The 446,227-nt window shown below is 70.4% G+C and carries 435 protein-coding genes, 7 tRNA genes and 1 pseudogene (2 of these 443 running past the window's edge); 194 read left to right on the top strand and 249 right to left on the bottom strand.

Annotation, left to right across the window (positions count from 1 at the left end; genetic code table 11):
- On the top strand, positions 1-165 hold the final stretch of the coding sequence (locus MKK53_RS24900) for an O-antigen ligase family protein (protein ID WP_243931677.1). The gene continues 1,152 nt to the left of window position 1, outside the view; only the last 165 of its 1,317 coding nucleotides appear in the window; its start codon lies off the left edge, out of view; the stop codon is at positions 163-165.
- 157 nt (positions 166-322) lie between these two features.
- Positions 323-1,504 (top strand): acyltransferase family protein, encoded by a 1,182-nt coding sequence (locus MKK53_RS24895; RefSeq protein ID WP_243931675.1) that lies wholly within the window; start codon positions 323-325, stop codon positions 1,502-1,504.
- 8 nt (positions 1,505-1,512) lie between these two features.
- Here the strand turns inward: MKK53_RS24895 and MKK53_RS24890 are convergent, their stop codons facing one another.
- The 3 genes from MKK53_RS24890 to uvrB form a co-directional block, all read right to left on the bottom strand.
- Entirely contained in the window at positions 1,513-3,258 is a 1,746-nt protein-coding gene (locus MKK53_RS24890) for a pyrroloquinoline quinone-dependent dehydrogenase (RefSeq protein ID WP_409564414.1), read from the bottom strand.
- Between the two features lie 114 nt (positions 3,259-3,372).
- Positions 3,373-3,897 carry an ankyrin repeat domain-containing protein gene (locus MKK53_RS24885; protein ID WP_243931672.1) on the bottom strand — a complete coding sequence of 175 codons (525 nt, stop codon included), beginning with the start codon at positions 3,895-3,897 and terminating at the stop codon, positions 3,373-3,375.
- Positions 3,898-3,977: 80 nt separating this feature from the next.
- Positions 3,978-6,650 (bottom strand): excinuclease ABC subunit UvrB, encoded by a 2,673-nt coding sequence (uvrB, locus tag MKK53_RS24880; RefSeq protein WP_243931670.1) that lies wholly within the window; start codon positions 6,648-6,650, stop codon positions 3,978-3,980.
- Between the two features lie 203 nt (positions 6,651-6,853).
- On the opposite strand from uvrB, the gene MKK53_RS24875 reads away from it, so the two are divergent.
- From MKK53_RS24875 to coaBC, 4 genes are all read left to right on the top strand, one after another.
- Positions 6,854-7,471: a hypothetical protein gene (locus MKK53_RS24875; RefSeq protein ID WP_243931881.1), complete on the top strand. Its 618-nt coding sequence runs from the start codon at positions 6,854-6,856 to the stop codon at positions 7,469-7,471.
- Entirely contained in the window at positions 7,458-7,847 is a 390-nt protein-coding gene (locus MKK53_RS24870) for a transcriptional regulator (RefSeq protein ID WP_243931668.1), read from the top strand. Before MKK53_RS24875 ends, MKK53_RS24870 begins: the two co-directional genes overlap by 14 nt.
- A 77-nt stretch (positions 7,848-7,924) precedes the next feature.
- Positions 7,925-8,647, top strand: coding sequence for a di-trans,poly-cis-decaprenylcistransferase (locus tag MKK53_RS24865; RefSeq protein ID WP_243931666.1), 723 nt, complete (start codon positions 7,925-7,927; stop codon positions 8,645-8,647).
- Between the two features lie 46 nt (positions 8,648-8,693).
- Positions 8,694-9,968 (top strand): bifunctional phosphopantothenoylcysteine decarboxylase/phosphopantothenate--cysteine ligase CoaBC, encoded by a 1,275-nt coding sequence (gene coaBC, locus MKK53_RS24860; protein ID WP_243931664.1) that lies wholly within the window; start codon positions 8,694-8,696, stop codon positions 9,966-9,968.
- A 163-nt stretch (positions 9,969-10,131) separates the two neighbouring features.
- Here the strand turns inward: coaBC and MKK53_RS24855 are convergent, their stop codons facing one another.
- Positions 10,132-10,368, bottom strand: coding sequence for a hypothetical protein (locus MKK53_RS24855; RefSeq protein WP_243931662.1), 237 nt, complete (start codon positions 10,366-10,368; stop codon positions 10,132-10,134).
- A 227-nt stretch (positions 10,369-10,595) separates the two neighbouring features.
- On the opposite strand from MKK53_RS24855, the gene MKK53_RS24850 reads away from it, so the two are divergent.
- The 3 genes from MKK53_RS24850 to MKK53_RS24840 are packed head-to-tail and all read left to right on the top strand — an operon-like array spanning position 10,596 to position 13,051.
- The gene (locus MKK53_RS24850; RefSeq protein ID WP_279599229.1) at positions 10,596-11,015 is read left to right on the top strand and encodes an FKBP-type peptidyl-prolyl cis-trans isomerase; all 420 of its coding nucleotides are present in this window, start codon (positions 10,596-10,598) and stop codon (positions 11,013-11,015) included.
- Between the two features lie 37 nt (positions 11,016-11,052).
- Positions 11,053-12,435, top strand: coding sequence for a Wadjet anti-phage system protein JetA family protein (locus MKK53_RS24845; protein ID WP_243931660.1), 1,383 nt, complete (start codon positions 11,053-11,055; stop codon positions 12,433-12,435).
- Complete coding sequence (locus tag MKK53_RS24840; protein WP_243931658.1) at positions 12,428-13,051, top strand: DUF4194 domain-containing protein; 624 nt, start codon at positions 12,428-12,430, stop codon at positions 13,049-13,051. Before MKK53_RS24845 ends, MKK53_RS24840 begins: the two co-directional genes overlap by 8 nt.
- 6 nt (positions 13,052-13,057) lie before the next feature.
- On the opposite strand, the gene MKK53_RS24835 is transcribed toward MKK53_RS24840, so the two are convergent.
- Together MKK53_RS24835 and MKK53_RS24830 are read right to left on the bottom strand one after the other, a co-directional pair.
- The gene (locus MKK53_RS24835; RefSeq protein WP_243931656.1) at positions 13,058-13,366 is read right to left on the bottom strand and encodes an addiction module antidote protein; all 309 of its coding nucleotides are present in this window, start codon (positions 13,364-13,366) and stop codon (positions 13,058-13,060) included.
- 2 nt (positions 13,367-13,368) lie between these two features.
- Entirely contained in the window at positions 13,369-13,659 is a 291-nt protein-coding gene (locus MKK53_RS24830) for a type II toxin-antitoxin system RelE/ParE family toxin (protein ID WP_243931654.1), read from the bottom strand.
- A 121-nt stretch (positions 13,660-13,780) separates the two neighbouring features.
- Between MKK53_RS24830 and MKK53_RS24825 the strand changes: the two genes are divergently transcribed.
- Positions 13,781-17,218 carry an SbcC/MukB-like Walker B domain-containing protein gene (locus tag MKK53_RS24825; RefSeq protein WP_243931652.1) on the top strand — a complete coding sequence of 1,146 codons (3,438 nt, stop codon included), beginning with the start codon at positions 13,781-13,783 and terminating at the stop codon, positions 17,216-17,218.
- 45 nt (positions 17,219-17,263) lie between these two features.
- On the opposite strand, the gene MKK53_RS24820 is transcribed toward MKK53_RS24825, so the two are convergent.
- A complete protein-coding gene (locus MKK53_RS24820) occupies positions 17,264-17,479 on the bottom strand; it encodes a hypothetical protein (protein ID WP_243931650.1) in 216 nt (71 codons plus the stop codon).
- Positions 17,480-17,881: 402 nt separating this feature from the next.
- On the opposite strand from MKK53_RS24820, the gene MKK53_RS24815 reads away from it, so the two are divergent.
- The 3 genes from MKK53_RS24815 to MKK53_RS24805 are packed head-to-tail and all read left to right on the top strand — an operon-like array spanning position 17,882 to position 19,961.
- Positions 17,882-19,009 carry a S1C family serine protease gene (locus tag MKK53_RS24815; RefSeq protein WP_243931648.1) on the top strand — a complete coding sequence of 376 codons (1,128 nt, stop codon included), beginning with the start codon at positions 17,882-17,884 and terminating at the stop codon, positions 19,007-19,009.
- Entirely contained in the window at positions 19,006-19,251 is a 246-nt protein-coding gene (locus tag MKK53_RS24810; protein WP_243931646.1) for a hypothetical protein, read from the top strand. The genes MKK53_RS24815 and MKK53_RS24810 overlap by 4 nt, the downstream gene beginning before the upstream one ends.
- Entirely contained in the window at positions 19,251-19,961 is a 711-nt protein-coding gene (locus tag MKK53_RS24805; protein WP_243931643.1) for a DnaJ domain-containing protein, read from the top strand. The genes MKK53_RS24810 and MKK53_RS24805 overlap by 1 nt, the downstream gene beginning before the upstream one ends.
- A gap of 143 nt (positions 19,962-20,104) precedes the next feature.
- On the opposite strand, the gene MKK53_RS24800 is transcribed toward MKK53_RS24805, so the two are convergent.
- The gene (locus MKK53_RS24800; protein ID WP_243931641.1) at positions 20,105-21,586 is read right to left on the bottom strand and encodes a D-alanyl-D-alanine carboxypeptidase; all 1,482 of its coding nucleotides are present in this window, start codon (positions 21,584-21,586) and stop codon (positions 20,105-20,107) included.
- Between the two features lie 573 nt (positions 21,587-22,159).
- On the opposite strand from MKK53_RS24800, the gene clpS reads away from it, so the two are divergent.
- The 4 genes from clpS (at position 22,160) to MKK53_RS24780 (ending at position 26,755) form a co-directional block, all read left to right on the top strand.
- On the top strand, positions 22,160-22,531 hold the full coding sequence (clpS, locus tag MKK53_RS24795) for an ATP-dependent Clp protease adapter ClpS (RefSeq protein ID WP_409564413.1): 372 nt from the start codon (positions 22,160-22,162) through the stop codon (positions 22,529-22,531).
- A gap of 37 nt (positions 22,532-22,568) precedes the next feature.
- Positions 22,569-25,049, top strand: coding sequence for an ATP-dependent Clp protease ATP-binding subunit ClpA (clpA, locus tag MKK53_RS24790; RefSeq protein ID WP_243931639.1), 2,481 nt, complete (start codon positions 22,569-22,571; stop codon positions 25,047-25,049).
- Between the two features lie 91 nt (positions 25,050-25,140).
- Positions 25,141-25,413 carry a hypothetical protein gene (locus tag MKK53_RS24785; RefSeq protein WP_243931637.1) on the top strand — a complete coding sequence of 91 codons (273 nt, stop codon included), beginning with the start codon at positions 25,141-25,143 and terminating at the stop codon, positions 25,411-25,413.
- Positions 25,414-25,459: 46 nt separating this feature from the next.
- Positions 25,460-26,755: a flavin monoamine oxidase family protein gene (locus MKK53_RS24780; RefSeq protein ID WP_243931635.1), complete on the top strand. Its 1,296-nt coding sequence runs from the start codon at positions 25,460-25,462 to the stop codon at positions 26,753-26,755.
- Between the two features lie 88 nt (positions 26,756-26,843).
- On the opposite strand, the gene egtD is transcribed toward MKK53_RS24780, so the two are convergent.
- A complete protein-coding gene (gene egtD / locus MKK53_RS24775; RefSeq protein ID WP_243931633.1) occupies positions 26,844-27,803 on the bottom strand; it encodes an L-histidine N(alpha)-methyltransferase in 960 nt (319 codons plus the stop codon).
- A gap of 58 nt (positions 27,804-27,861) precedes the next feature.
- The gene (gene egtB, locus MKK53_RS24770) at positions 27,862-29,133 is read right to left on the bottom strand and encodes an ergothioneine biosynthesis protein EgtB (protein ID WP_243931631.1); all 1,272 of its coding nucleotides are present in this window, start codon (positions 29,131-29,133) and stop codon (positions 27,862-27,864) included.
- A 260-nt stretch (positions 29,134-29,393) separates the two neighbouring features.
- On the opposite strand from egtB, the gene murI reads away from it, so the two are divergent.
- The 6 genes from murI (at position 29,394) to MKK53_RS24740 (ending at position 35,463) form a co-directional block, all read left to right on the top strand.
- A complete protein-coding gene (gene murI, locus MKK53_RS24765; protein ID WP_243931629.1) occupies positions 29,394-30,272 on the top strand; it encodes a glutamate racemase in 879 nt (292 codons plus the stop codon).
- A gap of 78 nt (positions 30,273-30,350) precedes the next feature.
- Positions 30,351-32,501: a tetratricopeptide repeat protein gene (locus tag MKK53_RS24760; RefSeq protein WP_243931627.1), complete on the top strand. Its 2,151-nt coding sequence runs from the start codon at positions 30,351-30,353 to the stop codon at positions 32,499-32,501.
- Positions 32,486-33,769, top strand: a complete 1,284-nt coding sequence (locus MKK53_RS24755; RefSeq protein ID WP_243931625.1) for a DegT/DnrJ/EryC1/StrS family aminotransferase — start codon at positions 32,486-32,488, stop codon at positions 33,767-33,769. Before MKK53_RS24760 ends, MKK53_RS24755 begins: the two co-directional genes overlap by 16 nt.
- 7 nt (positions 33,770-33,776) lie before the next feature.
- On the top strand, positions 33,777-34,526 hold the full coding sequence (locus MKK53_RS24750; RefSeq protein ID WP_243931623.1) for a WbqC family protein: 750 nt from the start codon (positions 33,777-33,779) through the stop codon (positions 34,524-34,526).
- Complete coding sequence (locus MKK53_RS24745) at positions 34,523-34,990, top strand: GNAT family N-acetyltransferase (RefSeq protein ID WP_243931621.1); 468 nt, start codon at positions 34,523-34,525, stop codon at positions 34,988-34,990. Before MKK53_RS24750 ends, MKK53_RS24745 begins: the two co-directional genes overlap by 4 nt.
- A gap of 206 nt (positions 34,991-35,196) precedes the next feature.
- Positions 35,197-35,463 carry a hypothetical protein gene (locus tag MKK53_RS24740; RefSeq protein ID WP_243931619.1) on the top strand — a complete coding sequence of 89 codons (267 nt, stop codon included), beginning with the start codon at positions 35,197-35,199 and terminating at the stop codon, positions 35,461-35,463.
- A 66-nt stretch (positions 35,464-35,529) separates the two neighbouring features.
- Here the strand turns inward: MKK53_RS24740 and MKK53_RS24735 are convergent.
- The 3 genes from MKK53_RS24735 to MKK53_RS24725 form a co-directional block, all read right to left on the bottom strand.
- A tRNA-Gly gene (locus tag MKK53_RS24735) sits at positions 35,530-35,604 on the bottom strand.
- 58 nt (positions 35,605-35,662) lie between these two features.
- A complete protein-coding gene (locus MKK53_RS24730) occupies positions 35,663-35,854 on the bottom strand; it encodes a hypothetical protein (protein ID WP_243931617.1) in 192 nt (63 codons plus the stop codon).
- Between the two features lie 202 nt (positions 35,855-36,056).
- A complete protein-coding gene (locus tag MKK53_RS24725; protein ID WP_243931615.1) occupies positions 36,057-36,923 on the bottom strand; it encodes a formyltransferase family protein in 867 nt (288 codons plus the stop codon).
- Between the two features lie 139 nt (positions 36,924-37,062).
- Here MKK53_RS24725 and MKK53_RS24720 point away from each other — a divergent pair, with 139 nt between their 5' ends.
- Complete coding sequence (locus MKK53_RS24720; protein ID WP_243931613.1) at positions 37,063-38,664, top strand: cryptochrome/photolyase family protein; 1,602 nt, start codon at positions 37,063-37,065, stop codon at positions 38,662-38,664.
- Here the strand turns inward: MKK53_RS24720 and bcsS are convergent.
- Positions 38,631-39,362 carry a cellulose biosynthesis protein BcsS gene (gene bcsS / locus MKK53_RS25620; protein WP_243931611.1) on the bottom strand — a complete coding sequence of 244 codons (732 nt, stop codon included), beginning with the start codon at positions 39,360-39,362 and terminating at the stop codon, positions 38,631-38,633. The genes MKK53_RS24720 and bcsS overlap by 34 nt on opposite strands.
- A gap of 288 nt (positions 39,363-39,650) precedes the next feature.
- Here bcsS and MKK53_RS24710 point away from each other — a divergent pair, with 288 nt between their 5' ends.
- Positions 39,651-40,253 carry an exopolysaccharide biosynthesis protein gene (locus tag MKK53_RS24710; protein ID WP_313901578.1) on the top strand — a complete coding sequence of 201 codons (603 nt, stop codon included), beginning with the start codon at positions 39,651-39,653 and terminating at the stop codon, positions 40,251-40,253.
- Positions 40,254-40,305: 52 nt separating this feature from the next.
- On the opposite strand, the gene ldtR is transcribed toward MKK53_RS24710, so the two are convergent.
- Together ldtR and MKK53_RS24700 are read right to left on the bottom strand one after the other, a co-directional pair.
- Positions 40,306-40,815, bottom strand: coding sequence for a transcriptional regulator LdtR (gene ldtR / locus MKK53_RS24705; protein WP_243931609.1), 510 nt, complete (start codon positions 40,813-40,815; stop codon positions 40,306-40,308).
- A 192-nt stretch (positions 40,816-41,007) separates the two neighbouring features.
- A complete protein-coding gene (locus MKK53_RS24700; RefSeq protein WP_243931607.1) occupies positions 41,008-41,466 on the bottom strand; it encodes a DUF6163 family protein in 459 nt (152 codons plus the stop codon).
- A 251-nt stretch (positions 41,467-41,717) separates the two neighbouring features.
- Here MKK53_RS24700 and hemB point away from each other — a divergent pair, with 251 nt between their 5' ends.
- The 9 genes from hemB to MKK53_RS24655 all read left to right on the top strand — a co-directional run bounded on the left by hemB (position 41,718) and on the right by MKK53_RS24655 (position 50,623).
- Positions 41,718-42,773 carry a porphobilinogen synthase gene (gene hemB / locus MKK53_RS24695; RefSeq protein ID WP_243931605.1) on the top strand — a complete coding sequence of 352 codons (1,056 nt, stop codon included), beginning with the start codon at positions 41,718-41,720 and terminating at the stop codon, positions 42,771-42,773.
- A 25-nt stretch (positions 42,774-42,798) separates the two neighbouring features.
- Positions 42,799-43,167, top strand: coding sequence for a hypothetical protein (locus MKK53_RS24690; protein WP_243931603.1), 369 nt, complete (start codon positions 42,799-42,801; stop codon positions 43,165-43,167).
- 68 nt (positions 43,168-43,235) lie between these two features.
- A complete protein-coding gene (locus tag MKK53_RS24685; protein WP_243931602.1) occupies positions 43,236-43,721 on the top strand; it encodes an RDD family protein in 486 nt (161 codons plus the stop codon).
- Positions 43,722-43,884: 163 nt separating this feature from the next.
- Complete coding sequence (locus tag MKK53_RS24680; RefSeq protein ID WP_243931601.1) at positions 43,885-44,631, top strand: arginyltransferase; 747 nt, start codon at positions 43,885-43,887, stop codon at positions 44,629-44,631.
- A 166-nt stretch (positions 44,632-44,797) separates the two neighbouring features.
- The gene (gene purB, locus MKK53_RS24675) at positions 44,798-46,105 is read left to right on the top strand and encodes an adenylosuccinate lyase (RefSeq protein WP_243931600.1); all 1,308 of its coding nucleotides are present in this window, start codon (positions 44,798-44,800) and stop codon (positions 46,103-46,105) included.
- A gap of 57 nt (positions 46,106-46,162) precedes the next feature.
- Complete coding sequence (locus MKK53_RS24670; RefSeq protein ID WP_243931599.1) at positions 46,163-47,017, top strand: D-amino-acid transaminase; 855 nt, start codon at positions 46,163-46,165, stop codon at positions 47,015-47,017.
- Between the two features lie 219 nt (positions 47,018-47,236).
- Positions 47,237-47,581, top strand: coding sequence for a hypothetical protein (locus tag MKK53_RS24665; RefSeq protein WP_243931598.1), 345 nt, complete (start codon positions 47,237-47,239; stop codon positions 47,579-47,581).
- A gap of 131 nt (positions 47,582-47,712) precedes the next feature.
- On the top strand, positions 47,713-49,005 hold the full coding sequence (locus tag MKK53_RS24660) for an adenylosuccinate synthase (protein WP_243931597.1): 1,293 nt from the start codon (positions 47,713-47,715) through the stop codon (positions 49,003-49,005).
- Between the two features lie 151 nt (positions 49,006-49,156).
- Positions 49,157-50,623 (top strand): histidine kinase, encoded by a 1,467-nt coding sequence (locus MKK53_RS24655; protein WP_243931596.1) that lies wholly within the window; start codon positions 49,157-49,159, stop codon positions 50,621-50,623.
- A gap of 87 nt (positions 50,624-50,710) precedes the next feature.
- Here the strand turns inward: MKK53_RS24655 and rpoH are convergent, their stop codons facing one another.
- Entirely contained in the window at positions 50,711-51,601 is an 891-nt protein-coding gene (gene rpoH, locus MKK53_RS24650; RefSeq protein WP_243931595.1) for an RNA polymerase sigma factor RpoH, read from the bottom strand.
- Between the two features lie 224 nt (positions 51,602-51,825).
- A complete protein-coding gene (locus MKK53_RS24645) occupies positions 51,826-52,821 on the bottom strand; it encodes an RluA family pseudouridine synthase (protein WP_243931594.1) in 996 nt (331 codons plus the stop codon).
- A gap of 71 nt (positions 52,822-52,892) precedes the next feature.
- Between MKK53_RS24645 and MKK53_RS24640 the strand changes: the two genes are divergently transcribed.
- Positions 52,893-52,968: transfer RNA gene (locus tag MKK53_RS24640), tRNA-Glu, on the top strand.
- A 166-nt stretch (positions 52,969-53,134) separates the two neighbouring features.
- Here MKK53_RS24640 and MKK53_RS24635 read toward each other — a convergent pair.
- The 4 genes from MKK53_RS24635 to MKK53_RS24620 all read right to left on the bottom strand — a co-directional run bounded on the left by MKK53_RS24635 (position 53,135) and on the right by MKK53_RS24620 (position 57,637).
- Positions 53,135-55,207, bottom strand: a complete 2,073-nt coding sequence (locus MKK53_RS24635) for a PAS domain S-box protein (RefSeq protein ID WP_279599227.1) — start codon at positions 55,205-55,207, stop codon at positions 53,135-53,137.
- Entirely contained in the window at positions 55,128-55,925 is a 798-nt protein-coding gene (locus MKK53_RS24630) for an alpha/beta fold hydrolase (protein WP_243931593.1), read from the bottom strand. Before MKK53_RS24630 ends, MKK53_RS24635 begins: the two co-directional genes overlap by 80 nt.
- 142 nt (positions 55,926-56,067) lie before the next feature.
- Positions 56,068-56,319, bottom strand: a complete 252-nt coding sequence (locus MKK53_RS24625; RefSeq protein ID WP_243931592.1) for a hypothetical protein — start codon at positions 56,317-56,319, stop codon at positions 56,068-56,070.
- A 16-nt stretch (positions 56,320-56,335) separates the two neighbouring features.
- Positions 56,336-57,637: an RsmB/NOP family class I SAM-dependent RNA methyltransferase gene (locus tag MKK53_RS24620; protein ID WP_243931874.1), complete on the bottom strand. Its 1,302-nt coding sequence runs from the start codon at positions 57,635-57,637 to the stop codon at positions 56,336-56,338.
- Between the two features lie 270 nt (positions 57,638-57,907).
- Between MKK53_RS24620 and MKK53_RS24615 the strand changes: the two genes are divergently transcribed.
- Positions 57,908-58,087, top strand: a complete 180-nt coding sequence (locus MKK53_RS24615; RefSeq protein ID WP_243931591.1) for a hypothetical protein — start codon at positions 57,908-57,910, stop codon at positions 58,085-58,087.
- Between the two features lie 253 nt (positions 58,088-58,340).
- Here the strand turns inward: MKK53_RS24615 and panE are convergent, their stop codons facing one another.
- From panE to MKK53_RS24600, 3 genes are all read right to left on the bottom strand, one after another.
- Positions 58,341-59,291, bottom strand: coding sequence for a 2-dehydropantoate 2-reductase (panE, locus tag MKK53_RS24610; RefSeq protein ID WP_243931590.1), 951 nt, complete (start codon positions 59,289-59,291; stop codon positions 58,341-58,343).
- A gap of 21 nt (positions 59,292-59,312) precedes the next feature.
- Positions 59,313-60,806 (bottom strand): IMP dehydrogenase, encoded by a 1,494-nt coding sequence (gene guaB / locus MKK53_RS24605; RefSeq protein WP_243931589.1) that lies wholly within the window; start codon positions 60,804-60,806, stop codon positions 59,313-59,315.
- A gap of 314 nt (positions 60,807-61,120) precedes the next feature.
- On the bottom strand, positions 61,121-61,948 hold the full coding sequence (locus tag MKK53_RS24600) for a DUF3313 domain-containing protein (RefSeq protein WP_409564412.1): 828 nt from the start codon (positions 61,946-61,948) through the stop codon (positions 61,121-61,123).
- A gap of 264 nt (positions 61,949-62,212) precedes the next feature.
- Here MKK53_RS24600 and MKK53_RS24595 point away from each other — a divergent pair, with 264 nt between their 5' ends.
- The gene (locus MKK53_RS24595; protein WP_409564411.1) at positions 62,213-63,673 is read left to right on the top strand and encodes an MDR family MFS transporter; all 1,461 of its coding nucleotides are present in this window, start codon (positions 62,213-62,215) and stop codon (positions 63,671-63,673) included.
- A 64-nt stretch (positions 63,674-63,737) separates the two neighbouring features.
- Here MKK53_RS24595 and MKK53_RS24590 read toward each other — a convergent pair whose 3' ends face one another.
- From MKK53_RS24590 to MKK53_RS24575, 4 genes are all read right to left on the bottom strand, one after another.
- Entirely contained in the window at positions 63,738-64,232 is a 495-nt protein-coding gene (locus tag MKK53_RS24590) for a DoxX family protein (protein WP_243931587.1), read from the bottom strand.
- A 77-nt stretch (positions 64,233-64,309) separates the two neighbouring features.
- A complete protein-coding gene (locus tag MKK53_RS24585; RefSeq protein ID WP_243931869.1) occupies positions 64,310-65,479 on the bottom strand; it encodes a multidrug effflux MFS transporter in 1,170 nt (389 codons plus the stop codon).
- A gap of 181 nt (positions 65,480-65,660) precedes the next feature.
- On the bottom strand, positions 65,661-66,950 hold the full coding sequence (locus tag MKK53_RS24580; RefSeq protein ID WP_243931586.1) for an MFS transporter: 1,290 nt from the start codon (positions 66,948-66,950) through the stop codon (positions 65,661-65,663).
- Between the two features lie 113 nt (positions 66,951-67,063).
- Complete coding sequence (locus tag MKK53_RS24575; RefSeq protein ID WP_243931585.1) at positions 67,064-67,486, bottom strand: MarR family winged helix-turn-helix transcriptional regulator; 423 nt, start codon at positions 67,484-67,486, stop codon at positions 67,064-67,066.
- Positions 67,487-67,633: 147 nt separating this feature from the next.
- Here MKK53_RS24575 and MKK53_RS24570 point away from each other — a divergent pair, with 147 nt between their 5' ends.
- Positions 67,634-72,478, top strand: a complete 4,845-nt coding sequence (locus MKK53_RS24570) for an NAD-glutamate dehydrogenase (RefSeq protein WP_243931584.1) — start codon at positions 67,634-67,636, stop codon at positions 72,476-72,478.
- 7 nt (positions 72,479-72,485) lie between these two features.
- On the opposite strand, the gene MKK53_RS24565 is transcribed toward MKK53_RS24570, so the two are convergent.
- Positions 72,486-73,655: an MFS transporter gene (locus MKK53_RS24565; RefSeq protein WP_243931583.1), complete on the bottom strand. Its 1,170-nt coding sequence runs from the start codon at positions 73,653-73,655 to the stop codon at positions 72,486-72,488.
- A gap of 336 nt (positions 73,656-73,991) precedes the next feature.
- Between MKK53_RS24565 and MKK53_RS24560 the strand changes: the two genes are divergently transcribed.
- The gene (locus MKK53_RS24560) at positions 73,992-75,812 is read left to right on the top strand and encodes an outer membrane beta-barrel protein (protein ID WP_243931582.1); all 1,821 of its coding nucleotides are present in this window, start codon (positions 73,992-73,994) and stop codon (positions 75,810-75,812) included.
- A 147-nt stretch (positions 75,813-75,959) separates the two neighbouring features.
- Here MKK53_RS24560 and MKK53_RS24555 read toward each other — a convergent pair whose 3' ends face one another.
- Positions 75,960-76,415 carry a nucleoside deaminase gene (locus MKK53_RS24555; protein WP_243931581.1) on the bottom strand — a complete coding sequence of 152 codons (456 nt, stop codon included), beginning with the start codon at positions 76,413-76,415 and terminating at the stop codon, positions 75,960-75,962.
- A 122-nt stretch (positions 76,416-76,537) separates the two neighbouring features.
- Here MKK53_RS24555 and MKK53_RS24550 point away from each other — a divergent pair, with 122 nt between their 5' ends.
- The 4 genes from MKK53_RS24550 (at position 76,538) to rsmD (ending at position 79,810) form a co-directional block, all read left to right on the top strand.
- Positions 76,538-76,729 carry a CsbD family protein gene (locus MKK53_RS24550; RefSeq protein ID WP_243931580.1) on the top strand — a complete coding sequence of 64 codons (192 nt, stop codon included), beginning with the start codon at positions 76,538-76,540 and terminating at the stop codon, positions 76,727-76,729.
- Between the two features lie 129 nt (positions 76,730-76,858).
- On the top strand, positions 76,859-77,035 hold the full coding sequence (locus MKK53_RS24545; RefSeq protein WP_243931579.1) for a DUF1328 domain-containing protein: 177 nt from the start codon (positions 76,859-76,861) through the stop codon (positions 77,033-77,035).
- A gap of 103 nt (positions 77,036-77,138) precedes the next feature.
- Complete coding sequence (locus MKK53_RS24540) at positions 77,139-79,190, top strand: pseudouridine synthase (RefSeq protein WP_243931578.1); 2,052 nt, start codon at positions 77,139-77,141, stop codon at positions 79,188-79,190.
- 11 nt (positions 79,191-79,201) lie between these two features.
- The gene (gene rsmD, locus MKK53_RS24535; RefSeq protein ID WP_243931577.1) at positions 79,202-79,810 is read left to right on the top strand and encodes a 16S rRNA (guanine(966)-N(2))-methyltransferase RsmD; all 609 of its coding nucleotides are present in this window, start codon (positions 79,202-79,204) and stop codon (positions 79,808-79,810) included.
- A 260-nt stretch (positions 79,811-80,070) separates the two neighbouring features.
- Here rsmD and MKK53_RS24530 read toward each other — a convergent pair whose 3' ends face one another.
- Positions 80,071-80,511, bottom strand: a complete 441-nt coding sequence (locus tag MKK53_RS24530) for a helix-turn-helix domain-containing protein (RefSeq protein ID WP_243931576.1) — start codon at positions 80,509-80,511, stop codon at positions 80,071-80,073.
- Positions 80,512-80,689: 178 nt separating this feature from the next.
- Positions 80,690-83,107: a 1-deoxy-D-xylulose-5-phosphate synthase N-terminal domain-containing protein gene (locus MKK53_RS24525; protein ID WP_243931575.1), complete on the bottom strand. Its 2,418-nt coding sequence runs from the start codon at positions 83,105-83,107 to the stop codon at positions 80,690-80,692.
- 123 nt (positions 83,108-83,230) lie between these two features.
- On the opposite strand from MKK53_RS24525, the gene MKK53_RS24520 reads away from it, so the two are divergent.
- Entirely contained in the window at positions 83,231-83,698 is a 468-nt protein-coding gene (locus MKK53_RS24520; protein ID WP_243931574.1) for an Lrp/AsnC family transcriptional regulator, read from the top strand.
- A gap of 251 nt (positions 83,699-83,949) precedes the next feature.
- On the opposite strand, the gene gatB is transcribed toward MKK53_RS24520, so the two are convergent.
- The 5 genes from gatB to MKK53_RS24495 form a co-directional block, all read right to left on the bottom strand.
- Entirely contained in the window at positions 83,950-85,422 is a 1,473-nt protein-coding gene (gene gatB, locus MKK53_RS24515; protein ID WP_243931573.1) for an Asp-tRNA(Asn)/Glu-tRNA(Gln) amidotransferase subunit GatB, read from the bottom strand.
- A gap of 216 nt (positions 85,423-85,638) precedes the next feature.
- Positions 85,639-85,938 carry a hypothetical protein gene (locus MKK53_RS24510; protein ID WP_243931572.1) on the bottom strand — a complete coding sequence of 100 codons (300 nt, stop codon included), beginning with the start codon at positions 85,936-85,938 and terminating at the stop codon, positions 85,639-85,641.
- Positions 85,935-87,416: an Asp-tRNA(Asn)/Glu-tRNA(Gln) amidotransferase subunit GatA gene (gene gatA, locus MKK53_RS24505; protein WP_243931571.1), complete on the bottom strand. Its 1,482-nt coding sequence runs from the start codon at positions 87,414-87,416 to the stop codon at positions 85,935-85,937. Before gatA ends, MKK53_RS24510 begins: the two co-directional genes overlap by 4 nt.
- Positions 87,417-87,477: 61 nt before the next feature.
- Positions 87,478-87,765, bottom strand: coding sequence for an Asp-tRNA(Asn)/Glu-tRNA(Gln) amidotransferase subunit GatC (gene gatC, locus MKK53_RS24500; protein WP_243931570.1), 288 nt, complete (start codon positions 87,763-87,765; stop codon positions 87,478-87,480).
- Between the two features lie 87 nt (positions 87,766-87,852).
- Positions 87,853-88,038, bottom strand: coding sequence for a hypothetical protein (locus MKK53_RS24495; RefSeq protein WP_243931569.1), 186 nt, complete (start codon positions 88,036-88,038; stop codon positions 87,853-87,855).
- A 135-nt stretch (positions 88,039-88,173) separates the two neighbouring features.
- Between MKK53_RS24495 and ruvX the strand changes: the two genes are divergently transcribed.
- The gene (ruvX, locus tag MKK53_RS24490) at positions 88,174-88,659 is read left to right on the top strand and encodes a Holliday junction resolvase RuvX (protein ID WP_243931568.1); all 486 of its coding nucleotides are present in this window, start codon (positions 88,174-88,176) and stop codon (positions 88,657-88,659) included.
- A gap of 161 nt (positions 88,660-88,820) precedes the next feature.
- Here ruvX and MKK53_RS24485 read toward each other — a convergent pair whose 3' ends face one another.
- The 7 genes from MKK53_RS24485 to MKK53_RS24455 form a co-directional block, all read right to left on the bottom strand.
- Positions 88,821-90,104 carry a TRAP transporter large permease gene (locus tag MKK53_RS24485; protein ID WP_243931567.1) on the bottom strand — a complete coding sequence of 428 codons (1,284 nt, stop codon included), beginning with the start codon at positions 90,102-90,104 and terminating at the stop codon, positions 88,821-88,823.
- On the bottom strand, positions 90,101-90,688 hold the full coding sequence (locus MKK53_RS24480) for a TRAP transporter small permease (protein ID WP_243931566.1): 588 nt from the start codon (positions 90,686-90,688) through the stop codon (positions 90,101-90,103). Before MKK53_RS24480 ends, MKK53_RS24485 begins: the two co-directional genes overlap by 4 nt.
- A 184-nt stretch (positions 90,689-90,872) precedes the next feature.
- Positions 90,873-91,877: a TRAP transporter substrate-binding protein gene (locus tag MKK53_RS24475; RefSeq protein ID WP_243931565.1), complete on the bottom strand. Its 1,005-nt coding sequence runs from the start codon at positions 91,875-91,877 to the stop codon at positions 90,873-90,875.
- Positions 91,878-91,992: 115 nt separating this feature from the next.
- A complete protein-coding gene (locus MKK53_RS24470; protein ID WP_243931564.1) occupies positions 91,993-93,495 on the bottom strand; it encodes a fumarate hydratase in 1,503 nt (500 codons plus the stop codon).
- Between the two features lie 14 nt (positions 93,496-93,509).
- Complete coding sequence (locus tag MKK53_RS24465; RefSeq protein ID WP_243931563.1) at positions 93,510-94,346, bottom strand: MaoC family dehydratase N-terminal domain-containing protein; 837 nt, start codon at positions 94,344-94,346, stop codon at positions 93,510-93,512.
- A gap of 11 nt (positions 94,347-94,357) precedes the next feature.
- Complete coding sequence (locus MKK53_RS24460; RefSeq protein WP_243931562.1) at positions 94,358-95,107, bottom strand: SDR family oxidoreductase; 750 nt, start codon at positions 95,105-95,107, stop codon at positions 94,358-94,360.
- Between the two features lie 23 nt (positions 95,108-95,130).
- Positions 95,131-96,288: a CaiB/BaiF CoA transferase family protein gene (locus MKK53_RS24455; RefSeq protein WP_243931561.1), complete on the bottom strand. Its 1,158-nt coding sequence runs from the start codon at positions 96,286-96,288 to the stop codon at positions 95,131-95,133.
- Positions 96,289-96,637: 349 nt separating this feature from the next.
- Between MKK53_RS24455 and MKK53_RS24450 the strand changes: the two genes are divergently transcribed.
- Positions 96,638-97,075, top strand: a complete 438-nt coding sequence (locus MKK53_RS24450; protein ID WP_243931560.1) for a MucR family transcriptional regulator — start codon at positions 96,638-96,640, stop codon at positions 97,073-97,075.
- 460 nt (positions 97,076-97,535) lie between these two features.
- Here the strand turns inward: MKK53_RS24450 and MKK53_RS24445 are convergent, their stop codons facing one another.
- Genes MKK53_RS24445 through MKK53_RS25520 form a run of 3 tightly spaced genes read right to left on the bottom strand, consistent with a single transcriptional unit; the run spans position 97,536 to position 99,567 of the window.
- Positions 97,536-97,727, bottom strand: coding sequence for a hypothetical protein (locus tag MKK53_RS24445; protein WP_243931559.1), 192 nt, complete (start codon positions 97,725-97,727; stop codon positions 97,536-97,538).
- Positions 97,724-98,308, bottom strand: coding sequence for a cysteine hydrolase (locus tag MKK53_RS24440; protein ID WP_243931558.1), 585 nt, complete (start codon positions 98,306-98,308; stop codon positions 97,724-97,726). The genes MKK53_RS24445 and MKK53_RS24440 overlap by 4 nt, the downstream gene beginning before the upstream one ends.
- Positions 98,305-99,567 (bottom strand): GNAT family N-acetyltransferase, encoded by a 1,263-nt coding sequence (locus MKK53_RS25520; protein ID WP_313901577.1) that lies wholly within the window; start codon positions 99,565-99,567, stop codon positions 98,305-98,307. Before MKK53_RS25520 ends, MKK53_RS24440 begins: the two co-directional genes overlap by 4 nt.
- Before the next feature lie 92 nt (positions 99,568-99,659).
- Between MKK53_RS25520 and MKK53_RS24430 the strand changes: the two genes are divergently transcribed.
- From MKK53_RS24430 to ureG, 6 genes are all read left to right on the top strand, one after another.
- Positions 99,660-100,673 carry a LysR family transcriptional regulator gene (locus tag MKK53_RS24430; protein ID WP_243931557.1) on the top strand — a complete coding sequence of 338 codons (1,014 nt, stop codon included), beginning with the start codon at positions 99,660-99,662 and terminating at the stop codon, positions 100,671-100,673.
- Between the two features lie 88 nt (positions 100,674-100,761).
- A complete protein-coding gene (locus MKK53_RS24425) occupies positions 100,762-101,382 on the top strand; it encodes an urease subunit gamma (RefSeq protein WP_243931556.1) in 621 nt (206 codons plus the stop codon).
- Positions 101,383-101,464: 82 nt separating this feature from the next.
- Complete coding sequence (gene ureC, locus MKK53_RS24420; RefSeq protein ID WP_243931865.1) at positions 101,465-103,141, top strand: urease subunit alpha; 1,677 nt, start codon at positions 101,465-101,467, stop codon at positions 103,139-103,141.
- 130 nt (positions 103,142-103,271) lie between these two features.
- Positions 103,272-103,763 (top strand): urease accessory protein UreE, encoded by a 492-nt coding sequence (locus MKK53_RS24415; protein WP_243931555.1) that lies wholly within the window; start codon positions 103,272-103,274, stop codon positions 103,761-103,763.
- Positions 103,750-104,442, top strand: a complete 693-nt coding sequence (locus MKK53_RS24410) for an urease accessory protein UreF (protein ID WP_243931554.1) — start codon at positions 103,750-103,752, stop codon at positions 104,440-104,442. The genes MKK53_RS24415 and MKK53_RS24410 overlap by 14 nt, the downstream gene beginning before the upstream one ends.
- 10 nt (positions 104,443-104,452) lie before the next feature.
- On the top strand, positions 104,453-105,073 hold the full coding sequence (ureG, locus tag MKK53_RS24405; RefSeq protein ID WP_243931553.1) for an urease accessory protein UreG: 621 nt from the start codon (positions 104,453-104,455) through the stop codon (positions 105,071-105,073).
- A 51-nt stretch (positions 105,074-105,124) separates the two neighbouring features.
- On the opposite strand, the gene MKK53_RS24400 is transcribed toward ureG, so the two are convergent.
- The 5 genes from MKK53_RS24400 to MKK53_RS24380 form a co-directional block, all read right to left on the bottom strand.
- On the bottom strand, positions 105,125-105,346 hold the full coding sequence (locus MKK53_RS24400) for a hypothetical protein (RefSeq protein ID WP_243931552.1): 222 nt from the start codon (positions 105,344-105,346) through the stop codon (positions 105,125-105,127).
- Between the two features lie 125 nt (positions 105,347-105,471).
- Positions 105,472-106,242 (bottom strand): ABC transporter permease, encoded by a 771-nt coding sequence (locus MKK53_RS24395; RefSeq protein ID WP_243931551.1) that lies wholly within the window; start codon positions 106,240-106,242, stop codon positions 105,472-105,474.
- Complete coding sequence (locus tag MKK53_RS24390) at positions 106,239-107,150, bottom strand: ABC transporter permease subunit (protein WP_243931550.1); 912 nt, start codon at positions 107,148-107,150, stop codon at positions 106,239-106,241. The genes MKK53_RS24395 and MKK53_RS24390 overlap by 4 nt, the downstream gene beginning before the upstream one ends.
- 9 nt (positions 107,151-107,159) lie before the next feature.
- Positions 107,160-108,209: an ABC transporter ATP-binding protein gene (locus MKK53_RS24385; protein ID WP_243931549.1), complete on the bottom strand. Its 1,050-nt coding sequence runs from the start codon at positions 108,207-108,209 to the stop codon at positions 107,160-107,162.
- 4 nt (positions 108,210-108,213) lie between these two features.
- Complete coding sequence (locus MKK53_RS24380; protein ID WP_243931548.1) at positions 108,214-108,900, bottom strand: Crp/Fnr family transcriptional regulator; 687 nt, start codon at positions 108,898-108,900, stop codon at positions 108,214-108,216.
- Positions 108,901-109,128: 228 nt separating this feature from the next.
- On the opposite strand from MKK53_RS24380, the gene MKK53_RS24375 reads away from it, so the two are divergent.
- A complete protein-coding gene (locus tag MKK53_RS24375; RefSeq protein ID WP_243931547.1) occupies positions 109,129-110,034 on the top strand; it encodes a UDP-3-O-acyl-N-acetylglucosamine deacetylase in 906 nt (301 codons plus the stop codon).
- A 13-nt stretch (positions 110,035-110,047) separates the two neighbouring features.
- Here the strand turns inward: MKK53_RS24375 and MKK53_RS24370 are convergent, their stop codons facing one another.
- Positions 110,048-111,103, bottom strand: coding sequence for an HD-GYP domain-containing protein (locus MKK53_RS24370; protein WP_243931546.1), 1,056 nt, complete (start codon positions 111,101-111,103; stop codon positions 110,048-110,050).
- Between the two features lie 169 nt (positions 111,104-111,272).
- Between MKK53_RS24370 and MKK53_RS24365 the strand changes: the two genes are divergently transcribed.
- A complete protein-coding gene (locus MKK53_RS24365) occupies positions 111,273-113,144 on the top strand; it encodes an ABC-F family ATP-binding cassette domain-containing protein (RefSeq protein ID WP_243931545.1) in 1,872 nt (623 codons plus the stop codon).
- 32 nt (positions 113,145-113,176) lie between these two features.
- Here MKK53_RS24365 and MKK53_RS24360 read toward each other — a convergent pair whose 3' ends face one another.
- The gene (locus MKK53_RS24360) at positions 113,177-114,874 is read right to left on the bottom strand and encodes a methyl-accepting chemotaxis protein (protein ID WP_243931544.1); all 1,698 of its coding nucleotides are present in this window, start codon (positions 114,872-114,874) and stop codon (positions 113,177-113,179) included.
- A 363-nt stretch (positions 114,875-115,237) separates the two neighbouring features.
- Between MKK53_RS24360 and MKK53_RS24355 the strand changes: the two genes are divergently transcribed.
- Together MKK53_RS24355 and MKK53_RS24350 are read left to right on the top strand one after the other, a co-directional pair.
- Entirely contained in the window at positions 115,238-116,362 is a 1,125-nt protein-coding gene (locus MKK53_RS24355) for a WcbI family polysaccharide biosynthesis putative acetyltransferase (RefSeq protein WP_243931543.1), read from the top strand.
- Between the two features lie 72 nt (positions 116,363-116,434).
- The gene (locus MKK53_RS24350; RefSeq protein WP_243931542.1) at positions 116,435-117,442 is read left to right on the top strand and encodes an alpha/beta fold hydrolase; all 1,008 of its coding nucleotides are present in this window, start codon (positions 116,435-116,437) and stop codon (positions 117,440-117,442) included.
- On the opposite strand, the gene MKK53_RS24345 is transcribed toward MKK53_RS24350, so the two are convergent.
- From MKK53_RS24345 to MKK53_RS24335, 3 genes are all read right to left on the bottom strand, one after another.
- Positions 117,417-118,157, bottom strand: a complete 741-nt coding sequence (locus MKK53_RS24345) for a RibD family protein (RefSeq protein ID WP_243931541.1) — start codon at positions 118,155-118,157, stop codon at positions 117,417-117,419. The two genes, MKK53_RS24350 and MKK53_RS24345, sit on opposite strands and share 26 nt — an antisense overlap.
- A gap of 68 nt (positions 118,158-118,225) precedes the next feature.
- Positions 118,226-118,993 carry an SDR family oxidoreductase gene (locus MKK53_RS24340; protein WP_243931540.1) on the bottom strand — a complete coding sequence of 256 codons (768 nt, stop codon included), beginning with the start codon at positions 118,991-118,993 and terminating at the stop codon, positions 118,226-118,228.
- A 45-nt stretch (positions 118,994-119,038) separates the two neighbouring features.
- Complete coding sequence (locus tag MKK53_RS24335; RefSeq protein ID WP_243931539.1) at positions 119,039-119,749, bottom strand: GntR family transcriptional regulator; 711 nt, start codon at positions 119,747-119,749, stop codon at positions 119,039-119,041.
- Positions 119,750-119,868: 119 nt separating this feature from the next.
- Here MKK53_RS24335 and MKK53_RS24330 point away from each other — a divergent pair, with 119 nt between their 5' ends.
- From MKK53_RS24330 to MKK53_RS24310, 5 genes are all read left to right on the top strand, one after another.
- Positions 119,869-121,125: an ABC transporter substrate-binding protein gene (locus MKK53_RS24330; protein ID WP_243931538.1), complete on the top strand. Its 1,257-nt coding sequence runs from the start codon at positions 119,869-119,871 to the stop codon at positions 121,123-121,125.
- A 9-nt stretch (positions 121,126-121,134) separates the two neighbouring features.
- On the top strand, positions 121,135-122,010 hold the full coding sequence (locus MKK53_RS24325) for a branched-chain amino acid ABC transporter permease (RefSeq protein WP_243931537.1): 876 nt from the start codon (positions 121,135-121,137) through the stop codon (positions 122,008-122,010).
- A gap of 8 nt (positions 122,011-122,018) precedes the next feature.
- Positions 122,019-124,577: a branched-chain amino acid ABC transporter ATP-binding protein/permease gene (locus MKK53_RS24320; RefSeq protein ID WP_243931536.1), complete on the top strand. Its 2,559-nt coding sequence runs from the start codon at positions 122,019-122,021 to the stop codon at positions 124,575-124,577.
- A 115-nt stretch (positions 124,578-124,692) separates the two neighbouring features.
- A complete protein-coding gene (locus MKK53_RS24315; protein WP_243931535.1) occupies positions 124,693-125,616 on the top strand; it encodes a 3-hydroxyacyl-CoA dehydrogenase in 924 nt (307 codons plus the stop codon).
- A gap of 2 nt (positions 125,617-125,618) precedes the next feature.
- The gene (locus MKK53_RS24310; RefSeq protein WP_243931534.1) at positions 125,619-126,548 is read left to right on the top strand and encodes a 3-keto-5-aminohexanoate cleavage protein; all 930 of its coding nucleotides are present in this window, start codon (positions 125,619-125,621) and stop codon (positions 126,546-126,548) included.
- A gap of 418 nt (positions 126,549-126,966) precedes the next feature.
- Here MKK53_RS24310 and MKK53_RS24305 read toward each other — a convergent pair whose 3' ends face one another.
- The 5 genes from MKK53_RS24305 to MKK53_RS24285 all read right to left on the bottom strand — a co-directional run bounded on the left by MKK53_RS24305 (position 126,967) and on the right by MKK53_RS24285 (position 132,614).
- Positions 126,967-127,272, bottom strand: coding sequence for a DUF167 domain-containing protein (locus MKK53_RS24305; protein ID WP_243931533.1), 306 nt, complete (start codon positions 127,270-127,272; stop codon positions 126,967-126,969).
- 12 nt (positions 127,273-127,284) lie between these two features.
- Entirely contained in the window at positions 127,285-128,655 is a 1,371-nt protein-coding gene (locus MKK53_RS24300) for an FAD-binding oxidoreductase (RefSeq protein ID WP_243931532.1), read from the bottom strand.
- Between the two features lie 34 nt (positions 128,656-128,689).
- Complete coding sequence (locus tag MKK53_RS24295) at positions 128,690-129,883, bottom strand: fumarylacetoacetate hydrolase family protein (protein WP_243931531.1); 1,194 nt, start codon at positions 129,881-129,883, stop codon at positions 128,690-128,692.
- Positions 129,884-129,978: 95 nt separating this feature from the next.
- Entirely contained in the window at positions 129,979-131,598 is a 1,620-nt protein-coding gene (locus MKK53_RS24290) for an acyl-CoA synthetase (protein ID WP_243931530.1), read from the bottom strand.
- Complete coding sequence (locus MKK53_RS24285; protein WP_243931529.1) at positions 131,598-132,614, bottom strand: TRAP transporter substrate-binding protein; 1,017 nt, start codon at positions 132,612-132,614, stop codon at positions 131,598-131,600. Before MKK53_RS24285 ends, MKK53_RS24290 begins: the two co-directional genes overlap by 1 nt.
- Positions 132,615-132,829: 215 nt before the next feature.
- On the opposite strand from MKK53_RS24285, the gene MKK53_RS24280 reads away from it, so the two are divergent.
- On the top strand, positions 132,830-133,786 hold the full coding sequence (locus MKK53_RS24280) for a D-2-hydroxyacid dehydrogenase family protein (protein ID WP_243931528.1): 957 nt from the start codon (positions 132,830-132,832) through the stop codon (positions 133,784-133,786).
- A 6-nt stretch (positions 133,787-133,792) separates the two neighbouring features.
- On the opposite strand, the gene MKK53_RS24275 is transcribed toward MKK53_RS24280, so the two are convergent.
- The 13 genes from MKK53_RS24275 to MKK53_RS24215 all read right to left on the bottom strand — a co-directional run bounded on the left by MKK53_RS24275 (position 133,793) and on the right by MKK53_RS24215 (position 146,938).
- On the bottom strand, positions 133,793-134,887 hold the full coding sequence (locus MKK53_RS24275; RefSeq protein WP_243931527.1) for an ABC transporter permease: 1,095 nt from the start codon (positions 134,885-134,887) through the stop codon (positions 133,793-133,795).
- Complete coding sequence (locus MKK53_RS24270) at positions 134,884-135,807, bottom strand: ABC transporter permease (RefSeq protein ID WP_243931526.1); 924 nt, start codon at positions 135,805-135,807, stop codon at positions 134,884-134,886. Before MKK53_RS24270 ends, MKK53_RS24275 begins: the two co-directional genes overlap by 4 nt.
- Entirely contained in the window at positions 135,804-137,393 is a 1,590-nt protein-coding gene (locus MKK53_RS24265) for a peptide ABC transporter substrate-binding protein (protein WP_243931525.1), read from the bottom strand. The genes MKK53_RS24270 and MKK53_RS24265 overlap by 4 nt, the downstream gene beginning before the upstream one ends.
- Positions 137,393-137,830, bottom strand: a complete 438-nt coding sequence (locus MKK53_RS24260) for a GlcG/HbpS family heme-binding protein (RefSeq protein ID WP_243931524.1) — start codon at positions 137,828-137,830, stop codon at positions 137,393-137,395. Before MKK53_RS24260 ends, MKK53_RS24265 begins: the two co-directional genes overlap by 1 nt.
- Positions 137,827-138,369, bottom strand: a complete 543-nt coding sequence (locus tag MKK53_RS24255; RefSeq protein ID WP_243931523.1) for a GAF domain-containing protein — start codon at positions 138,367-138,369, stop codon at positions 137,827-137,829. The genes MKK53_RS24260 and MKK53_RS24255 overlap by 4 nt, the downstream gene beginning before the upstream one ends.
- 361 nt (positions 138,370-138,730) lie before the next feature.
- Positions 138,731-140,710: a transketolase gene (gene tkt, locus MKK53_RS24250; protein WP_243931522.1), complete on the bottom strand. Its 1,980-nt coding sequence runs from the start codon at positions 140,708-140,710 to the stop codon at positions 138,731-138,733.
- A 147-nt stretch (positions 140,711-140,857) separates the two neighbouring features.
- Positions 140,858-141,007 (bottom strand): hypothetical protein, encoded by a 150-nt coding sequence (locus tag MKK53_RS24245; RefSeq protein WP_243931521.1) that lies wholly within the window; start codon positions 141,005-141,007, stop codon positions 140,858-140,860.
- A gap of 55 nt (positions 141,008-141,062) precedes the next feature.
- Entirely contained in the window at positions 141,063-142,079 is a 1,017-nt protein-coding gene (locus MKK53_RS24240; protein WP_243931520.1) for a TRAP transporter substrate-binding protein, read from the bottom strand.
- A 54-nt stretch (positions 142,080-142,133) separates the two neighbouring features.
- Positions 142,134-143,021, bottom strand: a complete 888-nt coding sequence (locus MKK53_RS24235; RefSeq protein WP_243931519.1) for an NAD(P)-dependent oxidoreductase — start codon at positions 143,019-143,021, stop codon at positions 142,134-142,136.
- Positions 143,012-144,034, bottom strand: a complete 1,023-nt coding sequence (locus MKK53_RS24230) for a transketolase family protein (RefSeq protein WP_243931518.1) — start codon at positions 144,032-144,034, stop codon at positions 143,012-143,014. Before MKK53_RS24230 ends, MKK53_RS24235 begins: the two co-directional genes overlap by 10 nt.
- Positions 144,031-144,882 (bottom strand): transketolase, encoded by an 852-nt coding sequence (locus MKK53_RS24225; protein ID WP_243931517.1) that lies wholly within the window; start codon positions 144,880-144,882, stop codon positions 144,031-144,033. Before MKK53_RS24225 ends, MKK53_RS24230 begins: the two co-directional genes overlap by 4 nt.
- A 13-nt stretch (positions 144,883-144,895) precedes the next feature.
- Positions 144,896-145,648 (bottom strand): SDR family NAD(P)-dependent oxidoreductase, encoded by a 753-nt coding sequence (locus MKK53_RS24220; protein ID WP_243931516.1) that lies wholly within the window; start codon positions 145,646-145,648, stop codon positions 144,896-144,898.
- Between the two features lie 393 nt (positions 145,649-146,041).
- A complete protein-coding gene (locus tag MKK53_RS24215) occupies positions 146,042-146,938 on the bottom strand; it encodes a LysR substrate-binding domain-containing protein (protein ID WP_243931515.1) in 897 nt (298 codons plus the stop codon).
- A gap of 578 nt (positions 146,939-147,516) precedes the next feature.
- Between MKK53_RS24215 and MKK53_RS24210 the strand changes: the two genes are divergently transcribed.
- Together MKK53_RS24210 and MKK53_RS24205 are read left to right on the top strand one after the other, a co-directional pair.
- Entirely contained in the window at positions 147,517-147,771 is a 255-nt protein-coding gene (locus MKK53_RS24210; RefSeq protein ID WP_243931514.1) for a hypothetical protein, read from the top strand.
- Between the two features lies 1 nt (position 147,772).
- Positions 147,773-147,952: a hypothetical protein gene (locus MKK53_RS24205; RefSeq protein ID WP_243931513.1), complete on the top strand. Its 180-nt coding sequence runs from the start codon at positions 147,773-147,775 to the stop codon at positions 147,950-147,952.
- A 194-nt stretch (positions 147,953-148,146) separates the two neighbouring features.
- Here the strand turns inward: MKK53_RS24205 and MKK53_RS24200 are convergent, their stop codons facing one another.
- Positions 148,147-148,707 carry an OsmC family protein gene (locus MKK53_RS24200; protein ID WP_243931512.1) on the bottom strand — a complete coding sequence of 187 codons (561 nt, stop codon included), beginning with the start codon at positions 148,705-148,707 and terminating at the stop codon, positions 148,147-148,149.
- Between the two features lie 157 nt (positions 148,708-148,864).
- Here MKK53_RS24200 and MKK53_RS24195 point away from each other — a divergent pair, with 157 nt between their 5' ends.
- Positions 148,865-149,800, top strand: coding sequence for a LysR family transcriptional regulator (locus MKK53_RS24195; RefSeq protein ID WP_243931511.1), 936 nt, complete (start codon positions 148,865-148,867; stop codon positions 149,798-149,800).
- Between the two features lie 369 nt (positions 149,801-150,169).
- Here the strand turns inward: MKK53_RS24195 and MKK53_RS25515 are convergent, their stop codons facing one another.
- From MKK53_RS25515 to MKK53_RS24185, 3 genes are all read right to left on the bottom strand, one after another.
- A complete protein-coding gene (locus MKK53_RS25515) occupies positions 150,170-150,301 on the bottom strand; it encodes a hypothetical protein (RefSeq protein ID WP_279599226.1) in 132 nt (43 codons plus the stop codon).
- 153 nt (positions 150,302-150,454) lie between these two features.
- Positions 150,455-150,631 carry a hypothetical protein gene (locus tag MKK53_RS24190; protein ID WP_243931510.1) on the bottom strand — a complete coding sequence of 59 codons (177 nt, stop codon included), beginning with the start codon at positions 150,629-150,631 and terminating at the stop codon, positions 150,455-150,457.
- An 8-nt stretch (positions 150,632-150,639) separates the two neighbouring features.
- Positions 150,640-150,873, bottom strand: coding sequence for a hypothetical protein (locus MKK53_RS24185; protein WP_243931509.1), 234 nt, complete (start codon positions 150,871-150,873; stop codon positions 150,640-150,642).
- 342 nt (positions 150,874-151,215) lie between these two features.
- On the opposite strand from MKK53_RS24185, the gene MKK53_RS24180 reads away from it, so the two are divergent.
- From MKK53_RS24180 to MKK53_RS24165, 4 genes are all read left to right on the top strand, one after another.
- On the top strand, positions 151,216-151,866 hold the full coding sequence (locus MKK53_RS24180; protein ID WP_243931508.1) for a BON domain-containing protein: 651 nt from the start codon (positions 151,216-151,218) through the stop codon (positions 151,864-151,866).
- 40 nt (positions 151,867-151,906) lie between these two features.
- The gene (locus MKK53_RS24175) at positions 151,907-152,788 is read left to right on the top strand and encodes a PRC-barrel domain-containing protein (protein WP_243931507.1); all 882 of its coding nucleotides are present in this window, start codon (positions 151,907-151,909) and stop codon (positions 152,786-152,788) included.
- An 81-nt stretch (positions 152,789-152,869) separates the two neighbouring features.
- Positions 152,870-153,421 carry a hypothetical protein gene (locus MKK53_RS24170; protein ID WP_243931506.1) on the top strand — a complete coding sequence of 184 codons (552 nt, stop codon included), beginning with the start codon at positions 152,870-152,872 and terminating at the stop codon, positions 153,419-153,421.
- Positions 153,422-153,474: 53 nt separating this feature from the next.
- Positions 153,475-153,720 (top strand): hypothetical protein, encoded by a 246-nt coding sequence (locus MKK53_RS24165; protein ID WP_243931505.1) that lies wholly within the window; start codon positions 153,475-153,477, stop codon positions 153,718-153,720.
- 193 nt (positions 153,721-153,913) lie between these two features.
- On the opposite strand, the gene MKK53_RS24160 is transcribed toward MKK53_RS24165, so the two are convergent.
- Together MKK53_RS24160 and MKK53_RS24155 are read right to left on the bottom strand one after the other, a co-directional pair.
- Positions 153,914-154,597: a hypothetical protein gene (locus tag MKK53_RS24160; RefSeq protein WP_243931504.1), complete on the bottom strand. Its 684-nt coding sequence runs from the start codon at positions 154,595-154,597 to the stop codon at positions 153,914-153,916.
- A gap of 129 nt (positions 154,598-154,726) precedes the next feature.
- Positions 154,727-155,230, bottom strand: coding sequence for a DUF427 domain-containing protein (locus MKK53_RS24155; protein ID WP_243931503.1), 504 nt, complete (start codon positions 155,228-155,230; stop codon positions 154,727-154,729).
- Positions 155,231-155,756: 526 nt separating this feature from the next.
- Here MKK53_RS24155 and MKK53_RS24150 point away from each other — a divergent pair.
- Both MKK53_RS24150 and MKK53_RS24145 read left to right on the top strand, forming a co-directional pair.
- Complete coding sequence (locus MKK53_RS24150; protein WP_243931502.1) at positions 155,757-157,328, top strand: tyrosine-type recombinase/integrase; 1,572 nt, start codon at positions 155,757-155,759, stop codon at positions 157,326-157,328.
- 216 nt (positions 157,329-157,544) lie between these two features.
- Entirely contained in the window at positions 157,545-158,108 is a 564-nt protein-coding gene (locus MKK53_RS24145) for a metallophosphoesterase (RefSeq protein ID WP_243931501.1), read from the top strand.
- A gap of 38 nt (positions 158,109-158,146) precedes the next feature.
- On the opposite strand, the gene MKK53_RS24140 is transcribed toward MKK53_RS24145, so the two are convergent.
- The 15 genes from MKK53_RS24140 to MKK53_RS24070 form a co-directional block, all read right to left on the bottom strand.
- Positions 158,147-158,416, bottom strand: coding sequence for a hypothetical protein (locus MKK53_RS24140; RefSeq protein ID WP_243931500.1), 270 nt, complete (start codon positions 158,414-158,416; stop codon positions 158,147-158,149).
- Positions 158,406-158,735 (bottom strand): hypothetical protein, encoded by a 330-nt coding sequence (locus MKK53_RS24135; RefSeq protein WP_243931499.1) that lies wholly within the window; start codon positions 158,733-158,735, stop codon positions 158,406-158,408. Before MKK53_RS24135 ends, MKK53_RS24140 begins: the two co-directional genes overlap by 11 nt.
- A gap of 11 nt (positions 158,736-158,746) precedes the next feature.
- Positions 158,747-159,154: a hypothetical protein gene (locus tag MKK53_RS24130; protein ID WP_243931498.1), complete on the bottom strand. Its 408-nt coding sequence runs from the start codon at positions 159,152-159,154 to the stop codon at positions 158,747-158,749.
- Positions 159,155-159,277: 123 nt separating this feature from the next.
- Positions 159,278-159,559 (bottom strand): hypothetical protein, encoded by a 282-nt coding sequence (locus tag MKK53_RS24125; protein ID WP_243931497.1) that lies wholly within the window; start codon positions 159,557-159,559, stop codon positions 159,278-159,280.
- Between the two features lie 91 nt (positions 159,560-159,650).
- Complete coding sequence (locus tag MKK53_RS24120; protein ID WP_243931496.1) at positions 159,651-160,421, bottom strand: hypothetical protein; 771 nt, start codon at positions 160,419-160,421, stop codon at positions 159,651-159,653.
- A 114-nt stretch (positions 160,422-160,535) separates the two neighbouring features.
- Entirely contained in the window at positions 160,536-160,967 is a 432-nt protein-coding gene (locus MKK53_RS24115; protein ID WP_243931495.1) for a hypothetical protein, read from the bottom strand.
- Positions 160,954-161,211: a hypothetical protein gene (locus MKK53_RS24110; protein WP_243931494.1), complete on the bottom strand. Its 258-nt coding sequence runs from the start codon at positions 161,209-161,211 to the stop codon at positions 160,954-160,956. The genes MKK53_RS24115 and MKK53_RS24110 overlap by 14 nt, the downstream gene beginning before the upstream one ends.
- Positions 161,208-161,930 (bottom strand): hypothetical protein, encoded by a 723-nt coding sequence (locus MKK53_RS24105; RefSeq protein ID WP_243931493.1) that lies wholly within the window; start codon positions 161,928-161,930, stop codon positions 161,208-161,210. The genes MKK53_RS24110 and MKK53_RS24105 overlap by 4 nt, the downstream gene beginning before the upstream one ends.
- Positions 161,930-162,307: a hypothetical protein gene (locus MKK53_RS24100; protein WP_243931492.1), complete on the bottom strand. Its 378-nt coding sequence runs from the start codon at positions 162,305-162,307 to the stop codon at positions 161,930-161,932. The genes MKK53_RS24105 and MKK53_RS24100 overlap by 1 nt, the downstream gene beginning before the upstream one ends.
- A 78-nt stretch (positions 162,308-162,385) precedes the next feature.
- Positions 162,386-163,285, bottom strand: a complete 900-nt coding sequence (locus MKK53_RS24095) for a hypothetical protein (protein WP_243931491.1) — start codon at positions 163,283-163,285, stop codon at positions 162,386-162,388.
- Positions 163,286-163,357: 72 nt separating this feature from the next.
- A complete protein-coding gene (locus MKK53_RS24090) occupies positions 163,358-164,128 on the bottom strand; it encodes a hypothetical protein (RefSeq protein ID WP_243931490.1) in 771 nt (256 codons plus the stop codon).
- Between the two features lie 73 nt (positions 164,129-164,201).
- Positions 164,202-164,480 (bottom strand): hypothetical protein, encoded by a 279-nt coding sequence (locus MKK53_RS24085; RefSeq protein ID WP_243931489.1) that lies wholly within the window; start codon positions 164,478-164,480, stop codon positions 164,202-164,204.
- The gene (locus tag MKK53_RS24080; RefSeq protein WP_243931488.1) at positions 164,477-164,875 is read right to left on the bottom strand and encodes a hypothetical protein; all 399 of its coding nucleotides are present in this window, start codon (positions 164,873-164,875) and stop codon (positions 164,477-164,479) included. Before MKK53_RS24080 ends, MKK53_RS24085 begins: the two co-directional genes overlap by 4 nt.
- On the bottom strand, positions 164,872-165,660 hold the full coding sequence (locus tag MKK53_RS24075; protein ID WP_243931487.1) for an exonuclease domain-containing protein: 789 nt from the start codon (positions 165,658-165,660) through the stop codon (positions 164,872-164,874). The genes MKK53_RS24080 and MKK53_RS24075 overlap by 4 nt, the downstream gene beginning before the upstream one ends.
- Entirely contained in the window at positions 165,653-165,868 is a 216-nt protein-coding gene (locus MKK53_RS24070; protein WP_243931486.1) for a hypothetical protein, read from the bottom strand. The genes MKK53_RS24075 and MKK53_RS24070 overlap by 8 nt, the downstream gene beginning before the upstream one ends.
- Before the next feature lie 256 nt (positions 165,869-166,124).
- Here MKK53_RS24070 and MKK53_RS24065 point away from each other — a divergent pair, with 256 nt between their 5' ends.
- Positions 166,125-166,661, top strand: a complete 537-nt coding sequence (locus MKK53_RS24065; RefSeq protein ID WP_243931485.1) for a hypothetical protein — start codon at positions 166,125-166,127, stop codon at positions 166,659-166,661.
- A 164-nt stretch (positions 166,662-166,825) separates the two neighbouring features.
- On the opposite strand, the gene MKK53_RS24060 is transcribed toward MKK53_RS24065, so the two are convergent.
- The 8 genes and pseudogenes from MKK53_RS24060 to MKK53_RS24025 all read right to left on the bottom strand — a co-directional run.
- Positions 166,826-167,053, bottom strand: a complete 228-nt coding sequence (locus tag MKK53_RS24060; protein WP_243931484.1) for a hypothetical protein — start codon at positions 167,051-167,053, stop codon at positions 166,826-166,828.
- A 236-nt stretch (positions 167,054-167,289) separates the two neighbouring features.
- Positions 167,290-168,273 carry a hypothetical protein gene (locus MKK53_RS24055; protein ID WP_243931483.1) on the bottom strand — a complete coding sequence of 328 codons (984 nt, stop codon included), beginning with the start codon at positions 168,271-168,273 and terminating at the stop codon, positions 167,290-167,292.
- Positions 168,274-168,282: 9 nt separating this feature from the next.
- A complete protein-coding gene (locus MKK53_RS24050; RefSeq protein WP_243931482.1) occupies positions 168,283-168,681 on the bottom strand; it encodes a hypothetical protein in 399 nt (132 codons plus the stop codon).
- Positions 168,678-171,152 (bottom strand): hypothetical protein, encoded by a 2,475-nt coding sequence (locus tag MKK53_RS24045; RefSeq protein WP_243931481.1) that lies wholly within the window; start codon positions 171,150-171,152, stop codon positions 168,678-168,680. Before MKK53_RS24045 ends, MKK53_RS24050 begins: the two co-directional genes overlap by 4 nt.
- 1 nt (position 171,153) lies before the next feature.
- The gene (locus tag MKK53_RS24040) at positions 171,154-171,375 is read right to left on the bottom strand and encodes a hypothetical protein (protein ID WP_243931480.1); all 222 of its coding nucleotides are present in this window, start codon (positions 171,373-171,375) and stop codon (positions 171,154-171,156) included.
- Between the two features lie 19 nt (positions 171,376-171,394).
- Entirely contained in the window at positions 171,395-171,700 is a 306-nt protein-coding gene (locus tag MKK53_RS24035; protein WP_243931479.1) for a hypothetical protein, read from the bottom strand.
- Positions 171,701-171,941: 241 nt separating this feature from the next.
- Positions 171,942-173,837 carry a hypothetical protein gene (locus MKK53_RS24030; RefSeq protein WP_243931478.1) on the bottom strand — a complete coding sequence of 632 codons (1,896 nt, stop codon included), beginning with the start codon at positions 173,835-173,837 and terminating at the stop codon, positions 171,942-171,944.
- A 415-nt stretch (positions 173,838-174,252) separates the two neighbouring features.
- A pseudogene (locus tag MKK53_RS24025) lies at positions 174,253-174,471 on the bottom strand (IS630 family transposase); the annotation flags it as partial.
- Positions 174,472-175,203: 732 nt separating this feature from the next.
- On the opposite strand from MKK53_RS24025, the gene MKK53_RS24020 reads away from it, so the two are divergent.
- From MKK53_RS24020 to MKK53_RS24010, 3 genes are all read left to right on the top strand, one after another.
- Positions 175,204-176,283 (top strand): molybdopterin-dependent oxidoreductase, encoded by a 1,080-nt coding sequence (locus tag MKK53_RS24020; protein ID WP_243931477.1) that lies wholly within the window; start codon positions 175,204-175,206, stop codon positions 176,281-176,283.
- 213 nt (positions 176,284-176,496) lie between these two features.
- Positions 176,497-176,910 carry an ester cyclase gene (locus tag MKK53_RS24015; RefSeq protein ID WP_243931476.1) on the top strand — a complete coding sequence of 138 codons (414 nt, stop codon included), beginning with the start codon at positions 176,497-176,499 and terminating at the stop codon, positions 176,908-176,910.
- A 269-nt stretch (positions 176,911-177,179) separates the two neighbouring features.
- On the top strand, positions 177,180-177,857 hold the full coding sequence (locus tag MKK53_RS24010; RefSeq protein WP_243931475.1) for a haloacid dehalogenase type II: 678 nt from the start codon (positions 177,180-177,182) through the stop codon (positions 177,855-177,857).
- 30 nt (positions 177,858-177,887) lie between these two features.
- Here the strand turns inward: MKK53_RS24010 and MKK53_RS24005 are convergent, their stop codons facing one another.
- The 3 genes from MKK53_RS24005 to MKK53_RS23995 all read right to left on the bottom strand — a co-directional run bounded on the left by MKK53_RS24005 (position 177,888) and on the right by MKK53_RS23995 (position 180,007).
- A complete protein-coding gene (locus tag MKK53_RS24005) occupies positions 177,888-178,811 on the bottom strand; it encodes a molybdopterin-binding protein (protein ID WP_243931474.1) in 924 nt (307 codons plus the stop codon).
- Positions 178,808-179,629 (bottom strand): cytochrome b/b6 domain-containing protein, encoded by an 822-nt coding sequence (locus MKK53_RS24000; protein ID WP_243931473.1) that lies wholly within the window; start codon positions 179,627-179,629, stop codon positions 178,808-178,810. The genes MKK53_RS24005 and MKK53_RS24000 overlap by 4 nt, the downstream gene beginning before the upstream one ends.
- Before the next feature lie 141 nt (positions 179,630-179,770).
- Positions 179,771-180,007: a hypothetical protein gene (locus MKK53_RS23995; RefSeq protein ID WP_243931472.1), complete on the bottom strand. Its 237-nt coding sequence runs from the start codon at positions 180,005-180,007 to the stop codon at positions 179,771-179,773.
- 456 nt (positions 180,008-180,463) lie between these two features.
- Between MKK53_RS23995 and MKK53_RS23990 the strand changes: the two genes are divergently transcribed.
- Together MKK53_RS23990 and MKK53_RS23985 are read left to right on the top strand one after the other, a co-directional pair.
- Positions 180,464-182,377, top strand: a complete 1,914-nt coding sequence (locus tag MKK53_RS23990) for a hybrid sensor histidine kinase/response regulator (RefSeq protein WP_243931471.1) — start codon at positions 180,464-180,466, stop codon at positions 182,375-182,377.
- 151 nt (positions 182,378-182,528) lie between these two features.
- Positions 182,529-184,319, top strand: a complete 1,791-nt coding sequence (locus MKK53_RS23985) for a cation:proton antiporter (RefSeq protein ID WP_243931470.1) — start codon at positions 182,529-182,531, stop codon at positions 184,317-184,319.
- An 87-nt stretch (positions 184,320-184,406) separates the two neighbouring features.
- Here the strand turns inward: MKK53_RS23985 and MKK53_RS23980 are convergent, their stop codons facing one another.
- Complete coding sequence (locus MKK53_RS23980; RefSeq protein ID WP_243931469.1) at positions 184,407-185,960, bottom strand: carbohydrate porin; 1,554 nt, start codon at positions 185,958-185,960, stop codon at positions 184,407-184,409.
- A 137-nt stretch (positions 185,961-186,097) separates the two neighbouring features.
- Between MKK53_RS23980 and MKK53_RS23975 the strand changes: the two genes are divergently transcribed.
- Positions 186,098-187,156: a CorA family divalent cation transporter gene (locus tag MKK53_RS23975; RefSeq protein ID WP_243931468.1), complete on the top strand. Its 1,059-nt coding sequence runs from the start codon at positions 186,098-186,100 to the stop codon at positions 187,154-187,156.
- A 33-nt stretch (positions 187,157-187,189) separates the two neighbouring features.
- Here MKK53_RS23975 and MKK53_RS23970 read toward each other — a convergent pair whose 3' ends face one another.
- On the bottom strand, positions 187,190-189,163 hold the full coding sequence (locus MKK53_RS23970; RefSeq protein WP_409564423.1) for an AI-2E family transporter: 1,974 nt from the start codon (positions 189,161-189,163) through the stop codon (positions 187,190-187,192).
- A 189-nt stretch (positions 189,164-189,352) separates the two neighbouring features.
- Between MKK53_RS23970 and MKK53_RS23965 the strand changes: the two genes are divergently transcribed.
- Together MKK53_RS23965 and MKK53_RS23960 are read left to right on the top strand one after the other, a co-directional pair.
- Positions 189,353-190,180 (top strand): transglutaminase-like domain-containing protein, encoded by an 828-nt coding sequence (locus MKK53_RS23965; RefSeq protein WP_243931467.1) that lies wholly within the window; start codon positions 189,353-189,355, stop codon positions 190,178-190,180.
- A 45-nt stretch (positions 190,181-190,225) separates the two neighbouring features.
- Positions 190,226-192,190 carry a hybrid sensor histidine kinase/response regulator gene (locus MKK53_RS23960; RefSeq protein ID WP_243931466.1) on the top strand — a complete coding sequence of 655 codons (1,965 nt, stop codon included), beginning with the start codon at positions 190,226-190,228 and terminating at the stop codon, positions 192,188-192,190.
- A 102-nt stretch (positions 192,191-192,292) separates the two neighbouring features.
- Here MKK53_RS23960 and MKK53_RS23955 read toward each other — a convergent pair whose 3' ends face one another.
- From MKK53_RS23955 to MKK53_RS23945, 3 genes are all read right to left on the bottom strand, one after another.
- Entirely contained in the window at positions 192,293-194,722 is a 2,430-nt protein-coding gene (locus MKK53_RS23955; protein WP_243931465.1) for a PAS domain S-box protein, read from the bottom strand.
- Positions 194,723-195,025: 303 nt separating this feature from the next.
- Positions 195,026-195,391: a response regulator gene (locus MKK53_RS23950; RefSeq protein WP_243931861.1), complete on the bottom strand. Its 366-nt coding sequence runs from the start codon at positions 195,389-195,391 to the stop codon at positions 195,026-195,028.
- 22 nt (positions 195,392-195,413) lie between these two features.
- Positions 195,414-199,631, bottom strand: coding sequence for a GAF domain-containing protein (locus MKK53_RS23945; RefSeq protein ID WP_409564409.1), 4,218 nt, complete (start codon positions 199,629-199,631; stop codon positions 195,414-195,416).
- A gap of 375 nt (positions 199,632-200,006) precedes the next feature.
- On the opposite strand from MKK53_RS23945, the gene MKK53_RS23940 reads away from it, so the two are divergent.
- Positions 200,007-200,276 carry a hypothetical protein gene (locus MKK53_RS23940; protein ID WP_243931464.1) on the top strand — a complete coding sequence of 90 codons (270 nt, stop codon included), beginning with the start codon at positions 200,007-200,009 and terminating at the stop codon, positions 200,274-200,276.
- A gap of 530 nt (positions 200,277-200,806) precedes the next feature.
- Here MKK53_RS23940 and MKK53_RS23935 read toward each other — a convergent pair.
- Positions 200,807-202,090: a cation:proton antiporter gene (locus MKK53_RS23935; RefSeq protein WP_243931463.1), complete on the bottom strand. Its 1,284-nt coding sequence runs from the start codon at positions 202,088-202,090 to the stop codon at positions 200,807-200,809.
- 280 nt (positions 202,091-202,370) lie between these two features.
- On the opposite strand from MKK53_RS23935, the gene MKK53_RS23930 reads away from it, so the two are divergent.
- From MKK53_RS23930 to MKK53_RS23905, 6 genes are all read left to right on the top strand, one after another.
- The gene (locus MKK53_RS23930) at positions 202,371-202,529 is read left to right on the top strand and encodes a DUF3606 domain-containing protein (RefSeq protein ID WP_243931462.1); all 159 of its coding nucleotides are present in this window, start codon (positions 202,371-202,373) and stop codon (positions 202,527-202,529) included.
- A 171-nt stretch (positions 202,530-202,700) separates the two neighbouring features.
- Positions 202,701-203,186, top strand: coding sequence for a hypothetical protein (locus MKK53_RS23925; RefSeq protein ID WP_243931461.1), 486 nt, complete (start codon positions 202,701-202,703; stop codon positions 203,184-203,186).
- Positions 203,187-203,225: 39 nt separating this feature from the next.
- Complete coding sequence (locus tag MKK53_RS23920) at positions 203,226-203,489, top strand: hypothetical protein (protein ID WP_243931460.1); 264 nt, start codon at positions 203,226-203,228, stop codon at positions 203,487-203,489.
- 72 nt (positions 203,490-203,561) lie between these two features.
- Positions 203,562-203,864 (top strand): hypothetical protein, encoded by a 303-nt coding sequence (locus MKK53_RS23915; protein ID WP_243931459.1) that lies wholly within the window; start codon positions 203,562-203,564, stop codon positions 203,862-203,864.
- Between the two features lie 45 nt (positions 203,865-203,909).
- Entirely contained in the window at positions 203,910-204,071 is a 162-nt protein-coding gene (locus tag MKK53_RS23910) for a hypothetical protein (RefSeq protein WP_243931458.1), read from the top strand.
- Between the two features lie 120 nt (positions 204,072-204,191).
- Entirely contained in the window at positions 204,192-204,512 is a 321-nt protein-coding gene (locus tag MKK53_RS23905; RefSeq protein ID WP_243931457.1) for a GCG_CRPN prefix-to-repeats domain-containing protein, read from the top strand.
- Positions 204,513-204,785: 273 nt separating this feature from the next.
- On the opposite strand, the gene MKK53_RS23900 is transcribed toward MKK53_RS23905, so the two are convergent.
- Complete coding sequence (locus tag MKK53_RS23900) at positions 204,786-205,298, bottom strand: hypothetical protein (protein ID WP_243931456.1); 513 nt, start codon at positions 205,296-205,298, stop codon at positions 204,786-204,788.
- A gap of 345 nt (positions 205,299-205,643) precedes the next feature.
- Here MKK53_RS23900 and MKK53_RS23895 point away from each other — a divergent pair, with 345 nt between their 5' ends.
- Positions 205,644-205,997, top strand: a complete 354-nt coding sequence (locus tag MKK53_RS23895; RefSeq protein WP_243931455.1) for a hypothetical protein — start codon at positions 205,644-205,646, stop codon at positions 205,995-205,997.
- Positions 205,998-206,184: 187 nt separating this feature from the next.
- Here the strand turns inward: MKK53_RS23895 and MKK53_RS23890 are convergent, their stop codons facing one another.
- From MKK53_RS23890 to MKK53_RS23855, 8 genes are all read right to left on the bottom strand, one after another.
- On the bottom strand, positions 206,185-206,487 hold the full coding sequence (locus MKK53_RS23890) for a hypothetical protein (RefSeq protein WP_243931454.1): 303 nt from the start codon (positions 206,485-206,487) through the stop codon (positions 206,185-206,187).
- Positions 206,488-206,808, bottom strand: a complete 321-nt coding sequence (locus MKK53_RS23885) for a hypothetical protein (RefSeq protein ID WP_243931453.1) — start codon at positions 206,806-206,808, stop codon at positions 206,488-206,490.
- Positions 206,809-206,948: 140 nt separating this feature from the next.
- On the bottom strand, positions 206,949-207,146 hold the full coding sequence (locus MKK53_RS23880) for a hypothetical protein (RefSeq protein ID WP_243931452.1): 198 nt from the start codon (positions 207,144-207,146) through the stop codon (positions 206,949-206,951).
- A gap of 64 nt (positions 207,147-207,210) precedes the next feature.
- Entirely contained in the window at positions 207,211-207,603 is a 393-nt protein-coding gene (locus tag MKK53_RS23875; protein ID WP_243931451.1) for a hypothetical protein, read from the bottom strand.
- Between the two features lie 17 nt (positions 207,604-207,620).
- Positions 207,621-207,947, bottom strand: coding sequence for a hypothetical protein (locus MKK53_RS23870; protein WP_243931450.1), 327 nt, complete (start codon positions 207,945-207,947; stop codon positions 207,621-207,623).
- Positions 207,948-208,092: 145 nt separating this feature from the next.
- Positions 208,093-208,335: a hypothetical protein gene (locus tag MKK53_RS23865; protein ID WP_243931449.1), complete on the bottom strand. Its 243-nt coding sequence runs from the start codon at positions 208,333-208,335 to the stop codon at positions 208,093-208,095.
- Positions 208,336-208,344: 9 nt separating this feature from the next.
- On the bottom strand, positions 208,345-210,021 hold the full coding sequence (locus tag MKK53_RS23860; protein WP_243931448.1) for an AAA family ATPase: 1,677 nt from the start codon (positions 210,019-210,021) through the stop codon (positions 208,345-208,347).
- Between the two features lie 83 nt (positions 210,022-210,104).
- A complete protein-coding gene (locus MKK53_RS23855) occupies positions 210,105-210,659 on the bottom strand; it encodes a hypothetical protein (protein WP_243931447.1) in 555 nt (184 codons plus the stop codon).
- A 231-nt stretch (positions 210,660-210,890) separates the two neighbouring features.
- Between MKK53_RS23855 and MKK53_RS23850 the strand changes: the two genes are divergently transcribed.
- The 7 genes from MKK53_RS23850 to MKK53_RS23820 all read left to right on the top strand — a co-directional run bounded on the left by MKK53_RS23850 (position 210,891) and on the right by MKK53_RS23820 (position 213,673).
- Complete coding sequence (locus MKK53_RS23850) at positions 210,891-211,373, top strand: hypothetical protein (RefSeq protein WP_243931446.1); 483 nt, start codon at positions 210,891-210,893, stop codon at positions 211,371-211,373.
- A 1-nt stretch (position 211,374) separates the two neighbouring features.
- The gene (locus tag MKK53_RS23845) at positions 211,375-211,755 is read left to right on the top strand and encodes a hypothetical protein (RefSeq protein WP_243931445.1); all 381 of its coding nucleotides are present in this window, start codon (positions 211,375-211,377) and stop codon (positions 211,753-211,755) included.
- A 1-nt stretch (position 211,756) separates the two neighbouring features.
- Complete coding sequence (locus MKK53_RS23840; protein ID WP_243931444.1) at positions 211,757-212,017, top strand: hypothetical protein; 261 nt, start codon at positions 211,757-211,759, stop codon at positions 212,015-212,017.
- The gene (locus MKK53_RS23835) at positions 212,017-212,301 is read left to right on the top strand and encodes a hypothetical protein (protein WP_243931443.1); all 285 of its coding nucleotides are present in this window, start codon (positions 212,017-212,019) and stop codon (positions 212,299-212,301) included. The genes MKK53_RS23840 and MKK53_RS23835 overlap by 1 nt, the downstream gene beginning before the upstream one ends.
- Positions 212,298-212,612 carry a hypothetical protein gene (locus tag MKK53_RS23830; RefSeq protein WP_243931442.1) on the top strand — a complete coding sequence of 105 codons (315 nt, stop codon included), beginning with the start codon at positions 212,298-212,300 and terminating at the stop codon, positions 212,610-212,612. The genes MKK53_RS23835 and MKK53_RS23830 overlap by 4 nt, the downstream gene beginning before the upstream one ends.
- Complete coding sequence (locus tag MKK53_RS23825; RefSeq protein ID WP_243931441.1) at positions 212,609-212,950, top strand: hypothetical protein; 342 nt, start codon at positions 212,609-212,611, stop codon at positions 212,948-212,950. Before MKK53_RS23830 ends, MKK53_RS23825 begins: the two co-directional genes overlap by 4 nt.
- 411 nt (positions 212,951-213,361) lie before the next feature.
- On the top strand, positions 213,362-213,673 hold the full coding sequence (locus tag MKK53_RS23820; protein ID WP_243931440.1) for a helix-turn-helix domain-containing protein: 312 nt from the start codon (positions 213,362-213,364) through the stop codon (positions 213,671-213,673).
- 63 nt (positions 213,674-213,736) lie between these two features.
- Here MKK53_RS23820 and MKK53_RS23815 read toward each other — a convergent pair whose 3' ends face one another.
- Positions 213,737-214,240 carry a hypothetical protein gene (locus tag MKK53_RS23815; protein WP_243931439.1) on the bottom strand — a complete coding sequence of 168 codons (504 nt, stop codon included), beginning with the start codon at positions 214,238-214,240 and terminating at the stop codon, positions 213,737-213,739.
- Between the two features lie 223 nt (positions 214,241-214,463).
- On the opposite strand from MKK53_RS23815, the gene MKK53_RS23810 reads away from it, so the two are divergent.
- Positions 214,464-215,612, top strand: a complete 1,149-nt coding sequence (locus MKK53_RS23810) for a hypothetical protein (protein ID WP_243931438.1) — start codon at positions 214,464-214,466, stop codon at positions 215,610-215,612.
- 226 nt (positions 215,613-215,838) lie between these two features.
- On the opposite strand, the gene MKK53_RS23805 is transcribed toward MKK53_RS23810, so the two are convergent.
- Both MKK53_RS23805 and MKK53_RS23800 read right to left on the bottom strand, forming a co-directional pair.
- A tRNA-Lys gene (locus tag MKK53_RS23805) sits at positions 215,839-215,914 on the bottom strand.
- Positions 215,915-216,015: 101 nt separating this feature from the next.
- The gene (locus tag MKK53_RS23800; protein ID WP_243931437.1) at positions 216,016-217,590 is read right to left on the bottom strand and encodes a 2-isopropylmalate synthase; all 1,575 of its coding nucleotides are present in this window, start codon (positions 217,588-217,590) and stop codon (positions 216,016-216,018) included.
- A gap of 556 nt (positions 217,591-218,146) precedes the next feature.
- Here MKK53_RS23800 and leuB point away from each other — a divergent pair.
- From leuB to ubiB, 3 genes are all read left to right on the top strand, one after another.
- On the top strand, positions 218,147-219,256 hold the full coding sequence (gene leuB / locus MKK53_RS23795) for a 3-isopropylmalate dehydrogenase (protein WP_243931436.1): 1,110 nt from the start codon (positions 218,147-218,149) through the stop codon (positions 219,254-219,256).
- A 90-nt stretch (positions 219,257-219,346) separates the two neighbouring features.
- Positions 219,347-220,120 (top strand): bifunctional demethylmenaquinone methyltransferase/2-methoxy-6-polyprenyl-1,4-benzoquinol methylase UbiE, encoded by a 774-nt coding sequence (gene ubiE, locus MKK53_RS23790; RefSeq protein WP_243931435.1) that lies wholly within the window; start codon positions 219,347-219,349, stop codon positions 220,118-220,120.
- A gap of 13 nt (positions 220,121-220,133) precedes the next feature.
- Complete coding sequence (ubiB, locus tag MKK53_RS23785; protein WP_243931434.1) at positions 220,134-221,696, top strand: 2-polyprenylphenol 6-hydroxylase; 1,563 nt, start codon at positions 220,134-220,136, stop codon at positions 221,694-221,696.
- A gap of 18 nt (positions 221,697-221,714) precedes the next feature.
- Here ubiB and zapE read toward each other — a convergent pair whose 3' ends face one another.
- Positions 221,715-222,929 (bottom strand): cell division protein ZapE, encoded by a 1,215-nt coding sequence (gene zapE / locus MKK53_RS23780; RefSeq protein ID WP_409564422.1) that lies wholly within the window; start codon positions 222,927-222,929, stop codon positions 221,715-221,717.
- Between the two features lie 281 nt (positions 222,930-223,210).
- On the opposite strand from zapE, the gene MKK53_RS23775 reads away from it, so the two are divergent.
- Positions 223,211-223,807 (top strand): GNAT family N-acetyltransferase, encoded by a 597-nt coding sequence (locus tag MKK53_RS23775; protein ID WP_243931432.1) that lies wholly within the window; start codon positions 223,211-223,213, stop codon positions 223,805-223,807.
- Positions 223,808-223,814: 7 nt separating this feature from the next.
- Here the strand turns inward: MKK53_RS23775 and MKK53_RS23770 are convergent, their stop codons facing one another.
- Positions 223,815-224,567, bottom strand: a complete 753-nt coding sequence (locus tag MKK53_RS23770) for a ComF family protein (protein ID WP_243931857.1) — start codon at positions 224,565-224,567, stop codon at positions 223,815-223,817.
- A gap of 29 nt (positions 224,568-224,596) precedes the next feature.
- A complete protein-coding gene (locus MKK53_RS23765) occupies positions 224,597-224,830 on the bottom strand; it encodes a hypothetical protein (RefSeq protein ID WP_243931431.1) in 234 nt (77 codons plus the stop codon).
- 147 nt (positions 224,831-224,977) lie between these two features.
- Here MKK53_RS23765 and MKK53_RS23760 point away from each other — a divergent pair, with 147 nt between their 5' ends.
- Complete coding sequence (locus tag MKK53_RS23760) at positions 224,978-225,859, top strand: methyltransferase domain-containing protein (RefSeq protein WP_243931430.1); 882 nt, start codon at positions 224,978-224,980, stop codon at positions 225,857-225,859.
- Between the two features lie 235 nt (positions 225,860-226,094).
- Here the strand turns inward: MKK53_RS23760 and MKK53_RS23755 are convergent, their stop codons facing one another.
- Positions 226,095-226,334: a DUF2188 domain-containing protein gene (locus tag MKK53_RS23755; protein WP_243931429.1), complete on the bottom strand. Its 240-nt coding sequence runs from the start codon at positions 226,332-226,334 to the stop codon at positions 226,095-226,097.
- A gap of 127 nt (positions 226,335-226,461) precedes the next feature.
- Here MKK53_RS23755 and MKK53_RS23750 point away from each other — a divergent pair, with 127 nt between their 5' ends.
- On the top strand, positions 226,462-226,728 hold the full coding sequence (locus MKK53_RS23750; protein ID WP_243931428.1) for a hypothetical protein: 267 nt from the start codon (positions 226,462-226,464) through the stop codon (positions 226,726-226,728).
- Between the two features lie 9 nt (positions 226,729-226,737).
- On the opposite strand, the gene fabI is transcribed toward MKK53_RS23750, so the two are convergent.
- The 3 genes from fabI to fabA all read right to left on the bottom strand — a co-directional run bounded on the left by fabI (position 226,738) and on the right by fabA (position 229,632).
- Positions 226,738-227,568 (bottom strand): enoyl-ACP reductase FabI, encoded by an 831-nt coding sequence (fabI, locus tag MKK53_RS23745; RefSeq protein ID WP_243931427.1) that lies wholly within the window; start codon positions 227,566-227,568, stop codon positions 226,738-226,740.
- 113 nt (positions 227,569-227,681) lie between these two features.
- Positions 227,682-228,908, bottom strand: a complete 1,227-nt coding sequence (gene fabB / locus MKK53_RS23740) for a beta-ketoacyl-ACP synthase I (protein ID WP_243931426.1) — start codon at positions 228,906-228,908, stop codon at positions 227,682-227,684.
- A gap of 184 nt (positions 228,909-229,092) precedes the next feature.
- Positions 229,093-229,632, bottom strand: coding sequence for a 3-hydroxyacyl-[acyl-carrier-protein] dehydratase FabA (fabA, locus tag MKK53_RS23735; protein ID WP_243931423.1), 540 nt, complete (start codon positions 229,630-229,632; stop codon positions 229,093-229,095).
- Between the two features lie 191 nt (positions 229,633-229,823).
- On the opposite strand from fabA, the gene irr reads away from it, so the two are divergent.
- Positions 229,824-230,342: a Fur family transcriptional regulator Irr gene (gene irr / locus MKK53_RS23730; protein WP_243931421.1), complete on the top strand. Its 519-nt coding sequence runs from the start codon at positions 229,824-229,826 to the stop codon at positions 230,340-230,342.
- A gap of 184 nt (positions 230,343-230,526) precedes the next feature.
- On the opposite strand, the gene MKK53_RS23725 is transcribed toward irr, so the two are convergent.
- A complete protein-coding gene (locus tag MKK53_RS23725) occupies positions 230,527-231,078 on the bottom strand; it encodes an SH3 domain-containing protein (RefSeq protein ID WP_243931412.1) in 552 nt (183 codons plus the stop codon).
- Positions 231,079-231,269: 191 nt separating this feature from the next.
- On the opposite strand from MKK53_RS23725, the gene MKK53_RS23720 reads away from it, so the two are divergent.
- Complete coding sequence (locus MKK53_RS23720; RefSeq protein WP_243931410.1) at positions 231,270-232,268, top strand: 2-hydroxyacid dehydrogenase; 999 nt, start codon at positions 231,270-231,272, stop codon at positions 232,266-232,268.
- A 104-nt stretch (positions 232,269-232,372) separates the two neighbouring features.
- Here MKK53_RS23720 and MKK53_RS23715 read toward each other — a convergent pair whose 3' ends face one another.
- Together MKK53_RS23715 and MKK53_RS23710 are read right to left on the bottom strand one after the other, a co-directional pair.
- On the bottom strand, positions 232,373-232,993 hold the full coding sequence (locus MKK53_RS23715) for a Crp/Fnr family transcriptional regulator (RefSeq protein ID WP_243931408.1): 621 nt from the start codon (positions 232,991-232,993) through the stop codon (positions 232,373-232,375).
- Between the two features lie 65 nt (positions 232,994-233,058).
- A complete protein-coding gene (locus MKK53_RS23710; RefSeq protein ID WP_243931406.1) occupies positions 233,059-234,375 on the bottom strand; it encodes a flavin monoamine oxidase family protein in 1,317 nt (438 codons plus the stop codon).
- A gap of 97 nt (positions 234,376-234,472) precedes the next feature.
- On the opposite strand from MKK53_RS23710, the gene MKK53_RS23705 reads away from it, so the two are divergent.
- Complete coding sequence (locus MKK53_RS23705) at positions 234,473-235,174, top strand: sulfate transporter family protein (RefSeq protein WP_243931405.1); 702 nt, start codon at positions 234,473-234,475, stop codon at positions 235,172-235,174.
- 92 nt (positions 235,175-235,266) lie between these two features.
- Positions 235,267-236,544, top strand: coding sequence for an efflux RND transporter periplasmic adaptor subunit (locus tag MKK53_RS23700; protein WP_243931403.1), 1,278 nt, complete (start codon positions 235,267-235,269; stop codon positions 236,542-236,544).
- A gap of 24 nt (positions 236,545-236,568) precedes the next feature.
- Here MKK53_RS23700 and MKK53_RS23695 read toward each other — a convergent pair whose 3' ends face one another.
- A complete protein-coding gene (locus MKK53_RS23695) occupies positions 236,569-236,946 on the bottom strand; it encodes a plastocyanin (RefSeq protein ID WP_243931401.1) in 378 nt (125 codons plus the stop codon).
- 205 nt (positions 236,947-237,151) lie between these two features.
- Between MKK53_RS23695 and MKK53_RS23690 the strand changes: the two genes are divergently transcribed.
- Positions 237,152-239,989, top strand: coding sequence for an EAL domain-containing protein (locus tag MKK53_RS23690; protein ID WP_279599222.1), 2,838 nt, complete (start codon positions 237,152-237,154; stop codon positions 239,987-239,989).
- Positions 239,990-240,038: 49 nt separating this feature from the next.
- Here the strand turns inward: MKK53_RS23690 and MKK53_RS23685 are convergent, their stop codons facing one another.
- From MKK53_RS23685 to MKK53_RS23655, 7 genes are all read right to left on the bottom strand, one after another.
- The gene (locus tag MKK53_RS23685; protein ID WP_243931399.1) at positions 240,039-241,421 is read right to left on the bottom strand and encodes a class II 3-deoxy-7-phosphoheptulonate synthase; all 1,383 of its coding nucleotides are present in this window, start codon (positions 241,419-241,421) and stop codon (positions 240,039-240,041) included.
- 136 nt (positions 241,422-241,557) lie between these two features.
- Positions 241,558-241,881, bottom strand: coding sequence for an RNA polymerase sigma factor region1.1 domain-containing protein (locus tag MKK53_RS23680; RefSeq protein ID WP_243931397.1), 324 nt, complete (start codon positions 241,879-241,881; stop codon positions 241,558-241,560).
- 76 nt (positions 241,882-241,957) lie between these two features.
- On the bottom strand, positions 241,958-243,337 hold the full coding sequence (gene gor, locus MKK53_RS23675) for a glutathione-disulfide reductase (protein ID WP_243931395.1): 1,380 nt from the start codon (positions 243,335-243,337) through the stop codon (positions 241,958-241,960).
- Entirely contained in the window at positions 243,334-244,479 is a 1,146-nt protein-coding gene (locus tag MKK53_RS23670) for an O-antigen ligase family protein (RefSeq protein WP_243931853.1), read from the bottom strand. Before MKK53_RS23670 ends, gor begins: the two co-directional genes overlap by 4 nt.
- A 70-nt stretch (positions 244,480-244,549) precedes the next feature.
- Complete coding sequence (locus MKK53_RS23665) at positions 244,550-245,092, bottom strand: DUF2059 domain-containing protein (RefSeq protein ID WP_243931393.1); 543 nt, start codon at positions 245,090-245,092, stop codon at positions 244,550-244,552.
- A gap of 29 nt (positions 245,093-245,121) precedes the next feature.
- A complete protein-coding gene (gene rpiA, locus MKK53_RS23660; RefSeq protein ID WP_243931391.1) occupies positions 245,122-245,835 on the bottom strand; it encodes a ribose-5-phosphate isomerase RpiA in 714 nt (237 codons plus the stop codon).
- Positions 245,836-245,962: 127 nt separating this feature from the next.
- On the bottom strand, positions 245,963-246,427 hold the full coding sequence (locus MKK53_RS23655; protein ID WP_243931389.1) for a hypothetical protein: 465 nt from the start codon (positions 246,425-246,427) through the stop codon (positions 245,963-245,965).
- A gap of 130 nt (positions 246,428-246,557) precedes the next feature.
- Here MKK53_RS23655 and MKK53_RS23650 point away from each other — a divergent pair, with 130 nt between their 5' ends.
- The gene (locus tag MKK53_RS23650; protein WP_243931387.1) at positions 246,558-247,235 is read left to right on the top strand and encodes a phosphoglycolate phosphatase; all 678 of its coding nucleotides are present in this window, start codon (positions 246,558-246,560) and stop codon (positions 247,233-247,235) included.
- A gap of 107 nt (positions 247,236-247,342) precedes the next feature.
- On the opposite strand, the gene MKK53_RS23645 is transcribed toward MKK53_RS23650, so the two are convergent.
- Positions 247,343-248,497, bottom strand: a complete 1,155-nt coding sequence (locus MKK53_RS23645; protein ID WP_243931385.1) for a pyridoxal phosphate-dependent aminotransferase — start codon at positions 248,495-248,497, stop codon at positions 247,343-247,345.
- Between the two features lie 134 nt (positions 248,498-248,631).
- Between MKK53_RS23645 and MKK53_RS23640 the strand changes: the two genes are divergently transcribed.
- The 4 genes from MKK53_RS23640 to aat all read left to right on the top strand — a co-directional run bounded on the left by MKK53_RS23640 (position 248,632) and on the right by aat (position 252,144).
- Positions 248,632-249,408 (top strand): DsbA family protein, encoded by a 777-nt coding sequence (locus tag MKK53_RS23640; protein ID WP_243931382.1) that lies wholly within the window; start codon positions 248,632-248,634, stop codon positions 249,406-249,408.
- Positions 249,409-249,570: 162 nt separating this feature from the next.
- Positions 249,571-250,038, top strand: coding sequence for an acetyl-CoA carboxylase biotin carboxyl carrier protein (gene accB / locus MKK53_RS23635; RefSeq protein WP_243931851.1), 468 nt, complete (start codon positions 249,571-249,573; stop codon positions 250,036-250,038).
- Positions 250,039-250,065: 27 nt separating this feature from the next.
- A complete protein-coding gene (accC, locus tag MKK53_RS23630; protein ID WP_243931380.1) occupies positions 250,066-251,418 on the top strand; it encodes an acetyl-CoA carboxylase biotin carboxylase subunit in 1,353 nt (450 codons plus the stop codon).
- Between the two features lie 57 nt (positions 251,419-251,475).
- Positions 251,476-252,144, top strand: a complete 669-nt coding sequence (gene aat / locus MKK53_RS23625; RefSeq protein ID WP_243931378.1) for a leucyl/phenylalanyl-tRNA--protein transferase — start codon at positions 251,476-251,478, stop codon at positions 252,142-252,144.
- Positions 252,145-252,448: 304 nt separating this feature from the next.
- Here aat and MKK53_RS23620 read toward each other — a convergent pair whose 3' ends face one another.
- Positions 252,449-253,096 (bottom strand): DUF2155 domain-containing protein, encoded by a 648-nt coding sequence (locus tag MKK53_RS23620; RefSeq protein ID WP_243931376.1) that lies wholly within the window; start codon positions 253,094-253,096, stop codon positions 252,449-252,451.
- A gap of 107 nt (positions 253,097-253,203) precedes the next feature.
- Positions 253,204-253,617 carry an NADH:ubiquinone oxidoreductase subunit NDUFA12 gene (locus MKK53_RS23615; protein ID WP_243931374.1) on the bottom strand — a complete coding sequence of 138 codons (414 nt, stop codon included), beginning with the start codon at positions 253,615-253,617 and terminating at the stop codon, positions 253,204-253,206.
- A 499-nt stretch (positions 253,618-254,116) separates the two neighbouring features.
- On the opposite strand from MKK53_RS23615, the gene MKK53_RS23610 reads away from it, so the two are divergent.
- Both MKK53_RS23610 and MKK53_RS23605 read left to right on the top strand, forming a co-directional pair.
- Entirely contained in the window at positions 254,117-257,839 is a 3,723-nt protein-coding gene (locus MKK53_RS23610) for a vitamin B12-dependent ribonucleotide reductase (RefSeq protein ID WP_243931372.1), read from the top strand.
- Between the two features lie 258 nt (positions 257,840-258,097).
- Positions 258,098-259,177, top strand: coding sequence for a glycosyltransferase family 2 protein (locus MKK53_RS23605; RefSeq protein ID WP_243931370.1), 1,080 nt, complete (start codon positions 258,098-258,100; stop codon positions 259,175-259,177).
- Between the two features lie 10 nt (positions 259,178-259,187).
- Here the strand turns inward: MKK53_RS23605 and MKK53_RS23600 are convergent, their stop codons facing one another.
- The 6 genes from MKK53_RS23600 to MKK53_RS23575 are packed head-to-tail and all read right to left on the bottom strand — an operon-like array spanning position 259,188 to position 266,760.
- The gene (locus MKK53_RS23600) at positions 259,188-260,939 is read right to left on the bottom strand and encodes an alpha/beta hydrolase (RefSeq protein WP_243931368.1); all 1,752 of its coding nucleotides are present in this window, start codon (positions 260,937-260,939) and stop codon (positions 259,188-259,190) included.
- A 4-nt stretch (positions 260,940-260,943) separates the two neighbouring features.
- A complete protein-coding gene (locus MKK53_RS23595) occupies positions 260,944-263,385 on the bottom strand; it encodes a glycosyl hydrolase 2 galactose-binding domain-containing protein (protein WP_243931366.1) in 2,442 nt (813 codons plus the stop codon).
- Positions 263,386-263,389: 4 nt separating this feature from the next.
- The gene (locus MKK53_RS23590) at positions 263,390-264,370 is read right to left on the bottom strand and encodes a DUF1839 family protein (RefSeq protein ID WP_243931364.1); all 981 of its coding nucleotides are present in this window, start codon (positions 264,368-264,370) and stop codon (positions 263,390-263,392) included.
- 4 nt (positions 264,371-264,374) lie between these two features.
- A complete protein-coding gene (locus tag MKK53_RS23585) occupies positions 264,375-265,343 on the bottom strand; it encodes an amino acid--[acyl-carrier-protein] ligase (protein ID WP_243931362.1) in 969 nt (322 codons plus the stop codon).
- The gene (locus tag MKK53_RS23580; protein ID WP_243931360.1) at positions 265,343-266,506 is read right to left on the bottom strand and encodes an acyl-CoA dehydrogenase family protein; all 1,164 of its coding nucleotides are present in this window, start codon (positions 266,504-266,506) and stop codon (positions 265,343-265,345) included. The genes MKK53_RS23585 and MKK53_RS23580 overlap by 1 nt, the downstream gene beginning before the upstream one ends.
- Positions 266,506-266,760 (bottom strand): acyl carrier protein, encoded by a 255-nt coding sequence (locus MKK53_RS23575; protein WP_243931358.1) that lies wholly within the window; start codon positions 266,758-266,760, stop codon positions 266,506-266,508. The genes MKK53_RS23580 and MKK53_RS23575 overlap by 1 nt, the downstream gene beginning before the upstream one ends.
- A gap of 382 nt (positions 266,761-267,142) precedes the next feature.
- Between MKK53_RS23575 and MKK53_RS23570 the strand changes: the two genes are divergently transcribed.
- The 4 genes from MKK53_RS23570 (at position 267,143) to MKK53_RS23555 (ending at position 273,625) form a co-directional block, all read left to right on the top strand.
- Positions 267,143-267,886, top strand: coding sequence for an ImuA family protein (locus tag MKK53_RS23570; protein ID WP_243931356.1), 744 nt, complete (start codon positions 267,143-267,145; stop codon positions 267,884-267,886).
- Positions 267,852-269,510, top strand: coding sequence for a DNA polymerase Y family protein (locus tag MKK53_RS23565; RefSeq protein WP_243931849.1), 1,659 nt, complete (start codon positions 267,852-267,854; stop codon positions 269,508-269,510). The genes MKK53_RS23570 and MKK53_RS23565 overlap by 35 nt, the downstream gene beginning before the upstream one ends.
- Positions 269,507-272,791, top strand: a complete 3,285-nt coding sequence (locus MKK53_RS23560) for an error-prone DNA polymerase (RefSeq protein ID WP_243931354.1) — start codon at positions 269,507-269,509, stop codon at positions 272,789-272,791. The genes MKK53_RS23565 and MKK53_RS23560 overlap by 4 nt, the downstream gene beginning before the upstream one ends.
- A gap of 384 nt (positions 272,792-273,175) precedes the next feature.
- Positions 273,176-273,625, top strand: a complete 450-nt coding sequence (locus MKK53_RS23555) for a hypothetical protein (RefSeq protein ID WP_243931352.1) — start codon at positions 273,176-273,178, stop codon at positions 273,623-273,625.
- Between the two features lie 13 nt (positions 273,626-273,638).
- Here the strand turns inward: MKK53_RS23555 and MKK53_RS23550 are convergent, their stop codons facing one another.
- Positions 273,639-273,806, bottom strand: coding sequence for a hypothetical protein (locus tag MKK53_RS23550; RefSeq protein ID WP_243931350.1), 168 nt, complete (start codon positions 273,804-273,806; stop codon positions 273,639-273,641).
- A 153-nt stretch (positions 273,807-273,959) separates the two neighbouring features.
- Positions 273,960-274,859 carry a histone deacetylase gene (locus MKK53_RS23545; protein ID WP_243931347.1) on the bottom strand — a complete coding sequence of 300 codons (900 nt, stop codon included), beginning with the start codon at positions 274,857-274,859 and terminating at the stop codon, positions 273,960-273,962.
- Positions 274,860-275,011: 152 nt separating this feature from the next.
- Between MKK53_RS23545 and MKK53_RS23540 the strand changes: the two genes are divergently transcribed.
- Positions 275,012-276,154 (top strand): ceramide glucosyltransferase, encoded by a 1,143-nt coding sequence (locus MKK53_RS23540; RefSeq protein WP_243931345.1) that lies wholly within the window; start codon positions 275,012-275,014, stop codon positions 276,152-276,154.
- A gap of 653 nt (positions 276,155-276,807) precedes the next feature.
- Here MKK53_RS23540 and MKK53_RS23535 read toward each other — a convergent pair.
- From MKK53_RS23535 to MKK53_RS23520, 4 genes are all read right to left on the bottom strand, one after another.
- On the bottom strand, positions 276,808-277,275 hold the full coding sequence (locus MKK53_RS23535; protein ID WP_243931343.1) for a hypothetical protein: 468 nt from the start codon (positions 277,273-277,275) through the stop codon (positions 276,808-276,810).
- A gap of 195 nt (positions 277,276-277,470) precedes the next feature.
- Positions 277,471-277,956: a hypothetical protein gene (locus MKK53_RS23530; protein WP_243931341.1), complete on the bottom strand. Its 486-nt coding sequence runs from the start codon at positions 277,954-277,956 to the stop codon at positions 277,471-277,473.
- Positions 277,957-277,969: 13 nt separating this feature from the next.
- Positions 277,970-279,658, bottom strand: a complete 1,689-nt coding sequence (locus MKK53_RS23525) for a chromosome partitioning protein ParA (RefSeq protein WP_243931339.1) — start codon at positions 279,656-279,658, stop codon at positions 277,970-277,972.
- Between the two features lie 340 nt (positions 279,659-279,998).
- Positions 279,999-280,649: a metallophosphoesterase gene (locus MKK53_RS23520; RefSeq protein WP_243931336.1), complete on the bottom strand. Its 651-nt coding sequence runs from the start codon at positions 280,647-280,649 to the stop codon at positions 279,999-280,001.
- 590 nt (positions 280,650-281,239) lie between these two features.
- On the opposite strand from MKK53_RS23520, the gene MKK53_RS23515 reads away from it, so the two are divergent.
- Complete coding sequence (locus MKK53_RS23515; protein WP_243931334.1) at positions 281,240-281,578, top strand: hypothetical protein; 339 nt, start codon at positions 281,240-281,242, stop codon at positions 281,576-281,578.
- Positions 281,578-282,123: a hypothetical protein gene (locus MKK53_RS23510; protein ID WP_243931332.1), complete on the top strand. Its 546-nt coding sequence runs from the start codon at positions 281,578-281,580 to the stop codon at positions 282,121-282,123. The genes MKK53_RS23515 and MKK53_RS23510 overlap by 1 nt, the downstream gene beginning before the upstream one ends.
- A gap of 31 nt (positions 282,124-282,154) precedes the next feature.
- On the opposite strand, the gene MKK53_RS23505 is transcribed toward MKK53_RS23510, so the two are convergent.
- Positions 282,155-282,239, bottom strand: a tRNA-Leu gene (locus MKK53_RS23505).
- Positions 282,240-282,368: 129 nt separating this feature from the next.
- Between MKK53_RS23505 and MKK53_RS23500 the strand changes: the two genes are divergently transcribed.
- Both MKK53_RS23500 and MKK53_RS23495 read left to right on the top strand, forming a co-directional pair.
- Positions 282,369-282,950, top strand: coding sequence for a YqaA family protein (locus MKK53_RS23500; RefSeq protein ID WP_243931330.1), 582 nt, complete (start codon positions 282,369-282,371; stop codon positions 282,948-282,950).
- Between the two features lie 2 nt (positions 282,951-282,952).
- Positions 282,953-283,441, top strand: a complete 489-nt coding sequence (locus MKK53_RS23495; RefSeq protein ID WP_243931328.1) for a disulfide bond formation protein B — start codon at positions 282,953-282,955, stop codon at positions 283,439-283,441.
- 300 nt (positions 283,442-283,741) lie between these two features.
- Here MKK53_RS23495 and MKK53_RS23490 read toward each other — a convergent pair whose 3' ends face one another.
- From MKK53_RS23490 to cpdR, 4 genes are all read right to left on the bottom strand, one after another.
- Positions 283,742-284,200, bottom strand: a complete 459-nt coding sequence (locus MKK53_RS23490; RefSeq protein WP_243931327.1) for a DUF1178 family protein — start codon at positions 284,198-284,200, stop codon at positions 283,742-283,744.
- A gap of 18 nt (positions 284,201-284,218) precedes the next feature.
- A complete protein-coding gene (locus MKK53_RS23485; RefSeq protein WP_243931325.1) occupies positions 284,219-285,058 on the bottom strand; it encodes a carbon-nitrogen hydrolase family protein in 840 nt (279 codons plus the stop codon).
- The gene (gene grxC / locus MKK53_RS23480; RefSeq protein WP_243931323.1) at positions 285,051-285,320 is read right to left on the bottom strand and encodes a glutaredoxin 3; all 270 of its coding nucleotides are present in this window, start codon (positions 285,318-285,320) and stop codon (positions 285,051-285,053) included. The genes MKK53_RS23485 and grxC overlap by 8 nt, the downstream gene beginning before the upstream one ends.
- A gap of 100 nt (positions 285,321-285,420) precedes the next feature.
- Positions 285,421-285,777, bottom strand: a complete 357-nt coding sequence (cpdR, locus tag MKK53_RS23475) for a cell cycle two-component system response regulator CpdR (RefSeq protein ID WP_003603128.1) — start codon at positions 285,775-285,777, stop codon at positions 285,421-285,423.
- 212 nt (positions 285,778-285,989) lie between these two features.
- On the opposite strand from cpdR, the gene MKK53_RS23470 reads away from it, so the two are divergent.
- Positions 285,990-286,892, top strand: coding sequence for an N-formylglutamate amidohydrolase (locus MKK53_RS23470; protein ID WP_243931321.1), 903 nt, complete (start codon positions 285,990-285,992; stop codon positions 286,890-286,892).
- 224 nt (positions 286,893-287,116) lie between these two features.
- Here MKK53_RS23470 and MKK53_RS23465 read toward each other — a convergent pair whose 3' ends face one another.
- Complete coding sequence (locus MKK53_RS23465; RefSeq protein WP_243931319.1) at positions 287,117-287,983, bottom strand: UTP--glucose-1-phosphate uridylyltransferase; 867 nt, start codon at positions 287,981-287,983, stop codon at positions 287,117-287,119.
- A 167-nt stretch (positions 287,984-288,150) separates the two neighbouring features.
- Between MKK53_RS23465 and galE the strand changes: the two genes are divergently transcribed.
- The 3 genes from galE (at position 288,151) to MKK53_RS23450 (ending at position 291,928) form a co-directional block, all read left to right on the top strand.
- Positions 288,151-289,143 (top strand): UDP-glucose 4-epimerase GalE, encoded by a 993-nt coding sequence (gene galE / locus MKK53_RS23460; RefSeq protein ID WP_243931317.1) that lies wholly within the window; start codon positions 288,151-288,153, stop codon positions 289,141-289,143.
- A complete protein-coding gene (locus MKK53_RS23455) occupies positions 289,140-290,336 on the top strand; it encodes a lytic murein transglycosylase (RefSeq protein WP_243931847.1) in 1,197 nt (398 codons plus the stop codon). Before galE ends, MKK53_RS23455 begins: the two co-directional genes overlap by 4 nt.
- Positions 290,337-290,479: 143 nt before the next feature.
- Positions 290,480-291,928, top strand: a complete 1,449-nt coding sequence (locus tag MKK53_RS23450) for a DUF459 domain-containing protein (RefSeq protein ID WP_243931315.1) — start codon at positions 290,480-290,482, stop codon at positions 291,926-291,928.
- 49 nt (positions 291,929-291,977) lie between these two features.
- Here MKK53_RS23450 and MKK53_RS23445 read toward each other — a convergent pair whose 3' ends face one another.
- From MKK53_RS23445 to gltB, 4 genes are all read right to left on the bottom strand, one after another.
- Entirely contained in the window at positions 291,978-293,411 is a 1,434-nt protein-coding gene (locus MKK53_RS23445; protein ID WP_243931313.1) for a glutamate synthase subunit beta, read from the bottom strand.
- A gap of 63 nt (positions 293,412-293,474) precedes the next feature.
- Positions 293,475-293,876 carry a type II toxin-antitoxin system VapC family toxin gene (locus MKK53_RS23440; RefSeq protein WP_243931312.1) on the bottom strand — a complete coding sequence of 134 codons (402 nt, stop codon included), beginning with the start codon at positions 293,874-293,876 and terminating at the stop codon, positions 293,475-293,477.
- Complete coding sequence (locus MKK53_RS23435) at positions 293,877-294,113, bottom strand: antitoxin (protein ID WP_243931310.1); 237 nt, start codon at positions 294,111-294,113, stop codon at positions 293,877-293,879. It abuts the gene before it with no gap.
- 13 nt (positions 294,114-294,126) lie between these two features.
- On the bottom strand, positions 294,127-298,821 hold the full coding sequence (gene gltB, locus MKK53_RS23430) for a glutamate synthase large subunit (RefSeq protein WP_243931308.1): 4,695 nt from the start codon (positions 298,819-298,821) through the stop codon (positions 294,127-294,129).
- Between the two features lie 500 nt (positions 298,822-299,321).
- Between gltB and MKK53_RS25510 the strand changes: the two genes are divergently transcribed.
- A complete protein-coding gene (locus MKK53_RS25510) occupies positions 299,322-300,239 on the top strand; it encodes a hypothetical protein (protein WP_279599221.1) in 918 nt (305 codons plus the stop codon).
- 6 nt (positions 300,240-300,245) lie between these two features.
- Here MKK53_RS25510 and fdhD read toward each other — a convergent pair whose 3' ends face one another.
- A complete protein-coding gene (fdhD, locus tag MKK53_RS23420; protein ID WP_243931306.1) occupies positions 300,246-301,097 on the bottom strand; it encodes a formate dehydrogenase accessory sulfurtransferase FdhD in 852 nt (283 codons plus the stop codon).
- Between the two features lie 225 nt (positions 301,098-301,322).
- Between fdhD and coxB the strand changes: the two genes are divergently transcribed.
- From coxB to MKK53_RS23380, 8 genes are all read left to right on the top strand, one after another.
- Positions 301,323-302,162 (top strand): cytochrome c oxidase subunit II, encoded by an 840-nt coding sequence (gene coxB, locus MKK53_RS23415; protein WP_243931845.1) that lies wholly within the window; start codon positions 301,323-301,325, stop codon positions 302,160-302,162.
- 51 nt (positions 302,163-302,213) lie between these two features.
- Complete coding sequence (gene ctaD / locus MKK53_RS23410; RefSeq protein WP_243931304.1) at positions 302,214-303,842, top strand: cytochrome c oxidase subunit I; 1,629 nt, start codon at positions 302,214-302,216, stop codon at positions 303,840-303,842.
- A 198-nt stretch (positions 303,843-304,040) separates the two neighbouring features.
- The gene (locus tag MKK53_RS23405) at positions 304,041-304,976 is read left to right on the top strand and encodes a heme o synthase (RefSeq protein ID WP_243931302.1); all 936 of its coding nucleotides are present in this window, start codon (positions 304,041-304,043) and stop codon (positions 304,974-304,976) included.
- Positions 304,977-304,980: 4 nt separating this feature from the next.
- Positions 304,981-305,148, top strand: coding sequence for a hypothetical protein (locus MKK53_RS23400; RefSeq protein WP_243931300.1), 168 nt, complete (start codon positions 304,981-304,983; stop codon positions 305,146-305,148).
- 11 nt (positions 305,149-305,159) lie between these two features.
- Positions 305,160-305,777, top strand: coding sequence for a cytochrome c oxidase assembly protein (locus MKK53_RS23395; protein WP_243931298.1), 618 nt, complete (start codon positions 305,160-305,162; stop codon positions 305,775-305,777).
- A gap of 108 nt (positions 305,778-305,885) precedes the next feature.
- Entirely contained in the window at positions 305,886-306,743 is an 858-nt protein-coding gene (locus tag MKK53_RS23390) for a cytochrome c oxidase subunit 3 (RefSeq protein WP_243931296.1), read from the top strand.
- A 119-nt stretch (positions 306,744-306,862) separates the two neighbouring features.
- Complete coding sequence (locus MKK53_RS23385; RefSeq protein ID WP_243931294.1) at positions 306,863-307,222, top strand: DUF983 domain-containing protein; 360 nt, start codon at positions 306,863-306,865, stop codon at positions 307,220-307,222.
- Positions 307,219-307,962 (top strand): SURF1 family protein, encoded by a 744-nt coding sequence (locus tag MKK53_RS23380; protein WP_279599220.1) that lies wholly within the window; start codon positions 307,219-307,221, stop codon positions 307,960-307,962. The genes MKK53_RS23385 and MKK53_RS23380 overlap by 4 nt, the downstream gene beginning before the upstream one ends.
- A 100-nt stretch (positions 307,963-308,062) precedes the next feature.
- Here MKK53_RS23380 and MKK53_RS23375 read toward each other — a convergent pair whose 3' ends face one another.
- From MKK53_RS23375 to MKK53_RS23365, 3 genes are all read right to left on the bottom strand, one after another.
- Complete coding sequence (locus MKK53_RS23375) at positions 308,063-308,950, bottom strand: cation diffusion facilitator family transporter (protein ID WP_243931290.1); 888 nt, start codon at positions 308,948-308,950, stop codon at positions 308,063-308,065.
- Positions 308,951-309,040: 90 nt separating this feature from the next.
- Positions 309,041-309,277 (bottom strand): hypothetical protein, encoded by a 237-nt coding sequence (locus MKK53_RS23370; protein WP_243931289.1) that lies wholly within the window; start codon positions 309,275-309,277, stop codon positions 309,041-309,043.
- A gap of 4 nt (positions 309,278-309,281) precedes the next feature.
- Positions 309,282-309,530, bottom strand: coding sequence for a hypothetical protein (locus MKK53_RS23365; RefSeq protein ID WP_243931288.1), 249 nt, complete (start codon positions 309,528-309,530; stop codon positions 309,282-309,284).
- Between the two features lie 169 nt (positions 309,531-309,699).
- On the opposite strand from MKK53_RS23365, the gene MKK53_RS23360 reads away from it, so the two are divergent.
- The 3 genes from MKK53_RS23360 to MKK53_RS23350 all read left to right on the top strand — a co-directional run bounded on the left by MKK53_RS23360 (position 309,700) and on the right by MKK53_RS23350 (position 311,150).
- Positions 309,700-310,398, top strand: a complete 699-nt coding sequence (locus MKK53_RS23360) for a glutathione binding-like protein (protein ID WP_243931286.1) — start codon at positions 309,700-309,702, stop codon at positions 310,396-310,398.
- A gap of 4 nt (positions 310,399-310,402) precedes the next feature.
- Positions 310,403-310,789: a hypothetical protein gene (locus MKK53_RS23355; protein WP_243931284.1), complete on the top strand. Its 387-nt coding sequence runs from the start codon at positions 310,403-310,405 to the stop codon at positions 310,787-310,789.
- A 127-nt stretch (positions 310,790-310,916) separates the two neighbouring features.
- Positions 310,917-311,150, top strand: coding sequence for a hypothetical protein (locus tag MKK53_RS23350; protein ID WP_243931282.1), 234 nt, complete (start codon positions 310,917-310,919; stop codon positions 311,148-311,150).
- A 7-nt stretch (positions 311,151-311,157) separates the two neighbouring features.
- On the opposite strand, the gene MKK53_RS23345 is transcribed toward MKK53_RS23350, so the two are convergent.
- The 6 genes from MKK53_RS23345 to MKK53_RS23320 all read right to left on the bottom strand — a co-directional run bounded on the left by MKK53_RS23345 (position 311,158) and on the right by MKK53_RS23320 (position 319,328).
- A complete protein-coding gene (locus MKK53_RS23345) occupies positions 311,158-311,844 on the bottom strand; it encodes a response regulator (RefSeq protein ID WP_243931280.1) in 687 nt (228 codons plus the stop codon).
- A complete protein-coding gene (locus MKK53_RS23340; RefSeq protein ID WP_243931278.1) occupies positions 311,841-314,558 on the bottom strand; it encodes a sensor histidine kinase in 2,718 nt (905 codons plus the stop codon). The genes MKK53_RS23345 and MKK53_RS23340 overlap by 4 nt, the downstream gene beginning before the upstream one ends.
- A 3-nt stretch (positions 314,559-314,561) precedes the next feature.
- On the bottom strand, positions 314,562-315,167 hold the full coding sequence (locus tag MKK53_RS23335) for a K(+)-transporting ATPase subunit C (RefSeq protein WP_243931276.1): 606 nt from the start codon (positions 315,165-315,167) through the stop codon (positions 314,562-314,564).
- A 200-nt stretch (positions 315,168-315,367) separates the two neighbouring features.
- Positions 315,368-317,449: a potassium-transporting ATPase subunit KdpB gene (gene kdpB / locus MKK53_RS23330; RefSeq protein ID WP_243931274.1), complete on the bottom strand. Its 2,082-nt coding sequence runs from the start codon at positions 317,447-317,449 to the stop codon at positions 315,368-315,370.
- Between the two features lie 51 nt (positions 317,450-317,500).
- On the bottom strand, positions 317,501-319,216 hold the full coding sequence (gene kdpA / locus MKK53_RS23325; protein WP_243931272.1) for a potassium-transporting ATPase subunit KdpA: 1,716 nt from the start codon (positions 319,214-319,216) through the stop codon (positions 317,501-317,503).
- Between the two features lie 22 nt (positions 319,217-319,238).
- Positions 319,239-319,328: a K(+)-transporting ATPase subunit F gene (locus MKK53_RS23320; protein ID WP_017484418.1), complete on the bottom strand. Its 90-nt coding sequence runs from the start codon at positions 319,326-319,328 to the stop codon at positions 319,239-319,241.
- 327 nt (positions 319,329-319,655) lie between these two features.
- Here MKK53_RS23320 and MKK53_RS23315 point away from each other — a divergent pair, with 327 nt between their 5' ends.
- Both MKK53_RS23315 and MKK53_RS23310 read left to right on the top strand, forming a co-directional pair.
- A complete protein-coding gene (locus MKK53_RS23315) occupies positions 319,656-320,234 on the top strand; it encodes a PepSY domain-containing protein (RefSeq protein ID WP_243931270.1) in 579 nt (192 codons plus the stop codon).
- A gap of 96 nt (positions 320,235-320,330) precedes the next feature.
- Positions 320,331-320,567, top strand: a complete 237-nt coding sequence (locus tag MKK53_RS23310) for a hypothetical protein (RefSeq protein ID WP_243931268.1) — start codon at positions 320,331-320,333, stop codon at positions 320,565-320,567.
- Positions 320,568-320,579: 12 nt separating this feature from the next.
- On the opposite strand, the gene MKK53_RS23305 is transcribed toward MKK53_RS23310, so the two are convergent.
- The 4 genes from MKK53_RS23305 to leuC all read right to left on the bottom strand — a co-directional run bounded on the left by MKK53_RS23305 (position 320,580) and on the right by leuC (position 323,920).
- Complete coding sequence (locus tag MKK53_RS23305) at positions 320,580-321,032, bottom strand: cupredoxin domain-containing protein (protein ID WP_243931266.1); 453 nt, start codon at positions 321,030-321,032, stop codon at positions 320,580-320,582.
- 98 nt (positions 321,033-321,130) lie between these two features.
- Positions 321,131-321,748 carry a hypothetical protein gene (locus MKK53_RS23300; RefSeq protein WP_243931264.1) on the bottom strand — a complete coding sequence of 206 codons (618 nt, stop codon included), beginning with the start codon at positions 321,746-321,748 and terminating at the stop codon, positions 321,131-321,133.
- A 582-nt stretch (positions 321,749-322,330) separates the two neighbouring features.
- Positions 322,331-322,415: transfer RNA gene (locus tag MKK53_RS23295), tRNA-Leu, on the bottom strand.
- 92 nt (positions 322,416-322,507) lie between these two features.
- Positions 322,508-323,920, bottom strand: coding sequence for a 3-isopropylmalate dehydratase large subunit (gene leuC, locus MKK53_RS23290; protein WP_243931262.1), 1,413 nt, complete (start codon positions 323,918-323,920; stop codon positions 322,508-322,510).
- 245 nt (positions 323,921-324,165) lie between these two features.
- Here leuC and MKK53_RS23285 point away from each other — a divergent pair, with 245 nt between their 5' ends.
- Positions 324,166-325,134: a 2-hydroxyacid dehydrogenase gene (locus MKK53_RS23285; protein ID WP_243931259.1), complete on the top strand. Its 969-nt coding sequence runs from the start codon at positions 324,166-324,168 to the stop codon at positions 325,132-325,134.
- Positions 325,131-326,030, top strand: coding sequence for an AprI/Inh family metalloprotease inhibitor (locus MKK53_RS25505; protein ID WP_313901575.1), 900 nt, complete (start codon positions 325,131-325,133; stop codon positions 326,028-326,030). The genes MKK53_RS23285 and MKK53_RS25505 overlap by 4 nt, the downstream gene beginning before the upstream one ends.
- A 30-nt stretch (positions 326,031-326,060) precedes the next feature.
- Here the strand turns inward: MKK53_RS25505 and MKK53_RS23275 are convergent, their stop codons facing one another.
- From MKK53_RS23275 to MKK53_RS23260, 4 genes are all read right to left on the bottom strand, one after another.
- The gene (locus tag MKK53_RS23275; RefSeq protein ID WP_243931257.1) at positions 326,061-326,675 is read right to left on the bottom strand and encodes a cytochrome b; all 615 of its coding nucleotides are present in this window, start codon (positions 326,673-326,675) and stop codon (positions 326,061-326,063) included.
- A gap of 158 nt (positions 326,676-326,833) precedes the next feature.
- Positions 326,834-327,406 carry an NAD(P)H-dependent oxidoreductase gene (locus MKK53_RS23270; RefSeq protein ID WP_243931255.1) on the bottom strand — a complete coding sequence of 191 codons (573 nt, stop codon included), beginning with the start codon at positions 327,404-327,406 and terminating at the stop codon, positions 326,834-326,836.
- A gap of 87 nt (positions 327,407-327,493) precedes the next feature.
- Positions 327,494-328,153 carry a class I SAM-dependent methyltransferase gene (locus MKK53_RS23265; protein ID WP_243931253.1) on the bottom strand — a complete coding sequence of 220 codons (660 nt, stop codon included), beginning with the start codon at positions 328,151-328,153 and terminating at the stop codon, positions 327,494-327,496.
- A gap of 2 nt (positions 328,154-328,155) precedes the next feature.
- The gene (locus MKK53_RS23260; protein WP_243931251.1) at positions 328,156-329,298 is read right to left on the bottom strand and encodes a glycosyltransferase; all 1,143 of its coding nucleotides are present in this window, start codon (positions 329,296-329,298) and stop codon (positions 328,156-328,158) included.
- A gap of 140 nt (positions 329,299-329,438) precedes the next feature.
- On the opposite strand from MKK53_RS23260, the gene MKK53_RS23255 reads away from it, so the two are divergent.
- Entirely contained in the window at positions 329,439-330,617 is a 1,179-nt protein-coding gene (locus tag MKK53_RS23255; protein WP_243931249.1) for a DNA topoisomerase IB, read from the top strand.
- Between the two features lie 7 nt (positions 330,618-330,624).
- Here MKK53_RS23255 and MKK53_RS23250 read toward each other — a convergent pair whose 3' ends face one another.
- Both MKK53_RS23250 and MKK53_RS23245 read right to left on the bottom strand, forming a co-directional pair.
- Positions 330,625-331,305 carry a LuxR C-terminal-related transcriptional regulator gene (locus MKK53_RS23250; protein WP_243931247.1) on the bottom strand — a complete coding sequence of 227 codons (681 nt, stop codon included), beginning with the start codon at positions 331,303-331,305 and terminating at the stop codon, positions 330,625-330,627.
- A gap of 194 nt (positions 331,306-331,499) precedes the next feature.
- A complete protein-coding gene (locus MKK53_RS23245) occupies positions 331,500-332,411 on the bottom strand; it encodes a GGDEF domain-containing protein (protein ID WP_243931245.1) in 912 nt (303 codons plus the stop codon).
- Between the two features lie 84 nt (positions 332,412-332,495).
- Here MKK53_RS23245 and MKK53_RS23240 point away from each other — a divergent pair, with 84 nt between their 5' ends.
- Positions 332,496-332,816: a hypothetical protein gene (locus tag MKK53_RS23240; RefSeq protein WP_243931843.1), complete on the top strand. Its 321-nt coding sequence runs from the start codon at positions 332,496-332,498 to the stop codon at positions 332,814-332,816.
- Here MKK53_RS23240 and MKK53_RS23235 read toward each other — a convergent pair.
- Together MKK53_RS23235 and MKK53_RS23230 are read right to left on the bottom strand one after the other, a co-directional pair.
- The gene (locus tag MKK53_RS23235) at positions 332,797-333,213 is read right to left on the bottom strand and encodes a hypothetical protein (RefSeq protein WP_243931243.1); all 417 of its coding nucleotides are present in this window, start codon (positions 333,211-333,213) and stop codon (positions 332,797-332,799) included. The genes MKK53_RS23240 and MKK53_RS23235 overlap by 20 nt on opposite strands.
- A 116-nt stretch (positions 333,214-333,329) precedes the next feature.
- Positions 333,330-333,563: a hypothetical protein gene (locus MKK53_RS23230; RefSeq protein WP_243931241.1), complete on the bottom strand. Its 234-nt coding sequence runs from the start codon at positions 333,561-333,563 to the stop codon at positions 333,330-333,332.
- A gap of 193 nt (positions 333,564-333,756) precedes the next feature.
- Here MKK53_RS23230 and ruvB point away from each other — a divergent pair, with 193 nt between their 5' ends.
- From ruvB to ybgC, 3 genes are all read left to right on the top strand, one after another.
- Entirely contained in the window at positions 333,757-334,815 is a 1,059-nt protein-coding gene (gene ruvB, locus MKK53_RS23225; RefSeq protein ID WP_243931239.1) for a Holliday junction branch migration DNA helicase RuvB, read from the top strand.
- Between the two features lie 336 nt (positions 334,816-335,151).
- Entirely contained in the window at positions 335,152-335,874 is a 723-nt protein-coding gene (locus tag MKK53_RS23220; RefSeq protein ID WP_243931237.1) for a DUF4142 domain-containing protein, read from the top strand.
- 136 nt (positions 335,875-336,010) lie between these two features.
- Complete coding sequence (gene ybgC, locus MKK53_RS23215) at positions 336,011-336,418, top strand: tol-pal system-associated acyl-CoA thioesterase (RefSeq protein WP_243931235.1); 408 nt, start codon at positions 336,011-336,013, stop codon at positions 336,416-336,418.
- A 37-nt stretch (positions 336,419-336,455) separates the two neighbouring features.
- Here ybgC and dnaA read toward each other — a convergent pair whose 3' ends face one another.
- From dnaA to ccmA, 4 genes are all read right to left on the bottom strand, one after another.
- On the bottom strand, positions 336,456-337,973 hold the full coding sequence (dnaA, locus tag MKK53_RS23210; protein WP_243931234.1) for a chromosomal replication initiator protein DnaA: 1,518 nt from the start codon (positions 337,971-337,973) through the stop codon (positions 336,456-336,458).
- A gap of 511 nt (positions 337,974-338,484) precedes the next feature.
- Positions 338,485-338,751, bottom strand: coding sequence for a 30S ribosomal protein S20 (gene rpsT / locus MKK53_RS23205; RefSeq protein WP_243931231.1), 267 nt, complete (start codon positions 338,749-338,751; stop codon positions 338,485-338,487).
- A gap of 1,198 nt (positions 338,752-339,949) precedes the next feature.
- The gene (ccmB, locus tag MKK53_RS23200) at positions 339,950-340,618 is read right to left on the bottom strand and encodes a heme exporter protein CcmB (protein ID WP_243931229.1); all 669 of its coding nucleotides are present in this window, start codon (positions 340,616-340,618) and stop codon (positions 339,950-339,952) included.
- A complete protein-coding gene (gene ccmA / locus MKK53_RS23195; RefSeq protein WP_243931227.1) occupies positions 340,615-341,265 on the bottom strand; it encodes a heme ABC exporter ATP-binding protein CcmA in 651 nt (216 codons plus the stop codon). Before ccmA ends, ccmB begins: the two co-directional genes overlap by 4 nt.
- A 121-nt stretch (positions 341,266-341,386) precedes the next feature.
- Here ccmA and MKK53_RS23190 point away from each other — a divergent pair, with 121 nt between their 5' ends.
- Positions 341,387-341,575 (top strand): hypothetical protein, encoded by a 189-nt coding sequence (locus MKK53_RS23190; RefSeq protein ID WP_243931225.1) that lies wholly within the window; start codon positions 341,387-341,389, stop codon positions 341,573-341,575.
- Between the two features lie 106 nt (positions 341,576-341,681).
- Here MKK53_RS23190 and MKK53_RS23185 read toward each other — a convergent pair whose 3' ends face one another.
- The gene (locus MKK53_RS23185) at positions 341,682-342,458 is read right to left on the bottom strand and encodes an RNA methyltransferase (protein ID WP_243931223.1); all 777 of its coding nucleotides are present in this window, start codon (positions 342,456-342,458) and stop codon (positions 341,682-341,684) included.
- Between the two features lie 171 nt (positions 342,459-342,629).
- Between MKK53_RS23185 and MKK53_RS23180 the strand changes: the two genes are divergently transcribed.
- Both MKK53_RS23180 and MKK53_RS23175 read left to right on the top strand, forming a co-directional pair.
- Positions 342,630-343,844, top strand: coding sequence for an NADP-dependent isocitrate dehydrogenase (locus tag MKK53_RS23180; RefSeq protein ID WP_243931222.1), 1,215 nt, complete (start codon positions 342,630-342,632; stop codon positions 343,842-343,844).
- 287 nt (positions 343,845-344,131) lie between these two features.
- Positions 344,132-344,353, top strand: coding sequence for a hypothetical protein (locus MKK53_RS23175; protein WP_243931220.1), 222 nt, complete (start codon positions 344,132-344,134; stop codon positions 344,351-344,353).
- Positions 344,354-344,375: 22 nt separating this feature from the next.
- Here the strand turns inward: MKK53_RS23175 and MKK53_RS23170 are convergent, their stop codons facing one another.
- On the bottom strand, positions 344,376-344,813 hold the full coding sequence (locus MKK53_RS23170) for a DUF3429 domain-containing protein (protein ID WP_243931219.1): 438 nt from the start codon (positions 344,811-344,813) through the stop codon (positions 344,376-344,378).
- Positions 344,814-344,993: 180 nt separating this feature from the next.
- The gene (locus tag MKK53_RS23165; protein ID WP_243931217.1) at positions 344,994-348,263 is read right to left on the bottom strand and encodes a hypothetical protein; all 3,270 of its coding nucleotides are present in this window, start codon (positions 348,261-348,263) and stop codon (positions 344,994-344,996) included.
- 391 nt (positions 348,264-348,654) lie between these two features.
- Here MKK53_RS23165 and MKK53_RS23160 point away from each other — a divergent pair, with 391 nt between their 5' ends.
- Positions 348,655-350,445: an acyl-CoA dehydrogenase C-terminal domain-containing protein gene (locus MKK53_RS23160; protein ID WP_243931215.1), complete on the top strand. Its 1,791-nt coding sequence runs from the start codon at positions 348,655-348,657 to the stop codon at positions 350,443-350,445.
- 184 nt (positions 350,446-350,629) lie between these two features.
- Here MKK53_RS23160 and MKK53_RS23155 read toward each other — a convergent pair whose 3' ends face one another.
- A complete protein-coding gene (locus MKK53_RS23155; RefSeq protein ID WP_243931213.1) occupies positions 350,630-351,910 on the bottom strand; it encodes an O-acetylhomoserine aminocarboxypropyltransferase in 1,281 nt (426 codons plus the stop codon).
- A gap of 73 nt (positions 351,911-351,983) precedes the next feature.
- Positions 351,984-352,607, bottom strand: coding sequence for a DUF938 domain-containing protein (locus MKK53_RS23150; RefSeq protein WP_243931211.1), 624 nt, complete (start codon positions 352,605-352,607; stop codon positions 351,984-351,986).
- Between the two features lie 214 nt (positions 352,608-352,821).
- Between MKK53_RS23150 and MKK53_RS23145 the strand changes: the two genes are divergently transcribed.
- Positions 352,822-353,532 (top strand): collagen-like protein, encoded by a 711-nt coding sequence (locus MKK53_RS23145; RefSeq protein WP_243931209.1) that lies wholly within the window; start codon positions 352,822-352,824, stop codon positions 353,530-353,532.
- Between the two features lie 73 nt (positions 353,533-353,605).
- On the opposite strand, the gene MKK53_RS23140 is transcribed toward MKK53_RS23145, so the two are convergent.
- The 3 genes from MKK53_RS23140 to aroA form a co-directional block, all read right to left on the bottom strand.
- Positions 353,606-353,681, bottom strand: a tRNA-Lys gene (locus tag MKK53_RS23140).
- 56 nt (positions 353,682-353,737) lie between these two features.
- Entirely contained in the window at positions 353,738-354,376 is a 639-nt protein-coding gene (cmk, locus tag MKK53_RS23135) for a (d)CMP kinase (RefSeq protein WP_243931207.1), read from the bottom strand.
- Position 354,377: 1 nt separating this feature from the next.
- Positions 354,378-355,727 (bottom strand): 3-phosphoshikimate 1-carboxyvinyltransferase, encoded by a 1,350-nt coding sequence (gene aroA, locus MKK53_RS23130; protein WP_243931206.1) that lies wholly within the window; start codon positions 355,725-355,727, stop codon positions 354,378-354,380.
- 268 nt (positions 355,728-355,995) lie between these two features.
- On the opposite strand from aroA, the gene MKK53_RS23125 reads away from it, so the two are divergent.
- From MKK53_RS23125 to MKK53_RS23105, 5 genes are all read left to right on the top strand, one after another.
- Positions 355,996-356,382 (top strand): TIGR02300 family protein, encoded by a 387-nt coding sequence (locus MKK53_RS23125; RefSeq protein WP_243931204.1) that lies wholly within the window; start codon positions 355,996-355,998, stop codon positions 356,380-356,382.
- A 126-nt stretch (positions 356,383-356,508) separates the two neighbouring features.
- Positions 356,509-356,584, top strand: a tRNA-Ala gene (locus MKK53_RS23120).
- Positions 356,585-356,658: 74 nt separating this feature from the next.
- Positions 356,659-357,258: a chorismate--pyruvate lyase family protein gene (locus MKK53_RS23115; protein WP_243931202.1), complete on the top strand. Its 600-nt coding sequence runs from the start codon at positions 356,659-356,661 to the stop codon at positions 357,256-357,258.
- A gap of 53 nt (positions 357,259-357,311) precedes the next feature.
- Positions 357,312-357,725, top strand: a complete 414-nt coding sequence (locus MKK53_RS23110) for a DUF2147 domain-containing protein (protein WP_409564403.1) — start codon at positions 357,312-357,314, stop codon at positions 357,723-357,725.
- Between the two features lie 110 nt (positions 357,726-357,835).
- Positions 357,836-358,117, top strand: a complete 282-nt coding sequence (locus MKK53_RS23105; RefSeq protein WP_243931200.1) for a hypothetical protein — start codon at positions 357,836-357,838, stop codon at positions 358,115-358,117.
- Between the two features lie 66 nt (positions 358,118-358,183).
- Here the strand turns inward: MKK53_RS23105 and alaS are convergent, their stop codons facing one another.
- The gene (alaS, locus tag MKK53_RS23100; protein WP_243931198.1) at positions 358,184-360,847 is read right to left on the bottom strand and encodes an alanine--tRNA ligase; all 2,664 of its coding nucleotides are present in this window, start codon (positions 360,845-360,847) and stop codon (positions 358,184-358,186) included.
- A gap of 289 nt (positions 360,848-361,136) precedes the next feature.
- Here alaS and MKK53_RS23095 point away from each other — a divergent pair, with 289 nt between their 5' ends.
- From MKK53_RS23095 to MKK53_RS23080, 4 genes are all read left to right on the top strand, one after another.
- Positions 361,137-362,318 (top strand): transglycosylase SLT domain-containing protein, encoded by a 1,182-nt coding sequence (locus MKK53_RS23095; RefSeq protein WP_243931196.1) that lies wholly within the window; start codon positions 361,137-361,139, stop codon positions 362,316-362,318.
- Between the two features lie 435 nt (positions 362,319-362,753).
- Positions 362,754-363,308: a response regulator gene (locus tag MKK53_RS23090; protein WP_409564421.1), complete on the top strand. Its 555-nt coding sequence runs from the start codon at positions 362,754-362,756 to the stop codon at positions 363,306-363,308.
- Positions 363,309-363,380: 72 nt separating this feature from the next.
- Complete coding sequence (locus MKK53_RS23085) at positions 363,381-364,304, top strand: transglutaminase family protein (RefSeq protein WP_243931193.1); 924 nt, start codon at positions 363,381-363,383, stop codon at positions 364,302-364,304.
- A gap of 85 nt (positions 364,305-364,389) precedes the next feature.
- Positions 364,390-365,208, top strand: a complete 819-nt coding sequence (locus tag MKK53_RS23080) for a transglutaminase-like domain-containing protein (protein WP_243931191.1) — start codon at positions 364,390-364,392, stop codon at positions 365,206-365,208.
- Between the two features lie 9 nt (positions 365,209-365,217).
- Here MKK53_RS23080 and MKK53_RS23075 read toward each other — a convergent pair whose 3' ends face one another.
- Positions 365,218-365,820, bottom strand: coding sequence for a DUF3578 domain-containing protein (locus MKK53_RS23075; RefSeq protein ID WP_243931190.1), 603 nt, complete (start codon positions 365,818-365,820; stop codon positions 365,218-365,220).
- A 6-nt stretch (positions 365,821-365,826) separates the two neighbouring features.
- Positions 365,827-366,966, bottom strand: a complete 1,140-nt coding sequence (locus tag MKK53_RS23070) for an anhydro-N-acetylmuramic acid kinase (protein WP_243931188.1) — start codon at positions 366,964-366,966, stop codon at positions 365,827-365,829.
- Positions 366,967-367,076: 110 nt separating this feature from the next.
- On the opposite strand from MKK53_RS23070, the gene tyrS reads away from it, so the two are divergent.
- Positions 367,077-368,348 carry a tyrosine--tRNA ligase gene (tyrS, locus tag MKK53_RS23065; RefSeq protein ID WP_243931186.1) on the top strand — a complete coding sequence of 424 codons (1,272 nt, stop codon included), beginning with the start codon at positions 367,077-367,079 and terminating at the stop codon, positions 368,346-368,348.
- Positions 368,349-368,471: 123 nt separating this feature from the next.
- Here the strand turns inward: tyrS and tatC are convergent, their stop codons facing one another.
- From tatC to argS, 6 genes are all read right to left on the bottom strand, one after another.
- Positions 368,472-369,272, bottom strand: coding sequence for a twin-arginine translocase subunit TatC (gene tatC / locus MKK53_RS23060; protein WP_243931184.1), 801 nt, complete (start codon positions 369,270-369,272; stop codon positions 368,472-368,474).
- Positions 369,269-369,835: a Sec-independent protein translocase protein TatB gene (tatB, locus tag MKK53_RS23055; RefSeq protein WP_243931182.1), complete on the bottom strand. Its 567-nt coding sequence runs from the start codon at positions 369,833-369,835 to the stop codon at positions 369,269-369,271. Before tatB ends, tatC begins: the two co-directional genes overlap by 4 nt.
- Before the next feature lie 82 nt (positions 369,836-369,917).
- Complete coding sequence (locus MKK53_RS23050; RefSeq protein WP_243931180.1) at positions 369,918-370,190, bottom strand: twin-arginine translocase TatA/TatE family subunit; 273 nt, start codon at positions 370,188-370,190, stop codon at positions 369,918-369,920.
- 154 nt (positions 370,191-370,344) lie between these two features.
- A complete protein-coding gene (gene nagZ, locus MKK53_RS23045) occupies positions 370,345-371,352 on the bottom strand; it encodes a beta-N-acetylhexosaminidase (protein ID WP_243931178.1) in 1,008 nt (335 codons plus the stop codon).
- A gap of 203 nt (positions 371,353-371,555) precedes the next feature.
- Complete coding sequence (locus MKK53_RS23040; protein WP_243931176.1) at positions 371,556-372,938, bottom strand: SPOR domain-containing protein; 1,383 nt, start codon at positions 372,936-372,938, stop codon at positions 371,556-371,558.
- A gap of 51 nt (positions 372,939-372,989) precedes the next feature.
- Positions 372,990-374,741, bottom strand: a complete 1,752-nt coding sequence (gene argS / locus MKK53_RS23035) for an arginine--tRNA ligase (protein WP_243931174.1) — start codon at positions 374,739-374,741, stop codon at positions 372,990-372,992.
- A gap of 263 nt (positions 374,742-375,004) precedes the next feature.
- Between argS and MKK53_RS23030 the strand changes: the two genes are divergently transcribed.
- Together MKK53_RS23030 and MKK53_RS23025 are read left to right on the top strand one after the other, a co-directional pair.
- Positions 375,005-375,457 carry a hypothetical protein gene (locus MKK53_RS23030; protein ID WP_243931172.1) on the top strand — a complete coding sequence of 151 codons (453 nt, stop codon included), beginning with the start codon at positions 375,005-375,007 and terminating at the stop codon, positions 375,455-375,457.
- Positions 375,458-375,621: 164 nt separating this feature from the next.
- Positions 375,622-376,914 (top strand): hemolysin family protein, encoded by a 1,293-nt coding sequence (locus tag MKK53_RS23025; RefSeq protein ID WP_243931170.1) that lies wholly within the window; start codon positions 375,622-375,624, stop codon positions 376,912-376,914.
- 133 nt (positions 376,915-377,047) lie between these two features.
- Here the strand turns inward: MKK53_RS23025 and MKK53_RS23020 are convergent, their stop codons facing one another.
- Positions 377,048-377,335 (bottom strand): hypothetical protein, encoded by a 288-nt coding sequence (locus MKK53_RS23020; protein WP_243931168.1) that lies wholly within the window; start codon positions 377,333-377,335, stop codon positions 377,048-377,050.
- A 77-nt stretch (positions 377,336-377,412) separates the two neighbouring features.
- Positions 377,413-378,753 (bottom strand): glutamate--tRNA ligase, encoded by a 1,341-nt coding sequence (gene gltX, locus MKK53_RS23015; protein WP_243931166.1) that lies wholly within the window; start codon positions 378,751-378,753, stop codon positions 377,413-377,415.
- A 237-nt stretch (positions 378,754-378,990) separates the two neighbouring features.
- Between gltX and MKK53_RS23010 the strand changes: the two genes are divergently transcribed.
- A complete protein-coding gene (locus tag MKK53_RS23010; protein WP_409564402.1) occupies positions 378,991-379,293 on the top strand; it encodes a hypothetical protein in 303 nt (100 codons plus the stop codon).
- A gap of 89 nt (positions 379,294-379,382) precedes the next feature.
- Positions 379,383-380,654: an NAD(P)/FAD-dependent oxidoreductase gene (locus tag MKK53_RS23005; protein ID WP_243931162.1), complete on the top strand. Its 1,272-nt coding sequence runs from the start codon at positions 379,383-379,385 to the stop codon at positions 380,652-380,654.
- Positions 380,655-380,821: 167 nt separating this feature from the next.
- Here the strand turns inward: MKK53_RS23005 and MKK53_RS23000 are convergent, their stop codons facing one another.
- The 6 genes from MKK53_RS23000 to MKK53_RS22975 form a co-directional block, all read right to left on the bottom strand.
- A complete protein-coding gene (locus MKK53_RS23000; RefSeq protein ID WP_243931160.1) occupies positions 380,822-381,295 on the bottom strand; it encodes a hypothetical protein in 474 nt (157 codons plus the stop codon).
- Complete coding sequence (locus MKK53_RS25500; protein WP_279599219.1) at positions 381,292-381,690, bottom strand: hypothetical protein; 399 nt, start codon at positions 381,688-381,690, stop codon at positions 381,292-381,294. The genes MKK53_RS23000 and MKK53_RS25500 overlap by 4 nt, the downstream gene beginning before the upstream one ends.
- Before the next feature lie 57 nt (positions 381,691-381,747).
- The gene (gene dksA / locus MKK53_RS22990; RefSeq protein ID WP_243931158.1) at positions 381,748-382,167 is read right to left on the bottom strand and encodes an RNA polymerase-binding protein DksA; all 420 of its coding nucleotides are present in this window, start codon (positions 382,165-382,167) and stop codon (positions 381,748-381,750) included.
- Positions 382,168-382,322: 155 nt separating this feature from the next.
- On the bottom strand, positions 382,323-383,339 hold the full coding sequence (locus MKK53_RS22985) for a hypothetical protein (protein WP_243931156.1): 1,017 nt from the start codon (positions 383,337-383,339) through the stop codon (positions 382,323-382,325).
- A gap of 2 nt (positions 383,340-383,341) precedes the next feature.
- A complete protein-coding gene (locus tag MKK53_RS22980; RefSeq protein ID WP_243931154.1) occupies positions 383,342-384,715 on the bottom strand; it encodes an MBOAT family O-acyltransferase in 1,374 nt (457 codons plus the stop codon).
- Positions 384,716-384,937: 222 nt separating this feature from the next.
- Positions 384,938-386,203, bottom strand: coding sequence for an Hsp70 family protein (locus tag MKK53_RS22975; RefSeq protein ID WP_243931152.1), 1,266 nt, complete (start codon positions 386,201-386,203; stop codon positions 384,938-384,940).
- 134 nt (positions 386,204-386,337) lie between these two features.
- Here MKK53_RS22975 and MKK53_RS22970 point away from each other — a divergent pair, with 134 nt between their 5' ends.
- Positions 386,338-387,831, top strand: a complete 1,494-nt coding sequence (locus MKK53_RS22970; RefSeq protein ID WP_243931150.1) for an ATP-binding protein — start codon at positions 386,338-386,340, stop codon at positions 387,829-387,831.
- 264 nt (positions 387,832-388,095) lie between these two features.
- Here the strand turns inward: MKK53_RS22970 and MKK53_RS22965 are convergent, their stop codons facing one another.
- Positions 388,096-388,521: a flagellar assembly protein FliX gene (locus tag MKK53_RS22965; RefSeq protein ID WP_243931839.1), complete on the bottom strand. Its 426-nt coding sequence runs from the start codon at positions 388,519-388,521 to the stop codon at positions 388,096-388,098.
- Positions 388,522-388,754: 233 nt separating this feature from the next.
- On the opposite strand from MKK53_RS22965, the gene MKK53_RS22960 reads away from it, so the two are divergent.
- Genes MKK53_RS22960 through MKK53_RS22950 form a run of 3 tightly spaced genes read left to right on the top strand, consistent with a single transcriptional unit; the run spans position 388,755 to position 390,710 of the window.
- Positions 388,755-389,885: a flagellar basal body P-ring protein FlgI gene (locus tag MKK53_RS22960; RefSeq protein ID WP_243931147.1), complete on the top strand. Its 1,131-nt coding sequence runs from the start codon at positions 388,755-388,757 to the stop codon at positions 389,883-389,885.
- A gap of 11 nt (positions 389,886-389,896) precedes the next feature.
- Positions 389,897-390,250 carry a rod-binding protein gene (locus tag MKK53_RS22955; RefSeq protein ID WP_243931837.1) on the top strand — a complete coding sequence of 118 codons (354 nt, stop codon included), beginning with the start codon at positions 389,897-389,899 and terminating at the stop codon, positions 390,248-390,250.
- Entirely contained in the window at positions 390,237-390,710 is a 474-nt protein-coding gene (locus tag MKK53_RS22950) for a hypothetical protein (RefSeq protein ID WP_243931145.1), read from the top strand. The genes MKK53_RS22955 and MKK53_RS22950 overlap by 14 nt, the downstream gene beginning before the upstream one ends.
- Before the next feature lie 16 nt (positions 390,711-390,726).
- Here MKK53_RS22950 and MKK53_RS22945 read toward each other — a convergent pair whose 3' ends face one another.
- The 5 genes from MKK53_RS22945 to MKK53_RS22925 all read right to left on the bottom strand — a co-directional run bounded on the left by MKK53_RS22945 (position 390,727) and on the right by MKK53_RS22925 (position 396,387).
- Positions 390,727-391,041, bottom strand: a complete 315-nt coding sequence (locus tag MKK53_RS22945; protein ID WP_243931143.1) for a porin — start codon at positions 391,039-391,041, stop codon at positions 390,727-390,729.
- Positions 391,041-391,301 carry a hypothetical protein gene (locus MKK53_RS22940; protein WP_243931141.1) on the bottom strand — a complete coding sequence of 87 codons (261 nt, stop codon included), beginning with the start codon at positions 391,299-391,301 and terminating at the stop codon, positions 391,041-391,043. The genes MKK53_RS22945 and MKK53_RS22940 overlap by 1 nt, the downstream gene beginning before the upstream one ends.
- Before the next feature lie 199 nt (positions 391,302-391,500).
- A complete protein-coding gene (locus tag MKK53_RS22935; protein ID WP_243931139.1) occupies positions 391,501-393,072 on the bottom strand; it encodes a flagellin in 1,572 nt (523 codons plus the stop codon).
- On the bottom strand, positions 393,072-394,949 hold the full coding sequence (gene flgK, locus MKK53_RS22930) for a flagellar hook-associated protein FlgK (RefSeq protein ID WP_243931137.1): 1,878 nt from the start codon (positions 394,947-394,949) through the stop codon (positions 393,072-393,074). The genes MKK53_RS22935 and flgK overlap by 1 nt, the downstream gene beginning before the upstream one ends.
- A gap of 46 nt (positions 394,950-394,995) precedes the next feature.
- Positions 394,996-396,387, bottom strand: coding sequence for a flagellar hook protein FlgE (locus MKK53_RS22925; protein WP_243931135.1), 1,392 nt, complete (start codon positions 396,385-396,387; stop codon positions 394,996-394,998).
- 299 nt (positions 396,388-396,686) lie between these two features.
- On the opposite strand from MKK53_RS22925, the gene MKK53_RS22920 reads away from it, so the two are divergent.
- Together MKK53_RS22920 and MKK53_RS22915 are read left to right on the top strand one after the other, a co-directional pair.
- Positions 396,687-397,154: a BLUF domain-containing protein gene (locus tag MKK53_RS22920; protein WP_243931133.1), complete on the top strand. Its 468-nt coding sequence runs from the start codon at positions 396,687-396,689 to the stop codon at positions 397,152-397,154.
- 6 nt (positions 397,155-397,160) lie between these two features.
- The gene (locus MKK53_RS22915; RefSeq protein WP_243931131.1) at positions 397,161-397,622 is read left to right on the top strand and encodes a response regulator; all 462 of its coding nucleotides are present in this window, start codon (positions 397,161-397,163) and stop codon (positions 397,620-397,622) included.
- Between the two features lie 168 nt (positions 397,623-397,790).
- Here the strand turns inward: MKK53_RS22915 and MKK53_RS22910 are convergent, their stop codons facing one another.
- Positions 397,791-399,404, bottom strand: a complete 1,614-nt coding sequence (locus MKK53_RS22910) for a peptide chain release factor 3 (RefSeq protein ID WP_243931129.1) — start codon at positions 399,402-399,404, stop codon at positions 397,791-397,793.
- 337 nt (positions 399,405-399,741) lie between these two features.
- On the opposite strand from MKK53_RS22910, the gene MKK53_RS22905 reads away from it, so the two are divergent.
- Both MKK53_RS22905 and MKK53_RS22900 read left to right on the top strand, forming a co-directional pair.
- Complete coding sequence (locus tag MKK53_RS22905) at positions 399,742-401,289, top strand: DUF1800 domain-containing protein (RefSeq protein WP_409564420.1); 1,548 nt, start codon at positions 399,742-399,744, stop codon at positions 401,287-401,289.
- Complete coding sequence (locus MKK53_RS22900) at positions 401,286-402,455, top strand: DUF1501 domain-containing protein (protein ID WP_243931125.1); 1,170 nt, start codon at positions 401,286-401,288, stop codon at positions 402,453-402,455. The genes MKK53_RS22905 and MKK53_RS22900 overlap by 4 nt, the downstream gene beginning before the upstream one ends.
- Positions 402,456-402,580: 125 nt before the next feature.
- Here the strand turns inward: MKK53_RS22900 and MKK53_RS22895 are convergent, their stop codons facing one another.
- Complete coding sequence (locus MKK53_RS22895) at positions 402,581-403,630, bottom strand: threonine aldolase family protein (protein WP_243931123.1); 1,050 nt, start codon at positions 403,628-403,630, stop codon at positions 402,581-402,583.
- Between the two features lie 278 nt (positions 403,631-403,908).
- Here MKK53_RS22895 and rpsU point away from each other — a divergent pair, with 278 nt between their 5' ends.
- Positions 403,909-404,241: a 30S ribosomal protein S21 gene (gene rpsU, locus MKK53_RS22890; protein WP_243931121.1), complete on the top strand. Its 333-nt coding sequence runs from the start codon at positions 403,909-403,911 to the stop codon at positions 404,239-404,241.
- Between the two features lie 109 nt (positions 404,242-404,350).
- Here the strand turns inward: rpsU and MKK53_RS22885 are convergent, their stop codons facing one another.
- Positions 404,351-404,746 carry a response regulator gene (locus tag MKK53_RS22885; RefSeq protein ID WP_243931119.1) on the bottom strand — a complete coding sequence of 132 codons (396 nt, stop codon included), beginning with the start codon at positions 404,744-404,746 and terminating at the stop codon, positions 404,351-404,353.
- A 317-nt stretch (positions 404,747-405,063) separates the two neighbouring features.
- Here MKK53_RS22885 and MKK53_RS22880 point away from each other — a divergent pair, with 317 nt between their 5' ends.
- Together MKK53_RS22880 and MKK53_RS22875 are read left to right on the top strand one after the other, a co-directional pair.
- Positions 405,064-405,852: a class II glutamine amidotransferase gene (locus MKK53_RS22880; protein WP_243931116.1), complete on the top strand. Its 789-nt coding sequence runs from the start codon at positions 405,064-405,066 to the stop codon at positions 405,850-405,852.
- Between the two features lie 211 nt (positions 405,853-406,063).
- Positions 406,064-407,497 carry an NAD-dependent succinate-semialdehyde dehydrogenase gene (locus tag MKK53_RS22875; protein ID WP_243931114.1) on the top strand — a complete coding sequence of 478 codons (1,434 nt, stop codon included), beginning with the start codon at positions 406,064-406,066 and terminating at the stop codon, positions 407,495-407,497.
- A 249-nt stretch (positions 407,498-407,746) separates the two neighbouring features.
- Here MKK53_RS22875 and MKK53_RS22870 read toward each other — a convergent pair whose 3' ends face one another.
- Together MKK53_RS22870 and MKK53_RS22865 are read right to left on the bottom strand one after the other, a co-directional pair.
- A complete protein-coding gene (locus MKK53_RS22870; RefSeq protein WP_243931112.1) occupies positions 407,747-407,953 on the bottom strand; it encodes a SlyX family protein in 207 nt (68 codons plus the stop codon).
- Between the two features lie 33 nt (positions 407,954-407,986).
- A complete protein-coding gene (locus tag MKK53_RS22865) occupies positions 407,987-409,141 on the bottom strand; it encodes a sensor domain-containing diguanylate cyclase (protein ID WP_243931110.1) in 1,155 nt (384 codons plus the stop codon).
- Positions 409,142-409,361: 220 nt separating this feature from the next.
- On the opposite strand from MKK53_RS22865, the gene MKK53_RS22860 reads away from it, so the two are divergent.
- Positions 409,362-412,010 carry an MGH1-like glycoside hydrolase domain-containing protein gene (locus MKK53_RS22860; RefSeq protein ID WP_243931108.1) on the top strand — a complete coding sequence of 883 codons (2,649 nt, stop codon included), beginning with the start codon at positions 409,362-409,364 and terminating at the stop codon, positions 412,008-412,010.
- On the opposite strand, the gene MKK53_RS22855 is transcribed toward MKK53_RS22860, so the two are convergent.
- The gene (locus MKK53_RS22855) at positions 411,988-412,434 is read right to left on the bottom strand and encodes a MucR family transcriptional regulator (RefSeq protein ID WP_243931106.1); all 447 of its coding nucleotides are present in this window, start codon (positions 412,432-412,434) and stop codon (positions 411,988-411,990) included. The two genes, MKK53_RS22860 and MKK53_RS22855, sit on opposite strands and share 23 nt — an antisense overlap.
- 351 nt (positions 412,435-412,785) lie before the next feature.
- Here MKK53_RS22855 and MKK53_RS22850 point away from each other — a divergent pair, with 351 nt between their 5' ends.
- Entirely contained in the window at positions 412,786-413,883 is a 1,098-nt protein-coding gene (locus tag MKK53_RS22850) for an NAD(P)/FAD-dependent oxidoreductase (protein ID WP_243931104.1), read from the top strand.
- 12 nt (positions 413,884-413,895) lie between these two features.
- Here the strand turns inward: MKK53_RS22850 and MKK53_RS22845 are convergent, their stop codons facing one another.
- From MKK53_RS22845 to MKK53_RS22825, 5 genes are all read right to left on the bottom strand, one after another.
- Positions 413,896-414,615, bottom strand: coding sequence for an LrgB family protein (locus tag MKK53_RS22845; protein ID WP_243931102.1), 720 nt, complete (start codon positions 414,613-414,615; stop codon positions 413,896-413,898).
- Positions 414,616-414,619: 4 nt separating this feature from the next.
- Positions 414,620-415,024: a CidA/LrgA family protein gene (locus MKK53_RS22840; protein ID WP_243931100.1), complete on the bottom strand. Its 405-nt coding sequence runs from the start codon at positions 415,022-415,024 to the stop codon at positions 414,620-414,622.
- Complete coding sequence (locus MKK53_RS22835) at positions 415,021-415,494, bottom strand: TerB family tellurite resistance protein (protein ID WP_243931098.1); 474 nt, start codon at positions 415,492-415,494, stop codon at positions 415,021-415,023. Before MKK53_RS22835 ends, MKK53_RS22840 begins: the two co-directional genes overlap by 4 nt.
- Before the next feature lie 122 nt (positions 415,495-415,616).
- Complete coding sequence (locus tag MKK53_RS22830) at positions 415,617-416,291, bottom strand: response regulator transcription factor (RefSeq protein WP_243931096.1); 675 nt, start codon at positions 416,289-416,291, stop codon at positions 415,617-415,619.
- On the bottom strand, positions 416,288-417,730 hold the full coding sequence (locus MKK53_RS22825; protein WP_409564400.1) for an ATP-binding protein: 1,443 nt from the start codon (positions 417,728-417,730) through the stop codon (positions 416,288-416,290). Before MKK53_RS22825 ends, MKK53_RS22830 begins: the two co-directional genes overlap by 4 nt.
- 311 nt (positions 417,731-418,041) lie before the next feature.
- On the opposite strand from MKK53_RS22825, the gene MKK53_RS22820 reads away from it, so the two are divergent.
- Positions 418,042-419,013: a hypothetical protein gene (locus tag MKK53_RS22820; protein WP_243931094.1), complete on the top strand. Its 972-nt coding sequence runs from the start codon at positions 418,042-418,044 to the stop codon at positions 419,011-419,013.
- A gap of 383 nt (positions 419,014-419,396) precedes the next feature.
- Here the strand turns inward: MKK53_RS22820 and MKK53_RS22815 are convergent, their stop codons facing one another.
- From MKK53_RS22815 to MKK53_RS22795, 5 genes are all read right to left on the bottom strand, one after another.
- A complete protein-coding gene (locus MKK53_RS22815; protein WP_243931092.1) occupies positions 419,397-421,112 on the bottom strand; it encodes a DEAD/DEAH box helicase in 1,716 nt (571 codons plus the stop codon).
- Between the two features lie 228 nt (positions 421,113-421,340).
- Entirely contained in the window at positions 421,341-421,577 is a 237-nt protein-coding gene (locus tag MKK53_RS22810) for a DUF6894 family protein (RefSeq protein ID WP_243931090.1), read from the bottom strand.
- Between the two features lie 131 nt (positions 421,578-421,708).
- The gene (locus MKK53_RS22805) at positions 421,709-421,948 is read right to left on the bottom strand and encodes a hypothetical protein (RefSeq protein ID WP_243931088.1); all 240 of its coding nucleotides are present in this window, start codon (positions 421,946-421,948) and stop codon (positions 421,709-421,711) included.
- Between the two features lie 71 nt (positions 421,949-422,019).
- Positions 422,020-422,727: an FAD-binding oxidoreductase gene (locus tag MKK53_RS22800; protein ID WP_243931832.1), complete on the bottom strand. Its 708-nt coding sequence runs from the start codon at positions 422,725-422,727 to the stop codon at positions 422,020-422,022.
- Between the two features lie 19 nt (positions 422,728-422,746).
- Positions 422,747-423,352, bottom strand: coding sequence for a sulfite oxidase-like oxidoreductase (locus tag MKK53_RS22795; protein ID WP_243931830.1), 606 nt, complete (start codon positions 423,350-423,352; stop codon positions 422,747-422,749).
- 213 nt (positions 423,353-423,565) lie between these two features.
- Here MKK53_RS22795 and MKK53_RS22790 point away from each other — a divergent pair, with 213 nt between their 5' ends.
- On the top strand, positions 423,566-423,871 hold the full coding sequence (locus tag MKK53_RS22790) for a hypothetical protein (protein ID WP_243931086.1): 306 nt from the start codon (positions 423,566-423,568) through the stop codon (positions 423,869-423,871).
- Here MKK53_RS22790 and MKK53_RS22785 read toward each other — a convergent pair.
- The 3 genes from MKK53_RS22785 to MKK53_RS22775 all read right to left on the bottom strand — a co-directional run bounded on the left by MKK53_RS22785 (position 423,829) and on the right by MKK53_RS22775 (position 426,430).
- Positions 423,829-424,791 carry a DMT family transporter gene (locus tag MKK53_RS22785; protein WP_243931084.1) on the bottom strand — a complete coding sequence of 321 codons (963 nt, stop codon included), beginning with the start codon at positions 424,789-424,791 and terminating at the stop codon, positions 423,829-423,831. The two genes, MKK53_RS22790 and MKK53_RS22785, sit on opposite strands and share 43 nt — an antisense overlap.
- 1 nt (position 424,792) lies before the next feature.
- Complete coding sequence (gene infA / locus MKK53_RS22780) at positions 424,793-425,068, bottom strand: translation initiation factor IF-1 (protein ID WP_238250273.1); 276 nt, start codon at positions 425,066-425,068, stop codon at positions 424,793-424,795.
- 222 nt (positions 425,069-425,290) lie between these two features.
- Positions 425,291-426,430 (bottom strand): branched-chain amino acid ABC transporter substrate-binding protein, encoded by a 1,140-nt coding sequence (locus MKK53_RS22775; RefSeq protein ID WP_243931083.1) that lies wholly within the window; start codon positions 426,428-426,430, stop codon positions 425,291-425,293.
- 237 nt (positions 426,431-426,667) lie between these two features.
- Between MKK53_RS22775 and MKK53_RS22770 the strand changes: the two genes are divergently transcribed.
- The 3 genes from MKK53_RS22770 to MKK53_RS22760 all read left to right on the top strand — a co-directional run bounded on the left by MKK53_RS22770 (position 426,668) and on the right by MKK53_RS22760 (position 431,157).
- Entirely contained in the window at positions 426,668-427,873 is a 1,206-nt protein-coding gene (locus MKK53_RS22770; RefSeq protein ID WP_243931081.1) for an amino acid aminotransferase, read from the top strand.
- Positions 427,874-427,992: 119 nt separating this feature from the next.
- Positions 427,993-429,624 carry an ABC1 kinase family protein gene (locus tag MKK53_RS22765; RefSeq protein ID WP_243931079.1) on the top strand — a complete coding sequence of 544 codons (1,632 nt, stop codon included), beginning with the start codon at positions 427,993-427,995 and terminating at the stop codon, positions 429,622-429,624.
- Between the two features lie 267 nt (positions 429,625-429,891).
- Positions 429,892-431,157 carry a sensor histidine kinase gene (locus MKK53_RS22760; protein ID WP_243931077.1) on the top strand — a complete coding sequence of 422 codons (1,266 nt, stop codon included), beginning with the start codon at positions 429,892-429,894 and terminating at the stop codon, positions 431,155-431,157.
- Positions 431,158-431,169: 12 nt separating this feature from the next.
- Here the strand turns inward: MKK53_RS22760 and MKK53_RS22755 are convergent, their stop codons facing one another.
- Positions 431,170-431,499, bottom strand: a complete 330-nt coding sequence (locus MKK53_RS22755) for an Hpt domain-containing protein (protein WP_243931075.1) — start codon at positions 431,497-431,499, stop codon at positions 431,170-431,172.
- A 173-nt stretch (positions 431,500-431,672) separates the two neighbouring features.
- Here MKK53_RS22755 and MKK53_RS22750 point away from each other — a divergent pair, with 173 nt between their 5' ends.
- The 6 genes from MKK53_RS22750 (at position 431,673) to MKK53_RS22725 (ending at position 439,492) form a co-directional block, all read left to right on the top strand.
- Complete coding sequence (locus MKK53_RS22750) at positions 431,673-433,133, top strand: sensor histidine kinase (protein WP_243931073.1); 1,461 nt, start codon at positions 431,673-431,675, stop codon at positions 433,131-433,133.
- Entirely contained in the window at positions 433,118-434,512 is a 1,395-nt protein-coding gene (locus MKK53_RS22745; protein ID WP_243931071.1) for a sigma-54-dependent transcriptional regulator, read from the top strand. The genes MKK53_RS22750 and MKK53_RS22745 overlap by 16 nt, the downstream gene beginning before the upstream one ends.
- A 122-nt stretch (positions 434,513-434,634) precedes the next feature.
- A complete protein-coding gene (locus MKK53_RS22740; RefSeq protein WP_243931069.1) occupies positions 434,635-435,954 on the top strand; it encodes an MFS transporter in 1,320 nt (439 codons plus the stop codon).
- A gap of 25 nt (positions 435,955-435,979) precedes the next feature.
- A complete protein-coding gene (locus tag MKK53_RS22735) occupies positions 435,980-437,236 on the top strand; it encodes a metallophosphoesterase family protein (RefSeq protein WP_243931067.1) in 1,257 nt (418 codons plus the stop codon).
- 39 nt (positions 437,237-437,275) lie between these two features.
- Positions 437,276-438,538 (top strand): arsenic transporter, encoded by a 1,263-nt coding sequence (locus MKK53_RS22730; protein WP_243931065.1) that lies wholly within the window; start codon positions 437,276-437,278, stop codon positions 438,536-438,538.
- A gap of 30 nt (positions 438,539-438,568) precedes the next feature.
- On the top strand, positions 438,569-439,492 hold the full coding sequence (locus MKK53_RS22725; protein ID WP_243931063.1) for a DMT family transporter: 924 nt from the start codon (positions 438,569-438,571) through the stop codon (positions 439,490-439,492).
- A gap of 32 nt (positions 439,493-439,524) precedes the next feature.
- Here the strand turns inward: MKK53_RS22725 and MKK53_RS22720 are convergent, their stop codons facing one another.
- Positions 439,525-439,731: a hypothetical protein gene (locus tag MKK53_RS22720; protein ID WP_243931061.1), complete on the bottom strand. Its 207-nt coding sequence runs from the start codon at positions 439,729-439,731 to the stop codon at positions 439,525-439,527.
- 138 nt (positions 439,732-439,869) lie between these two features.
- Here MKK53_RS22720 and MKK53_RS22715 point away from each other — a divergent pair, with 138 nt between their 5' ends.
- The 3 genes from MKK53_RS22715 (at position 439,870) to eda (ending at position 443,747) form a co-directional block, all read left to right on the top strand.
- On the top strand, positions 439,870-440,979 hold the full coding sequence (locus MKK53_RS22715) for a type II asparaginase (RefSeq protein WP_243931059.1): 1,110 nt from the start codon (positions 439,870-439,872) through the stop codon (positions 440,977-440,979).
- 235 nt (positions 440,980-441,214) lie between these two features.
- On the top strand, positions 441,215-443,038 hold the full coding sequence (gene edd, locus MKK53_RS22710) for a phosphogluconate dehydratase (protein WP_243931057.1): 1,824 nt from the start codon (positions 441,215-441,217) through the stop codon (positions 443,036-443,038).
- An 82-nt stretch (positions 443,039-443,120) separates the two neighbouring features.
- The gene (eda, locus tag MKK53_RS22705) at positions 443,121-443,747 is read left to right on the top strand and encodes a bifunctional 4-hydroxy-2-oxoglutarate aldolase/2-dehydro-3-deoxy-phosphogluconate aldolase (RefSeq protein WP_243931055.1); all 627 of its coding nucleotides are present in this window, start codon (positions 443,121-443,123) and stop codon (positions 443,745-443,747) included.
- A gap of 57 nt (positions 443,748-443,804) precedes the next feature.
- Here the strand turns inward: eda and MKK53_RS22700 are convergent, their stop codons facing one another.
- Together MKK53_RS22700 and MKK53_RS22695 are read right to left on the bottom strand one after the other, a co-directional pair.
- Entirely contained in the window at positions 443,805-445,916 is a 2,112-nt protein-coding gene (locus MKK53_RS22700; protein WP_243931053.1) for an ABC transporter ATP-binding protein/permease, read from the bottom strand.
- A 262-nt stretch (positions 445,917-446,178) separates the two neighbouring features.
- Positions 446,179-446,227 carry the final stretch of an NAD(P)/FAD-dependent oxidoreductase gene (locus tag MKK53_RS22695; protein ID WP_243931048.1) on the bottom strand. The gene runs 1,454 nt beyond the window's last position, so the window shows 49 of its 1,503 coding nt (coding positions 1,455-1,503); its start codon lies off the right edge, out of view — the gene reads right to left on this strand; its stop codon occupies positions 446,179-446,181.

Genomic DNA, 446,227 nt, shown 5'->3' with positions numbered 1-446,227 from the left:
GCGACCGATCCCTCGGCCGTGCTGTTCATGCGGCTGTGGCAGCTCGTGCTGCTCTCCGCCTCGTTCGAGACCATCCTGTTCAACCCGAACACGCCCGCCTTCGGCATGATCGTCATGGCGATCAGCGGGCTGCGCATGCTGACCGTCCGCCCGGTGATCGCCTGAGGCACCGGTTGGTAGGGCTAATTTTCGATAACTGTGGCCCGGCGAACTTTCCGAGTAATTTTCGCTAAAAACTGGCCAACGCTCCGTTAGGCTGTCGCCAACATCGGCACCACGGGCGGAATGGTCCGTTCTCCGGTGATTTCCGGACGACTCCGCCATGTATGATCCGCGCTCGACACCGGCCGTGAACGCCCATCCGAAGGTCGAGGCGCTGCCGGCGCTGACGGCCCTGCGCTTCGTCGCGGCGGCCTACGTGGTCGCGTTCCACTACACGCCGTATTATTTCCCCGATGCCGAGGTGCCGGCCTTCGTCGCCCTCGGCTATTCGGGCGTCACCTTCTTCTTCCTGCTGTCCGGCTTCATCCTCGCCTACAATTACCGCGATGCGGACCTCGCCTCGCCCGGGCCGCGGCGCCTGTTCTACCGGGCGCGCGTCGCGCGGGTGTATCCGGTCTACCTCCTGGCCCTCGCGGTCCACGTGCCGTGGTTCCTCGCCTGGGTGATGAAGCAGCCGATGCCCCTCAAGGCGCTCATGGCCTCCGGGGGCGTGCTGGCGCCCCTGGGCGTCCATGCCTGGGTGCCGGGGGCGGCCTGCTCCCTCGACTGTCCGAGCTGGTCCATCTCGGTGGAGCTGTTCTTCTACGCCCTGTTCCCGATCCTGCTGCCCCTCGTCCTGCGCAACCCGTCCCGGGTGGCGCTGGCCACCCTCGCCTTCTGGGTCGCGACCCTCGCCCTCGCCACGCTCCTGTGGCAGGCCTACGGCGGCGGCGCGTCGCTGATCTCGCCCGAGCCGGGCGGGATGCTGCCGGTGCTGCTGGCGGAGTTCGTGAAGTACTTCCCGGTCCTGCACCTGCCGGAGTTCATCGCCGGCCTGCTGCTCTACGTGGCGTGGCAGAACGCCCGCCTGCCCGGGCCGGCCCTGATCGCCCTCTCCGTCGGCTTCGGGGCGCTGATCGTCGCGGGGGCGCGCTACGTGCCGGAGCCGATCCTGCACAACGGCCTGACGATGCTGGCCTGGGCACCGCTGATCCTGGCCTGCGCCGCCATGCGCCGGGGCCTCCTCTGCGCCCGGCCCCTCGTGTTCCTGGGGAAGATCTCCTTCGCCCTCTACCTGCTGCACATCCCGGTCTTCGCCATGCTGAACACGGCGGACCGGGTCGTCCTGCACGGCTGGCTCGGCGCCCATCCCTGGACCGGGATCGGGGTGACCGGCTTCGCGAGCCTCGTGGCGGCGACCCTCGCGCACCTGCTGGTGGAGGAGCCGGCCCGGCAGCGCATCCTGCGGCGGCCCGACAGGCCGGCATCGCGTCCGGCTCCGGCGGCCCGCGCCGGAGCCTGAGTCCGGCGTCACTCCGGCAGGGCGAAGACCACCAGGGTATCGCCCGTGCCGAAGCCCGAGGATTGGGTGTACGAGGCGCCGCCGGCGGCCACCGCCACGTATTGACGTCCGTCGATGGCGTAGGTCATCGCCGGGCCGCTGATGCCGGCCCCGCACTGGAAGCGCCACAGGGTCTTGCCGGTGGCGGCGTCGTGGGCGTCGAGGTGCCCGTCCTCCTCGCCGGAGAAGACGAGGCCGCCCGCCGTGGCGAGCGTCCCGCCGGAGAGCCGGCTTTCGGACTTCACCGACCACGCGATCTTGCCGCCCCCGGTCAGGTCCACCGCCGTCAGGGTGCTGAACGAGGGCTCGCCCTTGGCCACGCCCGTTTCCGTGAAGCGGATCTCCGGGCGGCCCGGCCCGGCGGGCACGGCGTTCACGGTATAGCTCGTCGCCCCGTGCCGCACCTGCACGTAGGCCAGGGTGCCGTCATAGGCGGTGGGCGGCCAAGACACCGCCCCCAGCGGCCCCGGCGCCACGACGGTGCCTTCCGCGCTCGGCGGCACGAACAGGTTCTTCTGGGCCAGGAGCGGCTCCGACCGCTCGATCAACCGCCCGTCCGTCCGGTCGTGGACGTAGATCCAGCCGGTCTTGCTCGCCGAGGCGACGGCCTTGGTGCCGTTCGGCCCGTCGAGGAGGAAGGGCGGCGCGGCGACGTCGTAGCCCCATTCGTCGTGAGGGACCTGCTGGAAGTACCAGCGCAGCGTGCCCGTGTGGATGTCGAGGGCGACGAGGCACATCGTGTAGAGGTTGTCGCCCGGCCGGGTCAGGCCGAAATTCTGCGGCGCCGGGTTGCCGGTGCCGAGGAACAGCAGGCCGAGCGTCGGATCGTAGGCCGGCGTCATCCACAGGGAGCCGCCCCCCACCCGCCACGCGGCGCGGTTGGCCTCCGCGGCGGCCTTCTCGGCGGCGATGTCCCGGTGCAGCGGCACCCCGTCGGCGGTCTTCTCCACGAAGCCGCCCTCCCACCCCTCCGAGGGGGTGACGTACCAGCGCCAGCGCTCCTCCCCGGTCTTGGAATCGTAGGCGGCGAGCCAGCCCCGGCGACCGTAGCCCCCCTCGATGCCGACCACCGCGCCCCCGTCGAGCCCGCCCTTCGGGTCCTCGACATGCAGGCCGTAGCCCGCTCCCGTCACGCCGACGATCACGAGGCCCTCGGCCACCAGCGGCGGCATCTTGAAGCCCAGGCGGCTCGACCCCTGCACCGGCTTGCCCCCGAGCTTCTCGGTCAGGCCGGAGGCGGTCTCCGTCTCCCCCTCCTCCGGGCGCACCGCCTCCTTGTCGAAGGCGACCTTGCCGGTCTTGGCATCGAGGGCGATGAGCCGCCCGTCCATGGTCGCCTCGTAGACGAGGCCGCCCGCCACCGCGACGCCTCGGTTCGAGGGCGGCCCGAAGATCTTGTCGGTGCGCGGCTTGTGGACGTAGGTCCACACCACCTTGCCGCTCTTCGCATCGAGGGCGGCGACATTGTTCTGGGTCGTGGACAGGTACAGCATGCCATCGACCATCACCGGCTGCGCCTGGAAGTAGCCGGTCACCCCGGTCTGGAACATCCAGGCGGGCCGCAGGCCGGCGACGTTGCCCCGGTCGAGCTGCGTGAGTTCGGAGAAGTTGCGGTTGCTGTGGTCGTGGCCGAAGGCGGGCCAGTCCGTCTCCCCGGCGGTGGCGGGGCCGGCCAGGGTGAGCAGGGCTCCGGTCAGTCCAGTCAGCTTCGTCACGGCGCGTCCCCCATCGTTCTTGCATGCTCAACTCGGGCGCAAGGCGCGCGAGGGCAAGGGAACGGCACCACCGTCGCCGCAGGCGCGGCGACGGGTGAGATGGGGGTGCGGGCGTCAGGCTCCCCTGCGCGGGGCCTTGTCCAACTGGTCCGGCGTCGCCTGAGCGCCCATGGCCCGCGCCATGTCCGCCGCGCTCTTGCCCGCGGCATCGCGAAAATCCGGGTCGGCGCCGTGGGCGAGGAGGAGGTCGACCATCTCCATCCGGTCGAACATCGCCGCCGTCATCAGCGCCGTGCGGCTGCCGTCCCCGACTCCGTCGACCTGGGCGCCGTGGGCGAGGAGGAGCCGCGCGATCTCGATCGATCCCTTGAAGGCTGCACCGGCCAGGGGGGTCTGGCCGCGGTCGTTGGCGAGTTCGGGGTCTCCCCCGGCCTCGAGGATCGCCCGCGTCGCCTCCACCTGCCCGTTATAGGCGGCGAGCATCAGCAGGCTGTCGCCCTTGTCGTTGCGCAGGTTGGCGGGCAGCCCCTGGCCGAACAGGCCCGCCAGTTCCTCCGCATGCCCCATCCGCGCGTACTGGAAGACGCGGCCGGCGAAGGCCAGGGTGTCGGCATCGAGTTCGGGCTTAGGGTCGGTCATGCTGTCGGCGGATCGTCCACGGGGGGAATGCAGGCGACTAGATGGGGCGCTCCCCGCCGCCGGAAAGCGGTTTCGGGCGCTCAGCCGCGCTTGCGCCCGCCGCCGCCCTTGTACTTGGGCTTCTGGCCGCCGAGCCCTTGGGTCGAGCGCGGCTTCGGCCGCTCGGTCCAGCCCGCGCTCGCCGCCGGAAGCTCCCGGTCGGTGCCGGGGCCCATGTTGTCGAGGTCGGGTTTGCTGATCCGGCTGCCGCCCCGCGGCCCCTTCGCCCCGTAGCGGCCGGCTTCGCGCTCCACCTCGCCCTGGCGGGCCATCGGGTCGTCGGAGACGAACAGCTCCGTGGCCTGGAGCCGTTTCAGCTCGTCGCGCAGGCGGGCGGCCTCCTCGAAGTCGAGGTCGGCGGCGGCGGCCCGCATCCGCTTCTCGAGGTCGGCGAGCACCGCCTTGAGGTTGTGCCCGACGGTGATCGCATCCTTCGCGAGGCCGGTATCCACCTGCACGTGGTCGCGCTCGAACACGCTGCTGAGGATGTCCGAGATGCCGCGCTTCACGCTCTGGGGCGTGATCCCGTGCTCCACGTTGTAGGCGAGCTGCTTCGTCCGGCGCCGCTCGGTCTCGGCCATCGCCCGCTCCATCGAGCCGGTGATGCTGTCCCCGTAGAGGATGCAGCGGGCGTCGGCGTTGCGGGCGGCCCGGCCAATGGTCTGCACCAGGGAGGTCTCCGAGCGCAGGAAGCCCTCCTTGTCGGCGTCGAGGATCGCCACCAGGGCGCATTCGGGGATGTCGAGGCCCTCGCGCAGCAGGTTGATGCCGATCAGCACGTCGAAGGCGCCGAGCCGCAGGTCGCGGATGATCTCGATGCGCTCCAGGGTGTCGATGTCCGAGTGCATGTAGCGCACCCGCACGCCGTTCTCGTGCAGGTACTCGGTGAGGTCCTCGGCCATGCGCTTGGTGAGGGTCGTCACCAGGGTCCGGTAGCCGGCCTGGGAGACGGCCTTCACCTCGCCGAGCAGGTCATCGACCTGGCTGCGGGCGGGGCGCACCTCGATCACCGGGTCCACGAGGCCGGTGGGGCGGATCACCTGCTCGGCGAAGACGCCGCCGGTCTGCTCCATCTCCCACTTGCCCGGCGTCGCGGAGACGTGGACCGATTGCGGGCGCATCGCGTCCCATTCCTCGAAGCGCAGCGGGCGGTTGTCGAGGCAGGAGGGCAGGCGGAAGCCGTACTCCGCCAGCGTCGCCTTGCGCCGGAAGTCGCCCCGGTACATGCCGCCGATCTGCGGCACCGTGACGTGGCTCTCGTCGGTGAAGACGAGGGCGTTGTCGGGGAGGTACTCGAACAGGGTGGGCGGCGGCTCGCCCGGCCGGCGGCCGGTGAGGTAGCGGGAGTAGTTCTCGATGCCGTTGCAGGAGCCGGTGGCCTCGATCATCTCGATGTCGAAGGTGCAGCGCTGGTCGATGCGCTGGGCCTCGATCAGCCGGCCCATCTTGGTCAGCTCCTCGATCCGGCCGTTCAGCTCGTTCTTAATGCCCTTGATCGCCTGCTGCAGCGTCGGGCGCGGCGTGACGTAGTGCGAGTTCGCGTAGACCTTCACGAACTTCAGGTCGCTGATCTTCTTGCCCGTCAGGGGGTCGAACTCGACGATCGATTCGACCTCGTCCCCGAACAGGCCGATGCGCCAGCCGCGGTCCTCCAGGTGGGCGGGCCAGAGTTCGATCACGTCGCCCCGGACCCTGAACGTGCCGCGGGCGAAGTCCGACTGGATGCGCTTGTACTGGAGCGCCACGAGGTCGGCGACGAGCTGGCGCTGCTCGATCCGCTCGCTCAGGCTCACCGTGAACGACATGGCCGTGTAGGTCTCGACCGAGCCGATGCCGTAGATGCACGAGACCGAGGCGACGATGATCACGTCGTCCCGCTCCAGAAGGGCGCGGGTGGCGGAGTGGCGCATCCGGTCGATCTGCTCGTTGATCGAGGATTCCTTCTCGATAAACGTATCGGAGCGCGGCACGTAGGCCTCGGGCTGATAGTAATCGTAGTACGAGACGAAGTACTCGACCGCGTTCTCCGGGAAGAAAGCCTTGAACTCACCGTAGAGCTGCGCAGCCAGCGTCTTGTTCGGCGCGAGGATCAGCGCGGGGCGCTGGGTCTCCTCGATGATCTTCGCCATGGTGAAGGTCTTGCCGGAGCCGGTGACGCCGAGCAGCACCTGATCGCGCTCGTGCTGCTGCACGCCGCCGACGAGTTCGGCGATGGCGGTGGGCTGGTCGCCGGCGGGGGAGAATTCGGATTTCAGGACGAACTTGACGCCGCCCTCGGATTTCTGCGGCCGTTCCGGCCGGTGCGGCGTCCAGGTCTGGCCGTCCTTGAAGAGGGGGTTGCCCTCCGTGAGGAGGCGTTCCAGCGCCGTGATGGTGGCAGAGGCGCCGCCATCGGCGACGGGCGCCGCATCGGCGAAACCGGCCGGGACGGGGCCGTCCTCCGGCCCGGCGAGACCCAGCGCCTGCGCCAGCTTCGGGTCGACCGCCGCCGCGTCGCCCACCGTGTAGCCGGCCTGCGGCGCCTCGCCGAGGCCGGCGGCGGGCTTCTTGCGCCCGCCGGGCTTGCCCGGACGTTCCCCGCCGACATCCGGCGATTTCGGCCGGGTGCGGTTGAGGGCGGGGCTGAGGAGCGCGGCCAGATGGCTGTCGAGCGGCTGGAGCGCCGGCTTGTCGGCCTTCGGGGTGGCGGCGCGGGGCTTTCTCGGCGTCGGCATGGGATGAATATGGACCCGCGGCGCGGCGGGACAAAGGCCGCCTCCGTCAATCCTATGGATCGGTCGCGCGCCCCCGGGAAGTGGGGCGTGATGCGCGAAATCCGCGCCGAATTCTCGACTTCAGGTTTCGATGGCCGCTTGCGACCGGACTGGCCGCGCGATACTTCGTTTCGCAAGCTTTGGGATGCGCAGAGGTGAGGCAGGTGCACGACCTCGACAAGGCGCTGGCCGACATCGTGGCGATCCGCACGCAGATCGCCCGGGACACGGCATTCCGCGGCTTGGGTTCCGCGACGGTGACCGCGACGGGCGGCGTCGCGCTGGCGACGGCGGTCGGGCAGTCCTACTGGCTCGGGGATCCGAACCTGCGGCCGGGCCTTTTCTTCGGAACCTGGATCGCCGCGGCGCTGATCGCCTTCGCCCTGATCGGGGTCGAGGCCCTCCGCCGGACGCGCAAGCTCCATTCGGGCCTCGCCGACGCGATGGTCCTGAGCGCCATCGAGGTCTTCCTGCCGGCGGCGGGGGCCGGGGCCTGCCTCGGCCTCGTGATCGCCCGGTTCGCCCCGGACGAGGTGTGGATGCTGCCGGGCCTGTGGCAGCTCCTCGTGGGGCTCGGCCTGTTCGCCTCGGCGCGGATCCTGCCCCGGGCTGTGCAGGGCGTCGGCGCATGGTATCTCCTCGCCGGGCTCGCCGTCATCGCCGTCTCCGCCGGCACGCAATCCCTGTCGCCCTGGACGATGGGCGGGCCCTTCGTCGTCGGTCAGGCGGTCCTGGCCCTCATCGTTCAGCGCACGTCCGGAGGGTCCGATGCCGATTTCTGACCGGTCGGCCGGCCGGTTCTCCTACGACGGGCTGGACCGCATCATCCATGAGAAGGCCCGGCTCAGCGTGCTCACCTCGCTCGCGGCCCACCCCAAGGGCTTGGCCTTCCCCGACCTCCGGCGCCTGTGCGGCCTCACCGACGGCAACCTCAGCCGGCACCTCTCGGTGCTGAGCGAGGCCGAGCTGGTGAGCCTGGAGAAAGGCGTCTTCCAGAATCGACCGCAAACGATTTGCCGTCTCACCCACGGTGGACGCGAGCGCTTCCTGGGCTACCTCGCCGTGTTGGAGCAGGTGGTGCGGGACGCGGCCCGGGCCGCCGAACGTGCGTCGGAGCCGGGGCGTGCAACCCTCGGTCCGGTCACGAAGCCCGCCTGACACCGCAGGTTCATCAAGCCAGCCTTAAGCGCCATCTGATGCACTCGCCTTCCGCCGATTCGTCCGGAGACTTTACGATGCAAAGCGAAGCGGAGCCCCGCGCCCTGCACGCAGCCATCATCATGGACGGCAACGGCCGCTGGGCGACGGGCCGGAGCCTGCCGCGAATCGCCGGCCACCGCCGGGGTGTGGAGGCGATCCGCAAGACCGCGGAGGCGTGTGCCGACCTCGGCATCGGCACGCTCACGCTCTACGCCTTCTCGGCGGACAACTGGCAGCGGCCCGCCGACGAGGTGGGCGGGCTGATGCGCCTGCTGCGGAGCTACCTGCGCAACGAGACCCAGCGCCTCGCCCGGACCGGGACGCGCCTCAGCGTCGTCGGCCGGCGGGACCGCCTCCCCGCCGGCATCCCCGAGGCCATCGCCGCCGCCGAGGCCGCGACGGCGGAGGGGCGCCGCCTGCACCTGCGGATCTGCGTCGACTACTCGGCCCGGGATGCGATCATCGCGGCGGCGCGGCGTCTGGAAGGGGCGGACGCGACCCGCGAAAGCTTCGGCGCCATGGTCGCCGGGGAGATGCACGGATCGCCCGTGGAGGTGGATCTGCTGATCCGCACCGGGGGCGAGAAGCGCCTGTCGGACTTCCTCCTCTGGGAGGCGGCGTATGCGGAACTGCATTTCACCGACCGGATGTGGCCCGATTTCGGACCCGAGGACCTCGCCCTCGCGGTCGCCGACTTCGCCCAGCGCGACCGGCGGTTCGGCGGGCTGAAATCGCCCCGGGTCAGGGTCGCGGCGTGATGCGCCTCGCTTGACGCTGGCGCCGGGAGGCGCAGAGGCTAGCCGCATGAGCCCGCCCCTCGCCCGCCGCCGCATCCTCCTCGTGATCGGCGGGGGGATCGCCGCCTACAAGTCCCTCGACCTGATCCGCCGCCTGCGCGAGCGCGGGGCGAGCGTGTGCCCGGTGCTCACGGCCGGCGCCCAGGAATTCGTCACCCCCCTCGCGGCGGCGGCGCTGGCGGGGGAGCGGGCGCATACGGACCTGTTCGACAGGGCCAACGAGGCCGAGATCGGCCATATCAAGCTCGCCCGGCAGGCGGATGCGGTGGTGGTGGCCCCCGCCACGGCCGACCTGATGGCGCGGATGGCCGGGGGCCACGCACCGGACCTCGCCTGCACCATCCTCCTCGCCACCACCCTGCCGATCCTCATCGCCCCGGCGATGAACGTGAAGATGTGGGCCCATCCCGCCACGGCGCGGAACCTCGCGACCCTCCGGGGCGACGGCGTGCGGGTGGTCGGCCCGAATTCCGGTGCCATGGCCGAGCCGGAATCGGGACCCGGCCGAATGGCCGAGCCGAGCGAGATCGCCGACGCCGTCGTGGCGATGCTGGACGAGGCGGCGGGCGGGGCTCCGGGCCTCGGCTTCCTGTCGGGGCGGCCTCGCCCGCAGGAGGCCCGTCCCCTGGCGGGGCGGCGGGTGCTCGTCACCTCGGGGCCGACCCACGAGCCCATCGACCCGGTGCGCTACCTCGCCAACCGCTCCTCCGGCCGACAGGGCCACGCCATCGCGGCGGCGGCGGCCGAGGCCGGCGCGGCGGTGACGCTGGTGTCCGGCCCCGTCACCCTGCCCGATCCGGCGGGGGTGAGCGTGGTGCGGGTGGAGACCGCGCGGGAGATGCTGGCGGCGGTGGAGGCCGCCCTGCCCGCCGACATCGCGATCTTCGCCGCCGCCGTCGCCGACTGGCGCCCCGAAACGGAGGCGACGGCCAAGAAGATCAAGAAGGACGGCTCCGGCCCGGCTCCCCTGGCGCTGGCGGAAAACCCGGACATCCTCGCCACCATCGCCCACCGCACCGGGGGGCGGCCGCGCCTCGTGGTCGGCTTCGCCGCCGAGACCGATTCGGTGCTGGACCATGCCCGGGCGAAGATCGCGCGGAAAGGCTGCGACCTCATCGTCGCCAACGACGTGTCGGCGGAGGGCGGGGTGATGGGCGGGCCCGAGAACGCGGTCCACCTCATCGCCCGGGACGGCACGGTCGAATCCTGGCCCCGGGCGGCGAAGGAAGAGGTCGCCCGGCGGCTGGTGGCGCGGCTGGCGGAGACGCTCGCGGGGCGCTGAGCCCCGGGGAGTCACACAACCTCACGTGACTCTGTGGGGAGGGAGACGACCGGGGGATTCGCCCCGGTCGGACGCGCGCCGGCTGCCCTCGATGCCTTCACCGCACCCGCACGGATGGCCAGGGGCGGGGCTTCCCATCCATCGGGCGCGAGACGTGTACCCCTCAGGCGGCTTCCAGAAACACGACCGAGGCGAACTCCGTTTCGTCCGGGACGGTATTGAGCCGCTCGGTCAGCCGTTCGACCAGGGCGGCGATCGCCTCCGGGAACAGCGCGGGATGCTCGACGCCGAAGGCGGTTTCCAACGCGGGCAGGATGCTGGTGAGGATCGGGTGCCGCGGCGGCGGCTCCGGTTCGGGGCCGGCCTGGACGGTGGCGGAAAGTGCCCACGAGGCGAGCATGCGGCGGGTGATCCAAAGCGAACGTTCCTGGCGCGGAACGCACGGCCAAGCTGGCGCCCCGCGCTTGAACGGCGGCTGAAGGAAAACCTTAACGGGCAGTTATCCCCAGGCGGCGCCCGATGCCGCCGCGGGCGTGGGAATCGCCGCCCCGCATTGCCTCTTGCCCGTGCCGGGCACTAGAAGCCCCCGAAGGCCGGCGCCCCACGATGCCGGCTCAGGGAGATCCCATGCCCCGCCTGTCCCTTGCCGCCGGAGCCGTATTGATCGCCATGACCGCATCCGCCAACGCCGCCGAGACCGTCACCACCCCCACCGGGCTGAAGTACCACGACGAAGTCGTCGGCACCGGCCCCGAGCCGAAGGCCGGCCAGCAGGTCACCGTCCAGTACACGGGCTGGCTCGATGAGAACGGCAAGAAGGGCAAGAAATTCGACTCGTCCCGCGACCGCAACCAGCCCTTCTCCTTCACCATCGGCGCCGGCCAGGTGATCCAGGGTTGGGACCAGGGCGTGATGACGATGAAGCAGGGCGGCAAGCGCACCCTCATCATCCCGCCGGAGCTGGGCTACGGCGCCCGGGGTGCCGGCGGCGTGATCCCGCCGAACGCCACCCTGATCTTCGACGTCGAGCTCCTCGGCGCGAAGTAAGCCGAACGGCTGCGCGCGCGTACCGGTCCGCGGTCCGATGCTGTTCGCGCAGCTGTCCGACGACCTCTTCCGGCCTCTGGCTTCGCCGAGCCGGGCCTTCAACGCGGCCCTGCTGCTGCACCTGCACCGAAGGGTGCTGGGGGCCGAGCCCGTGCGCAAGGCCGAGCTCCTGGCCGAGATCGGCGATTTCGCCGCCGGCTGGGGTGATCCCGACGTCCACGGGGACGATCCGGTCCCGCCCGACCCAACCGAGCGGAGGGCCGTGCCCTACCGCCGGCTGCTCGATTCCGGCTGGCTGATCGAGCGCCGGGAACGCTACGTGCCCGTGGTCGAGTTCGACCCGGAGGCCCGCCTGCTTTTGGAGGAGCTGTCCCGCCTCGAACGCGGCGAGACGCGCTCCTACGGCGGCGCGGTGCTGGATGTGCTGGGCGGCCTCGAATCGGCCCTGGCCGATCCGGCCAACCGGTCCGAATCCCTCGCCAACGCGGCGCGGGCCGCCGACGGGTTCCTGGCCCATGTCCGCGGCCTCGCGGCCGGGATGCGCAAGGTCGAGGAGCGGATCCTGCGCGAGCCCGACCGGGCCGCCTCCTTCCGCCTGTTCTTCGAGGAGTTCGTGGAGCGGCACCTGATCCGCGATTACCGGACGCTGCACACGCGCTTCAACCCGTTCCGCTTCCGGGCGAGCGTCGTGCGCCTCGCTCACCGGGCGTTGGGCGACGCGCTCGGCGTGCGGGCCCTGGCCGAGGGGGCGGTGCGCGAGGGCCGGGCGGCGGACCTCCCCGCGGGCGAGCGGGCGGTGCGCGCCGACCTCACGCAGATCCTCGCGGTGTTCGAAGGCGTCGATGGCCATCTCGATGCCGTGGACGCGGTGGTCGTCCGGCTGGAGCGCCGCATCGGCGCGACCCTGCGCTACGCGGAGGCCCCCGACCCCGGTACGGTGGAGCGGATCGCCGGGCTGCTCCAGGCAGTGGGCGACGCGGACGAGGCCCCGGACGTGCCGGCGGACCTCTCGCTCCTGCGCCCGCCGCTGGGCGAGGCGCACCTGCAATCGCCCCGGGCGCGCCGGGCCGAGATCTTCATCGAGGCCCTGCCGGACCTCGACGTGGACCCCGCCGTGGATGCCTTCGCCGCGGCCAAGGCCGAGTTCCGCCGCCGGGTGACGGTGACGCCGGAGCGGATGCGCGACTTCGTGGAGGCGGAGCTCGCCCGCGGGAGGCCCCTGCGGGGCTCGGGCATCGCCATCGCCGACGTGGACGACTTCGTCGTGTTCCAACGCCTGCGGGAGATCGACCTGTTGTTCGACGGTCAGCTCGCGGGGGCCTACGCCGTCACCCACCTCACCGAGCGTCTGGCCAACGGCTGGCTCGACTGCCCGGATTTCGTCGTGGCGCGGCGGCCGGGGGAGGCGAGCCGTGCTTGAACCGTTCCGCGCCATCATCGACGGCGACGAGCCCCCTCCCCCCGGTGCCCGCGCCCCGGATGCGGAGGAGCTGATCCGCGCCCTTCAGGTGATGCTGAAGGCGCAGGTGGTCTATGCCGATACGCCGGGCATCGGCCGGGCCTACGAGCTGGCCCGGCACTATGCGCCCTTCTTCACCGACTACTTCGCCTGCCTCGGCTATGCCCTGACCGTCGCCCACCGGGACCAGATGGTGTCCCTGAGCCCGGCGGCGGACGCCCCCCGCTACGACATCGCCGGGGAGCGCCTGCGCAAGGACGAGACTCTGGTGCTCCTCGCCTTGCGGCTGCTCTACGAGGAGGGCCTGCGGGATGCCCGCGTCGGCACGGACGGCATCGTGGAATGCACCACGGACGAGATCGTGGAGAAGATCCGCACCGCCGCCCGCAACGACCCGCCCGACGAGGGGCGCCTGGGCGAGATCCTGCGCCTGTTCGCCCGGCGCGGCGGCCTCAAGCTCGGCGAGCGCGACCGGATCGAGCGCGTCACGCCGCTCGCCCTCCTGCCCGGCCTCACGGTCATCGCCTCCGACGCCTGGATGGAACGGCTGCGGGGCTGGGCCGATGCGCGGGGGTGAGTCGCCTCAGGCGGCCTCCGGCTCGTTTCGCTCGGCCGGCTGAACGCTCAACCGGAACCCCAATGCCTTCAGCACGCTCATCACCGTTGCGAGTTGCGGATTGCCGTCCTCCGACAGGGACCGGTACAGCTGCGCGCGGGACCGGCCGGCGGCTTCCGCCACCTCGGTCATGCCCTTCGCCCGCGCCACCACGCCGAGGGCATGGGCCAGCAGTGCGGGATCGTTCTCTTCGAGCACGGCATCGAGATAGGCCGCGATATGCTCCGGCGTGCGCAGGTGTTCGGCGCTGTCGTAGGGGGGCGTCTCAACCGGCATCGTCACACCTCCCTCGCAAGGTCTTTTGCCTGGGCGATGTCCCGCTCCCGACTGGACTTGTCCCCGCCGCACAGGAGCACGATCACCTCGCTTCCGCGCTGGACGAAATAGACGCGGTAGCCCGGCCCATCATCGATCCGCATCTCGCGCACGCCCTCGCCGACCGCCCTCACGTCGCCGGGATTGCCGAGGGCCAGTCGGTCGAGACGCATCGCGATTCGCGCGAGCGCCCGGACATCGCGAAGCCCGTCGAGCCAGCGTTGGAAGGCATCTGTCCGGCGGATCGTCAGCACACCCTCTGTCGTCCATAAACGACAAAATGTCGAGCGGTTCCCCCGAATGCTATCCCTTGCGTCGCGGCGCGACTCCGGCCAACTGGTCCGGCTCCCCAGGCCGGCGGGCGGATTGCACCCTTTGTACCTTCTGACCGACATCGCGATTTCCAACTGGTACCTGATCCGCCGGGAGCAGATCAGGATCAGGGGTGCCGCGGCCCTGGTGGGGCCCACCGGGGCGGGCAAGTCCACGATCTTCGACGCCGTGGGCACCGTGCTCGCCGGCAACAACGCCAGCCGACTCGCCCTGAACGCCTCGGCCTCGGGCCGCAGCGCGCGGACGGTGCGGGACTATTGCCTGGGCTGGATCAGCGACCCCGCCGAGGGCGGGCGGCCGACGCGGGAAGCCTGCGAGACGGTGCTGTCCCTGACCTTCGAGAACCCGTCCTCGGGCCGGGTCGTCACCGCCGGCCTCGCCCTGGCGGCGCGGGCGGACGAGGCGAAGGAGAGCGTCCTCTCGCGCTTCATCGCCATCGGCCACCGGTTCTCCATCGCCGACTATGCCCGCAGCAACGAGGCCGGCACCTACACCGCCCCCTGGTCCGAGATCGCCGCCGACCTGCGGGCGCGGGCGGAGAGCTTCACCGAATACCGCACCTCCGGCGAGCGCTTCACCGCCGACCTCCTGGGGGCGCTCCGGGAGGGCGCCCCCGCGCCGGAGCCGCGCCACTTCCTGCGCAGCTTCGCCAACGCCGTGGCGTTCAAGCCGATCTTCGACACCAGCGCCTTCGTGCGGGCCTTCGTCCTCGACCCGGAGCCCCTGAACGTCGACCGCGTCCGCCAGTCGATCGCCACCTGGAAGTCGCTCCTCGACACCCTCGGCGAGATGGAGGCCCGGCTCGTGCGCCTGCGCCGGCTGCGCGACCGCTACGAGGCGTGGGGCGAGGCCGTCGTCGCCTCGGCCGAGCACGAATTGCGGGCCGCGGTGGCTGAGCTGCGGCGGCGGACCCTCGACCTCACCACCGTCCGCCTCAAGCTGCGCGAGGGGGCCGACGCCCTCTGCCTCGCCCGGGAGCGCGTCACCGACAGCCGCGGCTTCGTGCGCGAGATCGACCGGGAGATCGCCGAGAAGAAGGCCCTCAAGGCCGGGCAGGCGACGGGCGACCGCCTCACCGCCGCCGACCTCGGCCTGTCCATGCTGGAGCGCGACCGCAAGGAGTTCGCCGGTCGGGTCGGCGACCTCGTCTCCCTTGTCGGCCAGATGGCCCGGCTGCAATCGGTGGCGCCGGCTCTCCGGCCCGTGGCCCCCCAGGCGGCCCGCCTCGCCGAGGCCTGCGCCCGGGCGAGCCTGCGCAAGGACACCCCGCCCGACGAGATCCTCCGCGCCGACGGGCCGCTGCCCGCCCTGATCGAGGGATTGTCCCGCCTGGCACCCTTCGATGAGGCCCTGGAACGGGCGGCCGAGGATGCCGCCCTCAAGGCCCGCAGCGCCGAGGCCGAGGCCGAGCGCACCGCCCCGCGACCGGGCGCGGGGACGGGGGCGCGACTGTCCTCGGACACGCTGGCCTTCCGCGCCGAACTGGAGCGGAAGGGCATCGAGGCCGTCGCCATCTGTGAGCGTGCCGAGATCACCGATCCCACCTGGGGCCCGGCCATCGAGGCCTTGCTCGGCCGCGCCCGCGAGGCGCTGATCGTCGAGCCCGACCGGCTGGAGGAGGCGTTCGGCGTGCTCCAGGCGGGCCGGGACCGGTTCCACCGCTGCATCCTCGTGAAGACCACCGACACCGCCCGGCAGCGGGCACGCCACGACGACGACGGCGCCATGTCGGTGATCGAGACGGGCGACCCCCATGCCCGCGCCTTCCTCGGCGTGCGGATCGGCGGCTACGACCTCGCCCGCAACGACGCGGAGCTCGCGCGCCTGTCCCGGGCCGTGGCGCCGAGCGGGCGCACCACGTCGGGCATGGCCTATTCCATCACCCGCGGGGTCGACCTGATGATGACCCGCGGCCATCGCGGGCCGACGCCGGAGAGCCGCCGTGTCCACGAGAACGCGGCGGCCGAGGCGCGGCGCCTGCGCGGCGGGGCGGCGGTGCTGCGGGAGGCGGCCCGTACGGCGGCGACGATCCGCGCGCGGATCGAGCGCGGCCTGGACGACGTGGATACCCTGCGCGGGGAACTGGACGGCCTCGAAGGCCGCCGCCGGACCCTCCGAACCGATCGCGCCGAGATCGAGAAGCGCGACACCGGCGGGCTCGACGCGGAGATCGCCGCGCTGAACGCGGAACGCGTCGCCTACCTGCGCGAGCTGTCGGAGGACCTCGAACCGAAGCTCGACCGGATGCTCGCCGACGAGGCCGCCCTCGGCGCCCGGGTCGGCACCATGCGCGAGGCGGCCCGGGCCGCCCTCGCCGCCCGGCGGGGGGCGCTGCGCCAGTGCGTCGGCGGGGACGCGGCCCGGGTCCGGGTGGCGCGGATGGAGGTGTTCGACCCAACCGTCGTCGTCGCCGCGCGCAAGGCGCTCGCGGGGCTCGATCCCAAGGGGGCCGGGGCGCTCGCGGCCCAGGAGCGCAGCCGTGCCCGGGAGGCGGCGGAGGCGGCCCGTTCCCACGGGCGCGTCGCCGAGCGCGAACTCGCCGAAGCCTGCGCCACGTGGCGGATCGAGAACCCCCTCCGGGCGGGCGATGTGGCGGCCATCGAAGGGTTCGCCTGGGTCCGTCGGGAATACGAGGCGGTGGAGGGCCACGAGCTGCGCCGCTACCGCGATCAGGCGGCCCGGGCCGAGGCCGAGATGCGGCGGCTGATGACCGAGGACCTGCTGGCCCGGCTCGCGGACCGGTTCGAGCGCGTCCACACCCGGCTGGCGGCCCTCAACGAGCGGCTGTCGGCCCGGTCCTTCACCGGCCAGACCTACGCCTTCGAGGCGGCGGTGGATCGGCGCTACGCCGCCGTCCACGCCCTGGCGGTGGAGGCGGCCCGCTCACCCGAGGCGGCGCAGGCGCTGCTGACCGGGGAGGTCGAGGGGCCGATGGCGGCGGCGCTGGCCGAGATCACCGCCCTGATCGCGGGGGAGGAGGATGCGAGCCGGCTCGCCGACTACCGCAATTATTTCGTCTACGAGATCGGCATGAAGGACAAGGCGGGCAACCGCACCACCATGTCGGCCCGGGCCCTGCGCGGTTCGGGCGGGGAGGCGCAGGCGCCGTTCTACGTCGCCATCGCGGCCTCGCTGGCCAGCGCCTACTATCCCGGCGACCGGCCGGGGGCGGAGCATCCGGGGCTCGGGCTGTGCCTGCTGGACGAGGCGTTCTCGAAGCTCGACGTGCGCAACAGCCAGGCGCTGGTCGATCTCTACCGGGCCTGGGGCCTGCAGTTGCTGATCGCGGCGCCGGAGGACAAGCGCACCACCCTGACCGAGGTGATGGACACCATCGTCACGGTCTACAAGAGCCCGGACCTCAGCGCCGTGCGCATCGAGTCCGAGCATCCGCTGGAAGCCGCCCGGCGGGCGCTGCAGGCCATCAACCCCGATCACCAGGGAATCGAGGGCTTCCGCCGGCAGGACGCGGCGGAGTAGGCGGAGGGCGCGGGGCGGGATCGCCGTCCCCGCAATCCCCGTCCGTCAGTTCAGGTACGTGCGGATCCAGTTCGGCGAGAGGATCTCGCCCTCTTCCGTGATGATCCAGGGCTGCTTGGCCGGGTCGGTGAGGGCGCCCGCGGCGGCGGCGATCGCCTCGCGCAGGGTGCCGTACCGCTCGGGCTGCGCCATCGGCGCGGTCGCCGGGATGGTGCGCCAGATCGTCAGGTCGGCGGGCCGTTCGAGGGCTTCGGTTTCCATGGTCCTTCAACTCTTCCTTTGGTGGTACGCTGACGTCACGTCGAACGCTGCCCCGCCGCGGTCCCGGCTGGGGCTGCGGCCGATCTTACGTTCGCAATACACGCTTCACTGCGGCGGCTTTGAGATCACATCGCGCCACATTTCCTGACATCGCCGCCTTCGCGGCGATGATGTGGCTGCTTTAGAAAGCCACCATTGGATTTGGGCGCTCGATCAGTCGACTGCACTTGCGAGGATTGTCACACCCGAAACATGACCATTCCGTTAGCTGTTCCGACACGCGCCCCTTCCTGTGGCAGGGCTCGCATCGGGGGACGGGGACTTGTTGACGCCTCGAAGCTGAACGCTCACTTAAGGCCGAGCCTGCCACCCGCCGCTTCGCCCGACGCCTCGGAGTTCCCTGTGCCGGACCGCACCCGACGCCTCGTGCTCGCGCTGGTCCTGCTGTGTCTCGGGCTCGCCGTGGTGCAGCCCTACGTCACACCCCTGCTGTACTCCGCCAGCACCCCGCGCACCGTCGCCGCCCGGGGCGACCTCGCGGAGTCGGAGAAGTCGACCATAGCCCTGTTCGAGCGGGCGAGCCCCTCCGTGGTCCACGTCTTCGCCCAGGCCGTCGCCCAGGACCGCGGGCTCCTCGACATCGAGAACGAGGGCGAGGAGGGCGGCACCCAGACCGGCACGGGCTTCGTCTGGGACGGCGCCGGCCACGTCGTCACGAACACCCATGTCGTGCAGGCCGCTGCGCAATCGGGCGGCTCCGTCTCGGTGCGGCTGAGTTCGGGGGAGGTGGTGGCCGCCACCCTGGTCGGCATGGCGCCGTCCTACGATCTGGCCGTGCTGCGCCTCGGCCGCATCCAACGCCCGCCGCCGCCCCTGGCCGTCGGCACCTCGGCGGATCTGAAGGTCGGCCAATCGGTCTTCGCCATCGGCAACCCGTTCGGCCTCGACCACACCCTCACCACCGGGGTCATCAGCGCCGTCCGGCGCCGGATGCCCACGAGCGAGGGCCGGGAGGTGTCGGGGGTGATCCAGACCGATGCGGCGATCAACCCCGGCAATTCCGGCGGGCCGTTGCTCGACTCCGCCGGGCGGCTGATCGGCGTGAACACCGCCATCGTCTCGCCCTCGGGGGCGAGCGCGGGCATCGGCTTCGCCATCCCCGTGGACGTGGTGAACCGGGTGGTCCCGGAGCTGATCCGGGCGGGGCGGGTGCGCAACCCCGGCATCGGCATCATCGCCGGGCAGGAGGCCACGGCCGCCCGGCTGGGAATCGACGGCGTCGTCGTCCTGCGGGTGCTGCGTGGCTCGCCCGCCGCGCAGGCCGGCTTGCGCGGCGTCGATCCGCAGACCGGCACCGTGGGCGACATCATCGTTTCGGCCGGCGGGAACGAGGTGCACCGCCTCGCCGACCTGACGGCCGCCATCGCCGAGGGTGGGATCGGCGCGACGGTGGAACTGGGTGTCCTGCGGGACGGCCGCCTGCGGAAGGTCCGCGTCGGCACCACGGATGTCGCGGAGAACCGGCTGTGACGCGCCTCGCCCTTCTCCTCGTCGCCGTGCTCGCGTCCGGCGGCGGCCTCGCGACGGAGCGCCCCACCCGAGCTCAGCTCTGTGCCGGCGACCTGCCGGAGGGGGCGCATCTCCCCGCCCTCCCCGCCTGCCGGGCCGCCTCCGCCCCCGCGCGGCGCGCGGATGGGTTCCGCGATTGGGGGAACGGCCTGTCGGTGCGGGTCGGCGGGCGGGTCGGCGCCGACTACGGCGTGACCCGCTGATGCTGCTCGCCCTGGGACTGATCGGCTGCGCCGCCGTGTGGTGGCTCACCAAGAAGCACGGCGGGCTCGGCGCGGCCGTCGCCGCCTTCCCGCGCCACCTCGTCGCCGGCTGGGCCGCGCTCGCCGGGGCGGGCATGCTTCTGCTGCACGGCAACCTGCTGCTGGCCGCCCTCCTCGGGATCGGCGGGATGTGGAGCCTCGAAGGGCCGCAGGGGCTGGGCCGTCGCCTGCGCGCGCTCGTGCCGTCCCGCGCGCCGCCGGAGCGGCGGCTCCGGACCCGGCTCATCGACATCGCGATCCGGCCGGACGGGAGCTTCGCGGACGGACGGGTCCGGTCAGGTCCGTTCGGCGGGGCGCGGATCGACCGGCTCGACCTGCCCGCCCTGATGGCCCTGCTTGAGGTGTGCCGCGCCGAGGACCCGGAGGGCGCGGCGATCCTAGAGGCTTATCTCGACCGCCGGGCGCCCGGATGGCGTGTAGACGCTGAGGGAGATCGCGACCCGCGGGCGGGCGGACCGGCGAAGCCAGGGGCGATGACGCAGGAGGAGGCGTACCAGATCCTGGGGCTTGAGCGCGGGGCGTCCACTCAGGAGATCCGGTCGGCCCACCGGACGCTCATGAAGCGCGCCCACCCCGACCAGGGGGGGAGCGTTGAGGGGGCGGCGCGGGTCAATGCGGCCCGGGACCGATTGCTGAACCGACATCGCTGAACTCCACGCGCGTTGCCAGGTTGCGTTCGACTCGTCGGCGCCGCCGAGCGGACGCCGGTTCCGTCATCGTCCGCAACCTCCGGGCTGCGGGCGACCTGATGATGCTAAACGAAATGTCTTGAGGGGCCGTTTCCGCCGCGGCGTCAGCTGCGGGTGGCGAAGCAGCTGAAGCCGCTGCGCTTGAGGGCGACGCAGGCATCCTGCGCCGTCTCCTGCTCGCCGAAGCCGGAGAAGCGCGCACGGTAGAGGGTCGCGCCGCCGTGCTCGACCTTCACCGTATAGGGGGCCGCCTTCGAGAGGGACCCGCCCACCTTGGCGCGGGCCTGGGCCAGCATGGAACGGGCCTTGTCCTCGTCGTCCATGGCGCCGAGCTGGATCACCCAGGCGGAGGGCGTCACCTTCTGGCCGGCCAGGGGCTTGGGCGGATCGTCGCGCTCGTTCGAGCCGACCCGGGCGGAGATCTTGCCGGTGCCGGGGAAGGCGGGCTGGACGGCCTGGGCGGCATAGGCCTGCGCGGCGCGCGGCAGGGCCTGCGGGCCCGACGCCCGGGCGGAGCCGGGGGTGGTCGTGCGGCCCGGCGAGATATCGAGGGGCTCGCCCGTCGAATTCGTGGTCTCGACGTCCTCGTCCTCCGCGGAGGCGACCTGGGTGCGGGTGCGGGAGACCGCGTCGGCCACCACGGCGGGGCGGGCGCGTTCGGCGACCTCGGTCACCGGGGGCGCGGTGCGGATGCCGGCATAGGCCTTGGGCAGGTTGCTGCGCACGAGGCCGGCCATGATCTGGTCGCGGCTGGCGCCCGAGCGGCCGCCGAGGACGATGGCGACGATCTGGTGCCCGTCGGACTTCGCCGCGGTCATCAGGTTGAAGCCGGAATCGCGGGTGTAGCCGGTCTTGATGCCGTCCACGCCCTCGACGTTGCCAAGCAGGTGGTTGTGGTTGCCGATCACCCGGCCGCGGAAGGCGAACGAGCGGGTCTGGAAATAGCGGTAGTAGCGCGGGAACCGGTCCTGGATGGCCCGGGCGAGGATCGTCAGGTCGTGGGCGGTGGTGAGCTGTTCCGGATCGGGCAGGCCGGAGGCGTTGGCGTAGTGGGTCCGGCTCATCCCGAGGGAGTGCGCCTTGGCCGTCATCATCTCGGCGAAGCGCTCCTCGGACCCGGCGATGTTCTCGCCGATGGCGCAGGCCACGTCGTTGGCCGACTTGGTGACGATCGCCTTGATCGCATCCTCGACGGTGATGGTCTGGCCGGGCCGGATGCCGAGCTTCGAGGGGGCCTGGGCGGCGGCGTGGGCGGAGATGGTCAGTTCCGAATCGAGGGCGAACTTGCCCCGCTCCATCTGCTCGAAGAGCATGTAGAGCGTCATCACCTTGGTGATCGAGGCCGGGTGGCGCAGGGCATCCTCGTTCACGGCGTGGAGGGTCTTGCCCGTCTTGGCATCGACGACCATCGCCGCGTAGGGCGGGTTGTAGCCGCCACCCGCCGCGTGCCGCGCATGGGCCGCATGCCGGTGGTGCCGCCCGCGCCGGGCATCGGCCGGGGTGGAGAGCGCCGTCAGAACCGCCACCGCGACGAGCGCAGCCGGGGCTGCGCGAGCCGTGAGGCTGGGAACCAGAACCATACGCATGCGCCCGAACGCCCTTGCCGTTGCCGGTTCCGCACCGGCCCCCGCCCCCTTGAGGACGCCCGTCGTCGTGGTGCGTCCGTATCCCCAGAACCATGCGGCTGAGCGGTTACGGGCGGGTTAATCGGATCGGCACTGAATGCTTTTCGTCCAACGGGCTTCGAGGCTTGACGCCGGGGGAATGGAGCTCACGAACTCGGCTCAGGCTCCCGGCGCGAAGGTATCCTCCTCGCGCGGGACGTCCGTGCCCGGGAGGCGCCCGATGACGCTGCCCTTCGTCCCAGCCCCGGCCCCACGCCGGGCCGCACGCCGTCCGGCCGGGTTCCGGCGTGATCCATGATGCGGCCCCCCGACGTGCTTTGCCGCACCGGACCGGTCCACGCAGGCGCGCGGGGGATCCTAAGTGCGGACACGAGCGCGCAGGCGTCTGGCGAAGTCGGCTCACGGTCTGTAGATTGCGGATTGAGCGACGAAGGTTCGGTCGGACATCGCCGATTCCACCGATCGCAGGCGCGCTTCGGGGGATGGTCTGCTGAGCCTCAAGGGATCGGTTCGACGGATATGAGACGCGTCCCCATGATGGGTACGGAGCACGCGCGGACGACGTTCGCGGCCGAGGCCACGGGTTCGAGGGAGCCCGGGGGCGACGACCGCTCCAATACCGCCATCATCACCCGCACCAAGCCGCGGACGAAGCGGCCCAGCCTCTACCGCGTCCTCCTCCTCAACGACGACTACACCCCGATGGAATTCGTGGTGCTCGTGGTGGAGCGGTTCTTCAACAAGAGCCATGAGGACGCCTACCGGATCATGATGCACGTGCATCAGAACGGCGTGGGCGAATGCGGGGTGTTCACCTACGAGGTCGCCGAGACCAAGGTGACGCAGGTCATGGACTTTGCCCGCAAGCACCAACATCCTCTCCAGTGCGTTATGGAAAAGAAATAGGCGCCGCTCGCGGTAGGCACCCACACAGAGGCCCGCTTTGCCAAGCTTCTCACGCAGCCTAGAACAAGCCCTCCACCGGGCACTCGCCCTGGCCGGCGAACGCCGCCACGAATATGCGACGCTGGAACATCTCCTGCTGGCCCTGGTCGACGACCAGGACGCCGCCGCGGTGATGCGGGCCTGCAACGTCGAGATCGACACCCTCCGGCGCAGCCTCGTCGAGTACGTCGACACCGAGCTGTCGAACCTGACGGGTGACGGACGCCAGGACGCCAAGCCGACGGCGGGGTTCCAGCGGGTGATCCAGCGGGCGGTGATCCATGTCCAGTCCTCCGGCCGCGAGGAGGTGACCGGCGCCAACGTGCTCGTGGCGATCTTCGCCGAGCGCGAGAGCCACGCCGCGTACTTCCTGCAGGAGCAGGACATGACCCGCTACGACGCGGTCAACTACATCAGCCACGGCATCGCCAAGCGCCCCGGCGCCAGCGACGCGAAGCCGGTCCGCGGTGCCGAGGACGAGGGCCCCGCCGAGCGGCCGAGCGAAGAGGGCGAGGCCCGCGGCACGAAGAAGAAGGGCGACGCCCTCGACGCCTACTGCGTCAACCTCAACAAGAAGGCCCGCGAGGGCAAGATCGACCCGCTGATCGGCCGTTCGGCCGAGGTCGAGCGGACGATCCAGGTGCTCTGCCGCCGCCAGAAGAACAACCCGCTGCTGGTGGGCGACCCCGGGGTCGGCAAGACCGCCATCGCCGAGGGCCTCGCCCGCAAGATCATCCAGCACGAGGTGCCGGAGGTTCTGGACGGGGCGACGGTGTTCTCCCTCGACATGGGCACGCTGCTCGCCGGCACCCGCTACCGGGGCGACTTCGAGGAGCGCCTCAAGCAGGTGATGAAGGAGATCGAGGCGCACCCGAACGCCATCATGTTCATCGACGAGATCCACACGGTGATCGGTGCCGGTGCGACCTCCGGTGGCGCGATGGACGCGTCGAACCTCCTGAAGCCCGCCCTCGCCTCGGGGACGCTGCGCTGCATCGGCTCGACCACCTACAAGGAGTACCGCCAGTACTTCGAGAAGGACCGCGCCTTGGTGCGCCGCTTCCAGAAGATCGACGTCAACGAGCCGTCGATCCCGGACGCGATCGAGATCGTGAAGGGGCTCCGGCCGTACTTCGAGGAGTTCCACAAGCTCAAGTACACGACCGAGGCTGTGAAGGCCGCGGTGGAGCTGTCCGCCCGCTACATCAACGACCGCAAGCTGCCGGACAAGGCGATCGACGTGATCGATGAGACCGGCGCCTCGCAGATGCTGGTGCCCGAGGCGCGCCGCAAGCGCACCATCGGCATCAAGGAGATCGAGGCGACCATCGCCACGATGGCCCGGATCCCGCCGAAGACCGTCTCGAAGGACGATGCGGTGGTGCTCCAGCATCTGACTGAGAACCTGAAGCGGGTGGTCTACGGCCAGCCGAACGCCATCGAGGCCCTGACCTCGGCGATCAAGCTCGCCCGGGCCGGCCTGCGCGACCCGGACAAGCCCATTGGCTCGTACCTGTTCGCGGGTCCGACCGGCGTCGGCAAGACCGAGGCGGCCAAGCAGTTGGCCGCATCTCTCGGGGTCGAGATGCTGCGGTTCGACATGTCGGAGTACATGGAGCGCCACACCGTTTCTCGGCTCATCGGCGCCCCGCCCGGTTATGTCGGCTTCGATCAGGGCGGCCTGCTCACCGACGGGATCGACCAGCACCCGCATTGCGTGCTGCTGCTGGACGAGATCGAGAAGGCCCACCCGGACCTGTTCAACATCCTGTTGCAGGTGATGGACCACGGCAAGCTCACCGACCACAACGGCAAGCAGGTCGATTTCCGCAACGTCATCATCATCATGACGTCGAATGCGGGCGCGTCGGACATGGCGAAGTCGGCCTACGGCTTCACGCAGACGAAGCGCACGGGCGACGACGTGGAGGCGATCAACCGGCTGTTCGCGCCGGAATTCCGCAACCGTCTCGATGCGATCATCTCGTTCGGCCACCTGCCGAAGGAGGTCGTGGCCAAGGTGGTGGACAAGTTCGTGCTTCAGCTCGAAGCGCAGCTGGCCGACCGCAACGTCACCATCGAGCTGTCGGACGAGGCTCGCGACTGGCTGGTGGAACATGGCTATGACGACGCGATGGGCGCCCGGCCCATGGCCCGTCTGATCCAGTCCACCATCAAGACGCCGTTGGCCGACGAGGTGCTGTTCGGGCGGCTGAAGGAGGGCGGTGCCGTGCGCGTCGTCGTCCGCAAGCCGGAGGATGCGGAGGCCAAGGACGGCGCGAAGGATGCGCTCGCCTTCGAGTTCCCGGCCGGCCCGGCGACTCCGAAGCCCGAAAAGGACGTGGCCAACGCGGCCAAGCGCAAGCGGGCCAAGCCCCGCTCCGTCGCCCGGAAGAAGTCGCCCAAGGACGACAAGGGCGGCGGCGGGTCGGGTGGCGGTGTGAAGACCGTGCCCAAAGTGCCTCTCGTCCGGGCCTGATGGTTCGCCGGCCGGGGCACGGGCTTCCGGTCGGCGCCCACGCAGTCTATGACCGCCGCGACGTGCATGCGCCGCGGCGAGGAGGCGCCCGATGACTGAAGACCTGCGGGAAGGCCCCCTCACTTCCATCACCCATGCCGGTCCTGCCCAGAAGCAGAAACCGTCGGGCCGGGAACTCCGCCGCCAGCGGAGGCGTCGCCGTCGCCGGGGCGAAGAGATGCTGGCTTGGGTGCTGGTGCCGCTGATCTGCTTCGGGATCTATTGGAGCATCACGGCCGGCTTCGAGGTCCTCGGGACGTCGCCCGGACAGGTCTGGGATCAGCTGATGCAGGTCAAGGCCATGATGGAGAAACGGCGCGCCTGACGCGGTTCGCCCGCGCCCGCGCCATCCGCAGCGGGAGCCGGCCGACATGATCACGCGCCGCAGCGCATTGGCCACCGGTCTGCTCGTCGCGATGCCCGCGGTGCTGCGGGCGCAATCGGGCCCCGTCGCCATCGTCGGCGCGGGCGCGGCGGGGCTGGCCGCCGCCGAGATCCTGCGCCAGGCAGGGCATCCCTTCACGATCCTCGAGGCGCGCGACCGGATCGGCGGACGCGCCCATACCGACCGCTCGCTCGGCGCGGACACCCCCTTCGATGCGGGCGCGCAGTACATCCACTGGGCCGAGCGGAACCCCTGGTCGGCCATCGCCCGGGAGGCCCAGGCGACCTCCACCGACCAGGATGGATGGGCGCGCACCCTGTTCATCGATGGCCGCCCGGCGACCGATGCCGAGCGTGCCCGGCGCCGCGCCGGTTTTGCCGGCCTCGATGCGGTGCTCGCGCCCAAGGGGGCTGACGCCTCGCTCGCGGCCGAGGCCCGGGCGGCGGGGGACGACGCCGTGGCGGCGACCTCCGGGCTCAGCCGCCTGTCCCTCGGCGAGGATCCCGACCGCGTCTCCGCCGCCGATTACGAACGCCTGTGGTCCGGCACCGACTTATGGGTCGATGGCTACGGCGATCTCGTCGCGAGGCGGTATGCCCACATGCCGGTGAGGCTCAGCTGCGCCGTCTCGGCCATCGACTGGTCGGGCAGAGGCGTCCGCCTCCATATGCCGGGCGGGACCCTGGAAGCGGTCGCGGCGATCGTGACCGTGCCGGTGGGCGTCCTGAAGGCGGGCGCGATCTCCTTCGCGCCCCGCCTGCCCGATGCGACCCTCTCGGCGCTCGATGGGCTCTCGATGGGGGCCTACACGAAGATCGCCCTGCGCCTCGATCCCCCGAAGGTCGATGCACGGGCGGTGGGCGATGCGGTCTCCGTCGCGCATGACGGCCCGACGATCTATTTCGAGATGGGGCCGTTCGGGCACCCGGTGGCGGTGGCCAACCTCGGCGGCGACCTCGCCCGGGACCTGTGCAATGCCGGCGACCGGGCCGCCATCGCCCTCGCCACGGAAAGGCTTTCGGCCATCCTCGGCGCGCAGGCCGGCGGTGCGGTCCGGGGTGGGCGCCTCGTGGGCTGGTGGACCGACCCCCATGCCCGCGGCTCCTACTCCATCGCCGCCCCAGGCCATGCCGGCGCCCGCGATGCCCTGCGTGCCCCCGTGGGCGAACGCATCGTCTTCGCGGGCGAAGCGCTGGCCGGGGGCGGTGCGATGACGGTCGGCGGCGCGACCCTCGACGGGGAGCGCGCCGCCCGGGAGGTGCTGAAGCGGCTCCCAGGCTGATGAAAAGCTCCGGAGCGACGCGAAGGCCCGCCGGACACTGGCCCAGGCGAGAAAGCGAGCCTTGCGGGACGGGAGACGCGAGGCTGCGTCAGTCCCGACGGAGCATGTGGACGCTGAACAATGCGTCCGGATCGGTCCAGGCGGTCACCGATTGCCAGCCCGCCGTCGCGGCCAGATTGCGGAAGCTCTCGAGCGTGTACTTGTAGCTGCTTTCGGTGTGGATCGTCTCGCCTTCGCGGAAGGTGAAGCTGTCCCCGCCGATCCGCACCGTCTGGTCCCTCTGCGAGACGAGATGCATCTCGATCCGCGAGGCTTCTGCGTTGAAGACCGCCCTGTGGCGGAAGGCATCGAGATCGAAATCGCCGCCGAGCTCGCGGTTGATCCGCTTCAGCAGGTTCATGTTGAACGCCGCCGTGACCCCGGCCGCATCGTCGTAGGCGGCCTCCAGGCGGGCCGTGTCCTTCACGAGGTCCACGCCGAGGATCAGGAGCGCCGCCGGCCCCAGGATCTCGCCGAACCGGTGCAGGAGCGTCCGCGCCTCGGCCGGTTCGAAGTTGCCTACGGTCGAGCCTGGGAAGAACCCGGCCCGGGACGCCATGCCGATGGCCTCCGGCAGGGCGAAGGGCCGGGTGAAGTCGGCGACGACGGGCTCCACCGGCAGGCCGGGGAAATCCTGCCGGAGCGTGGCCGCCTGCGCGGCCAGGAACTCGCCCGACACGTCCACGGGCACGTAGGCCGCGAGATCCGGCAGGTGCCGCAGCAGGCGGCGCAGCTTTGCCGTGGACCCGCTGCCGAACTCCACCAGGGCCGCCTCCTCGGGCAGCAGCGCCGCGATCTCCGGCCCCCGGCTGTCGAGGATGCCGACCTCCGTCCGCGTCGGGTAATATTCCGGCAGGGCGGTGATCGCCTCGAACAGCTCGGAGCCTGCGGCGTCGTAGAAGTACTTCGGCGACAGGGTCTTGACCGGCTTCGACAGCCCGGCGCGGACATCGGCCAGGAAGACCGGATCGGCGGCCACAGCTTCCGGAAAGGTCGGGGCGACGGTCACGGGCAACTCCGGGGTACGAACGACACGCGGGGGGCCGCCTCGGCGGGCGGCGGATCGGTCAGGACAGCGGCTCGGCCAAGCGCAGGCCGGTGAACTGCCAACGCTGATGGGGGTAGAAGAAGTTGCGATAGGTCGGCCGCGCATGACCGTCGGGCGTCGCCACCGACGAGCCGCGCAGGACGAACTGGTTCGACATGAACTTGCCGTTGTACTCGCCGAGGGCACCCGGCAGCGGCCGGTAGCCCGGGTAGGCGAGGTAGGCGCTGCGGGTCCATTGCCAGACGAGGCCGTAGGCGTCGGGCAGGTCGCCGTCGCGGGCCGCCGTCTCCCATTCGAACTCGGTGGGCAGGACGCGGCCGGCCCAGCGGGCATAGGCGTCCGCCTCGTAGTAGCTGATGTGGGTCACGGGGGCGTCGGGATCGACCGGGCGCGGGCCGGCGAGGCTCGCCTGCTGCCAGCCGCCATCCTGACGCCGCCAGTAGCCCGGCGCCTCCCAGCCATGGGCCTGGGCGGCGTACCACCCGTCGTTCAACCACAGGTCCTGCCGGGCGTAGCCCCCCTCCCCCATGAAGGCGAGCCAGTCCCGGTTGCGCACCAGCGAACGGTCGATGCGGACCGGGAGGATCAGGCTGTCGTGCCGGGGCGATTCGTTGTCGTAGGAGAAACCGTCGCCCCGGTGGCCGATTTTGGTGATGCCGTGGTCCAGGGTGACTGTGCCGGTCTCGGTCGATGCCGCGGGCATCTGCCATCCGGCGTCGTAGACGGGATCGAGCGGGTTCTGCGCGAAGGCGTGGAGGATGTCGGTCCAGAGCAGCTCCTGGTGCTGCTGCTCGTGATACAGCCCGATCTCCAGGATCGGCAGGATGTCCCCCAGCGCCTTCTCGGATGCCTGCCCGAGCAGGGCTTCCACCGCCCGATCCACGTGGGCCCGGTAGGCGGCGACCTCGTCGCAGGTCGGGCGGGTGATCAGGCCCCGCTGCGTCCGCGGCTGACGCGGGCCGGCGGCGACATAGTACGAGTTGAACAGGTAGTGCAGCCGGGGATCGTGGATCGCGTAGCCCGGCAGATGCTCCGCGAGGAGGAACTGCTCGAAGAACCACGTCACATGGGCGCGGTGCCACTTCGTGGGGCTCGCGTCCTCCATGGACTGGATCTGCTGGTCCTCCGGTGAGAGCGGGGCCGCACGACGCTCCGTCTCGGCGCGGACGGTGCGGTAGGCGCCGATCCAGGCCAGACGGTCGATCGGTCGTGCGCCGATCGGAGGTGGCGGGAAGCCTGCGCGCGGGGCGGCTGGCATCGTGTCCGAGCGGACGGCAGCTGTGGCAGCCATGGAGGATCCTTCCCTTCCGGCCGTATCCTGAAGGATTGTCGTCTCGCCAGGGGGCGCTGTGCGGCAGATAGGTCCTCGGCCAAGCACAGCAACCGGGACGCGGCGATTGTGTTCAGCACAACGAGGACGGGACCCCTCGACGGCCCCTCCGTGGCCGGTGGATTGACGGGATTCCGGGCCTTTCTCTCGCCGCAGTGAGGAGGCCTTAACCACCGGCCGGGATGCTCCCAGACGGTGTCAGAGGGGAAATGGGCGTTGCGATGCGGATCGACCTGATGGCGGGCGCCGGTCTTTCCCTCGCTCCGCTGCGTGCGGCGCCGGATCCGACGATCCTGCTGTTCGATTCCGGCCTCGGCGGTCTCACCGTCCTCGACGCCGTGCGCCGGGCCCGGCCCGACGCCCGCTACGTCTACGCCGCGGACGATGCCGCCTTCCCCTACGGCCGGCTGTCGGAGGCCGAGCTCGTGGCGCGGGTGCTCGCGGTGATGGAGCAGTTCATCGCCTCGCACCGCCCGGACCTGGTGGTGATCGCCTGCAACACGGCCTCGACCCTGGTTCTGCCCGCCCTGCGCCAGCGCTTCACGACGCCCTTCGTCGGCGTCGTCCCGCCGATCAAGCCGGCGGCGGCGACGACCCGGTCCGGCCTGATCACGCTGCTCGCCACGCCGGGCACGGTGGCCCGCTCCTACACCCGCGACCTGATCGCGACCTATGCCGCGTCCTGTGCCGTGACCCTGGTGGGCTCGCGCCACCTCGCCACCTATGCCGAGGCGGAGATGGCCGGCAGCCCGATCGATGACGCCACCCTGGCGGCGGAGATCGCCCCCTGCTTCGTGCGGGCGGAGGACGGACGGCTCACCGATGTCGTCTGCCTGTCCTGCACCCACTATCCGCTGCTGCTGCCGCGCCTGCGGGCACTCGCCCCCTGGCCTGTGAGCTGGATCGACCCCGCTCCGGCCATCGCCCGCCGGGTGCTGCAGCTCCTCGGCCCCGGCCAGCGGGGGGAGGCCGGCGACGGCAGCGGCGTGCTGGCCTCCTTCACCGCAGGCTCCTCCCTGACGGCACCCCTCCGCGACAGCCTCACGCTGCGCGGTGTCAATGAAGTCACCGTCGAGGCGATGCCGCTGCGTATGCAGTAGAGCCTGGCGACCTCTACAATGTTAACGGTGCATTAGGGATGGATGCGCCACCCTTCCGCTGAGCGGGAGGGGCGGGACATGCTCGAACATGGCGGCGGATCGGCCGGGCGGGGCCGGACACCCGGAGCCGCCGAACGTTTCCTGTCGAAGGCCGTCGCCCACCGCGAGGCCGGGCGCCTCGACAAGGCGCGGCGCAACATCGGCCGCGTCCTCGACATCGCCCCCGATCTGGCCGGTGCCCGCTACGAGATGGGCATGCTGGTGAGCCGCACGGAGGGTGCGGCGGCCGCCCTCCCCCACTTCGCCGTCGCCCTGAAAGGTGCGCAGACCAACACGGCCTATTGGCTGACGCTGATCGGCGCCCTCCTCGAAACGCAGCGCCTGGCCGAGGGTCGCACCCTCGCCGAGCGGTTCAAGGCCACCGGCCTCGCGCCGGCCGCCACCGCCGCGGTGGCCGTCCTCGCCGACCGCGCCGTGGCCCTCGGGCGCGACTGCTACGACGCCCGGGATTTCATCAAGGCCGAAGCCTACCTCGAACTCGCCATCGCCCTGGACGACACGCATCCGGACGCGACCTTCCTCGCCGGTGCGGTCGCGGCGCGGACGAACCGGCTGCAGCTCGCCTTCGACCTCATCAGCATCGCCATCTACCGGAAGCCCGACAGGGCCCTCTACTACGCCGGCCTCGGCGCCCTCCTGACCATGATGGAGGATGACGGGGGGACCCTCTCCGCCCTGGAGAAGGCCCTGGAGCTCGACCCCGACCTCGCCGTGGCCCATGCGAATCTCTCCGGGTTCCTGCACAAGCGCTCGCACTACGCCCGGGCGATGCACCATGCCGACCGGGCGGTGGCGATCGATCCGGCCTGCGCCGGGGCCCATGTCAACCGTGGGCAGATCCTGAAGAGTCTCGGCCAGCTCCACGAGGCCATCGCGGCCCTGGACCGGGCCATCGCCATCACGCCGCGGGACATCGACGCCTATTCGAACCGGCTGTTCGTGAAGCTCTACGCGGGCGACATCCCGGCCGAGGAATACGCGGCCGATGCCAGGGCCTTCGGCCTCCGCTTCGCCGACCCGCTGCTCCGCCGCCGCGCCTTCGCGAACGACCGGGCGCCGGACCGGCGACTGAAGATCGGCTTCGTGTCGGGGGACCTGTGCGCCCACGCGGTGGCCCGGTTCCTCGAACCCTTCCTCGAGGCGTTCGACCGCACGGCGTTCGAGACCCGGGCCTACATGACCCGCGTGGTCGAGGACGGGATGTCCGAGCGCCTGAGGCCCCTCTTCGACCACTGGCTCAACATCGCCGGGATCGACGACGACGCGGCGGCCGACCGGATCGAGGCCGACGGCATCGACATCCTCGTGGACCTCTCGGGCCACAGCGCGGGGCACCGGCTGCTCCTGTTCGCCCGCAAGCCGGCACCGGTCCAGGTGACGTGGATGGGGCACCCGGCCACGACCGGGCTCGGCGCGATGGACTACCGCCTGACCGACGACGTGCAGGACGGCGACGCCTCCGATGCCCTGCACACCGAGACGCTGTGGCGGCTGCCCGTGGTCTCCGCGAGCTATCGCTTCACCGACCAGTTGCCCCCCGTCCGGGTCCGGCCGCCCTCGGAGGATCAGGGCTACGTCACCTTCGGCGTGCTTAACCGATTCGAGAAGGTCAGCGACGCCGCCCTGCAGACATGGGCGCGGATCCTCGCCGCGGTGCCGGAGTCCCGGCTGTTCATGGTGGTGGGCGACGCGGACACCCCCGAGGTGCGCCAGCAGGTCGATGAGCGCCTGGGCCGCGCCGGGATCGACCTCGCGCGGCTGATCCTCCACCCCCGCGTGAACAGCGGCTACTTCGAACTCTACCACAAGGTCGACATCGCCCTCGATCCGTTTCCCTATAACGGCGGCACCACGAGCTGCGACACGCTTAGCATGGGCGTCCCCCTGGTGACCCTGTGCGGGACCACCGCCGCGGAGCGCGCCGGAGCGGTGGTGCTCGGCGCGGTTGGGCTCGGGGAGCTCGTCGCCCGCTCGCAGGACGCGTACGTCACCCTCGCCACCGCCCTCGCCACGGATCCGGAGCGCCTGCGGCGCACCCGCGACGGCCTGCGCGAACGGGTGCTGGCGAGCCCGCTGACCGACCATGCCCGCCTCGCCGGCGAAGTCGGCAAGGCGTTCCGCGCCATGTGGACCCGTTGGGCGACAGGTGAGCCATGCGCGCGCGGGTGAAGCAGCCGAAGGACCCGGCGGACAGCCGCCCCCGGCGGCGGCGCGGGCCGGACGGGGCCGGCCCCCCCTCCCCGCTCCTCGACGACGCCCTGGCCGAGCGGCTCGCCGCCGCCGCCCGCGACCCCGCGCTCCTGCGGACGGACCCGGCGCCGCGCACCGGCCCGGTCTACGTGACCCAACCCTTCCTCCCGCCCTTCGCCGAATTCGCGCCGATGCTGCGGGAGATCTGGGACCGGAAGGTGCTCACCAACGGGGGGCCCTGCCACGCAGAATTCGAGGAGCGTCTGGCCGCCTACCTCGGTGTGCCGCACGTGGCGCTGTTCAACAATGCGACCACCGCCCTGGTCGTCGCCCTGCGGGCCCTCGGCCTCACCGGCGAGGTCGTCACCACCCCCTATTCCTTCGTGGCCACCTCGCACGCCCTGACGTGGGGCGGGCTCACCCCGGTCTTCGCCGACATCGATCCCCGGACGCTCAACCTCGATCCGGCCGCGGTGGAGGCTGCGATCACGCCCCGGACACGGGCGATCATGCCGGTCCATTGCTACGGCCACCCCTGCGACGTGGAGGGCCTCGCCGCCGTCGCCCGGCGGCATGGCCTCAGGATCGTCTACGACGCCGCCCACGCCTTCGGCGTGCGGGATGCCGCCGGCTCCATCCTCCGGCACGGCGACCTGTCGGTGCTGAGCTTCCACGCCACGAAGGTGTTCAACACCTTCGAGGGCGGTGCCATCGTCTGCCCCGACGCCCGGCGCAAGGACCAGATCGACAAGCTGAAGAACTTCGGACACGACGGCGAGACATCGGTCATCGATGTCGGCCTCAACGGCAAGATGAGCGAGTTCAACGCCGCGCTCGGCCTCCTGCAGTTGCGCTACATCGATTCCGCGATCGACCGGCGGGCCGTCATCGACGCCGCCTACCGGGCGGGTCTCGCCGGGATCGCGGGCCTCGCGTGCCTCGATGGTTCGGGCGAGGCCCGCGCCAACTTCTCGTATTTCCCCGTCCTCGTCGGACCCGGCTACCCCGTCGCGCGGGACGCCCTGTGGGAGATCCTGAAGGCGGAGGGGATCCACACGAGGCGCTACTTCCACCCGCTGATCTCCGACCATCCGATGTATGCCGGCCTTCCGAGCGCCGACCGAAGCCGCCTGCCGGTGGCGTCGCAGGCCGCCGACCGCATCCTCTGCCTGCCGATCTACCCCGACCTCGAACCGGAGGTGGTCGCGCGGGTGATCGCCCGCATCGCCGACCCCCTGGGCCGCTGAGGCTGGCATGCGCGTCGCGATCATGCAGCCGTACCTGTTCCCGTATATCGGCTACTTCCAGCTGATCGCGGCCGTCGACCGGTTCGTGATCTACGACACGGTGAAGTACACGAAGAAGGGCTGGATCAACCGGAACCGGTTCCTCCGGGACGGGCAGCCAGTCACCTTCACCCTGCCCATCGCCCGCGGTGCAGACGATCTCGCCATCGGCCAACGCCATGTCGCGGCGGATTTCTCGCCCGACAGGCTCTGCGCGCAGATCGCGGGGGCCTACCGCCGGGCGCCGTTCTTCGCGGAGACGATGCCCCTCATCGAATCCGTCCTCCACCCCCGAGCCGAGACCCTGTTCGGCCAGCTGCAGGCGGGGCTGACGCGCTGCTGTGCGCATCTCGGCATCGCCACGCCGATCCTGACTGCCTCGGAGGTCGAGGGCCCGACGGATCTGCGGCGGCAGGACAGGGTGCTCGCCCTCTGCCGGCACCTGTCGGCGACGGCCTACGTGAACCCCATCGGCGGGACGGCCCTGTACGACCCGGCCGAGTTCGCCGCCCACGGGATATCCCTGCGCTTCCTCAAGGCCCGGCTGCAGCCCTACCCGCAATTCGGTCGGCCCTTCGTGCCATGGCTTTCGATCATCGACGTGCTGATGTTCGTCGGTGCCGCGGGGACCCGTGCCACGCTTCTCGACGCCTTCGACCTCGTCGCCGGGCCGGAGGCGGACCAGGACGAGGTGCCGCCCTTCACCGACGCGGCATGAACGCGCCGCCGATCCGGTTCGGCCGCAACCTCTCAAGCGCCGGGGATATCCGCCTTCACCTGACGGAGTGCGCCCCCGCCTTCGTGCCCTCCCTCGACAGCCGCGTCGTCATTCAGGATTACGCGGCCAAACTCGCCCTGCACGCCGAGCGGTTCGAGGCTTGGCACGGCGCCCACCTCGTCGGGCTGGTCGCCCTCTATGACGGGACCTCCGCGGGCGGTGAGGCCTTCGTGAGCAACGTCAGCGTCGCCCCGGGCTTCACCCGCCGCGGCCTCGCGCGCCGCCTCCTGGCCGACGCCATCGGTCATGCGCGCGGCGGATGTCCGGCGATCGCGTTGCAGGTGGATCGCAGGGCTCCGGCCCTGGCGCTCTACCTCAGCCTCGGCTTCACCGTGGCCGCGCGGGACGGGGACGGCCTGACCCTCCGGTTGGCCCTCGCCCCGCAGGCCCACGCCCACCGCTGACCATCCTTTGCGCCGTGGCGCGGCAGACCGTCACGCCGGCAACAATCGGGGGTGATGACTGACGATCATCATAAGATATCGGTCGCCCACCGGGTGTGTCGGAACGACATCGACTGTCGCTTTTTGGGACAGATCGCCATCATCGGGTGTTTTCGCGGGCGTTGAACTGGGGCAAAGCCACAGCCCACGCGTCCGAGGGAGAGCCGATGCACGGAAAGACATTCATCGCCACCCGTGCCGCCCTCGGCATCGCCTTCGCCGCGCTGTGTGTCGGCGAAACGCAGGCGCGACCCTTCCGGCAGGCGATGACGCGGGCGATCGACGACGCCGACGCCACTTCTTCGGTCATCCTCGACCGCCTGAGCGTCAAGCTTCTCGGCGTCGACCGGCCCTGGGACCCGCATGTCTGCAACGGCTGCGGCGGCATCGTCGCCGACCTGCCGAACCGGACTGCACGCGTGCGCCGTCGCTGAGGGCTGCTGGCCGACGCGGCGCTCGCCTCGACAGCGTCGGGGGCGGCATGAGCGAAGGGGATGGATTGGAGCGGGCGATCGGGATCGAACCGACGACATTCAGCTTGGGAAGCTGACGTTCTACCACTGAACTACGCCCGCGTGGCCGTAGGGATTAGGCCCTCCGCGGGGACCTGTCCAGCTTAAAAATTCGGGTTCGTCACCGCCACGCGACGAGGGCCGTCACGGTGGTGGCGGCGAGGCCGGAGCCGAGGACCCGCAGGAGCGCGTGGCCGGGATGGTTGGGCGAGATCACCAGCCATTCGAACAGGCCCGCTCCGACGAGGACGGCCATGCCCGTGACGATCATCGCCTCCGCCACCACGGACGGCTCGTCCGGCTCGTTCGTCATGGCGTGCGCTCTCCCCCCGTGGCGCATCCCGACGCGATGATTCCTGCGCGCGACGACCCGAACCCGCGGCCTCCCGCCTGACTGATCTGGCGGGGCCTCTCTACTTCGCTTCTAAAACAGGGTCGCGCAAAACGAAAGTCGAGGGAGATCCCCCATCAGTACGGTGCGTGATCTATCGCGGACCCGAGGCTCGTGCCTGACGTCATCGCCCGATCTGTCCCGCATCCGCCAGGGAGACCGGTGACCAGCGCAGGATCTGCACGTAGCCGTCGCGCGCCGCCACGACGAAATGGCGCCTGTGCCGGTGGACGACGGTGCCCGGGGGGTGGTCGTGCGCCTCCGTCCAGCCCTGCGCTTCCACCACGAAGGCCCGCATCTCGCCAATGCGGGCGATGGTCTCGACCGTTCCGAACGCCCGCACGCGCCTGAGGATCGCATTGACGTCCTGGCGGAAATCCAGGGTCCGGTCGGTGTCGTTCGCCCGCGCCCAGTAGGAGCCGTCGCCCTGGGGCTCGGCGCGTTTCCACCGGGCGGGGAGGTCCTTGGCCAGGGTTCCGAGGGTCAGCCGCCGCGCCGAGATCTGGCATTTGGACAGCAACGTCTCGTGGGTTTCGCCCGGGCTGACGGCGAAGATCTCCTGGGCGAGGATGTCGCCCGTGTCGAACCCGTTCTCGGCCAGCACGTGGGCCGTCACCCCCCAGGTCTCGTACCCGTCGAGGATCGCCCGGAACAGCGGATAGGGGCCGCGGCCGGTCGGCAGCGGCGACGGGTGGAAGTTCAGGGCGTAGTTCGCCCGCCCGCGCCAGCCGCGGATCAGCCAGGGATAGCCCGCCACGACGAGTGCCCAATCCCGGCCGTGGGCGGCATGCAGCGCGTCGAGGTCGGCCTGCTGGATCTTTGAGAGCTGGATCGGGATGCGTGCCGCCCGGGCGCGGGCGACCACGACGTCATGGTGGTCGTAGATGCCGTCGCAGGGCCGGGTGAAGAGCTTCAGCGGCGTCCAGCCCGCCTCGATCAGCGCCTCGAATACGCCGCCGAGGAAATCGATGCCGGCAAAGGCGAACTTCATGGGAAGCCTGCGACGTCGTGGTTCAGGAAAGGCCCGGTGCGGCCGGTACCCGTGAGGCGGTGCCCGCTTTACCTTGAAACGGTCCGGCGCGGGAGCACGTGCGGCGGCATCTCCTCAGCGGCACGAGCGGAGCGGACATTTGGCGAGCCGGCAGCCCCGCGGGACGGCGGGATCGACAGGCGTCCTGCGCCTCGTCCTCGGCGACCAGTTGAACCGGCGGGTCTCCAGCCTCACCGATCTCGACCCCGACACCGACACCGTCCTGATGGTCGAGGTGCGGGACGAGGCGACCTACGTCCGCCACCACAAGCAGAAGATCGCCTTCCTGTTCGCCGCCATGCGCCACTTCGCGGAAGAGCTCCGCGGCGAAGGCGTCCGCGTGACGTATGTGCGCCTGACCGACGACGGCAATACGGGCAGCTTCACCGGCGAGCTGGAACGCGCCCTCGCCGCGATCGCGGCGTCCCGCGTCGTGGTGACGGAGCCGGGCGAGTGGCGCGTGTGGGAAATGATGCAGGCGTGGCGGGAGACTCTCCCCGTCCCGGTAGAGATCCGCGCCGACAACCGGTTCCTGTGCCCCCGGGAGGATTTCGCCAAATGGGCGGAGGGGCGCCACCACCTGCGGATGGAAACCTTCTACCGGGGGATGCGCAAGCGGACCGGCCTCCTGATGGAGAAGGGCGAGCCCCTGGGCGGCCGTTGGAACTTCGACGCCGAGAACCGCAAGCGCCTGCCGAAGGGGCACCGCCTCCCCGACCGGATCGGTTTTCAGCCGGACGCCGTCACGCGTGACGCCATCGCCCTGGTCGAGCGGGAATTCCCCGATCATTTCGGGGACCTCGCCGCCTTCTCATGGCCCGTCACCCGCGCCGACGCCCTGGCGGCCCTCCGTCACTTCATCGCCGAATGCCTGCCGATCTTCGGCGACTATCAGGACGCGATGAAGGGCGGCGAGCCCTACCTCTACCACGCCCTCATCTCCCCCGCGCTCAATGCCGGCCTGCTCACGGCGGAGGAGGTCTGCTCGGCGGCCGAACGCGCCCACCTCGAGGACGGGGTGCCCTTGAACTGCGCCGAAGGCTTCATCCGCCAGATCCTCGGATGGCGCGAATATGTCCGCGGCCTCTACTGGGCGCGGATGCCCGAATATCGCGATACCAACGCGCTGGGGGCGAAGCGCCCGCTGCCGTGGTTCTACTGGTCGGGCGAGACGGAGCTGAACTGCATCCGCGAGGTCGTGGGCCAGACCCGCACCCATGCCTACGCGCACCACATCCAGCGCCTGATGGTCACCGGGAATTTCGCGCTCATCGCCGGGCTCGATCCGGCCGAGGTCGAGGAATGGTACCTCGTGGTCTTCGCCGACGCCTACGAGTGGGTCGAGCTGCCGAACGTCCACGGCATGGTGCTCTGGGCCGATGGCGGCGTCATGGGCTCGAAGCCCTACGCCGCCTCCGGCGCGTATATCGACCGCATGTCGGACTATTGCCGGGGCTGCTCCTACGACGTCAAGATCAAGACGGGCCCCCGCGCCTGCCCCTTCAACTACCTCTATTGGAACTTCATGATCGAGAACGAAGGGCGGCTTGCCGGCAACCCGCGGATGGCGATGCCCTACCGGACCCTGGCGGCCATGGACGAGGGACGGCGCGCCGAGATCCGCCGCGACGCGGCGCACTTCCTGGACTCCCTGTCAGCGGATCAGGATCAGAGCGGCGCCCAGGTCGCGAGCGCGACATAGGGCGACGGCCCAGGCCGGCCCGCCTCCCATTGCAGGCCGGCCGAGACCCGGAGGTGGAGGGCGGACAGGGCGAAGTCGGTGAGGTGGAGGCCGAACGCGCCTTTCCAGTGGCCGCTCGCATCGGCATAGCCGCTGCCCTCCGGCCCGAGATAGCCCCACCCGATGCGGTAACCCCAGGCGAGGCGGGCCCAGACGCTGCCGCGCGCCGTGCCGGCGATCACCGTCGCCTGCACGAGGGTCGGTTCCGTCGGTTGCAGCCAAGCCTCGGCGTGAAGCCGGCCCCCGGACCGCACGCCTGAAGCTTGTCGGAAGGGGCGGGCTTCGGCCGTGGTCTCGAATCCCGCAAACGCCGCGAGGACGCCGGCCGGGAGAAACCACTGGTGGCCGAACACGGCCGAGGCCGCGAGCGAGCGGACGGGGACCGTGCGCAGCACGCCGCACCCGCAGGCGAAGCGCTCCACCGTCGTGCCCTCCCCCACGGTGAGGATCGCCGCGGGACCGGCCCGCGCGAGTGAGCCCGGTGCGACCTTGGCGCCGGCACTCGCGAAGGTCGAGGCCGCCGCGTCCAGGCTCCCGAAGACGAGGACGTCGAGATCCGCGGCAAACGCATCCCCGCCCCCCAGGCACAGGGCGATGGTCGCGATTCCGCAGATGAGGGAAGCCGGAAGGTCGCGCCCTCGAGAGGAACGTGCGGACACGATGGACCTGCCGGTAGGATCTTACCGATGCTACCATCGAATTTCCATCAAATGCTTCTATTTGTCGCTTTGTTCACACGCATATCGACGTCGGTTGCATTATAATATCAGAGATATACGTGGTTGATTGCCTAAACTTGAGATGGGGACTTGGCCATATTGCACGAACGTGAGGTTCGGTGAGGAACGTCGTCCCCGGGCCGCGGCGGGGCCGAGGGATGGGACCGCTTGGCGCAGGCGGCGTTCTCGGCTAGAGCCCGCCGCAAGGCAGTGAAGGTTGGACGAGACGTGTCTTACGGCGCACGAACCTCGGACGTCCTCACCGTGCTCGCGAGCCAGGAAGGTGAGCGTCTCACGGTGGCGGACATCGTGGCGGTCCTGCGCGACCGGGCTTTCGCCCTGCTCGTCGTGCTGCTGGGCCTGCCCAATTGCTTGCCGATGCCGCCGCCGATCCCGCTCGTCTGCGGGCTCCTGCTGCTGCTCGTGGCGGTTCAGATCGCCGCCGGCATGTCGGCGCCGTGGCTGCCGCGGCGGCTGCTCGGGCAATCGATCAAGCAATCGGACGTGAAGCGCGCGGTGACGCGGGCGGTGCCGGTCCTGCGCCGGCTGGAGCGCTGGTCGCGGCCGCGGCTCAGCGTCTTCGAGACGGCCATCGGCATGCGCGGGATGGGCGTGGCGCTGCTCGCGCTGGCCCTGGCGCTGATCGTCGCGGCGCCGCTCATCGGGCAGATCCCCCTCGGGCTGGCGGTCTGCCTCGTCGGCCTCGGCCTCGTGGAGCGCGACGGCATCGTGGTCCTTGCGGGACTGGCCGTCGGCCTGTTCGGCGTGGCGATCAATGCGGGCTTCGCCTACGCCGTGGTCTCCGGCATCGCCGGCCTGCTGCACCTCTGAGGGCGGCGCCGCTGCGCGCGCAAAGGCGGTCTTCCTCCGTGGCCGGCCTGTCCTAGAGGCGGTAGCGGATCTGGTCGGTCCAGAAGCGCTCCAGACGGGTCAGGGCACGGTTCAGCCGGTCGAAGTCATCGTCGGAGATGCCGCCGATCGGGGCGATGGTGCGGGAGTGCTTGTCGTAGAGCTGCTGCACGATGTCGTGGATCTGGCGGCCCTTGTCGGTCAGGCTGATTCGCACCGAGCGCCGGTCCGTCTTCGAGCGGGCGTGATGGAGGTAGCCGGCCTCCACGAGCTTCTTGACGTTGTAGGACACGTTCGAGCCGAGATAGTAGCCCCGCGTCCGCAGCTCGCTGGCGGCGAGCTCGCTGTCGCCGATATTGTAGAGGAGCAGCGCCTGGACGCTGTTGACGTCCTCCCGGCCCCGGCGCTCGAACTCGTCCTTGATCACGTCGAGGAGCCGGCGGTGCAGGCGCTCCACGAGGTGCAGGGCCTCCAGGTAGGCGTTGTGGGGGGCGGCCGTCTCTTCGGAGGCGGTGGGCTTGGTGCGGGCGGACTGGCTCTTCATCGATGCAATCCCTGACGGATCCTGCGGTGATCGTGTTGTCCGTCACCGCTTATGTTGGCAAAGCTATCCGACGGGAATGAAAGACGATTTAAGCGGCAAGATGAATTCGCGATTTACCTGTGTCAGTAAAGACAAACTGAATGGATTAAAGGAAGATTTCGTTCACTCTCGTCGCTGGAGCCGGCGCCGTGCTCAGCGGCTCTCTTTGGCGGCGAGATAGGAGAGCAGGAAGTAGATCAGCATGACGAGGACGCCGAAGATCAGGAGCGGCGTCGAGACCGGGACGAGCTGCGGGGTCAGCACCGCGAGGGTGAGGCCCGACGTCACCGCCAGAAGCCAGATCACCCCGCCCCAGGCGCTCGTCAGCCACAGGCCGCTGGCGGCCACGGCGTCCACCACGGCGAAGTAGACGATGGCCGCCTGCCGCCCGAACGGCTCCGCCTCGAAGGGCTGGGCGCCGGGCCTGACGTCGAGGATCGTCGCCCAGGCGAAGACGGCCTTGGCGAGCCATGCCAGAGCGGTGAGCCGCATGAACCAGACGAGGGCGGTGTCCCAGGTGCTCGGCGGCGGCGAGGCGTCGCGCTCGATCCGGTCGCCGAGGAGGCTGCCCGGCCGGGCCGGTTTGCTGCGCAGTGGGATCAGGCCGCGCATCGGCGCCAGTTCCGCTCAGATGTCACGTCGCTCTGCTCCCGGTGCGGCGGCCCTTCCCGGCCGGGTTGAACCCCTTTGCCGACGCGGCGTCAACGTGCGGCAGGCCTGCCCTGCGGTGGGTCGCTTGGGTCGCTCCTGCCCGCCGTGCTAGGCGGTGGCGGCGGATGGCAACGGCCTCCGCTTGCCTGTCGCGGCCGTCCCGCGGGAGCCCCCCGCGCGGTCGCCTTTTCGAGCCCCGGACACCCGCGCGCATGTCGGACAGAAACCCGGAACCTCGCCCCCTCGCCTACGCCGCCGTCCGCGAGGACCGGAGCAGCGGGAGCCTCGGCCTCACCCAGCGCCCGCGCCGCAACCGCAAGGCCGAGTGGTCGCGCCGGCTGGTCCGCGAGCACACCCTCACCGTCGATGACCTGATCTGGCCGATGTTCGTCATCGATGGCGACGGCAGGCGCGAGCCGGTGGCCTCGATGCCCGGCGTCGAGCGCCTGACGGTGGACGAGATCGTCCGCGATGCCGAGCGGGCCGTGCGCCTGGGCATCCCCGCCATCGCCTTCTTCCCCTTCACCGAGGTGAGCCTGCGCGATCCGGTGGGCTCCGAGGCCCTGAACGCCAACAACCTCGTCTGTCGCGCGGTGCGGGCGGTGAAGCAGGCCTTCCCGGAACTCGGCGTGATGACCGACGTCGCCCTCGACCCCTACACCAGCCACGGCCATGACGGGCTGATGAAGGACGGGGCCATCCTCAACGACGAGACCGTGGCGGTCCTCGTGGAGCAGAGCCTGATCCAGGCGGAGGCCGGCACCGACATCATCGCCCCCTCCGACATGATGGATGGGCGTGTCGGCGCGATCCGCCGGGGCCTGGACAAGGCCGGGTTCCTCGACGTGCAGATCATGGCCTACGCGGCCAAGTACGCCAGCGCCTTCTACGGCCCCTTCCGGGACGCGATCGGCACCCGCAGCGCTTTGGTCGGAGACAAGCGCACCTACCAGATGGATCCAGGCAACTCCGCCGAGGCCCTGCGCGAGGTCGCCCTCGACCTCGAAGAGGGGGCGGATTCGGTGATGGTGAAGCCCGGCCTGCCGTATCTCGATATCATCCGCCGGGTCCGGGACACGTTCGAGGTGCCGACCTTCGCCTATCAGGTGTCGGGCGAGTACGCGATGATCGAGGCCGCCGCCCGCAACGGCTGGCTCGACGGCGACCGGGCGATGGTCGAGGCGCTGCTGGCCTTCAAGCGCGCCGGGGCCGACGGCGTGCTCACCTACCACGCCCCCCGGGTGGCCGAACGCCTGCGCGCGCTCTGAACTCGTTGAGGGCGGCGGGTCTTCCGTGAGGCGCGTGCATCGCTGGTTCCTGGCCGGCGGGGTCGTCGCGGGTTTCTTCGGGGGGCTCGCCGCCTGTCAGGACACCCTCCGGCGTGACCGCGTCGCCAGCTGCCGCCGGGCGCTGCCCGCGGTGGCGACGGGGGGGGACATCCGCTTCCAGGGGGCGGGGCCCGGGTCCGCGTCCGGCACGGTCCGGGTCGACTTCGCCGAGGGCAACCGCCCGCACCGGATGACCTGCCGGTTCGACGGTGCCACGGGGCTGGTGGAGGTCGCCCTGGACGGCGCCGCCCTCTCCGGCCCGGCCCTCTACATGCTCAAGCGCTACTACCTCGACACGCCGGACGCGGCCGCGGGCGATCCGGCCCGACCGTGAGGCCGCCCTTGCGGCGGAGGGGGCCCACGCCCACTTTGGGATCGCTGCACCGCTTGCAGGGTATACCGATGTCCGATCCCCGTACCGCCTTCGCCGACCGTCCCGCCGCCACCGCCTTCGGGGGATTGCCGATTCCCTACGTGCGGGCGAGCCTCGGCGGCCGCACCGTCGCCTACCTCCTCGACATCCTGTTCATCCTCGGCTTCACCGCCCTGCTCACCATGGCGATCACCGTGATCGGCCTCGTGACCTTCGGGCTGGGCTGGACGCTGTTCGCGGTGCTGCCGGCGAGCGGCATCATCTACAGCGCGATCACCGTGGGTGGCCGGCGGCAGAGCACCATCGGGCAGCGGCTGATGGGCCTGCGCGTGGTGGCGCCGGAGCGCGGCACCCCGGTCGATATCGTGACGGCGGCCGTGCACGCGCTGCTGTTCTACGTCGCGGTCTCCACCTTCCTCCTGTGGTGCCTCGACGTCGCCTTCGGTTTCGTGCGCGCCGACCGGCGCCTCGGCCACGACGTGCTGCTCGGCCTCGCCGTTATCCACGAGCGCTGAGGGGCGGTCCGCCGGTGGCGCGGCATCGGATCGCGTCGCCGTCGCGCGGGAGTCGCGCCATTTTGCCGGGTGCCGAACGTTCAAAGGCATTGAGCCGGGCCGCGACCCCTGTAGACTGTCTCGCGGCGCGGTATCCGAGCTGGCGCCGAGGTCCCGACGAAGCGTGACGAGCCACCCGCGCGACACCCCGCAATTCTACCTCACCGCCCCCTCGGCGTGCCCCTATCTGGAGGGACAGGAGGAGCGGAAGGTCTTCACCCATCTAGTCGGGCGCCGCGCCCGGGATCTGAACGAGATCCTCACGCAGGGTGGTTTCCGGCGTTCGCAGACCATCGCCTACCGTCCGGCCTGCGAGACCTGCCGTGCCTGCATCTCCGTGCGGGTGGTGGTGGACGACTTCGTGCCGAGCGCCAGCCACAAGCGGGTGTTGGCGCGCAACGCCGACCTGGTCGGCGCGCCGGAGCAGAACCGCCCGGCCTCGGACCAGTACGCCCTGTTCCGCCGCTACCTGAACGCCCGGCACGACGATGGCGGCATGATCGACATGACCATGCTCGACTACGCGATGATGATCGAGGACAGCCACGTCGACACGCATCTCGTGGTCTACCGCCGCCACGGGCCGGACACGGCGATCACCGGCCGCGGGATGGGCGGGCCGATGGCCGTGTGCCTGACGGACGTGCTCTCGGACGGCCTCTCGATGGTCTATTCGTTCTTCGAACCGACCGAGGCCGGGCGCTCGCCGGGCACCTTCATGATCCTCGACCACATCCGCCGGGCCCGGCAGATGGGCCTGCCGTATCTCTACCTCGGCTATTGGGTCGATGGGTCCCGGAAGATGGACTACAAGGCCCGTTTCAAGCCGCAGGAGCGGTTGATGGGGCCGGGCTGGATCCGGGTCGAGTAGCGAATAGTCGGGGGTGTGGAGCGGGGTGCGATCCGCCCGATCCTCGTCCCTCGTTCGCGCCGCCTCGCGAGGCGGGCGCCGCCCTTCCCCGCAGTGACGCGCATTGAGGTCTGCCGCCGGCGGTGCTACCCGCCGACCATCCCACGACGGTCGAGTGCGCAGCCCGATGATTCCCCGCTATAGCCGCCCTGCGATGACCGCGATCTGGTCGCCCGAGTCGCGTTTCCGGATCTGGTTCGAGATCGAGGCACACGCCACCACGGCGCTCGCCGAGATCGGCGTGGTGCCGAAGGCGGCGGCCGAGAAGGTGTGGGAGATGGGTCGCAACGCGACCTTCGACGTCGCGCGCATCGACGCCATCGAGGCCGTGACGAAGCACGACGTCATCGCCTTCCTCACGCACCTCGCGGAGATCGTCGGCCCGGAGGCGCGCTTCGTGCACCAGGGGATGACCTCCTCGGACGTGCTCGATACCTGCCTCAACGTCCAGCTCGTCCGCGCCGCCGACATCCTGATCGCGGACGTGGATGCCCTCCTCGACGCCCTCAAGCACCGGGCGCAGGAGCACAAGATGACGCCGACCATCGGGCGCTCGCACGGTATCCACGCCGAGCCGGTCACCTTCGGCCTCAAGCTCGCCCAGGCCTATGCCGAGTTCCGCCGCAACCGCGCCCGCCTCGTGGCGGCCCGGGAGGAGATCGCCACCTGCGCCATCTCCGGCGCGGTCGGCACCTTCGCCAACATTGATCCGCGGGTGGAGGACTACGTCGCTTGCAAGATGGGCCTCGCCGTCGAGCCGGTCTCGACGCAGGTCATCCCCCGCGACCGTCACGCCATGTTCTTCGCGACGCTCGGCGTCGTCGCCTCCTCCCTGGAGCGGCTGGCGATCGAGATCCGCCACATGCAGCGCACCGAGGTGCTCGAGGCGGAGGAATACTTCTCCGAGGGCCAGAAGGGCTCCTCGGCCATGCCGCACAAGCGCAACCCGGTGCTCACCGAGAACATCACCGGCCTCGCCCGGATGGTGCGCAGCTACGCTCTGCCGGCCATGGAGAACGTGGCCCTCTGGCACGAGCGGGACATCTCGCACTCGTCGGTGGAGCGGATGATCGGCCCCGATGCGACGGTGACCCTCGACTTCGCCCTCGCCCGGATGACCGGGGTGATGGAGAAGCTGCTGGTCTACCCGGCCAACATGCAGAAGAACCTCGACCGCCTGGGCGGCCTCGTCCACTCGCAGCGGGTGCTGCTGGCGCTCACCCAGGCCGGCGTCTCCCGCGAGGACGCGTACCGGCTAGTCCAGCGCAATGCCATGCCGGTCTGGCGCGGCGAGGGTGACTTCCTGACCCTGCTGAAGGCCGACACTGAGGTCGCGCAGGCGCTCACCCACGAGCAGATCGAGGAGTGCTTCGATCTCGGCTACCATTTCAAGCACGTCGATACGATCTTCGCCCGGGTCTTCGGCCAGGCTTGAACCGTCGGCCCGGATCCTGCACCAGACACACTCCGCCAAAGCTTGAGGAAGAGTGCCGTGAGCGCGTCCCGCATCGTGTACCTGAACGGCGAGTTCTTGCCCTTCGAGGAGGCGCGGGTGCCGATCATGGACCGGGGCTTCCTGTTCGCCGACGGCATCTACGAGGTGTCGGCCATCCTGGACGGCCGCCTCGTAGACAACGCCGCCCACCTGGCCCGGCTCGACCGGTCGCTCGGCGAGATCGGCATTCGCAACCCCCACGATTCCGCGGAGTGGGAGCGCCTGCAGACCGAGCTGGTGAGCCGGAACGGCGTCACCGAAGGCCTCGTCTACATGCAGGTCACCCGGGGCGTGGCCGAGCGCGATTTCGGCTTCCCGCCCGCCGATACGGCGCCGACGGTGATGATGTTCACCCAGGCCAAGACCGTGGCGGCGAACCCCCTCGCCGCGAAGGGCGCACGGGTCATCACCGTCGAGGACCTTCGCTGGAAGCGCCGGGATATCAAGTCGGTGGCCCTGCTGGCGCAGGTTCTGGCGAAGCAGCAGGCCGTCGAAGCCGGCGTGTCGGAGGCCTGGATGGTCGAGGACGGCGCCATCACCGAGGGCTCCTCCTCCACCGCCTTCATCATCCGGGGCCGCACCCTGGTGACGCGGCCGCTCTCGACAGCCCTGCTGCCGGGCATCACCCGGGCCAGCGTGCTGCGGCTCGCCGCCGAGGCCGACCTCACGGTCGAAGAACGGCTGATCCCGGTCTCCGATGCCCTGGAGGCGACGGAGGCGTTCTATACCAGCGCCTCGGCCTTCGTGATGCCGGTGATCGAGATCGACGGCCGGCGAATCGGGGACGGCACGCCGGGGCCGCTGACCCGCCGCCTACGGGAGCTCTACCTCGAACTCGCCCGCGCCGGTTGAGGCGCGGACGCCTCGTCTCCCCCCACGTCATTGCGAGTGAAGCGAAGCAACCCAGGGCAGCGGGTCGTCTCAGGACGTAGCGCATCCCTGGATCGCTTCGCTGCGCTCGCAATGACGAAAGCGGCGAGGGAACCGACCCACCCGATTGCTGCCCGCGGAGGAACGGTTTGGCCTGCCACCGGTTTGGGTGGGACTCCATGCCCGATCAAGGAGGCCGCGTTGCCGAGCCTGTTCCGTCTCTCCAAAGTGCCTGCCGCCGCCCTCGCGGTGCTGCTGACCGGCGGGGTGGCGCTGGCCCAGAACCCCGACGCGCCGCTGCGCAAGCAGGACAGCGACCCCGCCCTGCCCCCGGCGGCGCAGACGCCCCCGGACCGGGTCCGGCCGAGCGCCGACGCCCCGCCGAACGACCAATCCCTGTCCGACAAGCTTCGGAAGAGCGATGGCGTCATCAAGCCCCCGGGGGATGCCACCGGCACGGTGGTGAAGCCCGACCAGAGTGGGTCGATGCCGGTCATCAAGCCCGGCGAACTGCCCGGCCGCACCCCCGGCACCGAGGCGAAATAGGCACCGTCGCCGACGTCGCCGGCGCCATGTCTGCTTGATTTCCCCTGCCGGATCGCGAAAACGGACTCCGAGCCCGCCATCCCGGATCACATCCGGGCCGCGCGGGGCAGTGACACGGGTTCAAGGCAGGCATGGCCAACGTCGTCGTAGTCGGCGCCCAGTGGGGCGACGAGGGCAAGGGCAAGATCGTCGACTGGCTCTCCGAGCAGGCCGACGTGGTGGTCCGCTTCCAGGGCGGACACAACGCCGGCCATACGCTCGTCATCGACGGCGTGACCTACAAGCTTTCGCTGCTGCCCTCGGGCGTGGTGCGCGGCGGGACGCTGTCGGTCATCGGCAACGGCGTGGTGGTCGATCCCTGGCACCTCGTGGAGGAGATCGCGCGGATCGGTGAGCAGGGCGTGTCGGTGACGCCGGAGAACCTGCGCATCGCCGACAACGCGACGCTGATCCTGCCGCTGCACCGCGAGCTGGACCATTACCGTGAGACTTCGAACGACGTCCTGAAGATCGGCACCACCAAGCGCGGCATCGGGCCGGCCTACGAGGACAAGGTCGGCCGCCGGGCGATCCGCGTGGTCGACCTCGCCGATGCCGACATGCTGGACACCAAGATCGGCCGGCTGCTCGCCCACCACAACGCCCTGCGCCGGGGCCTCGGCATCGATGAGATCGACGGGGCCGCCCTCAAGGCGGAGCTTCTGGCCATCGCCCCGAAGATCCTGCCCTTCGCCGACACGGTCTGGTCGCTCCTCGATGAGGTGCGGCGCAGCGGCAAGCGCATCCTGTTCGAGGGGGCGCAGGGCGCGCTCCTCGACGTCGATCACGGCACTTATCCCTACGTCACATCGTCCAACATCGTGGCCGCGCAGGCGGCCACGGGCTCCGGCCTCGGCCCCTCGGCGATCGGCTACGTGCTCGGCATCGTGAAGGCCTACACAACCCGCGTCGGCGAAGGGCCCTTCCCCACCGAGCTGACCGACGCCACCGGCGAGCGGATCGGCGAGCGGGGCCGGGAGTTCGGTGTGGTGACCGGGCGCAAGCGGCGCTGTGGCTGGTTCGACGCCGCCCTGGTGCGGCAGACCGTGCGCACCTCCGGCATCAACGGCATCGCGCTCACCAAGCTCGATATCCTCGACGGCTTCGAGACCATCCAGATCTGCACCGGCTATCACCTCGACGGCAAAGTGATCGACCACCTGCCCGCGAGCCAGGCGGACCAGGCCCGGGTCCAGCCGATCTACGAGGCGTTCGAGGGTTGGAGCGAGACGACGGCGGGTGGCCGGTCCTGGGCCGATCTGCCTGCCCAGGCGATCAAGTATGTCCGGCGCATCGAGGAACTGATCGGCGCACCCGTCGCCCTCCTCTCGACCTCGCCCGAACGGGACGACACGATCCTGATGCACAATCCCTTCGAGGATTGAGCCGCGCGGCGGCCATACCTGGTGATGGCGCCGGGCAATCGCCGCCTGCGGTATTGTACGGCTTGCGATTTGGTTAAAAGAAGCGTGGCAAGGAGGCGGCTGCGGGTTCAGCGGCAGCCGGAAGGGCGCCAAGCGGGCGAACCGGAGCAGTATGGCCGATTATTACCCGCTTCTGGCGAGGGCCCTCGACGCCCTTCCCGACCGTTCGCCCGGATTGCGGCGGGCGGTCTACGACCGGGCGCGGAACGCCCTGATCAGCCAGCTCCGCTCCCTCGAACCACCCCTGTCGGAAGACGATATCGATCTGGAGCGGCGCGCCCTCGATACGGCCATCGAGCGGCTGGAGGTCGAGCATGGGGGCATCCCCGCTCCGGCCAACGATGCGGCGAAGGAGCAGCCTGCCCCGTCCCCCCCGCCACCTTCGCCCCCGCCCGCGTCATCCCTGACCCCGGCGGACACCGTCGCTCCGCCCGCGCCGCCGCCCCCCATCGGGCCGGAATCCGAGCTTCCTGAACCCGTCTCCTCTCAGGTGGCCGGTCCCCCCCTCGAACCCGCGCTGCCTCCGGCCTCCTCGCCCCGGTTCGTGCTGACGCCCGAGCCCGCCAACGCGCAGCCGCGCGAGGCGGCGATCGCCATCGCCGCGCGTAAGCCCTCCACGGGGCAGGAAGCGGAGCTGGCGCCGGGCCCTGCCCCGGCCACGGAGCCCGCCGGGCTCGCCGACGACGGGCCGGACGCCGCATCCGACGGGGCTCAGGGCCGTCAGCGCCCGCGGATCGCCGTCGTGGCGCCGCGGAGCGGCCGCTCCAAGACCCTGCGCAACCTCGTCGTCGGGATCGTGCTCGTCGCCGTGATGGGCGCGATCGCCGTGGCGGCCTTCCTGCTCCGCGACAAGCCGCAGCTGGCATCGCGGGCGAGCACCGAGGCTTCGCAGCAGGCCAGCGACAATCCTGAGGCCAAGTTCAACGACCGGGTCGGCGGTGATCAGGCTCCGATGGAGAGGCCGAAGCCCAAGCAGGATGGGGCGGCGCCGAAGAGCGTCGCCTCCGCCGCCCCGCCGCCGCCCGGCGTCGCCGTGGCCAAGCGCGCCTTCCTCATCGAGGAAACGCCCGAGGGCGAGGGGGCCCAGCCGGTGACGAGCACGGGCCGCGTGACGTGGCGCCTCGACACGGTCGACGGCGAGCAGGGCCAGCCGTTGCAGACCACCGCGACGGCGACAGTGACGTACCCCGATGCGGGGCTCACCCTGACGATGACGATCCAAAAGAACCTCGACGCCACCCTGCCGGCTTCCCACACCGTCAGCCTGTCGTTCAGCGAGAGCGGCGCCGACGCCGCCTCCCGCGTCGTCCAGGATGTCGGCCTGCTCCAGGCCAAGGACGACGAGAACGGCCGCGGCTCGCCCGTATCCGGCCTGCCGGTCCGGGTGCGCGACAACCTGTTTCTCATCGGCCTGTCGTCGCTGCCCTCCGACGTCGAGCGCAACAGCGAGCTGCTGCTGCACCGGGCATGGTTCGATCTGGCGGTGCGCTACACCTCCGGCCGGCGGGCGGTGCTGACCTTCGAGAAGGGCCAGTCCGGCGAGCAGGTCCTCCAGCAGGCCTTCGACGCCTGGAAGTGAGGCCACCGACGTCCCGAACGCACGAAGCCGGCGGAGGGGCTCCGCCGGCTTCGTGCGTCATGGGGCTTGGTGCGTCTCAGGCGGTCTTCAATGGAGGGCGGCGGTGCGGGGGGCCTCACGCGTCGCCACGTTGCGCTTCACCGCCTCCTGCACCTTCTCGAAGGCGCGGACCTCGATCTGGCGCACCCGCTCGCGGGAGACGCCGAACTCGCCCGAGAGGTCCTCGAGGGTGATGGGGTCCTCGGCCAGACGCCGCGCCTCGAAGATGCGCCGCTCGCGGGGGTTGAGCACGCCGAGGGCGTCCCGGAGGGCGGAGAGGCGGTTCTGACCCTCCTGCTCCCGCACCAGCACGGTTTCCTGGCTCGGGGCGTTGTCCACCAGCCAGTCCTGCCACTCGCCCTCGCCTTCCTCGCGCAGCGGTGCGTTCAGCGACGTGTCGCCGGACAGGCGGCGGTTCATGTCCACCACATCCTGCTCCGGCACGCCGAGGCGGGTGGCGATGTGCGCGACCTGCTCGGGCCGGAGGTCGCCCTCCTCCAGGGCCGAGATGCGACCCTTGGCCTTGCGCAGGTTGAAGAACAGCTTCTTCTGGTTGGCCGTGGTGCCCATCTTCACGAGTGACCACGAGCGCAGGATGTATTCCTGGATCGCCGCCTTGATCCACCACATGGCGTAGGTGGCGAGGCGGAAGCCCTTGTCCGGATCGAACCGCTTGACGGCCTGCATCAGGCCGACGTTCCCCTCGGACACCACCTCGGCGATGGGCAGGCCGTAGCCCCGGTAGCCCATGGCGATCTTCGCCACGAGGCGCAGATGCGAGGTCACGAGACGGTGCGCAGCCTCACGGTCACCGCCATCGCGCCAGGACTTGGCGAGGGTGAACTCCTCCGTCGGCTCCAGCATCGGGAACTTGCGGATCTCGTCGAGGTAGCGGGAAAGGCCACCTTCGTTGGCGAGCATGGGCAGCGTACCGGCCATGTCATTCTCCTCAAACAGATCCCCCAGGCGGGCGGACGCGGTTGGCGTTGGGGACGCCCTTGAGCCGACCCCTCCGAGCGCCCAAGTAAGTCGGGCCGCCCGCTCGATCCCGTCGCGTCCCTGGCACGCTCACGTCGCCAACAACGCACGACCGGATCAGAAGGTCGAAAGATGGCACGAAGTGCCGCGGCCTGTCGTGTCCTTTCGCACGCCTTCCGGATAAATTACGTGTCCAGGGCAGCCTTTAGCGCCGCGAGCTCCGGCGGCAGCGCGCTCTCGAACCGCATCGTTTCGCCGGTGCGCGGATGGGCGAAGCCGAGGAGTTCCGCATGCAGCGCTTGGCGGCCGAGGGCGTCGAGGGCCGCCTTCGCATCCTCCGTCAGGCGCGCCGCCTTCGTCCGGAACGCCGCGCCGTAGACGGCATCGCCCAGCAGCGGATGGCCCCGGTGGGCGAGGTGGACGCGGATCTGATGCGTGCGCCCGGTCTCCAGCCGGCAGCGGACGAGGCTCGCCTCGCCGTAGCGCGCCAGCACCGCGTAATGGGTCACCGCATGGCGGCCGGTCTCGTCCGAGACCACCGCGATCTTTTCGCGGTTGTGCCGCGACCGGGCGAGGCTCGCCTGGATGGTACCCGCGGCGGGGCTCGGAGCCCCCCACGTGAAGGCGAGGTAGGACCGCTCCAAGGGGCCGGTGCGCCCGTGGTCGGCGAACTGCGCCGCGAGGCCGTGGTGGGCGAGGTCGTTCTTGGCGACCACGATCAGGCCGCTGGTATCCTTGTCCAGCCGGTGCACGATGCCCGGCCGTCGGACCCCGCCGACCCCGGACAGGCTCGCCCCGCAATGGGCGATCAGCGCGTTGACGAGCGTCCCTCCGGCGTGGCCCGGCGCCGGGTGGACCACGAGCCCCGCCGGCTTGTCGACCACCACGAGGTCGTCGTCCTCGTAGGCGATCACGAGGGCGATCGCCTCCGCCTCGGGCGTCGCGTCGGCGGGGGGCGGCAGGTCGAGGACGAGCCAGGCCCCGGCCGCGACCTTCACCGCCGGATCACGCACGATCCCGCCGTCGCGGGTGACGTGCCCCTCGCGGACGAGGTCCTGAAGGCGGGCCCGCGACAGGTCCGGGAAGAGCCCGACCAGCACCCGATCGAGGCGCAGGCCTCCCTCCTCCACGACACCGCTCCGCTCCTCACCGTAGTCGTCCACCCGCACCCACCCATTCATCGCACAATCTGCCGGAACGGCACTTGTGCCTCCGTCCCGGCGTCGCTATAGCACCTCAGCGCCGCCGGAAAGCTCCCATCGTCTAGCGGTCTAGGACGTCGCCCTCTCACGGCGAAAACAGGGGTTCGATTCCCCTTGGGAGCGCCAGCTTACTTTTAAGCTCCGGTGCATACTCAGCTTACAGAGCCAATGACGGCTTCGCCTCGCGGCGAGACCTCACCACATCTGGGTCTTTGACGCTTCGGCCATCCCTTCATCTTCGCGCGCCCCCTCACGGGTGGACGCTGGCGCGTTCGCCGCTGGCGCGCGGGTGTCAGCCGCGGGGTCGCGGTTGGACGATCTGGGCCAGGAGCCGGCCGAGCTGGTCGGCGGAGTACGGTTTGTGGACGAGCTCGAAGCCGTCCAATCCATCCTGGGCCAGCACGTGGCTGTAGCCGGAGGCCAGCAGCACCGGCAGGTGCGGCATCCGGCGCTGCAGCAGCTTGGCGAGTTCGATCCCGCCCATCCCCGGCATCACCACGTCCGAGAAAACGACGTCGAAGCCGGAGCCGTCCGCGCCGAGCGTCTCCAGCGCCTCCTCCGCGTTGGCGGCCCAGGTCGTCCGATACCCGAAATCCTCCAGGATCTGGGTGGCGAAGCGCCCGACCTCGACGTTGTCCTCGACGATCAGCACCCATTGCCCGTCGCCGGTCGGGAAGGCGTCGTCCCCCCGCGGCGGCTTCGGTTCCTGACGGGGCCCGGGCGCGATCTCGGGCAGGTACAGCGTGAAGGTGGTGCCTTCGCCAGCCACGCTGTGCACCTCGACATCCCCGCCCGACTGCTTGGTGAAGCCGAACACTTGGCTGAGCCCGAGGCCGGTGCCCTTGCCCACCTCCTTGGTGGTGAAGAACGGCTCGAAGATGCGCGCCAGCTGCTCGGGGGGAATCCCGGAGCCGGTGTCGGTGAGGGAGATGGCCGCGAACGGGCCGGCGGCGGCGGCGTGGCCGCGGATCGGCGGCAGGGGCGTCGCGGTGGTCAGCCGCAGCGTGAGGGTGCCCTCGCCGGCCATGGCGTCCCGGGCGTTGACCGCCATGTTCACCAGGGCGGTCTCGAACTGGCTCACGTCGGCCTTCACGAAGCAGGGCTCGTGCGGCAGCTCGGTCACGACGCGGATCCGGGCGCCCGTCACGGTGTCGAGCATGTCCGCGACGCCCTGCAGGCGTTCGCCCACGTCGAACACCTCGGGCTTGAGCGTCTGGCGCCGGGCGAAGGCGAGGAGCTGGCTGGTGAGCTTGGTGGCCCGGTCGATCGTGTCCGAGACCGCATCCATGTAGCGGCTGCGCCGGTCCGCCGACAGGTCCGGCCGGCGCAGGAAGTCCACCGACGAGCGGATGATGGTCAGCAGGTTGTTGAAGTCGTGCGCGACCCCGCCGGTCAGTTGCCCGACCGCCTCAAGCTTCTGGGATTGGCGCAGGGCCTCCTCGGCCCGCGCCAGGGCGTCCGCCTGCTCGTGCTCGGCCGTGGTGTTCCGGCCGGTGGCGTAGATCCGGCCGTCCTCGAAAGCCCCCGTCCAGGCGAACCGGCGGTAGCTGCCGTCGGCGTGCAGCAACCGGTATTCGAAGGGAATGACGAGGGGCGCGGTCCGGATCTGGGCCAGGGTCGCCCGCGTGGCGGCGATGTCGTCGGGGTGGGTGTAGGCGACGAAGCTGCGGCCGACGAGATCGGCCGTGGGCCACCCGAGCAGGCTGGTCCAGGCCGGGTTCACCGCCGTCAGGGTCCCTTCGGCGTCGGCCACGGCGAGCAGGTCCGGGGAGAGCCGCCACGCCCGGTCCAGGGCGAGCGCCCGCTCGGCCACCCGGGCTTCGAGGGTGAGGTTGAGATCCTGCAGCGCGTCCTTGGCCTGATCGGCCGCCCGCCGCGCATCGAGCAGCTCGCGCTCGTAGCGGCGGCGATCCGAGGCGTCGAACACCGTCACCCGGATGAAGCGCACCTCGCCCGTCTCGTCCCGGCGCAGGACCGCGTTGGCGAGGACCGGCAGCTTCGTGCCGTCCGCGCGCAGCAGATCGAAGGCCACTTCCTTGAAGGCCCCCTGCAGGCGCAGGAGCGGCGCGAAATGCGTTTCGTAATAGATCTTGCCGGGGACGGTCAGCAGGTCGAGGAAGCGGCGTCCCACGAGGTCGGCGGCCGAATAGCCGAGCCACGTCGCCAGCGTCCGGTTGACCCGGGAGAGGCGCCCGTTCGGCAGGGCCGAGGCGTAGCCGCAGGGCGCGTTCTCGAACAGGTCTTCGAGGTCGTCCGCCTCCGGTCCCGGGACCGGCAGGTCCCGGTCAGTCGTCACCGACGAACGCCTTGATGGCCGCGACGGTCTCCTCCGGGGCGCTGAGGTTCGGACAATGCCCGGAGGCATTGAGCACCACGAGCTCGCTGTGGCGCAGCGTCCGGTGGACGTATTCACCCACCTCCCGCGGCGCGACGATGTCGTCCGAGCACTGGATGACGAGGCAGCGGGCGGTGACATCGACGAGATCCGCCCGGTTGTCCGAGAGGAACGTCGCCCGGGCGAAGCGCTTGGCGATCTCCGGATCGGTGCGGCAGAAGCTGTTGGTCAGCTCCTGGCCGAATTCGGGCCGTTCGGCGTTGCCCATGATGGCGGGCGCCATCGCCTGCGACCAGCCGAGATAGTTGCTGTCGAGGAAGTCGATCAGCTCTTCGATCTGGGCCTGGGTGAAGCCTCCGACGTAGTCCCCGTCATCGACGTAGCGCGGCGAGGGACAGATCAGGACGAGCCGGTCGAACAGCTCCGGGGCCTTCTTCCAGGCGAGGACGCCGATCATCGCGCTGACGGAGTGTCCGACGAAGATGCCGCCCTTCACCCCCATGGCCGTGGCGAGCTCGACCACGTCGTCGGCGTAGCCGGCGAGCGTCTCGTACTTGGTGGGCTCGTAGGCCGACAGATCCGAGGCACCCGCGCCGACATGGTCGAACAGCACCGTGCGGAACCGGTCTTCGAAGGCCGGCGCGACGTAGCGCCACATATTCTGGTCGCACCCGAATCCGTGGGCGAAGACCATCGCGATCGGGCCCGTCCCGGCTTCCCTCGCATTGTGTCGCTGCAGGACCGACAAAGCTAGATTCCCTGATCGCCCCATCGTCTAGCACGCATCGCCGGATCATGCTTTGGCCGATGCTGCCCGCCCACTCCCATCGGAGGGGCGAGATGCCGTCGGCCGGTCTGTCCGGTTCGGTCCCGCGGGGACATGTGGTCCCTCAACCCTGCAGGCTCTCGGCGAAGTCGTCGGGGATCTCACCCCACTGGCCGAGGATCGTCACCCCTTCGAGCTCGCCGGTCTCGTCGTCGGCCACGACCTTCAGGGCCGCGGCGCCGGGCATCCGCTTGGCGAGGTTCTCGGCCTTCTTGATCGCCCCGCTTTCGGTCTGCGCCGCCTCCTGGCGGGCCGGCCGCAGGCGCTTCCGGTGCAGTTCGAACGGCTGCACCACGTAGCTCGTCTTCATGGCCATCGCGTCGATCCCTGAGTCAGCGAGCCCGTTCCAGCACCGCAACGTAGAAGCCGTCCGTGCCCGTCCGCAGGGGCGTCATCTGCACGCCGTGCGTCGTGCGGCGGACGGCGTCGGCCAGCGAGGCCGGGCCGGCGGCGAGCACCGCCCCCGCCTCGACCGGCGTGAAGGCCCCGTTCCGCCGCGCCAGAAGGGCGGCGATGGCCGCGTCGTTCTCCGAGGGGAACAGCGAACAGGTGACGTAGACGATCCGCCCGCCCGGCCGCACGAGGTCCGCGGCCCGGTCGAGCACGGCCGCCTGCTCGGCGTGGCGGGTCGACAGGCTGCCCGGCCGAAGGCGCCATTTGGCATCCGGGTTGCGCCGCCACGTCCCCGAACCGGTGCAGGGGGCATCCACCAGCACCCGGTCCACCGTGCCGTCGAGGTCGGCCAGGACGTCGGCGCGCTGCTTCCCTCCCCGGGGCGTGCGCACCTCGGCCTGGGCGCCGGAGCGGCGCAGGCGCTCGTGGATGGGGGCGAGGCGCCGGGGATCGCCGTCCGTGGCGATGAGGTGGGCGGCATTGCCCGTCGCGGCGGCGAGCGCCAGCGTCTTGCCGCCCCCGCCCGCGCAGAGGTCCACCAGCGTCTCCCCCGGCTTCGCGTCGGCGAGGAGCGCGGCGAGCTGAGACCCCTCGTCCTGGATCTCGTACCAGCCGTCGAGGAACTCGGCCTCCACGTGCAGTGCCGGACCGCGCCCGTCGGCCCCGACGGGCACGCGAAGCCCCTTCGGGGCGTGCGGCGTCGGCGCGGCGCCGTAGCCTTCCAGGGCCGTGAGGATCGTGTCCCGCGGCCCCCGCAGGGTGTTCACCCGCAGGTCGAGGGGTGCCCGCCGGGCGAGGGCCCGCATCTCGGGGATGAGGTCTTCGCCGAGGGTGGCTTCGAGCTCCGGCAGCACGAAGGCCGGGGTGTCGCCCGCCACCTCCCGCGGCGCGCCCTCGAGGGTCGCGGTCTCGACCCGCGACCGCTCGTCCGAGTCGAGGACGGCGGGCGCGTAGCCCTCGCCGGAGAACAGGGCGGCGATCGACGGGGCCGCGAGGCCCTGCTGCAGGCGCAACGATCCGATCACGACGGCCCGCGGCGTGTCGGACCCCATGATCCAGGCCGCGGACGCCCTCCGGCGCAGGGCGTCGTAGACGAGGCTGGCGATGCCGGCCCTGTCGCCGGAGCCGGCGAACCGGTGGGCGAGGCCCCAATCCTTGAGGGCGTCGGCGGCCGGGCGGCGGCGCTCGGTGATGTCGGCCAGCACCTCGATGGCGGCAGCGCAGCGTGCGGCGGGGGTCAGGGGACTACTCCTCGGTGGACGGTGATGCGGTGGCGCGCAGGCTTTGGGCGATAGACCCGAACCCCGCAGCGCGGAAGGGGCTTCTGCGCCGGATCCCCCGGGCCGGGCCGGCCTTGAACCGGCCACCTTGCGGCCAAGCTTTCGCACGAATGCGGGTCATCATACGATTCGGCCCGACCGGGCAGCCGGTCGGTGACCAGACCACCTTACCGCATCGGCCGGGCAACGCAGAGGCGCTGCCGCGGGCCATGCCCCGGAGTCCCTCGGACCATGTCGTCATATCTGAGAATCGTCGGCCGAATTGCCCTGCTCGGCCTCGCGGCATCGCTGCTCGCCGCCTGTGCGACCGCGCCCGCCGCCACCGACCTGACGCCGCCCCCGCGCCGGCCCGTCGATGCGAAGACGCAGCTCGAATACGGCAGCCCGCCCCCGCCCCCCGCCCGCTACTGAGACGGGGCCGGGTTTTTCCCCGGTCGGGATCTGGAAGGGGGAGGTTCGTCCGCCCTCCCCCCTACACCGCCATGTCCGGCGGGACAGAACAGCTTGGCCGTCGTTCGTCCACTTCGTCATCGCGAGGCAAGCTATCCCGGGCAGCGGGCCGGTTCAGGCCATGGCGCGTCCCTGGATCGCTTAGCAGCGTTCGCACTGACGGAGGCGCCTCTCCGAAGGCGTGTTCGCCCGGGAGAACCGATACGGCTGGAGCCTATCGCTTCGCCGTCTCCCGCTCCCGGCGCGCCTCGTAGGCCTTCAGGCCGGTATAGGCGAGGTCGAGCATCGGTGTCGGCAGGCCCTGGGCCTGCCCGCGGGCGATGAGGTCGCTGATCACGTGGTCGGCCTCGATGCGCCCCTTGCCTTCGATGTCCCTGAGCATCGAGGCAGTGAAGGCCGAGCCGGCCGCGGTGAGTTGCCCCCGGGCCCCGGCGGCTACCTTCTCGCGGGGAGCGAAGCCCGCGGCGGCGGCGATGGCGGTGCATTCCGCATGGAGTGCGGACATGAACGCGGTGCCGCCGGGCGCCGCGGCGATGTCGCCGACCGAGGCGCGCATCAGGGTCGTGCCGCCCGCGAGCGTCGCGAGGAAGACCCACTTCTCCCACATCTCGAGCTCGATCCGCTCGGACAGGCGCGGCTGAAATTTCGGCCCGCCCGCGCGCATCAGCGCATCGACCGCGGCGATCCGCGCCGAGGTGCTGCCGTCCCGCTCGCCGTAGGTGATGCTGGCCAGCTCGGTCATCTGCCGGATCGCCCCGTCCGGCAGCAGCGTCGCCGCGATGGCGCAGCTCCCGCCGAGCACCTTCGCCGCGCCGAAGGCCCGGTCCAACCGCGCCAGATGCGCCATCCCGTTCAGCACCGGCAGGATGGCGGTGCCGTCGCCGATGGCCGGCGCGACGTCGGACAGAGCGGCGTCGAGGTCGTAGGCCTTGCAGGAGAGCAGCACCAGGTCGAACGGCCCGGCACTCCCGAGGCTCGCGGCGGTTACGGTGCGTGGGTCCGGGAGATGCAGGTCGCCGAGGGGGCTCAGGACCCTGAGCCCCGCCGTGGCGAGCGTTTCGGCGCGGGCGGGACGGACGAGGAAGGTCACGTCGGCCCCCGCCTCCGCCAACCTCGCCCCGTAATAGCCGCCGGTCGCACCGGCCCCGACCACCAGCGTCCGCATCGCGTCGTCCTCCGCGCCCCGTTAAGCCCGCGAGGGATAGTTGGGGCTCTCGCGGGTGATCGTCACGTCGTGGACATGGCTCTCGCGCAGGCCCGCATTGGTGATGCGGATGAACTGCGCCCGCTCCTGGAAGTCCGGCACGGTGGCGGCGCCGACATACCCCATCGCGGCGCGCAGGCCGCCGGAGAGCTGATGCAGCACGGCGGCGACCGGCCCCTTGTACGGCACCTGACCCTCGATGCCCTCGGGCACGAGCTTGTGGGTGTCGCTGACCTCGGCCTGGAAGTAGCGGTCCGCCGAGCCGCGCGCCATGGCGCCGACGGAGCCCATGCCGCGATACGACTTGTAGGAGCGGCCCTGGTGAAGGAACACCTCGCCGGGGGCCTCGTCGGTGCCCGCCAGGAGCGAGCCCAGCATCGCCACGGAGGCACCCGCCGCGATGGCCTTGGCGAGGTCGCCCGAATACTTGATGCCGCCGTCGGCGATGACCGGCACGCCCGCCTCGGAGGCGGCCTCGACCGCCTCCATCAGGGCCGTGAGCTGCGGCACGCCGACGCCGGCGACGATGCGCGTGGTGCAGATCGAGCCCGGCCCGATGCCCACCTTGATCGCGTCCGCGCCCGCGTCGATCAGCGCCTGCGCGCCCTCGCGAGTGGCGACGTTGCCGGCGACCACCTGGACCGCGTTCGAGAGCTGCTTCACCCGGCGCACGCTGTCGAGCACCTTGATCGAGTGGCCGTGGGCCGTGTCGACCACGATCACGTCGCAGCCGGAGTCGATCAGGCGCTCGGCCCGCTCGAAGCCGCCGTCGCCCGTCGTCGTCGCGGCGGCGACCCGCAGGCGGCCCTGCTCGTCCTTCACGGCGTGGGGATAGGCCACGCGCTTCTCGATGTCCTTGACGGTGATCAGGCCGATGCACCGGTAGTGGTCATCGACCACGAGGAGCTTTTCGATGCGGAACTGATGCAGCAGGCGCTTGGCCTCGTCCTGGGTCGTGCCCTCGCGGACGGTGATGAGCCGGTCGCGGGTCATCAGCTCGGAGACGGGCTGGGCCGGGGCGGTGGCGAAGCGCACGTCGCGGTTCGTCAGGATGCCCACCAGCTTGCCGCGGTTGCCGTTCGGCCCACGCTCCACCACCGGGATGCCGGAGATGCGGTTGACCCGCATGATCTCGAGGGCGTCCGCCAGGGTCTCGTCCGGGTGGATGGTGATGGGGTTCATCACCATGCCCGACTCGTACTTCTTCACGAGGCGGACCTGCTCGGCCTGCTCGGCGGGCTCGAGATTGCGATGGATGACCCCGAGACCGCCCATGGCGGCCATGGCGATGGCCATGGGCGCTTCGGTGACGGTGTCCATCGCCGAGGACATGATCGGCATGTTCAGGGAGATGGTGCGCGTCAGCCGCGTCGCGATGTTCACCTCTGTCGGCATCACCGACGAGGCGGCGGGCCGCAACAGCACGTCGTCGAAGGTCAGGCCCTCGATGATCGACGCGGAACTGAGTCGGGCCATGTGCCAACGGTCCTTGGAACGAGCGGCGCGGATCGCGCGGCGGGGGATCGGGTTGGCAAGTGGCCCTATCACGCCCGACACGGCCGCGCCAATGCGAGGATGCCGCGCCGCACCTAGACGCTGTGCATGGCTCGCGGATTTTTGCGTGAGCGGGAAACGGGCCACGGGGGCGCGTCACGCGGGAGCGCCCCGCAGCCATCCTTGCGAGCGCAGAGACGAAATCCAGGAAAACGCGCCAACGGCGCCGGTCCCGCTGCCCTCGGTCCCGTCGCCGCGTGCCTTGTGCCGTGGAGGATGGGCGCCCGCGCCCGAACTCACCGGACCGGAACGGCGGGCCCCCTGTCGCCGTATTCCGGCGGCAGGCCGATATAGTCCGTCACGATCCCGTCGATGCCCGGGGCGCGCCCGTAGGCGGCGCAATCCGGATCGAGGGGGGCTTCGCCGAGCATGGTCACGCGGATGCGGTCCCAGTTCGGGAGGGTGTTCGGGGCCGTGAACGGATCGTCGCCGGTGGCGAGGAAGTAGCCGAAATCCTGTCCGAAATCCCCGGCGAGGTCGTAGGGATCGCTGGCGGCGGAGAACCGCGGCTGGCTCGTGAAGGAGTTGGCGGCCCCGCCCCAGACCATCGCGGCCCGCTGCTCACGGTGGCGGTCGAGGGCCTCCGCCTCGACGGTGAGGCTCCCGAGGCCGATGGGGAGCCGCGGGATCGGGATGCGGCCGATGCCCTCGGCGAAGCCGACGCCGAGCTGGGAGGCGACGGTCACCCCGAGGGAGCCGGCGATGGTCCCGCCCGCGCCGATCAGGCTCGTGGGCTCCACGCGGGTGACCTGCGCCCGCACGGTGAGGTCCGCATCCCGGCCCGTCACGATGTCGTAGCGCAGGGAGAGGTCGTAGCAGAGCGCCCGGTCGGCGGCGTTGGCGATGAGCCGCCGGTCGGCCGCCGTCAGGGGGCCGGAACCCTCGACCTCGCCGGTGAAGACGGTCGGCACGATGCGCACGGTCTTCGCCCGCTGGAGCGCCGACCGGTCGGCGTAGAGCCGCGCCTCGGTGGCGGTGGCGGCCGAGCGCTGCAGGCGGTCGTAGCGGGTGAGGGATCCGGTGGTGTTGATCAGCACGGTGCCGCAGGCCGCGACTCCGGTCATCAGGGCCGCCGCAGCCAACAGACGAGACAGGGCGCGACGGTCGGGCCGGCTGGAAAGCATCCGTACTCTCTGTATCCCCTGCCCCGAGACGGAACGTCCGGAAAGCAGGCTCGGACGGGCGCAGGGCCGGTCCTTACGGGAAGCTTATCCGCCGGGCCGGCGGGACGATAGCGGCCAAGCTGCCTTCGCCATGCCGGCACGAGCGCCGTGTGGCTTCGCGGATACAATTCTGAAACGTCCCGGTGGAAAACGGCGCAACCCCGCATGGCCCCGCGCGTCTCCCGTCCGATGCCCCGCTCCTCCGCCCTCTCCCTCCGGATCGTCCCCCTGACGGTGGCGACCGCCCTATTCATGGAGAACACCGACTCGACGGTGATCGCGACGGCGCTGCCGACCATCGCGGCGAGCCTCCACGAGGACCCCATCGCCCTCAAGCTCGCCCTTACGGCGTACCTCGTCAGCCTCGCGATCTTCATCCCCGTGAGCGGATGGGCCGCCGACCGCTACGGTGCCCGCACGGTGTTCCGGGCGGCGCTGTGCGTGTTCCTGGCGGGGTCGCTGGCCTGCGCGGCGGCCAACGGGCTCGGCTGGTTCGTGGCGGCGCGGTTCCTTCAGGGGATGGGCGGGGCGATGATGGTGCCGGTGGGGCGCCTCGTGGTGCTGCGCTCGGCGCCCAAGGCGCAACTCGTCACCGCCCTCTCCTACCTCACCCTGCCGGCGATGGTCGGGCCGGTGCTCGGGCCGCCTTTGGGTGGGTTCATCACCACCTATTTCGATTGGCGGTGGATCTTCTTCATCAACGTGCCCATCGGCGTCGTCGGGCTCGTCCTGGCGACCCTCTACTTCGAGGATATCCGGGAGCCCGAACGACCGCCCCTCGACGTGCTCGGATTCCTGCTCCTCGGCGCCGGGCTCGCCTCGCTGATGCTCGGGCTCGCCTCCACGGGGCGGCACCTGCTGCCGGCCGCGGTCTCCTGGGGCTGCTTCGCGGCGGGGGCCGTCCTGCTGCCTTTGTATTTCTGGCGCTCGCGCCGGGTGGCCCACCCCGTGGTCCGCCTCGACCTGATGCGCCACCCGACCTTCCGGGCGGCGGTGACGGGGGGCAGCCTGTTCCGCATCGGCACCGGGGCGATCCCGTTCCTGCTGCCGCTGATGCTGCAGATCGGCTTCGGCCTCGATCCGCTGCGGTCGGGGCTGATCACCTTCGCCGCCGCCGCGGGGGCGATGTTCGTGAAGACCCTCGCGCCGACGATCCTGCGCCGCTTCGGCTTCCGGCGGGTGATGGTGGTGAACGCGGTGCTGGCCTCCGCCTTCCTGGCGGTGAACGGGTTCTACACCGCCCAGACGCCACACCTGCTGATGCTGGCGATCCTGTTCGTGGGGGGCTGCTGCCGGTCGGTCCAGTTCACCTGCGTGAACGCCATCGCCTATGCCGACCTCGACAAACCGGAGATGAGCGCCGCCACGAGCTTGGCCAGCGTCGCGCAGCAGCTCTCCCTCAGCCTCGGTGTGACCTTCGGCGCCCTGGCGCTGGAAGCGGCCGCCACCTTCCACGGGCGCGAGGCCATCGAAGCGGGCGATTTCGGGCCCGCCTTCTTCGCGGTGGCGGTGATCTCGCTGTTCTCGGTCTTCCCCTTCCGGGCCCTGTCGCCGGATGCCGGCGCCGAGGTGTCCGGCCGGCGGATCGTCGCGACGCCCTCCAACGCGGCGCCGGGGCGAAGCTAGGCCCGTCGCTCCGCCAGGGGAGCGGCGGAGCCCTTCGGATGCGCCGGGACGGCGGGGCGGGCGATCAGGCGGTGCGGCCCTGGGGCGTGCGCCGGCCGCCCCCGGCCTTCGCGCCCGCCTTGCCGCCGGACTTCGCCCGCGGGGCCGGCGCGCCCATCCGGAACCCCTGCCAGCTCCAGCCGCCGGGACCGGTCATGGCGTAGAGCAGGTATCCCCCGGCGAGGCCGAGATCGGCCAGCATGAGGGTCCGCTCCGCCACGAGGGCCGGGCCGGTGAACTGCCAGAAGGCGTGCAGCACCACACCCGTCGCCGCCGCGAATAGGGCCAGGGCGATTCCCGTGAGGCGGGGCAGTACGCCGAGGATCATCGCCAGCGGCCCGAACACCTGCATCACCACGGCGGTCGTCGCCACCGCGTTCGGGAACGGCATCCCCGCCCCCGCCAGGGTCAAGGCGAAGCCCGAGACGTTGAGCGCTCGGGCGATGCCCGTCGGCAGCAGGGCGACGGCGAGGAGGAGGCGCGCGGCGAGCAGGGTGCCGTCAGAGGCGCGGGCGAGCATGCGGGAAGTCCAGGGCGCGAGGGAATGGCGTGAGCCTCGCGTGATCGATTGAACGGCCCGTTAAGCGCAACCGTGAATCACGTGGATGGGCCGTACTGGAACAGCCGTCCGCGCTCGGTCCAGGCGATCACCACCATGGCGAGGCCCCCCAGCGTCGCGTAGCCGATCCCGATGGGCAGGACGGTCCCATCAAAGGACTGGCCGATGGCGTAGCCGCAGCCGGCCCCGAGGATCGTGGTGTAGAAACCGAGGAAGGACGAGGCGGTGCCCGCGACGGCGCCGAGGGGCTCCAGCGCCAGGGCGTTGAAGTTCGGCATGGCGAAGCTGATGAGGAACTGGTTCGCCGCCAGCACCGCGAGGAACAGGGCCAGCGGCGGGTGGCCCCCGTAGGCGAGGCCCAGGATCACCTGGACCACCCCGACCACGGTGAACGCCAGGGTTCCGGCCTGGGACAGGCGGCGCATGCCGAGCCGCCGGACCGCCCGGGAGTTGATGAGCGTCGCGGCGCCCATGGCCCCGGCCACGAGGCCGAAGGCCACGGGGAACAGGGGCCCGAGCTTGTAGAGTCCGGTGTCGAACACCTGCTGGGCCGATCCGACATAGCCCATGATGCAGCCGGTGAGCAGGCCGAGCGCCGTGGCGTAGCCCACCGCCACGCGGGTCGCGAGGGTGAGGCGGACGGCCTGGACCGTCGCCTTGAGGGAGAGCGGACGCCGGTATTCCGGGTGCAGGGTCTCCGGCATGCGCCAGCCGAACCACGCCGTCACGATGAAGGCGAGGATCAGCATGGAGACGAAGACGTAGATCCACGACCCGAAGGCCAACATCGCCCCGCCGATGGCCGGGGCGATCATCGGCACGATCAGGAACACCATCATGATGAGCGACATCACGCTCGCCATCTCGCGGCCGGCGAACCGGTCGCGGACGATGGCGGTGGACAGGACCCTCCCGCCCGCCGCGCCGATCCCCTGGATCACCCGCGCCGCGAGCAACCAGCCGAAGCTCGGCGCCAGCATCGCCAGGACGCACCCGGCCACATAGACGCCGAGGCTCGCCATCAGCACCGGCCGCCGCCCCAGGGCGTCCGAGAGCGGCCCGTAGACGATCTGCGCCGGCCCGAAGCCCAGCATGTAAACGTAGACGAGGAGCTGAAGGTGGTTCGGGTCCGAGACGCCGAACCGGGTCTCGATGGCCGGGAAGGCGGGGAGCAGGTTGTCGATGGAGATCGCCGTCACCGCCATCATCAGGGCGACGATGGTGACGAACTCCGTGAAACCGGGGCCGACCCAGGCCGGGCGGGCGGCGGTGGCCTTCACGGTCGGAAGGGCATCGGACAAAGGGGGACTCGCTGGCGAGGGGGCCGGGCGGCGCGGGCCGTCCCGGACCGCGCCTGTCTAGCCCCGAACGCCCCGCGTGCGCCGCAGTTCAGGCGGGCAGCGGACGCATCGCCCCCTCGGCCTCGGGCTTGCGGCCGACGAACAGCGCCATCATCGCCGCCACGAGGCACAGGATGCCCGCCGCCACGAAGGCCTCGAAGTAGGTTCCGCTGCCGGTGCGGACGACGCCCGCCAGCCATGCCGCCGAGGCCGCACCGATCTGGTGCGCGGCGGCGATCCACCCGAACATCAGGGCGGCGTTCCCTTCGCCGAAGGCCTTGCCCGCGAGGTTCACGGTCGGCGGCACGGTGGCGATCCAGTCGAGCCCGTAGAACACCGCGAACAGCGACAGGCCGTAGAAGTTCAGATCGAACGAGTAGGGCAGGAATATCAGCGAGATACCGCGCAGGGCGTAGTACCACGCCAGCAGCTTGCGCGAGTCGAACCGGTCGGTGAGCCAGCCCGAGGCGGTGGTGCCGACGAGGTCGCAGATGCCCATCAGCGCCAGCAGGCCGGCGGCGGTCACTTCCGGGATGCCGTGATCGAAGCAGGCCGGGATCAGGTGCGTGCCGACGAGCCCGTTGGTCGAGGCGCCGCAGATGAAAAACGTGCCCGCCAGCAGCCAGAAATCCTTCGAGCGCATCCCCATGGCGAGGCCGCGCAGGGCGCGCTTGGCGGGGTTCTCCGTCAGCACCGGGGTCGGCTGGAGGGTGGTCTCGCCGTAGCGCGGCAGGCCGAGATCCGCCGGGCGGTCGCGCAGGAACAGCAGCACCAGGGGCACGAGGGCCAGGGTCGCGGCGGCCACGACGAGGGAGACCGTGCGCCAGCCCTGCCCGACCGCGAGGCCCGCGAGCAGGGGCAGGAACACGAGCTGCCCCGTGGCGCTGCTCGCCGTGAGCAGCCCGATCACCAGGCCGCGCCGTTCGCCGAACCAGCGCCCGGCGACCGTCGCGCCGAGGACGTTGGCGACCATGCCGGAGCCCGACCCGACGACGATGCCCCAGAGCAGCATCATCTGCCAGGGCGCCCGCATCAGGCTGGTGGAGGCGGTGCCGACGGCCAGGATCACCAGTGCCCCGCAGACCGAGGCGCGCAGGCCGAACCGCTCGATGATCGCCACCGCGAAGGGGCCGATCATGCCGTAGAGGAAGATGTTGATGGCGATGGCGATCCCGATCGTCGCCGCGCTCCACCCGAACTCCTGCTCCCACGGCACGATCAGCACGCCCGGCGTCGCCCGCACGCCCGCGCCGACGAGGAGGACGAGGAACGTCACGGCGACGATGACCCAGGCGTAGTGGAGCCTCGGCACGGCGCGCATCGGAGCGGAGGGTTGCATCGCGTCGGGTCTCCACCGGAAGACTTCAGGGGCCCGTCCGGGCAGGGGGCCCGGGCGAAGGCGGTGGGATGGGCCCGCGGGGCCGCATCCCTGTTCGAACCGTCGTTCCGGCTCTAGCCGGAGTGCAGCGCCGCGGCCAGGGCGCGCACGGCGCCGGGCTCGACGCGTCGCGCCAGGTCCGCCTGGGCACCCCGCCAGTGGGGGAGCGCCTCCGCCAGCGCGCTGCGGCCGGCATCGGTCAGTTCGGTGAGGCGGCTGCGGGCGTCCGCCTCGCCCGCGACGATGCGGACGAGGCCGCGCCGCTCCAGCGGATCGAGGTTGCGGGCCATCGTCGTGCGCTCCAGCCCCGCCTCGGCGGCGAGCCGGGTGACCGGCAGGGGGCCGCGCCGGTCGAGGATGCGAAGGATCGCGAATTGCGTGACCCGCAGGCCCGTGGGGCGAAGGGCCTGATCGTAGATCGCCGTGGCGGCGCGCGCCGCCCGGCGGAGCACGCCGCAGGTGCAGGCATCGATGTCGGGGGCCGGCGGGGCGCTCATGATTTGCGTGTATATGCACATATCCGCCCGCCGGCAAGCGGGTGACGGATTTCGGGGATCGACTCCGCGGGGTACGGGGCCGTCATCGACTTGGGAAAAGCCTCTGCTAACCCTCTCGCGATCGCCAACCCGGTTCGGGAGATTCGCGTGACCCTCGAGACAGCCACCGCCCTCTCTTCCTTCGAGGAGCGCAGCGCCCGATCCGGGCTGATCGATGCGGCCGCGGGCCTGGTCTCGGGCCAGGGCGGCCCCGGGGGGTTCGTCCGCGACCTGTTCGGCCGCGTCCCGCCGGAGGATCTGTCGCCCTATTCCGCCGACGCCCTGGCCGAGCTGGCCGGACGGGCACGGGACTTCCTCGCCGCGCCCCGGCGCCCGGGCGATCCGGCGCGCCTGCGCCTCTCCGACCTCGCGCTGTCGCGGGAGGGCCGGATGCGGGACGTCACGGTGCTGGAGATCGTCAACGACAACCGGCCGTTCCTGCTCGATTCGACCCTCGCCGCCCTCACCTTCCATGGCCTCACCGCGAACCTCGTCGCCCACCCGATCCTCGGCGTGGAGCGGGATGGGGACGGCGCCCTGGTCCGCGTGGTGGGCGAGACGACGGCCGACGTCCACGGCACGCTGGCCCGTGAGAGCTTGGTGCACATCCATCTCGACCGCCTCGAAGGCGAGGTGCGCAAGTTCCTCGAGGCGAGCCTCGTCCAGGTCCATGTCGATGTCGCCCAGGCCGCGGCGGACCAGGAGGCGATGCGCGCCCGGCTCGCGGCTCTGGCGGAGGGTTACGGACGCACGCCCTCGCCCCTCCCGGAGGACGAGATCGCCGAGGCCCGCGCCTTCCTGGGCTGGCTGGCGGACGGCCACTTCACCCTGCTCGGCATGCAGGAGCACGGCATCCAGGGCGAATCGCACCCCCTGGTCCCGGATTCGAGCCTCGGCGTTTTGCGCGATCCCGGCACCGCGGTGCTGCGCCGGGGTGGCAGCCTCGTGGATTACACGCCGGAGATCCTCGCCTTCTTCGAGGAGCCGCAGGCGCTGATCATCACCAAGGCGAGCGCCCGCAGCCGCGTCCGCCGGGCCGACCACCTCGACTATATCGGGGTGAAGCTGTTCTCGCCGTCGGGCAAGCTCTCCGGCGAGGTCCGCATCGTCGGCCTGTTCACCGCCAACGCCTACGCGAGCCCCGCCCGCGAGGTGCCGGTGATCCGCCGCAAGGTGGAGGCTGTGGTGGCCCGGGCCGGGCTCGACCCGACGAGCCATGCCGGCCGCAGCCTCCTGGCCGTGCTGGAGACCTATCCCCGCGACGACCTGTTCCAGATCGACATCGACCGGCTCACCCGGTTCGCCCTCGGCATCGTGGACCTCGCCGACCGGCCGCGGATCCGCATCCTGTCCCGGCCCGACCGGTTCGGGCGCTTCGTCTCGCTCCTCGTCTACGTGCCGAAGGACCGCTACGATTCGGGAGTCCGCGCGAAGATCGGCGCCTACCTCGCGCAGAGCTACGGCGGGCGGCTCTCCGTCGCGCAGCCGGACTTCCCCGAGGGGCCGCTGGCCCGCACCCACTACATCATCGGCCTGTCCGAGGAGCCGGCCCCGGAGCGGGACCCCGCGGCCCTGGAATCCGGCATCGCGGGCATCGTCCGCACCTGGGCGGACGGCCTCCGGGCCGCCCTGGCGGAGCGCGGCAGCGGCAGCCGGGCGCGGGGGCTGGCCGCCCGCTACGCCGATGCCTTCTCCGCCGCCTACCGCGAGAACTTCCTGCCGGAGGTCGCGGTGGACGACATCGCGATCCTCGATTCGCTGAGCGATGCGAATCCCCGCGCCGTGTCCATCGGCCGGCGGGAGACGGACCCGGCCGCTCAGATCCGCCTGAAGGTGTTCTCGCGGGGCACGGCCATCGCCCTCTCCGACCGGGTGCCCGGCCTGGAGAATCTCGGGTTCCGGGTGATCAACGAGCGGACCTACCGGATCGAGCCTCCGGGGGCGGGCCAGGCCGCCCGGGTCTGGCTGCACGACATGCTGATCGAGCGCGCCTCCGGCGGCGCCATCGACGTGCCCGCCCTGGAGAAGCCCCTCGAAGCGGCGATGCTCGCCATCGCCGACGACCTCGCCGAATCCGACGCCTACAACCGCCTCGTCCTCGAAGCGGGCCTCCCCTGGCGGGAGGCGGCGCTGCTGCGGGCCTTCGGCCGCTACCTGCGCCAGCTGCGCATCCGCTACGGGCAGGACTACATCGCCGGCACCCTGGCCCGGCACGGCGGCATCGCCCGCGACCTCGTCGCCCTGTTCCACGCGCGCTTCGACCCGGCCGCGCAGGGCGACCGTGACGGCGCCCAGGCGGAGATCCGCGCCAGGATCGAGGCGGCGCTGGCGGAGGTGACGAGCCTCGACGACGACCGCATCCTGCGCCGGTTCGTGAACCTGATCGAGGCGGCGATCCGCACGAACTTCTTCCAGACGGACGAGGCCGGCGCCCCCCGGGGGACGATCAGCTTCAAGTTCGCCTGCGCCAAGGTCTCGGGGATGCCCCTGCCCCGGCCGCTGTTCGAGATCTTCGTCTATTCCCCCCGGGTGGAGGGCGTGCACCTGCGCTTCGGCTACGTCGCCCGCGGCGGCCTGCGCTGGTCCGACCGGCCGGAGGATTTCCGCACCGAGATCCTCGGCCTCGTGAAGGCCCAGCAGGTGAAGAACGTGGTGATCGTGCCGGTGGGCGCCAAGGGCGGCTTCTTCCCCAAGCGCCTGCCGCCGGCCTCCGACCGGGCCGCCTGGATGGCCGAGGGGACCGAGAGCTACCGCATCTTCATCCGCACCCTGCTCGAACTCACCGACAACATCGTGGACGGGGAGATCGTCCCGCCGCCGAACACCGTCCGGCAGGATCCGGACGACGCCTACCTCGTGGTGGCCGCCGACAAGGGCACGGCCACCTTCTCCGACATCGCCAACGCCATCTCCCTGGAGAAGGGCCACTGGCTCGGCGACGCCTTCGCCTCGGGCGGGAGCCAGGGCTACGACCACAAGGGCATGGGCATCACCGCCCGCGGCGCCTGGGAGGCGGTGAAGCGCCACTTCCGCGAGATGGACGTGGACACCCAGACCGATCCGTTCACCGTGGTCGGCGTGGGCGACATGTCGGGCGACGTGTTCGGCAACGGCATGCTGCTGTCGCGGACGATCCGCCTCGTGGCCGCCTTCGACCACCGGGACATCTTCCTCGATCCGAACCCCGATGCGGCCACGGGCTTCGCCGAGCGGGAGCGGCTGTTCGCCCTCGGTCGCTCCTCCTGGGCGGATTACGACAGGTCGCTGATCTCGGCCGGGGGCGGCGTGTTCCCCCGCAGCCTGAAGACCATCCCCCTCTCACCGGAGGTGCGCGCCGCCCTCGATTTCGACCGGGCCGAGGCGACCCCGACCGAGCTGATGCAGGCGATCCTGCGGGCGCCCGCCGACCTGCTCTGGTTCGGCGGCATCGGCACCTACATCCGCGCCACCGCGGAGACGGACGAGGATGCCGGGGACCGGGCCAACGATGCCCTGCGCATCGCCGCCCCGGAGCTGCGCGCCAAGGTGATCGGCGAGGGCGCCAACCTCGGCCTCACCCAGCGCGGGCGCATCGAGGCGGCCCGCTCCGGCGTCCGCCTCAACACCGACGCCATCGACAACTCGGCGGGCGTCAACACCTCGGACGTCGAGGTGAACATCAAGATCGCCCTGATGGGGCCGGAGCGCGACGGGCGGCTGTCCTACGACGACCGAAACGCCCTGCTGGCGGCGATGACCGATGAGGTCGGCCACCTCGTGCTGCGCAACAACGAGTTGCAGACCCTGAGCCTGTCCCTCGCCCAGCGCGGCGGGCTCGGCGAGACCGGCTTCGCCATGCGGACGATGCAGGCCTTCGAGGCCGAGGGACGCCTCGACCGGGCGGTGGAGTTCCTGCCCGACGACGGGGCGCTGACCGAGCGGATGCGCCGGGGCGAGGGGCTGACCCGCCCGGAATACGCGGTGCTGCTGGCCTACGCGAAACTGTCCCTGCACGACGCGATCCTGGCGAGCGCCGTGCCGAACGACCCGTATTTCGACCGTGAGTTGCAGCGGTACTTCCCGAAGGAGCTGCGCGAGCGTTTCCCGGACGCGGTCAAGGGCCATCGCCTGCGCCGGGAGATCATCGCGACGGCGCTGGCCAACATCATCGTCAACCGGGGCGGCCCCTCCCTGGTGACGCGCCTCGTGGACGTGACGGGGGCCGACGCCGCCACCATCGCCAAGGCCTACGCCGCCACCCGCGACGCCTTCGGCCTGATGGAGCTGAACCTCGCCATCGATGGGCTGGCGGGGCGGATCGAGGGGCAGGCGCAGCTCGGCCTCTACGCCGAGGTCCAGGAGCTGCTGGCCAACCGCATCGTCTGGTTCATCCGCAACCTCGACCTGTCGGGGGGGCTCTCCCCCATCGTCGCCCGCTACCGGGACGGCGTCGCGGCGGTGGAGGCGGCCCTGCCGCTGGTGCTGGGCGAGGAGGCCCGGGCCGAGATCGCGGCGCGGGAGGCGGAGCTCACCGGCCGCGGGATGGCGACCGCCAGGGCCCGGCGCCTCGCCAGCCTGCGGGCCCTGGTCTCCGCGCCGGACATCGTCCGCGTGGCCGAGACGAGCGGCCGCCCGGTGGAGGAGATCGCCTCCACCCACTTCGTGCTGGAGCGGGAATTCGGCCTCGACGCCTTGGCTGCGGCGGCGCGCACCGCCCCCGTGGCCGACACCTTCGATCGGATCGCCCTGGAGCGGGCGGTGTCGGGCATCGCCGGCGCCCACCGCAAGCTCACCGCCGAGGTCGTCGCCGATATCGGTGCCGGGCCGGAGGCGGTGGCCGCCTGGGTGAAGGCCCGTGGCGCGCCCCTCGCCCGCATCCGCGACGCGGTGGAGGGGATCGCGGCCTCGGGGCTGACGGTCTCGAAGGCGACCGTCGCCGCGAGCCTGCTCGCCGACCTCGTCCGGGCGGGGTGAGCCCCGCTCAGGGCCGGGGCGAGGACAGGGCGGTGCGGGCGCTCCGCCGGACTGCGGAGGCCGCCAGCGCGAGGCCGATGGTGGAAACCCCCGCGGCGATCAACGGCAGTTCGCCGTAGCCGGTCCCCAGGGTCAGGGCGGTCCCGCCGAGCCACGCCCCGGTGGCGTTGCCGAGGTTGAAGGCCCCCTGGTTCAGGGTGGAGGCGAGGTTCGGCGCATCGCTCGCCGCCTCCACCACCCAAATCTGGAGGGGCGAGACCAGGGCGAAGGCGAGCCCCGCCCAGACGACCAGCACCGAGAGGGTCGCGACCTCGTTCCGGGCCACGAAGAACAGCACCAGCAGCACCGCGACGAGGCCGAGATAGCTGCCGAGCACCGTCGCCATCAGGCCCCGGTCGGCGAGCGCACCCCCGGCGAGGTTGCCGACGGTGAGCCCGACTCCGGCGGCGAACAGGGCCCCCGTCACGGCGGTCGGGGACAGCCCGGTCACGGTCGTCAGGAACGGCGTGATGTAGGTGAAGACCGTGAAGAAGCTCACCGACGCCAGGGTCGAGACCAGCATCGGCCGCAGCACCGGCCAGCGCCCGAGGGCGCGGAATTCCTGAACGAGCCCGCCCCGCTTGCCCGGCAGGCCGGCGGGGACGCAGAGCTGGATCGCAAGCCCCGCCGCGATGCCGATCACCACCACCGCCCAGAAGGTCGTGCGCCAGCCCGCCACCTGCCCCAGGGCCGTGCCGAGGGGCACGCCCAGCACGTTGGCGAGGGTCAGCCCCGCGAACATGAGCGAGACCGCCTGCGTCCGCTTCTCCCGGGGGACGAGGTCCCGGGCGACGATGGCGCCGATGCCGAAGAACGCCCCGTGGGCGAAGGCCGTCACCACCCGCGCGGCCATCAGCAGGCCGTAGGTCGGCGCGAGGGCACAGCCGACATTGCCGAGGAGGAACACGCCCATCAGCGCAAGGAGGGCCGTCTTGCGGGGCAGTCCGGCCGTGGCGACGGCGACGATGGGCGCCCCCACCACCACGCCCATGGCGTAGCCGGAGACGAGGTAGCCCGCCTGCGGGATCGTCACCCCGAAGCTGTGGGCCACCTCCGGCAGCAGCCCCATGATGACGAACTCGGTCGTGCCGATTCCGAACGAGGCGAGGGCGAGGGCGAGGATCGGCGGCGCGAGCATGGCGGCTCCATGGGACCGGACGCTGCGGCGGCATCCGGTCTGTGCAATGCAACAAAAGGATGGGTCCGGCGGACCCTTTGCCCACCCGTCCGTATGGGAGGCACCCCTGCGGGACGCGCAGGGGAGGCCCGGGGAAGGCGGCTCACCGCTGCGGCCGCGATGGGCGCAATCGGTCCATCGAGGTCTCGCGCCCTACTCACGAAGGCTAGGCCGTTGACCCGGCATTAACCGCGTCCTGCTACCTCCGATTAACCTTGATGATTGGTAGCAATCGACGGGCTTGGACCGGTGTTCTTCCGACTTCGAGTTGCGTGTTCGCAGGATTGGGGGCGGCAAGTGCGTGTGGCGAAGTCCGACAGTGATGCCGGGAGCACGCGTGCCACGTTCGGGCCGGCGGTCCGCGCCGCCTTCGCCCTGGCTCTGGCGGGGCTGCCGCCGGTGGCCCTCGCGCAGACGCCGCGTTTCGACGCCGTCAGTCCCGTCACCGGCGCCCCGGACAACCCCGGCACCGGCCTCGAGGCCGGTCCCAACGGTCTCCCGGTGCTGCGCAAGCGGCTGTCGGACGGCCAGGGACGCGACGGACGCCCCCAGGAGGCGACGCCGGGCCTCGGTGGGGACGGCGGTGGCGGAGGCATCCTGCTCAACCCCACGAACCAGAGCTTCAGGGCAAGCGGCCTCACGGGCCAGAACGACCGCGTCACCGTCGGCGGGGAGCGGACCGGCGGCGCCTCCACCGCGGTGTTCAACCGCGCGCTGTCGCCGACCCTCCGGTTCCGGGCGGCGCCGTCACGCCGGAACGGTTCGGCGGTCAAGCGGATCACGCGGGAGAGCACGCAGGTCACCACCCAGGCGGTGAGCCTCACGCCGGTGGTGCAGGAGGCGGTCGTCGGCCTGCCGCTGCCGCTCTCGACATTCGGCTCGCGCATCCCGCTGCTGGTGAACAACCCCGCCCTCGGCCTGCTGACGCCTGGCTTCATCCTCGGCACCGACCTGTCGCGGCCGATCCCCACCGATCCGGCCTATGCGCCGATCGGCTATAAGGTGGGCACCTTCACGGTGCTGCCGACCTTCGCCCAGAGCATCGGCTACGATTCGAACCCGGACCAGACGACCCGTCAGTTCGCCAAGGGCTCCGCCGCCCTGCGCACCGAGGCGACGGTGGATTTCCGCAGCGACTGGTCGTCCAGCTCCCTCGACGGGTCGCTGCGCGGCGCCTACCTCGAAACACCCCAGAACGACGCGGCGAGCCGGCCGGCGGCGGACGGCGTGGTGAACCTGCGCATCGATGCCAACCGCGACCTGCACATCGATGGGCAGGCGCGTTTCCTGGTGGACACCCAGCGTACCACCAGCCCGAACCTGCAGGCCGCCACGGCGACGAGCCGTCCGCTGATCGCCCTCTACGGCGCGACGCTCGGCGCGACGCAGACCTTCAACCGCCTGTCGTTCACCCTGAGCGGCCTCGTAGACCGTTCGGAATTCGACGATGTCCAGCTCAGCGACGGCACGCGGATCCGGCAGTCGGACCGGAACCTGAACCAGTTCAGCCTGCGCCTGCGGACGGCCTACGAGATCAACCCCGACCTGAAACCCTTCGTGGACGTGGTCGGCGACACCCGCATCTACGACCAGCGCTTCGATTCCTTTGGGGTCCAGCGCGATTCGAACGGCGTCGGCGTCCTCGCGGGCGCCACCATCGGGCTCGCCCGCCGCCTGACCGGCGAGATCTCCGCCGGTATCCAGCACCGGACCTACACCGACCCGACCCTGCGCGACATCGATGCCCCCCTCGTCAGCGCGACTCTCGTTTGGTCGGCGACGCCCCTGACGACGGTGCGCTTCAACGCGGCCACGGGGGTGACCGAGACGACGATCCCCGGATCCAGCGGCGTCCTCACCGAAGTGGCGACCCTGGAAGTCCAGCACGATCTGCTGCGGAACCTGTCGATCGTCCTCGGCGGCTCGCTGCTGCACAACGAGTACCGGAACAGCACGATCCGCGACAACGGCTTCTCGGCGACCGCCCGGCTCGATTATCGGTTCAACCGCTGGCTGACCTTGCGCGGGACATACATCTACCAAGAGATTAACAGCACCTCCACGGCGTCGAGCTTCCGGGACAATACGGTGCTGGTGGGGATCAGGGTCAACCCCTGACCGGGCGAGGGGAACGGCGGACCCGATCTTCGCCTTCGCAGTGCCCGCGGGCACGGCCGACTGTCTGGCTGGACCCTCCTGACGACGGCCCGGATGGGATCGGTTCTCCCGACGATGGCCGTCCGCGGCGAGGGGCCGGAGACGGCCCTACTCTCGCCGGACGGCGAAGAACTCGCGCAGCAGTTCGGCCGCCTCGCCTTCGCGGAATCCGCCGTAGACCTCCGGCGCGTGGTGGCAGGTGGGCTGGTTGAACACCCGCGGCCCGTGCTCGACGCCCCCACCCTTCGGGTCCCCCGCGCCGTAATACAGCCGGCGGATGCGGGCGAAGGAGATCGCCCCCGCGCACATCGGGCAGGGTTCCAGCGTCACGTAAAGATCGCAGCCCGACAGGCGCTCGTCGTCGAGGGCGAGGCAGGCGGCGCGGATCGCCAGGATCTCGGCATGGGCGGTGGGGTCGCGCAGGGATCGCGGCCGGTTGTGGGCCACGGCCACCACCCTCCCCTCCTTCACCACGGCGGCCCCCACCGGGACCTCCCCCTCGGCGGCGGCCCTGCGCGCGGCCTCGAAGGCGAGGTCGAAGGGTGCGACCGGGCGCTCACCCATCGGCGTCCCGCCATCCAACGAGCGGGCGAAGGGGAGATGTTAACGTGCGGAACATTCCCGGCGGTATCCCCGTTTCTTGGCCGACGCGGCCTCGCCGTAACAAGAGACGATGGAGTGACGCCATGACCAGCACCACCGACAAGATCAAGGGCGCGGCCAATGAGCTGGTTGGCAAGGCCAAGCAGGGCATCGGCGACGCGACCAACAACGACAAGATGAAGGCCGACGGCGCCGCCCAGGAGCTGAAGGGCAAGGCCCAGACGACGGTCGGCGACGCCAAGGGCGCCGTCAAGTCGGCCACCGACAAGCTCTGAGATCGACAGAACACCCGGCGTGCGACGGCCCTCCCCGGAGGGTGCCGCCGCGCCGGGGTGTGGTCTCCCTCCGCACCGGGTGATGCTACGCCGGCGTCACCCGGGCCGCTCGCGCAGGACACTTCTTAGATGATCGGTTGGGCCATCACGTTCCTCGTCGTCGCCCTGGTGGCGGCGCTCCTGGGTTTCGGCGGCATCGCCGGCACGGCGGTCGAGGCGGCCAAGCTCGTGTTCTTCGCTGCCATCGCCCTGTTTCTGATCTCCGCCGTGTTCGGCGTGATGCGCGGGCGCTCACCCAGGGTCTAAGCCCCTGAACATCACCGATTCCGCAGGGTGAATGCGGGGATCGGGGCCCTCCGGATGCGCGCGCGGTCTCGCCTGAGACTGGCGGCTCTGGTATGGGCCGGCGATGACCGACATTCCAAACGACGACACGCCCGGCGCCGACCGGGACGGCCCCCAGTCCCCCGACCGCGCCGAAGCCTGGCAGCCGGCCACCGACGCCGGCAGCGCGAAGGACTTGGCGCAGGACGCTCAGACCGGCCATTCGAGGGGCCGTTCCGCCCCCTCCGGCGACGCGACGTTGAAGCGCAAGGCCGCTGCACCCGTGGCTCCGCCGCAGGTCGAAGAGGGCTCTGCCGAACCTTCCGACGAGACCCCGCCCGACACGAATGCCGGCTTCGCCGGAGAGCGGATCGCCAAGGCGATCGCCCGGGCGGGCCTCGCTTCCCGCCGGGATGCCGAGGCGATGATCCTCGACGGCCGGGTGAGCGTGAACGGCACGGTGATCGATTCGCCCGCCCTGAACGTCACCGACGACGACGCGATCTTCGTGGACGGCGAACCCCTGCCCACCCGCGAACGCACGCGCCTCTGGATCTTCCACAAGCCGCGCGGCCTCGTCACCACCGCCCGCGACCCCGAAGGCCGGCAGACGGTGTTCGAGGTGCTGCCCGAGGACATGCCCCGGGTGGTCGCCATCGGCCGCCTCGACATCAACACCGAGGGGCTGCTGCTGCTGACCAACGATGGCGGCCTCGCCAAGGTCATCGCCCATCCCGATACGGGCTGGCTGCGCCGCTACCGGGTGCGGGCCCACGGCGACACCGATCAGGCCCAGCTCGACCGCCTCGCCAAGGGCGTCACCATCGACGGCATGGAGTACGGGCCGATCGAGGCGACCCTCGACCGGGTGCAGGGCGACAACCTCTGGCTGACGCTCGGCCTCCGGGAGGGCAAGAACCGCGAGGTGAAGCGGATCCTCGAACATCTGGGCCTCCAGGTGAACCGGCTGATCCGCATGTCCTTCGGGCCGTTCCAGCTCGGGGATCTCGAAGTCGGGCTGGTGGAGGAGGTCCGCACCCGGGTGCTCAAGGACCAGCTCGGCAAGAGCCTATCCGAGGCGGCGGGCGTCGATTTCGAGAGCCCCACCCGCGAGCCGATCTCGCCCTTCGGGGGTCCGGCCAAGGCGGCCGGTTCCGACGGACAGCAGGGCAAGCGCCAGGAGCGCCGCGCCCCCGCCCGGCCCGCGCCGCAGCGGGTCTCCACCGGCGGCACCGGGGCAGGTCCCCGCCGCTCCGTCTGGCGTGAGGAAGGGCCGGCGCAGGAGCAGGGGGCGTACAAGCCCGGCCGGCCGCCCCGGCGCGGGGCCGATCCGCGGATCGATCAGGCCGCCTCTGCCGCCGAGCGGGGACGCGAGCGCGTGGGCGCCATCAAGTCCGGGGACCGCCGGGTGCTCGTGGAGCGCCTGTCGCCGAGTCCGGCCCGGCCGCAGGCCGAGGAACAGCCCCGGCGTCGCTACTCGAAGGCCGCCCCCGGCCGTCCGGATGGCGATGGCGGGGGCTACCAAGGCCGCCGTGAGGGCGCACCGGCCCGGACGACCGAGTTCCGGCGGGACGAACGGCCTGCCCGCAGCCAGGATCAGCGCGGCGCCGGCCGCCCCCAGGGCGCGAGGCCCCGGGACGATTCCCAGGGCGGGAACTGGCGCGGCCAGCGCGATGCCGGGCCCCGCCGCGAGGGTGGTGCACCCCCGCAGGCTCGCTCGAATGAGCGCAGCGATTTCGGGGGCGGCGAGCGCAGGAATCCCCGGCAGGAGTCCGGATCGGCCGGCCCGCAGCGCGGCCGCTCGGATGCGGGCGAGGGCTATAAGGGTCGCTCCGGCACTCCGGGCAAGTCATTCGGCGACCGTCCTGGCGGGAAGTCGTTCGGCGACCGTCCGGGTGGAAAGTCGTTCGGTGACCGGCCCGCAGGCAAGTCCTTCGGCGACCGCCCCGGCGGCAAGTCGTTCGGCGACCGACCGGGTGGAAAGTCGTTCGGTGACCGTCCCGGGGGCAAGTCCTTCGGCGGGGGCAAACCCGGCGGCGGCTTCAAATCCGGCGGAGGGTTCAAGCCCGGCGGGTCGCGGCCCGGGGGCGGCGGCGGCAAGCCGGGCGGCGCGCGTCCGCCGCGCGGCACGCGCTAGGGCCGACGACCATGCGGATCGTCGGAGGCCAGTGGCGCGGGCGTCGTCTGGCCACCCCACGGACGGATGCCATCCGTCCGACCTCCGACCGCCTGCGGGAGTCGCTGTTCAACGTGCTGACCCACGGCTACGACGATGCCGTCGCCGGGGCGCGGGTGCTCGATCTGTTCAGCGGGACGGGTGCGCTGGGCTTCGAGGCCCTGTCGCGGGGGGCGTCCTACGCCCTCCTCGTGGATGAGGGGGCCGAGGCGCGCAGCGTCATCCGTACCAACATCGAGGCGTTCGGGGCGGAGGGCGTGACCCGCCTGTTCCGGCGCGACGCGACCAAACTCGGCGAGGCCGGCCCTGCAGGCCGCTTCTCCCTGCTCTTCTGCGATCCCCCCTACGGCCGGGACCTCGCCCCCGCGGCCCTCACGAGCGCCGCGCAGGGCGGATGGCTCGCCTCCGGTGCGCTCGCCGTGGTCGAGGAGGTGGCCTCCGCCGCCGTCACCCTGCCGGCGGACTTCGCGGAACTCGAACGACGGGTCTACGGCGACACTGTCGTGATCCTGGCCCGCTACGGCGGATCGCGGCCGGCGCGCTCGTTCGGGAAGATCGCCCCAGGCGCTGCATCAACCTGAGAGTTGCCCGGGACGTCCGCACGCCCCGTCTTCGCTCGCAAGGACGGCGTTGGATCGCAGGCAGCCGGTTCCGTCTTCCGGGCCGGATACCGTGGTGCCGTGGAACGGTCTCGGAGGGGCGGGTCGGAAAGCTCCGCTAAACCTAGCGTCCGCCTTCGACTCGATGTGCCATCGCGAGGGCGCCCCGGAATGAGGGGGCAGGGCCGGATCACGCAGCGATCCAGGACAAGGCCTGCCGCGGGGGCGGCCTGAATTAGGCTTCAGTGGGCGGGCGGCTCGCCCGGCAGGTCCGCGGCGTGCTCTTCGGCGGCGACCGTCGCCTTGGACACCCGCAGCGTCGCCTTCACCATCATCAGGATGCTCCGGCGCACTTCCTCGTCACCGATCGACGCATAGGCGCGGAGCAGGTCGATGGCGCCGTCGCTGTGAAGGAGCATCTCGATGGCGTCGTCCGGAGCCGGTTGCGCCGCGTCCTCGAAGAAGGTCGAGACCGGCACGCCCAGACGGTCGGCGATGGCCTGCAGGCGCCCCGCCCCGATCCGGTTCTTGCCGGCCTCGTATTTCTGAACCTGCTGGAAGCTGATCCCGAGGGCTTCGGCCAGCTGCGACTGGCTGAGGCCGTTGGCCGTGCGCAGCAGGGCGATGCGGCTTCCGATGCCGTGATCGACGGGAGTGGATTGCTTCGGTTTCGACGTCTTCATCCATGCCGCTCCGGCAGAGGTGCGGGAATGACGATCCCCCTCAATCCCTCAATTCCTGGTTGCGTCGCGATGTAAACCGAAGCCCGGGCGGATTGCCAACACCGATTGTTACGCAGGACGGCGCCCAGCGCATGGCAACCGGCCCGGAGCTGTGCGCCCCGGGCTGGCTCGACGGCAATCAGGCGTGCGCCGTCCCGTTCCCGGCCAGACGGTGGCCGTAACCGCGGAGGCGGATCGGCCGCTCCGGCGCGAGCCCCCCGGCGGCGGCGGCGATGCCCTGGGCATCGATGCCGTAATGCCGATAGAGGTCTGCCACGGTGCCGGTCTGCCCGAACCGTTCGATGCCCAGCGCCCGCGTCCGGTGTCCATGCACGGAGCCGAGCCAACCGAGCGTGGCCGGGTGGCCATCGATGACGGTGACGAGGCCGCAATGCGGAGGCAGGCTGTCGAGCAGGTCTTCGATGTGGGAGCGCGCCCCCCGGTCCCCCGCCTCGCGGGCGCGCTGGGCCGCCGACCAGCCCGCGTGCAGGCGGTCGTAGGAGGTGACGGCGAGGAGGCCGATATCGCGCCGGTCCTCGGCCATCAGCCCCACCGCCTCGATCGCCTCCGCGGTCGGCGCCCCGGCCACCGCGACGACGAGGTCGGCGTTCGGCCCGGGCTCCCGCAGCCAGTAGGCGCCCTTCACGATCCCGTCCGCCAGGGCGGGGGTCATCGTCCGCTGCGGCTGCGCGAGGCTGCGCGTCGAGAGGCGAAGGTAGACCGAGCCGCCCGCCTTGCCGTCGCGCTGCACGTAATCGAAGGCGTGGGCCATGATCACGGAGAGTTCATCGACGAAGGCCGGCTCGAAGGTGGTGAGCCCATCCTGCGCCATGCCGATCAGCGGCGTGTTGATCGACTGGTGGGCGCCGCCCTCCGGCGCCAGCGTCACGCCGGAGGGCGTCGCGGCGATGATGAACCGGGCGTCCTGGTAGCAGGCGTAGTTCAGGGCATCGAGCCCGCGGCAGATGAAGGGGTCGTAGAGCGTCCCCACCGGGATCAGCCGCTCGCCGAACAGGCGATCCGAGAGGCCCAGCGCCGAGAGCAGCAGGAACAGGTTCATCTCGGCGATGCCGAGTTCCATGTGCTGGCCCTTGGTGGAGAAGTCCCAGTTGAAGGTCGAAGGGATGCGCTCCGACTTGAACAGGTCGCGCAGCTCCTCCTTGGCGAACAGCCCCCGGCGGTTCACCCACCCCCCGAGGTTGGTGGAGACGGTGACGTCCGGCGAGGTGGTGACGATGCGGGACGCCAGCGGCGTATCGGTTCTGGCCAACTCGTTGAGGATCAGGCCGAACCCCGCCTGGGTGGAGAGGCTCGGCTGGCGCGGGCACGGGAAATCCTCCGGCACCGGCAGCTTCGGCGCGGAGTAGCGGCGCGGCCCTGCCGAGAAGAACGGCGAGGTCTCGATAAACCGCCGCAGGTCGGCCTCCGGCACCTGGATCCCCTCGAAGGGCTCCCATTCCCGGCCGGCGCGGACGCCGACCTTGTCCCGGAACAGCTCCGTCTGGGCGGGGGTGAGCAGGCCGGAATGGTTGTCCTTGTGGCCGGCGAGCGGCAACCCGTAGCCCTTGACGGTGTAGGCGATGAAGACGGTGGGGCGGTCGTTGTCCGCCGCCTCGAAGGCCTTGAGCAGGTTCACCATGTCGTGCCCGCCGAGGTTGCCCATCAAAGCGGCCAGCTCCTCGTCGTCCCTGCGGGCGACGAGGGCCAGCGCATCGGGCTCCCCCGCGAGATCCTGGTTGAGGCGCTTGCGCCACGCGGCGCCGCCCTGGAACGTCAGCGCCGCGTAGAGCTGGTTCGGCGCCGTGTCGATCCAGCCGCGCAGGCTCTCCCCGCCGGGCTCGGCGAAGGCGGCGTCCATCAGGCATCCGTATTTCAGGATCACCACATCCCAGCCGAAGGACCGGAAGATCTCCTCGAAGCGGGTGTACAGGCCCTCGCGGATCACCGCGTCGAGGCTCTGGCGGTTGTAGTCGATGATCCACCACGTCCGGCGCAGGCCGTGCTTCCAGCCCTCCATCAGCGCCTCGAAGATGTTGCCCTCGTCCATCTCCGCGTCGCCCACCAGGGCGACCATGCGACCCTCCGGCCGGTCCAGGCCCCAGCCGTGGGCGCGGACGTAATCCTGCACCAGGGAGCCGAACAGCGTCTGCGCCACCCCGAGGCCGACGGAGCCGGTGGAGAAATCCACGTCGTCCGTGTCCTTCGTCCGCGACGGATAGGACTGGACGCCGCCGTAGCCGCGAAAGTTCTCCATCTTCTCGCGGGTCTGCCGGCCGGCGATGTACTGGAGCGCGTGGAACACCGGCCCGGCATGGGGCTTCACCGCCACCCGGTCCTCCGGCCGCAGGGCCGCGTAGTAGAGCGCGGTCAGGATCGTCGCCATCGAGGCGGAGGAGGCTTGGTGGCCGCCGACCTTCATGCCGTCGGGGTTCGGCCGGATGTGGTTGGCGTTGTGGATCATCCAGGTGGAGAGCCACAGGGCCCGCCGCTCCAGCTCCGCGAGGTAGGGCAGGCGCGGATCGGCGGCGGCGGCTTCGGGGGTGATGGCGGGCGACATGGCGGATCTCGTCGGAGGATGCCCAGACATGCCACGCCGCCCCCGGCGGAAGTTGCCAAATTCGCCCCCGTGCGATTAGATTTTGGCGATTTTCACCCCGAACGCGGGCTTCGTTGGCAGATCATGGCAGAACGGGCCATCGACGGGATCGACCGCAAGATCCTGGCCGAACTTCAGCGGGACGGGCGCATCACGGTGCAGGATCTGGCCGACCGGGTGGGGCTGTCCTCCTCCCCGACGCTCAGGCGGATCCGGATGCTGGAAAAGGCGGGCATCCTCAAGGGCTACGTCGCCCTGGTGGATCAGGCGCGGGTGGGCCTGCCGATCTCGGTCTTCGCCTCGGTGAAGCTCGAACGCCAGCGCGAGGAGGAGCTCGACCGCTTCGCCGAAGCCGTCGCCCGCTGGCCCGAGGTGGTGGAGTGCTACCTGATGACCGGCCGGCACGATTACCTGGTGCGGGTGGTGGTGCCCGACCTCGCCGCCTACGAGCGGTTCCTGAAGGACAAGCTCACCCGCCTCGACGGCGTCGGCTCGATCGAATCGAGCTTCGCCCTCGGGCAGGTGAAGTACACCAACGTGCTGCCGGTCTGACCTGCCGCCTCAGCCGGCACTGCGCTCGCAATGATGGTGGGGGGCACTGCGAAACGGGGTGGTCGACCGCCGATCCCACCCTTCCCTTCATCCCGAGGTGCCGACGCGCAGCGGCGACCTCGAAGGAGGGCTCCAGACAGCTCGGTTATCCCTGTAGGGCTCCTTCGAGGCCCGCCGACGCGGGCACCTCAGGATGAGGAGACGGGTGGGATCAATGCCGCGACCAACCCGTGGCGAAGAGGCCCCCCGCCTTACTCGATGCCGAGCTTCGCCTTCAGCAGGGCGTTGACGGCCGCCGGGTTCGCCTTGCCGCCGGTGGCCTTCATGGTCTGGCCGACGAACCAGCCGAGCAGGGTCGGCTTCTCCTTGGCCTGGGCGACCTTGTCCGGGTTCTTGGCGATGATCTCGTCCACGGCGGCCTCGATGGCGCCCGTGTCCGTGACCTGCTTCATGCCCCGCGACTCGACCACGGCGCGGGGGTCGCCCCCCTCGGACCAGACGATCTCGAACAGGTCCTTGGCGATCTTGCCGGAGATCACGCCTTCGCCGATCAGGTCCACGATGGCCCCGAGCTGGTCGGCGGAGACCGGCGTCTGCTCAATGCCGAGACCCTCCTTGTTGAGGCGGCCGAACAGCTCGTTGATCACCCAGTTCGCCGCCGCCTTGCCGTCCCGGCCCTTGGCGACCGCCTCGTAGTAGTCGGCCGAGGCCCGCTCCGCCACGAGCACGCCCGCGTCGTAGGTGGACAGGCCGTAGTCGCGCACGAACCGCGCCTTCTTGGCATCCGGCAGTTCCGGCAGGCCCTCGGCCAGGGAATCCACGAACGCCTGGTCGAACTCCAGCGGCAGCAGGTCCGGATCGGGGAAGTAGCGGTAATCGTGCGCCTCCTCCTTCGAGCGCATCGAGCGCGTCTCGCCCTTGCCGGGGTCGAACAGGCGGGTCTCCTGATCGATCGTTCCGCCATCCTCGAGGATCGCGATCTGCCGGCGGGCCTCGGTCTCGATGGACTGGCCGATGAAGCGGATCGAGTTGACGTTCTTGATCTCGCAGCGGGTGCCCAGCGGCTCGCCGGGGCGGCGCACGGAGACGTTCACGTCGGCGCGCAGGCTGCCCTTCTCCATGTCGCCGTCGCAGGTGCCGAGGTAGCGCAGGATGGTGCGCAGCTTCGTCACGTAGGCCTTCGCCTCGTCGGACGACCGCAGGTCCGGCCGGGAGACGATCTCCATCAGCGCGACGCCGGAGCGGTTCAGGTCCACGTAGCTGCGGGTCGGGTCCTGATCGTGCAGGGACTTGCCGGCATCCTGCTCCAGGTGGAGCCGCTCGATGCCCACGGTGAAGGACGTGCCGTCGAGCATGTCCACCAGCACCTCGCCCTCGCCGACGATCGGGTCCTTGTACTGCGAGATCTGGTAGCCCTGCGGCAGATCCGGGTAGAAGTAGTTCTTCCGGTCGAACACCGAGCGCAGGTTGATCTGCGCCTTCAGGCCGAGGCCGGTGCGCACTGCCTGGGCGACGCACTCCTGGTTGATCACCGGCAGCATCCCCGGCATCGCCGCATCGACCAGGGAGACATGGTCGTTGGGCTCGCCGCCGAAGGACGTGGAGGCGCCGGAGAACAGCTTCGCCCGGCTCGTCACCTGGGCATGGATCTCCATGCCGATCACGACCTCCCAGTCGTGCAGGCCGCCCTTGATCAGCTTCTTGGGGTCAACGGGTGCGTTCATGGTCGGTCCGAAGGCGGCTGGCGATTCTGGGCGACGATACCATCTCCGCTCGGCCGATCCGGCCCTCGCCGTCATCGCGAGCGCAGCGAAGCGACCCAGGGAAGCACGAGGCTTCCGGACGTGGCGCCACTGGATTGCTTCGCTGCGCTCGCAATGATGGTGGCGTGTCCGAAGTCGTCAAGCAAAGGCGTTCTTAGGAGCCCCCTGCCCGGAGGGTCAAGCGCGCCGCCCCACCGCGCGGCGGGCCCCGTAGCCGAGCATGGCCCAGAGCAGGGCCGCCCCGGCGCGGACGGTGAAGAAGGTCGGCCCGTCATGGGTGATCGGCGCCGGCCACGGGATGCCCGCCGCCGTCACCACCCACGAGAACAGCACCGCGATGGCGAAGGCCGCGATGGCCGCGATGAAGGTCTTGCCGAACTGGTCCGCCTTCCAGCCGAGGTACAGGGCCACCACGATGAGCGCCGGGTCGAACCCCGCCCAGATCCAGACGGTCCAGGGATAGAACGGGACGGTCATGCCCACCACGCGGCCGGCAGCGCGGTGCGCCCAGCCGAATCCTCGATGACCTGCGCGGCGGCGAACAGGGTCTCCTCGTCGAAGGGGCGGCCGATGAGCTGGAGACCCAGCGGCAGGCCCTGCGAATCGAGCCCCGCCGGCACGGCGATGCCCGGCAGGCCGGCCATGTTCACGGTCACGGTGAACACGTCGTTGAGGTACATCTCCACCGGGTCGGCATTCGCCTTCTCGCCGATGCCAAAGGCCGCCGAGGGGGTGGCGGGGGTGAGGATCGCGTCCACGCCGTCGGCGTAGGCGGCCTCGAAGTCGCGCTTGATCAGCGTGCGGATCTTCTGGGCGCGGACGTAATACGCGTCGTAGTAGCCCGCCGAGAGCACGTAGGTGCCGATCATGATGCGGCGCTTGACCTCCCGGCCGAACCCGGCGGCGCGGGTGTTCTCGTACATCCCGGCGATGTCCTTGCCCGGCACCCGCAGGCCGTAGCGGACGCCGTCGTAGCGGGCGAGGTTCGAGGACGCCTCGGCGGGGGCGACGATGTAGTAGGCCGGCAGGGCGTAGGAGGTGTGGGGGAGCGAGATCTCCTTGATCGTCGCGCCGGCCGCCTTCAGCCACGCGGCGCCCTCGTCCCACAGCCTCTGGATCTCGGCGGGCATGCCCTCGACCCGGTACTCCTTCGGGATGCCGATGGTGAGGCCCTTCACGCCCCGGCCCACGGACGCCTCGAAATCCGGCACCGGCAGGTCGGCGCAGGTGGTGTCGCGGGCATCCGCGCCGCTCATGGAGGCGAGCAGGATCGCGCAATCCTTCACGGTGCGGGCGATGGGGCCGGCCTGGTCGAGGGACGAGGCGAAGGCCACCGTGCCCCAGCGGGAGCAGCGGCCGTAGGTCGGCTTGATGCCGACCGTGCCGGTGAAGGCGGCGGGCTGGCGGATGGAGCCGCCGGTGTCGGTCGCCGTGGCGCCGAGGCACAGCCGCGCGGCCACCGCCGCCGCCGACCCGCCCGACGAGCCGCCGGGGACGATCGGCGCCTCGGAGCCCGTGCGGCGCCAGGGGGAGATGACGTTGCCGAAGGCGCTGGTCTCGTTGGACGAGCCCATGGCGAACTCATCGAGGTTGAGCTTGCCGAGCATCACGGCGCCGTCGCGCCAGAGGTTGGCCGACACCGCCGATTCGTAGTGCGGCACGAAGCCCTTCAGGATCTTGGACCCCGCGGTCGTCTCGACGCCGTGGGTGCAGAACAGGTCCTTGATGCCGAGCGGGATGCCCTCCAGCGGGCCGGCCGCGCCGGAGGCGATCCTGTCGTCCGACACGTCCGCCATGGCGAGCGCCCGCTCGGGCGTCTCCAGCAGGTAGGTGTTGAGCGCGCGGGCCTTCGCCATCGCGTCGAGATGCGCCTGGGTCAGCTCGCGGGCGGAGAGGGTCTTCGCCTTCAGGGCGTCCCGCGCCTCGGCGAGGGTGAGTTCGTTGGGGCTGCTCACGCGTGTCAGGTCCCTGCGCGCCGCGGAGGCGCGTGCATGAGGAAAGGTCCGGGTGGGAGGGTTACTCGACCACCTTCGGAACCAGGAAGTAGTGGTCCTCGGTCTCGGGGGCGTTGGCCACCACGTCGATGGCGCGCCCGCCCTCCGTCACGGCGTCCTCGCGCTTCTTCATCGCCATCGGCAGGACCGAGGTCATCGGCTCGACGCCGGAGACGTCCACCGTGCCGAGCTGCTCCACGAACGCCAGGATGTCGTTCAGTTCGGCGCCCAGCGGACCGACTTCCTCGTCGGTCACCGCGATCCGCGCCAGATGTGCGATCCGCCGCACAGTCTTCTCGTCGACCGACATGCCGTCCCATTCGTCGCGGCCGGGGAGTCGTTCCCTCGGACGGGCGGGCTATAGCATTGCGGTTCGAAGGCCCGCAACGCGGGCGGTTCACGTCACCACGTGGTTGGGCGCGACGCTCTGCTCGACCACGACCCCTGGAGGCCGGATCGGCCGCAGGACGGATTGGGCGAAGCCGAACACCAGCACCTCGAAGGCGAGGAGCAGCATCCAGCGGTGGCGGCGCCGGCGGACGCGCTGCCCCTCGGCGTGGATAGTATCAGAAGCGACCGGCACAGCCGTCTCCGCGAGACCCGTTAACGAAACCTTAACCAATCTAGCGGCGCTCGGCTCCCCGCGCATCCGGCGTGATCGCGGATATGGTTAAGTCTGTGGACGGGACGGGGCCGCCTCGCGTAGGCCTGTGCCGGCATGGACAAGCAACTGATCCGCGAATTCGCCGCGGCCTCCCGCGGCGGGGCGCGCCTGCTCGGCCTCGATCTCGGCACCAAGACGATCGGGCTCGCCCTGTCGGATCTCGGCCGCCAGATCGCGAGCCCGCTGGAGACGATCCGCCGGGTGAAGTTCACCCCCGACGCCGCGCGGCTGAAGGCGGTGTGCGAGGCCCACCGGGTCGGCGGGCTGGTCCTCGGCCTGCCCCTCAACATGGACGGCAGCGAGGGGCCGCGGGTGCAATCCACCCGCGCCTTCGCCCGCAACCTCGCGCCGATCCTGCCGCTGCCGGTGCTCTATTTCGACGAGCGCCTGTCCACCGCCGTCGTCACCCGCGCGCTGATCGAGGCGGACGCCTCCCGCCAGCGCCGGAGCGAACTCGTGGACAAGCTCGCCGCCGCCTACATCCTGCAGGGCTGCCTGGATGTGATGCGCAACCTCGAAGACGAGGATGCGGAGGCGTAGCCCGTCGGGTGGCACCACGGGCGGCGGATATTCACCACCGTCCTTGCGAGCGCAGCGAAGCAATCCAGGGAAGCGCGAGATCCTGAAGTGTCCCGCCGCCCTGGGTTGCTTCGCTTTGCTCGCAAAGACGGATGCGGGGCGCCCTGCAGGGCGCCCCCCGGTCACATCGCCCCGAGGGCCCTCGGCAGCCAGAGGGACAGGGCGGGCCAGTAGGTGACGAGCACGAGGAAGCCGAGCATCGTCAGCAACCAGGGCAGGACCGCCACGGTCAGTTCCGAGATGCCCATATGGGCGATGCCGCTCGCCACGTAGAGGTTCAACCCCACCGGCGGGTGGCAGAGCCCGACCTCCATGTTCACCGCCATGATGATCCCGAAATGGATCGGGTCGATCCCGAGCTTGATGGCGATGGGGAACAGGATCGGCGCCATGATCAGCAGGATCGAGGACGGCTCCATCACGTTGCCGGCGACCAGCAGGATGATGTTGACGACGAGCAGGAAGACCAGCGGGCTGAAGTTCTTGGCGATCAGCCAGGCGGCCATCGCCTGGGGGATGTTCTCGGAGGTCATCAGGAACGAGAACAGGACCGCGTTGGTGATGATGTAGAGCAGCATCGCGCTCATGTTCGCCGAGGCGAGGAGGACCCGCGGCACGTCGGAGAGCTTCAGGTCGCGGTAGACGAACACGGCGATGACGAAGGCGTAGACCGCCGCCGTGGCCGCCGCCTCGGTGGGGGTGAAGATGCCGGCATAGATGCCGCCGATCACCATCACCACGAGGAACAGGCCCCAGACGCTCTCGCGGAAGGCCGCCAGCCGCTCGCGCCACGTCGCCCGCGCCATGCGCGGGTAGCCGTTCTTCCTGGCGATGATGAACGTGACGAGGCCGAGCAGGGCCGACAGGACGATGCCCGGCATCACCCCCGCCAGGAAGAGGTTGCCGATCGAGGAGTTGGTCGAGACCCCGTAGAGGACGAGGATGATCGAGGGGGGCACGAGGATGCCGAGCGCCCCGGAGGTGGTGATGATCCCCGCGCCGAACCGCTTCGGATACCCCTCGGCCACCATCGCCGGCAGGATGATGGAGCCGATGGCCACCACCGTCGCGACGCTCGACCCCGACACCGCCGCGAACAGGGCGCAGGCGACGACGCCCGCGAGCCCGAGCCCGCCGGGCCAGTGCCCGACGAGGGAGGTGGTGAAGGCGATCATCCGCCGTGCGACGCCGCCATGGGCGAGGAAGTTGCCCGCCAGGATGAAGAACGGGATCGCCATGATCGAGAAGTTCTCGATCCCCGTGAACAGCTTGAGGGCGACGCTCTCGATCGGCACCTGCGTCAGGGTGAACAAGAAGGTCAGCACCGTCAGGCCGAGCGCGATCGAGATCGGCATGCCGGTGAGCATGAGGGCGATGAGCAGCCCGAAGATGATCAGACCGCTCACGCCGGGCCTCCTTCACGTCCCATCTGGATCGGATCGACGCCCTCGACGGTCTCGACGCCGTCGACGCGGGCATGGTCACGGGCGGGCAGGTGCCCGGTGCGCAGGAAGGTCCAGGCCACCTGGAGGAAGCGGAAGCACATCAGGTAGGAGCCCAGCGGGATCGCGAGGTAGACGAGCCAGACCGGGATCTCCATGTCGGGCGTGGTCTGGTCGGTGTGGCCGATGCGCCAGACGAAGCTCGCCCCCAGCGACCCGACGATGCCGGTGAACACGGCGCCGGCCAGCAGGCTGAACAGCACCATCCCCCGCCGCGCCCCCGGCGGCAGGCGGTTCACCAGCACATCGACGCCCACATGGATGCCGGTGCGCACGCCGTAGGCCGCGCCGAACTTCGCGACCCAGATGAACATGTAGATGCACAGCTCCTGCGACCAGCCGAAGTCGATCCGGTCGGTGTAGTCCTGCAGGCTCGGGATGCCCGACAGGAAGCGATGCACCACCGTGGCGAAGGTGATGAGCGTCGCCGCCGCCATCAGCGTGCCGATCAACAGCTCTTCGAGCCGGTCGAGGATCTTCAGGAACATGGGTCTCGCATCGGCTGCGGGAGGTTCGGTGCGGGAAGGGTGTCGGCACGGGGCGGGGGCGTCGCCAGGGCCTGGAAGGAGGGCTCCAGCCGTCGCCCGCCCCCGGTCAGCGTCCGCCGGGGCCGCTGTAGCGACCTCCCGGGCCGAGGGGGCGGGTGGGATCGGGGGCCCACCCGTCGCCGCCTCAGTTCGCCGGCGCGCCGGCCGCCTCGGCTTCCTTGTTGAGCGCCGTCACCAGATCCCGGCCGACGCGGGAGGCCATCTCCTTCTGGACCGGGGCCAGGGCCTTGCGCCAGGCAGCGTTCTCGGCCTCCGTCGGGGTGTAGACCTCGGTCTTGCCCGTGGCGCGGATGGCGGCCAGCGCCTTCTCGTTGTCCGAGCTGGCGACGGAATGCTCGAACTCCGTGGCGTCCTTGATGGCGCCTTCGAGGGTGGTGCGGATGTCGGCGGGCAGGCCGTCCCAGAACGGCTTGTTCACGATCACCGCGTAGCCGACATAGCCGTGATAGGTCAGGGTGGCGTGCTTCTGCACCTCGTTGATCTTCTGCGTCAGCACGTTCGACGGCGGGTTCTCCTGGCCGTCGACGACGCCGGTCTGCAGCGCCTGATACAGTTCCGAGAAGGCCAGGACCTGCGGCATGGCGCCGATCTGCTTGAACTGCGCCTCCAGCACCTTCGAGGACTGGATGCGCATCTTCAGGCCCTTCATGTCCTCCGGCATGTGCATCGGCCGGTTCGAGGTCATGGCCTTGAAGCCATTATCCCAGTAGCCGAGGCCCTTGATCCCCTTGCTCTCCAGCTTCTTGAACAGGCCCTGGCCGATCGGGCCTTCCTGCACCTTCCGCAGCACCTGCTCGTTGGGGAATATGTAGGGAAGGTCGAAGGCCTCGAACTCCTTCACGCCCAGTGGGCCGAACTTGCTGGTCGAGGGCGCGAGCATCTGCACCGCGCCGAGTTGCAGCATCTCGACCTCTTCCTTGTCCTTGTAGAGCGTGCTGTTCGGGTAGATCTCGACCTTCACCGCACCCTTGGTGCGCTCTTCGGCCAGTTGCTTGAACTTCTCCGCGCCCTGCCCCTTCGGCGTGTCGGCCGTGACGACGTGGCTGAACTTGATGACGATCGGATCCGCCCAGGCGGGGGATGCGAAGGCGAGCGCGCAGCCGACTGCGCCGAAAAGCAGGGTCTTCATGGTTCCCTCCCGAGGATGCCCTGTTCGGGCTCATTGTATTTTGGATAGACTGTCAGGCTCGCCGCCGCACGGCAAGGGTTGGCCGGCGGCAAAAGTATCGTTTCACCCGATCCGGTCAGGCCGGGGCGGGGCGGCGCCAGCGCAGGGGACCGGTGCGGTGGATCGAGGCGCCGCCCGCATCCACCGCCACGGTCACGGGCATGTTCTCGACGGTGAATTCATGGATCGCCTCCATGCCGAGGTCGTGGAAGGCGAGCACCCTTGCCGAACGGATCGCCTTCGAGACGAGGTAGGCGGCCCCGCCCACGGCGATGAGATACGCGCAGCCGTGCCGGGCGATGGTCTCCATCGCCTCCGGGCCACGCTCGGCCTTGCCGACCATGACGCGCAGGCCGGTCCGGGACAGGATCGGCTCGAGGAACTTGTCCATCCGGTTGGCCGTGGTCGGACCCGCCGGGCCGATGGCCTCGTCGCCCACCGCATCGACCGGGCCGACATAGTAGATCGCCCGGTCCTTGAGATCGACCGGAAGGGGCTCGCCCGCGTCCAGCATCGTCGTCAGCCGGAGGTGGGCCGCGTCCCGGCCGGTGAGGAGCCGGCCGGTGAGCAGGAGGGTCTCTCCCGCCTTCCAGCTCGCCACCTCCTGAGCGCTCAACGTGTCGAGATCGACCCGGCGGCCCTGGGCGGCCCCCGTCGCCAGCTCCCGCGGCCAAAGAGAAATGTCCGGCGGCGTGAAGCTCGCGGGCCCGGACCCGTCGAGGGTGAAGGCCACGTGCCGGTCCGCGGCGCATTGGGGGATCAGCCCCACGGGCTGCGAGGCCGCGTGGACCGGGAAGGTGCGGATCTTCACGTCGAGGACGGTGGTGAGCCCGCCGAGCCCCTGCGCGCCGATGCCGAGGGCGTTGATCCTCTCGAACAGGTCGAGGCGCATCTCCTCCAGCTTCGATGCGGGGCCGCGGGCGCGCAGCGCCGGCATGTCGATGGGATCGAGCAGGGCTTCCTTGGCCATCGCCATGGCCTTGTCCGCGGAGCCGCCGACCCCGAGGCCGATCAGCCCCGGCGGGCACCAGCCGGCGCCGAGCCCCTCGACCGTGCGCAGGACCCAGTCGGTCACCGAATCGCTGGGGTTGAGCACGGTGAACCGCGCCTTGTTCTCCGAGCCCCCGCCCTTGGCCGCCACGTGGACGGAGACCGTGTCGCCGGAGACGATCTCGACATGGACCATCGCCGGGGTGTTGTCGCCGGTGTTCTTCCGGGAGAACAGGGGATCGGACACCACCGTCGCCCGGAGGGGGTTGCTCTCGGTGAGCCAAGCCCGGCGCACCGCCTCGTCGGCGATCTCCTGGAGGGGGCGGGCCGACTCGATGCGGGCGTTGATGCCGATCCTGAAGAACAGGTTGGCGATGCCGGTGTCCTGGCACATCGGCCGATGGCCGATCGCCGCCATGCGGGAATTCGTGAGGATCTGGCCGATGGCGTCTCGGGCGGCCGGGCTCTCCTCCCGGTCGTAGGCCGCAGCCAGGGACGTCACGAAGTCGGCCGGGTGGTAGTAGGAGATGAACTGCAGGGCATCGCTGATCGAGGCGATCAGGTCGTCTTCGCGGATCGGCCGGGCCATGCGCGTCCTCCCCGTCAGATGGATGCGCTGGCGCGCATGCAGACCCGGCCCTCGGCGTCGAGCGTGACGCCTTCCCAGCCCTGCCCGGCCATCCGCCCGCACACGGAGAACGTCTGGTTCGCGGTCATCGGCGAGACCCCCCGGTGGCGGAAGATGGCCGGCACCCGGCCGAGCGCGATGGTGGCGAGGTTCATGAGCAGCGTCGCCTGGATCGGCCCGTGCACGACGAGGTCCGCGTACCCCTCGACCTGCGTGGCGTAGGGCTGGTCGTAGTGGAAGCGGTGGCCGTTGAAGGTCATCGCCGAGTAGCGGAACAGCAGGGTCGGCGTCGCCGGCAGGCGCCAGACCGCCTCGTACGCCGCCGGGTCGGCCCGCTCCGGCGCGGGTGCGGCGCCGCTCTGCGCCCCCGCCGCCTCCCGGTAGACGATGTCCTGCCGTTCGCGGATGGCGAGCCCGCGCGGCCCGATGACCTCGTGCGCCACGGTGACGAAGGACAGCCTGCCGCTGCGGCCGGACTTGTGGGCCACGTCGCGCAGGGTCTCGACGCGGGTGACCGGGTCGCCCACGCGCAGGGGGGACAGCGTCTCGACCTCGCCACCGGCCCACATGCGCCGGGGCAACGGCACCGGCGGCAGGAACCCGCCCTTGGCCGCGTGGCCGTCCGGCCCAAGGGAGTCGGCGCCCGGCGTGTCCGGGGCGAGGCACCAGTGGAAGGCGGGCCACGCCTCGCCTTCGGGGACGGGCGCGAGATGGGGGGCGAAGGTCGCCTGGAACTCGGCCATCAGCCGGGGCGTCACGAGGTCCCTGCCCTCGCGCGTCCGGCCGATCCAGTCGGAGAACTCTTCGCCCATTGCCGGCCTCCTCAGGCGGTGCGGCCGCCATCGACCGGGAGGTCGATCCCGGTGATGAACTCGGCCTCGTCGGAGGCCAGGAACAGGGCCGCCGCCGCGATGTCCTGCGCCGTCGAGAGCCGCCCGAGGGGGATGGTGGCGATGAACTTCGTGCGGTTCTCCGGCGTGTCCGGCACGCCCATGAAGTCCTCCAGAAGCCCCGTCGCGCCCATCACCGGGCAGAGGGCGTTCACCCGGATCTTCCAGGGCGCCAGTTCCAGGGCCAGGGAGTGGGTGGCGAGGCTCGCCGCGCCCTTGGACGCGTTGTACCACGTGAGCCCCGGGCGGGGCCGCAGAGCCGCCGTCGAGCTGACGTTGAGGATCGCCCCGCCGCCGTTGTCGCGCATCACCGGCGCCGCCGAGCGGACGAAGTGGAAGATCGACTTCACGTTCACCCGGAACACACGGTCGAAATCCTCCTCCGTCACCTCCATCAGCGGCTTGTTGCGATGGGTCGTGCCGGCATTGTTGACGAGGATGTGGGGCGCCCCGAAGCGCCTGCCGGTCTCCTCGACCACCGCAGCCACATCGGCCGCCGCGCCCACGTCGGCGGCGATCGCGATCGCCCGGTCGCCGAGCGTCCGGGCCAGGTCATCCACGGCCTCGCGGCGGATATCGACCAGCGCGACCCGCGCGCCCTCCGCCGCGAAGCGCTCCGCGATGCCGGCGCCGAAGCCGCCGCCCGCGCCGGTCACGATCGCGATCTTTCCTTCGAGCCGCATGGCGTCCTCCCGTTCGTGTTCTCTCAGGCGATGGCCGCGAATTCCTCGCGGATCCGGGTGCTGTGTTCGCCCACGGCGGGGACCGGCCCAAGGCGGCGCACCTCCCCGTCGATCAGGACGGGCGGGGCCACGATCCGCGCCGTCCCGGCCGGCGTCTCGACCTCGGCGCGGACCAGGGCCGGATGGGTGGCGAGGTCGGCCAGGGTGTTGACGAAGCCGTAGGCGGTGCCGGCCGCCTTCAGCCGCGCGGCGGCCTCGTCGCGGGTGAGGCGTTTCAGGGCCTCGCCGATCCGCCCGTCGAGGACCGCGCGGTTGGCGACGCGGGCGTTGTTCGTATCGTACCCCTGCGACCGGGCCAGGGCGGGCTCCCCGAGGACGCGTTCACAGAAGGCCGCCCATTCCCGCTCGTTCTGGATGGAGATGAGGACGAGGCTGTCGTCGGCGGTCGCGTAGGCGCCGTAGGGGCTGATCGAGGGATGGGCGAGGCCGAGCCGCTCGGGGGTCCGGCCCGTCCCCTCGAAGTAGAGCAGCGGCACGTTCATCCAGTCCGCCGCGCCGCTGAACAGGCTGACGTCGAGGGCGGCGCCCTCCCCCGTGATGCCGCGCCCGATCAGCGCCTCGAGCACCGCGGCGTGGGCGTCCATCCCGCAGGCGATGTCGCAGACCGAGACGCCCACCCGGCCCGGCCCCGCCGGATGGCCGGTGATGCCGGCGAGCCCGCTCTCGGCCTGCACCAGCAGGTCGTAGGCCTTCATGTCGGCGTAGGAATGCCCCGCGCCGTAGCCGGAGATGTCGACCGTGATCAGGCGCGGATGGCGGGCGCGCAACTCCGCCGAGCCGAAACCGGCCCTCGCCGCGGCGCCGGGCGCGAGGTTCTGCACGAAGACGTCGGTGTTCGCGAGGATGCGGTGCAGGAGGGCCGCGTCGGCCGGGTCCTTGATGTCGGCCACGAGGCTTTCCTTGCCGCGGTTGAGCCACACGAAGTAGCTCGCCAGACCGTTCACCGCCGCGTCGTAGCCCCGGGCGAAATCACCCTCCGGCCGCTCGATCTTGATGACCCGGGCCCCGGCATCGGCCAGCCGCGAGGTGCAGTAGGGCGCGGCGACCGCCTGCTCCAGGGCGAGGACCGTCAGGCCCTTCAACGGCAGCGAGTTCGGTCGGCCCTGCCTGTCTGGCGGCATCGCACTCTCCCCGGGGGCGCGCCGCGCGGCACGCATCGACGGCGCTTCGTTCCGCCTCGTCGCGCCCTGACATGCCGCAGGGCGCGCTCCCTGTCCAACCCGCGCTGAGGCGGGGAAGCGCCCCGTTCCGAGCGGCCGGAGGCGGGCTGGATTCATTCACAAAGTGAGAATGGTAAAGTGCGCAAAACCTCGAGTTTAGTAGACGCGCCTATTTGAGATCTTCCTCAGCAAAAACAGCATTGGGATCTTGAAAACAGCGCAGTCATGATGAAATTGCTCGGGATCGAATCATTGGATAGGGATCGAGATCATGTCGGTGGGCACCGCGCAACCTGCGGGTGAGGACGCAATGCATCAACTCACGCTCTACGCGAGTGATGTGATCTCCGCTTACGTCGCGAACAATCCGCTGCCCGCGGCGGAGCTTCCGGCGCTCATCGGCAGCGTCCACGCCGCCCTGAAGCGGCTGACCGAGACCGACATGGCGGATTCCGCCGCCAAGGACGACACCAAGGTCAGCCGGCCGAGCAACGCCGAGATCCGCCGCTCCATCGGCCGCGACGGTCTGGTGAGCTTCATCGACGGCAAGGTCTACAAGACGCTGAAGCGCCACCTGTCCAGCCACGGGCTGGATCCGGACAGCTACCGCGAGCGGTTCGGCCTCCCCAGCGACTACCCGATGGTGGCCCCGAGCTACGCCGCGCGCCGTTCCGCCCTCGCCAAGGAGATCGGCCTCGGCCGTCCGGGCGCCCTGGCGGCACGACAGGCGAAGCAGAACGCCGCGTAGGCGAATTCACGGCGTCGGCGCGTCTTCCGGAACAGGCGCCGGCATTCGTCCCTCGCGTTTCGGCGCTGCCTCATATTCGGGCTGGACCGCCCCCGGGCGGCTCACTACCGAATTGCCGAAACGACTGAGGGAGATACGACATGAATGCTGTTGTCCATGCGATGACGCGCGCGCCGACTTCTCGCACCGCAGATCATCCGCCGAGAAAGACTGAGGCCGAGACGATCCAATCGGCCCTCCGCGCGGACCGGCAGGCCCGCAACGAGCGGACCGCAAGGCTCCGGGCGATGCTCCTGGCCGTCGGCGAGGAGGTCGGGTCCTAGTGCATCGATCCAGACGGAGGCGTCAGCCCTTTCTGGATCGATGCAAGACCAAGTGACTGGTGCAGAGACGCCTGAACGAAGTGTCGGCGTCACTGCACCAGGGGCGGCCGGCGGGGCGCGGTTGTCGCGGGCGCGCCCTATTCGGAACGATCGTCGGTGAGGCGCGCCGCCAAGCGGAGTCCGGCGGCGTAGGCGACCATCTCCGCACAGGCGATCATCAGCGTGTCGCCGGTCGCCCGCGCCGCGTCCAGCATCTCGAGGGCGATGCGCCCGGCTTCGAGGTCGGCTACCAGATCGGCCCCGTCATCCTGTCCGTGCTGTTGGGTCATCGCGCGTCGATGGCCGCGTTGGTCCGGGCGATCCAGCTCGTCGTGTCCGTCACGTCGGCGAAGGCCCTCATCATCTCGCAGACCGCGTGGTGGACGGTGTCGCTCGGCAGGTCGGCGAGGCCGTGGCTGGCCGAGGCATCGCCGAGGAACACGATCTCCAGCCCGCGATGGAATCCGTCGATCGCCGTGGCGAGACAGGCGGCCTCGCCGGAAAATCCCGCCAGGACCAGGGGCACCGCGCCCCGCTCCGCCGAGTCGGCGAAGGCCGGGCTCGCGAAGGCCGACGGTCGGTCCCGGTCGAACAGGGCGTCGCAGCCCTGCGGCTCGAAACCTTCGATCCACCGGGCAAACCGGGAGCCGGCCTGGAACGTCGAGGCGCCGATCCACCGCAGGTAGGCGACAGGTATCCCGACGCTGCGCGCATGGGTGACGGCCCGGCGGCAATTGGCGAGGGCCGGCTCGATGCCCGGCAGGGCGTGCGGACGGCCGGGGACGGCGTATTCGCGCTGCATGTCCATGAGCACGAGCACCGGAATGCTGCGCGGGCGGCGATACAAATTGGGGTTGAAGCGGACGTTCATGACGCCCTCGGCTGATCGACGGAGGGCCGCGTCACGGGCCGCGCACGGGACCGGTCGAGGATGCCCGGCATGTGCCAGCGTCCCTCCGGGCGGATGATCACGTAGGGGTCGGCATCGAGGCCGATCGCCTCCGGATGCGGCTCCGTCTCCAGAAGCATCTCGACATAGTCGAAATCCGAGAAGACGAGCTCCCGCGCCCCGTCATAGACCCGGGCGCCGAACCGGCTCCAGAAGTTCACGAGTCTCCGCTGGGCGTGCCCGTAGATCAGCCGGTACCCTTTCACCCGGGCCAGCTCGATGCCGGCTTTCACGAGGGTGAAGGCGAGGCGGGAGTGGCGGTGCTCGGCCCGCACCGCCAGCCGCTCGATCTTGGCGAAGCCCGCGAAGAAGCGCAGGCGCAGGCATCCGGCCGGCTCGCCGTCCACGTAGCCGATGAGATGGGTGCCCGAGACGTCGTTGCCGTCGAACTCCTCGTCGAACGGGCAGGCCTGTTCCGCCATGTAGACGGCGGCCCGCAGGGCGACCACGCGGGCGACGTCGTCGAAGTTGCGCGCCACGGCGATGCCGATGCCCCCGCGGCCGGGCCGGTAGGTGTCGTAGGGCGGGGCTTTCTCGGTCTGCGCCCCCCGCGGCAGGTGGTGGAGGGAGCGCGCCGCCTCGCCGCCGCGCACGCCGCCCTGGACGAAGCCGAGGGCGGCGAGCAGGGCGGCGCCCTCGGCCGTCGCCGCCCGGGCGTAGAAGTCGGCGCCGGCATAGTGGGGGCTGGTCAGCCGGTCGAACACCGTCGCGACGCCGCCGGCCAGCCGGCCCGGGGCGAAGACGGCCCAGACGTAGATGCCGGCCGGGCGCTCGAACTGGCCGGCGAGGAAGTGTGCCTGCGGATCGGCGGCATCGAGGGAGCCCGCCTTCAGGGCCCTGAGCCCCTTGGAATTGAGCATGAGGCAGGCCACGAACCCCTCCCCGCGCGGGGCGGCGGCATCGAACCGGTTCCGGGGGGCGATGGCCTGGACGCTGTCGGGGTTGGTGGACATCACCCGGTGCACCACCGATGCGGGCGCGATGCCGGGCAGGCGTTCCGCGGCGGCCGCGATCAGGCGGGCGAGGTCATCGGGCCCCGGCGTGTAGACCACCACATGGCGGGCGATCCGGCCGAGATCGAGGGACAGGAGACTGTGGCGGGCGCGGGCTGCCGGCGTCGGCCTGGCAACCTGAAGTGCGGAGGACAGAACGAGCCTGTCGGTCGGGACATGATACGTCACGTGCGGGCCGGCTGTGCAGGGGAAGGTCTAAGCGTTATCCAGGGCCGCTCTCAGGTTGTATGTATACGTTTTGAAACAGGGGTGTTCCGCTGATGGAACGCGTGGATCTCGGCCTCGGCGTGCAGCTCGACTGGCAGAGCCTGTTCGTCTTTCTCGAAGTGGAGCGGGCGGGCAGCTTCCGCGCCGCCTCCCTGCGCCTCGGCCTGTCGATCAACGCGATCCGCCGCCGGGTCGAACAGCTCGAGGCCGTGGTCGGCGCACCGCTGATCACCCGGCACGTCGACGGTGTCCGCCTGACCGGCGAGGGCCGCCACGTGCTGCAGGCCGCCGCCGCCATGGAGAACGCCGCCTTCGGCGTTCAGCGCCTGCGCGAGGCCAGCGCCTTCGCCGAGACGGGCGAGGTGCGCATCGCCGTCACCGAAGGACTCGGCGCGTTCTGGATCGCGCCCCAACTGGTGGAGTTCCAGCGGGCGAACCCGCGGCTGACGGTCGATCTGCGCTGCGCGATGGAATCGGCCGACGTGCTCCGCCTCGAAGCGGACGTGGCGGTGCAGCTCACCCGGCCGACCAGCCCGGACCTGCGGGTCGTCAAGCTCGGGCGCATGCATGTGATGCCCTACGCCGCCCACTCCTATGCCGAACTCTACGGCCTGCCGGAGACGGCCGCCTACCTCGCGCATCACCGCATCGTCGTGCAGGCCGGCGGCCAGACCGTGTCGCTGGAGGAGTACGCCCGCAGCGTCCCGGGTTTCCCCGCGCAGGTGCCGGTGACGCTGAAGGTCAACACGAGCAGCGCCTATTACTGGGCCATCGCGCGGGGAGCTGGCCTCGGGCTGATGCCGACCTATGCCAGCGCCAGCGGCGCGCGGGTGATGCCGGTCGACAACCTCGGGCGCTTCAGCCTCGACATCTGGCTGACCTACCACCCGGATGCCGAGCGGATCGGCCGCGTCCGGCGGGTGATCGACTGGTTGCGCAGCGCGTTCAGCGCCGCCCGCTACCCCTGGTTCGGGGACGAGTTCATCCATCCCCGCGACCTCCCGTCCCGCGCGCGTCTGCCGACCGCGGACGATCTGATGCCGGAATTCACGGAGATGGCGGGATAGACGGGCCCCGGATGCCCCGCGGCCTTGACGCCCCTTCGAGCATGATCCTTGCTCCGCCCGCTTTCACTGGCGACGAGACGAGGCGACGGTGCTGCTCACCCCCCGCGAGAAGGACAAGCTGCTGATCGCGATGGCGGCGCAGGTGGCGCGCAACCGCCTCGCCCGGGGCGTGAAGCTCAACCATCCCGAGGCCGTGGCGCTCATCACCGATTTCGTGGTCGAGGGTGCCCGCGACGGGCGCACCGTCGCCGAGCTGATGGCGGCCGGCGGCTCCGTCCTCACCGCCGAGCAGGTGATGCCGGGCGTGCCGGAGATGATCCACGACATCCAGGTCGAGGCGACCTTCCCGGACGGGACGAAGCTCGTCACGGTCCACCACCCGATCCGCGGCGCCCCGTCCCAGGATGTGCCGGGCACGGTGACGACGCTGCCGGGCGAGATCGCGTTCAACGTCGGGGCCGAGCGGACGATGATCGAAGTCGCCAATGTCGGCGACCGGCCGATCCAGGTCGGCTCGCACTACCACTTCTTCGAGGCCAATCCGGGCCTCGTATTCGACCGGGCGCAGGCCCGGGGCAAGCGCCTCGACATCGCCCCCGGCACGGCGGTGCGGTTCGAGCCCGGCTCGACCCGGGAGGTGACCCTGGTGCCGCTCTCCGGCGACCGGATCGTCCATGGGTTCCGCGGCGACGTGATGGGCAAGCTGTGATCCGCGCGGCTGGGGTTCGGAGGCGCAAACCGTGAGCAACACTCCCAAGCCGGCGAGCCTGCCGCGCTCGGCCTATGCCGACATGTTCGGGCCGACGATGGGCGACCGCATCCGCCTCGCGGACACGTGCCTGGAGATCACCGTCGAGCGGGACTTCACCACCTACGGTGAAGAGGTGAAGTTCGGCGGCGGCAAGGTCATCCGCGACGGCATGGGCCAGTCCCAGGCGCCGAACGCGGCCGGTGCCGTGGATACGGTCATCACCAACGCCGTGGTCCTCGACCATTGGGGCATCGTGAAATGCGATGTCGGCATCGTCCGCGGGCGGATCTTCCGGCTCGGCAAGGCGGGCAACCCGGACGTGCAGCCCGGCGTCGACATCGTCGTCGGACCGGGGACGGAGGTGATCGCGGGCGAGGGCAAGATCCTCACGGCGGGGGGCTTCGACAGCCACATCCACTTCATCTGCCCGCAGCAGATCGAGGAGGCCCTGTGCTCGGGCATCACCACGATGCTCGGCGGCGGGACCGGGCCCGCGCACGGCACCTTCGCCACCACCTGCACGCCGGGGCCCTGGCACATCGCCCGGATGATCGAGGCGGCGGACGCCTTCCCCATGAACCTCGCCTTCGCTGGCAAGGGCAACGCGTCCCGGCCGGAGAGCCTGATCGAGATGGTGCGCGGCGGCGCCTGCGCCCTCAAGCTGCACGAGGATTGGGGCACCACCCCCGCGGCCATCGACACCTGCCTGAGCGTCGCCGACGCCCACGACGTCCAGGTGATGATCCACACCGATACGCTCAACGAGTCGGGCTTCGTGGAGGACACGATCGCCGCCTTCAAGGGGCGGACGATCCACGCCTTCCACACCGAGGGTGCCGGGGGCGGGCACGCGCCGGACATCATCAAGGTCGCGGGCCTGCCGAACGTGCTGCCCTCCTCCACGAATCCGACGCGCCCCTACACCCGCAACACCATCGACGAGCATCTCGACATGCTGATGGTGTGCCACCACCTCGATCCGTCGATCCCCGAGGACCTCGCCTTCGCCGAGAGCCGGATCCGCAAGGAGACCATCGCCGCCGAGGACATCCTGCACGACATCGGCGCGCTTTCGATGATGTCCTCCGACAGCCAGGCCATGGGCCGGGTCGGCGAGGTCGTCATCCGCACATGGCAGACGGCCGACAAGATGAAGCGCCAGCGCGGGGCGCTGCCCGGCGACACCTCCGGCACGGACAACCTCCGCGCCCGGCGCTACGTGGCGAAGTACACGATCAACCCCGCCATCGCCCACGGTGTGTCCCGGCATATCGGATCGGTCGAGGCGGGCAAGCTCGCCGACCTCGTCCTGTGGACGCCCGCCTTCTTCGGCGTGAAGCCGGATCTGATCCTGAAGGGCGGCACCATCGCCGCCGCGCCGATGGGCGACCCCAACGCGTCGATCCCGACGCCGCAGCCGGTGCATTACCGGCCGATGTTCGGCGCCTACGGCCGCGCGCCGTTCTCCACGGCCCTCACCTTCGTCTCGAAGGCCGCCCTGGAAGACGGATTGCGCGAAAAGCTCGGCGTGCAGAAGCAGATGGTGGCGGTGGAGAACGTCCGCGGCGGCATTTCGAAGAAGAGCATGGTGCTGAACGACGCCACCCCGGTCATCGAGGTCGATCCCGAGACCTACGACGTCCGCGCCGACGGCGAATTGCTGGTCTGCGAGCCGGCCGACGTGCTGCCGATGGCGCAGCGGTACTTCCTGTTTTGAGCCACCCCGTCATTGCGAGCGACGCGAAGCAATCCAGGACAACGGGACATATCAGACCGTTCCGTCTGCCTGCATTGCTTCGCTGCCCTCGCTATGACGATGGGGGAATGGACACTTGGGACATGAGACCGTGATCCGCGCCACACGCCTCCTGCGCGCCGGCCACCTGATGGGCGGCGAGATCGTCGACCGCGTCGTGCTGGACCATGGCGACCGGCACCGCCGCCGCACGACGATGCGCGGCGTCGGCGGTACGGCCTTCCTGCTCGACTTGGCCGAAGCCTCCGTTCTGGACGATGGCGACGCGCTCGTGCTGGAAAACGGCCGGCTCGTCTGGGTCGAGGCGGCGCCCGAGCGGCTTCTGGAAATCCGCGCGCCGAGCGAACACGCCCTGCGGCGGCTGATCTGGCACATCGGCAACCGGCACATCCCCGCCGAGATCGGGCCGGATGCGGTGTGGATCGCCCACGACCACGTCCTCGCCGAGATGGTCCGCGGCCTCGGCGGCACCGCCGAGCCGGTGGAGCGCCCGTTCCGCCCGGAGGGCGGCGCCTATTCCGGCGGGCACGGCCACGCCCACGGGCATTCCCACGGCACCCGCAATGACCATGACCACGGCTGAAACGGCCGGCGAGGCGCTGCGGCTGTTCGCGTGGCTGTCGCCGGGCTACCCGGTCGGGTCCTATGCCTACTCGCACGGCCTCGAGGCGGCGGTGGAGGCGGGGGATGTGACCGGCGAAGACAGCCTCGCGGCGTGGCTCTGCGACGTCTGCGAGCGCGGCTCCCTGCGCAACGACCTGATCCTCCTCGCCCACGCCCATACGGCGGCCACGGGGCGGGACCCGCAGGGCCTCGCCGGGATCAACGACCTCGCCCTGGCCCTCGCCCCGTCGCGGGAATTGCATCTGGAGACGAGCCAGCAGGGGCGCAGCTTCCTCGACGCGACCCTCGGCGCATGGCCCTGCCCCGCCCTGACCGAGGTGGCGGCGGCCCTGCCGGGGGCGGTCGCCTATCCCGTGGCGGTCGGCGCCGCGGCCGGTGCGCACGGCATGGCGCGGGGGCCGGTGCTCGACATCTACGCCCTCGCCTTCGTGCAGAGCCTCGTCTCCGCCGCGCTCCGCGCCGCCCCGGTGGGGCAGGCGGCGGGCACCCGCACCGTCGCCGCCCTCTCCGCCCGGCTCGTGCCCCTGGCCCGGGCGGCCGAGACGGCGGGGCTCGACGACCTCGGCTCCGCCTGCCTGCGCCTCGATCTCGGCTCGTTCCGGCACGAGACGCAGTATTCCCGCATCTTCCGGTCATGAGGCTTCAGCGATGAGCACATCCGCCAACGGGCCCCTGCGCGTCGGCATCGGCGGTCCCGTCGGTTCCGGCAAGACGGCGCTGATGGAGCAGCTGTGCAAGCGGTTCCGCGACCGCTACGAGATCTGCGCGATCACCAACGACATCTACACGAAGGAGGATGCGCGCATCCTCACCGTGGCCGGCGCCCTGCCGGAGGAGCGCATCCTCGGGGTCGAGACCGGCGGCTGCCCGCATACGGCGATCCGCGAGGACGCCTCGATCAACCTCGCCGCCGTGGCGCAGATGCGGGCCAAGTTCCCCAAGCTCGATCTGGTGCTGATCGAATCGGGGGGCGACAACCTCGCCGCGACGTTCTCGCCGGAGCTCGCCGACATCACCCTCTACGTGATCGACGTGGCCGGGGGCGAGAAGATCCCCCGCAAGGGTGGCCCCGGTATCACCCGGTCGGACCTGTTGATCGTCAACAAGACCGATCTCGCACCCCTCGTGGGGGCGGATCTGTCGGTGATGGAGGCGGACACGAAGCGTATGCGCGGCGCCCGCCCCTATGTCTTCGCCTCCCTGCGGGCGGGCGACGGGGCGGATACGGTGGCCCGCTTCATCGAGGAAACGGGTGGCCTCGGAGGATAGGGGCAGCTCCGGGCGTCATCGTCGGCGCCGCGAGCGCAATCCGGGGCCGTCCTATTGGTCGGCCGACGCCGAACGGGTGCGTGCGGGCGGGGACGAGCCCATCAGGGCGTCGAGGCGGTTCATGCGGGCGGCAAAGCCGTCCAGGGCGGCGCGGCGGGCCTTGGCGGACGGGCTCGCCTCGACCTTCGCATGATGGATCGGACGGGCCTGCGCCGCGAGCGGCGCCGTCGCCAGGACGACGCCCAGGGCGAAGAGGCTGAAGGCTTGTCTCATCGGACGGATCTCGGCTGTCTCGCCGCGCGGAGCGGCAAGGAAGCTTCACCGTAATCCCGGCCATCAGGCCTCGGCGTGCGCTGCCGCACGGGGGCGGCCGGGCGTGGATCGGCCGGTGCACCGCCTTACCCACCCCGCCGCGCGGTGAGCCAGGATGCCGCCAGCACCGCCGTGCTCACGAGGCCGACCAGCAGCGTCGAGGCCGCGTTGATCTCCGGATTCACCCCGAGCCGGACTTGGCTGTAGAGGCGCATCGGCAGGGTCGTGGCCCCGGGCCCGGAGACGAAGCTCGCGATCACCAGATCGTCGAGGGACAGGGTGAAGGCGAGCAGCGCCCCCGCGGCGATGGCCGGCGCCAGGAGGGGCAGGGTGACGGTGCCGAGCACCCGCAGCGGCCCCGCCCCGAGGTCGGCCGCCGCCTCTTCGAGGTACCGGTCGAGCCCCCGCAGCCGGGCCGAGACCACCACCGCGACGAAGCCCGTGCAGAAGGTGGCATGGGCGATGACGATGGTGACGACGCCTCGATCGAGCCCCACCCCGATGAACAGGAGCAGGAGCGAGAGGCCGATCATCACCTCCGGCATCACCATCGGCCCGTAGATCAGCGCGGTGAAGCCGGCGCGCCCCCGGAACCGGCCGTGCCGCTCCAGGGCGAGCGCGGCCAGGGTGCCGAGCGTCGTGGCGACGAGACTCGCGAGGACCGCCACCCGCAGCGACACCCAGGCGGCGGCGATGAGCGGCGCGTCGGCGAACAGCGCCCCGTACCAGCGTGTAGAGAATCCGCCCCAGACGGTCACGAGGCTCGAGGCGTTGAACGAGTAGACCACCAGCACCAGGATCGGCGCGTAGAGGAAGCCGAGGCCGAGCCACAGGACGGTGCGGGTCAGCCCGCTCATGCCCCCTCCCCGTCCGCGCGCAGGCTGTCGCGGAACAGCATGACCGGCCCGATGACGATGGCGAGGAGCAGCACCGCCACCGCGGCGGCCAGCGGCCAGTCCCGGTTGGAGAAGAATTCGCTCCACAGCACCCGCCCGAGCATCAGCGTCTCCGAGCCACCCAGCAGGTCGGGAATGACGAACTCTCCGACCATCGGGATGAAGCACAGCCCGGCCCCCGCCGCGATGCCCGGCAGGCTCAGGGGCAGCGTGACGCTCCAGAACACCCGCGCCGGCCCCGCGCCGAGGTCGGCGGCGGCCTCGGGTAGCGTCGGATCGAGCCGGTTCATCACCGCGTAGAGCGGAAGCACCATGAAGGGCAGGTAGGCGTAGACGAGGCCGATCATCACCGCCGCATCGGTGTTCAGGATCACCAGCGGGTGGGCGATCACCCCGAGCTTGAGCAGCGCGAGGTTCAGAAGCCCCTCCTGCTTGAGGATTGCGATCCAGGCGTAGATGCGGATCAGGAAGCTCGTCCAGAACGGGACGACCACCAGGGCGACGAGAAGGGGCTGCCAGCGCTGCGGGGCGCGGGCCAGGGCGTAGGCGATCGGGGTGCCGATGAGCACGAGGATCGCCGTCGCCGCCCCGGCATAGGCCAGGGAGCCGAGGAGGGCGGCCCGATAGAGGTCGTCGCGGGCCAGCGTCAGATAGTTGGTGAAGTTGAGGGATTCGAGGAAGCTCGACCACCCGTCGAGGCCGCCATCCCATTCCAGCACCGGCAGGTAGGGCGGGATCGCGGTCGCCGGCTCGGATAGGCTGATCTTCAGGGTGACGAGGAACGGCAGGAGGAAGAACGCCCCGAGCCAGAGCAGCGGCGGCAGCCGGAGCAGGCGGGCGAAGAGACGGTTCGGCTGCGGCGCGCCCATGGACCCCCCTCAGGCCGGAAGGATGACGGCATCCGCCGGGGCGAAGCCGGCGCGGATTGCGGCGCCGCGCTCCGGCCCGCCGCCGGGGGGCCCGCTGGCCCGCAGCGCCGTGCCGTCCGGCAGGCGCAGGACCCGGCGGATGCGGTCGCCGAGGAACGTCGCGTCCTCCACCACCGCCGCCAGCCCTCTCTCGCCCAGGACCAGACTCTCCGGCCTCACCGCTACGACGACCTGCGCCCCCTCGGCGAGGACGCCATCCGCCTGCGCCGTCACCGTGCCGTGGGCGGTCACGACCGCGCGGGTCCCCACGGCGCCGGCCGGGCCGAGGCGGCCGGGAATCAGGTTCACGTCCCCGAGCAGGCCCGCCACGTAGCGGCTCGCCGGGCGCCGGTAGAGCGCGGCCGGCGGCCCGACCTGGACGAGGCGGCCACGCTCCATCACCCCGATCCGGTCAGCCAGCATCATCGCCTCCTCCGGATCGTGGGTGACCACCACGAAGCTCGTGCCGAGGCGCCGTTGCAGGGTGCGCAACTCCCCTTGCGTCTCCTCGCGCAGGCCGCGGTCGAGGGCGCCGAGCGGTTCGTCCAGCAGGAGCAGGCCGGGCTCGCGGGCGATCGCCCGGGCGAGGGCCACGCGCTGCCGCTGCCCGCCCGAAAGGGTGTCGGGCCGGCGGTCGCCGAACCCCTCCAGGCGCACGAGACGCAGCAACTCGGCCACCCGTTCGACGGCGCGGGCCTTCGGCATCCCCTTCAGCCCGTAGGCGATGTTGGCCGCCACGCTCATGTGGGGAAACAGGGCGTAGGCCTGGAACATCATGTTCACCGGCCGCCGATGCGGTGGAAGGGCGGTGATGTCGGCGCCGCCCACCTCGACGATGCCCTCGCTCGGGGCCTCGAAGCCGGCGATCATGCGCAGCAGGGTGCTTTTCCCGCAGCCCGAGGGGCCGAGGAGGCAGAAGAATTCGCCCGGCACCAGCTCCAGCTCCACGCCGTCCACCGCGACGTGGCTGCCGAACCGCTTGACGAGGCCCCGGATCCTCAGGGAAGGCGGCACCGCCAAGGGGTCAGGAATCCTCGCGCAGGGCCTCGGCCACCCGCGCCTCCAGCAGGTCCGGCCGCCGCAGGACGAGGGCGCCGCGGGTCCGATCCACGAGGCCCTCCGCCGCCATCGCGGTGAATTCGCGGGTGACCTGTTCCCGCCGGCATCCGATCCGCGCCGCGAGGACGTGGTGATAGGGCGGCGGCGTCACCACGCGCTCGCCCCCGGCGCCGGCCCGGGGCACCGACAGGCGCAGCAATTCGGCGTAGAGCCGGTGGCGCAGGTCGAGGAGCGCGTGCTCCATCAGCCGGGTGTTCAACTCGCGCACCCGCTTGGCCAGCAGGCGCATCAGCCGGTCTGCGATGGCTTCGGAGGCGAACACGATCTGCCGGAACACGCTGGCCGGCACGACGCAGACCTCGCCCCGCGTCAGCGCCGTGACGTTGGCCGAGCGGCCGATCCCGTCGATGGCGGCCAGCTCGCCGAAGAAGGCGCCGCCGCGCATCTCGCCGAGGATCACTTCCTTGCCCGACTGGGTCCGGTTCAGGATGCGGACTTCGCCGGTGGCGATGAAGTAGACGTCGGTGGAGATGTCGTCGAAGTCCACGAGCGTTTCGTTCTCATCGAATCGACGCCAATGGCAGCGGTTGTCGAAGGTCGTGAGCTCGATGCCCGCATCCTTGAAGAAGGGTATGGTCCCCAGGCGCGCCATGACCGATCCACCTCGCCGTCCCCCGCCCCTCGGGTTGCCGGCCGGCGTCCCAGGAAAGACACTCTCCGTCCGATTCCCCGCGCCGCGCGCGGCCATCCGGCCGTTCGGCTGGGCTCAATTCGATGGTGGCCGTGGCATTGCGCAGGGTCAAGCCACCACGAGAGTGTGATTCCTCCTTTGGCGTGGATCGCGCCATAAGGTTTCACGCGCCGTCCTTCCCCCACAGCAATGCCGTACGTCTCGCATCTCTCCGCTCCGCTGCAGCTCGCAGCCGCGAGCCGGCGTCAGGCCACCCTGGGTGGCGCCTTCGAGCGATCGGGACGCGGCCTCCATACCGGGCGGCGGACGACCGTGCGCGTCTCGCCGGCCCCGCAGAACCACGGGATCGTCTTCCGCCGCCGGCTCCCGGATGGGCGCGCGGTCGACATCCCCGCCCTGTGGCACCACCAGGAGACGCAACCGGCCTGCACGGCCCTGCGCGCGCACGGCGTCCTGGTGCGCACCGTCGAACACCTGATGGCGTCGCTCTTCGCCCTGCGGATCGACAACGTGCTGGCGGAGATCGACGGCGAAGAGCTGCCGATCTTCGATGGGAGCGCCGTCCCCTGGTGCGAGGGAATCACGGGGGCCGGCCGGGTGGTTCAGGAGGTGGGCGTGCGCACGCTCCGTGTGCTGCGCGAGGTCCGCCTCACCCACGCGCATCGAAGCCTGTCGATCGGCCCCGGGCGGGGGCTGACCGTGTCGGCCCATATCGAGCTTCGCCGCCTCGGCACCTTCGACTGGCGGGGGCCGATCCTGCCGGAGTCCTTCGCGGCGGAGATCGCCCCGGCCCGGAGCTTCGGCCGCCTCCTGCGTGTGATGGCCGGCCGGACCTACGGCCTCCTGGCGCGCAAGCCGCTCCTTCAGGGATGCGACCCCCGGTCCGCCGCCCTGCTGGTGGGGAAGCGGGTCGTCGGCGGCCTCCGGATGCCCGACGAACTCGTCCGCCACCGGGTGATCGATATCGTCGGCGACCTCGCCCTCGCCGGTCACCCGATCGAGGGCCATGTCGAGGCCAGGCATGCCTGCCACGACCTGAACAATGCCCTGGTCGCCGCCCTGATGCGGGACCGCGGGGCGTGGGAACTGGTCTGAGGAGACCCGGCGCTCAGGCCGAGAGCGGCATCGTCTCCGTGTCGCTGGCGAAGGCCACCGGGGCGAAGGCGCGCAGGAGGTCGGGATCGAGCTTGCCGACCATCTTCAGCATGATCCCGTAGGCGTCCGGCGCGCTCAAGGGCGCCTTGTAGGGCCGGCGCTCGATGAGGGCGGCGAAGATATCGCAGATCGTCACCAGCCGCACGACATCGGGGATCTCGGGACCGCGCAGACCGTCCGGATAGCCGGCGCCGTCGAGCAGCTCGTGGTGCGAGCGGACCACCTTGAGGGCGAGGTCGCTGAATCCCCGGCCCTCCAGCATCGTGTAGCCGATGAGGGGATGCTGGTTCATCACCTGCCGCTCGGGGACGGTCAGCGGGCCGGGTTTGTCGAGGATCGCGCGCGGAATCTTCGACTTGCCGATGTCGTGAAGCAGGGCGCCCTTCGTCAGGAAGTGCGCATCCGCCGGATTGAAGTGCAGCGTCGCGGCGAAGGCCGCGGCGAGGCCGGCGACCGTCAGGCAGTGCCGGTGGGTGATGTCATCGAAGGCGGCCACGAGGTTCAGCCAGTCCTGGACCTTCATGTCCCGCGCGGCGCGGTTCACGATCTCGGCCGCGTCGTCCACCAGCTCCGTCGCCGGCGCTTCGCCGGTGAAGATGGCCGCGAAGGCCCGGCGCGCGGCTTGGGCGTGCTTGGCCGGCGAGTCCGGTTCCACGGCCGGGGCGGCGCCCGTGAGGTCCGCGACCGCGCCCGCCAGGAGCGCCGCCGCGGTCATGGCCGGAAGGCTCTTCGTGGCGCCGAGCATGGTCGCGTGCATCTCCCCCCGCTCCCGGCTGCCGTGGAACAGGTACAGGAACGGCGTGGCGGCTCCCCGTGCCGCCACCAGGGCATGCTTCAGCCGGGCGATCGACTCGGAATGCGGCGAACGGATATCGGCGATCACCAGCCGGCGTCCGGTGGGCGCAGGGAGGTCGTCATAGAGGTCGCAGACCACCGCCCCACCGCCGAGGTTGCGCGCAAGCCGGTTTCCGCTTTCTGGATCGTCTGTCAGGATCAACACAGATGCCATGGCCGCGTTTCTTTCCCGGACAACTTATACTAATCTGTTGTTAATTATCTGCTCGATGTGCAGTCTATCCTGCGCAGCCAGGACTATGCAGCGATGTGTCTGCCGCGGGGTTAACGAAACGCCCCGGCACGCCCTTGCTTCGCCGCGCGTCCCCAGCCAGAACGCCGGCATGCTGCGCGTCAACGACCTGACCTACCGCATCGGCGAGCGCCTGATCCTCGACGCTGCGAGCTTCACCATTCCCGAGGGCGCCCATGTCGGCCTCGTCGGCCGCAACGGCGCGGGCAAGACCACGCTGTTCAAGGCGATCCTCGGCGAGTTGTCGGTGGATTCGAAGGCGGTGTCCCTGCCGAAGGGGATGCGCATCGGCGCCGTGGCGCAGGAGGCGCCCGCCGGGCCGGACAGCCTGCACGCCGTCGTCCTCGCCGCTGACACCGAGCGCGCCCGGCTGATGGCCGAGGCGGAGCACGCCGACGGGCTGCGCCGGGCCGAGATCGAGACCCGGCTGGTGGATATCGGCGCGCATTCGGCGCCGGCCCGGGCTGCGGCGATCCTGCACGGCCTCGGCTTCGACGCCGCGGCCCAGGCCCGACCCTGCGCCGACTTCTCCGGCGGCTGGCGGATGCGCGTCGCCCTGGCGGCGGTGCTGTTCTCGGAGCCGGACCTGCTGCTCCTGGACGAGCCCACCAACTACCTCGACATCGAGGGCACGCTCTGGCTCTACGACTACCTCGAGCGCTACCCGCGCACCGCCATCGTCATCAGCCACGACCGGGACCTGCTCGACACCAGCGTCGACCACATCCTCCACCTCGACCGGGGCAAGCTGTCGATCTACCGGGGCGGCTACACGAGCTTCGCCCGCCAGCTGTCCGAGAAGCGCGTGCTCCAGGCCAAGGCCAAGGCCAAGCAGGACGTGGAGCGGGCGCACCTGCAGAGCTTCATCGACCGGTTCAAGGCCAAGGCCACGAAGGCCCGCCAAGCGCAGTCGCGCATGAAGCGGCTCGCCAAGATGGAGCCCATCGCCGCCCTGCTCGATGACGACGTGCCGGTGATCCACCTGCCGAGCCCCGAGAAGCCGCTCTCGCCGCCCATCGTCGCGATGGACCGGGTGAAGGCGGGCTACGGCGAGCGCGTGGTGCTCTCCGGCCTCAACCTCAGCCTCGCCCCGGACGACCGGGTGGCGCTGCTCGGGGCCAACGGCAACGGCAAGTCGACCTTCTGCAAGCTGATCGGCGGGCGCCTGCCGCCGCTGGCGGGCGACATGCGGCGTTCGTCCAAGATGGACGTCGCCTACTTCGCCCAACACCAGCTCGATGAGCTGCGCCCGGCCGAGAGCGCCTACGCCCATGTCCGGACGCTGATGCCCGACGTGCCGGAGGCCAAGGTCCGTTCCGCGACGGCCCGGCTCGGCTTCGGCGCCGCGAAGGCCGACACCCCGGTGGAGAAGCTCTCCGGCGGCGAGAAGGCCCGCCTGCTCATGGGGCTCGCCGCCTTCCACGGGCCCCACCTGCTGATCCTCGACGAGCCGACGAACCATCTCGACATCGAGAGCCGGCAGGCCCTCGTGGAGGCGATCAACGATTACGAAGGCGCGGTCATCCTGGTGAGTCACGACCGGTTCCTGATCGAAGCCTGTGCCGACCGGCTGTGGCTGGTGTCGGAGGGCTCGGTGAAGACCTTCGACGGCGACATGGACGATTACCGGCGCCTCGTGCTCGCCGGACCCGAGCGCGATGCCGACCGTGCGGCGGACGCGGCCGGGGGGCAGAAGGCCGAGGCGCGGCGGGCCGGTGTGGAGCGCCGCGCCGCCCTCGCCCCCCTCCGCAGGAAGCTCGACGGGATCGAGGCGCGGATGGCGAAGCTCTCGGCGGCCATCGAGAAGATCGATGCGGCCCTGGAGGACGGCAAGGCTTTTCGCGAGAACGCCGCCAAGGCGGGCGAGATCGCCAAGATGCGGGCCGATGCGGCGAGCGCCCTGGCCTCCGCCGAGGAGGAATGGCTGGAGCTGTCCGGGGAGATCGAGGCGGCGCAGGCCTGAGCGCCCGCGCGGGAACCGCCCCCGCCGGCCGGTCATGCCGCACGCACGGTGTCAAGGAAGCGGGCGACCTCCGCCGAAAGGTGCTCGGACTGGCGGGACAGTTCGCCCGAGGCCGAGAGCACCTGCGCCGCCGCCGCGCCGGTATCCTCCGAGGCCCGGGCGACACCCGCGATGTTGCCCGTCACCTCCGTCGTGCCCAGGGCGGCCTGGGCCACGTTGCGGACGATCTCCTGCGTCGCCGCACCCTGCTGCTCCACCGCCGCCGCGATGGAGGTCGCCACGGCGTTGATCTCGCGGATCCGCCCGGTGATCCCGCCGATGGCCGACACCGCCTGATCCGTCACACCCTGGATCTCGCCGATCTGCCCGGCGATCTCCTCCGTGGCCTTGGCGGTCTGGTTGGCGAGTTCCTTCACCTCCGCGGCCACCACCGCGAAGCCCCGGCCCGCCTCCCCGGCCCGGGCGGCCTCGATGGTGGCGTTCAGGGCCAGCAGGTTGGTCTGGGACGCGATGTTCGAGATCAGCCCGACCATGTCGCCGATCCGGGCCGACGTCTGGCGCAGGGCCTGGACCAGGGTTGCGGTCTGGTCCGCCTCGCCCACGGCGGCCTGGGCGAGACTGGCCGAACCTTGGACCTGCCGGCCGATCTCCTGCACGGAGGTGCCGAGCTCCTCCGCCGCGGCGGCCACGGTGCCGACGTTGGAGGCGGCCTGTCCGGCGGCGGTGGCCACGGTGGTGGACTGGCTGGCGGTCTCGGCGGCGGCCGAACTCATCTGCTGGGCGGTGGCCTGCAGCTCCGTGGCGGAGGAGGAGACCATGCCGACGATCCCGCCGACCGCCGCCTCGAACCCGTCGGCCAGCTCGACCATGGTGCGCCTGCGCTCCCGGGCCGCCGCCTCGTCGGCGAGGCGCTTCATCTCCGCCTGCTCCACGGCTTTGCGGGAGACCATCTCCTTGATGCCCTCGACGGCCTTGCCGACCACGCCGATCTCGTCGCCGCGCCGGGCCTCGGCGATGTGCGCGTCGATCTCGCCCTGGGCCATGCGCTGGAGCACCGCGACGAGGCTGCCCAGCGGGCGGGCGATGCCGAACACGACGATGCCGACCGACAGGGCCATGGCCACGACCAGTCCGGCCACGGCGGAGCCGACCAGGATCATGATGGCCCCGCTGGCCGCGTTCCCGGCCGTATCGCGGGCGGCCTCGAATTCCTGGGTCAGCTTCGTGGTGCGCTTCAGGATCATCTCGCGCAGCTTCGTCCTGATGGGCGAAGCGTCGATGACGGCGATCTTCGCCGCCCCGCCGACGTCGTTCGCCATCCGCTGGGCGAGGGAGCGGTTCAGCATCGCCACGAGGCTGCTGATCTGTTCCCGCAGGCTTTCATTGGTCGCCACGCGTTCGGGGGAGTCGGCGATCGCGTTCAGGCGGTCGATCTCCCCCAGCGCCAGCTTCACCGCCGCCTCGTAGCGGTCCCGGTACGAGGCCAGTTTGTCCTCGCGCGTCTCGAGGATGGCGTTGCGCGCCTGAACTGATGCTTCGGTGGAGGCGATCTGGACCGTGAGGATATGCTGAAGGCGTTTGGCCTGCACGTCGGCCATGACGCGTGTCTGTTCGCTCAGGCTGAGGAGGTTGGCGCGGGCATAGACCACGAGTCCCGCCGCCACCACGGCGAGGATGACCAGCGGGACCGCGGCTTTGAGGACCAAGCGGGTATCACGAAGTAGATGCATAGAGCTCGTCTCGAATCATACGCAGAGGTGCCGGCGGGTCCGACGACGGAGGACGCGGGCCACCTGAGCGCATGATGCCGAACCTTGCCGAAGTGATACTGATTAAGTATGGTTAATCAGGTGTTTATTGAGCGCAATCGGGCAATCGAGGCGCAGGAAAACTGATCATTTTTGCAATATAACTGAAGGTTGAATGGATCAATTCCACACCACCGACAACCGACAGTCGAGAATTTATACCTCACTGCATCGGGAATTGCATTGCAAGTGGTGTTGTGGCCTTCGGGCCGGGGGCGGCATGGCAGGAGGCATCCCCGCTCGGCTCGGTTTGCCCGCCGAGTCGGGACATGCGAGAGACACGGCATGCCCAGCCTCGACACAGTTCGGCGCGCCCAATACTGGCTTTCGCAGATCGGAAAGCCTCGGGGACCGCGCGCGCCGCGCCTGCTCGTGCTCGGCGTCTGCCAAGCCGGCACGGTGGCCAAGGCGATGCGCTACCTGCTGCCGGACGCGCAGGTCGACTTCCTGTCCGTCTTCTCCATCGGACGCGGCCACCGCCGTCTGTCGGACCTGATCGCCCGGGCCGACCGCTACGACGCGGTCTTCACCCACATCTACCTGCCGCCCTTCCGGGACGGGGGTACGATCCTCGACCTGCGCGCGCGCCCGAACGTGTACGTGATCCCGACGATCGCCTTCGCCGCCTACCACCCGGACGTGGTCTCGATCGGCGTGCAGGACCACGCGACCCTGCGCGGCCTCCTCTCCGGGCCGATGGGCCATTCCCACTCGGCGGTCACGCTCTACGCCTACCTCGCGGGCTTCTCCGAGGCGCAGGCGCTGCGGTTGTTCTGCGAGCCGGTCTTCGAACGGCTCGGCTATTACGCGTTCTGGGACGAGTCCGTCGCCAGCCTGCGCCGGCTCGGGGCCGAGGCGGGATACGACCTCGACACCCACCTGACCCGCTGGGCGCGGCGCGGGTGCTTCATGCACTCGACCAACCACCCCAAGCTCTACGTGATGGCCGACATCGCCCGCGGGCTGCTGGACAAGGCCGGCATCCCGTTCGACGCCTGCGACCTGGATGCGTTCCTCCCCGACGACCTCGGCGGCATGGGAAGCTGGCCGGTCTATCCCGAGATCGGGCAGCATTACGGGGTGCCGGGCAGCGCCCTGTTCTTCAAGGCCGAAACGCCCCGCTCCGGCCCGGCCCGGACGATGACCCGCGCGGCCTACATCGCCGCGGCCTATGCCTATTACGAAAGGCGCCCGCGGGACGTCCTCGTCAGCCAGCGGGTGCAGGCGTGGCGGGGCGACCCCGCCACCGTCGATTTCCTCCGCGTCGCGGCCGGTCCCGCGCCGGATGCGGCCCCCCAGCCGGCCGGCGGGATGCCCTTCGCCGCGGGTCGCCGCGCCGGCCATGCCCCCGACGGATCGATCGTCGCAGGCGGGGCCGGGCGGCTTGGACGCGTTTCAGCACGGCTGTAGAGAGCCCGGGCCCGGCACCTTCGGTTCCGCGCTGCGTTGACGGACAGCCCTTCTCCCGACGCGTCCGCCCCGATGTGCTCCCTCGCTCGCCCCACCGGGCGCACCGCCCTCGCCTTCGTCACCTCGATGGGAGCCCTTGCCGTGGCACGGCGCGTCTTCGCCCGCAGCGCCATCCCGCTCCCCCCGGCGCTGCCCGCAGCCCTCGGCAGTGTGTCCGGGCCGCAGATCGGGACCGTGGCGTACTACGCCGCCCCCGAGGGCGCCGGGCGACCGCTGCTGCTGATCCACTCGATCAACGCCGCGGGCAGCGCCTACGAGACACGCCCGCTGTTCCTGCATTACGCCGGGTCCCGGCCCGTCTATGCCATCGACCTGCCGGGCTTCGGCTTCTCCGAGCGGAGCCGGCGGCGCTACACGCCGCGGCTCATGGCCGAGGCGATCCACGCCGTCGTCGCGCAGATCCGCGCCCGGCACGGCGGCGAGGCGGTGGATGCCATCGCGATCTCCCTGTCCTGCGCCTACCTTGCGCGGGCCTGCCTCGCCCGCCCGGCGGATTATGCCACCATCGGCTTCATCAGCCCCACCGGCTTCGATGGGCGCCTCTCCGGCGAGGGACCGCCGGACGGGCACCGGGGCCGTGACGTGGTCCGTGAGATCCTCGACCGGCGCCCCCTCGGCCCGGCCATGTTCGCCGCGCTGGCCAGCCGCGTCAGCATCCGGTTCTTCCTGGAGAAGACCTTCGGCGCCACGAAGATCGACGAGGGCCTGCTCGACTACGCCTACGCCACGACCCATCAGCCGGGGGCGGAGCACGCGCCGTACTGTTTCATCGCCGGCCATCTCTTCCCGACCGACTCGACACTGCTCTACGACCGGCTGCGCGGGCCGGTCTGGATGGTGCACGGCCAGCGGGGCGACTTCGTCGATTACCGCCTCGCCCCCCGTTTCGCGGACCGGCCGAACTGGCAGATCGACGCCCTCCCCACCGGCGCGCTGCCGCAATTCGAGCGGCTGCGCGCGGTGACGGATTCCTACGACGGCTTCCTCGCCGCGATCAGGCGCCCGAATCCACCCCGGTGATGCGGTAGCGCAGCCAGACGGTGCCATCGTCCAGCCGCTCGCAGGTTTCGAGGTCGAGCCTGCGGCGCTTGCCCATCGAATCGGCCTCCTCGCCCGCGAAGTCGAACAGGGCGGGGGTGCCCGACACGCCGTCCACGGCCGGCGCGAGGAGGAGGCTCAGCTCATCGATCACCCCGGCCCGCAGCATCGAGCCGTTGATGTGTCCGCCGCCTTCCACGAGCAGCCGCTCGATGCCGAACAGCGCCTTGAGCTTGCGCACGGCCAGGGCGAAATCCACCTCCCGCTCCCCGGCGAACAGGTAGGATTGGCCCCCGGCCTTCAGGGCGCGCAGGTGCGCGTCCGGCACGGATTCGGTCAGCACCACCACGACATGGTCGCCCGTGATCTCGTTGCGCGCCCCCCAGTCGAGGCGCCCGCGGGCGTCGAGGGCGACGGCGTAGCCCGACGCGTTCCGGGTGGCGACATGATCCTCCCGCGGCACCGGCACCCCGTCGTCGGCGGGCGCCTGCGGGAGCGGGTCCGCGCTGTCCGCGTAGCCCTGCATGGTGATGCGGCCGCACATCCAGGCATCGCCTTCGAGGGCGGCATGGATGCGCTCGTAGTGGCGGTCGGCGTCGGCGAGCCAGCGGCGGACCTTGATCCGTCCATCGACGGAGGTCGTCATGTGGCAGACGACGTGGGGGCGGTCGGCGTGGGAGGCGGTCTTCTGGTCCATGGTCGGCTCGCGGCGGTGCGACGGCAGGGTCGCCGGTATCGCGCCGGCTGCGGGGTTGGTTCCGGGGCTCACGACAGCATGCGGGTGTCGCCGTCGATCGAGATCGCCTGGCCGGAGATCGTGCGCCCCCGGTGCGAGGCCAGGAACAGGATCTGGTCGGCGAGCTGCCGGGCCGTCACGTACTCCTTCATCGAAACGAACGAGAAGGCGCGGGCCTCCATCTCCGCGAAGCCCGTGCCCTGCTGCTGCGCCTTGGCCTCCAGCACCCGGCGCTGGCGATCCCCCGCCACGAGGCCCGGCAGGATCGCGTTCACCCGGATGCCGGCCTCGCCCAGCTCGATGGCCAGCGACTTGGTGAAGCCGATCACCCCCCATTTCGCGGCGGCGTAGGGGCTGCGCAGGGCGAACCCGAATTTGCCCGCCGCCGAGGACAGGTTGACGATCGAGGCGTTGTCGCTCGCCCGCAGGTACGGCACCGCGAGCCGGGCGCAGTTGAACTGGCTCGTCAGGCACACCGTGAGGCAGCGGTCCCATTCCTCCGGGGCGATGTCCTCGACGCGGCCCGTCGGCCCGGCGATGCCGGCGTTGTTCACGAGCACGTCGAGGCCGCCGAGGTCACCCACCGCCGCCTCCATCATCGCCGACACCTGACCGCGCTCGCCCACATCCGTGAGGATGCGGCCCACTCCCGCCGGGAGGGCATCGAGGGCCTGCCCATCGACATCGCAGGTGAAGACCCGCGCACCTTCCTCAAGGAACGCGTCCACGATGGCCCGCCCGATCCCGTTGGCGCCCGCCGTGACCAGCACGCGCAAGCCGTTGATGCCGAGGTCCATGGTCCGTCCTGTTGGCTGGAGTGATGAAACGGTCGTTGCGGCCCGTCATGGCCGTTGCGCCTGCCGGAGCCCGCCCCGGGACAGGATGAATTCCGCCGCATCGCCGATATCGGCGGCGATGGCCGCCGCGGCGGCGGGGCCGTCCCGGGCTTCGATGGCGGCCACGGCCTCGGCATGGCGGCGCATGGCCGAGCCCTGCCGCAGCCGCCCGGGATGCGCACGCAGGTCGAGGTTGAGCACCGGCCCGGCCTTCAGCCACAGGCGGGCGATGATCTCCCGGAGCGGTTCGAGGCCGCAGGCGGCGTAGACCGCGAAATGCAGGTCGCGGTTGAGGACGACCGCGCGCGCCCCGTCCGGCCGCGCGGAGCCGGCCAGGGCGCGGAACGCCGCCTCCGCCCTCCGGATCTCGGCGAGCTCACCGGGGCTGCGCCGTTCGGCGGCCCGGGCGGCGGCCAGGCCCTCCACCGCCATGCGCGTCTCGGCCAGCGCACGGAACGCCTCCGGGGTCAGCACCGGCACCCGCAGCGCCCGGTTCGGCGCCACGTCGAGGGCGCCCTCGGCGGTGAGGCGGCTCACCGCCTCCCGCACCGGCATCACCGAGACGCCGAGCGCCGCCGCCGTCTGGCGCAGGGACAGCCGGTCGCCCGGCGCGAGACGGCCGGAGGCCAGCAGATCCGACAGGGCGTCGTAGGCGGTGTCCGCCAGGGTGCGCCGCGCGATCTGGGGGAGATCCGCCAGGGCGGGTGATGAACTCATGTGCCGACACTAGACGAATCCTGCACTATCGCGCTAGTGATGTGTGATCACAGTTCGGGCAGGCCGCAGAGCCACACAACGACCCGGCTGGAGGAAACGCCCAGGGGAGGCCGCTGGCCATGAGCCCACTCACCGATTCGATCTCGCGCCGTTCGCTGCTCCGGGCCGGCGGTGCCGCCCTCCTCGCCCCGGCCCTGGCCGCGCCGGCCCTCTCGCAGGGGCAAGCGGACGTGATCCGCTTCGGCCACCTGACGCCGCGCACCGGCTTCCTCGGCCCCCTCGGGGAGTTCGCCGTGCAGGCGGCCCAACTGGCGGTTGAGGAGATCAACGCCGCGGGCGGGATCAACGGCCGCAGGGTCGAGCTCCTGACCGAGGACAGCGTGAACCCGCAGACCGCCTCCGCGAAGGCCGAGCGCATGGTGCAGCGGGACAAGGTGGCCTGCCTGATCGGCGAGATCAATTCGGCCTCGGCGCTGGCGATCTCCCAGGTGGCCCAGCGCGAGAAGACGCTATTCATCAACACCGGCGCGAATTCGGACGCCCTGCGGGGGGCCGACTGCAAGCGGTTCATGTTCCACGTCGAGGCGCAGAACACCATGATGGTGCGCGCCGCAGGCCGGGCGCTGTTGGAGAAGGGCCTCGTCAAGGACAAGAAGATCTACACCCTGACGGCCGACTATGCCTTCGGCCACGACTTGCTGAAACAGGCCAGGAAGTTCCTGGCGGGCAACGGCGCCACCATCACGGGCGAAGACCTGATCCCCACCGAGCTGACGGATTTCTCGCCGTTCCTGCTCAAGATCCGCCAGAACCGGCCGGACCTGGTGATCTGCAACCTCGCGGGTGCGCAGATCACCAACTTCCTCAAGCAGTACAGCGAGTTCGGCCTGCCCTTCCCCGTGGCGGGGTTCGGGTTCGACACGGCCCTGGCCTGGGGCGCGGGCCAGGGCAACTTCCTCGGGACGTGGCCGGTGGTGTGGCACCACATGGTCCCGTCGCCCTCGGCGCAGAAGTTCGTGGCGGCCTTCAGGGCCAAGTACAAGCGCCCGCCCGAAAACCAGGCCTGGGGCGACTACACCGCCACCAAGATCCTCGCGCGGGCGATGGCGGAGACGAAGACGACCGATTCCCTGAAGATCGTGGAGTATTTCGAGGGCGGCGCGAAGTTCGACATCCACAAGTCCCGGGAGGGTTATTTCCGGTCGTGGGACCACGAGCTGATGCAGGAGATGTACGCCATCACCGCCCTGCCGCCGGAGACGATCAAGAACGCCTACGACATCTTCACCTCGACCGGCCCGCTGCCGGGGCCGGGGGAGAGCCTGGAGCTCCTCGCGACCACGCGGGAGGAGAATGCCTGCACCTTCCCGGCGTGAGGTGAGGCGATGACGCTCGTCTTCATGCTGGAGCAGGTGCTGAACGGCCTGCTGATCGGCGTCCAGTATCTGCTGATCGCGCTCGGCCTGTCGCTGATCTTCAGCCTCGGCGGCATCGTCAACCTCGCCCACGGGGCGTTCTACGCCATCGGCGCCTACCTCACCGTGGCGCTGGCGCCGCAGATCGGCTTCGGCGGGGCGCTCGTCGCCTCCCCCCTGGCGGTGGGGTCGATCGGGCTGGTGGTGGAGCGGTTCCTGCTGCGGCGGTTCTACCGGGGCGACCCGGCGCTGGGGCTGCTCCTCACCTTCGGCCTCGCCATGGTGGCCGAACAGGCCCTGCGCATGGCCTTCGGCGCGGCCCCCCTGCCCTTCGGCATCCCGCCCTGGCTGCGCGGGCAGGTCTTCATCGGCGACCTGATCTATTCGCGCTATCGCCTCGCGATCCTCGTCGTCGCCGTGGTCTGCGTCCTCGGCCTGTGGCTCCTGCTGACGAAGACCAGCTTCGGCCGTGTGGTGCGGGCGGGGGTGCAGAACCCCGACATGGTGGCTGCGCTCGGCATCTCGCTCCGGCCGTACATGACCGCCGTCGTCGTGATCGCCACCGGCCTCGCGGGGCTGGCCGGCACGATGATGGCCCCGGTGACGGGGGTGCAGCCGGCCATGGGGGCGGAGATCCTCACCTTCGCCTTCGTGGTGGTGGTGATCGGCGGGCTCGGCTCGTTCTGGGGCGTGGTGCTGGCGGCGCTGATCGTCGGCGTGGTGCGCGGCCTCACCGCCTACGCCTACCCGCCCGCCACGGAGGCGGCGGTCTACGGCCTGATGGTGCTCGTGCTGCTCCTGCGGCCGCGGGGACTGTTCGGCGAACACATCGCCCGGTTCGAGTGAGAGGCGCCATGTCCCAGACCGCCGAGGCCCTTCCCCTCGCCCCGCCCCAGCGCGGCGGCCTCGTCCGCGAGAGCCGCCAGCTCTGGGTCGCCCTGGCTGCGCTCGCCGTCCTGCCCTTCGCCCTCGACGCGATCGGCCTGACGATGATCACCGCCATCGACGTGGTGATCTTCGCCCTCGCCGTCCTCGGCCTCAACATCCTCGTCGGCTGGACCGGCCTCGTCTCCTTCGGCCACGGGGCGTGGTTCGGCATCGGCGCCTACGCGGTGGCGATCCTCCAGACCCGACTCCTGCCGGGGGACATGGCCCTGCCCCTCCTCGGCGCCCTGGCGATCACCGCCGGCTGCGCGCTCGCGGCCGGGGGGCTGATCCTGCGGCGCCGGGGCGTCTACTTCTCCCTGCTGACGCTCGCCCTCACGGCGATGCTCTACGCCATCGCCTTCCGCTGGACGGACCTGACCGGCGGCGAGAACGGCATCGGCGGCGTGCGCCGCTGGGACGCCCTCGACGCGCCGGGCCCGCTCTACGCCGCCGTCGCATCCATCGCCGCCCTGGTGCTGTTCGGCCTCTGGCGGTTCCGCCGCTCGCCGATGGGCACGGTGCTGGTGGCGATCCGCGAGAACGAGCAGCGGGCCGGCTTCCTCGGCTACGCCACCGACCGCTACAAGCTCGCGGCCTTCGTGCTCTCGGCCACGATCACCGGCTTGGCGGGGGCGCTCTCGGCCTACAACCACCGCTTCGCTTCCGCCGATCCGATCTCCATCGCCTTCTCCGGCGAACTGCTCGCCATGACGGTGATCGGCGGGATGCGCTCGTTCCTCGGGCCGGCGATCGGCGCCCTGTTCTTCATCCTGTTCCGGGAGTTCCTGTCGATCTACACCGGCGACTGGCTCCTGTATTTCGGCCTGCTGTTCGTCGCCTTCATCGTGCTGTCGCCGGACGGGCTCGTCGGCATCGGCACGCGGCTCATGAAGCCGTTCCGCAGGGCGTCCACCGAGGGGGCAGCCATGGCTGCGCGCCGGGCCGGGGCGAGCGGGCGCGTGCCGCCGCGCTTCATCGCCGGCGGCGCGGGGACGGGGCCGGTCCTCGTGGTGGAGGGCATCGCGAAGCGGTTCGGGGCGGTGGCGGCGGTGCGCGGCGTCTCCTTCGCCGTCGCCGACCGGACGCTGCACGCCCTGATAGGCCCCAACGGCGCGGGCAAGACCTCCGCCTTCAACCTGCTCTCGGGGCTCTACCACCCCGATGCCGGGCGCATCACCCTCGACGGGCGCGATGTCGGGGGCCTCGAACCCGACGCGATCACCCGGGCGGGGATCGGGCGGTCGTTCCAGATCACCAACCTGTTCCCCGGCCTGTCGGTGCAGGAGAACGTGCGCCTCGCGGTGCAGGCCCGGCACCCGTCGCACTTCAGCCCCTGGCGGGACGCCCTCGCCCTCGGCGAGATCGCCGACGACACCGCCGAATTGCTGCGCTGGACCGGCCTGTCGGGAATCGAGCGGGCGGAGGCCGGCAGCCTGTCCTACGGCGGGCAACGGCTCTTGGACATGGGGCTGGCGCTCGCCACCCGCCCGCGGGTGCTGCTGCTGGACGAGCCCCTGGCCGGGCTCGCCGCCGCCGAGCGCGAGCGGGTCGGCGACCTCATCAAGGCGCTCTCGGCCGACATCCCCGTCCTCCTCGTGGAGCACGACATCGACCGGGTGTTCCGCCTCGCCGACCGGGTGACGGTGATGGCCGACGGCGCGGTGCTGGTGGATGGCACCGTCGCCGACGCCCGCGACGACGCGAAGGTCCAGGCGGTCTATCTCGGCTCCGGCACGGAGGCCATCGCCGCGAAACCCCGGGCCAGCGCCGCCGCGAAGGAAGACCTGCTGACCATGGAGGGCGTGAACACCTTCTACGGCAAGTCGCACATCCTCAACGGCGTCGATCTCACCGTGCGCCGGGGGGAGGTGGTGGCGCTGCTCGGGCGCAACGGCGCCGGCAAATCCACCTTGCTCAAGACGCTGATCGGCATCGCCCCACCGGCCTCGGGGCGGATCGCGCTCGGCGGGGAGGACATCGCCGGCCTTCCGCCCGACCGCATCTCCCGGCTCGGCATCGGCTACGTGCCGCAGGGGCGGGCTCTGTTCGCGGGCATGAGCGTCGCCGAGAATCTCGGCCTGGGCCGTCTGCGGCGCCTGACCGGCGCGGGGATCCACTGGAACGAGGACAGGGTGCTCGAATTCTTCCCGCGCCTCAAGGAGCGCTGGACCGTCGATGCCGCCCGGCTCTCGGGGGGCGAGCAGCAGATGGTGGCCGTGGCCCGCGCCCTGTCCGGTGACACGCGGCTCCTCCTTCTGGACGAGCCCTTCGAGGGCCTGTCCCCGGCGGTGACGGAGGAGCTGTTCGAGGCGTTCGATCGCCTGCGCCGGGAACTGGCGATCATTCTCGTGGACCATCACCTCGACTTGGCGCTCGCCCTGTCGGACCGGACGGTGGCCCTGGAGCGGGGCGCCGTGCAGTGGACGGGTGAGTCTCGCCTGCTGCGGGACGATCAGGACCTGAGGCGCAAGGTGCTGTGGCTGTGATGTTTCCCGACAACCGCCGTCATTGCTTCGCTGCGCTCGCAATGACGGTCGGGGGCTTTCGGACGGCGCGACCGTGCCGTCCGCGCGGAGGAAACGCGGTGAAGCGGAGTACGCCATGACCGAATCCGTAGCCATCGTCGGCTCCGGCCTGATCGGCCGGGCCTGGGCCATGATCTTCGCCCGGGCAGGCTGGGACACCCGCCTGTTCGACCCCGCCGACGGTGTCGCGGCGGCGGCCGTGCCCCTCTGCGCCGAGGGGTTGCGGACGCTCGCCGCCCACGGCCTCTGCGACGATCCCGAAGGCGCCGCGCAGCGCATCCGCGCCGTGGGGGGGCTCGCCGACGCCCTGGCCGGTTGCACCTTCGTGCAGGAGAACGGCCCGGAGCGGGAGGACGTGAAGCGCGCCCTCTTCGCCGAGCTGGACGCCCACGCCCCGCCTGGGACGGTGATCGCCTCCTCGTCCTCCGCGATCCGCTGCTCGCTGTTCACGGAGGCGTTGCCCGGCCGCGGACGGTGCCTGATCGGCCATCCGGTGAACCCGCCGCACCTGATTCCCCTGGTGGAGATCTCCGGGGCCCCCTGGACGGACGAGGCCGCGCTCACCCGCGCCCGGGCGGTCTACGAGGCCATCGGCCAAGTGCCGGTCACCGTGCTGAAGGAGGTCGAGGGCTTCATCCTCAACCGGCTTCAGGGGGCGCTCCTGGCCGAGGCGTTCCGTCTCGCCGCCGAGGGTTACGTGACGCCCCAGGATCTCGACCGCACGGTGGCGGACGGGCTCGGCCTGCGCTGGAGCTTCATGGGCCCGTTCGAGACCATCGAACTCAATGCGCCCGGCGGTATCGCCGATTACTGTGCGCGCTACACCGGCTTCTACAAGCGCCTCGCCGCCGCGCCGCCGCCGCCCTCCGTGTACGAGGCGGAGGCGGTGGATGCGATCCTGCAGCAATGGCAGGCCCCCGCCGACCTCCCCGCGCGGATGCAGCGGCGGGACCGGCGCCTCGCGGCGCTGCGCGCCCACAAGAACGACCAGAAGGATTGAGCATGGCGACGCAACGCAAAGTCATCATCACCTGCGCGGTGACGGGGGCGATCCACACGCCCAGCATGTCCCCGTACCTGCCGGTCTCACCCGAGGAGATCGCCGACGCCGCCATCGGCGCCGCCGAGGCGGGGGCGGCCATCGTCCACCTCCACGCCCGCGACCCTCGGGACGGGCGGCCGGACCAGAGCCCGGAGGCGTTCGCGAAGTTCCTGCCGGTGATCAAGCAGCGCTCGAACTGCGTGGTGAACCTCACCACCGGCGGCGCGCCGACCATGTCCATCGAGGAGCGCGTCCGCCCGGCCGCGACCTTCAAGCCCGAAGTCGCATCGCTGAACCTCGGCTCGATGAATTTCGGCCTGTTCGGCATGCTCGACCGCTTCACCGACCTCAAGCACCAGTGGGAGCGGGACTACCTCGGCAACAAGGACATCATCTTCCGCAACTCCTTCGGCCAGATCGAGCACATCCTCACCACCTGCGGCCCGAACGGGACGCGGTTCGAGTTCGAATGCTATGACACGGCCCATCTCTACAACCTGAAGTACTTTTTCGACCGGGGTTTGGTGAAGGCGCCGCTGTTCATCCAGACCGTGTTCGGCCTCCAGGGCGGTATCGGCGCGCATCCGGACGACGTGATGCACATGAAGCGCACCGCCGACCGGCTGTTCGGGGACCAGTACCGCTGGTCGGTGCTGGGTGCGGGCCGCAACCAGATGAACATTGCCGCGATGGCGGCGGCGATGGGCGGCAACGTCCGCGTCGGCCTGGAGGACAGCCTCTGGGACGGCCCCGGCAAGCTCGCCGAGACCAACGCCGCCCAGGTCCGCCGGGTGCGCAGCATCATCGAGGGCCTGGGCCTCTCGATCGCGACCCCGGACGAGGCGCGGGAGATGCTGTCGCTGAAGGGCGGCGATCAGGTGGATTTCTGAGCGGCGCGGCATGGGTGGCGGTGAGGGGTGGGCGGCGCCCGCGTTGACCCCTTCGCCGTCATCGCGAGCGCAGCGAAGCGACCCAGGGAAGCGGGAGATTTGAGTGCGTGGCGCGTCCCTGGATTGCTTCGCTTCGCTCGCAAAGACGGCGGTGCGTGAGTGGCGGCGTCCGCGTTGGCCCCCTCACCGTCATCGCGAGCGCAGCGACGCGACCCAGGGTCAGCGAGAGGTTTGGGGTGTGGCGCGTCCCTGGATTGCTTCGCTTCGCTCGCAAAGACGGCGGTGCGTGATCGGCGGCGCCCGCGTTGACCCCCTCTCCGTCATCGCGAGCGCAGCGAAGCGACCCAGGGGAGCGGGACGTTTCAGGGCCAGGCGCCCCCCGGAATGTGCCGCCCGCGATACCGGCGGCGTGCGCCGATCACGGCGTTCCGAGCACCCGCGCCAGATCCGCCGCGTCCGCCCCGGCGATCTCCAGGCGTTTCACCCGTGCCTGATGGCCGGCGACGATCCGCACCGCGCTCGCCGGCACCTTGAGCGTCGCGGCGATCAGCCGTTCCAGCGCCTCGTTCGCCGCCCCCTCCACCGGGGGCGAGGATACGCGGACCTTGAGGCAGGGTGCCCCGTCCGCGTCGCGGATCCAGCCGTCGATGGCGTCCCGGCCGCCGCGGGGCGTCAGGCGCACGGCGAGGCGCGCGACGGGCTGGACGGCAGGCGCTTTCGCCATCGCGGAGGGTTCCTAGAAGACCTTGCCGGGGTTCAGCCTGTTGTCGGGGTCCAGGGCGCGTTTGACGAGCCGCATGGTGGCGATTTCCTCCGGCGAGCGGGAGAGCTTGAGCTTGTCCCGCTTCATCAGCCCGATCCCGTGCTCGGCCGACACCGAACCGTTCAGCGCGGCCAGGGGCTCGTAGATCGCGGCGTCGATGGCCGCGTTCCCGTCCCCGGCGAGGTCGGTGGTGTTCCAGTGGAGGTTGTTGTCGCCGATATGGCCGTAGACCACGGCCCGGCAACCGGGGATCGCCTCCATCCGGGCCAGCGCCGTGCGGACGTAGCCGTCCATCCGGTCGAGGGGGACGCTGACGTCGAAGGCGCGCTCGATCCCGTCGGCGTTCATATTCTCCACCCGGTCGCGGATACGCCACATGGCCTGCCGCTGCTCCTCGGACGAGGCGAGGGCGGCATCGAGCACCGTGCCCTCCCCCATCAGCCGGTCGAGGAGGTCCACGAAGCGGTCCGTCTCCTCCGGCACGCATTCGATTTCGATGATCGCGTAGAACGGGTAGTCCGCCCCCAGGGGCGGCGTGGCCCGGCCGGGCTTGGTCATCAGCCGGTAGAAGGCGGGCCACAGGCCCTCGAACGACGACACCCGCCCCTGGAACGCCGATTGCGCGGCGCGGAGCAGCCGGGCACCGTCATCCACGCCGGGGCAGGCGACGAGGGCCGTGACATAGCCCGCCGGCTCGGGCCGCAGGCGCAGGACCGCCCGGGTGACGATGCCGAGCGTGCCCTCGGTGCCCAGGAAGAGCTGCTTCAGGTCGAGCCCGGTGTTGTTCTTGATGAGCGGGCGCATGGAGGACACCACGGTCCCGTCCGCCAGCACGGCTTCGAGGCCGAGCACCATCTCGCGCATCATGCCGTAGCGCAGCACGCGCAGGCCGCCGGCATTGGTCGAGATCGTCCCGCCCACCGTCGCCGAGCCCCGCGCGCCCAAGTCGAGGGGGAAGAACAGCTGCGCCGCCCGGGCGGCGTTCTGCACCGCCTCCACGGTGGCGCCGCTGCCGGCCACCATCGTCATGGCCAGGGGGTCGACGGGCTCGATCGCGGTCATCCGCTCGGTCGAGAGGGTGACCTGTTCGGGGGCGCAGAGGATGCCGTCCACGAGGCCCGTCGCGCCGCCCCGCGGGACGATGGCGACGCCCGCTTCGGCGCAGGCCGCCATGACGTGGCTGGTCTCGGCCGTGTCGCGGGGGCGCACCAGGGCGAGGGCGGCGCAGGGCTCGGTCGGGCGCGTCCAGGCCGCCGGGCGGCTGCGAAGCTCGTCGCCCGTCACGAGGCCTGAGGGGCCGACAATGGCGGCGAGTCGGTCGAGGAGGGCGTGCGTGGGGATCATGGCCGCTCGAAGTAACACTCTCGCCGTGGGGCTGTCACAGCAACCCGCGCCGGGCGAGGTTGCGCATCAGGGCGCCGGCCCCGAACGTCCAGGGCTCGCAGGCGTCGCAGGGGCGCATGCGGTTGACGAGCCGCCCCAGCTCCGGGCTCGCCACGGTCACGCGGTCGCCCTCGGCATGGGTGAAGCCGAGGCCCGGCCCGTGCCGGTCCTTCACCGGGGCGAACATCGTGCCGAGCAGGAGCACCGCCCCGTCCGGGTAGCGGTGGGACCGGCCCATCATCGCTTCCACCAGATCCTCGGGATCGCGGCTGATGTCGGCGAGCGCCGAGGTGCCGTCGAGGCGGAAGCCGTCCGCCCCCGTCACCTCCAGGGACACGGTGGTCCGCCGCACCGTGTCGAGGGAGAAGGTCCGGTCGAACAGGCGAAGGAACGGGCCCAGCGCGCAGGAGGCGTTGTTGTCCTTCGCCTTCCCCAGGAGAAGGGCCGAGCGCCCCTCGAAATCCCGCAGGTTCACGTCGTTGGCGAGGGAGGCGCCGACGATCCGCTGACGGGCGTTGACCGCCAGGGCGATCTCGGGCTCGGGATTGTTCCATTGGGACTCCGGGTGCAGCCCGGCATCCGCGCCGCAGCCCACGGCCGACATCGGCTGGGCCTTGGTGAAGATCTCGGCGTCCGGGCCGATCCCGACTTCGAGGTACTGGCTCCAGGCGCCCTGCGCCACCAGCACCGCCTTCAGCGCCATGGCCTCGGGCGAGCCCGGTTTCAGGCGGCGCAAATCGTCCCCGACCAGCCGTCCCACCTCGGCCCGGATCGCGGCGGCGGCCAGGAGGTCCCCCCGCGCCCGCTCCTCGATCACCCGCTCCAGCATCGACGCGGCGAAGGTCACGCCAGCCGCCTTCACGGTCTGGAGATCGAAGGGCGCCAGCAGCCAGGGCCGGGACGGATCGCGCCCGTCCGGCGGGGTGTTGGCGAGGATCGCGTCGAGGGGGCCGCAATCCTCGCCCGCGGCCGCGCGGAGGGCCGCGGCGGGATCCTCCGCCTCGCAGAGGTCGCTCACGGTGAGGTGGGCGGCGGTGATGTCGATCACCCGCGCCGCCCCGTCCGGCCCATCCCGCAGGGCGACGACGCTCGGCCCGTCGTGCTCAGGCCGCCAGATCCGGCCGACGAGGGCGCCGTCGCAGCCATCGGCCGGGAGGATGTGCGCGGCGGAGAGCCTCAATGAATCCATCGCACCAGGATATCCCGTCTTGCGCGAGCCCGGCAGTCGCTCTCCCGTGGTCGCTTCGCTCGGCTCGCGATGACGACGCGGGTCCTGCCGGCCCCCTATTGTTCCCCGTCGAGGGGCAGGTGGCCCCGTTCTTCCAGACCGTCGCGAATCGCCCGCTTGGTGACCTTGCCGTAACCCGATTTCGGCAGCTCGTCCCAGAAGAAGACTCGCTTCGGGAGCTTGTAGCGGGCCACCTCGCCCGAGAGCCACGCCAGCAGTTCGCCCTCCCCGACCGCCTGTCCCGGCCGCAGCACGCAGACCGCCACGCCGACCTCGCCCCAGGTCGGATCGGGCACGCCGAGGATCGCCGCCTCGGCGATGGCGGGGTGGGTCAGGAGCTTCTCTTCCGTCTCCCGCGGATACACGTTCGAGCCGCCGGAGATGTACATGTCCGACGCGCGGCCGGTGATGAACAGGAAGCCCTCGCCGTCGAGGTGGCCGAGGTCGCCCGTGCGGAACCAGCCGTTGCGGAAGGCTTCGGCATTGGCCTTCGGGTTGTCGTAGTAGCCCGCGAACACGGCCGGGCCGCAGACGCAGATCTCGCCCGTCTCCCCCGCGGCGAGGGAGCGCCCCTCCCCATCCTGGATATCGACCTGCATTCCGGTGCGCTCGAACCCGCAGGTGCCGGCCCTCACCCCCGGTCCGTCCTCGGCGGCATGGAGATGCGGCGGCAGGACGGTGATGTTGCCGGTGACCTCGCCGAGGCCGAAATACTGCACCAGCACGGGCCCGAGCGCCGTCAGCGCCCGCTTCTGGTCCTCCCGGTACATGGGTGCGCCGGCATAGATGACGTGGCGCAGGCTGGTGTGGTCGTGGTGCCCCAGGGCGGGGTGTTCGATGAGGAGCTTCACGATGGTGGGCACCGTGAACATGTTGGCGATCCGCCATTCCTCCACCAGCGCCCAGACCTCCCGCGGGTCGAGCCGGTCGCCCGCCGTCAGCACCGTCGTGGCCCCGGCCGCGACCTGCGCGAGCTGGTGGATGCCCGCCCCGTGCGAGAGGGGGGCCACGACGAGGGAGGTGTCACCCTCGCGGGTACCCGGCATCAGGTCGCAGAGGTGGTTGGTGACGACGAAGGCCATCTGCCCATGGGTCAACACCGCCGCCTTCGGGCGCCCGGTGGTGCCGGAGGTGAAGAAGAACCAGCACGGGTCGTCGTGCTCGACATCGGCGGTCGGCGCCGCCTGTCCCATATGGGTCGCGACGAGGGCGTCGTAATCCTCGCCGAACGCGGCTCCCCCGATCTCGATCACCACGTCGAGGCCGGGGCACCCGGCGCGGATGGCGGCGGCGTGGCCGGGAAAGGCGCTCCCGCAGATCAGCGCCCGGGCGCCGCTCGCCCCGCCGAGGTAGGCGACCTCTGCCGGAGTCTGGCGGTAATTCGCCGGGACCCAGACCGCGCCGAGGCGGAAGCAGACGAACATCGACTCGAAGAGCTGGTGGCAGTTCCGGGACTGCACCAGCACCCGATCTCCCTTCGCCACCCCGCGGGCGGCGAGCGCCGCCGCCATCGCATCGACGCGGGCATCCAGTGCGGCCCAGCTCCATCGCCGCCCGCCCTGCGCGAGGCCGGTGCCGTCGCGCAGGCGGCGGCCGTTCCTGCGCAGGAAGTGGGCGAGGTTCATCGCCCGCCGCGTGCAGGGGGCGACCCCTCCGCGCGGCGCGTCCGCCTGCATCAGGCGAGCTTCCCGGTGTACTTCTCGAGGATCGACCACCCCTCCTCGCCGTAGCGGCCCTTCCACTCGGTGTAGAACCCGGCCTTGCGCAGCTTGTCGCGGAAGGGGGCCGGGTCGGGCTTGTTGAAGGCGAGGCCGTTCTTGGTCAGCTCGTCCTGAAGGTTGGCGTTGAGCTTGGCGACGTCCTCGCGCTCCTTCATGCCGGCGGCGTTGATGTGCTTGGCCACCATCTCCCGCAGGTCCGGGGGCAGCTTCTCGAAGGCCCGGCGGTTCGCCAGGAACCAGTAGCCGTCCCACATGTGGTTCGTGAGGGAGCAGTACTTCTGCACCTCGTAGAACTTGGTGGTGGAGATGACCGCGAGCGGATTCTCCTGCCCCTCGACGATCTTGGTCTGCAGGGCCGAGTAGGTCTCGTTCAGGTTGATCGAGGTCGGCGCCGCATCGAACGCCTTGAACATCGAGGTCCAGAGCGGCGACGGCGGGACACGGATCTTGAAGTTCCTGAGGTCGTCCGGCGCCGTGATCGGCTTGGTGGAGGAGGTGGTCTGGCGGTAGCCGTTGTCCCAGATCTTCTCCATGGCGATGAGGTTCGCCTTGGCGATGTGCCCGCGCACCCAGGCGCCGAGCTCCCCGTCCATCGCCGCCCAGACCTTGTCGTAGTCGGAGAAGGCGTAGCCGATGCCGTTGATCGAGGCGTTGGGCACCAGCGTCGAGAGGATGAGCGGCGACAGCGTGAAGAATTCGACGCCGCCATTGCGGAGCTGGCTCAACGTGTCGGTGTCCGACCCGAGCTGGCTGGTGGGGAAGATCTTCAGGTCAAAGCGCCCGCCGCTCTCGGTGCGCAGGGCGTCGGCCATCTCCCGGGCCCGCACGTTCATCGGGTGCGTGTCGGGCAGGTTGTTCGCGTATTTGTAGGTGAACTCGGCCCGCTGGGCCCGGGCCACATGGGGTGCGGCGACCCCGGCGAGCACGGCGGTGGAACCGGCCGACAGCAAACGGCGGCGGGTGACAAGCATGGCGTACGCCTTCCCAGTCAGGGCCTCGAAAGCCCGGCATTTCCTCGTGGCCCGCGGGTGCACCCCACGGATTTTGTATGCACCGCCATCGATAGCCGCGGCCAAGGTCGTGTCAATGGAGGAGGGGGCGGTTGGGGGATGGGGCGAAGGGGGCGTTGTCAGGCGTGGCGGCAGACGCCACGATCGGCGTGAGCCCCAGGCCGCCTGAGAGCCCCATGAAGACCTGCCTGATCCTCGACGACTACCAGAATGCCGCCCTCGGCCTCGCGGGATGGGACCGTTTGGCCGACCGCGTCGCCGTCTCGACGGTGACGGAGCACATCGCGGACCGGGACGCCCTCGTGGCACGGCTGCGGGATGCCGAGATCCTCGTCATCATGCGCGAACGCACGCCGTTTCCGGCGGCCCTGCTCGAACGGCTGCCGAAGCTGAAGCTCCTCGTCACCAGCGGCATGCGCAACGCCGCCATCGACCTCGCCGCGGCGAGGGCGCGGGGCATCACCGTCTGCGGCACCGAGTCGAGTCCGACGCCGCCGACGGAGCTGACGTGGGCGCTGATCCTCGGCCTCGCCCGGCACCTGCCCGCGGAGACCGCCAACCTGCGGGCCAACGGCCCCTGGCAGAGCACCATCGGCGCCGACCTGTCCGGCGCGACGCTGGGCATCCTCGGCCTCGGCAAGATCGGCGCGCGGGTCGCGCAGATCGGGCGTGCCTTCGGGATGGATGTCATGGCCTGGAGCCGGAACCTGACGCCGTCGCAGGCGGCGGAGGCCGGCGTCACGCTCGCACCCTCCAAGGAGTCCCTGTGCGAAGAGTCGGACTTCCTGACCCTGCACCTCGTCCTGAGCGAGCGGAGCAAGGGCATTCTCGGCGAGGCGGAGCTGCAGCGCATGCGGCCGGGCGCCTATCTCGTCAACACATCGCGCGCGGGCCTCGTGGATCAGGCGGCCCTGCTGCGGGCGCTGGAGGAGGGCTGGATCGCCGGGGCCGGGCTCGACGTGTTCGACACCGAACCCCTCCCCGCCGACAGCCCGTACCGGCGCCTGCCGAACGTGCTCGCCCTGCCGCATCTCGGCTACGTCTCGCGGGCGAACTACACGCGGTTCTTCACCCAGGCGGTGGAGGATCTCGACGCGTGGCTCGCCGGGGCGCCCATCCGGCAACTGGGCTGAGCCGCCTCATCCCGCACGCGGGTCGAGGGCGTCGGCCAAGGCGTCGCCGAGGAGGTTCAGGGAGACCAGCGTGGCGATGAGGAAGGCGGCCGGGGCGGCGAGCATGTGCGGCGCCGCCTCGATCGCCCTGGCCCCCTCGGCGATCAGCACGCCCCAGCTCGTCTGCGGCTCCTGGACGCCGAGGCCGAGGAACGACAGGAAGCTCTCCAGCAGGATGACCCGCGGAACGAGGAGCGTCGCCGCCACCGCCACCGGGCCGAGGGTGTTGGGCACCACGTGCCGGAGGAGGATACGGGACGCCGGTTGCCCCAACGCCCGGGCGGCGCGGACGAAATCGCGCCCGCGCAGCGACAGGGTCTGCGCCCGGACGATCCGGGCCATGTCGAGCCATTCGACCGCGGCGATGGCGAGGAGCATGAGAACGAGGCTCGCCCGGAAGAACACCAGCAGCAGGATGACGAAGAATACGAAGGGCAGCGCGTAGAGCGCATCGACCACACGCATCATCGCCGCATCGACGGCCCCGCCCGCATAGCCGGCGACCGCCCCGTAGCCGATGCCGATGAGCAGGGCCACCAGGGTCGCCGTCAGCCCGACCGCCAGGGAGACGCGCCCCGCCACCAGACTGCGGGTCAGCAGGTCGCGGCCGTGGATGTCCGTCCCGAGGAGAAAGTGCAGCCGGCGCACGGGCATGTCGAGGACGAGCCGGCGCCCGCCCTCCCCGTCGACGACGACGGTCGCCGGCCCGAACAGGTCCGAGCGCGGCAGGTAGACGAGGCTGCGCCTGTCGATGGAATGCTCGGAGGTGAGGGTGAGGCGGAGCCTGTCGCCCGTGCGGTCGGCCGCGGCCACGTGGGCGCGCATGCGGAAGGCGATGCGCTCCAGGGCGGGCGTCAGATGCGCCGCGTCCGGCTGCGCCGCCAGCCCGGCGGGGAGCTGGCGCAGGTCTGGGTAGAACCGGTCGGGCGCATGCCCGGTGAGCGCCGAGCCGAGGAGGCACGCGAGGGCGATGACGGCGAGCACGGCGAGGGCGCCGACGCCGCCCCGCTCCCGGCCCAGCCGGCCGAGCGTGCGCGCGGTGTTCGCGCCCCGCCCCCTCACGCGTCCGTCCGCAGGCGCGGGTCGAGCCACGCGCAAACGAGGTCGGCGGCGAGGTTGAGGACGATGACGAGGGCCGCGACCAGGAGCACGACGCCCATCACCAGCGTGTAGTCGCGGTTGACCGCCCCCTCCACGAAGTAGCGGCCGATCCCCGGCAGGCCGAAGATCGTCTCGACCACCACCGAACCGGTGAGGAGGGCGGCGGCGAGCGGCCCGAGATAGGCGACCACCGGCAGCAGCGCACCGCGCAGGGCGTGGCGGGCGACGCGGGCCGGCGGCAGGCCGAAGGCCCGCATGGTCCGCACCGGCTGGGTGCGCAGCACCTCCCCGAGGGACGCCCGGGTGAGCCGGGCGAGGGCGCCGACCTGCGGCAAGGCGAGGGTGACGACGGGCAGGATCAGGTGCCGCGGATCGCCCTCCTCCCACCCGCTCAGGGGCAGCCAGCGCAGGGTCAGCCCGAAGGCGATCTGGAGCAGCGGCGCCACGACGAAGCTCGGCAGCGACAGGGTGAGGGCCGCGGCGAGGCCGATCGCCCGGTCCGCCCAACCGCCCCGGCGCAGGGCCGCGACGCAGCCGAGGCCGATGCCGAGGGCGCAGGACAGCACCAGCGCCAGGGCGCCCAGCGTCGCCGAGACGGGCAGGCCCCGGCCGATCAACCCGGCGACGCTCATGTCGCGGAACGAGAAGGACGGGCCGAGATCCCCCCGGGTGAGGGCGGCGAGATAGCTGCCGAACTGCACGATCAGCGGCCGGTCGAGGCCGTAGACCCTGCGCAGGTTCTCCATCGCCGCGGGCGAGAGCGGACGTTCGAGGTCGAACGGGCCACCGGGGGCGAGGCGCATCAGGAAGAAGCTTACCGCCACGACGGCCAGGAGGGTCGGCACCCCCTGGCCCAACCGCCGGAGGACGAGGCCGATCACGCCCGCAGCCGCAGGTAGCGGGTCGGCGCGGCATTGCGCAGGTTCGGGTGGTAGCCCTGGAGGCGCGGGGCGATCAGCGCCTTGGTGCGGTAGTGCATCAGCGGGATCCAGGGCAGCTCGCGCAGGGCGATGGCCTCCGCGTCGTACATCATTCCGGCCCGGCGTCTCAGGTCGCGCTCGCGGGCGGCCTCCGCCAGCAATCGGTCGTAGGCGGCGTTCGACCAATGGCCGGCGTTGAACCCGTCGTTGCCCGTCTGCAGCAGGAACAGGAAGTTCTGCGGGTCCGCGTAGTCGGCGAGCCACGACATCCGGGCGATGTCGAAGTCGCCGCCATCGCGCAGGTAGGCGAAATGCGTCTTCGCGTCGGTGTAGACGAAGCGGGTGACGATGCCGAGGTCGCGCCACATCTCCGCCAGCGCCACCGCCGTGTTGCGATTGTTGTCGCTCATGTTGAAGCGGTATTCGATCTGCAGCGGGTTCGTCTTCGGGTCGAACCCGGCGGCGGCGAGGAGCCCCCGCGCCTCCTCCTCGTGGTCGATGGGCAGGCCCTGGCGGCCTTCGGTCTCCGGTGGCGTGCGGTAGTTGTCGAGCCCGTCGGGGCAGAGGAAGTAGGCCGCGCTCATCGTGCCGCCGTAGAGCGCCTGGGCGAGGTATTCCCGGTCGATCACCAGGGAGAGGGCCCGGCGCACCCGCACGTCCGAGAACGGCGCCTTGCGCGTGTTGACGGCCAACGCCGCCAAGCCTAGGGCCGGCCCGAGCACCACCTGGGATCCGAACCGCGCGCGCAGGGCCTCCATCTGGTCGCCGGGCAGGTCGGAGAGGGAATCGATCTCGCCGGCCGCGTAGCGGCGCACCGCCCCCGACAGATCGGGCGTCGGCAGGTAGGCCACCCGCCGGATCGCCACCGAGGCCGCGTCCGGGTGATGCGGATTGGCTTCGAGCAGGATGCGGTCGCCGGGCACGCGGTCGAGGAGGCGGTAGGGGCCGTTCGTGACGAGGTTGCCCGGCCGGGTGAAGGCCTCGCCGTAGCGGGCGATGGAGGCGGCGTGGACCGGGGCCGCCGTCTGGTGGGTCAGGAGTTCGAGGAAATAGGGCGTCGGCTGCTCCAGCCTGATCTCGACGGTGCCCGTATCCGGCGCGCCGACGCCGAGGGTGTCCGGGGATTTCTCACCGCGGTTGACGGCGGCGGCCCCGGCGATCGGAAACAGCACCTCCGCGTATTTCGCCCCCGTCGCCGGGTCCATGATCCGCCGGAGGGAGGACACGAAGTCGGCCGACGTCACCGGCTCGCCGTTCGACCAGCGTCCGTCCGGACGGAGGGTGAAACGATAGGCGAGCCCGTCCGCGGCGACGGACCAGTCCTTCGCCGCGCCGGGCACGATGGCGCCGAAGTTGTCGTAGGTCAGTAGCCCGTCGCAGAGGTCGCGCAGGATATGCGCCTCGGCCACCGTCGAGGATTTGTGCGGATCGAGGGTTTCCGGGTCGGCATCGTTGCCGCGCCGGTAGAGGAGGTCGTCCGCGGCGGCGGGGCCGGCCAGGGTGAGGGCGGCGGTGCCGGCGAGCCAGTCCCGCCGCCGCAGCCGCATCAGGCGCCGGTCTCGGCCACGAGCCCCGCGGCCTCGATACCCGCCACGGCGCAGATCTCGTCGTTGTCGGACGTGTCGCCCGAGATCCCGACCGCGCCGAGGAGGCGGCCCTCCTTGGAGCGGATCAGCACCCCGCCCGGCACGGGCACCAGGGCCGCCGGGCCCGCGAGGTGGCTGACCGCCGCGACGAAGAACGGCTGCGCCTCCGCCCGGGCCAGGATCGCCCGCGAGCCGGTGCCGAGCGCCAGCGCGCCGTTGGCCTTGCCGCAGGCGATCTCGGCCCGGCGCAGCGACGTCCCGTCTTCGACCTCGACGCATTTGAGGGCGCCGCGGGCGTCGTACACGATGACCGCGAGGGGCTTCAGGCCGCGTCCGCGCGCGGTGTCGAGGGCCGTCGCCACGATGGTGCGGGCGGCCTCCAGGGTCAGATCGATCATCGGCTCAGGGGTTCGTGCTGGGGGTGGGAAACGCGGTTCAGGGCGGCCGTAGCCGCCGCGGCGAGCCGTTCGAGGCGCGCGACGATGTCGTCGTTCAGGTCGATATAGGCGCACCAGTAGGCGCCGAGGGCGGCCACCGCCTCGGGGAACCCAAGCGGCACCATCGCGAGGCTGCGCATCGAGGTCCGGCTATAGGCGATCTGGGGCACGCGCGGATCGCTCTCGATATCGGGGATGACCACCGCGCGGCAGTTCAGCATCGCCCAGCCCGAAACGCACTCGCTCATCGGGAAGCGGGCCCCGCGCCACAGCGGCTCGACGGCGTCCTCGGCGACGTAGTGGCAGCACTCGCCCTCGCGCAGGACCACCGCGATCCCGTCCGATCCGACGATCTCGCGGGCGGTGTCGCCGAGGATCGCGACGACGTCGGCAATCGTCCCGGCGGCGGCCAGCCTCGCGGCGGCGTCGGCCAGGTTCGCGTCGTGAGAATCTTCGTATTCGGTGGTGACCAACATCCAGAAAGGCTCGCGATGAACCATCGCTCAAGAGAACAACACGGCGCCGGGCGCCCGAGAGAGGAAGTTCCGAGGCCGCAAAGACGTTCCACGGCCACGGTTACGTGACCGGCTTCACGCCGGGGGTGCGCCCCGGTGCAGACGATCTCTGTTCCGAAAATGGATCTCCGAGCCCTTAACAAAAGCTGAACCCGCGTTTGACACAGCGTCGGGCGGCTCGTTGCCCCCCCGGCTACGCGCGCGGGGGGCGACTGTCCAGCATCACCGCCGGGGGTTCCTCGGCATGGCCGAAGGTCGGGCGCGACACGGCGCGCAGGCAGCGGATCGATAGCCCGAATCACCCGGCGCACGCGCCGTGGGACACCGTCAGCCGGGGCCTCCACCCTCAGCCGAGGCGAAGGCGGGCCTCCCGTGCCACCGCCTCGGCGGTGAGGCCGAAATGGCGCGCCAGATCCTCCGGCGCCCCCGAGGCGCCGAAGCCCGTCATGCCGACGAAGCCGCCCTCCTCGCCGATCCAGCGGTCCCACCCGAAGCGCATCGCCGCCTCGACGGCGACGCGCGCCGTGTCCCTGCGGATGACATGGGCGCGGTAGTCCGCGTCCTGCCGGGCGAAGAGCTCCCAGGAGGGCATCGAAACCACGGCGGTCGGCACGCCCTCCCCCTGGAGGATGTCCCGCGCGGCGAGCGCCAGGGCCACCTCCGAGCCGGTGCCGACCAGCGTGACCCGCCGCTCCCCGTCGGCCTCCGCGAGGATGTAGGCGCCCCGGGCCGAGAGGTTGTCGCCGCCGGCCACCCTGCGCACGGGCGGAAGCTCCTGCCGGGCGCAGACCAGGGAGGTTGGGCCGGTACGGTGATCGAGGGCGAGTTCCCAGCACTCGGCCGTCTCCATCGCGTCGGCGGGGCGCAGCACCAGCATGTTCGGCATCGCCCGCAGGCTCGCCAGGAACTCCACGGGCTGATGGGTCGGGCCGTTGCGGCCGATGGCGATGGAATCGTGGCTGTAGACGGTGACGACCGGCAGGTTCATCAGCGCCGCCATGCGCAGGGACGGGCGCATGTAGTCGGAGAACACGAGGTAGGTGGCGCCCACCGGCACGAGGCCGCGATGGGCGGCCATGCCGTTCATCATCGAGCCCATGGCATGCTCACGGATGCCGTAATGCAGGTAGCGGCCGTTGCGCTCCCGCGCGGTGAAGGCGGGGAGCGCCCGCTTGTGCTGGGTCGGGCCTTCGAGGTCCGGGGCGCCGGTGAAGAGTTCGGGAATCGCCTGTGCGAGTTCGCCCGCGAGGTCCGCCGCCACGTCGATGCCCGGCCGCGCCTGCCCGGCGAGACGGTCGCGGGCGGCGCGCAGGGTCTCACGCCAGCCGTCCGGCAGGTCCCCGGCGGTGACCCGGTCGAAGACTTGGCGCGCAGGGCCCGGCGCGGTCTCGTGGCGCTGCCGCCACGCCTCGTAGGCGGCTCGGTTGCGGCCCGCGACGCCCTCCCGCCACGCGGCCGCCACGTCCTCCGGCACGGTGAAGGCGGGATGCGTCCAGCCTTTGGCCACGCGGGCCTCCACGAGATCCTGCGGCACCACGCGACCGCCATGGGCGCCGCGCTGGCCCTCCAGCCGGGGCAGGCCCTTCCCGATCACCGTGCGGCAGGCGATCAGGCTCGGGCGCGGGTCGCCCTTGGCGAGGAGGATCGCCGCCGAGACCGCCTCGACGTCGTGCCCGTCCGCGTCGATCACCTGCCACGCGGCGGCCCGGAATCGGGCGCGGACGTCCTCGGAGATCGACAGGGCGGTGGCGCCGTCGTCGGTGATGCGGTTGTCGTCCCACAGGACGATGAGGCGGCCCAGGCGCAGGTGGCCGGCGAGCGAGATCACCTCGTGGGCGATGCCCTCCTGCAGGCAGCCGTCGCCGACGATGCAGTAGGTGTGGTGGTCCACCAGTTCGCGGCCGAACGCGGCGGCGAGCTTCGCCTCGGCCACCGCCATGCCCACCGCGTTGGCGATGCCCTGGCCCAGGGGACCGGTCGTCACTTCGATGCCGTGCTCGGGGGCGATCTCGGGATGGCCGTGCGTGTGCGAGCCCAACGTCCGGAACGCCCGGATCTGATCCATTCCCATCCCGGCGTAGCCCGCCAGATGCAGCACGGAATAGAGCAGCATCGAGCCGTGGCCGTTCGAGAGCACGAAGCGGTCCCGGTCGGGCCAGAGCGGGTCCTGCGGGGCGCAGCGCAGGTGGCGGGTGAACAGGGCCACCGCCATCTCCGCGCAGCCGAGGGGCGCCCCGGGGTGCCCGTCCGTCGCCCGCTCGATGGCGTCGAGCGACAGGAACCGGATGGCATCGGCCATGCGGGCGGTGAGGGTGGGATCGGGCATGGCGGGAGACCTCACTGGCGATGCTGAACCGTCATTGCGAGTGGAGCGAAGCCCTCCAGGGGCGGGGGCCGCTTGCCGGACGTGGCGCGGCCCTGGATTGCTTCGCTTCGCTCGCAATGATGGGGGTGGGGGACAGGGCGCAGCCCCTCACAGGAACCCGATGGAGACCCAGGGGACGAGGATGCCGGCGAGCGCGTCGGACCAGATCAGCGGCTCGTGGAAGACGTAGCGGCTGACGGCGCCCGAAAGCGGCACGCCGATCCCGGCCAGGACCGACAGGGGGGCGGGGACCTCCACCAGCCAGCCGAGCGCCGTGTCGAGACGCAGGCCGTGAGTTCCACCGCCGCCTCCCTCAGACCAGCTTGCCGGAGACGGATTCGAGGTGGCCCCAGCCGGCCTCGCCGAACTTGCCCTTCCAGTCCTTGTAGTAGCTCGTCTTGGCCAGGGCCTCGCGGAACAGGGTGCGGTCGACGTCGATGAAGCCGATGCCCTTCTCCGTGAGCGTCTGGCGCAGGGATTGGCTGAGCGTGGCGACGTCGGCGCGCTGGTCGGCGGCCGAGCGGTCGAACTCCCGCGAGACGATGCCGCGCAGGTCCTCCGGCAGGCGCTGCCACGCGCGCTTGTTGCCGAGGATCCAGTACCCGTCCCAGACGTGGCCGGTCATGCTGCAGGTCTTCTGCACCTCGTAGAGGCGCGTCGTGGCGATGATCGGCAGCGGGTTCTCCTCGCCCTCGACCACCTTGGTCTGAAGGGAGGAATAGAGTTCGTTGAAGTTGATCGGCGCGGCACCGGCGTCCAGCGCCTTGAACAGCGAGGTCAGCATCGGCGCCGGGGGGACGCGGATCTTGAAGCCCTTCAGGTCCTCCGGCTTCCGGATCTCGCGGGTGGAGGAGGTGATCTGGCGGAAGCCGTTGTCCCAGACCTTGGAGATGGTAATGATCGGCGTCTTGCCGATCTCGCCGCGGACATACTCGCCGAGGCCGCCGTCCATCGCTTGCCAGACCGCGTCGTAATCCCTGAAGGCGAAGCCGGTGTTCGGCAGGCTCGCCGCCGGCACGAAGGTCGAGAGGATCGAGGTGGCGAGGTTGAAGAACTCGACCGAGCCGTTGCGCACCTGCGCCAGCAGGTCGGTATCGGAGCCGAGCTGGTTGGCCGGGAAGAGCTTGATCTCCAGCCGACCGTTCGTCGCCTCGCGGATGCGGTCGATGGCCTCCTGGGCGCGGATGTTGACCGGATGGGTCGGATCCTGGCCGGTGGCGAGCTTGTAGGTGAATTCGGCCGCCTGCCCCGGCCGGGTCAGGATGCCGAAGGCCGGCACGGTGGCCGCGCCCACGAGGAGCGCACGGCGGCTGAGGCGAAGGTCCCGCATGGTTTCACTCCCTGGTGGTTGGAACGGGGCCGGTTTTCCGGTCTCCCGTGGGGGTCAGCGCTGTGGGCCGTTGAGGGCCCGGTAGGCGCCGATCACCTGGCTGTCGTCGCGGGCGCCTTCGCCGCGGCCGGAGGTCGAGAGAAAGAGCTGGTGGGCGAGGCTCGCGAGCGGCAGCGCCGCCTTCGCCCCGCGCCCGGCCTCGAGCACGATGCCGAGGTCCTTCACGAAGATGTCGACGGCGCTGGTGACGCGGGGCTCGTCCTCCAGCATCCGGGGTCCCCGGTCGCGCAGCATCCAGCTCGACGCGGAGGAGCCCGACAGGATCTCCAGCACCACGGCGAGGTCGACGCCGACCCGTTCGGCGAGCGACAGGGCCTCGGCGGTGGCGGCGATGTGGACGCCGCAGAGCAGCTGGTTCACCGCCTTGACGGTCGCCCCCTGCCCCGGCTCCGTGCCGACGTGGAACACCTTGTCGCCGAGGCGGTCGAGGACCGGGCGCATCGCGGCCAGGACCCCGGCCGGCGCCGCGGCCATGATGGTGAGCGTGGCGCTCTCGGCCCCCACGACCCCGCCGGAGACCGGCGCATCGATGAAGCGGCGGCCGGACGCCGCCACGCGGGCGGCGATGTCCATCACCGCCTGGGGCGGGCAGGTGGCCATCAGCACCACCGTGGCGTCGGGGGCCAGGGCGTCGAGGGCGCCCTGCGCGAACAGCACGTCCTCGGCCTGGGGGGCGTTCACCACCATCAGCAGGATCGCCTCGGCCCCGGCGGCGGCGTCGCGCACGGTGCCCGCCTCCCCGCCCCCGGCGGCGGCGAGCGCCGCCCGGCTCTCCGGGCGGATGTCATAGCCGCGGACATCGAAGCCGGCGGCGACGAGGTGGCGGGCCATGGGCATCCCCATGGCGCCGAGCCCGACGAAGGCGATGCGGCTCAGAGCCATTCCCGGATGCTCCGGGCCATGGCCTCCGTCGAGATGCCGTAGCGGTCGTGGAGCGTCGGCAGGGCGCCGGCATCCAGGAACTCGTCCGGCAGGCCGACCTGCCGGAAGCCGCGATCCGGCATCACCCCCGCCCGCATCAGGACCCCGGCCACCGCCTCGCCCAGGCCGCCGATGACGGTGTGGTTCTCGGCCACCACCACGAGGCGCCCGCCTTTGCGGGCCTCGGCCAGGATCGTCGCCTCGTCCAGCGGCTTGATCGTCGGCACGTGGAGCACCGCCACGTCGATCCGGTCGTCGGCGAGCGCCTGCGCCACCTCCAGCGCCCGCATGGTCATCAGGCCGGAGGCAATGACGAGCACGTCGCGCCCGTCGCGGATCGTCTTCGCCTTGCCCCACTCGAAGGTATAGCCGTACTCGTCGAGGACGAGGGGCACGTTGCCCCGCAGCAGCCGCAGGTAGACGGGCCCCCGGTAGGCCACCATCGCCGGCACGACCTGCTCGATCTCATGCGCGTCGCACGGGTCGATGATCGTCATGTTCGGCATGCCGCGGAAGATCGCGACATCCTCCGTCGCCTGGTGGCTCGGGCCGTAGCCGGTGGTCAGCCCCGGCAGGGCGCAGGCGATCTTGACGTTGAGGTTCTCCTCCGCGATCGCGAGGCAGATGAAGTCGTAGGCCCGCCGCGCCGCGAACACCGCGTAGGTGGTGGCGATGGGCGTGAAACCCTCCCGCGCCAGCCCCGCCGCCGCGCTCATCAGCAGCTGCTCGGCCATGCCCATCTGGTAGAACCGGTCGGGATGGGCCTGCGCGAAGATGTGCAGGTCGGTGTACTTGGCGAGGTCCGCCGAGAGGCCGACGAGGTCGGGCCGGGACTTGGCGAGTTCCACGAGGGCATGGCCGAAGGGCGCCGCCCTGGTGCGCTGGTCGGGACCGGCCAGCGAGGCGATCATCGCCGAGGTCTTGAGGCCGCCACCGGTGCGCGGTGCGGGCTTCTCGTATTTCGAGCGCCTCATCGGCCCCTCCCCTCGTCCAGGATCGCCAGGGCCTGCCGCCATTCGTCCGGCTCGACCCGCAGGAAGTGGTTGCGCTCCCGCGCCTCCAGGAACGGCACGCCCTTGCCCATCCGCGTGTCGCAGATGACGATCCGGGGCTGGGAGCCGGTGTGGTGGCGGGCGGCGTCGAAGGCCGTGCGCACGGCATCGATGTCGTTGCCGTCGACCCGGATCACGAACCAGTTGAAGGCCTCGAACTTCGGGGCCAGCGGCTCGAAATCGAGGACGCCGCGGGAGGCGCCGTCGGCCTGCATCCCGTTCACGTCCACGATGCCGATGAGGTTGTCGAGCTTGTGCGAGCCCGCCGACATCGCGGCCTCCCAGGTCGAGCCCTCATCGAGCTCGCCGTCGGAGAACAGGTTGTAGACGAAGCTGTCGGACTTCTTGCGCTTTAGCCCGAGCGCCATGCCCACCGCGATGCCGAGGCCGTGGCCGAGCGATCCGCCGGTGATCTCCATGCCCGGCGTGTAGGCGGCCATGCCCGACATCGGCAGGCGGCTGTCGTCGCCGCCGTAGCTCGTCAGCTCGTCCTCGGGGAGGATGCCGGCCTCGATCAGCGCCGCGTAGAGGGCGATGGCGTAGTGGCCGATGGACAGGCAGAACCGGTCGCGGCCCTCCCATTCGGGGTCCTCCGGCTTGTACCGGAGGGCGTGGAAGTAGCTCACCGCCAGCACGTCCGAGATGCCGAGCGCCTGTGCGATGTAGCCCTGCCCCTGGACCTCGCCCATCAGCAGGGCGTTGCGCCGGATGCGGTAGGCCCGCTCCCTGAGGGAGACGTTCGAGCCGGCGCGGGTGGGTTCGGTGGACATGGGATGCCCTCCTTCAGTGGATGAGCATGCCGCCGTTCACGTCGATCACCGCGCCGGTGATGTACGAGGACAGGTCGGAGGCGAGGAACAGGCAGGCATTGGCGACGTCGTCGGCGAAGCCGAGGCGGTTGAGCGGGATGCCCTTGGCGATCTCGACCTTGAGTTCGGGGGTGAGCTTGCCGCCGGTGATGTCGGTCTGGATCAGGCCGGGGGTGACGGAGTTCACCCGCACGCCGTCCGGTCCGAGCTCCCGGGCCATGGCCTTCTGCAGGCCGAGGACGCCGCTTTTGGCCGCGCTGTAATGCGGCCCGCCGAAGATGCCGCCGCCGCGCTGGGCCGAGACCGAGGACATGCACACGATGGAGCCGGAGTGCTGCTGGCGCATCCCCGGGATCACCGCCTGGCTCATGTAGAGGGTGCCGCGCAGGTTCACGTCCGTGACCGCGTCGTAGTTCTCCGGCCCGATCTCCATGATCTTGAGCGGCTGGGTGATGCCCGCGTTGTTCACGAGCACGTCGATCCGGCCGAACCGGGCCGTCGCCTCCTCGGCCGCCGCCTGGCAGGCGGCTTTGTCGGTGACGTCACAGGCGAGGCCGAGATGGCCGGCGCCGATGTCGCGGGCGGCTTCCTCCGCTTGGCCCGCGTCGAGGTCGAGGATCACGATCCGCGCGCCGTGCGCCGCGAAGAGCTTGGCGGTTGCCTTGCCGATGCCCCGGGCGGAGGCCGCCCCGGTGATCAGGCACACCTTGTCATCGAGCAGCTTCATCCCGTCCTCCAGGAAGTCTTGTCGTGCTTTTGTTGCGCGAATACTGCGTCCGCCCGCCGGGTCCTGGCAAACGCGAAATCTGCAACGCCGGATGAATCTGGCTCACCTGCGCGCCATGTCCCCCGTCATCCCGCGATCGACGGAGTGACTCAGGACTGCGGCAGGTCCCTCGGAGCGGCCGGGATGTCGCCGCCCACTTCGTCCTTGCGAGCAACGCGAAGCGATCCAGGGCAGCGGGCCACTTCGCGGATGTGGCGCGTCCCTAAATTGCTTCGTGGCCCTTGCAGAGACGGGACCGGAGATCGACGGCCAGGATCGTGTTCCGGACTTGTTCGGACGCTCGGAACCTCACGGCGCTCCGGGTCACGTCGCCGGACGCGCCACGAGGGCGGGTCAGGTCAGGCTCGCCTCGAGCGGGATCGCGAGTTCGTCCGCGAGCCAGCGTGCGAAGACGCGCAGGGGCGCGCGGCGGCGGGAGGCGGCCGGGAAGACGAAGTGGTGGCCGACGTAACGCAGGTCCTTCGCCCGTCCCGCGAGGGGGGCCACGAGGCGGCCGGAGGCGAGTTCTCGCTCCGCGAGCCGGGTCGATTCGAGGGCGACCCCGAGCCCATCGGCGGCGGCGGCGAGCGCGAGGAAGCTGCGGTCGAACCGGAGGCCGGCGGTGGCGGGGGCGGCGAGGCCGTTCGCCTCGAACCAGTGGGGCCAGCGGAGCTGCTTGTTGTCGCTTTGGATCAACGTTTGCCCGACGAGGTCGGGGGCGGCGGCGATGGCGGCGGCCCGGGCCGGATCGCAGAGGGGCGTGACGACCTCCTCCCCGAGCCCCATGCGCACGAGACCGTCGCCCCGGTGCGGGCCGTAGACGATATCCGCATCGAAATCGTCGTTGGTGAAGCGGGCATAGTCCATGCCGGCGGCGAGGCGGACTTCGATGCCGGGGTTCTCGTTCAGGAACCGGGCGAGGCGCGGGGTCAGCCACTGCGCGGCGAAGCTTGGGGCGCAGTGCAGGCGCAGGAGCTGCGAGCCCCGGCTGGTCACGAGGTTGAGGCCCCGGTCCAGCACCTCGAACGCCCGCCCGACATGGTCGAGCAGGGTTTCGCCCGCCGAGGTCAGGGCGACGCCCTGGCCGGTGCGCTCGAACAGGGCGACACCGAGCCCCTCTTCCATCTTCCGGACAGCGTGGCTGATGGCGCTGGTGGACAGGCCGAGTTCCGCGGCCGCGGCCTTGAACGAGCGGCGCCGGGCGGCGGCCTCGAAGATGCGGATCGCGGAGAGGGCAATGACCGGGCGCATCGGATCACTGTCCCCCGTCCCATGGTCCGGCGGCAAGACAGTCCCGTGCGAGTGAATGGGCAGACGCGGACTTTTGCCGGCACGAACTGGGGGGACGCCAAGTGTCCGTCCAACCCGCGCCGCCTTTCGGAAGCAGACCGGCGGCCTCTTTCTTCCGGGACGGCGCGAAGGGAAGGCGGCGCGGGGGCCCGGACACCGATTGAAGCGACCGACCATTGTCGGACGGTCGCCGCCTCGATCGCTATGTCGCGCCCGAATGCAGCCGCGATGGTTGGGACGCGGCCAGTGAGATCGCGCGGGCTCCCCGTCAGGTAGAGCCCAATCGTGACCTCGCTTTATCCCGGTCCCATGCGACATTATAGGTCGCGATTCTGCAAAGCCGGTCCCCGGAAACGGTTCGTGGGTCCGTTCCACCTTCCTGTTAGCCTCACCGTTCAGGCGATCTCACGGTCGCCCGGCCGACGCGCGGGGATCCTGTCCCTGGCCTGAAACCCGTGCATCGGACTTCTGCGGGGCGGGCACCACGAGCGTGCCCAAGCACCATTGTCCCGACCCCGCAATGATGTCGGAGGACGCCGTTGCCGAGCCACGCCTGCATCGATCCGAACGACCCCTACGCCCAGGAGGAAGTTCTGGTCGCGTTCGAGACGATCGCAGGCGTGGTCATGCTGATATCGGCCCGCGACGCCTCGGATGTCGACATCCTCCCCGACCTGGAGGACGTCCAGCGCTGTGCGCTCGAAAACGAGATCATTGCCGACTACCGGTGGGTGGTGTCCCCGCCGGGACGGCTGCCCGCATCGCGGTCCGTGCATGGGCCTGACAGCCAATAGGATGGACATGACCCGCCGGACCATGATCGCGCCGTCGCCGGTCGTGTCGTCGTTCGGCACCGCGCCGTGGCAACGAAGCGTGGTGGCGATCGCATGCACGGTCGGGGTGACCGGTATCGGCCTGTCCTGCCTGCTGGCGAACGTCCTCCACGGTCATCCCACTGTGTTCACGCTGCCATAGCCGGACGGGGTGGCCCGGGCGGTCGGCGAGCGGTTCCAGGGCGGTGGCCACGGCGTCCGCGGTGGGGCCGCAAAGCCAGGGGCGCTTCTGCTCCGACGTTCCGAGGCCGTCTCGCCCCGGATGCCGCTGCGGGCTCGGCTGCGCCAGGATCGGGACCGGTTTCGTCGATGGACGGAGCCGAACGGAGGACGGCGTCAGGCTCTCGGGGCCATCTGCAGCGTCACGTCGAGATGAACCGGATTGTGCAAGGTGTTCGCCACCGGCGACCAGAGGACGGCATGCTTGACGATGGCATCGAGCACCTTCCGCGATGCGTCCGCATCCAGTTTGACGGAGACCCGGATCGCTTCGAAGCCGATGGTCTTGGGGTGGAGGTCACCCGTTCCCCAGGCCGCGGTCGTGTTGATGTCCGCCTCGACGTTGAGTTCGAGCGCCCGGATCGGAATACCCTGGGCCAATGCGTTGGCATGGATGCCGATGGACAGGCACGAGCCGAACGCCGCCAGCAGGGCTTCGGAGGCATTCGGCGCGGTGGTCTCGCCCAGCAAGCCGTCGGGCTCGTCCTCCATCACCGGTTGGGGCGGCAGGTCCCGGATGTAGTTGAGTTGGTGCAGGCGCCCCTGCGCGACCGTGCGGCATCGCAGGGTGCGGATCGCCTCCGGGTCCGACTTCCCCTCGGCGATGACAGCCTGGAGCCGACGCCCGTCGGCGGTGTCGGTGAGCGGGAATCCAGGTTTGACCGGGGGCAATGCCATACGCATATCCTTCTTTGCGAATATCCAACATATATGTTTTAGGCGCTGAAATATTTGCTCTTTGATCGTGATCGAACTTTTAGTATAGACTTTTCGCGCAATAAATCGTCAGTCAAAATGGACGAGGGGAGATGCAAAAACGGAGTGTGGCGCACTGATGCTCGATTGGGATGACCTCAGGTTTTTCCTGGCTCTTGCCCGGCACGGTACGCTCTCTGCAGCGGCCCGGGTGCTCCACGTCTCTCAATCGACCGTCGGGCGACGTCTGACGTCGCTGGAGGCGACCCTTGCCGTGCGGTTGCTCAATCGCACCCCGGACGGCTACGTGCTGACCCTGGCGGGATCCGCCGTGCGCGTGCAGGCCGAACGGCTCGAAGCGGAGGTTCTGGCGCTCGAACGCGACATCAGCGGCCGGGATACGAGGCTCCGGGGGCTGGTCCGCGTCACCTGCGCCGAGACCATCGGGGCCCACATCCTGGCGCCCAGCTTCGCCCGCCTCAACGCCTCGTATCCCGATGTGATGATCGAGCTGATCCCCAACCCGAGGGAGCTCAGCCTGTCAATGCGGGAGGCGGACATCTCGGTGCGGTCGCGACAGCCCGAGCAGCACGATCTGGTCCTGCGCCGTATCGGCGGGATCGCATTCGGGCTCTACGCGACGTCGGAATACCTCCGGGAACACGGGACACCCGACCCGGACGACGGATGCTCGGGGCACCGCCTCATCACCCAGCTCGAAGACACCCAGGAAATGACGCAAGTCGCGTGGCTGACCGAGATGGCATCCCGGGCGACGGTGGTCCTCCAGACCAGCAGTCACGAAGCCGCGGTGCTCGCGGCGGCCAACGGCGGTGGCCTGGCATGCCTCGCGCGGTTTCGGGCGGATGCCGAAGCCAGACTGATCCGGATCCCGGTTTCGGTCACCCCGCCCAGCGCCGACATCCTGCTTCTGGTTCACAAGGACAACCGGGACACGCCGCGGATCCGGGCCGTGCTCACCCACATCACCGAGTGCATCCAGGAGTTCGGCCCAATCCTGCAACCGAGGGATGTTGCCGACCACGAGGTTCGGGCCGTCGCGGGGCAGCCGTGAGACCCTGGAGGCCAGGGCGATATCGGCGACCGGGATCCCGACCGAGCCAGCGACCTGGGGAAGTCTCGGTTCGTGGCTGAGACCGGTGGCGCTCCCCCGATCCGAAGGGCGCGTCCGGTCTGTCGCGGCACCGTGCGCCCCTGGCGCCGTTCAGGATGTCGGTCTCGATGAAGCCGGTGTCCGCAGGGTCGATCCCGTCAACCACATCTTGCCGAACCTCGACCCACTCCACGACAGTCGCGAAGCTGATCGCACTCGACATTCACCGATCAGCGCACCGCGGCGCGCTGCCGATGAATCGGTGTTGGTACTCGACGACTCTGCCGATGACCGGGTGAAATGAATATCTATCCGGCTCGGGCACATATGCTACTTCTTGGAACCGGTCGCAGGCTTGGCCAACACCGTACCTTTTGTGGAAGGCGCCGAGGCATTTGTTTTGATCTTCGGCGCTTTCGGCTTCTTCGCTTCGCGGTTGCCGCGTTTATTGTCGGTGGCCATGAGGACATCCAGGAGTGGGTCGGCCTTCCGGATTGCACGGGCCGTGCATCCCCATCCGACGGTCAACTCGTCCCACCTACAGAACAGCAATTGCCATAAGCCGCAACCCCCGCCGTTTCACGCTGCGAGCTGCACCGAATACGTTCATGCGGCTCACTTGCGGTCTTTGTCCAGCTCGGATTGCGCCGCGCATTCGTCCGCAATAGCGCGATCGATGACCTCGATCTCAGCTTGTACATTCTGAACGCTTTCAAGCTGATCGACCAACTTGCGGCGGTTCATCACCATTTCGTCGCGCATTTTGTAAAGCGCCTCAATCGGGCTCAGCATGACGTCCCTCATCGAAATTTCTTCACTGTCGCGCGTGGCACCGGCCGGCGGAGTGACTCTCGAACTTTGATTTCTGCATCGCGTGCGCTGCGCAATGCCCTGAGGCGCGCCGTCAACTCGTTGAAATTTACTTTGGCAGCCTCGGACTCGTCGCGGATGACTTGGGCGGTGGCTTCGAGGGTGGTGATTCTCGAGGCCAACGTTCCAAGTTGGATGCGAAGATGAAACGGCAGATTAGACATGGGTCGAACCTCGCCATCGCTTGAATCATGAAGATGGGGGTTGACGATACGATTTACGACCGAAGGCTCAACGATAAATTTCCGTGACCCGGCCTCGGTGTGAAGCCACGCGCACTGGATAAGCCGAGGCAAATCGGATCGACGTTTCCTCGCCGCGTGTAGCCAGCTTTATGATCGCTGAAGAACGACATCGTGTGTCCACGGAATATTGGCGCGTCCGTCCACACATAGCTAAATCTCAAATTTGATTGGCGTATGTATTTTACGAACGGCCTAGCGTGGTCTCGATGAGATCCGCCGCCCCATCCGGCGCCGGGATCGTATCGACGAAGGCGAACCACCATGAGCCCCGACGAGAGACTGACGCACGACGTGCTGGCCGAGTTGTCCTGGGATCCGAGCGTGAGCGAGGCGTCCCTCGGTGCCAGCACCAAGGACGGCATCGTCACGCTGACGGGTCGCGTCGCCAGCTTCGCCCAGAAGCATGCCGCCGAGGCCGCCGCCGGCCGCGTCAAAGGGGTCAACGCCGTCGCCGGGGAGATCGCGGTGGACCTCCCCTTCGATCACCGGCGGATCGACGGGGACATCGCGTCCGCCGTGGTCAACCGACTGGATTGGGATGCCGCGATCATGCCCAACACGGTCACGGCGCGGGTTCAGGATGGCTGGGTTACCCTGAACGGGGTCGTGGACTGGAACTTCCAGAGGGACATTGCGGCCCAGGATGTCAGATCGTTGCTCGGCGTCGTGGGCCTCACGAACCAGATCACGATCAAGCCCCGCGCGAACGCCCACCACATTGCCGACGGTATTCGCAGCGCGCTCGGACGCTCCTGGTTCTTCGACCCGAAGCGCGTGGGAGTCGATGTCGAGGGCGACCGTGTCCGGCTGATCGGCAGCGTCCACAGCGAGCACGAACGCGGGCTGGCGGCGGCGACGGCGTGGGCCTCCCCCGGTGTCGCCATCGTCGAGAACGACCTCGCCATCCTCTGACGGGGGACGGCGTCCTGTTCTGCGAGCCGAGGAAGCTTCCATGCGCCACGTCATCCGCTGCCTGACCCTCGGCGTCTCTGCCGCCCTGGTCCTCACCACGCCGCCGCCCGCCGTCGGCGCGCCGGGACCCGACCCGGTGGCCGAAACCACGTTGGGCGCCGAGGCCCAGCTGGCCCAGGCCTGCCTCGACCATCTCAAGGCCTTCGACGCGATGATGGAGAAGGACGGGTACTGGCTGGGCGGGTCGAGCTCCGGCTACGGGTACCCGCTCGGGGGGTACTGGGCGGGAAGCGTGGGCTCCGACGCGGGCATGGCGATGGGGGCCGCCTCCGCGATGCTGCGCTACGCGAACGTCCGCCCCGGTTACGAAGTCCGGGTGCTGCTCGGCGGCGCCGACATCCTGGCGCGTCACGGCAAGCAGGAGGTCTGCGAGGACGTGCTGGTCCAGGTCCGGGCCAGCTACGACGCCTACAAGGCGGACACGCAGGGCCGCGACCTTCGGGTGGCGAACGCCCTCGGCTTCCGTACCCAGGAACTCTCGCTCGCGAAGCCCGTCGTATCGCGGACGACGGCCTTCCGCTTGGACGACCTGCTCGGGAGCGAGGTGCGCACCCCAGGCAACGTGGCCCTCGGCAGCGTCGATGACATCGTGATGGGCCTCGAAGGCGGCAGGATCGCCTACCTCGTCGTCGCCCGCGGCGGCGTCCTCGGCCTCGGACAGCACCACGTCGCGGTCCCCTGGGACCGCTTCAAGATCACGCCGAACCTGAACATCCTCGTCCTCGACACGACCAGGGACGGCATGGATCGGGCCCCGCAGATCATCGGCGGCCGCTTCACGAAGGCCGAGTCCCTCGCCCAGCAGGCGGAGAAGGCGGACGCCTACTGGAACTCCGCCGCCAAGATCCCGCGGACGGACTGAGCCGCGCATCGCCCGGCCGAAGACCGCCGTCCTTCACAACCAACCCAACGATTGGAACTTCCCATGCGAACGATCACAGCCTTGACGACGACTTGCCTCGTCCTGGCGACGATGACCTCGGCCCGGGCGCAGCAGCCGGCCACCGCCCCCGTGGATGCCGCATCGACGATGCGGGAGGCGGGGCGCGAAGCGAGCCAAGCCGCCGATGCGGCCCGCGAGGCGGCAAGGCTCGCGATGCAGGCATCGAAGGCGGCGGTGACGGATGCCCCGAAGCGCTCGGCCGACATGATCGGCAAGCTCGCCACCGACGCGGCGGAGGCGGCGACCCGCGCCGAGGCCAAGATCGTGGAGGCCAACAGGGCGGCGGGCATGGCGGCGAACGCATCGATGCGAAAGGCTGCGGAGGCCGCGCGCAAGTCGGTGGAGGCGACCCGGCTGGCGGCGCAGACGTCCAGGAATGCCGCCGAGGTCTCGGTTCGGGCCAACATGACGGCGATGCATCGCGCGGCGTCGACGGCACGGGCGTCCATCCTCAAGGCCGCCACGGCCACCGCGAACGCCGCCCGCGCGGCCCGCGAGGCGGCCAGGACCACCTGGGACCGCGACATGGGGCGTGCGCAGGTCCGCGGCTGAACCGGCGGGCCGGGGAAGCCCGGCCTAAGGACGGGATGTGGAGGAGAGCGACGATGGCGATGAGCAAGATGGCACGCAGCTGCAAGGATGCGGCACACCAGCACGAGCGGGCCGCCGCCCATTACCGGTATTCGGCGCGGCATCTCGCGAACGGCCACCCCACCGCCGCCGCGAAGGAGCGGGATCTGGCCCTCGACCATTCCGAGAAGGCCAGGACCGAAGAGACCGGGCTTCGGCCCGATGGCGTGGCAGCCGCGGAGCGGACCAGATCGCAGGCGGCGTGGCACTTCATGAGCTGAACGCCGCGTTCTTGCGTTCGTGAAGCCGAGGCGTCCGCTCCCGGTTTGGATCACTCCGACGACGGCGCTTGGATGGACCGCTCAAGGTCGATCTATGCTATAAAGCGCGAAACAGCGACCGTAGTTCGCTCAGTGCTCGCGGTCTGCAACTCGTAATCGCCAAATTCAAAGACCAGCCGTGTTGACCAACCGTCTATCTCCGTCGGGTTGTCATAGGCTTCTGCGAGCGAGACCCCGCGCCCTGCTGATCACGCTTGCGGTCGTGGTGCTTCTCGCCGCGCACGGCAGCGCTTCGGCACAGGGACAGCTGATTCGAGGGCCGGATTGGAAGTTGTCGGCCGTGATGGTCTACATCCATGCGGATGTGACGGATCGACGGTTCGTCGAGCCCCTCGTGTGTGCGCTCGAGCGTGTTCTGGTGGCGCCAGTCGTGGTGCAGGACATGAACCTGCAGCTTGGCCCGGAATTCTCCATCAACGGCACCCAGTTCGACGCCGGGAAGGTGGTCGATCGCTTCTGGCAAGCGGTTGCGGGCGAGAGCGACGAAGGGACGGTCAGCGAGCTGATCGTCGCGCAGGACTTGAAGAGCCAGCCGTACAATTATGTGTTCGCACGCGGAGGTGCGTTCGGGCCCGGGAACACCTGGGTCCAGGTCGTCTCCACCGCACGTTTCACCCCGCCGCACGCCGATACGGCCGTCGGTGAGCCCGCGCTGCTGGCGCAGCGCCTCTACAAGTCGATCTTTCGATCCATCGTCCACGGCGCCGGTCATCTCGACATGGAGGGGTGCGTGATGGCCTTTCCGCGCAGCCTCGCCGAACATGATCGGAAGCCGGCGGACCTGTGTCCCGCCAACCACGCCATCCTGGTCAAGCAAGGTGTGCTGAGATCGCGCGCCAAGGACAGCTGCCAGGACGTCATCGCCCGGCACGGCCACCCCACGCGCTGGGTGAAGGGACGCAAGCCCGGCGCCCTCACGACAGGACACGGCCTCCGGCCGATCCTGTCACCACCCCTGTGTCCCAGGTTCGCCCTTGAACGGGCCGACGACCCCCGCTGTGACCCAGCCGCCGTAGAAGCCGCCGGGCTGAGGGCTGGCGCGCTCCTCGCCGACGTAGCAGGCTTCCATCGCGGCGGCGTAGAACGCGACGTGGTCGGCCAAGCCGGCGAACGCGTCCGTCGGTGACGGGTAGGTCCAAGCCGCCCTTGCAGCCCTGTGCCGCGGGCCGACGACATCGAAGTAGGAGGCGCGCCCCTTCCATTCGCAGACGCTGCCCGTTCCCGCAGCGACGAGGCAGCCGGGCCGGATATCCTCCGGCGGCAGGTAGTAAGACGGGGGATGGCTGGTCTCCAGCACGCGCCAGCCGCGCACCGTGTCGGCGATCTCGACGCCGTCGAAGACCACGCGCAGCCGCAGGGCCACCTTCTCGAGCCTCGGGGGCCTCGGGTAGTCCCAGACGCTCTCTTGGCCGGGACCGGGCGGGATGGGAGCGGGACGGCGCAAATTCATGGTGTGCTGATCCCATGGGGCTCGGCGATTCAACTCGCCCTCCCCGATCAGGATCCTGCAGGGCTCAGCGTTTCGCGGTCCGCCCGCGCGGGGGCCGGGGCAGATGGCCTGCCCGCGCTCGCTCGCTCTGAACCGTGTGAAGGGCGGTCGAGGGCGTCATGGACCGGCCGGCGATGTGATGATCGCCCTGGCAGCCGGTCGCACGATGGAAGGCCGATGACATCCAGTCGTCGCGTCGTACGACCCGGCCTGCGAAACCGTCAGGCTTCGCATCGGAGGTAAGATCGGGATGTCTGATTTGTTTGGTGGGCGCACTAGGGTTCGAACCTAGGACCCGCTGATTAAGAGTCAGCGGCCCATGCCCCTCCCGGGCGGGGGCAGGCAGCCCAAAAGATACTGAACGACGTTTCACTTCCGGTAGCGTCCACAGCGGTTTACCCTCGCGCGAGCGATTCCCCTCGACGGGGACCGCGGGACGGGTGATTTTCCTGGCCCCGCCCAAACCCGCCCAAGGAATCCGCCCAAGATGCCCCGCGCCAAGGCTACCCCGAAGGCCCCGCCCAAGCCGAAGGTGGACTGGCCGCCCCGGGGCGCCGTCGACATCACGGCCACCTTCATCGAGCGCGCCGGCCGGGAGCAGCGGCCGGGCGTCGCCGCCGTTGACGTCCGGGACAGCCGTGCGCAGGGGCTGCTGCTGCGGGTCAGTCCGCGGACCGTCACGTGGGGATGGAAGGCGGAGCGGTTCGGGAAGACGATGCGCCTCAACCTCGGCCCGGTGGACGGGCTGACCATCGCCCAGGCCCGCGCGATTTGCACCGCCGCCACGACCATGCTGCGGTCCGGGAACGGCCTCCCGACCGACCGGTGGTTGGTCCTCCACCGCGTCGAGATGGGGCTGACGACCCCGGAGGAGGCCTACCCGGACCTCGTCCACCTGAAGCCGCTGAAGGCCGTCGCGCCCCGCACGTGGACTTACACGAAGGCCGTCGACGAGTACCTCGCGGCCCACGCGGACGAGTGGCGCAAGGCCGCCCACGACGATGCGAGGAAGGTGCTCCGGCACCCGGTCCTGCGTCGGTTCGCGCCGCTGCCGGTCGCGACCATCACGCCGGACGACCTGCAGCCCATCCTCGGGGAGAAGGCCAAAGCCCACCACCGCCAGTCCGAGGCGATCTTCGTCCGGCTGCGCCACTTCTATGGTTGGCTGGCGACCCCCGGCCCCCGGCGGGACAGCGGCGTTCCGAAGGGGTGGCTGGACGACCTGCAACGGCCGAAGCGGCCCAAGGCCAAGGAGGGCGAGTCGCCGCGGGGTTCGCGCGTGCGATTCCCGACGATGGATCGCGTTGGCCTCCTCGTCGCCCTGGCGCGCACGGATCTCCTGGAGCCGCGGTTCTCGGCGGCGGTGATGCTCCTGGTCTCGACGGTGCAGCGCCGGCGGGCCATCGCGACCGCGCGCCTGGAGGAGCTCGCCCCGGTGCCGGACCACCCGGGGTGGGGTATCTGGCGGCTGCCGCCGGTGCGCCGAAAGACGGGAGAACGCGCCTCGGCCCAGGCCCACCACGCCGTCCCCCTGCCGCCCCCGGTCTGGTCCGCCGTGCGGGAACAGGTCGAGCGCGCCGGTGAAGGTCCGTGGCTGTTCCCGGGGATGCGGCCGCGGCGGGCCGGCGTCGCCATCGAGCACCTGTCCGAGTCCGCGATCACGCACCTGCTGGCCGCCCTGCCGGTGGACGCTTCGCCCCACGACCTCCGGCGGGCGTTTCGGTCCCATGGTGCCAGGACGCTGCGCCTGCCGGACAGCACGCTGGACCTCATCCTCGACCACGCCGAGGGCGTCGCCCCGGGGTCTGTGTCGGAGCGGCACTACGCCGACGACGACCGGCTCGACCTGAAGATTCCGGTGGCGACCGCCTGGTGGACGCATGTCGAGGAGTACGTGGCGACGGCGCGGTTCGATCTCGACAAGTTGCGGGCGGACTTCCTCGTGGCCAAGGCCCGTCAGAAGGGACGCGAGTTCAAGCCGCCCGCGTCCGCTGCGGCCGCCGTGCGCGATTCCTCCTGGAGAACGACGTCGCCATTGCGGTCGAGGACGGGCTGCTGACCCACGACGAGGCCGCACGCATCCTCGCCGCCGACCCGACCAGGGAACCGTAAACCACACCGCCAACCGGTGCTTGCCGCCCTGTCCGGGAGCTGGCAGGCCAGGGATTCCTCCAGCGCGCCGAGGCCGCCGTGAAACCGATAGCCGCCCCCAGAACCAAGGACCGCAACACGGGGGCGTGACGCCACGCGCGCAGCCCCTCAGGAGGCTGCCGCCATGAAGCAAAATTTCTCGTCCTCGACCACGTGGTTCACCGCCGACACGCATTTTGGCCACCGGGGCATCCTCGCCATGGAGGGCCGCCCGTGGACTGACATCGCCCGCCACGACGAGGACCTTATCCACGCCTGGAACAGCCGCGTGCGTGAGGGCCACGACATCTTCTTCCTGGGCGACTTCGCGATGAATTCGTCGTCCGAGCGGTGCCAGGATGTGTTTGCCCGGCTCAATGGCCGGAAGCACCTGATCATCGGCAACCACGACGGCCCGAGGCACATCGGCCTGGGCTGGGCCAGCCCCCCGGCGGACCTGCGGACGGTGTTCGTGGACGGCACGCGGATCGTCCTCTGCCACTACGCCCTGCGCACCTGGAACGGCATGTGGCGCGGGGCGCTGCACCTGTTCGGCCATAGCCACGGCAAGCTGCCCGGCACGTCCCGTAGCCTCGACGTCGGGGTGGACGAGTGGGCCTACCGGCCGATCAACCTGCCCGAGATCCGCGAGCGGATGGCGACCGTCGAGGACGAGCCCGAGGAGCGCCGGCTGGCGGACGCGGAATGAGAAAGGGCCCCGGCATCGCTGCCGGGGCCCTTCGTCGTTCAGCGCGGTCGCGGAGGGGACGGTGCGTTGAGCTCGTCCGCCACGGCGTGGAGATGGTCCCCCGCCTCCCTCAAGGCCTCCGCCAGGGCGGGGGCGACCCAGTCGGGGATCTCCATCGCCCCGGTCGCCCACCGCTGCACCATGCGCCGGTCAAGGGCCTCCCGGGGACCGCTGGGGTGCCGGGGCCCGAGGACCTCGGCGATGGCGCGTATCCAATCGCCCCCCGCGCGCAGTGCCTCCCCCGCGCGGGCCAGAAGTTCACGATGCATGGGTCGGTCTCCAGAGCACGTGGCCGCTGTAGGTGTTGTACCAAGCCACCAGGGCCGGGGGCGTGCCAGCGCCGAAGACGGTCCATGCGAGGACGTGGCCGTCGTCGAGGACGCACACGAATCGACCGAGTGACGTGTCCCCGGAGAACCAGGCCGGCGGGGTGCCGGGGCGGGCCGCGGCGAGGCGGTCGGTGACGCGCTCGGCCTCGACGGCGTTGCAGCCGCCGACCGCCTGCTTGACGGACTCGGTGGACTGGCAGAGGAGCGCGCAGGCGGCCAGGAAATGGGCCGGGGTGGCGATGAAGGTGCCGATCTGCATCGTCGCCTCCCTCAGAACCGGTCCACGGACAGGCCCAGGGCCTCGTCCTCGTCGTCGTAGGGCTCCAGCGTGTCGCAGAGGAGAAGCCAATCGAGGTCGATGTGCCTGATCTTCTCGCGCTCCGGCTGGCGGACGCCGTCGCGCTCCGGATGGGTGTACGTCAGGCAAACCCGATGCACGCCCTCCGCGCCGAGCGCGTCGGCATGGCGCTCCCACGCGACGAACGCTGACTCAGGCGTCGGGGCCCGGACCACCAGGTCCAGGCCGGTGCCGGGAATCGGCTGGTAGCGCGCGTCCACGGTCGTGATTGTGAACACGAGGTCGACGCCGTCGGCGAGCGACCGGGCCACGCCGTCGGCGAGGTCCTCCCGCTGCCGGCGGGTCATCGGGGATTTCAGGACGTGCGCCTTGGTGGTCATTAGCGGTACTCCGGCTTCGGGCGGCATGGCCTGCCCGTGGTGGGGGTGGACTGTCCGGCCCCCGGCGGGCCGCCATCATCGTGGCGGCCGGCGGGAGGCCGGGGCTGGTGCCCCGGCTGTGGGTCAGCGCCTGCGACGCGCCTTGCGGGCCGCTTCCCTGTCCACCTCGGCGTGATAGGCATCCGCCTGGCGGATCTGATGCTCGGCAAGGGCGCGCTCGCCTGCCTCAAGTTCAAGCTCGTATGCCTCGCGACGGGCGCGCTCGGCGGCCGTGGCGGCTTCCCTGTCGGGGCGGTAGCGCTCGTCCAGCGCATCCGCGTGCGCCTGGGCGTCCACGGCTTCTTCCCAGGCCGTTTTCGCCCTGGTGCGCTCGGTGCCGGACTGAATGGATGTGGTGTCGGTCATCTGCGGTACTCCGTCATCAGGGCGGCATGGCCTGCCCACGCACGAAAGGTAGACCTCGTGCATGGGCGCCACAAGGGTCGGTTTCGGAATTTCAGCACGGCCTGAGGTAGAACGCGTTCCCAAGGTCCCTCAAGATCAGTAGGCACCACACCGCAGACTTCGATGCCAGTGCTACCCGTCGGGTGTCATCCTCCCAATCGATGTCGCACCGTACATGCGGTTCGCCGGAAGGTATTTCCACATCCGTGAAGTGGCACGTGTGGGTCCCTCGGTCGGAAACAACCCGGCATTCCTTGACCCTGTTGTCCAAGAACCACCGTTGAGACATTGCATCGCAGAAAGCTTCCATCATCTCGTCGGTCACCATGGCGTTGGCAATCCACGGGACGCGCTCGAAGTCGTGCGCGGTGGCGCAGTTCGCGGCGAGCCGCACACGGAGGCGTTCCAGGGCGCACTCGGTCTCGTCGAGCCGGCGCATGAACTCGTCCCTCATGACAGGATGCACGACGGGGGCGAACTCCTTGCCGAAAATTTCGGCGATGATCTCCAGTTCGACCGCGGGGTTCGCATCGTCGATGCGGTCGGCCAGAAACGTCACGTCTAGCTCGGTGATCAGACCGGGGCGCAGCCGCGCGTATGTCGCCAGCGCCCGTTCGTCCCCTGCGCCAACGGCGGCCTTCCATCGCCCGTACCTGGTCATCGCGCCAGGATGGATTTCATCCTCGATGTCGCGTCCAGCCAGCATGGCGCCCGTGCGAAAGTCGGCCTCGAACTCGCGCAGGCCCGAGTGGACGGCATTGATTGCCAGCGAATGGATGTTGTGGTCGCGGATGACGTACTTCGTGCGAACCTTCTTGGTCATTACGGCGCTCCTGAAAAAGATGAGGGAGGCTAAACCGAAGCTCAGCCTCCCCAAAATGCTTTCGATGCTGGCGGTTAACGCGAACGATTAAGGTTAAACCGAGAGGAGACGCGGTTACTCTTCCGGGCGGTCGGCGACGCAGGCCGTGCACGTCGTCTCGTCGTGCCACCCGCACCCGCCCTCGCAGGCGTCCCCCTCGGAACAGCCGCACGAGAGGCACACCATCCCGATGATGGACGGGATGCGGTACTGGGCCCCGTGTGGGCCTTTCTCCAACCATTCGCCGGGGGGGATGCCGTCGGGCCAGCCCAACACCTCCGCGTCGATGAGTTCTCGGGCCAGGGCGAAGGCCTGCGCCGCGGCCCTGGAGACCGCGTCGGAATCGGTGGCGTACCCCCCGGCAAATGCGAGGTGATGACCCATCACGAGTTCGACCGCGGCCGCCCCGATGCGGGCCTGCTTCTCGGGGGAAAACGTGGCCCAGATCGCGGCCCCGTCGAACCGCGTCGGGGAGATGGTTGCCTCGGGCGCCTCATAATAGTCCATGGGGATCCTCCTCCCGGACCGGGGCAGCGGGGGCGTCGTCGTAGACTCCGGTGATCTGGGCGGCGATGCCCAGGCCCATGACAGCGACGGCGAAGATCGACCCCCAGACGAGCAGCATCCACGCGCTGACGGCGAGGGCCTGGAGATGTCCGCCCGCGGTCAGGACGACTGTGGCCAGGGCGGCACCCGAGGCGGCGAGTCGCCCGGGCGCGCCGGCGACGGTGACGAGGACCTGGCGCATCATGCGGCCCTCCTGGTGTCGATGGGCTCGGCCGGGATCAGTCGTTCCGCGGGCACCCCCGCGTGGGCCTCGAACCAGGCGGCCACGGCACTGTGCCGGGTCGTCGTGAACTTCCCCTCGGCGACCTCGCGCAGGACCATGTGCCGCTCACCCACCGCGATGGGCAGGCCGGTCAAGTAGCACCGGTGTTCCCGGCGAGCCCGGACGACACGCCGGTCGAGCTCGGTCACCTCCGTCTCGTCGCCCTGGAAGGGGACCATTTGCAGGAAGTCGACGTCGGTGACGGTGGCGGCCGCCTTGGCCCGTAGCCAGGCCACATCGACATCGTTGTGCTGGCCCCATTCGACCCGGCCGAGGATGCGCTCCTGGAGGTATGCCGCGCGGTCCTCGTCATCGACGAGCGGGTCGCCGCCGATGGCCTCGAACAGGGCATGGACGTCGCGCATGCCGTGGGAGCCGAACACCGCGACAATGGCCTTCTCCTGGGCCTTGCGGTCCGGGAGGGCAGCCACGCCGAGCGCGACGCCGTACAGCAACGCGTCGATGCGGTCCGGACCGGAAAGGCTGGCACTGCCCAGCCCGAGGTCGCGGGCCAGGGCGAGGGCATCCTCATCGCCGGCCCGGACGCGGGAGTCCCAGACCAACGCGTTCGCCCATGCGGTGTTAGGAAGCTCGTCTACGTACCGGTGCGGCTCGTAGGGGATCTCGGTGACGCGGCGCATTAGGCGGTCCTCCCCTGAGCGAGGGCGGCGGCCAAGGCGGTCGCCTCGGTCGTGCTGATCAGCGCGACGATGGGGACACCCGCTATCGTGAGCGGCACCGTCCGCCCCGTCGGCTGCCCGGCGCCCGGGGCGAGGCCCGCCTGAGCGAGCTTGCCGATGATGCGGGTGGCGACCTCGGTGGCGGGGAGCCGGCCGCCCGAGACGATTTCGCCGGCGATGATGGACGCCGCCGGGTCCGTCAGGAGGGGCGCATGGCGGACGACGGAGTATCCGGCGTCATGGAGGGCATCGAGCAAGCCGATGGCTGCGGTCAGGTCGGCGGGGCGCCCGAGGGCCTGCGCGACGGCGGTCGTGGTGCGATGGGAATCGTGGCGCACGCGGCGCGCTCCTGAAAACCATTGTTGCGGGGGATGACGGTGGCTGCGCCCCTGCCGCCGGGCGCGCGACGGGCGGCGTCAGGCCTCTCGGCGGGAGGGGTCCACGACCTTCGCGGCCATGTCGCGGAAGGCGATCCAGTCGTTCCCATCGCCGGCGAAGCTGATGATGCCGTCCTCGTAGAAGACCGCGAGGATGGGGACGGGCCGGATGGGCATGGGGCTGTACGGCTTGCCCGGCACCAGCTTCATCTGCATGGACGACGGGTCGAAGGCTTCGTCCGCGGCCGCCGGCGAGATCTTCATCCCTGGCGGCGGACTGAACACGCTACCAGCCTCCAGGGGGACGGCAGCCGCGTCCTTGACGCTGGGCGGACCCTCGACCGTTTCCCTGGCGTAGATGACGGTAGCCCCCAAGATCTTCGTGCCAACGGTGGGCAAGGCAGGTGACACGTCGAGGTGGAACTTGCCCTCGCGCAGGACCTCCATGTGCCTCTCCTTGAAGGTGCTCCCGTCTGGATTCGCGTACATCACCTCAATGGTGCGGCCGGTAGGAACGGATGGGTTCACGCGGTGCTCCGACCTCTCGCGGTATTCGTCGCTCGTCAGGGGGACGGACTCGCCGTTGGGCATCACAACGACGATGGCCACGTCCTCGCCCGTCGGGCGGGTCGCCGGGTCGACGGGGAGCGCCCGCATCGACACCAGCCAGGCGCTGGCCTCGTACCCGGTGAGCGGGTCGGCCTTGCCGTCCTGGACGAACACCCCGCTGCGCAGGTCGAGGACGTCGACGTCCGAGACGACCTTCCTGACGATGGCGAACCCGCCGGCATCGAGGGCAGTGGCGATGAGGTCCGCCTGCTTCTCGTAGTCATGAAGTGTTCTCACCGAGTTCTGCGCAGCGTTGGTTGCCGCAGCGATGACCGCTCGGGCACCCGTGATGTCGAAGTTGGTTCGGATGTCGGAAATCCTGCGCTCCATGGCGCGCTCCTCTCGGTGGTGGGGTTGCTGGGGGTATGAGGCGCCACTGCCGCCTGGCGCGCGACGGCCTTCTCAGGCGGTGGCGTCGGCGGGGGACGGGGCGGAGGCCTCGACCGGCTTTGGCCCCCACTTCTTCAGGTCCACGTTCCGCGCCCAGGCAGTCCCCGCCTTGCCCGTGGAGGCCGCGTGGTAGAGGACGTGCGTGGTCCCGTCCGTCGGGTCGACCTTGCGGACGATGCCGACGTGAAGGCCCTCGATGGCCATGGGCGCCTCGATGCCCCGGGCATCGGGGACGATCTCGACGGTGTCGCCCTCCTTCCACTCGGCCCGGACTTCCTTGCCGGCGGCCCGGTCGCGAAGGTCCGCCACGGCCTCGGTGAGGGTCATCGGCTGTGGGCCGGCCGCGGCCTTGGTGAGCTTCTCGCGCCACGCCGCCTCGTGCTCCGGCGTCCAGGCCTCGAAGTCGGCGGCCTCGACCAGGTGCGCCGCGACGTGGCTATCGATGGACCTGATGACGCGCATGTTCAGGATGCGACCGTAAGCGTTCGAGTAGGTCTGCTCGGGCGAGATCTGCGCGGACCGCACGAAGACGGCGCTGTTCCTACCGCCCGTGTCATCGAGGATCTCGACCACTGCGTGGGGCTCGCCGGCCCCTTTCATCGCCGAGTTCGCACGCGGGGTGACGAGATCACCGACGCTGAAGGGAGGCCATTCGGCGTAGCGTTCGACCGCCCCCGTGATGCGCTTGAGGATGTCGTCGGGGTCGAGCGCCTTCGCGGGGGTGTTGGCGGGGCCGGGAATCGAGGTCGAACCGGAGAGGGCGGAGAGAAGCTGGTCGAACATTGGTTGGGATGCTCCATGGGTGGTTGCAGGGGTCGTTGGCCGCTGTCGCCCGGCGCGTCGGCGAACGGACCAGTCAGGTCCGTGGTGTTCCGGTGATCTCGTCGAGGGACGGCGGGCAGGCCTCCTCCAGCGCGACGATGGCTTTCCGTGAGGCCAGCAGGAGACCCATGCGGGCGACCTCCAGCGCGATGCGTGCCTCCCGCGACACGTCCGAGGCGGGGTCTGCAGCAGCGACCGCTCGTGCCCGCTCCTGCGCGGCCACGAGGCGGGCTCGCAGCACCGCGGGTTCGGACGACAGGTCCGTGCCCGGGAACCGTTCCCAGATGGAGGCAGGCTTGCCGGGCAGGCTCACGAGCGCCTCCCCAGGACGGCGGAGACGATTTGCACGGCGGCCGCGACACCCGCCTCGCCCTCGGCATGGACGGCCAGGAGGCGGCCGTCGTCGTCGGACCGGGCCACGACGGAGACCGACGGCTGCGGCGCCTCCCGGACGTAGCCGTGGGCATCCATGCGCAGGCCCAGCGCCGGCAGGAATCGCGACCGGACGCGGGCGTTCGGCCTGAGCGACTTCGAGAGCGCTGACAGGTCCCCGTAGGCATGGAGCCCTACGGCCTGGCACCACGCCTTCTGCCCGCCGGCCTCCGTGACCGCGCGGCGGAGGCGTTCCCGCACCGCGCGGTCGGTGACGACAGGCCCCTGGGCGGGGGGCTGAGAGAGCTCGACGAGGCCGTCGACGAACTTGCTCATCGGGCTATCCACCGACGCAGCGCGTCCCGGATGCCCGGCAGGCAGGCGGCTAGGACACGGGCATCCCCGGCGGCGGTGTGCCGGACGTCCCGGCCCCCGCGGTCGACACCGAGCCGGGTCGCGAGGGCGTCGAGAGAACCGCTCTCGCCCGGCCAGAGGAGCTTCGAGACTATGCGCGTGTCGACCACGTCGCTGGGCACGCCCGTGAAATACAGACCCTCGCGCTCGAACTCGGCGTCCAGGAATCCGACGTCGAACGGTGCGTTGTGCGCGACGATGGTGCCGCCGCGGCACACGTCTATGATCGCGCGCGCGTGCGAGTAGCTGAACGGGGCGCGGTCGCGCAGGTCGGCCTCCGTCAGCCCGTGGACCGCCAGGGCGGCCGCGTCGGACGCCCGGCCCGGGTTCACGGTGATCTCCAGGAGCGTCTCGCTGACGGCGTCGGGATGGATGCGCAGGAACGCGGCGCTGATCAGGCGGTCGCCTTCCAGCACGTGGAGGCCGGTCGTCTCCGTGTCCGCCACCACGACCGGTCCCTGCAGCAGCAGCAGGACGCGCTGCAGGTCGGGGAGGCGCTCTACGTCGACGACATCCCGGCCACGCACACGAGTGACGACGGCGTGATGCAGCGCGCCGACCCGGGCCTCGCGGTCGGCGACCAGACCGGTCGTCAGGGCCTCCTCGCGGATGGAGAGGAGTCGCTGACGGGACACGCACGAGGCAAGCTCATGACGCACGAAGGCGAGGTCGTCGGCGGGGTGGAGAGCGGTGGCGGCCTCAGTCATGGGCAGGGGCCTCCCGGTACGTGACGGACACGTCGCGAGAGAGCCCGAGGGCCTCCAGGATGCCGGGCCCCGGAGGACGACGGCCGGCGAGGACGTCCCTCGCGTACACCTGACTAACGGCGTGCCGGCGTGCCCAGGCGGCCACGCTGCCCTCCCGCTCGGTCCGGTCGCGCATTCTCTCCAGGACATCCTCGATGGTCATCTTCACCGCTGCCTCCGAATCCCACGAAGCGCCGACGCGGCGGCGCTTCGACGACTAGACGTAGGCCGGCGACATTCCTGGCGGTAGTAGTGGACGAAAATCTACCCAGTACAGATTGACGCACTCTCATGATCTTTCGTTACACATCCCCCGCGCAGCGTTTCTCGGAACAGTGTTCCGGAAACGGGATGACAGTCGAAATGGGGGTTGTAGCTATCAAACCCTGGGCGCATGATTCCCTGGGCGCACACAGGAGGTCGGAATGCGCAGGTTCATGATGATGGTGATGGCAGCGTTGGCCCTGGCGCCCGCGTTGGTCTGGGACGGATGCCGGTGGACATGGCGTGTCGCCAGGGCGGTCCTCGGCGCGCCGGCGCCGGACGTCTCGGAGGCCCTCGCGGAAGCCGACGCCGTCGAGGCCCCGGCCGCCGAGCTCTCGGGTGACGAGGAGACCGGGCTGGCCGCGCTGGGGCTGATCGCGCCGTTCGCCGGCGAGGAGCCGACGGTCGAGCTACCGGCGCACCAGGAGCACTACGTGCGGTCGCTGACGGTCGCGGAGCGCATGAAGATGGCATCGAAGACCGCCGACCGCATCGGCAGGCACCTTCGGGGCGTCGATACGATTCCGGGCCTCCCGGTCGTCCCCACGCTGGCTCAGCATTCCGCCCGCGTCCTCGACGCGTACCTGGACATCCGGGACGGAACGCGGCCCGAGGACATCGAGGAGGCGAACCGCGAATTCAGCCTCGCGTGCATTCAGGAGTGCATCGACGAACTCGACGAGAAGCTCGCCGCCTAACGCCATCACCGGAACGACGAAGCCCGCCCCGGCATCCCGAGGCGGGCTTTTTGCTGTCTGCGAGCGACCCGCGATTATTTTGGGGATGACCGCATTCTGTGGGTTGTGGCTTTCCCTGTGCACATCTCTGCACACATGTGAGCATCAGTGATGCTCACGGGATGCTACCGCCCTCCGGCCGCGATGATCATCCTCCGGCGCCGCTCCCCGTCCGCCCGCTGCCGAGCGATGGAGGCCTTCTGGGCACGGCGCTCGATGATGATGCGGGCGGCAAGCTGGTCGGTCATCCGGGCGGCGGTCGCTGCCCGCGCGTCGCTTGCTCGGTTCGCGAGAATGGCCGCGATGCCGTACGTGAAGGCCTCTGCGCTGTTCCCGAAATCCTCTGGCCTCATGACCGCCTCCCCCTGCTGAGTCGCCCAGGGATCGACATCTCGGGCCCAATGTCGAGGGGAACCAGCAGGGATGGTTGCCGGTCCGTAACGGCCCTGTGCATGACCGCGTTCGTACGGGAGGCCCTGAGGGCGCGCTGCAGGGGTCCCGTACGTAACCAGGGTGGCGTCCCGTTACATGCCATCCGCGTAACGGAATATCATGGGATGCGTAACGGAAGGTCAGCGGAAGTCGTACCTCAGTAGACCGTCAGGTTGAGGAACCCCAGGACGTCGGCCAGCGTGGCGTCCTGCGTCGCGGGGGCGAAGATCTCCAGGACGTCGCCGAGGTTGACCTGGATCGTCTTCCCCCCGGTGGTGGTGAACCCCGCGACCGCGCTGTTGGCGGCGAACGCCAGGAGGCCGATGGACGTGCCATTGAGCTTCACGGTGAAGTAGCACAGGGCCTTGGCGGCGGTCTTGGCCCGCAGGATGGGGGACGGGCCCGAGCCCGGAGCGTTCGCCGGCACCATGTTGGCCCCGAACGTACCGAACCGGTCCATCATCTCCCGGCACACGACCGCCCCCGCGGCAGGGAGGCCGTCCGCCCTGATACGTATTGCCCGGTAGCCGGGCACGGACACCGGGGTCCACGGGACCGAGACCGTTCCGTCCGCCGCCAGAATCGGGCGGTCCGGCTTCGAGGCCGCTGGCGTCGGCTGCATGAGCCGATAGTACGTGGCGGTGGCCGGGTAGAACACGACGTCGCCGACCGCATACGTATACGTATCGCTGTACGTACCACGCTGCGTGGCGAAGGGGGCACCGTCGTACACGAGGGGCATCATGGCCCCCGACGCGAGGTCGACCGCCGCGTCCTTGGCGTCCGACGTGAAGATCTTGGTAGCCAGGGCCACGAGGCCCAGGGGGACCGTCGCCGAGGCGCTGATCCGCACGACGTCGCCAGCGGCGTACTTGACCGCGGCCGCCCAGACGCCCGCCGGGCGCACCGGCCTCGACGGAAGCGTGAACGCACCCAACACGACGTTGTTCGTGTCCACGAACGTCGCGATCTGCGTGTTCGGGTCGATCTCGATGGCCGCGATACCGGTGCCTGAGCCCATCGTGGCCAGCGTCTGGATGGCCGCCACGAGCGCGTGGAAATTCGCGTCGGCCTCGGCCCCGTTGATGTCCGACCCTTTCTCGGACGCGTAGGTGATGGCGATGTTGAGCGGCGCGCCCATGTCCTGTCCTCAGCTCTGGTACTGGCTGGACCAACCGGTGAAGGTCCCGCTGAATCCGTCCGTCCCGAGGACCGTCGTCTTGGTGTCCTCGGCGTAGGATGATCCCCGATTCGCGGTCCATCCGATGACCTGCGCGTTCATCACCTTGACGAAGGTGCGCGACCCGTCCGGGTTGTCCCGGGGCGACGACGTGTTGATGGGCGAAGGGAAATACTGGATCTTCGCGAACGAGCCGTAGGCCACGTCCCGCCCGGGCACGGGGTCGGACTGGTCCGCCGTCGTGTCGACTTGGGACGTCCCCGGGGCGCGGGGCGCGCCCGCGGTCGAGCGCAGGTTCCTTTGGATGAGGGACTGGATGGCATCCGCGAGCTGGTCCGCGTTGCCGACGATGGTGCCGTCGTCGCTCATGGCTCTCCCCCTCCCGCCAGGTCGATCCCGCGCGGCGACGTCAGCAGCGCCGCGTGGACCCGGTAGATGCGCTCGATGACCGCGTGGCTGACCATGAATCTCATGTTCACTCGCAGTGTCGTCGGGTAGTCCCGCGTCACCGCCCGCGGGTCCCCGCCCGACGCCGCCCGCGACAGCGCCAGGGCCATCTGCCGGTCGGCTTGGTTGTCGACGAACACCTCGCCGACCGCGTACCAGGGGTCGGACAGCCGGTAGGCGTCGACGGGCAGCACCAGGTCGTCCGGCGTGACGACGGCCTCGATGTTCCCGCCCACGGTGATGATGGAGCTCGTCGCGGCCACGGACGGGGCGAGGAGCGGGTTCTGGGGCGCGACGGCCTGCACCGGGGCGAACGGGGTCGTGCGCCCGGCGGCGTCGACCGTGCCGTTCGCACCGGTGCCGAGCGGCACGGCCATGGTCAGCCGCACCGTGGCGGATTCCCCCGTCACGACGCGCTCGATGACCGTGACTTTGCCCACCATGGGCGTCGCCTTGTCGCCGTCCTTGAACAGCAGCCGCACGCGCTGGTGCAGCGTGAGGTCCCGTGCGAGCGTCCACGGGTACGTCCGGGAGATGCTAATCATCTCCAGGCGGCGCAGCGCGGCCGCACCCATCCGGCACAGGGCGTGCTGCAGGCAGCCGCGGCCGCGATCCGTGTCGAAGAAGCTCGGCGCCCGGGGGTCGGGCATCGGCGCGAGGGTCCCCAAGTCCCTCCAGTTGACCGGCAGGTACTGGACGGACACCGACAGGCCCGAGATCCCCGCGGAGGCCTTCGAGACGGGCTCGTAGAACCGGATGTTCCCGTCGACGAGGCTCTCCCAGACCCGGCCGAACAGGCTCACGCGGTCCCCGGTCGAGTAGACCGTCTCCGGGGCGTAGGGCGCGATGCCGGCGGCCACGAGGAGGTCGCCGAGGTTCACCGTCGGCAACGTGGCCGTCTCGGTGGCCTGGACCGTCACCTGCGCCTGGCAGTCCAGCACGAAGTCCACGACCTCGCGGCGGGGCTGGCTGTACTCGTAGGCCACCCACGCCGCGGTGTAGCGGACGGACCGGATGTTGAAATTCCCGGTCTCGGAATGGACGTACGTGTAGGGGTCGCCGTACGTCGTGGTCGGGGCCTGGTAGTTCCCCTGGTCGTCGGTGTAGCCCGGGTGGACCGTGTAGTCCTGGTAGGTCGCCTGGATCGTGCGGCCCGTGAAGAAGGGGGCCGACTGCGACAGGACGGACACCTGCCGCCAGTCGCCCTTGGTCCAGCCGGACCAGCCCTGGAAGTCGAGCTTCTGGTCGGACCCGCCCTCGACCACCTTGTCCTGCATGGACGAGATGAAGCCCGACGGGGACGCGGCGGTGGCGATGACCGAGGCGATGTCGACCGGACCCGCGGCGTGCTGCTCCCATTCGGCCACGACGCGGAATTTCACCGCCTTCACCGGCGACTGGCCGGTCGAGGAATCCGTCGAGGCGTCGTCGCCCAGACCGCCGAGGTCGACGACGGGGCCGGTCAGGAGCGGCTCCAGCGTGATGGCGTGCGTGACTGGGTCGACGTGCCAGGCGGCCGCGCGGGCCTCCAGCGCCGTCGTCGCCAGGTCGTTGACGTCCCCGCCGTACAGCGGGTCGTAGAACGGCAGGCCGGCCAGCCCGGGGTCGCCGGCGGCGTAGGCGAAGCCCGACCCGGTCAGCTTCGGGTCCGCCAGGTTGACGTAGACGTCCACGGTGCCGTCGAGCCCGGGCACGAGCCGCATGACGACGCCGTAGGTGTAGAAGGCGCCGTGGGTCGCGTCGGAATCGCCCGACACGCCGATGAGGGCGAACTGCCCGGCCTGCGCCGCCGCCCGGGCCGCCGCGGCCGCCGTCGCCGGCAGCGTCAGCACGAGGAGCGCGTTCGTGGCGTTGATGGTGTTCCAGGGGACGCGCGCGTAGACGGAGCGCACCAGGTCCTCCTGGAAGAACGACCGCACCTTGATCGCGCCGGCCCGCAGGTTGCCCCACGAGGCCACGGAGCCGGGCGTGCCCGTGAACACGACGCCGATGCTGCCCGGGTCGGGGGTCGGCACGACGCGCACGGTCCACGGCGGGATGGCCGCGCCGGAGCACGCCGCGTTGGCCGCCGTCTGGAGATCCGTCTGGAACGACGGCGAGCTGCACTTCAGCTCCAGCGTCGCCTCGTTGCCGGTCAGCGACTTCGGGGCCGCCACGACGCGGGCCCGGCACAGGATCTTGGCGTTCGCGACCGTCCCGTCCGGGCTCTCGACCACGGCCACGTTCGTGGACCGGGTCAAAATGGAGAGGCCCGGGTTCCTGATCTTCAGGGAGGCCTCCGCCTCCTGCCCGCGGCGCTCGGTCAGCCGGAATTCCAGCACGTCGACGGCGCCGGCCAGGCTGGCGTCGGTGATAGGGTCCTGCAGCCCAAGGAGGTGGACGAGGTGCAACATGTCACGCTTCCTCGAACTCGGCCGACCACTCGACCCGGCCCTCGGTCTCGGGATGCCGGCCGGACGTCGAGTTGCGGGTGACGGCGAAGGCCGGGCGGAACGCGACAATGAGATCGTCGTCGGTGGCGTCGGCCGAGACTCCTGGGGGAAGGAGGGCCCCGGGGCGAGGCGACGCGACGGAGCCCGAGGTGAAGGCCGAAGACAGCCGGGGACAGCGTAGCACGTGCCCGCGATTCGGTCGGTCAGTTGCGAGGCGTGGCGGCTACCGTGAGACGGGCGATGACCCGGTCCCTGGCGACGGCGGCATCGAGGCCGCTCGCGATGGAGAGGCCCGCCATCGCCTCGACGACGACCTGATGGACGGTGACGGCCCCGTTCCTGCACTTCATCCGGCCCTCGGGCGAGAGATGGCCGTCGAGCGCCTTCACGAGGCCCCGGACGATGGCTGCGTCCGCGTCGGCCTCGGCCTTGCGCGCCTCCCGCCAAGCCCGTGTCTTTGCGGCGGCGATAACGCGGGCAAGGGAGCGGGCGGGCTCGGAGACAGGCATGGGAATGTTCATGCCGGGATGATGCCACCCCCAGTCGCAAGGGACATCGGGGCCGCCTCTATACACGAAAAGACCATCATGCGGTTTTTTCGGACATAGAGCGGGGCTTGAAACGGCGACGCCCCGGCACGTGCTGGTATCGACCATACGCCGTGCCAGGGCGTCTCGACCGTGGTGCAGTCGCCCCGCCGAGGGGTGCCGACACTATACACCCTGCGACGCCGGCCACAACGGCGCGCCGCTACAGACCCGGGGCGATCTTCGGTGGTCTCGGCCGATGCGGGTCGTAGCCCATGGCCCGGATCTCGGCCGCCCGGGCCGCCATGAACTCAGGGTCGCCAGCCCGGACCGTGCCGTCGGGTTCCGTGACCTGCCAGACCGAGGGTCGTCGACAGTCCTCCCATGACCGGCGTGGGAGGGGTGGAGGGTCGTGAGGAAGGGACACGGGGTACTCTGGGGGCGGGACGAGGATGGACGAGGCGGAGGTCAGGTCCAGGGAAGGCCGCACAGGCCCCTCAATTTTGGACCGTGGGTGGTTCCGCCTTTGACGCGCGAGGGGCCTAGCCGGGGCTGGCTGGACAACCGGCGCGGGTTTCGAAGGTTCTTGACTACGAGGGTCGTGACCGAGGTCCGTGAGGAAGGCCACCGCGAGGTCATGGTCTAGCTGGACCGAGGTTCTTGATACAGGGCCTCCTATAGGGGTCGGAGATACGGAACCGGGGTCTACAGAGACAGGTCCGGCGGAGGCGGAGGTTGGGGGTTCCGGAGGAGTGACCCGGGGGGCTGGGGGAGGTCCCACCGGGGAGGCCGGAGAGGCCGGGAACGACCCCCCTCCCTCATTATGTAGGATGGTTCGAAGCGAACCCCTTGTAATACCTCGATATAGTTGGTTGCTGGCGGCGGTCAAAACCTCCGCCATTTTCGCGGTCACGACACCCTCGGTTCGGGCCGGGGTGAGGAAGGAATCGTGGACCGGGAGGCACGGCACCCCCGCATTCCTGCACCCCTCCATGACCGCCGTCGCCATGTCGCTGTCGATGCGCATCAGCCTCACGCCGGCATCGGACCCGAACAGGTGGGCGATGGGCCGGTTGGCCTCCCGGATGTCTTCCAGGATGCGGGCGGTCTGCCTGGCCCCGTATCGCCACACGGGCTCGCCGTCGTCTCCGACCTCGGCGCGCTTGCCCAGTAGGGCCCCGATGGCTTCAGGGATGGTGCGGGCGTTGACGGCGGTGTTGAAGGCTAACTTCCCGGCCGCCCGTGGCCAGTAGCCCGTGGTGTAGGGGTCGTGGGCGATGACCTCGCCGGCCATGGCGTACAGCAGGGTCGGATGCAGCCACTGGAAGTCGGGCTCGATGCAGACCTCACCGTTGATGAGCAGTTCATTCCGCCTGGCCTTGGGCAGGCCCTGCCACCAGCCGTAGTACCGGCCGTGGGCATCGAAGCTCGACCGGCTGAATATCCGCACCACCTCGGGGGTGGGAGTTGGCAGCGTGCAGGCCCACGTCTCGCTGCTGTTGCCCTTGACCTTCCGGGCGTGCAGGTGGTGCGCGCTGCGCCTCCAGTTCGCCTGGTCGGCGTCCGGGGACACCGTGACGTCCATGGTTCCCAGCCAGCCGTTGATGCGGTCCACGCCGGCGCGGAGGCGTTCGGTCCGCTGCGTGTCCGCGAAGTCGACGAGCCCGCCGGTGTCGTCCCGGAGGATGAGCGAGCAGCGGCGGCGGTTGTACTCCAGGGGTGTGTCGCCCAGGCGTGCTAAGAGGGCCGGATAGGCCCTTGCCGCGCTCTGGATGCGCTTGGCCTCGTCGGGATGGAGGTGGGCGCCGGCGACCTGCACAAAGTTGTCGACGAGGCCGGCCTTTGCCAGACGGTCGATGGTCCTGCACACGCGGGCCTTCGTGTACGGCGTGTCCCGGTACCGGCCCGGGACGTCGTAAAAGTCGCTAGACCGGGAATAGGAGACGCGCCGGTTCTGGCCGTCGGCCTCGATGCGAAGGGAGGCAATGATGCTCGCCTGAACTCGCCGGTCGTCTGCGGTGCGGCCCGGCGTCAAGCCGAGGCGCTCAATGGCGGCCGGGTCGGCCCTCCATCGGTAGCTGAGTGAGGCGTCCGACCCTCGGACGTACTCGGAATGCATGAGGTCCTCTCGGCGGGCACGTCGGCTCGCCGGGGCACCACACCCGACGCGACAGTCCATCGTCCCCTGTGGTCCCGCCTCGAACAAGGGCACCGGGAGCCACGCGCACCCTCGCGCGACCCCGACTCCAAGCGTTAGGGGCAAGCAGGTGTCGTCCCCAGCGAGACGGCGATCTGGCCATGGGGATCACCCTGAGTCCGAATGCCGGATAGTCCCAAGACCCCTGAGCCACCGAAACCTCCAGAGACGGTCTCCCTGACCGTTTCAGGAGCTAAGTATTAATTTTCTTGGGTCGCCGCTCCCAGCTGCCCGTAGTCTCTCCCGTTGCCATGGAAAATTACATAGAGCCCATGGCCATTTTGGACCGCCAATGATGAAACGCGTGGATTGCGGCCAGGCGGAATTCGGTCATGGCGATCAGGCCGCGCAGGAACGCCTCGTGCGGATCGAGCTTGGAGCGGTGTGCCCGCTCTTGGGGCCGGGCCGCCACTATGCCGGTCGTGGCCAGTGCCGTCATCCAGCGGACCGCTGTCGCAGCCCCCTCCCCGAAGCGCTTGGCCGCTTGCTGGCGCGAAGTCGCGCCTGCCGCGTCCACTACCCGCTCACGCAGATCCTGGCTGTAGGGTCGGCCCATGCCATGCTCCTAACCTGGATCGCGCATTGAATCAGCCCAGCAGCCGTGCGTGAGCCCCAGCCATCCGATTCAGCTCAAACCGAAAACGCTCTAGTTATAGCGACACCGCAATTGTGCGTCATTAAAGCTATATTAAGCATAGATTAAACATCAATTTGACGATCGAACGATTTGGGGTATTATAAAACCGCTGCCTGGCCATCTCTCGGGACCGGTCGACCGTGCGTTATCGCGGATGACCCACTGCTCGCCCTTAAGGCGATCATTGAAGCAGCACCGTGCTTACGCGCGGAATAAAGGGCCCAACTCGTGCAAACGAGCTGGGCCCTTTTGCATTATGTTCTTGCAAAAATGACTGTATTGCAACAAGAGCAATGCGCCCAAATAACTAGTGGAAATATTCATTTTTGGCACGCGAATAGGGCGAAAGCACGACTATCTTGGTTAAATCGTGAGCGAGGCAAAATACAAACACGAAAGGATAGACCAGACCGCCCATAACGGTCCGTCCAAACCATCGATCCCCGGGGCGGGACTCAGCTTTTTTTCGGTTGGGCACGAGAAACGGCTCGGAAAAGGTCGGTCCGCGAGGGTCCTTGCGACGTTCGGCGAAGGCTCGACCGAACCCAGCGGTTGCGCAGTGCTGCCGCCGCCCTGGCCCGTGGATGGCCGAATGACCCTTCCCGTCGCCGGCGCGTTCACTCCAGTGACCTCACCCGCACTGGAGCACCAATGTCGAGCCTGAGCGAGCGGAAGGCACGCCTGATGGTCCACGGCGACCAACCCTACAACGCCGAACCGCCCCTCGACCGATTGCGGGCCGCCTACCGGACGCCGGCAAAGGACTTCTACGTCCGCTCGCACGGCGATCTACCGGATCTCGACGAGGCGAACTGGCGCCTCACCGTTGATGGCGGAACCGGTACCATGCTTCAGTTGTCGCTATCCGAACTGCGGACCCGCTTCTTGGAAACCACGGTCACCGCCACGATGCAGTGCGCTGGCAATCGCCGCGCCGACATGCGGGCGGTGGCACCGGTGACGGGCGACCCGTGGGACGCCGGCGCCATCGGCACCGCCGAATGGACCGGGGTACGGCTCGGCGACGTCCTGCGCGCGGCGGGGGTCGCCGAGCGCATGGCCCTCCATGTCGCTTTCGAGAGCCACGACACGGTCGAAGGTCACCATTACGGAGCCTCGATCCCGCTCGCCAAAGCCATGGCGCCCGAGACCCTGCTGGCCTACGCCATGAACGGCGAAGCCTTGCTCCCGGAGCACGGCTTCCCGGTCCGCGCGGTGGTGCCGGGCTTCGCCGGCGTGCGCAGCCCCAAATGGCTCCGGCGACTGAGCGTCCAGGACCACCCCTCGGACAACCCGATCCAGGCCGGCGATTACAAGCTGTACCCGGCCGACGTGAACGCCGAGACCGCCGATCCGGCCAACGGGCACACCATCGACACGATGCCGCTGAACTCGGCGATCTGCGAGCCGGCACGCGGGGCCACCCTCACGTCAGGGGACAACAGGGTCCGGGGCTACGCGGTAAGCGGCGACCGGGCCATCGTGCGCGTCGACGTCTCCGGGAACGGCGGCCGGTCCTGGGTGCAGGCCGAACTCGAACACGAGGCCGACGCCCCGTTCGCCTGGACGTTCTGGAGCGCGGACTTCGACCTGCCTCCCGGCGAGCATGAGCTCGTCGTGCGCGCGTGGGACGAAGCGGGCCAGACGCAGCCGGCACTGCCGGACGAGACCTGGAACCACAAGGGCTACCTATGCGCCTGTTGGCACCGGGTGCGGGTGAACGTCACCTAGGAACGGGTGACACGGTATGCCGACTCCATCCGCCTTCGTGGACGACGTCCCCGCCAGCGGTCGATCCAGCATCCCGCCACGATCCGCCGTAATGCCCAGCCGTCATCTCGACCCGGTCGTGTGCGGCACCAGCAACATCCGACCGCGGCGGGAGTTTACCGTGTGTCAAGATGCCGGACGCCGGTTCGCCGCATCCAAGCCCCAAGGAACACCATGTCCCGCGAGACCAGCATCCAGGCCACCGAGAAATTCGGCGAATTCGTAAACGGCGGCCGGTTCGATGCTTTCCCCGAGGTCGTCGCCCCGGATTGCCACGATCACGACCCGGCGCCGGGCCAGCACATGGGTCCCGAGGGATACCAAGCGTTCTTCACGCAGCTCCGCTCCGCCTTTCCCGACATGCAGGTCGAGGTGGAGAAGCTAGTCGCGGACGGGGACGACGTCGCCTTCGCCTACACGCTCACCGGCACGCACCAGGGCGACTTCAACGGCCATAAGCCGACCGGGAAGGCCATCAAGGTCCGCGGCATGCAGATCGGTCGCTTCGTCGAAGGCAAGATGGTCGAGCGGTGGGGTTCCTCCGACGAGCTCGGCATCCTCAAGCAGATCGGTGCCATCGAGGGATGACGAATTCCTCGTCCGCCGTTGTCGGTGACCTCAAGGCTGCGTTCGGCGGATCGGCCAACAGTTCCACCGGTACCAGGTAAGCTTTCCCTTGTCGGCGTCATGACCGAGGCCGCGGGATGATCGAGACGGGCCGGCTCTTCGATGGGCCGGCCGGTCACTGCGGCCTGGTACGTATCCGGCGACGGACACCCTGACGCAGGATGGATGATTCGGTGTGAGACCCTTTGGTCCTCGTCGGTTCCCGCGTGACTATCGCATTCGGAAAACCCATGCCCGGTCGCCCCAAGGTCGTCGCCTTCGACATCATCGGTACGGTGTTCAGCATGGAGCCGATGCGGCCCGCGCTGGTGGCGTTGGGCCTCCCGGCGCTGGCCCTGGACCTTCTCTACGCGACCGGCTTGCGCGACACCTTCGCGCTCGCCGCGACCAACACCTTCGCACCCTTCCAGTCCGTCCTGTCGGAGTGCCTCGACGAGTTGCTCGCCATGCATGGCCTGGAAGCCTCCTCGAAGGAGAAGCATGCCGTCCTCGACATGATGAAGGCCCTACCCCCGCACCAGGACGCGAGGGCCGCGTTCCAGGTCCTGGCTGACGCCGGCATCAGGGTCTTCGCGCTGAGCAATGGGGCCACCAAGACCACGCAGGGGCTGCTTGCCGCGGCGGGCATGGATGGGCTGGTCGAGCAGGTTCTATCTGTCGAGGACGTGAAGCTCTCGAAGCCGCGTGGCGAGGTCTACCTCTACGCGGCGCAGGCCGCAGGCGTCGCACCCGGCGAGATGGCCCTGATCGCGACGCACCCTTGGGACCTGCATGGTGCCAAGGTCGCTGGGTTGATGTCCGGCTGCGTCGCTCGTGGGCGGCCGTACTCAGCGGTGCTGCAAAGGCCGGATGTCATCGGAGAAACCCTGCTGGATGTATCCTCGAAGATGGTCCGCATCGAGGGATAGCGTGAACGCCGACGTTGCGTCGTCGCCGCCTCAGATGCCGGCATACCAGGCGTAGCCCTGGTCCTCCCAGTAACCGCCCTTGCCCTCGCCGATGTTGGCGAAGCTCTCGACCACCTCGATCCGCATAACGTACTTCGCCTGCTTGTAGCCGAGGTTGCGCTCGACCCTCAGGCGCAGCGGGGCGCCGTTCGACACGGGAAGCGCCTCCCCGTTCATCTCGTAGGCGAGGATGGTCTGCGGATGGAAAGCGTCGACCAGGTCGATGCTCTCGTAGAACCGCACCGGCGTCCCGCCGCTGGCCGCGTCGTCATCCGCCGCCTGCTGGCCGCCGGAGTCCTTCTTGCTCTCGTCGCCGCCCGACTGCTTGGTCATGCTCGGGTTGGCGTTGCCGGCAGGGACCTCGTCGGCCTCCCCGTCGTCTTCCCCGCCTTCGAGCGAACTGCCCTGGTCCATGGTGTCGGCGCAGTGGAACACCACGTAGCGCGCCTGCGGCTTGAGCTTGGCGAGGTCGAGCAGTTCGGCGACGGGCACCCCGGTCCATTTGCCGATGGCGCTCCAGCCCTCGACGCAGTCGTGCCGGGTGATCTGGGTGCGGGCGGGAAGCTGGCGGAGTTCGGCCAGGGACAGCTTGAGAGGCGCCTCCACGAGGCCTCCGACCACCAGGTGGTACTTGGCGAACTTGCCCTTCGCCAGGGCCTTGTAGGCCTTGTCCGGTGGGTCCTCGGTGCCGTTCGGCTTGAACCACGGCGAGATGTCGGCCTCGGCGTATTCCGGTGCCAGCGTCGCCTTGCCCAGGAGCAGGCGCTGTACGAACAGGTTGGCGTCCTCGCCCGTCTTAAGCGTGCGCTGGAACCACTCCGCGTTGCCGAGGCGGTCGCAGCCCCCGAGCATGGCCGCCGCGGCGTTAGCGGAAGCCCCCAGCAGGAGGGCGCGTCGGTTGGGTAAGCGGCTCATGACCGGGGTTCTCCTCCGGCGGAGACGGCCGGCTCGACCTTGCGCTCGATCACGAACCACCCGGTGAGCATCCCGCGCATTTTGTTCCGGAAGCCCGATAGCAGGATCAGGACGACGTGCACGACTACAAACAGGACCAGCAGGGCCGCAACGACGAAGTGGACCGTGCGGGCCGACTGGCGTCCGTCGAACAGCGTCAGCAGGAAGGGGAACGCCGCGTCCATCGGCGGGGACATCGCGAGCCCGGCCAGCACCTGCACCGGCAGGAGGACGAACAGCACGACGAGGTAGGTGAGCTTCTGGATGACGTTGTAGCGCTTGGCCTCGTCTCCTTGAGGGAAGCGCAGCGTCAGGTGCTTCCAGATCGACGCGCCGAAATGCCGTATCTGGTCACGCGACGGGATCACCCGGAACCGCAGCTGCCCGCTGACCAGACCGTAGAGAAGGTAGGCGAGGCCGTTCAGGACGAAGGCCCAGGCGAAGAAGAAGTGCCAGGAACGGCCGCCGGTGAGGCCCTGGTCGCTCGGCAAGGTCGCCCAGGCTGGGAAGCCGCGGTCTGCCGCCTCACCGTCTGCGCCGGTCGAGGAACCCAGAACACCGTTGGTGTCGAAAGTCCGCCCCAGGACCGTCGTGACGCCCTTCGGCGGGTCGTCCTCGGTCGAGGACATCGCCAGCAGCGGCGCGTCGAAGGTCGAGACCTTGCCCCAGTACAACGCCGGATGGGCGTTGAAGATCTGCAGGCCGCTCATCAGTAGAACCAGCAGGCAGACCGCGTTCACCCAGTGGGTGACCCGGATGACGAGGGGATGGCGGAACATCCAGCGGCGTCGCTCGACTTCACCGGCCTTGGGTGCTGATCGGGTCAGATAGGTTCGAGCCAAACGGTCTTCCCCGCACTCTGAACGGCCAGGGCGGAGGCCCCTGAAGCGGGGCCTCCGGAAGCGCACGGCGCCTCGGAATTACATGCCGCGGTTCATCATCATCCGCTTCTTCATCATGCGGCGCTTCATCATGTGCTTCCGCATCATGCGCTTCTTCATCATCATTCGCTCGCTGCGGTCCATGCGGACCTGGGTGACGGCAGAGGAGCCGGCCTGGAGACCGTTCGGGCCCATCGGGGCCGCGGAGGCGGCGCCAGCCCCGAACGCGAGGCTGCCGAGTACCGAGGCGGCGAGGGCAAGGGTGGTGATCTTCATTCAATCTCTCCTGTACGGGGAAGAAATCCCCTTTCGCACAAGGAGGGAAGAGAAGGTGCCGCCACCAAGTTCCTGATTTATCGAATATAAATCGCTATGTGGGAGCGTCTGGACACGACAAAGCCGACGTCGAGACAGGGCCTCGCGCCGCGCCCAGGCCGGGCGTACGCCGACTTGTACGGAGGCGTGCAGAGGAAAGTTTCAGACCAGACCGGTGGCCCCGACAGCCCACTCACGCCGACGCGGCCAGTTTCCGGTCACGCGAGGCCAGGCGGAGAGGTCGAAGGTGCAGACACTCCCCGGGGGCCTACGAAGGATCGAAGCCTGCTTCACGAACCGCTCCCGCTTTGCAAAGCGAACGCGGCATGACACTCCTCCGGGATGGTCAGCTCGTACGGATTCATCAACACCCTGTCCCGGCACCGGCCCTCCAGCACCGTGCGCTACGGGGTGACGGTGCTGGCCATCGCCGTCATGACGTTCGTGCGCTTCCTGGCGCCGGCCTACGTCGCTCCCTTCCTGCTCTACATACCCGTTCTGCTGGCGGTGAGCCTCGCCTTCGGCCGGGAAGCCGGCGTGCTGACACTGGCACTGTCGACCGGGATCGCGACGTGGTTCTACACCCGGGATGGGAGCCTCAGCGGCGTCGACCTCTCCCTCCTCTGCCAGTACGCGGCGGTCGGCGCGGTCATGGTTTGGGTCTGCGACGCCCTGCGAAGGTCCGTCGTTCGCAACGAGGTGACACTCGGAAGCCTCGACGCCGCGAACCGGGTCCTCGTCGGCAAACAGGCGGAACTGACTGAGGCCAACGCACGGGCGGAGGCCGCCAGGGAGGCGGCGGAAGAGCACAGCAGGGCGAAGAGCCGCTTCCTCGCCAACATGAGCCACGAATTGCGCACGCCGCTGTCCGCGGTGATCGGCTACTCTGAGATGCTCGAAGAGGAGGCGGAGGAGCTCGGCCAGGACAGCCTGCTGAAGGACCTCGGCAAGATTAAGTCCAACGCCCAGCACTTGCTCGGGTTGATCAACGACGTGCTCGACCTCTCGAAGGTCGAGGCCGAGAAGATGGAAATCTACCCGGAGGACATCGACATCGCGGCCTTCGCCACCGACGCCGCCGGCACCGTCGAGGCGTTGGTCGCGAAGAAGGGCAACGTGCTGGCGATGGACGTCGCGGCGGACGTCGGCCAGGCCCGAACGGATGCGGTGAAGCTGCGTCAGTGCCTATATAACCTGCTCTCGAACGCCGCCAAGTTTACCGAGGGCGGTACCATCACCCTCCGGGTCGCGCGCGAGAGGGATGCGGGCGCGGATTGGCTCCGATTCAGCGTGGCGGACACGGGCATAGGGATGAGCGCGGAGCAGGTCGGACGCCTGTTCGAGCGCTTCACCCAGGCCGACGAGACCACCACGCGCAAGTTCGGCGGGACCGGTCTCGGGCTGGCCCTGAGCCGTGCCTTCGCGCAACTGCTCGGCGGCGACATCACCGTCGCCAGCGTCGAGGGCCGGGGCACGACCTTCACCCTACGCATCCCCGCGGCCGCCCCGGACCATGCCGTCGAGGCACCGTCGACGGTACCCGAGAACCAGGTCGGCATCGGCGATCTCGTGCTGGTCATCGACGACGAGGCCAACCAGCGCGAATTGATGACCCGGTTCCTCGAACGGCAGCGCTTCGCCGTACGTACGGCGGGCGACGGACGCACCGGTTTGGAGCTGGCCAAGTCGCTCCGTCCCCGGGCCATCCTGCTCGACGTGATGATGCCGGAGATGGATGGTTGGTCGGTGCTCGCCGCCTTGAAGGCCGATCCGGAGACGGCGGGCATCCCCGTGGTAATGGTCAGCTTCGTCGCCGACGCGGCCTTAAGCGCATCCCTCGGTGCGGTCGAGGCGGTACCCAAGCCAGTGGACTGGACGCGCCTCCGCACGATCCTGGACCAGTTCCGGGCGGCGGACGGCGACGTGCTCGTGGTCGACGACGACGCCGACATGCGCCACCGCCTTCGAACCGTGCTGGAGCGCAACGGTTGGAGCGTCCGCGAGGCCGGGAACGGCTGCGAGGCCCTTGACCAGGTCCGGCATGGCGTTCCGCGCCTCGTGCTGCTGGATCTGACCATGCCGGTCATGGACGGCTTCTCGTTCCTCGACAGCCTGCGCGACCTGCCGGGATGCGCCGAGGTCCCCGTGGTGGTGCTCAGCGCGCGTGACGTCACGGCCGCGGAACGCGACCGCTTGTCAGAGGCCGACCAGGTGCTGCGTAAGGGTGACGCCAGCCTGCAGGACATCGCCACCGAGCTGCGCAAGCTCGACAACCGCCAGGCGAATGCCGTGGATGCGACCACGACTGCAGCCGTATCGGGAGTCCTATGATCCTCGACCCGTTGTGGGGCATGCCATCCGGCTCATACGCCGGAGGTGGCACCGATCCCTCCGCCGGTGAGGCAGTCGGACTGCCACGGCGATAGGCTTGCCCGGAGGGGGATGGATGGAACACGGTTTAGCGACGGCGGTGCTCTGCATCGTGGGTGGCGGCATCGCCGCCCAGGTGCTCGCCGCGCGCCTGCGCATCCCCGCCATCGTGCTGCTGCTCGCGCTCGGGTTCCTCGTTGGGCCCGTGCTCGGCCTGCTGCACCCCACCCGCGACTTTGGGGAAAACCTGCGACCCCTTATCGGGTTGGCCGTGGCCATCGTGGTGTTCGAGGGCGGTCTGGCCCTCGACTTCCGCGAACTCAGGGCCTCGGGCGAGGGTGTGCTGCGGCTCACTGCCTTCGCGCTGCCGGTCAACTTCGTCCTGGGCACCCTCGCCGCCCACCTGATCGGCGGGATGATGTGGGGGCCCGCCTCGGTGTTCGGCGCCATCCTCGTCGTCACCGGGCCGACCGTGATCCTGCCCCTGCTGCGCCATGCCCGCCTGGAACGACGGTCGGCGGCGTTCCTGAAGTGGGAGGCCATCGTCAACGACCCGGTCGGGGCCATCCTCACGGCAGTCGTCATCGAGATCCTGGTGGGCGTACCCCACGGCGCCGGCGAGACCCCGGCGGCCGCTTTGGCGCTCCACCTCGCCGAAGGCGTGCTGGTGGCGGGCGGCCTCGGCGTCGGCTCCGCCCTGTCGGTCGCCTGGGCGTTCCGGCGCGATCTCGTCCCGGAAACGCTCAAGACGCCCGTGCTGCTCGCCCTCGCACTCGTCGCCTCCGTCGTCCCGAACCTGCTCATGCACGAGGCCGGGCTGATCGGCGCGACCGTGTTCGGGATCGCGCTGGCCAACCGGCACGTGCCGGGCCTGGGCGAGTTGCGGCGGTTCAAGGAGGCGCTCGTCGTCCTGCTCGTGTCCTGCCTGTTCGTCGTGCTGACTGCCGACCTCGACTTGGGCGTCCTCGGAAAGCTGTCCCTGCCGATCCTCGGGCTCGCGGCGGCCATCCTGTTCGTGGTTCGCCCGGCCGCCATTTGGCTCGCGACGCTGGGTAGCGACTTGTCCCGGCGGGAGCGCCTGTTCGTGGGCTGGATAGGCCCCCGCGGCATCGTCGCGGCCGCCGTCGCCGGCTTGGCCGGGCCTCGTCTGAGCGAGGCGGGTCATGCCGGCGGCGACCTGATCCAGCGCACCGTGTTCGCGGTCATCGTGGCCACGGTCATCCTCCACGGCTTCTCGCTGGGGCCGCTGGCCCGACGACTGGGACTGTCCACCGCGGCCGAGACCCAGCGGCTCGCCGTCGTGGGAGCGTCTCCGTGGGCGAGCGACATGGTCGTCGCGTTGCATCGCGCGGGGGTGCCGGTGGTGCTGATCGATACCTACCCCGGCGCGCTCCAGACCGCCCGCGATGCGGGCGTGCCGACCCTGCAGGCCGAGCTGCTCTCTCGGCATGCGGAGGAAGGCTTGGCCGACCATCCCCCGGACCACCTTCTCGCCGCGACCCGGGACGAGCTCTACAACGCGTTGGTGTGCACGCGGCTGGCCCCCGAGATCGGCCGCGAACGCGTCTATCAACTCGCACTCTCGGCAGATCATCTCCTGCACGAGGATACCGGCGTCAGCCGGGATACGCGAGGCAAGGTGCTCGGCGACGGCGGGACCGACTTCGACGCGCTGGCCGGGCGGCACGAGGCTGGATGGCGCTTCGATGTCGTTGCCGCAGACACGGGGGCGCAGGTCGACGCGCTTGCCTTGATCGTCATCAAGACGGACGGGGCGGTCGACCTCCTGTCGGTCGACAACGAGCACGCCGTCCCCGCCGAGGAAGACCGCCTGCTCGTCCTGGCGCCGCCGAATGTTTACGGCGCCGACCAGGTCGAAGAGCCATCGCGAGCGCACGTATGACGACCGGTATCCGGACGGCATCTACCGAAATGGGATCACCCTAGAGGCGGCCCCCCCTCCGAGGGACCGTACGATGTCGAAGCTCGCTCAATAGGTCAGCGTAGCCCGCATACCCACGACCGTGGCGTTCCTGATCCGGCGTCCGAGCTCGTCGCGCGGGTCCGGGACGTTGCCCCCCGGATGGAAGACGTACTGGACGTTCGGCTGCACCGTGACGCCCGGACCAAGGACCGCTTGGTACGTCGCCTCGACCAGCGCCTCGAACCGGCGGCGCGGCATCGCGACACCCGTCTCCAGGATGGTGTCCCGGTCGGCCCCGCGGGCGGATGACGAGATGCGCGCGTAGGACACGGCGACGCCGGCGGTGTCGTTCGACCGCCCGGGCATCAGCCCGCGGTAGCCCACGCCGGCGTCGAGGTAGAGGTCAACCAGGTTGCGGTCGCCGGGCGAGGCCATAGCGCGCACGAATGCGCTTGCGCCCTGACCACTGTCGTCCGGCTCTCGGTACACGGTCTGATCGATGATCCCGTACAGGCCGTCGTTGCCCCGAAACCTGCGGGCGACCCCGCTGGTCGAGGGGTCGGCGAGCGAGCGACCCGTGTCGTCCACCCTGAGCGAATCGAAGCGGCCGAAATGGTGCCACCCCCCGAAGGTCACCGTCCCGGGCTCGGCGAGTACCGCCCCCGTCCGGTCCCGTTCCTCGACGTTGTACGCGTAGGCTGCCTCCGCGATCAGGAACGCCGGGTCGGAAAGCCGGAAGTTCGTGCCGGTACGGTTGCGCCGCTGCGGGTCCGGGTCGTTCCACGGCCGGGCCGGTCCGGCCGGGTCACCGTCGAACAGCCCGACTTGGAACGACAGGTTCGGCGTCGGCAGGTATTTGGCCCGGACCGCCGGGGCTCCGAACGGGTAAGCCGGGCCGCCGCTCGGCAGGTTGGTCCCGGTGAGGGTCGGCCATCCGAACGTCGAGTTGATGAACAGCGTCGCGGTCTGGCTGACCAGGAACTCGGTGTCGGCGGCGACCTGTCCCAACTTGATGCCGAGTTGGCCGTCGAGAAATTGCTGCTCGATCCAGAGTTCGTACAGGCGCGTCGATGGAAGCGCCTCCAGTTCGCTGACCACGGCGAGGTCGTTGACGGCGGCCCGGGACAGCCCTGCGCCGTTGATCTGGAAGGCCTCGACCCGGAACGCCAAACCCTTCCATCCCGCGAGTCGGTCGAGGTCGGCATCGAGCTGCATGTCGAGGCGACCGAGGACGGTGGCTGTGCGGCGCGTGCCGCCGCTGGTGTCCCCGAGGATGTCGGCGATGGCGTTGAAGCTGAGGACGATGCCCCGGTCGGACAGGAAGCGGCGCAACCCGGTTGGGTCAGCGGCATCGCCGAGCGTCGCCTGGATCGAGGTCGTGGCGACGGCGGATGGCTTGCCGGATACCTCGGGCTGGGCGACCGAGGTGCGCGGGTCGCCGCCGGCGCCCGTGTTGGCCGTCTGCCCGGACGCGGAAAACGGCGCGCAGCCCAGGCACAGGGCCGCGGCGAGCGTGGCGCGCGAGCCTCGCGCGTTGCGGACCCGTCGACGTGGCCGCGATGGGCTGGTCGGCTCGCCCGGAAACCGACGTATCCCATGGATGTCGCGTAGGCTGTCCATGCCACTCGTCGATCACGCGCGATTCGAGTACCGACGAAACCCTACGGGCGCTGCGTCAGCGTACGCAACGTCCCACGTTACGGTTCGGCCCCAGGCATAGGCGCTGCTGCCAAGCTGAACGTGGAGTGGATTTTCCGATGAAGTCTTTGGATCGCTCATTGGTCACCGAGAGCAGGACGCCGGCCGCATCGAACGTCGAGGGATCGGGCCGGGGGTACGAGCCGCTCTGGGCCATGGCGTTCGACTTGGACGGGCGGGGGCGGCCCGTCCCGCCGTCGCGAGCCACAAAGGACCTCGACGCGTTCGGCGGCGGGTTCCTTTGGGTGCACTACGACCTGGATGCCGCGGATATCGGCGACTTGGCCCGGGACGGAAGGTTCGGTCCCACCCGCCTCGCCGGGGCCGTGTTCGGACGCGACGAGCATCAGAGGGTCACGGTGGAGGGGGACCATATCGGTGGCGTCGTCGCCGACCTCGCCCGCCCCGGCGCCAAACCCGCACCGGCCGGGCGGCTCCATTTCGTGTTGGGACCGCGCAGTCTCATCAGCGGTCGCAGGGGCCCCGCCGAGAGCCCGGACGCGACGCGGGCGGCGGTCGAGCGTGGGAACGCCGTGACCTCGCCGGTGCTCCTGCTGGAAATGCTGGTCGGCCACGTCGTGTCGGCGATGGCCGCCACGGGCCAGAAGCTCTCGGACGCGCTCGACGGGATCGAGGACCACATCCTCGTCGAAAGGCCGCGCGATGACCGTCGCCGCCTCGGTCCGGTTCGACGCGACGCGGTGCGGCTCCACCGCCAGCTTCTCGGGCTGGCCGCGGTATTCCACCGGTTGGAGACGGACGGGGCGACCGACGAGATCCACGCGGGGGCCGTCACCGCGGCGGCCCGCCTGGCGCAGCGACTGGACGCGCTCGACCGGGACATGGCCCTGCAGGCCGAACGGGCGCGGCTGCTGCAGGAGGAGGTTTCCGAGCGCATCGCCGAGGAGACCAACCGGCAGCTCTACGTCCTGTCGATCCTGTCCGCCCTTTTCCTGCCGCCGACCTTCGTGACCGGGCTGTTCGGCATGAACGTCAAGGGCCTGCCGTTCGGCGACAACCCGCGCGGCTTCCTATGGGTCGTGGCCGTCTCCGTCGTATCGGCCGTCGCGACGTTCGTCCTGATCCGCCTGCTAGGCATCCGACCGCCGCGACGGTGAACGCCGTATCCGGCAGCGTGCGACGTCGGACCGTCAGGCCACGCGCACCAACGTGGGCGACCCTTTACCCGGCGACGAACCCTCGGCGACCTTAAGACAGGCATCCACGGCCTCGCGCAGCGACGTGACGTAGGCGTCCGCCCCGACCTCGCGGCCGAGGGCCGCATCGGTCAGCACCTTCTCGCCGGTCGGCCAGAGCCCGACCACGATAGGGACCCCCGGGGCTCTCCGCTTCAACCGCTCCAGCAGGTAGCGAAGGTGCGAAGGATTCCCGGTGATGTCGAGGTACGAGATGCACACCATCGCCACGCCGGAGAGGTCGAGTTCGCGGATGCCCTCGCGCGAGGCGGACTGGTGGGGGGTTATGCGGGCGCCGAGCCCGTGCTTGCGCAGCAGTTGCGCCAGCATCGCCGAGGAAGCCTCGTCGAGCGGGCCGCGCCCGGCCAGGCACAGGACCGGCGCCTCGCCCCGCCATGCCTCCGGCAGGGCGTCCCGCGGCGGGGCCTGCCCTGGTATCGCCTCGGTCTTCGTATGCGCCCGTTCGGCCAGGGTCGGGGTGTCCGACGGGTTCACCGCCTTGTCGTCGACCGTCGGCTCGACGTCGTCGTGGCCCTCGAAGTCCTCCACAAGGGACCGTGCCGAGGCGCGGATGTTCTCCAGTTGGGCAGGGGTGACGACCCCGCGGGCGTGGTCGTTGGCAGCGAGTTGCAGTCCCTTCAGCGCCACCTCGTCGTAGTACGACGACAACGAGCGGTCCTTCAGCATGCCCTCGGCCACCTCGCGAACCTCGTCCGGGTCACCCGCGAGCATGCGCTGGTAAAAGTTCTCGACCGGGGTGAGCGGCGGCCGGTCGCCGAGCAGCACGTCGAAGAACTCCAGGCTGTCGACGTGCCGACCGAGCACCACGAGGCAGACAGTGAACGGGGTTGCCAAGATCAGGCCGATGGGCCCCCAGAGGAAGCCCCAGAACAGGGTCGAGACGATCACCGCGAAGGGCGAGAGACCGGTGGAATGCCCGTAGAGCAGTGGCTCGACCACCTGCCCGAACACCGGCTCTGCGATCAGGAACAACGCGGCGGTCGAGATGACCATGGACCAACCCGGGTCGACCGCGGCTGCCAGAGCGACCGGGAACACGCCCGAGACGATGGCGCCGATGTACGGGATGAAGCGCATGATGGCAGAGAGCACGCCCCATAGCAGCGGGTTGGGCACGCCGATGAACCACAGTCCGACACCGACGATGATGCCGAAGGCGGCGTTCATGCCGAGCTGGGCGAGGAAGTAGGTCCCGAGCCGACCTGCCGCGTCGTCCATGGCCACCGTCGTGCGGTGCAGGTCGCTCGATCCGAACAGGCGGATCATGCGATTGCGCAGGTCCTCGCGTTGCAGGAGCAGGAACACCACCACGACGAGGACGATGCCGACGTCGGTCAGCGGCGAGACGACCGGGCCGAGCACCTTCTCGGCGAGCGCCAGGGGCGAGGGCTCGGGTTCCTGGACGCGCACGAGCTGCGCCTTGGGCGTATCGCCCGTCGGACCGGTCTCCGCCGTGGTGCCGGCGGCGTCGGCCTTTTGCGTGACGTCCTGGACTTGATGATTGAACTTCTGGAGAAGCTTGTTGGCCTCGCCGAGCCAGCCCTGCTGCAGGCCGGCGAACTTCTTCTGCACGGTCGTCTGGTACTGCGGCAGGTTACCTGCGAGCCCCGCGACCTGGGTGCCGATGACCGCACCGATGCCGCCCAGAACGGCTAGCGCTAGCAGCACCGCGACGATGACCGAGGGTACCCGCCCGATCTTGATCCGCCGCAGCAGGTTGACCACGGGCGCCAGGACGAAGCTCAGCAGGATGGCTAGCACGAGGGGGACGAACACCTCGCGCCCGAAGTACAGCGCGGCGATCAAGACGACGCCGACGGCGAGGGTCAGGAGGCCGCGCAGGCCGGGCACGAGCGGCGGTGGAACCTGGGCGGGAGGCTTCGGGGCATCGGTGACGGCCATCGGCATACGCTGGAACTCCTCGCCGCCCAGCAGGGAACGGCGTGCCAGCACATAACGCCGTCGGCTCCGTTTCGTCCCGATACGCTCGCGACGGTGGGTACACGCCCCGGATCGACTGCACGAGCCATCCGATTCCGGAACGACCGGATGGCGGACATCTTGCCTGGACAGGCGCCCCGGAATGGAGAGCCGTCCATGCGCATTCGTTGTGGCTATACCATCGCCCTCGACACGTTCGGCCCGACCCCGATGACACTGCTGCTCAACGTCCGTCCCGAGCGGCGGAGCGACTTGCGCAGTCGCGAGGTCATCACGTTCGATCCACCCCTACCGGCCAGGCAGTTCCGCGACCCGTTCGGCAACGTCGCGACGCGCATCCTCGTCCCAGGCGGGCGCATCACGATGTCGGCGGACTTCGAGATCGAGGACCACGGCAAGCCCGATGAACACGTCCCGGAGGCCCGGCAGATACCTGTCCAGGACCTCCCGGACGAGGCCCTGCCGTTCCTGATGGGCTCGCGCTACTGCGACACCGACAAGCTATCGCAGACCGCCTGGAACCTGTTCGGGTCGACCACGGAGGGCTGGCCGCGCGTCCAGGCCATCGTCGACTACGCGCACGGACGCCTACGCTTCGATTACATGCAGGCGGACGCCACTCGCTCGGCCTTCGACGGCCATGGCCATCAGGTCGGCGTCTGCCGGGACTTCGCCCACCTGGCCATCACGCTGTGCCGGTGCATGAACATCCCGGCGCGTTACGCCACCGGCTACCTCGGTGACATCGGCGTGCCGAGGGACCCCGCGCCAATGGATTTCTCGGCGTGGTTCGAGGTCTACCTCGACGGGCCGGTGGGACCGCGCTGGTACACCTTCGACGCCCGTCACAACCGGCCTCGGATCGGCCGCATCGTCATGGCATATGGACGTGACGCCACGGACTGCGCGATCACCACCAGCTTCGGACAGGCGCCGCTGGCCGGGTTCACGGTAAGGACCGACGAGGTCGACGGAACGGCGTGAGGGCGGCCCTCCGACCGTCGGGGGGACTGGAACTTGCGCAGGTTCATGGACGCCATCTCGGGCCATGGCTTCGGCCCGCTCGCGCGCTACGGGTTGCCGGTCGCGACGGTCGGCCTCGCGACCCTGCTCAGGTTCCTCGCCCCGCTCGACGTCGCCCCCTTCCTTCTCTACCTCCCGCTCGTCTTCCTGGTCACGCTGGCCCTCGGTCGCGGCCCCGGCGCGGTCGCGGTCGGTTTCTCGTTGGCCGCGGCCGCGTGGTTCTTCCGCCGTTCCGACGGGACGGTCTCGTTCAGCCCGGGGCAGGTCATCGCCCTCGTGCAGTATCTCGTCGTCGGCGGTGCGATGGTCTGGGTTTGCGACGCGCTTCGCCGAACCATGGTCGAGCGTGAGGAAACCCTCGGTCGCCTCGACGCCGCCAACGCAAGCCTTCGCGCCGGCCGGGCGGAGCTTGAGGACGCGCGCCGCGACGCGGAGGCGGCCCGGGAGGCGGCCGAGGACGCCAACCGCGCCAAGAGCAGCTTCCTGGCCAACATGAGCCATGAGCTCCGCACGCCGCTCTCGGCCGTGATCGGCTACTCCGAGATGCTGGAGGAGGAGGCGGAGGAGCTCGGGCAGGACACGCTGCTCAAGGACCTCGGCAAGATCAAGTCCAACGCCAAGCATCTGCTCGGCCTCATCAACGACGTCCTCGACCTCTCGAAGGTCGAGGCGAACAAGATGGACACCTTCGCCGAGGACATCGACGTCGGCGAGTTCGTCCGCGACGCCGCCGGCACTATCGACGCCCTGGTAGCCAAGCGCGGCAATCGCCTCGTCCTCGACGTCCCTGAAGGGCTCGGAACCGCCCGCACCGACGCGACCAAGCTGCGCCAGGGCCTGTTCAACCTGCTCTCCAACGCCGCCAAGTTCACCGAGGGCGGGACGGTCACCCTACGGGTACGCCGTACGGCGGAACCGGACGGCGGCGGCCTGACGTTCTCCGTGGAGGACACCGGCATCGGCATGAGCCCGGAACAGGTCGAGCGCCTGTTCCAGCGCTTCGTCCAGGCCGACGGCAGCACGACGCGCCGCTACGGCGGGACGGGGTTGGGACTCGCCCTGACGAAGGCGTTCGCCCACCTGCTCGGGGGCGACGTCACGGTGGCGAGCGAGGTCGGGCGCGGTACCCGGTTCGTCCTGACGGTGCCCGCGACATTGCCGGAAACGGGGGATGCCCTCGAATCGGACGAGCCCGGGATCGCGACCGCCCTGGCGGGAAGAGGGCGGGGGTTGGTTCTCGTCATCGACGACGAGGGGAGCCAGCGCGATCTGATGGGCCGCTTCCTGCAGCGGCAGGGCTTCTCGGTCCGCACCGCCGCGGACGGGCGCACCGGCCTCGACCTCGCACGGTCCCTTGCCCCGAGGGTCATCCTGCTCGACGTCATGATGCCGGACGTGGACGGATGGGCCGTGCTGGCGTCGCTGAAGTCCGATCCGGTCACCCGGGACATCCCCGTCGTGATGGTGAGCTTCGTGGCCGACGCTGCCCTCAGCGCGTCCCTCGGGGCGGCGGACGCGCTGCCGAAGCCGGTCGACTGGGCGCGGCTTAAAGGGGTGCTCGACCGCTTCGGCCCGGGGCCCGGCGACGTCCTCGTGGTCGATGACGACGCGGACATGCGCGGCCGACTGCGCGCGGTGCTCGAACGCGACGGTTGGGCGGTGCGCGAGGCCGGCGACGGGGCCGAGGCCCTCGAACGCCTGACGGAGTCCAAGCCACGCGTGGTGCTGCTCGACCTGACGATGCCGGTGATGGACGGGTTCACCTTCCTGCACGAACTGCGGTCACGGCCGGGCTGCGGGGAGATCCCGGTGGTCGTGCTCAGCGCACGCGACGTGTCCGGCGAGGAGCGGCGCAGGCTCACCGGGGCGGACCGGGTCCTGCGCAAGGGCGACGCGAGCCTGCAGTCCCTCGTCGCCGAGGTCGACCGGCTTGGCCACGCAGCGGAGCGGCATGATGCCGATATGGGGTGATGCGGGTACGAGTATCGAGTGAGGCGCGGCGTCGACGAGGGAAACCGGAGGGGCCATCTGCCATGCCCTCGTTGCTCGATGCCCCACCTCTCGATGACTTCCCTACCGCCTGCCCCGGACCGCCGCGGCGCGCTCCACCGCCAGGCGCAGGACGCGCGATAGGTCGGCCACCGAGTACGGCTTGCGCAGCAGCTCGAAGCCATGGCTGCCTTCATCGGCGAGCACGTCGCTGTAGCCCGACGTGAGTACCACCGGCAGGTCCGGGTAACGCCTGCGGATCTCGCGGGCCAGTGCGATGCCGTTCATGCCGGGCATCACCACGTCGGTGAACACCACCTCGAAGCGGAAGGGGACGTGCTCGATCTCGGCCAGCGCCTTCTCGGCGTCCGTCGCCCAAACGGTCTCGTACCCGAGCTCGGCGAGGGCCTGGTTCGCGAACGCCCCGACGTCGAGGTTGTCCTCGACGACGAGCACGCAGGTGCCGTGCCCCTCCGCCAGCGGGGCCGGCTCGCGCGCGTGCGGCGCCTCGGACGCGGCCCGGGGCGCCCGCGGCAGGTAGACCGTGAACGTGGTGCCGCGTCCGGCCTCGCTCCGGACCACCACCTCGCCCCCCGACTGCTTGGCGAAGCCGAAGACCTGGCTCAGGCCGAGCCCGGTGCCCTGGCCGACGCCCTTGGTCGTGAAGAACGGCTCGAAGATCCGGTCGAGCACGTCCGCGTCGATGCCGGTGCCCGTGTCGGAGATGGACACGGCGACGTAGTCCCCCGGCACGGCGGCATGGGCCCGCACGGCCGGGATGCGGTCCGCGGGCCGCACGCGGATGTCGAGCCGGCCCTCGCCGTCCATCGCGTCCCGGGCGTTGACGACCATGTTGACCAGGGCCGTGTCGAACTGGCTCGGATCCGCGTCGACGAGGCAGGGCATCGCGCGTCCGGCACTGTCCAGGAACGGCTCGATGCTCGTCGTGACCGCGATGCGTGCGCCCGTCAGCGTCCCGACCATCTCCGAGACCGAAGCGACGCCGCGACCGACGTCGAAAATCTCCGGCTTGAGCGCCTGCCGCCGCGCGAAGGCGAGCAGCTGCCCGGTCAGCTTCGCGGCGCGGTCGACGGTGTCCGAGATCGCCCCGACGTAGCGGTCGCGTCGGTCCTGGGCGAGGTTCGGGCGCTTGAGCAAGTCGGTGGAAGACTTGATTACCGTGAGCAGGTTGTTGAAGTCGTGCGCCACGCCGCCGGTCAACTGTCCGACCGCCTCCAGTTTCTGCGATTGGCGAAGTTGCTCCTCCAGGGCCCGACGTTCCGTCACGTCGCGTCCCGAGGCGTAGAAGTGGTCGTCGCGCGGGACGACGTTCCATGAGATCCAGCGATAGCCGCCGTCCCTCGCCCTCAGGCGCAGGTCGATGTCGTCGAGCCTCCCCGTGGCCACCACGCGTTCGAACGCGCGCTCCGTCGACTCCCGGTCCTCGGGATGGACGAGGACATCGAAGCGAACGCCGACTAGCTCCGCCGAGGACCACCCCAGGGTCGCAGTCCAGGCCGGGTTCACCGCCCGGTACAGGCCGTCGTAGCCGCAGACGACGAACAGGTCGCGGCTCGCGCGCCACAAGGTATCGCGTTCCTCGGTTCGTTCCCGGGCGGCCGAGGCTAGGTGGTCCTCCAGGTTGCGGCGGTCGGTGATGTCGTTGAACAGGATTGCGACTTGGCGCCTTGCGGATTCGCCGATGCGCAGGGCATGGACGTCGAACCACCGACCCAGTGCGACCGCGCCACTCTCAAATCGCCTCGACGCTCCCGTCATCGCGACCTCGCCGTAGGCGTCGAACCACGACCGTTCCAGGCCCGGCACGATCTCGCTGACCCAGCGTCCGGTCGCGTTCCTGATGCCGGTGTGCCGCTCGAATGCCGGGTTCACCTCGATAAAGCGGTAGTCGACCGCGCGGCCCTCGACGTCGAACAGCATCTCGATCACGCAGAAGCCGGCATCGACGGCCTCGAACAAGGCCTGGTAACGCGCCTCGCTCTCGGCGAGACGCTCCTCCTCGGTTCGGAAGCGCGTGACGTCGAGTTGACTGGCGAAGAAGTAACGCAGCCGACCGTCGGCGTCGAAGACCGGGCTGATGTAAAGCTCGTTGCGAAACGGCGTGCCGTCCCGGTGGTAGTTCACGAGCTCTACGACGACGTCCCGTCTGGCCGCTACGGCGTCGCGCACCTTTGCCACGACCGTCCGTTCCGTGCCGGGGCCTTGTAGGAACCTGCAGTTCCGACCGAGCAACTCACTGGCCTCGTAGCCGCACATCTCCTGGAAGGCGCGGTTGGCGAAGACGATGGGGTTGTCGGGCAGGTTGGGGTCGGTGATGATCTGCGGCATGCGGGTCTTCTCCGCCGCCGTGAACAGGAGGTCGGTCCCGGCGGCGGAGGTGCGCTCGCCGCCGGTCGGGGTGCGGACGTGCCGCCCGTCTCGCTGCCGCAGCCGCTCGTTCTCCGCGTTCGCCTCCCGGAGCAGCCGTCGGAGTTCCTCGACCTCGCCTTCCATCGAACCCCGTTCCCGGCCAACGGCCACCAACCCTGGCCGCCGGTATCACAACGACCCCGGTAGCGCTCGGCTCCCCGGCCGCGTCGTCGCGATTCACCCCTCGTGGCCATGCTAGGACAGCCGTCCGACTTCGGACCGTGCTTGGCGTGGAACGATGGTCACGTTTTGCTCAGGTCGGTCGACGGGTCTGACGCCTTCGTCCGCCCCCCTGGAACGATGGTATCCGTGATGGAGTACGAAGGCCGTTCCACCGAGCTCCCATGTCGGGACACGGAGCGGGGACTGTCTCGCGGAGGTTCGTTTTCAAGCCATCATCCGCTGCATCGTCGCCGTGACCTCGTCCCGCTTGTAGGGCTTCTGGAAGAACACGCCCCGCTTCGGCAGTTCCTCCGGCAGGGGGCGTCGCTTGCCCGATACGATGATGAGCTCGATGGGGGGCCAGCGGTCGCGGACGGCCGCCGCGAACTGCATCCCGTTCAGGCCGCCCGGCATGTCGATGTCGGTGAACACCACGCGGATATCCAACCGGCTCTCCAGGATGAGGACCGCGTCCGCGGCGCTGGCCACGTGGAGGGCCTCGAACCCGGCGTCCTCGACGAGATCCACCGCCATCATGCGCTGCAGGGGCTCGTCCTCCACGACGAGGACGACCAAACTCGCCGGGGGCATCGCCTGACCCAAACCCGCCTCCTCAGGAATGCTGCAACTGGACGAGGGGGGCGCGCATCGTCGCCTGGAACCCGGACGGGGGGTAACGGAGGTCCACGCCCCCCGTTCCGACGAGGCCGAGGACGATCAGGCGCGAACCGAACCCCTTTCGGCCGCCGGTGGCGGGCAGTGTCACGGGCGGGCCGCCGCGCTCCACCCAATCGAACGTGACCTCCCTTTCCTCGTCCTGGCCGTCGAGGCGCCAGTCGACCGCGACGCGGCCCTCTGGAACGGAGAGCGCTCCGTACTTCGCAGCGTTGGTCGCCAGCTCGTGGAGCAGCAGGGACAACGACAGGGTGGCGCGTGGGCCGAGGTCGATCTCCGGACCCGTCACCTCGATGCGATCAGCGTGGCCCACGCCCGCGAGCACGGCCTTCACCACCTCCATCGCCGGCGCGGCCGTCCAACTCTGGCGCAAAAGCACGTCATGGGCGGACGAAAGGGCATGGATGCGCTTCTCGAACGCCTCGACGGGCGCCCGCTCGGGAACGCTGCGCAAGGTCTGCGTGGCGATGGAAAGCACCATTGCGAACGAGTTCTTCAGCCTGTGGGAAAGCTCCTCGTTCAGCACGCGTTGATCCGACTCGGCACGGACCCTGGCCACCGTCGTCTGTATCCGGTCGGCGACTGTGCGCACGAAGGCCATCTCATCCTGCGTAAAGGCGTGGGGCTCGGCGTAGTGGACGAACCCAAGCCCGACGATCTGCCCGCGCTCCATGATCGGCACGTTGACGAGGGCGCGCACCCCGATGGCCAGCAGCGCCGCGGCCGTCACCTTGCTTCGGGGGTCGCGCTCGACGTCCTCGACCGCGACGACCTCGCCGCGCTTCAACTCGTCGATGTAGCTCCCGTAGTCCCGGAACTGGTGCAACCCCGCCACCGATACGACCCCCGGGGCGCACCAGTCGGTAGGGATCTCGACCGTTTCCTCGGCCGCGTCGACGAGCCCGTAGCCCGCCCGGGTGGTGCCAAGCGCGTCGGACATGATCTCGGCGGCGGCCTGCACGAGCATCGGCACGTCGTCGGTCTCGCGCAGGCGCTCGCCCAGGGCGAGCAGCGCGTCGCGACGCGCGTCCGCCTCGACGCGGGCCGTGACCTCCAGGAAGATGACGCCGAAGCGTTCGGGTCCGAGCGGGAACGCGCGGCCCTCGTACCAGCGCCCGAGCATTCCCACACGGCGGACGAAGGTGATGGGTTGGCCCGTTGCCACGACGGCCGCGAACTCTTCGACCCACTCGTCCTCGATGCCGGGAATGACCTCCCGGATCGTGCGTCCGACGACGGTTGCGGGTTCGATCCCGACCAGGGCGCCCCAGGCGGCGTTCACGTCGACGTAGCGCCAGTCGATGACGGCACCCCCGTCATCCCGGACGACCTCGCCCACGAGGAAGCCCTCGCTCAAGCGCTCGAACAAGCCGCGCCAGTGCTCCTCGCTCTCGCGCAGCGCTTCCTGGGCCGCACGCCGCTCCTCGATATCGAGCAGCACCCCCGGGAAGCTCAGTGGCGTCCCGTCCAGGCCGTGGTCGACTCGCCCGTTGGCCTCGATCCAGTAGTAGCGTCCGTCCGCCCGCCGCACCCGGTACTGATGGGCGTAGGCGCCGCCGCGCAGGATGGCGTGCTGGATGGCTTCCCCCAACCCTGCCTGGTCGTCGGGATGCACCGTCGCGACGATCTGGGCGAGCGGGATACCCTCGCGACCGAGCGCCGGGTCGAGGCCGAAACTCGACGCGAATCCCTCATCGATGGTGAAGCGGTCGGAGGGCAGGTCCCAGAACCACGTCCCGATGATCGCGCCGGCCGCGAGCGCGAGTTGCACCCGCTCGACGTTTTGACGGGCGACAGCCTCGCTGGCGCGAAGGCGTTCCTCCGCGTTCCGCCGGGCGGTGACGTCGTTAAAGAAGATTGCGATCCGCCGCTCCCCGGGGTCCCCGACACGGACCGCGCGCACGTCGAACCACCGCCCGAAACTCTCGGCGTAATTCTCGAAGGACGCTGGCTCCCCGGTCCGGGCGACGTGGCCGTAGGTCTCGAACCAGAACCGCTCCAGGTCCGGGGCGAACTCCGTGACCCACTTGCCGCGCAAGTTTACCCCGGCCTGCCGCTCGAACGCCGGGTTGGCCTCGACGAAGCGGTAGTCGACCGGCCGGTCGTCAGCGTCGAACTTGACCTCGACGATGGCGAACGCCGTCTCGATGGTGTCCAGGATGGTCCTGAAACGCGCGTCGCTCCGGCGCAGTGCATCCTGTGCCTCGTGGCGGTCGGTGACGTCCTGCACGGTGCCGAACATCTGGGTGACGACGCCGCTCCCGTCCCGCAGGAAGTTGGCGCGCCGCGCGATCCAGCGCAACGCGCCGTCGTCGGCCCTGCGGATGCGGTACTCGACGTCGAGCACGGCCGTCCCGGCCTGCCTGGTCCCGTCGTTCGACGGCACGGCGCGGTCCTCCGGCACGACCAGCGTCTCGAATCGCTCTACCGAGTACAGGCCGGTGGGAGGCACGCCGTACAAGCGCGCGAACTCCGCGGAGACGTTGATCAGGCCCGTGCCGACGTCGACCTCGAACGTCCCGACCTGCCCAGCCTCCTGAGCCAGCCGCGAGCGTCGGTCCCCCTCCCGGAGAGCGGCCTCGCCCGCGAGCCGGTCGCGGACCGCCGAGACGTACCGGGCCACGGTCTCGAAGAAGGCCAGGGCCTCGGCGTCGAAAGCGGGTTCCCGGGTCGAGCAGAACGACATTACCCCCACGACGGACCCGCGGCTCTTCACCGGGTAGCCGGCGAAGGCATCGATGCCGACCTGCCGGGCCAAGCCATAGCGCGGTTCCCACGTCGCCTGGACGCCGGTGAGCACGAATGGGCGTTTGGTCTCGGCGACGATGCCGCATAGCGGCCCGTCGATGTCCACCTGACGTAGGGCGGTCTGACTCTCCTCGCTCACCCCGATGGCATGGGTCAGTCGCAGGTGCCCCCCGCCCGGCGCGATGTCGTAGAGGTAGCACTGGTCGAAGCCGAGGCTTGCGGCACCGGCAGCCAGGATGGGCTCGACGGCGCGGGCCGGATCGTCCGACGTTAGCAGGGCGGCCGACACCTGCGACAGCAGGTCGAGGCGCTGCTGGGCCCGGCGGCGCGCCGCCGCCTCCTCGGCTGCCGCGACCGCGGTCAGGCCGGACGTCGCGGCGGCCGCGAACAGCCGCGCCAGGTCGAGGTCGCGTTCCCGGAAAGCGCCGACCCGGCCGGACTGGAGCTTCAGCACGCCGACGGGAAGCCCCCCGCGCGAGATCGGCGCAAGCACGGCCGAGCGCATGGCAAGCCTGTCCGCGAGATGCGGCTTGACCTGCCCGTCGCGGAGCACGTCGTCCGCGAGCAGCGGCATGTCCGTCAGCACGCATCGCCCGGCGAGGCTGTCGTGTAGCGGCACGCGCAACCCCCGGTACGGGTCCAGGTTGCCGGCGACCGCGCGATAGTCGAGCTCATCGCCGTCGATCAGCTCGACGACCGCGCCCTCCGCCGCGGGCACGGCCTGCATGACCCCTGCGGTCACCGCGTCGAGGATGCCGTCGAGGGCGCCGCCCGCGGCCGACACGGTCGCGTTGGTTCGCGCGAGGAGGTCGCGCTCGCGCCGTCCGGCCTCCTGCTCGGCGAGGAGTGCGTCGCGGGCCCCGAGGGCGCGGCGCATTTCGAGGAGCCTGCTGACCTGACGCCCGAGGGCACGGAGGTCGTCGGACTGCTCCGGTGTCAGGCCCCCGGGACGCGGCACGGTGTCGATGACGCAAAGCGAGCCGACGACCTGCCCATTCGTCAAGCGCAGGGGCGCGCCTGCATAGAAGCGGATCTGCGGTGCGCCCGTGACGAGCGGGTTGGCAGCCGTGCGGGGGTCCGCCGTCAGGTCGGGGACGACGAGGAGGTCCGGCTCGGCGAGCGCGAACTTGCAGACCGAACTGTCGAGATCGGTCTCGCAATGGGGGAAGCCGACCCGCGCCTTGAACCATTGCCGGTCGACGGCGACGAGGCTGACCAGGGCGACGGGCGTCGCACACAGGCGGGTCGCCAAGCGCACGACGTCGTCGAAGCCCGCCTCGGGCAGGGAGTCCAGGATCGCGAGCCCGTCGAGTGCGGACAATCGCGCCGGGTCGATGATGACCGACGCCGATGGCGCAGCCGTCCCCGCGTAGCCGCGAACGACGCCGGGATCAGTTCCGGGTCGCATCGGTCCGGACCGGATGGCGCACGGTCCCCGGGACCGCCGCCGCGACGGGCGCGACCACGCCGGTGGTGATGGCGTGACCGGAGGCGATGGGATGGGTCGGGACGACGCGACAGGTCATGACGTGTGATGCCGGGACTGCAACCGCCCCCCTGTAGCACAAGCCATCGGGCCCGAAACATGACCATCGGTTTCCCGCCCGTCGGCAAGAATGACGCGGGGGTCGTCCAGCGGGCGGTGGTCAGATGCTGATTCCGCCAGCCGGGCCGGACGGGATCGAACACGACGGGTTCTCCGCGTGAGTAACCCGGCGCGCGACTCGTCTCCTTGAGGAGGCGAGGCCTCGATGTGGCAGAAATCATTGTGGATACTGACCCCATGCTCGCCCGCGAGATGGCCAAGGCCCCCTACATGCAGTCCCTCAAGGTCGACGGACGCCGCGAGGTGCTCCTGGACCTCCTGGCCGAATTGCCGTTCGAGGTCCCGTCGAACCTTGGCGGCTACGTACGCGGTGATGCCGAAATTAGCGAACTCGTCCGTTTCGGACGGTCGCTCATGAAATCCCCAGGTTCGTTCGAGACGCTGCTCGAAAAGGTCGGCCCTCAACCGAAATATGAGCAACCACCGTCGAAGACGATGGACAGGTAGCCACGTGGAAGGCTCATGCCCTTTCTGTATAACCAGTAGGCCGGGCGCTACGCACAGTGTCTTGTAAAGATCACAATAGGAATTGCGCGATAGCGGAACCGTGGTCGTGACCCACCACGCCAAGCACGTCCTCAACTCGGTTGTGCGCGCGCCTGCCGTGCCGGCATGCACATCTCGCCTGGTGCGACGCCTCCAACCTTACCCCTCTGCTCCCTGCAAGGGGACCGGCCCCCCGGGTACACGGGCACGTCGATTATCGCGTCGGACGAACCCAGATCGTGTGAGACGCCAGGGGTCTTGTCGAGGAGGAGACGGCGTTCCGGCCCGACCTCGCCATCGGCCCCTTTCTCTTGCCCGAGGCGTAACGCGTAGCGAGTATCATTACCCGTGATGCGTTACCTTCCGTGTCGCGCTCCCGGACACCCACGGGGCATCCCGGGTCCGAGATCATGGCCGCCAGCAACACGAAGGTTCGGCGGCTCCGACGTCGACGTCCCGTCGGATCGTATCTTCGGACAGGTAGGACGGAGCTACGGACCCGGGGCCGGGGAGAGGACGAGGTCGAGTTGCGCGCTCTCCGTGTCGCGTCCGCTTCGCCTGTCGAGGAACCGCAGCACCGGCGTCACCGTCACGCCGTGCAGCACGATGGACACCAGGACGGCGAGGCCGACCGTGGACCAGAGCAGGTCCGGCGCCTCGAACGGGGCGTGCCCAAGGGCGTAGGCGAGATAGTACACCGTACCGAGCCCACGGATGCCGAAGAAGGCGATCACGGCCCGTTCGTCGCCGGGCAGACCGGATCCGGTCAAGCCGATCCATCCGCAGAGGGGACGCACGACGAGCAGGGCCAGCGCCACGAACACGGCGGCCGGCCACGTCAGTCCCGTCAGCAGGCCTCCACCGGCGAGGGCGAAGCCGAACCCGACGAGCAGGACCATCATCAGCAGCCGTTCGAGCTCCTCAGCGTAGTCGTGCATCTTGCGATGGTAGTCGTGGCCGTGGTTCGAGGCGCGAAGTGCGAGCGCCGCCGCGAAGACGCCGACGAAGCCGTAGCCGTCGACCGCCTGGACGATGCCGTAGGCGAGACAAGTGACGCCCAGCGCCACGAAGCCGTCGCCGGTGCGCGAGAGCTTCGAGACGTTCGGCAGGTGGAAGGTCAGCCAGCCGAGGGCCCGGCCGACGAGCGCGCCCAGGACCGCGCCGACCGACACCTTCCACAGGACGTCGACGGCAAGCCAATGGCCGAGGGACAGGTCCGCGGAGCCGCTTGCCGCGAGGGCGATGGCGAGGTTGACGAAGGGAAAGGCGAGGCCGTCGTTGAGGCCGGCCTCGGATGTGAGAGCGAACCGCATCTCGTCCTCCCGGCCCTCGGTCGGGTGCCCGACCTGCACGTCGGAGGCGAGCACCGGGTCGGTAGGGGCGAGCGACGCGCCCAGTAGCAGGGACGATGCGGCCCCGAGTCCGAGGAGGGTCGAGGCAAGTGCTGCGAGGGTGGCGATGGTGAGCGGCATGGCAAGCCCGAGCATCCGCCACGTCGTCGCCCAGCGCTTCCAGCCGATCAGCCGGTCGATCTTCAGCCCGGCGCCCATCAACGAGATGACAACGACGGCCTCGGTCGCGTGCTCGACCACGGGAAGGTGCTCGGCCGGGTATCGCGCCAGCCCAGCTAGGGGTGGGACGAAGGACAGCGCCGCGCCCGCCCCGACACAGCAGATGGGGAGGGACAGCGGCAACGCCCGCAGGACCATCGGCAACCACGCCGTGAATAGGACGAGTGCGCCGAAGCCGGCGACGACGAAGACGTACGGTTCCATTGGATGGCGAACCGGTCCTCGCCGGAACCGTTCCGCGGTAATCCGATGTCACCCGACGTGATGGTCGATTTCCTCGCCAAGTGGATTGGCAGGGCCGGGACCGCTTCGCGTTATCAATTGGACCGGCGCGAAGGGTTTTCGGCGCGGTTGCCGGAAGACGGGCGACGTCCCTGTGCATGACCAGGAGGATGGGGCTCGGCCGCGCAACCCGTAGGCTCGACCGACGTTCGCTTGACGACCGTCCCGGTACCCTCCCGGGGCAATCAATCGGGCGTTGATCATGCAGGACGAACGTACCCATCTCGACATTCACGACCGGTCCAGCCGCGAGACCTACGCACGACAATTCGGAGTCAGCGAAGACCAGTTGCGCAAGGCCGTGCGGCTTGTCGGCAGTCGTATCAGCACGCTGCGTGGCCACCTCAAGCGGCCAGCTTGAACGTGGCCTTCGGGGCCGCGGAGGGATCGGCCGCCACGGCCGACCCCTCCGCATACGATGCCCAGTTGGTCAGATCACCTGGCTCACCCCGGATGTTGCGTCGACGCCACGCCCCTGCGCATCGTTTGACCGGTGCGGAACGGCGGACTTCGGTAACCTGTTACCTGGGCCATGGAACACTACCGGTCCACCCTGGGCACCGCCGCCGTCGCCGCCATCGGCCTTCTCGTGGCCGCGCGCGTGCTGCACCCGGGCAACTTCGAGGAATTGCCCCGGCCTGCGCGGCCGGTCGCGTCGCAGTCCGAGGCAGCGTTGACCTCCGTCGCGGTGAGGGCCGAGCCGCCCTTCGGCCTGTACATGCGGCCGAGCGCCTTGTCGCCCGAGATCGCTGTGCTGGCTCCGCGTTTGAGCGCGCCGCTGCCGCCCGGATTAACGATGATGCCGATCCTGTCAGCAGCGATGGCGAATGCCGTCGGTCAATCTCGGGACACCGGGGCGCGACGACAGCCCACGGCCGCCAAGCGCCTGGTTCACGCGAACCCGACAACAGTCTCGGGCACGGGGACGGCGCACGCCTCGTCGAGGGATGCCCGGTCGACCCAGGTCGAGACGCATGAAGTCATGGGCCGCGAACTCACCCGTGACGAAGATGGCTGACCCCCGATCCGCCTACGCGACAAACCCAGGAGAAGACACTTGAAGGCTTTGTTCACTGCTGGACTCGTCGTCGCCGGCCTGTTCCCCGCCGTGCCCGCCCTGGCGCAGAGCATCGACATCGGTCCCAGCGGCATCCGGGTTGACCCGCGCTCGCCGCGCGAGCGCGAGTATGACGCCATCCGCCGGGAGGAGCGCCGGGAGGAACTGCGCGAGGAGCGGCGCGACGCCATCCGTGACGACATCCGCCGGGAGGAGCGCCGCCGCGACTTCGAGGATGGCGTGCCGCCCCGCGGCCGGTACTGAGGCCGACGGCTACGGATGGTCTCTGAATGGCGGCGGGCAAGGTCCCGCCGCGAGCGGAAGGGCGATCCGACGATGCGAACGAACTTGGTCCTCCTGGCCACGCTGGGAGTGATGGTGGCCGGCCCGGTCGGCGCGCAACAGGTCACCACGGGTGGCGCTGGCAATACCGGCGTCACCCCGCCCGCCACCGTCGGCGGCGTTGGTCCCGGCGCCCGGGACCTCGGGCCCAGCCCGATCACCCGGGGCAATGAGGCCAACCCCAGCAACTCGTCGGTGCCCGGCACGACGCCAGACGTGAACATCGGGGGCACCCCGACCGGCGGACCACCCGGCACCGGCGGCACCTCCGGCGGCCCTTCCCTCGACGGACGGTGACCGACGCAACCGGCGGTCGCCTCCCGACCCGATAAGGATCAGAGCATGAACCTCGTTACCATCCTCCTCATCGTGCTGATCGTCCTGGCGCTCGGGGGCGGCGGCTACGGCTACTATGGCGGCGGCTACAACGGCATCGGCGGCATCGGCCTGGGCGGCGTCCTGATCATCGTCCTGATCGTGCTGCTGGTGACCGGGCGGCTCTGAACCCGGTCGCACCCGTCGGTGCGATGAACGAACCCGTCAGATCCCGGTCAGCCGCCGGGTGGCAGCCTCCGAGTCATCCCGTCCGACATGGTCGGGCCGCCAACCATTGGGGATGCAGTCATGATGGTCTTGAAGGTGACGGGTCTCGCCGCGTTGATCAGCGTCGGTCTCGCCTCCTCGGCGGCGGTCGCGGCCCCGGTCGGATACGGCTTCGGGCCGCCCGAGCGTGAGGCGATCATCGAGCGGGTGGCCGGCGGCTGCGGTCCCGGCTTCCACCCCAACCCCTGGGGGCGTTGCCGCCCGAACGACTGGGGAAGGGGCGGTTGGGGCGGACCGCGCGGTGGCTACGGCTACCGCGGCCCGGGCCGCGGTGGGTATGACGGCCACGGACGCGGCCCTGACGGTTACGACGGCCCGCGGCGGTACTACGGGGGGTACTGAACCGCGCGCTTCCGGGACGGCATCGGAGCCCCCCTGTCCAGTCCGACCCCAAGTCCCCGCGTCGGCGTTAGCCGGCGGGGGTACGTCGAGGCGGCTCCGGGTTCGGCCGCGTCGTCCGACCGGTAACGTTCCGGCCGCTCTTCGCGATGTCGCCCGGCCTTGGTCCCGGTGCCCTTCGAGGGACCCAAGCGGAACCCGCCACAGGTCGTACGGCCGGCCGACCCAACCACCGCCCCCGTCGCCGCCAGGACGCCGGGAAACCGAACCTGCAGCCTACGGCTTGGCCTTCGGTGCGACGAACGGGTTCGTCTCGGTCGCCGACCCGTTCTTTGCGTAGCACGCCTCCAGCCGGTCGAGGCCGGCCGCACTCTTGTCCAGCGCCACCTTGATGGTCGCGCCCTCGCCCTTGACGTCGAGCGCGTCGGCCAGCCTGAGCGCCTTCACGAACCGCTCGTCCTTCACCGGCAGGGACACGGCGTTGCCCGAGGCGGCGACCTCGGCCTGCAACACCGACGAGCCGGCCGCCAGCTCGACCGGGTAGCTCTTGCCGCGCCCGAGCTTCCACTTCGGCGAGCTCATGGTCAGGTCGAGCCCGATTGCGTCGCGGGTGAACTGCACGTCGACCCCGTCGTCGGTTGTACGGGTCATCGTGCAACGCTCGAACTTCTGGCCCTTCGAGACCGCGTCGACCTTCCACGGGCCGACGGCGACCGTTCCCTCCGGGGTCTGGGCATGGGCCGCGACGGCCATGGTCGTCAGGACGACGGCTGCGATGGGGATGCGCATGGGGACCTCCGCATTGTTGGGATGGGGTTAGGTCGCGAGACCGCCGGAGGTTTCCTACCCGCCCTCGCGAACGACGACCGGTACGGACGCTAACGGAGGGACTTCGCCTGTAGAAACCTGAGGGTGCCGGGCGCCCGTAGCCGGCCATGTCCGATGCGGCGATGGCCCGGGGCAGCGGCCTTCGGGCCATGGCCGGCGTTGGCCGCCTCGTCCGATCCCTCGCCGGTAGGATGCGCGAGGTAATCCAAACCCGTCCACACGCCGGCGACTGCACAAGCTTAGCCGCTTGGCGTAACCGTCCCGCTATGTTCCACTTCTGTTCCGTTGGATTCGTGGAGCGAGCGCGTGCAGGTCTCAGCCGTCTTGATCGGACTGCCGATACCCATCCCCGTCCTCTCAAAGGCCGTCCGGGCCGGCTTCCCCAGCCCCGCGGACGACTTCGTCGAGGACGAGATCGACCTTCAGCGGCTGCTGATCGCGAACCGACCGGCGACCTTCCTCGTCCGATGGGTGAACATCGTCGAGCTCGCGAGCGCCGTCATCTCCCATCTCGACGGTGCCCCGTTCGTGGAACCGTCGCTGATGCCCTTCTCACCCATCGTCGGTATGGATGCCCAATTAGACCGGGAACGCGTCACGGATGACGAGGCGATGTTGTTCGTGAGCGATCTGCGCTCCACTTCGGCGCGTGGCGGATAGGACCGCCGTTACCGTCCGCACCCGCCGCTAGTACGTCACAGGTCGGAGCCCGCAAGGTGCGGACGCGGGGAAAGCGCCGGGTACTATCTGTCCATCCCCGTCCGGCACCCGATGCCTGAACGTGGGTCACATCGGGGGGCAGTGATCACTGCCACCGCAGGGTCCCTCCGTAACCGCGACCATTGGCTCAGGCGGCCTCGTCCGGACGTTCGGACCCCCTGCCAGGCCACGGGCCCGTCGCCTCGAAGCGCCCGTCGGCGAGTTCCGACAAGGGCAGCGCCTCGCCCGGATATCGTTCCCGCTCGAACCGCGCGATGCGCTCGCGCAGCTTGTAACTGAGTTCGCCGGGCCGGACCGGCAGGTTGGCATCCGCGGTCCCGTACCGCCTCGTTGCCTCCACCCATCCCGTGGGCATCACCGCGATGATCCCCTGCGCCGACATCGGGCCCCGGGCCGTCAGCACGTCGTGGGCCGTCGCCAGGAACAACATTTAGATTTGCCTGCCCGACAGCGCCGGCGAGACCGCGAGATTCGCCTCGGGCGCCGGGTCGGGTGCCAGCGCCGGCAGGCCGGCCTGGGCGAAACGCCCGCCCGCCGCCTCCACGATGCCCTTGCCCGCCGCGGCCTCGCGCAACAGGTGGTAGCGCGGCCAGGACGTAGTCAGCGGCTGCCCGATCCACTTGCCGTCGACCTTTAACGCCGTCGGCAGGGCGTCGTGCAGGTGGTGCGCGGCCACCGCGCCGCGCTGGGCCATCGCCGCCTCCACCGCCAACCTCACCGCAACCCAGAACTCGTCCGCGTCCAGCGCCAAGCTCTCCCCCCCTCAGCGCGTCGACCATGATGCGCATTGCCTCGACCCAACAGTCCCGCTGTCTGACAGTAGTCGGTCCCACAAGCTCCGGTCAGTATAGCGTCTGCGCCATGCCAACGGCCGCGCGAAGCCGGCCTACCTCACTGCTGCGCTAGAAATTGGCGCATTATCATGTCCACCCCGGCGGATACCCCGGTGTGCCACCCCTTGAGAGTGTTTGCGATGCTAACTTGCGCATCGAGCAGCATCACTGGATGCTCGGCCGGGCCGCCCATAAAAGCGAGCAATACGAGCGCCGCCAGAAACGACAGGATTACAATAACGGTCGACGCATCCAAGAATTCCCCGGGCTACGCCGACAGCATCACCCTCGGCGCCCCCGGGCGCCATGGTCGCGACGGCCTAGTCGCCGGATGAGACGTCGGCGAGTCCGGAGGGACACGGTGCCGGGCCGCGCGTCGCGACGTCCGCCGTCCCCCGCCCGGGGTTCCCGGACCACTCCACGCCCGACGTCTGCGCCGCGGCGACATCCGGTACCGGTCGGATGGCCGCGAGCGACCGCCCCCGGCTGGTGACCGTAGCGTCGCCGCGGCCCTGGTACAGGACCGTCTCCCGCCCCGTGCGCGTATCCACGAGGCCGCAGGTCACCCGCAGCGTCCAGCCGCCCCCGCGGGGCCGCGGTGTCCCCTCCCACCGCCCGAACGCCTCGCGAGACGGCCCCGCGGGCTCGCGCACGGACATCAGGAAGCTGTCGCCCTCGTCGGGGAACGGCGCGGCGGCCGCCGGTGCGACCATCGCGAATACTGCGAATACTAGAGAACTGCTACGCATGACCCGTCCTCAAGGAAGTAGACCGCCTTCGCGGCGTGGATGATCTCGCCCGTGTCCCGGCGCCGGAATCCCGGCTCGTCGATGCGGTAGCCGATGGGCACGGCCCCGGCCGGCGGCAGGGCGTCGAGAAGCGTCCCGGAGACGTGCGCGTGGACCTCCCGGCGCCCCCGGAGCGCCCGGAGGCGGCCGGCCTCGCTGACGCGGAACCGGCAATCGGCGAGCGCGACGGCCTGCCGGTGCCCGGAGACGCGTCCGGAATCACGGACAGACCACAGGCGCTTCGGGCGGTGGCGATAGATGTCAGTCACCGCCGTCGGCCCAGTCGGCGAAGGCAAACTCCTTGAGCAGCCGGATGACGACGGCGCCGTCGTCCTCCAGAGACGCCCCTCGTCAGTGAGCCGCCCGACGTGGAATACGAGTTCGAGCAGCGCAACTGCCCGCTCGTACGTGGGCTCAGAGGGAGATGCGGTGGCGGCCATGGAGGTGCTCCGGGTTGTTGACGTGGCGGGTCCGCATCGCGGCCGCCTCGGCGTCGTGGGCCTCGGCGAGTGCGTCGGCGGGTGACATCGTCCCCGCCGCGACGTGCGCGGCGAGGCGGGTGACGGTGAGGTCGGCGGCGATGCAGAACAGCGCGTTGGCCGTGCGTGCCCGGGCCGCGTCGGCGATGCGCCGGCGGACGATGTTCAGGTCGGACATGGCGGCCCCCTAATGCCGGGGGCCGGGGGCGCCGTCGCGCGCCCTCAGCAGGCCGTCAACTAGGCGCTGCAGGCGACGAACGGACCCGCCGGGCCAGACCCCCGCCAAGGCGGCGAGCTCTTCGCCGTCGATGGTGCCCCAGCGGGGGTCCATCCCGCGGTCGATGCAGAACTGCCCGCTGATCCGGGCCGCCAGCCCGGCCAGGTGCTCCGGCCCGGGCTCGCCGACGCGGATAACCCGCATTCGGTCCATTAGGGACGGGGGCAGGCCGCCGAGGGAATTGACCGTCGCGACGTGGACGAGGTGCCCGACGTCGACAGGCACGCCCAGCCACGGACTGCGCCAGGACTGCGCTGTCTCCTGTTCGAACAGGCCGTGAAGCAGGTCGGTGATCTTGCCGCTGTTCGACTGCCGGGACCCGGCCGCCTTCTCCAACTCGTCGTAGTGGACGAGCGCCGACGCGCAGCGCGAGCCCGCCAGTTCACGCTCGATGACGCCGGCCTGGGCCGACATCCAGCGGATGCTCGTGCCGAACGTGCTCGTGTCCGAGGCCGACTCTGAGTTGATGCGGACGTACGGCAGCTCGGACAGCCGCGCGATCCGGCGGATGATGCGCGTCTTGCCGGCGCCGGGCGGGCCCTCGACGCACAGGACGGTGTGGCGCCAGTGCGTGCGCCCCTCGTGCTCGGCGCGGAGGGCGCGCGGGACCGCGGCCAGCCAGGGGGCCTCCCCGACGAGCTCGGCCTCCCAGGCGTCCCAGTCCGCCGGGACCTCGGCGAGCGGCAGGCGGGCTCCCAGCGCCGAGCCCAGGGTTTGCTTCACCGCGGTCTTGTTCTCGCCCTTGCCGACGGCGTCGAGGATGCTCGCGGGGAACACCTCGACACCCTCCGGCTCCATGTCGGCCGGCAGGTCCGTCGCGGGGGCGTCCTCGGGCCCGGGATACCGGTCATCGACGGGTCCGGGTCCCGGGTGCGGCCCCTTGCGGCCAGTCGGCGTGGCACGGCGCACGATGCCCGCGCTGTCCTCGTCGATGTCCTGCAGCGCGGCACGGCGGTCGAGGATCTTCGTGCCCTGGCGGATGCAGTCCTCGATGATCCCGAAGGCGCCCATGTCAGGCCTCCAGTCGACGACTGGCCACTCGGGCGACGCGAGGTTCGCGCGCGCCCCGACGCAGAACGGCAGCAGGCCCGGGATCGCGTGGACGCGCTCCTCGGCGGCGAGGACGAGCGTCTTGATGGCATGGCGGTCACCGGTCTCGGCGAGCGGCACGAGGGCGATGCGGGCCAGCGACAGCATCGATTCCTCGACGTGCTGGAGTGCGCGCCGCTCGGGCAGCGGGATGCCGGACGTCATGCGGCGCTGGACGATGCCGGCGTGCCGCATGCACTCGTGGTGCAGCGTGCCGAGCGCCGTCAGCGTGACGCGGGCCTGGGCGTCGTCGTCGTAGGGCGACGGCTCCATCCAGTCCTGGCGGATGTACCGTCCCGACCGGCCGAGGTGCGCCAGCGGGACGTTGTTATGGACTTCGATGCCCGGGCTCTCGGGCGTGGGCATCGTCGGGTACCGCGAGTCGACGTACCGGAAGTACGGATCGTACGGCAGGTCCTCGCGAACGGGAGGCGGGGTGCGGCCTGAGAGGATGGCGAGCGCGGAATAGCACTCAGCCCCGGCGAGGGGGTCGGTCATCGGATGGTCTCCGTTGCACCGGGTCGGCTGAACCGAACCCTGGGCGTGAGCCGCCATCGTACACGACAGGTCCTAGCGAGGGGTTAACGAACTTCACCCCCGTCCAAGCCTTCCCCGCGGTTCTCGAACGTCCGCCCCTGGCGCACGGTGAACAGCAGTCGCAGCACGCGGTCGGCGGCGTCGCGGGCCTCGTGCAAACGGTCGTCGACGTGGGGGGACGTGCCGGCCTCGTCCGCGTACCGGCCCAGCGCCGTCGCCAGCCATCCCCGGGCCTCGGCATCCTCGGCATCCGCGAGGCATGCCAGGGTCCGCAGGGCCGTCGGATGGAGGCCCTTCTTGGCGATGCGGTCCTTCTGCCAGGTCCGGCGGTTCGCGCCGAACGCCAGCGGCAGGGCGTGGAGCCAGCCGCCCGGCCACACGGCCAGCCCGGCGCGGTCGACGGCGTCCACGAGGGCCGCGTTGACCTCCGTTGGGCCGAGGGCCTTGGGCGGCTCCCCGGGCACGACGGCGTGCGGCTGCCGGTCGGGCGCGTACGCCAGGACCGTGCGCACCGGCGCCGATAGGACGAAGCCGACGGCGGTCCAGCCGGCAGGGACCGGATCGGTCTCGGGATCGACGTTGGCCAGCAGCAGTTCCATGCCCCGGGATAGCCCGCGCGGGCGGGGGGCGGCTAGCCGAATCGTGGTTCCTGGGTACCCTGTCCTCGGGCTCAGGCCCGCGTCGCCGGACGGAGGTAGCAGGTTCGATTCCTGCCCCCACACCAACTGCGTGGACGTAGCTCAGTGAGCCGGAGCACCGGCCGGTCGACGTAGGGGGTCCGCAACCGTCCAGGGTTGCGGACCCCCTTTGGATTCCGGGAGGGGGATGACGTGGCGAACAACACGACCCTACGCCTGACGCTCTCGGGACCGCCCGAGGTCATCGCGGCGTTCAAGGCCGCCCACATCGTCGAGAACACGAACCGCGGCTACGACGACTGCCCGGTCCGACTGAGCTTCGAGACATTCACAGCGTACCAGGAGAGCGATGGTCGCGAGTGGGCCTACGAGAACTGGGGTAGCTGCTACAACGCCGCGTACTTCGAGTTCATCCGCGACGAGCCCGGCGAGATAGAAGTGCGGTTCGACGCCTTCAACGGCGACGCCGAACTCATTTTCCAAAAGATCGCCCGCCGCTTCCCCGAGTTCTACGGGCGGGTGCTGGGCATCGAGGACGGTGGGTTCTACTCGTGCTCCGGCGTCTTCACCTTGGGGACGTTCTCGTACCGCCGGACCGAGTGGTCGAAGCTCGTCTACGAGCAGGTCCACGGGCATCCCTACGAGGAGCCGGAGGACGACGAGGAGGCTGCCTGACATGCGCCTCCACTACACCCGCGTCCGTCGCGCCCGCGGCCTGGCGATGCCGGTGCCCCCAACACCCCGCAAGCGCCCACTGCGGTCCCCGGTGCTGTTCGGGTTCATGGGCATTCCGGTCCGCACCCGCGCGGACGTGCTGCGGGGATGGGGAACCTGGGACGCGTTCCTCGACGACGTGTTCCGGATCTGGGTACCTGACCCGATGGGGATGCCTCACATGCGGCACCACATCGAGCAACTCTTCCCGCCGGCCGAGATGGATGCCCACCGCGAGGACATGTACCGCCGTTGGGAGGAAGGCCGGAAGCATACCGGTCGCCTGGCGGCCAACCTCGGCAGGCTCTCCATCGCCGACCGCATCTTCGGAAAGGTCTCCTGACATGCGCCCCCTCATCCGCGTGACGACGACCGAGGACGGCGTGACGACCGTTCGGACGAACGAGGTCGCCGCCCCGGTGGTCTCCCTGGCGGCCCTGATGGAATGCTCGAAGCGCGAGCTCGCCGTGCGCGTCACGGAGCTCACCGCCGAGCTCGACCGCGAGCGCGCCCGGTCCGCCTTGGCCCGCTGCGAGGCCGAGACCGCCACGCACATGGCGCGCACCCGTGGCACCGGCACGCCGGCGGTGGGGAGTTTCGGCTGATGGCCCTGGGAGACGTGACGATGCAGTTCCCGAAGCACGACGCCTCGCTTCACCTGACTCACAACCAGCACAAGGCCTATTACGAGACGGTCCTGGAGGCGATTGAGACGGGGACGTATCCCGAGACCGCCTGGGTCAGTCTTGCGCAGCGCGAGAAGGCGCTGGCGACCGTCGAAGTCTGGGAGTTGCAATGGTATCCCAGGACGCCGGTGTCGTTCCATCGGTTGCTGGCCGCCGACCTTGACGTCCTACTGGCCACGGCTGCCGATGGGGACGCGGCATGACCGCACTCGAACGCAGCATCCGCCGGGATCTCCGCCGCGCCGCCGTGCCGGTTCACCTGCGCCGCCGGACTGCCCGTCGCCTGGCAGTGCAAGCCCATGGCGCTGCCTTGGCGGACGCGATGGACACCATCATCGAGGCCGAGGCCAGGCGCCGGGCGGACCGGCTCGGGGGCGACCTGCAGGCCGCCCGGGCCGCCCGCAAGGGCGCGGAGGTTGGCGAGTCCGTGGCGCTGGGGTTCCTCGTCCTGGGGCGCCAAATTGGTGCCGCCGTGGACCGCCTGCAGACCCATCTCAACGGGAGGACGGCATGACAGGAATGCGCGAGCGATCCTTCGAGTGGTGGGCGGCTCGATGCACGGCCGGAGAAGACGATACGGTTACTGCTGGGCGTACCGCCGCGAACGAGACCACCGCCCGCCGCTTGGCCGTCCTTGTACAGGTCGTGCCTCCGCTGCTCGAACACTTGGAGAAGCCCGAGACGGCCATCCAGCAGGTCCGCGCGGGCACGGTGGAGATGATGCAGGAGGAACTGCGGCGGTGCCGTGCGGTCCTGGGCGACTTCGCGTTCTTCAGCACCATGCAGGACGAAATCGCTGCCCGGATCGTGGCCATAGATGCGATGCTGGCGGAGCGGAGTGCGGGTGGATGACCTCCCGTGCCCATTGCGCCGTCCCCTTCTGCCGGCGGACGGCCAGTGTCGAGGCGGGATTCCGCGACGGCGAGTTCCTGTGCGGCCCGCACGGGCGGCTGCGGTCCCCGGAGACGAAGGCCAGGTGGCGGGAACACGCCCGCATCGCGCGCAGGAACCCCGGACCATGGTGGGAGCACCCCCCGGGTTCACATGCCCGTCGCCTCAGGTTGGCCATCGAGAGAAGCGAGCAGGCCCTGTGGTCGCGGACTCGGTGCGAGGCCGTCGAGGCGGCCGCGGGGCTGTAGACCGTTAACGGCACCGCTCGAATTGTGGGTTTCAGGGCCTCCCGGCATCTTCAGAATGCCTCCAGTAACGTACTTCTGAGGCGATTTCGGCTCAAAAGTACGTTGTGGGAGGCATCGGCCCGACGTGCCGCATTTAGATTTGTTCGAGATCGGCAAGCTCATCCGGCAGCATCGCCGGTGGCGTCGGCTGACCCAGCAGGAGGTCGCCAAGGCCGCCGGCTGCACGAAACAGCTCATCCTCCTCCTGGAGGACGGGCGGGCACCGACTGTTCCGTTCCGTGTCGTGTTGGCCGCGATGAACAGGGTCGGCCTGGACCTGCGGGTGGTCCGCTACCAGTACCGGCCCCCGACCCTTGAGGAAGTCCAAACCCAGAACGAGCGCGACGACACGCCGGAACAGGAGGCCGTATGGGGAGCCCCGGGGGCATTCCGGTAACACGGAACGCGAAAGGGCCCCGGCATCGCTGCCAGGGCCCCTCGTGGACGTTCAGCCTTCAGTTCAGGCGTATGCCTTCTCAGTGCCCAAACGGGCGAGGCGGAGTTCCTCGGCGACGTCCGCGAGTTCCTCATGCGGGACGAGCGCTTCGATCTCGCTGGGTGTGGCTGGGCTGTAGCCTCCGTTCTCCCGACGGAACTTGATGGCTAGAAACCGACTGGGCGGGATCTGCCTCGGGTAGACGTACCAGGACCTCGCCTTGCGCTGGCCACCGCCCGTCCGAACCAATTCCTCGACCAGTTGGGGTTCCAGGTACCCAGCCCGGGTACTGGCGAAGCGCAGCCACGGGTACGCCTCCCTGGGGCCGAACTCCATCTCGATGCGGACCGCGCGCTTGTCCACCTCGGAGCCGTCCAAGCCATGTCCCCCGGGGTCTGGGTCCGACGTCAGCCAATTCGCCCGGGTGATCCTCGACCCGTCGAGGAGCGGGACCTCGCCGCGCCACAACCCTCCCGTCGCGAGGATGACGGGCAGGTGACCTAGGGACGTGAAGTGGTAGAGGCGCATCGGGCGAACCATCCTGTGGTGGACGGCAGTATCCGCGGGTTCCATCGCCTTTGAGTGAGTCCGGTTCGTAAAATCCCACGGACCTCCACGAATCGCGGCATCCCGCTAGACTCCCCGGTGGCGGCTCGGGAGGGCCGTACCCACCGGGGGCCGCGGCCTGCCGGAACGTCGGGAAAGGCGCACCGCCACTCCTCGCTGCAACCCGTGCACCGATGGATGACCCGTGTCCGACCGTACGCCCGCGACCGAGAAGGGGACCGCCGACCGCATCGAGGCCGACGACGGCGGCTACTGGGTCCGCCTCGTCACCAAGCAGGCCCTCCGCCGCGAGGGCGGGTGCATGCAGAACTGCCTCGCCCGGGGGCACTACGCGGACACCGCCGGCGAGGAGGACCTCGTCTCGACCGAGGTCTGGTCCCTGCGGAAGGCGGCCGGCCTCAGCTATATGGACATCTCGGTGAACGTGCAGCGTGACGACATCTTCGCCGGCAACGCGGAGGGCCCGAAGAACAGCCAGCCCTCCGGATGGTCGTGCCGTCAGCTACGCCACCTGGTGGCCGCCTTCCGGGACGTCGGGGCTACCCTGCGCCTCCACGAGGGCACCGCCCTGACCGGGGAGGACGGGCGGACCTGGCGGCCGGACAAGGCGCTCCAGGTCGTGAAGGACGCCAATGCTGCGCGGCTCAACCTCGAAGGGGCCATCAGCAGGATAAGGGTGACCGGAGGCGGCAGACTGGACATGATCGATGCCATGGCCGCGGGTATGCGCTCGAGCCTCATCCATGGCGTCGATGTCGACGGTGGCGAGACGGTCCTGACCTTGCGGATCTCGGGGCCCGTCGACGCCACCCTCGTGGCGAACGGGGACCACACGTACGCCCTGTACCTCGAAGGGCGCGACCACCCGCCGTCCTATCCGGTCGTCATCCCCATGGGGGACTTCGGCATGTATGATGACCCGTTCCTCGTGCAGGTCCGGTTGCCACCCGTCGCGATGGGCATGCGGCGGCGATACATCCGGGCCGCACCAGCGAGGACCCGCGACGACGTCGTGCGCGAGATCGAGCAAGCCGAAACGCTAATAGCCAGCGGGCGGGGCTGGGCGGCGAGTGCGGTAGGCATTGGGTCGCTGCAATCGCTCTATAGGGAACTCGGCGAGCTCGACGGGCGCCCACCCCGTGGCCCCGGTACCTTCGTGATGCTGGGGACGCGCGCGGTGAAGGATGAGATCTGTCGGTCCATGACAAGCGATGGCTCGCGCCTGGGCCTTCACCGGGAGGAGCTCGACGCGGCCAGCGAGATCCGCTCCGGCATCGAGCACGACACAGGCGGTCCGCCGGCCATCCACACCATCTCCCCGCCGTTGGGCTGACACGGGCCCCCTGTGCGGATCGGCGGCGCGGGGGGACAATCGAACCGGACGCCGCGCCCCGTCATCGAGGGCGCCGACAACCCTGCCGCGGAAGCCACCCGCGAGCGGGGTTGAAACGCGTTCCCCGCCCAAATGCCGCCCAAGGCCGTTTTCGGCCCGTTTCGGTCGTCCCGGGCGCGGCGAACTGGAAGGCCGTTTTCCGCTGTGCTGTGAGGAGTTTAAATCTTGGTGGGCGCACTAGGGTTCGAACCTAGGACCCGCTGATTAAGAGTCAGCTGCTCTACCAACTGAGCTATGCGCCCGATCGCTGTTGCGACCGTTTCGGTGGCCACCAACCGCCGCCGACGCCGGCCTAGTAGCAATGGGGCCGGGGGCTGTCCACCCCCGGCCGCCATTTTTTCCCTCATTCCGCCGCGGCGTGCTGCGCATGGAGACGCACGGCCTGGGCGGCGAGCTTGTTCAGCGCGGAGAGATACGCCTTGGCCGAGGCCACCAGGGTGTCCGGGTCGGCACCGCGGGCGGTGATGCTGCGGTCGCCGTCGCGCAGGCGCACCGTCACCTCCGCCTGCGCGTCGGTGCCTCCGGTGACCGCGTGGACGTCGTAGAGGTCGAGCTGCGCCTCGTGCGGCACGAGGGCCCGGATGGCGTTGAACACCGCGTCCACCGGCCCGTTGCCGTCCGCCTCCTCGACCCGCGAGCCGGCCTCGTCCACGATGCGCAGGGTCGCCCGCTGCGGGCCGCGGGTGCCGGCGATGACCGAGAGCGAGACGAGGCGGATCCTGTCCTGGGCGGTGGCGAGGTTCTCGTCCACCAGCGCTTCGATGTCCTCGTCGTAGACGTGCTTCTTCCGGTCCGCCAACGCCTTGAAGCGCTCGAACGCGTCCTGGAACTGGTTGTCGGACAGGTGCAGGCCGAGGTCCTCCAGCTTCGAGCGGAAGGCCGCCCGGCCGGAATGCTTGCCCATCACCAGGGATGTCTTCGTGAGGCCGACCGAGGCCGGGGTCATGATCTCGTAGGTCTCCGAGTTCTTCAGCATCCCGTCCTGGTGGATGCCGCTCTCGTGGGCGAAGGCGTTGCGGCCGACGATCGCCTTGTTGAACTGCACGGGGAAGTTGGTGGCGTGGCTGACGAGCTTCGAAGCCCGGGTCAGCATCTGCGATTCGATGCCGGTGTCGTAGGGCATCACGTCGGCGCGGGTGCGGATCGCCATCACGATCTCTTCCAGCGCCGCGTTGCCGGCCCGCTCGCCGATGCCGTTGACGGTGCATTCCACCTGCCGGGCGCCGCCCTCGATGCCCGCCAGCGAGTTAGCGATGGCGAGGCCGAGGTCGTTGTGGCAATGCACCGAGAAGATCGCCCGGTCGGCGTTCGGCACCCGCTCACGCACGGCCCGGAACATCTCCCGGTACTCGGTCGGCGTCGCGTAGCCCACAGTGTCGGGCAGGTTGATCGTGGTGGCGCCCGCCTTGATCGCCGCCTCGACGCAGCGGCACAGGTAGTCGATGGGCGTGCGCGTCGCGTCCATGGCCGACCACTCCACGTCCTCCACGAGGTCGCGGGCCTGGGCCACGGTCTTGAGGATGATCTCCAGCACCTCGTCCTGCGTCTTGCGCATCTGGTGGGCGAGGTGGATCGGCGAGGTCGAGACGAAGGTGTGGATGCGCCCGCGCCGGGCGTGCCGCACCGCCTCGCCGGCGCGGGCGATGTCGGCGGTGATGGCCCGGGCCAGCCCGGCGATGGTGGCGCGCTTGGTCCGCCGGGCGATCTCGGAGACCGCCTCGAAATCGCCGATGGAGGCGATGGGGAAGCCGGCCTCGATGATGTCGACGCCCATCGTGTCGAGCAGCTCGGCCACCGCCAGCTTCTCATCGAAGGTCATGGTGGCGCCGGGGCACTGCTCGCCGTCGCGCAACGTGGTGTCGAAGATCAGCACGCGGTCGCGGGTGCCGGTCGCCGGGGTGTCGGATGGGATGGTCATGGGAGGTGCCTTCTTGAACCCTGTCGCGCTCCGCCCGGCGCGCGGCCGGAGGCGGGGGATGCCCGGGATGGGCGTTGCATCGCGAAATCTCCCCTAAGGGCCCAGGCGCACGCCCGGACGGCCCTCAGGGGCGGGTAAGCAGAAGGTCGAGGAGGAGGAAGGCCGAGGGCGCGCGCGACCGCTGCGCCGCGCAAGCGGCACCGGCGATCTCCGACGCTGAGCCGGCTCTGGCCAAGGCTCGTCTCTCCTCAGGCTCGCGCGGGCCATGCCGAAGCGGCCGCACGTCAGGGGCAGAGAGGTACATCCGGCCTCCGCGAAACTCAAGGGCATGGCGCCCGAACCCGGCTTCCCCTCGGGCGGAGACCGCTCTAAAGCCCGCCGAAGACCGATTTCGCTCGGTAGGGCTGGCCTGACCGTCCCCGCGGGCGAAGCGGAGCGACCCAGGGATGCGCCACACGGGCCGTCCGTGCACTGCCCGGGGTCGCTCCGCTTCGCTCGCGAGGACGGTGCGGGTGATGTCGACCGGGCTCCCCTGACAGACAGCGCGAGACCCACCATGGCCAGCTACAAGCTCCTCCTCCTGCCCGGCGACGGCATCGGCCCGGAGGTGGCGGGCGGCTTGCAGGTGGTGCTCGACGCCCTGGCCGAGACCGGGCTCGCGTCCTTCGAGACCGAGACCGACCTCGTCGGCGGTTGCGCCATCGACGCCCACGGCGTCCCCCTGGCGGACGCAACCCTGCAACGGGCGAAGGACGCCGACGCGATCCTCCTCGGCGCCGTGGGCGGGCCGAAATGGGCCGGCGTCGCCTACGAGAACCGCCCGGAGGCCGGCCTCCTGCGCCTGCGCAAGGACCTCGAGCTCTTCGCCAACCTTCGCCCGGCGATCTGCTACCCCGCCCTGGCCGAGGCCTCGGCGCTGAAGCGCGAGCTGGTCGAGGGCCTCGACATCATGATCGTGCGCGAGTTGACCGGTGGCGTCTATTTCGGCGAGCCGAAGGAGATCACCGAGCTGCCGGACGGCGGCAAGCGGGCCGTCGACACCCAGGTCTACACGACGGGCGAGATCGAGCGGATCGCCCGCGTGGCGTTCGATCTCGCCGGCAAGCGCTCGGGGCGGGTCGCGTCGGCCGAGAAGCACAACGTGATGAAGACTGGCGTCCTGTGGAAGGAGGTCGTCACCCGCGTCCATGCCGAGGACTATGCCGACCTCGAACTGGAGCATGTGCTGGCCGACAACTGCGCCATGCAGCTCGTCCGGCGGCCGAAGCAGTTCGACGTGCTGGTGACGGACAACCTGTTCGGCGACGTGCTGTCCGACATCGCGGCGATGCTCACCGGCTCGCTCGGGATGCTGCCCTCCGCCTCGCTCGGGGCTGTCGATGACAAGGGGCTGCGCCGCGCCCTCTACGAGCCGGTCCACGGCTCCGCCCCGGACATCGCCGGGCAGGACCGGGCCAACCCCATCGCCATGATCGGCTCCCTCGCCATGTGCCTGCGCTACTCCTTCGGCCTGGGCGAGGCCGCCGACGCCCTCGACGGGGCGATCACCGACGCGCTGTCCGGGGGCGCGCGCACGGCCGACATCGCCGGCCAGGGCGCCAACCCGATGGGCACCAAGGCCATGGCCCAGGCCATCGCCGACGCCCTGAAGCTGCGCGTCGGCTGAGGGGGAGCCTCGGACGCATGGCGGCTCGGCCGGACTCCGGCTAAGACGCCCCTCAGGCTCGAAGGTCCGGGCACGAATGGCGGGAAGAGCATGACGGTGGCGGACGAGGGCGCGAGACGCGAGACGACGGATTTCGGGTTCGAGCGCGTGGCCCTCAGCGAGAAGCAGGGGCGCGTCGACAGCGTGTTCCACTCCGTGGCCCGCCGCTACGACCTGATGAACGACCTGATGTCCGCCGGTCTCCACCGGGCCTGGAAGGCGCAGCTCGTCGCCATGCTGCGCCCGCCGAAGAACCGGCCCTTCGCCCATCTCGACGTGGCCGGCGGCACGGGCGACGTCGCCTTCCGGGTGCTGGACGCGGGCGGGCCGGCCACGCGGGTGACGGTGCTCGACATCAACGAATCGATGCTGAGGGTCGGCGCGGAGCGGGCCGAGGCGACCTACGGCGAACGCGTCGCCTTCGTCACCGGCAATGCCGAGAGCCTGCCCCTGCCGGCTGCGGCCTTCGACGCCTACACTATCGCCTTCGGTATCCGGAACGTGCCCAGGATCGACTTGGCCCTGGAAGAGGCGCGGCGGGTGCTGAAGCCCGGCGGGCGCTTCCTCTGCCTCGAATTCTCGGCCGTCGACGTACCGTTCCTCGACAAGGTCTACGAGGCCTATTCCTTCCACGTCATCCCCCGCATCGGCGCGCGGGTGGCGGGGGATGCGGATTCCTACCGGTACCTCGTGGAATCGATCCGCAAGTTCCCCACCCGGGGCGCCTTCGCGGGGATGATCGAGCAGGCGGGCTTCCGCCACGTGTCCGAGCGGCCCCTGTCCGGCGGCATCGTGGCGATCCATTCGGGCTGGAAGGTCTCTTGAGCGAGGTGCTCCGGTGATCGGCGCCGCCATCAACCTGTTCCGTGGCGCGCATGTCGGCTTCGTGCTGGCGCGCGAGGGGGCTCTGGCCTTCGCCGACCCGTCGGAGCTGCCGGCGCACCTGCGCCTCGCCCTCAAGCTCGGGCGCCTTCTGGAACGGCCCGGCCTCGACGACGGCGCCGCCCGGCTGTCCGCCGCGCTGACCCGGCTCGGGCCGTCCTACGTCAAGTTCGGCCAGTTCCTGGCGACCCGGCCGGACATCGTCGGCATGGCCGCCGCCCTCGACCTGGAGAAGCTGCAGGACCGGGTGCCCCCCTTCCCGCAGGCCGTGGCGGTGCGCGTGGTGGAGGCAGCGTTCGGCAAGCCGATCGCGCAGCTGTTCGTCTCGTTCAGCGAGCCCATCGCCGCCGCCTCCATCGCGCAGGTCCACAGGGCGGTGGTGGAGGATGAGGACGGCACCCGGCGGACGCTCGCCGTGAAGGTGATGCGCCCCGGCGTCCGCGACGGGTTCAAGCGCGATCTGGAGGTGATGCGCTTCATGGCGCGCATCGTCCACGCCCTCTCCCCGCAGGCCGAGCGCCTGCGCCCCCGGGAGGTGGTGGAGATCCTCGCCCGCTCCGTGATGATGGAGATGGACTTCCGGCTGGAGGCCGCCGCCGCCTCCGAGCTGGCGCAGAACACCAGGGGCGACGACGACTTCCGCGTGCCGAAGCCCGAATGGGAGCTGACAGCCCGGGACGTGCTGTCGTCCGAATGGATCGACGGCATCAAGCTCCACGGCCCGGCCGCGCTGATCGCCGCGGGTCACGACCCGCAGGCGGTCGGGCGCACGGTGATCCAGAGCTTCCTGCGTCAGGCGATCCGCGACGGGTTCTTCCACGCCGACATGCACCAGGGAAACCTGTTCGTGGACGCGCAGGGCCGCCTCGTGGCGGTCGATTTCGGCATCATGGGCCGGCTCGGGGCCAACGAGCGGCGCTTCCTCGCCGAGATCCTGCTCGGCTTCATCACCCGCGACTACCGGCGGGTCGCGAAGGTGCATTTCGAGGCGGGCTATGTGCCGCCGCACCATTCGGTGGACGATTTCGCCCAGGCCATCCGCGCCATCGGCGAGCCGATCCACCAGCGCAAGGCCGACGAGATCTCGATGGCCAAGGTGCTGACGCTGCTGTTCGACATCACCGCCCTGTTCGACATGAGCACCCGCACCGAGCTGGTGATGCTCCAGAAGACGATGGTGGTGGTGGAGGGCGTCGCCCGCTCCCTCGACCCCAAGCTCGACATGTGGACCTCCGCCGAGCCGGTGGTGCGCTCGTGGATCGCCCACAACCTCGGCCCCGTCGGCCGCTTCCAGAGCGGCGCGGAGGCGGTGCGGGTGATCGCGGACGTGGTGGGCGACATCCCCGACCTCGCCCAGCGCCTCAAGCGCGTGCTGGTCCGCCTCGACGAGGCCGGGACTGGGGATGCGCGGCGTCTCGAACGCTTCGCCCGGAACGAGCGCAATCGAGCGGTGTGGTCGACCCTCGCCCTGTGGGGCATCGCCATCGGCGCGCTGACGCTCGCGTTCCGGGGGTTTTAAGCGCGGATCGCCCCCCCGCTACGTCTCGGCGAGGCCCGTGCTGGCCCCGCTCGCCTCGGAGGTCGCCCGTCCGTGCGGCTTGGCGATGTACTCGGTGGAACGCATCTCGATGAGCCGGGAGACGGTGCGGTCGAACTCGAACGCCTCCCGGCCGGAGGTCGCCGGGTAGAGATCCTGTGCCTCCGCCGCCGCCGAGGCGACGAGCTTCACGTTCCTGTCGTAGAGCGTGTCGATCAAAGTGATGAACCGCTTGGCCTCGTTGCGTTCGGCCTCCCCCAGGACGGGGATGCCGTCGATGAGGACGGTGTGGAAGGCCCGGGCGATCGCCATGTAGTCGGACGCGCCGAGCGGCTGGCGGCAGAGATCGTCGAAGCCGAAGCGGGCGACGCCGCCCGCCTCCTGCGGCACCGCCACCTCGCGCCCATGGACCGTCAGGCTCCCCGCGCCGCCCCTGGCGCGGCCGGTCAGGCCCTTGAACGCCGCATCGAGTGCCACCCGCGCCGCATCGTCCGCCGGGACATGCCAGACCGCCGCGCCGCCGAGCTTCTCCAGGCGGAAATCGGTGCGCGAATCGAGCCGCAGCACGCTTACCCGCTCCTTCAGCACCGCGATGAACGGCAGGAACAGCGCGCGGTTGAGGCCCCCTTCGTAGAGTCGGTCCGGCTCGACGTTCGAGGTCGCCACCACCGTGACGCCCCGGCGGAACAGGTGGTTGAAGAGGCGCCCCAGGATCATCGCGTCGGCGATGTCGGTGACGGTGAACTCGTCGAAACACAGCAGGGTCGCCTCGTCGGCGAGCTGGTCGGCCACCGGGCCGATGGGATCGTCGCCCTTCACCTCCCCGCGCTTCAGGGCCTGCCGGTAGGCGTGGATGCGCTCGTGGGCGTCCGCCAGGAAGCCGTGGAAATGCACCCGGCGCTTCAAGCCCGGCGCGGCCTCGTAGAACAGGTCCATGAGCATCGTCTTGCCGCGCCCGACCGAGCCCCAGATGTACAGGCCGCGCACCTGCTCGGGCTCGTCCTTGCGGCGGAACAGCCAGCCCAGCGCACTGCCCTTGCTGGCCCGTTTGCGCCGTTCGAGGTCCTGGATCATCGCGTCCAGGGAGCGGACGGCGGCGACCTGTGCCGGGTCGCGCTCGATGGCCCCGGTGGCGATCAGCGCCTCGTAGCGCTCATGGACCGGGCCGGGTGAGACGGCGCTGCGCCGCGCCTCGGGAGACGGGCCGCGCCCCACCCCGGATGTCTGGCTCACGAAAGCGGTTCCTCGCATGGTCCCCGGGCCGCAGCACCGGATGGCGCGTTCCTGTGCCGTGCTTGGCAAGTCCGAAGCAAGTCTTTCGTTGCGGTGGGGTGGTGACGACCGGCGCCCTTTGCGCGCGGCGGTGAAGGTCGCAGGGCCGGCATGCGCAGTCTTGCTGCGTTGCACAACGACCGGCGGTCTGGCATAGCTGCCGGCCTCTCGGGAGGAACGTCCGGATCCCGTGGCGCAGAAGCGCCAGCAGACCGGAGACGTTCATGGCCGACCTTCGGCTTTCGCACCACCCCACCTTGGTCCGCCGCCTCTGGCTGAGCGACCGACAGGCCGTGCTCGACTATTTCAGCCGCCTGGACTCGGAGACCCGTGCCAACCGATTCATGGGCCAGGTCAGCGAGGCCGGCATCCGCGCCTATGCCGACCAGGCCATGGCGGCCCGCGGCGTGATGTTCGGCGCCTTCGTGGACGGGACCCTGCGCGGCCTCGGCGAACTGCGCCCGGCCGGGCCGGGGCAGTCCAGCTACTTCCTCGGGCCCCAGGCGGAGGCGGCCTTCGCGGTGGAGCGGGCGTACCGGCGGCAGGGGCTCGGCGCTTCGCTGTTCGGGCGCATCACGCAGGCCGCGCGCAACCGCGGGGTCAGCGATCTCCATGTCCGGTGCTTCTCGCGCAACGGGCCGATGATCCGCCTCGCCACCCGCCAGGGGGCCGCCCTCATCCGGGACGGGCTCGAGGCCGATGGGGCGCTGCACCTCGACCGGGCGACACCCCTGTCGTTCTGGTACGGCAGCATCGCGGAGGCGTTCGATTTCACCCTTTCGGTGACGATGCCGCCCGCCGACCGGCGAGACGCCGCCTGACAGGCGATCAACCGACCGGCTCTCCCACCAGGGCGAATGTCAGGAGGTCGACGGAGGCGGCGCCCCCGCGCAGCAAGGCCCGGGCGGCGGCATTGCCGGTGGCCCCGGTCGTGCGGACATCGTCCACGAGCAGCACCCGCCGCCCCGCGACGAGGTGCGCCCGCTCGGGCGGGACGCGGAAGGCGCCCGACAGGTTCTCGGCCCGCGCCGCACGGCTCAGCCCGACCTGTGAGCGGGTGGCGCGCCGCCGGGCCAGCGCGTGGGGCAGGAATGGCGGGCCGGCCCCCTCGGCGATAGGGCGGGCGAGCAGCGCCGACTGATTGAAGCGACGCCGCCAGAGCCGCCAGTGGTGGAGCGGGACCGGCACGACGCAGTCGGCCTCGTCGATCAGCGCGCGACCGGCGGCGCCCATCATCCGCGCCATCGGGCGGGCGAGGTCGTGCCGGTCCTCGTATTTTAGACGGTGAACGAGGCCCCGGGCGACCTCGTCGTACAGGGCGACGGCGCGGGACCTCCCGAAGACGGGCGGCTGCGCGATGGCCTGCGGCGACAGGAGCCGCCCCGTTCCGAGATCGATGGCGAAGGGAACGCCGAGCCTGTCGCAGAACGGCTCCTCGATGAGCCTCAACCCGGCCCAGCAGGCGGCGCAGAAGGCGCCGGCATCCGCGGTGGCCGCGCCACAGCCGGCGCAGGTCGGTGGGTAAACGAGGGCGAGGGCCGCCGCCTGAAGGCGGCGCAGGACCGAGGCGGCGCCATGGATGGCGCCGCCCGGCTTGTCGGCGAAGGCGCTCAGCGCGCCATGGCAGGCTGCATGGCCTGCTGGTCTTCGGCGCGCGCCCGGGCGTTCGCCCGGTGACGGCCGATGGCGCAGCCGGCGGCGGCGCCAACCAGACCATGGTGGCCCGCATAATGGCCGGCAATGCCGCCGACGATGGCACCCTTGATGCAGCCCTTCGCCTCGGCGGCACCGGTGGCCGTGAGGGCGGCGAGGGCAAATGCGGTGCCCAGGATCAGACGCTTCATCCCAATACTCCCGTCCAATGACGTAAGCCGACTGGCTTTCGCGGCAGGAACGGCGGCGCGCCCATCCGGTTCCGCGGAGGCGACTCGACCGGGCATCACGTTGTCGCGGGTGGCATCCTACGCCAGCATACGCCATTTCATCGGGTGATGAGCACGCCCCATCCCTTATTCGATACGGCCCTGATCCGCCGACGCCTCGCGAGGGCGCAGGCACGAGGCTATGCCGGCTTCCTCCTCGACCGCGCCGCCGAGGACCTCGATGATCGCCTCGGCACCGTGCTCCGCGATTTCCGGCGGGTGATCGACCTTGCCACCCCCGCCGACGCGGCCGGGGCGATGCTGGCGCGCCGCTATCCGGACGCGGAGCGGATGCGCCTGTCGCCCTTGCCCGAGCCGGGGCCCGGACGGGCCGTGGCCGATGCCGAGGTCCTTCCCCTCGGGCCGGCGAGCGTCGACCTCGTGGTCTCGCTCCTGGCGCTCCATGCGGTGAACGACCTCCCGGGCGTGCTGGTCCAGATCCGCCGTGCCCTGCGCCCGGACGGGCTGTTCGTCGCCAGCCTCCTCGGCGGCGCGACCCTCACCGAGCTGCGCCAGAGCCTGACCCAGGCGGAGAGCGAGATCGAGGGCGGGGCGAGCCCGCGGGTGGCGCCCTTCGTGGCGATCCGCGAGGCGGGCGGGCTGCTGCAGCGGGCCGGATTCGCCCTGCCGGTGGCCGATTCGGACCTGCTGACCGTGCGCTATGCCGATGCCTTCGCCCTGATGCGCGACCTGCGCGCCATGGGCATGGCCAACGCGCTCACCGACCGGCGGAAGGCCCCCCTGCGGCGGAGCACCCTGCTCCGGGCGGCGCAGATCTACGCCGAGCGTTTCGCCGACGGAGACGGCCGCATCCGCGCCAGCTTCGAGATCGTGTGGCTTTTGGGCTGGGCTCCGCACGAGAGCCAGCAGAAGCCCCTCAAGCCCGGCAGCGCCCAGGCGCGCCTCGCGGATGCATTGGGGACCGTCGAGCTGAAGGGCGACGGCTCGTAGGGCCCGGGATCAGAACGCGTTCCGCAGACCTCGGATCAGGTTGTCCCAAGGCTCGGTGCGGATCCCCTCCCCCTTACGGGGAGGGGCAGGGGTGGGGTTGGTGCCGGAGAGGGCTCTGCGAAACCTCCGGAACCACCCCATATTCTCAATCCTCCCCACCCTGATCGGGCAAGTCCAGGAAGGGCGGGGTTAAGATCGCCTGGAACGAGTCGATCCGAGATTTCCCGAAAACGCCCTACTCCTCAACCTTGGCCACCGGCCGGTCGTTGCCCTGGGCGGTCTCGTCGTGCCACGCGCCGGCCTTGTCCTGGTAGCGGATGCCCTCGGTGGAACCCGGAACCTGCTGCTCCGCCGCGGCGGCCTGGGCGGCCTGAAGGGCATCCTCTCGGCTCGGGAAAGTCTCCGAGAAGACGTCGCCGACCTTGTAGGCGTAGCCGCCGTCGTGCTCGACGATGTGATAGGTGACTTCCGCCATGACGCCTCCGAAACTCGCAACTTGGTTTCGGTGCGCGAACCCGCGGGGTGTCGAACCGGTTCCGCGGCCTCCGATCCGCCGGAAACCCACGTCAGAGGCAGGCGTCCCGACTCGACAGGTTCCGCCGATGCCGCTGCGCCCCCTCGCCCTCACCCTGATCGCCTGCGCCGCCACCCTCGGCGGCGCCGCCTCGGCCCATGCCGAGGACGGGTTCCTCGACCGGCTGTTCGGGGGGACGCCCGGGGCGGCGCCGGCCAACCCCTTCGCCTCGAACTACCCGTCCGCGCCGCCCTCCCCGCGGGAGGTCGCGGCGGCCCGGACCGAACGGGCGGCCCGGAGGTCCCGGGGTGCGGAGGCGGGGCCCCTCCCGCCCGGCCGGATTCCGGAGGAGTAGGCGCCGCCCTCAGGCGTCGCCGACGACGCCGGCCTCGTCCTGGGCCTGAAGCACGTCCGGCCGCGGCATCGAGATGATGTTGTAGCCCGAATCGACGAAATGGACCTCGCCGGTCACGCCCCCCGAGAGCGGCGAGAGCAGGTAGAGCGCCGAGCCGCCGACCTCATCGAGGGTCACCGTGCGCCGCAGGGGCGCATGGGCGCGCTGGTGGTTGAACATCAGCCGCGCGTCGGCGATCCCCGCCCCGGCCAGTGTCCGCATCGGACCGGCCGAGAGCGCGTTGACGCGGATGCCGTCCGGCCCGAGATCGGAGGCGAGGTAGCGCACCGAGGCCTCCAGCGCCGCCTTGGCCACGCCCATCACGTTGTAGTTCGGCATGACCCGCGTCGAACCGCCATAGGTCAGCGTCAGCAGCGAGCCGCCGTCGCGCATCCGCTTGGCCGCGCGCTGGGCGATCTCGGTGAAGGAGAAGCACGAGATCGTCATCGTGCGCGCGAAGTTCTCGCGCGTCGTGACGTCGAGATAGCGCCCCTTGAGCTGCGCCTTGTCCGAGAAGCCGATGGCGTGGACGACGAAATCGAGCTTCCCGTCGAAACGCTCGTCCAGGGCGGCGAAGGTGGCATCGACGGAGGCCAGATCCTCCACGTCGCAGGGCAGCACCACGTCGGAATCGAGCTTGGCGGCCAGCGGGGCGACCCGGCGCCCGAGGGCCTCGCCCTGGTAGGTGAAGGCGAGCTGTGCCCCGTGGGCGTGGAGCATCTTGGCGATGCCCCAGGCGATCGAATGGTCGTTGGCCACGCCCATGATCAGGCCGCGCCTGCCCGCCATCAAACCCGTCATGCGAAACCGTCTTCCGAACGCCCGCCGCCCCCGGTGACGGAGGCGGCCTCGATCCAGTGCCTTAGCCCGTCGCTCGCGGCACTGTCCAATCGGGCGGCCCGCGGGCGGAGGGATCAGGCGTCGATGTGCTTCAGAACCAGCGTGGCGTTGGTGCCGCCGAACCCGAAGGAGTTCGACAGGACGTGCCCGAGCTTGGCACCGTCCCGCCGGGCGCGCAGGATCGGCATGTCGGCGAAGGCGGGGTCGATCTCGTCGATATGCGCGCTCTCGCAGATGAAGCCGTTGTTCATCATCAGCAGGCTGTAGATCGCCTCCTGCACGCCGGTGGCGCCGAGGGAGTGGCCGGTGAGGGACTTGGTGGCGGCGATAGGCGGGCAGGAATCGCCACGGCCGAACACTTCGCGGATCGCCCCGATCTCCTTGTCGTCGCCCACGGGCGTCGAGGTCGCGTGCGGGTTGATGTAGTCGATCCGGGCGCCCTTCAGGCCGTCGATCGCCTGACGCATGCAGCGGATGGCGCCCTCGCCCGAAGGCGCGACCATATCGTAGCCGTCCGAGGTGGCACCGTAGCCGGCGACCTCGCCGTAGATCTTCGCGCCGCGGGCCTTGGCGTGCTCGTATTCCTCCAGCACCACCACGCCGGCGCCGCCGGCGATCACGAACCCGTCCCGGGCGGCGTCGTAGGCCCGCGAGGCGCGGGCCGGGGTGTCGTTGAACTTGGCGGACATGGCGCCCATCGCGTCGAACAGGACCGAGAGCGTCCAGTCCAGCTCCTCGCAGCCGCCCGCGAAGATGATGTCCTGCCGGCCGCCCTGGATGATCTCCGCGGCGTTGCCGATGCAATGGTTCGACGTCGCGCAGGCGGACGAGATCGAATAGTTCACGCCCTTGATCTTGAACCACGTGGCCAGCGTGGCGGAGGCGGTGGAGGACATGGCCTTCGGCACCGCGAACGGGCCGACGCGCTTCGGCCCCTTGCTGCGGGCGATGTCGGCGGCTTCCACGATGGTGCGGGTCGAGGGCCCGCCGGAGCCCATGATGATGCCGGTGCGCTCGTGGGAGATGTCGCTCTCCTCCAGGCCGGCATCGCGGATGGCCTGCTCCATCGCCACCTGGTTCCAGGCGGTGCCGCCGCCGTGGAAGCGCATGGCCCGCCGGTCGAGGACGGTCTCCGGGTCGAGCGTCGGCGCGCCCTGGACCTGGCAGCGGAACCCGTGCTCGGCGAAGGATACGGCGCGGGTGATGCCCGAGCGTGCCTCGCGCAGGGAGGCCAGGACCTCCTCGGTGTTGTTGCCGATGGACGAGACGATGCCCATCCCCGTGATGACGACGCGGCGCATGGAACGACCAAACCTCCGTCGCGGCATCGGTTGCCCGGGCCGCGTTGCGGTCAGCTAAGGGGTAGCCGGTACAATCTCAACAGCCGGGAACGCATGGCGTTGCCCCGGCCGGCGGAAAGATCGAACCGCGCCGGGCCCACACCGGCCCGGCGGCGACCCCCGAAGGACGAGGGAATTCGGGAATTCAGGCCCGGAACAGGGCGACGCGCAGGTCGCTCGCCTCGTAGATCCGGTTGCCGTCAGCCTCCAGCCAGCCGTCGGCGATACCCAGGACGAGGCGGCCTTGGCGGACCCGCTTGATGTCGATGCCGTAGACGACCTTCTTGTTGGTCGGCAGCACCTGGTCGGCGAACTTCACCTCGCCGACACCCAAGGCCCGGCCGCGGCCCGTGGCGCCGAGCCAGCCGAGGTGGAAGCCGACGAGCTGCCAGAGCGCGTCGAGCCCGAGGCAGCCCGGCATCACCGGATCGCCCTGGAAATGGCAGGGGAAGAACCAGAGGTCCGGCCGGATGTCGAACTCGGCGAGGACGTGGCCCTTGCCGTGGGCGCCCCCATCCTCCCCGATCGAGGTGATGCGGTCGAACATCAGCATGGGCGGCAGCGGCAATTGCGCGTTGCCCGGTCCGAACAGCTCGCCGCGCCCGCAGGCCAACAGGTCCTCGTAGGAGTAGCTCGAGCGGCGGCTCGGAGCCGGCGATTGCGCGGTGTCGGCGTCAGGCGGCATGAAAGCGCAGCAATTCCCGTTCAGTAGCGACGGGCCGGCGCCCACCGCCGACACATCCGGGCGCGGGTTAGCACGGGCGAGGGCCGGTTCAAAGCGTCTCGCCCGGTCAAGCTATGCCGGGTTGCGACGCCGCGTCGCCTTCCGTATACTCCGAGGAATTGTCTGTCCTCGCGTCGAGCGTTCAGTCCGATATGTCAGAGATGGTGCCCCTGCAGGCTGTTCTGAGCGGTCGTATCCCCACCCTCCAGTTGGAGGCGAATGGGGCCGGTCGCCGTGGCTGCCCGCTCTCGGATCTGCGCGAGCGTCTCCGCCGCGCCGGCCTGCGCCCGACCCGTCAGCGCCTCTCCCTCGGATGGCTCCTGTTCGGCCGGGGGGACCGTCACCTGACGGCGGAAATGCTGTACGACGAGGCGATGCGGGCGAAGGTGCCGGTGTCCCTGGCCACGGTGTACAACACCCTGCACCAGTTCACCGAGGCGGGACTGCTCCGCCAACTGGCCCTCGACGGGTCGAAGGCCTACTTCGACACCAACCCGTCCGAGCACCACCACTTCTACCTCGAGGAAGAGGGCGCGGTGATCGACATGCCGGATTGCGGCATCACGGTCGATTCGCTGCCGGAAGCCCCCGAGGGCATGGAGATCGCCGGTGTGGAGGTCATCGTCCGCCTCCGCCGCAGCCGCCCCGCCGGCCGCCGCCAGCAGGGGTGAGACCCGCCCTCTCGGCGTGAAGGTGATGCAGAACCCGGCTTCGGCCGGGTTTTTTATTGTCCGGCCGCGACGTCGTCATCGCGACGGCGGTGGCGCGGCCCTGCGGCGCGGCGCTCGGCGATTGCCCCGCTACCGGGGACCGTTGCGCCGTGCCCGCGATGACGGCGGGGAAGGGGCGGCCCCGCTAATCCACCTTCTCGTTGGGGTAGACGCCCCAGAGGCGGGTCTGGCGGATGTAGCCGTCCACGTCGCGCTTCGTGGGCAGGGTGACGACGAGGCGGCACCACGATCCGTCACACTTCTTCACGTTGCCGATCACCCCCGTCTGGAGGCGGGCCTCGTCCCGGGCCGTATCGTCGGCGCTCGCGCGCAGCGGGATCGAGGCCTTCACCCCGTCCTTGTCAGGCCCGGCGCTGACGATGGCGGTCCGCCGACCAGACAGGAGCGAGTGCAGCACCCAGCCTTCGGTGCCCTCGGAATCGCGGATCCGGCGCCATGTCTCGAATTCGCCGATGATTTCCACAGGCAAGCCGGCCCGCTGAAACACCCACAGGGTGCGGTGATCCTTCGAGGGGCCTTCGCGAAGGTTCACCCGGTCCGTCTTGAGGCTGGCATAGCGCGGCAGCGGCAGTTTGGTGACCGGGCCGACACCGTTCTCCTGCGCCGACGCCGGGACGGCCCAGGCCGAGGCGGTGGCGAGGAGGACGGCGATGAGACTCGGGCGTAGCGCGCGCATCGTCCCTCCTGAGATAAGGTCCGGACCGGATCTCCCCGAGGGGGCCGGGGGTCCGATTGTGTTCCGCCGGGCCTCTGCTAGACAGGCCATCGGAGCCGGCACCAGCCGGCAACCGGGGTGCGGAAGCCGGTCCTGTGTGGCCGAACTCGGTTAACGGATGCTTGCGGCCACTGGGCCCGGGGGAGTGAGACGTGTCGAAGCGCAAGCCGCTCGTGGTGGTGACGCGGCGCCTGCCGGACGCCGTCGAGACGCGGATGCGCGAGCTGTTCGACGTCCGCCTCAACGAGAGCGATGCGCCGCTCGGCGGCGAGGCGTTGGCGGCCGCCCTGCGTGAGGCCGACGTGCTCGTGCCGACGGTGACGGACGAGATCGATTCGGCGCTCCTCGCCCAGGCGGGGCCGAACCTGCGTCTGATCGCGAATTTCGGCAACGGCGTCGATCATATCGATGTCGGCGTCGCCCTCGAGCGCGGCATCACCGTCACGAACACGCCGGGTGTCCTCACCGAGGACACGGCCGACATGACGATGGCGCTGATCCTCGCCGTCGCCCGCCGGGTGCCCGAGGGCGCCCGGATCATCCCGGACGACGATTGGACGACCGGCTGGTCGCCCACCTGGATGCTCGGCCGCCGCATCACCGGCAAGCGCCTGGGCATCGTCGGCATGGGGCGGATCGGGCAGGCCCTCGCCAAGCGCGCCCGGGCCTTCGGCCTGCAGGTGCATTACCACAACCGGCGCCGTGTCCCGGCGGCGACCGAGGCTGCCCTCGACGCGACCTACTGGGAATCCCTCGACCAGATGCTGGCCCGGGTGGACATCGTCTCGGTGAACTGCCCGCACACGCCGGCGACCTACCACCTGCTCTCGGCGCGGCGCCTGAAGCTGCTGAAGCCCGAGGCGATCGTCGTGAACACTGCCCGCGGCGAAGTCATCGACGAGAACGCCCTCGCCCGCCTGATCGAGGCGGGTGACGTCTCGGCGGCGGGGCTCGACGTGTTCGAGCAGGAGCCGGCGGTGAGCCCGCGCCTTGTGAAGCTCGCCCGGCAGGGCAAGGTGGTGCTGCTGCCGCATATGGGATCGGCGACCCACGAGAGCCGTATCGACATGGGTGAGAAGGTCATCATCAACATCCGGACCTTCATGGACGGGCACCGCCCGCCGGATCGCATCCTCCCCAGCATGCTCTGAAGGGGTCAGTTCGCGGACCCTCAGCACCTAACGACCCGGCCCGTCATGGCGGGCGCGGTGACGCGATCGAGGAAGGCGGCGGCCTCAAAATCGTAGGGGCCGCGTCACAGCGCATCCCCAGCGGCGACCCGGTCGCCTCCCTTGACGCTGTTGAACAGGCGCTCGCTGGTGAGCTTGAGGAAGTAGAACCCGAATTCGGGGTTCTGGTAGTAGAGCTGCTTGACCTCCGAATAGGAGATCCGCAGCGCCCTCCCCGCCTGAAGGCAGATCAGCGAGGCGGTTCGCGTGTTGCCGGGCGACAGCAGCCCGAGTTCGCCGACGATGCCGCCGCGCCGGATCTCGACGCCCACCTCGGGGATCAGGAAAACGCCGCTCTCGACGTAGTAGAGTTCGTCCGCCGGGTCGCCCTTGCGGAACACCGTCTGGCCGGTTCCGAAGCGCCGCTTGCTGCCGAAGGGCGTCAGCCATTCGAGGGAGAGGTTGCCGGCCGCAGCGGCCTCCGTGTCGCGGACGAGGCGGACCATCTCCCAGAGCCGGTAGGCGTTGAACGGGATCTGGATGCACTCCGTCAGCACCACCGGCATGCTGCCGATGAGGAACCCGTAGGTGGCCACGGCGCAACTCGCGCAGAGGGAGATGATCCGCAAGGGAATCATCGTGCTCATGGCCGAGGCGGCGATCGTCAGCGCCGTGCCGAGGTAGCCGATGGCCTCGATCCAGTTCATCGCCTTCCCCGGAAGCCTGTGCGGGGCGGGAATGCCCGTCCGCATCGCGGGGGGCAAGGACCGATTCACCCCTCGGTTGTCGCCCGGATCGCGCCTGCGGCGGCCTCCGCCGCCCGGAGCCCCTGTTCGAAGGCGCCGCCCACCGTCCCCCATTGCTCGCGCGAGAGGGCCTCGCCGGCAAACCACACCTTCCCGCCGATCCCGTCGCGCAGGGTCAGCCGCGCCTCCGCATGCCCCGGCGGCACCACCGCCCATGAGCCGCGGGCGTAGGGATCGTGCCGCCATGCGCTGACCGCGGGGATCGTCAGGTCGCGCAGGCGGGCCCGTCCGACCTGCTCGGCCAGCACCGCGCGGACGTGCCGGCGCACGGCGTCCGCGCCGCCGCCGGCCGCGTCGAGCCGGGCGGCTTCGTGGATGTCGAGCTCGTAGAAGTGGAAGGGAGTGCCGTCGATCCGCGTCAGCAGCCCGGCGGGCGAACGGCGGCCCCCATGGAACCCGGCGAGGCGGTCGCGGCCGGCGAACGGGCTCGATGGCCAGTGCAGCACCGCGTGCTCGTAGATGCCGGTGGAGAAGCCGTCGATGGCCGCGCGAATCGCGTTGGGCAGGGGCGGCGAGAAGGCCGGGCCCTCCCGCAGCACCATCATCGGCACAGTGACGATGGCCGCCCTCGCGCGCAGGTCCGGGCCGCCCTCCGTCTCGATCCGCACGCCCTCCCCCGCCCAGTCGATGCGGCGGACGGGGGCGGACAGCCGGATCGGCAGGCCCGCGGCCAGCCGGGCGAGGTAGTTGCCGTAGCCGGCGCCAATGAAGAAGTTGTCGCCGTATTCCATGCTCGGGAAGTCGTTCAGGGACACTTCCTCAAGGGGCCGGCCGGAGACGAGGCCGTGGACCTGCGCCACGCGGCCGCCCCACGGCCCGAGGGCCACCGGCAAGGCGCTGGCGGCGGGGCGGTCCTGCCCGCCCCTGCCGGCGCCCCCGGTCATGGCGTGGTCGGCCTTGTCGAAGGCCCTGGCCCCCGCCCGGGCCTCCCAGGGGCGCGCCGGCCGCCCGGACACCCAGGTGTGGCTGTCCAGCGGTGCCCGGCGCAGGCGCTCTCCGCGCGCCCGGCCGAGCGCGACCAGGGGGTTGATCGGCCCGGCATGGAGCCAGTGGGCGCCGAGATCGACGGGATGGCCGCGCAGCGACACCGTCCAGGCCCGTCCCCCGACCCGGTCCCGCGCCTCCAGCACGGCCACGGACAGGCCCGCCGCCAGGAGGCTCCGCGCGGCGGCGATCCCCGCCGCGCCCGCGCCGACCACCACCACGTCGGGCGCCTCCGGCAGGGGCGCCAGGGTGGGCCGGTAGTCCGGGGCGTGCGCCGTCTCCGGGGGGACGGCCACCATCGCTCTCACCATCGCCGCGCCTTCGCTCCCGTCACACCTTGCGCCGCGCCGGCCGCGATCCCACAAACCAGCCGCTTCGACATCCGGACACCAACCGATGATTCTCGATTCCGCTGCCGCGGCCCTGCGTCAGACGCTGTCCCCCGCCCTGCGCGGCATCCTCTGGAAATCGCTGGGTCTCACCCTGGGGATCCTGGCTCTGCTCTGGCTCGGGCTGACCCGCTTCGTCCAGGCGTTCCAGGCGAGCCATCACATCTCGTCGCAGTACCCGATCCTCGACAGCCTCGCCTACTATCTCGCGGGCTTCGGGCTGTTCGTCGCCCTCGCCTACCTGATGCCGGCCATCTCGATCGTCGTCGCCGGCTTCTTCCTCGACGATGCCGCCGAGATCGTGGAGCGCACCGACTTCCCGGGGGACCCGCCGGGGCAGGCCATGCCCTTCGGCATCTCCATGCTCTACGCCCTGCGGTTCGCGGGCCTGACGCTCCTCGTCAACCTCGTGGCCCTGGTGATCTTCTTCGTCCCGGTCATCGGCGTGGCCGCGTTCTTCGGTGCCAACGCGTACCTGCTGTCGCGGGAATATTTCGAGATGGCCGCGGCCCGCTTCCGCAGGATCGACGGCGCCGCGCAGATGCGGCGGGCCCACGCGACCCGGACCCTGCTCGCCGGCTGCCTGCTCGCGGCGCTGATGATCGTGCCGGTGGTCAACCTCATCACGCCGCTCTTCGGCATCGCCCTGATGGTGCACCTGCACAAGCGGCTCACCGCCCGGAGCAAGCCGCTGACGCTGCCCCGCTGAGGGTGATGCGGCAACCCAGCACCCTGGTATCCCAGCGCGGCCTCCGGTAGCCTCCGGCATCCTGGCCCTCGCCGGGGCGGAGCGCGCCGGGCATGCATGCGAGTGACGACGACCGTCGGGAGCCGCCGCCCCCGCCGGGCAAGGCGCCGTTCCTCTTGCTGCTCCTGGCCGGCATCGGCCTCGTGGGCTGGGGGGCCTACGGGCATTGGCAACGGGACCTGGAAGCCACCCGCACCCTCGACAGGATCAGGACGGTCGTCCCGCGGGTCCAGACGGCCCTGGCGGAGCGGGCCGACGGGCCCCTGGACCTCACCCTGCCCGGCGAGACCCGGCCTTTCCTGACGGCGGCCATCGCCGCCCGGGCGACGGGCTACATCGCCGAGCGGCGCATCGATATCGGCTCACGGGTGAAGGCGGGCGATCTCCTCCTGCGCATCGCCGCGCCCGATCTCGACCAGCAACTCGTCCAGGCCGAGGCGCAACTCGGCCAGCTCCGGGCGCAGCTCCTGCAGGCGCAGGCGCAGGTGGAGCAGGCCAAGGCCAACGTCACCCTCGCCAACCTGACGAACAACCGCACCACCACCCTGGCCGACCAGGGCTGGGCCTCCCGTCAGAACGCGGACACGTCGCAGGCGAGCGTCCTCTCCCAGGCGGCGACCCTGGCGGGGGCCGAGGCCGGGGTGAAGGTCGCCGACGCCAACATCAAGTCACAACAGGCCGCCGTGGAGCGCCTAAGGGCCCTCGCGGCGTTCGAACGGGTGGTCGCCCCCTTCGACGGCGTGATCACCACCCGCAGCGTCGACGTCGGCGACCTCGTGAAGGCGGATAACGGCGGCACGCCCCTCGTCACGATCGATCAGGACAGCACCCTGCGCATCGCGGTGAACGTCCCGCAGAACCTCACGCGGGGCGTCATGCCGGGTGTCGAGGCGCGGATCCGCGTGCCGCAGCTGCCCGGGCGCGTCTTCAAGGGCACGGTGGAGCGCAGCTCCGTGGCCCTCCAGGCCGCCTCCCGGACGCTGACCACGGAGGTCGATGTGCGGAACGGCGACGGGATCCTCCGGTCCGGACTGCATGCGGACGTCACGCTCCAGATCCCACGGGAGAAGCCCGGCGTCGTCGTGCCCGCGGAGGCGGCCGTGTTCAGCGGCGGCAAGCTGCGCGTCGCCGTGCTGAAGGACGACGGGCGGGTGACGTGGCGGGATGTGAGCCTGCGCCGCGACTTCGGCCGGATGCTCGAACTCGAAGGCGGTCTCGAGCCCGAGACGCGGATCGTCGTCGGTCCACCGCCTGATCTGCGCGAGGACCAGCCCGTCGATGCGGGCGACAAGCCGGTGCGCGGCCAGCCGATGCGCGCCGCCGCCCGCTGACGGGGCTCGCCCTCGGCGGGCCCCTCAGTTGACCCGCACCACCAGCTTCATCTTCGGATGGATGCCGCAGAGCACCTGGAACACGCCGGTCTGCGTGAAGGTGATCGGCGTGCGGCTCCCCGGCTCCTGATCCCCGGAATCGAAGCTGAAGGTCGGCGAATCGATGTAGGCGTGGTGGAGCAGGTCGCTGTCGTCGTTGACGATCATGACCGTCTCGCCCTTCCCCACGGTCAGCGAATCCGGATGGAAGGTGCGGCCCTTCTGGGACACGATGATGCCCGAGGCCTGGAGGCCCCCGATGACCGACAGGCCGGCCACGGCGCCGAGCCCGAGGGACAGCAAGGCCGAAACGACGATCGCGCGGCGCGATTTGACGGGTAGGACAGTCACGAGGCGCGCCATGCGAGCTTCCGGATCGCCTTTGGTCCTATCGCCACCAGGTTAAAAAAAGCATTTTACTCGGCGCACTCGGTCGCCCTGCTTGGCTTCCCGTCCGGCGGGGAGTGCTGGCTATGCAATCTCCTAGAACAGGGAAACGCTCAGCTAATCACACCTTAAGATGTGCCACATAGGATGATCGCCGCGGACCGAGTGGTGATCCGGTGAAATGCAATATTTCGAGGCGACAGTTCCGGTGAAGGCGAAGGCGCTGGCGCGCAAGCCGGCCTTCTCCTTGGGCGCCCTTGCCGCGACCATCAAGGCGCGGATCTTCATTGCGTTCTTCGCAATGAGCCTCCTGTCGGGCGGCCTCGGCTTCTATGCGATCATCGCGATCGCCCATGTCGGCGACCTCGTCGGGCGGACGTACGACCAGTCGTTGATGTCGATCAACTACGCCCGGGCCACCGCGGCCGACTTCGCGAAGATGCGCGCCGCCTTCGCCCGCCAGGGCCTCACCAAGGATAAGGGCGTCGCCGCCAAGCTCGACGCGCAGATCAACGAGCTGCACACGACCCTCGCCGAGGACCTGACCATCGCGGTGGAGCGCGCCCAGTCGGACAGGGCGGTGCGCGCGGCCCTCGCGGTGCAGGCCGGCGTCGCGGCGTGGGACGACATCCGCCGCAGCTTCGGCGACCTCACCTCGGTGCGCCCGGAGCGGTGGGACGCCCTCGACCATCAGGCCGACGCCATCGATGCGCAGCTCGACCTGCTCGTGAACTACACCGCCGGCGACGGCTTCACCTTCCGGCAGGCGGCCCGCACGGCGGTGGGCAGCGAGCTGCGCCTGAATATGGCGGTGGCCGCGCTGGCGCTCTTCGGCTCCTTCGTCATCGCGTGGATGCTGCATCGGCGCATCCGTGGGCCCCTCGTCTCCGCCTCGATCGCGGCCGAGCGGATCGCGGGCGGGCACCTCGACGACTCGATCCCCACCGATGGCCGGGACGAGCTCGGGAGCCTCCTCCGGTCCATGGCGGCGATGCGCGACAACATCCGCGCCATGATGGAGAGCGAGGTCCGGCAGCGCCAATCGGCGGAGCGCCTGCTGGCCGACGCCCTGCAGAGTTCGCGCGAAGCCGTCATCGTCCTGGATGCCGCTGGCCGCATCGCCTTCACAAACCCGGTGGCGATGCAGTTTTTCTGCGGCCCCTGCACGGCCGGGGGTGGATTCGGCGAAGCCAATTGCCGCGAAGCCCTGTCCCGCGACGGGGAGTTCCAGCTCCCCAACGGCCGCTGGCTCCGGGTGAGCCGCAGCGCCATAGAGGAAGGCGGCCTCGTCGCGGTGTGCAGCGACATCAGCGTGCTGAAGGAACAGGAAGCGCAGCTGCGCCAGACGAACCTCCGGCTCGACGCAGCCCTGGACAACATGTCCCAGGGCCTCTGCCTGTTCGATGCCGACGACCGGCTGATGGTGGTCAACCGCCGCTACGCGCAGATCTATGGCTTGCCCGCCGACGCGATCCTGCCCGGCATGACGGCCGAGCAGGTCCTCCACGTCAGCCTCGCGGGGAGCGGTGGCCACACCCGCGAGCTGCCCGGCCCGTCGCAGGGTGGCGCTGACCCGTTCGCCGGCTCCGGCGGCTTCCCGATCACTCAGGAACTCACCAACGGCAAGGTCATCGCCGTCGAGCGGCGCAACACCACCGACGGCGGCTTCGTGGCGACCTTCGAGGATGTGACCGAGCGGCGGCATGCCGAAGCCCGCATCGCGTTCCTCGCCCACCACGACGTGCTGACCGGCCTTCCGAACCGGACGGCGCTTGAGCAGCAGATCAGCAACTCCATCGCCCAAGCCGGCCGGGATCAGCAATTTGCGGTCTTCGCCCTCGACCTCGACGATTTCCGGCCGGTCAACGACACCCTGGGCCACGCGGTCGGCGACGAACTGCTGGTGGCCGTCGCCAACCGGCTGAGCGCCTGCGTGCGCGAGATCGACTGCGTGGCGCGCATCGGCGCGGACGAGTTCGTGGTGGTGCAGCGCTCAATCGAACGGCCGGAGGATGCCGCCGTCCTGGCGCGCCGGATCATCGACGTCGTGAAGGCGCCCTACACCCTGTCGAGCCATACGGCGAGCGTCGGCGTCACCATCGGCATCACCGTCGCGCCGGGCGACGGCACGAGTTCCGGCAAGCTCCTGAAGAACGCGGATGTGGCCCTGGCCCGGGCGAAGGCCGAAGCCCGCGGCGCCTTCCGTTATTTCGAGCCGGACATGGACGCCCGGCTTCAGGCCCGCCGCCTGCTGGAGCGCGACCTGCGCCACGCCCTCGAGACGGAAGCGTTCGAGGTCTATTATCAGCCGATCTACAGCCTCGGCACCGAGCGGATTTGCGGATTCGAGGCCCTGCTGCGCTGGAACCACCCGGTCCGCGGCTACATCTCGCCGGCCGAGTTCATCCCCCTGGCGGAGGAACTCGGGCTGATCGTGCCCCTCGGCGAATGGGTGCTGGCCCAGGCCTGTGCCGACGCGTCCCGGTGGCCGGACGGGCTCAAGATCGCGGTGAACGTCTCCGCGGTTCAGTTCACCTCGGCAAGCCTCGTGTCCGTGGTGCGCGATGCCCTCCGCTCCACCGGCCTGCCAGGGCGCCGGCTGGAGCTGGAGATCACCGAATCGGTCCTCGTGGCCAATCCGGGCGTGACGACCGCGATCCTGCACAGCCTCAAGGGGATGGGCGTGCGGGTGTCCATGGACGATTTCGGCACCGGCTACTCGTCGCTGAGCTACCTGCGCAGCTTCCCCTTCGACAAGATCAAGATCGACCAGTCCTTCGTCCGCGACCTGTGCGAGGAGGACGGCACCGACTTCATCGTCCGGGCCGTCATCAGCCTCGGCGCCAGCCTCGGCATGACGACCACCGCCGAGGGTGTCGAGACGGAGGCACAGCTGGCCCGGCTCCGGGCCGAGGGGTGCGACGAGGTGCAGGGCTATCTCTTCAGCCGCCCCGTCCCCATCGGCGGCGTCCCGGCCCTCCTCGCCCGTTGGAACGGGATGGCGCGGGCCATCGCCTGAGAGGCACAGGCGGGCAAATGAGGCCGGGCCCGAGGCCCGGCCTTTTCCGTCACTCCGCCGCGTCGAGGCGCGGGGTTTCGAGGTCGGTGCGCTCGCGCTTCACCAGTTCCGCCGTGCGGAAGGCCACTTCCAGCGCCTGCTCCGCATTGAGGCGCGGGTCGCAGTAGGTGTGGTAGCGGTCGCTCAGGTCGTCGGCGGTGAGCGCCCGGGCGCCGCCGGTGCACTCGGTCACGTCCTTGCCGGTCATCTCCAAGTGGATGCCGCCCGCGATGGTGCCCTCGGCCCGGTGGACGCCGAAGAATCCCTCGATCTCCTGCATCACCCGGTCGAACGGGCGGGTCTTGTAACCGCCCGCGGAGACCGTGTTGCCGTGCATCGGATCGCACACCCACACGACCGAACGGCCTTCCCGCTCCACCGCCCGGACGAGGGCCGGCAGATGCTCGCCTACCTTGTCCGCGCCGAAGCGGCAGATGAGGCTGAGGCGGCCGGCCTCGTTCTCCGGGTTGAGGAGGTCGATGAGCTTGATGAGGCCTTCGCCGGTCATCGACGGGCCGCACTTGAGGCCGATCGGGTTCTTGATCCCCCGGGCGTACTCGACATGGGCGTGGTCCGGCTGCCGGGTGCGGTCGCCGATCCAGAGCATGTGGCCCGAGGTGGCGTACCAGTCGCCGCTGGTCGAATCGACCCGGGTCAGGGCCTGCTCGTAGCCGAGCAGCAGCGCCTCGTGGCTCGTGTAGAAATCGGTGGTCCGCACCTCCTGGTGCGTCTCCGGGTTGATCCCGATGGCGCGCATGAAGCCCAGCGCGTCCGACATGCGCGAGGCGACATCCTGGTAGCGCGAGGATTGCGGCGAATCCTTCACGAAGCCCAGCATCCAGCGGTGCGCGTTCTCGAGGTTCGCGTAACCGCCGGTGGCGAAGGCGCGCAGCAGGTTCAGCGTCGCCGCCGACTGCCGGTACGCTTCGAGCTGGCGCCGGGGATCGGGCACCCGGGCCTCTTCCGAGAAGCCGATGCCGTTGACGATGTCGCCGCGATAGCTCGGCAGGGACACGCCGTCCTGCGTCTCGTTGGGCGACGAGCGCGGCTTGGCGAACTGGCCGGCGATGCGGCCGACCTTCACCACGGGTGAGCCGCCGGCGAAGGTGAGCACCATCGCCATCTGCAGGAAGACGCGGAAGAAGTCGCGGATGTTGTCGGCCGAGTGCTCGTCGAAGCTCTCGGCGCAATCGCCGCCCTGGAGCAGGAATGCCTCGCCGGTGGAGACGCGGGCCAGCGCCGCCTTCAGCTTGCGGGCCTCACCGGCAAACACCAACGGCGGAAAGGTCCCGATCTGCGCTTCGACGGCGGCCAGGGCGGCGGCGTCCGGATAGGCCGGCACCTGCTGAATCGGCAGGTTCCGCCACGTCGTCGGTGTCCAGCGCTCGCCCATGATCCCTCTCCCCGCACCTCGTTCGTGCGGCCGCGCCCCTCGCGCGGATGGGGGCTTATAGAGAAGTTCATCCGAGATCGCGAGGGGGCCCGAGGGATGGCGGCGGAGGCGGGCATGGCTGGCCCGCTCCCGACGCTCAGAGGCCGGGCTCGCCGTCCTCCACCTCGATGCCGTGCTCGGCCAGGATCCAGAAGATCGCCTCCAGATCCTCCGCCGAGACGTCCCGCGGCGGCAGGGCCTCCTCGAGATCGTCGTATGTCAGGCAGCGGCTGCGCTGCGCCTCCGCCTTGGCCAGGAGCCGGTCGATCGCCCGCCGGATGTCGGCGGGCAGCGAGTCCTGGCTCGGCAGCCGGTACGTGAACGCCGGCCGCAAGGCATCGGCCAGGAGGCCGTCGATGATCGCTTGACGCCGCGCATGGGCGTCGTCGCGCTTGCTGTTGCCCGAGCCGTTTTTGCCCATGGCCTTGATATGGCTCAGGGGCGCACGGCGTCGAGGGCCTAACCTATGCTTCCGTTGCGCGCGGTCGCCGGGGCGGTCAGCCGACACCCACCGGATGCTTCGTGCAGGCCGGCACGCGCATCGTCACGAGCTCCTCCGCGGCGGTGGGATGGACGGCGATGGTCCTGTCGAAATCGGCCTTCGTGGCACCCATCGTCACGGCGATGCCCACCGCCTGGATCAGCTCGCCCGCATCCTGACCGAACAGGTGGACGCCGAGCACCCGGTCACTGGCGCAGTCGACGATGACCTTCATCAGCACGCGCTCCTCCCGCCCCGAGAGGGTCGCCTTCATCGGCCGGAACGCCGCCTTGTAGACGTCGATCCGCTCGAACGCCTGGCGGGCCGCCGCCTCGCTCAGCCCGACCGTGCCGATCTCCGGCGTGGAGAACACCGCCGTGGGGATGAGGCTGTGGTCCACCGTGGTCGCCCGGCCGCCGAATTCCGTGTCCGCGAAGGCGTGGCCCTCCCGGATGGCCACGGGGGTGAGGTTCGCGCGGTTCGTCACGTCGCCCACCGCGAAGATCGAGGGGATGGAGGTGCGCGAGAAGGCATCGACGGGGATCGCCCCGGCCGCGTCGGGCACGATGCCGACCGCATCGAGGCCGAGCCCGACGATGTTCGGCCGGCGCCCCGTCGCGAGCAGGATCTGATCGGCCTCGATCACGCTGCCGTCGTCCAGGGTGGCGGCCAGGGTGCCGCCCGCGCGCGCGATCCCACCGATGGTGCGGCCGAGGCGCAGGTCCATGCGGTGGGCGTAGGCGTCGGCCAGGGCATCGCGCACGTCGTCGTCGAAGCCGCGCAGGAGCTTGTCGCCCCGGTGGAGCAGGGTCGTGCGGCTGCCCAGCGCCGCGAAGACGCCCGCGAACTCCACGGCGATGTAGCCGCCGCCGACCACGAGGATGCGCTTCGGCAGCGTCTCCAGCTCGAACACCTCGTTCGAGGTGATGGCGAGGTCGATTCCGGGCACGGCCGGCTCCTTCACCGGATGGGCCCCGACCGCCACGAGGATCTTGTCCGCCCGGATGGTCTTGCCCGACTTCACGAGCCGGACCGTATGGTCATCGACGATCACCGCCCGCTCGGGGGCGATCTCGACGCCGGCCCGCATCAGGTTGGCGTCGTAGATGCTCTCGAGGCGCGTCACCTCGGCGTCGCGCCGGGTCTTCAGCACGCTCCAGTCGAAGCGCGGCTTCTCCACGGTCCATCCGAAGCCGGCGGCATCCTCGAACTCGTCGGCGAAGCGGCCGGCATAGACCATGAGTTTCTTCGGCACGCAGCCGCGGATCACGCAGGTGCCGCCGACCCGGTACTCCTCGGCCAGCATCACCTTGGCGCCATAGCCCGCGGCGATCCGCGCGGCGCGGACGCCGCCCGAGCCGCCCCCGATGACGAAGAGATCGACGTCGTAGCTCATGCCGGCAGGTCCGTGACGGGTGGTCGGGAGCGGGCCTCCCGCGCCCAGGTGATGGCAGCCCCGAGCCCCGCCGTCCACCACGCGGCCCAGCCGTTGTGCTCCACGAACGCGATGGCCGCCGCGCAGGCGACGAGGCCGAGCGCGACGGCGAAGTCCGCCGCCGGGAGCGATCCCAGCCGGGCCAGCATCAGCATCAGGACGAGGCAGGCCAGGAAGGCACCCGGAAGGCCGAGCTCGGCCCAGACCTGCAGGAAGCTGTTGTGCGGGTGGCCGACGCCGAGCAGCACCCGCATCTCCGGCGCCACCCGTCCGGCCACGGGCGCCTCGGCAAAGCGGGCGCTGGTGCCGAACCCGGCCCCCAGCCAGGGGGAGGCCGCCACCGCCGCCCCGAAGCTGCGGGCGATGGCCACCCGCGCCCGGGACGAGGACTGGGTGAGCTGCGCGTGGGCCGCCTCGGGCATGATGCGGGCGAGGAGGTCGCCCTCCACGGGAGCCAGGGCGACCGCGAGGCCGAGCCCCAGGCCCGCCAGCCCCATGGCGCCCCGCCGGGGCAGCACGCGCCCGAGGACCGCCATGGCCAGCCCGGCGATGAGCCCCATCGCCGCCGCGCCGCTGATCGAGCGCAGGATCCCGAGGGCGGCGAAGGCCAGCGTGGCGAGCGAGGCCGCCCGCAGGGACCGGCGCCAGAGGACCAGGGCCAGGGGCCCCGCCACCAAGTCGAGGGTCAGGGCCGGGCGGTTGAAGACGAAGCCCGCGACCCGGTGTCCGAGCAGGCGCTCCACCGGCAGGTCAAGGGCGAGATCGACGGCGATGAACAGGCCGGCGGCGGCCAAGGACGCACAGGCGAGCGCGGGGACGAAAGCCGGGATCCGGCCCGGCGCGAGGCACACCAGCAGGTAGGCGGCCAGCAGCGTCGGCAGGAACTCTCCCAGCACCCGCAGGGACAGGGACGGGAACGGGCTCCACGCCATCGACAGGAGCGCCCAGCCGAGGAAGGCCAGGGCCGCCAGCCCGAGGGGGGTCCGCACGGGCGCGGAGAGCAGCGCCGGCAGGGCGCGCGGCGCCTCACGCCAGCGCCCCGCCAGGAAGGCGAGGCCCGCCACCCCGACGATGGCCGGGCTCGACCGGTTGGCGAGCACCATCACCAGCGGCAGCAGCGCCAGCGCCGCACCGCCGGCCGCGTAGAACGGACGCGTCGCACTCACCGGTGGGCTACTGGAGCTGGAAGCCGCGCTTGCCCATCTCCGCGCGGACGCGGACCATGATGTATTCGGACACTTCCTCGGTCCAGCCCTGCATGGCGCGCACCATCTCGTCCAGGAGGGCGGGCTGCATCTCCACGTAGCGCTTGCCGGCGGCGGAGCGGAAGAAGCCGGCGATGTCCGTGAGCTCGGCCTCGGAGAACTTCGCGGCGTAGGTCCGCGCGGCGATGTCGATCATCCGCTGCTTCTGCAGTTCCAGCTCCGGCTGGAGGGACACCAGCACCTCGTCGAGGTCCTTCTGGATCTCCGGCCGGGTCACCGCCTGCTTGCGGATCTGGTCGGCGAAGGACGGGATGATCGAATCGAACGAGCGGGCGATGCCCGAGCTGAGCATCACCTCGCGGGCGAGGGCGAGGTGGTTGGCGCTGTAGGCCGGCGCGGCCGGCGTGTTGGCGGCGGGGGTGGACGGCGTCAGCTTCCTGGCCTGGGCGAAGGCCGGGAGGCTGGGGGCCGCGAGCGCGAGGCCGAGCACGACGGCGAGGAGGCGGGACATTGCTGGGTCCTGTCGAGAGGGGATTCGAGTCAGACGAGGCGGCCGAGGACGGTCACTTCCGCCCGGCCGCCGACATCGGCGGCCAGGATCGCAGCCGTCGCGATGCCGAGGAACAGACCGTGTTCCACCACGCCGGGGACGGACCAGAGGGCGGCGCCGAGGCGCTCGGGATCGGGGATCGTGCCGAGCCTCGCATCGAGGATGGCGTGGCCGCCGTCGGTCATCACCGGCTTTCCATCCTTGCCGAGGCGCAGGTCCACCGGGCCCTGGCAGCCCGCGGCGGCGACGGCGGCCTCGACGGCGAGCCGGGTCGCGGCGAGGCCGAACAGGTTGACCTCGATGGGGAGCGGGAAGGCGCCCAGCGTCGCCACACGCTTGGCCGCATCGGCGATCACCACCATGCGGTCGCTCGCACAGGCGACGATCTTCTCGCGCAGGAGGGCCGCGCCCCCGCCCTTGATGAGGCGCAGGTGATCGTCCACCTCGTCCGCCCCGTCGATCGTGAGGTCGAGATGGGGCACCTCGTCCAACCGGGCGAGGCGGATGCCGAGGCCCTCGGCCTGCCGGTGGGTCGCCTCGGAGGTGGGGACGCCGACGACGTCGAGCCCGTCGCGCACCCGGGCGCCCAGCAGGTCTACGAAGGCGGCGGCGGTGGAGCCCGTGCCGAGGCCGAGGCGCATGCCGGGCTCGACCAGGTCGAGGGCGCGGGCCGCGGCGGCGCGGCGGAGGTCCGGGCCGCTCATCGGGCGGCGTTCCGGTGAATCGTATCGTGGTCGGTGGCGCACATGGTCCGGGGGCCCGGGAGGGACGTTCGTCGCGCCCCTACCATGTCGCCCGCCCGACCGGAACGGGTGGGATGCGCCTTCGCCCTCACGGACGGCCGCCCTGTGGAGGAGTGGCGCTCGGTCCCGGCCGGCCCGCGGAGGTGCTCGGGATCGCCGCGCCCTCGGGCGGCTCGGCGCCGGGGCGGCTCTGCTGGGTGCAGACGACCTGCTCCTTCTTCACCAGCACGAAGCAGATGCTCATCTCGCCGGTGCGGTAGTTCACCCGGAACACCCCCGCCTCGCGGGCGTGGCGGCTGGCGACGAGGCCGTATTCGGACGGGGGCTGCGGCCCCGCCCCCTCCCCGGCCCCGAAACACACGGTCTGGCCGATGCCGCCGCCGGATTCCTGCAATCCGTATTGGCAGGAGGTGACCTCGCCGGTTACCTTGTCGACCCGGTACATGCGGTTCAGGTCGGTCTGCGGGGCGGGCACGAACTCATACGACGCCGCCACGGCGGGCACCGCGTTCAGGGTGGCGCAGACGAGGAGCGTCGGCAGGATCGGGCGCATGGGACATCCGCAGGAAGGAAGCGCTGCTTTCGCCGAGGTTTCGGGCGAGTGTTAGGCAAGGTGCGCCCCTTGCCGCCTGCCCGGGCGGGGGATAGCGAGGCGACGCCTCACCGAAAAGACGGAAAACGCCATGGCCGCCCCGCCCATCGCCGTGTTCGACCTCGACGGCACCCTCGCCGAGACGGCGGGTGACCTGATCGGCACGCTCAACGTCCTCCTGACGCGCGAAGGGCTGGCCGAGCTTCCCCTGTCCCAGGCCCGCGAGCTGATCGGCGCCGGGGCGAAGGCCCTGATCCGCCGGGGCTTCGAGGCCGAGGGGCGCGCCCTCTCGCCCGCCGAGCACGACCGGCTGTTCGATGAGTTCATCGCCCATTACGGCGAGCATCTGGCCGGTTCGTCCCACCTGTTCGACGGCGTGGTCCCGGCCCTCGGCCGGCTGGAGCAGGCAGGTTTCCGCCTCGCCGTCTGCACGAACAAGTACGAGGGGCAGTCGGTGAAGCTCCTCACCGTGCTGGGTGTGGCCGACCGCTTCGCCGCCATCTGCGGCCGGGACACGTTTCCGCAGTACAAGCCCGACCCCCGCCACCTCACCGAAACCATCGCGCGGGCGGGCGGAGACCCGGCGCGGGCGGTGATGGTGGGCGATTCGCGCACGGACATCGACACCGCCAAGGCGGCCGGGATCCCCGTGGTCGCCGTGACCTTCGGCTACACCGACACCCCCGTGGCCGAGTTGGCGCCGGACCGGGTGATCGGGCACTTCTCGGAGCTGCACGACGCGGTGGTGTCGCTCGTTCGGGCGGGCTGACGGAGCCGGGTGGGGAGATCCACCCCCTCGCGGTCATCGCGACCGATGACGGAGGGGCATCCCGGCATCGCTGCGCTTTCCGGGCAGGACCGCGATGGGTCGGCGCGTCAGCCGAGCCACGTCCGCAGCCGGGCCACGGTGTTCCGGCAATCCGCCTCGGAGCCAGCGAACGAGAACCGGATGTGGTGCCCTCCGGCCGCCGGGTCGAAGTCGAGACCCGGCGTCGCCGCGATGCCGGCCTCGTCCAGCATCCTCCGGCAGTAGCCCGCCGCGTCGCCGGTGAGGTTCGACACGTCGGCGTAGACGTAGAACGCCCCGTCCGCCGGGTGGACCTTGCCGAGGCCGAGGCCGGGGAAGGCGTCGAGCAGGATCGCACGGTTCCGGGCGTAGCCCTCCCGGACGGCCTCCAGCTCCTCCGTCGCGTCGAAGGCCGCCAGCGCGCCGACCTGCGAGAGGTAGGGCGCCGAGATGTAGAGGTTCTGCGCCAGCCGCTCGACCGCGCGCAGCAGGCTCTCGGGCACGACCATCCAGCCGATCCGCCAGCCGGTCATGCAATGGTACTTCGAGAACGAGTTGATGATCACCGCGTCCGGCTCGAACTGCAGGGCCGTGGCGGCCGGGGCGCCGTAAGTCAGGCCGTGGTAGATCTCGTCCGAGATGAGCGGCAGGCCGCGGAGCCGGGCGCGGGCGCAGAGTTCGCCCAGGGCCTCCGGCGTGATGACCGTGCCGGACGGGTTGGCCGGGCTCATCACCAGCAGACCGTCGAGCGCCCCGGCGCCATGGGTCGCCGACAGGAGGTCGGCGGTCGGGGCGAAGCGATCCTCGTCGCGCAGCACCATCGGCACCGGCTCGACGCCCAGGGATGCGAGGATGTTGCGGTAGGCCGGGTAGCCCGGCTGCGGCACGCCGACCCGGTCGCCCGCATCGAACAGGGCCATGAAGGCCAGGAGGAAGCCCGCCGAGGAGCCGGTCGTCACCACCACCTGCTCGGGGGAGACCGTGACGCCGTAGCGGGTGCGGTAATCCCGGGCGATGCGCTCGCGCAGGGCCGGCAGGCCCAGCGCCTCCGTATAGGGCACGCGGCCGAGGGCGAGCGCCCGCTGCACGGCCTCGATGACCGGCCGGGGGGCGCCGGCCGAGGGCTGCCCGACCTCCATGTGCACCACGTCGAGGCCGGCGCGTTCCCGCGCCGCGGCGGCGCTCATCACGTCCATGACCATGAACGGCGCGACGGTCGAGGCCCGGCGGGAGGGACGCGGCATTGGATCCGTGGAGGTTCGCGCGCCCTACCGGCGCTCACGGCCTATTTGACCGCGTGCCGCGAAATCGCCAAACCCCTCGACAATACGCTCAATGCGCGTCCGGCATGGCCGGCATTCGCGTCTCGCGAGGTTCCATGCCCTTCTCCCGTGCCCTCCCCGCCCTTGCGCTGGCGCTCAGTCTCGGCGCTGCCGCCCCCGTCCTCGCGCAGAGTGCCGCGGCCCCCTTCACCGACGCCCAGCGCACGGCGATCGAGGGGATCATCAAGGACTACCTGATCAAGAACCCCGACGTCCTGCAGGACGTGATGGCCGAGGCCGAGAAGCGGCAGGTCGAGACCCAGCGCCTCGCCCAGTCGGCGGCCCTCAAGGAATCCCGCGAGCTGCTGGTGAACGGCAAGCACGACGTGGTCGCCGGCAACCCGACCGGGGACGTCACCCTGGTGGAGTTCTTCGACTACAATTGCGGCTACTGCCGGAAGGCGCTCGGCGACGTGCAGTCGCTGATCAAGGCCGATCCGAAGCTCCGGGTCGTCATCAAGGACTTCCCGGTGCTCGGCCCGGAATCGGTGGAGGCGAGCCAGGTCGCCGTCGCCGTGGCGCAGCAGCTGAAGGGCGACAAGCTCTTCGAGTTTCACCAGAAGCTGCTCGAGTCCAAGGGCCGGGTGAACGGCGCCAAGGCCCTGGACGTGGCCAAGCAGATGGGCGTCGATACCGCCAAGCTGCAGAAGGACATGGCGTCCCCCGAGGTGAAGGCGGTGATCGCCGAGAACCGCGGCCTCGGCGACCGTCTCGGTTTGTCGGGAACGCCGGCCTTCATCATCGGCGACGAAGTGATCCCGGGTGCCGTCGGCGTGGAGCCGATGCGCAAGACGATCACCGACGTCCGGCAGTGCGGCCACGCCTCCTGCTGATCCTGCGGGACTGACCTGTTCGATGGCGGCCTTGTCGCGGCGGGGCGCCTTCGTCTAAGACCGCGGGCGCCCGCGGTGATCCGCGGATGCCCCCCCGGCGCCCGGTCGAGCTGAGCCCCCGCCCGCCGGACGATCGGACCGATGCCAGACGAAGAAGGCCGGATGCCCAAGCACGACTCCATCGATCCCGAGCTTGTCCGCGAGCTCGCCCACCTCGTCACAGAGACGGGTTTGTCGGAGATCGAGGTCGAGAAGGGCGACCTGCGCATCCGCGTGGCGCGCCGGATCGAGCCCGTGACCGTGCAGATGGCGGCGCCCGCCCCCGTCGCGGCGGCCGGCCCCGCCCCGATGCAGCTGCCGGCAGCCCTCGCCCCGGCCGAGCCGGCGCGCGTCGAACCCGGCACCGTCCCCTCGCCGATGGTGGGCACCGCCTACCTCCGGCCCTCGCCGGAGGCGAAGGCGTTCATCGACGTCGGGTCGCGGGTCGAGGTCGGCGACAAGCTCCTGCTGATCGAGGCGATGAAGACCTTCAACGAGATCGTCGCGCCGCGGGCCGGCACCGTCACGGCGATCTTCATCGAGGACGGTCAGCCGGTCGAGTTCGGCGAGGCGCTCCTCGTCATCGCCTGACGCTCCGTCGCCCGAGAAGCAGCCCCCATGTTCGACAAGATTCTGATCGCCAACCGGGGCGAGATCGCGCTGCGGATCCTGCGGGCGGCGAAGGAACTCGGCATCGCCACCGTCGCGGTGCATTCCACCGCCGATGCGGACGCCATGCATGTCCGCCTCGCCGACGAGAGCGTGTGCATCGGCCCCCCCGCGGCGCGCGACAGCTACCTCAACATCCCCTCGATCATCGCCGCCTGCGAGATCACCGGGGCGGACGCGGTGCATCCGGGCTACGGCTTCCTTTCGGAGAACGCCCGGTTCGCCGAGGTGCTGGCCCACCACGAGATCGGGTTCATCGGCCCCAAGGCCGAGCACATCCGCATCATGGGCGACAAGATCGAGGCGAAGCGCACGGCGCTGAAGCTCGGCATCCCCTGCGTCCCGGGCTCCGAGGGCGGGGTCGAGACCGGCGAGGAGGCCAAGCGCGTCGCCGCCGAGATCGGCTACCCCGTGCTGGTGAAGGCCGCCTCTGGCGGTGGCGGTCGCGGCATGAAGGTTGCCCGCACCGAGGCCGACCTGGATCAGGCGATCGGCATGGCCCGCTCGGAGGCGAAGGCGGCCTTCGGCGACGATTCGGTCTACCTCGAGAAGTATCTGGAGAAGCCGCGCCATATCGAGGTGCAGGTGCTCGGCGATGGCGCGGGCGGTGCCGTCCACCTCGCCGAGCGCGATTGCTCCCTCCAGCGCCGCCACCAGAAGGTGTGGGAAGAAGGCGGGTCGCCCGCCCTAAACGAGGCGATGCGGGCCGAGATCGGCGGCATCTGCGCCAACGCCATGAAGAAGCTCGGCTACCTGGGCGCCGGGACCGTGGAGTTCCTGTACGAGGACGGGCGCTTCTACTTCATCGAGATGAACACCCGGATCCAGGTCGAGCATCCGGTCACCGAGATGATCACCGGCATCGACCTCGTGAACGAGCAGATCCGGGTGGCGGCGGGGGCGCCCCTGTCCGTGGCGCAGGAGGACATCCGCGTCGAGGGCCATGCCATCGAGTGCCGCATCAACGCCGAGGACCCGGAGACCTTCCGGCCCTCGCCGGGGCAGATCACCTACTACCACCCGCCGGGGGGCCTTGGGGTGCGCGTCGATTCGGCGGCCTTCCAGGGCTACCGCATCCCGCCGAACTACGATTCGCTGATCGGCAAGCTCATCGTCCACGGCCGCACCCGGAACGAGTGCCTGATGCGCCTGCGCCGGGCCCTGGACGAATTCGTCATCGACGGTGTCGACACCACCCTCCCCCTCTTCCGCGCCCTGGTCCGCAATCAGGACGTGCAGAACGGCATGTACGACATCCACTGGCTGGAGACCGCCCTCGCCTCGGGCGACCTGAAGACCTGACGCCGCGGGCCCATTCGGGCTCTGGCGTTTCGGCCTCCGCCGGGCGACATTTCCGGCATGCATGACGGTGCCCGTATCGACATCACGCCCGAAATCCTCCTGAAGGCCTACGCTGCCGGGATCTTCCCGATGGCGGAGGATGCGGACGATCCGACGCTGTACTGGGTCGAGCCCCGGGCCAGGGGCATCCTGCCCCTCGACGGGTTTAGGATCTCCCGCCGCCTCGCCCGGACGGTGCGGGCCGACCATTTCGAGGTCTGCTCCGACACGGATTTCGACGGGATCATCCAGGGCTGCGCCGGCCCGCGCCGGGACAGCGAGCGCACCTGGATCAACGGCCGCATCCGCGACCTCTACGGCGCCCTGTTCGATGACGGCTACGTCCACACGGTGGAGGTCTACGCCCGCGAGCCGCGCCGGCTCGTCGGCGGGCTCTACGGGGTGTCCCTCGGCGCGGCCTTCTTCGGCGAGAGCATGTTCCACTTGGAGCGGGACGCGTCGAAGGTCGCCCTGGTCCACCTGATGGCCCGCCTCAGGACGGGGGGCTACCGACTCGCCGATACTCAGTTCGTGACGGACCACCTCGCCCAGTTCGGCGCCGAGGAGATCCCCCGGCACGCCTACAAACGGCGCCTCGCCGCCGCCCTCGATGCGGAGGCGGACTGGGCCGTCTGGCCGCGGGACGGCAGCGTCACCGGGGAGCAGGTGATGGCGGCGCTCGGGTGATCCGCCCGGCGCGGTTCGTGGAGACGCGCCTCACTGTCTCGGAAGGTTCGTTGGACAGTCGGATCCTCCCACCTCCCGCTTCGGTGTCTGGCCGGAGGGGTCGGGGAGGTGGGATCGCCCGCCGTGATCCCATCCCGCCTGTGCGAGCGCAGTGAAGGAAGCCGGGGACGCGCGATGTCCTGGAGAGTCCCGCTGCCCTGGATTGCTTCGCTTCGCTCGCAAAGACGAAAGGGCGCGGATCGCTGGGACGAAATGAGCGGCGGGAGTGCCTCTGCGAGCGAAAGCCTCGCCGCGAAAAGCCTCCCTACCGGAAGATCGCGTCGAAGATCGATTGCGGCTGGGCGGGCGGCGGCGGAGCCGGGGCCGGGCCCTCGTTCGACGGGAAGAACTTCCGTGAGGGCTTCTGCTTCGGCTGGACGGGGACGCCGCGGGGCGCCTCGACATCCACCTGCCCGGCCGAATTCACCTGCTGGACAGCCTTGTTCGCGTCCTTCCGCTTCGGCTTCTCCGGTTTGGCGGCGAGGGCCGGGACGTCCTCCTGCTCCTTCGCCTCGGCGATCACGTCGTTGCCGCCCTTACAGTCCACGAGCCACACGTCGTAGATCGGGTGCTCGATGGCGTGCAGGCCGGGGCTCGATGCGAACATCCAGCCCGTGAAGATGCGGCGGTACTTGTTGTCGAGGGTGACCTCGTCGACTTCGAGGAAGGCCGTCGTCTTGGCCGGCTCGGTCGGCGGGCGCGAGTAGCAGACCCGGGGCGTCAGCTGCAGGGCGCCGAACTGGACGGTCTCGTCCACCGCCACCTCGAACGAGACGATGCGCCCGGTGATCTTGTCCAGGCCGGAGAACACCGCGGTCGGGTTCTTGATCTTGTCGGCCAGCGCCGGGCCTGCGGCGAGGATCGCGGCGCCGAAGCAGAGCGCCCGGATGGCGCGGGAGGTGGTGCGGCTCAAGGCAAGTGCCTCTCGGCGGTCTGGCGGCGGGCGGAACGCGTCCGGTTCAACACCGCAACGGTGGCGGCAAAAGGGCGCCCCGCATCGCTCCGGGCGTGCGGAGGGGCCTATTCCGGCGACCAGGGCGCATAGTCGCCGGTGGCGGCCGGGCGCGAGCCCCAGGAGAGCTGCGAGCCCTGCGGCCGGTAGGCATTGGCCGTGCCGGTCTGGTTCTCGACGTGCGGCTTCTGCCAGGGCTTGGGGGTGTACTGCTCCTCGCTCGGGGCGACATCGACGTTGTGGCAGAGCCAGCCGCGCCAGCCCGGAGGCACCTTCGAGGCATCCGCGTAGCCGTTATAGACCACCCAGCGCCGCTCGCTGCCGACCGAACGGTCGATCAGGGCGCCCTGCGCCTTGTAGTACTTGTTGCCGAAATCGTCCTCGCCCACGAAAATGCCCGAGCGCGCGGTCTGGACGGCCACCGAGACGGTCTGGCCGTTCCACCACGTGAAGATGCGCAGCAGGGTGTCCTTGAGGGCCATCACCGGATCCGATTTCGAGCGCGCCGCGGGCGCGTCGGACGCGGTTATGGGCAGCGCGCGCCCGCGAGTCCAGTGCCGGGCCCCCTGTCGCAGGGATGCCACGCCTGCACCTGCGCGATACCGCCGCGGACTTCCCCCACCCCGCCGGACGCATGTGGACACAAAATATTCCCGCCGGAAATCCTCGGGCCAGGAAGGGCACTTAAGCGGGGCCGTGCAGATATCCACAGGGATTTGGCGCAGCCTACTACATCTAGCGGGGAACTCCGGGTCCCAACACCACTTGTTGACGGAAAGAGGCGCCCGGCGCTAATCTCCGGGTCAAGGTGGTGCCCCTCGGTTGATGCGTTCAGCGGGCCACCGCCGCCTCTAGAATCATCATGGCGACACCGGAACTTGCCCAGTGCGGGCAGGGCCGGTTCCGCCGCCCTCGCGAGGGGGCCAACCCCCGCCATGGGCGGGAACGGGGCACGTCGCCCCGCTGGGAGAGGTGTGTCTTATGCGGTTCGAGCGTCGCTACACCAAAGCCGGCCAGTCGCCCTACGCGGACATCCCGTTCCGCAAGGCGCTGAGCGAGATTCGCAATCCGGACGGCTCGGTGGTGTTCCGGCTGGACGGCATCGACGTGCCGGAAAGCTGGAGCCAGGTCGCGAGCGACGTCCTGGCGCAGAAGTACTTCCGCAAGGCCGGCGTCCCCGCCCGCCTGAAGAAGGTCGAGGAGAACGACGTCCCCTCGTTCCTCTGGCGCTCGGTGCCGGACGAGGCGGCCCTGGCCGAGGTGCCGGAGGAGGAGCGCTTCGGCTCGGAGATCTCGGCCACGCAGGTGTTCGACCGGCTCGCGGGCTGCTGGACCTATTGGGGCTGGAAGGGCGGCTACTTCTCCTCCGAGGAAGATGCGAGCGCGTTCATGGACGAGCTGCGCGTGATGCTCGCCCGCCAGATGGTGGCGCCGAACTCGCCGCAATGGTTCAACACCGGCCTGCATTGGGCCTACGGCATCGACGGGCCGGGCCAGGGCCACTTCTACTGCGATTACCGCACCGGTGAGCTGACGCGCTCGAGCAGCGCCTACGAGCACCCGCAGCCCCATGCCTGCTTCATCCAGTCGGTGCAGGACGACCTCGTGAACGACGGCGGCATCATGGACCTGTGGGTCCGTGAGGCGCGCCTGTTCAAGTACGGCTCCGGCACCGGCTCCAACTTTTCGATGCTGCGCTCGGAGAACGAGAAGCTCGGGGGCGGCGGCAAGTCCTCGGGCCTGATGTCGTTCCTGAAGATCGGCGACCGGGCGGCGGGCGCCATCAAGTCGGGCGGCACCACGCGCCGGGCGGCCAAGATGGTGATCGTCGACATCGATCACCCGGACATCGAATCCTTCATCGACTGGAAGGTGAAGGAAGAGCAGAAGGTCGCCGCCCTGGTGACCGGCTCCAAGATCGTGTCCAAGCACCTGCAGGCGGTGATGAAGGCCTGCACCCAGTGCGAGGCTGAGGGCGATGCCTGCTTCGATCCCGAGCGGAACCCGGCGCTGAAGAAGGCCGTGAAGGCCGCCCGCAAGGAGATGGTGCCGGACGGCTACACCAAGCGCGTCATCCAGTTCGCCAAGCAGGGCTATACCAAGATCGAATTCCCCCTCTACGACACCGATTGGGATTCGGAGGCCTACCTCACCGTCGCCGGCCAGAACTCCAACAACTCCGTCTCGCTGACCGACGACTTCCTCCGCGCCGTCGATGCGGACAAGGACTGGAACCTCACCGCCCGCGTCACCGGCAAGGTGGCCAAGACCGTGAAGGCCCGGGACCTGTGGGAGAAGATCGGCGAGGCGGCCTGGGCCTCGGCGGATCCGGGCCTGCACTTCAACACCACGATGAACGATTGGCACACCTGCCCGGCGGGCGGGCGGATCCGGGCCTCGAACCCGTGCTCCGAGTACATGTTCCTCGACGACACGGCCTGCAACCTCGCCTCCACGAACCTGCTGACCCTCTACGACCGCGCCGCGAAGCGGTTCGACGTGGCGGGCTACGAGCACGTCAACCGCCTCTGGACGGTGGTGCTCGAGATCTCGGTGCTGATGGCGCAGTTCCCCTCGCGGGAGATCGCGGCGCTGTCCTACCGCTACCGGACGCTCGGCCTCGGCTACGCCAACATCGGCGGCCTGCTGATGACCATGGGCTTGTCCTACGACTCGCATGAGGGCCGGGCGCTCGCCGGGGCGCTGACCGCGATCATGACCGGCGTGGCCTATGCCACCTCGGCGGAGATGGCGGCCGAACTCGGCGCGTTCCCCGCCTACGACGAGAACGCCGACGCGATGCTGAAGGTGATCCGAAACCATCGGCGGGCCGCCCACGGCGAGGCCGACGGGTACGAGTTCCTGAACATCGCCCCGGTGCCGCTGGACCACGCCAACATCCCGCAGGAGGATCTGGGCCAGCACGCCCGCGCCGCCTGGGACCGGGCGCTGATGCTCGGCGAGGAGCACGGGTACCGCAACGCCCAGGCGACGGTGATCGCGCCCACCGGCACGATCGGCCTCGTGATGGATTGCGACACCACCGGCATCGAGCCGGACTTCGCCCTGGTGAAGTTCAAGAAGCTCGCGGGCGGCGGCTACTTCAAGATCATCAACCGCGCCGTGCCGGACGCCCTGCGCTCGCTCGGCTACCGGGAGAGCGACATCGCCGAGATGGAGGCCTACGCCGTCGGCCACGGCTCCCTCGGCCAGGCCCCGGCCATCAACCCGGGGAGCCTGCGCGCCAAGGGCTTCACCGACGAGAAGATCGCCTCGGTGGAGAGGGGCCTGAAGTCGGCTTTCGACATCAAGTTCGTGTTCAACCGCTGGACGCTGGGCGACGATTTCCTCATCCAGACCCTCAAGGTCCCGGCGGAGAAGCTCGCCGACCCGACCTTCGAGCTGCTGCCCTTCCTCGGCTTCAGCAAGAAGGACATCGAGGCCGCCAACACCCATGTCTGCGGGGCGATGACGCTGGAAGGCGCGCCGTTCCTCAAGATCGAGCACTACGCGGTGTTCGATTGCGCCAACCCCTGCGGGCGGATCGGCAAGCGCTACCTCTCGGTGGAGAGCCATATCCGCATGATGGCGGCCGCCCAGCCGTTCATCTCGGGGGCGATCTCCAAGACCATCAACATGCCCAACGACGCCACGGTGGAGGATTGCAAGGCGGCCTACCTGCTGTCCTGGCGCCTCGCCCTCAAGGCGAACGCCCTCTACCGCGACGGCTCGAAGCTCTCGCAGCCCCTGAACTCGGCGCTGATCGCCGACGAGGAGGAGGACGCGGACGAGGTGATCGAGGCCCTGGTCCAGGCTCCGGCGGCGGCCAAGGCGGCGGCGGCGGCCGAGCGGATCGTGGAGCGGGTGATCGAGCGGGTGGAGCGCATCCGCTCGCGGGAGAAGCTGCCGGGCCGGCGCAAGGGCTACACCCAGAAGGCCGTGGTCGGCGGCCACAAGGTGTACCTGCGCACCGGCGAGTACGATGACGGGCGTCTCGGCGAGATCTTCATCGACATGCACAAGGAGGGCGCCGCCTTCCGCAGCCTGATGAACAACTTCGCCATCGCGATCTCCCTCGGCCTCCAGTACGGCGTGCCGCTGGAGGAGTTCGTGGAGGCCTTCACCTTCACCCGGTTCGAGCCCTCGGGCTTCGTGCAGGGCAACGATGCGATCAAGAACGCGACCTCGCTGCTGGACTACGTGTTCCGCGAGCTGGCGATCTCGTATCTCGGCCGCACGGACCTCGCCCATGTCAGCCCGGCCGAGATCGGCAACACGGTGCTCGGCGGCGGCGAGGCGGGGGACACGACCCGCGAGCCCCCGAAGGCGCCCTCGGCGGCGTCCATCGTCTCCCGCGGCCTGCTCCGCGGCTCGGCCGACCGGCTGACCGTGATCCAGGGCGGCCCGGCCGGGGCGATCCTGGGGGTGGCCTCGGCCTCGGCGGGGCAGAGCGCCCCGGCCGGCGGCACGGTCCACGCCGTGCGCGGTGCGACGGCCCTGAAGGCGGAACCCGCCGAGCAGGTCCAGCTGGTCGAGACCCTGGCCTTCGCCGCGCCGGTGCGGACGGTGGAGGACCGCCGGGCCGAGGCGAAGATGAAGGGCTATGTCGGCGAAGCCTGCCCGGAATGCGCGAACTTCACCCTCGTGCGGAACGGGACCTGCCTGAAGTGCGACACCTGCGGCGGCACCACAGGCTGCTCGTAACGCCCCGCGACGGAGCGGCCCGACACGTCGTCGGGCCGTCCCACGGTGGAAGGCCAATGCGACCGCGCCCCCGCGCATCGCATTGGCCTTTTGCGTTCGAAGCGGCGCAGATCCTCGATCCCAAGGATTGAACCGCGACTTAAGTAATACAATCCCCAATTGGTTTATCGAATTCACGCCGTCTTATAATGGAGATGTTCGCGCGTCGGCATTTCGAAACATCGTGGACAGATGGGTACGCCACATTCGTCAGGTTACATGCCGCTCCTCTCCATCGTGACGCCGACCCGTCATGCCCCGCACCTGATGGACCGGGTGTTCGACAGCCTTCTCCGCCAGACCTGCGGGGAGTTCGAGCATGTGCTGGTGGATACGAGCGCCGACACGCGCACGCAGGAACGGTGGTGGCGGGATTTCGCCCCCCGGCTCGACAGCCGGTTCCGCTACGCCCGGGTGCCCCTGGCCGATCCCGACATGGCGGGCGCGTTCGAATACGCGCTGGGCCAAGCGCGCGGCGCCTATGTCTGCCCGATGACGCACAAGGCCATGTGGCGGGCGGATGCCGTCGATAACCTGCACCGGATCATCGCGCGATACCCCGATCTCCCGTGCTTCGCGTTCAGGTCGCTGTACGTCGATGTGGACATCCACGCCGACGGGGAGAATGCCCAGCCGCTCCATCAATACGAGTTCGGCAGCGCGTGGGACGGGTCCGGCCCCACGGTCCTGAAGAGCCGGGACGTGTTCGCGGAGAACGTGCGCCTCTTCGGCGAGCACGGCTACGGCGGGCCGCATGTGGCGACGCATCTCGACATGCCGTTCGCCTGCCACGCGGTCTACACGGCCGAACTCCTGGATCGGGTGCGCGGGCGGTACGGGTGCCTCGTCGCCGGCCGTTTCGCGGGCGATTCCCGTCTGGGCTACCGCGTGATGGATCTCTTGGAGGAGGTGTCCGTCTTCCGCGAATTCGAGCCGCGGACGAGCAGCATGCACAGCAGGACCGGAGCCGCCGGCTCGCAACTGTCCTCGTGGCCCTACCTGTGTGACGTCTTCGCGTCCCTCAGCGCGGACCCGAAGCAGGTCATCTCGCGCTCCCCGTTCGGCTACCTCCCGCTCTGGTGCGTGATGACCTACTGGGAGCTGTTCTCGGTGGTGCGCGAAGCGCGGGGCCACTTGCGCATGGAGATCGCCTACCCCGCCGGGCAGGTCGAGGCGGTGCTGACGGCCGAGATCGGGGGACTGACCGACATCGCGGAGCCGCTTCGGGCCGGGCTGCTCAGCCATGTGCGGGCGATCGTCGACCGCCTCGACGGCGGCGTCCTACGGGCGTGGTTCTGAGGGCCGCGCCTCATTCCCCCGCGGACCGCCGGTGGCCCGGGCTTTGTCCGGCGGCGGCGGCGGCGAGGGTGGCCACGAGGATCTCCCGCATCCGCTCCTGGGCCCCCGCGGTGCTGAGGTTGTGGTCGGTGTCCGGCAGGATCACGAGGGGGTGGCCGAGGCGCCGGGCGACCTTGGCCGGAGAGCGGCCGAGATGGGCGGCGACCTCGCCGAGGCCCGCCTCCCCCGCGCTGAACACGAGCACGAGTCGCGCCCCCCGCTTGCGGATCGCGGCGACCCGCCCGGCGACGCTGTCCGGGGCGGGGAACGGACGCAGCAGCGTCGCCGCCGCGTGGCGCAGGCGCCCGCCCGCCAGGGCGGCGAGGCGGGAGGCGATGGCCCCGACCTTCACCTCCCCGCGCAGGACGCGCCGCCACGCATCGGGCCGGCGCAGCAGCGACGCGTAGGCCGCCGGGCTGCGGAAGCTTGGCTTGAGGGCGGCGGCGAGGTCGGCCTTCGGGTCCCAGTCGAAACAATAGAGATTCGAGAGGATGCCGGCCCGCACCCGGGAATCGGCGCAGACGGCATGGAAGCCGAGGAAGGCGCCGCTGCAATTGCCGGTGACGACGACGCCGCGGCCGTCGTCGAGTCGGTCGATGCCGGCCCGGGCCTCGGCGAGGGCGTCGAGGGCGTAGAGGGGTAGGCTCCCGTCCGCCCGGTCCTCGCTGTCGCCGACGCCGCGCAGGTCCATGCGCAGGGACCTCACGCCCATCGCCGCGAGACCGCGGGCGAGGTCCGTCGTCTGGCGGCCATAACCTGAGCGCGGGTTCACGCCGGAATTGAGGAACAATACCGACGGCATGGTGGGATCGGACACACGCGGCGTGCAGACGATGCCGGCGTTTCCGCCGAAGCGCACCAGCGTCTCCGTCCAGCTTGAATGCGCGATGGGCCCGGCCGGCGGCGCCGGCATCGGGGTGCCGGGGCGGGCCGACGCGTCGTCGGCGACGAAGCCGAGCACCTGGGCGAAGACCTCGCGGGGTGTCTCGGAGATGAGGGCGTTCGACAGGAAGGGGGCGAGGCCGGGGAACGGCCCCGTCTCCACGGCGCTGCCGCCGTCCCGCAGGCGTCCGGCGAGGCCCGAAGGGTCCGGCCCCAGCAGCAGGACCTTCGGCACCGGCGCGGGCGGCACCTTGGCGAGGTCGAGCGTCGCGAGGGAGGCGAGGAGGCCCGGAGCCGGCCGGAAGCCGCCGAAGACGGGCGCGGCCGGGTCCTGGGGGAACGGGCGCCCGTCCGGCAGCTGGTCGATGGTCTTGGTGCGGATTGTCATCTCGCGCAGGTAGGCGCGGCCCGAGGCGAAGGGGGCCAGCAGCACGAGGCGGTCGACCCCGCCCTCCCCGGCGGCGAGCGCGGCCAGCGTCGCGCCGAGCCGGAGGCCTACGAGGACGATCTCCTCCGCGCCCCCCTCCCCCCGCAGGAAGCGCGCGGCGCTCCCGATCGCACGGACGAGGCCGTCCACGTCGGCGGTGTCGGGATCGGCCGAGTCACCCTCGCCCGGATAGTCGAAGCGCAGGGTCGGGTGGCCCGCTGCGGTGAGATCGTCCGCGAGCCGGCGCCATCCCCGTCCGGCCGAGATCTGCTCGTAGCCGAGGGTGCCGCACAGGACGACGCCGCGGCGTGAGCGCCCGGCACCGTACCAGCCGAGCATTCCGCCGAAGGTGACGGGCGTGGAGGAGATCGGCGTCCCTCCGGTGAAGGCCGATTCGGCCAGGGCGAGCGTCATGGCGTCAGAACCTCACCGATCCGTCGTCGTTGAGCGCGCGTGCGGTGCCCCGTGGACGTCCGTCGCCGCCGAGGAGCGGGACCGTCCGCGGGAGGCCGGGCACGAGGTGGAACCCGTTCTCCGCGGGCCGCCCTTCGCCTTCGAGGTCGATCTGGACGGACAGCGCCGGCCGTGCCGCCGACACGCGCAGGGTCCAGCCCCCCGGGCCCTGCAGGAGGTCGGCCGAGAGGCCCGTGGGTCCGGGCGTCACGTCCCAGCCGGCGGGGAATTGGAAGGCATCGGCGATGGGCTCGCCAGCCCCGTCCAGCAGGACGGCGTGGGCGAGGCGATGCTGGGCCGGGCCGAAGCGATAGGCCACCGCCGCGTCGTAGAACCGGCCGAGGAGGTCGGCCGAACTCCAGCTGAGCGACGTCCGCGGGGCCAGGGTCACCGGGCGTTCGGCCTTGGCCACCGGCGTCCCGGCGGCGTCGAGGAAGGCGAGGCGCAGCGTCGCCTCCACCGCCCGGGGCGTCTCGTTGAGGGCGTGGACGTGCAGGCCGTCGAGCCCCTCGTCCGACAGCAGGATCTGCACCGGGCGGAAGGCGCGCTTCAGGGCATACCAGGCGGATTTCGGCACGCCGTCATGGGCGATCACCCCCCAGCCCGCGCCGGGGGCGAGGTCGCGCCAGGACAGGACGAGGCCGCCGGCCGTGGGCGAACGGGCCCGGCGCCATTCGGCGAAGGTCGCCTCCATGGCCTCCGCGACGGCGGCCCGGCCGAGGGCGAGGTAGCGTTCCGGGTCGTCGGTGCGCAGGCGCGCCGGATCGGCACCGAACAGGGTGGCGACGTAATGGTCGCGCACCGTCTCGAAATCCCAGTCGGCCCCCCGGTCGCGGGGGATTCCCGCCGCCCAGCGTGGGTCGGCGGGGTCGGTGAGCCCGGCGCGGCGCAGGCTGCGGGGCTCCGGGACGTTGGCGAAGGCGAGGCATTCGCTGGCGAACCCCACCTCGGCGCGGCGGGCATCCTCGAAGGGGCGGAGATAGGCGCCCACGCCGAAGTAATGCGTCACCCCCGCGCGCACCGAGAACGGCAGGTCGCCCCCGGAGGGCGAGTTCGGCACCACGATCAGGTCCGGCCGCGCCTCGGCCGCAAGGCCGGGCAGCCCCTCCGCCGGGAAACCGCCCGACCACGCCTCCCGCGGCAGGCCGAGCATGGCGGCCTGCTGCCAAACCTCGCTGCCGCCGCAGAGCACGCAGAGCGAGGGGGACGTCTGGGCGCGGTCGAGGAACGAGGCGATCTCGGCGGCGAGGCTCCCGCGGAAGGCCGGATCGTCGTGGGGGTAATCGAAGTTCGCCAGCATCAGATCCTGCCAGACCATGATGCCGTACTCGTCGCAAAGGTCGTGGAACGCGTCCGATTCGTAGAGGGTGATGCCCGGCACGCGCAGCATGTTCACCCCCGCCTCCCGGGCGAGGTCGAGCAGGGGGCGCAGGCTGTCGGCGTGGCCCGAGAGGCCGACGAGGTCGGCGGGCGTCCAGACCGCCCCCCGGCAGAAGACCGGCACGCCGTTGACGGAGAGGCTCAGGCCCTCCGCGAAGGGCCGGGTGGTCGCGATGCTGCGGAAGCCCACCCGGCCGAGATCGAGCCTCCGGCCGCCGATGTCGGCCTCCACACCGTGGAGGCGCGGCTCGCCATGGCTGTGCGGCCACCAGGGGGCGATGCCCGGCAGCGCCACCTCGCCGACGAACAGGCCGGGCTCCTCCTCTGCGAGGGACGCTTCCCGGCCATCGCAGCGGAGCACCGCCCTCCCCCCGAGACCGGGGAGGCGCAGGCGGGCCACGAGGCGGCCGGTGGTGCCGTCGAGGGAGGCCCGCAGGTCGGCCTCGAAGGGACCCGCGCCAGCCTGCTCCCGGGTCACGGGCCGGAACGGGCCGACATGGTCGATGACTGGCGACCACCCGGGCATGAAGCCGAGCAGGCTGGTGCGCGCATGGCGCAGGGAGCCGGGCGTGGCGAGGCGGGGGCGCCAGCGGCCCCGCTTGTGGGGCTTGGCCAGGGCCGCGGCGAGGGAGCGGAAGCAGAGGACGAGTTCGCTGTTCCCGGTCAGCTCGGCCTCGAAGGTCCAGGGGCGGAACATCGAATCAGTGGCAATGACCGGCACGCCGTCGAGCCAGATCTCGGCCAGCGTCGCGAGCCCTTCGAAGCGCAGGCGCTCCCGGCCCGCCCCGGGGATGGGGGCGCGGTACCAGATGTCCCGGTCGTGGATCGGCGCCGGCTCGTCCTCGCGCCAGAGGCCGGCGTCGGACATCGCCCGGGCGGCGGTGCCGGGCACCGGGGCGGGGATCCAGCCGTCGCGGCCGTCGAGGTCCCCCGGCCCGGCGCACGACCCCGCCGGCGTGGCCAGCAGCCGCCAGGGACCCGCGACGGCACGCGGTGGCGCCCCGTCGATGGTGCGGATCCGGGCCATCCGGTCAGGCCAGGGCGTGGCGCAGCGCGCCGAAGACGTCGTCGTAAGTGGCGGTCGCCCGCTCGAGGCGCTGCGGCAGGCCGGCGGCGCTGCGCTTGGCGAAGGCGCGGGCGAGCTGGAACTGGAAGGCCTTGGCCTCGCCCCCGAGGCGGGTGGCGGCCTCGGCGGCGGCGGTGAACTCCCCGGCGCCGGAAGCCGTCAGCCAGGAGAGGTGGCTGCCGAGCATCTCGAAATTGGCCCCGAGCTGGCGCGTCGTGTTGAACGCGTATTTGTGGAACACCGAGAGGGGTCTTTGGACCAGGGGCTCGCCGGCCTCTCCTAGCGCGGCGGCGAAGGCCGCCACCGGGTTGCGCCCGGGGGCGTGGCGCATGTTCGCCCGCAGCAGGCCGAGGGCGGCCTTGGGCAGGTCGTCGGGGGGCAGGGGTTCGGCGACCGGCCGCACGAATTCCGCGTAGGGGGGAAGCGTGGTCTCGGCGAAGATGCCGTCGTAATCATCGCCCGAAAGCTGGAACCGCCCTGCATTGTGCAGGTAGTCGAGCCGGCGCCCGGCCTTGTCGATGGCCAGGATGCCGATCGTCGTCTTGGAATGCTCGCGGCCATAGGTCGTGCCCGCGGTGTCGGGAAGGTGGATCGCGTCCACCTCCACCAGCACCACGTTGCCCCGCGCCGCCTGGATCAGCGCATGGCGTTCGAGCCCGTCATAGATGGCGAGCTCGTCGAGCCGCAGGCCGTACAGGGCCTCGATCTCGGCCATGGACGGCTTGAAGAAGGTGAACTGGTCGCCCTCGAAATCCTGCCGCACCGTGAAGCCGAGCATCGCCTCCGGCACGCGCCCGCGGTGGTGCAGCAGCTCGATCCAGAGATCGACGTAGCAGTTGGTCTCGGGCCAAGCCCGGTCCTGCCCGTGGAGGGGATGCGCCGCGTAGGCGGGCGCATCCGGTGTGTCGTCGCGCAGGGCAAGGCCGTTGGCGAGGGCGGCGCTCACGGCCTCAGCCCCACAGCGTCGCGCGGACCTCCGCCGGCCAGGCGGCGAGGTCGAGGCCGTGGTGGCGCAGCAGCGCCAGGGTGATCCGCTCCAGGCCGAAGCCGACGCAGGCCGTGTGGGCGACGCTGCCGTCGGCCTGGGTGAGGCCCCAGGTCGTGCCGAAATGGTCCTGGTGATAGTTGAAGCTGAGGCAGGCGGTCGGCTTCTCGACGCTGTTGACCGGCACGTTCAGCTCGAACTTCAGGTTCTGATTGCGCTGGTTGTTGGCGAGCATCTTGCCGGCGCGGCCGAAGAACGGGTCGTTGGCCAGATCGACGGCCAGCGGCAGGCCGAGCCCGGCCATCATCTTGGTGCCCCGGTCGAGCCAGACCTCGCGGAAGGCCAGCACCTCGTCGGGGCTGCCCATGCGGACGTACTCGCGCATCCGGAACATCTGCATCCGGGTCGGCTCCAGCGAGGGCTCGTGCCGGAAGCAGTAGGATTGCAGGTCGAACAGCAGGCCGTTCTGCGGGAGCGGGCCGCGGGCCGCGGCGGTGGGGTAGAGCGGGTAGCAGGCCGCCGGGGTCAGGACGATGTCGGTGGCCGCCTGCTTGTCGGTCCAGTCCTTGCCGGCCTCGACGCAGGCCAGGAGGCGCGCGTGGTCGGCCTCGTTGCCGCAGAAGCTGTGAACCGTGCCCGCGAGGTGCGGGAAGCCCTTGAGGTAGCCGCTGCGCTCGAAGGCCGGGCGGCTCATGCCCGGCGGGAAGCGCATCACCTCGGCTCCGTCCTCGGCCCCGAGACGGGAGACGAGGCGGTCGAGGGCTTCCACCACCGATTCGAACGCACCGCTGCGGCCGTAGAGGCCATCGACACCGGTGCGGACGAGGAGGCCGGCATCGAACAGCCGGTCGAGGAAGGTCGGGGCATCCGCGGCGGCGGAGCCGGAGAACGCCTCGGAGGAGGCGTCGGCGTCGAGGGCGGGCAGGCTGTCCATCAGGCGCTCAGGAGCTGGCCGCCGCCCTTCTGCACCAGCAGAAGGTTGGCGGTGTTGGAAAGGACGCGGTCGTTGGCGATCATCAGCGGCGCCGACATCACGTCGCGCAGCGGACGGCCGAGGCTGAACGGGGTGTCGTTGCGGTAGCCGGAGATCCCGACGATCCCGAGCGAACGCTGGACGATGTCGACGGCCATGCTGGAGGAGGTCGTCTTGACGTTGTTGAGGGTCACCGCGAACCCGATCGAGCTCAGCTCGTCCGGCTCGTGCTGGGCGCCCTCGTAGCGGCGCAGGCCGGTGAGGACGGTGGCCTTCATCGCCTGGAGGGCGCTGGCCGCCTCGGCGAGGCGGATGGCGCTCGGGGGCACGGTGCCGGGGCGGCGGCGGGCCTCGCCCTGGACGAAGCTGCGGGCCCGGTCGACCGCGTAGCTGGCGATGCCGAACCACACGCTGCTCCACAGCAGGTGCGAGGAGGCGAGCATCGACTGGGCCGCGATCTCGGCGAAGGGCTTCGGCAAGACCTGGACGCAGGGCACGCCCTTCGCCTCCAGGCGGAAGCCCTCGCTGCAGGTGCCGCGCATCCCGAGCGTATCCCAGGTCGAGGTCCGCACCAGGGACATCTGATCGCGCATCAGCGCGACGAGCACCTGATCGGAGGTCGGGGCCTCGGGGTTGCGCCGGGCGGTGACGAGGATCACGTCGGCCCGGGCGCCGTAGGAGATGACGCTCGCATCCTTGCCCAGGGAGAATACGTCGCCCGTGGCCTCGACGGCGCAGAGGCTGTTGCGCAGGTCGCCGCCGATGCCCGCCTCGGTGGTGGAGGAGGCGATAAGCAGCTGCTCGCCCGCGACCTTCGCCATCAGGCCGCAATGCCAGTCGCTCGTGAGCCCGTGGGTGACGAGGCTCGCCAGCTTGATGTGGTGCATGGCGAACACCATCGCCGAGGCGCTGCACGCCTGGCCGAGGGTGCAGCACACCTCGGCGATCTGCGCGAGGCCGGCGCCCTCGCCGCCATACTGGCTCGGCACCTGGAGGCCGAGCAGCCGCTCGGTCTTCATGGCATCCACGGCCTCGGCGGGGAAGCGTCCCTCGCGGTCGACCGCGTCCGCATGAAGCGCGGCGACCTGCGCGACGCGCTTGGCCCGGCGGGCGAGGTCGCTCATCACGCCGCCGCTCCGAGGGAAAGCTTGGCCACCGTCTCGCGGATGATCCGGATGGTCGAGAAGGAACGGCGGTTCAGCAGTGTATCGGGGAATTCGACCTCGAACCGCTCTTCGAGGGCCAGCATGAGCTGGACCGATCCGAAGGAGTCGAGGCCCTTCTCGAACAGATCGTCGTCCTCTCCAAGACGGTCGACGATCGGTGACATCGCTTCGTTCTGCCGAAGGATGTCCCTTATGACTTCATCGGAGACCATTGTGATGTCCTCTACTGTTAGTTGCACTCATACGCCGCGCATGAGCGTTGTCAAATCTTGCCGTTGTTTACCGTAAATTTTGAGCTTTTGCGGCGAGCGAATTAAGTTTTGGAACAGGAATAGTGAACTCACCCTGAGTCGTAGACTCGCAGACCTTCACGAATGAATCGTTCTCCGGAAGGCGTTAGAATGCGGAATCTCGCTTCTGGTTGTGGAAGCCGGTGACTCGGAAGCGGCGTCCACAGCCATCCACACCAGTCCACAGGCTAAGGGCCTGCTGCTGCAACGGAATCCGATACGGCCACGGATCCGGTTGAGTTTGTTCCTGTTATGTTCCTATCTCGGGCCATGACCGGACCCGATGAGAATGGCGCAGGAGCCGATGAGGCAGCCGCAGGAGGCAACGGTCGCGGACCGGCTCGCGCGGCTGCGGACAGACCTGTCCGCCGGGGCGGGGACGGCCCCTCCCGTGATGCCGCTGGGGCTTCCGGCCCTCGATTCCCACCTCCCCGGCGGCGGCCTCGTGCTGGGGCCGCCGCACGAGATCGCCCCCGCCGAGCCCTGCGACGGGATCGCGGCCCTGGCCTTCGCCCTGGCCCTCTGCGCCCGCCGCCTCGCCGGGGTGCCGGGGGAGGCGCTGATCGCCACCTCCGGGCACCCCCTCCCCTACGGCCACGGCCTCGCCTCCCTCGGCCTCGATCCGGGGCGGGTCCTCCTGTTGGAGGCGGCCGGCGACCGGGAGGTGTTCCGCGCCCTGGAAGCCGCCCTCCATGCGGGCTGCCTCCCGGCCGTGGTCGGGCTCGTCGGCGAGGGCCTGCCGCTCAAGGCGAGCCGCCGCCTGCAGCTTGCCTCCGAGGGGAGCGACCCGCCCCTCCTCCTCGTTCTCAGACCGGCCGGAGCAGGGCAGCCCAACGGGGCCGCGACCCGCTGGCAGGTCTCCTCCGCCCCCGCGGCGGTCGACCGCTTCGGCGGCCTGCACGCGCCCCGCTGGGGGGTGCGGCTCGAACGGTGCCGCAACGGACGCGGCGGATCCTGGCTTGTGGAGTGGGACAGTGCCGCGCATCGCCTGCATCTGCCTGAACGACTGGCCGATGACGCGGCTCCGGCGCGCGGGTCTCGCCCCTGAGGACGGGCCGCACGCCGTCGCCGCCGCGGGCCCGGGGGGCCTGCGCCTCGTCGCCCTCGACGGAGAGGCTTACGCCCTGGGCCTGCGGCCGGGGGAACTCCTCGGCCGGGTCCGGGCACGGATCGGGGTGCCGCTGCATGTCCACCCGGCCGACCCCGAGGCGGAGATGCAGGCCCTGCACCGGCTCTGCCGCTGGGCGATGCGCTACGCGCCGGTCGTCGCGCCCTTCGGCCCGGCGGAAACCTGCCACGGCCTGTATCTCGACACCGAGGGGGCGGCCCACCTCTTCGGCGGCGAGGCGGCGCTCCTCGACGACCTCGCCGGACGCCTCGCGCGAGCGCGCATTCCGGCGCGCCTCGCGCTGGCCGACACACCGGGCGCCGCCTACGCCGTGGCGCGGTTCGGAAAAGGGAAGTCCCCCGAGAAGCCTGCCCACACCCGCGACCTCATCCTGAGGCGCCGCCACCCTGGCGGTGGCCTCGAAGGAGGGCTCCAGAACACACCGCGATCCCTGAAGCCCTCCCCCGGGGCGGCTGACGCCGCACCTCAGGATGAGGATGTCTGGTGGGAGAGTCCATCTGCCGCCCTGGAACCTTCCATGATCGTCCCCCCCGGCGAACATGCAGCACATCTCGCCACCCTCCCCGTCGAGGCGCTGCGCCTCGAAGCCGATGCCGCCGCCGGGTTGCGGCGCCTCGGCCTGCGCCGGGTCGCGGACGTGGAGGCCCTGCCCCGGGCGGGCCTCGCCCGCCGCTTCGGCCTGGCGCCGCTGCTGCGGCTGGACCAAGCCCACGGCCGCCGGCCCGAGCCCCTGTCGCCCCTGGCCGAGACCCGGACCTTCTCGGGCGTCCGCGGCTTCCTCGACCCCATCGGGCGGCAGGGGGACGTGGTCGCCGCCGCCCGGTCGCTGATGGAGGAGATCGCCCCCCGGCTCGAACGGGCCGGACTCGGCGCCTGCGCCCTGCGCCTCACGCTGCACCGGGTCGATGGGACCCCCCGCACCCTGGAGATCGGCTTGTCCCGGCCCGAGCGCAGCCCGGAGCGGATCGCCTCCCTGGTGCGCCTGCGCCTCGAACGGCTGGGTGCCGGCCTCGATGCCGGGTTCGGCTTCGAGACGGTGGGACTCACCGTCACCTCCGCGGAGACGATGGACGCCCGGCAGGCGGAGCTCGGGGGCGCGGGCACGGGGGAGCGGGTGGCGGGCCTCGCCGACATCCTCGCCCAGCGCATCGGCCGGCGGCTGGTGCGCCTCGCCCCCCAGGAGAGCCACCTGCCGGAGCGGGCGGAGGGGGTCGTCCCGTGGGTCGCCCCGCCCCTGCCCTACCCGCGCAGCCTGCCGGCCCGGCCCCTGGTGCTGTTCGCCCAGGGCGAAGCGGCCCACGACGTGTTCGCCGCGGCCCCCGACGGCCCACCCCACCGCTTCCGGTGGCGGGCGCGGGAATACCGGGTCGCCCGCGCCGAGGGCCCGGAGCGCATCGCCCCCGAATGGTGGCGTGGGGGCGGCGCGCCCCGCGACTACTACCGGATCGAGTGTGAGATCGGCCGCCGCCTGTGGCTCTACCGGGACGGGCCGCACGGCCCCGAGCGCCCGGCCGCGTGGTTCGTCCACGGGATGTTCCCATGAGCGCGGGCTATGTCGAACTCGCCGTCACCACGAACTTCTCGTTCCTGCGCGGCGCCTCGCACCCGCAGGAATACGTGGTGCAGGCGGCCTCCTACGGCCTCACGGGGATCGGCATCGCCGACCGCAACACCGTGGCCGGGCTGGTGCGGGCGCATTCCGCCGCGCTGCAGATGGAGAACGAGGGCACGCCCCTGCGCTTCATGCCCGGCGTGCGCCTCGTCACCGAGGACGGGTTCGAGACGCTGGCCTATCCGATGGACCGGGGGGCCTGGGGGCGCCTGTGCCGCCTGCTGACCGCGGGCAACCGGAGGGTCCGCAAGGGCGAGTGCCGCTTCTCCTTCACGGAGCTGCTGGAGGCCGCCGACGGACAGGTCTTCGTCGCCATGCCCTCCGGGCGCAGGCCGGAACCCTCCGCAGCCTTCCTCGCCCGGCTCGAAGCCCTCGCCGCGGCGGCACCGGGCCGGGTGTGGCTCGGCGCCAGCCACCGCCGCCGGGGGGACGACCGCCTGCGCCTCGGCCTCCTCGACGGGATCGGCCGGCGCCTCCGCACGCCGATGGTCGCCCTGGCCGACGCCCTCTACCACCACCCCGACCGGCGCCCCCTGCAGGACGTGCTGGCCTGCATCCGCGAGGGCTGCACCCTCGACGCGGCGGGCTACCGGCTGGAGGCCAACGCCGAGCGCCACCTGAAGCCGCCGGGCGAGATGGCCCGGCTGTTCGGCGACCACCCCGAGGCGCTGGCCCGCACCCTGGAGATCGCCGCCCATTGCGACTTCACCCTGTCGCAGCTCCACTACGAGTACCCGGACGAGCCGGTGCCCCCCGGCCGGGAGGCGCAGGAATATCTCGCGGAGAAGACGTGGCACCGCGCCCGCTACTGGCGCTACCCGGACGGCATTCCGAAGGGGGTCGAGGAGACCCTGGACACGGAACTTGCCTTCATCGCGAAGATGAAGTTCGCCCACTACTTCCTGACGATAAGCCAGATCGTGGATTTCGCCAGGGACAAGGGCATCCTGTGCCAGGGCCGCGGCTCGGCGGCCAACTCCGCGGTGTGCTTCTGCCTCGGCATCACCGCCGTCGATCCGTCGAAGCACCGGCTGCTCTTCGCCCGGTTCATCTCCGAGAACCGCGGCGAGCCGCCCGACATCGACGTCGATTTCGAGCACGAGCGCCGCGAAGAGGTGATCCAGCACCTCTACGAGCGCTACGGCCGCGAGCGGGCGGCCCTGTGCGCCACGGTGATCCACTACCGCCCGCGCATGGCGATCCGCGAGGTCGCCAAGGTGTTGGCGCTCTCGGAGGACGTGGCGGCCTCCATCGCCGATACCGTCTGGGGCTCCTGGGGCAAGGACCTGCCCGATGCCCATGTCGCCCAGGCGGGGCTCGACCCCGCCAATCCGGCGCTTCGCCAGGCCCTGCGGCTGGCGCACGACCTGATCGGCTTCCCCCGCCACCTGTCGCAGCATGTCGGCGGCTTCGTCCTGACCCGGGGGCGCCTCGACGAGACCGTCCCGGTGGGCAACGGGGCGATGCCGGACCGGACCTTCATCGAGTGGGACAAGGACGACATCGACGTCCTCGGCCTGATGAAGGTCGACGTGCTGGCTTTGGGGATGCTCACCTGCCTCAGGCGCGGCCTCGATTTCCTGAAGCGCGATTACGGGATCGACTACCCGACCCTGGCCGACCTGCCGCAGGAGGACCGGGCCACCTACGCCATGCTCTCGAAGGCCGATTCGGTGGGCGTGTTCCAGGTCGAGAGCCGGGCGCAGATGTCCATGCTGCCCAGGTTGAAGCCGAAGGAGTTCTACGACCTCGTGGTGCAGGTGGCGATCGTGCGCCCCGGCCCGATCCAGGGGGACATGGTCCACCCCTACCTCAGGCGCCGCTCCGGCGTGGAGCCTGTGGTCTACCCCGCCCCCCACCCCGACCACGGGCCGGCGGACGAACTGGAATCCGTCCTGAGGAAGACCTACGGCGTGCCGCTGTTCCAGGAGCACGCCATGCAGATCGCCATCACGGCGGCGGGCTTCTCCCCGGCCGAGGCGGACGGGCTGCGCCGGGCCATGGCGACCTTCCGGCATGTGGGCTCGATCGGCGGGTTCGCGGAGAAGTTCGTCGGCGGGATGACCCATCGGGGCTACCCGCAGGACTTCGCCGAGCGGTGCTTCGCGCAGATCCGCGGCTTCTCCACCTACGGTTTTCCCGAGAGCCACGCGGCGAGCTTCGCCCTCCTCGTCTACGCCTCCGCCTGGATGAAGTGCGCCCATCCGGACGTCTTCCTCGCCGCCATCCTCAACGCCCAGCCGATGGGCTTCTACCAGCCGGCCCAGCTCGTCCGCGACGCCCGCGCCCACGGGGTCGAGGTGCGCGGCATCTGCGTGAACGCCAGCGACTGGGACTGCACCCTGGAGCCGGGGGAGACCCCGCGCCTCCGCGCCGTGCGCCTCGGCCTGCGGCAGGTGAGCGGCCTGCCCGAGGCCGCCATGCGCCGCCTCGTCCGCCTCCGGGCCAACGGATACGCGAGCATCGAAGGGTTGCAGGCGGTCCTCGCCCTCCCCCGCAACGTGCTGGAACGCCTCGCCGAGGCCGATGCCTTCCGGGCGCTGGGCCTCGCGCGGCGGGACGCGCTCTGGGCGGTGCGGGCGCTGGAAGGGCTCTCCCGACGCCCCGACGACGGGAGTCACGAGCGCCGGGCCGACCTGCTGGCGGCTCCCCTGCCGCTCTTCGCGTGGCACGCCGACGACGGCCTGTTCCGGCACGAGCCCGAAGCGGCCCTCCCTGCGATGGCCCCATCGGAGACGGTGGCCGACGATTATGCGACCACGAGCCTGTCCCTGCGCGGGCATCCGGTGGCGTTCTTCCGGGAGCGCCTGGGGCGGATCGGGGCGATGACGGCCCGGGCGCATGCCGACCCCGCCTTGACCCAGGGCGCATGGGTGACGGTGGCGGGCCTCGTGTTGGTGCGGCAGAGGCCGGGCACGGCCAAGGGCGTCGTCTTCCTCACGCTCGAGGACGAGACAGGGATCGCCAACGTCGTCGTCTGGAAGAAGGTCTTCGAGGCCAACCGCCGGGTGGCCATGCAGGCCCGGTTCCTGGCGGTGAGGGGCCGGGTCCAGCGGGCGGGCGAGGTGGTCCACCTCGTGGCGGAGGGGTTCCGCGACCTCACCGAATCCCTGAGGGACCTGCGGGAGGCCGGGATGAAGCTTCCGGCGGAGATGAACGACTTCGCGGTGCCGACCCAGCGACACCCCTACCGCAGCCGGGACTTTCATTGAAAAGTCTCGAGCACAGCCGCCGGTGCGGGCGAAAGCGAACCGATCCAGCGCAGCCGAGGGCTTTCGAGCGTCCCGGAACCCCGGATCGCGTCGCGTGATCACACCGACGCCGGGACGGGGTGAGCGAGTGGGCCCACCCCGTCCCTCGCCCACGGCCTGCTCGGCCGCGAGCTTCTTGATACGATCGCGGGGCTGGGCGAGGGTGCGCCCGTCACATGTCCGTTCGTCGGCCTGCCCAGCCCTCAATCACCGCTGCGGCGGACCGTCGATCCGGCCGAAGGAGGCAAACGATTCAAGGGTCCGGGCGCATCGGCGTACAGCCTCGACACCGCCCCCGTCCCGCGCCAGACCAGCGGCCGACCCGAGAGAGAGAACACCCCTGCGATGCTGCGCCTGCCCACCCTCCTCGCCGCCTGCCTCGTCCTGCTCCCCGCGGCCGCGCGGGCCGACGAATGCGACGACCTCACCCGTCAGATCGCCGCGGCGATCGGCGGCAAGGTCGGCCGCCGCGCCGGGCCGAGCATCGACATCCGCGTCCCCGGCCCGAACAAGTTCGACGTGACCTGTCGGGCCGAGCCCATCGTGCAGGCGACATCGGCCGAGCCGACGCCGTCGGCGGCCTTCTTTCAGGAACTCTCCGCGGCCTCCGAGATCCTCGTCGGCGAATCGGCCTCGACCGTGGAGCCGATCATCGCCAACGCCTACCGCACGGCCCTGTCGGAGCGGCGGAAATCCTTCATCCAGCAGAACGGCTGGTCGGCGAGCTGTTACGCCGACCCTGCGAGCAGCGTGATGCGCACCCTCTGTTCGGTGGGCCGCATCCCCCCGGGCTGAAGCCCCCCGCCGCTCAGCGGGGGGACGGGATCGTCCCCGTCACCAGCGGCTCGACCAGGGCCGCGCCGCGAGTCGGCGCAGCCTTCTCCCGGTCGAGCTTGTCCGCCGAGATCAGGGCGGCGGCAATCAGCAGGGCGACCGCCAGCGTCGCTTTGATCGCTTCCCAGATTCGCGCAAGCATGGCCGAACCTCGACGCCACCCCGGTTGAGCGCATCGCGGACCCGGTTGCGGGGCCCGGCGGTGCGGTCCGGTGGATCCTCGGGTCCGTACCTTCTCAAACTCTTACGACGGTGAGATTTCACCGCATTGCACAAAGGCCGTGGCCGGGGCGCCTCACGCCTCCGCCGCCAGCGCCTCGAAGACCAAGGCGTGGCGCCGCGCCAGGGCCTCGACATCGGTGGTGTAGCCCCCGCCGATCACCCCCACGATGGGCAGTCCCCTCGCCCGCGCCGACCGCACCACGAACCTGTCGCGGGCCGCCAGCCCTTCGTCGCTGAGGTTCAGGCGGCCGAGCCGGTCGTCCCGGTGCGGGTCCACCCCCGCATTGTAGAACACGATGTCGGGCCGGATCGCATCTAGGAGCGGCGGCAGCCGCGCTTCGAGCACCGCCAGGTAGTCCCCGTCCCCCAGCCCGTCGGGCAGCCCGATATCGAGGTCGCCGGGGATCTTCTGGGACGGGTAGTTCTTCTCGCAATGGATCGACAGGGTGAAGAGGTCGGGCTCGCGGGCGAGGCAATCCGCGGTGCCGTCGCCCTGATGCACGTCCAGATCGACCACCATGGCGCGGCCGATCAGCCCCTCCCCGCGCAGGGTCAACGCAGCCACCGCCACGTCGTTGAACACGCAGAACCCCGCCCCCTGGGACCGCCGGGCATGGTGGCTGCCGCCCGCCGCGCTCCCCGCGAGCCCGAGCGAGAGGGCGAGCCGGGCGGCCTGGAGCGTGCCGCCGACACTGGCCCGGGAGCGCCGGACCAGCGCCTCGCTCACCGGCAGGCCGATCTCCTTCTCGACGGCCCTCGGCACGGCGCAGGCGAGGACAGCGGCGACGTAGGCCGGATCGTGCGCCCGTTCGAGCAGGGCGGCGCTCGCCAGCTCCGGCTCAACGAAGCCGTCCGGGGCGAGGCCCCTGGCCCGCAACGCCTCCGCCAGGAGCCCGTATTTCCGCATCGGGAAGCGGTGGCCGTCGGGAAGCGGCGCCTCGTAGGCCGGGTGGAAGCAGATGGGGGGTCGCATACCTCTCCGATCGGCGCGAAAGGCGCCCTCGCCCGCCGGCTACAGGAAGCGTCGCCGCGTCATACAACTGATATGCTGCGGCTGTTACCCGGCCGCCACGGGCGCAGGTGCGCCCCGGCGACGCGCCCGGTTCGGCGCCCACGGCCCCCTGCATGATCAGCGCGCTGGACGCCACCTTCCCCCTGCTCGCCGCCTGCTGCGTGATGCTGCTGGTGAACCTCGCCAGCATGGTCCTCGCGGGCTCGCGCCTCCGGCGCTCCATGCCGCGCTCGGCCTTTCCGGCCGGGGCGCCGGTCTCGGTGATCCGGCCGGTCTGCGGCCTGGAGCGGTTCAGCGAGGAAACGCTGGAGAGTGGCTTCCGCCTCACCTACCGCGACTACGAGCTGATCTTCTGCGTGGCCGATGCCGGCGATCCGGTGCTGCCCCTGGTGCGACGGCTGATCGCCCGCCACCCGCAGGTGACGGCGCGGGTCATCGTCGGGGAGGAGCGCGTCAGCGACAACCCGAAGCTCAACAACTGCGTCCGTGGCTGGGACGCGGCGGCCCACGATTGGATCGTGCTGGCCGATTCCAACGTGCTGATGCCGGCCGATTACCTGCAGACCCTCCAGGCCGCATGGCGCCCGGAGACCGGCCTCGTCTGTGCCACGCCCATCGGCGCCCGGCCCGACAATTTCTGGGCGCTGGTGGAATGCGCCTTCCTCAACACCCTCCAGGCCCGCTGGCAATATGCCGCCGATGCCATCGGCATCGGCTTCGCGCAGGGTAAGAGCATGCTCTGGCACCGGCCCTTCCTCGACGCCCAGGGGGGCATCCGCGCCCTGGCCGCCGAGATCGCGGAGGATGCCGCCGCCACCAAGATCGTCCGGGCGGCCGGGCGGCGGGTGAACCTCGTGGCCGTGCCCTTCCCCCAGCCCCTCGGGCGCCGGAGCTTCGGCGAGATCTGGTCGCGGCAACTGCGCTGGGCGCGCCTGCGCCGGGTGACCTTCCCGCTGTTCTTCGCCCCGGAGATCGTCAGCGGCATGCTGGTGCCCTGCCTTGCCGTGGCACTCCTGGCCGGCACGGTGGATGCCGCCCTCGGCCTCGGCCTGATGGTCGCCTTCGCCTATGCGGCCGAACTGGTCCTGGCCCGGCGGGCCGGCTGGCTCCGATCCCCCGCCCTCGTCGCCGCCTTCATCGTCCGGGACCTGCTGATCCCCTTCGTGTGGGGACTCGCCTGGATGCGCAGCGACGTCGTCTGGCGGGGCAACGCCATGGCCATCGAGACGAAGCCGGCTCGGATCAGGGCAGCCTGAGCGGCCTCACCCACCCACCCGCGACCCCGTTTCGGGACGCTGCCGGAACGGCGGTTTCCCTTCTCGATGAGATGGCACCCGGTGGGGATCGCGGGGCGCGACGCGCTCTCCTCCCCGCCCATCTCGGGCTCGCCCGATCTGGGTCGGGAGGAGTGGGCGGGGTGGTTCAGGAGGCACCGCCGAGCGTTCTCCGGCACCACCCCCACCCCTCCCCCTCCCCACAGGGGGGAGGGGATTCGCGCTGAGCCACGGGAGGCCTGATCCGAGCTTTACGGTAAACGCCCGAGATGGGGATCGGAGCGATATCGCCCCCCCCGCCCTTCCCCATCCTGAGCGTTCATGGGGAACGATCACCCCCCGCCCTCTCGACGCGAACGTAGCGACTCCGACAGACGCCACGACGAGCCACGGCCCGTTCCCCTGGATTGCTTCGCTGCGCTCGCAATGAGGGTGTGGCGCGTCTTCAACCTGCCGAGGCTTTCAGACCTGTCCAGTCAGGCTCACGGGATGAGAGGGATCGGCCTCGAATGGCAGGATCGCCCGTCGGTCCCTGCGGGATGAGCGGGGCGCAGACCGCACATCCGGATGAGGGCGGTGGCGGGCATGGTCCTTCCCCACCCCCCGGTGCCAGGACGGCCGCCCCGGCGCGGCTCTCAGGGGAAGTTGAGGTTGGAGCGCACGGCCTCTGAGATGCGCGTCAGCCAATCCTCGGACTCCCTGGCCCGGTCCTCGGCGGCCTGGAGCTTGTCTTCCAGGGTCTTCACCACATTGGTCGCGCGCTGCTGCACATCCTGCAGCATGCGCTCGGCGGCCAGGGCGCGGGCGTTCGCCGAGGCGATCTCGTCCTGCATGTTGGCGAAGATCTTCTGGGCCTGCATCTCCTGCTGATGCCGGCTCGCCTCGATCTCCTGGATGTACTCGGCCGCGTCCTGAATGCGCTCGCAGACCGCCGCCCACTCCTCCTGGCCGAACCGCTTGGTCACCTTGGGCAGGTCGGAGCCCCCCGACCGCTCGATCGGCGTGAGGGACTGCAACTCCTTGCGCATGGCCGGCGTCATCAGAAGCTGAGCGGGTTCCATGGTCCTCTCGCGCATCGCGACCGTCACGTTGATCTCTGCCACCGCCCCGCTCCGCTCCGGATCACACAGTCGACAACCCGGCGGCATGCCCCTTTCCGGTCACGCCATCGGTGGTCCGGCGTCACCGACGCCGGCGGGCATCTCCGGCGATCCTTCGGACCGCGACGATGCCCCTCCCATCCTTGATGCTGCGGCGTCCCTCGCGCCGCCCCCTGCCGTCCCGGTGGCGGGGGAGCCTCAATGCGCTTCGCCATCCCCCGGATGGAACGGGCGACGGAAACTGGTGATGATCGTATCGTGCAGCCGCGACAGCCACGTTTCGGCGTCGTTGGCACGCACCTCGGCCGCGCGGGCGCGCTCCTCGGACTTGATCAGCCTGCGCTCCAGCGCGGCGACCTGAAGCTCGAGCGCCTTCACCTGCTCCGCCGAGCGGCCGGAGACCTGATGGAGCTGCTGCTCCAGCTCGGTGGCGCGCTCCTCGGAGAAGCGGATCGCCTCGCTCGCCTCCTTGATGAGGTCGATGGCGGACTTGAAGTCGCGGACGGGCCCGCCCTCGGACGCCGGAGGCTGGTGAGGGAAGAAGGACACGTTGCCCGGCAGCGGGACAGGCTCGAAATTCTGCACCGCCTCGGCCGCTGCGGCGGCGGCGGCGGCGTGAGCCTTGAGGGCGGCGTAGGCCGCCGCCTCGTTGTCGTCGTCGATGGGCATACGGACCTGTTCCATCACGGTGACCTACTCACGTATTCATGTCGGTATTGGATCTGTTGTCACGTCCGTCACGCTCCGGCGGCATGAAAGGCGTGACATTGCTCTCCTCGACTCGCTCGACCCTGGCCTCCGGCATGGACAGGCCGAGCAAGCTCGCCGGATCGACGCCGTGGAGGTTGCGCACGGCGCGCTTGAGGGCTTCGTGCTGCTTCTGGAGCGAGGCGCGGGTTTCCCGGGCGATGTCGAGGGCGCCCTGGGCCAGGGCCCGTTCGGAGCGCTCGTTCTGAAGCTCCTCGACCAGCCTGCGGTTGGCGGCCTGGAGCTCGGCCTTCTCGGCCTCGTGCCGGCGTCCGAGCTGCTCCATGCGGTCGGCCAGGGCGGTCACACGGGTCTGGGACTGCTCCATCGCAGCCTCCTTCGCCGCCAACGCCTTCGTCAGCATCTCCGAGCGGTTGTCCGATTCCGAGCGCAGGCGCTGGATCTCCGACACGCGTTCGGTCTGGCGCTGAAGCTCCCCCTGCAGCCCTTCGAGGCGACGGTCGATGGTCGTCCGCTCGATCTGGAGTTCCTTCAGGGTCCGGTCGGCCGTGCGCGCCATCTCCTCCCGCTCGCGCAGCTGGCTGCGGACCTGGGCGAGGAGCTGTTCCAGCGTGCCGGCCCGGCCGAGGGAGGCGTCGAGCTTCATCGCCAGATTCGCCCGGTCGGCGCGGATCGACGCCATCTCAGTCTCGAACTGGCTCTCGCCGCGCTCCCGCGCCGCCGTCTCGGCGGCGAGCTGGGCCTCCAGATCGCGGTTGCGCTGGCGCAGCACCTCGATCTGCTGGGTCAGCTCCACGACCCGCGCCTCGGCCTCCGACAGCCGCACCGCCTGCTCGCCCGCGAGGGACTGGAGGCGCCGGGCATCCTGCTCGCTCAGGCTGAGCCGCTCGCCGAGATCGGTCAGCTCCCGCTCGGCCCGGGTCATCGCCTGATCGGCGGCCTGGGCCTCGATCCTGAGCGACTTGTTCTCCCCCGTGAGCGCGCGCACCTGCTCGGTTTCGGCGAAGAGCTGACGCTCCATGTTCTCAACGGCGACCGTCCGGTCGCGCACCCGCACCCGCAGCTCCTCGTTCTCGGAATCGCGCTCGCGCAGCTGCGATTCGAGACGCTGCAGCTCCGTGGTCGCCGCCGCCAGCTCGTTGGAGCTGGTGGCCGCGCGGCCGCTCACCTCGGCCAGCTCCCGCTGGAGGCCGCGCATGTGCTCCTGCTCGCGGGCCAGCAGCACCTCGAGCTCGGCGATCTTGATCTTCGCCTGGGGCAGCTCGTCGGCCACGCCGGAGAGGGGGGCGAGGATCTGGGCGAAATCGGCCTGAAGGGTCTTCAGGTCGTCCAGCCGCTCCATCATCTGGCTGATCCGCACGCGGACCATCTCGCCGCGCTGCCCGATGGCGTCGAACGCGCTGTAGGGATGGGGCGCGGCGACCTCCTCCTGGCGCGGCGGCTCGCGCGGCGGCTGCCGCTGCGGCACCTCGCGTGCAGGCTCCCGCGGCGGCTGCGGCTGCCGCTGCGGCGGCTCCTGCGGCTGCCGGGGTTGCTGACGGGGCGCCTCCTGCCGGACGCCGTTCTGGAACTCGAGTTCAGGCAACCAATCGGTGTTCGACGGCGGCAGGGAGCCCCGGGACGAGTCAGACGATCCCGATCCCTGCCCGAGCAGGCGCTTGATCGGCATCCATGCCATTGCCCGATCTCCTTCGCGCTCAGCCACGGCCAGGCCCACCCCTCGTTCAAAGCGCCCGAGAGACCCTATTGACTTCCCGACGGCAAGACCAGACCGGCCGGGGCCGGATCGGACAACCTTAAGATGCGTCAGCGAGGTTGCGCAGCCTCACCGCGACGTTTTCTCCGCCTATCCGCCGGGAGGTGCAACAGTCAAACAATGCTTTCCTCGGATTTTTGCCAGTCTCGCAGGAAATCCGGCGCCGACGAAATCAATGAAGGACAACACTTTTTCTGCTTGTTGCAAATTTGCAACCTTCGGCGCCGACCTCACTGCGGTCACAGGCAAATGGACCGCTCACCTACCGGACCTGGATAATGTCGATCGGATCGGGCTGGCTGTCGTCGAAGATGCCGCATGTGAACACGCCGGTCTGGCACCCGGCGGTGTCGAGGTTGCAACGGTGCGGCAGGATTTCCGGCAATCCGTCGGCCTGGGGAAAATGGCCGTGGACGAGGAACCGCGGGAACAGGCCGGCGGTGGGGGCGAGGGGTGCTCTGGCGCAGAGGAGCAACGTCTCGTCCTGCAGGTCCATCTCACCGATGGCAGGATCGATGGAGGCGTGCACGAAGACGCGGTGCGCGTCCTCGACGTAGGGCACGAGCTTCCGGCGCAGGAAGTCCGTGTAGCGATCCGGGATCTCGGAGGCTTTCGCCACGCCGAAGCTACGGAGGGTCTGTCCGCCACCGTGATAGTCGAAGTTCCAGACCGAGCGCGTATCCCCCCGCGCCGCCGCCAGCAGCATCATGTCGTGGTGGCCCCGCAGGGCCGTGATGGACGGGGTGTCGATCAGGCAATCGAGCACCTTGCGCGAATCCGGCCCGATATTGACGTAGTCGCCGAGCAGCACGACCCGGGCAGCCTTGCCGCCGGAATGCTGTGCGATCCGCTCAAGCACGAGACGCAGGCCATCGAAGCAACCGTGAATGTCTCCGACGGCGTAGGTGCTCATTCAACCGAACCTGCGGTGCCGGACACCGTAAACGCCGCCGGCCAACAGGCCGTCCGCGTCCGCACCGGCCACCGCCGCGCCCCGCGCGATCGCCCGTCCAACGAATACAATTGATCACATTTTTCGTTTTGCTTGGAAAGGATGCGCAGCTCCGGTTTCCACATTCATCCGATGATCGGGGCCGGCCCCGGCGGGCTGCACACTCCGGAACCCGACTCGCCCCCTCGGCCGAGGGAAGGCTACTGGCTAGACTTCCGGAACGGTCCGACATTAACTGTCATCACGATCCGTCGGATAGAGTTGGGGCGAAAACCGGGAAAACATGCCCGTGCCAACGGTTTGGCACTTGAGTCGGCGCCGAATTCAGACAAAATTAAGGACATGGCTCAGCGTTGAGCATTGCCTTCGTACGGGCGCTGCCGATCATGTTTCCAAATATTAATCCGGTCAAGAAACTTAAGTTCGAGCGCACTGAAGACTTCAACGCCCCGGTGCCGTCCGGCACAGGCGGGGTTGCACCTGCCGACAGCATTGCGATCATTTTGAAAGCCTTCGGATCATCCATCGACGACGACTTGCCGAGGCCCCCGATGCGCGAGTCCGGTTCGGATTGGTCCGTCCTCATCGAGCGGATCCGCGCCTCGGCCGCCAGGGTCCGGGAGGTGGAGGCGCAGGCCAGCGAGCGCGAGACCCTGATCGAGGGGATCCTGGAACGCGTGCGGGCCGATCTCGGCGCCGCGGAGGAGCGCGTCCGCGTGGCCGAGGCGCAGACCGCCCGGGCCGAAGCCGCCGCCGCGGAGCGCATCCGCGCCGCGGAGGCGCGGTTGGCCGAGGCCGAGGCGCGGGCCCGCACCTCGGAGGAATGGCTGAAACGCATCCACGAGACGATCTTCAGCGAGTTCGCGGTCATCGACGAGGGCCGGTCCTGATGTCGCGCAGCGCGCAGGACCGTCCGCCCCAGCCGGGCGTCCGGCTGGACGAGACCCTTCCGCAGGGGGGAGACGCCCTGGAGCGCCCCACCCTGCGCCAACTCCTGGCTCCCTCACGGCTGAGCGACGAGCGTTTCGGCGTGGTGCACCTCTTCCCCGAGGCCTCGGCCGCCGACGGCGCGTCCGGGGAACTGAATTGGCCCGCGGCGATCGAACTGATCCGCGATGTCGGCACGCGGATGCGGCAGGCCCGCCGCTTCGCCCAGGACGTGGTGGAGCATTCCCAGGCCGTGGTCGACGGCGCAATGCACCGGCTCGAGGAGGCCGAACGGCGCCTCCGCCTCGCCGAATCGGCCGCCCGGGACGCGCATATCCGCGCCGAGCGTGCGGAGTTGGCGGCGCAGATGGCCGATGCGCGGGCCCGCCGGGCGGAGGAGGAGACGGAGCTGAACCGCGCCAAGCTCGCGGAGGCGCAGATGTGGCTGAAGCGGCTCTACAGCAGCGTCCAGATCGAGTTCCGCGACCTGACGGAAGACCGGGACTGAGGCGGGGCGGAGGGCCGGCCCAGCGTGCCGATGGTGCGGGTAGAGGGAATCGAACCCCCACGCCTTGCGGCTGGCGATTTTGAGTCGCCCGCGTCTACCAATTCCGCCATACCCGCGCGCCGGGGCTCATGGCACAGGTCGGCCCGGGGGGCCAAGAGGTTTCTCCGCAAGCCGCCCTCTCTGGCCTTACGCGGTGGCCTGTGCTTGAAGGGGCGCCGCTCCCTTCCCTCTGTCCGGACGATCTGATGCTGCGCCGGCTCTATGCCTGGATCCTGGCCCTCAGCGATCGGCCGTCCGCACCCTACGTCCTCGGGGCCGTGGCCTTCGCGGAAAGCTCGTTCTTTCCCCTGCCGCCGGACGCGATGATGGTGCCCATGTCGGTCAGCCGGCCCGATAGGGTCTGGCTCTACGCCACCGTGGCGACGGTCTGCTCGGTGGTCGGCGGCCTTCTCGGCTACGCCATCGGCGCGCTCCTGTTCGATTCCGTCGGCCAAGTGCTCATCAAGCTCTACGGCCTGCAGAACTCGGCCGAGACGTTCCAGCGGTCCTACGCCGAGTACGGGCACTGGGTGATCCTGCTGAAGGGGCTGACGCCGATCCCCTACAAGATCGTCACCATCACCTCGGGCTTCGCCCATTACAGCCTGTTCTGGTTCACCGTGCTGTCCATCGTCACGCGCGGCGCACGGTTCTTCCTGCTGGCCTTCTTCCTCGGCCGCTACGGCGTACAGATCCGCGGCGTGCTCGACCGTCACCTCAACGTGGTGGTCGCCATCTCGGTGGCGGCGATCATCCTCGGCTTCGTCCTGTTCAAGGTGATCCTCTAGCGATGGATACGAAGGCAGCCCTGCGCATCAAGACCGCCGGCCTCTGGCTCGCCATCGGGGCGGCCATCACGGTCGGCGCGGCCCTGACGCTCCAGTACGTCTACGGCTACGTGCCCTGCAAACTGTGCCTGACGGAGCGCCTGCCCTACTACGCCGCGGTGCCGCTGGGGATCATCGCCCTGTTCGCGCCCGTGCGGGTGGCCCGCCTCGCGCTGGGCCTCGCCGCGCTCGGCTTGCTCTACGGCGCGGGTGTCGGCGTCTACCATGCCGGCGCCGAATGGGGCTTCTGGCCGGGGCCGACCGATTGCGGCGGCGGTACGGGTGCCAACCCCGCCGCCGTCAACGACTTCATGAATTCGCTTCAGACCGTGCGGGTGGTCGATTGTTCTGTCGCGGCCCTGCGCGTCCTCGGCGTCTCGCTCGCCGGCTGGAGTGCACTCGTCTCCTTCGCCCTCGCCTCCCTGGCGGGCATGGCCGCGGTAAGACGGTAAGTTCATGGATTCGACGTTATCCGTAGCCGCGAAATTTCGGCCGAGACAAGTCTCTCTGTTTCGCGCAGACCGGCAGGATGAGCGCGGCCCTATCGTTTGTGCCGCGCCTTAAGGCGAGCCCTCGCTTCTTCACCGTCTATGCGAACGGAGCGAAGCAATCCAGGGATCCGCCATGGTTCGGAAACGTCCCGCTGCCCTGGATTGCTTCGCTCCGCTCGCAAAGACGGAGGGAGCTGGCGTCTGTCCGGCCAGACTCTCGGGATGCGGTGGAGGGGGGGGCCAACTCGTTCGATAACGCCTCTAGTTCCGGTCGACCGGCAGGGGCGGCAGGGGCGCCACGTCGATGCCCTCCTCCACGAGGGCGCGGGCCTCGTCCAGGCTTGCCCGGCCGTGGATGGAGCGGCCCTCCGCTTCGCCGTAATGGATCTTCCGGGCCTCCTCGGCGAAACGCTCGCCGACATGCTCGGACGTGGCGGTCACGTGGGCGTGCAGCGCCTTGATCGCCTCCCGGACCTTGCGCTCCGGTTCCGAGATCATCCGCACCGGAGCCTCGGCGGGTAGTTGCGGGGACGGGGCGGGGACGGATGGCCTGTCCGTGCGCGCCACCATGGGGGCCATCACCGCCTTGGAGACCGCGACGGTGCCGCAGGTCGGGCAGGTGACGAGCCCGCGGCCGACCTGGGTCTCGTAGGAATCGGAAGAGGGAAACCAACATTCGAAGCCGTGGGCGGCTTCGCAGACCAGATTGTACCGGATCATTCTCGTATCGATGAGGTGTCAGGAACGGGCGGCGATGCGCGCGACGGTGAATGGCCGGGCGTGACGAAGCGCCGGGATGCGCGCCTGCGCATCGGCCACCAGGGACAGATCGATCTCGGCCAGGATCACGCCGGGCTCGGTTCCGGCCTCGGCGAGCACCCGGCCCCAGGGATCGACGATCAGCGAATGCCCGTAGGTCTCGCGACCGTCCTCGTGCAGCCCGCCCTGGGCCGCCGACACCATGAACGCGCCCGCCTCGATGGCCCGCGCCCGCTGGAGGACCTGCCAATGCGCCTCGCCCGTCTGCCGGGTGAAGCAGGCCGGGCCGGTGAGCACCTCGGCCCCCGCCTCGGCGAGCGCCCGGTACAAGGCGGGGAAGCGGATGTCGTAGCAGATCGACAGGCCGAATGTGGCGAGCGGCGTCTCGGCGACGACGGCGCAGCCGCCGCCGGTATAGGTCGATGATTCCCGCCAGCTCTCGCCGCTCGGCAGATCGACGTCGAACAGGTGAAGCTTGTCGTAGGAGGCGACGACCGCGCCATCCGGGCCGATGAGGAAGGCCCGGTTGGCGATCTTGTCCCCGCTGCGGATGGCGAGGGAGCCGACCTGCACCCAGGTGCCCGTCTCCCGCGCCGTCTGGCGCAGGGCCGCCAAGGTCGGGTCCGAGGCGTCGTCGGTGACGACGGCGAACAGCCGTTCCTTGCTGCGCTCCACCAGGGAGGTCATCTCCGGCGTCTGGACGTAGCGTGCCCCCTGCGCCGCAGCCTCGCGCAGGCCGGCGACGGCGGCATCGCGATTGGCCGCGGGGTCGCGGCCCGAGCGCATCTGCACGCAGGCGGCGACGAACCGCTCAGACATTGGCCGGGGCCTTCAGCAGCGGATCGAGCTCGCCGCCGCGGTCGAGGGCGTACAGATCGTCGCAGCCGCCGACATGCGTCGCGCCGACGAAGATCTGCGGAACGCTCGTCCGCCCTCCGGCCCGCTCGACCATCGTCGCCCGGGAGCCCGACACGCGCTCGACGTCGATCTCCTGGAAGGCCACGCCCTTCTTGGCCAGCAGGCTCTTGGCCGCCGCGCAGTAGGGGCACCAGGATGTCGTATAGATCGTGACCGGCTGCATGTCGGCTGCGTCCCGCGCGGAAGGTCCCCCATATAGGGGCTTCCCGCAGGACTTGCCTATGACCCTCAGGTCACGCCGGACACAGACGCGCCCGGCGGCCTCAGGCCGCCAGCAGCTTCTCGACCTCGTTGACGAGATCGCGCAGGTGGAACGGCTTGGACAGGACTTTCGCGTCCTTCGGGGCCTTCGAGTCGGGGTTGAGCGCCACCGCCGCGAAGCCGGTGATGAACATCACCTTGATGTCCGGGTCGAGCTCGGTGGCCCGGCGGGCCAGCTCGATCCCGTCCATCTCCGGCATCACGATGTCGGTGAGGAGCAGCTCGAACGGCTCCTCCCTCAGGCGGTTGTACGCCGAGAGGCCGTTGTCGAACGAGAGCACGTCGTAGCCTGCGTTCTGCAGCGCCTTGGCGAGGAAGCGGCGCATATCATTGTCGTCTTCCGCCAGCAGAATTTTCATCGGACGGTTCCGAGCCCTTGAATCGAAGCGTTGATCCCATAAAGGGACGACTTGGTAAACAACGGGTAACCGATCCGGTCCCGCAAACTGACAAACCCGCGAACGGCGGTATGCCGCGGGCGGGATGACGACCAGTGGACAGGGGCGAATCCGCGCCCCAGACTGTGTGACTGCCGGGATACGGGATCGCGATCGGAGCGTCCACGCCGACGATGACAATCTCCGCCACAGAACCGTCAGGGCCCGCCGCCCTGTTCGACCCGCCCTTCGTCGTGGACGAGCCGGACCGGCACGCCATCCCCTTCGTCTTCAATACCGGGCATTCCGGCGCCGTCTACCCGGCCTCCTTCCTCGCGGCCTCGCGGCTCGACGGGTTGAGCTTGCGCCGCTCGGAGGATGCCCATGTCGACCGGCTGTTCGCGCCGGTGGTGGGCCTCGGCGCGCCGCTCCTCCGCGCCCACTTCCCCCGGGCCTTCCTCGACGTGAACCGGGAGCCCTACGAACTCGACCCCCGGATGTTCGAGGGCCGGCTGCCACCCTATGCGAACACCCGCTCCATGCGCGTGGCCGGGGGGCTCGGCACGGTGCCCCGCGTGGTGGCGGACGGGCAGGAGATCTACGGCGGCCGCATCCCCGCGACCGAGGCGGTGGCGCGGATCGAGACGCTCTACAAGCCCTACCACAGGACATTGCGGGGGCTGATCCAGCGCACGGCGAAGAGCCATGGCTGCTGCATCCTGATCGATTGCCATTCGATGCCCTCGACGAGCCTCGGGCGCGACGACGCCAAGGCGGACGTCATCCTCGGCGACCGTTACGGCACCGCCTGTACCCCCGCCCTGATCGATGCCTTCGAGGCGCAGTTCCAGGCGCGCGGGTTCCGCGTGGTGCGCAACAAGCCCTATGCCGGCGGCTTCATCACCGAGCATTACGGCGAGCCCAACCTCGGCCGACATGCGCTGCAGATCGAGATCAACCGGGCGCTCTACATGAACGAGACGAGCCTCGCCCTCACCGCGGACTTCGCAGGGCTCGTCGTGGCGCTGGAGAGCATCGTGGCGGCGGTGGCGACGGGCTCCGCCGAGGTCACGTTCCCCCGCATGGCCGCGGAGTGAACGCGGCTCCCCCCATCTCGGCGGGGTGGCCCAAAAGAAAAAGGCCACCCCCGAAGGAGCGGCCCGAAGTCTAGGGAGGAAACGCCCAAGAAGGGCAACAGGCCCGCGACGCCATCGCGTTCCTGCAATGCACAAATTAAAGTGCGCCGCACAAAACACAAGGGGCAAAGCGGAGCTCGAGCCCGCTTTGCGCGCATGGCTCCCACCGCGCGGGTGCAGACCCGTCAGTGTTCGCCGAGGAGCTTGGCGATCTCCGCCTTGAGGGGCCCGGCGAGGTCCGGCCGCTCCAGGGCGTAGGCGACGTTGGCCGTGAGGAACCCGAGCTTCGAGCCCGTGTCGTAGGTCCTGCCCTCGTACCGCATGCCGAAGAATTCCTGTTCGCCCATCAGGTCGATCATCGCGTCGGTGAGCTGGATCTCGCCGCCCGCCCCCTTCTTGCCGTGCTCAAGGATGCCGAAGATCTCGGGTTGGAGGATGTAGCGGCCGGAGATGATGAAGTTGGACGGGGCCGTGCCCTGCTTCGGCTTTTCCACCATGCCGGTGATCTCGAAGGTCTGGCCGAAGGTCTGGCCGACGCTGACGATGCCGTACTGATGAGTCTCCTCGGGGGCGACCTCCTCGACCGCGATGACGTTCCCGCCGTGCCGCTCGTAGGCCGCCAGCATCTGGCCCATGCAGCCGCGGCTCAGCATGTCGGGGAGCAGCACGGCGAAGGGCTCGTCGCCGACGATCTCACGGGCGCACCAGACCGCGTGGCCGAGGCCCAGCGGCGCCTGCTGACGGGTGAAGCTCGTCTGCCCGGCCTTGGGCAGGTCCTTCTTGAGGTCCTCGTAGGCGGCGGTCTTGCCCCGCTCCTGCAGGGTGCGGTCCAGTTCGAAGGCGATGTCGAAATGGTCCTCGATCACCGCCTTGCCGCGGCCGGTGACGAAGATGAAATGCTCGATGCCCGCCTCGCGCGCCTCGTCCACCACGTGCTGGACCACGGGCCGGTCCACCACGGTCAGCATCTCCTTGGGGACGGCCTTGGTCGCCGGCAGGAAACGCGTGCCCAGACCCGCAACGGGGAGGACGGCCTTGCGGATGGGTTTCATCGAACGTTGGCCTTAGATCCAGAGAGTTGAAGAACGACCCGAACGATGAGACAGACCGGGCCGGACGCCGCAAGGGCCACTTCATGATACTGCCAAGCGGTTCGCCGTAAATATATCGTCGGTCGCTACGTGTTGAGTTAATGCGCGGCGGGAACGAAGGAGATGAGATGGCGGTCCTGGTGACAGGCGGTGCCGGGTATATCGGCAGCCACATGGTGCTCGCGCTCCTCGATGCGGGGCACGAGGAGGTGGTCGTCCTCGACGACCTCTCGACGGGATTCGACTGGGCGGTGCCGGAGGGCGTGCGCCTCGTCGTGGGCGACGTGGCCGATCAGGACCTCGTGGCCCGCACCATCCGCGAGTACGGCATCGATGCGCTCGCGCATTTCGCCGCCAAGATCGTCGTGCCGGAATCGGTCTCCGATCCCCTCGGCTACTACCTCGCCAACACGGTGAAGACGCGGGCGCTGATCGAGGCGGCCGTCGGCGCGGGCGTGCGCCACGTCATCTTCTCCTCGACGGCCGCCGTCTACGGCGAGCCCAAAACCGTGCCGGTGACGGAGACGGTCCCCCTCAACCCGATCAATCCCTACGGCCGCTCGAAGCTGATGAGCGAGTGGATGATCGGCGACGCCGCGGCGGCGCTGGGCTTCACCTACGTGGTGCTGCGCTATTTCAACGTCGCCGGGGCCGACCCCAAGGGCCGCTCGGGTCAATCGACCCCGAACGCCACGCACTTGATCAAGGTCGCCACCCAGGCCGCCCTCGGCCAGCGGGAGCGCCTGGACGTCTACGGCACGGATTACCCGACCCCGGACGGGTCCTGCCTGCGGGACTACATCCAGGTCACCGACCTCGCGGAGGCCCACCGCCTCGCCCTCGACCACCTCCGCGCCGGCCACGAGAGCCTCGTGATGAATTGCGGCTACGGTCGCGGCTACTCGGTCCTCGAAGTGGTCGAGGTGGTCAAGAAGGTCTCGGGGAAGGACTTTTCCGTGCGGATCTGCCCGCGCCGGCCGGGGGATCCGGCCCAGATCGTGGCGAGCGCCGAGAGGATCCGCCATCACCTCGGTTGGGTGCCGCGCTACGACAACCTCGAGACCATCGTCACCCAGGCCCTCGCCTGGGAGGATCGCCTCGCCAAGCGCAACCGGGTCTGACCGCGGTGCGCCGGCTCGCGGCGGCCCTGGCCGCCCTCGCGCTGACCCTCGGCCCGCCGGCGGCGGCCGAGCCCGGCGGGGGCACACCCTTCGCGGGCTTCCTGGCCGAGCTGCGCCGCGATGCCGCCGCCCGGGGCATCACGGACGCGACCTTCGACGCCGCCTTCCGCGACGTGAGGGCGCCCGATCCGGCGATCCTCGCGCGCACCCGCGGCCAGGGCGAGTTCAGCCGGCCGGTCTGGGACTACCTCGTCGGCGCGGTGTCCCCCGGCCGCATCGCCCGTGGCCAGGCTAGGGGACGGACCCTCGCGGCGACCCTGCGCGCCATCGAGGACCGCTACGGTGTGCCCGGATCGGTGGTCCTGGCGATCTGGGGGGTCGAATCGGATTTCGGCGCCAGCGCCGGCACCGTGCCGACGATCCGCGCCCTCACCACCCTCGCCGTCGCCGGCCATCGCGGCACCCTGTTCCGGGATGAGCTGCTCGGCGCGCTCCAGGTGCTCCAGCGGGGCGATGTCACCCCCGCCGCCATGACCGGCAGTTGGGCGGGGGCGATGGGGCAGGTGCAGTTCCTGCCCTCGACCTATCTCGGCCATGCCGTCGACTTCGACGGGGATGGACGCCGGGACATCTGGCGCGACGACGCCGACGCCCTGGCCTCCATCGCCGCCTACCTGAAGGACCTGGGCTGGAACCCGTCCCTGTCCTGGGGCTACGAGGTGCGCCTCCCCGAGGGATTCGACCTCGCCAGTCCCGCGGCCGAACTCCCGGATTTCGCCGGCCGTGGCGTGGTCAGGGCTGATGGCCGGGCGCTGCCCCGGACGGGGAAGGCGAGCCTGTTCCTGCCAGGGGGCCTGGGCGGCCCGGCCTTTCTCCTCACCGGCAATTTCGAGGTGATCCGGGGCTACAACACGTCGGATTCCTACGCGCTCGCGGTCGGCCACCTCGCCGACCGGCTCGCCGGTGGACCTCCCCTCGCGGCCCCGTGGCCGGTCAAGGCCCCCCGCCTCGACACCGCGGGGCTGAAGGCGTTGCAGCAGGGCTTGGCGGGCAAGGGCTTCTATCAGGGCGAGGCGGATGGCCGGGCCGGGCCGAAGCTGCGGGAGGCGGTGCGCCGCTACCAGATCGATGCCGGGTTGCCCGCGGACGGTTACGCCTCACCGGCGCTGCTCGCGCATCTCCAGGGGCGATGAGCCCGCTACGGTCGGACCCGCATCGCGCATCCTCCCCAGTCTGATCCCCTGCACGGGGGGACGGCGCGAACAGGCGCTTAGACGGCGAAGGCCGCATCCGCTATCGTGGCGCGTGCCCACGGGCGCGCGCAAGGCGTGAGTGCATGACGGTGTCCTTCTCTCCTCCCCAGAGTGTTGCGCGGCGGCGGGCCCTCGTTGCGGCGCTCCTGGGCTTCACCGGCCTGGCCGCATTCGCGCCCACCGGCGCCGCGGCGCAATGGGGGGACGGCTATTCCGATCCGCGGGGCGGCTACTACCAGGCACCGCCCCGCCGCCGCCCGCGGGACGCCTATTACCGCGACGACGGCGCCTACGCCCGCCAGCCTCGCTACGCCCCGCAGCCGGAGCCGCAGCGCCAGTTCTACTGGCCGTGGGAGGACCGCCCCCAGCAGGCCGCGCCGCCGCCGGAGCGGGCCTACCGCCCGCCGCCGCCGCGCCAGCGCGTCCCCGCGACCGCCGACCGCCAGGGCGGCGGAGGCCCCAGCGCGACCACGACCCGGCGCAGGCAGCACCCCGTCCGTACGCCGGAGCCCCCGAAGGCCGCCGCGGCGAAGAGCGATCCCAGCGTCCAGATCGCCGTGTTCGGCGATTCCCTCGCAGACCATCTGGCGAAGGGCCTCGATGATGCCTTCGAGGACAACTCCGACGTCGCGGTGATCGACCGCGCGAAGGGCGACAGCGGTCTCGTCCGAAAGGACGTGGTCGATTGGCCGAAGGTGGCGGACGACTACCTTCAGGCCAATCACAAGGTGCGCTACGGCCTCGTGATGGTCGGCGCCAACGACCGGCAACCGATCCGCGACGGCGATGTGACGGTCGATCCGCTCACTGACCGCTGGAAGGAGCTCTACCGCGCCCGCGTCGAGGCGATGGTGAAGCCCTTCACCGACCGGAAGGTCCCCCTGATCTGGGTCGGACTGCCGCCGATGGAGAGCGCGGGCCTCACCCGCGACCTCGCCTCCATCAACGATGTCGTGCGGGATGCGGTGACCAAGGCGGGGGCGACCTATGTCGACATCTGGCCCGGCTTCGTGGACGACCGCGACCGCTACGCCTCCTCGGGGCCGGACCCGGAGGGTCAGATCGCGAAGCTGCGGACGTCGGACGGCGTCCATTTCACGAAGGCCGGCAACCGGAAGCTCGCCCATTTCGCCGACATCGAGCTGAAGCGGCTGATGGGCACCGCCTCGCCCCCCGTGTCCGAGCAGCCCGCCACGGCAGCCGTCGCGCCGGGTGCACCGGTCGGCGTACCGGGCGCGACCCTCGACGGCGGCGAAACAGCCCCCTCCGACACGGCGGCCATCGACCGCCAGATCACCGCGATGCTGCCGAGCCTGCCGGAGCCCGCCGGCATCCCCGCCCTGCCGGTGAAGCCGGCGGCGGGGCCCGTCGTCCCGCTCCTCCGCAACGAGACCTCGCCCGGCGGCACTCTGATGAGCGGACGCCCCCTCGACGGGGACGCGACCGGCACCGTGGAGCGCACGCTCCTGCGGGGGAACGCCCCCGCCCCGCAGCCGGGGCGGGCCGACGATTTCCGCTGGCCTCCAGGGTGACGGATGTCGTCGGGGCTGACGCCCCGACACCCGCCACCCCGGAACCCGATCAGCGCGGGAGGACGCTGGCGCCCATCAGTGCCTCGTCGATGGCGCGGGCGGCCTGACGGCCCTCCCGGATCGCCCAGACGACCAGGGACTGGCCGCGGCGCATGTCGCCCGCCGCCCAGATCTTCGCGTCGGAGGTGCGGTAATCCTCCTCGTTCGCGTCGATGTTGCCACGCTTCGTGACACCCACGCCCGACTGCTCCAGCAATCCCTTCTGGACCGAGCCCGCGAAGCCGATCGCCATGAAGACGAGGTCGGCCGGCATGACGAACTCGCTGCCCGGGATCGGCTGGCGCTTGGCATCGACCCGGGCGCAGACTACGCCCGTCAGCACGCCCTTCTTGTTGCCTTCGAGCCGCAGCGTCGCCGCCTGGAACTCGCGCTCGGCGCCCTCGGCCTGGCTCGACGAGGTCCGCATCTTGGTCGGCCAGTAGGGCCACACCGTCAGCTTGTCCTCCCGCTCCGGCGGCCGGGGACGGATGTCGAGCTGCGTCACCGACAGGGCGCCCTGGCGGAAGGCCGTGCCGACGCAATCCGAGGCCGTGTCACCGCCGCCGATCACCACGACGTTCTTGCCGTTGGCCAGGATCGGCGCTTCGCCGTTCCCGCGCATCGGCTCCTGGCCGACCCGGCGGTTCGACTGGATGAGGTAGGGCATGGCGTAGTGGACGCCGTCGAGCTCCTGGCCCGGCAGGTTCGGGTTGCGCGGATCCTCGGCACCGCCGCAGAAGATCACCGCGTCGAACTTCGCCTTGAGCTCCTCGACGGAATTCGTGACGCCGATGTTCTGGTTGTAGTGGAAGACGACGCCCTCGGCCTCCATCTGCTTCACGCGCCGGTCGATGTGGCGCTTCTCCATCTTGAAGTCCGGGATGCCGTAGCGGAGCAGGCCACCTGCCTTGGATTCCCGCTCGAAGACGTGCACGTCGTGCCCGACCCGGGCGAGTTGCTGCGCCGCCGCCATCCCCGCCGGCCCGGAGCCGATCACCGCCACGCGCTTGCCCGTGCGGACTTCCGGTGCCTCGGGCTTGATCCAGCCCATATTCCAGGCGCGGTCGGCGATGGCCTGCTCGATCGTCTTGATGGCGACCGGCTGGTTCTCGAGGTTGAGGGTGCAGGCTTCCTCACAGGGCGCCGGACACACGCGGCCGGTAAATTCCGGGAAGTTGTTCGTGGAATGGAGGTTGCGCGAGGCCTCCTCCCAATCCGACTGGAACACGAGGTCGTTCCAGTCCGGAATCTGGTTGTGCACGGGGCAGCCGGTGGGGCCGTGGCAGAACGGGATGCCGCAATCCATGCAGCGGGCCGCCTGCTTGGTGAGGTCGTGCTCGTCCAGCGGAAGCGTGAACTCGCGGAAGTGCCGGACCCGGTCAGCGGCGAGCTGGTACTTCTGCTCCTGCCGATCGAATTCGAGGAAGCCCGTGATCTTGCCCATCGATCAGTCCACTCGCGCCGTTGTCTCTGTCCGTTGAAGCCGGTGTGCCCTGGCCGAAGATCGTCAGGGCCGAAGCCAGTTCTCGATCGTCAGGCCGGGGATCCGCCCAAACTCTCTCGTATTGTCCGTCACCAGAATGCTCTCGTCGGCGACCGCATGGCTTCCGATGAGCAAGTCGTTGCCCCCGATCGGCGTCCCCTCCCTCTCGAGGAAAGTCCGCAGATCGGCGTAGATCCTATCGCAGGGCGGATGCCACGGCGCGATGGCGATGGCCGCCAGCACCGCCTCCACCTGCCGGGTCAACCGTTCCGACCCTTTTCTCGCAGCGCCGTAACGCAATTCGGCCGCCACGACGATGGAAGTGTAGACCGCCTCCTCGCTGACCTTCGCAATCGTCTCGGCCACGACGCCCCCCGGATGCCGCACCAGCGCCGAGAGAATGTTGGTGTCGAGCAGGTAGCGCATTCACAGCCGGATTTCGTCCGGCTGCGGGTCCACGATGTCCGGCCAATCCGTATCGAGGTCGTCGAGCCCCGCCAGCACGGCCAGCAGCGAGGATGGCGCCACGGGTTCGAGCACGAGCCGGCCGCCGTCGGTGCGAAGGATCGCCTCCTCCGCCCGCAACGCGAAGCCAGCGGGAATCTCGACCCGCTGCCCTCCTGGCGTCCGCACGAGGCGGACGCGCGCGACCTGCTCCCCCATGGTTCGGCCTCCCCTACTCCGCCGCCACCGGCATCCGCGCCATCTCCATCTCACGGAGCGCCCGGCGGTACTCCACCGGCATCACCTTGACGAACCTCGTGCGGTAGCCCGCCCAGTCGTCCAGGATCGCCTTGGCCTTCGGGCTGCCCGTGTACTTGAGATGGTTGGTGATGAGCTGCGAGAGCCGCTCCTCGTCGTGGCCCGACATGTCGGCGAGGATGTCGACCCGGCCCTTAGTCTCCAGGTCGCCATCCTGGTGGAAGCGACGCATCAGGTCGTCCTCCTCCTCGACGGGTTCGAGATCCACCATCGACAGGTTGCACCGCTTCGAGAACGACCCGTCCTCGTCGAGGACGTAGGCGAGTCCGCCCGACATGCCCGCCGCGAAGTTGCGCCCGGTCTCGCCGATCGACACCACGACGCCGCCGGTCATGTACTCGCAGCCATGGTCGCCCATGCCCTCGACCACGGCGATGGCGCCGGAGTTACGGACGGCGAACCGTTCGCCCGCCGAACCGCGGATGTAGCACTCGCCCGCGATGGCCCCGTAGAGGACGGTGTTGCCCACCATGATCGTCCGCTCGGCCGGCGCCCGGAGGGCGTCGCTCGGCCGGATGATCAGCTTGCCGCCGGACAAGCCCTTGCCGACATAGTCGTTGCCGTGGCCGGTCAGCTGGAGGGTCACCCCCGCCGCGGCCCAGGCACCGAAGCTCTGCCCGGCCGTCCCCGACAGGTGCACCTTGATGGTGTCGTCGGGCAACCCGTCATGGCCGTAGGCCTTGGCGACCTCGCCGGACAGCATCGCCCCCGCCGCACGGTCCGAGTTGCGGATCGTGTCGGTGAGCACCACCGGCTCGCCGGTCGCGAGGGCGTTGCGGGCCCCCTCGATCAGCCGCCGGTCGAGGACGTGCTCGATCGGGTGGTGCTGACGCTCGACATGGCGGTGCGCCACGTCGGGCCCGACCTCGGGCCGGTGGAACAGCTTCGTGAAGTCGAGCCCGCGCGCCTTCCAGTGGGAGATGGCCGCGACCTTGTCGAGGACGTCCGAGCGGCCGATCGCCTCCTCGAGCTTCGTGAAGCCGAGGGCGGCCAGGATCTCCCGCACCTCCTCCGCCACGAAGAAGAAGTAGTTCACCACGTGCTCGGGCGTGCCCTTGAAACGCTTGCGCAGGACCGGATCCTGCGTCGCCACGCCCACCGGACAGGTGTTCAGGTGGCACTTGCGCATCATGATGCAGCCCGCGGCGATCAGCGGGGCGGTCGAGAAGCCCATCTGGTCGGCGCCGAGCAGCGCCGCGATGATCACGTCCCGCCCGGTGCGCAGGCCGCCATCGGCCTGGAGGGCGACGCGCCCGCGCAGGCCGTTGAGCACCAGCGTCTGCTGGGTCTCGGCGAGGCCGGTCTCCCACGGGCCGCCTGCATGCTTGAGCGAGGTGAGCGGCGCGGCGCCCGTGCCCCCGTCGAAGCCGGAGATGGTGATGTGGTCGGCCCGCGCCTTGGCGACGCCCGCCGCCACGGTGCCGACGCCGACCTCAGAGACGAGCTTCACCGACACGTCCGCCGACGGGTTCACGTTCTTCAGGTCGAAGATCAGCTGGGCCAGATCCTCGATGGAGTAGATGTCGTGATGCGGCGGCGGCGAGATGAGGCCGACGCCCGGCGTAGCGTAGCGGACCTTGGCGATCTTGGCATCGACCTTGTGGCCCGGCAGCTGGCCGCCTTCGCCGGGCTTGGCGCCCTGGGCGACCTTGATCTGCATCATGTCGGAGTTGACGAGGTACTCCGTCGTGACGCCGAACCGCCCCGAGGCCACCTGCTTGATCGCGGACCGGCGCGAACGTCCGTCCGGCAGGGGCTTGAACCGCTCCACCTCCTCGCCGCCCTCGCCCGAGTTCGAGCGACCGCCGAACGAGTTCAGGGCGATGGCCAGCGTCTCGTGCGCCTCCTTGGAGATGGAGCCGTAGGACATCGCCCCCGTGGCGAACCGCTTCACGATGTCGGCGGCCGGCTCGACGGCGTCGAGCGGCACCGGGGTCCGGCCGATCTCCTCGGCGGACCGGATGCGGAACAGGCCCCGCAGGGTCTTGAGCTGGTTCTCCTGCTGGTTCACCAGCTTGGCGTATTCCCGGTAGCGCTCGGGCACGTTGAGGCGCACCGCGTGCTGCAGGGTCGCCACCGTGTCCGGCGTCCAGGTGTGGGCCTCGCCACGCAGGCGGTAGGCGTACTCGCCGCCGACATCCAGCGCGTTGCGGTAGACCGGGGCGTCACCGAACGCGTCCCGGTGGCGGCGCACGGTCTCCTCGGCGACCTCGGCCATGCCGACGCCCTCGATGGTCGTCGCCGTGCCGAAGAAGTCCCGGGCCACGAAGGCCGAATTCAGGCCGACCGCGTCGAAGATCTGCGCGCCGCAATAGGACTGGTAGGTCGAGATGCCCATCTTGGACATCACCTTCAGCAGGCCCTTATCGATGGCCTTGATGTAGCGGTAGATGATCTCGTCGTCGGTGAGGTCGGGCGGGAACTCGTCCTTCATCTCCGTGAGGGTCTCGAAGGCGAGATAGGGGTTGATCGCCTCCGCACCGTAGCCGGCGAGGCAGGCGAAGTGGTGCACCTCCCGCGGCTCACCGGATTCCACCACGAGCCCCACCGAGGTGCGCAGCCCCTTGCGGATCAGGTAGTTGTGGACCGCCGCGGTCGCGAGCAGCGCCGGGATCGGGATACGATCCGGCCCCACCGCGCGGTCGGTGAGCACGATGATGTTGTAGCCGCCGCGCACCGCCGCCTCGGCCCGGTCGCACAAGCGGTCGAGGGCGCCCTCCATGGCCGCCGCGCCGCTCTCGGCGGGGTAGGTCATGTCGAGGGTCTTGGTGTCGAACCGGTCCTCGAAGTGGCCGATCGAGCGGATCTTCTCGAGGTCGCCGTTGGTGAGGATCGGCTGGCGCACCTCCAGCCGCTTCCGGCGGGACGCGCCCTCCATGTCGAGCAGGTTCGGCCGCGGCCCGATGAACGAGACGAGGCTCATCACCGCCTCCTCGCGGATCGGATCGATCGGCGGGTTGGTCACCTGCGCGAAGTTCTGCTTGAAATAGGTGTAGAGCAGCTTCGACTTCTCGGAGAGGGCCGAAAGCGGCGTATCCGTCCCCATGGAGCCGACCGCCTCCTGGCCCGTGACGGCCATGGGCTGCATCAGCAGCTTCAGGTCTTCCTGGGTGTAGCCGAACGCCTGCTGGCGATCGAGCAGCGCCACGTCGCTGCGGCTCTCGCGCGGCACGACGGGCTTCAGATCTTCGAGGACGATCTGCGTGTTGCGCACCCAGTCGGCATAGGGATGCGCCTGCGCCAGCTCGCCCTTGATCTCCTCGTCGGAGACGATCCGGCCCTTCTGCAGATCGATGAGCAGCATCCGCCCCGGCTGGAGGCGCCAGGACTGGACGATCTTCTCGTCCGGGATCGGAAGGGTGCCGGCCTCCGAGGCGAGGACCACAAGGCCGTCGTCGGTGACGATGTAGCGGGCCGGACGCAGGCCGTTCCGGTCCAGCGTCGCGCCGATCTGGCGGCCGTCGGTGAAGGCCACGGCGGCCGGGCCGTCCCACGGCTCCATCAGGGCGGCGTGGTACTCGTAGAAGGCGCGCCGCTCCTCGTCCATGAGCGGGTTGCCCGCCCAGGCCTCGGGGATGAGCATCATCATGGCGTGGGCGAGCGGGTAACCGCCCATCACCAGGAACTCGAGGGCGTTGTCGAAGCAGGCGGTGTCGGACTGACCCTCGTAGGAGATCGGCCAGAGCTTCGAGATGTCGTTCCCGAACAGCTCGGAATCGACGCTCGCCTGCCGGGCGGCCATCCAGTTCACGTTGCCGCGCAGGGTGTTGATCTCGCCGTTATGGGCGACGAACCGATACGGGTGCGACAGGCGCCAGGTGGGGAAGGTGTTGGTGGCGAAGCGCTGGTGCACCAGGGCCAGCGCCGAGACGAACCGCTCGTCCTTCAGGTCGAGGAAGTAGTTCCCCAGCTGGTTCACCAGCACCATGCCCTTGTAGACGATGGTCCGGGTCGACACAGAGACCGGGTAGAACTCCTTCATCCGCGCGTCGTCGTGACCGTAGATGGTGTTCGAGATCGCCTTGCGGGCCACGTAGACCCGGCGCTCGAACGCATCCTGATCGCTCACCGAGGCCGGACGGCCGATGAAGACCTGCCTGTGGCAGGGCTCCGTCGCCAGCACCGCCTTGCCGAGGTCGGACGAGTCGACCGGCACGTCGCGCCAGCCCAGCAGGGGCAGGCCCTCGGCGGCCAGCGTCGCGGCGACGATCCCCTCGATCACCCGGCGCGGCTGCTCGGCCTTGGGCAGGAAGAGTTGCGCGATGGCGTATTGCCCCGCCGGGGGAAGCTCGAAGCCGAGGCGCGAGCACTCCTCCGCGAAGAAGGCATGCGGGATCTGCGTGAGGATACCGCAACCGTCGCCCATCTTCGGGTCCGCGCCGACGGCGCCCCGATGGTCGAGATTCTCCAGGATCTTCAGGCCCTGCGCGACGATGGAGTGGCTGCGCCGGTCGTGCATGTCGGCGATGAAACCGACGCCACAGGCGTCGCGTTCATGGGCAGGGTTGTACGCGCCCTGGGCTTTGGGAAGCGCAGGGTCACGCACGATCAGCGGCATCGTGGCGCCGCGGGGAGCGTTCGGCTCGGGGGCGTATCCGCGTCCAGCCATGCTTCCTCTTGTCCCTTCCCTCGTCGCGAGCCGCGCCCGACCCATCGGGAACTGCGAGCAGGTTTCGTGCCTCGATATCACCTACGGCCGGCCGGGGCGCAAAAGACGCAGCGGACCGCCCCGTGTGGCGGTGCCCGGAGGCCCGCATGCACGAAGGCGTCGCGGTCTCGTCTGCCGGCTCTGGCGCCCACGCGCGACATGCGACCGAGGCGAATGGGACAGTGCTCCTGTCCTAAGTTGTGAAGTTGGCAGATTGAAGTGGTTTCAGCAAGGGCCGCAGCACGTTGGCCCACCCCTCACCCCGGCCCGCGGCCGGGGCGAATTAGCACGGCCCCACCCTTCGCAATATCGCCCGAATCCGGGGTTCTACGGGAGAGGCCGAGCACAAGCGGCATGCGGGGCAACGACCTCGCCGGCATGGCCGACGACCGGGCGAACCGGACGAGGCCATGCCGGAACCGGACTACCCGGCCGGGTCTCCAGAATCGGGAACGAGTGTGATGAGCGAGCGCGCCATGTCCGAGAGCGCCTCCGAGTGCGCCCCCATAGGTCGATATCCCCGTTCAGGAGGCTGGCCGGGGCACCGCGCGTTCCGCGCCGCCATCCTCACGGCAGGCCTTCTGCTCGCCGGTGCCGGAGGCGCGGGTGCCCAGGGCTTCGACCGGACCTTCTTCGATGACGACGTTCTGCCGCCCCGCGTCATCGCGTGGCGGTTGGCCGACCGCGGCTTCACCAACCTGTCGCGCCCGCACTTCGACGGGCGATTCTATCTTGTGGATGCGGTCAATCCGGCCGGCCTGCCCGTGCGCCTCGTCCTCGACCCGATGAACGGGGCGATCGTCGGCCGCGGGCGCATGCCCGGCCAGGAGGTGTATGCCCGCCTGGAGCGGCCGCCCACGCGTCCCATGCCGGGCTACGGCTGGACCGAGGACGACGTCGCCCGCCCGGTGCCGATTCCCGCCGAGCCCGGCCCGGGCATGCGCCTGCCCCGCCGACCGGGCCCCGACGCCGCCCGGCCCGGGGAGGGGAACCCGCTCGGCCTCAATCCCGATGGCAGCCACCGGACGGAGCCCCCACGCCGGGTCGCCCGCACCAGTCCGACCCGGACGCCCGACCGGCCCCCTGCCCGGGTGAGCCCGGCCGCACCCGCGCCGAAGGTGACCCCCGAGGCGGCTCGGCCGGAGCCGGCTCCTCCCACTCCCGCGGCCAATGCGAACCCGGCGCCCGACAGGGCCCCGGCCGTAAAGGAGGCCCCCGCTCCGGCCGCCGAGCCGAAGCCCGTCGCCGTGGCCGCCCCGAAGCAGGAGTGGCGAGACCCGCCCGCAGAGGGCAAGCGCCCCGTCCGGGTGATCGGCGGCGCGACGATCGTGCCGGGCATCCCCGAGAAGGACGGCGAGGCGCCGCAGCCCCAGCCGTAGCGGACCTCAGGCCCCGCCGTGGACGAGCCGCTCCCCACCGGTGAAGACGGTGAGGGAATCGGACCGGGCGATGGCACAGAGGGTGAGGCCGTGCGCCTTCGCCCGCTCCAGAGCGAGGGAGGTCGGCGCGGAGATCGCCACGACCGCGCCCGCGCCGAGGCGAACCGCCTTCTCCACCATCTCGAATGAGCACCGGCTGGTGATGACGAGGAACCCGTCGGCCGGATCGGTGCCGGCGCGGATCAGGGCGCCGATGAGCTTGTCCAGGGCGTTGTGCCGGCCGACATCCTCGCGCACGGCCGTCAACGTCCCGTCGAGCCGCGCCCAGGCCGCCGCATGGACGGCCCGCGTCCTCGCCCCCAGACGCTGCTCCGAATCGAGGGCTGAGAGCGCCCGCCCCACCGACTCGACCGGGAGCCGCAGGGAAGGCGCCGTCCGCGGGACCGCATGGGGAAGGGAGGCCAGATCCTCGATGCCGCAGACGCCGCATCCGGTGCGCCCGCTGATCGCCCTCTTCCGCGCCAGATGCTCGCGCAGCCGCCCGGGGGCGAGTTCCACGAGGAGGCGCAGGCCGTCCGGCGCCGCCTCGACCCGGACTTCCCTGACTTCGGCGGCCTCCTCGATGATCCCCTCGGTGAGGCTGAACCCGTAGGCGAAATCCTCGAGGTCGCCGGGGGTGGTCATCATCACCGCATGCGGCACGCTGCCGTAGATGAGGTTGACCGGGGCCTCGACGGCCAGGGGCCGCAGGCCGGGTTTGGCGGCCGGATCGTCGTAGGCGATGACGGACATCGGCACCTCGACCGACAGTGGCATTCCCGCCGGCCCGGAGCCGCCGTTCCCCGTCTCCGCGGACATCAGCGTACCGTCCCGATGGACCGTGCGCAGGCCACAGGAACGACGCCCTGAAAGCCTTCCATGCGACGCTTGGGTGGTTGCACCGGGAACGTCCTTGTGATCTGAAGCCACACGCGGAAGCTCGGTCAGCGATTGGCCGCGCTATCCGTCAGGTCGGCGATGGTTCCCGCACAGTCAAGACGGGGCGGCTGATCTGAAGCAAGTGGACGGGGAGCCATGAGAGGCATGCGGACGGTGCGGACGATCACCAGGTCATTCTGGACTTTACCGTTCCTCGGCTCACTCCTTGCCGGCACGTCGCAGGTGTCGGCCGCCGGGTTCGGGCAACCCGTTCCGTGGGAGATGAGCCGGCAGATCCCGGTCACCGAGAACGCCCGCGACATCCTCAATTTCGAGATCGGGCTGCACTGGCTCTCGCTGGCGATCTCCCTGTTCGTGCTGGGCTTGATCCTGTGGTGCGTCTTCCGCTTCGGCGAGAAGCGGAACCCGACGCCCTCGCGCTTCACCCACAACACCGCCATCGAGGTCGCCTGGACCATCGTCCCGGTGCTGATCCTCGTCGCGGTGGCGATCCCCTCGTTCCGCCTGCTGCGCACGCAGCTCTCGGACCCGAAGGCGGACATGATCGTCAAGGTCATCGGCCACGCGTGGTACTGGTCCTACGAGTATCCGCAGACCGAGCAGGGCGGCGGCTTCACGTTCGACGCCAACCTCGATGAGGACAAGCAGCCCCGCCTCCTGCAGACCGACAACGAGATGGTCGTGCCGGTGGGCAAGATCGTGAAGATCCAGGTCACCGCCGCGGATGTGCTGCATTCCTGGGCGATGCCGTCGTTCGGCTTCAAGATCGACGCGGTGCCCGGCCGCCTGAACCAGATGTGGTTCAAGGCCGAGAAGGAAGGCACGTTCCACGGCCAGTGCTCGGAGCTGTGCGGCCAGCGCCACGCCTACATGCCGATCGTCGTGCGCGTCGTGAGCGAGCAGGCCTACGCGGACTGGCTGAAGGAGGCCAAGACCAAGTACGCCGCCCTCGACAACGGCAAGAGCTTCGCCGAGGCGCGCTGAGGCGCGCCCGCTTTCCGAAACGCACCCGTCCACCCGTAAGGCACGTCACAGATGGCAACAGCCGCCACCCATGCCGGGGCTCACGAGGCCCACGACCACAAGCCGAGCTTCTTCGCGCGCTGGTTCCTCTCCACGAACCACAAGGATATCGGCACCCTCTACCTGCTGTTCGCGTTCTGCGCGGGCATGATCGGCGCCTTCCTCTCCTTCGGCATCCGCATGGAGATGGAGGAGCCCGGCCTCCAGTACTTCTCGAGCCCGGCGACGTATAACGTCTTCGTCACGGGCCACGGCCTCATCATGGTGTTCTTCATGGTGATGCCCGCCCTGATCGGCGGCTTCGGGAACTGGTTCGTGCCGCTGATGATCGGCGCGCCGGACATGGCGTTCCCGCGCATGAACAACATCTCCTTCTGGCTCACCGTGGCGGGCTTCTGCTCGCTGCTGTGCTCCCTGTTCGTCGAGGGCGCCCCTGGGGCCAGCGGCGCGGGCACCGGCTGGACGGTCTACCCGCCGCTCTCGACCATGGGCCATCCCGGCCCGGCCGTCGACTTCGCGATCTTCGCCCTGCACCTGTCCGGCGCGGGCTCGATCCTCGGGGCGATCAACTTCATCACCACCATCCTGAACATGCGCGCCCCGGGCATGACGCTGCACAAGATGCCGCTCTTCGCCTGGGCCGAGCTGGTCACCGCGTTCCTCCTGCTGCTCTCGCTGCCGGTGCTCGCGGGCGCCATCACGATGCTGCTCACCGACCGGAACTTCGGCACCACGTTCTTCGACCCGGCCGGCGGCGGTGACCCGATCCTGTACCAGCACCTGTTCTGGTTCTTCGGTCACCCCGAAGTGTACATCATGATCCTGCCGGCCTTCGGCATCGTGTCGCACATCATCGCCACGTTCTCGCGCAAGCCGGTCTTCGGCTACCTCGCGATGGCGTACGCGATGGTCGCCATCGGCGTCGTCGGCTTCGTCGTGTGGGCGCACCACATGTACACGGTCGGCCTGTCGCTGCAGACGCAGTCTTACTTCGTCTTCGCGACCATGGTGATCGCGGTGCCGACGGGCGTGAAGATCTTCTCGTGGATCGCGACCATGTGGGGCGGCTCGATCCGCTTCACCGCTGCGATGCATTGGGCGGTCGGCTTCATCTTCCTCTTCACCGTCGGCGGCGTGACCGGCGTGGTGCTCGCCAACTCGGCGGTCGATAAGTACCTCCACGACACCTACTACGTCGTCGCGCACTTCCACTACGTGCTGTCGCTCGGCGCCGTGTTCATCATCTTCGCCGGCATCTACTACTGGTTCCCGAAGATGACCGGCCGCATCATCCCGGAATGGGCCGGCAAGCTGCACTTCTGGCTGGCCTTCATCGGCGCGAACGTCCTGTTCTTCCCGATGCACTTCCTCGGCCTCGCCGGAATGCCGCGGCGCTATGCCGACTATCCGGAGGCGTTCGCCGGCTGGCACAAGGTGTCGACCTACGGCGGTCACATCTTCGGCCTGGGGATGTTCGTCTTCGTGATCGGCGTCGTCCTCGCCTTCCGCTCCAAGGAGCGGGCCGCGGACAACCCCTGGGGCGAGGGTGCCACCACGCTGGAATGGACCCTGTCCTCCCCGCCGCCCTTCCACCAGTTCGAGACGCTGCCCCACATCGTCGACGAGCCGGGCGCGCACTGAACCAGAAGCCGGGGGCCGCTTGCGGCCCCCGCCCTTTCCCGGAGGCCGCCACCGAGGCGACCTCCCGGCAAGGGCGCCCCGGGGCCGAAACCGGGGGTGCACGTCGCCGCGGGCGACGCCTTGAGCCGATCTGATTTCGAGGGACGATCCGATCGTGACCCGAACCACCGGATCACGGGCTGAATAGCAGCGGACCTGATGACAAGCGCCACCAGCACCCTGAGCCCCACCGCCACGGCGGTCGGCGGCGACGTTCCGGACTACTTCGCCCTGCTGAAGCCGCGGGTGATGGTCCTGGTGATCTTCACCGCCCTCGTGGGGATGAGTGTCTCGCACGGGCATGTCCCGCCCGCCATCGGGGTGATCTCGCTCTTCGCCATCGCCGTCGGCGCGGGGGCGTCGGGCTGCCTGAACATGTGGTGGGACGCCGACATCGACGCGGTGATGACTCGCACGGCCGACCGGCCGATCCCCGCGGGGCGCATCACCTCCGGCGAGGCCCTGGGCTTCGGCCTGTTCCTCTCCGTGGCCTCTGTGCTGGTGCTCGGGCTCGCGGCGAACTGGCTCTCGGCGGCGCTGCTCGCCTTCACCATCGTCTTCTACGCGGTGATCTACTCGATGTGGCTGAAGCGGGCGACCGCGCAGAACATCGTCATCGGTGGCGCGGCCGGCGCCCTGCCCCCTGTGATCGGGCAGGCGGTGGTGACCGGGCATGTGGGGATCGAGTCCCTCGTCCTGTTCGCCATCATCTTCATCTGGACGCCGCCGCATTTCTGGGCCCTCGCCCTGATCAAGGCGGGGGAATACGCCCGCGCCGGCATCCCGATGATGCCCAACGTCGCCGGGCCGGAGTCCACCCGTCGCCAGATCGTCTGGTATTCCGTGTTCCTCGCCCCCCTCGGCCTCGTGCCGGTGGCCATGGGGTTCGGGGGCCTCCTCTACGCCGTCGTCGGCACGGTGGGCGGGATCGGCATGGTGGCGCTCAGCGTGCGCGTTCTGCGGAACCGCACGGGCGAGGCGGAGAAGAAGGCGGCGATGGGCCTGTTCGGCTTCTCGATTCTCTACCTCTTCGCGCTGTTCTCCGCGCTGCTGGCCGAGCAGAGCCTCGGTCTGTTCCGCGCGGTCGTGGCCTGAGCCGATGCCGCTGGAACCCAAGATCGAGTATCGGCCGCTCACCCCCGAGGAGGAGGTGCGGCGGCGGAAGCGGTCGGTGGCGATCGCCCTCGCCCTCGGCGCGATGGTGCTGCTGTTCTTCGTGCTGACCATCGCGAAGCTCGGACCCCAGGTCCTCAACCGGCCCCTCTAGAGGGAGACGCGATGACAGCCCCCTCCCCTCGCCCCACGCCTTCGCGCGGCGCCGCGCGTACCGCCGTGCTGTGTGCCGGTTTGGCGTTCGGCATGGTCGGGCTCGCCTACGCTTCGGTGCCCCTCTACAACGCCTTCTGCAAGGCGACGGGCTACGACGGCACGCCCCGCCAGGGGCCGGCCCTGTCGCTGGCGGCGGCGCGCAGCGACGACAGCATGGTCGTCCACTTCGACACCAACGTGGCGCCCGGCATCGCCTGGAAGTTTGCCCCGGAGGTGAGCAGCATCGACGCGAAGCTCGGCGAGACGAAGACTGTGTTCTTCCGCGTGACGAACACCGGTCCGACGCCCTCCACCGGGGTGGCGACGTTCAATGTCCAGCCCGGCCTGATGGGCGGCTACTTCGTGAAGGTCGCCTGCTTCTGCTTCAACGAGCAGACGCTGCAGCCGGGGGAGACCATCGACGTGCCGGTCGTCTTCTACGTCGATCCGGCCGTCCGGGACGACTCGAACACCGCCCACCTCTCCGAGATGACGCTGTCCTACACCTACTTCGCCTCGAAGAACGGCCAGCCGGTGACGGCGGCGGTGGCCAACACGGCGGCTCCGGGGACGAAACGCGATTTCTGATCGCGAGCGCGTGACAATAAGGGCCGGCAGCGATTAAAGCTGCGGGTAAGCTGGGCAAGAGCGGTGGTGCCGAAAGGGCTTACGCCGCCGGTGAGGAGCGACGGGACGATGGCCGAGGCGCACGCCAAGAATCACGACTTCCATATCCTCAGCCCGAGTCCGTGGCCGCTGATCGGGGCCTTCTCCGGCTTCCTCATGGCGTTCGGCGCCGTGTTCTGGATGAAGAGCCTGCAGATCGGCACCCTGACGCCGGGCCCTTACGTCTTCGGCCTCGGCACGGTGGGCGTGCTCTACACGATGTTCTCGTGGTGGAAGGACGTTGCGCACGAGGCGGATGCCGGCGACCATACCCGCGTCGTCCAGCTCCACCACCGCTACGGCATGATGATGTTCATCGCCTCCGAGGTGATGTTCTTCGTGGCGTGGTTCTGGGCCTTCTTCGAAGCCGCCCTCTACACCGCCGACCCGATCCAGGTGTCGCGGGTGGAGTTCACCGGCGGCGTGTGGCCGCCCAAGGGCATCGAGGCGTTCGATCCCTGGCATCTGCCGCTCCTCAACACCCTGATCCTGCTGACCTCCGGCACCACGATCACCTGGGCGCACCACGCCCTGCTCGAGGGGGACCGCAAGGGCCTCAAGTACGGCCTGTGGCTGACGATCATCCTCGGCGCGATCTTCACCGCCTGCCAGGGCTACGAGTACAGCCATGCGGAGTTCGGCTTCACCGGCAGCATCTATTCCTCGACCTTCTTCATGGCGACGGGCTTCCACGGCGCCCACGTCATCATCGGCACCATCTTCCTCGCCGTCTGCCTGATGCGGGCCTATGCCGGCTCGTTCACCCCCAAGCAGCATCTCGGGTTCGAGTTCGCCGCCTGGTACTGGCACTTCGTCGATGTGGTGTGGCTGTTCCTCTTCGCCTCCATCTACGTCTGGGGCTCGGGAATCGGCCATTCGGCCCACTGACCCCACGGCGATCAGGGGTAAAATGTCCTAGGCACATGGCGGGGCGGCTTCGGCCGCCCCTTCTTCGTTCGGCACCGATGGGCTATCCGGATCGCGGCCCCAAGCAAGTCTGGACTACCATGCCCACGCCTCCGCCGATCCCGACAGGCCTCAGTGGCCGCTGTCCGCGCTGCGGCGAGGGCCACCTGTTCCAGGGCTACCTCGCCCTGCGCCCGCGGTGCGAGGCCTGCCATCTCGACTATTCGGGCTTCGATTCGGCGGATGGGCCGGCCTTCTTCGTGATGTCGATCGTCGGCCTGGTGGTGGTCGGCACGGCCCTCTGGCTGGAGATCAGCTACGAGCCGCCGATCTGGGTCCACGCCGTCGTGGCCCTCACCCTGTCGATCGGCCTCAGCCTGCTGCTCGTGCGGCCGCTGAAGGGGCTGCTCATCGCCCTCCAGTTCAAGAACAAGGCCGAGGAGGGCCGTTTCGAGCTTTGAGCGCGGTGCGGTCCGGTGCGTGGCGCAGCCTTGTCGCGCCGGGTCTCGCGAGCCTGATCGCCCTTTCCATCCTCATCGGCCTCGGCGTGTGGCAGGTCGAGCGGAAGGCGTGGAAGGAAGACCTGATCGCCCGGATCGTGAGCGAGTCGCGGGCCGCGCCCGTGCCGCCCCCGCCGGCTTCGGCCTGGGACCCGGTGGCCGACGAGTTCCACCATGTCCGGATGACCGGGCGCTTCCTCAACGACAGGGAAACGCTGGTCCACGGCCTCGCCGCAGGCGAAACCCCCGGCCGCGCCCTCCAGGGCTACTACGTCATCACCCCCTTCGTCCGGAGCGACGGCGGGACCGTGCTCGTCAACCGCGGCTTCGTGCCGACTGAGCTGAAGGCGCCGGGGGACCGCAAGGCGGGCTTGATCGAGGGCGAGACCAGCGTCACCGGCATCCTCCGGGCCAGCGAGCCGCGCACGATGTTCGTGCCGGCGCCGGACCCGGTGCGGGGTGAGTGGTTCAATCGCGACGTGCAGGGCATCGCCGCCGCCCGGGGCCTCGGGGAGGTAGCGCCCTATCTCGTGGAGGCCGACGCCACGCCGGGCCAGACCACGTGGCCCCGGGGGGGGCAGCTCCGGGTCGATCTGCCCAACAACCACCTGCAATACGCCTTCACATGGTTCGGCATCGCGGCCTGCCTCGTGGGCGTGTTCGGCGTGTTCGCGTGGCGCCGCCTGAACGAGCCAGCCTGACCCGCGGCGTTTCCGGACTCGTTTCCATGGATCGACAAGGTCCCCCCGCCTGCCCCGTCGCAGGGGCGGGCGCGGCGGAGCGGTGCGCGTCTCCGCCCCGTCAGAGCACCGGCACGCCCTGGGCCTTCGCCTCGTCTGCAGGCTCCACGTGGATCGTCACGACGGTGCCGGGGATCGTGACCTCCAGCGCGCCCTCGATGCGGTCGCAGATGGCGTGCGATTCCGCGACCGTCATGTCGCCGGGGACGACGAGGTGGAAATCCACGAAGGTCGCCCGGCCGGCGGAGCGGGTGCGGACGTCGTGGGCCTCCAAGGCGCCCTCCCCGTGCCGCGAGATCACCGTGCGCACCTGCCCCACGACCTCGGCCGAGGCGGCCTTGTCCATGAGGCCATCGACCGATTCGCGGACCATCCGGTAGCCGGACCAGAGGATGTTCAGGGCGACGAGGCCGGCGATGGCGGGGTCGAGGACGGGGTAGCCGGTGAACCACACCGCCGCGACGCCACCCAGGACGCCGATGGAGGTGACGACGTCGGCGAAGATGTGCCGCGCATCGGCGATCAGGGCCGGCGAGCGCCATTCCCGCCCCCAGCGCAGGAGCGCCCAGGCCCAGACGGCGTTGATCACCCCCGCGACGCCGTTGATGGCGAGGCCGGCGGCCGGGGCATCGAGGGGTTTCGGGTTGAGGAAGCCGTTATAGGCCTCGTGCAGGATCATCAGGGCCGCGATGACGATCAACGCCCCCTCCACCACCGCGGAGAAGAACTCCGCCTTGTGGTGCCCGTAGGGATGGTCCTCGTCGGCGGGCTGGGCGGCGATGCGCAGGGCAATGAACGCCCCCGCCGCCGCGACGACGTTGATGATGCTCTCGAGGGCGTCGGAATACAGCGCGAGGCTGCCGGTCAGCCACGCGGCGTAGAATTTCAGCGCCGTGACGGCGATGCCGATCCCTGCGCTGAGCAGGGCTGCTTGCTGCGAGCGTTCCATGGCCGAACCGAACCGAGGGGGGGCGCGGGCTGCATATCCGAGGTCGTCCCCGGAAGGCCATGGCAAAGCTTCGAGCGTGGGGAATACGATTTAGCCCTGGCTCAGTTCGGCGGACGCCCCCTCGGTCGTGCCGGCCCGGGCGGATTCGCGGACACGGCTGCGTTCGGCCTGGCCGCGGGCCCTGGCCGCCTTCCGGGCGAGGCCACGCTTCTGCCAGCCGAACCGCGCCTGGGCCGCCAGGGCATCGAGGCGGGCCGCCTCGCGCAGCCAGTAGTCCACCAGTTGACCGTCCAGGGTGGCGCGCGGGAGCGGGTTCATCGGGTCCATGGCGTCACTCCTTCGGGGAGGGTGGCTCGTCCGTCTCCTCGACGATGAGGGCGACGGCCTTGCCGTGGAAGCTGCCCAGGCCGGATCCGCGGACCGGCACGGTGGGGCTGCCGAAGGGCTCGCTGGGATAGGCCTCCTCGAACCGCGCCCTCGCGTCGTCGGAATTGTCCGCCTTCAGGACGATCCGCTCCTTGCCCGGCAGGGGCCAGCGGGGATCGGCGGGGTCTCGCGGACGCACGGCGTACCACGGCATGGGGCTCGATCCTCGCTTTGCGGTCTCCCTTGCCCGGTATGGGCACGGACCGGGAGAATAAGTCCGGCGACGCGATTCGGTTCGGTCGGCTTGATCCGCGGTGCGTCGCGACCCACCTCCTGCGCGAGGGAAGCCGGGCCGGGACGACGGCCCGCAGCGAGGACGTGCGATGATCGACCTGTATTACTGGCCGACCCCGAATGGCCACAAGATCACGATGTTCCTGGAGGAGGCCGGGCTTCCCTACACGATCAAGCCGGTGAACATCGGCAAGGGCGAGCAGTTCAACCCCGATTTCCTGAAGATCGCCCCGAACAACCGGATGCCGGCCATCGTCGACCACGCCCCCGAGGGCGGCGGGACCATGAGCCTGTTCGAATCCGGTGCCATCCTCCTCTACCTCGCCGAGAAGACGGGCCGGTTCCTCCCCAAGGAGATGTGCGGCCGCTACGAGGCGCTGCAATGGCTGTTCTGGCAGATGGGCGGTCTGGGCCCCATGCTGGGGCAGAACCACCATTTCAGCCAGTACGCCCCCGAGAAGATCGAGTACGCGATCAAGCGTTACGTCAACGAGACGAACCGGCTCTACGGCGTCCTCGACCGGCGCCTCGCCGACCGGGAATTCCTGGCGGGCCCGGACTATACGATCGCCGACATGGCCAGCTATCCCTGGATCGTCCCGTGGGAGAAGCAGGGCCAGAACATCGATGAGCATCCGAACCTGAAGCGCTGGTTCCACGCCATCGCCGAGCGCCCAGGCACCAAGGCGGCCTACGCCCACGCCCCGAAGGTCAATCCCGATTTCGGGAAGACGATGAGCGAGGACGCCAAGAAGATCATGTTCGGCCAGACCGCGGCGGCCCGATAGCCCGGTGCGCCGGTCCTTCGCCCTCGCGGCGGCGCTCTGCGCGGCGGCCCCGGTGCCGCCGGCCTGGTGCGCGCCGGCCGACAGCCTCGCCGCGCTCTGGCGCTACCTCGGCGGCTGCGCCACGCTCGAAGGCGTGACGCCGGGGGCGGTCGGATCGGAGGTGACGGTGCTGTTCAGCCTGAAGCGCGACGGCTCGCTCCTCGGACAACCCAGGATCACGCATTCGCGCCTGTTGGGAAGCGAGGCGGACCAGCGCGCCTTCGTGGGCGCGGCCCTCGGGGCCGTGTCGCGCTGCCTCCCGGCCGAGATCACCGACGGTCTGGGCGGCGCCATCGCCGGCCGGCCGCTCAACCTGCGCCTCACCAGCCGCAAGCCGGAACGAGCGCTCTGAGGCCGGCTTGTGCCGTTCCTCACGCCATCCTCACGCGGGCGCGCCCGGTGCCCGCTCGACCCTTTATGCCACTGGCCTCACGTGAAGGGCGCGGTCCCGAGAGGATCGCGCGAACCCCACCCGATCCATGTCCCCCATCCCGTCCATCCACGATCTTCCCGCCACCTTCGTCGCGGCCGAAGCGAACCGCTTCGTCGTCGGCCAGGATTCGAAGGGGCGCTGGGTCGCCCTCGAGATCCACGGACGCGGCGGCGGACTGTTCCGGGACAGGCAGGCCGCGTTCCACTACGCGTCCGCCGAGACGGGGCGCTGCCCCGAGGCCGTCGTCGTCTCGGGCGGCCTGATCGAGCTGCGCCCGTGACCGGGGGTCAGGGCGCGTCCGGCGCGCGCAGCCGGTAGCCGACGCCGGTCTCCGTCAGGAGGAGGCGCGGCCGCTCCGGGTCGGCCTCGAGCTTCTGGCGGAGCTGGCGCATGTAGACCCGCAGGTATTGCGGGTCCGACGAGGTCGAGACCGACTGCATCAGCTGGGCGTGGGTGAGCACCTTCCCGGCATGCAGCACCAGCACCCGGAGGAAATCGTATTCCCGCGGCGTCAGCTTCACCTCGGCATCGTCCACCCGCACGATGCGGCGCACGAGATCGACGGTGAGGCGATCCGCGTGGAAGACCGGCCGCTCGCCCTGGGTGGCGAACTGGTGGCGCAGGGCCGCCCGGAGGCGCGCCAGCAGCTCGGCCATGCCGAACGGCTTGGTCACGTAGTCGTCGGCGCCGCAGTCGAGGGCCTCCACCTTCCCGGTCTCGTCGTCGCGGCTCGACAGCACCACCACCGGCAGGTCGGGATGGTTGGCGCGGATCGCCCTCAGCAGGTCGTGGCCGCCCATGTCGGGCAGGCCGAGGTCGAGGATCACGAGGTCGGCCCCCTCGCGGGCGAGCAGGTCGAGGGCGGTGCGGCCGTCCGGCGCTTCCAGGATCGCGTAGCCCTGGGTCGCGAGGCCCATCCGCAGGAGCTTGCGGATCGGCGGATCGTCGTCGATCACGAGGACGGTGGCGCTCATGCGGCGATGTCCCTCCGGCCGATGCCCGGCGGGACCGGCAGGCTCACGGTGAAGCAGGCGCCGCTGCGGTCGCGCCGGTTGCCGGCGGTGACGCTCCCGCCCATGGCCTCCACGAAGCCGCGGGAGATGGCGAGGCCGAGCCCCGTCCCGGCCCGGACCCGGTCGCCCTTCCGGACGCGGTAGAACTTGTCGAAGATCCGCTCGGCCTCGCCCTCGGGGAGCCCGTCCCCCTCGTCCAGGAGGTCGATGCGCAGCCGCCCGCCGTCGCGGCGGGCGCGCACCGTCACGGCCGAGCCCTCCGGGGCGTATTTGGCGGCGTTGTCGAGGATGTTGACGAGCACCTGTTCGAACAGAACCGGATCGAGGCGCAGGGCCGGGAGGTCCGCCCCGATGTCGAGCGCCACCCGGTGCCCGGCCAGCACCTTCTCGGTCCGCCTGAGGGCCGTGTCGATGACCTCGGCGACGTCCAAGAGGGCGAGGTTCGGCGCCACCGCCCCGGCTTCGAGGCGGGTCATGTCGAGGAGGTTGGCGATGAACCGGTTCAGGCGCTCCGATTCCTCGATGATCGTGCCGAGCAGTTCGCCCTTGGCCTCCGGTCCGAGGGCGGCGTCGAGGTCGCGCAGGGTGCTCGCCGCGCCCAGCACGGAGGACAGGGGCGTGCGCAGGTCGTGGCTGATCGAGGTCAGCAGGGCTTGGCGCAGGCGGTCGGTCTCGGCGGCACGCTCGGCCCGGTCGAGGTCTTCCACGAGGCGCACGCGTTCGATGGCGAGCGCCCCCATATCGGCCAGGGCGTCGAGGAGGCGGCGGTCCTCCGGCGTGAGCAGCGGGCCCTTTCCATCCGCATCGAGACCGATGACGCCGATGATCCCGCGGCCGGTGCGCATGGGCATGAACAGCCGCCGCGCCCCCGGCAAGGTGTCCGCGCCGCGCCCGGCCGGGCATTCGTTGGCGAAGGCCCAGCGGGCGGCGGCGAGGTCGGCCTCGTCCAGCCGGTCCTCCGGAGGGTAGCCGGCCCGCACGGTGACCGTGTCGTGGTCGGGCAGGAGCAGGACGGTGCGGACCTTCAGCATGGCGGCGATCTGCGCGCAGGTGGCCCAGAGCACGTCATCGAGGGTGCCGCAACCCGCGAGCTTGCGTGAGAACCCGTAGAGCCGTTCCGTCGCCCGTGCCCGGGACTGGCTGAGCACCGCCGTCAACCGCGACCGGGCCGCGAGGTTCGAGACCAGCACCGCCACGGTGGTGAACAGCACGAAGGCGGCCACGTTCGACGGGTCGGCGATGGTGAAGGTGTAGAGCGGCGGCAGGAAGAAGAAGTTGTAGGCCAGGGATGCCGCCACGACGGCGGCGAGGGAGGGGCCGAGCCCCCACCGGATCGCGACGGACACGACCCCGGTGAGCAGGAACAGGTCGGCGTTCTCGGTGCCCAGCGTCGGCTGGAGCAGCAGGGCGAGGCCGAGGCCGATGGCCGTCACCAGCATGGCCATCAGGTAGGGGCCGACACCCGCCCGCTCCCCCGTCGCCGAGACCGTGGCGCCCCGCGCCCGGGAGGGGGCGGACGCCATCGCCTCGCCGGGGACCACGTGGACGCTGATCGCGCCGGAGAGCCGGACGAGGTCGTGCACCACCGAGCCGTTGACCACCTCGAACAGCCAGGACCGGGAGGCCTTGCCGACCACGATGTGGTTCACGTTGGCGCCGCGGGCATAGGCCAGGATGTCCTCGGCGATGCGCCGTCCGCCCGGGACGGTGACGGCATCGCCGCCGAGCCTGTCGGCCAGGCGCAGGGCGTCGGCGATGCGGTCGCGGTGCGCCTCGCTGAGGGAGGCCGAGCGCACCCCTTCCACCACCAGGGCCGTCCAGGGGGCGTGCAGCCTGTCGGCGATGCGCTTGGCGTAGCGCACGAGGTTGCCGGCCCGGGGGTCGTCGTCCACGCAGACCAGCACCCGCTCCCCCGCCGCCCAGGGGCCGGCGATGGCGTTCGCCCGCATGTGGCTCAACAGCTCGTCATCGACCCGGTCCGCGGTGCGGCGCAGGGCCAGCTCGCGCAAGGCGGTGAGGTTGCCCCGGGAGAAATAGTGGTTCAGCGCCCGCTCGGCATTCGCCGGCACGTAGACCTTGCCGTCCTTCAGGCGCTGGATCAGGTCGTCGGGGTTGAGGTCCACCACCTCGATGTCGTCGGCCCGGTCGAGGACGCTGTCGGGCACCGTCTCGCGGACGCGGATGCGGGTGATCGCGGCCACCACGTCGTTCAGGCTCTCGACGTGCTGGATGTTGAGGGTCGTCAGGACGTCGATGCCCGCGTCGAGCAGCTCCTCCACGTCCTGGTAGCGCTTCGGGTGGCGCGAGCCCGGGGCGTTGGTGTGCGCGAGTTCGTCCACCAGGGCCAGGGCCGGGCGGCGGGCGAGGAGCGCGTCGAGGTCCATCTCCTCCAGGGTCGCCCCGTGGTAGGCCACGCGCCGCCGGGGGATCGTCTCGAAGCCGTGGAGAAGCGCCTCGGTCTCGGCCCGCCCGTGGGTCTCGACCACGCCCACCACCACGTCGGCCCCGGCCCTGAGCCGCGCCTGCCCGATGGTCAGCATCTCGAAGGTCTTGCCGACGCCGGGGGCGGCGCCGAGGAACACCTTGAGCCGCCCGCGGGTCCGCTCCTCCCGGCGGGCCGCATCGAGCAGCGCATCGGGCGAAGGGCGGTTCGGGTCGCGGCCGGGCTCGGGCATGGGTCAGGGGTGGGCGAGGTCGTCCAGGGCGAGGTTCAGGGCCAGCACGTTCACACGCGGCTCGCCGAGGACGCCGAGGGTACGGCCCTCGATGCGGGACGTCACCAGTGCACTCAGTCGCTCCTCGGGGAGGTGCCGCGCCTTGGCGATGCGAGGGACCTGGAACAGGGCGGCCTCGGGGGAGATGTCGGGATCGAGGCCAGAGCCGCTGGTGGTGACGAGATCCACCGGAACCGCTGGCCCGGCGTTCTCCCGGCTCAGCGTCGCGAGATCGCCCTTCACCCGCTCGGCCAGCGCGGCGCTGGTGGGGCCGAGGTTCGAGCCCGCAGAGTTGCTGGCATTGTAGGGGGCGGGGACGGTCTTGCTCGCATCCGCCGGATCGGGGGCGGTGGTGGCGGAGGGGCGGCCATGGAAGTAGCCGTCCGCCGTGAAGCTCTGGCCGATCAGGCTGGAGCCGACGACGCGGCCGTCCCGCTCGATCAGGCTCCCGGCGGCCTTGGCCGGAAAGAGCGTGCCGGCGAGGCCGGTCACCGCCAGCGGGTAGGCGAGCCCGGTGACCACCGTCAGGCCGAGGCCGATCACCAATGTGGGGCGGAGATGGGAGAGCATGGCAAATCTCGTCGGTGATGTGACTGGCGAACGACGCCCGTCATCGTGAGTGGCGCTCGGCGAGCCGGGGGAGCGGGCTGTTTCCGGCCGTGGCGTGTCCCTGGATCGCCTCACGTCGCTCGCCGTGGCGGAACGGGCGAGGCCGCGGGAGGGTGGGGAGGAACGTCGCCCTTCGTGTCCCGGCAGGGTCGGGGGCGACGTCAGGCGAGGTGGAGGGCGGCTACGGCGAGGTCGATGGCCTTGATGCCGATGAAGGGCACGATCACCCCGCCGAGGCCGTAGACGAGGAGGTTCCGCCGCAGCAGCGCGGCCGCCCCCACCGGGCGGTAGGCCACGCCCCTGAGCGCCAGGGGGATCAGCCCGATGATGATGAGCGCGTTGAAGATGATCGCCGACAGGATCGCGCTCTGGGGCGAGGCGAGGCCCATGACGTTGAGCGCCTGGAGCTGAGGATACAGCGTCAGGAACATCGCCGGGATGATGGCGAAGTACTTCGCCACGTCGTTCGCGATGGAGAAGGTGGTGAGCGCGCCCCGGGTCATCAGCAATTGCTTGCCGATGCCGACGATCTCGATGAGCTTGGTCGGATCGCTGTCGAGATCGACCATGTTGCCCGCCTCCCGGGCGGCGACGGTGCCCGTGTTCATGGCGACGCCGACATCCGCCTGGGCGAGGGCCGGGGCATCGTTGGTGCCGTCGCCGCACATGGCGACGAGCTTGCCCTCGGCCTGCTCCCGGCGGATCAGCGCGAGCTTGTCCTCCGGCGTGGCCTGGGCGAGGAAGTCGTCCACCCCCGCCTCGGCCGCGATGGCGGCGGCGGTCATGGGGTTGTCCCCGGTGATCATCACCGTGCGGATGCCCATGCGGCGCAGCTCCGCGAACCGCTCGCGGATGCCGCCCTTCACGATGTCCTTGAGGTAGACGACGCCGAGGAGCCGCCCGTCCCGGGCGACGGTCAGCGGCGTGCCCCCGGCCTTGGCGATCTCCTCGGCGATCGCCCGCACGTCCGGGGCCGCCTCCGGCTCGGCGAGGGCGAGGGCGGCGCTGGACCCGCGGTGCGCGGCGGGCTGGCCGGTGAGCGAGGACAGCACCGCCTCCACCGCCCCCTTGCGGATCGCCGAACCCTGCAGGTCCACCCCCGACATCCGCGACTGCGCCGTGAAGGGCACGAAGGTCGCGTTCAGGCTGGCCATGTCCCGGGCGCGGATGCCGTATTTTTCTTTGGCGAGGACCACGATGGAGCGGCCCTCCGGGGTCTCGTCGGCCAGGGAGGCGAGCTGCGCCGCGTCCGCCAGCTCCTGCTCCGAGACGCCGCGGACGGGGCGGAACTCCGTCGCCTGCCGGTTGCCGAGGGTGATCGTCCCCGTCTTGTCGAGCAGCAGCGTGTCCACGTCGCCCGCCGCCTCGACGGCCCGTCCGGACATGGCGAGCACGTTGAAGCGCACCAGCCGGTCCATGCCGGCGATGCCGATGGCCGAGAGCAGGGCGCCGATCGTCGTGGGGATCAGCGTCACGAACAGGGCGACGAGCACCACCACGGGGATGCTGCCCCCGGCGTAGCGCGCGAAGCTCGGGATGCTCGCCACGGCGAAGACGAAGACCAAGGTGAGCCCGGCGAGCAGGATGTTCAGGGCGATCTCGTTGGGCGTCTTCTGGCGCGAGGCGCCCTCCACCAGGGCGATCATCCGATCCACGAAGGTGGAGCCGGCCGCCGCGGTGATCCGCACGGTGATCTCGTCCGAGAGCACCTGCGTGCCCCCCGTCACCGCCGAGCGGTCGCCGCCGGATTCGCGGATCACCGGGGCCGACTCGCCGGTGATCGCCGCCTCGTTCACCGAGGCGACCCCCGAGACTACCTCGCCGTCCGAGGGGATGAGGTCGCCCGCCTCGACCAGCACGAGGTCGCCGACCTTCAGGGACGTTCCGGGGACGACCTCGATGGAGCGGTTCGTGCCGGTGAGGCGCTTGGCGGTCATCTCGGTGCGGGTGCGCCGGAGGGAATCCGCCTGCGCCTTGCCCCTCCCCTCGGCCAAGGCCTCGGCGAAGTTGGCGAACAGCAGCGTGAACCACAGCCAGAGGACGATCTGGCCGGAGAAGCCGAGATCGGCCCCGCCGGTCGCGAGGTCGCGCAGGAACAGGATGGTGGTGAGGCCGGCCACCACCTCCACCACGAACATGACCGGGTTGCGGATCATGGTCCGGGGGTCGAGCTTGGCGGCGGCGCCGAGGAGGGCCGGCCCGACGAGGGCGGCGCTGAACAGGGAGGTGGTGGGGCGAGACATGGGGGATGTCCGATTGTCGGGTGTGGCGCGATGGCGGCGGGTGGGGGGCGTTCAGCCCCCCGTGCCGAAGGTCTGCCCGGCGGCGCCGGCGAGGTGCTCGACCACGGGGCCGAGGGCGAGGGAGGGGAAGAAGGTCAGGCCGCCGATGATCAGCACCACGCCCACCAGCAGGCCGACGAACAGGCCGCCATGGGTCGGGAAGGTGCCGGCCGAGGCGGGGACCGTCTTCTTCGCCGCGAGCGAACCCGCGATGGCGAGCGCCGGGATCTTCACGAAGAACCGCCCGGCCAGCATCGCGACGGCCAACGTCGCGTTGTAGAACAGGGTGTTCGCGGAGAGCCCGCCGAAGGCCGAGCCGTTGTTGGCAGCCGCCGACGTGTAGGCGTAGAGGATCTCCGAGAAGCCGTGGGGTCCGGCTTTGGCCGGGCCCGCGAGGCCCGCCGGCAGCACCGTCGCCAGGGCGGTGAAGCCGAGCATCGTCAGCGGCAGGCAGAGGATGCCCAGCATGGCCATCTTCACCTCCTTCGCCTCGATCTTCTTGCCGAGGTATTCGGGAGTACGGCCGACCATCAGCCCGGCGACGAAGATCGCGATGAGGACGAAGATCAGCATTCCGTAGAGGCCGGCGCCGACGCCGCCGACGATCACCTCGCCGAGCTGCATGTTGACGAGGGGGACCAGCCCGCCGAGGGCCGTGAACGAGTCGTGCATGGCGTTCACCGCCCCGCACGAGGCCGCCGTGGTCACCACGGCGAACAGCGCCGAGGCGACGATGCCGAAGCGGACCTCCTTGCCCTCCATGTTGCCGCCCGCGAGGCCGAGTCCGTTCAGCACGGAGCTTCCCTGCGCCTCGACCCAGTAGGCCACGGCGACGCCGGCCAGGAACAGCACGCCCATGGCGGCGAGGATCGCCCAGCCCTGGCGCTCGTCCCCGACCATCCGGCCGAACACGTTGGTCAACGCCGCACCGATGGCGAAGATGGCCACCATCTGCACGAAGTTCGACAGGGCGGTGGGGTTCTCGAAGGGATGCGCGGCGTTGGCGTTGAAGAAGCCTCCGCCGTTGGTGCCGAGCATCTTGATCGCCACCTGGCTCGCCACCGGACCCACCGCGATGGTCTGCTTGGCCCCCTCCAGCGTCGTCGCATCGACGGAGCCGCCGAGCGTCTGCGGGATGCCTTGCCAGACCAGGAACAGCGCGAACACGAGGCTGAGCGGCAGCAGCACGTAGAGGGTCGCGCGGGTCACATCGACCCAGAACGAGCCGAGGGTGCGTGACGAGGCCCGGCCGAACCCGCGGATCAGGGCCACGGCGACGGCGATGCCGGTGGCCGCCGAGAGGAAGTTCTGGTGGGTGAGCCCCACCATCTGGGACAGGTACGAGAGCGTCGTCTCGCCCCCGTAGGACTGCCAGTTGGTGTTGGTGATGAAGCTCGTCGTCGTGTTGAAGGCGAGGTCGGGCGCCACCTCGCCCTGTCCCGCCGGATTGAGCGGCAGCACGGTCTGCAGGCGCAGGATCGCGTACAGCAGGAGGAAGCCGAAGACGTGGAACACGACCAGGGCACCGGCATAGCCGAGCCATGTCTGCTCCTGCCGGGCATCGAGGCCGGCGGCGCGGTAGAGGCCGCGCTCGACCGGGCCGAGGAGGGGCGAAAGGAAGGTGCGCTCCCCGCCGAACACGCGGGTCATGTAGAGCCCGAGGGGCTTCACGAGCGCCAGCACGACCGCGCAGAACAGCGCGATCTGGATCCAGCCGTTGAGTGTCATGGGAGGGGGTCCGTCGGGCCGCTCAGAACCGCTCGGGGCGGACGAGGGCGTAGGTGAGGTAGACGAGGAGACCGGCGGTCACGAGGGCGCCGAGGGCGAGGTCGAGGGTCACGGCCGCCTCCTCACAGCCGCTCGCACAGGGTGGCGTACCCCGCGCTGGCGGCGAAGAAAGCGAGACCCGCGGCGACGAAGGCGAGATCGAGCATGGTCATGGGGTCCGGTCGGCAGGCGGGCGCGGACGCCCCGCGGCCGGCCCCTGCCGTCACCGATTCTGCCCGCGAACCGCGTGAGGGTTCGAGAGGGCGACCGGCCCCTCCGCATAAGGGCCGCATGAGGATCCGTGCGGGCGGGGACGAATAGTCCATGCGCAGCCATGAAACAGGCCGCGCCTTTGGGCGTTCAACACGGCGATAGCGACACGACAAGGATTCGATCCGCCATGCTGAAGAAGATTGCCGTCACCGCCGGTTTGCTCGCGTTCGGAACCTCCGTCGCCCTGGCCCAGAGCAGCGCGCCGACCCCGGCGCCGGCCCCCTCGGCCAGCGCGGGCGACATGAAGGACATGAAGGAGTGGCAGGTGGCCAAGACGGCCAAGGTCACCCTGCCGCAGGCGATCAGCACCGCCGAGACGCACGGGGATGAGAAGGGCGGCCGGGCCATCGACGCCGACTTCGAGAAAGCCGACAGCAAGAACCCCGTCCATTACGCGGTCAAGGTCGTGTACCCGAGCGGCAAGCTCGTGGAATACGGGATCAACGCCGAGACCGGCGCGGTCTACAAGACCGAGAACCAGCCGATCGAGCGCTACTTCACCTTCCTGACCCCGAAGAACTTCAACGAGGCCAAGACGTCGCTGAAGGACGCCCTCGCCATCGCCGAGCAGAAGGCCGGCGGCGGCAAGGCCTACGAGGCCGAGGTCTCCAAGGATGGCAAGGCCGTGCAGTACGAGATCAAGGTCGCCGGAGCCGACAAGGAGCAGACCGTGAAGGTCGGGCCGGACGGCAAGGTCATCGACTGAGCATACCCAGCGGCGGTCCCGGCCCCGTGCCGGGACCGTTCCGGGAAACGCCGCGCCCGCACCCGTGTTGACGTGGAGTATCCGATGGGAGGCCGCATGGGCGCCGATCCGCACGACACCGAGACGCCGCGCCGGCCCTCGATCGATCTCGAAGGCGACCGCCTCGCCCCATCCCCGCGGGACATCCCCTTCGGCACGGTGAGGCCCTTGGACGGCCCCCTCGACCGTCCCGGGGCGGAAGCCGAGGGGGACGAGGGCATGACCAACGAACCGATCCCCCTGTCCGAGGACGAGCCGGAGGTGAGCCCCACCCGCCGCCCGGATGACGCGTGAGGCGCAGGCGGCCTAGCCGGCGGGCGACTTGCGGACGTAGCTGCCGATGAACGGCGCCTTCTGGTTTGTGGTGCTGGTGCAGGCGTAATCTTCCTTGCCCGGCCCTTCGGTGCGCAGCTTGAGGGTGCCCTTGCCGTTGCGCTTGACCAGATAGCCGTGCTCGCTCGCCACGTGGACGAGGTCCCCGTCCGCGTGAAGCACGAGCCCGTTGGCGAACTGGCCCGGGATCGTCAGGGTGACTTCCGCGTCGGCGCTGCTGACGACGCTCAGGGCGACGTTGGTGTTGGCCGGCACGAGCAGTTCGGCCGGCGCACAGACCGGCTTGCCGTCCTTCATGGTGATCGTCAGCTCGATGGGCGGCACCACGTCGCTCGACGGCGGCGGCAAGGGCTTTCCCTCGGCGAGAGCCAGCGTGGGCAGCAGCGAGAGGGCCAGCCCGAGGGCGGCCGCCGAAGTATGTCGCATCGTGAGAGCTCCGTCCGCGCCAATGCGGTCCCCGGACAAGGGGCGGTGGCACGCGGGGTTCCTGGACGCGGCATCAAGCCCGCCCCCGGGCGGGCGCCTCAGGTGCGCCGCAACCGGACGAGGGTCGGCAGGATCGTCTCGCGCCACCGGCCATCGTCGCCCGGGGTCCAGGGCGGGTCGACCGGGATCCGATACACCCGGTTCTCGAAGCCCGGCCCATAGGCCGGCACCAGCGCGGCCTGGGCGTGGACACTCCGATGCCTCTGGGCGGCGGCCAGGCGCAGGGCACGCCGCTTCGCATGCATCGCCGCCCTCAGGATCCGGGCGCGGGCGGCAAGCCTGCGCCGGTCGCGACGGTGCAGCGCGGCGTAGCGCTTCCGGAGCTGCACGAACTTCCGCGGCGCCGCGGCGACCCGCGATGCGGTCTTGATCGGCTCGGCCTTCGCCTCGGCGACCGCAGTTGCCCCGGGACGCTCATAGCTCGGCGGTGCGACGCGGTTGGCCGCGGTGATGCAGCCCACGCAGATCGAGGCCGAGAGCTTGCCCCACAGATTCTCGTGGCGGTCGAGGGTCGCGGTCTGGCTCGCCGGGGCGGAGTCTCGATCCCCATCGGCGGCCGGTCGCCCATGGCCCGCGCCCTGCGGCGCACCCAGCGACGGTGCCGCCGTCGCTGCGACCAGCAGCGCAGCGGTGAGCGTGCGAAAGGCAGGGCGCAAGGATCGCTCCGGCGAAACAAAGGACCCGCCTATGTGCGCTGGCCAGGGCCGTTTCCACAAGTCCGAGCGAGTACGTATAGCGACTTTTAGCTCTCTCGATGGCGCGTTGTTGATCGCCGTCGTCCGCCGCGATTGTATAGTTGGCAAGTGCGAGCCAATTGGAGACTTGCCGTGGCGTACGGGCCGGGCCGACCGACACTGCTCCGACGTCGGTGCTCCGCGGGTGATGCCGAGGGGCCGCGGCGACCGATTGCCGACTGCGCGCGAATGCCGGCGTTCACCGGAGGCCCTTGGGGGCAGCTCGGGAGAAGGTCGTGGCGGAGAATAAGGGCGACAACCCGTGTCGCGTCGCTGGCGAGCCTGGCTAGACGAAGGCGCCTGCGACGGCATTCACGACCAGGAGTGTGCCGCGCTTCCGGCAGCATAAATACGGCGAGTTGGACTTGAAGTAACTACGAACCCGGCACTACGGGGTGCGGGATCGAAACGTCGATGACCGATCCCTGCCCTGTGCGGGCGGTGGTCGTGTGACGTGCGATTGTAGAAGATCTGTCTTTGCGGATCAGCGCTTTAGGCCGCTGATGGTGCCCAGGAAAGGACTCGAACCTTCACCTCTTGCGAGACTGGTACCTGAAACCAGCGCGTCTACCAATTCCGCCACCTGGGCTCGCCGTCGGCCTTGGCCGGCGACGGGGTTCGTTTAGGCGGCGCGGGGCCTTGCGTCAATCGCGATTCCGCCGCGCCGTCATTTTCGTGTCGTCAGGCCTGCGGCCACTCGCGGATGTCCACGAAACGACCGGACACGGCCGCCGCCGCCGCCATGGCGGGGGAGACGAGGTGCGTCCGGCCCCGCGGCCCCTGGCGGCCCTCGAAGTTACGGTTCGAGGTCGAGGCGCAGCGCTCGCCCGGCCGCAGCTTGTCGGGGTTCATGCCCAGGCACATCGAGCAGCCCGGCTCGCGCCAGTCGAAGCCCGCCGCCTTCAGGATCCGGTCGAGGCCCTCGGCCTCCGCCTGCGCCTTCACGAGGCCCGAACCCGGCACGATCATGGCCGAGACGTTCTGGTGGACCTTGCGGTCGCCGACCACGCGGGCGACTTCCCGCAAGTCCTCGATCCGGCCGTTGGTGCAGGAGCCGATGAACACCCGGTCGAGGGCGATGTCGGTGATCCGGGTGCCCGGCGTCAGGCCCATATAGGCCAGCGCCTTCTCCTTCGACTGCCGCTTGTTCTCGTCGGCGATCTCGGACGGGTCGGGAATCCGGCCCTGGATCGAGATCACGTCCTCCGGGCTCGTGCCCCAGCTCACCAGCGGCGGAAGGTTGGCCGCGTCGAGGCGCACCTCCCGGTCGAAATGCGCGCCCTCGTCGGTGATGAGGCGCTCCCAGTAGGCCCGGGCCTTGTCGAACGCCGCGCCCTTGGGCGCCTTCGGCCGGTCCTTCACGTAGGCGAAGGTGATCGCGTCCGGGGCCACCATGCCCGCCCGGGCACCGCCCTCGATCGACATGTTGCAGATCGTCATCCGCCCCTCCATCGAGAGGGCGCGGATGGCCTCGCCGGCATATTCCATGACATGGCCGGTGCCGCCGGCCGTGCCGATCTCGCCGATGATGGCGAGGATGATGTCCTTGGCCGTCACCCCCGCCGGCAGCGTGCCGTCGACGGTGATCCGCATGTTCTTGGCCTTCTTCTGCACCAGCGTCTGCGTGGCGAGCACGTGCTCCACCTCAGACGTGCCGATGCCGTGGGCCAGCGCCCCGAAGGCGCCGTGGGTCGAGGTGTGGGAATCGCCGCACACGATCGTCTGGCCCGGCAGGGTGAAGCCCTGCTCCGGCCCGATGATGTGGACGATGCCCTGGCGCCGGTCGAGGGCGTCGTAGAACTCGATGCCGAAGTCGCGCACGTTCTCGGCCAGGGCCTCGAGCTGCGTGCGGCTGTCGGGATCGTCGATGCCCTTGCTGCGGTCCGACGTCTGGACGTTGTGGTCCACCACGGCCAGCGTCTTGCCCGGCGCCCGCACCTTGCGGCCGGCGGCGCGGAGCCCCTCGAACGCCTGGGGGCTCGTCACCTCGTGCACGAGGTGGCGGTCGATGTAGAGGAGGCTCGTGCCGTCCGGCTGGACATCGACGACGTGGTCGTCCCAGATCTTGTCGTAGAGGGTGCGTGGGCTGGTCATGGTCTTGCTGTCTTCGAGAATGGCCTCGGTTCAGCGCTGTCGCTTCTGTCCGAGAGCCCTTAGTAAGGTTCGGCGGCGGATTTCGGAAGGGGCACCGTCGGTGTGCGGGGGGGAGTTGCGGCGCGAAAGCGTCGCGGCTGTCAGGGTGTCTGCGCGCCACGGCTAGCCCCTCCGTCCCGCCAGGGCGTATGGCTCGCAAACCCCCGTCCCCACGCCAGGGCCAAGTCGGAAGAGATCTCGCACAGATGACCGGAGCCCCGTCCGCCGACATCCTGCTCCTGCGCAAGATGCACCCGTTGATCGAGCGGTCGCTCGGCGGCCGCTTCACGATCCACCGTCTGGACGAGGCCCCCGACGGCGACGCCCTGCTCCGGGAGGTCGGGCCGCGGATCCGGGGATTGTGCGCCGGCGGCACCGTCGATGCCGCCCTGATGGAACGGTTGCCGGCCCTCGAACTCATCGCCAACTTCGGCGTCGGCTACGATGCGGTGGATGCGGGCGCCGCCGCCGCACGGAACGTGATCGTCACTAACACGCCCGACGTGCTGACCGAGGAGGTCGCGGACCTCGCGATCGGCCTCGTCCTGGCGACGATCCGCCGGTTGCCGCAGGCCGACCGTTACCTGCGCGAAGGGCACTGGCCCAAGGCGCCCTTCCCGCTCACCGCCTCCCTGCGGGGCCGGCGGGTCGGCATCCTCGGCCTCGGGCGGATCGGCCGGGCCATCGCCCGGCGGCTCGAAGGTTTCGATGTGGCGATCGACTATTTCGGCCGCAGCCGGCAGTCCGGCGTGGACTACACCTACCACGACACTCCGGTCAGCCTCGCCCGGGCGGTGCATGTGCTGATCGTCGTCGCGCCGGGTGGCCCCGAGACGAAGGGCCTCGTCGGGGCCGAGGTGCTGGAGGCTCTGGGGCCGGAGGGAATCCTCGTCAACGTCGCCCGGGGCAGCGTGGTCGATGAGGCGGCCCTGATCGCGGCCCTTCGGGCCGGCACGATCCACGGCGCCGGCCTCGACGTGTTCGAGAACGAGCCGCACGTGCCGGCCGACCTCGCGGCCCTGGAGAACACCGTCCTGCTGCCGCATGTCGGCTCGGCCTCCGAGCACACGCGCAACGCCATGGCGCAACTCGTGGTCGACAACATCCTGTCGTGGTTCGAGGGGCGCGGGCCGATCACCCCCGTGGCCGAAACACCCTGGAGGCCGCGGGCGTGAGCCGCCTCGGCACCGCCACGCTGGGCGTCCTGCTGGCCCTGGCCTCCGGGTCGGCCCTCGCCCAGGAGGAGCCCGCGCCCTCCTACGGGTTCGCCCCCACCACCCCTTCCCCTCCCCCTCCGGCGGCGGCGCCCCAGAGCCCGGACCAGCCGGAGGAGACGTTGCCGACCAAGGTGGCCGACGTTCCCGGCACGTGGGACCTGTCCCGCGACGGAACGAACCGGCGCTGCGTGATGACGCTGCTGCGGGACAGGGGGCCGGCGGGCCAGAAGGTGAACTTCCCCCCCGGCTGTCGCCGGGCGCTCCCGTTCATGGGCAACGTGGCGGGCTGGCTCTACGCCGAGGAAACCGTGCGGCTGGTGGACGCGAATGTCCGCCCCCTCCTCCTGTTCAAGCGGCGGCCGGACCGGCGGAGCTACGCCGCCACCGAGAACGGCGAGACCTACAGCCTCGTCCCCCTCGACATCGTCGGGATGCGGCCTCCGGGGGCCGAGCCGCCCCCGCCGGAGGCCGCGCCCGCCCCTGCGCCGGCACCGGTGCCCGTCCCCGAACCGCTCCGGCAGCCTGCGGGCGCCGCGCCACGCGCGCAGACGGCCGCCGGCACGCCGGATGACGGGGCGGCGCCACGGCCGGGCACCTATCTGCTGGACCGCTTCCGCCAGCAGGGCACCTGCCGCCTCGACCTCGGGGCGGGCGGGGCGGTGAAGCTGCTGCCGGGTTGCCAGGACGAGGGAATGGAAGTGTTCAATCCGGTGCGCTGGCACTACGCCGGAGGGCGTCTCACGTTGACCGCCAAGCGCGGCCATACCATCGGCCTCGTCCCGAACGGGGACGGTGGCTGGCGCCGCGACCCCGAGGTCGGCACCACGCTCGTCCTGCGCCGGGCCGAGCCGTAGGGCTCCGCCCGGCTGGGCTGTCGTGCGGTCTCAGCGTGTCCCGCGCCCGTCCTGCACCGGGAGCATCCGCTCGAGGATGCCGTCCCGGCGGATCACGAGGTGCCACACCGTGCCGGCGACGTGCAGGACCACGAGGAGGTACACGGCGAACTGCCCGAAGACGTGGACCGCCTCGAAGGATTTCTGCAGCGACTCGTTCTTATCGAGGCCCGGGATGGTGAACAGCCAGAAGTACGGTGTCGACCGACCGGAGAGGGCACTGAGCAGGTAGCCACTGACCGGCATGATCAGGAAGATCGCGTAGAGCAGCCAGTGGTTGACGGTGGCGATGAGCTCCAGGGCCCTGGGCGTGTTCGGATCGGCGGGGGCGGGATGGACCGCCCGCCACAGGATGCGGATCACCACGATGGCAAAGATCGTCAGGCCGACCGACTTGTGCAGGACGAACATCGTGCCCTTGGTTTCCCCGGCGGGAAGGCTGAGGGCGACCCAGGCCAGGGGCAGCACGGCCAGGGCGAAGGCGGCCGTCAGCCAGTGCAGGAGCTGCGAGAGCGGGTTGTAGCGGGGAAGGCCGGCGGCGGTGGTGTAGGTCGCCGGCAGCGCCGGTCCGCCCGTCCGCCGTGTGGTCACCGTGGAATTGGCCATGACACCCCCGACCGGATTGCAGCGCCGCGCGACGACGAGTGTCCCGCTTCCGGGGCGGGCGGCTGCACGGCGGCCTGTAGCATGGCTCACCGACGGATCAGTCCCGCCTCGGTTCGCCCATACGCCAAGCTAAGGCTTTCCGGGGCGGGCGGATAGCCTCAGGCGGCGGCGCCGGCCGAGGCGGCGCGGGCGACTTCGATGAGGGCCGAGAGTTCGGAGGCCGCCGCGGCGATCCGTCCTACCATCGCGGGATCGGTCACCGCATCGTGGGCGATGCAGTCCGGCCCGGCATAGACGGAGGTCGGCGCGACATGGGCGGCGAAGAAGCCGAAGAGCGGACGCATGGAATGCTCGACCACCAGGGAATGCCGCAGGCCTCCCCCCGTGGCGGTGAGGACCACCGGCCGCCCCGCGAGCTTGGCCGGATCCACGAAATCGAAGACGTGCTTGAACAGCCCGGCATACCCGCCCTGGTAGACCGGCGTGCCAAGGATCAACGCATCCGCGTTCTCGATGGCGTCCACCAATCGGGCCGCCGGGAGCGTCAGGTCCTCGCGCCGGGACACGCCCAGGCCGGGGCCGGCATCGATGAGATCGTAGACCTTCAGGTCGATCCGGCGCAGGCGGGACAGTTCGGCCGCCACGGCTTCGACGAGGAAGCGCGTGCGCGCGGGGCGCTTGGCGCTGGCGGCGAAGGCGACGACGCGGGGAAGGCGCGGCGTGAGTGTCACGATGAAACACCTTTGGGTCAGGTGGAGCCCTCATGGCAAAGTTCGGGCCGCGGGGGATAAGTCGTCCGGACGGGCGGCGGTTCGAGCTTAACCGTTCAGCCGCCAGACGTGGCTTTGCTTCACCTCGGCATCCTCGAGGCTGCGCATCACCGGCACGCTGTAGGTGGCGAGGCAGGTCAGCCGGTCCCGGGGCAGGTAGGTCCGGCCGGGGTCGCCGATCAGCACCTCACACCCCTCGCCCTGGAGCCGGGCGAGCCATTCCGTCACCGTCGCGGCGAGGTCGCGCTCGTAGAACACGTCGGCCGCCAGCACCATGTCCGCTCGGCAGGACGTGCCGAGGAGGTTCGCCGCCGTCGCCTCGATGCGGCCAGAGACGCCGTTCTCCGCCGCATTGAGGCCGATGGCCGTCACCGCGAAGGCATCGAGATCGCTGGCGAGGACATGCCGCGCGCCCGCCATCGCCGCCGCGATGGCGCAGAGGCCGGACCCGGAGGCGAAGTCGATCACCCGCCGGCCGGCGACGGAGGTGGGGTTGTCGAGGAGGTAGCGGGCGAGCGCCTGCCCCCCCGCCCAGGCGAAGGCCCAGAAGGGCGGCGGCAGGCCGATCTCCTGAAGCTCGTCCTCCGTGCGCTGCCAGAGTTCCGTGGCCTCGTCCGCCACGTGCAGGCGAATCTCCGGGGTATGCGGAACCGGCAGCAGGCGGGTGTTGGCGCGGATGAAACCTGCGGGATCGTCGGGGGGGCGCATGGTCATCCCTCCAGCAGGTCGCGCCAGAGGCGGCAGGTCGCGTCGGTGACGGCGGCCTCGGTGAATCCGCCGGCCTCGATCCGCGCGCGGGCCGCCGCACCCATGCGGGCCACCATGGCGGGGTCGGCGGCGAGGCGGACCAGGGCGGCGGCGAGGGCATCCGCGTCACCGGGGGGGACGATCAGCCCCTCGGCGCCGTCGCGCACCAGGGCACGGCAGCCGGGGACGTCGGTCGTCAGGCAGGCGCGCCCGCAGGAGGCCGCTTCGAGCAGGCTGCGCGGCAGGCCCTCCCCACCGCGGGAGGGCAGGCAGGCGGCGTGGTGGGAGGCCCAGATGCCGGCGACATCCCGGGTCGGCCCGTGCCACGCGATTCCCTTCCCATCCCAGCCCCGCAAGGTCGCCTCGGGGATCACCCGGCGGTTGCCCGCATCGGGGGCGCCGTAGAGGGACAGTTCGACCGGCGCACCCCGCTGCCGGGCGCTGCGCACGGCGGCGACCGCCACGTCGATCCCCTTCGACCACAGCATCCGCGAGACGACGGCGACCCGCAGGGGCGGTTGGGGGGGGAGCGGTCGCGGCGCGTAGGCGGCGGGATCGATGCCCGCGCCCCCCACCACCGTCACGGTCCGGTCGGAGGGGTCGAGGCCGAGCGCGATGGCGTCGTCGGGGTTCTCGAACAGGAAGCGGGTCCGCCGGGTGGCCAGGGGTCCGCGGATCAGGGCGCGCAGGGCGAGGCGCCCCGCCCGGCCGACCCGGTCCTCCCGGGCGCCGATCAGGCCGAGCCCGGTCACCGCGAAGACGCGGGACGGGATGCCGGCGATCGCCGCCGCCGTGCCGCCCACGAGGATCGCACGCAGGGCGATGCAATGGACGATATCGGGCTTCAGCGCCTTCAGGATCGCCGCGAGCTGGCCCGCCGCGTAGCCTGCCGCCATCGGGTTGAGGCTCGACCGCTCCGCCTCCAGGGGCACCACCCGCACACCGGCGGCGCGGATCACCTCGGCATGGTCGCGGACCCGGGCCACCACAGTGACGTCGAGACCCATCGCCACCGCCGCCCGGGCCATGGGGAGGAAGTGGGAGGCGAAGAACCAGTCCTCGGTGGCGATGAAGACGAGGCGGCGGGGCGGATCGGAATGCTCCATCCCGCGCTCCTGCACCGCCCGCGCGAGAAACGAAAGGCGGTTCCTGCACAGGCGCGCGGCGTCCGGGCCGGAACACGGCACAGGACCTTCCGGTTGTGGGAGGCCGGGGCGCCCGTTCCCGGAACGGGAGGACTCTCGCGATGGAAGCGGCCGAATCCGCCGGACGCGTCACCGATCTCCGCGATGCGGCCGAGGAAGCCGGCCTGTCCTACGTGGACGACAGGCGCCCAGGCCTGACGCGGCGCCGCAGCGGGACGGGCTTCAGCTACCGGGACGCCAAGGGCGCGCCGATCCGCGACCAGGGCACGCTGGAGCGGATCAAGAAGCTCGCAATCCCCCCCGCCTACACGGATGTCTGGATCTGCCCGCGCCGCAACGGCCACATCCAGGCCACGGGGCGCGACGCGAAGGGCCGCAAGCAGTACCGGTACCACCCCGATTTCCGGCAGGCGCGGGAGGCGAACAAGTTCTCGCGGATCATGAGCTTCGCCGACGCGCTCCCCGGGATCCGCCGCCGGGCCGAGGCCGACATGCGCCGCAAGGGATTGCCGCGCGACAAGGTGCTCGCCACCGTCGTCGCCCTTCTGGAGAACACCCTGATCCGCGTCGGCAACAACGATTACGCCCGCACCAACCGCAGCTACGGGCTCACGACCCTGCGCGATCCGCACGTGAAGGTCGCCGGTGCGGAGATGACCTTCCAATTCAGGGGCAAGAGCGGGAAGGACTGGAACATCTCCCTGAAGGACAGGCGCATCGCCCGCATCGTCAAGGCATGCCAGGACCTGCCGGGCCAGGAGCTGTTCCAATACATCGACGAGGACGGGGTCCAGCGCGACGTCACCTCGTCCGACGTCAATGCGTATCTGCGCGAGATCACGGGCGAAGACTTCACCGCCAAGGATTTCCGCACCTGGGCGGGCACGGTGCTCGCCGCCCTGGCCCTGAAGGCGTTCGAGACATTCGACAGCGAAGCCGGCGCCAAGCGCAACGTGCGCACGGCCATCGAGCACGTCGCCCAGCGCCTCGGCAACACGCCGACCATCTGCCGCAAGTGCTACATCCACCCCGAGGTTCTCGATTGCTACCTCGAAGGGGCGCTGGTCGATCAGATGCGCGGCGCGGTGGAATCCGAGCTGACGGAGGACCCCGGCTCCCTGCGGGCCGACGAAGCCGCCGTGCTCGGGCTCCTGCAGGCCCGCCTGGCGCGGGTGCAGGCGGAGGCCCGGAGCAAGGGGGGCCGCAAGGACAAGGCCAAGGCCAAAGCCGCCGCCGGCAGCATCAAGCCCACGCGGCGTCCGGCGGCCGAGGCCGCCTGATCGCCTGTCAGTGCCGGGAGGAGTGATCCTCCTGCGGGGCGGCCCCGCGCGATTCGCCGCCGCGGCGGACGGGCTCCGCATCGACCACCGGGGACAGGCCGAGCTGCCGCGCCAGGGAGACGAGGTCCTTCAGCCGGCCGGTCTGGGTCTTGCGCCGGAGGTTGAGGCGGTGCGTCTCCACCGTCCGCACGCTGAGCGCGAGCCGGCGGGCGACCTCCTTGTTGCTGAAGCCGGCGCTGAGGAAGCGCAGCACTTCCGCCTCGCGGGGGGTCAAACCCTGTCCGTCCATCACCTCGGCCGCCGGAACCGGCTCCATCCGCACGAGGCAGTCGGCGCCCTCCGCCAGGGCCAGGATCGCGGCGCCCAGGTCGCGGGGTGACTTGGTGCGGGCCACGAAGGCGTCGGCGCCCGCCGCCAGCACGGCCCGCAGGTCGTCGGCCGTCAGGGCCTTGAACGACACGAGCACGCGCAGGGTCGGTTGCCGCTCCTTCAACCCGACGATGCGGGCGACGCCATCGGCGAGGCGCACTTCGTCGAGGAACACCAGCGCGACCGCCGGGCGGCCCCCATGGGCGAGATCCTCTTCGCCGATGGTCGAGACTTCCGGCATGTGCTCGAGGCTGGCGCGCACCGTGGCGCACAGATCGTCCGGCTCATCCAAGATGAGAACGCCAACAGGCGTGTTCATGGTCCCCACACCCCAATTTCCCTGGCCGGGACATTCCCGCCAAGTCTTTGGAAGACGGTCCAAGAAACGTTCCAGGCCACGGACCCGGAAATTAAGGTTTATTTAACCGCAGATGGGCCGGTTTCAGCTCTCGGGAGGCTATTGCGTGTCTCGATCCGAGAGTACGTAAAATTGTAATGATTTCTCGCGATCCGTTACGAGACGCTTGTCCGGATCGGTGTTGTGAAGCTGGTCGGGCGCGTCTCGACCATGACGCGGTTGCGGCCCGCGGCCTTGGCCTCGTAGAGGGCGATGTCCGCACGCTTCAACATCGCGGGGATGGTGTCGCCCTCCGACCAGGTCGACACGCCGAAGCTGCAGGTCAGGCCGACCGTCCCGTCGCCGCAGGCGATCCGCAGGGCCCGCACCCGCACCCGCAGGCCCTCGGCATGGAAGATGGCCGAGTCCCGGTCGCGCTCGGGCAGGAAGATCCCGAACTCCTCGCCCCCGAGCCGGCCGACGATGCCCTCCTCCTGGAACAGGTGGGCGACGGCGCAGATCGCCCGATCGCCGATATCGTGGCCGTGCACGTCGTTGATGCGCTTGAAGTGGTCGATATCGACCACGATCAGCGACGGCCTCCGCAGCGGGGTGACCCGGGCGACGGCGGCCTCGGTGCGCTCCCGGAACGCACGGCGATTGAGCAGGCCCGTGAGGCCGTCCGTCTCGGCGAGGCGGATCAGCTCCTCCTGAAGCTTCGTCATCCGTTCCGCGGCGCGCAGGCGCGCATGCAACTCCTCGGCGCGCGGCGGCTTCTCGATGAAGTCGTCCGCGCCGCTGTCGAGGGCCTCGGCGAGATTGTGGACGCTGTTGGCGGAGGACATCGTGATGATGTGCAGGGGGCGCCGGTCCTCGGCGAGGAGCCGCACGGCCCAGCAGAGTTCGAGGCCGTTCATGGGGCGGACTTCGAGGCTCGTGATGAGCACCCGCACGTCCGGCGCCACCGTCAGGAACTCCAGAGCCGCATCGGACTCGGTGAACTCATGAACCGTGTGACCCCGGGCTTCGAGCAGCGACCCGATCACCCGCAGGACGACCTGGCTGGAATCGACGACGACGATCTGCATGGAGGCACCGGCAAAATTCCGGTGGACCGTCACCCCAGAAAACTTAAGCCGGCGCCAACGCGGTCGCGCCGGGGAAAAGACGAAATCCGGTCAACTCCCGATGGCCGCTATATTATCGTCCGCGGGCGCCTCTGGCGGTGCGCTGATCCGTCGCTGCCTGAAGAGCGCCGGCAGGCTCTGGTGGCGGATCTCATGAATGCGCGGCGGGCGGTCGGACAGGCCAAGCGCAGCGGCGATGCCGATGCCATGAAGGCGGCCAGGGCGGGGGTCGACGCCGCCAAGACGGCCCTGGGCGAACGCGGGCCGGTCTGGTGGACGGACGGGGCGCCGGACTTGAACCGGCATATGGCCCACACCACGCCCTATGCCGCGTGGTTCGCGGCGGTCAGCGACGGGGAACGGTGACGTTCACCACCCGCAAGTCGGCCTGCTCCTCGTCCGGGGGGGCGGCAGACCGGCGGGACGCGATCCCGGCGCGGGGCGCATGGATCACCGTCAGGGTCGGCTGCCCGGTCGGCGGGCGGGCGATGCCGGACACGGTGGGCACACCATAGGTGCCGTAGCTCCACGGCGCGGGCACGAGGTCGTTCGGCCGCGGGATCTTGGTGAACGGCGCACCGATGTAGTCACCCTCGATGAAGGGTTGCGCGAAGCCCTGGCCATACGCCACCCGCGGCACGCCCGCGCCGTAGCTCCGGTACCCGCCGTAGGGGGCGTGACCGTAATAGCCCTCGGCGGAAGCCGGCAGGGTGGCCGGCAGGACCGCCAGGGCGGCGAGGATCGTCAAGGCGCGCAGGCGCATCGTGTGGGGCTCCGGTGTCCGCCGGTGGTTCACCGGGAACGGGTCACCTCCGATGTCGTTCCGGCAGCGGCGACGCCGCCAGCCGCGCGGACTGCGTATGCCCTGTTAACCCCCGCTTAACGACAGGTGGAGATCTTGCGCACCACCCACCCTTCGCTCTCCAGCCAGAGGCGACGCCGGGTGTGGGTGCAGACCGGCTGCCCCTCGGTGACCACCGCCGCGACGGGCCGTACCGCCGCTTCGTTGGCGGCGATGGGCCGCTCGTCCTCCACCGGGTGGAGCGGACGGGCATGGGCCGAGGCGAGCCCGAGGCCGACGCTGGCGGCGCCGAGGATGAGCGTGCGGAACATGGTGGTCCTGATGAGGGGCGACGATCCGGTGCCCGGCACTCTCATAAGTGCGGCACGGCCGGATTTGATTGCATGGCCAAGGTTGCAACTTCACGACGATTCGCGCCAGCGGCGAGACTCGTCCACCGCTTAGACTTCGTCCCCTCCCCGCGGTAGGAGGAACGCCCGCGGACGCGCAGGCTCCGAAAGGTTCATGACCAAGCCGAAGCCCCCGACGAACCCGCTCTTGTCGGCCGAGAAGCGCGGCGAGGACGCGGACCAGTCCATCCGGCCCCTGAACCTGTCCGAGTTCATCGGACAGCGTGCGGCCCGCGCCAACATGAAGATCTTCATCGAGGCGGCCCGCAAGACGGGCCAGGCCCTCGACCACGTGCTGTTCGTGGGTCCGCCGGGGCTGGGCAAGACCACCCTGGCGCAGATCGTGGCCCGGGAGCTGGGGGTGAACTTCCGCTCCACCTCCGGCCCGGTCATCGCCAAGGCGGGCGACCTCGCGGCGCAGCTCACCAACCTCGAAGAGCGCGACGTGCTCTTCATCGACGAGATCCACCGCCTCAACCCGGCGGTGGAGGAAATCCTCTATCCCGCCATGGAGGATTACCAGCTCGACCTGATCATCGGCGAAGGGCCGGCGGCCCGCTCGGTGAAGATCGAGCTGCCGAAATTCACCCTCGTCGGCGCCACCACCCGGGCGGGCCTACTCACGACGCCCCTGCGCGACCGTTTCGGCATCCCGATCCGCCTCGAATTCTACGAGATCGACGAATTGGAGCAGATCGTCGCCCGCGGGGCGCGGGTGCTCGGCCTCGGCATGTCGGCGGAGGGCGCCAACGAGATCGCCAAACGCGCCCGCGGCACCCCGCGCATCGCCGGGCGCCTGCTGCGCCGGGTCCGCGACTTCGCCATCGTGGCGGATGCCGAGATGGTGACCCGGACGATCGCCGACCGGGCGCTCCAACTCCTCGACGTCGATGCTGCGGGCCTCGACGTGATGGACCGGAAATACCTCACGCTGATCGCCACCTCGTTCGGCGGCGGGCCGGTGGGGATCGAGACGATCGGGGCGGCGCTGTCCGAGCCGCGCGACGCCATCGAGGACATCGTCGAGCCGTTCCTCATCCAGAAGGGGTTCGTGCAGCGCACGCCCCGGGGCCGGGTCCTGACCCGGCACGCCTTCAAACATATGGGCTTCGCCGAGCCCCGCCGTGAGCCGGCCTCGCAATTCGGTCTCTCCTTCAACGACGAGGACGCCTGACCCGCCCGGCATGCACAAGCGGCCGGGCAGCATTTCGCTCGGGTCATGGCAGATCGCGCAGTATAAGCTTGGCCGTTCGCCGGTCTACGTAGCTATATCTGGCGGTAACCGGCTGTAATGGCGCCTGTTTTTGTGCGCCGCAAAGCTGGGTGTGCGTAATCCCATCTTGCCGCCTCCGCGGCATCGTCACGGAAACGCGAGGCACAACGGATGGAACAGCGGCCGAGCGCTGCTGTTGTGCGCCCGACTCATCTCGGATGCGGGATGTCGTTTCCGGCTGCCGGGCCAGTCCGCCCAGCGCCGCCTGTCCATCATATGAGAGGAAATCCCTCACCCATGACGAAGACCACGCTCGCCGCCCTCAGCCTCACGGTCGCCGCGTTCGCGACGCCGGCCCTGGCCCAGGACGCCCTCCCCGTCCGCATCTTCCCGAACCTGTCGGACACCGCTCCGACCACGACCACGTCGACCCCCGCCTTCCGGGCCGAGGCCCTGCGTTCGGACGCCGCCAGCATCGAGGCGAGCCGCATGGCCCTCGAGCGGTCGCGCAACCCCCGCGTCCGTGCTTATGCCAACCGCGTCCTCGTCGAGCGGAAGGCCACCACCGAGGCCCTGCTGCCCCCCGGTACCTCGCTGAGCCGCGGCGGCTCGGTCGTGTCCGACAACCAGGGCATCCGCACCGATTTCAGCAACCCGGTCGGCGTGATCCTGGCCCCGGTGACCCTGGCCGCCAACCTCGGCACCACCATCGTCGGCGGCACCCTCGGTGCGGTCGGCCTCGTCGACAACAGCCCGACCGAGCCGGGCCGTCGCGTGGCCCTTGGCGAGCGTGGTCAGGCCCGCCTCTCGCAGCTGCAGTCCGCCCCGAACGGCCGCGCCTTCGACCGGACCTACATCGACCAACAGGCCCGCTCCGACGCCCGCACCCTCGCCCTCTACGACACCTACGCCAAGGGCGGCGAGAACGCCCAGGGCCGTCAGTTCGCGAACGAGGCTCTGCCCTACATCGCCCAGGAGCACGCCGAGTCCTCGACGCTGGCCGTCCGCTACGGCGGCTGAGCACGACAGGCTCACCGGAATGCCCGAAGGCCGTCCCCCACCCGGGGGGCGGCCTTCGCCGCATCTACGGGCGTGGAAATTGAGTATAGAGCCCGCCGGAGGGGCCGAACCACGCCCCGTCTCGGGGCTGGAATCAATGGATGAGGCGGGCCATGCGCTGCCGGTGCGCGTCTATTACGAGGACACGGATTTCTCCGGCTTCGTCTACCACGCGAGCTACCTGCGCTTCATGGAGCGCGGACGGACGGAGCTGCTCCGCAGCCTCGCGGGCGATCAATCCGACCTGCACCGGGAGGCCCGGGGCCTCGTCTTCGTCGTCCGCCGGATGGGCCTCGACTTCCTCAAGCCGGCCCACATGGACGACCAGCTCACCGTGATCACCCGCACGCGCGAGTTGCGCGGTGCCTCGATGAAGCTGGCCCAGGAGGTCCGCCGCGGGGCGGAGATTCTCGTCAGCGCCGACGTGACCGTGGCCTGCGTCCGGGATGGCCGGGCCGTCCGCCTGCCGGACGCGCTGCGCGCGCTGCTGGAGCCGCCGGCGTAAGGGGACGCCGGCCCCCCTGCCCCGGCGACGCCTGCGCTCAGTCCTGAAGCATCCGCTTCAGCAGCTCGACCTCGTCGCCGAGCACCGTGTCCTCGCCGATCTGCTTCTCGATCTTGCGCACGGCATGCAGCACCGTGGTGTGATCGCGCCCGCCGAAGCGGCGGCCGATCTCGGGCAGCGAGCGCAGGGTGAGGACCTTCGACAGATACATGGCGATCTGGCGCGGCTTCACCACCGCCGCCGTCCGGCGCTCCGACAGGATGTCCGAGCGCGAGACGTTGTAGCGGCTCGCCACCAGCTTCTGGATGTCCTCGATCTTGATCCGCTTCGGCTCGCGGTTCTTCACGAGGTCGCGGATCGCGGTCTCGGCGGTCTCGACGGTGACGGCGGTGCCGGTGAGCGTCGCATGGGCCAGCAGCCGGTTCACCGCACCTTCGAGGTCGCGGCCGTTGGCGGTGATCGCCCGGGCGACGTAGTTCACCACCTGCGGCGACACATCGAACCCCGGATGGGAGTTCCGCACGGCGGACAGCCGCGCCGACAGGATCGAGACGCGAAGCTGCTCGTCCAGGTTGCCGATTTCCACCACCAGGCCCCCCGCGAGGCGCGAGCGGACGCGTTCGTCCAGGGCTTCCAGTTCGGTCGGCGGACGGTCGGAGGCGACGACGACCTGCCGGCCGGCGTCGATGAGCGCGTTGATGGTGTGGCCGAACTCGGCCTGGATCGACTTGCCCTGGATGAACTGCACGTCGTCCAGGATCAGCAGGTCGATCCCGCGCAGGCGCTCCTTGTAGGCCAGGGCCGACTGGGTCTTCAGGGCGTTGACGAAGCCGTACATGAAGCGGTCGGCCGTCAGGTAGATCACCCGGCGACCGCCCTCGCGGGCCGCGTGGCCGATGCCGTGCAGCAGGTGTGTCTTGCCGAGGCCGACGCCCGCGTGGAGGTAGAGCGGGTTGTAGAGGGCACCCTCCCCCTGGTGGCGGGCGATGCGCTCGGCGGCGGCGTGGGCCAGGGCGTTCGAGCGGCCCACCACGAAGCTCGTGAAGGTCAGGCGGGCGTCCAGCGGGGTGCCGTTGAACTCGTTGCCGGTGTCGGCCATGTTCCGCGGCTCGACCACGGGGGCCATCGCCGCCATCGCGACGGGCGCGCCGGTGGCATGGAGGCGGGCCAGGGGGCCGCTGGTCGGGGCGGGCTTGGGCGTGTTCACCACGGCGGGGCGCGCCGGAGCCGCGGTGCCGCGCACGCCGATCTCCACCCGGTCGACCTCCGGCGCCTCGGCGCGGAAGGTGCCCAGCACCCGGTCGATGTAGTGGGACTCGATCCAGCTCTTCAGGAAGCGGGTCGGCACGGTGAGGCGGCCTGCGCCGCCCACGACGCCCTCGAGTTCCAGCCTGGCGAACCAGCTCGCGAACACGTCCTCCCCCAGCTCCGCGCGGAGGCGGCGCTTCACGCGCGACCAAGCCGCGCCGTAATCCGGGGTGCTGTTCTCATGGGCGCCACCGTCCTGGGTGCGCCCTTCCTCGTCGCCGTTCGCCACCGTTCCGTCGACACGCATCACTGGCTCTCCCCACGCCGCCGACGAAAATCCGCCCGCTGCGCGTACGCACGCTTCACGCCCTCAGTGTCTCGCAACCACCGCGCGAGACTGATTCCGTATGTCGAGTCAATCCCGTCACAAGGAACTTCAGCCGATTTGAAGAGCCTATCAACAAAGACCTGCGGTTCCCTTAACAGTGGGACTTACGGGGACGGCGTGGAATCCCGGGGCCAAGTGTTCCCGAGGGGGTGCCGGGGAAGAGCTAGAGTCTTGCGGCGTCTCGTGATTCGCGAGAGTCCCGAAACCAACGGGTTTTGCTTGAACGCGGTGACGTTCTGTTAAGCTACACGCGGCCCGTGGACTCTGCAATAATCCAAATTCCGGCGCAGGGTTAACGATCTCTGAGCGGGACGACCCGGTCTGGCGAGGCCGGCGCAACGCTGCCGGGCGACGTACCCGCCGAGCGCGCAAAGAAAAAGCCCGGCGCGATGGCCGGGCTTGAAATCGTTCGTTCGATGGGCCGGGGCGATCAGGCCGCCAGGGCCTTCACCCGCGCGGCGAGGCGCGAGACCTTCCGGGAGGCGTTGTTCTTGTGAACGATGCCGCACTGGGCAGCACGCATGATCTCCGGCTCGGCGCTCTGCAGGGCGGCGAGCGCGTCCTGCTGGTTGCCGGCGATGATCGCCTCCTCGACCTTGCGCACGAAGGTGCGCATGCGGGAGCGGCGGGACTTGTTGATCGCCGTGCGCTTGGCGATCTTGCGGGTCATCTTCCTGGCCGAAGCGGTATTGGCCATATTAGTCCTCGTGTTTCTCGTCGAGCGATGCCGACGGGCCGGCACGGCCGGGAATCGGTCAACGCGAAAGGTTGTCAGGCGATGGCCGAGACGCAGCGCACGCAAAAGCGAGGAGTCCCGGCGAAGCGCCTCCTATAGACATGGCCCCTGCCTGCGTCAACGCAGGCGGACCAGGAGAACCATTCAAGCCATCATTCAAAACGCTGCAACGCGCGCTCCGCCAACTAGGCATCTCAACAATCGCGACAAAATGCCTAAATTCAGATATAAGGCCTAACCTTTGCTGCGGAGGGCTATCGGGCGATGACCTCGAACTAACCCCGATTCTCAGAGATGAAGTCTCTACGCGGATAACGAGCTGGTCTTACCCTCGACGTGCAGCTTTGAAAATTGCGTTACGTGATTCAACACTAGTATTCACAAAATCAGTCGCGCGCGTCCGCTGGACAATCGAACGGCGGCCAGTCGATAAATCAATCGGTCGGGGGGGGGTATCGGGGCAAAAATATCAACTAACCACGGAAACTTGCTAAAAAATACATATCTGCCAACTGCTGCGTATAGATCAATCACGAATTTCCGAGACGCTTTTTTGATCGCGAAGTCTCTGATCTTAAGGCAGCTGCACAAGCCAACGAGCTCGGCTCCGAGAAGGCATACAAGTTACTGTTTGATCTTCGCTTCCAAACCATGGGAAGATACTATGGAAAATCGATCAACTTTCGATATCTTACACCTTCTCGATAATCAGAAAATTCCATTTACGCTAAACAGGTTCGGACCAGAAACTATCCGGGCAAACGTGACCTTATATGGATTACGCGTTGAGATCGGGTGCTTTGAAGATAATCATGTTGAAGTTTCAACATCCCATGGAAGGGAAGATATCGAAGGAGGATTTAAATACTCGACGAAGACACTGAGAGAAAACAGTCTAGATTAGCGCATTCTAAAAAAGTTTCTCATGCCACGTCACCCGCCTCTGCGAGCGTAGCAAAGCGATCCAGGGATCAGATATATCCGGTCAGGTCCCACAGCCCCTAGATTGATCAGCTGTCGCGCGCAATGATGTTTGACCAGGCAGCAGAGATTAGACCAAAACTGCTTTGTCACTCAATGCCTTGCAAATATTGATGATTCTGAGCCGTTTTTTCGAGCGAGACAACGGCTCTGAGACGGCCGGCGCAGATCGAGACGACTACTCCGGCCATCTCAGCGCCGCCGCCGCCGCCACCGTGCCGACGACGGCGGCGATGAGCGTCAACCCCGTCAGCACCGCCAGCGGCACGAGGAACGGCACCGTCCCGCCCGTCGCCGCCTGCGCAGCCGAGACACCGAAGATCAGCGTCGGAATCATCAGCGGCAGCACCAGCACCGCCAGAATCAGCCCACCCCGGCGAATCGAGGCGGTGAGCGCCGCCCCCACCGCGCCGATGAAGCTGAGGGCCGGCGTGCCGACGGCCAGCGTCAGGGCGGTCGCAGCCATGGCGGTGCCGTCGAGGGCGACGAGGAGGCCGAACAGCGGCGAGGCGAGTGCGAGCGGCAACCCCGTCGTCAGCCAGTGGGCGACGACCTTGGCGAGCACCACCCCTTCGAGGGGCACCGGCGCCCCGGTCATCAGGTCGAGGGATCCGTCCTCCTCGTCGGCCTGGAACAGCCGGTCGAGGCCGATCAGCGTCGAGAGCACCGCCGAGAGCCAGAGGATCGCCGGCCCGATCCGCGACAGGAGGTTGAGATCGGGCCCGAGGGCGAAGGGCACCAGCGCGACGATCATCAGGAAGAAGACGAGGGACAGCGTGCCCGAGCCGCCGACGCGGGCCGCCAAGCGCAGGTCGCGCGCGACGAGGGCGAGGCCGGCGCGGATCATAACCAGTCCTCCCCGTCGGCGTCCGTGGGCGCCGCGGCCTGTTCGGGGCCGGCACGGTCGATGCGGAGTTCCATCGCGTCTCGGAGCCCGAGCGCTTGGTGGGTCGCCGCGATCACGAGGCCGCCGCCGGCCCGGTGCTCCGCCATGAGCCCGGCCAGGACCTCCTGCGAGGCGGTGTCGAGGGCGGCGGTCGGCTCATCCAGAAGCCAGAGGGGGCGCGCACAGACGAGGAGCCGCGCGAGCGCCACCCGTCGCCGCTGGCCGGCGGAGAGATAGGCCACCGGCAGGTCGTGGGCGTGGGCGAGGCCCAGCCGTTCGAGGGCCTCCCGCGGCACGAGGCGCGGGGCGCCGAGGAGATCCCGCGCGAAGGTGAGGTTCTCCCCCGCCGTCAGGGCGGATTTCAGCCCGTCCCGGTGGCCGACCACGTGCAGGCATTCGGGAAGGCTCGCCTCCCCCACATCGGCGATGGCGATCCGCCCCCCATCCGGTCGAAGCCGGCCGGAGAGGATGGCGAGCAGGCTCGACTTGCCGGCGCCGTTCCGTCCGGTGACGGCGAGCGCCCCGCCCTCACCTACGGAGAAGGTCAGCCCGGCGAAGATCCGGCGGCCGGAGCGGCGGCAGGCGAGGTTGTCGACGTCGAGCCGCAAGGGTTCCTCAGGGGTCGCCCGGCGTCATCCAGGCGGCCGGCTCGGTCTCCATGCCCGATTGCGGCGGCCGACGGAACAGCGCAGGCGCCCCGACGCGTTGTGACCGGCGAGGGGGATCGCCATGACCCAGGACGACCGGCAGAGCGTGCCCACGGAAACCGAGGTCGCCTCCAGCGAGGACGCCGTGGCCGGCCTCGCGATGGTGAAGGCCCGCTTGGCTTGCTGCACCCGAGAGGAGCAGGTCGCCTTCTGGGAGGCGGTGGGTCGCTGCTTCGGGAGCGGCAAAGCGCCGGAGGTCCGGGGCTCGTAGCGGATCTCCACCCGTCCGCCATCGCGGGCGCAGCGAGGCGGCCGAGGGTGGCGGGACGCCGCTGAAGCATCTCGCCGCCCGCGCGTCGAAAGCGCGGGTGCCGGGCTCACTCCCCGCCCGGCTGGTGTTTCTTCCGCTGGGTCATCGCCCGCAGGGCGCCCTGGAAGGTGCGCACGTCCTGCTCGGTCATCTCCATGCGGTGCAGCCTGTCGCGCATGTTGCGGACGATCCCTCCGCGCTTCTGCGGCGGGTAGAACCCCGCCGCGTCCAGGGCCGATTCGAGGTTCGCGAACAGGGCGGTCAGCGCATCCCGGGTCGCCGGGGTTGACAGCATCTCGCCCGAGAACGGGATCTGCGCCCGGCCGCTCGCCCGGCGCCACTCGTAGCCCACGAGCAGCACCGCCTGGGCGAGGTTGAGCGAGGGGAAGTCCGGCGAGACCGGAAAGGTCACGATGGCGTCGGCAAGCGACACCTCGTCGTTGGTGAGCCCCACCCGTTCGCGCCCGAACATCACGCCGCACGCTTGGCCGGCGCGGCCCGACAGTTCGGCCATGGCGTCCTCGGGGGCGTAGACGCGCTTCATCTGCCCCCGCTCGCGGGCGGTGGTGGCGAGGACGAAATGGAGGTCGGCGATGGCCTCCTCCACGCTGGAGAAGACCTGCGCCCGGTCGAGGACGTGAGTCGCCCCGGAGGCCGCCTCGCGCACGCCCTTCTTCGGCCAGCCGTTCTTCGGGTTGACGAGGCGCAACTCCGAGAGGCCGAAATTCGCCATGGCGCGGGCCGTCATGCCGATATTCTCGGCGAGCTGCGGCTCCACGAGGATCACCGCGGGGGCGGTGCCCGGGGGGATCTCGAGGTCCTTTTCGTCGGCGGCGCGGGTCATGCCGCCCTCTGGCACGGGGCCGCCGGCCCGTCGAGGGGCGAGTTACGACGCCGGCCGGATGACAGCGCGAGCCTTCCGCTCACCGTGGCCCCTTGCTATGTCGCCGGGCGCGTCCGCACGGCCCTTGCATGCTGTGCGCCCCGAGGACAGCGCACGAAAAGGCAGCGGCCCATGGCGAAGATCAAGGTAGCGAACCCCGTCGTCGAGCTCGACGGCGACGAGATGACCCGGATCATCTGGGCCGAGATCAAGAACAAGCTCATCCACCCCTACCTCGACGTCGATCTCGAATATTACGACCTGGGCGTCGAGCACCGGGACGCGACGGGCGACAAGGTGACGGTGGACGCCGCCGAGGCGATCAAGCGGCACGGCGTCGGCGTGAAGTGCGCCACCATCACGCCGGACGAGGCCCGGGTGAAGGAGTTCAACCTCAAGGAAATGTGGCGTTCGCCCAACGGCACGATCCGCAACATCCTCGGCGGCGTGATCTTCCGCGAGCCGATCATCTGCAAGAACGTGCCGCGCCTCGTCCCCGGCTGGACGCAGCCCTTCGTGATCGGCCGCCACGCCTACGGCGACCAGTACCGCGCCACGGACTTCAAGGTGCCCGGCAAGGGCCGCCTGACCATCAAGTTCGAGGGTGACGACGGCACCGTCATCGAGAAGGAGGTGTTCAAGTTCCCCGACGCCGGCGTCGCCATGTCGATGTACAACCTCGACCAGTCGATCATCGACTTCGCCCGGGCGTCGCTGAACTACGGTCTGGCCCGGAAGTACCCGGTCTACCTGTCCACCAAGAACACCATCCTCAAGGCCTATGACGGCCGGTTCAAGGACCTGTTCCAGAAGGTCTACGAGGAAGAGTTCGAGGCCCAGTTCAAGACCCTCGGGATCACCTACGAGCACCGGCTGATCGACGACATGGTCGCCTCGTGCCTGAAGTGGTCGGGCGGCTACGTGTGGGCCTGCAAGAACTACGACGGCGACGTGCAGTCGGACACCGCCGCGCAGGGCTTCGGCTCGCTCGGCCTGATGACCTCCGTGCTGATGACCCCGGACGGCAACACCGTGGAGGCCGAGGCCGCCCACGGCACCGTCACCCGCCACTTCCGCGAGCACCAGAAGGGCCGGGAGACCTCCACCAACTCCATCGCCTCGATCTTCGCCTGGACCCGCGGCCTCACCCACCGCGCCAAGCTCGACGGAAACGATGAGCTGGCGAAGTTCTCGGCCACCCTCGAGAAGGTCTGCGTCGACACCGTCGAGGCCGGCCACATGACGAAGGATCTCGCCCTCCTCGTCGGGCCGGACCAGAAGTGGCTCTCCACCACCGGCTTCCTCGACAAGGTGGACCAGAACCTCAAGACGGCGATGTCCGCCTGAACGCCAGGACTCTCGTGGCATGGGAGGGCGGCGGGTGCAGGGCATCCGCCGCCCTCTTCGTTTCAAGCGCCGAAGCCGCAACGTCGCGTCTCGATTGAATCGCGGGGGATGGTCGTTCCCCGTCGCCGCGCAGGCAGAGCTCACACCGGGCTGCGGGATACCCCCTCCGACGGCTCGGACGAGATACAACTTCCAATAGTGTCTGGCCCGGCCCTGCGCTAAGGTTCGACACCCGCCTCCCGAATGCCGGCATCGGGGATGCGTCCGGCCATGCCTGTGAGGGAGCGATGGCAGGCCGTGGGCCGCACGACAGCCGCAAGCATCTGACGCGGATCGCCGCCCTGCTGGGCGTGACCTCCGCGACCTTCCGGGCCCGCCGCCATCCCGTCGATGACGGGCCGGGCCGCGAGGAGCGGGCGGAGGTCGCCCTCCTGTTCCGCCGCCTCACCGCCCCCGATCAGCGGGCGGCCGTCATCGCGCTCCTGCGGGCGATGACGCGGTCGGCATGAGGGGCGAGGATCGGGCGATCGCCTAGGCGGCGACGAGCAGCGCCGCCCCGGCGACGCCGGACAGGACGAGGCGCAGGCGCCCGAGCCAGACGGGGGAGAGACCCCGGCGGGGGAGGTCCTGATCGACCAGGCCCCAGGCCAGGACGAGGACGCCGAGGATGCGCAGGTCCCAGGGTGCCGGTGCGGCCATGGCCGCCCACGCGACCAGCGAGGGCACGATGGCGATGACATAGTCGCCGTTGCTGCCACCCCGGGCCGCGGCGGCCCCCCAGCGGATTCCCCCGAGGAACGACGCGATCACGGCACCGTAGGCCGACAGGATCGTGCGCGGCGACAGGCCGATATTCCCCAGGCCCCCGTCGCTGCCGGAGACGGCGAGCGCGGCGAAGCCGAGGAAGGGGATCAGCCCGGCCACGCCAAGGATGATGGCGCTTAACGGCACTGCAGGAAGGCGCGCCATCCAACCTCCGGTTCCATGACCGGCGGTGGAACCGCACCTCCCGGCCCGGACCGACCGCTCTCGTCAGGGAGGGGTCCCGCATCCCACGTCGGCGGTCAAGCTCAGAACGCCGGCCGCGTCGCTGTGCCTCCCCGGTCGCGCCGGGCACCGGGCCCGGGGCGGCGGAGGCTGCGTTCGCTGTCAGATCGCCTTGTGGGCCGGCGCGCCGAGGGGCGTGGGGACGGGCGCCCCCAGCAGGCTCACCGGGCCCTGCCCGCCATCGGCCAAGGCCGGCGGATCGTTCACGGCACCGTCGAGCTTGCGCGGCCTGAACGAGGCGGCGAGGCTCTTGGCCCGGGCGAGATCGGGGGCGTTGAGCTTCGTGGCGACATCGTCGCGCTTCTTGCCGGCATCGTCGTCGCCCTGGGCGGCGGCGGCGGCGAACCACACGTAGGATTGCACGAGGTCCTGCGTCAGGCCGAGGCCCCGGGCGTAGAGCACCGCGATGTTGTACTGGCTGTCCCGCACGCCGTGCTCCGCGCCCTGCCGGAACCACGAGGCGGCCGAGGCGAAGTCGGGCTTGCCGCCGGCGGCGGGGTTCTCGGCATAGATCACGCCGAGGTTGTGCATGGCGCGGGCGTGGCCCTGTTCCGCGGCGCGCCCGTACCAAAGCTTGGCCTGGGCGAGATCGCGGGCCACGCCGGAGCCCTTCTCGTAATGGGCGCCGAGCTTGTACTGGGCCGGGGCGTAGCCGACATTGGCGAGCTTCTCGAACAGCTTGGCGGCGGCGGCGAGGTCGCGCGGCATGCCGCGGCCATCCGCTTCGCGCATCGCCAGCTCCCAGGTGGCGGTGCCGTCGCCGGAGAGGGCGGCGAGCTTCACCTTCGCGAGGCTGGCGGGCACGTTGGCGAGGTCACCTGCGAGCCCCGCCATGTTCGGGACCGGCGGAACCGCCGGCTTCGCCTGCGCGGCCTGGGCGGCGGGCGCCGGCTGGGGCTCCGGCGCCCGCGGGCCGGCGACGGTCTGCGTCGTGGCCGGATCCTGGGGGATCGGCGCCGGCAGGGCCTGGGGCGCGGGGGCCTTCGGCGCCTCGGCGACCTTCTGAGCGTCAGCGGGCTTCGCGGTGGCGACCGTGCCGGGCGCGGGGGTGAGCTTGGGCAGGTTCGCCGCGTCGTCGCCGGAACGAAGGCTGACCGTCTGGATCGCGCCGAGGGTCAGGACGATGGCGGCGAGCCCGAGGAGGAGCGGCTTGCGGTGCTGGTCGATCTCCGCCCGCAGGCGGGTCATCTTGCCAGCCACGGGGGCGGCCGGGGCCGCGGCACGGCCGCGGACCGGCCGGTCGAGGGGCAGTTCGGCGGCGAGTTCCGCCTGGGCGGCCTGGGCGGCCCGGCGTGCCGCGGCGATGAAGCTCGTCTTGATGTCGCTGTCGGCGGAGGCCGTGTTGTCGAGAGGCTTCTCGGCGGCGGGCGCCTTCGACACCGGCTCGCGCTTGTCGACGTTCGGGGTCGGCGCGCGGACCGGGCGAGGCGCGCCGGGCTCCAGCAGCATCTCGCCGGACGACAGGGCCAGAGCCGCCTCGGGAAGGTCGCGCTGCGCCGGCCGGTGGGCGCTCCGGGCGGCGTCGACGCTGGTGGACGTCATCAAGCGCTCGTCGAGCGACGGCGGCCGGGGCGAGGATGAGTCCACCGTGCCGAGGCGGTTGACCAATCGGTCGAGGGCCGACTGGACGCCTTCGAGGGTCGCGCCCAGGCGTTCGTCGGCGGCGATCTGGCGGGCCTGCATGTCGGCGAGGCTCGCCCGGAGCAGGCTGAACTCGGTGGGGCTCGCGGTGCTCGCGCCCTTCAGGGTCTCGGCCACGGCGGTGCGGGCGGCACGCTCGATCAGCGCATCGCTCGGCGACACGTCGCGGAGCGCTTCGACCTGCTGCATCAGGTCGTTCATCGTCCGCTCGAGGCTCGTCAGCGCCGGATCGAGGGCGTGCGGCGCCTCGATCTTGTCCACGAGGGTGAGAACCTGCCTCTCCAGGGCGTCGAGCCCGTCGGGACCGGCGCGCTCGCCGACGCGGTCGACCTTCTCGGCGAGGCTGTGCAGCATCGCGTGGATCGAGGCCATGTCGGCCTCGGCGGCGCCCTGCGGCCGGGCGCTCGCCTCCACATCGGCGCGGGCCTGAAGGCCATCGACCTTCTCGGCCAGGGCGTGGATCTCGTCGGCGAGTTCGACGGAGCCGGCCTCCTGATCCTCGGCGTGGAACGCCTCCGGCTCTTCGGCCTTCGACTCCTCGACCTTCGGCTCTTCGGCCGGGGGGATAAGGGCGATCTGCTCGCTCAGATCCTGGACGCGGGCGACCACCGCTTCGAGGCGCCCGGGCTCGGCCAGGAGGGCGATTGCGCTGCGGATCTCCGCCAGTTCGGCGCCGAGCGCGTCGAGGGCGGTCATGTCGGCATCGGCCTCCTCGAAGGCGATCGCGACATCCAGGCGGTTGGCGAAATGCTTGAGATCCGCGCCGACCCGCACGAACGCGGCGGCGGCGGCCGAGACGTCGAGCTCATCGATCCGGGTGCGGATCACCGCCAGGGGCAAGGCCAGCGCCGGGACCTCGGCGTCGGACCGCGCCCGGGAGATGCCTGCGGCGAGGGAATCGAGGGCGTTGTCGAGGGCATCGATGTCGGCCACCGTCGCGAGGGGGGCGATCAGCTCGCGCAGCTGCGCCGCCTGCCGCTGCAGACCTTCGATGACGTAGGCCGGGAGGGTGCTGGCCCGGCGCACCGGGTCCGCCGGAGCCTGGGCGGCCAGCGGCGAGACGGGGGCCTCGGCTTCGGTGCCCTCGACGACGAGGCGCCGGACGAGGTCACGGCGCATCGACGCCACGGCGCTCGCGGGCTGGGCCTGTTCGGACAATTCACGCTGGCGCTGGCGGATGGCCTGCACCGCCTCGCGCATCTCCGCGGCGGTCGCCTTGCCGCGCTTGGCGACGGGACGGGGTTGCGACACCTGGTCGTCGAGCTCGGCGACCCGGCGCTCGATGTCGCCGAGGCGCTCGGTGACCTGCTGGACCGGATTGGCCTGAAGGGCGCGATCGATGCGCAGCTCGATCTCTTCCAGGCGCTTCTGTTCGGCGAGGGACGCCGCGCGGCGCTCGGCCTCCATCGAACGGTCGATGCCATCCAGGCGGGTCATCAGGGCTGCGAATCCCTCGGGAACGGGCGCTGCGGCCGGGTTGGCCTGCGCCAGGGCGGTCTCTTCCACCACGCGGGCCTGCTCCGGCACGCTCGGCTGGATCGCGGTGTCGAGGGACACGGCGGGCTGGCTGCTCCACCGCTGGCTGCCGCCGCCGGTCGGCGAGAAATGCTGCGGGACCACCGATGCGATCCAGGCCTCGAGCGGGACGCCCGCCCGGCTCGCGACGTCGCGGGCGGCCTCGATCACCTCAGGATCGAAACTATCGAAGTGCGAGGTCGCGTTGCGGTTCATCGTCGGCCTGTCGTCATTCGCGATCAGTTGGCGTCCGACCGGAGCATTCCGAGGGTGGGTCGTCCTCGGCGCTGCAACCTGTGGGCCGCCTGGGATCAACCATTAAATTTGTTGGTAAACATCGGGTTAAGGTGCCGGGCCGCGGTCGCGAGAAACTGTTGATCCCGCGAAATGCAACCCACGACTGCTTTCCGCGAGATGACACCGGACGGGTGGCACGCCGCGGTCGGGAATGCTGCCGCCCCAACGATTTAGGCGTTGCGACATGCTGCCCGACCCCTGGCCTGCGGCATGCGGGGTTTGTTGCTGCGGGCCGCCCGGAGCGTTTAATCAATGCCCGGGCAGCGGCCCGTCAGACGGCCGCCCGAATCGCAAGGTGGGAACAGTCCGAATGCCGCATTACCGCGCTCCGGTCGATGACACGCTCTTCCTCCTGAATGACGTCCTGGGCCTTCAGGGCCGGTCTAACCTCAACGGGTTCGCGGAGGCGACACCGGATGTGGTTGAGGCGGTTCTGCGCGAGGGCGGCAAGCTCGCCGACGAGGTCATGGCTCCCCTCAACCAAGCCGGCGACCGGGAGGGCTGCCAGCATCATCCGGACGGCCGCGTGACCACGCCCGCCGGCTTCAAGGCCGGCTACGCTTCCTATGCCGGCGGCGGCTGGATGGGCCTTTCGATCCCCGAGGCCTATGGCGGGCAGGGACTACCTCAGGTTATCAACGCCGCCATCCAGGAATTCGCGTCCGGCGCGAATCTCGCCCTCAGCATGTATCCCGGGCTCACCCAGGGTGCGGTCGCCGCCCTGCTCGTCCATGGCTCGCCGGAACAGAAGATCCGCTACGTCCCGAAGATGGTGGAGGGCACCTGGACCGGGACGATGAACCTCACCGAGCCCCATTGCGGCACGGATCTCGGCCTGCTCCGCACAAGGGCGGTGCCGAACGGTGACGGCTCCTACGCGCTCTCGGGCACCAAGATCTTCATCTCGGCCGGGGAGCACGACCTCGCCGAGAACATCGTCCACCTCGTCCTCGCCCGCATCGAGGGCGCCCCGGCCGGGACGAAGGGCATCTCCCTGTTCCTCGTGCCGAAGGTGCTGGTGAACGAGGACGGATCCCTCGGCGCGCGCAACGGCGTGTCCTGCGGTTCGATCGAGCGCAAGATGGGCATCCACGGCAATTCCACCTGCGTGATGAACTACGACGGCGCCACCGGCTGGCTCGTCGGCGAGGCGAACCGCGGCCTCAACGCGATGTTCGTGATGATGAACGAGGCGCGCCTCGCGGTGGGCGTCCAGGGTCTTGGGCAATCCGAAGCCGCCTACCAGAACGCGGTGGCCTACGCGAAGGACCGGCTCCAGGGCCGGGCCCTCAAGGGGGCCAAGGCGCCCGAGCGCCCCGCCGACCCGATCATCGTCCACCCCGACGTGCGCCGGACGCTGATGCAGATCCGCGCGTTCAACGAGGCCGCCCGCGCCCTGGTGCTATGGACGGCGCTGCAGTCGGACATCCTCCACCGCGCGGAGGACCCGAAGGAGCGGCAGGCCGCCGACGACCTGATGGGGCTGATGACTCCGGTGGTGAAGGGCGTCCTGACCGACCGCGGCTTCGCCAACGCGGTCGAGGCGCAGCAGGTCTTCGGAGGCCATGGCTACGTGGAGGAATGGGGCATGTCGCAATTCGTCCGCGATGCCCGCATCGCCATGATCTACGAGGGCGCCAACGGCATCCAGGCCATGGACCTGATCGGGCGCAAGCTCCCCAAGGACGGGGGCCGGGCGATGATGGCGTTCCTGGGCGAGGTCCAGGGTTTCCTGAAGGAGGCCGCCGGGGACGAGGCCCTGTCCGCCTTCGCCGCACCGCTCCAGGCCGCCATCGGCGACCTCCAGCAGGCCACGATGTGGCTGATGCAGAACGCCATCGGCGACCCCGACCATGCGGGTGCGGGGGCGAGCGACTTCATGCACCTGCTGGGTCTGATGGCGCTGGGCTACATGTGGTGCCGGATCGCCAAGGCGGCGCTGGCGAACAAGGCTCAGGGAGGCGACACCGCCCGGTGGGACGCCAAGCTCGTCACCGGCCGGTTCTTCATGGAGCGGTCCCTGCCCGAGACGGCCCTGCGCCTCGCACGGATCAGGGCCGGCGCGCAGACGACGATGGCCTTGGCGGCGGAGGCGTTCTGAGGCGCGAGGGGGGGCCTCGCCGAGCGTCCGGCCGATGCACTCTGGAAGGCTCCCGTGGCCGGAGCCTTCCAGTGCCGTCATCGTCTCAGGGGCAGTGGGATGACGGGGCGAGGGCCTCTCGGCCTCCGAGGGCCGGCCTCGGCAGTATGTCCGAAACCGCCCCCGCCCTCAGGCGTGCGGGGGTTTACCCTCGCAGCGCCCGGTCCAGATCCTCGATCAGGTCGGCGGGATCTTCGAGGCCCACCGAGAGGCGCACGACCTCGGGGCCCGCGCCGGCGGCCGTCTTCTGCGCGTCGGTGAGCTGGCGGTGCGTGGTCGAGGCCGGGTGGATGATGAGCGAACGCGTGTCGCCGATGTTGGCGAGGTGCGAGAACAGCTCAAGATTCGAGACGAGCTTCACCCCCGCCTCGTAGCCGCCCCTCAGGCCGAAGGTGAACACCGCCCCCGCCCCGTTGGGGGTGTAGCGCTGGGCCAGGGCGTAGTACCGGTCGCTCTCCAGGCCCGGATAGCTCACCCACTCCACCTCCTCGTGGGTGGAGAGGAAGCGCGCCACCTGCAGGGCGTTATCCGAATGGCGCTGCATCCGCAGGGGCAGGGTCTCGATCCCGTTGAGGATCAGGAAGGCGTTGAAGGGCGAGAGCGCCGGCCCGAGGTCGCGCAGGCCGAGGACCCGGCAGGCGATGGCGAACCCGAAATTGCCGAAGGTCTCGGCCAGCACCATCCCGGAATATTCCGGCCGGGGCTGGCTCATCATCGGGTAGCGGGCATCGCCGGCCCACTGGAAGGTGCCGCCGTCCACGATCAGGCCGCCGATGGAGTTGCCGTGGCCGCCGAGGAACTTCGTGGCCGAATGGACCACGATGTCCGCCCCATGCTCGAACGGGCGGATCAGGTACGGCGTCGCCATCGTGTTGTCGACGATGAGCGGGATGTTGTGCTTCTTGGCGATCACCGACAGGGCCGCGATGTCGGTGATGACGCCCCCCGGGTTGGCAATGGATTCGCAGAAGATCGCCTTGGTGCGGGGCGTGATCGCCGCCTCGAAGGAGTCCGGGTTGTCCGTATCGGCCCAGACCACCGACCAGCCGAAGTTCCGGTAGGAGTGGTTGAACTGGTTGATCGAGCCGCCGTACAGCTTGTTGGCGGCCACGAACTCGTCGCCCGGCTGCATCAGCGCGTGCATCGTCAGGAATTCGGCGGCGTGGCCCGAGGCCACCGCCAGCGCCGCGGTCCCCCCTTCGAGGGCCGCGATCCGCTCCTCCAGCACCGCGTTCGTCGGGTTGGTGATGCGGGTGTAGATGTTGCCGAACGCCTGGAGGCCGAACAGCGACGCGGCATGGTCCACGTCATCGAAGACGAAGCTGGTCGTCTGGTAGATCGGGGTCGCCCGGGCGCCGGTCGCCGCATCGGGGGCGGCGCCTGCGTGGATCGCCAGGGTGTTGAAGCCGGGCAGGCGGTCGGTCATCGCGCTCACAAGTCTCCGTGGGCTCTAGCCCACAGCCTGTACGCCCGCTCGGGAGCGGGGCGCAAGGCACCCCTCAAGCGCCGGCCTTCCGGTAGACGAGGATGAGGTTGTTGGCGGGCATGGCCACCCGCTCCCCGAACGTCAGCCCGCGGGACGCGGCGAGACGGCCCACCGCCTCCACGGTGCGCAGGCCCCAGCGCGGATCGCGGGCGCGCAGGTCGGCGTCGAACGCCTCGTTGCTCGGCGCCGTCGGCACCCCCTCCTCCCGGAACGGCCCGTAGAGCACCAGGGGCGCCCCGGCCGGAAGGAGCCGCCCGGCCCCGGCGAAGAGGCCCTCGGCGGCGGACCAGGGGGCGATGTGGACCATGTTGATGCAGACGATCGCCGCCGCCTGCACCACGGGCCATTCCGCCGCGGCGGCATCGAGGGCGATGGGATCGCGCAGGTTCGGCAGCCCCGCCGCCCGGGCATGGGCCGCGATGCTGCGCAGGGCCACCGGTTCGGGGTCGCTGGGCTGCCACGTCGACTCCGGCAGCGCGCGGGCGAAATAGACGGCGTGCTCGCCGGAGCCGGCCGCCACCTCGAGCACCGTCCCGCCGGAGGGCAGCACCCGCCGCAGGACGGCGAGGATCGCCTCTCGGTTGCGGGCGACGGCGGGGGCCGTCAGGGCGTCGCCCTCTGTGGACCAGCTCAACATGACGGCCGAGGCCTCCACCGCGGGAACGTTCCGTGCTTGGGCGGGTCTACCACCCCGCCGCGGCGGGGCAATCCGGGGGATGCCGCGCCTTCGGCCGGGCGGGCCTCTCTCCGCCAGCCGGATTGCCGGGTATGACTGTAAAAGCCGGTCGGCCCGTTGATGCTGGGCCGGCCGGATTTTATATGCCGCCGGCTTTTCTGATCAGGAATGTGGAATGCTGATCCGCCGAACCGACCGATTACTGTCCTCCGTCGGCCTCGCATTCTTCGCCCTCTCCGCGCCCGCGACCGCCAAGATCCAGATCGAGGCGGCGCGGATCACCGGCGGAGAATTGTGGATCCTCGGCTCCACCGACGAGCCCGACGCCGAGGTCACCCTCGACGGGAAGTTTCCGACCAAGGCCGACAGGCGCGGCAACTTCGAGCTTCGGGTGGCCTACCATCCGGCGAGTTGCATCGCGACGGTGCGCACGCCGTTGGAGGTGCGCAGTGTCGTGGTCGGCGAATGCGGGCAGATGGGCCCGTCGGGACCGCCCGGTCCCCCCGGCCCGATGGGGCCGGCCGGCGAGGCGGGTCCCCCCGGCCCTCAGGGCGAGGCCGGCCCGGTGGGGCTGCAGGGGATGTCGGGCGGCCAGGGCGTTCCGGGCCCGTCCGGCGGTGTGGGACCCGCGGGCCCTCCCGGACCGAAGGGGGAAGCGGGGCCGATGGGCGCGGCGGGACCCGCCGGACCGCCGGGGACGGAAGGTCCGCGCGGCCTGGCAGGCCCGCAGGGGCCCATCCCCCGACCTGTGGTGCAGAAACCGACGGTGCAGAAGCCCCCGGCCAAGGCCGACCCGATCCGCCGCACAGGCCGCCCGGAGGCGGCACCCGATCCGGACCTCGAGCCGGAAAACGGCGGCGGCCCCATTCCCCAGGACCGGAACTGACCGCGCCATGGCACGGCCAGGATGAGGGCCGCGCGGCGTCGAACGCTCGAAAGATCGGAGAGGGTCGTAGGTGTGGTGAGCGCGTTGGGGTTCGAACCCAAGACCTACAGATTAAAAGTCCGTTGCTCTACCAGCTGAGCTACGCGCTCGCGTCCCCGCTCTGCGGGGTCGGCGGCCACCGCAATAGGGGAGCGGATCGGGAGGGTCAACCGATCGTCGTGCAGGCCCGCTCGACGATCGCGCGGGCCTCGGCGAAGGCCGCGGCCGCGTCGAGTTCGGTGGTGTCGAGGCGCACCGCATCCTCGGCCATACGCAGCGGGGCGGCGCTGCGGGAGGAATCCCGGGCGTCGCGCGCCTCGATGTCGGCGAGGATGCCTTCGAGGCTCGCGGCCTCGCCCCGGCCGGCGAGCTCCCGGTGGCGCCGCCGGGCCCTTTCCTCGGGGGAGGCGGTGATGAACAGCTTCACGCTCGCCGCCGGGCAGACCACCGTGCCGATGTCCCGGCCGTCCAGGACGGCCCCGGCCGGATCCTCCGCGAACCGGCGCTGCCAGGCGAGAAGCGCCGCCCGCACCTGTGGCACCGAGGAGATGCGCGAGGCCGCCTCGCCCATGGCCCGGTCGCGCAGGCGCGAATCGGTGAGGCCCCCGGCATCGAGGGTTTCGGCGGCGCGGGCGGCGGCGGCGGTGTCGTCCAGGGACGTACCGGCGTTGAGCAGGGCGAACGCCACCGCCCGGTAGAGCAGGCCGGTGTCGAGGTGCGGCAGGCCGTAATGGGCGGCGAGGCGCTTGGCGAGGGTTCCCTTGCCGGAGGCGGCGGGGCCGTCGATGGCGATGACGAGGGGCATGTCAGGCTCCGATCCGGCCGCCGAGGGCGGACATGGTCGGCAGGAAGCTCGGGAAGCTCGTGGCGATCATCGCTCCGTCATCCACCGTGACCGGGTGCTGCGTCGCCAGCCCCATCACGAGGAAGGACATGGCGATGCGGTGGTCGAGATGGGTCGCGACCGTGCCGCCCCCCTTCGGCGCGGCCCCGCCCCCCTCGACGATCAGGTCGTCGCCCTCGATCCGGTACGCGACGCCGTTGGCCGCGAGGCCCGCCGCCACCGCGGCGAGGCGGTCGGATTCCTTCACCCGCAGCTCGTGCAGCCCGTTCATCCGCGTCGTGCCCTCGGCGAAGGAGGCCGCCACGGCGAGGACGGGGTACTCGTCGATCATCGCGGGCGCCCGCTCGGCCGGGACATCGACGCCGGTGAGGCGGCTCGCCCGCACGCGCAGGTCGGCGACGGTCTCGCCGCCCTCCTCCCGCTCCGCAAGGCGCTCGATCTGGGCGCCCATCTCCAGGAGCGTCGTGATGAGGCCGGTGCGAAGGGGGTTCATCATCACCCCCTCGATAACGAGGTCGGATCCAGGGGTGATCAGGGCCGCCACCAGGGGGAAGGCGGCCGAGGAGGGGTCGGCGGGCACCACCACGTCCGCGCCGCGGAGGGTGGGCTGACCGGTCAGGGCGATCCGGCGACCGTGGCCCTCGGGCCCATGCGGCTCCACGCTCACCTGCGCCCCGAACAGGCGCAGCATCCGCTCCGTGTGGTCGCGGGTGGCGGCGCTCTCGATCACCGTGGTGACGCCGGGGGCGTTGAGCGCCGCCAGCAGCACGGCGGACTTGATCTGCGCCGACGCGGCCGGCGTTTCATAGGTGATCGGGATCGCCTCCCGCGGCCCGCGGAGCGTCAGGGGCACCCGCCCGCCCTCGGCCTCGGCCACGACCTGCGTGCCCATCAAGGTCAGCGGGTCGAGGATGCGGCGCATCGGCCGGGAGCGCAGGGAGGCGTCGCCGTCGAAGGTCGCCGTCACCGGCTGGCCGCCGACCACGCCCATCATCAGGCGCGAGCCGGTGCCCGCATTGCCGAAATCGAGCACCTCCGCCGGATCGGTCAGGCCGCCGATGCCGACGCCGTCCACGACCCAGCGCCCCTCCCCGATCCGCTCGACGGTGGCGCCCAGCGCCTTCGCCGCCGCGGCGGTGCGCAGCACGTCGTCGCCCTCCAGCAGGCCCTCGACGCGGGTGCGGCCCTGGCTGAGCAGACCGAGGATCATCGCCCGGTGGGAGATCGACTTGTCGCCGGGCGGACGCAGCCGCCCGCGCAAGGGCGCGCCGGGGGAGGCGCTGAGGGGCTGGGGGGCGAGGGTATGCGACACGGGCGGTCCGTTCGGGTCTTCGACGGCTGGGCGGATGGGCCTCGGCGCGTTGTGCCGCGCGGGCTTGCCGGATGCCGGTTCGCGGCGCGGTTACCACGGGCGCCGGCCTTCGTCATCCACAGGCCCCCGGCCGATGCGGGCGGTGGCACCGGGGCGGTCCATCGAAACCGGCACGGATTCGCGGCCGCCGCCGCTCGATTGACAGGGGCTGCAGCCGCGACTAACCGGGCGCCTCCCCACAAAGTGTATCGACGACGAGGTGTCCCCCGTGGCCCGACCGGAACTCGGCCTGAAACGCCAGTGCATGAGCTGCGGCGCGAAGTTTTACGACCTCGCCCGCGACCCCGCAGTCTGCCCGAAATGCGGAGCGATCTATCAGGCGGCCGCCACCAGCCGCGTGGCGGCGCCGGTGATCTCGCGCAGTCCCGTCGTCGCCGACGACGAAGACGAGACGGACGAGAAGGGCCCGGAGCTGGTCTCCCTCGATGAGGTCGAGGCCGCCGAGGACGAAGCGGATCCGACGCCGGAGGACGAGACCGCCGACGACAGCGACACGGCCAGCGACGACGATACCTTCCTCGAAGAGGAAGATGCCGGGGACGACGACGTGTCCGACCTGATCGACGGCGATATCGAGAACGACGAAGAGAGCTGAGCCTTTCTGGCGAAATCTCGAAAAAAAGGGGTTGAGTCCGGCCGGCAGGGCGCCTATAGAACCGCCCTCGCCGGCCGCCAACCGGACCGGCGAACCCCGCGGAACCCAACCGCGGTGGACAATAGTGGGGCCTTAGCTCAGCTGGGAGAGCGCTTCCATGGCATGGAAGAGGTCATCGGTTCGATCCCGTTAGGCTCCACCATTTTTCCTCCGGATCCCTGTGCTGCTACTGACCGGTCGCGCCCTGGATCCCATTCACCTCTGCTCAAAACCATCGTGAGTGCGGTCGGCATCCTGTTCGCCGTAACCACCCTGCCGGATACGGCCCTCGCCGAAGGCGTCGCCACCGTGCGTCCGGCCTCGGCGGCCGAGACCCTGGTCGCCGACCTGCGCGGCCGCATCCTCCGGTCCGACAGCGCCACCGCCGTCCTCGAATCCTGGTGCGCCGAAAAGGGCCTCGCCGGGCAGGCGCGCCTCGTGGCCCTGCGTCAGCAGGGAATCGAGAAGCCCGCCACGGCGGAGCAGCGGGAACGGCTCGGCGTCGGGCCGGACGAGCCCGTCCGCTACCGGCACGTGCGCCTCGCCTGCGGTGATCGGGTCCTGTCCGATGCGGATAACTGGTACGTGCCCTCCCGCCTGACGCCGGAGATGAACGCGGCCCTCGACGGCTCGGACGTGCCGTTCGGCCGGTTGGTGCGCCCCCTGGCGCCGGTGCGCCGGGTCGTCTCCGTCCACACCTACCCGCTCGCCGCCGAGCCGGGGCCGGATGCCCCCCTCGTGCGCGTCGATGCCCTCCTCGTCACCGGCGCGGGGGCGCCGTTCTGCGAGGTGATCGAGACCTATCTCGGGGCCACGCTTCCGCCCACGGGGCGGTAGAGAACACCCGGCGCGATTCGCGGGGCCTCGCGCGCCCCTTCCGGAGACTTCCCTTGACGACCGTTCCGTTCCGCCTCGCAGGTCTCGCGCTGCTCGTGACCTTCGGTGTTCCGGCCTATGCGGCCCCCGGCGAGCCCAGCGGCCTGTGGTTGACCGAGACAGGCCGCTCCACCGTGAAGATCGTGCCCTGCGGCGGCGGCTATTGCGGCACCATCGTCAGCGCTCCCGGAAAGGCGCTGGACGCCAACAACCCGGACCCGGCCCTGCGCGGACGCAGCGTCATCGGTGTGCAGATCCTCGACGCCCGCAAGCCCGACGGCGGCGGCTTTTCCGGCTCCCTGTATAACCCGAACGACGGGAAGACCTATTCGGGCTCCCTGCGCCTGACCAAGCCGGATACCCTCGAAGTATCGGGCTGCGTCCTCGGCTTCGTGTGCAAGAGCCAGTCCTGGACACGGACCAGATAACGATCCCCCCGTTCGGTGTGCTGCCGCACACCAGCCGATCACGAGCGAGTTATCGCCGGATCGATTGCGAACAACTTATGTTCCCCGTTCCGAACAGGACGGAACATGTCATGACTTTCACCAAGCTCACGCTCTCCGCAGCCCTCGTCGCGTGTCTCGCGACACCGGCCCTGGCCCAGGTCATCGAGACCCCGAACAGCACCACCGTGGTCGTCCCCCCAGGCAGCCCCGGCGTGGTGACGCCCCTCGACGGCGCCACGGGCGGGGACCAGGCCATCACCTACTCCCCGACCGGCCGGCCGGCGGACTCGATCTCCAACGACTCCGCGGCGGCCGGGAATGCCGGGCAGCCCTCGCGGGTGGCGCCCCAGGGTGGCGGCGGCGGCAAGTAAGGGACGCGAACACAAAAAAGGCCGCACCTCCGGGTGCGGCCTTTTTCGTTCCAGCGGTTGCGGAGATCAGGCCGCGCCGCGCAATGCCCCCTCGATTGCGTCCAGGGCGGCCTGGGCGCCCACGCCGTTGGGACCGCCCGCCTGGGCCATGTCCCGGCGCCCGCCGCCGCCCTTGCCGCCCAGGGCTTCCGCCCCGGCCCTGACGAGGCCGACCGCGTCGTAACGCCCGACCAGATCCTCGGTGACGCCGACCACGAGTCCGGCCTTGCCGTCCGGCGCGACGCCGACGATGGCGACGATGCCGGAGCCGAGGCGGGTCTTGCCCTCGTCGGCGAGACTCTTGAGGTCACGCATCTCGACGCCCTCAACCACCCGGGCCATCAGCCGGATCCCGGCGACGTCCTTGGGGGCGTCGGCGTCGGCCGCCCCGCCCCCGCCCATCGCGAGCTTCTTGCGGGCCTCGGCGAGTTCGCGCTCCAGGCGGCGGCGCTCTTCCATGAGGCTGGTGAGCCGGTCCGGCGCCTCGGAGGCGGGGGCCTTCAGGATCCCCGCCAGGGAGGCAAGGGTGCGCGATTCCTCCGCGCGGAAGCGGCGGGCCGCATCGGCCGTCAGGGCCTCGATCCGGCGGACGCCCGCCCCGACCGCGGTCTCGGACACGACGGTGATCGCCCCGATATCGCCCGTGCGCCCGGCATGGGTGCCGCCGCAGAGCTCCACCGAGAACGCCTTCGTCCCCCCGTCGCCGCTCGGCAGGCCCATGGAGACAACGCGGACCTCCTCCCCGTACTTCTCGCCGAACAGCGCGCGGGCGCCGGAGGCGATCGCGTCATCGACGGCCATCAGCTTGGTCACCACCGGCTGGTTCTGCAGGAGCACCGCGTTGGCGATGTCCTCGACGCGGGCCATCTCCTCGGCCTCGATGGGCTTGGGATGGCTGATATCGAAGCGCAGGCGCTCAGAACTCACGAGGGAGCCCTTCTGCGCGACGTGGTCGCCCAGCACCTGCCGCAGGGCCTCGTGCAGGAGGTGCGTGGCCGAGTGGTTGGCCCGGATGGCCCGGCGGCGGGCATGGTCCACCTTCAGCTCGACGGGCTGTTCCAGCCGCAGGGCGCCCTCTTCGACCGTCACCGAATGGACGAACAGGTCGCCGAGCTTCTTCTGCGTATCGGTGACCCGCGCCTTGAGGCCGGCGGCGACGATCGTGCCGGTGTCGCCGACCTGTCCACCGGACTCGGCGTAGAACGGCGTTTGGTTGAGGACGGCGAAGCCGGACTGCCCCGCCGTCAGCTGCTCGGTCTCGGCCCCCTCGAACAGCAGGGCCGTCACCACGCCCTCCGCCGTCTCGGTCTCGTAGCCGAGGAAGTCGGTGGCGCCGGCCCGGTCGCGCAGGCCGAACCACACGGCTTCGGTGGCCGCGTCGCCGGAGCCCTTCCACGCCTCCCGCGCCGCCTGCTTCTGCCGCTGCATCGCCGCCTGGAACGCGTCCGTGTCCACGCCGATGCCGCGGGCCTTCAGGGCGTCCTGGGTGAGGTCGAGGGGGAAGCCGTAGGTGTCGTAGAGGGTGAAGGCGGTCTCGCCGGAGAGGTTCTGGCCGGCCTGGAGGTCGCGGGTCTCCGAGTCGAGGATCGACAGGCCCCGCTCCAGGGTCCGGCGGAAGCGGGTCTCCTCGAGCTTCAGGGTCTCGCCGATCAGCGCCTCGGCGCGCATCAGCTCGGGGTAGGCCTGCCCCATCTCGCGCACGAGGGCGGGGACGAGGCGGTACATGGTGGGCTCCCGGGCGCCCAGGATCTCCGCATGGCGCATGGCCCGGCGCATGATCCGGCGAAGCACGTAGCCGCGCCCCTCGTTGCCCGGCAGCACGCCGTCCGCCACGAGGAAGGCGGAGGCCCGCAGATGGTCGGCGATCACCCGGTACGAGGCCATGGTGGACGGCTCCGGCGCCCGGGAGACGGCGTGCGCCACCGCCTCGATCAGCGCGCGGAACAGGTCCGTCTCGTAATTCGACTTCACGCCCTGGAGGATCGCGGCCATCCGCTCCAGGCCCATGCCGGTATCGATGGAGGGCCGGGGCAACGGGTTGCGCGACCCCGGCTCCAGCTGCTCGTATTGCATGAACACGAGGTTCCAGAACTCGAGGAAGCGGTCGCCGTCCTCGTCCGGGCTGCCGGGCGGGCCGCCGCGCAGCTCCGGGCCCTGGTCGATGAAGATCTCCGAACACGGGCCGCAGGGGCCGGTGTCGCCCATCTGCCAGAAGTTGTCGGAGGTTCCGATGCGGATGATCTTATGGTCCGGGAAGCCGGCGATCTTCTTCCACAGCAGCGCTGCATCGTCGTCGTCGGCATAGACCGTGACGAGGAGCTTCTCCGGCGACAGGCCGAACTCCTTGGTGATGAGCGTCCAGGCCAGCTCGATGGCGCGTTCCTTGAAGTAGTCGCCGAACGAGAAATTGCCGAGCATCTCGAAGAAGGTGTGGTGGCGCGCCGTGTACCCGACATTGTCGAGGTCGTTGTGCTTGCCGCCCGCCCGCACGCATTTCTGCGCGGTGGTCGCCCTGTCGTAGCCCCGCTTCTCGACACCGGTGAAGACGTTCTTGAACTGCACCATGCCGGCGTTCGTGAACATCAGCGTCGGATCGTTGTTCGGCACCAGCCCCGACGACGGCAGGACCGTGTGACCGGACCGGGCAAAGAAGTCGAGGAAGGTCGACCGGATCTCGTTGACGCCGCTCATCTGGCAGACTCTTCAGGCTTTTCACGTCACATGCCGGGGGCACGCTCCTGCGCACCCCCCTTGAGCGTCCTCTTAAGGATGGAACCCGCGGGAGTCACGGGCGCCGGGATACGCCGGCCCGGATTGCCGCCGCCCGGCGGGGACACCGGCTCGACGGCCTGAACGGTCAAGCCGCGAAATAGCCCGGGATTGCCCCAGGCTCGCCACAAGCACGGCCGTGTTGTCGCCACATCTGTCAAGCCAGATTAAGCCATCAGCGCCCTCCGGCGCCGCAGGACACGGAATCACGATGCAGGGCCGCTCGGTCGGATCGGGGAAGACGGTGGTGGCGAAGTCTGGCGCGGTCCAGGTCCGGCATTTCGGAAAGGGCACCCACGGCGCCATCGCCGCGCAGCCGCTGGTCGGCGTCTCCCACGGCAGCAAGGCGGCCCTGGTGCGCTCCCTCCTGACCGTGACCCTGATCGCCGGCTCGCTCAGCGCCGCGCTGCTCGGTTCGGGGATCGATCTCGGCAAGGTGGGCCTGCCCCATGCGGTGACGCCGGCCGAGGCGGCCACCGAAATCCGCATGCCGCGGCCTCACCTCCACCTCGTGGCCCTCAGCGAAGACCTGGAGAACGCGACCCTGCGCGCCTCGTCGAGCTTCGCCCCGCTCCACGATCTCGACACCGACCTCGGTTCGAGCGGCGTCGATCGGGTGTCCTACGACTACCTGCTGTCGCAATCGTCCACGGGCGATCCGAACGACATCCTCGAATTCGGGTCGATGAAGATCCGGCGCCACTTGGTCCAGACCATCGTGAAGGCCGCGCAGGCCGTGCAGACCGACCCGGTGCTGCTGATGGCCGTGGCCGACAAGGAATCGAGCTTCATCACCGCCGTCCAGGCCAAGACCTCGTCGGCGACCGGCCTCTACCAGTTCATCGAGCGCACGTGGCTCGGCGTGGTGCGCGATTTCGGTGCCAAGTACGGCCTCGCCAAGGAAGCCGGCCTCGTCACCGCCGACGCCAACGACAAGCCGGTGATCACCGACGCCGCCGAACGCGCCCGCATCCTCGAGCTGCGCCGCGACCCCTACCTCTCCGCCCTGATGGCCGGCGAGATGCTGAAGCGCGATGCCGCCCGGATCAGCCAGCGGATCGGCCGTGACCTCACCCTCGGCGAGGTCTACCTCGCCCACTTCCTCGGCCCGGACGATGCGGGCGACTTCCTCGATCAGGTCGTGAACAAGCCCGCCGCCGCGGCCGCGGTCCTGCTGCCCGGCCCGGCCCGGGCCAACCGCTCCATCTTCTTCGCCGCCAACCGCTTCGTCGGGCGTGGCCGCCACCGCAAGCCGCTGAGCCTGTCCGTGGCCCAGGTCCACGAGAAGTTCGAAGCGATGATGCAGGCCCGGGGCAGCCGCTACCAGAACGTCCGCGCCTTGTCCGGCATCATGGCCTATGCCGACACGGATGCGGCGGTCGAGACGCAGTAATCCCCCGGGCCGGGAGACGCGGCGTCCCTGAGATCGACCCCTCTGCGGTGGCGGTTCTCCACGTTCGTTCGTGCCTCTCGCCACCTCCGATCGAGGGAGGGTGGGACAGCGCGCCCTCTGTCCCGGAAACCGGTGTTCGTGTCGGTGTTGGCGGCAACTCCCCCTATCGGCCGTATGATTGTCCTGATCGGCCGTCGATCACACTGGATAGACGGTCCGCCAAGCTGATCAGGCTGGGCTTTCACGCCGTCCGTGATGCACCAGGGGCGACCTTCCTCGCTAAAAGACCGGGGCGCCGGCCACCTCCATTCGCAACCGCCTGCGGATTACCGACTTCTCTTCTCAGGAAGCCGCACGTCAGCGCGGCGCGATACCGTGTCGGGGGAACCCTTGAGGAAGCCGCATCCTGAGCCGCACTCGCCGTTCACGGACACCCTGACGCCGGGCGTACCGCTCGATCAGATCGGCCAGACGCTCGCCTCGTTCTACGACGACCTCATCACCGAGGGCGTGCCGGCCCATCTCGCCGCGCTCGTCCGGAGGGTGAAGCAGGCGCAGCCTGCGCCGGTGACGGCGTCGCATGGGCAAGCCCGCCCGGCCGGCGAAACCAGGGCGGTCCACCTCGCCATCGTCGTGGAGGACGAGCCCGAGATCCGCGAGCTCGCCAAGACCTTGCTGGAAGAGACCGAGCTCCAGGTGGTCGGCTGCCCGAGCGCCGAGGAGGCCCTGGCGGTGCTGCAACAGCGCGGCGGCGAGGTGGCCCTCGTCTTCGCCGACATCCGCCTCGCCGGGCAGATGGACGGGCTGCAACTCGCCAGGGCCGTGGCGACCCTCTGGCCGAGGGCGCGGCTCGTCATCACTTCGGGCCACGGCGTCCGGAGGCCGGACCTTCCGGCCGAGGCGGTCTTCATCGCCAAGCCCTGGCGCGCGGCCGACGTCCTGCAGGAAGCCGAGCGCGCCGCCCGGGAACCGGCCCCACCCATCGCCTGAGGCGGGCCCGGTTTCGTCCGGGCCCACGCCTTGCATGAAGGGACCCGCGGCGGTCTGCGCCCGGAGCTTGTCTTGCCCATCCTGTCCGTCCGCCATCACACGGTGTACCGGTACCGCCGGCCGGTCGCGTTCGGTGAACACCGGATCATGTTCCGCCCCCGGGACAGTTACGACCAACGGTTGATCGAGGCCTCCCTCGACATCAGCCCCGAACCCGCCACCCTGCGGTGGATGTTCGACGTGTTCGGCAACTGCGTCGCCGTGGCCACCTTCGCCACCCGTGCGGAGACCCTGACCTTCGACTGCAGGATCACCCTGGAGCACACGCCGGAACACGCGCCGGTCTTCCCCATCGCCCCGCACGCGGTGCTCTACCCGTTCGGTTACGGGGCCGAGGACATGCCCGACCTGTCCCGCTCGATCGAACGATCCTGGCCCGATCCCCGGCACGAGATCGATGCATGGGCCCGCGGTTTCATCCCGTCGGAGGGGCGCATCCCCACCCAGGACCTGCTGGCGGCCATGACGCGCAGGATCCGGGCGGACTTCACCTACCTCGCCCGGTCGGAGAAGGGCGTGCAGGCCCCGCTGACCACCCTTCGGGCGAGGCGGGGCTCCTGCCGGGACTTCGCGGTGCTGATGATGGAGGCCGTGCGGGCCCTTGGCATGGCGGCCCGCTTCGTCAGCGGCTACCTCTACAATCCGGGCAACGACCGCGCACGCCATGTCGGCGGCGGCTCCACCCATGCGTGGCTTCAGGTCTACCTGCCGGGCGCGGGCTGGGTCGAGTTCGACCCCACCAACGGCATCGTCGGCAACCGTGATCTGATCCGCGTCGCCGTCGCCCGCGATCCCACCCAGGCGGTGCCGCTGCACGGATCCTTCTTCGGCCTGTCGAGCGACGACCTCGGCATGAACGTCACGGTTGTGGTCAACGACCTGTCGGACAGCGATGGCCGTCCGCGGGAGTGGAACGTGGCGCCGTTGCCGTGTTGAATGGAACGCACGCATTTTGCCGGCGTCCGGATGGGATGGTTGGCACGAGTCTGGCGATGTGCGCCGAGAGGATAAGGTGAGGACGATGCGGATCAGAACCGGCTTCGATATCGCCTTCGAAACCATGCAACCGACGCCGATGATCTTCATGCTGAGCGTCCATCCCACCCGGATGCCGGACGTGCTCACGCCGCACGTGCTCACTTTCGATCCACCGGTCACGGCGCACGAGTACCGGGACGATTTCGGCAACCTCTGCCACCGGATCGTCGCGCCCCCCGGCACCCTGACGGTGTCGTCGGATTTCGACGTCTACGACAGCGGCCTGCCCGATCCCTGCGTGCCGGAGGCGAGGCAGATCCCGGTGCAGGATCTCCCCGACGAGGTGCTGATCTATCTCCTCGGCTCGCGCTACTGCGACACGGACAAGCTCGCGCAGACCGCGTGGTCGCTGTTCGGCTCGGCGCCGGAGGGCTGGGGACGGGTCCAGACCATCGTGGATTACGTTCACGAGCGGATCCGCTTCGATTACCAGCGCGCCGACGCCACCCGCACCGCCCATGACGGCTTCATGCAGCGGGAGGGCGTGTGCCGGGACTTCGCCCACCTCGCCATCGCCTTCTGCCGCTGCATGAACTTCCCCGCGCGCTACGCCACGGGCTATCTCGGCGACATCGGCGTGCCGAAGGACCCCGCGCCGATGGATTTCTCCGCGTGGTTCGAGGTCTTCCTCGAAGGGCCGGACGGCCCCCGCTGGTACACGTTCGACGCGCGCCACAACCGGCCGCGGATCGGCCGGATCGTCATGGCCCGCGGCCGCGACGCCACGGATGTCGCGATCTCCACGAATTTCGGCTTCGCGAACCTCGCCCGCTTCGACGTGCACACGGACGAGCTGGACTGACGCATCCCCTCAGGCGGGAAGCCCGTCCAAGCCGCCCCGCGCCTTCAGGGCCCGGTAGGCCTCGATGCCGAGGGCGAGGTCGGCGTGCAGGCGGGCCTCGTCGCCGAGATCGGCGAGGTCGTAGGAGAGGCCGAGGATGTGCGCCGCCTCGTAGCCCTCCGGCAACTCGCCCTCGGACCCGAGCCGCAGGCTCCTCACGGGGAGTCTCTCCCCGAAGTCCGACAGGCGTTCCCTCAGGCCGTCACCGCTCCGGCGGAGATGGTCGAGCGCACCCTTCCCATGCTCGCGCAGGGCCGCGACGGTGCCCTGCGCCAGCGACAGGTGCACCCGCTCCCGGTCGGCGGGGAAAAGATAGACGAGGTAGTAGCCCCGCGTCGCACTCGTCGTCACCGACGGATCGAACACCGCCAGCCACGGCACCGCCGCCCACCGGGTGCCGCGCCCGGGGCTTCCCTTGACGAGGAAGGTGCCCTTCACCGGCTCCAGCGCCCGGCGCAGCTCGTCGGGGGCGCCCTTCCGGATCACGGCCGCGAGGACGTGTCCGGCGGGGGGCTCCAGCCTCGCGAGGGGATATTCCTCGACGATGCGCCGCAGGGCGTAGCCGAGGCTCACCGTCGATCAGGCATCCGGCCGGGCGAGGCTCCCGCCGCCGATGGGCTCGCGCACCCCCGTGGTCGAGGGGAAGGTGATCGGTAGGCCCTTCAGCGAGCGGACCGCGAGGAAGGCGAAGGCCTGCGCCTCCAGATAGGCCGAGGACCAGCCGATGGCGTCCGCCGTCGTGATCTCGGCGCGCAGATGGTAGTTCAGGAGGCGCACCAACTCGCCGTTCCTCGCGCCGCCCCCCGCCACGATCCACCGGGTGGGGATCTCCGGCGCGTGGTCGAGGGCGCGGGCGACGGCACGGGCCGTGAACGCGGTGAGCGTCGCCGCCCCGTCCTCCGTCGAGAGCTGGCCGGCGAGCTTGTGGGAGAACCAGTTCCGGTCCAGGGATTTGGGCGGGCGGCGGAAGAAGAACGGGTGCGTCAGCAGCCAAGCCAGCAGCGGCTCGTCCGGCCGGCCGCGGGCCGCCGTCCGGCCGCCGTCATCGAGGTTCTTGCCCTCGCGCTCCTGCATCCACTCATCGATCAGGGCGTTGCCCGGCCCGGTATCGAAGGCGATGACCCCGCCCTTGGAATCGATCAGCGTCGCGTTGGCGACCCCGCCGATGTTGAGGATGCCGACCGGCCCGTTGAAGCCCGACGCCTCGGCGAGCGCCTTGTGGAACACCGGCACCAGGGGGGCCCCCTGCCCGCCCGCCTCGACGTCCGCCCGGCGCAGGTCCGACACGACCGGGATGCGCAGGCGGTTGGCCAGCGCCTGCCCATCGCCGATCTGCACGGAGATGCGGTGGTCCGGCCGGTGGATCACGGTCTGGCCGTGGAAGCCGACCACGTCGATGTCGGAGGGCTTCAGGTCGTTCTCGGCGAGGAAGCGCTCCACCGCCTCGGCATGGGCCTCCGTGGTGAAAATTTCCGCTTCCGGCAGGCGCCCGGGCCGGTCGCCGGGCTGCACGATGGCCTCGGCGTCCTTGGTGGCGGCGCGCAGCAGCGCCTTCTCCTCCTCCGCGTAGCCGCGGTACCCGGTGGGCCCGAGCGGTTCGAGGAAGTTGTTGGGGCCCTTCACCACGCGGACGGTCTCGCCGTCCGTCTCGATGAGCGCCACATCGACCCCATCGAGCGACGTGCCGCTCATCAGGCCGATCGCGCGCGACATCGCCATGCCTTCCCCCGTGCCTTTCGCGGATCGCCCTGTTAAGAGCCGGGCCGGTCCCCATGACGGGGAGCTAGCACGCGGGCCGCACCCTGTCGCCCGCCCCGAACTCCGTGACCATGATGAGCGCCGACTTCACGCCGAAATCCGACTTCCTGCGGATCCTGACCGAGCGGGGCTACCTCCACCAGGCCTCGGACCTGGCCGGGATCGATGCCGCGGCGGCGGAGGGCCGGCTGACGGCCTATGTCGGCTACGACTGCACGGCTGCGTCGCTGCACGTCGGCCACCTGCTCTCGATCATGATGCTGCACTGGCTGCAGGCCACCGGTGGCAAGCCGATCGCCCTCATGGGCGGCGGCACCACCCGCGTCGGCGACCCGTCCGGGCGGGACGAATCGCGCAAGATCCTCACCATCGAGCAGATCGACGCCAACAAGGCCGAAATCCGCAAGACCTTCGACCGGTTCCTGCGCTTCGGCGAGACCGGGACCGACGCGGTGATGGTCGACAACGCCGACTGGCTCCTGAAGCTCAACTACATCGAGATGCTGCGCGATGTCGGCCGCCACTTCTCGGTGAACCGCATGCTCTCCATGGACAGCGTGCGCCTGCGCCTGGAGCGCGACCAGGAATTGTCGTTCCTGGAATTCAACTACATGATCCTCCAGTCCTACGACTTCGCGGAGCTGAACCGCCGCCACGGCTGCCTCCTGCAGATGGGCGGCTCGGACCAGTGGGGCAACATCGTCAACGGCATCGATCTCGGCCGGCGGATGGGCACGCCGCAGCTCTACGGGCTCACCTGCCCACTGCTCACCACCTCCTCCGGCGCCAAAATGGGCAAGACCGCCGCGGGTGCGGTGTGGCTCAACCCGGAGATGCTGGCGCCCTACGATTACTGGCAGTTCTGGCGCAACACCGAGGATGCAGACGTCGGCCGCTTCCTCAAGCTGTTCACCCTGCTGCCGACGGACGAGGTGGCGCGGCTGGCGGCGCTCGGGGGGGCGGAGATCAACGAGGCGAAGAAGGTGCTCGCCACCGAGGCGACGGCGCTGATGCACGGCCGCGAGGCCGGCGAGGCCGCCGCCGAGACGGCGCGCAAGACCTTCGTGGAAGGATCGCTCGCCGCCGACCTGCCGACGATCACGGTGCCGGGCTCGGTGCTGGATGCGGGCCTCGGCGTGCTCACCGCCTTCGGCCCGGAGCACGCCAAGCTCGTGCCCTCGACCAGCGAGGCGCGCCGCCAGATCAAGGGCGGCGGGCTGCGGGTGAACGACGTCCAGGTCAGCGACGACAAGGCGGTGCTGCGCCCGTCCGACCTGACGGCGGACGGCGTCATCAAGCTGTCCTTCGGCAAGAAGAAGCACGTGCTGTTGCGGGTGGAGTGAACCCCGCCATCGTCATTGCGAACGGACTGAAGCAATTCAGGGAAGCGCACCTTTCGGAAGACGTGGCGCCACCCTGGATTGCTTCGCTTTGCTCGCAATGACGGCGAAGCGGCAGACGGAGCCCTACGGCTCCAGCCCCTCCGCCGCGCGCCGGGCCTTGCGCAGCGACTCGACCCGGGTGACCGAGAAGATCGACGCCTCGTAGAGGAGCAGCATCGGCACGGCCAGGGAGAGCTGCGAGATCACATCCGGCGGCGTCAGGATCGCCGCGGCGACGAAGACCAGCACGATCGCGTAGCGCCGCTTCTCCCGCAGGAAGGCGGCGTCGATCACCCCGATCTGCCCGAGGAGGGTGAGGATCACCGGCAGCTGGAACGCGAGGCCGAAGGCGAAGATCAGCGTCATGATCAGCGACAGGTATTCATCGACCTTCGGCATCAGCTTGATCGTCGGCTCGCCCGCGACGCCGACCTGCTGGAGCGACACCGAGAACTTGATGAGCAGCGGCATCGCCAGGAAGAAGACCACCAGCGCACCGAGGACGAAGAAGATCGGCGTCGCGACGAGGTAGGGCAGGAACGCCTTCCGCTCGTTGCGGTAGAGCCCCGGTGCGACGAAAGCGTAGATTTGGGTCGCGATCACCGGAAAGGCCAGGAAGGCCGCGCCGAAGACGCTGAGCTTGATGTTGGTGAAGACCTGTTCGAGGAAGTGCGTCGCGATCAGCTCCGCGTTCTGTGCCCCCACCACCGACACGTAGGGGTAGACGAGGATGTTGTAGATATCGCGCGAGAAGAAGAAGCACGCGAAGAACATCAGCACGAACGCGATCAGCGACTTGATCAGGCGCGAACGCAGCTCGATCAGGTGTTCGAGAAGCGGCGCCCGCGACGCCTCGATCTCGGCCTCGTCGGCCTCGGTCTTCATTGTGCGGCGGTCTCGTTGGGGTGGCGCGCAGCCTCGGGCTCAGGCGTGCCGTAGGGATCGTCGACGGAACCGGGAACCGGCAGCGGCGCCTCGGCCGCGCCCCGGGTGCCCTGGCGCTCGGCCCGCAGCTTCGCCGTCGCATCGGCGAGGCTGCGCGGCTTCGGCACAGGCGGAGGCGCCGACGCGGGCGGGGTGGATCCGATGACGGGCTCGGGCTTCGGCGGGCCATAGGCCTCGTTGCCCGCGACGGGCGGCGACGGATCGGCTTGCGGAGCTCGGCCCTCGACCGCGCCGCGAAGCTCGTCGCGGATGGTCTGGACCGGATTGAAGGCCGACGCGCCACGCATCGTATCGCGGATGCCATCGACCTCCTTGCGCACCCCATCGAGCTCCGCCTCGCGGATCGCCTCGTTGAACTGCATCTGGAACTCGCCGGCCATGCGGCGCAGCTTGGTCGTGACCTGCCCCACCGTGCGCAGCGCCTTCGGCAGATCCTTCGGCCCGATGACGATGAGAGCGACGCCGCCGATCAGCATCACCTCGCCCCAGCTCATATCCAGCATGTCGTCGACGGTCCTGCGGCCGGGGGAGCGGCGGCCTCGCACAGCGGTGCGAGTGCGCGCCCCGGCAATCCTTCGGAGACGATCAGATCGTCTTGCTTTCGCCGCCCGGCAGGTGGCTCGCGGGGACGGCGGTGCCCGGGCTCGTCTCGGCCGTGTGCGGGATCGTCCGCACGGGCTGCTGGGGCGGCGTGACCGGCTGGGCGGGCGGGGGCGTCTCGTCCTCGGCCATGCCCTTCTTGAAGGCTTTGATGCCCTTGGCGACGTCACCCATCAGGTCGGACACCTTGCCGCGTCCGAAGAGCAGCATCACGATGACCGCGACGATGACCCAGTGCCAGATGCTCATGCTACCCATGACGACCTCCTGCGCTCCGCTCGGCCCAAGGGCCATGCGACTGGAGCGCGCTGTCCGTTGAGGAATTTCCCGCGAACCTAGGGAGGGCGCTCCCGGAACACAAGCGGAAGCGGTGGGCCGGAGGGCGACGGCCGTGGAGGGATGGGGCGCCGCGTCAGGCGGCCTGGCCGAAGGCGGCGGCGAACCGAGCCCGGGCCTCGGGCAGGTCCAGACCGTCCTCCAGATCGTCGAGGCGGGCCAGCGCGGCCGCGGCCCGCCGGGCGGCGTCCGCCGAGAGGAGGGGCGTGCCCTCGCAGACGGCGCGCATCTCCTCGGCGTCCCCGTTGCAATGGAGCGCGATGTCGATCCCCGCCGCGAACGCCGCCTCGGCGCGGGCGCGGAACGGCCCGGTGAGGGCATGCATCGACAGGTCGTCGGTCATCAGCAGGCCGTCGAAGCCGATCTCGCCGCGGATCACGTCCCGGATGATCGTGGGCGACTGTGTCGCGGGGCGATCCGGGTCGAGGGCCGTGAACACCACGTGCGCGCTCATGGCCATGGGCAGGTCGGAGAGCGCCCGGAACGGCGCGAAGTCCCGTCCGCGAAGTTCCTCGATCCCGGCTTCCACCACCGGGAGGCCCTTGTGGCTGTCGCACGCGGCGCGGCCATGGCCGGGCATGTGCTTGACCACCGGCAGGACGCCGCCGGCCATCAGGCCCTCCGCCACCGCCCGGCCGATCGCCACCACCTCCGCGGGGCTCGCGCCGTAGGCCCGGTCCCCGATGATGTCGTGCGAGCCCGGCGAGGGAACGTCGAGGACCGGCGCGCAATCGACGTTGATGCCGACCTCCGCGAGGTCGTGGGCGATGAGCCGCGCGCCGAGCCGCGCGATGGCCGCGGCCGACCCGTTCAGGCGCCCGTAGCTGCCACCCGGCGGATATTTCGGCCAGTGGGGCGGGCCCATGCGCTGCACGCGCCCGCCTTCCTGATCGATCAGGATCGGGGCCTCGGCCCGGCCCACGCAGTCCCGCAGGGCGGCGGTGAGGGCGCGGACCTCCGCCGGCGTGCCGATGTTGCGCTTGAACAGGATGAAGCCCCAGGGCCGGGCATCGCGGAAGAACGCCGTCTCCTCCGCGGAGAGCGTCGTGCCGGCGCAGCCGAGAATCAGGGCGCGGGAGGTCATCGGGCAGCGTTCCGGGGCGAGGGAGCCGGGGGGGGGCGGGCGGATCGGAGCGGGCAGAATCGGACGGCGCCACACGCGGTGCAAGGCGGGAGCCCGGCCCGGCGGGCCGTCGTCGTGCGAGCGCGGGCGGGTGTTGCCGTCCGGACTCGGTCAGCCCGACGTCCGGCGATGGCGGGGGCCCGGCGCCCCCGCCCGTGGCGATGTCAGTTCTTGGCCACGAAGCACTGGCCGCCGGAGCCCTGGAGCGAGCTGCACAGGCTGGACGCCTCGTCCTTCGACAGCGGCCCGACGCGGACGCGGAAGATGGTCTTCCCGTTCACTTCGGCCTGCCGGATCAGCTCGGGCTTGCCGGCGAGCTGAGTGTACTTCGCCTGCATCTGGCGGAAGGCGCTGCGGGCGTCGTTCGCAGAGCCGCGGACCCCGAGCTGGACGGAGAAGCCGCTGACCGGCGAGGTCGTGTCGACCTGCGGCGAGGTGGCCTGTGTCGTTTCGGGGCTCGTGCCCCCCAGGGTCTCGGGGGTCACGGAGGCGACCCGCTGGGGCGCCTTCCGGGCGACCACCGGCTTCGGCGCAGGGGCCGGTGCGGCGGCGGCCGGCTCGGCCGCGACCGGGGTGGCCGCGGGCGCCGGGACGGGAAGCGCCTCGGCCTGGCGGACGGGCTTGGCCGGACGGACGGGGGCCGGCGCGGGCGCCGTCGCCGCGGGCGCGGCCTCGGTGCCCGGCAGCACCATCGTCGGGACCGGCGAGGGCGCGGCCTCGGCCTGCGGCGCGGGCGTGGGCGGAGCCTCCGGCTTCACGGAGACCGTGCGGACCCGGCGGGGCTCGCCGAAGGCCTCGAACGGGCCGTTGCCCGGCGTCGTACCCTGGGCGGCGGAAGTCCCCCCGGCGGCGCGGGCGGCCTCGGCCACGTCGAGGGGCTGCTCCTCGCGGTTCACGACCTTGATCTGGCCGTTGTCCTTGCTGGTGGCGTTGCGGTCGTAGATCTGGCGGTTCTGATCGGGGATCTCGACGCCGTCGGCCACCTTCGGGGCGACCTTGAGCGGTGTCGAATCGGCCTGGACGATCGGCACGTTTCCACCGTCCGAGGTGCCGTGCATGCCCTTGTAGGTCAGGGCGCCGGTCACCGCGATGGCGACGACGGCGATGCCCGCGCCCACCGAGGCGAAGCGCCGCCGGGGCGCAGCCCGGCGCAGGGAGCGGGCGTCGTCGTAGGTCTCGTCCGGCTCCGCAGCGCCCTCGTCCCCGGCGTGCTCGGGAGCGGGGTAGGGCTGCATGTCGCGCTCGACGGAGGCGAGATACTGGTCGAAGGCGTCCGCGGGCGTGGCGCGGGGCGGCTCCTCGGCCGCGAAGCGCGGCTCGGTCCGCGGCGGCCAGTGGGCGTCGTGGCCGGGGGCGGTGTCCTCCGGTGCGGCCGGTGGGGTACCGTCCCGGGCGGCGAGGAGGGCGCGGAACGGATCGTCCTGCCCGACGATCCGCGCCAGTTCGGCCAAGGGGTCGCTCTTGTTGGCCTTCGGCGAACCGTCTTCGTGACGCAGATCGCGCGCAAGGGCATCCAGATCGATCTGAGCGCGCGACGCGTTCGTCATGGTAGCTTCCTCAACCAGTGGCGGACCGGTCCCTCACCGGTACGAATCGGGCTAGCGCATCTCGTCCGGCGCGCTCACCCCGAGGAGGCTGAGACCGTCGGCCAACACCGATCGAACGGCCTCGACGAGCGCCAACCTCGCCCATGTGGACTTTCGATCCGTTGCATTAACAAACCGTAATTGCGGCAAGTCTTTGCCCTTGTTCCAGAAACCGTGCAGCGACGCTGCGATCTCGTACAGATGGAACGCAATCCTGTGGGGTTCGTGGGCCATTGCAGCCGATTCGATCACCCTTGGGTACTGGGCGATGAGCCGCATCATCTCCGCCTCGCCCGAATCGGCCAGCACGGACAGGTCGGCCTCCGCCAGCAGCGCCCGGGGCGTCAGATCGGCATCCGGGAACGCCTCCCGGGCCTGGCGCTGCACCGAACGCACCCGGGCGTGGGCGTACTGAACGTAGAAGACGGGGTTGTCCTTCGACTGCTCGACCACTTTCGCGAGGTCGAAGTCGAGGGTCGCGTCGTTCTTGCGAAACAGCATCATGAAGCGGATCGCGTCGCGGCCGACCTCGTCGATCACGTCGCGCAGGGTCACGAACTCACCGGCCCGCTTGCTCATCTTCACCGGCTCGCCCGCGCGCAGGAGCCGCACGAGCTGGCAGAGTTTCACGTCGAGGACGGCCTTGCCGTCGCTCACCGCCTTCACGGCGGCCTGCATGCGCTTCACGTAGCCGCCGTGGTCGGCGCCGAGGACGTCGATGATCTCCTCCGCCCCGCGCAGGACCTTGTCGCGGTGGTAGGCGATGTCGGCGGCGAAATAGGTGAAGCTCCCGTCCGACTTGAGCAGGGGCCGGTCGGTGTCGTCGCCGAAATCCTTGGTGCGGAACAGCGTCTGCTCGCGGTCCTCCCAATCCTCCGGGAGCTGGCCCTTGGGCGGGGGCAGCCGGCCCTCGTAGACGAGGCCGCGCGTGCGCAGGTCGGCGAGCAGGGCGCCCACGGCGCCGCTCTCGTGCAGCTTGCGCTCGGAGAAGAACACGTCGTGCGCGATGCCGATGGCCGCGAGATCCTGCCGGATCATGTCCATCATCATGGCGACGGAGAGATCGCGCACGGCCGGCAGCCATTCGGCCTCGGGCCTGTCCAGAAGCGCCCGGCCGTGGCCCTGCGCCAGGGCCTCCCCCACGGGCTTGAGGTAGTCGCCCGGATAGAGCCCCTCCCCGATGGCGAAGCTTTCGCCGAGGGCCTCGCGGTAGCGCTGGTAGGCCGAGCGGGCCAGCACATCGACCTGCGCGCCCGCGTCGTTGATGTAGTATTCCCGCGTCACCTGCCGCCCGGCCGCGACGAGGAGGCTCGCGAGGGCATCGCCGAACACCGCGCCCCGGCCGTGGCCCACATGCATCGGGCCGGTGGGGTTGGCGGACACGTATTCCACGTTGACCGGGCCGCCGGGAAGCCGGGCGCGGCCGTAGCCGGCGGGGTCTGCCAGCACCGCCCGTACCACGTCCTGGAAGATGCCCGGCTGCAGGCGCATGTTGATGAAGCCGGGCCCGGCGAGGGAGACCTCGGCCACCCGCGGATCCTGGCGGAGCTCGCCGGCCAGGGCTTCGCCGAGGGCCTTCGGATTGGTCTTCGCCTCCTTGGCAAGCACCAGGGCCGCGTTGGTGGCGAGGTCGCCATGGGCGGGATCGCGCGGCGGCTCGACGACGACGCGGCCGAAATCGAGCCCCGCCGGCAGCGTGCCGCTCCGGGTCAGGGCCTCCAGGGCCTCGCGCACACGCGCCTCGAACTGGGCGAAGATGTTCATTCCGGATCGTCTCAGAGCTTGGTCGCGATGCAGCGTTGCGGCGGGGCAGGCCCGATTCGCGACGGCGCGACCGCATTTCCGGCCGGCTGGCCGCCATACGCCTCCGCCGCATAGCAAGGGCGGACAGCCCTGTCACCGACCGCCGGCCGTGGCCCGTTTTCCAGGGGGCGTGACTACCGATGCCCTAGGCGAATGCTTGCGGAACCGCTGAGTCACGGCTGTTGTCGCGCCGGATGCTGATCATCCGATCTGGAGTTTCTGACATGAAGCGTTTGATGCTGGCCGGGATCGCCCTGTGCGCGGCCCTGGTCGTCGCTCCGGCGGCCGAGGCGCGCGGCTTCCGCGGCGCCGGCTACCATGGCGGGTTCGGCGGATATCACGGTGGCTATCGTGGCGGGTTCGGCGGCTCTCGCGGCTATGCCGGATACCGCGGCTACGGCTACGGGCGGCACTACGGCTATGGGCGGGGCCTCGGCTACGGGCTGGCCGGCGCCGGTGTCAGCCTCGGACTTGGCCTGGCAGCGGGCGCCGTCACGGGGGGGTATTACGGCGGCTACGGCCGCTCGTACGGCTACGGGTACGGCTACCCGGCCGGCTACGGCGGGTACGGTTACGCCCCATCCTACGGCTACGCGCCCGCGGGCTACGGCGGCTACGGCTACGGCGGGTATGGGTACGGCTACGCCCCGGCCTACGGCTACCGCTGCGGCTGCTGACGCGGCGGACGACGCCCCCGGCCGAGGCGGCCGGGGGACACCGTCCTCCCGGGGCATCCCCTCCCCCGGCGTTGAACGGCGGCCCGGCGGTTCCCACTTGTAGATCCCCCGCCCAATCAGAGGACGTCCGGTGGCCGCGAGGAGCCGGCGCCGCGCCCCGCCCTTTGCTCGAACTCGCCGTCGTCGTCCTCCTGATCGCGCTCAACGGCGTCTTCGCCCTTTCCGAACTGGCCATCGTCTCGGCCCGCAAGAGCCGCCTCCGCACCATGGCCGAGGCGCGCAAGCCCGGCGCCGCCATCGCCCTCGCCCTGGCGGAATCGCCGGGCCACGTCCTCTCGACGGTCCAGATCGGGATCACCCTCATCGGCATCCTGTCCGGCGTGGTCTCCGGCGCCGCCCTCGGAGACCGGCTGGCTGCGTCCCTCGTCGAGGCGGGACTTCCCCGGGGCTGGGCCGATACGGTGGGCTACGGCCTCGTCATCGGGATCATCACATACCTGTCGGTGATCGTCGGCGAGCTGGTCCCGAAGCACCTCGCCCTGCGCAACCCGGAGGGAATCGCCTGCGCTGTCGGTCCCGGCATACGCGTCGTGACGCGGCTCGCCTTCCCGGCGGTGTGGCTGCTCGATGCCTCCACCCGCGCCGTTTTCCGGCTGATCGGCCAGGAGACCGCGAGCGCCAGCGCGGTCACGGAGGAGGAGATCCGCAGCCTCGTGGCCGAGGCCGAGACGGCGGGGGTGATCGAGGGCGGCGAGCGGGCGATGATCTCCGGCGTGCTGCGCCTGGGCGACCGGGCCGTCCGCGGGGTGATGACGCCGCGCACCGACGTGGTCTGGCTCGACCTGTCCCGGGACGAGGCGGCGATCCGGTCTCTCCTCTGCGCGAGCCCCCATGCCCGCCTGCCGGTGACCGAGGCCGACCCCGACGGCATGATCGGCGTGGTGCAGGTGCGCGACCTCGTCCCGGCCCTCCTGGAGGCGGACGGCCCCGGCCTGCACACGCGGATCCGCGCCCTCGTCCGCGATGCCCTCGTCCTGCCGGACACGGTCGATGCCCTGGATGCCCTCGACGCCCTGCGCAGGGCGCCGACGCCCATGGCGCTGATCCACGACGAGTACGGCCATTTCGACGGATTGCTGACCCCCGCCGACATCCTCGACGCCATCGCGGGGGCCTTCCTCTCGGAAAACCCCGAACCCGACGCGGTGCGTCGCCAGGACGGCTCGTGGCTGATCGCCGGCTCGATGCCCGCCGACGAGATGGCCGACCAGCTCGGACTGATCCTGCCGCTTCCGCGGGACTACGAGACCGCGGCCGGCCTCGTCATCGCCGCCCTCCATCGCCTCCCCGAAACGGGCGAGGTCTGCGAGGTGGCGGGGTGGCGGCTCGAAGTGGTCGATCTCGACGGCCGGCGGGTCGACAAGATCCTCGCGACCCGCATCGCGGACGAGGCCTGACCGGGGGACGGCGTTCCCCGGGCCGGTCCGCTTCCGCCGCCCACCTCCAGGGCGGCGGGACAGTCGGCATGGTGCGGGAGGAGGATCGTCCCCCATCCGCTCGCGATGACTGGTTCTGCCGGGACGCGTCCCCTCAAGCCACCTGTGCCGTGCTCACGTGCCCGTGGGCCTGTTCCATGATGTCGCCGAGCCGCTCGCCGACGGCGAACGCGATGCCCCGCGAGCCGGTGCCCTCGGAATCGTCCCGGCACATGCGGGTGAGCGCGTTGGCGACCCGCTGCTCCATCACCGCCAGGATGGCGGCGGCGGCCTTCGGCTGGGCGCCGCGGAGGACGGCGACGACATCGAAATACGCGTCCTGAAGCAGGTGCAGGGTCAAACGGTCGATGGCGTGTTCGTCCTCGTGCGTCAGCTTGGTCATCCGCGAATCCCTCGGTGGCGATGGCCCGAGGCTCGCTCCCCCATGGTTAAGGCGGCCCTAAAACCGCCGGGCCGCGCTCACGCCACCTGCCCCGAAAGCCGTGCCAGCGCTCGCTCCCGGCCGATCAGCGGCAGGAGCCCGGCGAGATCCGGGCCGTGGTCGAGCCCCGTCAGGGCGAGACGCAGGGGCATGAACAGGGCGCGGCCCTTGGCGCCCGTCCGGGCACGGACCTCCCCGGTCCAGGCCTTCCAGGTGCCGCCGTCGAAGGGCTCGGCCGGCAGGGTCTCGCGGGCCGCCCCGGCGAAGGCCGGATCCTCGATCCGCGGTGTGACCGGACCTTCGACGACGCGCCACCACTGAGCGGCCTCGGCGACCTTGCCGAGATTGGCGCGGACTGCCAGCCAGAAGGCCTCCGCCACCGCATCGGGCACGCCCATCGCCCGCAGCCGTTCGGCGGCGGCGGCGTAGGGCATCTCGTGGACGAGCCGGGCGTTCAGCCCGTCGAGGTCGGCCTCGTCGAACCGGGCCGGCGCCCGGGAGATCTCGGACAGGTCGATGAGCGTGGCGAGCTCATCCATCCCCTCGACGGCGCGCACCGATTCGGCGGAGCCCGTGAGGACGGCCAGGGAGCGCACGGCGCTCGGCTCGTATCCCGCCTCGCGCAGGCCCCGCAGGGACAGGTGGCCGAGGCGCTTCGACAGGCCCTCGCCGTCCGCCGTGGTCAGCAGGTTGTGGTGCCCGAAGATCGGCACGGGGGCGCCGAGGGCCTCGAAGAGCTGCACCTGCACGCCCGTGTTGGTGACGTGGTCCTCGCCGCGGATGACATGGGTGATGCCGAAGTCGATGTCGTCCACCACGGAGGGCAGCGTGTAGAGGTAGCTTCCGTCCGCGCGGATCAGGACCGGGTCCGACAGGGACGCGCAGTCGATATGGGCGGGGCCGCGCACGAGATCGTCCCAGGCGACCGTGCGGGCCTCGAGGAGAAAGCGCCAGTGGGGCGCACGCCCCTCGGCCTCGAAGGCGGCCTTCTCCTCCTCGGTGAGCTTCAGGGCGGCCCGGTCGTAGATCGGCGGCTGGCCACGGCCGAGCTGCCGCTTGCGGCGGCGGTCCAGCTCCTCGGGGGTCTCGTAGCAGGGGTAGAGGCGGCCCGCCGCCTTCAGCCGGGCGGCGGCGGCATCGTGCTCGGCCTTGCGCTCGCTCTGCCGGGCGAAGAGATCGGGCGCGATGCCGAGCCACGCGAGGTCTTCCCGCGCCGCCTGCGCGAAGGCCTCGGTGGAGCGGGCGAGGTCGGTATCGTCCAGCCGCAACAGGAACCGGCCGCCATGCCGCCGGGCGAACAGGGCGTTCAGCAGCGCCGGGCGGGCGTTGCCGATGTGGAGGTAGCCGGTCGGCGACGGGGCGAAACGGACGAGACTCATGTCCGCTCTCTAGCAGGCTGCCCGAAAACTCCCACCGTCTTTGCGAGGCGGCGTGGCGCGCAGACAGTCCCGGCATTTCCTCACCCCGGCCGTGAAACGCCCCGCGCGTCTCCACGTTGTCCGCCCGTGTTCACGGGAGCGTGAGCTGTCCCGGGGGCACGACGCCCCGCCGATGCCGGCGGGGTGGCCCGGCCGGTTTCCGGCTTCGATCAGACGGGGTGCCCGATGCGAACTGCCTTGATCCTTGTTCTCTCCCTCACCGCCGGAGGGGCCGTGGCGGCCGAGAACGCCAACAAGCCGCCGCCCCCGCGCGAGCCCGGCCCACCCCAGCTGGTGGCGCCGACCACGCCGCCGAACAGCACCGTGGTGATCGGCGCAGACGGGCAGAACAGCGGCCCCGGCGCCAACACCACCATCGCCCGGTCCGGCACGGGCGCGGCCACCGTCACGACCGATTCCGCCGTGGGCGGCAATGCCGGCCAGCCGAGCCGGGCGGTGCCGCAGGAAGGCGGCGGCGGTGCCGCGGGCGGCGGATCGTAGGCGCCAGCCATTCCCGCGACGCACCTATTCCGGGCCGTTCGAATCCGCCACAAGGCGGCACGGGAACGGCCCGGCTCGACGGTGGCGGAATGGACGAGACGACGGACATCATCGTGATCGGTGGGGGGATGGTGGGCCTCGCCTCGGCCCTCGCCCTGCGCGAGCGCGGCCTGGACGTGGTGCTGTGCGATCCGGGCGAGGCCCGGGCGCGAACCTCCTACGGCAATGCGGGCGTGGTCAGCCGCGGCTCGATCCTGCCGATGGCGAGCCCCGCCCTCTGGAGCAAACTTCCGGCCTACCTGCGCAACGCCGACCGAGCCCTGCGCCTCGACTACGCGCACCTGCCGCAGATCCTGCCCTACCTTACCCACTTCCTCGCGCGGGCGCGGGAGTCGCGCTGGCGCGAGGCGGCGGCGGCGCTGCTGCCGCTCACCAGCGCGGCCTATGCCGCCCACGAGCGCCTTGCGGCGAAGGCCGGGACCACCGACCGCCTCGCCCGCACCGGCTGGATCAAGGCCTACCGCACGGAGGAGGCCTTCGCGGGGGCGGCGCTGGAGCGCGACATCCTCGAACGTCACGGCGTCGCCTTCGAGCTTCTGGACGGCGATGCCCTGCGCGAGCGCGAACCCGCCTTGGTGCGCCGCTACGCCCGGGCGATGCTGCTCACCGAAACGGGTTCGGTGCGCGAACCCGGCCGGCTGATCGAGGCCTGCGAGGCGCTGTTCGCGCAGGCCGGGGGGCGCCGGGTCCGGGGCAGCGTCGGCCGCCTCGCCCCGGAGGCCGGGGGCTGGGCCATCGGCCACGACGGGGGCACCCTGCGGGCGAAGCAGGTCGTGCTCGCGGCCGGCGCCGCGTCGGGCACCCTCGCCAAGAGCCTCGGTTACAGGCTCGCGCTGGCGGCCGAGCGCGGCTACCACCGCCACTACGCCCTCCATCCGGACAGCCCGCCCCTCACCTGCCCGGTCCTCGACACCGGCGCGGCGTCGATCATCGCGCCCATGGGGCCGGACCGGGTGAGGGTCCTCTCCGGGGTGGAGCTGAACGCCCGGCATGCGGCGCCGGACCATTCGCAGATCGAGGCGGCGAGCCGCGAGGCCGCCGAAACCCTGCGCCTCGGCGGGCCCCTCGACAACGAGCCGTGGCTCGGCTCGCGCCCCTCGACGCCGGACGGGATGCCCGTGATCGGCCGGGCGCCCCGCCACGACGGGCTGATCTTCGCCTTTGGGCACGGCCATATCGGGCTCTCGACCGGGCCGATCACCGGAGAGATCGTCGCCGACCTCGCCACCGGCCGCAGCCCTTCCGTGCCGATCACCCCCTTCGCGCCGCAACGGCTGATGGGGCTCCCACGCCTGATCTAGCCATACCCCACCGGCCTGAGGCAGAGGCTGTTCGCCGCCCGCGTGATCTCAGCGGGACGCTCCCGCCCAGGCAACCCTGCTCTGCGCATCGATCGCGCCGGGACCGCGCGGCGAAGCCGGAGGCGATTGACGCCCACGCCTCGGTGCGGCCGTGGCGGATGCCGCGCCTACCGCCAGTCGTAGGGGTTGTACGGCTCGGCCGCCGCCTGGATCCGGCGCAGCATCTCCGGCTGGCGTTGGAGGGACGCCTGCCGGGCGAGGGCCCGCAGGAAGGCCCGGGGGCCGTGCTCGAGGTCCCGGCCGAGGCCGATGAAGCGGTCCGACGGTTCGACATGGGGCGGGTTGGCGCCCACGAGATACTCCACGTCGCAGACGGGCGGGTCGGTCCCGAGCTGGTAGCAGACGCGGACGTGCTTGAACGCTTCGCCGGGCTGCTGCTCGACCCGGTAGCCGGCGAAGGCGAAGGCGCCCCGGCTGGCCCGCTCGGCATAGGCGATGGTTCGGGCGACGGTGACGTACCCGTCCGTCACGTGGCTCTTCACCAGATCGACCGCCGCCCGGTCGGCCGGCACGAACGGCTCGGCAGCGGCGGCGGGGAATGCGGCGATCAGGACGGCGAGGAGGATCGGGGCGCGGCTCACGGCTTCCTCATGCAGACGGCCACCGGGGCGGCGTCCTTGGCGGGTTTGGCGTTCATGTCGATGCAGGCGACGGTCGCCACCCCGTCCGTGACGGACACGGAGGGCAGCACGGCCATGCCGCGACAATAAGCGCCGATCAGGTCTTCGTCCTTATGACAGGCGACGTCGAGGCGGATCTGGCTGTTGACGGAGGGGCCCGCCGGCCCCTGCGCCCCGACAGGGCCACGCTCCCCGACCGGGCCCGGCGCGCCCGTGGCACCGTTCAGGCCCGCGGGACCCTGCGGGCCGGCGGGGCCCTGCTCGCCCTTGGGTCCGGCTGGCCCGGCGGGGCCTGGCTTCGATTCGCTGCAGGCGCAGAGGGCGAGGATCAGCGCGGCGGCCAGCAGGGGTTTCATGGGGGACTCCGAGGCGCACGATGGCGCCGGACGAGGGTAGGGCCGCCCCGGCGCCGATCAATCGTCCCGGTAGACCCGCTCGCGGCGCTCGTGGCGTTCCTGTGCCTCGAGCGAGAGGGTCGCGATGGGGCGGGCGTCGAGGCGCTTCAGGGAAATCGGCTCGCCGGTCTCCTCGCAGTAGCCGTAGGACCCGTCCTCGAGGCGGGCGAGGGCCGCGTCGATCTTGCCGGTGAGCTTGCGCTGGCGGTCGCGGGCCCGGAGCTCGATCGACCGGTCGGTCTCAGAGGAGGCCCGGTCTGCGAGGTCGGGGTGGTTCTCGTTCTCGCTCTGCAACGCCGTCAGCGTGTCCTGGGCCTCCCGCAGGATCTCGCTTTTCCAATTCAGCAGCTTGCGCCGGAAATATTCGCGCTGCCTTTCATTCATGAAGGGCTCGTCGTCGGACGGGACGTAACCGTCCTCTAGAGTCACCTTCGCCATGCGTCGCCCTCTTCCGAATAGGGTGGCCGGTGTGCGGCGATAATCGAGTGCCGTATAGTCGACGCTCAGGGCCACCACAACGCGGCGGGGGCGTTCCGTCTTTCGTCAACCGCACTGTGTCGGTGCGTGCGGCTTGGTTGCCACGGTCGCAAGCCTCAATTTGCGCCATCGGCCCGCAAACGGATGATGGCGTTGGCAATCTCGGCCCCGATCGCCTGCGCCACCGGCAACCGGTAGTGGCTCTGGTCGAAGAACGCGTCCGGGTCGCGGGACTGGGGGCGACCGTCGCGCCAGTCGATCACCGCGCTTCGGCCGTGGCCCGCCAGTTCGGTGCGGATCGCCGCGCGGCACGCCCGTTCGGCCCTGGCGCGGGGGCTGCCGGCGGGCGGCTCCGCTGCGGCGTAGACCGGCGGGAACACGAGGACCACCGGGGTGGCGGCCGGGATCTCCGCGAGCGCCGCCCGGAACCGCCCGGCGACGGGGAACGGCCCGGCCCGGCCGGCCTCGGGCTCCGGCCCGGCGGGAATGTCGAGCTTGCGGCGGAGGTGCGGGTCCAGCGCGAACCCGAGGTTCAGGTAGTCGGCCTCGTAGTTCCACCAGCCATTGGCGACGGCCAGCGGACGTGTCCGGTTCAGCAGCCAGCCGATGCGGTTCACCGTCTCCTGCGCGGCGGTGAGCCGGAGCAGGCCGCGGAGATAGGACGGCCAGTCGCCGAGGAGCCAGTATGGGAACGGATGCTCGCTGGCGAAGGTCGGGTCGTCGCCGCACCAGAACGCATCCGCCGAGAGCACGATCGCCCCGGGCTTCGGGTGGTGGCGCAGGAACCAGCGCAGCACGGCGAATTGCTCGGCGGGGCCGGTGGCCGGCACGGAGAGCTGCACGAAGGGCACGCCCGTTTCCCGGCTCAGGATGGCCGGCTCGATGAGCTGGATGTGCGAGTTGCCGATGATCGCGCCATCATAGGCGCCGTCTCGGCCGCGCATCGCCACGGCGGTCCGCGGCCCCTGGGGGCGCAGGGCGCCGCGGGAGAACAGGGTGACCCGCCCGGTCTCGTAGGGATCGACCGCGACGGCGACGGCGAGGTAGCCGAGCGTCAGGCCGATGACGCCGACGACGATGGCGGCGGCGAAGCCCCGCCATGCGAGGTCCGGTGTGGGATGACGCTGCGCCATCCTCAGAACTGGAAGTAGATGAATTCGTAGTTCGCGTCGTCGCCGATCTTGAGCAGGACGAGCACGAAGAGGAGCGCGACGCCGATGGCGAGGCTGCGCCGGGGCGGCAGGCGGTGGACGGCGGCCCACGCCGTGGGGCCGAGGGTCGCCACGAGGGCCGCCGCCGCGATGGCGCGCCACTTGAACGCCGTCCCGCCCGGGGTGAGGCCGGCGAGCCCCTTGTAGATCGCGAGGGCGGCGTCGAACGAGGAGGCCCGGAACAGCACCCAGGTCAGGACGACGAACAGGCTGGTGAGCGCCCAGCCGACCGGCGCCGGGATGCGCAGGCGGGCCCGGCGGGCCAGGATCCCCGCCCCGAGGCCGGCGCCGTGGAGGGAGCCCCATGCGAGGAAGGTCAGCCCGGCCCCGTGCCACAGGCCGCCGAGCGCCATGGTGGCGAAGAGGGCGCCGACCTGCCGGGGCAGGCCGCGTCGATTCCCGCCCATCGGGATGTAGAGGTAGTCGCGCAGGAACCGCGACAGCGTCATGTGCCAGCGCCGCCAGAAGTCCTGGAGGGAGGTGGCGCGGTAGGGCACGTCGAAATTCTGCGGCAGGACGAGGCCGAACATCAGCGCGATGCCGAGCGCCATGTCTGTGTAGCCGGAGAAGTCGAAGTAGATCTGGAAGGTGAAGCCCAGCGCCGCCTGCCACGCCTCACCGGAGCCGATGGCCCGGCCCTGCGCCGCCGCCTGGAACACCGGGTTGACATAGGCCGCCAGGGGATCGCCCAGAAAGACCTTCTTGGCGAGGCCGACGGCCAGGAGGACGAGCCCGCGGGCGAAGCGTTCGGCGGCGTCGGCGCGCGCGTAGGGCCGCTCGTCGAACTGGTGCATGATCTCCGACCAGCGCACCAGCGGCCCGGCGAGGACCTGCGGGAAGAAGGCGATGTAGAGGGCGTATTTCACCAGCCCGAAGGCGGGGGCGCGACCGGCCCGGAGGTCGGACAGGTACATGATGTGGTGGAAGGTGAAGAACGAGATGCCGAGCGGCAGGGCGAGGCCGAGGCGCGGCGCCCCAAGCCCGGGAATCAGGTTCGCGAGGTCGGCGAAGAAATCGACGTACTTGAACACCCCGAGGAGGGCGAGGTTGCCGGCGATCGCCGCGGGAATCAGCCAGCGGGAGCCGGTCCGCTCGAAGGCGCGGGCGACGAGCCAATTGACCAGGATCGAGCCGGCGAGCAGCGGCACGAAGCGCACGTCCCACCAGCCGTAGAACACGAACGACAGGACGACGAGGAGCGGCAGCCGCCAAGCCGGCGCGGCGCGCGCGACCAGCCCGTGCAGCACGAGCGCGGTCGGCAGGAAGGCGAGGAGGAAGACGTACGAGTTGAAAAGCATTCAGCGGCGCGGCCGGACCGCCAGGCTCCTCGAAGGCGGCGGGCCTTGTCGGAGATCGGCGCCGCCCCGTCAACTCAAGCGACGCGGTCGGACGGTGGAGCTGGGCGCGGCGCTGCCCCGCCCGATGGGACCGGTGCCGATCTCCTGCAGTTGCCGAGGTCGACCGCGGCGATCATCCGTCTCGTCGCTCGTTCCTCATGGACGGCCGAACGGGCTCGCCGGTCAGGCGTTGGCCCGGCTGCGGCCCGCCAGGGCTTCGGCGGCGATGGTCAGGCCCAGGCCGACCGACCCGAACGTATCGCCGGACACGATCCGCGCCTCCGGCAGGGCGGCGGCGAGGGCCGCACGCAGATGCGGCAGCCCGGTCGAGCCGCCCGTCAGGAACAGGGCGTCGATGGCGCTCGCCGGCAAGTCGGCCTGCGTGAGGCATCTCCCGATCCGCGCGGCGACCGCCCGGGAGAGGCCGTCCGTTCGCGTGGCGAGGCCGGCCCTGTCGAGACCGGCGGCGAGCCCCCGCTCGATGGGCCCGAGGTCGATCGTGGCCGAGCCCGTCTCGGAAGCGGCGATCTTGGCCGCCTCCACCGTCCCCGCCAGGGCGTGGCCGCGCTCGTCTTCCACGGCCGTGCGCAGCCGGCCCACGAGGTCCGGCCGCGCACAATCGCGCAGCACGTCGTCGATCTCCCGCAGGGTCCGGCCGTCGTAGAGGCGGTTGATCGCCGACCAGGTGGCGAGGTCGTGGTAATAGGCCCCTGGAACGGACAGGTCGCCGCGCTTCATCGCACTGCCGAAGCCCAACAGCGGCATGACCGTGGCGAGGCTGAGCTGGCGGTCGAAATCGGTCCCGCCGATCCGCACACCGTCGTTGGCGAGGATGTCCGCGGCCCGGTCGACCCGGCGTCGCCGCTCGGGCGACAGGCGCACGATGGAAAAGTCCGAGGTGCCGCCGCCGATATCGGCGATGAGGGCGATCTCCTCCCGGGTGACCTGCCGCTCGTAGTCCAGGGCGGCGGCGATCGGCTCGTACTGGAAGGCCACATCCCGGAAGCCGACGTCGCGGGCGATCTCCCGGAGCGTCTCCTCCGCCCGCCGGTCTCCCTCGGGGTCGCCATCCACGAAATGGACCGGCCGGCCGTGCACCACGGACTCGAAGCTCGTCCCGGCGGCCTCCTCTGCGCGGGCCTTCACCATGGTGAGGTAGCGGGCGATCACGTCGCGCAGCCGCAGGCGCTCGCGGCCGACGGGGGTCGCCTCCTCGATCAGCGGCGTGCCGAGGACCGACTTGAGGCCGCGCATCAGCCGGCCGGGCTTGCCGGCGACGTAGGCGGCGGTGGCCGCCCGGCCGATCATCGGATCCCGGCGGGGCTCGAAGAAGATCGCGCTCGGCACCGTGACGTGGTCGCCCTCCAGGGGGAGCAGCGCCGGACCGGCGGGGCCGAGGTGCCCGAGGGTCGTGTTCGACGTGCCGAAGTCGAGGCCGCAGGCCGCCATCGGGAAATCCGGTCGGTTGATGAGGGGTGGGGCGTGGCGCTTAGCCGTCCCCGCGTCCCCGGTCCAGGCGCGAAGCCGTGGACAGGCGCATGGCGGACCCGCCCCTCGGGCACAAGGCGTGGTAAGGGATGCGGATGCGCTGCGACATCGATCTCGGACTGACGGGCGACCGCCCGGCTCTCCTCGACCTGACCGAACTGCTCGCCACGCGCCTCCTGGTGCAGGGCAATTCCGGCTCGGGCAAGTCGCACCTGCTCCGCCGCCTGCTGGAGCAGAGCGCGGGGCTGGTGCAGCAGGCGGTGATCGACCCGGAGGGCGACTTTGCCAGCCTCGCCGAGCGCTACGGCCACGTGGTGGTGGAGGCGGACGGCGACGATGCCGCACTCCAGCGGGTGGCGGCGCGGGTGCGCGTCCACCGGGTCTCCGTGGTGCTGACCCTCGACAACCTCGACGCCGACGGGCAGATGCGCGCCGCCGCCGCCTTCCTCGGCGGCCTGTTCGATGCCGAGCGCGAGCACTGGTACCCGATGCTCGTGGCGGTGGACGAGGCGCAGCTCTTCGCCCCCGCCGCGGCCGGGGAGGTGTCGGACGAGGCCCGGCGCCTGTCGCTCGGCGCCATGACCAACCTGATGTGCCGCGGGCGCAAGCGCGGCTTGGCGGGGGTCATCGCCACCCAGCGCCTCGCCAAGCTCGCCAAGAACGTCGCCGCCGAGGCGTCGAACTTCCTGATGGGCCGCACCTTCCTCGACATCGACATGGCGCGGGCGGCCGACCTCCTCGGGATGGAGCGGCGGCAAGCCGAAACGTTCCGCGACCTGCCGCGGGGCCAGTTCGTCGGCCTCGGGCCCGCCCTGGCGCGGCGCCCGCTCACCATCGCCGTGGGCACGACGGAGACGGTGAGCCGTGCCGCCGCCCCGGGCCTGCTCCCCCTGCCGGACGCGATCGAGGATGCCCGGTCGCTGATCCTGACGCCGGAGCCCCGGGACGAGGCCGCCCCGCCCGTGCGCCGCCAGCCAAGGGCCGCGCCGGTCCAGGACGTGCTGGCGCAGCTCGCCTCGTACCGCCCCCCGGTGCCGGCGGAGGAACCGGAGGACGAGGCGCTCGACCCGGCCGAGCGCGAGGCGATCATCGCCGAGGTGCTGGGCTCGGTGCTCGCCGATGCCGACGCGGCCACCTGCACCCCGGCGACCCTCTATCAGGACTTCACCGTCCGCTGCCGCATCCGCCGGATCCGGGGCGAAGCCCTCTCCCTCCCCGAGTTCAAGCAGCGGGTCGCGGTGGCGCGGGCCGAGGCGGGGGGCGAGGTGAGCGACGGGTCCGGCTGGGAGAAGGCGCAGGCCATCGCCGCCGGCCTGCCGGACGACCTCGCCGGCCTGTTCCTGGTGGTGGCCCGCGCGGCCATCGAGGGCGCGCCCTGCCCCACCGACGCCGCCCTGGCGGAGGCCTACGGCACCAGTTCGGGCGGCCGGGCGCGGCGGATGCTCGCCTTCCTCGAGGAGCGCGGCGCCATCGTCACCCGCCGCGACCTGCGCGGGGCGCCGATCATCGCGGTGCCGGACCTCGGCACCGAGACGGCGCCGGGCGCCCCGCAGCCGGCGGCGGGAGGCCTGCGGCGGCGATTGGGATAGGGTTGTCCCGGCCGATATCGAGGCGAAGGGCCGTCAGGAGTGAGATCGCTCTCGTTCCCCTCGACCTGATCCCGGCCGGCTGATCGCGAAGGTCCTGGGACGTTTTCCGCGAAGCGTGGAGCAGGTGCTCCCACGGCTCTGTGCGGGTCCCCTGCCCCTTGTGAGGAGGGGTAGGGGTGGGGGTGGTGCCGGATGAAGCGCCCCGGTGCCCTCCCATCCCGTCGTCGTGCAATCAAGGGGGAACGAAGCGCGCGGCGTGAACGCTCACACGCCCCGGCGCATCTCCAGCTTCGCCAGCTCCACCGCCGTGCGCAGCTCGATGTCGGCCATCAGCCCGTCGAGGACCGGGTCACCGGAGGCGCCGGCGCGCTCGGCGAGGCGGGCGGCCACCGCGCGCAGCTCCCCGGCGCCGACGCGCCCCCCGAGGATCGCCGCCTTCAGCCGGTCGAGGCCGTCGAGGAGATCGTGGCCCCGGCGGGCGGTGCGGCGGCGGCGCTCCTGGGGGGTGTCGGCTTCGGCCTGGAGCAGGAGGACGGCGTCGAGCCCCGCCAGCGTCGCCGCCGGAGCCGGGGCCGAGGCGTGGGCCGGGGCCTCGGGCGGAGCGTCCAGGCTGAAGCCGCGCACGCCGTCGCGTCGCCCGGCCGAGACGCCGACGGTCGTCCGGATCGGCTGGCGGGTATCGACGCGCATCATCTCATCAATGGCCGGGAAGGAAGAACCCGACCCTCGGCCCGGTACGGTTAAGCAGCGGTAAACAGGCCGGCAGAAGCTGCCGGGTCGGCAGGAATGGCGCCGGCCGGATGCCGTCACCCGTCCGGCCTCCCCACAGCGAAACGCTTCCGCAACAATCACTTACCGCCGCGGGCATCCTGGCACGGCGCTGGCGTAGGACGGGCAGGCCCCGCCATGGTTCCAAACCCGGCATGCATTCCCGTCCCACGACGCTCCGACCGATCCCGGCCCTCGTCGCCGCGCTGCTGGCGCTGCTGGCGTTCTGCGCGCCGGCCCTCGCCCTGTCGCGGGTGAAGGACCTCGCCTCCATCGAGGGCGTGCGCCAGAACCAGCTCGTCGGCTATGGAATCGTCGTCGGCCTGAACGGCACCGGCGATACGCTGAACAACATCCCGTTCACCAAGCAGTCGCTCCAGGCGATGCTGGAACGGCTCGGGGTGAACACCCGCGGCGCCACGATGCGCACCCAGAACCTCGCCGCGGTGATGGTGACGGCGAGCCTCCCGCCCTTCGCGGCCCAGGGCACCCGGATCGACGTGACCGTCTCGTCCCTGGGCGACGCCAAGTCCCTCCAGGGTGGGACGCTGCTCGTCACCCCGCTCCTCGGCGCGGATGGCGAGGTCTACGCCCTGGCGCAGGGGTCGATCGCCATCGCCGGCTTCTCCGCGGAGGGCGACGCCGCCAAGATCACCCGCGGCGTGCCCACCAACGGGCGCATCTCCAACGGGGCGAACATCGAGCGGGAGATCGCCTTCAAGCTGAACGACTCGCGCTCCCTGCGCCTGTCGCTGCGCAACCCCGATTTCACCACCTCGAAGCGGGTCGCCTCGGCGATCAACGACTTCATGGGCGCCGACACCGCCGAGCCCACGGACCCGGCCACCGTCACGATCCAGATCCCGGCGCGCTACCACGGCAACATGATGCGGCTGATCACCGAGGTGGAGCAGCTGAAGGTCGAGCCCGACCAGGCCGCCCGCGTGGTGGTGGACGAGCGCTCCGGCATCATCGTGATGGGCCGGGACGTGCGCGTCTCCACCGTCGCCATCGCCCAGGGCAACCTGACCGTGACGATCACCGAGCAGCCCCAGGTCAGCCAGCCCGCGCCCCTCTCCAACGGCCAGACCGTGGTGGTGCCGCGCACGGGGGTGAAGGTCGATACCGGCGACGGCAACAAGCTCGCCCTCGTCAAGGAGGGCGTGAGCCTGCGCGACCTCGTGGACGGGCTGAACGCCCTCGGCGTGGGGCCGCGCGACCTGATCTCCATCCTTCAGGCCATCAAGTCGGCGGGTGCGCTGCAGGCCGATATCGAACTCATGTGAGGGGACAACACATGCTTCAGCTAGCCAGCATCGCCGCCAGCGCCGCCATTGGGGTCGGGAAGGCCATCGCCGGGAGCGTCGCCGAATCGACGACCGCGAACACCGCCGGGGCCAACACCTCGAAGTTGAAGAAGACCGCGACCGACTTCGAGAAGATGTTCCTTGAGAACAGCCTCGACCGGATGACGCAATCGGAAGGAACGGATGGCCCCCTGGGCGAAAACGGGACGGGTGGCGGCGTCTACCGGTCGATGCTCACAAAGGAATACGCAAACAAGATCGTGCAGAGTGGCGGCGTCGGGATCGCCGATTCGGTGTTCCGCGAGATGATGAAGATGCAAGGGGCCACGAATGCCGGTGCCTGAACAACTCCGGGTGGTCGACCGGGCCGGCGCCGAGGCGCTGGTCGCCGGCGTCCTCGGCAACATGAATGCCCTGAGGGCGGTTCTGGACGAGGAGGCGGACCATATCCGCGCCGGGCGCCTGAAGGCCGGCGTGGTCGCCGCCGAGCCGAAGGCCGCCCTAGCCGCCGCCTACATGAGGGGCCTCGAATCGGCCAAGGCCAACGCCGTCGCGCTGGTCCGCCTGCATCCGCAGGGCGTCGAGTCCCTCAGCACCGCCCACCGCGCCTTCACCGCCGCCGTCGAGGCGAACCAGGCGGTGCTGGCGGCGGCGAGGACCGTCTGCGAAGGGCTGATCCGCTCCCTCGCCGACGACATCGCCAAGTCGAAGGTGCCCGCGGGCTACGGTGCGGCGCGCTCGGCCCCGTCGCCCTACGGCCGCGGCGCCCGCAGCGGCCCGCTGGTGATGTCCCGCTCGCTGTGAGCGTGGTCGGCCGCCCTCAGCGGCGGCCGTTCCCGACGCGGACATAGGTGCGGACCTCGCCGAACTCGGTGTCCGCCCGGTTGTCGATGGCGATGCGCCCGGCCACGACCGGCGCCGCCGCGGCACCGCCCGACCCTGCCCGGGCGTCCACCCCCGCCGCCACGCGGCCCGACAGGCGCGTGCAGTTGCGGGCGCCCGGCATCCGCACGAAGCCCGGCCGGCCCGGACAGGCCTCGAAGGACGGGGCGATCTTGGCGAGGTCGAGGTCGAGGGCCGGGGCGGCTGCGGACCCGGCGAGCGAGGCCGCGAGGACGAGGGCGGACCGGCGCATCACGCCGCCCGCCGGACCAGGTCCCGGTGCAGGGCGTCGATATAGGCCTCCACCCCGGTGATGAACCCATCGAGGGCGGGCTCGCGGCGGCGCAGCCGGGCGAGGTCGCGCAGCAGCGCATCGAGGGCGAGGGACCTCTCGGTGTGGTGCGAGAAACCGGCCATATGCGCATCGACGATCCGCTCGGCGCGGGTGCCGGCCGCATCTTCGCCGCCCGCGCCCAAGCGGCCGATCTCATCGATGGACTGGCGATACGGCATGCTGACACCCCATGAGTTGCCTTCGCTCGGAGCGTCCCGCCGAAGAGGAGGCCGGTTCGGCACGACGTCGCTACGCGGTCGAGCGGCCAAGGGCCGAAAACGCCCTGCAAAAACGGCGACACTATGAAGGCGGCCCCCTCCCCCCGCCAGAAGGACAACCAGACGTTAAGCCGCCGGGATCGGGACGGGCGGGCCGACGCTACGAAATGTAATTGACGAGGGACAACTTCGAGAGCGAGGCCGTGATCTGGTAACTGGCCTGGAGGCGGTTCTGCAGGTCGAGGAGCCGCGTGGCGACTTCTTCTGTGGAGGCCTGCTCGATGCCATCGACCGTGTCTTGCAGGGTGCTCTTCTGGGCCGTGTTCGTGCTCGCGGCATTGGTCATGCGGGCCGAGGCCAGGCTGAAATCCGTGGCGATGTCCTGCACGCTCGGGCTGGTGTTGCTGGCGCCCAGGAGCGGCGTCGCCTGGGCGACGACCGCGGCGTAGGCGTCGCTGTTCGTCCCCGTCGTCCCCCCGGCGGGCATGCCGAGGGCGACCGTGGCGAGGCCCGCGAGCACCTTCTGGATCGGTGCCTCGTTCGCCCGGGCGCCGAGCTGAACCGTGGCGCTCGACCCGACCTGATACGTCTGCGACGCCCGCGCGGATGTCCCGTCGTCCTTCTGGCCGTTGTACCAGACCACCGACTGCTTCACGGCCGTGGTGGACGCCGCCGTGTGGACGTAGGACGGGGTCCCCGACGCGTCGTAATACACCCGCTCCGGCGTGGTCCCGGCGTCGGAGGAGGCCGCGAAGAAGTCAGCGCTGGTGCGTGCGGTGGCATTCGCGCTGAGCGTCGTGGAGGCGGCGTTCTGCAGGGCGTTGCCGAGGGACTTCGAGAGGTTGGCCACCGTGTCGGTCAGGGAGCCGCCGATGGCGAAGGTGGTGGTGGAGGTGGCGTCGGCGGAGGCGGCGGCCTTGAGCGTGACCGAGGTGGCGCTGCCGTCGGGGAGTTTGAGCTGAACCGTCACCGTATCGCCGACGCTGGGCTGCGCCGTCCCGGTGATCGTCGTCGTCACCGGGGTGCCGCCCTGGGCGCCCGTGAAGGCTGCGGTGTTGCTCGACGTGACGCCGGCGATCGAGAAGCCGAACGCCCCGTTCGGCTTGGCGGCGCGGGCCGCCGCCCCCTCCGTCAGCGAAACCGTGTTGCCCGCGACGGACTGCGTGAGCCGGCCGTTGCCCTGCGGGCCGACATCCGCGGTCACCTGCTCCGACGTCAGCGTGGACAGCCCGTCGAGCGCGACGCCGTTCGCGTTCGTCCCCCCGTACAGGATCGTCTCGGCATCGAGGACCGGCGGCGTCGCACCCTTCGTGCCCCCGAACAGGTAGACGCTGCCATCCGACTGGTTGAGGGCGTCCAGTACGGCATTGAAGTTGTTGAGCGCCGTCGACTTGGCGGCCTGCGTGTCGGTGGAGGTGCTCTGCAGCCCGTTCTGCAACGTCGCGTTCGTCTGGGTGGCGACGGTCACGATCTGCGACAGGCTCGTGGTGCCGAGCTTGGCCCTAGTCTGCGCCGTATCGATGACGGCGCTGTACCCGTTGAGGGCGCTGATTGACGCCTGGGCCGACAGGGCGGCGGTCCGCCCGTTGCCGAGGCCACCGTAGCTCTGCGCCGTGAGGCCGCTGCTCAACTGCGTCGTCAGGTCGGTGAGCTGCGACTTCAGCGAGACCAGCTGGCTGGTGCCGCGGCTCGATGCGTAGCTGCCGGCCGCGAAGGGGGCGATGGTGGTCATCAGATCTGCAGCAGCTGATTGAGCATGTCGCGGGCCGCGGTCAGCACGCGGGCATTCGCGCCGTAGGCGGTCTGGAGGGCGATGAGGTTCGACATCTCCTCATCGATGTTCACGCCGGCGGTGGCCGAGAAGCGGCCCTGGGCCGTGGAGAGCGCCACCTGCTGGGTGTTGTCGAGGGTCGTCGCGGCGCTCGCCGCCGCCCCCTGGGCCGAGATGACGTCCTGCGCGAATTGCGACACCGTGGCGTGGTAGGGCGCGGAGACGCCGCCGATGCCGCTCGCGGAGGAAAAGGTCTGCTGGGCCGTGGTCAGTGCGTCGAAGATCTTCTGGGCACGGGTGCCGGAGACCGTCGTGTCGGTCGGCCCGGCGGAGGTCAGGGACGACGAGTTGCTGGTGAGCGCGCCGTTCACCGCGATCCGCTGGGCGAAGCCGGAGAGTTGCGCGCCCTTGTCCACGCTTCCGGTGAAGAGCGTCGTCGTTCCGTCCGTGAACAGGGGCGTCTGTTCCGGATAGCCCGAGGTGAAGTCGTTCGCGGATGTCGGCACGGTGATGCTGGCGCTGGCGCCGCCCACGGCCGTGCTGGCGTTGCCGCTGACCGTCAGGGTCGATCCGCTGCCGTCTGCGGTCAGCAAGGGGACGTTCTTGTAGCCTGCCTTGGCGGCGGCGGCGGACATCGCGCTCAGGGCGGCGTTGACCGCGTCCTTGTACGGCGCACCCTGGCGGATGTCGAAGGTCTGCGCGAAGCCGGTCGCGTCGGCCGTCAGCGACGGGTCGATGGTGGCCGTCGGCGAGGTCGAGGCGACGAGCGTCACGTTGCGGACGCTGCCGTCGTTGAAGGTGACGGGAATCGTCACCGCATTGCCGGCCTTGATGCCGCTCAGGTCGATCGAGGCCGTGTTGCCGCTCACCGTGCCGGTGACGCTCTTGTTGGTGAGCGAGGTGGCGAGGCCGGCGGCGAGGTCGTCGAGCTGGCGCTGCGCCTGCGGCAGGGTCGTGTCCCGGAGCTCGAATTCGGCGGCGAGGCTGCCCGAGCGCAGGGTGCCCGGGGCGCCGAGGTCGATCTTCGCCCCGCCGGGCGTCGTGGCGGTGATGGTGCCCACCGTGCGCTGGCTCGCATCGGGCGAGTAGCGCGACGTGGCGTTGAGCGAGCCCCGCCCGTCAAAGCTGAGGGTCGCCGCGTTGCCGCGGTCCACGAGGGTCACGCCCGAGCCGGTGAGGACGGACACGGTGCCGTCGCGCTGGTCGGTGGTGGTGATGTCCATGTAGCTCGACAGGCTGTTGATCGCCTGGTCGCGCTGGTCCTGCAGGTCGGCCCGCGAGGACGCGTCGGTGGTGTTCTGGACCTTCAGGTTGAGGGCGGCGATGTTCTTGAGGAGCGTGCTGGCCGAGGCGGTGTCGGTGCCGAGCTGCGCCTCGATGCCAGTGCGCAGGTCCTGCACGTTGGTGGCGGCGCTGTTGATCTGGCTCGCCAGGGTGGAGGCGTTGCTGAGCACCGTGTTCCGGGCGGCGGCCGAGGTCGGGCTCGCCGTCAATTCCTGGAGGGATTGCGTGAACGCGTTGAACGTCCCGTCGAGGGCGGTCGCGGTGCCGGGCGTCCCGTAAAGCTTGTCGAGCTGGGTGGTGATGCCGGAGCGGGTGGAGGTGTAGGCGGCCCCGGCGGTCTCCGCCCGGAGCTGCTTGAGCGCGGCGGCATCGAAGCTGCGCGTGACGACGCCGGTGGAGACGCCGGTATTGCCCGGCGCGCTCGCGACCGTGTCGATGGTCCGGCGCACATAGCCCGCCGTGCCCGAATTCGCGACGTTCTGCGAGACGACGCTGATCGCCGCCTGGGTCGCTTTCAGTCCCGCCGTCGCGGTCCACAGCGCGTCGAGGCTCACGGCCGGGTCCCTTTCCTACGGGAGCGATGGTGGTGCGGCTTGCCGGTCACCGGATCACGTTCAGCAGGTCGCTCATCATCGTCTGCGCGGTCGACATGACCCGCGTGTTTGCAGAGTAGGCCTGCTGGGTTACGATCATCTTCGAAAATTCCGAAGCAATGTCTGTATTCGACTGTTCGGTGCTCTCGCCGACGATGGTGCTGCCGGCGAGGCCGGCGAGGGGCGAGCCGGAATCCGCCGTCTGGAAGTAGTGTCCGGCGGTATCGGGCTTGAGGCCGTCCGGGTTGGTGAAGCGGGCGAAGCCCACCGAGGCGAGGCCCACCACCGACCCGTTCGAGTAGGTGCCGTTGATCTTGCCGTCGGCCGTCACCGCCACGCTGGAGAGCGTGCCGGAGGTGTAGCCGTCCTGGGTGAGGGTGTTGGTCGTCGCGGAGCCGGTGGCGTCGGCGTACTGGGTCAGGCCGGTCTTGCCGAAGTTGACGGCGATGGGCCCGAGATTCGTGCCGCTGACCGTCAGGTTGGGGATGGTGATCGTACCCCCGGTGGGGTTGGTGAGCTGCCCCGCCGAATCGAAGGTGAACATCGAGCCCGCATTGGTCCATTTGCTGGCGGAGGCCGAGGCGGTCGTGTCCGACTGGTAGTAGAGGTTCCAGACCGAGTTGGTCACCGCGGGCGTGGCCGTCGTGTCGATGTCCTGCAGCTTGGCCCAGCGGGTGGTGACGGTGACGGGGGCGCCGGAGGCGGTGTAGGCCGTCACCGCCGGGCCGGCGATGCTGTTGTTGACGAGGTTGGCCGCGTCGTCGGACGAGACCTGCGTCAGGGTCCCCGTGGACGTCGGCAGGATGGCCGAATTCGCGTCTTTCGGCGTGTAGAGGTCCGAGCCCGTGGTGGCGGAGTTCGCCGTGACCGGCGAGGCGGGCAGGTTGGCGGTGTAGGAGATCGTCGAGGACGCCTTGGCCGGCAGCGTCGAGTTGGCGATCTTGATGAGGCCGGTGCTGGTGGGCTGTCCGGTCGCCGGGTCCATGTTCTGGCCCTGAAGGTAGTCGCCCGCGCCGTTGACGAGGTAGCCGTCCTTGTCGGGGCTGAAGTCGCCCCGGCGGGTATACGTGGTCTGGCTTCCGAAGGAGGCTTGGCCGTTGGCGTCACCGGTCTTCTGCACCACGGTGAAGAAGCCCTGCCCGTTGATGGCCATGTTGGTCGCCACCTGCGAGGCGACCACGTTGCCCTGGATGGTGTTGGTGAGCTGCGCCTGGGCCAGCACCGTGCCCGCGACCTCGCGCTTGGAGGTCTGCTCGGCCATCAGGTCGATGAAGCTCGTGTCGACGCGCTTATAGCCCGTCGTCTGCGAGTTCGCGATGTTCCCGGAAATGTTACTGATCGCATAGGACTGCGCCTGCAATCCCGAGACCGAGGTCTGCAACGCCGAAAAGATATCCATGGCAAATCGACCCCGGCACGCTGGCCCACGCAACGGTTGGTCGCCGCAACGCCCGTGCCAAACCTAAGACATTGTCATTTCATGCTTTTTACTGCGATCCCCCGCCCCCGCCCGGCAGAGGGCGCCGGGCAGGACCGGCCCGCCCGGCAAAAATTGCTCGGTGGCCGTTCACTCTATTCTCCGACGGGCGATCTGTTGTCGCCGGCTGTTTACGGCCCGTTATTTCACCGCCGCGATAATCGACGGGTAGGCCAACGGCAGGTCGTTGCGCGGCCGGTCGGGGATCTGGACACCAGGACATGCGGGCCAAGCGGACGAGCCTCGTCCACATCATCTACTTTTCACGGCTCACCCTGTCGTCCGATCCGGCCAAGCGCTCGGCGCAGATCGACGACATCACGCGGGTCGCGCAGAAGAAGAACGAGTTCGCGGTGATCACGAGCCTGCTGATCATCGAGGGCGCCTTCGTCGCCCAGGTGATCGAGGGGGAGCGCACGTCGGTGCACGAGACCTTCGACCGGATCAACGCCGACCAGCGCCACAGGGACGTGCAGATCTGCGAGTGGCGCGAGATCGCCAAGCGGGAATTCGTCCACTCGTTCAAGTGCGCCCAGCGCGCGGCGGCGAACGACACCCTGTTCGCCAAGGCCAACCTGCTTCCCATGTTCCAGCGTGGGACGCCCAAACCCGCCGCAATCCTGAGCCTGGCGATGGCGCTCCAGGCCGACGCGATGTCCCGCCAGGGCATCGATCATCTCTTCGTCTGAGGTTCCATGAGCGAGCCGACCGAACACCCGCCGATCCTCGTCGTGGACGACCAGGAGAAGCTGCTGCGCCTCGTGGTGATGCTGCTGTCGCGCATCGGCTTCCCCGATGTCGAGGGCGTGACGAGCGGCCCCGAGGCCTTGGAAAAGCTGCGCCTGCGCCGCTACGCCCTGGTGATCTCGGACCTCGATATGGAGCCGATGGACGGCCTGACGCTGCTGCGCGAGATCCGCAGCGACGACGCCCTGATGAACACCCCCTTCATCCTGACCGAGTCGTCCTTCGAGTTCGAGGACATCAACCTCGCCCACCAGGCCGGGGCGGACGCGTTCATCCTGAAGCCGTTCGACATCGCCGTGCTGAAGACCAAGCTCAAGCACGTCATCAACCGCAAGCCGCGCAAGCGCGAGGCGCCGATCGCGGCGCAGTCGAGCCTGTCGCAGGACTTCCCGATGCTCGGCAAGTACTAGGCGGCGGTCGGGCGACTGCCGCGCCACGCAGGCTCCGCCGCCCTGGCGCCGCGGGGCCGAGGCGATCCGGAGCGCTCCCCTTCCGGGCGGGACGGTGCCGGGCAACTCGCTCTTCTCACGATGGCGCCGAAACCCGCCGACGCCATCGGGGGGAGGCAGGCGTGCCCCCTACCCCGCCTGCTTCTGGTAGTCCTTCACATCGGTGAAGCGGACCGCCGAGTAACGCTCCTCCTCGTAGCGCAGGGAGAAGGCGGTGGTGGCCATGAAGACGGGGGCGCCGTCGAGGTCGCTCGCCATCGCCGAGCCGTGGCTGTCGATGAACTTGTCGAGGTCCACGGTGGAATCCGCCGTCACCCAGCGGCAGACGGTGAAGCGCGAGATCTCGTAGTCGATCGGCAGGCCGTATTCCGCCTGGAGCCGTTCCTTGAGCACGTCGAGCTGCAGGGCGCCGACCACGCCGACGATGGCTTGGCTGCCGTCGTTGGGCACGAAGACCTGCACCACGCCCTCCTCGCCCATCTGCTGGAGCGCCTCCTTCAGCTTCTTCGCCTTCATGGCGTCGGTGAGCTTGATCCGGCGCAGGATTTCCGGCGCGAAGCTCGGCACGCCGCGGAAGACGATCTCCTCGCCCTCGGTGAGGGTATCGCCGATGCGCAGCGTCCCGTGGTTCGGGATGCCGACCACATCGCCGGCAAAGGCCTCGTCGGCGATGGCCCGGTCCTGCGCGAAGAAGAACTGCGGCGCCGAGAGCGAGATCGGCTTGCCCGTCCGCACCAGACGGGCCTTCATCCCCCGGTTGAGCCGGCCCGAGCAGACGCGCATGAAGGCGATGCGGTCCCGGTGGTTCGGGTCCATGTTCGCTTGGATCTTGAAGACGAAGCCGGTCATGCGCGCTTCGGTGGGCTCCACCCGGCGCTTGTCGGCATCCTGGCCGCGGGGGGCCGGGGCGACCTTGGCGAGGCCGTCGATCAGGTCGCGCACGCCGAAATTGCGAAGCGCCGAGCCGAAGAAGACCGGGGTCAGGTGGCCCTCCCGGAAGGCGTCGAGGTCGAATTCCTTCAGGCCGCCCTGGGCGAGCTCCACCTCCTCGCGCCACGCATCCGCCGCACCGTTCTCGGTGAGCAGCGCGTCGAACAGCGGATCCTCCGGCCCCGAGACCGGGACGGTGCCGGCATCGTCGGCGGCGTCGAGGCGGCGCACCCGGTTCATGCCGAGCTCGTACGTGCCGGAGAAGTTGCGGCCGGAGCCGATGGGCCACGTCACCGGGGCGGCATCGAGGGCGAGCGTCTTCTCGATCTCGTCCAGCAGATCGAACGGGTCGCGGGACTCCCGGTCGAGCTTGTTCACGAAGGTGACGATCGGGATGTCGCGCAGGCGGCACACCTCGAACAGCTTGCGGGTGCGCGCCTCGATGCCCTTGGCCGCGTCGATCACCATCACGGCCGAATCGACCGCCGTGAGCGTCCGGTACGTATCCTCCGAGAAGTCCTCGTGGCCCGGAGTGTCGAGCAGGTTGAAGACGCAGTCGCCGTACTCGAACGTCATCACCGAGGTGACGACCGAGATGCCGCGCTCCTTCTCGATGCCCATCCAGTCGGAGCGGGTGGAGACCCGGTTGCGCTTCGCCTTCACCTCGCCCGCGAGCTGGATCGCGCCGCCGAACAGCAGCAGCTTTTCGGTGAGCGTGGTCTTGCCGGCATCCGGGTGGGAGATGATGGCGAAGGTCCGCCGCCGGGCCACCGGATCGGCCGGGGGCGCGTCGGTACGTGTCTGCATCAACATGGAAAGGTCTTCGTCGCGCGGGTGCGGTTCGCTGCGGTGTACCCTGCCCGCCCTGAGCGGTCGAGGGAGCGGCCACGGAGGCGGGCCCCGGACCGCAAACAAGCGCAAACTTCGCGACACACCGCCGACATTCTCGGCTCGCATCGTCTCCCCGGCGCCCCACCGGGGCGAGGGGCGAGGGACGATGCAGCAACGCTCGACGGTCATGCCCGACGTGGGGTCCCACCCGCACGGTCCTGCCGTGCGGGGCGAGACCATCCGGGCTCGGGCGACCGGTCCGCACGCGGCTTTGCCGGAACCCTTCGCGGCGCGCGCGCGCCGGGCGATTTCACACGCGATGGGGGCGGTGGTGTCGGCGGCCGCGCGGGGGTGCCGCCGCGCGTTGCTCGCCGCAGCCGCCCTGCCGCTCGCCGCCTGCCCCCTCGCGGCGGCCCCCTCCCCGGCGACACCCTCGCCGGCGGAGGATGCGGCCTTCCTCGACGCCCTGACCTGGGGCGCCTCGCCCTCCTCCTTCGCCGAACTGCGCGCGAAGGGCAGGGAGGCGTGGCTGAGGGAGCAGTTGCATCCGCCGACCCCATCGCGCCTGCCGGCCGCGGTCCAGCCGGTGATCGACGGGCTGACGCCGAAGGACAGCCTGTACGAGCGTGCCCTCTACCTCGACGCGTTCAAGCGTGCGGCCGATTCCGAGCCGGATCCCGAGGCCCGCAAATCGGCGGAACACGCGTTCCAAGTGCTCCTGCAGGATGCCGGCAGGCAGGCCGCCTCGACGACGATCCTCCGGGCGCTCTACGCCCCCGATCAGCTTCGCGAGCGGCTGACGTGGTTCTGGTTCAACCGTTTCAACGTCCACCAGGGCAAGGCGACGATCCGCGCCGGGATCGGAGACTACGTCGATACGGCGATCCGCCCGCGGGCCCTCGGCCGCTTCCGCGACCTCCTGGAAGCGAGCCTGCGCCACCCGGCGATGCTGCGCTACCTCGACAACACGGACAACGCCGCCGGGCACATCAACGAGAACTACGCCCGGGAGGCCATGGAACTGCACACGATGGGCGTCGGCTCCGGCTACACCCAGGCCGACGTGGAGGCCCTGGCACGGATCCTGACCGGTGTGGGCGTCGCGCCGACCCGCGACGAGACCAAGGTGAGGCCCGAGCGGCGGGCCGACCTCCTGCGCGACGGCCTGTTCGTCTTCAACCCCAACCGACACGATTACGGCGCCAAGCTCTTCCTCGGGCACGAGATCCGCAGCCAGGGCTTCGCGGAGGTGGAGGAAGCCCTCGACCTCATCGCCCGCTCCCCCGCCACGGCCCGGAACGTCACCCGGGCGCTCGCCGCCTACTACCTGGGCCATCCACCGGACGAGGCCCTGGCGGCCCAACTCGCGCAGGTGTTCGCCCGCAGCGACGGGGACATCGCCGCGGTGATGGAGGCCCTGGTCCGCAGCCCCGCCTTCGCGGCCTCGCAGCCCGGCCAGTTCAAGGATCCGATGCGCTACGTCCTCTCGGCCCTGCGCATGGCCTATGACGGGCGGGTGATCCTCAATGCCGGCCCCGTGCTCGGATGGCTGAACCGCCTCGGTGAGGGCCTGTTCGGCCGCACCACCCCGGACGGCTACCCGACCGACGCCGCCGCATGGTCCGGGCCGGGGCAGCTCGCCGCCCGGTTCGAGGTGGCCCGGCAGATCGGCTCAGGCCCCGCGGGCCTGTTCAAGCCGGCCGAGGGAAGGCCGGACGAGCCGGCCTTCCCGCTCATCGCCAATGGGTTCTACTTCACCGTCCTGGAGGGCGGCCTCAGCCCCGCGACCCGCGCGGCCCTCGCCCAGGCGGTCTCCCCCCAGGATTGGAACACCCTCTTCCTCGCCTCGCCGGAATTCGCCCGATGAACCGCCGCGATCTCCTTGGGCTCGCCTCCGGGCTCGGCCTCTCCACCGTCGCGGGCCGGGTCTGGGCCGCGCCGAGGGCGGATGCGCGCCTGCTCGTGGTGTTCCTGCGCGGCGCCTACGACGCCGCCAACGTCGTCATCCCGACGGGAAGCGAGTTCTACTACCGCGTCCGCCCGAACCTCGCCGTCGCCCGTCCGGACGCCCTCGCCCTCGATGGAGATTGGGGGCTGCACCCCGCCCTGCGCGACACGATCCTGCCCCTCTTCGCCAAGGGGCAGGCCGCCTTCGTGCCCTTCGCGGGGACCGACGACCTCACCCGCAGTCATTTCGAGACGCAGGACACGATCGAGCTGGGCCAGACCCTCGGCGCCTCCCGCGACTACAATTCCGGCTTCATGGCCCGGCTGGCCGGGGAGCTGACGCGGGTGCGCCCCATCGCGTTCACCGAGCAGCTTCCGCTGATCTTCCGGGGGCACGAGGCGGTGCCGAACATCGCCATCAACGGCGTCGGCAAGCCCGGCATCGACGAGCGCCAAGCCAAGCTGATCGCCGGGATGTACCGGGACACGCCGCTGGCGGGCGCCGTGGCGGAAGGCTTCCGGGTGCGCGACGAGGTCTACCAGTCGATCTCCAGCCACGCCGATCAAGCCGACCGCGGCGCGGCCTCCCCCAGGGGTTTCGAGCTGTCGGCCCGGCGGATCGGACGCCTGATGCGCGAGAGCTTCAACCTCGGCTTCGTGGATGTCGGCGGCTGGGACACGCACGTGAACCAGGGCGGCGCCAGGGGCTACCTCGCCGACCGCCTCGGCGAGCTGGGCCGGGGCATCGCGGGCTTCGTGGAGGAGATCGGCCCCGGCTGGTCCGACACGGTGGTGGTGGTCCTGTCCGAGTTCGGCCGGACGTTTCGCGAGAACGGCTCCCGCGGGACCGACCACGGCCACGGCTCCGTCTACTGGGTGCTGGGCGGTGGGGTCCGCGGCGGCCGGATCGCCGGCCCGCAGGTCCGCGCCGACGAGGCGCACCTGTTCCAGAACCGGGACTGGCCGGTGCTGACCGACTACCGGTCCCTGCTCGCGGGGTTGCTCGGCCGTCTCTACGGCCTGGACCAGAACGCCCTCCGGCGGATCTTCCCGGGCAACGACCCGGCAAACCTCGCGCTGATCTGAGGGGAAGCGCCCGCGGCCACGTCCCGGCTTTTCCCAGCCCTCACCCCGCGCTCCCCCCACCCGCGCCGTCGTTGCGTCGCGGCGCTCGCCATGGCGGCGGTGCGGAAGGACAGCAGCGCGACCCGTCAGGCCGCCTCCGCCACCGCCAGCAAGCGGAGGTCGGCGATCAACGCATCGACCCGCTGCGGCTCGGCATCCCAGCCGAACATGAAGCGGGCTCCCCCGCCGATGAACGTGTAGAACCGCCAGCCCCGCAGCCTCAGGCCCTCCGCCATGGCCGGCGGCAGGCTGAGGAACACCGCGTTGGCCTCGACGGGGAACAGCGCGCGCACGCCCGCCATCCCGGCCACCGCCGCGGCGAAGCGCGTGGCGCAGGCGTTGCCGTGGGCGCCGTTGCGCAGCCACGCGCCACTCTCCAGCATCCCGACCCAGGGGGCCGCCAGGAACCGCATCTTCGAGGCGAGCTGGCCCGCCTGCTTGCAGCGGTAGCCGAAATCCTCCGCCAGCTTGGCATCGAAGAACACCACCGCCTCGCCGGCATGCATCCCGTTCTTCGTGCCGCCGAAGCACAGCACGTCGACGCCCGCCCGCCACGTCATGTCGGCGGGGCTGCAGCCCAGGCCGGCGCAGGCATTGGCGAAGCGCGACCCGTCCATGTGCAGGGCGAGACCGAGCTGGCGGCACTCGTCCGACAGGGCGCGGATCTCGGCCAGGGTGTAGACCTGCCCGGTCTCGGTCGGCTGGGTGATCGTCACCACCCGCGGCCGGGGGAAGTGGATGTCGTTGCGGTTCGTCGCCAGGGCGCGGATCGCCGGCGGCGTCAGCTTGCCGCCCTCGGTCCGGACGGTCAGCAGCTTCGAGCCGTTGGAGAAGAATTCCGGGGCACCGCACTCGTCGGTCTCGACATGGGCCGAGTCGGCGCAGATCACGCTGTGGTAGGATTGGCACAGGGCGGCGAGGGCGAGCGCGTTGGCCGCCGTCCCGTTGAAGGCGAAGAACACGTCGCAGGACGTCTCGAATAAGTCGCGGAACGCGTCGGCGGCCCGGGCGGTCCAGGCATCCTCGCCATAGGCCGGGGCGTGGCCGGAATTCGCCGCCGCCATCGCAGCCCACGCCTCGGGGCAGATGCCGGAATAGTTGTCGCTGGCGAATTGCTGGGCGTCGTCGTGCGTCATGGCCGGATCATAGCACCCCCCGGCCGGGTGGGACCAAACCCGATGACGCAGACGGGCCCCACGCGGGGGCGCAGATCGCGCCCGCGTCGTGAGACCCGCGTATTGGAACTCGGCAGCGCTTGGTGTAGAAGGCCCGCCAAGGCGCGTTCCCCGTGCCGATTCGTAGACCGATCTTGGGCGTCCCTCCCGGGCCTGATCCGGGCGAGGGACTTTGTCGGTTTACGTATCGGCGACTGGCCGCGCGTTCCAACGACACAGGCCATCAAGGATCTCTTCCGTTGCAGGTACTCGTTCGCGACAACAACGTCGATCAGGCGCTCCGCGTCCTCAAGAAGAAGATGCAGCGCGAAGGCATCTTCCGCGAGATGAAGCAGCGCAAGGCCTATGAGAAGCCGTCGGTGCGCCGCGCCCGCGAGAAGGCCGAGGCCGTCCGCCGCGCCCGCAAGCAGGCCCGCAAGACCGCGATCCGCGAGGGGCTGATCGCCGCCCCGAAGCCCAAGCCCCGGGTTGCCGGCGCCGGCCGTCGTCCCGGCCTGCCCACCGCCGCCCAGGCGCAGACCAACCAGGGCCAGTTCTCGGCCGCCAACGCCGGCCCGGCCACCGCGGCCTGATCCGGCGTCCCCGCCCTGGCGGCGGGGGTCCCGAACGGACACACGAAAAGGCCCGGACCGTTCACACGGTCCGGGCCTTTTCCGTTCGGACTTGGGAGAGAGGGCGGTGTCAGGCCGCCTTCATCGTGTCCAGGGTGGCGCGCTCGGCCTGGACGAGGACGTCCAGCGCCCGCCACGGCTTCTGCATGAACACCGCCCGGTCGGGCAGCGAGACGTCGCGGGCGCCGCCGGAGGTGACGATCACCCGCACGTCGGGCCAGCGGCGACCGACGGCCTGGGCGAGGGAGACTCCGTCCATCGCCCCCGGCAGGCGGATGTCGGCGAACAGCAGGGCGACGGTGACGTCGTCCCGCTCGAGGACGGACAGGGCATCCTCCGCGCTTTCGCAGGCGATCACGCCGAGGTCGGTCTCCTCCAGCACGGCCGTCGCGAGGTGGCGGACCGCGGCGTCGTCTTCGACGACGAGGGCGATCGGGGCGTGACTGTCCGTGCGTGCGCAGTCCATGCGAAACTCCTGTCTGTGGGCAATGCCTCTCGAAGGGTTCCGCGCCGTGTCGCGCGGCTGATTCCCTGATTCGGCCATGCTGGCCCGGTACGGAGCCGCCTACAAGAGTCGCCCGCCGGCACGGTATGCCTGCCCTGTAGTCACGCCGCTGCGTGGAAAGGCGGGCCGCCTCAAATATGCGCATGGCAGCGCGGGTTAAGAAACTGTTCACCAACCGGGCGCGACGGTTACACTCAAGTGACGTGGCCTGGACCCGCGGTCGGGGCTACGCCAGGGCGGATGTCCCGCCGCGCCGAGTATAGGGGTCCTTGTCCGACATGTGCCGCTTTCTCGCCTACAGCGGAGAGCCGGTCTTCCTCTCCGATCTGGTCTGCGCGCCGACGCATTCGCTGGTGCATCAGTCCCTGCATGCGGACGAGGGAAAGACCGAGACCAACGGGGACGGGTTCGGCATCGGCTGGTATGGCGAGCGCGCGGAGCCGGGCATCTACCGGGACATCTCCCCCGCCTGGTCCGACGAGAACCTCGTCAACCTCTGCGGGCAGGTGCGGGCGCGGACCTTCTTCGCCCATGTCCGGGCCGCAACCGGAACGGCCACGGCGCGGGCGAACTGCCATCCCTTCGCCCATGGCCGGCACCTGTTCATGCACAACGGGCAGATCGGCGGGTATTGCCGGATCAAGCGGCGCCTGGAGGCGCTGATCCCGGACGAGCTCTACGACAGCCGCCGCGGCAGCACGGATTCCGAGGCGATCTTCCTGCTCGCCCTGGCCAACGGGCTCGCGGACGATCCGGTCGGCGCCATGGCGCGGACCATCGAGACGATCCGCGGCCTGATGCAGGCGGCCTCGGTCGCCGAGCCCCTGCGCTTCACCGCCGTGCTGACGGATGGCGAGACCCTGACCGCCTATCGCTGGGCCTGCGACAGCCGCCCGCCGAGCCTCTACTACCGGGAAGGACCCGGCGGCCTCGTGGTCGTCTCGGAGCCCATCGACGGTTGCCGCGAGGGCTGGCAGGTCGTGCCGAAGGGCGCGACCCTCCAGGCCCGCCGGGGCGGCTCCGCCCTCATCACGCTGCACAAGGTCACGGCCCGGAAGGCGGCCTGAGCGCCGCCCCCGACGGGGGCGCTCCGGATCGCACCGTCATCCCGCGGCAACGCAGGGCGAGGGCCGCCCGCCCCGGCATGACCGGCCGCGGGGCGTGAGCATCCCGACGGGGTCTAGCCTGGAATCGCGAAATCGGGATTGCCCCCGGCCACGCCGCGTGACGAAATCCCCATGGCGGCGCGCCGAGGCGTGGCGCGTCCGGGGAGCGACCATGTATCCGAACACCGACCTGCACATCGCCGGGCGCTGGCGCCCCGGCAGCGACACCCAGAGCCTGCCTGTCCTGAACCCGGCCACCGGCGACACGATCGGCCAATGCGCCGTCGCCACCGTCGCGGACCTCGACGAGGCGCTCGCGGCCGCCGCCCGCGCCTTCCCGCTCTGGCGGGCCGTCGCCCCGTTCGAGCGCGCCAAGCGCATGCGCAAGGCGGCCGACCTCCTGCGCGAGCGCGCCGACGCCATCGCCCGCATCATGACCATGGAGCAGGGCAAGCCCCTGGCCGAGGCGCGGATCGAGACCCTGGCCGCCGCCGACATCGTCGATTGGTTCGCCGAGGAGGGCAAGCGTGCCTATGGCCGCGTCATCCCGGCCAGGGCCGATGGCGTGCTCCAGGCGGTGGTGAAGGAACCGGTGGGGCCGGTGGCCTGCTTCACGCCGTGGAACTTCCCGATCAACCAGGCGGTGCGGAAGATCTCGGCCGCCCTGTGCACGGGCTGTACGGTGATCCTGAAGGGGCCGGAGGACACCCCGGCGAGCTGCGCGGAACTCGTCCGCGCCTTCCTCGATGCCGGCATCCCAGGCGACGCCCTGTCCCTCGTCTACGGCGATCCGGGGACGATCTCGGGCTACCTCGTGCCGCATCCGGTGATCCGGAAGATCTCGTTCACCGGCTCCACACTCGTCGGCAAGAAACTGGCCGCGCTCGCGGGCGAGCACATGAAGCGCGCGACGATGGAACTCGGCGGTCACGCCCCGGCCATCGTGTTCGGCGACGCCGACGTCGAGAAGGCGATTTCGGTCCTCGCCCCGTCGAAGTTCCGGAATGCCGGGCAGGTCTGCGTGTCGCCGACCCGCTTCCTCGTCCACGATTCGGTGTTCGACCGGTTCGTGGAGGGCTTCACCACCTTCGCCAAGGGCCTGAAGGTCGGTGACGGGCTCGATCCCGAGACCAAGATGGGTCCGCTGATCCACAGCCGCCGCCTCGACGCCATCGAGGCCCTGACCGCCGAGGCCGAGGCGAGCGGGGCCACCCTCCGGGCGGGCGGCAAGCGCATCGGCAACCGCGGCAACTTCTTCGAGCCGACGGTCTTCACTGAGGTGCCGCTGACCTCGCGCCTGATGAACGAGGAGCCGTTCGGGCCCGTGGCCATGATCAACCGGTTCTCGGAGGACGAGGAGGCGCTGACCGAGGCGAACCGCCTCCCCTACGGGCTGGCCGCCTACGCCTACACCCGCTCCACCGAGCGGGCGGCGCGGGTGATGAACCGGGTGGAGAGCGGGATGATCTCGATCAACCACCACGGCCTCGCCCTACCGGAGACGCCCTTCGGCGGCGTGAAGGATTCGGGCTACGGCAGCGAGGGCGGCCCCGAAGCGCTCGATGCCTACCTCGTCACGAAGTTCGTCACCCAGGCGAATTTCTGAGGCGTCCCACCGGAAGGGGGCGCGATCCGGCGGATCGCGCTTACCCTGGCCTCATCCCGACAGGGCGCGACGGGACATGCGCGTCCGGCCGGTCGCCCGCGGTGCCGGCGGGAGGGTTTTCTGGAACACTCGGTCGTGAACCTCGACGCACGCCCCTCCCCGCACGAGGGAGGGGACCACCACCGAGCCCCCCCCGGGACACCTGATCGAAGGTTCGCGGGAATCGCTCTGGGGGGAGGCAGGCTCCCCTCAGTAATGGGGCGGGGGTGCCTCCGGGCCGCGTTGGGCGGACCGGGCGGTGGCCTCTTCCACCTGATCGCGCAGCAGGGCCACCAGCCGGGTCAGCCGGTCGATGTGCTGCCACTGCTCGCTCACGATGCGGTTCAGGTCCTCGACGGTCGCCTCCTGCTCGGTGAGGCGGATTTCGAGCGTGTCGAGGCGGTCGGTCGGGTCCATGGCAGTCCTGGCGGCGGAAGGCGCGGCGCGCCCTCACGCCGCGCGCAGGACGTACTCCGCCATCTCGACCCTGTCTCGCCCACTCTTCTTGGCGGCGTAGAGCGCCGTGTCCGCCCGGCGCAGGAGCCGGTCGAAGTCGCAGTCGGGGGTGGCCTGCGCCACCCCGATGCTCACGCTGAGATGGAGTTCGGGCATCTCGGGCAGGCTGATCCCGGCGAAGGTCCGGCGGACCCGCTCGGCCGCCTGGATGGCGGCGTCCGGTGTGGTGCCGACCAGCAGGCAGGCGAACTCCTCGCCGCCCAGCCGGGCGAACACCGCCTGCTCGGGCAGCATGTTGATCGCCACCGCACAGAACCCGACGATGACCGCGTCGCCGACCTCGTGGCCGAACCGGTCGTTGATCGCCTTGAAGCGGTCGAGGTCGAACAGGAGCAGCGCCTTGTCGGAGGGGGCCGCGAGCAGGGCGTCCGCGGTCTCCAGGAAGGCCCGGCGGTTGGGGGCGCCGGTGAGCGAATCCGTCCCCGCCGCGAGGCGCTGCTTGCTCTCGGCCCGCTCCTTCACGAGGCCGATGAAGGTGAAGGCCGACGCGATGGAGAACAGCATCGCCGCCAGGCACAGGATCGCCACCCAGGGCGAAGCCAGGGGGGTCTGCTGCGTGGGCAGCGGCGCCAGGAACGCGGCCGGGACGCGGATGAGGTAGCAGAGGCCGTAGACGGCCAGGAGACCGATGGCGGCGCGGCGCGACGCCAGCGGTTCGCCGCGCCCCCGCCAGAAGCACCACGCGCCGTCGAAACAGTAGCTGGCGGCGATGGCGGAGGCGAAGGCCACGCGCATGGCGATGGATTCGTAGAAGGCGGGGATCTGGCAGAGCAGCGCCCACGCAAGGCCGCCGGCGAGGCCGATCGCCAGTGGATACGGCCGCCGCTCGAAGCTGCGCACCCCGCTCCAGATCAGCCCGTAGGCGGCGATCATCGCGCTGTTGGCGACGCCCACCGAGAGCCAATCGGGAATGACCCCGCGCAGGGCGAGGCCGACCGAGGCCACCGACCCGATGAAATGGGCGAGGCTCCACAGGCCGAGGCAGGGCGCGTCGGGGGACTGCCGCCACGAGACCAGGAATTGCACGCTGACCAGAAAGGTCGTCGCGCAACTCGCGATCAGCAGAGTAGCGGGATCGAGACCGGTCACCGACGCCGCCTCCAGAAAACGCCGATCCGTGGACGTCCCCTGACTATCTCACGAAAGCCATGTACGGCCAAGCTCAAGTTGTATCCCCGAGGTTACTTCCGGCGCTAAAGCGAAGGTCTGCCTTGACGGCGGGAGGCCGGCGACTTCATCGCTTCGTGGCGCCCCGTTCCCGCCCGCCGCCGGGCCCCGCAGACGCGGCGCGGATGGAAGGGCCCACCACGTGCCGAGGATTTTCGAGACCGCAGAGGGACTTCGCTTGGTCGCGGCGCGCTCCGACCCGGCCTGGCGCGCATGGGGGCCTTACCTGAGCGACCGCCAATGGGGCACGGTGCGGGAGGATTACAGTGCCGGGGGCGAGGCGTGGGCCTATTTCCCGCACGATCACGCCCGGTCGCGGGCCTATCGCTGGGGTGAGGACGGTCTAGGCGGCTTCGGGGACCGCCATCTCCACTGGTGTCTGTCGCTCGCCCTGTGGAACGGCCGCGACCCCATCCTGAAGGAGCGGCTGTTCGGTCTTACCAACGATGAGGGCAACCACGGCGAAGACGTCAAGGAACTCTACTACTACCTCGACGGGACTCCGACCCATTCCTTCATACGGATGGTCTACAAATATCCGCAGGCCGCGTTTCCCTATGGCCGGCTGGTCGAAGAGAACCGCAGGCGGGGGCTGGACGAACCCGAATTCGAGCTCCTCGATACGGGCCTGTTCGACGACGGCCGCTACTTCGATGTCGAGATCGCCTACGCCAAGGCGGCGCCCGACGACATCCTGATGCGGGTCAGCGCCACCAACCGCGGGCCCGAACCAGCCACCATCACCCTCCTTCCGCAGATCTGGGCGCGCAACCTATGGTCGTGGCAGCCGGGGGCGACGAAACCCCGCCTGTGCCTCGACAGGGCCGGCGCGGTCCTCGCCACGCACCCGGACGTGGCGGATCTGCGCCTCCATGCGGAGGCCGCCGCCGGGTGGCTGTTCACCGAGAACGAGACCAACCTCCACCGCCTCTACGGGGTCGGCCCGGCGGAGGGCCTGTTCAAGGACGGCATCGACCGGCACGTGGTGGGCGGCGAGGCCGGCACCGTCGATGGCCGGGCCGGGACGAAGGGCGCGGCGCGCTATGACCTGCACCTCGCCCCGGGGGAGACGCGGACGATCCGCCTGCGGCTGCGCCCGGCCGGCGAGGCAAGCGACCCCTTCGCCGATTTCGACGACATCTTCGCCGCGCGCGAAGGGGAGGCCGACGCATTCTACGCGGCGTTGCAGGCGTCGGTGGCCGATCCCGAGATGCGCCTCGTCCAGCGGCAGGCCCTGGCGGGGATGCTGTGGTCGAAGCAGCTCTATCACTACGACGTCCGCGAGTGGCTGGCGGGGGACCCCGGCCAGCCGGCCCCGCCGGAGCAGCGCCGGGGCGGGCGCAACAGCGACTGGACGCATCTGCGGGCGAACGACATCGTCTCGATGCCGGACGCCTGGGAATATCCCTGGTTCGCCTCGTGGGACCTTGCTTTGCAGGCGATCGTCTTCGCCACGATCGACCCCGATTTCGCCAAGGGCCAGCTCCTCCTCCTCGTGGGCGATGCCTATAGCCACCCCAACGCCGCCATGCCGGCCTACGAATGGGGCTTCGGGGATGCGAACCCGCCCCTCCACGCCATGGCGGCATGGCGCGTGTTCGAGCTCGACCGGGCGCTCACCGGCGAGGTGGACCACGCCTTCCTGAAGCAGGTGTTCCACCGGCTGACCCTGAACTTCACGTGGTGGGTGAACCGCAAGGATGCCGACGACCGCAACCTGTTCCAGGGCGGGTTCCTCGGCCTCGACAACATCGGCATCTTCGACCGGTCGAAGGCCCTGGGCGGCGGCGCCACCCTCACCCAGTCCGACGCGACGGCGTGGATGGCGATGTACGCCCTCGACCTGATGCGCATCGCCATCGAGCTCGCCCTGGAGGACCCGACCTACGAGGACATGGCGGGGAAGTTCTTCGAGCATTTCCTGCTGATCGCCGCCGCCTCCGGCGATGGGGTGTGGGACCAGGAGGATGGCTTCTTCTACGACGTCATCGAGACGGCCGGCGCCCGCCTGCCGATCCGGGTGCGGACGATGGTCGGCCTCATCCCGATCCTCGCCGTGGCCGTCCTGCGCGAGGCGGATGTCGAGCGCCTGCCGGGGCTCAAGGCGCGCCTCGTCTTCTTCCAGCGCCAGCGACCGGACCTCTGGCGCCTCGTCTCCCACTGGAACGAGCCGGGGGTCGGACGCTCGGCCCTGCTGTCCCTCCTGCGCGGCCACCGGTTGAAGGCCCTCCTGCGGCGGATGCTCGATCCGGCGGAGTTCCTGTCCGATCACGGGGTGCGGGCCGTCTCCAGGGCCTATGCGGAGGCCCCCTTCTGCTTCCCGTGGGAGGGGCGCGACCTCGGCCTCGCCTACGAGCCGGCCGAATCACGCTCGCGGCTGTTCGGCGGCAATTCCAACTGGCGCGGCCCGGTCTGGATGCCGGTGAACTATCTGCTGATCGCCAGCCTCCACCGCTTCCACGACTATTTCGGCCCCGAGTTCCGGGTCGAGGCGCCGACCGGCTCCGGGCAGATGCGGTCCTTGCGCGAGATCGCCGACGACCTCTCGCGACGGCTCATCGCCCTCTCGACCCGCGGGGCCGACGGCCGCCGCGCGGTCTACGGCGACAGCCCCATGGAACAGGACGACCCGCATTTCCGGGATCACGTCCTGTTCTACGAGTACTACCATGGGGATACGGGGCGCGGCGTCGGGGCCTCGCACCAGACCGGCTGGTCCGGCCTCGTGGCGCTGCTGATCCAGGAGGTCGCCGGGGCTGGGGACGCCGTCAGGACGCCGGGGCCGCCGTAGCCGCCTTCGGCGACGACTCCACCAGGGTCAGCTTGGCGCGCTGCTGCTGGCCGACGCTGATCTCCCGCGAGATCTCCGAGCGCCTCGCGCTGTAGGTCGCGCAGACCATCGGGTAATCGACCGGCAGGCCCCATTTCGCCCGGTAGGTCTCGGGGGTGAGCCCCCGCAGGGTCAGGTGCCGGCGCAGGGCCTTGTAGGGTTTCCCGTCCTCGAAGCTCGTGATCGCATCGGGGCGGATGGAGGCGGTGATCTGCGATGCGCTCGGGCGCTGCAGGGTCGGCTGCCGCGGCTTGGCCAGATGGCCGATGGCCTGATGGATCTCGGTCAACAGTTCGGGCAAATTGGCCGCCGGTACGCGGTTCCGACTGACATAGGCGGTGAGGATACGGGTCGCGAGTTCGACGGTCGGGTTTTCGGTCATCATTCGATCCCTGATTTCCAACCCTCGCGCGGGGGACCTTGTGCGGCGGTCCCATCCACGACGATGCCCTTGGGAAACGGGGCAGAGCCGGGGCGAGGGGTGGCGTCACGCCCTTCGGAGCTGCCACCGTTTTAACCGGTGTACACTAGCATACTATACTACTTATGATTGCATTCAATCGTCAACTGCGTGGGGACTTGGCTGAAAGGGCTTTTTATTTCGCTGATGGCCCGCTTGTCCGGTCTGAACCGGCCCTTCAACGGTCGGACGAACCCCTGAGGCGGTGCGCCCCGGGCCGTGTGGGCTCACCGTCCGGCAGGATGGCGGGCGGGTGAACGCGTGGAAGGAAGCCGGATGGACGTGCTCGTCGTCGGAGCAGGAGTGGTCGGCCTCGCCGTCGGGCGGGCCATGGCGCTGCGCGGGCACGCGGTCATCGTCGCGGAGGCGGAGAAGGCCATCGGCACGGGCGTGTCCTCCCGAAGCTCGGAGGTGATCCACGCCGGCATGTACTACCCCGCCGGATCCCTCAGGGCCCTTCACTGCGTGGAGGGCGCCCGGCGGCTCTTCTACTTCTGCGAGAGGAATGGAATCCCCTATCGGCGATGCGGCAAGCTGATCGTCGCGGGGGATGCGGGCGAAGCCGACGCCGTCGCGGCGATCCGTACCCGGGGCGAGGCGAACGGCGTGCCGGGGCTCGAACTCCTCGACGACGCCCAGGCCCGGCGGCTCGAGCCGAACCTCACCTGCACCCTGGCGCTGCTCTCCCCCCATACCGGCATCATCGACAGCCACGCCCTGATGCTGGCCCTCCAGGGTGAGATCGAGGACCACGGCGGCGGGCTGGCGGTGCTGACCCGGGTGGAGCGCCTGGAACGGTCCGAGGGGCGATGGCACGCCACCTTCGGCGGGGCCGAGGCCGGCACGATGCCCTTCGATGCGGTGGTGAACGCGGCGGGTTTCGGCGCGCCCGCGCTGGCCGCCCGGACGGAGGGGTATCCCGCAGGGTCCGTGCCCCGGCTTCACCTCGCCCGCGGCAACTATTTCGGCTGCACCGGACAGGCGGCCTTCACCCGGCTGATCTACCCCGCCCCGCGGGTCGATGGGGGCCTGGGCATCCACCTGACCCTGGACCTGAACGGGCGCGTGCGGTTCGGGCCGGACGTGGAATGGATCGACGCGCCCGACTATCGGGTCGATCCCGGCCGCGCCGCGTCCTTCTATGGGGCGATCCGCCGGTATTGGCCCGGCCTGCCCGACGGCGCCCTTTTCCCCGACTATGCGGGGCTGCGCCCCAAACTGACGGGGCCGGGCGAGCCCGCCGCCGATTTCCGGATCGAGGGCCCCGCCGAACACGGCCTGCCCGGCCTCGTGAACCTCTTCGGCATCGAGAGCCCGGGCCTCACCTCCAGCCTGTCTCTCGCCGAGGACGTGTCGAACCGGCTGGAGGCCTGAGCCCCGGCGCCGTCAGGCCAGGAGGTGGAGCGCCAGGGGGGCGAGGATGGCCGTCACGAAGGCGTTCAACCCCATGGCGATGCCCGCGAAGGTGCCGGCCACCTCGCTCACCTGGAAGGCCCGGGCGGTGCCGATCCCGTGGGCGGCGAGCCCCGCTGCGAAGCCCCGGGCGCGCATGTCGGAAATGCCCAACGCCTCCATCATCGGCGTGACGAGGATGGCGCCGATGATGCCGGTGAGGATCACGAGGATCGCGGTGAGCGTCGGGTCGCCGCCGAGCGTGGCGGAGATGCCCATGGCGACGCCGGACGTGACGGATTTCGGCGCCAGGGAGACGAGGATCGGCTGCGGGACCGCGAAGAGCTTGCCGAGGGCGATGACGGTGATGAGGGTCATCACCGAACCGGCGGCCAGCGCGGCCAGCATCGGCACCAGGGCGCGCATCACCGTCGCCCGGCGCTCGTAGAGGGGAAAGGCGAGGACCACCGTCGCCGGGCCGAGGAGGAAGTGCACGAACTGCGCCCCCTCGAAATAGGTTGGGTACGGCGTGTCGCTCAGGGCCAGGACGGCGGCGACGAACACCACCGCCACGAGCACCGGATTGGCCAGCGGATGGCGGCCGGTGGCCGCCGCGATGCGGTCCGCCGCCACGTAGGCGGTGAGGGTCACTGTCAGCCACAGGAGCGGGGTCCGGGCGAGGTAGACCCAGAGCGAGAAGTCGCCGCCGGCCACCGCCTCAGCCCTCCCCCTTCCGGCCCACCCGGTCCACTAGGGCGGAGACGCCCCGGAAGACGAACACGGTCGTCAGCAGGGACACCGCCGTCGAGACGAGGAGGATGATGGCCAGGGTCGCGCCCTGGGTCTTCAGCAGGTCGAGCCGCCCGACGACGCCGACGCCGGCCGGGACGAACATCAGCGACAGGTTGGCGAGCAGACCCTTGGCGATCCCTTCGAGGGAGCCGTCCACCAGGGGCGGGGGAAGGAGGCGGCGTAGCGGGCTGCGCTCCGCGTCGCGCAGGAGCAGGAACCCGAGCATCAACCCCATGCCGATGACCGGGCCGGGCACCGGCAGGCCGAAGCCCCGGGCGATGGCCTCCCCGGCGAGCTGCGCCAGAAGGATCAGCGCGAGGCTCGCGATCATGGCGTGGCCGCGCCCGCGGTGCCGGTCTGCCGCGCGGCGGCGATCCCCGCCTCATCGAACCCGAGGAGCCGGCCCAGGCGCTCCACCAGGGCCTCCTCGAACTCATCGACATGGCCGTCCGCGGCGGCGACCGACCACGCCATCGCCAGGAGCGCCTCGCGCTCGCTGCCGTTCGCCTCGTGGGGGATCATCTCCACGAGGCTCGCCACGTCCCGGACCTCCGTATCGATGGCGGTCGCCCGGGCGATGAGGGCGTGGGCCGCCGCGGGACCGTCCGCGTAGCGCCCCTCCACGAGCCGGGCGAGGCGCTCGCTCTCCGAGGGCGCGAGGATGCCGTCCACGCGGGCGACGTGGACGAGAAGCGCGGTGGCGGCGAGGTGGGTGTCGTCGGCCGCGTCGCCGCGCCCGTCAGGCCCGCCGATGCCCAGGGCCTCCACCGCGTAGGCACGCAGGCGTGCGATCAGGGACATATCCGCTCCGGGCCACTCGTGCCGCGCACCTTTCGGCCCGGTCCCGCTCCCGTCAAGCTGGCGCCGGCAGGCCAAGCTCGGCCGTGGCGCGTTTGCATCGCCCCCCGGGGCGGCCCCTGCGGTCAGCCCTGGCGCTGGGCGTGGGTGACGGCGACGTGGATCAGCTCCGCCAGGGTGCGCACGCCGAGCTTCTGGCGCATCTGCGAGCAGGAATTGGTGACGGTCTTGTAGCTCACCGACAGGTCGGTCGCGATCGCCCCATAGGACCGGCCCTGCGCGAGGCGGGCGAGGATCTGCTGCTCGCGGGGGGTAAGCTGCGATTCCGGCGTGCGCCGGGCGTCGGCCCGGAGCATCGCGACCTCGGTGGCGAGCCGCCGGTCGAGATAGACCTCCCCGATCCGGACCTTCTCGAACGCGTCGTAGAGTTCCGCCGAGGCGTGATCCTTCAGGACGTAGCCGAGCGCGCCGGCCTCCAGGGCGCGGGCGACGATCACCGGATCGTTGTGCATGCTGAAGACGAGGATGCGCGTCGTCGGCGCCACCGCGCGGATCCGCCGGATCAGCCCGAGGCCGGCGAGGCCGCTGCCCTGGAACGTCAGGTCGCAGATCACCACCGGCGGGCGCAGCCGGTGGAAGATGCGGTAGCCGCCCACCACCGTCGTCGCCTCGGCGATGGTCTCGACCCCCGCATCCTCCAGGACCCTGCGGCACCCCTGGAGGACGATCGGATGATCGTCGATCACGAGCACCGGCAGGCGCGTGGTGGCAGGCTCGATCTGGGAGGCGATGGCGTTCATACGCTTCGGGCGATGGAGAGATCGTCGCCGGTCTCCCGGCTCCGCTCGGGGGGCACGGGAATGGCGATACGGACGATCGCGCCGGGGCCGGCATTGTCAAGGGTGAAAGTCCCTTGCAGCGCCTCGACACGTTCACGCATGCCCGACAAGCCGAGGCCGATCCGGTGCTCGGCCGGCAGGCCGATGCCGTCGTCGCGGATCTCCACATCGACCGTTCCGCCGGCCTGTTCCGCGGAAGCTTCCACGCGCGTGGCGCCGCCGTGGCGCACGGCGTTGGTGGCGCTTTCCTGGACGCAACGGAAGATCGTCAGGTCCACGAGGTCGCCGTAGCCCCGGGCGAGGCCGTCGAACCGCCCGACGAAAGCCGTACCGGGGTGGCGCTCCCCGAAGCCACGCAGCAACAGGTCGAGGCAGGTGGCGAGCGGCGCCTGCCCCAGCCCGTGCGGGCGAAGGCGGTTCAACAGCGCCCGGTTCACCCCCTGCACCTGCCCGACGATGGTGCCGATCTCCGCCGCCCGGGTGGCGAGCTTGCCCCGGTCCACCTCCTTCGCGCCCGCCGCGATGCGGGCGATGGAGGCCGCATTCGCCTCAAGGGCGAAGAGGCAGGGGCCGAAATCGTCGTGCAGCTCCAGGGCCGTGCGGCGGCGCTCGTCGTCCTGGGCCGTCAGAAGCTTCTGGTTGAGGTTGGCATTGGCCGAGCGCGTCTGCGCCAGCGCCCCGGCGACCTTGTTGAACCGCTCGGCGATCACCGCCAGTTCGGGGGTGCCCGGCGATTCGAGCCGGGCGGTGTAATCGTGGTGTTCGAGCTGGGTGAGGGCCTCGCCGAGCCGACGCAGGGGGGCGAGAATCCGGCCGAGGGCGAGGTAGAGGGCGGCCAGCATCGCGAGGTTGATGGCGAAGGCCGTCACCGACAGGGCGCGGGCGTAGCCCCAGATCTCCTCGATCTCGTCCATCGGCTGGGTCGTGATCTGGGCGGTGCCGAGGACCCTGCCGCCCACGGCGATGGGCAGGGTGTGCCGCTCGATCGGCGGGAGGATCATGTCGGCGAACCACGCGGGCGCCTCGCGGCTGGCCCGGCGGTCGAGCCCCCTGGTGCCGACCTGCCGGCCCTCCGCATCCAGCACGGCCACCCGGACGTGCCGCAGCACGCGGAAGCGCAGGTCGAGGGCCTGCAGCAGGGTTTCGGGCGAGGCGGTGTCGGACAGGCGGATCGTGTCGGCGACGAGGGATTCGACCGTGGCCAGGGAGGCGCGAGTCTCGACCCTCACCGCCGAGCGCGCGTTCAGGACGACCACCGCGCAGGAGGTGACGGCGGCGAGAACGTCGATCAGCAGCACCACGGCGATCAGCCGCGCCCGGGTCGACCAGCCCGACCAGGGCCTCGCGCGGAGGGGCGGTGCGATGTCGTTCGGCGGAAGCAGGTTCGGACGCGTATCCACGATCGTCAGATAACCCGGTTCCGGCCCCGGCGCATCCGGCCCGGGGGCGCTCCGGTGTGCAAAGATGACGGCGTCATCGTTGCCTCGACTACTATTCCTTAAGCGAAACGCCGTAAATCCTGTGGATGACTTCGACCCGATCGGACTCGACAAGGTCTGCCGCAGGCTTGCCGCTAGGCGACATCATTGTGCCGTATTGTGAACCCTCAATTGGCGACCTAGCCGAGATCCGGCGACAGCCCCGGGCCGGGTCATCCGAGACCGATCGGCCCGCCGGCGGGCGCCGCGCATCAGGTCCGAGATCGCAACGGATGTCCGAGTTACTTCTCAACGCGTCGGAGACGCGGCCGGCCCGGCCGGCCGCCCCGGCGGGACGTCGGTCCACCGCGCTCCGGTCGGTCATGATCGGCGGTGCCTGCGCCGTCCTGCTCGCGGGCTTCGGCGTGGCGGCCTCGTCGGTCATGGCGGATCTGGTGGTGCCGACGCCCAAGCTCACCCGGGGGCCCGCCATGGGCCAGGGCCTCGCCTCCAGCTGGCCCGACCTGAAGGACGGGCAGCCCGCCAAGGCCGGCATCACCGTGAAGACGGCGGATGCGAAGACCGACGCGGCACCGGCCGCGCCGGGGCCGCGCATGGCATCCCTCGCCGACCCGATGGCGTTCGCCACAGGGACGCCCACGAAGCCCACGGCGCTTCCGCCGGCACCGAAAGCCGCCGCCAGCAAGCCGGTGCCGCCGACCGAGCGCATCCCCGTCGCGACGGAGGTCGCCCCGGTCGTGACCCCGCCGACGGCGAAGATCGTGATGCCGACACGGACGGTCGCGGCCATTCCGCCCCGCCCGTCCGAGACGGTCCGCGCCCGCGAGGACGTGTCGGCTCGTCAGGCGGAAGGAGCCAAGCCGCGGGAAGAGACGCCCCGGACCCGTGAGGCCGCGGCGGACAAGCCCGCGCCGTCTCACCCGGCCGCCACCCCCACGCCGGCCAAGGCGCAGAAGGCGACGGTCGCCGCCAAGCCCCCCGCGTCGCCCGAGCCCACCAAGGTCGCCGCCAAGCCTGCCGCCGCCGAGCCGGCCAAGGTCGCCGCCGTGAAGCCGACGCCGACGCCGACGCCGACGGTCAAGCCGGTCGCGGCCAAGACACCCGTCACGCACACGGCCGCGGCGGAAACCGATTCGGACGAGACCGAAATCCTCGGCGTGAAGATCCCCTCCCTCGCCCCCGCCGGCCAGAAGCTCAAGGACGGCGTGAGCGCCCTCGGGGACGCCGTCCGCAGCGCGTTCTAGGGCGTCTCCCACCAACCTCGGATCGGGTGTTCCCGCGCCTCGGTGCGGGTCCCCTCCCCCTTGTGGGGAGGGGTAGGGGTGGGGGTGGTGCCGGAGGGGACCCGGCGGTGCCCCCTGAACCACCCCCACCTCCACCTCCTCCCCGCAAGGGGGAGGAGAGCGCGTGGTGACTTATGATCTTGCGAGTCTTCGAAGCAGCTGAACCCGCCGTCCGGCCGGGCGAGCCGGCTTCGCCTTGATCATGTGATTGCCAAGCTCCCCTCCCCCCGCCTTGTGGGGAAAGGGAGAGCTGCGCGTCTCATGTTCAGCTGTCACGATGAGCATCGGGGGATGGAGCCCCCCCTTGGCCGGCCCCCGCGCCTGCACGAAGCGCGGGGTGCGGTTCAACTCCGCTGCGGCTTGAACCCGGCGTTGCGCCGATGGCGGTCGGCCCGGGGGGACGCCGGACCCTTTCCGCCGGGCGGTCCCTTGCGCGGGGCCGGGGCGAATTCCGGCGGCAGCGCCTCCACCTGGATCTCCGGCGAGCCGTTGCGCGCGAAGGATTCGGCGAAGCGCGAGGCCGCCGAGCCGCGGACCTCGAACTTGGTCTCCCGGTCGAAGATGCGGATCGCGCCGATCTCCTGGCGGTCGAGGCCGCCGCGCCGGGTCAGGAGCGGCAGCAGGCGCCGCGGGTCGGCGTTGTCGCGCCGGCCGAGGTTGAGGCGGAACCACACCGCCGGGCCCATCGCCGCGATCTGCTCGGGGTTCATCGGATCGTAGGGCGGCCGCTCGGCCCGGGCACGGCCCTCACCGGGGTCGGTGATGTCCTCCGGCGCCGGCAGGCGCGTGCGGTAGACGCGGGCGACCACGTTGGCGAGTTCCTCCGGGCTCTTGTGGGCCAGGAGCATCTGCGCCAGCACCGCGTCGTCCTCGGAGGGCGGCTCGGCGATCAGGGGGTCGGTGAGCATCCGTTCGGCGTCGAGGTTGCGGATCGTGTCGGCCGACGGCGGGCCGCACCATTCCGGCGACACCTTGGCCATGGCGAACATCTGCTCGGCCCTGCGGCGGCGGGCATTCGGCACGAGGAGCACGGAGGTGCCCTTGCGCCCGGCCCGGCCGGTGCGCCCGCTGCGGTGCTGCATCACCTCGGCGTCATGGGGCAGGTCGGCGTGGATCACGAGGCTCAGCGAGGGCAGGTCGATGCCCCGGGCGGCGACATCCGTCGCCACGCAGACCCGGACCCGGCCGTCGCGCAGGGCCTGGAGGGCGGCGTTGCGCTCGCCCTGGCCCATCTCGCCGGAAAGCCCCACCGCGGAGAAGCCCCGCTCGGTCAGGTTCGCCTGCAGGTGGCGCACCGCATTCCGGGTGTTGCAGAACACGATGGCCGTGGGCGCGTCGGCCTCGCGCAAGAGGTTGAGTACCACGTGCTCGATCTCGCGGGGGACCACCCGCACCGCCCGGTAGGCGATGTCGGCATGGCCCCTGGTCTCGCTCTTCACCGCCAGCCGCAGGGCGTCGCGCTGGTAGCGCTCGGCCAGGGCCTCGATGCCCTTGGGCAGGGTCGCGGAGAACAGGTAGGTGGAGCGCTCCTGCGGCGTCGCCGAGAGGATGAACTCGATGTCCTCGCGGAAGCCGAGGTCGAGCATCTCGTCGGCCTCGTCGAGGACGACCGCCCGCAGGGTGGACAGGTTGAGGGAGCGCCGCTCCAAGTGGTCGCGCAGGCGGCCCGGCGTGCCCACGACGATCTGCGAGCCCTCGGCGAGGCAGCGGGCCTCCCGGCGGGGGTCCATGCCGCCGACGCAGGCGGTGACCCGGCCATGGGCCGCGCCATAGAGCCATTCGAGCTCACGCTGCACTTGCAGGGCGAGTTCGCGTGTGGGGGCGATCACCAGGGCGAGCGGCGCGCCGGGGGCGGGCATGATCTCGTCCGGGCCGACGAGGAGGTCCGCCATGGCGAGCCCGTAGGCGACGGTCTTGCCGGAGCCCGTCTGAGCGGAGACGAGGAGGTCGCGGCCGCCTCCGGCCGCTTCGAGGACGGCGGCCTGAACGGGGGTCGGCTCGGCATAGCCGCGCTCGGCCAAGGCCCGCGAAAGAGGAGCGGGCAGGGTGGGGAAAGGCACTTCGGTCTGGCTTTCGTTAGAGCATTTTCCGCCGGGATGGGTACCGGTTCGGCGTATGAAAATGCGGCATACTCAGACAACGAGCGCGCAGCGCAATCGCACGCACGGGACGCTTGTTCGCATCCATCCGAAGGCCGCCCATTTCAGGTCCGGAAACCCAATCGTAACGGCTGGGCGCCGCGCTGACCACTCCTCCCCGGGCATGAGGCCCCTGCTTGGGTCGGTGCCCTACACGGTGGGGTCGGGGTCCAGCGACATGCGCATGCGCAGTCGGACCACGCCGTCCTCCGTCCGCACGGCCAATACGTAGTCCTGCCGCTCGGGGCCTTCCGCGAGGCCCTGGGCGATCCGGGTCATGATCCGCGCGGCCTGGACGCGAGCGGCGTCGAGGTCCGGCAGATCGAACCCGGCCCGGTCCCGGACGAAGTTGGCACCGTCGTGAAGGTCGATAAAATAGCGGGGCAATGGGCGCGCAATGATGAATGGATCGGCGCCGACCTTACGTCTCCGCTGTTTCTACGTAGTGACAATTCTCAATGAGCGGCCCGCGCGATTGCCGCACCGCGACGGGCCACCGGTCCACGACCGCGTGGGTCTCAGAAGGCGCGGCCGAAATACGGGTGGGAGACCGGGCGGTAGCGGTCGCTGACGGGCCATGCGTAGGGCTGGTCCGAACCCGACACCCGCGTATCCGCCCGATAGGCTGGTTTGAACCCGTTGAGGCTCGTCATCTGGCCCTTCTTCTTGGGGGCCGTAGCATCGCGCGCCGAGGCGGCGCCGGCCAGTCCGACGAGGGCCACCGTGACGAGAGAGATCCGGGAAAGCGTGCCGAGCATCACCACCTCCGACACCGGCCGAATGCCGGTACGGCTCGAACGGCCCAGCCCGCACCGGGTTCCCGACGCGGTCAGGCCCCGAAGCGCTCGGTGCGCACGATACCGGGCGGGACTCCCGCGGCGGCGATGAGGTCGGCGGCGGGGCTGGCGAAGCGGTTGGACCCGCACAGGAACACCTTCTTCGGCGTGCCGATCCGGGCGAGGGCGGCGTCCACGACGGCGGCGTCGATCCGGCGCCCCTCGCCCTCCCGCGTGGTGCGTAGGAACAGCGAGAAGTTCGGCTCGTCCCGGTCGCGGGCTTCGAGTTCGGAGAGGGCGATGGCCTCGGCCCGGGTGCGGACGGAGTAGATCAGCGCCGCCGGGATGTTTGGCGCCACCTCCGCCCGGCGCCGGAGCATGGCCAGCAGCGGCACGACGCCCGAGCCCCCGCCCGCCAGGAGAAGCGGCCCGCCGTCGGGCCCGTCCCAGGAGAAGGAACCGCCGATCGGTCCGCGCAGCTCCAGCCGGTCCCCGACCCCGGCGCAATCGAAGAACCAGCCGGAGACCTCGCCATCCGGCAAGCCCTCCACCAGAAGCTCCAGGGTGCCGCTTCCGTCGGGCACCGAGGCGACCGAATAGCTGCGGCTGGCCCGGTAGCCGTCCGCCGCGGTGAGGCGGACGTCGACATGCTGACCCGCCCGCTGGCGGCCGGCGATCCCGCAGCGCAGGCGCACGCTCTTGACGTGCGGCGTCACCACCGTGACCGAGGCGACCTCCGCCTCGTGCCAGCGGAACACCATGGGCTCGGCGGCGGCCGGCTCAATCTCCGATGTAGCGCTGCTCACGCCAAGGATCCCCGTACATGTGGTAGCCGCGCAGCTCCCAGTAGCCGGCGGTGTCGGTGCCCGTGAAGCGCAGGCCTTTCAGCCATTTGGCGCTCTTCCAGAAATACAGGTGCGGCACGAACAGCCGGGCCGGACCCCCGTGGTCGGCATGGATCGGCGCCCCGGCGTACCGCGTCGCGATCATGGCCTTGCCGTTCAGCAGGTCGGCCACGGGCACGTTGGTGGTGTAGTCGTCAAAGGATTCCGCGAGCAGGTAGGCGGTGGGCGCGGACATGTCGGCGGCGGCCAGCAGGTCGTCGATGGTCACGCCTTCCCATTCGGTGTCGAACTTCGACCACTTCGTCACGCAGTGGATATCCCCCGCCCAGCGGGTGCGCGGCAGCGCCCCGAACTCGTCCCAGCTCCACGACTTGATCGGGCGCGAACCCTCGCGGATCGTGAAGCGCCACGTGGCGAGGTCCACGGCGGGATTGGGCCCGATCTGGAGGATCGGGAAGTCCTGCGTCAGGTACTGTCCCGGCGGCAGGCGCGCGCCGGTCTCGGGGGGCTGCCTGCGTCCGACGAAGCCGCGTGTGACCATCACGTTCCCCTTGTCCCGGAGGCCGGTTTCGGGTGCCGCGCCGCCGCCGTCAAGCGTCGCCCGGCGGTCCCTCACCTCCCCGCTCCCCTGCCGCCCTCACCCGGGGTGTCCACCCGGTCGGGCAAGGCCTTCGTCCTTCGCCGAACAATCGCCCGAAAGCTGATGTGTGATCGGTCGAACGTCTGAAGGCGTGGGACCATTACGGATTAAGCTATGCGCGTGACATTCGCCACGGCCGTGCTCTTGAGCGGCCTCGTTTCCCTCGCCCCGGCCGCCCAGGCGCGGGACGGCATCGGCGCAGGGGGGGCTGCGGCGCTCGGCGTCATCGGCGGCCTCGCCGTGGGCAGCGCCATCGCCGGCTCCGCCAACAACGGCTACTACCCCGGCCGCCCCGTCTACCGCGCCCCGCCGCCGGTCTACGTCGAGGAGGATGAAGGCCCGATCTGCCACTTCGAGCGCCGCCGCTACGTGGATGCCTACGGCGACGTGCTGTTCCGCCGCGTCCGCGTCTGCGAGTAGGCCGGATCGGCCGGAGCCCGCGGCGGCTTCAGGAGCTCGGCGCAGGCGATCCCGGTGAGCACGAGCGCCAGGGCCGCCGCCTCCGTCGGGCCGAAGGGCTCGCCGATCAACAGGACGGCGAGCCCCGCCCCGAAGATCGGCACGAGGTTCACGAACAAGCCTGCGCGGTTGGGGCCGATCAGCTCCACCCCGCGCATGAAGCACAGCTGCGCGAGCAGCGAGGGGCCGAGCCCCACGAAGGCGACCATCGCCCAGCCCCAATGGCTCGGCCACACGGCATGGCCCGTGGCCGATTCCACCGCCAGCGGCGGCAGGGAGGTGACGAACGCCGCGATCGCCATCGCGCCGAAGAAGCCCAGGGCCGACACCTTCGGCCGCGTCGGCAGGACGACGGTATAGCCGGCGTAGAGGAGGCAGGCCCCGAAGACGAGCACGTCGCCGCGGTTGAAGGCGAGGTGCGTCAGCACCGAGAGGTCGCCGTGGCTCGCGGCCAGGGCGGCCCCGGCCAGCGTCAGCACCACCCCCACGGCCTGCCCGAGACCGACCGGCACGCCGTAGGCGATCCGGTTGGCCACGATCACCATGACCGGGATCGAGCCCTGGAACAGGGCGAGGTTGACGGCACCGGTATAGGTGCCCGCCGCGTAGAACAGGCAGTTGAAGGCGGTGTAGCCGAGCCCGCCCATCAGCAGGATCCGCACCCAGTGCCTCCGCAGCACCGGCCACTCCGCCGCGATGCGCGGTCCGGCGAAGGGCAGCAGCACCGCGCAGGCGATCAGCCAGCGCAGGGACGTGATGACCTGCGGCGAGACGTGGCCCGGTGCCCACCGGCTGGTGACGGCGTTCCCCGCCCAGAGCAGGGCCGTCAGGGTCAGGAGGGGATAGGCCGACGCGACGGAGCCGCCGCCCGGCGCTCTCACCTCAGCGGCGACGGAACTGGCCGCCGCGCACGGGGGGACGCGGACCGGAGGCACGCTCGTCCTTGTGGCGGAACACGAGGCGGCCCTTTTCCAGGTCGTACGGCGACATCTCCACCGTCACCCGGTCCCCGGCCAGGGTCTTGATGCGGTTCTTCTTCATCTTGCCCGCGGTGTAGGCCACGATCTCGTGGCCCTGGTCCAACTGCACGCGGTAGCGGGCATCGGGAAGGATCTCGATCACGAGACCGTCGAACTGCATCAACTCTTCTTTTGCCATACACCCTCTCCAGTCGAACCGTCCGGCAGCAGGCGTTCCGGCAAACAATGCGTTCGACAACCCGTGTCGTCTGAAAAACGCCGGAGCGCGACGGTCCGATCCGTGAAGACGGATCGCGGCTGCCCGGCGGCGAAGCACGGATTTAGTCGTGAAGGAAGGGCGCCGCAAGTCGGCTGTGGCGTTCCCCCGGCCGCCATACCGCCTCTTTCGTCACCGGAACGGTCAGGAGGGCGGCTCCTGCCCGGCATAGTCGAGGCGCCCGTCGGGCATGCGGCGCCAGACCCGGAGGACCACCGCGCCGCCGCTGAGGTCGCCCCGCCCGTCGAAGGCGACCGGCCCGAGCACCGTCTTGAAGCCGCCGTCGTGCAGGGCCTGGGCCAGCTTCCGCCCATCGACCCGCCCGGTCCTGCCGTCGAGCGCCCGCCCGCGGTCGAGGGCCTGGGCGAAGAGTTGCACGGCGGCGTAGGCCCCCGTCGCCACGGCATCGGCCTCGGGGGACCGGGGCGGGCGCGGCGCCCGACCCTCCGGCAGACGGGGAGGGTCGGGGGGCATCGTCATCACGGTCCCCTCCCCCGCCGGGCCGAGGGCGGCGAAGGCGGCGCCGAGGATGCCGTCGCTCGCCACCAGCGTCGCGCCGAGGCGAGCCTCGCGCATGGCCCTGACAAGCCCGGCGGCATCCGGCCCCAGGCCGCCGAAGTAGACGGCCGCGACTTTGGCCGCGGACAGGCGCGCCACGAGCGGGCCGAAATCCCTGGTGCCCCGGTCGATGCCCTCGAAGACGGCCTCGCGCCGGTCGAGTTCATGGAGCCGCCCGGCGACGGCGTCCGCGAGGCTGCGCCCGAACGTGGTCTGGTCGCTGACGATGGCGACGGGGCGGCCGGCGAAGGCCTTGGCAAGGTAGTCGGCGGCGGCTCTCCCCTGCTGCGGGTCGCCGGTGCCGAGGCGGAACAGGTTCCACAGGCCCCGTCCCGTCAGGGGGCCGTAGGTGGCGCCGGGGGCGATGACGACGGTGCCGGCCCGCTCGCCGGCCGCCGCCGCGGCGGCGACGGCCGCAGATTCGAAGGGCCCGACGACCATCGAGATGCCGTCGGTGGCGAACCGCGCCGCGATGGCCCCCGCCTGCCGGGGGTCACCCCCGTCGTCGGCGACCGTCAGGGCGAAGCGTTGCGGACCCGCCCTGTTGAGGTCGGCCACCGCTTGCTCCGCCCCGAGGCGGAGCCCCTGGCCGAAGGCGGCGTCCGGTCCGGTGAGGGGGGCCGACAGGCCGATCCTGGCCGTCGCCTGGGCGGCGGCGGGGAGCGAGCCGATAAGGCCGAAGATCGGGCAGAGGATCAGGCCGAGGGTAGCGGAACGGGCTCTCATGGTCCGGTGCGTCCCCGGCGGGTGCGGAGTGGCGCGAGTATAAGCCGCCCTCCGCAGTCCGGCGCAACGCGGCTTTTTCTTCGGGGCACAGGCGATCGCACGCTTTTTCCGCCGGCGTCCCGCATCCGCAGGGTCGCGATCCGCGGCGAACTGCGCGATAAGGCGGCCGGCCCGCAGTGCCGCGGCGGCGAGACTTCGTCCCCGGCGGGCCGCCTCCGCCGTTTCGGGACACATTCAATGACCTCGCTGTTCGCCGGCATCCAGGATGCGCCGCTCGACCCCATCATGCGCCTGTTCGAGGCGTTCAATGCCGATACCCGCCCGGGCAAGCTGAACCTCGCCATCGGCGTCTACACCGATGCGGAAGGCAAGGTGCCGCGCCTGCGCGCCGTGCAGGAGGCCGAGAAGCGCTGGATCGACAAGGCGCTGCCGAAGACCTACCGGCCGATCGAGGGGACGAAGCCGTTCCGCGACGCCGTGCAGGCGCTGCTCTTCGGGGCCGGCGCGCCGATCCTGTCGCAGAACCGCGCGGCGACCCTTCAGAGCGTCGGCGGAACCGGCGCCCTTAAGATCGGCGCCGACGTGCTGGCCAAGCTGAAGCCCGGCGCCACCGTGGCCGTGAGCGACCCGACCTGGGAGAACCACCGCGCCCTGTTCACCCAGGCCGGGTTCACCGTCGTGGACTATCCCTATTTCGACGCCGAGACCGGCGGGGCCGACTATCCGGCCATGCGCGCCGCCCTGGAGGCCCTGCCCGGGGGCTCCATCGTGGTGCTGCACGCCTGTTGCCACAACCCGACCGGGGCGGACCTCACCCACGAGGAGTGGGCCGACCTCGTGCCGCTGATGCAGTCCCGCGGGCTCATCCCCTTCCTCGACATCGCCTACCAGGGCTTCGGCCTCGGCCTCGACGACGATGCCGCACCGGTGCGGATGTTCGCCGAATCGGGCCAGGAATTCCTCGTGGCCTCGTCCTTCTCGAAGTCGTTCTCGCTCTACGGCGAGCGCGTCGGCGCGCTCACCATCGTCGCGTCCGAGCCGGCCATGCGCGCCAAGGTCGAGGCCCTGGCCAAGCGTCTCGTGCGGGCGAGCTACTCGAACCCGCATACCCACGGCGCGGCCATCGTCGAGACGGTGCTCACCGACCCCGCCCTGCGGGCCGATTGGGAGAAGGAGCTCGGCCAGATGCGCGAGCGCATCAAGGAGATGCGGGTGCGGATGGCCGACAGCCTGCACCAGCGCCACCCCGACCGGGGTTTCGAGGCGATCAAGGTGCAGAAGGGCATGTTCTCCTACACCGGCCTCACCCCCGACGAGGCGGTGCGCCTGCGCGACACCCACGAGGTCTATGCCCTGGAGACGGGCCGGGTCTGCGTGGCCGCCCTCAACGCCCACAACATCGACCGGGTGCTCGACGCCATCGACGCCTCCGTGAAGGGCTGACGCCCGGGGACGGCGCCGCGATGCCGCGGCGGCGCCGTCCGCTTTGCGTAAGTAGGTCCCAAAAAAGTCCTTAAGATCGGGCTGCGGTGGGGGCCAACCCCAGGGACACCGCCAGCCCCATGCTCAAAACCGCCTTCGTTGCCGCACGCGACCGCCAGCGGCTGTCGGAGATTGCCTCGATCCTGATCGGCTTCGGCGTGACCCGCGTCGTGGATCGGCTCGGTCTGCGCGCCCTCCCCCTGCTGCCCCGTCGCCAGCCGCGCCTCGACGTGACCCGCCTCTCCGAACCCGAGCGCATGCGCCGGGCCATCGAGGCGCTCGGGCCGACCTTCATCAAGTTCGGCCAGATCCTGGCGAGCCGGCCCGACCTTCTCTCCCCCGCCTGGACGGAGGAGTTGCAGAAGCTGCACAGCCAGGTCGTCCCCGTGTCGTGGGAGCAGATCGGGCCGCAGCTGGAGCAGGATCTCGGCGCCCCGCCCACCGAGGTCTTCGCCGAGTTCAACGTCGAGCCGATCGCCTCGGCCTCCATCGCCCAGGTCTACCGGGCGCGCCTGCACTCGGGCGAGGACGTCATCGTCAAGGTGGTGCGGCCGAACCTGCGCAAGATCATCGAGGCCGACCTGCGGCTGATGGCGCACGGCGCCCGCATCCTGGAGACCGAGTGGCCCGACATGGCCCGCTACCAGCCGCGGGAGCAGATGCGCCACCTCGCGGACGGCCTCAACGGCGAACTCGACCTCCTCAACGAGGCCCGCAACTGCGAGCAGCTCGCGCAGATCTTCGTCGGCCGGGACGACATCATCTTCCCGAAGATCCACTGGGAGTACTGCTCCGAGCGGGTGCTCGTGCAGGACTTCATCCACGGCATCCCGCCCAACGACGACGCGGCGCTCCAGGCGGCGGGGATCGACAAGAAGCTCCTCGCCCAGAAGGGCACCGACGCGTTCCTGCAGATGGCCCTGATCGAGGGCCAGTTCCACGCCGACCCGCACCCCGGCAACATGCTGGCGATGTCGGGAAACCGCATCGGCTTCATCGATTTCGGCATCATCGGCCGCCTGTCCCAGCGGCGGCGCACCCAGCTCCTCGTGCTGATCGGCGCCATGCTGAAGCAGGACGCGGACGGCCTGATGGCCGTGCTGCTCGACTGGACCGGCACCAGCAACCCCGACCTCACGAAGCTCCAGGTCTCCGCCCAGTCCTTCGTGGAGAGCCACTCGACGATCCCGCTGAACCTCGGGCTCGTCCTCACCGATTTCATGAACATGGCCCGCGAGAACGACCTTGCGATGCCCACAGACCTCGCGATCCTGTTCAAGGGCCTCGTGACGGCCGACGGCGTGATGCGCCACCTCGACCCGAACTTCGACCTGTTCGCCGCCGCCGGGCCGACGGTGCAGGCGAGCATGCGCTCGCAATTCTCCCTGGACGGCCTGAAACAGAAGGCCGAGGCGTTGGGCGCCGGCCTCTTCGGGGCGGCCTCGGAACTGCCGACCCTGATCCACCTGATGCTGGTGCGGCTCAAGCAGGGCCGCGTCACCGTCGAGATCGAGATCAAGGGCCTGGAAAAGGTCACCCGCGGCATCGAGCGGGCCGCCGCCCGGGTCGCAGTGGCCCTGGTCGTGGCTGCATTCGCGACCCAGCTCGCCCCCCGCCTCATCGATTTGGGCACGCCGGTCTTCGTATCGATCGGCCTCGTCGTCTTTATTCTGGGGATCGGCTGGCTGGTGCTTCTCATGCGAAAGCGCTGAGGCGCACACCGAATACGAATTTCGTATCTCGTCGTTTTGTCGCAAGTGGGGAAGGACAGACTTCGCTTGCGGCACCCCGGCACCGTGTTACCGTTCCTGACCCCTCGAATCGCGTGATCGCGGGCGGGGCGTCGGTTCAGAAGCGGGCCTATCCGTCACCGTCGTCTTCGCCTCGACAGATCGTCGCCAGTCTTGCCTTCGGCGGGTCACGGCTGGGTCTCGCCCCGACAAGGGGTCTGCGATGCGGGGTACGGCGGGGGCGCTGTCATGGATCTGCGGGTTGCGCTGACGGAACAGGATCAGGCCGGTGGCCGCCTCCGGCTGCTCGAGGGGGAGAATGCCCGCCTGCGCCGGCTGCTGAGCCAAGCGATGGAGCTGGCCGGCATCGCGAGCGAGCGCAACGTCCATCTCGGCCACGTGGTCGAGACGGAGCGCGTCGCGGCGGAGACGAACGCGGCCCTCTACCAGCGCGATCTCGAGGACGGCGCGGCCCGGCTGGCCGATGCCGAGGGCCTGAACCTGAAGCTGAAGGTGAGTGAGGAGTTCGCCCGCCGCATCCTCTGGTCGACGAACGACTTCGTCGCGATGCTCGACCTCGACGGCGGCCTGCTCACCATGAGCGAGAACGGCCCGTCGATCCTCGGCCTCCTCACCGCGGCCGAGGCGACCGGCCAACCCTTCGTCGATTTCTGGATCTGCCCCGAGAGCCGCGCCGCCGTGCTCGGCGGCCTGCACGCGGCGCGGCTCGGGCACTCGAACCGCTTCAAGGCGGAGCTCGAAGTCCGCGACGTCTCCACATGGTGGGACATCGCCGTCACGCCGATCCACGGGGCGGACGAGCGGCCCGAGCGCATCCTGGCCGTCGCCCGCGACATCACCGAGTTGAAGAACACCGAGGCGCGGCAGACCCTGCTGATGCAGGAAATGGCGCACCGGATGAAGAACACCCTGGCATTGGTCCAGGCGGTGGCGGCGCAGACCCTGCGCAACGCGGAATCCCTGGCCACCGCGGCGGACGCCCTGTCGGCGCGGCTCCTCGCCCTGGCGCAGGCCCACGACGTGCTGGTGCGCGGCTCCTTCGCCAGCGCCCCCCTCCGCGCCCTGGTGGAGACGGCGGTGACGCTCCATGGGGACGGCAGGCCCGGCCGCTTCCGGATCGACGGGCCGGACGTGACCCTGACCGCCCACCAGGGCATGACCCTGGCGCTGATGCTGCACGAGCTCGGCACCAACGCCACGAAATACGGTGCGCTCTCGACCGGGGCCGGCCACGTGGCGGTGTCTTGGACCGTGCTGGACGCGGCCCCGGGCGGCCAGCCGGTCCTTTGCTTCCGGTGGGAGGAGGTGGACGGACCCGCGGTGGCGCCGCCGACCCGCACCGGGTTCGGCACCCGGCTGATCGCCCGGAGCCTCGCCCACAGCTTCGGGGGCAGCGTGCGCCTCGACTATCCGGTCTCCGGGGCCGTGTTGAGCTTCGAGAGCCCGCTCCTGTCGGTCCCGGCGGAACCCTACGCCCTGCAGATGGCGGGCTAGCCCCTTCTCCGGTCAGCCTCCGCGACGCCTCACCAGGGCGTCGTGGGTGGCGTCCCGCGCCCGCCGGGCCTCGCCGAGGGGCGCGGCGATGTCCTCGCCCCGCTTCACCCGGTGTTCGAGGGTCCGGCACGCCTCGGAGAGGGCGTCGCAGCCGAGCATCCCCGCCATGGACACGAAGGTGTGCGCCTCGCGGCCGACCTCCGCCGCCGCCCGCCCCTCGCCAGGGAAGGCCTCGGCGAGGCTGGCGATGAACCGGTCGATCAGCTTCTCCAGCCGCTCCATCCCGATCACGTCGGCGAGTTCGTCGATCGTGCTCGCGTTGACGAGTTCGGGGGTGGACACGGGACCGGGCTTCCTGGAGTTGGAGATTGCCTTTCTGCCATGCAGAATGCCCCGCTTAAGCAGATCCTCCAACTCAGCTCCATCGTCGGCCGATCACGTTGTCGTCGCGGAGATGGTCCCGACCCGGCGTCCGGGGGGACCGGGAGCATAATTGTGGCGAGCCGAACGCGACCGTGAGGACGAACAGCCTGCGGGCGCGGCTGCTCGCCCTCTGGATGATGCTGCTGGCCTCCGGGGCCGCCACGGGCCTGCTGCTGTACGGCCTCTACGGGCAATCCACCGCCGTGCAGGTGGCCGAGGCGGAGGTGGCGGTGACCCGCGGCTGCCGCGAGATCATCGACCGGATGGCCGGGCGGAAGGGAAAGGTGTCGGTGGGCCTGTCGCCGGAGCGCGTCGTCTCCCTGGCGCTCGAAACCCTGCCCGGCGTCGAGGGCGGCATCTGGACCGAATCCGGCGGCCCCGTGGCCTACGCCTTCCCGACCTACGAGGGCACCGGCCCGAAGACCGACCTGCCCTCGGCGGAGCGCCCGATGATCGCCGCGGTCAACGCCGAGGCGCTGCATGTGGAGCACGCCGTCACCGTCCGGCAGCCGAACCGGACGCAGGTGCTCGTCCTGCAGGGCTGCCCCCTGAGGGCCTACGCCCCGGACGCCAGCGCCTGGACGATGATGCGCGCCCACGTGGCCGAGGGGCCGCCCTACACCCGCCTGCTGGTGGGCCTCGCCTTCCTCGCGGTCACGGTGGCGGTCTCGGCGGCCTTCCTCGGCCGGTTCCTGATCGGCTTCTCCCGGCGGATCGCCCAGCTCGAAGCGGCCCTGGCCTCACCCCTGGCGGAGGCCGGGGACCTGCCGCACCTGTCACCCACCGGAGAGCGCGAGCTCGACCGGCTGGTGGAGGCCCTGAACGCCGCGGGCGGGCGGCTGCGCGTCGCCCGCGAGCGCGCCTTGGCCGCCGAGCGTCTCGCCGCCGTCGGGCGGCTCGCGGCGGATCTCGCCCACGAGGTCCGCAACCCCATCGCCGCCATGCGCCTGAAGGCCGAGAATGCCCTGGTGAGCGGCGAGCCGGAACGGGCGGCCACCGCCCTGAAGGCCGTGCTGGGGCAGATCGCCCGGGTCGATGCCCTGCTGAGGGACCTGCTGAACCTCACCCAGCCGCGCACCATCCAGCGCCGCCCCACCCCGGTCGGCCCCCTGCTGGCGGAGTGCGCGCAGTACCATCGGGAGCTGGCGCAGGCGCGGGGCATCGCCATCGCCATCGCGGCGGCCGAACTGCCGACGCACGAGCATCCTCATCTCGACCGGGCGCAGATGGTCCGCGCCATCGAGAACTTGATCCTGAACGGCATCCAGCACAGCGGCGAGGGCGGTTGCGTTCGCCTCGAAGCCCGGCAGACCGTCGAGGACGGCGCCATGCTTCTCGTGCTGGCGGTGTCCGATGCCGGCCCCGGCGTCGATCCGGAGGTGCGGTCGGAGATCTTCGAGCCCTTCGCCACCGCCCGGCCGGGGGGGACCGGGCTCGGCCTCGCCATCGTGCGGGAGATCGCCCGGGCGCATCGTGGCGACGTGCGGTTGGCGGCGACGGCGCCCGGGGAGGGCGCGACCTTCATCATGGAGCTCCCATGGCGACCATCCTGATCGTCGATGACGACGCCGCCCTGCGGGAGGGCTTGGCCGAGACGGTGGGCGACCTCGGCCACCTGCCCGCCGTGGCGGCGAGCGGCGGCGAGGCCCTGACGCGGCTGGCGGCCGGTGGGGTGAACGCCGTGCTCCTCGACCTGCGCATGCCCGGGGACCTCGACGGCATGGCGACGCTGGCCCGGATCCGGGCGCAGCCGAACCCGCCGCCGGTCCTCGTGCTCACCGCCTTCGCGAGCCCGGCCAACACCATCGAGGCGATGCGGCTGGGTGCCCACGACCACCTGACGAAGCCCGTGGGCCGGGCCGACCTCGCCGCCGCCCTCGACGGGATGCTCCAGCGGGCCCGGCCCGACCCGGTGCAGGAGACCCGGCGCCCCGCGGGCGGGCTGGTCGGGTCGAGCGAGGCGATGCGCCGGGTGCAGAAGGCCATCGGCCTCGTCGCCGACGGCCCGGCCACGGTGCTGATCGGCGGCGAGACCGGCACCGGCAAGGAGGAGGTGGCCCGCGCCCTCCACGCCTTCTCCAGCCGGCGGGAGAGGCCCTTCGTCCCGGTGGATTGCGCCGCCATCCGCCCGGACCTGCTGGAGATCGAACTGTTCGGCCATGCGCGGGGCGGTTTCCCCGGGGCCACCTCCGACCGCAGCGGCGCCTTCGCCCAGGCCGCCGGGGGCACGCTGTTCCTCGACGAGGTGGGCGACATGGCCCCCGCCATGCAGGGGAAGATCCTGCGGGTGATCCAGGACCGCACGGTGACGCCCCTCGGCGGGCGCCCCCTCCGGGTCGATGTCCGGCTCGTTGCGGCGACCCACCGGGACCTTCCGGCCCTGGTGGCCGAGGGCCGCTTCCGCGCCGACCTCTACTATCGCCTCGCCGTCGTCCCCATCGCCCTGCCGCCCCTGCAGGAGCGCCTCGCCGACATCGTCCCGCTGGCGGAGCATTTCCTCGCCGCCTTCGGCAAGCGCCTGAGCGCCGGCGCGGCGGCCCGGCTGCTGGCCTACCCATGGCCGGGCAACGTGCGCGAGTTGCGCAACGTGGTGGAGCGGGCCGCGTTTCTGGTGCGTGGCGGACTGATCGCCCCCGAGGAGATCGACCTGCCGGGATCGGCCGCGGCCGGGGCGGCGGTGCCGGAGGACGAGACGACCGACCTGCCCGGCGCCGTGGCCCGGCTGGAGCGGCGGATGATCGAGCGGGCCCTCGGCGCCGAGGGGGGCAACCGGACGAAGGCCGCCAAACGGCTCGGCATCCAGCGCCAGCTGCTCTACGCCAAGATCGAGCGGTACGGCCTCGCCTGCGAGGACCCCGCACTGTCGCAAATCGCGACGGATGATGTCGCTAAACCCGACAGCGGAACCACGCTCCCGGACGTCGGAGACTAGTCGAATCGCCTATTATCCTCCGTAAGTCCGATCCAGCCGTCTCCTCCCGGAACCGCCGGGGGGTTGGCGCGTCTTGGTGGCGCCCGGTCCAGAGGGGCGGGCGGACGGTGGAGCATGGCGCGATGACGGGGCCGACGGCTGCGAGCGAGACCTGGGACGGCCGGACGAAGAGCCCCTCGGCGAAGGCCCTGCGCGGCCTCGACGCCCTCAACTTCTTCCTCGCCGACGTGCGCGACGGCCTCGGCCCCTACCTCGCGATCTACCTGATCGCCGTGCGCGGGCCCGACCAGGGGTGGAACGAGGCCACGACCGGCCTCGTGATGACCATCGCCGGCATCCTCGGCCTCATCGCGCAGACGCCCGCGGGCGCCTTCATCGACAGCACCAACCACAAGCGCCTCGTGGTCATCGGCGCGGCCATCGCCGTGACGGCGAGCTGCCTCGTGCTGCCCTTCGTCTCGAACTTCTACGTGGTCACCGCCACCCAGTCCGTCGCCCACGTGGCGGGCACGATCTTCCCCCCCGCCCTCGCCGCCATCACCCTGGGCCTCGTCGGCCCCAAGATGTTCTCCAGGCGGATCGGCCGCAACGAGGGCTTCAACCACGCGGGCAACGCGACCTCGGCGGCGCTGGCCGGGGGGCTCGCCTACTTCTTCGGCCCGGTGGTGGTGTTCTGGCTGATGGGCGTCCTCGCGGCGCTGTCGATCGGCGCGATGCTACTGGTCCCCGCCAATGAGATCGACGACGACCTCGCCCGCGGCATGACCAGCGAGGAGGAGAAGGCGGGCGACCAGCCCTCCGGCCTGAAGACGCTTTTCAAAAGTAAGGGCCTGCTGCTCTTCGCGATCCTGTGCGCGATCTTCCACCTCGCCAACGCCGCGATGCTGACCTCGGTGGGCCAGTTGCTGACCCACATCTCGGGCAAGGACTACGCGACTTCGCTGATCGCGGTCTGCATCGTGGCCGCCCAGCTCGTGATGGTGCCGACGGCGATCTTCGTGGGGGCCAAGGCCGACGCCATCGGGCGCAAGCCGATCTTCCTCGTCGCCTTCGGCATCCTGGCCCTCCGCGGCGTGCTCTACACCTTCTCGAACAACCCGTTCTGGCTGGTGGGCGTGCAACTTCTCGACGGCATCGGCGCGGGGGTCTACGGCGCCCTGTTCCCCGTCGTCGTGGCCGACCTGACCCGCGGCGGCGGACGGTTCAACGCCGCCCAGGGCGCCGTGGCGACGGCCCAGGGGGTGGGCGCCTCCCTGAGCGCGACCTTCGCCGGGCTGATCATCGTGTCCGCCGGCTACTCGGCGGCGTTCCTCAGCCTCGCGGCCATCGCAGGCGTCGGGTTCGCCCTGTACCTGACCCTGATGCCCGAGACCCGGGACACCGTCGCCGACGCCGCCGCCGGAGGGGGTGACGGGGGCCTGCCCCGCGCCGCCGTCGCCTGACCCCCCGCCGCATCGGACGAGAGCCATGAGCGCACCGATCCCGGGAGGGGAGACCCGCCCCTTCCTCTTCCTGCACGTCGGCGACCAGCACCTGACCGTGCGCGACGCGCGCCACCACCAGGACCTCATGGCGATCTTCCGGCAGATCGCCGGGCTTCCGCAGGGCAGCTTCGATTTCGTCTACCTCCCCGGCGACATCGCCGAGAACGGGGCGGCCGGGGAGTACACGCTGATCGCCGAGATCCTCGGGGAGCACGCCCACCTGCCCTTGCTTCTGATCCCCGGGGATCACGACCGGCAATACGGCACGATGGACGAGTTCCACGCCTTCCACGCGGGCGTGATGGCCGAACGGCACCCGCCGGTGACGAACAGGCTCTTCCAGCCGCCGGCCAGGGCGGGGGTCGATCCCGAGCGGAAGGACATCCCGCAATATTACTTCGCCCAGGATTTCGGGCCGGTGCGCGCCCTGTTCCTCGACATGATCAGCGCGGGTTACGGCCAGAAGGGCAAGGGCCTCGATTTCCGCCTCGGACCCGTCCAGATGGCGTGGCTGAGCGACGAGGTGGTGCGCGCCCGGGCCGAGGCGAAGACCTGCGCCGTCTTCATGCACGCCTACCCCGACGATCTCGAGGAGAAGGAGGCGGCCGAGGTCGCGGGCCTGTTCTGGAGCGAGGGCGTCCGGCTCGGGGAGATGGGCCACACCCACTACAACGAGCTCGCCCATGACGGGCGGACCACCTACGCCGCGGCCCGCTCCGTCGGGCAGAACGAGGATGGCTCGGTGGGCTACGCGGTCGGCGCCATCGACGGTGGCGAGGCGAGCTGGCGTTTCCGGCCCCTGGACCGGACCGCGCCCTTCGTTCTCATCACCAGCCCGGCCGACCGGCGCCTCGCCACGCAGCCGGTCTACGCCGACGCCGCCGGCCGCCTCACGGTCCGCGCGGTCGTGCTGTCGGACGAGACCCCGGTGCTCTGCCGGTGCCGCGTCGATGAAGGCGCTTGGCACGAGATGTCGCCGGCCGGCGGCCAACTCTACACGGGCTCGGTGCCCTGGAGCCTCGGCATGGGCAGCATCGAGGTCGAGGCGGTCCATCCCCGTTGGCCGGGCTACGGCCCAGACTTCATCGACCGCGACGTGATCGAGCCGGTGGGGCGGGTCTTCCTCGACCCGCAGCGACCGGCCCGACCCGGCAGCGATGCGTTCAGCCTCGGCGCGTGGCTCGAGAAGGGCGTGCGCGGCGACCAGCTCGGCCCCAACCGGGCCGGGCGTGATTGGTGATCGATTCCCTTTCCTTCTGACCGAAAGACCCCCTGCCCGATGGGTGCCCTGACGCTGACACCGAACCTCGCGACCTGGGGGATCGCCGCCCTGGCGACCCTGGGCGTGATCGTCCGCCCCTTCTCCTGGCCGGAGGCGATCTGGGCGGTGCTCGGCGCCGCCCTCCTCGTCGTGCTCGGCCTGCTGCCCTGGCAGGTCGCCCTCGACGGCGTCGCCAAGGGGACGGACGTCTACCTGTTCCTCGTGGGCATGATGCTGCTCGCCGAGATCGCCCGGAAGGAAGGGCTGTTCGACTGGCTGGCCAGCCGCGCCGTGCGCGCCGCCAACGGCTCGGCGACCCGCCTCTTCCTCCTCGTCTACGTCGTCGGCACTGTGGTGACCGTGTTCCTTTCCAACGACGCCTGCGCGGTGGTCCTGACGCCGGCCGTCTACGCAGCCACCCGGGCGGCCAAGGCCGAGCCGCTGCCCTACCTGTTCATCTGCGCCTTCATCGCCAACGCGGCGAGCTTCGTGCTGCCGATCTCGAACCCGGCCAACCTCGTGGTGTTCGCCGAGAATATGCCGCCGCTTGGCACGTGGCTGCGCCTGTTCGCCCTGCCCTCGCTCCTGGCGATCGTGACGACCTACATCGTCCTTCGCCTCACCCAGGCCTCGTCGCTGAAGGAAGGGATCGAGACTGACGTGGAGACGAAACCCCTGGAGACCGGCGGCAAGGTCGCCGGCCTCGGCATCGTGCTCACCGGCGTGGCCCTGATCGGTTCCTCGGCGGCCGGCATCGAGCTCGGCCTGCCGACCTTCATCGCCGGCCTCGCCACCGCCGTCGTGGTACTCGGCATCAAGCGCGGCGGCGTCGTCGAAGTGGTGAAGGACGTATCGTGGAGCGTGCTGCCCCTGGTGGCCGGGCTGTTCGTGCTGGTCGAGGCGCTGGAGAAGACCGGCGTCCTCAAGATGCTCGCCGACACCCTCAAGTCCTATGCCGCCGGGGATCCGACGGCGACGGCCTGGGCGGGCGGCGCGGCGGTCGCCGTCGGCGCCAACCTCGTGAACAACCTCCCGGCGGGCCTGCTGGCCGGCGCGGCCGTGCAGACGGCCCAGGTCTCCCAGAAGGTGGCGGGGGCGATCCTGATCGGCGTCGATATCGGCCCGAACCTGTCGGTGACGGGGTCCCTGGCCACGATCCTCTGGCTCACGGCGATCCGCCGCGAGGGGCAGAACGTGTCGTTCGGCGCCTTCCTCAAGCTCGGCGTGCTGGTGATGCCTCCGGCCCTCATCCTCGCCCTGGCCGCCCTCCTCTACCTCTGACCCCCCCTTGAACTGCGGAGACCACGCGGCGTGACTGCAACCCTGCTCTACCCCTTCATCATCGTCGCGGGGTGCCTGCAGGCGCTCGGCAACTCCATGAACGCGCAGCTGCGCGGCAAGATGGTCAACCCCTGGCTGGCGGCGACGGTCTCGTTCCTGCCGATCGTCTTCGTGTTCGCGACGCTGTTCTTCGTCATGCCGACGCCTCTCCCCACCCTCGACACCCTCGGGAAGATGCCGTGGTACGCGCCGCTCGGCGGCGTGGCGGGCGCGGTGGCGGTGTTCGGCGGGCTCGCCTTCATCGACAAGGTCGGCGCCGGGCCCTTCAACGGCCTGACGCTGACGGCCAACATCGTCACGTCGCTGGCGCTGGACGCGTTCGGCTTGTTCGGCCTCCAGGCCGCGGGCTTCAAGCCCCTGCCCTGGCTCGGCGGCTTGCTCATGGCCATCGGCGTCGTCTTCATCGCCCGCTCCGGCGGCAAGAAGGACGGCGGCGAGGAATCCAGCACCACCGGCAAGCTGCTCTACCCGTTCATCATCGTCGCGGGCGCCCTCATGTCGATCGGCGTCGTGTGGAACGCGCAGCTGCGCGGTGCCCTCGAGAACCCCTGGCTCGCGGCCACGGTCTCCTTCGTGCCGGTGGTGTTCGTCTTCGCCTTCATCTTCCTGCTGCGGCCCACGCCGCTGCCGACCCGGCAGGATCTCGCCGGCGTGCGCTGGTGGATGCCGCTCGCGGGCATCACCGGGGCGGTGGCGGTGTTCGCCGGGCTGCTGTTCGTGGACAAGGTGGGCGCGGGCGCCTTCAACGGCCTGCTCATCACCGCCAACCTCCTCACCTCCGTCGCCCTCGACCATTTCGGCTGGCTCGGCATGAAGCAGGTGCGGGCGGGCAAGGCGCGCCTGTTCGGTGCGGCGGTGATGGTGGCCGGAATCGTCCTGATCTCGGTGTTCTGAGCGGCACGCCCCATGAGGGCGGGGGACGCGTCCTACCCGGCCTTGGCGCCGCTGGGACCGGTGGCCGCCACCGGCTCCGGCGGCGCCTTGCGGGAGAAATAGTAGAGATCGACCGCCCGCCAGAAGGCCCCGCGCTCGTCGTCGCTCCGGCGGGCCAGAGCGGCCTCCAGATGCGCCATCGCCTCCCGGGCGATCTCGCTGCGCTGCAATTCGTCCATCAGGTCGGACCGGTCCGGCATTGCAACCTCCGCGCGACAAACAATCGGAAGTAACGCCTCCCCCTTGAACCGCGATCCATGAGGGGGCGAACGGCTTGCCAGAGGCCAAGCTGTCGCTACGATCACCGCACTGCGAAAGCGTATCGCGGGGGATTCTTCATGCAGCTTCGTCATCGCTTCCTCCGGTCCGCGGCCCTGCCGCTGGCCCTCGCCTGGGGGCTCCATGCCGCGCCGCTCAGCGCCAAGGACATGCCGGCGACGTCCGCGGCGTCCGAGGTGCGCAAGCCCAACGTGGTGATCATCGCCACCGGCGGCACCATCGCCGGGGCCGGCGCCGACGCCACCAACAGCGCGAGCTACGCCTCCGCGAAGGTGCCGGTCGACAAGCTCATCGCCGCCGTGCCGCAGATCACCACCGTCGCGAACGTGCGCGGCGAGCAGGCCTTCCAGATCGGCTCCGAGAGCTTCACCGACGCCAAGCTGGTCGAGCTCGCCAAGCGCGTCTCGGCGCTCCTCAAGCAGGACGACGTCGACGGCGTGGTCATCACCCACGGCACCGACACCCTGGAGGAGACCGCGTTCTTCCTCGACCTCGTGGTGAAGAGCGACAAGCCGATCGTCGTGGTGGGCTCCATGCGCCCCTCCACCGCCCTCTCCGCCGACGGGGCCCTGAACCTCCTCGACGCCGTGACGGTGGCCGGCAGCAAGGACGCCATCGGCAAGGGCGTCACCGTGACGATGAACGACTACATCCAGAGCGGTCGGGACGTGACCAAGCGGACCAACGTCGTCCCCAGCGCCTTCTTCAGCCAGTGGGGGCCCCTCGGCATGGTGGTGGAGGGCAAGACCTACTTCTACCGGACGCTGGCCAAGCGCCACAACACCAGCTCCGAGTTCGACATCGACCAGATCGACAGCCTGCCGCTGGTGGGGATCGTCTACGGGTCGGGCAACATGATCCCCGCCGTGTACGATGCGGAGGTCCAGGCCGGCGCCAAGGCGATCGTCCACGCCGGCACCGGCAACGGCTCGGTGGCGGACTACCTCGTGGACAAACTCAAGGACATCCGCGCCAAGGGCACCCTCATCATCCGCTCCGCCCGGGTGCCGGACGGCTACGTGGTGCGCAACGCCGAGCAGCCCGACGACAAGTACGATTGGGTCGTCTCCCACGACCTCAACCCGCAGAAGGCCAAGATCCTCGCCGCCGTCGCGCTGACGAAGACCAGCGACACGAAGGAACTCCAGCGCATCTTCTGGGAATACTGAGACGCCGCCCGTCCCCCTCCCCCGCTTGCGGGGGAGGGACGGCGTGGGGGGGGACGAATTCTCCACCTGAGGCGGCCCTCCCCTCGACCGGGAGGGCTGGTGCCGGACCCGGTCGCCGCGATGCCCGCCGCCCCCATGCGCTCCGCGCTCGGTGCAGGCATGTCGAACGGGGGCGTCTTCACCCTGGGGATTCTGCGGTAGAGTCCCGGAAATGGAAGCCGCAGGAGACCATCCCATGACCGAGCTTCATCCCGAGGTCGCGGCCGTCACCGCCCGGATCGTCGCGCGCTCGCGGGACAGCCGCCGCGCCTATCTCGACCTGATCGAGCGGGAGCGGGACTCGGGTGTCCACCGCCCGACCCTGGCCTGCGGCAACCTCGCCCACGGTTTCGCGGCGTCGGGGGAGGACAAGGCGGCCATCCGTGCCGGCCGGTCGATGAACATCGGCATCGTCACCGCCTACAACGACATGCTCTCGGCCCATCAGCCGTACGGGCGCTACCCCGACCAGATCAAGGTCTTCGCCCGGGAGCGCGGGGCCACCGCGCAGGTGGCGGGCGGCACGCCGGCCATGTGCGACGGCGTCACGCAAGGGCAGCGCGGCATGGAGCTGTCGCTGTTCTCCCGGGACACCATCGCCCTGTCGGCGGCGGTGGCGCTCAGCCACGGCATGTTCGACGGGGCGGCGCTGCTCGGCATCTGCGACAAGATCGTGCCCGGCCTGCTGATCGGGGCGCTGCGCTTCGGCCACCTGCCGACGATCCTGATCCCGGCCGGGCCGATGCCCTCGGGCCTCGCCAACAAGGAGAAGGTGCGGATCCGCCAGCTCTATGCCGAGGGCAAGGTCGGCCGCGAGGAGCTGCTGGAATCCGAATCCGCCTCCTATCACGGGGCCGGCACCTGCACGTTCTACGGCACGGCCAACTCGAACCAGATGATGATGGACATGATGGGCCTGCACATGCCGGGCGCCTCGTTCATCAACCCCGGCACGAAGCTGCGGCAGGCCGTGACCCGGGCGGCGATCCACCGGCTCACCGAAATCGGCGCCACGGGCAACGACTACCGGCCGCTGGGGCGCTGCGTGGACGAGAAGGCGATCGTCAACGCCACCGTCGGCCTCCTGGCCACCGGCGGCTCGACCAACCATGCCATCCACCTGCCGGCCATCGCCCGGGCGGCGGGCATCGTGATCGACTGGGAGGACATCGACCGGCTCTCGGCGGCGGTCCCGCTGATCTGCCGGGTCTACCCGAACGGCGCCGGGGACGTGAACCACTTCCACGCCGCGGGCGGGATCAGCTTCGTGATGGCCGCCCTCCTCGATGCGGGGATGCTGCACGACGACATCCTCACCGTGGCCGGCGGCTCCCTGCGCGACCACGCCCGCGACCCGAAGCTGTCCGGCGACGAATTGGTGTTCGAGGACGCGGTGCCCGAAAGCCTTGACGACACGATGATCCGCCGGCCGGACCGGCCGTTCCAGGCCGATGGCGGGATGCGCCTCGTGAGGGGGAACCTCGGCCGGGCGACGTTCAAGACCAGCGCCGTCGAGGCGCAGCGCCAGATCATCGAGGCCCCGGCGCGGGTGTTCTCCGATCAGGACGAGGTCCTGGCGGCGTTCAAGGCCGGCGAGCTGGAGCGGGACGTGGTGGTCGTGGTGCGCTTCCAGGGCCCCCGGGCCAACGGGATGCCGGAGCTGCACAAGCTCACGCCGCCCCTCGGCGTGTTGCAGGACCGGGGCTTCAAGGTCGCCCTGGTGACGGACGGGCGGATGTCCGGCGCCTCGGGCAAGGTGCCCGCGGCGATCCATCTGACGCCGGAGGCGCTGGCCGGCGGAGCCATCGCGCAGATCCGCGACGGCGACATCGTGCGCCTCTCAGCCCCCGAGGGCCGGCTGGAAGTGCTGGTGGACGAGGGCGAGTTCGCCGCCCGCGACCGCGCTCCGGCCCCGAAACCGAAGGCCGGCACCGGCCGCGAGCTGTTCGCCTTCATGCGCTCGGGTGCCGACGGGGCGGAGCAGGGCGCGTCCGCCATGCTCGCCGCGGCGGGGCTCTGAGGGCGGGCGCCGGGCGCGGGCGAGCCCGCCGGCCATGGCGGGCGCCTCCAAGACCACTGCAGAGACCCACCGGGAGACCGCCATGAACCAACCCGCCCGCATCGACACGCTGATGCGCTCCGTGCCGGTGATCCCGGTTCTGGTGATCGAGGATGTGGCCCAGGCCCGGCCCATCGCCGAGGCCCTCGTGAAGGGCGGGCTCACCGCCCTCGAAGTCACCCTGCGCACCCCCGCCGCCCTCGACGTCATCCGCGCCATGGCGGAGGTCGAGGGGGCGGTGGTCGGCGCCGGCACCGTGCTCAATCCGCGCGATCTGGAGGCCGCCCTGGCGGCGGGGGCCGAATTCATCGTCTCGCCCGGCCTCACGGCGCCGCTCACCGATGCGGCCAAGGCCAACGGCGTGCCCTACCTGCCGGGGGTCGCCACCGCCGCCGACATCATGCGCGGGCTGGACCACGGGCTCGACCGGTTCAAGTTCTTCCCCGCCGAGGCGGCCGGCGGGATCAAGGCCCTGAAGGCGCAGTCGGCGGTGTTCGGCCAGGTGCGGTTCTGCCCGACCGGCGGCATCACCGAGGCCACCGCCCCGGACTGGCTCGCGCTGCCCTCCGTGCTCTGCGTCGGGGGAAGCTGGGTGGTGAAGCCCGGTGCACCCGACAGCGCGGCCATCAAGGCGGCGGCGCGGGCGGCGGCGGGCCTGCGAAAGGGGTGAGCGCATCCCCTCCCGTCATCGTCGGTGCGCGTATCGTGAGGCGATGACGCGGCGGGGTTATTCCGCCGGCACGGCCGCCCTCTGCTCCCGGGGCACGACGCGGTCGCCGTCCTTCTCCAGCACGATCCGCCGGTCGTGCAGCGCCTCGAGCGTCGAGCGGTGGCCGATGGAGACGATGGTCGTCCCCGGCAGACGCTCCCGCAGCATCCGGTAGATCGTCGCCTCGGAGGGTTCGTCCAGGGACGCGGTGGACTCGTCGAGGAACAGCCATGCGGGCTTGGCCAGGAGCGCCCGGGCGATGGCGAGGCGCTGCTGCTCGCCGCCGGAGAGGCGCCGCTCCCACACGTCGTCCTCGTCGAGCTGGTCCACCAGGGCGGGGAGCTGGGCGTCCACGAGGGCCTGACGGATCTCGTCGTCCGAGAACCGGGCGCGGTCGTTGGGGTAGACCACCGCGTCGCGCAGGGTGCCGAGGGGAATGTAGGGCCGCTGCGGCAGCAGCAGCGCCGACTGACCCGCCGGCACGTCGATCCGGCCGCGGCCGAAGGGCCAGATCCCGGCGATCGCCCGGAACAGGGTCGACTTGCCCGAGCCCGAAGGCCCCGTCACCAGGGTGGCCGCCCCCTTGGTCAGGTTCAACTGGTCGGCCGTGAGGATCTCCCGCCCGTCGGGCAGGGCCAGGGCGAGGCCGGTGGCGGTGACATCGCCCGTGGTCCCGTTGCCCTGGGTGAGGCCGCCGCCGGGGGAGGCCAGGGCCTCGGCCTTGGTCATGGCCCGGCGGAATGAGCCGAGACGGATGGTGTTGGCCTTGTAGGCGGCCAGCGTCGTGTAGGCGTCCACGAAGAACGACAGGGACGTCTGCACCTGCCCGAAGGCGTTGCCGGTCTGTTGCAGGACGCCGAGGGTGATCTTCTTGGCGAAGAACGACGGCGCGGCGATCAGGTAGGGGAAGATGACGCTCGCCTGCCGGTAGCTGAAGGTGAAGGCGATCAGCTTGATCCGGCGGAAGATGATGTGGGTGTAGTTGCCCACCACGAGGTGGAACAGGCTGGCGAGGCGCCCCGCCTCCGCCTTCTCGCCGCGCAGCAGGGCGATCTGCTCCGAGTACACGCGGGTGCGGGCCAGCGAGAAGCGGAAGTCGGCCTCGACCCGCTCCTGGCGGAAGTTCAGCCCGATCAGCGGGCGGCCGATCAGGTGGGTCAGCCACGTCCCGACGACGGCGTAGGCGATGACCAGCCAGACGAGGAAGCCCGGCACCACCGTGTCGGTGAAGGGCAGCACGAAGTCCCGGGAGATCGTCCAGAGGATCACGATGAACGAGACCAGCTGCGCCGCCTGGCTCAGCAGCCGGATCGACAGGCTCGCCGTCTGCCGGATGAAGGCGTCCACGTCGGACTGGATGCGCTGGTCCGGGTTGTCCGCTTCCTCATCGGTGAAGGGGATGCGGTAATGGGTGCCCTGCCCGAGCCAGCGCTCGGTGAGGCTGTGGGTCAGCCATGTCCGCCAGCGGATCAGCAGGGACGAATCCACGAACAGGTCGAACATGCCGATGGCGATGTTCAGCGCCGCCAGGGGCACGAAGATCCACAGCAGCTGGTGCCAGAACGCCTCCGCGTTGTACTCCTGGAGGGAGTTGTACATGTCGCGGTAGAAGAAGTTGAACCGCAGCGTCAGGGCGACGTCGGCGAAGTTCACGAAGATCGACAGGGCGACGAGGTTGCGCCCGATGCGCCCCTCGGTGCTGCCGAACCAGCGGAACAGGCTGATCTCCTTGGTCGGCGCGTCGCGGTTGGCGAAATACGGGTCGGCGATGCTGGTGATGGCGCGGATCGGCTCGACGTAGGAGATACCGAGCACGATGGCCGCGAAGACCACGGCGCCGGTGGCCGCGAAGGGCGGCGGCAGCAGGGCGGCGAGGACGGGGGGAAGCACGCCGGCCTCCGCCAGGGCCCGCGACCCCGCCAGCAGCAGGTAGCCGATGCCGTAGACCGAGACGAAGACCTTCAGGTAGGCCGAGATCGGGTTGGCGGCGATGAGGATGCCCGCCATCGCGAAGCCGGCGAGCGAGACGTAGAGGGGCGGGCTGGGCACGCCCGGGAAGGCCAGGAGGATCAGCGCACACAGCGCGGTCACCACGGCCTGGATACCGAGTCCGGTCCTGATCGCCGCCACACGCATCTCCCTCGACGTTCCCCCGGCCGTCACGGACGGCCGAGGCCCGCGCACATGGGCGCGGGACGTGGCGAGATAGCGGCGGGGCTTGCCCCTGTCGCGTGAAACTTCGGACAGGTGAACGACGGGCGTATTTGTCGCTGGCAACCGAAGCGTGCGTGCCGGCGCGGCGAGACAACGCTCGGAGGATCCGCGGCCGGCGCGACCGCGAAATCCGGGACCGTGCGGCGTCCCCCCGGCGGGCCGCTCCCGGGCGGACCGGTCAGGCGACCTTGCGCGGCACCAGACGCTCGCTGCCGAGGGCGTCCTGT

The sequence above is a fragment of the Methylobacterium sp. J-076 genome, assembly GCF_022829405.1.
Classification (GTDB): Bacteria; Pseudomonadota; Alphaproteobacteria; order Rhizobiales; family Beijerinckiaceae; genus Methylobacterium.
Note: the sequence above shows the minus strand (reverse complement) of the source record. Positions and strands in the feature narration are given on the sequence as shown.

Coding starts and splice junctions, on each gene's coding strand:
- MKK53_RS23005 (WP_243931162.1), top strand. CDS start 379,383: ATGGACGAGACGACGGACATCATCGTGATCGGTGGGGGGATGGTGGGC.
- MKK53_RS22715 (WP_243931059.1), top strand. CDS start 439,870: ATGCAGCTTCGTCATCGCTTCCTCCGGTCCGCGGCCCTGCCGCTGGCC.
- MKK53_RS24190 (WP_243931510.1), bottom strand. CDS start 150,631: ATGCTGAGCCCGATTGAGGCGCTTTACAAAATGCGCGACGAAATGGTG.
- MKK53_RS22970 (WP_243931150.1), top strand. CDS start 386,338: ATGCGCTGCGACATCGATCTCGGACTGACGGGCGACCGCCCGGCTCTC.
- MKK53_RS23315 (WP_243931270.1), top strand. CDS start 319,656: ATGCTGAAGAAGATTGCCGTCACCGCCGGTTTGCTCGCGTTCGGAACC.
- hemB (WP_243931605.1), top strand. CDS start 41,718: ATGTCGGACAGAAACCCGGAACCTCGCCCCCTCGCCTACGCCGCCGTC.
- MKK53_RS24335 (WP_243931539.1), bottom strand. CDS start 119,749: ATGAGTTCATCACCCGCCCTGGCGGATCTCCCCCAGATCGCGCGGCGC.
- MKK53_RS22920 (WP_243931133.1), top strand. CDS start 396,687: ATGCGGGCCAAGCGGACGAGCCTCGTCCACATCATCTACTTTTCACGG.
- MKK53_RS24745 (WP_243931621.1), top strand. CDS start 34,523: ATGAACGCGCCGCCGATCCGGTTCGGCCGCAACCTCTCAAGCGCCGGG.
- purB (WP_243931600.1), top strand. CDS start 44,798: ATGATTCCCCGCTATAGCCGCCCTGCGATGACCGCGATCTGGTCGCCC.
- MKK53_RS25500 (WP_279599219.1), bottom strand. CDS start 381,690: ATGAAACCCCTGCTGGCCGCCGCGCTGATCCTCGCCCTCTGCGCCTGC.
- ureC (WP_243931865.1), top strand. CDS start 101,465: ATGTTCGGGCCGACGATGGGCGACCGCATCCGCCTCGCGGACACGTGC.
- MKK53_RS23365 (WP_243931288.1), bottom strand. CDS start 309,530: ATGCCGTGGTACGCCGTGCGTCCGCGAGACCCCGCCGATCCCCGCTGG.
- MKK53_RS23525 (WP_243931339.1), bottom strand. CDS start 279,658: ATGGCATGGATGCCGATCAAGCGCCTGCTCGGGCAGGGATCGGGATCG.
- MKK53_RS24895 (WP_243931675.1), top strand. CDS start 323: ATGTATGATCCGCGCTCGACACCGGCCGTGAACGCCCATCCGAAGGTC.
- MKK53_RS24740 (WP_243931619.1), top strand. CDS start 35,197: ATGCACGGAAAGACATTCATCGCCACCCGTGCCGCCCTCGGCATCGCC.
- MKK53_RS22880 (WP_243931116.1), top strand. CDS start 405,064: ATGTGCCGCTTTCTCGCCTACAGCGGAGAGCCGGTCTTCCTCTCCGAT.
- alaS (WP_243931198.1), bottom strand. CDS start 360,847: ATGAGCGGCGTCAACGAGATCCGGTCGACCTTCCTCGACTTCTTTGCC.
- MKK53_RS24460 (WP_243931562.1), bottom strand. CDS start 95,107: ATGCGGCTCGAAGGAAAGATCGCGATCGTGACCGGCGCGGGCGGCGGC.
- MKK53_RS24760 (WP_243931627.1), top strand. CDS start 30,351: ATGCTCGAACATGGCGGCGGATCGGCCGGGCGGGGCCGGACACCCGGA.
- tatB (WP_243931182.1), bottom strand. CDS start 369,835: ATGCTGGATATGAGCTGGGGCGAGGTGATGCTGATCGGCGGCGTCGCT.
- MKK53_RS24285 (WP_243931529.1), bottom strand. CDS start 132,614: ATGCTTGTCACCCGCCGCCGTTTGCTGTCGGCCGGTTCCACCGCCGTG.
- MKK53_RS23640 (WP_243931382.1), top strand. CDS start 248,632: ATGCCCTTCTCCCGTGCCCTCCCCGCCCTTGCGCTGGCGCTCAGTCTC.
- rpiA (WP_243931391.1), bottom strand. CDS start 245,835: ATGAGCGGCCCGGACCTCCGCCGCGCCGCCGCGGCCCGCGCCCTCGAC.
- MKK53_RS24360 (WP_243931544.1), bottom strand. CDS start 114,874: ATGCATCTACTTCGTGATACCCGCTTGGTCCTCAAAGCCGCGGTCCCG.
- MKK53_RS24660 (WP_243931597.1), top strand. CDS start 47,713: ATGGCCAACGTCGTCGTAGTCGGCGCCCAGTGGGGCGACGAGGGCAAG.
- MKK53_RS24585 (WP_243931869.1), bottom strand. CDS start 65,479: ATGATGGCGGTGACGGCGATCTCCATCGACAACCTGCTCCCCGCCTTC.
- MKK53_RS24290 (WP_243931530.1), bottom strand. CDS start 131,598: ATGCAGGCGGACGCGCCGCGCGGAGGGGTCGCCCCCTGCACGCGGCGG.
- MKK53_RS24050 (WP_243931482.1), bottom strand. CDS start 168,681: ATGAGCGACGACGGCACCATCGTCGGCAACGCGGACCAGCTCGCGGAT.
- MKK53_RS23690 (WP_279599222.1), top strand. CDS start 237,152: ATGCAATATTTCGAGGCGACAGTTCCGGTGAAGGCGAAGGCGCTGGCG.
- fabI (WP_243931427.1), bottom strand. CDS start 227,568: ATGACGGGTTTGATGGCGGGCAGGCGCGGCCTGATCATGGGCGTGGCC.
- MKK53_RS23450 (WP_243931315.1), top strand. CDS start 290,480: ATGACGGTGTCCTTCTCTCCTCCCCAGAGTGTTGCGCGGCGGCGGGCC.
- MKK53_RS23605 (WP_243931370.1), top strand. CDS start 258,098: ATGCCGCTCCTCTCCATCGTGACGCCGACCCGTCATGCCCCGCACCTG.
- MKK53_RS22730 (WP_243931065.1), top strand. CDS start 437,276: ATGGGTGCCCTGACGCTGACACCGAACCTCGCGACCTGGGGGATCGCC.
- MKK53_RS23235 (WP_243931243.1), bottom strand. CDS start 333,213: ATGCGCCTGCGCGCCTTGACGATCCTCGCCGCCCTGGCGGTCCTGCCG.
- MKK53_RS23265 (WP_243931253.1), bottom strand. CDS start 328,153: ATGCGCCCCCCCGACGATCCCGCAGGTTTCATCCGCGCCAACACCCGC.
- MKK53_RS23665 (WP_243931393.1), bottom strand. CDS start 245,092: ATGTCCCGCCTCCTCGCCGTCGTGCTCGGCCTCGCGCTCGCGGCCCCC.
- MKK53_RS24215 (WP_243931515.1), bottom strand. CDS start 146,938: ATGCGCCCGGTCATTGCCCTCTCCGCGATCCGCATCTTCGAGGCCGCC.
- MKK53_RS23705 (WP_243931405.1), top strand. CDS start 234,473: ATGATTCTCGATTCCGCTGCCGCGGCCCTGCGTCAGACGCTGTCCCCC.
- MKK53_RS24020 (WP_243931477.1), top strand. CDS start 175,204: ATGTCGAGCCTGAGCGAGCGGAAGGCACGCCTGATGGTCCACGGCGAC.
- MKK53_RS24855 (WP_243931662.1), bottom strand. CDS start 10,368: ATGCTCGCCTCGTGGGCACTTTCCGCCACCGTCCAGGCCGGCCCCGAA.
- MKK53_RS23160 (WP_243931215.1), top strand. CDS start 348,655: ATGCCGCATTACCGCGCTCCGGTCGATGACACGCTCTTCCTCCTGAAT.
- egtB (WP_243931631.1), bottom strand. CDS start 29,133: ATGGCTGCCACAGCTGCCGTCCGCTCGGACACGATGCCAGCCGCCCCG.
- MKK53_RS24055 (WP_243931483.1), bottom strand. CDS start 168,273: ATGGGCGCGCCGCTCAACATCGCCATCACCTACGCGTCCGAGAAAGGG.
- MKK53_RS23900 (WP_243931456.1), bottom strand. CDS start 205,298: ATGCGCATCCCCATCGCAGCCGTCGTCCTGACGACCATGGCCGTCGCG.
- gor (WP_243931395.1), bottom strand. CDS start 243,337: ATGAGCTACGACGTCGATCTCTTCGTCATCGGGGGCGGCTCGGGCGGC.
- MKK53_RS23095 (WP_243931196.1), top strand. CDS start 361,137: ATGCAGGGCCGCTCGGTCGGATCGGGGAAGACGGTGGTGGCGAAGTCT.
- MKK53_RS24540 (WP_243931578.1), top strand. CDS start 77,139: ATGACCGACATTCCAAACGACGACACGCCCGGCGCCGACCGGGACGGC.
- MKK53_RS22975 (WP_243931152.1), bottom strand. CDS start 386,203: ATGGCGGCCTGCGGCCTCGACTTCGGCACGTCGAACACGACCCTCGGG.
- MKK53_RS24015 (WP_243931476.1), top strand. CDS start 176,497: ATGTCCCGCGAGACCAGCATCCAGGCCACCGAGAAATTCGGCGAATTC.
- MKK53_RS23615 (WP_243931374.1), bottom strand. CDS start 253,617: ATGGCCCTCAAGGACACCCTGCTGCGCATCTTCACGTGGTGGAACGGC.
- MKK53_RS23910 (WP_243931458.1), top strand. CDS start 203,910: ATGAACCTCGTTACCATCCTCCTCATCGTGCTGATCGTCCTGGCGCTC.
- MKK53_RS23390 (WP_243931296.1), top strand. CDS start 305,886: ATGGCCGAGGCGCACGCCAAGAATCACGACTTCCATATCCTCAGCCCG.
- MKK53_RS23145 (WP_243931209.1), top strand. CDS start 352,822: ATGCTGATCCGCCGAACCGACCGATTACTGTCCTCCGTCGGCCTCGCA.
- nagZ (WP_243931178.1), bottom strand. CDS start 371,352: ATGACCTCCCGCGCCCTGATTCTCGGCTGCGCCGGCACGACGCTCTCC.
- MKK53_RS23105 (WP_243931200.1), top strand. CDS start 357,836: ATGACTTTCACCAAGCTCACGCTCTCCGCAGCCCTCGTCGCGTGTCTC.
- MKK53_RS24200 (WP_243931512.1), bottom strand. CDS start 148,707: ATGGCATTGCCCCCGGTCAAACCTGGATTCCCGCTCACCGACACCGCC.
- edd (WP_243931057.1), top strand. CDS start 441,215: ATGACCGAGCTTCATCCCGAGGTCGCGGCCGTCACCGCCCGGATCGTC.
- MKK53_RS23165 (WP_243931217.1), bottom strand. CDS start 348,263: ATGAACCGCAACGCGACCTCGCACTTCGATAGTTTCGATCCTGAGGTG.
- MKK53_RS23030 (WP_243931172.1), top strand. CDS start 375,005: ATGAAGCGTTTGATGCTGGCCGGGATCGCCCTGTGCGCGGCCCTGGTC.
- MKK53_RS22925 (WP_243931135.1), bottom strand. CDS start 396,387: ATGGATATCTTTTCGGCGTTGCAGACCTCGGTCTCGGGATTGCAGGCG.
- MKK53_RS24525 (WP_243931575.1), bottom strand. CDS start 83,107: ATGTCGCCCGCCATCACCCCCGAAGCCGCCGCCGCCGATCCGCGCCTG.
- MKK53_RS22735 (WP_243931067.1), top strand. CDS start 435,980: ATGAGCGCACCGATCCCGGGAGGGGAGACCCGCCCCTTCCTCTTCCTG.
- MKK53_RS22795 (WP_243931830.1), bottom strand. CDS start 423,352: ATGGTCACACGCGGCTTCGTCGGACGCAGGCAGCCCCCCGAGACCGGC.
- MKK53_RS22945 (WP_243931143.1), bottom strand. CDS start 391,041: ATGCGCCGGTCCGCCCTCGTCCTCGCGGCCTCGCTCGCCGGGTCCGCA.
- fabB (WP_243931426.1), bottom strand. CDS start 228,908: ATGCGCCGCGTCGTCATCACGGGGATGGGCATCGTCTCGTCCATCGGC.
- panE (WP_243931590.1), bottom strand. CDS start 59,291: ATGCGGACGCTGGTGGTCGGGGCCGGTGCGACCGGCGGCTATTACGGG.
- MKK53_RS24445 (WP_243931559.1), bottom strand. CDS start 97,727: ATGACCCAACAGCACGGACAGGATGACGGGGCCGATCTGGTAGCCGAC.
- tyrS (WP_243931186.1), top strand. CDS start 367,077: ATGATGAGCGCCGACTTCACGCCGAAATCCGACTTCCTGCGGATCCTG.
- eda (WP_243931055.1), top strand. CDS start 443,121: ATGAACCAACCCGCCCGCATCGACACGCTGATGCGCTCCGTGCCGGTG.
- MKK53_RS23925 (WP_243931461.1), top strand. CDS start 202,701: ATGGAACACTACCGGTCCACCCTGGGCACCGCCGCCGTCGCCGCCATC.
- MKK53_RS24615 (WP_243931591.1), top strand. CDS start 57,908: ATGTCGTCATATCTGAGAATCGTCGGCCGAATTGCCCTGCTCGGCCTC.
- MKK53_RS23220 (WP_243931237.1), top strand. CDS start 335,152: ATGACGAAGACCACGCTCGCCGCCCTCAGCCTCACGGTCGCCGCGTTC.
- MKK53_RS24110 (WP_243931494.1), bottom strand. CDS start 161,211: ATGATGCGCCAGGTCCTCGTCACCGTCGCCGGCGCGCCCGGGCGACTC.
- MKK53_RS22740 (WP_243931069.1), top strand. CDS start 434,635: ATGACGGGGCCGACGGCTGCGAGCGAGACCTGGGACGGCCGGACGAAG.
- MKK53_RS24700 (WP_243931607.1), bottom strand. CDS start 41,466: ATGCGCGGCCTGATCCCACTGCGCAGCAAACCGGCCCGGCCGGGCAGC.
- MKK53_RS23345 (WP_243931280.1), bottom strand. CDS start 311,844: ATGAGCGCCACCGTCCTCGTGATCGACGACGATCCGCCGATCCGCAAG.
- MKK53_RS24845 (WP_243931660.1), top strand. CDS start 11,053: ATGCTGTTCGCGCAGCTGTCCGACGACCTCTTCCGGCCTCTGGCTTCG.
- MKK53_RS22895 (WP_243931123.1), bottom strand. CDS start 403,630: ATGACGCACGACGACGCCCAGCAATTCGCCAGCGACAACTATTCCGGC.
- MKK53_RS24820 (WP_243931650.1), bottom strand. CDS start 17,479: ATGGAAACCGAAGCCCTCGAACGGCCCGCCGACCTGACGATCTGGCGC.
- MKK53_RS22820 (WP_243931094.1), top strand. CDS start 418,042: ATGTCCGAGTTACTTCTCAACGCGTCGGAGACGCGGCCGGCCCGGCCG.
- MKK53_RS24225 (WP_243931517.1), bottom strand. CDS start 144,882: ATGTCCACCGAACCCACCCGCGCCGGCTCGAACGTCTCCCTCAGGGAG.
- MKK53_RS23710 (WP_243931406.1), bottom strand. CDS start 234,375: ATGGTGGCCGTCCCCCCGGAGACGGCGCACGCCCCGGACTACCGGCCC.
- MKK53_RS24180 (WP_243931508.1), top strand. CDS start 151,216: ATGAGCCCCGACGAGAGACTGACGCACGACGTGCTGGCCGAGTTGTCC.
- MKK53_RS24130 (WP_243931498.1), bottom strand. CDS start 159,154: ATGACCACCAAGGCGCACGTCCTGAAATCCCCGATGACCCGCCGGCAG.
- MKK53_RS23650 (WP_243931387.1), top strand. CDS start 246,558: ATGGCCGCCCCGCCCATCGCCGTGTTCGACCTCGACGGCACCCTCGCC.
- MKK53_RS24395 (WP_243931551.1), bottom strand. CDS start 106,242: ATGAGCGGGCTGACCCGCACCGTCCTGTGGCTCGGCCTCGGCTTCCTC.
- MKK53_RS24785 (WP_243931637.1), top strand. CDS start 25,141: ATGACTGAAGACCTGCGGGAAGGCCCCCTCACTTCCATCACCCATGCC.
- MKK53_RS24125 (WP_243931497.1), bottom strand. CDS start 159,559: ATGACCGACACCACATCCATTCAGTCCGGCACCGAGCGCACCAGGGCG.
- MKK53_RS23840 (WP_243931444.1), top strand. CDS start 211,757: ATGCGCCCCCTCATCCGCGTGACGACGACCGAGGACGGCGTGACGACC.
- MKK53_RS23445 (WP_243931313.1), bottom strand. CDS start 293,411: ATGGGCAAGATCACGGGCTTCCTCGAATTCGATCGGCAGGAGCAGAAG.
- MKK53_RS23400 (WP_243931300.1), top strand. CDS start 304,981: ATGCCGCTGGAACCCAAGATCGAGTATCGGCCGCTCACCCCCGAGGAG.
- MKK53_RS22885 (WP_243931119.1), bottom strand. CDS start 404,746: ATGGACTGCGCACGCACGGACAGTCACGCCCCGATCGCCCTCGTCGTC.
- MKK53_RS23500 (WP_243931330.1), top strand. CDS start 282,369: ATGCTGCGCCGGCTCTATGCCTGGATCCTGGCCCTCAGCGATCGGCCG.
- MKK53_RS23370 (WP_243931289.1), bottom strand. CDS start 309,277: ATGGACCCGATGAACCCGCTCCCGCGCGCCACCCTGGACGGTCAACTG.
- MKK53_RS24520 (WP_243931574.1), top strand. CDS start 83,231: ATGGCAGAACGGGCCATCGACGGGATCGACCGCAAGATCCTGGCCGAA.
- MKK53_RS24280 (WP_243931528.1), top strand. CDS start 132,830: ATGAAGACCTGCCTGATCCTCGACGACTACCAGAATGCCGCCCTCGGC.
- cmk (WP_243931207.1), bottom strand. CDS start 354,376: ATGCCCCTCGTCATCGCCATCGACGGCCCCGCCGCCTCCGGCAAGGGA.
- MKK53_RS24780 (WP_243931635.1), top strand. CDS start 25,460: ATGATCACGCGCCGCAGCGCATTGGCCACCGGTCTGCTCGTCGCGATG.
- MKK53_RS22950 (WP_243931145.1), top strand. CDS start 390,237: ATGCCGGTGCCTGAACAACTCCGGGTGGTCGACCGGGCCGGCGCCGAG.
- MKK53_RS24155 (WP_243931503.1), bottom strand. CDS start 155,230: ATGAATTTGCGCCGTCCCGCTCCCATCCCGCCCGGTCCCGGCCAAGAG.
- dnaA (WP_243931234.1), bottom strand. CDS start 337,973: ATGCGTGTCGACGGAACGGTGGCGAACGGCGACGAGGAAGGGCGCACC.
- galE (WP_243931317.1), top strand. CDS start 288,151: ATGGCGGTCCTGGTGACAGGCGGTGCCGGGTATATCGGCAGCCACATG.
- MKK53_RS23305 (WP_243931266.1), bottom strand. CDS start 321,032: ATGCGACATACTTCGGCGGCCGCCCTCGGGCTGGCCCTCTCGCTGCTG.
- MKK53_RS24805 (WP_243931643.1), top strand. CDS start 19,251: ATGCTGCTCGCCCTGGGACTGATCGGCTGCGCCGCCGTGTGGTGGCTC.
- MKK53_RS23255 (WP_243931249.1), top strand. CDS start 329,439: ATGGAAGCGGCCGAATCCGCCGGACGCGTCACCGATCTCCGCGATGCG.
- MKK53_RS23155 (WP_243931213.1), bottom strand. CDS start 351,910: ATGACCGACCGCCTGCCCGGCTTCAACACCCTGGCGATCCACGCAGGC.
- murI (WP_243931629.1), top strand. CDS start 29,394: ATGCGGATCGACCTGATGGCGGGCGCCGGTCTTTCCCTCGCTCCGCTG.
- MKK53_RS25510 (WP_279599221.1), top strand. CDS start 299,322: ATGAGCGAGCGCGCCATGTCCGAGAGCGCCTCCGAGTGCGCCCCCATA.
- MKK53_RS22900 (WP_243931125.1), top strand. CDS start 401,286: ATGAACCGCCGCGATCTCCTTGGGCTCGCCTCCGGGCTCGGCCTCTCC.
- MKK53_RS24885 (WP_243931672.1), bottom strand. CDS start 3,897: ATGACCGACCCTAAGCCCGAACTCGATGCCGACACCCTGGCCTTCGCC.
- MKK53_RS22745 (WP_243931071.1), top strand. CDS start 433,118: ATGGCGACCATCCTGATCGTCGATGACGACGCCGCCCTGCGGGAGGGC.
- MKK53_RS23970 (WP_409564423.1), bottom strand. CDS start 189,163: ATGCCGATGGCCGTCACCGATGCCCCGAAGCCTCCCGCCCAGGTTCCA.
- MKK53_RS22910 (WP_243931129.1), bottom strand. CDS start 399,404: ATGTTGATGCAGACACGTACCGACGCGCCCCCGGCCGATCCGGTGGCC.
- ruvB (WP_243931239.1), top strand. CDS start 333,757: ATGACCAAGCCGAAGCCCCCGACGAACCCGCTCTTGTCGGCCGAGAAG.
- MKK53_RS24305 (WP_243931533.1), bottom strand. CDS start 127,272: ATGGCGAAAGCGCCTGCCGTCCAGCCCGTCGCGCGCCTCGCCGTGCGC.
- rpoH (WP_243931595.1), bottom strand. CDS start 51,601: ATGGCCGGTACGCTGCCCATGCTCGCCAACGAAGGTGGCCTTTCCCGC.
- MKK53_RS23150 (WP_243931211.1), bottom strand. CDS start 352,607: ATGTTGAGCTGGTCCACAGAGGGCGACGCCCTGACGGCCCCCGCCGTC.
- MKK53_RS23685 (WP_243931399.1), bottom strand. CDS start 241,421: ATGGGCGAGCGCTGGACACCGACGACGTGGCGGAACCTGCCGATTCAG.
- gatB (WP_243931573.1), bottom strand. CDS start 85,422: ATGAACGCACCCGTTGACCCCAAGAAGCTGATCAAGGGCGGCCTGCAC.
- MKK53_RS24590 (WP_243931587.1), bottom strand. CDS start 64,232: ATGCTCGCCCGCGCCTCTGACGGCACCCTGCTCGCCGCGCGCCTCCTC.
- MKK53_RS23515 (WP_243931334.1), top strand. CDS start 281,240: ATGCGCGAGTCCGGTTCGGATTGGTCCGTCCTCATCGAGCGGATCCGC.
- MKK53_RS23350 (WP_243931282.1), top strand. CDS start 310,917: ATGTCCCCCATCCCGTCCATCCACGATCTTCCCGCCACCTTCGTCGCG.
- MKK53_RS24185 (WP_243931509.1), bottom strand. CDS start 150,873: ATGTCTAATCTGCCGTTTCATCTTCGCATCCAACTTGGAACGTTGGCC.
- MKK53_RS23385 (WP_243931294.1), top strand. CDS start 306,863: ATGCCCACGCCTCCGCCGATCCCGACAGGCCTCAGTGGCCGCTGTCCG.
- MKK53_RS24545 (WP_243931579.1), top strand. CDS start 76,859: ATGATCGGTTGGGCCATCACGTTCCTCGTCGTCGCCCTGGTGGCGGCG.
- MKK53_RS22765 (WP_243931079.1), top strand. CDS start 427,993: ATGCTCAAAACCGCCTTCGTTGCCGCACGCGACCGCCAGCGGCTGTCG.
- MKK53_RS23570 (WP_243931356.1), top strand. CDS start 267,143: ATGAGGCAGCCGCAGGAGGCAACGGTCGCGGACCGGCTCGCGCGGCTG.
- MKK53_RS24325 (WP_243931537.1), top strand. CDS start 121,135: ATGACGCTCGTCTTCATGCTGGAGCAGGTGCTGAACGGCCTGCTGATC.
- MKK53_RS22790 (WP_243931086.1), top strand. CDS start 423,566: ATGCGCGTGACATTCGCCACGGCCGTGCTCTTGAGCGGCCTCGTTTCC.
- tatC (WP_243931184.1), bottom strand. CDS start 369,272: ATGAAGACCGAGGCCGACGAGGCCGAGATCGAGGCGTCGCGGGCGCCG.
- gatC (WP_243931570.1), bottom strand. CDS start 87,765: ATGTCGGTCGACGAGAAGACTGTGCGGCGGATCGCACATCTGGCGCGG.
- MKK53_RS23575 (WP_243931358.1), bottom strand. CDS start 266,760: ATGGTCTCCGATGAAGTCATAAGGGACATCCTTCGGCAGAACGAAGCG.
- MKK53_RS23440 (WP_243931312.1), bottom strand. CDS start 293,876: ATGCGCTACCTGCTCGACACCAACATTCTCTCGGCGCTGGTGCGGCAT.
- MKK53_RS24835 (WP_243931656.1), bottom strand. CDS start 13,366: ATGCCGGTTGAGACGCCCCCCTACGACAGCGCCGAACACCTGCGCACG.
- MKK53_RS24030 (WP_243931478.1), bottom strand. CDS start 173,837: ATGCATTCCGAGTACGTCCGAGGGTCGGACGCCTCACTCAGCTACCGA.
- MKK53_RS23935 (WP_243931463.1), bottom strand. CDS start 202,090: ATGGAACCGTACGTCTTCGTCGTCGCCGGCTTCGGCGCACTCGTCCTA.
- MKK53_RS23945 (WP_409564409.1), bottom strand. CDS start 199,631: ATGCGACCCGGAACTGATCCCGGCGTCGTTCGCGGCTACGCGGGGACG.
- MKK53_RS22775 (WP_243931083.1), bottom strand. CDS start 426,430: ATGAGAGCCCGTTCCGCTACCCTCGGCCTGATCCTCTGCCCGATCTTC.
- MKK53_RS24330 (WP_243931538.1), top strand. CDS start 119,869: ATGAGCCCACTCACCGATTCGATCTCGCGCCGTTCGCTGCTCCGGGCC.
- fabA (WP_243931423.1), bottom strand. CDS start 229,632: ATGCCGCCTGACGCCGACACCGCGCAATCGCCGGCTCCGAGCCGCCGC.
- MKK53_RS24625 (WP_243931592.1), bottom strand. CDS start 56,319: ATGGCCATGAAGACGAGCTACGTGGTGCAGCCGTTCGAACTGCACCGG.
- MKK53_RS23495 (WP_243931328.1), top strand. CDS start 282,953: ATGGATACGAAGGCAGCCCTGCGCATCAAGACCGCCGGCCTCTGGCTC.
- MKK53_RS24220 (WP_243931516.1), bottom strand. CDS start 145,648: ATGAAGCTGCTCGATGACAAGGTGTGCCTGATCACCGGGGCGGCCTCC.
- ctaD (WP_243931304.1), top strand. CDS start 302,214: ATGGCAACAGCCGCCACCCATGCCGGGGCTCACGAGGCCCACGACCAC.
- MKK53_RS24135 (WP_243931499.1), bottom strand. CDS start 158,735: ATGCAGATCGGCACCTTCATCGCCACCCCGGCCCATTTCCTGGCCGCC.
- MKK53_RS23855 (WP_243931447.1), bottom strand. CDS start 210,659: ATGGAACTGCTGCTGGCCAACGTCGATCCCGAGACCGATCCGGTCCCT.
- MKK53_RS23560 (WP_243931354.1), top strand. CDS start 269,507: ATGAGCGCGGGCTATGTCGAACTCGCCGTCACCACGAACTTCTCGTTC.
- coxB (WP_243931845.1), top strand. CDS start 301,323: ATGCGGACGGTGCGGACGATCACCAGGTCATTCTGGACTTTACCGTTC.
- MKK53_RS23080 (WP_243931191.1), top strand. CDS start 364,390: ATGCGGATCAGAACCGGCTTCGATATCGCCTTCGAAACCATGCAACCG.
- MKK53_RS24090 (WP_243931490.1), bottom strand. CDS start 164,128: ATGTTCGACCAGCTTCTCTCCGCCCTCTCCGGTTCGACCTCGATTCCC.
- MKK53_RS22720 (WP_243931061.1), bottom strand. CDS start 439,731: ATGCCGGACCGGTCCGACCTGATGGACGAATTGCAGCGCAGCGAGATC.
- MKK53_RS23950 (WP_243931861.1), bottom strand. CDS start 195,391: ATGCCCCCGGCGAGTTTGGTCGTCCTCGTCGTGGAGGACGAGCCCCTG.
- cpdR (WP_003603128.1), bottom strand. CDS start 285,777: ATGAAAATTCTGCTGGCGGAAGACGACAATGATATGCGCCGCTTCCTC.
- MKK53_RS23405 (WP_243931302.1), top strand. CDS start 304,041: ATGACAAGCGCCACCAGCACCCTGAGCCCCACCGCCACGGCGGTCGGC.
- MKK53_RS24000 (WP_243931473.1), bottom strand. CDS start 179,629: ATGTTCCGCCATCCCCTCGTCATCCGGGTCACCCACTGGGTGAACGCG.
- MKK53_RS23170 (WP_243931219.1), bottom strand. CDS start 344,813: ATGGCGCGCCTTCCTGCAGTGCCGTTAAGCGCCATCATCCTTGGCGTG.
- MKK53_RS23340 (WP_243931278.1), bottom strand. CDS start 314,558: ATGCCCGAGCCCGGCCGCGACCCGAACCGCCCTTCGCCCGATGCGCTG.
- MKK53_RS23490 (WP_243931327.1), bottom strand. CDS start 284,200: ATGATCCGGTACAATCTGGTCTGCGAAGCCGCCCACGGCTTCGAATGT.
- MKK53_RS23960 (WP_243931466.1), top strand. CDS start 190,226: ATGGACGCCATCTCGGGCCATGGCTTCGGCCCGCTCGCGCGCTACGGG.
- MKK53_RS23890 (WP_243931454.1), bottom strand. CDS start 206,487: ATGTTGTTCCTGGCGACGGCCCACGACGTGCTGACGGCCCGGGGCCCG.
- MKK53_RS23765 (WP_243931431.1), bottom strand. CDS start 224,830: ATGAAGCGTCTGATCCTGGGCACCGCATTTGCCCTCGCCGCCCTCACG.
- MKK53_RS23670 (WP_243931853.1), bottom strand. CDS start 244,479: ATGGTGCTCGCCAACCGGTCGAGCCCGGCCATCGTCGGGGTGGCGGGC.
- MKK53_RS24300 (WP_243931532.1), bottom strand. CDS start 128,655: ATGATCCCCACGCACGCCCTCCTCGACCGACTCGCCGCCATTGTCGGC.
- MKK53_RS23545 (WP_243931347.1), bottom strand. CDS start 274,859: ATGCGACCCCCCATCTGCTTCCACCCGGCCTACGAGGCGCCGCTTCCC.
- MKK53_RS22985 (WP_243931156.1), bottom strand. CDS start 383,339: ATGGCGCAGCGTCATCCCACACCGGACCTCGCATGGCGGGGCTTCGCC.
- MKK53_RS23825 (WP_243931441.1), top strand. CDS start 212,609: ATGACAGGAATGCGCGAGCGATCCTTCGAGTGGTGGGCGGCTCGATGC.
- MKK53_RS23230 (WP_243931241.1), bottom strand. CDS start 333,563: ATGTTCCGCACGCTCATCCTCGGCGCCGCCAGCGTCGGCCTCGGGCTC.
- MKK53_RS24375 (WP_243931547.1), top strand. CDS start 109,129: ATGCCGTACGTCTCGCATCTCTCCGCTCCGCTGCAGCTCGCAGCCGCG.
- MKK53_RS23360 (WP_243931286.1), top strand. CDS start 309,700: ATGATCGACCTGTATTACTGGCCGACCCCGAATGGCCACAAGATCACG.
- aat (WP_243931378.1), top strand. CDS start 251,476: ATGCATGACGGTGCCCGTATCGACATCACGCCCGAAATCCTCCTGAAG.
- MKK53_RS23180 (WP_243931222.1), top strand. CDS start 342,630: ATGGCGAAGATCAAGGTAGCGAACCCCGTCGTCGAGCTCGACGGCGAC.
- MKK53_RS23865 (WP_243931449.1), bottom strand. CDS start 208,335: ATGTCCGACCTGAACATCGTCCGCCGGCGCATCGCCGACGCGGCCCGG.
- MKK53_RS23830 (WP_243931442.1), top strand. CDS start 212,298: ATGACCGCACTCGAACGCAGCATCCGCCGGGATCTCCGCCGCGCCGCC.
- MKK53_RS22960 (WP_243931147.1), top strand. CDS start 388,755: ATGCATTCCCGTCCCACGACGCTCCGACCGATCCCGGCCCTCGTCGCC.
- MKK53_RS23395 (WP_243931298.1), top strand. CDS start 305,160: ATGACAGCCCCCTCCCCTCGCCCCACGCCTTCGCGCGGCGCCGCGCGT.
- MKK53_RS23845 (WP_243931445.1), top strand. CDS start 211,375: ATGCGCCTCCACTACACCCGCGTCCGTCGCGCCCGCGGCCTGGCGATG.
- MKK53_RS24175 (WP_243931507.1), top strand. CDS start 151,907: ATGCGCCACGTCATCCGCTGCCTGACCCTCGGCGTCTCTGCCGCCCTG.
- MKK53_RS23250 (WP_243931247.1), bottom strand. CDS start 331,305: ATGAACACGCCTGTTGGCGTTCTCATCTTGGATGAGCCGGACGATCTG.
- MKK53_RS22905 (WP_409564420.1), top strand. CDS start 399,742: ATGGGGGCGGTGGTGTCGGCGGCCGCGCGGGGGTGCCGCCGCGCGTTG.
- MKK53_RS24260 (WP_243931524.1), bottom strand. CDS start 137,830: ATGATCGATCTGACCCTGGAGGCCGCCCGCACCATCGTGGCGACGGCC.
- tkt (WP_243931522.1), bottom strand. CDS start 140,710: ATGCCCGATCCCACCCTCACCGCCCGCATGGCCGATGCCATCCGGTTC.
- MKK53_RS24005 (WP_243931474.1), bottom strand. CDS start 178,811: ATGAGCCGCTTACCCAACCGACGCGCCCTCCTGCTGGGGGCTTCCGCT.
- argS (WP_243931174.1), bottom strand. CDS start 374,741: ATGAACATCTTCGCCCAGTTCGAGGCGCGTGTGCGCGAGGCCCTGGAG.
- MKK53_RS23750 (WP_243931428.1), top strand. CDS start 226,462: ATGCCGCTGCGCCCCCTCGCCCTCACCCTGATCGCCTGCGCCGCCACC.
- MKK53_RS24465 (WP_243931563.1), bottom strand. CDS start 94,346: ATGGGCGAAGAGTTCTCCGACTGGATCGGCCGGACGCGCGAGGGCAGG.
- MKK53_RS24470 (WP_243931564.1), bottom strand. CDS start 93,495: ATGGCCCGGCCGATCCGCGAAGACGACCTGATCGCCTCGATCAGCGAT.
- rpsT (WP_243931231.1), bottom strand. CDS start 338,751: ATGGCCAATACCGCTTCGGCCAGGAAGATGACCCGCAAGATCGCCAAG.
- MKK53_RS23375 (WP_243931290.1), bottom strand. CDS start 308,950: ATGGAACGCTCGCAGCAAGCAGCCCTGCTCAGCGCAGGGATCGGCATC.
- MKK53_RS22855 (WP_243931106.1), bottom strand. CDS start 412,434: ATGATGACCGAAAACCCGACCGTCGAACTCGCGACCCGTATCCTCACC.
- kdpA (WP_243931272.1), bottom strand. CDS start 319,216: ATGACACTCAACGGCTGGATCCAGATCGCGCTGTTCTGCGCGGTCGTG.
- kdpB (WP_243931274.1), bottom strand. CDS start 317,449: ATGTCTCGCCCCACCACCTCCCTGTTCAGCGCCGCCCTCGTCGGGCCG.
- MKK53_RS23905 (WP_243931457.1), top strand. CDS start 204,192: ATGATGGTCTTGAAGGTGACGGGTCTCGCCGCGTTGATCAGCGTCGGT.
- MKK53_RS24800 (WP_243931641.1), bottom strand. CDS start 21,586: ATGCGTATGGTTCTGGTTCCCAGCCTCACGGCTCGCGCAGCCCCGGCT.
- MKK53_RS24095 (WP_243931491.1), bottom strand. CDS start 163,285: ATGGAGCGCAGGATTTCCGACATCCGAACCAACTTCGACATCACGGGT.
- MKK53_RS23040 (WP_243931176.1), bottom strand. CDS start 372,938: ATGACGAACGCGTCGCGCGCTCAGATCGATCTGGATGCCCTTGCGCGC.
- MKK53_RS24205 (WP_243931513.1), top strand. CDS start 147,773: ATGGACATGACCCGCCGGACCATGATCGCGCCGTCGCCGGTCGTGTCG.
- MKK53_RS23695 (WP_243931401.1), bottom strand. CDS start 236,946: ATGGCGCGCCTCGTGACTGTCCTACCCGTCAAATCGCGCCGCGCGATC.
- MKK53_RS24565 (WP_243931583.1), bottom strand. CDS start 73,655: ATGCTCGCGCCGCCGATCCTCGCCCTCGCCCTCGCCTCGTTCGGAATC.
- MKK53_RS23760 (WP_243931430.1), top strand. CDS start 224,978: ATGAGCACGCCCCATCCCTTATTCGATACGGCCCTGATCCGCCGACGC.
- MKK53_RS23335 (WP_243931276.1), bottom strand. CDS start 315,167: ATGCTCTCCCATCTCCGCCCCACATTGGTGATCGGCCTCGGCCTGACG.
- MKK53_RS23485 (WP_243931325.1), bottom strand. CDS start 285,058: ATGTCTGAGCGGTTCGTCGCCGCCTGCGTGCAGATGCGCTCGGGCCGC.
- MKK53_RS22965 (WP_243931839.1), bottom strand. CDS start 388,521: ATGCGCGTCGATACCCGCCAGCCGATCCGGACGACCGTCGGCGTCTCG.
- MKK53_RS23610 (WP_243931372.1), top strand. CDS start 254,117: ATGCGGTTCGAGCGTCGCTACACCAAAGCCGGCCAGTCGCCCTACGCG.
- ldtR (WP_243931609.1), bottom strand. CDS start 40,815: ATGAAGAGCCAGTCCGCCCGCACCAAGCCCACCGCCTCCGAAGAGACG.
- MKK53_RS23175 (WP_243931220.1), top strand. CDS start 344,132: ATGGCAGGCCGTGGGCCGCACGACAGCCGCAAGCATCTGACGCGGATC.
- MKK53_RS24140 (WP_243931500.1), bottom strand. CDS start 158,416: ATGCATCGTGAACTTCTGGCCCGCGCGGGGGAGGCACTGCGCGCGGGG.
- MKK53_RS24310 (WP_243931534.1), top strand. CDS start 125,619: ATGGCGACGCAACGCAAAGTCATCATCACCTGCGCGGTGACGGGGGCG.
- MKK53_RS23465 (WP_243931319.1), bottom strand. CDS start 287,983: ATGAAACCCATCCGCAAGGCCGTCCTCCCCGTTGCGGGTCTGGGCACG.
- MKK53_RS23550 (WP_243931350.1), bottom strand. CDS start 273,806: ATGCTTGCGCGAATCTGGGAAGCGATCAAAGCGACGCTGGCGGTCGCC.
- MKK53_RS24865 (WP_243931666.1), top strand. CDS start 7,925: ATGCAAAGCGAAGCGGAGCCCCGCGCCCTGCACGCAGCCATCATCATG.
- MKK53_RS22850 (WP_243931104.1), top strand. CDS start 412,786: ATGGACGTGCTCGTCGTCGGAGCAGGAGTGGTCGGCCTCGCCGTCGGG.
- MKK53_RS22805 (WP_243931088.1), bottom strand. CDS start 421,948: ATGCTCGGCACGCTTTCCCGGATCTCTCTCGTCACGGTGGCCCTCGTC.
- MKK53_RS24365 (WP_243931545.1), top strand. CDS start 111,273: ATGCTGCGCGTCAACGACCTGACCTACCGCATCGGCGAGCGCCTGATC.
- MKK53_RS24725 (WP_243931615.1), bottom strand. CDS start 36,923: ATGAAGTTCGCCTTTGCCGGCATCGATTTCCTCGGCGGCGTATTCGAG.
- MKK53_RS24060 (WP_243931484.1), bottom strand. CDS start 167,053: ATGAGGCCAGAGGATTTCGGGAACAGCGCAGAGGCCTTCACGTACGGC.
- MKK53_RS24115 (WP_243931495.1), bottom strand. CDS start 160,967: ATGGACTATTATGAGGCGCCCGAGGCAACCATCTCCCCGACGCGGTTC.
- MKK53_RS24295 (WP_243931531.1), bottom strand. CDS start 129,883: ATGGATTCATTGAGGCTCTCCGCCGCGCACATCCTCCCGGCCGATGGC.
- MKK53_RS24430 (WP_243931557.1), top strand. CDS start 99,660: ATGGAACGCGTGGATCTCGGCCTCGGCGTGCAGCTCGACTGGCAGAGC.
- uvrB (WP_243931670.1), bottom strand. CDS start 6,650: ATGCCGACGCCGAGAAAGCCCCGCGCCGCCACCCCGAAGGCCGACAAG.
- ubiE (WP_243931435.1), top strand. CDS start 219,347: ATGACGGTGGCGGACGAGGGCGCGAGACGCGAGACGACGGATTTCGGG.
- ureG (WP_243931553.1), top strand. CDS start 104,453: ATGAGCACATCCGCCAACGGGCCCCTGCGCGTCGGCATCGGCGGTCCC.
- leuB (WP_243931436.1), top strand. CDS start 218,147: ATGGCCAGCTACAAGCTCCTCCTCCTGCCCGGCGACGGCATCGGCCCG.
- MKK53_RS23070 (WP_243931188.1), bottom strand. CDS start 366,966: ATGGCGATGTCGCGCGCGATCGGCCTGATGAGCGGCACGTCGCTCGAT.
- MKK53_RS24600 (WP_409564412.1), bottom strand. CDS start 61,948: ATGACCGGAGTCGCGGCCTGCGGCACCGTGCTGATCAACACCACCGGA.
- MKK53_RS24195 (WP_243931511.1), top strand. CDS start 148,865: ATGCTCGATTGGGATGACCTCAGGTTTTTCCTGGCTCTTGCCCGGCAC.
- MKK53_RS24870 (WP_243931668.1), top strand. CDS start 7,458: ATGCCGATTTCTGACCGGTCGGCCGGCCGGTTCTCCTACGACGGGCTG.
- MKK53_RS24080 (WP_243931488.1), bottom strand. CDS start 164,875: ATGAGCAAGTTCGTCGACGGCCTCGTCGAGCTCTCTCAGCCCCCCGCC.
- MKK53_RS24235 (WP_243931519.1), bottom strand. CDS start 143,021: ATGGCTCTGAGCCGCATCGCCTTCGTCGGGCTCGGCGCCATGGGGATG.
- MKK53_RS22875 (WP_243931114.1), top strand. CDS start 406,064: ATGTATCCGAACACCGACCTGCACATCGCCGGGCGCTGGCGCCCCGGC.
- MKK53_RS24355 (WP_243931543.1), top strand. CDS start 115,238: ATGCCCAGCCTCGACACAGTTCGGCGCGCCCAATACTGGCTTTCGCAG.
- gltB (WP_243931308.1), bottom strand. CDS start 298,821: ATGGCTGGACGCGGATACGCCCCCGAGCCGAACGCTCCCCGCGGCGCC.
- MKK53_RS22760 (WP_243931077.1), top strand. CDS start 429,892: ATGGATCTGCGGGTTGCGCTGACGGAACAGGATCAGGCCGGTGGCCGC.
- MKK53_RS23975 (WP_243931468.1), top strand. CDS start 186,098: ATGAAGTCTTTGGATCGCTCATTGGTCACCGAGAGCAGGACGCCGGCC.
- MKK53_RS23800 (WP_243931437.1), bottom strand. CDS start 217,590: ATGACCATCCCATCCGACACCCCGGCGACCGGCACCCGCGACCGCGTG.
- MKK53_RS23955 (WP_243931465.1), bottom strand. CDS start 194,722: ATGGAAGGCGAGGTCGAGGAACTCCGACGGCTGCTCCGGGAGGCGAAC.
- MKK53_RS23680 (WP_243931397.1), bottom strand. CDS start 241,881: ATGGGCAAAAACGGCTCGGGCAACAGCAAGCGCGACGACGCCCATGCG.
- MKK53_RS23050 (WP_243931180.1), bottom strand. CDS start 370,190: ATGGGTAGCATGAGCATCTGGCACTGGGTCATCGTCGCGGTCATCGTG.
- ruvX (WP_243931568.1), top strand. CDS start 88,174: ATGGACAAGCAACTGATCCGCGAATTCGCCGCGGCCTCCCGCGGCGGG.
- MKK53_RS23530 (WP_243931341.1), bottom strand. CDS start 277,956: ATGGAACAGGTCCGTATGCCCATCGACGACGACAACGAGGCGGCGGCC.
- MKK53_RS24575 (WP_243931585.1), bottom strand. CDS start 67,486: ATGAGCGCCCCGCCGGCCCCCGACATCGATGCCTGCACCTGCGGCGTG.
- MKK53_RS24400 (WP_243931552.1), bottom strand. CDS start 105,346: ATGAGACAAGCCTTCAGCCTCTTCGCCCTGGGCGTCGTCCTGGCGACG.
- MKK53_RS24530 (WP_243931576.1), bottom strand. CDS start 80,511: ATGAAGACGTCGAAACCGAAGCAATCCACTCCCGTCGATCACGGCATC.
- MKK53_RS22935 (WP_243931139.1), bottom strand. CDS start 393,072: ATGACCACCATCGCCCCCTTCGCGGCCGGCAGCTACGCATCGAGCCGC.
- MKK53_RS23470 (WP_243931321.1), top strand. CDS start 285,990: ATGACAATCTCCGCCACAGAACCGTCAGGGCCCGCCGCCCTGTTCGAC.
- MKK53_RS24065 (WP_243931485.1), top strand. CDS start 166,125: ATGCGCAGGTTCATGATGATGGTGATGGCAGCGTTGGCCCTGGCGCCC.
- MKK53_RS23520 (WP_243931336.1), bottom strand. CDS start 280,649: ATGAGCACCTACGCCGTCGGAGACATTCACGGTTGCTTCGATGGCCTG.
- MKK53_RS23275 (WP_243931257.1), bottom strand. CDS start 326,675: ATGGCCAATTCCACGGTGACCACACGGCGGACGGGCGGACCGGCGCTG.
- MKK53_RS24320 (WP_243931536.1), top strand. CDS start 122,019: ATGTCCCAGACCGCCGAGGCCCTTCCCCTCGCCCCGCCCCAGCGCGGC.
- dksA (WP_243931158.1), bottom strand. CDS start 382,167: ATGGCGAAGGTGACTCTAGAGGACGGTTACGTCCCGTCCGACGACGAG.
- MKK53_RS24165 (WP_243931505.1), top strand. CDS start 153,475: ATGGCGATGAGCAAGATGGCACGCAGCTGCAAGGATGCGGCACACCAG.
- MKK53_RS22955 (WP_243931837.1), top strand. CDS start 389,897: ATGCTTCAGCTAGCCAGCATCGCCGCCAGCGCCGCCATTGGGGTCGGG.
- MKK53_RS22835 (WP_243931098.1), bottom strand. CDS start 415,494: ATGTCCCTGATCGCACGCCTGCGTGCCTACGCGGTGGAGGCCCTGGGC.
- MKK53_RS24370 (WP_243931546.1), bottom strand. CDS start 111,103: ATGGCATCTGTGTTGATCCTGACAGACGATCCAGAAAGCGGAAACCGG.
- MKK53_RS23940 (WP_243931464.1), top strand. CDS start 200,007: ATGCTCGCCCGCGAGATGGCCAAGGCCCCCTACATGCAGTCCCTCAAG.
- MKK53_RS23645 (WP_243931385.1), bottom strand. CDS start 248,497: ATGCCGCGTCCCTCCCGCCGGGCCTCGACCGTCGCGCCGTTCATGGTC.
- MKK53_RS23815 (WP_243931439.1), bottom strand. CDS start 214,240: ATGCGCCTCTACCACTTCACGTCCCTAGGTCACCTGCCCGTCATCCTC.
- MKK53_RS23930 (WP_243931462.1), top strand. CDS start 202,371: ATGCAGGACGAACGTACCCATCTCGACATTCACGACCGGTCCAGCCGC.
- MKK53_RS24850 (WP_279599229.1), top strand. CDS start 10,596: ATGCCCCGCCTGTCCCTTGCCGCCGGAGCCGTATTGATCGCCATGACC.
- MKK53_RS22870 (WP_243931112.1), bottom strand. CDS start 407,953: ATGGACCCGACCGACCGCCTCGACACGCTCGAAATCCGCCTCACCGAG.
- MKK53_RS22770 (WP_243931081.1), top strand. CDS start 426,668: ATGACCTCGCTGTTCGCCGGCATCCAGGATGCGCCGCTCGACCCCATC.
- MKK53_RS24730 (WP_243931617.1), bottom strand. CDS start 35,854: ATGACGAACGAGCCGGACGAGCCGTCCGTGGTGGCGGAGGCGATGATC.
- MKK53_RS24010 (WP_243931475.1), top strand. CDS start 177,180: ATGCCCGGTCGCCCCAAGGTCGTCGCCTTCGACATCATCGGTACGGTG.
- MKK53_RS24635 (WP_279599227.1), bottom strand. CDS start 55,207: ATGCCTCCGGGCATTGTCCGAACCTCAGCGCCCCGGAGGAGACCGTCG.
- MKK53_RS24315 (WP_243931535.1), top strand. CDS start 124,693: ATGACCGAATCCGTAGCCATCGTCGGCTCCGGCCTGATCGGCCGGGCC.
- MKK53_RS23700 (WP_243931403.1), top strand. CDS start 235,267: ATGCATGCGAGTGACGACGACCGTCGGGAGCCGCCGCCCCCGCCGGGC.
- MKK53_RS23965 (WP_243931467.1), top strand. CDS start 189,353: ATGCGCATTCGTTGTGGCTATACCATCGCCCTCGACACGTTCGGCCCG.
- MKK53_RS23190 (WP_243931225.1), top strand. CDS start 341,387: ATGACCCAGGACGACCGGCAGAGCGTGCCCACGGAAACCGAGGTCGCC.
- MKK53_RS23510 (WP_243931332.1), top strand. CDS start 281,578: ATGTCGCGCAGCGCGCAGGACCGTCCGCCCCAGCCGGGCGTCCGGCTG.
- MKK53_RS24340 (WP_243931540.1), bottom strand. CDS start 118,993: ATGGACCTCGGCATCAACGGCTTGCGCGTGCTGGTCACGGCGGGCGCC.
- MKK53_RS23980 (WP_243931469.1), bottom strand. CDS start 185,960: ATGGACAGCCTACGCGACATCCATGGGATACGTCGGTTTCCGGGCGAG.
- MKK53_RS23580 (WP_243931360.1), bottom strand. CDS start 266,506: ATGAGCGACCTCGCCCGCCGGGCCAAGCGCGTCGCGCAGGTCGCCGCG.
- MKK53_RS23435 (WP_243931310.1), bottom strand. CDS start 294,113: ATGGGGGAGCAGGTCGCGCGCGTCCGCCTCGTGCGGACGCCAGGAGGG.
- MKK53_RS23725 (WP_243931412.1), bottom strand. CDS start 231,078: ATGCGCGCGCTACGCCCGAGTCTCATCGCCGTCCTCCTCGCCACCGCC.
- MKK53_RS24550 (WP_243931580.1), top strand. CDS start 76,538: ATGACCAGCACCACCGACAAGATCAAGGGCGCGGCCAATGAGCTGGTT.
- MKK53_RS23835 (WP_243931443.1), top strand. CDS start 212,017: ATGGCCCTGGGAGACGTGACGATGCAGTTCCCGAAGCACGACGCCTCG.
- MKK53_RS23715 (WP_243931408.1), bottom strand. CDS start 232,993: ATGAACTGGATCGAGGCCATCGGCTACCTCGGCACGGCGCTGACGATC.
- clpS (WP_409564413.1), top strand. CDS start 22,160: ATGATGGGTACGGAGCACGCGCGGACGACGTTCGCGGCCGAGGCCACG.
- MKK53_RS23310 (WP_243931268.1), top strand. CDS start 320,331: ATGGGCGCCGATCCGCACGACACCGAGACGCCGCGCCGGCCCTCGATC.
- MKK53_RS24450 (WP_243931560.1), top strand. CDS start 96,638: ATGCATCAACTCACGCTCTACGCGAGTGATGTGATCTCCGCTTACGTC.
- gltX (WP_243931166.1), bottom strand. CDS start 378,753: ATGAGTCTCGTCCGTTTCGCCCCGTCGCCGACCGGCTACCTCCACATC.
- MKK53_RS22800 (WP_243931832.1), bottom strand. CDS start 422,727: ATGGTGTTCCGCTGGCACGAGGCGGAGGTCGCCTCGGTCACGGTGGTG.
- coaBC (WP_243931664.1), top strand. CDS start 8,694: ATGAGCCCGCCCCTCGCCCGCCGCCGCATCCTCCTCGTGATCGGCGGG.
- MKK53_RS24480 (WP_243931566.1), bottom strand. CDS start 90,688: ATGTTCCTGAAGATCCTCGACCGGCTCGAAGAGCTGTTGATCGGCACG.
- MKK53_RS23185 (WP_243931223.1), bottom strand. CDS start 342,458: ATGACCCGCGCCGCCGACGAAAAGGACCTCGAGATCCCCCCGGGCACC.
- MKK53_RS24145 (WP_243931501.1), top strand. CDS start 157,545: ATGAAGCAAAATTTCTCGTCCTCGACCACGTGGTTCACCGCCGACACG.
- MKK53_RS24440 (WP_243931558.1), bottom strand. CDS start 98,308: ATGAACGTCCGCTTCAACCCCAATTTGTATCGCCGCCCGCGCAGCATT.
- MKK53_RS24120 (WP_243931496.1), bottom strand. CDS start 160,421: ATGACCAAGAAGGTTCGCACGAAGTACGTCATCCGCGACCACAACATC.
- MKK53_RS23995 (WP_243931472.1), bottom strand. CDS start 180,007: ATGAAGATCACCACCCTTGCCCTCGCCGCCTCGGTACTCGGCAGCCTC.
- MKK53_RS22840 (WP_243931100.1), bottom strand. CDS start 415,024: ATGATCGCGAGCCTCGCGCTGATCCTTCTGGCGCAGCTCGCCGGGGAG.
- MKK53_RS24045 (WP_243931481.1), bottom strand. CDS start 171,152: ATGTTGCACCTCGTCCACCTCCTTGGGCTGCAGGACCCTATCACCGAC.
- MKK53_RS23245 (WP_243931245.1), bottom strand. CDS start 332,411: ATGCAGATCGTCGTCGTCGATTCCAGCCAGGTCGTCCTGCGGGTGATC.
- irr (WP_243931421.1), top strand. CDS start 229,824: ATGTCAGAGATGGTGCCCCTGCAGGCTGTTCTGAGCGGTCGTATCCCC.
- MKK53_RS24685 (WP_243931602.1), top strand. CDS start 43,236: ATGTCCGATCCCCGTACCGCCTTCGCCGACCGTCCCGCCGCCACCGCC.
- MKK53_RS23540 (WP_243931345.1), top strand. CDS start 275,012: ATGATCAGCGCGCTGGACGCCACCTTCCCCCTGCTCGCCGCCTGCTGC.
- accC (WP_243931380.1), top strand. CDS start 250,066: ATGTTCGACAAGATTCTGATCGCCAACCGGGGCGAGATCGCGCTGCGG.
- MKK53_RS22940 (WP_243931141.1), bottom strand. CDS start 391,301: ATGCCGTATCGCCAGTCCATCGATGAGATCGGCCGCTTGGGCGCGGGC.
- rsmD (WP_243931577.1), top strand. CDS start 79,202: ATGCGGATCGTCGGAGGCCAGTGGCGCGGGCGTCGTCTGGCCACCCCA.
- MKK53_RS24555 (WP_243931581.1), bottom strand. CDS start 76,415: ATGGGTGAGCGCCCGGTCGCACCCTTCGACCTCGCCTTCGAGGCCGCG.
- MKK53_RS24350 (WP_243931542.1), top strand. CDS start 116,435: ATGTGCTCCCTCGCTCGCCCCACCGGGCGCACCGCCCTCGCCTTCGTC.
- MKK53_RS24240 (WP_243931520.1), bottom strand. CDS start 142,079: ATGCGGGACCTTCGCCTCAGCCGCCGTGCGCTCCTCGTGGGCGCGGCC.
- MKK53_RS25515 (WP_279599226.1), bottom strand. CDS start 150,301: ATGGCCACCGACAATAAACGCGGCAACCGCGAAGCGAAGAAGCCGAAA.
- MKK53_RS23020 (WP_243931168.1), bottom strand. CDS start 377,335: ATGACCAAGCTGACGCACGAGGACGAACACGCCATCGACCGTTTGACC.
- MKK53_RS24580 (WP_243931586.1), bottom strand. CDS start 66,950: ATGCAACCCTCCGCTCCGATGCGCGCCGTGCCGAGGCTCCACTACGCC.
- fdhD (WP_243931306.1), bottom strand. CDS start 301,097: ATGTCCGCGGAGACGGGGAACGGCGGCTCCGGGCCGGCGGGAATGCCA.
- MKK53_RS23915 (WP_243931459.1), top strand. CDS start 203,562: ATGCGAACGAACTTGGTCCTCCTGGCCACGCTGGGAGTGATGGTGGCC.
- MKK53_RS24750 (WP_243931623.1), top strand. CDS start 33,777: ATGCGCGTCGCGATCATGCAGCCGTACCTGTTCCCGTATATCGGCTAC.
- MKK53_RS23775 (WP_243931432.1), top strand. CDS start 223,211: ATGGCCGACCTTCGGCTTTCGCACCACCCCACCTTGGTCCGCCGCCTC.
- MKK53_RS23875 (WP_243931451.1), bottom strand. CDS start 207,603: ATGGTCGCACCGGCGGCCGCCGCGCCGTTCCCCGACGAGGGCGACAGC.
- MKK53_RS24390 (WP_243931550.1), bottom strand. CDS start 107,150: ATGGGCGCGCCGCAGCCGAACCGTCTCTTCGCCCGCCTGCTCCGGCTG.
- MKK53_RS23555 (WP_243931352.1), top strand. CDS start 273,176: ATGCTGCGCCTGCCCACCCTCCTCGCCGCCTGCCTCGTCCTGCTCCCC.
- MKK53_RS23260 (WP_243931251.1), bottom strand. CDS start 329,298: ATGGAGCATTCCGATCCGCCCCGCCGCCTCGTCTTCATCGCCACCGAG.
- MKK53_RS23755 (WP_243931429.1), bottom strand. CDS start 226,334: ATGGCGGAAGTCACCTATCACATCGTCGAGCACGACGGCGGCTACGCC.
- leuC (WP_243931262.1), bottom strand. CDS start 323,920: ATGACCAGCCCACGCACCCTCTACGACAAGATCTGGGACGACCACGTC.
- MKK53_RS23860 (WP_243931448.1), bottom strand. CDS start 210,021: ATGACCGACCCCCTCGCCGGGGCTGAGTGCTATTCCGCGCTCGCCATC.
- MKK53_RS23565 (WP_243931849.1), top strand. CDS start 267,852: ATGACGCGGCTCCGGCGCGCGGGTCTCGCCCCTGAGGACGGGCCGCAC.
- MKK53_RS24075 (WP_243931487.1), bottom strand. CDS start 165,660: ATGACTGAGGCCGCCACCGCTCTCCACCCCGCCGACGACCTCGCCTTC.
- MKK53_RS24105 (WP_243931493.1), bottom strand. CDS start 161,930: ATGCGCCGCGTCACCGAGATCCCCTACGAGCCGCACCGGTACGTAGAC.
- MKK53_RS24645 (WP_243931594.1), bottom strand. CDS start 52,821: ATGAATGGGTGGGTGCGGGTGGACGACTACGGTGAGGAGCGGAGCGGT.
- guaB (WP_243931589.1), bottom strand. CDS start 60,806: ATGGCCCGACTCAGTTCCGCGTCGATCATCGAGGGCCTGACCTTCGAC.
- MKK53_RS23585 (WP_243931362.1), bottom strand. CDS start 265,343: ATGGACAGCCTGCCCGCCCTCGACGCCGACGCCTCCTCCGAGGCGTTC.
- MKK53_RS23600 (WP_243931368.1), bottom strand. CDS start 260,939: ATGACGCTCGCCCTGGCCGAATCGGCCTTCACCGGAGGGACGCCGATC.
- MKK53_RS24380 (WP_243931548.1), bottom strand. CDS start 108,900: ATGGCGCGCCTGGGGACCATACCCTTCTTCAAGGATGCGGGCATCGAG.
- infA (WP_238250273.1), bottom strand. CDS start 425,068: ATGGCAAAAGAAGAGTTGATGCAGTTCGACGGTCTCGTGATCGAGATC.
- MKK53_RS22915 (WP_243931131.1), top strand. CDS start 397,161: ATGAGCGAGCCGACCGAACACCCGCCGATCCTCGTCGTGGACGACCAG.
- MKK53_RS24255 (WP_243931523.1), bottom strand. CDS start 138,369: ATGGTTCATCGCGAGCCTTTCTGGATGTTGGTCACCACCGAATACGAA.
- MKK53_RS24150 (WP_243931502.1), top strand. CDS start 155,757: ATGCCCCGCGCCAAGGCTACCCCGAAGGCCCCGCCCAAGCCGAAGGTG.
- accB (WP_243931851.1), top strand. CDS start 249,571: ATGCCCAAGCACGACTCCATCGATCCCGAGCTTGTCCGCGAGCTCGCC.
- MKK53_RS23285 (WP_243931259.1), top strand. CDS start 324,166: ATGACCGGAGCCCCGTCCGCCGACATCCTGCTCCTGCGCAAGATGCAC.
- MKK53_RS24345 (WP_243931541.1), bottom strand. CDS start 118,157: ATGGACCAGAAGACCGCCTCCCACGCCGACCGCCCCCACGTCGTCTGC.
- MKK53_RS23595 (WP_243931366.1), bottom strand. CDS start 263,385: ATGGCCCGGATCCGCACCATCGACGGGGCGCCACCGCGTGCCGTCGCG.
- MKK53_RS24035 (WP_243931479.1), bottom strand. CDS start 171,700: ATGCCTGTCTCCGAGCCCGCCCGCTCCCTTGCCCGCGTTATCGCCGCC.
- MKK53_RS23655 (WP_243931389.1), bottom strand. CDS start 246,427: ATGCGCCCGATCCTGCCGACGCTCCTCGTCTGCGCCACCCTGAACGCG.
- MKK53_RS24230 (WP_243931518.1), bottom strand. CDS start 144,034: ATGAGGCGCTCGAAATACGAGAAGCCCGCACCGCGCACCGGTGGCGGC.
- ccmB (WP_243931229.1), bottom strand. CDS start 340,618: ATGATCCGCGCCGGCCTCGCCCTCGTCGCGCGCGACCTGCGCTTGGCG.
- MKK53_RS24410 (WP_243931554.1), top strand. CDS start 103,750: ATGACCACGGCTGAAACGGCCGGCGAGGCGCTGCGGCTGTTCGCGTGG.
- MKK53_RS24455 (WP_243931561.1), bottom strand. CDS start 96,288: ATGCCGCCAGACAGGCAGGGCCGACCGAACTCGCTGCCGTTGAAGGGC.
- MKK53_RS22980 (WP_243931154.1), bottom strand. CDS start 384,715: ATGCTTTTCAACTCGTACGTCTTCCTCCTCGCCTTCCTGCCGACCGCG.
- MKK53_RS24655 (WP_243931596.1), top strand. CDS start 49,157: ATGGCCGATTATTACCCGCTTCTGGCGAGGGCCCTCGACGCCCTTCCC.
- MKK53_RS24265 (WP_243931525.1), bottom strand. CDS start 137,393: ATGCGGCTGCGGCGGCGGGACTGGCTCGCCGGCACCGCCGCCCTCACC.
- MKK53_RS24595 (WP_409564411.1), top strand. CDS start 62,213: ATGGCCCCGCGCGTCTCCCGTCCGATGCCCCGCTCCTCCGCCCTCTCC.
- ybgC (WP_243931235.1), top strand. CDS start 336,011: ATGGATGAGGCGGGCCATGCGCTGCCGGTGCGCGTCTATTACGAGGAC.
- MKK53_RS24755 (WP_243931625.1), top strand. CDS start 32,486: ATGCGCGCGCGGGTGAAGCAGCCGAAGGACCCGGCGGACAGCCGCCCC.
- MKK53_RS22830 (WP_243931096.1), bottom strand. CDS start 416,291: ATGAACGCCATCGCCTCCCAGATCGAGCCTGCCACCACGCGCCTGCCG.
- MKK53_RS24510 (WP_243931572.1), bottom strand. CDS start 85,938: ATGACCGTCCCGTTCTATCCCTGGACCGTCTGGATCTGGGCGGGGTTC.
- MKK53_RS24475 (WP_243931565.1), bottom strand. CDS start 91,877: ATGAAGACCCTGCTTTTCGGCGCAGTCGGCTGCGCGCTCGCCTTCGCA.
- grxC (WP_243931323.1), bottom strand. CDS start 285,320: ATGCAGCCGGTCACGATCTATACGACATCCTGGTGCCCCTACTGCGCG.